Origin of the sequence: Ramlibacter sp. MMS24-I3-19 (assembly GCF_050320135.1) — a bacterium.
In the GTDB taxonomy this organism is placed as follows: Bacteria; Pseudomonadota; Gammaproteobacteria; order Burkholderiales; family Burkholderiaceae_C; genus Ramlibacter.
On sequence record NZ_CP190017.1, the window covers coordinates 1,337,424 to 1,781,579 of the forward strand.

Consider the following 444,156-nt stretch of genomic DNA (forward strand, 5'->3'; position numbering starts at 1 on the left):
CGGCAATCGCATCGAGGGGCCGGCGTTCGTGGCGAACTACTTGAGCGCCGAGTAGTCAAGCGGCACGAACACGTAGCCCTTGTCGGCCGCGCGCAGGTGGCCGAGGCCCGGGAACGGCAGGTGCGCGGCGCCGACCAGGAGGCCGTTCTTGGCCGCATCGGCGTAGGCGGCCTGGCGCGCCTGCGCGGCGGCGGCGTTGTCGATGTCGAACGCGATGGTGACGCTGGGGTCCTCGAACTGCACCGCGGCCACGTGCATCAGGTCGCCCCACAGCACCAGCTTCTGGCCCTTGCTCTCGACCGTGTAGATGGTGTGGCCCGGCGTGTGGCCGTAGGCGGGCACCGCGGCCACGCCCGGCACCAGCGGCGTGCCGCCCTCGAACGTCTTGAGCTTCCCGGCCTTCCTGTACGGATTGACGGCGGCCATCGCCGCCTTGAAGAACTGCTTCGCGTCGTCCGGCGCCGACGCCATGATAGTCTCGCTGAGCCAGAAGTCCGTGTCGCGCTTGTCGATGCGCAGCGTGGCATTGGGGAACGCGCGCTTGCCGCCTTGCACCAGGCCGCCGATGTGGTCGCCGTGCATGTGCGTGATGTAGATCTCGTCGACCTGCTCGGGCCTGTAGCCGGCCGCGCGCAGGTTCTTCGCCAGGCCGCCGCCGCCGGGGCCGAAGAACACGCCGGAGCCGGTGTCCACCAGCACCAGCTTGCTGCCGGTGTTGAGCAGGTAGGCGTTGACCGAGGTCTCCACCTGCTCGCCCTGGAAGTTGCGCCGCAGCGAGTCGCCGATGCGCGTGGCATCGCCCTTGAGCAGTTGCGTGACCGGCAGCTTCATCGTGCCGTCGGACAGCACGGTGACCTCGATGTCGCCCACCATGGTGCGGTACCAGCCGGGCGCCTGCACCCTGGCTTGCGGCGCGGCGGCCTGCGTGGCGACGGGCATGACAGCGGTGGCGGACAGGCAGGCACTGGCGAGCAGCGCGCGCAGCAGCTTGGACATGGGGGCTCCTCCGGGTTGTTGTCGAGCGCGCGGATCGTACGGGATTCCCTGCAGCCGGGGCGACCCGCAGCGCCGCAACAATCGGGCGCATGCCCTTGCAGTTCCAGCGCTCATGGAGCGACGCCGACCTCGACGCCTGGCGCGACAGCGTGTCCCGTTTCGTCGCGCACGAGATGGAGCCGGGCGACGCCGAGGCGCGCAAGCGTGGCCACGTGGGCCATGCACTGTGGCAACGCGCAGGCGCACTGGGCTTCCTCTGCGCCGACATCCCGCAGGCGTATGGCGGCGGTGGCGGCGACTTCCGCCACCAGGCTGTGCTCGACGAGGAGATGGCACGCCGCGGGCTCTCGGGCATGAGCGCCTCGGTGCATGCCATCGTCGCCCACTACCTCCTGAACCACGGCACCGAAGACCAGAAGCAGCGCTGGCTGCCGCGCATGGCGCGTGGCGAACTGGTCGGCGCCATCGCGATGACCGAGCCGGGCGCCGGCTCCGACCTGCAGGGCATCCGCACGCGCGCCGAGCGGGACGGCGACCACTATGTCCTGCATGGCAGCAAGACGTACATCACGAACGGATTCCTCGCCGGGCTGGTGCTCGTGGTGTGCAAGACCGATGCGGGGCAGGGCGCCAAGGGCATGTCGATCCTGGTGGTCGAGACGCAGGACTGCGCCGGCTTCCAGGTCGGCCGCATCCTGGACAAGCTGGGCATGCATGCGCAGGACACCTCGGAGCTGTTCTTCGATGGCGTGCGCGTGCCGGCCGGCCACCTGCTCGGCGGCCGCGAGGGCCAGGGCTTCTACCAGCTGATGTCCGACCTGCCGTACGAGCGGCTGATCATCGGCGTGGTCGCGCAGGCCGCGATGGAGGGCGCGTACGAGGACACGCTGGCGTGGGTGCGCGAGCGCCAGGCCTTCGGCCAGCCGCTGGCCGCGTTGCAGAACACGCGCTTCAAGCTGGCCGAGGTCGCGACGCAGATCGCCGCCGGCCGCGCGTTCATCGACCGCTGCGTCGACCAGCTGCTCGCGGGCACGCTGGACACGGCGACGGCCTCGATGGCCAAGTTGTGGGGGTCCGAGACGCAATGCCGCGTGCTCGACGACCTGCTGCAGCTGTGGGGCGGCGCCGGCTACATGCAGGAGACGCGCGTGGCCCGCATGTATGCCGACGCGCGCGTGCAGCGCATCTACGGCGGCACCAGCGAGATCATGAAGGAAGTGATCTCGCGGGCGCTGTAGCGGCAAGCGCCTTCACGGCGCCTTCGGCCGCAGCAGCAGCAGGCCGTCGCTCGAGCTCACGAGCATCGAGCCGTCGTCGGCCAGCGCCACCACCGATTGCAGCACCCGGTCCGTCTCGGTGGGAATGCGCGTGTTGAGGTCGACCATGCCAGTGTCGGCGGTCCACAGGAACGCGTGCGCCATGCCGTTGGCATCGGCCGACGTGCCGCCCACCTGGCCGGATGCATTGATCCGCGTCGCGGCCGACCAGCCGCCGCCCAGCGTGCCCAGCGACTTCATGGCCCCGCCGCTCCACACGAAGGCGCGCGTGCTGCCCGGATCGGTGGTGTCCGACGTTCCGACCACCATGCCGCTCGCGTTGATCGCACTCGCGGAGGAGTTCGTCCCGCCAAGCGTGCCCAGGTCCACCATCCCTTCGGCAGCGCTCCACCGATAGGCGTGGTGCACGCCGGGGCCCAGGTCCGACTGGCCGACGACCTGGCTGGCTTCGTTGAAGCCGTCCACCGTGACGTTGCCGGCACCGAGCGAGCCGAGATCGCGCGGTGGCTGGCCCGGCACCCACAAGGTGGCATGCACCTGCCCGCCGGGTGTCGACGACACGCCCGCCACCGACCCGTCGTCGTTGATGAACTCGCCATTGGCCACCGAAGGCAGCGTGCCCGCGCCGCTGAGCGGGTCCAGGCCCTCGGCGGTCGGGCTCGGCGGCGTCCATCGGTAGGCGGTCGGGATGTTGCGCCGCGTGACCATCCCGGTGACCTGGCCCTTGCGGTTGATCGCGTTGGCGACGGTGAAGAAGCCCGGGCCGATGTCAATCACGACCAGCGCGTCAGGAGCATCGGGGCTCCAGCTGTACACGAGCGACAGGCTGTCCGAGAGCAGCTGGCCCGTCACGTGGCCAGCGTCGTTCAGCGCGGTCGCGCGCGCCGGCCGGTTGCCCATCACCTGCTGCACCTTGGTGCCATCGAAGAAGCGCGCGAACTGCTGGTTGGCATCCGTCGTCGTCCACGCCGCCTGGCCGAGGTTGTTGAGGCCCTGCGGGGTGGCCTGGCCGACGGGGTCGAGCAGCTGCGCCAGGAACATCGGCGCGGGCGCGGGCGCCGGCGAAGCGGAGGGCGCTGGTCCAGCGGAGGGTGCTGGTCCAGCGGAGGGTGCGGGTGCAGCCGGTGTCGCGGATGGGGAAGGCGATGGGGCCGCGACCGGCGCAGGCGGCCCCGACGCCAGCGGGGCGCCGGTGTCCACAATGCTCGGCCCGCCACCACCGCCGCCGCCGCACGCGGCGAGGCTCACGGCCAGCACGAGGTCCGCGACGCGGACGGGCACGGCCCGGGGTGGGCGTGGGCAGGATTCGAGGGCCGAACGAGCCATGTCGTTCTCCTGACTGGCGCCTGCACGCGACATGCACCGGCTGCGCAGGCAGCCACCGGTGCCGCGGGCGGTGGCGGCTCCTGCGTCGCCACGTCCCGGGACCATTGTCCGGCGCGCCTGTCGCGCGTGAAGGGCGTGCCGTAACGGGGATGCGCGCGGTGTGTCCAGCATCCGCTCAGTCATCCGGGCGGCCGCACCGCGTCCGGCGTGGCGTGCAGGTGACGCCATCCGTCCAGCCGCGGCTGCCGCCCAGACGTTTGCATGCCAACGGTGAGCCGCCGCGCCCGCCGGCGGCGAACAATCGGTTACCGGCTGCTGTTGGCCGGGTGCTGCACGAGAACCCACCTCCATGGAAGACCATTTCCTGCGCCGGCGCGAGCTGCTGGCGACCGCTGCCGCCACCATCGCCGCTGGCATCCCTGCCCTGGCCCGCGCCGAGGACAAGCCCCTCGTCGTCGCGATCAACGAAGGCGTGACCTACGGCGCCAGCAGCGTGCCGTTCGCCGAGCGGTTCCGCGAAGTCTCCGACGACCTGCAGAAGCTGCTCAAGCGGCCGGTGAAGTTCGTCTCGGTCGGCGATTACAGGCAGCTGTCCGCCGGGCTGGCCGAGCACCAGTACGACATCGCCTGGGTGCATCCGGCGCACCACGCCATCCGCGCCATGACGACCCAGGGCTACAGGCTGGTGGCGCTCACCAAGGGCTACACCGAGTACCGCGTCAGCTTCCTGGTGCCCTCGGGCAGCACGCTCAAGTCGCTGGCCGACCTGAAGACCGCCAGGGTCGGCGCGCCCGACGAGGACTCGATCACCTCGGTGATCGCGCGGGCCACGCTCAACGAGGCCAATGGCCAGCTGCCCGCCATGTCGTACGTCAAGTACCAGGACGCGGTGCCCTTCATGGTCGAGAACGGGCTCGCGGCCGCGGGCGTGAGTGCGTCCTCGGCCGTCGTCAGGACCTGGAAGGAGAAGGGCGGCAAAGTGCTGGCCAGCAGCAGGCCGGTGCCGATCAAGCAGCTGATCGCCAGCCCGAGTCTGTCGGCCGCGCAGCTGGCGGACGTGCGCCGCTACTTCAGCGAACTCGATCGCACCGAGGCGGGCAAGCGCCGGCTGGAGGCGTTCGGCGTCGCGGGCTTCGAGGAGTTCGACCAGGCGCGGGTCACCGGCATGGGCAAGTGGCTCGGGGTGTGACGGGCACCGCCCGGCACCCCTGATGCACCGGCCAGCGGCGCGCGGCGAAGGCCCGCGCCGCTGGCCGGGACAATGCCCGCTGGTCGCCCTGCATGCACACCAGTGCCGGCGGCCCGAAAGGATGTATGGGCGACAGCAGTCGGCTGCTCCGCGAATGGCAGATGGCCAGGGACAGCCTGCGTGCAGCCAACCTGGCCTTCGCGGCCTCGGTCGGCCGGCGCGCACCGATGGCCGAGCAGCTTGCGCTGGCGCGCGAGGTGGGCCACCTGCAGGACGAGGAGTACAGGCTCCACGTCGACCTGCGCGCGCTTCGCGTGCGACGTGGGTTCTGGTCGCCGATGACGATCCCCGGCACGCTGCCGGGTGCGCTCAGTTAGCGCCCACCCCGACGGGTTTCGCCCAACGCTGCGCGGGCGGCTGCGTCGCGAACTCGCGCAGCGCCTGCTCCGCCGTCGCGAACCACACGGGTGCGAAGCCGTCGGTGGCCAGCCGGGAGTGGCGAGCTACTCAGCGCACGAAGAAGCCGATGTCCTGTTCGCGCACCGCGCGGCGGACGCGGTCTGCGCGCGCGAAGATCGTGTCGATCTCGTCGCGGCCCAGGCCACCTTCGTCGAAGAACCAGCGGAAGTAGGCTTCGCGGTCTGCCTTGCAGATGCCATGCAGGATGCAGGCCGTCTCGACCAGCCCGTCGCTTCCGCAAGGGCCGGTGCCGGCGCACATGCCCAGCGACAGCGCTGCGCTCCAGAGCAGGAACTCGTTGCCGTCGTCGCGCCGCACGACCTTGTTGTCCACCCAGAGCCCGCCTTCCTTCTTCGCCTCGGCATCGGCCATGGTGAGCCGGACCAACGACCCGTGGCTAGAGAGCAGCAGCGGATCGCCGATCGCCAGCATCCGCGCCGCCGCCGCACGCAGGACTTCAGGGCGGCCGTCCCGTTCGGCTTCCGCACCCGCCTGTTCCGCCTGCAACAGCGGGTCCGTGGCGCGTTCGGCACGCGCTTTCATCTCGCCGATGAGGCGCGCATGCTCGCCCGGAAAGAACGAGGCGCAACGAGCCAGCAGCCGTTCACCGGCCGCGATCTGCGCGGGGTCCACTGTGCCGTGCTGGTCGACGCTCCTCGTCACGGCGCGATTCACGAGACCCCGGTCTCCATTCAGGCAGGCCAGGACCGCCTGCCGCGCGTACAGGAGACCGCCCTCGGCCGGACGGTCCAGCGCCGCCATCGCGAACGCACGGTAGTCGCTGGCCTGTTCGAAGTCGGCACGCAGGGCGGCGGCAACGTCGCCGCGGGCGACAGCCGCGGCGGCCCTTGCTGCAGGTTCGGCGCGTGCCGTGGGCGCAGGGATGCCCGCGGCAGGACTGGTGGGTTGCGCAATGACCCGCGGCTCGGGCGCCGAGCGGTCCAGGAAGCCTGCGATCCCCGCGAGGAGGGCGAGGATGGTACCGATGGCAATGGGACCCCGAAGCTGCATGCGAGGCGCATCGTACCGGCTGCCAGATGAGCTCGTCTAACGGCCCCTGCCGACACAACTCATTACCCCGCCGGGCGCGCGACGGGCCTACCCTCGCGCCATGGGCATGAGCACCTTCCGCCACGGGCCGGCGGCCGACGTCCGCGAGGACGACGCTGCGGCCGCTTCCGACCGGAGCGTCCCGCGCAGCCTGCTCGCCAGTCCCTGGTTCTGGATCGGCGGGCTGGTCTCGATGGCGATCTGGGCCGGGCTCTACGCGGTCCTGGTGCGCTGAGGCGTCACTCGCGCGCCGCGGCCGGGCGTTCCACCACGCGCAGCAGGCCGGCCACTTCCACCATCGCCTCGAGCACGCGTTCGGCGGCGCCGACCATGGGCGGGTACTTGTCCTGGCCCAGCGTCGTGCATTCGTGGACCACGAGATTGCGCGCCTGCACCGCCAGTTCGAACAGTTCCCAGGCCTGCGTGCCGACCTGCTCCGCAGGCAGCTTGCCGCCATGCAGGCGCAGCGCTTCCTCGACGAGATCCAGCGGCTGCTTGTTGCGCACCTGCTGGTAGCGGAAGTGCGCGGTGGCGGGCGGGCGGCCGGGTGCGTGGACCACCAGCGACCGCGCGAGCGCTTCGACCGCCGAGACCGTTGTGATCAGTCGCGTCGGCCCGCTCTCACCCTCGGCGCGCGAGAGGCGCTGCCGGATGGCGGCGAGCCGGGCGCTCGGCTTGGACATGGCATAGGTCCTGCGCAGTTGGTCGAGTTCGTCGCGAAGCTCATCAAGCATGGCTGCAGTGTAGGAGGCGCGACAGCGGCGCGGCCCCGAACGCGTCCCACGCGCGGCAGCGTTTACACGCAGTATGCCGCGAGTGTTGTTGCCAATCCTCAGGCGGTGGCCGGCAGCACCAGCGACACCGTCAGGCCGCCGCCTTCGCGGTTGCCCAGCACGATGCGGCCGCCGTGCGCTTCGGCGATCTCACGCGCGAGCGCGAGGCCCAGGCCGGTGCCGCTGCGCTTGGTGGAATAGAACGGCACCAGGGCTTGCGCCATCACGGTCTCGGTCATGCCGGTGCCGCGGTCCATCACGTCGATGGCCAGCACCTCGCGCGTGCGGCGCACCGCCATCGCCACGTCGTCAGCGGGTGACCCCGATTCGTGCGCGTTCTTCAGCAGGTTCAGCAGCGCCTGCTCCATCTGCGCCGCGTCCACGCGCGCCGGTTCCTCGGGCAACGCGCCCGCCAGCGCGAACGGCACCTGGGCCTGCAGCGATCTCACGAGCCGTGGCCAGTGCACGTCCTCCAGCCGCGGCGCCGGCAGCTTGGCGAAGCGCGCATAGCCGTCGATGAAGCCCTGCAGGTGACGCGTGCGCTCCTCGATCGTGCGCAGGATCTCCGGCAGCCGCTCGGTCTGGTCCCGGCGCAGCAACTCCGCGCCCGAATGCGCCAGCGACGCAGCGGGCGCCAACGAGTTGTTCAACTCGTGGCTGAGGACGCGGATCACCTTCTTCCAGGTCTGCACCTCCTGCCGTCGCAGTTCCGCGGTCAGGTGCCGCAGCAGCAGCAGCTCGTGCCGCTGGCCATTGAGCGTGAACTGGCGCCGCGCCAGGTGGTAGATCTCGTCCTCGCCGTCACTGCCTTCGGCATGCCGCACGGTGAACAGGCCGTCGCCGCCGCGCGCATACGCCTCGCGCAGCGAAGCCGACGCGGCATTGAGCACGCGCGCGAGGTCGTCGCCCTCGAGGCGGCGGCCGCGATGCAGCAGCTGGCGCGCGGCGAGGTTGCCGAACACCACGCGGCCGCCCTGGTGCACCAGCAGCATCGCCACCGGCGTGTTCTGCACCATGGTGTCCAGCAGCAGCTCGCGCTCGGCCAGGCCCCGGCGCTGCTCGCGCAGCACCTGCCCGAGTTCGTTGTGCGCGCGGACCAGGTCACCGATCTCGTCGTTGCCGGCCCAGTGCAGGCCGACGGAGAAATCGCCGTCGCGGTAGCTGATGACGGTGCCGCCCAGCGCACGCAGCATCGCGAGCAGCGGCTGCAGCTCGGCCCGCGCCACCACCACGGCCAGCGGCAGCATCACGGCGACCGTGAACGCGGCCGCCTGCCAGGCGGACTGCAGCCATGTGGACAGGACCAGTGCCACCGCCGTGGTGGCTAGCACCAGCGCGCCGGCCAGCAGCGCCAGACGCGTGACCAGCGTAAAGCGGCGCACCGGCGCGGCAGCCATCAGCTCGCCGCGCCGCGCGCGATGCCGAGGCGCTCCATCCGCCGGTACAGCGCCTGGCGTGACAGGCCCAGTTCGCCGGCGGCCTGTGCCACCACGCCGCCATGGCGGGCCAACGCTGCCTCGACCGCGGCGCGATCGAGCTCGGGTTCGCCGGAGGCGGCCGGCCCGGCGGCAGGCAGTCCGAGGTCCGTGGCGGTGATCGTCTCGCCGCGGGCCAACAGTGAAGCGCGCTGCATGGTGTTCTTCAACTCGCGCACGTTGCCCGGCCAGGCGTGGCGCAGCAGCGCCGCTTCGGCACCCGAGTCCAGCCGCTTGCCCGCGCCGAGGAAATGCTGTGCCAGCGGCACGATGTCGTCGGGCCGGCGCGCCAGCGGCGGCAGCGCGATCTCGATCACGTTCAGGCGGTAGAACAGGTCCTCGCGGAAGCTGCCCGCCTTGATCATCGCGCGCAGGTCGGCGTTGGTGGCGCTGACCACGCGCACCTGCACCTGCTTCTCCTCGTTCGAGCCCAGGCGCTGGAAGCGGCCGGTCTCCAGCACGCGCAGCAGCTTGACCTGCCCGGCCGGCGGCAGGTTGCCGATCTCGTCCAGGAACAGCGTGCCGCCGTGCGCGGCCTCGAACTTGCCGGCGCGGGACTTGCCGGCGCCGGTGTACGCGCCCGCCTCGGCGCCGAACAGCTCGGCCTCGATCAGCTCGGACGGCAGCGCGCCGCAGTTGACCGTGACGAAGGGGCCGTGGCGCACGCCCGAGTTGGCCTGGATGATGGCCGCCACGCGTTCCTTGCCGGCGCCGTTGGGACCGGTGATCAGCACCGGCAGGTCGGCCTTCGCGACCTGGCAGGCCAGGGCCAGCACGCGTTCGGTGGCGGCATCGCGCCACACCATGCCGCGCAGGTCGTACTGGTGCTCCAGCTCCTCGTGCCGGCGCCGCTCGCGCCGCAGCTTCTTCTGCAGCTCGCGCGTGGCCTGCCCGAGTTCCAGCAGGTTCTTGACCGTGGTCACCAGGCGCTGGTCGTCCCAGGGCTTGGCCAGGTAGTCGGCCGCGCCGGCCTTCACCAGGTCCACCGCCATGTCCAGGTGCGTCCACGCGGTGAGCAGGATCACCGGCAGGTCGGGATGGCGCGCGCGGATGCGGTGGAAAAGGGCGCGGCCTTCCTCGCCGGACGTGGTGTCGGCGGCGAAGTTCATGTCCTGGATCACCAGGTCGATGTCGCCGGCCTCGAGTCGCGCCACGCCTTCGTCCGGCGCCGCCGCGTGCACGGTGCGGATGTCGTGCAGCGACAGCAGGACGTCGAGCGCCGTGCCGATCGAGGCGTTGTCGTCGATGACCAGGACCGTCGCCATGGCGGCCGAGGATAAATCAGGCCGTGCGCGTGGCGATCGCGGGCGGCGTGCCGGCGGCACGTGCCGCGGGCCCCCACACGGCGAGCAGGCCCAGCACCCACAGCGCCACCGCGCCGCCGGCCAGATAGCCTGCGGGCAGCTTCGGCAGGCCCAGGCGCGTCTCCAGCAACTGGTTCAGCGCCAGCCCGAGGAACAGGCCGACGACGATGCCGGTGGTGGTGATCATCAGGTTCTCCACCAGGAAGTAGCGCAGGATGTCCACGCGGCGGGCACCGAGCGCGCGGCGCACGCCGATCTGCTTGCGCCGCTGCGTCACCCGCAGGCTCGCGAGGCCGACGATCCCGCTGGCGGTCACCAGCAGCAGCAGGGCCGCCACCGTGATCAGCATCGAGGCCATCGCGCGTTCGTTGCGGTAGCGCCGGTCGCGGTCCTCGGCCGCCGAGCGCACCTGCAGGCGCATCGGCTCGCGCGCGGCCTGCCGCAGGGCCTGTTCGCCGGCGAGCAGCACCTTGTCGCGCTGGCCGGGGTCGGTGCGCATCACGTAGCGCACCCGGTTGGCCGTGAAGCGCCAGGGCAGCAGCACCGAGTACTCGCCTTCGGCGCCGTTCTGGGCCTGCGTGGTCTGCAGCCGCTCGAGCACGCCGACGATGCGCACCCGTGCGCCATGCACGTCGTCCTTGCCGAACAGGAAGGTCTTGCCGACGATGTTCGACTCGCCCGGGTACAGCTTCTCGCCCAGCGCGCGCGTGATGAGCACCGACCTGGGGAAGTTGTCGAAGAAGCCCTGCGTGTCGGGATCGTTCTCCGTCATGTCCGCTTCGGTGATGTCGCGTCCCTCGACGATCCTCAGCCCCAGGGTCTGCACGAAGCCGGGTGGCGCCATGTAGATGGAGGGCGTCGCGAGTTCCTGTGCCTGCTGCTCGTTGAGCCGGACGCTGCTCGACGAGCCCGAGGTCGACATCGGCATCTGGTTCGCCCACACCACCGACTTCACGCCGGGCACGCCGCGCAGGATCGCGACCTCGCGCTCCCACTCGGCCAGCATCTGCTGGTGCTTCGACTCGTCGGGGAACGTGCGGTTGTAGTAGCCGACCGTGCCTTCGTCGGCGATGCCGCTCGGGCGCTGCGCCGCCTGCAGGCGCAGGTGCACGATGAACAGGGCGTTGGCCAGCACCGCCAGGCTCAGGGCGACCTGGATCGCCACCAGCAGCGGCGCGGTGCGGGTGCGCAGCAGCGCGGACAGGATGGGACGGATCTCCATGGCGGTCCTCATTGCGACTTCAGTTGCAGCGCGGGCGTGACCTGGGCCGAGCGCCAGGTCGGCAGCAGGCCGGCCAGCAACGCGGCGAGCAGGGCGATGGCGAAGGTGGTGGCCAGCATCTCCCAGTCCATGTGGGCGACCACCGAAAGGTCGCGCGACTGCCGCCGGATCGCCCACAGGCTCGCCGCCGACAGCAGCAGCCCCAGCGTGCCGCCGGCCAGCCCGATCACGCCGGCCTCGACCAGGAACTGGCGGAACACCGTGCCGCGCGTGGCGCCCAGCGCGCGCCGCACGCCGATCTCCGGCGCGCGCGCCGAGAACTTGGCCAGCAGCAGGCCCATGGTGTTGACCATGCACAGCAGCAGGAAACCGAGCGACAGCCAGGCGGCGGCGCGGTGGTCGTTGGGGACGACTTCCAGGAAGTCCAGCCACTCGCGCACGTCGTACATCTCGAGCGGGTTCGCGAGCTCCATCCGGCCCAGGTGCTTCTGCTCGCGCACGTAGCCTTCGAGCCAGTCCCTCAGCTTCGGCCGGTCGGCGGGCGAGGCCAGCTCGAACCAGAACTGCAGCCAGATGCACTCCGACTCGAGGAAGCCCTGGTAGCCCGGGCGCGGCGGATCCTTCATGCAGCTGGTGCTGCCGTTGGAGCCCTTCTCCGCGGCTACCGATGCCGAGAACGGCACGTAGACGGTGTCTTCGCCGTTGAAGCTGCCACCGTTGCCGTTGATGACGTGCGTGTAGCGGGGCACCGGGTTCCAGTCGTCGACGACGCCGACCACCGTGAAGTCCCGGCTCCACATGCGGAAGTGCCGGCCCACCGGGCTGCCGCGGCCGAACAGGTCCTCGGCCTTCTTGCGGCTCAGCACGGCGACGTCGGCCGCGCCGCGATCCTGCTGCGCGCCCCATGGCGCCCCGTAGCGGAACGGCACCTCGAACATCGGGAAGTAGTCGGCCGTGGTGCCCACGCCCTCCACCGTGCTGACCGGCAGGTCGGGCCGGGCCGGCTCGATGACGCCGAACACGTCCTGCACCACCGTGCGGCGGATTCCCTGGCCCGAGCGCAGCATGGCCATCGAGTCCTGGTAGGTGACCTGGTTCTCGAAGAACGAGCGCTTCTTGCCCGGCACGACGCCCTGCGCCTCGCGCACGTCCAGGAAGGGGACGATCAGCCGGTCGCTCTTGCCCGGGATCGGGTCGCCGGACATCACGTGCAGCACCGTCAGCGTGGACATGCTCGCGGCCACGCCGATCGCCAGCGTCAGCACCATCAGCGCGGTGAGGACCGGGTTGCGGCGCAGGCTGCGCACGCCGAGCATCAGGTGGTAGCGGAACATCGCGGCTCCTTCAGGCGGCAGCGGTCTCGGATTCCACCAGCGAGGGCTTGCGCCGCACGAGGTCGTGCACGCAGCCGTCGATGATGTGGACGATGCGCTGCGCGCGGGCAGCGAGTTCGGGATCGTGCGTGACCATCAGGATGGTGGTGCCGCGCGCGTTGATCTGCTCCAGCAGTTCCATCACGCTGCGCGCCATCTGGGTGTCCAGGTTGCCGGTCGGCTCGTCGGCCAGCAGCAGCTTCGGCTGGCCCGCGAGCGCGCGCGCGATGGCCACGCGCTGCTGCTGGCCGCCCGACAGCTCCGACGGGTAGTGCTTCATGCGCGAGGCCAGGCCCACCTCGGCCAGCGCATGCTCGATGCGCTCCTTGCGTTCGGCGGCGGGCAGGCGCCGGTAGCGCAGCGGCACGTCGACGTTGTCGAACAGGTTCAGGTCGGGAATCAGGTTGAAGCCCTGGAACACGAAGCCCAGCTTCTCGTTGCGCAGGCGCGAGCGCTGGTCGTCGTCCAGGTCGGTGACGTTGACACCGTCGAGGTGGTACTCGCCGCCGTCGAAGTCCTCCAGCAGGCCCGCGATGTTCAGGAACGTGGTCTTGCCCGAGCCGGAGGGGCCGGTGACCGTGACGAACTCGCCGTCGCGCACGTGGATGTCGAGGCCGCGCAATGCATGCGTCTCGATCATGTGGGTGCGGTACACCTTGCTCAGGTCGTTCATGCGCAGCATCGCGGGTCCTTTCTCGGTCGATGGTCGTCGGTCGATGACCGTCACTCGTTGATCTTCACGCGGGGGGCGTGGTCGAAGGCGTCGGTGCCCGAGACGACGACCCGGTCGCCGGGCTTGAGACCCGAGGCGATCTCCACCGCCGACACGCTGGCGGCGCCCAGCTGGATCGGCCGTCGCTGGGCGACGCTGCCGTCCACCACGTACGCGAACTTGCCGCCCTCCGTATCGACGAACGGACCGCGCGGCAGCATCAGCACGTCCTTGCGCTCGTCGATCAGCAGGCGCGCCTGCACGCGCTGGTTCTGGCGCAGTGCCTGCGGCTGCCTGCCGTCGAAACGCACGCGGGCCAGCACGAGGTTCTTCACCACTTCCGGCGCCAGCGCCGACAGCGTGCCGGTCGCCTTCACGTCGCCGGCCACGATCTCGGCCTTCATGCCCAGGCCCAGGTCGGCCGCGTACATCTCGGGGATCTCCAGTTCCACCTCGAGCCGCGACAGGTCGACCAGCGTCATCAGCGGGGCGTTCGCCGGCACCACGGCGCGCTGGCTCACGGCGACGCTGCCGATGAAGCCGTCGCTGGGCGCGCGAATGGTCAGTTCCTCCACCCGCCGGTGCGCGAGGTCGAGCGCGAGCTTCTGCCGCTGCAGCTGCTCCCTGCGGGTCTTCAGCTGCAGGCCGACATCCTCGGTCTCCAGGTCGGCGGCGGCCGCGGCGTGCCTGCTGCGGATCTGCGCCGACTTCACGGCGTCCCTGGCCTTCTCGTAATCGTTCTTCGCGACCACGCCTTCGATGCCGGCATGCTCGATGCGCTGCAGCTGGCGCTCGGCGGAGATGCGGTCGATCTCGGCCTGGTCGGCGTCGCGCCGCGCGGCGAGCCTGGCCTTGTCGGCCAGGATCTGCTGGCGCGCCACTTCGGCCTGCAGTTCCTGGAAGCTCGATTGCTCGCGCTTGAAGGCGTCGGCGAGGTCGGGCGACTCCAGCACCGCGAGCACGTCGCCCTTCTTCACCGTGTCGCCGGCGTTCACCTTCAGGTTGACGGTGGACGCGGCCGGCGCATACAGGGTGGGGCTGACCGCCGCCACCACGCGTCCGTTGACGCTCGCATCGCGCACCAGCGTGCCGCGGGAGGCCTCCGCGATCCGCACCCGGCCGGCGTCGACCACCGGCGTGCCGGCGTGCCAGTTCGCGACCAGCGCGCCGCCGGCTGCGCCCAGGGCCACCACGGCGAGGCCGATCGCCGCGAAGCGCTTCGCGCGGCGGCGGCGCACGGGCGCGATCGGCTTGTCCTGGGCGGAGGTGTCACGAATCATGGCGGCGCTTCCTTGCAGCATCCGTGCCCGTCCCAAGTCCTTGATCCATAACGGCCGCGCGGTGTCCGCCTGCCTGTCCGCGGATGTCCGCCCACTGTCCGCGAACACGACCGGACGGCCCTCGCCGCGGGCTGCGGGCCGACAGCTGTCAGCCAATGGCTGACCCTGGTCGTCGGTGCCGACGGTCGAGGCAGGCGCCGGGCACGGCCTAAGGTGGACGCAACTTCAGCAGTATCACCATGCGCTACCACCCCACCGACACCAGCACCAGCATCTCGGACGACGGCAGGCGCTATCTGTCCAAGGAGCCCGGCACGCCGTTCACGACCGTCACCGAGGCGATCGGCGCCACCATGAGCTGCTGGATCTGCGGCCGCCATGCGCTGCGGCAGCTGGGCACCTTCCGCCGCCTGCTGGGCGTCAAGCGGTTCGTGTGCACGGAGCACGCCGGGGCGCGGCCGACGTCGAACTAGCGCAACAGGTCAGGGACCGCTCAGCGCCGCCGGGTTCCACTCGCTGGCCGTGTCCACCTCGACCATTGCCACCACCCCCGGCGCGCTGCCAGGCGCCTGGCCGTCGCCGCGCCTGTCCGTCCGCACGGCCTGCCTTGCGAGCGCCCTCGCCATCGCGTCCTGGGTCGCGCTCGCCGCCTGGACCAACCACTCGCAACTGCAGGACAGCCTGGAGCAGTTTGTCTGGGGCCAGAGCCTGGAGTGGGGCTACTGGAAGCATCCGCCGCTCACGTCGTGGCTGATGTGGGCGGGCCTGCAGATCGTGGGACCGGTGCCCTGGGTCACCTACCTGCTGGGCGGCCTCGTGACGGTGTTCACCATGCTGTGCACGACGCGGCTCGCGCAGCTGCTCGCGGGCGAGCGGGTCGCGGTGCTCACGGCGTTGCTGCTGGCGCTGCACTACGGCTTCACGCGCCGGGCGCAGATGTTCAACCACAACACCGTGCTGGTCGCCTGCATGGCGCTGGCGGCGCTGGCCACGTTCCATGCGATGCAGCGCAATCGGCGCCGCGACTGGCTGCTGGTCGGCCTGGCGTCGGGCCTGGCGCTGATGGCCAAGTACCAGGCCGCGGTGCCGCTCGCGGGGCTGGTGCTCGTCGTCGCGCTCTCGGGCAGGTTCGCCGATACCTTCCGGGCCTGTTGCTGGCCAGCCTGTGCGCGGCGGTCGTCGTCCTGCCGCACGGGCTGTGGGCGCTGCAGCACGACCTGCAGACCGTGAGCTACGCGATGGCGTCGCTCGAGGCCGGCGCCAGCCACCAGCCGCACCCCCTGCGGCTGGTGCCGGTGCTGGCCATGCAGGCCAAGTACATCCTCACCATCGGCGGGTTCGCCGCGGTGCTGTGGGCCGCGACGCGCCGGCGCGGCGGCGTCGAACCGGCGCAGGCCTCGCCCATGACGCCGCTCCAGCGGCGGTGGTTCACGGGGCTGGTGCTGGTGCCGATGGCCGTCCTGGTGGGCGCCGCGGCGGCTCGCGTGCAGGTGCAAAGCCACTGGGGCTTCCAGGCGAGCCAGTTCGTGGTGGTGCCGATCGCGATCGTGCTGCATCGGCGCTTCGGCCACTGGCGCCGCCTGCACACCATCGCGTGGCTCGCGATGCAGGCGGTCGCGATGGTCGTCTTCGCCGCTGAAGCACGCGAGGCGCCGCGGCCGGTGAGCGGCCCGGCGTGTGGCAGCTGCCGGCGGCCGACGTCGCCCGCGCGGTGGCGGCGGAGTGGCACGCATTCACCGGCTGCGAGCTGCGCTACGTGCGCGGGCCGATCGCGCTGGCCGGCATGGTGTCCGCCTACGGCGGGCAGCGACTGCTGGTGCTGGAGGACGGCGATTCCGCCAAGAGCCCATGGATCAACCTCGAAGCCATGCGGGTCAGTGGCTTCGTGGACATGCGCGACGAGCCGCGACGCAACCCCACGGGATTCCAGACCCTGGTGCGCCTGCCCGGCACCACGCCCATGCAGTTCGTGGTCGAGGTGCATCCGCCGCAGGAGCCCTGTCCGGCGCGGTGAGCCGCGGGCGCGCGGCGCCACGGCTCAACAGAACGTCCGGATCAGCCTTGAGGTGCAACAGGCCCTGCGAGGAAGTGTCGGCCCGTTACGCCCGTGCTGCCCGGCCGTGACTATCCTGAGCCATGGCTCGGCCTTGGCTTCGGTGGTTGGTGATCCTGGTGCTGCTGCTGGCCTTGTACGCCGTGGCCGGCTTCTGGGGCGTGCCGGCGCTGGTGCGCTGGCAATTGCCGAGGCTCGCGGCCGAGAAGCTCGAGCGTCCGGCGTCCGTGGGCGAGGTGCGCTTCAACCCGTTCCTGCTGCGGCTGCGCGCCCGCGACGTCAGGCTGGCAGAGGCGGATGGCTCGCCGCTGCTGGCGATCGGGGCGCTCGAAGCGGACCTCGCATGGCGCTCGCTGCTGGACCGCGCCTGGACGCTGCAGAGCGTGCAGGTGGATGCGCCGCAGGCCAGGCTGGCGATCGCGCCCGATGGGCGCTTCAACCTCGGCGCGCTGCTCGACACGCTGCAGCGCCACGAAGGCCCGCGCAAGGAGCGTGATGGCGGCCTGCCGCGCGTGGTGATCGACGGCTTCGCGCTGACCCAGGGCCGCATCGAGTGGGACGACCGCCAGGCCGACACGCACGCGGTGGTCACGCCCATCGACCTGCGCTTCGACCGCCTGAGCACGCTGCCGAACGAGCGCGAGGCGTGGCGGCTGGCAGCCGACATCGCCGGCGGTGGCCGGATGCGCTGGGCGGGCGTGGCGTCGCTCAACCCGATCCGCGCCAACGGTGAGCTCGTGTTCGAGGGGCTGCCACTGCCCACGATGGCCGCCTACCTGAAGCCTTACGTCCGTGCGGTTGTCGCGAGCGGAAAACTTTCCGCGACGCTGCCGTACGAGTTCGCGTACCAGAAGGGACAGCTCACGGCGAAGCTGCACGGCGCCAGGGCCGCGATCACCGATCTGTCGGCCGGCCACGCAGCCGGCGAAGCCCGCTTGGCGTCGCTGCGCGATGCGCAGGTGCTGGACGTGGAGGCCGACCTCGCGCGGCGGGAGGCGGTGATCGGCACCGTGCGGCTCGCGGGTGGCGAGCTCGGGCTGCAGCGCGATGCGCAGGGCCGCTGGGACATCGCCGGCCTGCTGGTGGAGCGCGAGCCGCCCGCGACGCCGCGCGCGCCGACGCCGTGGAAAGTGGCTGTGGGCCAGATGCAGGCCGAGGCGCTTGCCCTGCGCGTGGTGGATGCATCGGCGCGCCCCGCGGTGACGTTCACGGCCGCGCGCATCGGCGGGACGTTGCGGCTCGACGCGGCACAGACGCCCGAGGCACTCGCGTTCAAGGTGGACGGCGGCTCGCTGCTGGCCGAGCAGCTTGCGCTGGCGCAGCCGGGCCGGCCGCCCGTCACGCTCGAGCGGCTCGCGGTCGAGAAGGCCGCGGTGGACCTGGCCGCGCACCGGGTCGAGGCCGGTCGCATCGCGCTCGAGGGCGGACGCGTGCGCGTGCTGCGCGATGCGCAGGGCCGGCTCGACCTGCTCGCGATGCTGCCCGTCGGCACGCAGGCGAACGCCGGCACCGCGCGCGCGCCGGACGCGCCCAAGGCTCCGGCCTGGAGCGCGCAGGCCGCGCAGGTGGCGCTGTCGCGCGTCACGCTCGACGTCGAGGACCAGGGGCTGGGCCTGCGCACGCAACTGCAGGACGTGGCGCTGCGCCTGGACGGCGTGGGCTCGGACCTGCGCCAGTCCGTGCACGTGGAAGGCGGGCTGCGCCTGCGCGAAGGCGGCGAGCTCGCCTTGCAGGGGCGCCTCGTGCCCGCCACCCGCGCGCTGGACGCCCAGCTGCAACTGCGGCAGCTGGCGCTGTCCACGGCGCAGCCGGTGCTGACGCGCTACGTGCGGCTCAAGCTGGGGGCCGGCACGCTGAGCACGCAGGGCCGGCTGGAGGCGAGCCTGCCGGAGGGCCGGCAGCCCGTCGTGAAGTACACCGGCCGCGCGGAGGTGGCGAACCTGCGTCTCGATGAAGTGGACGGCAAGCTGTTCGCGCGCTGGAAGCGGGTGTCGGCCGACCGGCTGGTGGCCGGCACGCGCGGGCTGGTGATTCCCGAGCTGCGCGTGCAGGCGCCCGAGGCCAGCCTGATCATCGAGAACGACCGCACCTTCAACGCGGCGCGCCTGCTGGTGCGCGACCAGCGCAAGCCCGAGGCGCAGCGAACCGCCGCCGCAGCGAGCGCGAGTCCGGCATTCCCGGTGCGCATCGAGCGGCTGCGGCTGCAGGACGCCAAGCTCGATTTCGTCGACCTGAGCCTGCGCCCGCAGTTCGGGGCGCGCGTCGAGTCGCTCAACGGCGTCGTCACCGGCCTGTCCAACCGCGACGGCGCGCGCAGCCAGGTCGAGCTGGACGGACGCGTGGGCGAGTTCGGGCTGGCACGGGTGCGCGGCGGCCTGGCGCCCTTCTCGCCGCTGGACAGCACCGACCTGAACGTCGTGTTCCGCAACGTCGACATGGTGCCGGCCTCGCCGTACGCGATGAAGTTCGCCGGCTACCGCATCGCCGAGGGGCGCATCTCGCTCGACCTGCGCTACCGGGTGCACGACAGCAAGCTGCAGGGCGACAACAAGATCACCATCGACCGACTCACGCTCGGCGAGCGCGTGGACAGTCCCGACGCGCTGAAGCTGCCGCTGGAACTCGCGATCGCGGTGCTGAAGGACGACCAGGGCCGCATCGACCTGGGCATCCCGGTCACGGGCGACCTGAGCGATCCGCAGTTCAGCTACGGCGCGGTGGTGTGGAAGGCCTTCACGAACGTGCTGGCGCGCGTGGCGACGGCGCCGTTCCGCGCGCTTGCAGGGCTGTTCGGCGGCGGCTCGGGCGAGAAGCTCGAAGTGATCGACTTCGACCCGGGCAGCGATCGCGTGCTGCCTCCGGAACGCGAGAAGCTGCAGCAGGTGGCGCAGGTGTTGGCCAGGCGCGCGCAGCTGCGGCTCGTCGTGCCGGCGCAATTCAGCGAAGCGGCCGACGGCGCCGCGCTGCGCCGGCGCGCGGTGCGCGAGGAGATCGTGCGCCGCGCCGGGCTGAAGCTCGACGCGGGCGAGGCGCCGGGCCCACTCGACATGGGCGACCGCCATGTGCGCGCGGCCGTGCGCGATCTCTACACGCGGCGGTTCGGGGAGGCCGCGTGGGAGCAGGCGAAGGTCGCGGCCGAGAGATCGCGGCCACCCGGCGAGGCCAGTGGCGCCGCAGCCGCTTCGAGCGCTTCGGGCGCCGGCGCAGCGCCTCTGCGGGAGCTGCCCGTGTGGCGGCGCATCACCAACGCCGTGCAGGGCGAGCCGCAGGTCGCCGATGGGGTGGGTTTCTACCGCGGGCTGGTGCGCAAGCTGGAGCAGGAGGCGCCACTGGACAAGGACGCGCTGGCGCGCCTGGGCACGCAGCGCGCGCAGGGCGTGGCCGCTGCGTTGGCGCAGGACCGGCGTCGATTCTTCGCGTGTCGCGGTGGCTGCGCCGGCGCCGGTGCAGGCCGAGCCCGGCAAGCCGGTGCCGTTGAAGCTGGAGCTCGCGGCGCGCTGAGCAGGCCGTTCGCGGCCGCTCGTGTCGGGCGCGGCGGAACTCAGTCGCGCTTGATGCCGCCGCCGATTGGCGTCCAGCGCATCACCTGGCTCATGGTGTAGTGGCCGTGTGCCGCGCGCGCCACCAGCGTCGCGCCGAGGAAGGTGCCCAGCGTGCGCACCGCCAGCGACGGATGCTTGCGCGTGAGCAGCCAGGCGGCCAGGCCACCGGCCAGGTCGACCCAGTGCTCACCGGGGAACAGCGGGGTCGGGTTGTCGTAGCGCTTGATCGTGTCGGGCTTCTGGGGAGCATCCATGGCTGCGTGGGACTGGAAATGGATGCGCCACGCTACCGCGGTGCCACGCTGCCGCCCGGAAGACGCGCGGCATTCCGCGCGTCGGAGGAAACCGATTGGCCGGAAACCTAGAAGGGCGCGCCTTCCGTTTCCAGCTGGGCCTCGGTGACCGGCTGGGGCGCCGCCGCCGGCCCGTGCTCGTGCAGCACTTCGCCGCCCAGCGACTGCAGCAGGTCGGGCAGCAGCTGCGAGAGCTCGCCGGTGGCGATGGCGACGTCGGCATCGAAATGGTCTTCGCCCTTGGGCGCTTCCTCGACGTCGCGGATGTCGATCTTGCGGATGCCCAGCTGCTCGGTCAGCACGAACGAGACCTTGTCGTTCCAGGTCAGCGCGAGCTGCGTGGGCAGCTTGCCTTCCTGGATGTGCTGGCCGATCTCGTCCAGGTCCAGGCTGTGGCGTGCATAGCGCACCACCGACTTCTCCTCGCCCGCCTTCTTCAGCTCCAGGTCACGGTCGATGGTGAAGCCTTCGGGCGCCTCCCGCGTGGTGAGCCACTCGCCCATCGCCGTGGCCGGCGAGGTCGCGGTGTTCAGCGGCGCCAGCGAGATCGGATGCTTCAGTTCGGCCAGCGTGTCCACCAGCGCCTTGAGCACCGGCTCGGCGCCCTTGAGACTGCCCGCCGACACCACCAGCGCGCGGTTCTCCGCGTCGAGCCACAAGGTGAAGGTGGCGCGCTTGCTGAAGGCCCGCGGCAGGAACGCATGCACGATCTCCTGCTTGATCTCGTTCTTCTCCTTGCGGTCCGGCTTGCGGCCGGTCTGCTGCTCGATGGCCTTGCAGCGCGCCTCGAGTTCCGCGCGCACCGCGCCGCCGGGCACGGCCTTGCGTTCGATGGCCAGCTTGAGGATCGACTGGCCGCCGACCACTTCGACCATCGCGCCATGGTCCTGCCCGCGTGGCGACAGCCAGCCGATCGACAGCTCCTGCGTGGGCTGGCAGGGCACGAAGGCGAGGCGCTGCAGTTCGGCCTCGAGGCGATCGAGCGAAGGCGCGGTCCAGTCGGGGCCGATCCGGTAGACGACGATGTTCTTGAAAAGCGGCATGCGGTGCGCGTCGAACGATGAGCTTGGAAGGGCTCGCATTCTGCCCTCCGCATCGCCGCGTTCCCGGTGCCGCACGCACCGGCTTGCAACTGGTGGTGAGCGCTGTGGGCCATGCACAACTTGCGCTTGCATCTCGCCGTGCTTCGTGCCAGCAGGCGTGCCCCGAGGCTCAGCGAAAGCTGCCGCCGACGTCGGCGTCGGTGCGCGTCTGACGGTCGCCGCGCATGGGAAAAAAGATCATGGCCTGCATTGACGAACTGAAGGACGCACACCATGAAAGCCCTGCAACGACGCCTCGGCGTGACGGTGCTGGTCGCGGCGCTGACCGCAACGATCGGATTGACCTGGCCTGCTGATGCCTACGCCCATGGAGGCGGGGGCGGTGGTGGAGGCGGCGGTGGCGGTGGCGGTGGAGGAGGTGGCGGTGGAGGAGGAGGCGGTGGAGGAGGAGGTGGTGGCGGTGGCGGTGGCGGCTCTGGTGGCGGCGGTGCCGGCGGTGGTGGTTCGGGTGGCGGCGGCGCAGGCGGCGGGGGTGCCGGTGGCGGCGGTGCGGGAGCCGGTGGCGGTGGTGCGGGCGCAGGCGGCGGTGGTGCCGGTGCTGGCGGTGGTGGCGCTGGTGCGGGCGGCGGTGGTGCCGGCGCTGGCGGCGGAGCAGGTGCAGGTGCAGGTGGCGGCGCAGGTGCAGGTGCAGGTGCAGGTGCAGGTGCAGGTGGCGCCGGTGCAGGTGCAGGCGGAGCGGGCGCAGGCAGTGGCGCGGGTGCTGGCTCCGGTGGTGCCGGCGCAGGCGCGAGCGCGGGTGGTGCAGGCGCTGGCGTCGGCGGCGGTGCGTCGGCCGGTGGCGCCGGTGCGGGCGTGGGCAGCGCTGGCGCGGGCGCGGCCGGTGGCGGAGCGGGGTCGGGTGGCGGCGTCGGCGCGGCGAGTGCCTCCGCCGGGCCTGGCGGTGGCGGCGGCGTCGGTGTCGGTGCGGCCAGTGCTGCAGCCGATTCGGCCAACGCAGGACCAGGCGGCGTGAGCGGCATGTCCGAGTCCGGCTCGCGCGTGCCCCTGCCGGCCTGGCCGCGCCGCGCGACCGTCGCGACGACACCGGTGCTGCCCGCGCGAGTGGCGCGATCCACCACGTCGGCGATGGGTGCGCCGGCCGCGCCATCCGCGCTGCCGGCTCCGGTGGACCAGTCGCGCATCGTGGGCACGCCCCTGCCGCCGCTGGGACCGGAGCGCTACTACCCCAATGGCATCGCGCCGTTGCGCCCCGAGTTCATGCACCAGCTGCCGGCAGGCTCCCAGGCGCGGTGAGGTGACGCGGGCGGCGCCGCGTCAGGGCTGCAGGTCCACGCGAGTGCCGCACGCCACCGCATCGAACAGCTGCTCGATGTCGCGGTTGCGCATGCGCACGCAGCCGTGCGAGACGGGCTGGCCGATCCGCGCCTCGTCCGCCGTGCCGTGGATGTAGACGAAGCGGCGCAGCGTGTCGACGTCGCCGCCGCGGTTGATGCCGCGCTGCAGTCCCTGCAGCCAAAGGATGCGCGTGAGGATCCAGTCGCGATCGGGGAATCGCTCGCTCAGCCCGGGCGTCAGTACCTCGCCGGTCGCGCGGCGGCCGACGAAGACCGTGCCAGATGCGCAGCCTGCCCCGATCTTCAACCGCACGCGATGCAGCCCGGTCGGCGTGCAGTGGCTTCCCTGGGTGCATCCCGCCCCGCGGGCTGCCGTCGACACGTCGAACGCCATGCGTTCGACGCCGTGCTGCAGCAGGCGCAGGGTCTGGTCGCGCAGGCTGATGACGATGGCGAGTTCGGGCTGCACCAGCTGATCATACGAAGCGCACTACGATGCGGCTCACTTCACAGGAGCCCGCATGCAGCTTCCGAACGATCCCGAACTCCAGGCCGGCCTTGCCACGCGTCGCGCGGTGCTGGGCGATGCCTACGTGCAGGGCGCGCTCGATCGCGCCACCGCCTTCACCGAGCCGCTGCAGGAGCTGGTCACGCGCCATGCGTGGGGCAACACGTGGCAGCGCAAGGGCATCGACCTCAGGACGCGCAGCATCGTCACGGTGGCGATGCTGGTCGCGCTGGGACGCATGCATGAACTGAAGATCCACGTGCGAGGCGCGTTGAACAACGGCGTGACGCCGGAGGAACTGCAGGAGATCTTCCTGCACGCATCCGTGTACTGCGGCTTCCCGGCCGCGGTGGACGCGTTCCGCACGGCGGCCGAGGTGGTGGACGCGCCGTGAGGAGGTGCCGCGGCCCGCGGGGCCGCGGCGATCTTGGGCATCAGCCCAGTGCGGCCTTCATCGCCGAGCCCCAGGCGTTGTTGCCCTGCAGGTTGGTCTGCGCGCTCCAGCAGAACATGCCGCGGATGCCGGGGTGGGCCGCCTTGACCGAGCTCCACTCGCGGTTGCAGTCGGACATCGACGGGCCGTTGCCGTAGTTGGCCGACATGCCGACCGCGACGCTGTCCTCGCCGAGCAGCTTCGACCAGGTGTCGATCCCGTTGGCGATGTAGCCCACCGCGTTGAAGCCGCTCCAGTCGTAGAACTGCGGGGCGGCGTAGGTCAGCACGCCGGCGTCCTTCATGGCTTTCATCAGCGACTGCGACAGCGTGTCGTTCGGCGCCGGCGGCGAGGTCACCGCGAAGTTGGCGCCGTAGGCGGCCTTCAGCTGCTGGGCGATCCACACCATCTCGGCGCTGACCGCGTCGTAGTTGGCCGCGGTGACGATGCCGGCTTCGTAGTTGTTGAAGTCGATGCCGTCGACGCCGCCCAGCTGGTCGGCGATGGCCTTGAACGAGGCGACGAAGTTGGTCGACTTGCTGCGGTTGTCCCAGGCGTAGCCGGCGCCGGCGCCGCCCACGGTGAGGATCACCTTCTGCCCGCGGGCGCGAACGGCCTGCACCTGGGCTCGCGTGACGTCGTTGAAGAACTCGAAGGTGAAGGTGCCGTCACCGACGTTGTTCCAGCTGCCGTTGACGGCCGAGCCGCTCGGCTTGCACTGGAACAGGTAGATCACGTTGAAGTCGGTCGGCACGTCGGTGATCTTGTAGCTGCCGGTGTCCCAGGCGGTGTAGTAGCAGCCGAGGACCTTGGAGGGCATGGGGCTCAGGCCGTTCGCGGCGGGCGCGGCGGCAGCGGCAGCGACGGGGGCGGGAGCTGCCGCCGTGGACACGCCAGTGGCCAGCGGTGCGCTGCTGACGTCGCCGGTGGCCGGCGCGCCGCCGCCACCGCCACCGCCGCAGGCGGACAGGGCAGCAGCCATGGCAGTGGCAGAACCGGAAAGAAGGAAGAGGCGTCGTTGCATGTTGGTGGCTCCGGGAAGGGTCCTGGCTCGGGTGTCGGGCCGGACCGGTTCAGGGATGCGCTGGGGCGACTCGTTGGCCTCGCGCCGGCCTCGTGGGCTGCGGCTGGGCTCGTCGTCTCAGCAAGAGCAGCGACTGTAGTCGGCGCCGTCCTACATTCGGCTCGGACGGCGACTACAAACGTAAGAGAACATGAGGCATGTTCCTCGTGACGTGATTCACGAATGCGCGCCCAGCAGGTGCAGCATCTTTGTAGCTGCCGACCTCCTAATGCCTGCTGAGGCCAGTGCTGGCAAGGGTTTACGCTGAGGTACGAAGATCTGTGCCGATCTCCCATCCTGAGGCGGCTCGACAACAGTGTCGGATGGCTCCTACAGAATCGGTTACGTTTTGCTGAGATGGGGTCGCCGAAATGGCTCATCCGTACGCGCGCGCGTAGCTCAGCATTTGCATGGCGGGACCGGCGAGCTAGCATGGCTGACCCATGCTCGAAGGCAACTACGACGTCCCGCTGGTCCTGATCTCGGTCCTCGTCGCAGTGCTGGCCTCGTACGCGGCGCTGGCCCTGGCGGAGCGCGTGCACCACGTGGCGCAAGGCGCCGTGAGGTCGTGGGTGACCGGTGGGGGCTTCGCGATGGGCAGCGGCATCTGGGCGATGCACTTCGTGGGGATGCTGGCCTTCCGGCTTCCCGTGCCGCTCGGCTACGACCCGCAGCTCACGCTGGTGTCATGGCTGCTCCCCGTCGTCGCCTCGTCGGCCGCGCTGTGGCAGGTGAGCCTGCCGCAGGTGACGCGGCGCCATCTCGCCATCTCGGCCGTGCTGCTGGCCCTCGGCATCAGCGCGATGCATTTCGTCGGCATGGCGGCGCTGCGCATGCAGCCCGCCATCGTCTGGACGCCGTGGCTGGTGGTGATGTCGGTGCTGCTGGCCCTCGGCGCCGCAGCCGCCTCGCTGTGGATCGCCTTCCGGCTGCGGGACAGCGGCGAGCAGGCGTGGCGCACCCGCACCGTGGCGGCGCTGGTGATGGGACTGGCCATCGCGGGGATGCACTACACGGGCATGGCCGCGGCGAACTTCCCGGCCGGCAGCCGGTCGCTGGCGGTCAGCAGCGTCTTCGCGCTCACCGGCCTGGCGCTGCTGGTCATCGTGGGCACCGTGGCGGTGCTGGCCATCGCGCTGATCATGGCGGTGTTCGATGCGCGGCTCGAGATGCGCAACGACATCCTCGCCGCCACCGTGCGAGCATCCGACGAACGCCAGGCCCTGCTCACGCGCGAGCGGCTGGCACGCGCCGAGGTCGAGCGCCTCTCCGACCTCAAGGACCAGTTCCTGGCCACGCTGTCGCACGAGCTGCGCACCCCGCTGCACGCCATCCTCGGCTGGGTGCAGCTGCTGCACCTGAAGAAGGACGAGGCCTCGCTGCAGAAAGGGCTGCAGACCATCGAGCGCAACGCGCGGCTGCAGGCGCAACTGATCGACGACCTGCTGGACATGAGCCGCATCGTGGCCGGCAAGGTGCGCATCGAACCCTCGTGGGTCGACTTCGGGCAGGTGGTCGAGGCGGCCGTGGAAGCCACCCGCCCCGCCGCGTTCGCCAGGGGCATCGCGCTGGACGTGCGGGTCGCGCCAGGCACGGTGCGCGTCTGGGGCGACCCGAGCCGCCTGCAGCAGATCATGTGGAACCTGCTGACCAACGCCATCAAGTTCACGCCCGAAGGCGGGCAGGTGGGCGTCGAGGTCGAGACCCGCGCCGGCCAGGTGCTGGCGCGCATCACCGACACGGGCTCCGGCATCTCGCCGGAGTTCCTGCCCCACGTCTTCGACCGCTTCCGCCAGGCCGATGCCAGCACGACGCGGCGCCACGGCGGCCTGGGCCTGGGCCTCGCGATCGTGCGGCAACTGGTCGAGCTGCACGGCGGCACGGTGAAGGCCGAGAGCGCCGGGGAGGGCCGCGGCGCGACGTTCACGATCACGCTGCCGCTGCCACAGGCGCCCACCAGCACGGACCGGCCGGAGGGCACCGACACCGGTCCCGATTCCATCCACCCGGTCTGTCCCGTGCTGCCCGACCTGCAGGGCGTGGACGTGCTGGTGGTCGACGACGAGGCCGATGCGCGCCAGCTGCTCACCACCATCCTGCAGGAGTGCGGCGCGCACGTGCGCTCGGCCGAAGGCGCCGACGACGCGCTGCGGCAGGTGCGCGCCACCGTGCCCGACGTGCTGGTCAGCGACATCGGCATGCCCGACGTCGACGGCTTCGAGCTGATCCGGCGCCTGCGCGCCAGCACGGACCGGCGCCTGACGTCGCTGCCGGCCATCGCGCTCACGGCCTTCACGCGCGCCGAAGACCGGCGTCGCGCGCTGGAGGTCGGCTTCGACCGCTACCTGCGCAAGCCGGTCGACGCCGGCGAACTGGCCTCGATGGTGGCGGCCGTGCGGCGATAGGTCCGCCGGCCTAGGGCCACTCCGCATTCCCTGCGTCGCCGCGCGGCCTAGAGTGGGTCCGACCCTGGAGGCCCACGATGCGCTCGACCATGATGTCCCTGCCGCTCTCGCTGAACGACCTGCTGGAGCGCGCGGGGCGGCTGTTCGCCGGCAACGAGATCGTCTCGCGCCTGCCCGACAAGTCTCTGCGGCGGCATACGTACGGCGAGTTCCATCGGCGCACGCGCTCGCTCGCGGCGGCGCTGCAGGGCCTGGGGCTGCGCAAGGGCGACCGCGTGGCGACCCTGTGCTGGAACCACCACGCGCACCTGGAGTGCTACTTCGGCATCCCCGCCGCGGGCGGCGTGATGCACACGCTGAACCTGCGGCTCGCGCCCGACGAGATCGGTTGGATCGCGGGCCACGCGCAGGACCGGTTCCTGGTCGTCGACGACGTGCTGCTGCCGCTGTACGAGAAGTTCGCGCACCTGCATGCGTTCGAGCGCGTGATCGTCGTGCCCTTCGGCGGTCACGCCGTGCCGCCCCGGCACGCCGACTACGAGGCGCTGCTCGCGGGGGCCGACCCGGACGCCTTCGACTACGCGCCGCACGACGAGGACGATCCGGTGGCCATGTGCTACACGTCGGGCACCACGGGCCGCCCCAAGGGCGTCGTGTACTCGCACCGGTCCACGGTGCTGCACACGCTGGTCGCGAGCCTTGCCGACTTCTGGGGCCTGCGCGGCACCGACTGCGTGCTGCCGGTTACGCCGATGTTCCACGCCAACAGCTGGGGCATGCCGTACGGCGCGGTGATGCTGGGCGTGAAGCTGGTGTTCCCGGGGCCGCACCTGCATCCCGACGACCTGCTGGACCTGATCACCGCGGAGGCGCCGACGCTGGCCCTGGGCGTGCCGACGATCTGGATGTCGCTGATCCAGGCCTACGAGGCGGCGCAGGAGCCGGGCACGCCGAACCACGGCCGCTGGCGCCTGCCGCGCGGCATGCGCTCGCTGGTGGGCGGTGCCGCCGTGCCCGAATCGCTGATCCGCGCGTTCGACCGGCATGGCGTGTGGCTGATGCAGGGCTGGGGCATGACCGAGACCTCGCCGCTGTGCACGGTGTCGTACCAGCGGGCCGAACTGCGCGATGCGTCGGTCGACGAGCGTTACCGCCGCGCGGCGATGGCGGGCGTGCCCGTGCCGCTGGTGGACCTGCGCGTGCGCGGCGACACCGGCGACGACGAACCTTGGGATGGCAGGAGCGTCGGCGAGATCCAGGTGCGCGGTCCCTTCATCACCGGCAGCTACCACGAGGTGCCGGTGGAAGCGGAGAAGTTCACCGCCGACGGCTGGCTGCGCACCGGCGATGTCGCCAGCGTCGATCCGCTCGGCTTCGTGCGCATCACCGATCGCACCAAGGACCTGATCAAGTCGGGCGGCGAGTGGATCAGCAGCGTGGACCTGGAGAACGCCGTGATGGCGCACCCGGCCATCGCCGAAGCGGCGGTGATCGCGATCCCCGACGAAAAGTGGGGCGAACGTCCGCTCGCCTGCGTCGTGCGCAAGCCGGGGCAGCAGGTGGAACGGCAGGACCTCGATGCGCACCTGCTGCGGCACGGCTTCGCCAAGTGGCAGCTGCCGGACCGCTACGAATGGATCGACGCCGTGCCGCGCACGTCCACCGGCAAGTTCTGGAAGCTGAAGCTGCGCGAGCGCTACGCCGGCGCCGGCACGCAGAAGGCGCAGCAGCCACGCGCCTGACGCGCACCGCGGCCAGCGCGTTCAGCGCGCCTGCGCCACCACCTGCTGCAGCTGCGCGCGGCGGTGCGCGTACCACGCCAGCAGGCAGGTCTTGTCGCGGCACTTCGCCTCGCGCTGTTTCCACTCGGCGTCGTTCTGGCGCTTGAAGGCCGCCGGATTGCGGGCGGCGGCCCTGGCACGCGCGTGCAGGCGGCCCGTGTCGCGATCGAGCGCAGCCAGCTCGGCGTCGCCGCAGATCAGGCGCTCGGTGCGCGAACGCGCCCGGGCGCAATCGAAGCTGGGCCGGATCTCCGTGCGCGAGACGGGCGTCACGCCGGTGGTGGCGCGGGCGACGGGTTGAGACGCCGGACGGGGCTTGTTCTCGCTGCGGCGCTGTTCGACGGGCGGGCGCACAGGTGCCGGCGGCGTCGCCTGCATCGGCTCGACGGCTGCCGGTGCGGGTGTCGGCGACGCGGAGGGCGCATTCATTCCAGGCGGGGCCGTCACCGGCTGCACGTCGGGCGGCGTGGCGGGCTCGGCGGCCGCGGACGGCGCCGCGCCCATCGTCCGCGTGTCGCTCTGCGTGGTGCCGCTCGTGGCCAGCGTGTCGGACGGGCTGTCGCGGTTCCACTGCAGGCTGAGCGCCAGTGCGAAGAAGAACGCCACGTGCACCAGCAGCGCAGGCAACAGCCCGCGCCGCAAGGGCGACGGCTGCGTCGGCGGATCGAGGTTGAGGTTGGCGAGTTCCGGGTCCATCGCGGCGCGGTTCAATCAGCCAAGATAACGGCTCACCCCGCCTGGCGCGGACCCTGTTTGCACTCTGCCGCACAAGTGACGGTTGGTGGTGCCGTGCTGAGCCAGCCACTGCCCGGCTTGCGCGCGCTGCTCCCTACATGCACGCGCGGCGGCACCCGACGGCACGCGATGGCACGCTGGCTAGATTGGGCGCCAGAGCATGTCGCCCTGTCTTCGCCGTCTCGTGGTGCCCGCCTTCGCGGCCACGGCCGCGCTCGTCCCCCCTGCACTCGTGCTGGCACAGGACGCGGCCACGCTGCCGCCGGTGAACGTCACCGGCACGCAGCTGCGCGACCCGGTGGAGAAGTCGTACCGCCGGATGCTGCGCGGCATGGACCTGTTCGAACGCGAGCGCGCGGCGCTGGCGCCTGGGTCCTCGTTGCGCTTCCGGGTGCTGCAGCGCAAGCCCGGCGTGCGGCTGGACAATCTGGAGCTCGCGATCGTTGGCCGCGGTATCGACATCCCGATCGACGTCGCGCCCGATCGCACTTTCGTGCTGCCGCGCGATGCCAAGGCGGAGGCTACCGACGCGGTGGTCACGCCCAACCGCAAGGCGCTCACGATGACCTGGCGCGCCGACGTGCGCACGCCGGGACTGCCGCCGGACGCTCGGCGGCTGGGCGACCTGCGCCTCGAGTGCCGGGTGGGGCTGGAGGCCGGGCTGGTGTCCAACAGCCCGTCGTGGATCGTGCGGCTCTACGACGCGCTGGACACCACGCCGGCGTACTGCAGCCGCAAGAACAACGAGTACCTGTTCTTCGCCGATCGGCCGCTGTTCGGCGTGACGCTGGTCGCGGGCACGCGGCGCGAGTCGCTGCCCGTCGGGCGCCTGTGGGCCGGCGCGACGGATGACCCTGGCCTGCGCCAGGACCTGCCGTTCTGCGACTGCGAGATGCTGGTCGACCGCACCTACTTCGTGCCGCTCGCGGATGCGTCGTGGCCGCACGACACGCTGGTGCTGTTCGACTTCATGGACGACGGCCATGCGGCGCGCTGAGCGGGCCTTGTCCATCCTGCCTCTGCTGCTGGCCGGCTGTGCAGGGCCGCTGCTGTCGCGTCCCGACGGGCCGATGTTCCGCGACGGCCTCGCGCCGCAGGCTGCAGTGGAGGCGATCGTTCCCGGCCGCAGCACGCGCGCCGACGTCGCGGCGCGCCTTGGCGACGCCGATCGCGTGGCCTTCGACAGCGGCTACGAGGTCTGGGTCTACCGTTCGCATCCTGTGCACCAGGGCCAGCCCGAACTGGTGCTGCTCTTCGGCCCCGACGGCCTCGTGAGGAAGCTGCGGATCAAGGAGGCGCAACGCTGAGCCTGTGGGCTCTCGTCCGACAGACCAGCCGCACCGTGTCTCACCCGGATCTGCGCAGCATGGAACTTCGTCCCAGATCGCCGGCAAGGCAGTCTGTGGGCTCCTCGTCGCGGCATCCGTCGCGCCGGGTTTCGATAAAGGAGATCCTGATGAACAAGCTGATCCTCGCCCTCGCATGCTCCGCCGCCCTGGCCGCCTGCAGCTCCGGTCCGTCCGCCTCGGGCACCGCCAGCGGCTCTGCATCCGGCATGGGCGCCGCCGGCGGTTCCGCCTCCGGCTCGGTGAGCCCCTCTTCCTCCACCACGTCGCAATCGCGTCCGTCGGCGTCGGGCACGAGCAGCGGGTCGTCCACCATGGGTTCCAGCGGCGCTTCGACCTCGGGCTCGACCTACTCGCCGTCTTCGAGCTCCTCGTCGATGCCGTCGTCGTCCAGCTCGGGCACGCACTCGGGCATGGGCTCGAGCGGCAGTTCCACGACGACCTCGCCGTCGTCCAGCGGCTCGTCCCTGGGCACGTCGAGCAGCACTGGCACGAGCGGCTCGACCGGCGCGACGACCTCCGGTTCGTCCACGACGCGCTAAGCCTCGCCTCGATGTGTGCAGGGGCCCAGGCCGTTCGCGGCCTGGGCCCTTGTTGGTTGTGGAGGCACAACGGTGCCGCGTGAACAAAGTCGCGCGCCACCCTGCTGCTGAAACGCCCCGTGACAACCTTCACGAGGTCCGGGCAGGGCTTGCACAAGCCCGGCCGTATAAACCGCAGCACGACAACTCAGCAAGAGAACTGCACATGTCTGCTGTCATGCCCAACACCACTTCCTCCGCTGCGCCCTCGGGCGCCGCCGCCATCCCCAAGGCCGTCTGGGCCGCGATCGGCGTGCTGTGCATCGCGACCGCGGGCCTGGCCACGGCGCTGGTGATGCGCTCGACCGACAAGCCCGAGGCGCCCGTTGCCAGGCAGGCCTCGGCCCTGCCCATGATCGCGCCCGATGACGGCAAGCCCCCGGTCGCCAAGGTCCAGCCGGCCCAACCGCCGGCGCAGTCCGGCGGCAAGGCGCCGGTGCACACGGCCAAGGCGCCGGCACAACGTGCCCCCGCGCCGGTCGCCACGCATGCGGCTGCGGAGACCGCTCGTGCCATCTGCGCGACCTGCGGCGTCGTGGAGTCGGTGCAGGCCGTGCAGCAGAAGGGTGAAGGCAGCGGCCTCGGCGTGGCCGGTGGCGCGGTGGCCGGCGGCCTGCTGGGCCACCAGGTCGGCGGCGGCAACGGCAAGACCGCGATGACGGTGCTGGGCGCCGTCGGCGGTGCGTTCGCCGGCAACGAGATCGAGAAGCGCGCGCGCGCCACCACCGTCTACGACGTGAAGGTGCGCATGGAAGACGGCAGCGTGCGGACCATCCGCCGCAGCGAGCCGGTGAACGCCGGCACGAAGGTGCAGATCGAGGGCACGTCGCTGCGCGTCGCCAGCGCGGGCTGATCGCCGCCGCGGCTGCCGCGGCTCGCATCACAAACGGCCGGCACTTGCCGGCCGTTTGCTTTTCCGGTCGTCGACGGGCGCTACTGCGCCTGCGACACCATGTAGTCGACGGCCGCCTTCACGTCGGCGTCGGCGAGCGTGGTGTTGCCCCCCTTGGCGGGCATCGCGCCCTTCTTGCCCTGGAAGCCCTGGATCGCGTGCGAGTAGAGCGTGTCCTTGCCCTGCGCGATGCGCGGGCCCCAGTCGGCCTTGTCGCCGACCTTGGGCGCGCCCGCGACGCCCGCGCCATGGCAGGCGACGCAGGTCTGCGAGTACACGGCCTGGCCGTTGCCGCCCGCACCTGCCGATGCGGTGGCATTGGGGCCCGAGGCGCTGGCGCTCGACGAACCACCGGCGCCCGATGCGCTGGATGCGGCCTTGGTGGGCGCACCTGCCGCTGCGGTCTCGGTGCTCGGCGCGGGCGTCGCCGCCGAAGTCGACGCCGGCGCGGGTTCAGGTGCAGCCGCGGGTGTCGAGGCCGTGGCCGGTGCTGGCGTCGGTGCCGCGCTGCTGCTGGCACTGCCGCTGCTGCCGTTCTTGCCGCAGGCGGTCAGCGCAAAGGCGACGGCCAGGGCCAGGGGGATCGTGAGGTGTCGCATGGATGCTCCAGGTCGCGCAAAGACGCCATCGTGGTCCGGCGCGGCGGCCGCACGTGTAGGCCGCTCCTGACGATCCGCGTGTGCGGCCGGCGCGCTGCTGAGCCAGCGGAGGCGGGGGCGCGGAACTACGATGCGCTCTCGACTCCGGAGACCACGATGAGCGACAAGAGCATCCTCGAGCACATCACGGCGTTGGTCGACGAGGAGCATCGCCTCGTCGGGCAGGGCAAGGATCCCGAGCAGGACGCGCAGCGCCTGCGCCGCATCGGCGAGGAACTGGACCAGTGCTGGGACCTGCTGCGGCAGCGGCGCGCCAGGCGCGAGTTCGGCCGCGACCCCGACGAAGCCCAGCCGCGCGACATCGGCACCGTCGAAGGCTACGAAGGCTGAGCCTGGCTCAGTGCGCGCCGGCGCGCACCTCCCAGCTGTCCCGCGCCGTCCAGCGGCCGTAGAGCAGCAGGAACCCGCTGCCCGTGGTGGGCGCCAGGTCCAGCGAATCGGACGGCAGGTTGTCCGTCGTCCAACCCTGCGCGTCGACCTGCTGGGCGTCCGTGAGCGGCGCCCCGTTGCGGTCGACGTGCTGGGTCCAGAGAACCCGGCGCGAGAGCGTCCCGTCCCACCACATCGAATCCCAGGCGACCTCGAGGCTGCCGTCGGCGAGCGTCGTCACCCGGGGCGTGATCTGGCCGCTCTGGCCCGCCGCACTGGCTGCCAGTTGCCGGCGGGCGCGCGAGGTGCCGTCGGCATCGAACACCTCGAGGAACGCCGTCTGCGGCTGCCCGCTCGCACCCGTGGCCCAGGTGACGGCATAGCCGCCGTCGGGCAACGCGGCGATCGAGGGCGCGGTGATCGGCATGCTGCGTGCATCCAGGACCGTGGCCGCGCCGAGCGATTGCGCCTGCCCGTCGAAGAGGCTCAGGCGCAGTTCGCTGCTGTTGGTGCCCGAGGCGACCCAGGCGGTCGCTATGCGGCCGTCGGCCAGCAGGGCCATGCGCGCCTGGCCGGCCGAGTTGGGACTGTAGGAGCCGGTCTGGACGGACAGCTGGCTCTCCAGCCGCGTGGCCTGTCCCAGCGCGGTGCCGTCCGCGGCGAAGTGCTGCACCAGGCCGAGCGGCGCCGAGTACTTGCCGTCGTCCGTGTCGATGGCCAGCATGAACGTGCCGTCGGGCAGCGCCAGCGGCCGCGGCTGGAAGCTGTTGAAGCCGCTGCCCAGCTGCATCGTGCTTCCGATCTGCACGCCCTGGGCATCGAACATGGCGCCATGCGCATCGACCTCGTACGCAAACGGCGACAGGCGCCAGGTGACGAGGAACCTGCCGTCGGCGAACGCCGCCACCTGCGCGTAGTTGCCCTGTGCCGCGACCAGCTGCTCGGCACCGAGCGGCTGCCCCTGCGCATCGAAGCGCTGCATGCGGATCTCGGAGCCGCCGAACTCCATCGCGCGCGAATCCCACACGGCGACGTAGCCGCCATTCGCGAGGTGTGCGACAACGCCACCGGATTGGCTGCCCGCCGTGGTGGTGTTGACCTGGAAGTCGGTGCGCTGGAACGCGGCGGCCTTCGTGGTGCTGCTGGCCGCGGTCGGGCCCGAAGCGGTGCCCGTGCTCCCCGTGCTGCCCACGCTGCCTCCACCGGAGATCGGCGAACCTGCCGCGACGGGCGTTGCCGTCGACGCAGGCGGGGGTGCGGTTCCACCCGCGCTGGCACCGCCGGATGCATCGGTGGTGCCGCCACCTCCACCGCCGCCGCCTCCACAGGCCGCCAGGGCCGCGACGGCCAGCGCCACCGAAGATCGTCTCAGCGCTGCCAGGATAGTGGTGCGCGACTGTGGGCCCTGTGCCATGTACTGCTCCTTGACGTGGGAGTCCATGGTCCCGAGCGCAGCAGCGCCGGGCTGTCGGACGCGGTCACCGAACCTCCGCAGTGGCCCTAACGGGCCAGGGCGTGCAGTGGTTTTCGCGCCGGTTCGCGGCGGCCACGCAACTGGACAGGACGCGTGTGCGCGCTGGATCAGCGCGCGCCCTGCTCGCGCAGCGTGCGGGCCGTCTGCTTGCCCGCATCGAATTCCGCCCGCAAGCGCGCGAGCTCCGCGGGTTCGACCCGTTCGGGATTGCAGTAATCCAGCTTCCAGTCGGCCGACGCGCTCCAGCGCTGCGGCGACGTCCACGTCGTGCGCGGAGCGGTCGCTTCCTCCAGCAGTCGCAATGCCAGCTCCAGCGTCTCGCGTTGCGACGAAGGATCGTGCGGCTTGCCGGCGGCATTGCCCAGGGGAAAGTCCGAGAACAGCAGGCGCGGCACGCCCACGTGCTCCACGATGTCCTTCGCCGCGCCCAGGATCACGGTGGCGATGCCGGCGGCTTCGAGTTCTCGCGCGACCAGCGACACCGTCTGGTGGCACACCGGGCAGTTCGGCACCAGCACCACGGCATCGACACCGTCGTCGCGGCAGCGCTGCACGATCAGCGGCGCGTCGACCTCCAGCGTGTGGCGCTGGCTGCGGTTGGTGGGCGCGCCGTGGAATCGCGGCGCGAGGCGCAAGCGCCTTTCGCCGGCGAGGCGGCGCAGCAGCGGCAACGGGAACCAGCAGTTCGCGTCGTCCATGTTCGCGTGCCGGCGGTCGATCGCCACGTGCGAGATGCGCAGGTCGTGGTCGCGCGCGGTGTCGCCGGTGTAGGGCGCGTGGAACTTCGCGCCGGCGTTGTAGGGCGCCCCCGCCCCTTGCGGCCCCTTGTCGGGCTGGTAGGGCGCCGCGGTGGTGACCAGCGCCAGCACGCAGTCGGCCAGAGGCTTGCGCAGGCGCTGGAACGGGACTTCCTCGAAGTGCGCGTAGCGATACGGCGTGTCGTAGCCGAGCGCGCGGTACCAGTCGTGCGTGCGCTGGATGTAGGGAATGGGATCGTCATCCTGCATGGCGTTGTCGTCTCTCAAGAGCTGTCCCGGAAAGCCGCCGGCGTGGTCCCCATCCATTGCCGGAAGGCCCGCGCGAAGCTCTTCTCGTTGCGGAAGCCGACGGCGGCGGCGACCTGCTTCAGCGGTCTGTCCGTGCGCCACAGGAGCTCCCTGGCGCGTTCCATCCGCACCTCGTCCTTGAGCTGCTGCAGGCTCGCGCCTTCCTCCTTCAGCTGCCGGTGGAGCGTGCGCCCCGAGACGTGCAGCAACTGCGCCAGCGCTTCGGCGCTGTGGGCGCGCTCGGGATGCGCCGCCAGCGCCTGCCGCACCTGCGGCACCAGCAGCCGGTCGCGGCGGTACTGCAGCACGGTGATCGAGAGCGCGCGCTGCAGCATCTGCGCCAGGGCCTTCTCGTCGCGGCGCAGCGGCAGCTTCAGGTAGCGCGCGTCGAAGCGGATTTCGGCGTGCGGGGCGTCGAACTCCAGCGCGCCGGGGAACATGTGCGGGTAGGCGTCCGCATGGGGCGGCGCCGGGAACGGAAAGCGGGCGGCGAGCAGCGGGATCCGCGAGTCGACGTACCAGCAGGCCAGGCCGTGGATGTTGCGCAGGATGAAGGCCAGGCTCAGCTCGCGCACGTCGCGCGGCAAAGGACGCAGTTCCTCCAGCGCGATCGTCGCCACCTGGCCTGCGGATTGAAGCGTGAGCCGGACGTCGTCGGTCAGCAGGCCGTGGTGGCGGCACCAGCGCTTGAGCGCGACGCCGAGGTCGGGCGCGGTGAGCGAGGCGCGCGCCAGCATGCCGTAGCTGCCCCAGGGGAGGCGCCGGCCGAAGGCGGCGAGGCCTTCGTCGTCGAGCTCCTGCATCGCGGCGGCGGACAGCACCTCCATCTGGCGCGCCGTCATGCGGCCGCCGGCCTGGCCCAGCTGCGCTGGCGTGATCTGTGCCGCCCGCAGGGCCGCGTCGGGCGCCCGGCCGTGCCGCTTGTACGCCGCCGCGACCGCTCGGGCGAACGCCATTGGCGTGACGCTGGCGGGCGCGCGCGTGGGGGGCGGCTTGCGGGGCGCGGTCATGTCCGGGAGTGTGGCAGGATTTGCAACCCACCCGGCTGCCGCTGCGGTGCCGGATTGGCTAGGCTGCGGGCTGCACCCGAGGAGACCCATGCCAGTTCTGGAGAGCCAGCTCAATCCCCGCTCGGCGGAGTTCCAGGCCAACGCCGACGTGATGCGCGGCCTGGTGGACGACCTGCGCGCGCAGCTCGCCAAGGCCGCGGCCGGCGGCGGCGAGGCGGCGCGCGCCAAGCACACCGCGCGCGGCAAGCTGCTGCCGCGCGACCGCGTGCAGATGCTGCTGGATCCGGGCACGCCGTTCCTGGAACTGGCGCCGCTGGCGGCGCACGGCATGTACCACGGCGATGCGCCGTGCGCCGGCGTGATCGCCGGCATCGGGCGCGTGAGCGGGCGGGACGTCATGGTGGTCTGCAACGACGCGACGGTGAAGGGCGGCACCTACTACCCGATGACGGTGAAGAAGCACCTGCGGGCGCAGGAGGTCGCGATGCAGAACCGCCTGCCGTGCATCTACCTCGTCGACAGCGGCGGCGCCAACCTGCCGAACCAGGACGACGTGTTTCCCGATCGCGACCACTTCGGCCGCATCTTCTTCAACCAGGCGAACATGTCCGCGCAGGGCATCGCGCAGATCGCGGTGGTGATGGGCTCGTGCACCGCCGGGGGCGCGTACGTGCCGGCGATGAGCGACGAGACCATCATCGTGAAGAACCAGGGGACGATCTTCCTGGGCGGCCCGCCGCTGGTGAAGGCCGCCACCGGCGAGGTGGTGAGCGCCGAGGACCTGGGCGGCGGCGACGTGCACACGCGCCTCTCGGGCGTGGCCGACCACCTCGCGCAGAACGACATGCATGCGCTCGCGCTCGCACGCCAGGCCATCGCCAGCCTCAATCGCGAGAAGGTGGCGCCGGTGGAACTGCGCGAGCCGCGGCCGCCGAAGTACGACCCGCAGGAGCTGTGGGGCGTGGTGCCCACCGAGGTGCGCAAGCCCTACGACGTGCGGGAGGTCATCGCGCGCATCGTCGACGGCAGCGAGTTCCACGAATTCAAGGCGCGCTGGGGCGGCACGCCGGGCGGCTCGACGACCACGCTGGTGTGCGGCTTCGCGCACATCGAGGGCATGCCGGTGGGCATCATCGGCAACAACGGCATCCTGTACAGCGAGTCGGCGCAGAAGGGCGCGCACTTTATCGAGCTGTGCTGCCAGCGCAAGGTGCCGCTGGTGTTCCTGCAGAACATCACCGGCTTCATGGTCGGCAAGAAATACGAGACCGAGGGCATCGCGCGCCACGGCGCCAAGATGGTGACGGCGGTCGCCACGGCCAGCGTCCCGAAGTTCACGGTGATCATCGGCGGCAGCTTCGGTGCCGGCAACTACGGCATGTGCGGCCGTGCGTACTCGCCGCGCTTCCTCTGGATGTGGCCCAACGCGCGCATCTCCGTGATGGGCGGCGAGCAGGCAGCCAGCGTGCTGGCGACGGTGAAGCGCGACGGCATCGAAGGCAAGGGCGGCAGCTGGAGCGCCGAAGAAGAGGCCAAGTTCAAGCAGCCGCTGCTGGACCAGTTCGCGCACCAGTCGCACCCGTACTACGCCAGCGCGCGACTGTGGGACGACGGCGTGATCGACCCGGCCGACACGCGCCGCGTCCTGGCACTCGGGCTGTCGGCGGCGATGAATGCGCCGATCGGGGAGCCGAAGTTCGGGGTGTTCCGGATGTAGAGAGCACCTGTCATCCCCGCCTCCGCGGGGACGACACAAAGGGAAACCGCATGACCACCACGACCATCTACGACGCCCCCGAGCACGAGACCCTGCGCGACCAGGTCGCGCGCTTCCTCGCCCGCGAGGTGGACGGCAAGGCCGACGCGTGGGAGGAGCAGGGCTTCGTGCCGCGCGACGTGCTGCGCCGCATGGGCCAGGCCGGCCTCTTCGGGCTGATGTACGAATCGCAGTACGGCGGCGCCGAGGCGGACGCGCTGACCAACCTGGTGTTCGCCGAGGCGCTGTCGCAGTCGACGTACGCGGGCTTCATCATCACGGTGCTGGTGCACACCGACATGGCCAGCCCGCACCTGCACCACGCGGGCTCGCCGTCGCAGAAGGACAAGTATCTGCGCAAGGTGGTCGCCGGCGAGCTGATCACGGCGGTGGGCATCACCGAGGCCGGCGCGGGCAGCGATGTGGCGGGCATTCGGACCACGGCGAAGCGGGATGGGGATGAGTGGGTGCTGAACGGCACCAAGATGTTCATCACCAACGGCGTCCATGCCGACCTGTACTTCATCGCGGCGAAGACGGGACCTGGCAAGCGCGAGGTCTCGATGTTCATCGTCGAGAAGGGCACGCCGGGGTTCTCCGTCGGACGCGCGCTGAAGAAGACCGGCTGGCTCTCCAGCGACACCGCGGAACTCGTGCTGGACAACGTGCGCGTCCCCGCCGCCAACCTGCTGGGCGAGGAGGGCAAGGGCTTCTATTCGGTGATGAAGAACTTCCAGACCGAGCGCATCGCGCTGGCCGCCATGGCTGTCGGCCACTGCCAGCAGGCGCTGCGCCTCACGCTGGACTACGTGCGGCAGCGGCAGGCGTTCGGCGGTCCGTTGTGGAACCAGCAGACGATCCGGCAGCGCCTGTCGATGATGGATGCGAAGACGCGCGCTGCGCGTGCGTTCCTCTACCAGTGCGCCTGGCGCGTCACCCAGGGCCACGACATCGTGCAGGACGTGTCCATGCTCAAGGCACTCACCGGCGAGCTGGTCAACGAGGTGGTGCAGACCTGCCAGCAGTTCCACGGCGGCATGGGCTACATGCGCGAGACCCCGATCGAGCGCCTCTGGCGCGACGCCCGCATCCTGGCCATTGGTGGGGGCGCCACGGAAGTGATGCTGGAGGAGGTCGCCAAGCGCTATTGAGCGTGCGCCGGCGCAACCCTCCCACTACCATGGATCGCACCAACGACGAGGAGGGACCGATGTTCACGCTCATGAAATGGATGGTGGTCGGCACGGCGGCCCTGCTGCTCGCGGCTTGCTCGGGGACCATCCAGCGCGACACCAACGGTGGATCGCGACGCATCGCCGGCAGCCGGTACACGGCGGTCGACGTCGTGCTGACGGATGCCGCGCGCCAGCTGCAGGCCGACAACCCGCAGTTCAACGCCCGCGAGTTGGGTGAGTTCGTGCGGCGGCGGCTCGAGGCCAACAACCTGCTCGATGCGCAGGGCACGCACCGGGTGGAGATCACGATCGACAGCTTCCGCGTGCGGTCGGCGGCGGCGGCGGTCCTCCTGGGCATCATGGCCGGCACCGACCAGATCGATGGCTACGTGCGCGTGTTCGACGCGCGGGGCCGCCAGGTGCATGGCTACAAGGTTGCGGCCTCGTACGGCCTGGGCGGCTGGGGCGGCGGGCAGGACGGCATGCGCATGAACTGGCTCTACGACCGCTTCTCCGAGCTCACCGTGGCCGAGCTTGCCGGCACCACGGATCCGACCATGCTGGCCAAGCGCGCACCGGGTACCGGCGGCAACACGGTCGCTACTTCGCTGCGGCCGGCCTCGCCGCCGCCAGTCCAGCCGGCCACCCAGGTGGCGGCCTCCTTGCGGCCTCCAGTGCCGGTGGCACCTACGCAGCCGGCCCAGCCTGGAGCGCCGACCTCCACAGTTCCTGCAGCGGGCGTGCACGCGATCGCGAGTGGCTTCGCCGCCATCGACGACGTGGACGCCGTTCCCTACCTGAGCGAGCGCGGGCGCAAGGTTTACCAGGAGTGGCTGAAGTACCCGCTGCCGCGCGCCTTTGCCATCGCCCCGAACGGCTATTTCTGGCAGACGGCCACGACGCGCCCGAAGGATCCCGACATGCCGGTCGATCCGGGCGAGCGCGCGCTGTTGGGATGTGAGCGCGCGGCCAAGCGACCCTGCAAGCTGTACGCCGTGAACAACTCGGTCGTCTGGGTGAAGGAACCCAGCCCGCTGGCCCGTGATCTCGACCCGGGCATGTCGCCTGCCAGCGCCGTCACGCAACCCTGAGGCTCGTCCCATGAAGCACCTCCTCCTCGACACCCATGCCGGCGTGACCACCGTCACGTTGAATCGTCCCGACGTGCGCAACGCGTTCAACGACGAGGTCATCGCCGAATTGACGGCGGTGTTCCTGGAGCTCGGCAAGCGGCCGGAGGTGCGCTGTGTCGTGCTGGCCGCCAATGGTCCGGCGTTCTGCGCCGGCGCCGACCTGAACTGGATGAAGCGCATGGCCGGCTACACGCGCGAGGAGAACCTCGCCGATGCCGCGGGGCTCGCGCGCATGCTGGAGGTGATCGACACCTGCCCGCAGCCCACCATCGCGCGCGTGCAGGGCGACGTCTATGCCGGCGGCACGGGGCTGGTCGCCGCCTGCGACATCGCCGTCGCGGTGGACAGCGCGCAGTTCTGCCTCAGCGAGACGCGGCTGGGCCTGATCCCGGCGACCATCAGCCCCTACGTGGTCCGCGCGATGGGCACGCGCGCGGCGCACCGCTGGTTCCTCACCGCCGAGCGCTTCCCCGCCTCGGAGGCGCACCGCATCGGCTTCGTCCACGAGGTCGTGCCGCAGGCCGAGCTCGACGCGAAGGTGCACGAGATCGCCACCGCGCTGGTCAACGCCGGCCCGAACGCCGTGAAGGCCTGCAAGCAGCTGGTGCACGACGTGGCCGGCCATGAGATCACCCCGGGCCTCATCCGCCGCACCGTGGAAGGCATCGCCGACATCCGCGCCAGCGACGAGGGGCGCGAGGGCGTCCGCTCGTTCCTGGAGAAGCGCAAGCCGAACTGGCTGCTGCCCGGCTGATCCAAGCGCCATGGACAACATCCCCACCCTCATGCAACCGCCGCAGCTGCTGGCGCTGGCCGCCGCGCTCGGCTGGGCGAGCGGCTTCCGGCTGTACGCGGCCGTGTTCCTCACCGACCTGGCGGGCTACCTCGGCTGGATCGACCTGCCTTCGGGCCTGCAGATCCTGCAGCACCCGGGCGTGCTGGCCGCCAGCGGCTTCATGGTGTTCGTCGAGTTCTTCGCCGACAAGATCCCGCTGGTGGATTCGGTGTGGGATGCGGTGCACACCTTCATCCGCATCCCGGCCGGCGCGGCGCTCGCCGCCGGCGCGCTGGGCGCCAACGATGCGGCCATGGGCTGGATCGCGGCGCTGGTGGGCGGCAGCCTTGCCGCCACCAGCCATGCCACCAAGATGACGGCGCGCGCCGCGGCCAACACATCGCCCGAGCCGTTCTCCAACTGGTCGATGTCGCTGTTCGAGGACGGCTTCGTCGTCTTCCTGCTGTGGCTGTCGGCCACGCATCCGGCCATCTTCACCATCGTGCTCGTCGTGAGCGTGGTGCTCGCGATCGTGCTGCTGGTGGTGCTGGTCAAGTTCCTCAAGACCGTGGTGCGCGGCGTGCGCGAATTGATGGCGGGGCGCCGGCTGCCGCGGGAGATCTAGAAGCATGTTCAAGAAGATCCTGATTGCGAATCGCGGGGAGATCGCCTGCAGAGTGGCGGCCACGGCGAAACGGCTTGCCATCCGAACGGTCGCCGTCTACTCCGATGCGGATGCGAACGCCAAGCACGTCGCCGCCTGCGACGAAGCCGTGCACATCGGCGGCAGCGCCCCCAAGGACAGCTACCTGCGCTGGGACCGCATCATCGCGGCCGCCAAGGCGACGGGCGCGCAGGCCATCCATCCTGGCTACGGCTTCCTGAGCGAGAACGAGGAGTTCGCGCAGGCCTGCGCCGATGCGGGCCTGGTGTTCATCGGGCCGCCCGCCTCGGCGATCCAGGCGATGGGTCTGAAGGCCGAGTCCAAGCGGCTGATGGAGCAGGCCGCGTGCCGCTGGTGCCGGGCTACCACGGCGCCCAGCAGGAACCCGCGCTGCTGCGCAAGGAGGCCGACCGCATCGGCTACCCGGTGCTGATCAAGGCCAGTGCCGGCGGCGGCGGCAAGGGCATGCGCGCGGTGGAGAAGTCCGAGGACTTCGATGCCGCGCTGGCCTCGTGCAAGCGCGAGGCGAAGAACAGCTTCGGCGACGACGCGGTGCTGGTCGAGAAGTACGTGCAGCGGCCGCGGCACATCGAGATCCAGGTGTTCGGCGACACGCACGGCAACTACGTCTGGCTGTTCGAGCGCGATTGCTCCGTGCAGCGGCGGCACCAGAAGGTGCTGGAAGAAGCGCCGGCGCCGGGACTGTCGCAGGCCATGCGCCAGCGCATGGGCGAAGCGGCCGTGGCCGCGGCGCGTGCGGTGAACTACGTCGGCGCGGGCACGGTGGAATTCATCGTGGAGCAGCGCGGCAGGGGCGAGATGGACTTCTTCTTCATGGAGATGAACACGCGCCTGCAGGTCGAGCATCCGGTGACCGAAGCCATCACCGGCCTCGATCTCGTCGAGTGGCAACTGCGTGTCGCGTCCGGCGAACCGCTGCCGCTGAAGCAGGACCAGCTGCGCATCCACGGCCATGCGATCGAGGCGCGCATCTGCGCCGAGACGCCCGACAACAACTTCCTGCCGGCTACCGGCCGCATGGACGTCGCGCGCTGGCCTGCGCACGTCGCCTTCCGTCGCAGCGAGGAGGGCGCAGCGGACGCCGCGCCGGTGCGCATCGACGCCGGCGTGCGCCAGGGCGATGCGATCTCGCCGTTCTACGACTCCATGATCGCCAAGCTGATCGTGCATGGCGCCACCCGCGAGCAGGCGCTGGCGCGGCTCGACGAGGCGCTGGCGCAGACCCACATCGTGGGTGTCGCCACCAACGTGCAGTTCCTGCGCCACGTGGTGCAGAGCCGCTCGTTCGCGCAGGCCGATCTCGACACCGCGCTGATCCCGCGCGAGCAGGCGGCGTTGTTCCACCAGGAGAAGGTGGGACTCCCGCTGGCCGCTGCCGCCGCAGTCGTGCGCATGCTGCTGGAAGAACGCCGCGAGGAGCGTGCAGATCCGTTCAGCCGCAGCGATGGCTGGCGCGCCTATGGCGTGGCCACGCGCCGCTTCGCGTTCGAGTTCGGCGGCGCCACCGAGCAGGCCGAGCTGCGCTACCTGCACGACGGCTCGCTGCAGATGTCGGTCGGCGAGACGTCCGGTCCGCTGGTGTTCGCGCCGCGCGGCGATGCCATCGACCTGCAGTTCGCCGGGCAACGCACGCTCGCTCGCGTCGATGCCACCGGCGAGACCGACCACGTGTTCACGCCGCAGGGCGCCACTCGCATCGTCGCGATCGACCTGCTGGCGCACGCCGGCGAGGGCGACAGCCAAGGTGGCCGCCTCACCGCGCCCATGCCGGGCAAGGTGGTGTCGTTCGCGGTGAAGGCGGGCGACGCGGTGAAGAAGGGCCAGGCCCTGGCCGTGATGGAGGCGATGAAGATGGAACACACCATCGCCGCGCCGGCCGACGGCACCATCGCCGAGCTGCTGTACGCGCCCGGGGACCAGGTGGCCGAGGGGGCGGAGCTGCTGAAACTGGCGGCTGGATAGAAGGCGGACAGCCGAACGCAAAAGACTCAAAAGACGCAAAAGGCGCAAAAGGCGCAAAAGACGCGAAAGATATTCAAGGTTTTCTTTTGCGTTTTTCGCGTTCCTTTCGCGTCTTTTGCGTTCGGCTGTTCCTGGGGCCTCCGCCACAATCCCGCCATGCGCATCTACTACTACGCCCAAGGCACCAAGGCCGCTCCCTGGATCGAGCTCCTGCGTGCGGCCTTGCCCGGCGCGGAGGTCGCCGAGTGGGCGCCCGGCGCGCCGCCGGCCGACTACGTCGTCGTCTGGGCGCCGCCGCAGCAGCTGTTCGACGAGCAGCCGCGGCTCAAGGCGATCTTCAACACCGGCGCCGGCGTGGATGCGCTGCTGAAGTTGCGGTTGCCGCCGCAGGCGAAGCTGGTGCGCCTCGACGATGCCGGCATGTCGGTGCAGATGGCCGAGTACGTCTGCCAGGCCGCGATCCGCCACCTGCGCGAGTTCGACGCCTACGAGCAGGCGACGCGCCAGGGCCAGTGGACCTTCCGCAAGCCGCGCAGCCGCGAGGACTACCCGGTCGGCGTGATGGGCCTGGGCGTGCTGGGCACGCGCGTGGCGCAGGCGCTGCGGCAGTTCGAGTTCCCGGTGCGCGGCTGGAGCCGCTCGCCGAGGCAGGTCGATGGCGTGCAGTGCCATGCGGGCGAGGACCAGTTCGATGCGTTCCTCGCCGCCAGCCGCATCCTGGTGTGCCTGCTGCCGCTGACGCCGCAGACCGAAGGCATCCTCAACCGGCGCACGCTGGGACGGCTGCAGCCCGGCGGCTATCTCATCAACGTCGCGCGCGGCGGCCATCTCGTCGAGGACGACCTGCTGCCGCTGCTGGAAAGCGGCCAGCTCGCGGGCGCCATGCTCGATGTCCTGCGGCAGGAGCCGCCGCCGGCCGAGCACCCGTACTGGGGCCACCCGAAGATCGTCCTCACGCCGCACACCTCGGCCCGTACCGACCGCGAGGCCAGCGTGGCCCAGATCGCCGGCAAGATCCGCGCGCTCGAACGCGGAGAGCCGGTGCCCGGCGTGGTCGACCTGAAGCGCGGATACTGAACACACGCAAGCGGAGAACCACATGCAACTGCCATCCAGGGTCAAGCTCGTCGACGTCGGTCCGCGCGACGGCCTGCAGAACGAGAAGGGCCACGTGCCCGCCGAGATCAAGATCGGCCTCGTGCATCGCCTGCAGGACGCGGGCCTCACCGAGATCGAGGTCACCAGCTTCGTGTCGCCCAAGTGGGTGCCGCAGATGGCCGACGCCGCGGAGGTGATGGCGGGCATCCACCGCAAGCCGGGCGTGCGCTATTCGGTGCTGACGCCGAACATGAAGGGCTTCGAGGCCGCGGTCGCCAGCAGGCCCGACGAGATCGTGGTGTTCGGCGCCGCCAGCGAGGCCTTCAGCCAGAAGAACATCAACTGCTCGATCGCCGAGAGCATCGAGCGCTTCGCGCCCGTGGTGGAAGCGGCCAAGGCCAAGGGCATCGCCACGCGCGGCGCGATCTCGTGCGCCGTGGGCTGCCCGTACGAAGGCGAGGTCGCGCCCGAGCGGGTCGAGATGGTGGCGCGGCTGATGAAGCAGATCGGCGTGCAGCACATCGGCGTGGCCGACACCATCGGCGTCGGCACGCCGCGCAAGGTGCAGGCCGCGATGGAGGCGGCGCTGAAGCACTACGACATCGACTGCGTCTCGGGCCACTTCCACGACACCTACGGCCAGGCGCTGGGCAACACGCTCGCCAGCCTGGAGATGGGCATCTGGCAATACGACACCTCGTCGGCCGGACTGGGCGGCTGCCCGTATGCCAAGGGCGCGACCGGCAACGTGGCGACGGAAGACGTTGTCTACATGCTGCACGGCATGGGCATCGCCACCGGCATCGACCTGGACAAGCTGATCGACGCCGGCAAGTACATCAGCGACTTCCTGCAGCGCAAGCCGAACTCGCGCGCGAGCACGGCGATCCTGAACAAGAGGGCAGGGTGAGCCGGGAAGGTGTCATTGCGGGCTTGACCCGCAATCCAGCGGCGGGGCTGGTTCGAGCGCCGCACTGGATCCCGGCCTTCGCCGGGATGACAGGACTGGTGCGGCCGTCCGGGGAAGCTGGCCATGTGCGGCGCTGAACTCACCTCGCTGCCCGAAGGCGTGCAGCGCGTCGCGCGCGTGCTGCAGGACCTCGGCCATCCGCATGCGCCGGTGATGCTCGACGACGCCGCGCGCACCGCGCAGCAGGCGGCAGATGCGCTCGGCATCGCGGTCGGGCAGATCGCCAAGAGCATCATCTTCCGTCGCAAGGCCGACGATGCCGCGGTACTGGTGATCACCTCGGGCGATCGGCGCGTCGACGAGAAGAAGGTCAATGCCATCGTGGGCAGGACCGGCCGCGCCGATGCCGATTTCGTGAAGGCGCGCACCGGCTACACGATCGGTGGCGTCGCGCCTGTGGGGCACCTGCAGCCGCCGGTGACACTGATCGACCGCGAGCTGTTCCGCTTCGAGGAGATCTGGGCGGCGGCGGGACATCCGCATGGCGTGTTCAGGCTGCGGCCGCACGACCTGGAGCGGCTCACGGGCGGCGCCCCGGTCGCCGACGTCGCGCAGGAGCCCGCTGCATGATCGCGGCCGCCTGGCACGTGCAAGCGATGGTGCCCGAGGTGGCTGCGCTCGGACCGGGCGAGCCGGTGCCATCCCCGTGCAACAACGTCTGCCGGATGGATCCGTGCAGCGGGTTCTGCGAAGGGTGCCTGCGCACGATCGAGGAAGTGACCGCGTGGGGCTCGCTGGATGATGCGCGGCGGCGCGAGGTCTGGCAGCGGTTGGAAGAACGGGCCGCTGCCCTCACCCCGACCCTCTCCCGCGGGGAGAGGGAGTAAGACCGAGCCCGGCCTGGAGCGTCACCCATGAAGCCCATCACCTTCTACCTCGACTTCGTGTCGCCTTACGCGTACCTCGCGTTCGAGCAGCTGCCGCAGGCGCTGCAGGGCCTGAGCTATGCGGTGGACTACCGGCCCATCCTGTTCGCCGGATTGCTGAAGCACCATGGACAGCTCGGGCCGGCCGAGATTCCCGGCAAGCGCGAGTGGACCTACCGCCAGGTGCTGTGGCAGGCGCACGTGCACGGCATCCCGATGCAGATGCCGGCGGCGCATCCCTTCAATCCGCTCGGCCTGCTGCGGCTGGCGCTGGCCTGCGGCCCGAACCGCCACGTGTGCGAGGTCCTGTTCCGGCACGTGTGGCGCGGAGGCGCCGACGCGGCCGATGCCACGCGCCTGCAAGCCCTGCAGCAGCAGCTGGCGCCAGCGCGCGATCCCGCATCGGACGACGTGAAGGACGCCTTGAAGGCCGCAACGGCGGACGCGATCGCGAGGGGCCTGTTCGGCGTGCCCACCTTCGCGGTCGACGACAAGCTGTTCTGGGGCTTCGATGCCCTGCCCATGCTGCGCGCCTACCTGCAGGGCGACGCCTGGTTCGACACGCACTGGGACGCGGCCGCGCAGGCTGCGGCCGGCGCCGTGCGGCCTGCACGCGGCTGAGCTGGCGGCACTGCCGCCGAGCCGGCGCCCTCGTTCGCGACCCACTTCTCCTCGCATCGTGAAATGACGAATTCGGGTTTGCCCTGAATTCGTCAGTCTGCGTTGGATTCGCGCAAGCGCGCGGTCAGAGGCGGCTCGAACAATGGCCGGAGGTGCCCATGTCGGGCCACCGCAAGGAGACACGCGCATGGCAACAGCAACTGCTGCAGCAGGGGCCGTCAACCGGCCGATGACTGGCGAAGAGAAGAAGGTGATCTTCGCGTCCTCGCTCGGGACGGTGTTCGAGTGGTACGACTTCTACCTGTACGGGTCGCTCGCGCCGATCATCGCGACGCAGTTCTTCGCCGGGCTGGACCCGACCTCGGCGTACATCTTTGCGCTGCTGGCGTTCGCCGCCGGCTTCCTGGTGCGCCCGTTCGGCGCCATCGTGTTCGGCCGCCTCGGCGACATGATCGGCCGCAAGTACACCTTCCTGGTCACCATCCTGATCATGGGCGCGTCGACCTTCATCGTCGGCCTGTTGCCCGGCTATGCCTCGATCGGCGTCGCCGCACCGGTCATCCTGATCGGCCTGCGGCTGCTGCAGGGCCTGGCCCTCGGCGGCGAGTACGGCGGGGCCGCGACCTACGTCGCCGAGCACGCGCCGCACGACAAGCGGGGTGCGTACACCTCCTGGATCCAGACCACCGCGACGCTGGGCCTGTTCCTGTCGCTGCTGGTGATCCTGGGCGTGCGCGAGTGGATGGCGCCCAAGGACTTCGCCGACTGGGGCTGGCGCATCCCGTTCCTGGTCTCGCTGCTGCTGCTGGCCATCTCGGTGTGGATCCGGCTGTCGCTCAACGAGTCGCCCGCGTTCAGGCGGATGAAGGCCGAAGGCAAGACCTCCAAGGCGCCGCTGAAGGAATCGTTCGGCGAGTGGAAGAACCTGAAGATCGTCATCCTGGCGCTGCTGGGCCTGACTGCCGGCCAGGCCGTGGTCTGGTACACGGGGCAGTTCCAGGCCCTGTTCTTCATGACCACCGTGGCCAAGGTCGACGCGACCACCGCCAACCTGCTGATCGCCGGCTCGCTGGCCATCGGCACGCCGTTCTTCATCGTGTTCGGCGCGCTCTCGGACAAGATCGGCCGCAAGCCGATCATCATGGCGGGGTGCCTGCTCGCGGCGCTGACCTACTTCTTCGTCTTCCCCAAGCTGCTGCAGGCCGCCAACCCGGGGCTCTATGAAGCGCAGCAGAAGGCGCACGTGTCGGTCACGGCCGACCCGGCCCAGTGCTCGTTCCAGGGCAGCCCGATCGCGCGCGAGATCGACTTCCTGAGCTCGTGCGACATCGCCAAGCGTGCCCTCGCGCAGTCGTACATCCCGTACGAGAACGTCAAGGGCGCCGCCGGCGCCCCGGCGACGATCACCATCGCCGACAAGACCTTCACCGCGCCCACCGGCTCGCTGAACGCGGCGAAGAACGGCTTCGCACCCGACGCCAAGAAGGCCATCGACGACTTCCGCAAGCAGGTCGCCGACAGTGCCAAGGCCAACGGCCTGACGCAGCCGGCCGACAAGGCCAAGATGCAGACCGGCACGGTGCTGGCCATCCTGGTGTACCTGGTGATCCTGGTGACCATGGTGTACGGCCCGATCGCGGCGATGCTGGTGGAACTGTTCCCGACCCGCATCCGCTACACCTCGATGAGCCTGCCGTACCACATCGGCAACGGCTGGTTCGGCGGCCTGCTGCCCACCACCTGGTTCGCGATGGTGGCGGCCACGGGCGACATCTACTACGGCCTCTGGTACCCGGTCATCGTGGCGGCGGCGACGTTCGTCATCGGCATGCTGTTCGTGCGCGAGACCAAGGACGTGGACATCTACGCCCACGACTGACGCCGGCGACGGCTCGTTCGGGCAAAGCCCGCGGCCCGTGCCGCGGGCTTTTTCGTTTCCACACCCCATCCGGCCTGCGAAGGAAGTCGCACTTCGTCCGCCCGCGCACCGCCGAAACCGGAAGGAATGCCGCAAGACCTTGCGCGCTCCTGCCGCGCTGCACCTCCCTAGAATCTTCGGCCTCCTCCAGAAAGAACCAGCCGAATGACCCAGGGACTGATCCGCATCCGCGGCGCCAGGCAGCACAACCTCAAGAACCTCGACCTCGACCTGCGCACCGGCGAGCTGACGGTGGTGACCGGCCCCAGCGGCTCGGGCAAGTCCAGCTTGGTGTTCGACACGCTGTACGCCGAGGGGCAGCGGCGCTACGTCGAGACCTTCTCCGCCTATGCGCGGCAGTTCCTCGACCGCATGGACAAGCCGGCGGTGGACCGCGTCGATGGCGTGCCGCCCGCGATCGCGATCGACCAGACCAACCCGGTGCGGTCGTCGCGCTCCACGGTCGGGACGATGACCGAGCTGAACGACCACCTGAAGCTGCTGTTCGCCCGCGCCACCGAACTGTTCGACCGCAAGACCGGGCACCGCGTGCGCCACGACACGCCGGAGACGGTGTATGCGGAACTGATGGCGCGGACGAAGGAGAGCGATCCGCGCCTCGTCGTGACCTTTCCGGTCGAACTGCCCGCAAGCACCACGCCCGAGGAAGTGGAGCAGTGGCTCGCGGCCAGCGGCTTCACGCGCGTGCAGGCCGAACGCGAAGTGGCCACGCCCACCGGTCCGCGCAAGGTGCTCGACGTGGTGGCCGATCGCTTCCGCATCCAGGGCGTGGAGAAGGTGCGTGCGATCGAGGCGATCGAGACCGCGCTGAAGCGCGGGGCGGGACGCATGGCGGTGTATGCCGCGACGAGCGAGACCGACAGCGAGGTCTGGAAGTTCTCCACCGGCCTGCACTGCCCCGACAGCGACATCCGCTACGCCGACCCGATCCCGTCGGCGTTCTCGTTCAACTCCGCGGTCGGCGCTTGCGAGGTGTGCCGCGGCTTCGGGCGCGTGATCGGCGTCGACTACGGGCTGGTGATCCCGAACGACAAGCTCACGCTGCGCGCTGGCGCCATCAAGACCATCCAGACGCCCGCGTGGTCCGAAGCGCAGGACGACCTGATGCGGCATGCGGAAGCCGCGGGCATCCCGCGCGACACGGCCTGGTCCAAGCTCACGAAGGAGCAGAAGGACTGGGTGATCCATGGCACGCCCAACTACAAGGAGGGCAACTGGAACAAGCAGTGGTACGGCATCAAGCGCTTCTTCGAGTACCTCGAGAGCAAGGCCTACAAGATGCATATCCGCGTGCTGCTGTCCAAGTACCGCAGCTACACGCCGTGCGAGGCGTGCGGCGGCGCGCGGCTGAAGCTGGAGAGCCTGCTGTGGCGCCTGGGCAGCAAGGAGGACGCGGACGCGGTGCTGGCGCCGGGCAAGCGCTTCATGCCGGTGGGCGTGGCGTGGTCGCGGGAGCAGCTGGAAGCGCTGCCCGGGTTGTGTTTGCACGACCTCATGCTTCTTCCGATCGACAAGCTCCGGACGTTCTTCGCGCGGCTGGAGCCGCGCGCCGGCGATCAGGCGGGTGAAGGCGAGCATGCGGCGCTGAAACTCCTGTTCGAGGAGATCACCACCCGCCTCCGGTACCTCGTCGACGTCGGCATCGGCTACCTCACGCTCGATCGCCAGAGCCGCACCCTGTCTGGCGGCGAGGTGCAGCGCATCAACCTCACGACCGCGCTCGGCACCTCGCTGGTCAACACGCTGTTCGTGCTCGACGAGCCCAGCATCGGCCTGCACCCGCGTGACATCCACCGCATCACCGAGGCGATGAAGCGCCTGCGCGATGCGGGCAACACGCTCGTCGTCGTGGAGCACGACCCGGCCGTGATGCTCGCCGCCGACCGCATGATCGACATGGGTCCGGGCCCGGGCGAGAAGGGCGGCAGCATCGTGTTCGACGGCACCACGCGCGACCTGCGCAGTGCCGACACGTTGACCGGCGCCTACCTGGGCGGCCGCAAGCACGTGGGCATGGGGTTCAGGCGCCCGGTCACCGACGCCACGCCGCGCCTGATCCTCGAAGGCGCCTGCGAGCACAACCTGAAGAACCTGTCGGTGGAATTCCCGCTGCAGCGGTTGGTGGTCGTGACGGGCGTGTCCGGCTCGGGCAAGTCCAGCCTGGTGCAGGACATCCTGGCGCCCGCGCTGCTGCGGCATTTCGGCCGCGCCACCGAAACGCCCGGCCACCACGAGCGGCTGCTTGGCGCCGACCACCTCGGCGACGTCGTGTTCGTCGACCAGTCGCCGATCGGCAAGACCGCGCGCTCCAACCCGGTGAGCTACGTCGGCGCGTGGGACGCGATCCGCGAGATCTTCGCCACCAGCGCGCTCTCGCGGCAGCGCGGGTACACCGGCGCGAAGTTCAGCTTCAACAGCGGCGATGGCCGCTGCCCCACCTGCGGCGGCTCGGGCTTCGAGCACGTGGAGATGCAGTTCCTCTCCGACGTCTACCTGCGCTGCCCGGATTGCGACGGCAAGCGCTACCGGCCCGAGATCCTGGAGGTCACGATCGAGCGGCAGCCGATCGGCGCCGTGCAGCCGCGCGTGCTGAACGTGGCCGACGTGCTGGAGCTCACGGTGAGCGAAGCCGCGCAGCTGTTCGCGAACGACCGCGAGGTGATCCGCGCGCTGCAGCCGATCGTGGACGTCGGCCTCGAGTACGTGAAGCTGGGCCAGCCCGTGCCCACGCTGTCGGGCGGCGAGTCGCAGCGGCTGAAGCTCGCCGGCTTCCTGGCCGACGCGGCGAAGTCGTCGTCGAACTCGCGCCAGGGCCTGGCCACCAAGGGCACGCTGTTCCTGTTCGACGAGCCGACGACCGGCCTGCACTTCGACGACATCGCCAAGCTGATGCGCGCGCTGCGCAAGCTGCTGGAGGCGGGGCATTCGCTGGTGGTGATCGAGCACAACCTCGACGTGATCCGCGCCGCCGACTGGCTGATCGATCTTGGTCCCGAAGGCGGCGATGCAGGTGGCCTGCTGATCGCCGAAGGGCCGCCGGACGTGGTGAAGGAGCATCCGAGTTCGCACACCGCCAAGGCGCTGCGCGACTACGACGGCACGCTGGGCGTCGGCGAGCCCATGCCCACCGGGTTCGAGGAGGGCGGCGAGGGGCCGCGCGCGCGGCGCCAGTCGGGCCCGCCCGCGATCCAGATCGTCAACGCGCACGAGCACAACCTGAAGAACCTGTCGGTCGACATCCCGCACAACAAGTTCAGCGTGATCACCGGCGTGTCGGGCTCGGGCAAATCGACGTTGGCGTTCGACATCCTGTTCAACGAAGGGCAGCGGCGCTACCTGGAATCGCTCAACGCGTATGCGCGCAGCATCGTGCAGCCGGCGGGCCGGCCCGAGGTCGATGCCGTGTATGGCATCCCGCCGACGGTGGCCATCGAGCAGCGCCTGTCGCGCGGTGGCCGCAAGTCCACGGTGGGCACCACCACCGAGGTGTGGCACTTCCTGCGCCTGCTGTACGTCAAGCTGGGCGTGCAGCACTGCGTGAAGGACGGCGCCGAGGTCAAGCCGCAGACGCCCGACAGCATCGCGGCACAGATCCTGAAGCGCTACCGCGGCCAGCACGTGGGCCTGCTCGCGCCGCTGGTGGTGAATCGCAAGGGCGTCTACACCGAGCTGGCCGACTGGGCGCGGCCGCGCGGCTACACGCACCTGCGCGTGGACGGCAACTTCCTGCCGACGCAGGGCTTCCCGCGCATCGACCGCTTCAAGGAACACACGATCGAGCTGCCGGTGTGCGACCTCGACGTCACGCCGGCCAATGAAGACCTGCTGCGCCGCAAGCTGGCCGAGGCACTGGAGCACGGCAAGGGCGTGCTGCACGTGCTGGCGCCGCTGGACGAACTGCGCCGCGCGTTCGCCGACGGCCACGACAAGCACCACCACATCGGCGAGCTCGAGGTGTTCTCCACGCGGCGCGCCTGTCCGGTGTGCAGCACCAGCTATGCCGAACTCGATCCGCGCCTGTTCTCCTACAACAGCAAGCACGGCTGGTGCCCCGATTGCGTGGGCACCGGCGTCAAGCTCACGCGTGAGCAGCGCAAGGCGTTCGACGACACCGTGCAGGCCGACGACGCCAAGGGCCGCGAGCAGACCTTCGGCGAGCCGGAGGTCGAGGACGTCGCCGACGAGGTGTGTCCGCGCTGCGAGGGCACGCGCCTGAACGAACAGGCGCGCGCGGTGAAGTTCGCCAACCTCGGCATCGACGAGATCGCCTCGCTGTCGGTGAGCGACGTGCGGCGCTGGATCGAACGGCTGCAGGCGCAGGGCGGCCTCAGCCAGCGCGAGCAGGGCATCGCGCGCGACCTGATCCCGGAGATCCGCAGCCGGCTCGAGTTCCTGGAGGAAGTGGGGCTGGGCTACCTGACGCTCGATCGCGGCGCACCGACGCTGTCGGGCGGCGAGGCGCAGCGCATCCGCCTGGCCGCACAGCTGGGATCCAACCTGCAGGGCGTGTGCTACGTGCTGGACGAGCCCACCATCGGCCTGCATGCGCGCGACAACCAGATCCTGCTGGATGCCCTTCACAAGCTGGGCGACAAGGGCAACACGCTGGTGGTCGTGGAGCACGACGAGGACACCATCCGCCGCGCCGACCACATCATCGACATCGGCCCGAGCGCGGGCAAGCGCGGGGGGCGCGTCATCGCGCAGGGCAGCGCGCAGGACCTGACTGCGAGCGAGGAGTCGCTGACGGGGCGGTACCTGCTGCATGCGATGCGGCATCCGCTGAAGCCGCGGAGGGTGGTGAACGGGTTCGGCGCCCCAGCCCTTTCGCCGGAGGGAAGAGGGGGCAAGGGCAAGGGCGCCAAGAGCACCAAGGAGCTTCCTGTCCCGCCGGCGGGAGAGGCCGGGGGTGGGGATGGCTTCCTCCACCTCCGCGGCGCCGACCTGCACAACCTGCGCCAGGTCGACGTCGACGTGCCCTTGAAGCGGCTCGTCGTCGTCACCGGCGTCTCCGGCTCCGGCAAGTCGACGCTCGCGCGCGACGTGCTGCTGCACAACGTGCAGGCGGCGGTGCAGCAGCGCAGCACCAAGGCGGGACGCGACGCGGACGACCGCGGCAAGCATCCCGCCTGGACCGGCTGCACGTCGCTCGACGGCTACCAGTCCGTCGACCGCGTGCTCGAGGTCGACCAGACGCCGATCGGCAAGACGCCGCGTTCCTGTCCCGCCACCTACATCGGCTTCTGGGACACCATCCGCCGCCTGTTCGCCGACACGCTGGAAGCGAAGGCGCGCGGCTACGGCCCGGCGCGCTTCTCGTTCAACACGGGCGAGGGCCGCTGCCCGACCTGCGAAGGCCAGGGCATGCGCACGATCGGCATGAGCTTCCTGCCCGACGTGAAGGTGCCTTGCGAGTCGTGCCACGGCGCGCGCTTCAACCCGGAGACGCTGGCCGTCACCTGGCGCGGCAAGAGCATCGGCGACGTGCTGCAGATGGAAGTCGACGAGGCGGTGGAGTTCTTCGCCTCGATGCCGAACATCAGCCATCCGCTGCAGCTGCTGAAGGACGTGGGGCTGGGCTACCTCACGCTGGACCAGCCGTCGCCGACGCTCTCGGGCGGCGAGGCGCAGCGGATCAAGCTGGTCACCGAACTGTCGAAGGTGCGCGACGACGTCACGCGCCGCGGGCAGAAGGCGCCGCACACGCTGTACGTGCTGGACGAGCCGACGGTGGGCCTGCACATGGCCGACGTCGAGAAGCTGATTCGCGTGCTGCACCGGCTGGTCGACGGCGGCCACAGCGTGGTGGTGATCGAGCACGACCTCGACGTGATCGCCGAAGCCGACTGGATCGTCGACCTCGGTCCCGATGGCGGCAGCGCCGGCGGGCAGGTGGTGGCGAGCGCGTCGCCCGAGGACGTCGTGCGCCTGCGCACGCACACGGGTCTCGCATTGCAGCCGGTGCTCGAGCGCGCGTGACACGCGCATCGCAAGCGCCCGAACGGGCCATGTTGCAAACGGCGGACCGTTACTGCTGAAGGGCTCGCCTTACAGGCGGGCCCTCCAGCGGTGCCGACACTGGTCCCTCATCGCCCGGCATGGGCCGGGCTCGGGCGGGGCCGATGCGAAGACGCGAATTCCACAAGGGGGCGGTCAGCACGGCCGTGCTGACACTGTTCGGACTCGCCGCGTGTGGTGGCGGTGGAGGAGGAGGGTCGCCTGGCGCCGGCCCTGCGCCCGGACCGGCGTCGGCCGGAGGCGCGCCCGTTCCTGGCCCAGCGGCTGGCCCAGCGGCTGGGCCAGCGGCTGGGCCAGGCGCGGCGCCCGCGCCGGCGGCACCGGCCGAGCCGGCCGTGCCCCCGGTCGCAACGCTCGGCACCAACCTCTCCGGGCTGGAGTGGGCGTCCAACATCCGGCGCAGTGCGGACACGCGGCCGAACCTCGACTACACCGTCCCGCGTGCCGCCGACGTGCGCTGGCTCGCCGCCAACGGCTTCGGCAAGAACCGGCTGCCGATCATGTGGGAGCTGCTGCAGCCGGTGCTGGTGGACACGCCGGCCAATGCGCAGGTGCGCGCGCTGCTGGGTGAGCCGGGCGCGCTGAACGAGACCCAGGCGCACTTCATCCAGGGCGTGCTCGACGCCCATGCGCAGGTGGGCGCGCGCTGCATCCTCGACCTGCACAACTACTGCCGCTACATCGACTTTCGCTACCAGGCCGATGGGTCGGTGATCGGCCTCACCGCGCCGCCCGACCCGAGCTTGCAGGCGTACACCACCGATGGATCACAGGTGTTCACGCGCATCTTCGCCACGGCGCCGGGCACGACGCTGAGCCAGCGCGCCTTCACGGACTTCTGGACCCGCGTGGCGCAGCGGTGGAAGGACCACCCGGGCTTCGGCGGCTATGGCCTGATGAACGAGCCGCACGACATGCCGCGGCCGGGCCAGACCGCGGGCTCGGACAACACCGGCGGCGAAGACCTGTCGATCTGGCCCGCCTACGCGCGTGCCGCCGTCGCCGCGATCCGCGCGGTCGATCCGCAGGGACCGATCTACGTGGCCGGCAACGACTGGGGCGGCGCGATGAACATCGGACCCGAGTTCAACCCCGAATGGCCGCTGGCGGGCAGCGACCTGGTCTACGAGGTGCACAGCTACGTCGATGCCTTCAACAACGGCAACGGCTTCGACTGGGACCTGGAGGTGGCGAAGAACTACACGGCCGGCTTCGGCGTGGGGCCGGTGACGCTCGACACGGGCCTGAACCGCATGCGCATCGCGACCGACTGGGCGCATGCGCACGGCACGCGCATCGCGCTCACCGAGACCGGCATGCCGTTCGACGACGCGCACTGGATCGAGGCGTTCCGGCGCATGGCCGCCTTCACCTGGCAGAACGGCTGGGAGATCCAGAGCTGGGTGGGCGGCAGCCACTGGCTCGCGCGCAGCCACGGCATCAACCACGTGCCGGGCTGGCACCAGAACCGCACGCTGGAGCCGCTGGTGGGCGGGGTGCTCAAGTCGGTGGCCGGCATCGATCGCGCGACGCTGTTCGACGATGGCGGCGGCTGGTCGGCCGACGGCGCGCCGGTGACCATCACGGTCTACGCACGCGGCAACCTCGCCAACGCGGTGACGCTGACCGTGAGCGCCGACAACGGCGGCACCTTCAGCAAGCAGACGCTGGTCATTCCGGCGGGCGCCAATGGCGAGGACAGCTTCACCTTCGCGCCGCCGGCCGGCAGCGTGTCGACGTTGCGCTATGCCGGTGCGGCGCAGGTGCCTCCGCCGCGCAAGGTGTACGCGCTGGCCGATCCGGTGGCGTACGCGGCCACCAATCTCGAAGACGCCGCGCGCGCCATCCTTGCGCGTTACGCGGGGCCGCTCTGGAACATGGCGGATGGCTACACCGACTACCTGCTCGGACGTCCCGCGGCAGACCGTGATCCGCTGCGGGCCGTCTCCGATTCGGGCTACGGCTCCAGCGACGGCAACGCGATGGAGATGCTGAACTGGATGAACCAGGAGCAGCCCGGGATGGGACCGCTGCAGCCGCCGCTGATGCGCACCGCGCCGCGGCCGCACCTGGACCTGACCGCCGACGGCGCCACGGGCCTGTGGTGCAAGAAGGTGGTGGCGGCCGGCACCGACCCCAACGCGCGGAACCGCCTGCCGTACGGCGTCGCCGATCCGCACTTCGCCGTCGCCGCGATCGGGCTGCCAGCGGCAGGCACGAGCGGCACCGTGTTCCAGGCGACGGTGGCCGGTGATCCCTCGCATGCGGAACTTGCGGTCGTGAACGGGCAGGCCCAGGCGCGCTGGGCCGATGCCGGTGGCGGCTCGCTGGTGCTGCAAGGCCCGCAGCTCGCGGCCGGCGCGGTGTCGGTCGTGAGCCTCGCGAGCGGGCCGGGCACGCAGCAGTTGCGCGTGAATTCCGCGGTCGCTGCCAGCGGCGCGCGCACGTTCGGCGCCGCGCCATTCGCCGACATGCTGGTGGGCTGGGGCGATCCCCTCAGCGGCGCTGCGGCCACCTTCCGCGGCCATGTGTACGCGGTGGCGACGGGACGCGGGGCGCCGAGCGCGGCGGAGCTCGCGGTGCTGGAGCGCTATCTCGCGAGCCTCGCGGGTGCGTGAGGGCACGGAGACTCGCAGGTGACAGTCGCCGGGTGAGTCCCGATTGAGCGCGGGTGGCGCATGCGGCCCAATCGTCTCCTTTCGCCAAGCACACACACGAAGGAGATCCGATGCGACGCCGCCACCTCGTCCACCTCGCCGTTGCAGCCGCAGCGACCGCTGCGCTGCCTGCATTCGCGCAAGGCACCTTTCCCGCGAAACCGATCCGGCTCGTGATCGCGTTCCCCGCTGGCGGCCCGACCGACATCACGATGCGCCAGCTGGCCGACAACGCGAGCCGCGTGCTCGGGCAGCCGGTGATCGTGGAGAACAAGCCCGGCGCGGGCGGCACCCTGCCGGCGCAGCTGCTGCAGACCACGGCCGCCGACGGCTACACGCTGGCGCAGATCCCGCTGGGCGTGTTCCGGCTGCCCTACACGACGAAGATCAACTGGGACCCGGTCAAGGACATCAGCTACGTCATCAACGTGACCGGCTATGCGTTCGGCATCGTGGTGCCGGCCGACAGCCCGATCAGGAACTGGAACGACTTCGTCGCGTATGCGAAGGCCAACCCGGGCAAGCTGAGCTACGGCTCGACCGGCACGCTGACCAGCCCGCACCTGACCACCGAGCTGATCGCGCAGCAGGTCGGCATCCAGCTGAACCACATTCCGTACAAGGGCAGCGCCGAGCTGGCGCAGGCGATCACGGGCGGGCACATCATGGCCGCGGCCGACTCCACCGGCTTCGCGCCGCTGGTGCAGGCCGGCAAGATCCGCGTGCTCAACACCTGGGGCGAGAAGCGGCTCGACAAGTTCCCCGACGTGCCCACGCTGAAGGAGCTGGGCATCAACATCGTGCAGAACTCGCCGTTCGGCATCGGCGCGCCGCGCGGCACGCCGCCCGAGGTGGTGGCGAAGCTGCACGACGCGTTCCGCAAGGCGATGGACGAGCCCAGCTACGCGCAGTCGCTCGCCCGCTACGACATGCTGCCCATGTACATGGGCCCGCAGCAGTACACGAAGTTCGCGCAGGACACGTACGCGACGGAGAAGGCGCTGGTCGAGAAACTGGGGCTGGGGAAGGCGAACTGAGCACCAGCGGACCCATCGGAAGCGTCCGACGCGCGGACGCGCTTTCTGCAGCGGCCGCGCCAGCGCAGGCCATGCGCAGAATGCTTCATGTCCGCGCACAAGCCGCTGGTCTGGCTGCCAGCCTGCCACCGCCACCTGGACCTGTCCGATCCCGGCGGCTACACGGTGCTGGCCGATCGGTATGCGGCGGCCGTGTGCGAGCTCGGGATGCAGCCGGTGCTGTTCCCGATGGCGGGCGTGCCGCAGGTGCCGGAGCTGATCGAGTTCGTCGACGGCGTGCTGCTCACCGGCTCGCCGTCCAACGTCGATGCGTCGCGCTTCGGTGCCTCGGCGCTCGAAACCGACCTGCTCGACCCGCGCCGCGACGCACTGACGATGGCGCTGGTGCCCGAGGCGATCCGGACCGGGACGCCGATGCTCGGCGTCTGCCGCGGCCTGCAGGAGATGAACGTCGCGCTTGGCGGCTCGCTCTACCAGCGCGTGCACACCGAGCAGGGCCTGATGGACCACCGCGAGCCCGAGTCCGATGACCTCGAGCTGCAGTTCGCCGAGCGCCACGACGTGCTGCTCGCCCCGGGCAGCGCGTTCGCGCAATGGGCCGGCGGCACGCGGGCCCATGTCAACTCGCTGCACGGCCAGGGCATCCGCAAGCTGGGCCAGGGCCTCATCGCCGAGGCGCACGCGCCCGATGGCCTGATCGAAGGCGTGCGGGTCGCGCATGCGCCGTCGTTCGCGTTCGGCGTGCAGTGGCACCCTGAATGGCGCCACGCCCAGCACCCGTTCTACGCGCGCACGCTGGAGGCGTTCGCGCAGGCTTGCCGCGAACACATGCGGCGGAGGCTCTCGTGACCCTGCCGGTCGCCCGCGTCCCTTGTGTGTGGGTGGTGGCCAGCCACCGGGAGCTGGGCAACGAGAACGGGCATCCGCAGCAGTACACGGTGATGGACGAGGCCGGCACGCGCACGCTGGTCAACCTCGGGCTGCAGCCGGTGTGCTTCCCGCGCGTGCCTGCGGGCCGGCTCGACCTGATGCTGGACACGGTGGACGGCCTGCTGCTGGGCGGCTCGGCCACCAACGTGCATCCGCGCCATTACGGCGAGGAGCCGATCCGCGAGGGCATGTGCTTCGACGAGGCGCGTGACGCGGTCTCGCTGCCGCTGGTGCGGCTGGCGATCGAGCGCGGCATCCCGCTGATCGCGTTCTGCCGCGGTTCGCAGGAAGTGAACGTCGCGCTGGGCGGCAGCCTGCACCAGTCGCTGCAGGCGCTCGGCGGCCCGGTGGTGCACTGGGAGGATCCGGACGAGTCGCTGGAAGCGCAGTACCGCGAGCGCCACGAGGTGAGCTGCCTGCCGGGTGGCGCGCTGGAGCGCATCACCGGTTGCTCGCGGTTCGCGGTGAGCTCGCTGCATTCGCAGGGCGTGAAGCGGCTCGCGCCGGGGCTGGTGGCCGAAGCCGTCGCCGACGACGGCCTGGTGGAAGCCTCGCGCTGGTACGACGAGCGCCAGTTCGCCTGGGCGTTCCAGTTCCATCCGGAATGGGGGCACCAGCAGCATCCGCGCTATGCGCGCGTCATGGCGGCGTTCGTCGATGCGTGCTGGCAGCACCAGCGCGCGCGCGAACCGGTGGCGATGCCGGTGGTGCTGCCGGAGGCGGCCTAGTCTCGCGCCGCCACGATCGCGGCCGCGAACTCCGCGAAGCCGGCGCCGCGCTCGCCCTCGGTGATGTACCGCGGCGCGTGCGTGAGCTGGGCGAGGAAGCGGCGGATGTTGGCCACGCCCACCGAGTGCGGGAACCACTCGAACATCAGTTCGTCGTTCGTCGAGTCGCCCACGTAGGCCCAGCGATCGAGTTGCGCATCGACGTCGAGGTCGAGCAGTTCGCGCGCGATCCAGCGCGCGCCTTCGCGCTTGTTGTGGCTGCCGTACCAGCCGTTGACGTGGATCGAGCTCACGGTGGCCGTCATGCCTTCGGCGCGCATCAGCGCCACCACTGCGTCGATGCGGTCCTGCGGCAGCCGCGTGAACTCGCTGTGGTCGACGGCGATGTCGGTCTCGCGACCGGCGCTGTCCTGCGCGCGTCGGGCGCCGGGGATCTCGCGCTCGATGCGCGCCAGCACCTGCTGCATGCGCGCGAAGTTGGCCGCTCGCGTCGCGGCGTCCTGCTGGTACAGCTTGCGGAGACGGCCCGATGCTTCGCGCACCAGGGCCACGGCCCCGTTCTCGGCCACGATGGCGTCGACCGGCCACGACAGCGCGAAGGGTTCGCTCCAGCCCACCGGCCGGCCGGTGATCGGGATCACATGCAGCCCGGCCTCGCGCAGCCGGCCGAGCGCCTGCAGCGCATCGGGCGTGATCGCGCCGTCGGTGGTGAGCGTGTCGTCGATGTCGCAGAACACGCCTGCGAGCGCGCGCCGCGCGGCCGCGGGCCAGGCCTGGAGCGGCTGCAGCGTCGGCGTCACTGCAGCAGCGCGCGGCCGTTCCAGCCGGGCTGGTACATCGGCGAGCTCGCGTCCGGCGCGCCGGGGCGGTCGAACAGCGAGGCGCGCGATGCACCGCGCACTTGCACGGCCGTGGACGCGACGACCGGGCAGCTGCCGGTGTCGATGTGGTGCAGCGCGCCGGCCAGCAGCGGCTCGCTCGTGGAGCCGAGCGGCGTCGTGGGGTTCTCCTGCACCGGGCACTGCACGGGGAAGCCGCTGGTGTAGTCGCCCTGGCCGGCGGAGTTGGTCAACTGGAACTCGATCGGGAAGTAGGCCTTGCCGCAATTGTCCTTGCGGTGGAAGCCGTAAGGCTTGCCGCAGGTGCGGTCGCCGAGCAGGACCACCTGCACGCCGATGCCACGCAGGCTGTTGATGATCGACTCGCTGGCCGAGCAGGTGTAGGGCGACGTCAGCACGTACAGGCGCGGCAGGTTCAGCTGCGGCAGCGGCGTGCCCTGCGGGTATTGCGTCTCGGCCACCTCGACCTGCGAGGGGAAGTAGAACGCGCCGCCGGCCGTGTCGGCGGCGCGCTTGGCGCTGTAGCGGGCGCGCTCGAACACCTGGCCCGCGGCGTCCGGGCCGGCCACCATCGCGGCCGCGGCCTGCGCGATGTAGAGGAAGCCACCGGCGTTGTAGCGAAGGTCCAGCACCAGGTCCTGCACGCCGGCCGACTGCATGCCGCGGAAGGCCGTGATCAGCGCGTCCTGCGCGCCCTTGCTGTGCTGGTTGAACACGATGTAGCCCACCTTGCGGCCGCCGGTACTGGTGAGCGTCTTGCTCAGCGGGACAGGGCTGGTGCCCGAGGCGGCGATGCTGGGGCTCAGGCTCGCGGTGCTGAGGCCTTGCATGGTGTCCGCGGCAGTGGCGGTCATCACCGTGCTGAAGCGGTCGGTGGCCTGGCCGCTTGCATCGGGCGTGCGCACCAGCAGGGCACTGAAGTACAGCTCCGGCGTCGTGGACGCGCTGGCGTCGACCTGCGGCACCTGGTCGTACCAGAGGTAGGCCTCGTCGACGTAGCTGCGCACCCATTGCTTCTCGACGTCCGGCGTGCACTGGTTGGCCACCGAAGCCGAGCTGGGCAGCAGCGACGTGGTCACCGCCGTGGCCGCCGAGCCGGTGGTCGCCGCGGCGGGGCTGCCACCGCCACCGCCGCCGCAGGCGGAGATGAGCAGGGCTGTCGAAACTGCGGCCAGGCAGGCTGCGCGGCGCAGCGGAACGGGGACAAACACGGCGAACTCCACGATGGAGCGCCGATTATTGCTGGGCTACACGGGCAGCCCAGCCGCGAAAAGCGGTCGATCAGCTTTGCAATTCCAGCCCGGCGTGCTCGCGCAACAGGTGGAAGTGGATCTTGGGGAATCGTTCCTGCGCCAGCCGCACGTCGTAGGGCGAAGTGCAAAGAAATGCCAGTGCGTCGGCCGCATCCAGCGCCATCCGCTGCGGGTAGGCGTCGGTGAAGGCGCGCAGTTCCTGCGGCGTGTCGGCGGTGATCCAGCGGGCGCCCGTGTACTGGCAGCCCTCGAGCCGGATGTCGGCGTCGTACTCGGCCTTCAGGCGGTGCTGCACCACTTCGAACTGCAGCTGGCCCACCGCGCCCAGCAGCATCGCGCCGCCGGCCTGCGGACGGAACACCTGGATCGCGCCTTCCTCGCCCAGCTGGGCCAGGCCCTGCTGCAGCTGCTTGGTGCGCAGGGGGTTCTTCAGCAGCACCGTCATGAACAACTCGGGCGCGAAGAACGGCAGGCCGGTGAACTGCAGGTTGGCGCCATCGGTGATCGTGTCGCCCAGCTGCACGCCACCGTGCGTGGTGAAGCCGATGATGTCGCCGGCATAGGCCTCGTCCACGGCCTCGCGGCGCTGCGAGAGGAACGTGACCACGGAGGTGGGACGCAGTTCCTTGCTGGTGCGCTGCACCTTCAGCTTCATGCCCGGCGTGTACTTGCCCGAGGCCATGCGCACGAAGGCAATGCGATCGCGGTGGTTGGCGTCCATGTTGGCCTGCACCTTGAACACCACGCCGGCGAAGTTCGGGTCGTCGGGCTCGACGATCTTCTCGACCGGCGCGCGGTTGACCACGACCGAGCTCTTGCGCGGCTGCGGCGCCGGGGCCAGGTCCACGAGGGCGTCCAGCACTTCCATCACGCCGAAGTTGTTGACGCCGGAGCCGAAGAACACGGGCGTCTGCTTCGCGTCGAGGAAGGCCTGGTGGTTCCATTCCGGCGAGGCGCCCGCGGCCAGCTCCATGCTCTCGGCCGCGGCGTCGTACTCGCCGTCGAAACGGGCACGCAGCGTGTCCGCGTCGGACAGCGGAATGGTCTCGAAATCCTGCGGGCGGCGCTCGCTGCCGGACTCGAACACCGTCATCGCGCCGCGGCGCAGGTTCATGATGCCGCCGAAGCTCTTGCCCTTGCCGACCGGCCACGTCATCGGCACGCACGGCATGCCCAGCTCGCGCTCCACCTCGTCGAGGATGTCCAGCGGCTCGCGCACCTCGCGGTCCATCTTGTTGACGAAGGTGATGATGGGCGTGTTGCGCTGGCGGCAGACCTCGATCAGGCGGCGCGTCTGCGCTTCCACGCCGTTGGCCGCGTCGATCACCATCAGCGCCGAATCCACGGCCGTGAGCACGCGGTAGGTGTCCTCGGAGAAGTCCTTGTGGCCCGGCGTGTCCAGCAGGTTGATCACGTGGTCGCGGTAGAGCATCTGCATCACCGACGACGCGACCGAGATGCCGCGCTGCTTCTCGATCTCCATCCAGTCGCTGGTCGCGTGGCGCGAGGCCTTGCGGCCCTTCACCGCGCCCGCGATCTGGATCGCGCCGGAGAACAGCAGCAGCTTTTCCGTCAGCGTGGTCTTGCCCGCGTCGGGGTGGGAAATGATGGCGAAGGTGCGGCGGCGCCGGGTTTCGGCGGCGAAGGGCGATGCGGACACGGGGGAACTTTCGACAGGCCGTTGAGCTGCAAAGCGTTGCAGCCAACCCCGAATTGTCGCCGATGGGTGTACCTTGGCCGCATGGCGAAGGCAGCGGACGGCATCGAGCTCGAGGTGGATGGCCACAGGGTCGCCGTCAGCCATCCGGACAAGCTGCTGTTCCCCGAGGCGGGCCTCACGAAGCTCGATCTCGTCAACTATTACGTGTCCGTCGCCGAGGGCGCGCTGCGTGGCGCCGGCGGCCGGCCCTGCGTGCTGGTGCGCTACCCGAACGGCGTCGGTGGCGAGTTCTTCTTCCAGAAGCGCGCGCCGGAGAGCCGGCCGGACTGGGTGGAGGTGAGCACGATCCGCTTTCCCTCCGGGCGCACGGCCGAGGAGGTGGTGCCGCGCAGCGCGGCCACGCTGGCGTGGATGGCCAACCTGGGTTGCATCGAGCTGCATCCGCATCCGGTGCGCGCCGAGGACCTGGAGCATCCGGACGAACTGCGCGTCGACCTGGATCCGGTGCCGGGGGTGGCCTGGCCGCAGATCCGCGAGGTAGCGGCGGTCGCGCGCGAGGTGCTGCAGGAGCACGGTCTCGTGGGCTGGCCGAAGACTTCGGGATCGCGCGGCATCCATGTGATCACGCGCATCGCGCCGCAGTGGACCTTCGACCAGGTGCGGCGTGCCGCGCTGGCGCTGGCACGCGAAGTCGAGCGGCGCGTGCCCAAGCTCGCCACGGCAGCCTGGTGGAAGGAGGAGCGGCACGGCGTGTTCGTGGACTACAACCAGAACGCCAAGGACCGCACCGTGGCCTCGGCCTACTCGGTGCGGCCGCGGCCGGATGCGCGCGTGTCGACGCCTGTCACCTGGGATGAACTGCAGGCGTGCGATCCGGCCGACTTCACGCTGAAGACGGTGCCGGCGCGGTTCAGGAAGATCGGCGACCCGCATGCAGGCATCGACCAGGCTGTCGGCTCGCTCGAGTCGCTGCTGGAGCTATCGGCGCGGCACGAGAAGGATGGACAGGGCGATGCGCCGTGGCCACCGCACTACCGCAAGCAGGCCGGCGAACCGACGCGCGCACCGCCCTCGGCGCGCAAGGCCAAGCCGGTGGTGGAAGTGGCGCGCGCCGATCGCGAAGCCGATGCGATCGCGGCGGCCGAGGATTGGAAGCAGAAGCACCCCAGGGCGGCCGCGCACCTGGAGCCGGCCGACGTGCTGGTCGATCGCATGCGCGGAAGTTCGTCGCTCTGGTACCGGGTGCGGATCAACCTGGAGCACGTGCCGGTGAAGGACAGGCCGAAGGAAAGGCCGGCGGCCGAGAAGGACAAGCCCGCCCGATAGTCATTCCCGCGAAGGCGGGAATCCAAGGCTTCGATCTTCGTCGCCGCGGCCAGAGATGGAAGCCCTGGGTCCCCGCCCTCCGCGGGGACGACCAGCCAAGGTGGGACGACAAGCCACGGCCACGACAAGCACAGCTGGGACAATCGCGCCCCGTGAGCCTGTTCGAACACCGCGCCTTCGTGCGCTTCTGGACCGCGCGCCTGGCCGGCACCGCGGCGCAGCAGATGCTGATGCTGGCCATCGGCTGGCAGATGTACCAACTGACCGGCAGTGCCTGGGACCTGGGGCTGGTCGGACTCGCGCAGTTCGCGCCGTCGCTCGCCGTGGCGCTGCTGGCCGGCCATGCGGCCGACCGCTATCACCGCGTGAAGCTGGTGATGGCGTGCATGTCGCTGCAGGGAGTGGTCGCCCTCGTGCTGCTCGCCGGCACTGCGGGCGGCTGGTCGTCGCGCAACCTGCTGCTCGCGCTGTCATTGCTGCTCGGGGCCCTGCGGCCGTTCCAGATGTCGGCGCAGCAGGCGCTGTTGCCCGCGCTCGTGCCGCCCGCGTTGCTGGCGCGCGCGATGGCGTTCGGCTCGGCAGGCATCCAGGGCGCGGTGATCGCCGGTCCTGCCATCGCCGGGCTGCTGTTCGTAACGGGATTCGTTGTCGTCTACGGAACCTGCGCTGCGCTGTTCGCGACTGCGACCGCGCTGTGCCTGCGGGTGCGCTACGAACGCGCGCCGACGCCGCGCGAGCCCGTGACGCTGCAATCCCTGCTCGCCGGCCTGCACTACGTGGGCACGAACCGCGTGCTGCTGGGGGCCACCACGCTGGACCTGTTCGCGGTGCTGCTGGGTGGTGCGACCGCCCTGCTGCCGATCTTTGCCAGCGAGATCCTGCACGTGGGGCCGCAGGGGCTGGGGATGCTGCGCGCGGCGCCCGCGGTCGGTGCGTTGATTGCCGCCACCGTGCTGGCGCGCTGGCCGCTCGCACGGCACGTGGGCCCGAAGCTGATGACGGCCGTCACGGTGTTCGGGGCGTGCATGGTGGCCTTCGGCCTGTCCACCAGCTTTGCGTTATCCATGCTGGCCCTCGTCATCTCCGGCTCGGCCGACATGGTCAGCGTGATCGTGCGACAGACCCTGATGCAGATCGAGACGCCCGATGCGATGCGTGGCCGCGTCGCGGCGGTGAACACGCTGTTCATCGGCGCGAGCAACCAGCTCGGCGAATTCGAATCGGGTTCGACCGCCGCCTGGTGGGGGCCCGTGGGCTCGGTGGTCGCGGGCGGCTGCGGGACGATCCTGGTTGCGGTGCTCTGGCTACGGCTGTTTCCGCGGCTCGCGCGGCGCGACCGGTTCCAGGAAGTCAGGCCGTCTTGAACACCTGCTTCAGCTCGAACGGCGTCGCCACTTCGAGCTGGTCATACCGGCAATCCTGCGCCGGCTTGTCGGGGCGCCAGCGCAGGAACGTGGTGGCATGGCGGAAGCGGTCACCCTGCAGGTGGTCGTACTTCACCTCGCAAACCCGCTCGGGTCGCAGCGGCTCCCAGCTCAGGTCCTTTCCGCCGCTCCAGCGCGACTTGGCGCCCGGCATGCGATCGGCGTCGCCGGCGCTGGCCTGCGCCCAGTCGCGCCAGGGATGGTCGGCCATCGCGTTCTCGCGCAGCGGTGCGAGCTCCTGCGCCAGCTCGCGCCGCACGGCCATGGTGAACGACGAAGTGACGCCGACGTGCTGCAACACGCCCGCGTCGTTGTACAGCCCGAGCAGCAGCGAGCCGACCGCATCGTCCGTGTCCTTGTACCAGCGGAAGCCGGCCACCACGCAATCGGCGGTGCGCGCGTGCTTGATCTTGAACATCGCGCGCTTGGCAGGCTGGTAGGGCGCATCGGCCGGCTTGGCCACCACGCCATCGAGCCCCGCGCCTTCGAAGCGCTGCAGCCAGTCCTGTGCCAGCGCGCGGTCGGTGGTCACGGGTGTCAGGTACAGCGGTGGCTTGATCTGGCCCAGCAGGCGTTCGAGGCGCTCGCGCCGTTCGTGCTGCGGCAGGTTCATGACCGGCTTGCCGCCGGCGGCGAGCAGGTCGAAGGCGACGAAGCCGGCCGGCGTTTCCTTCGCGAGCCGGGCCACGCGCGACGCGGCCGGGTGGATGCGCTGCTGGAGCGCATCGAAGTCCAGCCCCTGCGGGCCGACGACCACGACTTCGCCATCCACGATGCAGCCCTTGGGCAACTGCTCGGCCAGCACCTTCTCCAGCTCGGGGAAGTAGCGGTTCAGCGACTTCAGGTCGCGGCTCTGGATCACCACGCCGTCGGCGCTGCGGAAGACGATGGCACGGAAGCCGTCCCACTTGGGCTCGAACAGGAAGCCGTCGCCGTCGGGCAATGCCTCGGCGATCTTGGCGAGCATGGGGTCGATCGGGGCGGAGAAGAGCGAGGGTCCGGGCATGGGCTGTTGTACCCGATGCGCCCGGGGCTGCGGGGCGTGCGCCGGCGTCGGAACAGACCCATCGGGACACGATGGGTCATGGGTGATCCTAGAATCCGGGTAAACCCCAAGGGCTCGCTCACAAGCGCATCGCCTGGCGCCGTGCTCCACGGCAGGGTTCGCCGCCCACCCGGCGGCCAGGGTCCGGCATCCACCCCGGTCCCGCCCGACGTCCACCTGCCATCGCCGCACCACGGCAGCGCAAGGCGCCGGCTTCACCGCCGTTTCGCCACTCTCGCAAGGATTTCCCCACCATGCAGGCCCTCGTCCGCCTGAGCCAGTTCGTCGGCAAGACCTTTGCCATCTGGGTGCTGCTGTTCGCAGCGCTCGCCTTCTTCGCCCCTGCCCAGTTCAAGTGGATCGCCGCGTACATCGTGCCGCTGCTGGGCATCATCATGTTCGGCATGGGCCTGACCCTGTCGAAGGACGACTTCCGTGAAGTGTTCCGCCGGCCCTGGCACGTGTTCATCGGCTGCCTGGGGCACTTCGTCATCATGCCGGGCCTGGCGTGGCTGCTCTGCAAGGTCCTCCAGCTGCCGACCGAAGTGGCCGTGGGCGTGATCCTGGTGGGCTGCTGCCCGAGCGGCACCGCGTCGAACGTCATGACCTTCCTCGCGCGCGGCGACGTGGCGCTGTCGGTGGCCGTGAGCGCGATCACCACGCTGCTGGCGCCGATCTTCACGCCGGCCCTGATCTGGCTGCTGGCCAACCAGTGGCTGCACGTGGATGCCGTCTCGATGTTCTGGTCGATCGTGCAGGTGGTCCTGCTGCCGATTGCGCTCGGCGTGATCGCCCAGTCGGTGCTGCGCGACAAGGTGAAGTTCGCCGTCGGCGTACTGCCGCTCGTGTCGGTGGTTGCGATCGTGGCCATCGTGGCTGCCGTGGTGGCCGCGAGCCAGGCCAAGATCGCGGCCAGCGGCCTGCTGATCTTCGCGGTGGTGGTGCTGCACAACGGCCTGGGCCTGCTGCTGGGCTACCTGCTCGGCAAGGTGACCGGGTTGCCGGTCGCCAAGCGCAAGGCGTTGTCGCTGGAGGTGGGCATGCAGAACTCCGGCCTCGGCGCAGCACTGGCGGCCGCCCACTTCTCGCCCCTGGCGGCCGTGCCCAGCGCGATCTTCAGCGTCTGGCACAACATCTCGGGCGGACTGATCGCGACCTGGTTCCAGCGTGTGCCCAACAGCCCGGAAGACCGGCAGGCAGCCGGCGCGGAGGGGCAACCGGCGCGCGCCTGAGCCATCCCGGCCGTGCGACGGCGCCTATAATCGCGCCCCATCCGAGGAGCGTTGCAGCGCCGTACGGCGTGAGGCTCGGAAATCTTCGCAACGACGCTCACCCACTGTCCCGTGCGGTGAGCCAGCACCCGGCAGTGGTTGACCGAAACACAGCTTTTGGAGCCACCATGAACGCCGTTCTCAAGACCGCCGCGCAAGACAGCGCCATCGCCGACCTGTCGCTCGCCGACTGGGGCCGCAAGGAAATCCGCATCGCCGAGACCGAGATGCCCGGCCTGATGGCGATCCGCGCCGAGTTCGCGAAGAGCCAGCCCCTGAAGGGCGCCCGCATCACCGGCTCGCTGCACATGACGATCCAGACCGCGGTGCTGATCGAGACGCTGCAGGCGCTCGGCGCCACCGTGCGCTGGGCCTCGTGCAACATCTTCTCGACCCAGGACCACGCGGCCGCCGCCATCGCCGCCGGCGGCACGCCGGTGTTCGCGATCAAGGGCGAGTCGCTCGAGGACTACTGGGACTACACGCACCGCATCTTCGACTTCGGCGCCAAGGGCACCGAGGGCGAAGGCCCGAACATGATCCTGGACGACGGGGGCGATGCCACGCTGCTGATGCACCTGGGCCAGCGCTGCGAGAAGGACCTGTCGCTGATCGACACCCACTCGAGCGAGGAAGAGCGCATCCTGCACGCGTCGATCCGCAAGAAGCTGAAGGAAGACCCGACCTGGTACTCGCGCAAGGCCAAGGAGATCATCGGCGTCACCGAGGAGACCACCACCGGCGTGCACCGCCTGGTGGACATGGCCGCCAAGGGCCTGCTGAAGTTCCGCGCGATCAATGTCAACGACTCGGTCACCAAGAGCAAGTTCGACAACCTGTACGGCTGCCGCGAATCGCTGGTGGACGGCATCAAGCGCGCCACCGACGTGATGGTGGCCGGCAAGGTGGCGCTCGTGGCTGGCTACGGCGACGTGGGCAAGGGCTCGGCGCAGGCGCTTCGCGCGCTGTCGGCGCAGGTGTGGGTGACCGAGATCGACCCGATCAACGCGCTGCAGGCCGCCATGGAAGGCTACCGCGTGGTGACGATGGAGTACGCCGCCGACAAGGCCGACATCTTCGTCACCTGCACCGGCAACCGCGACGTCATCACCTACGCCCACATGGCGAAGATGAAGGACCAGGCGATCGTCTGCAACATCGGCCACTTCGACAACGAGATCGACGTCGCGTCGCTCGAGAAGAAGTGCAAGTGGGAAGAGATCAAGCCGCAGGTGGACCACGTCATCTTCGAGGATGGCAAGCGCATCATCCTGCTGGCCAAGGGCCGCCTGGTAAACCTGGGCTGCGGCACGGGCCACCCGAGCTACGTGATGTCGTCGTCGTTCGCCAACCAGACGCTGGCGCAGATCGAGCTGTTCACCAAGCCCAACGACTACAAGGTCGGCCAGGTCTACGTGCTGCCCAAGCACCTGGACGAGAAGGTGGCCCGCCTGCAGCTGTCCAAGCTGGGCGCCCAGCTGACGGAACTGACCGACGCCCAGGCCGCGTACATCGGCGTCAGCAAGCAGGGGCCGTACAAGGTGGACACGTACCGCTATTGATGCACACCCTGTCATTGCGGGCTTGACCCGCAATCCAGACCGGTGCCGGTATCGGCGCAGTCGCTGGATGCCGGGTCGAGCCCGGCATGACAGGCTCCCGCCATGCGCGCCGACCAGCTCCTCGTCGAACGCGGCCTCGCGGCCACGCGTTCGCAGGCCCAGCGGCTGATCGCCGCGGGACTGCGCTGGCATGACGGCCGCGCGTGGCACGACGTCGCCAAGAACGGCGAGGAGGTGCCGCCGTCGGCGCAGCTCGAGCTGTGCGACGACGCGGAGACGCGTTATGTCTCGCGCGGCGGGCTCAAGCTCGAAGGCGCGCTCGCTGCGGCGCGGCTGGATGTGCAGGGTTGGCGCTGCCTCGATGTCGGCCAGTCCACCGGTGGCTTCACCGACTGCCTCCTGCAGCGCGGCGCCACGCAGGTGGTCGGCGTCGACGTCGGGCATGGCCAGCTGCACGAGCAGCTGCGTGCCGATGCGCGCGTGGTCGCCCTGGAAAAGATCAATGCACGCGAGCTCGATCGGTCCATGCTGCGAGCGGCGGGCGTGCAGGCGGACTTCGACCTCGTGGTCGGCGACCTGTCCTTCATCTCGCTCACGCTGGTGCTGCCCGCGCTGTCCCCCTTGCTTCGTGCGGGCGGCCAGCTGCTGATGCTGGCCAAGCCGCAGTTCGAGCTGCAGCCGGCCCAGCTGGGCAAGGGCGGCATCGTGCGCGACGACGCGCTTTATCCCCAGGTCGAGCGGCGCATCCGCGACGCCTGCGCGGCCGCAGGCCTGCAGGTGCAGGCCTGGTTCGACAGTCCCATCCGCGGGGGCGACGGCAACCGCGAATTCTTCGTTCTGGCGCGCAAGGAGCCACGATGACGTTCCCCATCAGCCTCGAGTTCTTCCCGCCCAAGACGCCCGAAGGCGCCGAGAAGCTGCGCGCCGCGCGGCAGAAGCTGTACGCGCTGCGGCCGGAGTTCTGCTCGGTCACGTTCGGTGCCGGCGGCTCGACCCAGGAAGGCACGCTGGCCACCGTGCGCGAGATCATGGCCGAGGGCTGCCCGGCCGCGCCGCACCTGTCGTGCATCGGGCAGACGCGCGACAGCATCCGCGAGCGGCTGGCCGCCTATGGCGATGCCGGCGTGCAGCGCATCGTCGCGCTGCGCGGCGACCTGCCCAGCGGCTATGGCCTGGGCGGCGAGTTCCGCTACGCCAGCGACCTGGTGGCCTTCATCCGCGGCGAGACGGGGCGGCGCTTCCACCTGGAGGTCGCGGCCTATCCCGAGGTGCATCCGCAGTCGAAGTCGCCCGAGGCCGACCTGCAGGCGTTCATCGCCAAGGTGGAGGCGGGTGCCGACGCCGGCATCACGCAGTACTTCTTCAATGCCGATGCCTATCTGCGCTTCGTCGAGGAACTGCGCAAGCGCGGCGTGGACACACCGGTGGTGCCGGGCATCATGCCGATCACGAGCTCGAGCCAGCTGCTGCGGTTCTCCGATGCTTGCGGGGCCGAGGTGCCGCGCTGGATCCGTCTGCGGCTGCAGGCCTTCGGCGACGACAGCGCATCGATCCAGGCTTTCGGCCTCGACGTGGTCACCGCGCTGTGCGAGCAGCTGCGCAAGGCCGGCGCGCCGGGCGTTCACTTCTACACGATGAACCAGGCGAAGGCGACGCTGGAAATCTGCCGGAGGCTGGGGGCATGAGGCTCGCGCTTGCGGCCTGCCTCCTGGCGGCAGCCTTGACCGGCTGCGCCTCGCGCGGCGGCGTGGCATCGTCCACCGGTGAAGTGGAGCAGGGCGCGCCCACGATCCTGGCGCAGGGCCGCGCCTCGTGGTACGGGCTCGGCTTCCACGGCCGGCAGACCGCCAGCGGCGAGAAGTTCGACATGAACGCCTACACCGCGGCGCATCCCACGCTGCCGTTCGGCACGCGCGTGCTGGTGCGCAATCCCGCGAACGGTCGCAGCGTGGTGGTGCGCATCAACGACCGCGGGCCCTATTCGGGTGGGCGCATCATCGACGTGAGCTTCGCGGCCGCTCGGGCGCTGGGCATCGTCACCCTGGGCACGCGCAACGTGGTGCTGCTGGAGGCACCTCCGGGCGCCGAGCTCGGACCGGTGAAGCGCTAGCCGCCACCCGCCTCGACGACCTGTCCCTGGCCGCGGCCGCGCCCCAGCATCTCCAGCAGCTGCGGCAGTGCCTGCTGCAGCGCCGCCTTCAGGATGTGGGGCGGGTTGACGACGAACACGCCGCTGGCCGTCAGGCCCGGGCGGTTGGGTTCACCGGGAACGGTGGCGGCCTGCTCCGGCTGGCCGATCGCCAGCGTGGCATGCAGCCAGGGCTTGCGGAACGAGTTCGCCAGGGTCTTGAGCTTGCGCGGCAGCTCGTGCGCCTCGGGCCGCGGGATCACGGGGTACCAGACCATGTAGGTGCCGGTGGCGAAGCGCTGGAGCGCGTCACGCAGCGTGGCGGCCACCTTGGCGTAGTCGGTCTTGATCTCGTAGCTGGGGTCGATGAGGACCAGCGCGCGGCGTGACGGCGGCGGCAGCACGGACTTCAGCGCCTCGAAGCCGTCCTCGCGTGCGATGCCCACCTGCCGGCCCGCACCCAGCTGCGCGATGTTCGCGGCGAGCGTGCCGCTGTCGGTGGGATGCAGCTCGAACAGCTTGAGCTTGTCGCGAACCTCCTGCCGCAGCAGGTGCTGGGAGATGAAGGGCGAGCCCGGGTAGATGCGCCACTGGCCTTCCTTGTTGAAGCTGCGCACCACCTGCAGGTAGTCGGCCAGCGCCGGGGCGAGCGCCTGCTCGCCTTCGGCGCCCTTGGCCTTGATGGCGGCGGCGAGCTTCAGGATGCCTTCGGCGGCTTCCCCGGAGGTGCCCGCGTAGTCGCCATCGAGGCGGTACAGGCCGGCGCCGGCGTGCGTGTCGACCACCCAGAGCGCCGTGTCCTTCTGCGTCATGTGGCGCAGGCAGGCGATCAGCACCAGGTGCTTGAGCACGTCGGCGTGGTTGCCGGCATGGAAGGCATGGCGGTAGCTGAACATCCGGCCATGGTACCGCCGCAAGCGGCCGCGCACGGGCCGACCTTGCGGCAAGTGCTTGATTCCGCGTAGAATCTTGGGCTCTGCAGCGATCTCATGGGTCCCGCGGCAGATACGGCAAGCGACAGGCAGGCGCCTTGCGCCAGCCCGACACCCCGCCTAAGAGGTCTTCGGAAGAAAGACACCGACCGCGGAAAAGGACCCGCAAACTCCTCGAAAGCTCCCATGAAAACGTTCAGCGCGAAACCCGCTGACGTGAAGCACGAGTGGTTTGTGATTGACGCCACCGACAAGGTGCTCGGACGTGTTGCCAGCGAAGCAGCACTCCGTTTGCGCGGCAAGCACAAGGCCATCTACACGCCTCACGTCGACACCGGCGACTTCATCGTCGTCATCAACGCTTCCCAGCTCCGGGTCACCGGCGCCAAGGAACTCGACAAGAAGTACTACCGCCATTCCGGCTTCCCCGGTGGCATCCGCGAAACCAACTTCCGCGACATGCAGGCCAGGCATCCCGGCCGCGCGCTGGAGAAGGCCGTCAAGGGCATGCTGCCCAAGGGCCCGCTGGGTTACGCCATGATCAAGAAGCTGAAGGTCTACGGTGGCGCCGAGCACCCGCATACCGCGCAGCAACCGAAGCCCCTGGAGATCTGAGCATGATCGGTGAATGGAACAACGGCACCGGCCGCCGCAAGAGCAGCGTGGCCCGTGTCTTCCTGAAGAAGGGCTCCGGCAAGATCACGGTCAACGGCAAGGACATCGAGCAGTTCTTCGGCCGCCAGACCTCGATCATGATCGTCAAGCAGCCCCTGCTGCTGACCAACCACGCCGAGACGTTCGACATCCAGGTCAACGTGCATGGCGGCGGCGAGTCCGGCCAGGCCGGCGCCACCCGCCACGGCATCACGCGCGCGCTGATCGACTACGACGCGGCCCTCAAGCCGGCGCTCAGCCAGGCCGGGTTCGTCACCCGTGACGCCCGTGAAGTGGAACGCAAGAAGGTCGGCCTGCACTCCGCACGCCGGCGCAAGCAGTTCAGCAAGCGCTGATCCTGTCGCTTCGTTACAAAGCCGCACAAGCTCAACTTGTGCGGCTTTGTCGTTTCAGGGCATCCTCGGGGCTTAGCTCATGCGTTGGAAGCTCCTCCGTCGACAGTTGACCATCAGCGCACCCAGCATGACGGTGCGCAGCACGCTGCCATGGCCCCTGCGGTGGGCCGGCGTGGCGATGATGGTCGGCTTCTTCGCCGCCATGGGCCTGGGCGCCTTCCAGCTGGGAAAGAACCTCGCCGGCGTCGGCTCCAACGACAAAGAGGAGCTCGAACGCCTGCGCAGCACCGTGGCCGAGCTCCAGGCCGATCGCGACAAGGCGCAATCCGTCCTCAACACATCGGGCAGCCTGCTCACCGCCGAACGCGCGACGCAGGAACGGCTCGTCGCCCAGGTCCGGCAGCTCGAGGTGGAAAACCGCCGGCTACGCGATGACCTCGGCTTCTTCGAACGGCTGATGCCCGCCAGCGGTGGCGAGCCCGTGGCCATCCGTGGCCTGCAGGCCGAGGTGCTCGCCGGCAGCCAGATGCGTTGGCAGGTGCTGGTGATGCAGCCGGCGCGCAACGCGCCCGAATTCCGCGGGCAGCTCCAGCTCAGCCTGGCAGGCACGCTGGACGGCAAGCCCTGGGAGATGGACCTGCCCGGCGGGGCCCGCGACCTTCGGTTCCGTCAATACGGCCGCCTGGAAGGCATGGTCGATCTGCCGAGCCAGGCCGTGGTAAAAAACGTCTCCGCGAAGGTGGTGGAAGGGACGGCCACCCGCGCAGTGCAAAGCATCAAGCTCGGCGCTTGATGACAACAGTCAGAGGACCACGATGTTCGGCAAGAAAGCCCAGCCCCCGATCAAGAGCCTGATTGCCCATGGCAGCCGGGTCGAGGGCAACCTGAAGTTCACGGAGGGCTTGCGGGTGGACGGCGAAGTGATCGGGGACGTGCACGCCCTGAGCGAGGATGCCAGCATGCTGGTCATCTCCGAGGCGGCCGTGGTGCAGGGCGAGATCCAGGCCGACCATGTCATCGTCAACGGTGTCGTCCGCGGCGCGGTGTTCGCGCGCGAACTGCTCGAGCTGCAGCCCAAGGCACGGATCGAAGGCGACGTTTCCTACCGCGCGCTGGAGATGCACCAGGGCGCCGTCATCTCCGGCCAGCTCAAGCCGCTCGAAGGCGCCGAGGGCGAGGAAAAGCCCTTACTGAAGCTGGCGGCAAACAACCTCTAGCGCGAATTCCCGACCCCGCTGCTTTAGTATTCGGGTTCGATTCCCAGAGGTCCATCCATGAGCGCAGTTGCCACCGACGTCCAGAGCGAAATGCCCGCCCCGCTGATCTTCACGGACAGCGCCGCCGCGAAGGTCGCCGACCTGATCGCCGAGGAAGGTAATCCCGACCTGAAGCTGCGCGTCTTCGTGCAAGGCGGCGGCTGCTCGGGCTTCCAGTACGGCTTCACCTTCGACGAGATCGCCAACGACGACGACACCGTCATGTCCAAGAACGGCGTCTCCCTGCTGATCGACGCGATGAGCTACCAGTACCTGGTGGGCGCCGAGATCGACTACAAGGAAGACCTGCAGGGTGCGCAATTCGTGATCAAGAACCCGAACGCCACCACCACTTGCGGCTGCGGCTCCAGCTTCAGCGCCTAAGCGGGCCAGACAGCTCCCAGCACACGGGCGCCTCGGGCGCCCGTCGTACTTTGGAGCTCCAGCGGCTCACGCAGCACCGCCTTGCGGGCGAGCCAGGCAAACGCCGCCGCTTCCACCTGCAAGGGCGGCAGTCCAGCCGTCTCTGTCGAGCGCACTTGCGTCCCAGGCAGCAGGGATTGCAATCGAGCCATCAGGTGCGTGTTCAGCGCGCCGCCGCCGCAGACGAGCAGCGTCTGCAGCTTTGGCGCGTGCCGCTCGACGTCGTTCGCGCAGCAAAGCGCGGTGAGCTCGGTGAGCGTGGCCTGGACCTGCTGCGCGCCGACGTGCGGATGTGATGCCAGCCGCTGCTCCAGCCATTCGGCGTTGAACAGGTCGCGGCCGGTGCTCTTGGGCGGCGCCGCCGCGAAGTACGGCTCGGCCAGCAGGGCGCGCAACAGCGCCGCATCCGGCTGCGCGCCGGCAGCCCAGGCACCCCGATCGTCGAAGGGGCGGCCGGTGTGGCGCTGGATCCAGCCATCCATGAGGCCGTTGCCGGGGCCGCAATCGAAGCCGGTCATGCTGCCGTCCGCGCGAAGCAGCGTGAGGTTGGAGATGCCACCGATGTTGAGGACGCCGACCGTTTCGCCGGCGCGGCCGAACATGCCCTGGTGGAAGAAGGGCGCGAGCGGCGCGCCCTGGCCACCCGCGGCCACGTCGCGGCTGCGGAAGTCGGCCACGACGTCGATGGTGGTGAGCTCCGCGAGCAGCGCCGGCTGCGCGAGTTGCAGCGTGTAGCCGGTGCCGTCGAACGCCTGCGGCCGATGCCGCACGGTCTGGCCGTGCGCGCCGATCGCACGGACGGCTCGCGGTTCGATGCGGGCCTGCCCGAGCACGTCATGCACCACCTCTGCATAGGCGCGCATCAGCGCGTTTCCTGCGAGCGCCGCGCGATGCAGTTCATCGGAGCCACTGCTGTTCAGTGCCAGCAGTTCCCCGCGCAGGGCGGCCGCGAAGGGCCGGCCGGCATGCGCGAGCACGCGCAAGGATCCGTTGGAGAAGTCCGCCAGCACGCCGTCGACGCCGTCCAGCGACGTGCCGGACATGAGGCCGATGAACAGCTCGGACATTGCCGATGCCGGGGCGCTCGCGCCCTTACTCGGCGCTGGCCATGGTGGCCGGGGCCGCCTCGAGCTGCGCGCGCATCACGTTGGCCAGCTTGTCGAAAGCGGGGCGCGCCGCGGCACTGAGGGTCACGGCCTGGCTGCGCTTGGCCACTTCGATCGGGTTGCGGAACGCGCCGTTGACCCGGAACTCGAAGTGCAGGTGCGGACCGGTGGCCCAGCCTGTGGCGCCGACCGCGCCGACGCGCTGGCCTTGCGTCACGAACTGGCCAACACGCACGTCGATGCGGCTCATGTGCGCGTACAAGGTGGCATCGGAAGCGTTGTGGCGCACGATGACCACGTTGCCGTAGCCGTTCTGCACGCCCGCGAATTCGACCTTGCCGTCCCCCACGGTGCGCACCGGCGTGCCGGTGGGCGCGCCGTAGTCGACGCCGTTGTGAGCGCGCCATTGGTTCAGGATGGGATGGAAGCGCATCGCGAAGGAACTGGTGACGCGCGAGAACTCCATCGGCGAGGCGAGATAGGCGCTGGTGAGGCTCTTGCCGTCCAGCGTGTAGTACGCGCCCTTGGTGCCGGGCTGCTGGAACCACATGGCCTGGTGCGAATGACCGTTGTTGGCGAAGTCGACGGACAGCACGCGGCCGGTGCGCAGCGGCTCGCCGTCGGCCTCCAGCGCTTCGTAGACCACGCTGAAGCGGTCGCCCTTGCGCAGGCCGCGATGGAAGTCGATATCCGCGGAGAGGATGTCGGCGACCTGCACCGCGATCTCGTCGGGGATGTGCGAATCGTCGACGGCGGCGAACAGCGAGCTGCGGATGGTGCCGCTGCCCAGGCGCGTGGCGGCCACGAGCGGCGCGGTCTCGACGCGGCTGGTGAATTTGCCGGACGGGCCGCGCTCGACCACGAGTCGCTTGAACTGGCCGCTGTCGTCGGCCACCCAGCGCACCGTGAGACTGCGCAGGGCGTGCTGGTCGGTGGCTTCGGCGCGCGCGGTCCGCCCGTAGCGGCCCAGGAGCTGGGTGCGGACAACGGGATCCTGCCGCAGGTAGGCTGCGGCTTCGGCGTCGCTCACGCCCAGGCGGGCGAGCAGCGTGTCGGCGGTGTCGATCGGGCGCACCGTCTCACTGCGCCACAGGCTGAACGTGTGTGCGTCCAGCACTTCGGACTGCGCATGCAGGTCCTGCAGCGGCACCGTCTCGAGCACCTCGTGCACTGGCAGGTTGGCAGGGTCGGGGCCGAACGACGCCACCGCGAACGCGCCGCCGCCTCCGCCAAGCAGCAGTGCGGCGACCAGCGCGGTCACCTGTTTCGGATGGTGCTCCAGCACCCGCGCGACCGCCCACAGACTCTGCTCAAGGGCCGCGACCAAAGCGTTTCTTGTCAACCTCGGGTCCTCATTGCGAAGCGTCCTTGTTTCGGGACGTTCCGCTGCTTGCGTCGGGCCGGCGAGCCTCCGAGGGCACCCTCTTAGAATCAGCCGGCCTGACAGTCGGCGCAGTATAGCCATCGCCCTTGCGGGGCTGCTTGCAAAAAAAGCTCGATGAATCAACCACTTGTTACGAAAAATGCGCCAGTGAGCGACCGGGTTTGCGACGCCATGGCGGTCTCGCTGCGCGGTTGCGAAGAGCTGATCCCGCAAGAGGACTGGCAGCGCAAGCTCGTCCGTTCCGAGGAAAAAGGGGTGCCGCTGCGCATCAAGTTCGGCCTGGACCCGACCGCTCCGGACATCCACCTCGGGCACACGGTGGTGTTCAACAAATTGCGTCAACTGCAACAGCTCGGCCATACCGTCATTCCGCTGATCGGTGACTTCACGACGATGATCGGCGACCCGTCCGGCCGGAACACCACGCGGCCGCCGCTCACGCGCGAGCAGATCGAGGCCAATGCGAAGACCTACTTCGACCAGATCCGCCTGGTGCTCGACATGGACCGCGCCGAGGTCCGCTACAACAGCGAATGGAGCGATCCGCTGGGCGCCCGCGGGATGATCCAGCTGGCGGCGCGCTACACCGTGGCACGCATGATGGAGCGTGACGACTTCCACAAGCGCTTCACCGAGGGCCGGCCGATCAGCGTGCACGAGTTCCTCTACCCGCTGATGCAGGGCTATGACTCGGTCGCGCTCAAGAGCGACCTGGAGCTCGGCGGCACGGACCAGAAGTTCAACCTGCTGATGGGGCGCCACCTGCAGCAGGAATACGGCCAGGAACCGCAGTGCATCCTGACCATGCCCTTGCTCGAGGGCCTCGACGGCGTCGAGAAGATGAGCAAGAGCAAGAACAACTACATCGGCATCACCGAGGATGCCAACACGATGTTCGCGAAGGTGATGTCGATCTCGGACACGCTGATGTGGCGCTGGTACACGCTGCTCAGCTTCCGGGCCGAGTCGGACATCGCGCAACTGAAGTCCGAGGTCGAAGGCGGCCGCAATCCGCGCGACGCCAAGGTGGCGCTGGCCAAGGAGATCACCGCTCGCTTCCACGACGCGCGTGCGGCCGATGCGGCCGAACAGGACTTCGTCAACCGCAGCAAGGGCGGCATTCCCGACGACATCCCGGAGGTGCGGTTGTCGGGCGCGCCGCTGGGCATCGCCGTGCTGCTCAAGCAGGCCGGCCTGGCGCCCTCGACGAGCGAAGCCAATCGCCTGATCGATGGCGGCGGCGTGCGCGTGGACTCGGCCGCCATCAGCGACAAGGCGCTCAAGCTGCCCGCAGGCACCTACGTCGTGCAGGTGGGCAAGCGCAAGTTCGCTCGCGTGACGCTGGCCTGAGGCCGGTCCCCATGACGTTCACCGAACGACTGGGCGCGTACCCGCCGCAAGCGTGGTTGCGCGTGTCGATCGCCGTCGCGGTGCTCACCATCGCGCTGAAGACGCTGGCCTGGTGGCTGACGAGCTCGGTGGGTTTGCTGTCCGATGCGATGGAGTCGCTGGTGAACCTGGCCAGCGCGAGCTTCGCGCTCGTGATGGTGCGGGTGGCGCAGCAGCCGCCGGACGCCGAACATCCATACGGGCATCACAAGGCCGAATACTTCTCGTCGGCCTTCGAAGGGCTTGCCATCCTGATCGCGTCGCTGGCGATCATCGCGGCGGCGGCGCAGCGCTTCTTCCATCCGCAACCGATCGAGCAGATCGGCTGGGGCCTGGCGCTGTCGGTGCTGAGCTCGGCTTTCAACGGCGCGCTCGCCTGGGGCATGCTGAAGTCGGCCCGGGTGCACCGCTCGATGGCGCTGGAGGGCGACGCACGCCACCTCTTCACGGATGTGTGGACGTCGGCCGGCGTGGTGGTCGGCGTCGCGCTCGTGGCGTGGAGCGGATGGCTGTGGCTCGATCCGGTCATCGCGATCGGCGTGGCCCTGAACATCCTGCGCGAAGGCTGGGACCTGGTGTGGCGGTCGTCGCAGGGACTGATGGACAAGCGCGTCGAGCGCACGGTGCAGGCCGAGATCGACCGCGTGCTCAAGGGCTTCGCGCATCCGACGATCCGCTTCGACCACATCGCGACGCGTCGTTCCGGCAGCCGGCGCTACGTGGACCTGCACATGCACATGCCCGGCGAGTGGACGCTGCGCCGTGCGGCGGCCGTTCGCGGCTCCGTGGAGCAGGCGCTGATGAGCGCCGTGCCCGGCCTGCGCGCATCGATCCAGCTGCTGCCCAGCGATGTCGAGACGCACGGCCAGGACCAGGAGGACCTGATCTGATCGGCCTCGTCCAGCGCGTGGCGCGCGCCAGGGTCACGATCGCCGGGCAGGTGCACGGCGAGATCGGCGCGGGGCTGCTGCTCCTGCTGTGCGCCGAACGCGGCGACACGGAAGGCGCGGCCGACCGCCTCCTGGCCAAGCTGCTCAAGCTGCGCATCTTCAGCGACGCGCAGGGCAAGATGAACCTCGCGCTGCCCGACGTGGGCGGCGGGTTGCTGGTGGTGAGCCAGTTCACGCTGGCGGCCGACACCTCCGGCGGGAACCGGCCCAGCTTCGGCAATGCGGCGCCGCCCGACGAAGGCCGGCGCCTCTACGAGTACTTCGTGCACAAGGCTCGAGCTGCGCATCCCGTCGTGCAGACCGGCGACTTCGGCGCCGACATGCAGGTGGAGCTGGTCAACGATGGACCCGTGACGATCCCTCTCCGGTTCGCTCCCGTTCCGGGGGAGGGCAGGGTGGGGGCTGCTCCTGCTCAGTAGGGATCGGGGAACCCGAGCGCACCTAGCAGCAGGATCTCCAGCGCTTCCATCTCCAGGGCGTCGCGCTCGCCCGTCTCGTGGTCGTAACCCTGCGCGTGCAGCGTGCCGTGCACCAGCAGGTGCGCGTAGTGGGCCACCAGCGGCTTGCCCTGCTCGTGCGCCTCGCGCTCGACCACCGGTGCGCACAGCACCAGGTCCGCGGTGACCACCGGCTCGCGCGTGTAGTCGAACGTGAGCACGTTGGTCGCGTAGTCCTTGTGGCGGTACTGCGCATTGAGCGCCCGGCCTTCGTCTTCGCCGACGATGCGCACCGCGATCTCGCCAGGCCGCTGCAGCGCGAAGCCCACCCAGCGCTGCACCTTCGCGCGCGGCAGCAGCGCCTGGTGCCGGGCCGCGCCGGCGAACCTTCCGAACTGCAGGTCCAGCGCGAGATCAGCGGGAGGCATCGCGCTTGCTTGCGGCGTCGTACGCATCGACGATGCGCGCCACCAGCGGATGCCGCACCACGTCCGCGCTGGTGAAGCGCGTGTGTGCAATGCCCTTGACGCGCTTGAGCACCCGTTCCGCCTCGATCAAGCCGGACAGCTGCCCCTTGGGCAGGTCGATCTGGCTGATGTCGCCGGTCACCACGCACTTGCTGCCGAAGCCGATGCGCGTGAGGAACATCTTCATCTGCTCGGGCGTGGTGTTCTGCGCCTCGTCGAGGATCACGAACGCGTTGTTCAGCGTGCGGCCGCGCATGAAGGCCAGCGGCGCGATCTCGAGGGCGTTGCGCTCGAAGGCCTTGGTGACGCGCTCGAATCCCATCAGGTCATAGAGCGCGTCGTACAGCGGACGCAGGTACGGATCGACCTTCTGCGTCAGGTCGCCGGGCAGGAATCCAAGCTTCTCGCCGGCCTCGACCGCGGGGCGCGTGAGCACGATGCGCTGCACGCCGCTGCGCTCCAGCGCGTCGACGGCGCAGGCCACCGCCAGATAGGTCTTGCCCGTGCCGGCGGGCCCGATGCCGAAGGTGATGTCGTGGTTGGCGATGTTGTCCAGGTACACGCTCTGGTTGGGCGTGCGGGCCTTCAGGTCGCTGCGCCGCGTGTGCAGCACCAGCGCGCCTTCGTCGTCCTCGTCCATGGCCTGTTCGCCGGCGACCATCAGCTGCACCTTGTCGGGCGAGATCGGCCGGCCGGCCATCTCCCACATCGAGGTCAGCACGTCCATCGCGCGCTGTGCCTTGGCCTTGGGACCCTCGACCTTGAAGTGCTCCTGGCGGTGGCTGATGGCGACCTGCAGCGCGGTCTCGATGGTGCGCAGGTGTTCGTCGGTGGGACCGCACAGGTGCGCCAGGCGGGTGTTGCTGGGTGGGGCGAAGGCGTGGCGAAGGATCAAGCTGATAATCCGGCAGCAGAGGAAGGGCGCAGTGCCCCGGGACCCGGAATGATAGGCAGATTGAACGGAACGCTGGCCGACAAGAACCCGCCGCAAGTGCTCGTGGACTGCCACGGTGTCGGCTACGAGGTGGACGTCCCGATGAGCACGTTCTACAACCTGCCCGGCTTGGGCGAGAAGGTCACGCTCCTCACGCACTTCGTCGTGCGGGAGGACGCGCAGGTGCTGTTCGGGTTCGGCAGCGCCGCCGAGCGCGAGGCCTTCCGGCAGCTGATCCGGATTTCGGGCGTGGGCCCGCGTACGGCGCTGTCGGTGCTCAGCGGCATGAGCGTCGCCGACATCGCGCAGGCCGTCACCGCGCAGGACGCCACCCGGTTGATCAAGGTGCCCGGCATCGGCAAGAAGACGGCCGAACGGCTGCTGCTCGAATTGAAGGGCAAGATCGGCGCGGACCTTGGCGCCACGCCCGGCGCGGGACCGGCGACCGACGCGCAGGCCGACATCCTGCAGGCGCTGGTCGCCCTGGGCTACAGCGACAAGGAGGCGCAGGCCGCGCTCAAGCCGCTGCCCAAGGACGTGGGCGTGAGCGAAGGCATCAAGCTGGCGCTCAAGGCACTGGCCCGGTAATCCTCGATGACGATCAAGACCGACGACTTCGCCATGCCGCCCACGCCGCCGCGCGTGGTGTCGGCCGCGCCGACGTCGCCCAACGAGGAGGCCATCGAGCGCGCCCTGCGGCCCAAGCTGCTGGCCGAGTACGTGGGCCAGGCCAAGACGCGCGAGCAGCTGGAGATCTTCATCGGCGCCGCGAAGAAGCGCGCCGAGGCGCTCGACCACGTGCTGCTGTTCGGCCCGCCGGGCCTGGGCAAGACCACGCTGTCCCACATCATCGCCCACGAGCTGGGCGTGAACCTGCGCCAGACCTCGGGACCGGTGCTCGAGAAGCCGAAGGACCTGGCCGCGCTGCTCACCAACCTCGAGAAGAACGATGTGCTCTTCATCGACGAGATCCATCGGCTGTCGCCGGTGGTCGAGGAGATCCTGTATCCCGCGCTCGAGGACTACCAGATCGACATCATGATCGGCGAGGGTCCCGCGGCACGCTCCATCAAGCTGGACCTGCAGCCGTTCACGCTCGTGGGCGCCACCACGCGCGCCGGCATGCTCACCAACCCGTTGCGCGATCGCTTCGGCATCGTCGCGCGGCTGGAGTTCTACACGGCCCAGGAGCTGGCCAGCATCGTGCGGCGCAGCGCCTCGCTGCTGGACGCGCCGATCGACGAGGATGGCGCCGCCGAGATCGCGCGCCGCTCGCGCGGCACGCCGCGCATCGCCAACCGCCTGCTGCGGCGCGTGCGCGACTACGCCGACGTCAAGGGCTCCGGACGCATCACGCTGGACATTGCGCACAAGGCGCTGGCGATGCTCGACGTCGATCCGCAGGGCTTCGACATCATGGACCGCAAGCTGCTGGAAGCGGTGATCCACCGCTTCGATGGCGATCCCGTCGGCCTGGACAACATCGCGGCGTCGATCGGCGAGGAGCGCGACACCATCGAGGACGTGATCGAGCCGTACCTGATCCAGCAGGGCTATCTGCAGCGCACGCCGCGTGGCCGCGTGGCGACGGCTGCCGCCTTCCGCCATCTCGGGGTGACGCCGCCGCGCGCCGAAGGCGGCCTGTTCAACGAGTAATCAAGGTCACGGCGCCGTCGCGAGGGCCAGGTCGGCCTGACGGTCAGGCGTGTGCCGCGCAGGGTGCGCATTGCTGGCGATCAGCAACTGGGCGGCGTAGTAGGTGGACAGCACGAGCAGCGGCGCGAGCGGCAGCGGCGCGGTGAACCTGTTGAGGGCCAGCAGCGTGTCGCTCAGCATGAACAGCAGCGCGCCTGCGGCGGCGGCAACCGCGCCGGGTTCCCGCAGCACCGCGGCGCGCCCGATCGCCTGCGCCGCCATGGTGGCGATGACACCGACATACAGGGCGACGGCCACCCGCAGGACCGGGCCGAGGCTCGAAAACAGCACCGCATACATGGCGGCGCCAATGCCCAGCGTCGCGAGCAGCGCCCGCGGTCGCGGCATCCACCCCACGTCCTGCCGGAACAGCACGATGAAGCACAGGTGCGCGAGCAGGAACGCGACCAGGCCCTGGATGAACCGTCCGGGCAGCATCAGCAGCACGTCGCCTGTGAGCGAGAACGCCAGCCCCGCAACCAGCCAGCCATCGAAGCCGACCGGCCGCTGCCCGCGCCGCCACCGCAAGACGACGAACGCAATCACGAGGACCAGGGCAAGGGGCTTGAAGACCTGGTGCCATCCGAACAACCCGGCAGCGGCCGTCCCCGCCGCCAGCGCGCCGGCCTGCACGGCCAGCGCCTGCAGCATTCCGAGGCGACCTTGCGTGGCGGCGCCCAGGGCCCACAGCACCGCGGTGAGCACCGCGATCCAGGTGAAGGCCTGCACGGTCCCAAGGCTGTCGGCGTGCCACAGGAACAGCGAGACGCCCCCCAGCATCGCCACGAATTCGACGCCGCCGAACCGCGCCATCGCAGGCGTCATCGGCGGATGGAAGCGCTGCAAGTTCGCGACGTCGAACGCTGGCTTCGGAAAGCGGGCCGTCACGTCGGCGGGCCGCCATCCCGGGGGCTTGAGCCACACGCGCACCTTGTCCGTCCAGCGCCGTGTGTGCCAGCTGTCCTTCAGCAGGCCCCAGTACACCTCCGCGTTCGACCACAGCGGGTCCCAGCTGTCCAGCGGGCTGCGCGTGCCGTAGACGCAGCGCGCGCCTTCCTCGCGGAAGGTGCCGAACAGCCGGTCCCAGACCACGAGCACCCCGCCGTAGTTGCGATCGAGGTACTCGTCGTTCACTGCGTGGTGCACGCGATGGTTGGACGGCGAGCAGAACCAGCGGTCGAACCAGCCCAGCCTGGGCACGTGCTCGGTGTGCACCCAGAACTGGTACAGCAGGTCGACGAGGCCGACGATGCCGAACACCAGCGGCGGCACGCCGGCCATGGCCATCGGCAGGTAGAAGATCCAGCCGAACAGGTGGCCGCTGGATGTCTGGCGCAGCGCGGTGGACAGGTTGTAGTCCTGGCTCTGGTGGTGCACCACGTGCGCGGCCCAGAGCAGCGCCGTCTCGTGGCCCGCGCGGTGCAGCCAGTAGTAGCAGAAGTCGTAGAACAGCAGCGCGAGCAGCCAGCCGTACCACGCGGTCCAGAACGCGTCGTTGCGCCAGAGGGCGACGTGCTCGAACACCGCGGCATACAGGCCGATCTTCAGCAGCGGCATCAGCACCGCCGTGAGCTGGCTGAGCATGCCCAGCCCGATGCTGCTGATGGCGTCGTTCAGGCGGTACGTGTTGCGGCCGCGCGCGACGCCCCAGGCGAATTCGATCGCGATCGCCAGCAGGAACACGGGCGTGGCAAGGACGATGACCTGGCTGGGCGACATGCCGCGAATCGTAGTTCCCGGGGTGCCGCGGTGCATGCGGGCTTGCCCTGCTGACGCACAATCGCCGCTTTTCCCGACAGGAGACACCCATGCTGGTTCCGCGCCTCGCGACGCTGTTGCTGCTGGCCGCCCTGGCTGCGCATGCGCAGAAGCCTGCGGTGCCTGCGATCGCACCGAACGAGAACCTGGTGGCCGAGGGCATCCCGCCGATTCCAGTGGCCGTCGCCGAGGAGGTGCGGCGCTACACCGAAAGCCGCAGCGCGCGGTTCCTCGACTGGCATCCGACACGGCGCGAGATGCTGGTGGGCACGCGGTTCGGCGAGACGGTGCAGGTGCACCTGGTGAAGCAACCGCTGGGCGCACGCACGCAGCTGACCTTCTTTCCCGAGCGCGTCGGCGCTGCGAGCTGGCAGCCCACGCGTGGCGACTTCTTCGTCTTCAGCAAGGACGTGGGCGGCGGCGAGTGGTACCAGTACTACCGCTACGACTTGGACACCGGCGCCGTCACGCTGCTCACCGACGGCGCGTCGCGCAACACGGGGCTCACCTGGTCGAACAAGGGCGACCGTGTCGCCTATCACTCCACTCGGCGCAACCGCAAGGATTCCGATCTCTACCTGATGGATCCTTCGCGGGCGGGCACCGACCGCCCGTTGCTGCTGCTGGAAGGCGGCGGCTGGGAGGTGGCGGACTGGTCGCCCGACGACACGCAGCTGGTGATGCAGGAGTACCTCTCGGTCAACGAGAGCCACCTCTGGCTGGTGGACGTGGCCAGCGGCACCAGGCGCCTGCTCACGCCGCGCAGCGGCACGCCGGTGGCGTATGGCGATGCGAAGTTCGCGCGCGACGGCAAGGGGCTGTGGGTCACTGCCGATCGCGACGGCGAGTTCAAGCACCTGGCCCATATCGATCTCGCCACCGGCGCCTACCAGGACGTGACCCCCGGCCTGCGCTGGGATGTCTCCGCCCTCGATGTCAGCCTGGACGGGCGGCGCCTGGCCTACCTCGTCAACGAGGCCGGCGTCGCGCGCCTGCACCTGCTGGACCTGGCCTCGCGGAGGGAGCTGCCGGTGCCGCAGTTGCCGGTCGGCGCCATCTTCGGCGTGCGGTTCCATCCGAACGGCCGCGACCTCGCGCTGACGTTCGTCGGCTCGCGCACGCCCGGCGACGTGGTCGTGCTCGACACCGCCAGCAACAAGGTCGAGCGCTGGACCGAGAGCGAACTGGGCGGCGTGGTCCCGGCGCAGCTGTCGGAGCCGCAGCTCGTGCGCTGGAAGAGCTTCGACGGGCTGGAGATCACCGGCTTCCTCACGAAGCCGCCCGCGCGCTTCACCGGCAAGCGGCCGGTGGTGATCAACATCCACGGCGTCCCGAAGGCCAGGCCCTGCCCACCTACCTGGGCCGCGGCAACTACTTCGTCAACGAGCTCGGTGTCGCGGTGATCCAGCCCAACGTGCGCGGGTCCACCGGCTTCGGCAAGACCTTCGTGGCGCTGGACAACGGCTACAAGCGCGAGGACTCGTACAAGGACATCGGCGCGTTGCTGGACTGGATCGCCACCCAGCCCGACCTGGACGCGTCGCGCGTGATGGTCACCGGCGGCAGCTACGGCGGCCACATGGCGTGGGCCGTGTCGTCCAACTACGGCGACCGCATCCGCGCCTCGCTCCCGGTGGTGGGCATGTCGAACCTGGTGACGTTCCTGGAGCACACCGAGTCGTACCGGCGCGACCTGCGGCGCGTGGAATACGGCGACGAGCGCGATCCGCAGATGCGTGCGTTCCTCGAGCGCATCGCGCCGATGAACAACACGGCCAGGATCCGCCATCCGGTGTTCGTGGTGCAGGGCCTGAACGACCCGCGCGTGCCGTACACCGAGGCCGAGCAGATGGTGAAGACGATCCGCGGCAACGGTGCGCCCGTGTGGTACCTGCTGGCGAAAAACGAAGGCCATGGCTTCAGCAAGAAGCCGAATGCCGACTACCAGTTCTACGCCACGGTGCAGTTCATCCGCGAGTACCTGCTGAAATGACGGCGCCTACGTCAGCGCGCCGCGCGCATCGACGCGGATGATCCGGTCGACCCTGCCTTCCAGCAGGCCGCCCTTCACGCCCACCATGTGGTCGTGCAGGTTCACGGTGGGGTCGCAGTGGCCGGGGATGAGCCACAGCACGCGGCCGATCTCCGGCACCTTCACGCCCGGCGCAGCCGGACGCAGGATGCCGTGCTCGTCGCCGCCATTGGCGTAGTCCAGCTCGTGCGGTCCGTCGAAGGCGTGCACCTTCGGCAGGCCCGAGTCGATCGCGTGGCTCTTGTGCCCGGCATCGCACACCGCATGCTCCGCGCCCGAGCTCATCACCTGCGTCTTGACGAACAGGGCGTGCTCGAACTGCGGCTGCGCGGGATCGCGTTCGTTCTGCGCGTAGTCGGCGTCCATGAACAGGAACGAGCCGGCCTGCAGTTCGCCATAGACGCCGCTGGCCGCCTCGGCCACCAGGCTGCCGGTGCCGGCGCCGGTGATCAGGCCCACCGGGATGCCTTCCGCCTCGATCTGGCGGCAGGTGAGCGCTGCGTCCTGCGCGGCGCGGGCGATCGTCTCGCGCCGCTCCACGGCGCTGCGAATGTGCTGGGCCTTGCCGTGGTAGGCCTGCAGCCCCGCGAAGCGCAATGCGGGGTGCTTGCGGATTTCGTGCACCAGGTCCACGGCCGCGCGGCCCGGCGGCACGCCGCAGCGGCCCTGGCCGACGTCGATCTCGACGAACACGTCGATCACTGCCGGTGCGGCGCCTTCGCGGCCGGCTCTGCGCGCATCGTTCATGGCCTGCGCCAGGCGCTCGATGCCCACGCGGCTGTCCACCGCGATCGCCAGCTGGCCGCCCTCGCTCGCGAGCCGGTGCGCGAGATGGGCCACGCGCGCCAGCTTCTGCGGCGCCACGACCTCGTTGCTGATGTACACGTCCATCACGCCGCCGTCGGCCATGGCTTCGGCCTCGGCGGTCTTCTGCACGCAGACGCCGACGGCGCCGGCCTGCACCTGCAGCCGCGCGATGGCCGCGCTCTTGTGCATCTTCGCGTGCGGACGCCAGCGGATCGCGTGCTTGCGGCAGAACTCCGCCATCCGGCTCAGGTTGCGCTGCATCGCGTCGAGGTCGACGACGAGGGCGGGTGTGTCGATGGCGGTGGCAGGGCGCCCCACCAGTTGCTTGAGGGAGTCGCTAAGCGGAGTTCTCGTCGGCCGGGACATGGTCGAGGTGCTGGGTGTCGGACCAGCCGACCAGCGTGAAGCCCTGGGGAGTCCAGAGCAGGCGATTGATGGCGCCGTTGGGAAGCTCCCACGTGCGCGGTGAATTGACTTCCTGGCCGGTGGCCACGCGGTACAGCGCATCCAGCACGCCACCGTGCGCCACCACCACGATCTGCTCGCCAGGATGCCTGGCGGCCAGTTCCTGCACGGTGCGGGTGACTCGCTCGCGCAGCTGGATCAGCGACTCGCCGCCTTCGGGCGGCTGCCACTCCGGGATGCGCTTGCGCCAGTTGTGGGCGTGCTCGGGCCAGGTCTCGTGGATCTCGTCGAAGGTCTTGCCCTCGAACATGCCGAAGCTGCGTTCGCGCAGCCCTTCGTGCGGGATCACCGGGATGCCCTTGACCTCGGAGATGGACTGCGCCGTGGCGTGGGCCCGTTCGAGGTCACTGGAATACACCGCCGTGATCGGCTCCTCCGCGAGGGCCTTCCCCACGCGCTGGGCCTGCCAGCGGCCAGTGTCGTTCAGGGCGATGTCCCGCTGTCCCTGGATGCGCGCATCGGCATTCCAGGACGTTTCGCCATGGCGCACGGCGATGATGCGGGTCGGATCCATGCACGGATTTTAGGCACCCGCCTGAGCATGCCCACCGCCGCACCGTTGCCAGTTGTCAGCGAGTGGCGGGCGCGGGCTGCGCGGCAGGTGCCGCCGTCGTGGGCTGCGCGGCCGGAGCGGGGGCGGCCGGGGCCACCGCGACCTGCTTGCCGCCCACCACGATGTCCACCCGGCGAGGGCCCGGCGGTGGATTCGGGAAGCCTTGCAGCGCGGCGTCGAACATCGCGGCCAGCGCGGTCGCATGGTCGAGCCAGGGGCCGTCATTGTGTGCGCGCGTTTCGTACACGACCTTGTTGCTGGCAACGTCGCGCACGATCACCCCGACCTCGCGCACATACCAGGGCGGCTCGGGCGGATACGGCGCGCCCCAGCCCGGGCCCCAGCCATGGCGCCAGCCCGGTCCCAAGCCGTAGGGGGACATCCACGGGTCCGCCCAAGGCGAGAGCACCTGCGTGATGCGCGCTGACAGCTGCACGCTGTAGCGCGGCGAGGCATCGTCGCGGCGCAGGCCCGCCTTGTACAACGCCGGGTCGGCCAACGCCTCCAGCTGTGTTTCCTGGCCTGGCACGGCGAGCTGCGACGGCAGGCGCTCGAAGCGGTACGTGGGCGATGCCGGCAGTGACGGCAGGCCGGAGAAGGTCTGCACCGTGTTGTCCAGCCGGTAGGTGCTGGCGCAGCCCGCCAGCAGCAAGGCAGTGAGGCCCGCGAGGGCGATGGAGCGCAGGGCGCCCTTCATGGCTGTCTCCCGTGGATCAGAGCTTGACGACGGACAGGCCGGGCAGCGCGGGCGGCGTGCCGAACTCCTCGGCATCGAACGCCTTGTCGCCGTCCACGTCGGCCACGCCGGTGGCCTTCAGACCTGCGAAATCGAAAAGCGTTCCGTCGCCCAGGTGGGACGGAACGACGTTCTGCAAGGCGTTGGCCATGGTCTCCAGCCGCCCCGGATTCTTCTTCTTCCACTCACGCAGCATCGCGCCCACCTGCTTGCGCTGCAGGTTCTCCTGGCTGCCACACAGCGTGCACGGGATGATGGGAAACGCGCGGTGCTCGGCCCAGCGCACCAGGTCGCGCTCGGCGACGAACGCCAGGGGCCGGATCACCACGTGGCGGCCATCGTCGCTGACCAGCTTGGGCGGCATGCCCTTCAACTTGCCGCCGAAGAACATGTTGAGGAAGAACGTCTGCAGCATGTCGTCGCGGTGGTGGCCCAGCGCGATCTTGGTGGCGCCCAGCTCGTCGGCGACGCGGTACAGGATGCCGCGCCGCAGCCGCGAGCACAGGCTGCACATCGTCTTGCCCTCGGGGATCTTGTCCTTGACGATCGAGTAGGTGTCCTGCTCCTCGATGTGGAACGGGATGCCCAGTGCCTTCAGGTACTCCGGCAGGATGTGCTCCGGGAACCCCGGCTGCTTCTGATCGAGGTTCACCGCGACCAGGTCGAACCGCACGGGCGCGCGCTGCTGCAGCTTGAGCAGGATGTCCAGCAGCCCGTAACTGTCCTTGCCGCCCGACAGGCAGACCATCACGCGGTCGCCTTCCTCGATCATGTTGAACTGCGCGATGGCCTGGCCGACCTGGCGGCACAGGCGCTTCTCGAGCTTGTGCGTCTCGCGCTCGATCTTCGCCTCGCGCGAGAGCGGGGACGTTGCGGGTTCGTTGTCGATCCAGACGGCGGCCATGGTGGCCCGATTGTCTCATCGGGCTCCCGTCCTGCGCCGCTGCGGGGCCGTCATGGGCATCATCGGGCGCGATGTCGGAACCGCTCTCCATCGCTGCCCGGCTGGACCGCCTGCCCTGGTCGCGCTGGCACTGGCGCGTCGCCATCGCGCTCGGGGTCGCGTGGGTCCTCGACGGGCTGGAAGTCACCATCGTCGGCTCGGTCGGCAGCGTGCTGGAACGGCCGGACACGCTGGGCCTCACCGCGACGCAGGTGGGCTGGGCCGGTTCGCTGTACGTGGCGGGTGCGGTGCTCGGCGCGCTGGTGTTCGGCCGCATGGCGGACCGGCTCGGGCGCAAGCGCCTCTTCCTGCTGACCTTGCTGGTGTACATGGCCGCGACGGTCGCCACCGCGTTCTCGACCGGCTTCACCACCTTCGCGCTCTGCCGCTTCCTCACGGGCGTCGGCATCGGCGGCGAGTATGCGGCGATCAACTCCGCCATCGACGAGCTGATCCCGGCGCGGGTGCGTGGGCGGGTCAACCTGTCCATCAACGGCAGCTTCTGGGTCGGTGCCGCGCTGGGCGCAGTGCTGAGCCTGGCGCTGCTGGATCCGCGCGGCCTCGGTCCGCAGCTGGGCTGGCGCGCCGGATTCCTTGCCGGTGCGGTGCTGGCGCTGGCGGTCCTGCTGGTGCGGCGGCACGTGCCGGAAAGTCCGCGCTGGCTGCTGGCGCATGGCCGGCGCGAGGAGGCCGAACGCGTGCTCGCGCAGATCGAGCGCGATGCGGGCGTGGCGCCTGCAGCGGCGACAACGGGTGACGATCGCGTGGCCTCGCGCGTGCCCACGTGGCGCGAGGTGGCGCACGTGCTGGTGCGCCGCTACCCGGAGCGCAGCCTGCTCGTGCTCGCGCTGATGGCCTCGCAGGCGTTCTTCTACAACGCCATCTTCTTCACCTACGCGCTCGTCCTCACGCGCTTCTACGGCGTGGATCCGGGGCGCGTCGGCCTGTTCATCGTGCCCTTCGCCCTCGGCAACGTGCTGGGGCCGCTGGTGCTCGGCCCACTGTTCGACCACTGGGGCCGTCGGCGGATGATCGCCGCGACCTATGGGCTGTCCGGCGTGGCGCTGCTCGCCACCGGCGCTGCATTCCTGGCCGGCTGGCTGGATGCGATGTCGCAGACGCTGGCCTGGTCGGTGGTGTTCTTCCTCGCCTCGGCGGCCGCGAGCTCGGCCTATCTCACCGTCAGCGAGGTGTTCCCGCTCGAGATGCGGGCCGTCGCGATTTCGCTGTTCTACGCGGTGGGCACCGGCATCGGCGGCTTCGCCGCGCCGGCGTTGTTCGGCGCGCTGGTCGCCAGCGGCAGCCGGCTGCAGGTGTTCGGGGGCTATGCGTTCGGTGCGTTGCTGGTGATCGGCGCCGCGGCCGTGGCATGGCGCCACGGCGTCGATGCCGAACGCAAGCCGCTGGAGGAGATCGCGCCGCCGCTGGGAGCGGATCGGGTCAGCGTGCCACCGGGGCGGGAACAGCGGGCGCAGTGGCCGCCGGTGCGGCGCTGACCGCGCGCGGCGCACCGAGGTTCAGGTCCACCTGGCGCAGCCCCGGGGGCGGATTGGGAAAGCCCTGCAAGGCGGCATCGAGCATGGCCGGGATCGCGGCCTGCGGATCGACCCAGGGGCCGTCGCTGTTGGCATGGCTCTCGAACACGACGCGGCCGCTCTGGAGGTCCCGCAGCAGCACGCCCACCTGCCGCATGTACCAGGGCTGCTGCATGCCGAAGAGGGGACCGCCGACCCCGACGCCGACACCACCGCCGTGCCCGCCGACCCCGAGGCCGAAGCCGAACGACGTCATGCCCGGCTCGGGCCATGGCGACGCCGACTGGTTGACGGTGGCCGTGATCGTGACGCCGTAGCGCGGCGCCGCGTCGTCACGCCGCAGTCCCACCCGGTGCAGCGCCGGATCTGCCAGCGCCTCCAGCTGGTCCTGCCCCGGTTGCGCGGCCTGCGAGGGCAGGCGCTCGAAGCGGTAGGTGGGGTTCGGCGGCAGCGCCTGCAGGCCCGAGAAGGCCTGCACGGTGTTGTTCATGCGGTAGGAAGCGCAACCGGCCAGCGTGCCGGCGGCCACGACCAGGGCTGCGAGCGAGGTGCGAGCAAGGCGGGACATGGGGCGGGGACTGCAATCGCCGTGGATCCGGCGCAGTGATCGTGCCGTGCGCAGCGGCGCGCCACTGTAGGACTGGTGCCGAGCCGGGCCGCTACCACTGCCCGGTTTCGACGCGGATCGCCACCTCGCAGTCGTCGAAGATCTCCAGCTTGGCGATCTTCACGCGCACGCCCAGCACGCCGGGCAGCTGCATCAGCCGGTTGGCGAGCTTGCCGATCAGGCTCTCGAGCAGGTTCACGTGCTCGGCCGTGCATTCCTCGATGACGATCTTGCGCACCTTGCGGTAGTCCAGCACGTGCAGGATGTCGTCGTCATGCGGCAGCAGCGGCTGCGTGCCAAGGTTCAGCTCGGCATCCACCCGGATCGGCTGCGGCGATGTCTTCTCGTGGTCGAGGATGCCGAGGTTGGCATCGAACTCGAGGCCCGTGAGGGTGAGGATGCGGGTGGCGGTCGTACTCATCCTGGTTCGCGTCCCAGCCGGAGCACTTCGACGCCGACGGCCTCGCAGTCGGGGTAGACGTCCGGCTTTCGCGTGCTGACGCGCACCGCTGCAACGCCTTCATGCGCGAGCAGCGCCGCCGCGATGTCATCGCACAGGGTCTCCTGCAGGGTGATCGGGCCCCGCGCCACCCGCTCGTGCACGACGGTCCGCACGAAGTCGTAGTCGACCACCTCGCCGATGGCGTCGTGTTTCGGCGTGCTGGCATCCAGCGGAACGTAGAGATCGATGTCCAGCACGACCCGCTGCGGGCGTTCCAGTTCGAAGGGATGGAGCCCGATCTGCGCCTGCACCTCCAGGCCGCGCAGGAACATGCGGCGGCAGCCTGTCTGGAGCCAATCAAGCGTGCTGGCCATGGCCCACCTTCCCGAGCAGTTCATCGACCACGAACATGATGTCGCGCGGCAGCGGGACCAGGTGCTGCCCGTTGTCCACGCACAGGCTTGCACCGGTGATGCAGGGATTCATCGCAAGAAACAGGACTGCCTGCGCGACCTGGGGCACCTGGATTGGCTCGCGCAGGAGGTTGGCGGTCGCGGCCGCATCGAAGTTCTGCTGGGTCTGCGGGCCACTTGGGTACAGGAGCCCGGGCGCGACGGCATTGACGCGAACGACGGGCGCGAGCGCTTGCGCCTGTTGCGCCACCGCGCGCTCCAGCGCCAGCTTCGACAGCGTGTACGAGAAGTAGTCCGGGTTCAGGTTGTAGACCTTCTGGTCGAGGATGTGCACGACGCTGGGCCGCTCGCCCGCGTCCTGCGTCGGCCCCGCGGCCTGCGCCAGCAGTCGCGCGAATTCCAGCGGCACGACCAGGTTGGTCTGCAGGCGCTGCACCAGGCCTGCTGCGTCGAAGCCGGCCGCACTGTCGGGCACGAACTCCGATGCGTTGTTCACGATGCAGCGCAAGCTGGGGCCCGCATGGCGGCGCACCTGCTCGAAGACCCGGCGGGCCGCATCGGCGTCATCGAGCGGCCCGCGCACCAGTGCACATTGCACGCCCAACTCGCCGAGTTCGGCCGCGAGGGTCTGGGCGGCCTCGCCCGATTCCCTGTAATGGCACGCGACCTTCCAGCCGGCGCGGCCGAATGCGAGCGACACCTCGCGACCCAGGCGCCGCGCGCCGCCGGTGACCAGCACCCACGGGCTCATGCGGCACGCTCCGTCCGCTGCTGCAGCAGCGCCTCGAGCATTCCACGGACGAAGAACGAGAGGTCCTGCGCGAAGTAGAGCTGCTGTCCGGGCAGCAGCAGGAAGTCGTCCACCATCCGGCGGAAGAAGAGCAGGCCTGCGCCACCCTGCGGTGCAGCGTCCTGGTAGCGCGCGGGTTCCTCGTTCAGCGCGTAGCCTTCCGCGATCGCGCCCAGGATCACGTGCCGGAATGCGCCGAGCTCGGGGCTCTCGGCACTGATCCGGCCCGGCAGCGAGCCAGGCAGCCAGTAGCAGACATTGACCTTGAACACGTTCAGTTCCACGGTGAAGCGCAGCGCCGGGGCTTTGGTCCCCTGGGCCGGGACCGCCCACACCTCGTAGTCGGCGCAGCAACCGCGCACGACGGTTCGCACCGAGATCCCGAAGGCTTCTCCGAAGTTGGTGTGGATCGCGCGCGGAATGCCCGTCTGCAGCAGCGCGGTGGTGAGTTCTCGCAGGCGGCGGTCGCTGTTCTGCCCGAACACAAGCGCGATCACCACCAGCATGACCGGCAGCGCGATGGTCAGCAGGCCGATCGAGGACGACGCCGATTCCGGCTGGTGCGTCCACAGCGCCCATCCGAACAGTCCGAGCGCGGCGAGGATGACGGCGGTGAGAAGCAGCGACACCGCGATGCGGGCCCACAAGGGCAGTGCCAGCATCCGCAGCCAGCGCACCATCTCGTTCGACGGCTCCAGCGCCTTGTTCCCACCTTCAGCCAAGTTGCCTCCATCGCAGGGTCACAATTGTCCAATGGACATCGATGATGCGCGGAGTGTACCGAGCGCCCTTGCGGCACTGATCCGGGCCCAGGTGGAGCGCGCGGGCGGCTGGCTGCCGTTCGACCGCTACATGGCGCTGGCGCTCTATGCGCCCGGGCTCGGCTATTACGCGAACGCCTCGCGCAAGTTCGGGCCGCTGCCTTCGTCGGGCAGCGACTTCGTGACGGCGCCGGAGCTCACGCCGCTGTTCGGGCGCGCACTGGCCCGCCAGGTCGCGCAGGCGCTGGAGGTGTCGGGCACGACCGAGATCTGGGAGTTCGGCGCCGGCTCCGGCGCATTGGCGGCGCAGCTGCTCGAGGCACTGGGCGACCGCGTGCAGCGCTACACCATCGTCGACCTGTCCTCCAGCCTGCGCGCGAGGCAGCGCGAGCGCCTGGCCGCGCATGGCGCGAAGGTGCGGTGGGTGGCCGAGCTGCCCGAGCGGTTGCGTGGCGTGGTGGTCGGCAACGAGGTGCTCGACGCGATGCCGGTCAAGCTGCTGCACCGCACGCAGGGTGTGTGGCACGAGCGCGGCGTTGTCAGCACGCTGGCCGGCTTCGAGTTCCAGGACCGGCCCACGGACCTGCGGCCGCCGCTGGAGATCGAGGGAGCGCACGCCTACCTCACGGAAGTGCATCCGCAGGCGCTCGCGTTCATTCGCACGATCGCCGACCGGCTGCAGGCGGGCGCTGCGTTCCTCATCGACTACGGGTTCCCGGAAGCCGAGTACTACCACCCGCAGCGCCACATGGGCACGCTGATGTGCCACCGCGGCCACCTGGCCGACCCCGACCCGCTGGAGGCACCGGGCACCAAGGACATCACGGCGCACGTCGACTTCACCGGCCTCGCGGTGGCGGCGCAGGAGGCCGGGCTGCACGTGCTGGGCTACACCTCGCAGGCGCACTTCCTCTTCAACTGCGGCGTGCTCGACCTCGCGGCGGACGCGCCGCCGAAGGAGCATGCAGCGCTGCAGAAGCTGGTGAACGAGCACGAGATGGGCGAGCTGTTCAAGGTCATCGGCCTGGCGGCGGGCGGTTTCTGGGACGCGCGGGGCTTTGTTCGCGGCGACCGCACCGACCGGCTGTGAGCCGGCCCACGCGCGGCCCCGCTGCACCTACACTGCCCGCATGATCCGCTGGTTCATCGTCGTGTTCCTCGCGCTGATGGTCATCAGCTGGCTCACGCCCGCGCTGCAGAAGCTGGGCTTCGGCCGCCTGCCCGGCGACCTGCGCTTCCGGCTGTTCGGGCGCGACTGGTCGATCCCGCTGACCAGCACCATCCTGCTGAGCCTGCTCTGCAGCGCCATCGCCAAGTACGTATGAAAGCCTGCATCGACATCGGCGGCACCAAGGTGGCCGTCAGCCTCAACTCGGGCCGCGATCGCGACCTCGTCGCCCGCCGCAGCGAACCCACCGCGGTCACCGGCAACAACGATGCCCTCGCCCTGCAGGTGATGCGGATGGTCGACGCCGCCTCCGCGGAAGCCGGCGTGGACGCGGCGAGCGTGCAGACCGCCGGCGTCTCCTCGGCCGGGCCGTTCGTCATGGTGGACGGGCGCATCGAACTGGCGTCGCCCAATATCTGTGGCGGCATGGCCGGACCGGCGCGCGGCCTGCCGAACGACTGGCGCACCGCGCTGCTGGAAGCGCCTCTCGCCATGCGGTTTGCGCGGGTCCGCGTGGAGAACGACTGCGTGGCCGCGCTGGAGGCCGAGCGGCGCTGGGGCGCGTTGCAGGACGTCGACCACTGCGCCTATGTCACCTGGAGCACGGGCATCGGCACGGGGCTGTGCGTCGACGGCCGCGTGCTGCGCGGCAAGAACGGCAATGCCGGCCATGCGGGCCACATGTTCGTGAGCGACAACGACGACGCGCTGTGCGGCTGCGGGAACATCGGCGACGTCGAGGCGCTGGTGGCGGGCAATGCGGTGGCACGGCGTTTCGGGGCCGATGCGGCATCGCTGCTGCAGCGCGCGCAGGCGAACGACAAGGACGCGGCCGGCAAGGTGGACGGCATGTGCCGGGTGCTCGGTCGCATGCTGTACGACCTGATCGTCTCGCTGGACCTGCAGCGCATCAGCCTGGGCGGCAGCGTGTTCTGGAACAACCGCGACTACCTGCTGCCGCGGCTGCGCTCGCACATCGTCGGGCACCTGCCCGCGCTCACCGACGGCTGCGAGCTGGTCGCTGCCGGGCTGGGGTCGCGCGTTGGCGACTACGCGGCGCTCGCGCTCGTCGACTGAAGAGCCTCAGGCGACGGCCAGCGCGGAGGCCACGGCCTCGATACGCGCGGCGTGGATCAATTCACCCACGCGCGGGCCTTCCAGGCCGCGCGCCTGCGCCTCCTGCGCCACCTCGCTCGTGACCACCTGCTGCGCCGCCCGCAAGGCGCCGAGCAGCCGCTCGCGCTGCGTGTAGGGACGCTCCTCGGAGCCGAGGCGCCCCCGCGCGTCGCATTCGCACGCCAGCAGGATGTCGGCGAAGCGTTGCGGCTTGCGGAACGCATCGCAGCGCTCCAGCAGGCGCACCAGCGCCGCGGCGCCGAACTCGCCGCTCCGATGGATGTTGCCGTGCTCGCGCGCCACCACGTCGGCGAGCTCGTTGCACTCGGTCGGTACGCGCAGCCGGCGCGCCACCTGCTTGAGCAGGCGGGCGCTGCGCTCCTCATGGCCGATGTGTTTCGGCAGCACGTGCTCCGGCGTCGTCCCCTTGCCCAGGTCGTGCACCAGGCAGGCGAAGCGCACCGGCAGGCTCGCCGCCAGCCGCGCGCTCATGTCCAGCACCATCATCAGGTGCACGCCGGTGTCCACTTCGGGGTGGTAGTCGGCCCGCTGCGGCACGCCCCACAGGCGGTCCACTTCGGGCAGGAGGCGCGCGAGGGCGCCACAGGCGCGCAGCACCTCGAACATGCGCGAGGGCGTTGCCTCCATCAGCCCGCGTGCCAGTTCCTGCCAGACGCGTTCGGCCACGAGCGCATCGACCTCGCCCGCCTCGACCATGTCGCGCATCAGCTGCAGGGTCTCGGGGGCGACGGCAAAGTCGGCGAAGCGCGCGGCGAAACGGGCCAGCCGCAGGATGCGCACGGGGTCCTCGCGAAAGGCATCGGTGACATGGCGCAGCACGCGGGCCTGCAGGTCGGCGCGGCCGTGGAACGGATCGATGACGGTGCCGGCGCCGTCCTGCGCCATCGCATTGATGGTGAGATCGCGGCGCGCCAGGTCCTCCTCGAGCGTGACGCCCGGATCGGCATGGAACGCGAAGCCGTGGTAGCCGCGGCCGGTCTTGCGTTCGGTGCGGGCGAGGGCGTACTCCTCGCGCGTCTCCGGATGCAGGAACACGGGGAAGTCGCGGCCCACCGGCAGGAAGCCCGCCAGCGCCATCTCGTACGGGGAGGCGCCCACGACGACCCAGTCGCGGTCGTTGACCGGCAGCCCCAGCAGTGCGTCGCGCACCGCCCCGCCCACCATGTACGTCTGCATGGCGGCAGTGTAAGCACCGCGCCGCTGCGGACCCGGGCCGCCCTCAGCGGCTGGTGCGATAGGGCTCGTCGATCGGCACGAAGTCGTGCTCGGCCAGCGCTTCCTGGATCCAGGCCTGGACACCAGGCAGTGCAGTCACCCGCTCGACGTACGCGGTGATCTCCGCCGGCACCGGCAGCGCATACGTGCGGATGCGCATGCACACCGGCGCGAAGAACGCATCGGCCGCGCTGAAGCTGCCGAACAGCATCGGCCCCCCATGCTCGGCCAGCAGTTCATCGGGCAATGCTGGCGCAGCGCGCCGAAGCCCGAATGCATCTCGGCGCAGACGCTGCGGGCACGCGCGCGGGCCTGGCGGTCGCGCGGCCAGAGGTCGCCATCGGGGAACGACTCGGCCAGGTACTCGGCGATCGCCAGCGTGTCCCAGACGACCAGCTCGCCGTCGACCAGGAACGGCACCCGGCACGCCGGGTTGAGGCGTTCCACCGTCTCCTTGAACCGCGATCCGGTCTCGAACGAGTCGAACCTGACCATCACTTCCTCGAACGGGATGCCGGCCTGGCGCATCAGCACCCAGGGCCGCATGGACCAGGACGAGTAGTTCTTGTTGCCGATGTGGAGCTGGAGCATGGAGGCCTCGCGTGGATGGCCGATGCTAGCGGCAGGGGCCGGCTGCATTGATGCGAACCGGGCGCCCGATTGATGCGTCAGGGCAGGTCGCGGCCGGCTTCGGGCTCGCTGTCGTCGCGCGGCCCGACGCGCCCCAGGCGTGCCTTCAACGACTGCGGCTCGCCCGTGAGCAGCGCCGCATAGAGCGTCGTGTTGGACAGCACCTTCTTGACGTAGTCGCGCGTCTCGCCGAAGGGCACGTTCTCGGCCCAGACCGCAGCGTCCAGCACCGGCCCGTTGCGCCACACGCGCGGCCGGGTGGGACCCGCGTTGTAGGCGGCCGCCGCCATCGCCATCGAGCCGTCGAAGCTGTCCAGCACGAGCTTGAGGTAGCCGGTGCCGATCATGAGGTTGGTGTCGCGGTCGGTGAGCTTGTCGGGACTGAAGCCGTTCAGGCCCAGCTTGCGCGCGGTCCAGCGCGCCGTGGCAGGCATCACCTGCATCAGGCCGGAGGCGCCCACGCTGGAGCGCGCGTCGGCGACGAAGCGGCTCTCCTGGCGCATCAGGCCGAACACGTACGCGGGGTCCAGTCCGATCTCCAGGGCGCGTCGCGTCACGGCCTCGCGGAAAGGCATCGGGAAGCGCTGGTCGATGTCGAACTCGCCCTTGGTGCGATCGCTGGTGTTGATGCAGCGGTCCCACACCTCGCGCTCGCAGGCCAGCTGCGCGGCCGCGAGCAGCTCGCGATCTTCCATGCCCCCCGGGCGGGCCAGGTTCGTCGTGTAGTTCCACTCGCGCCGGCCCTCGTCGCGCAGTCCCAGCGCGATGGCGGCCAGGCCGCGTGCGAGGCCCGGGTTCTGGCGCGCGGCTTCCTTCTCCTGCTCGGTGAGCGGCGCGGGGCGCTCCGGCGGCGCGACCTTGCGACCGACCTCTTCGAGCGCAAGCTGCTCGTAGAAGCCGCGCGGCGACGCCATCGACTCGAAGACCTGCATCGCCTCGGCGCGTTCGGCCGCGCTGCCGGCGGCCTGCAGGGCCCGGGCACGCCAGTACTGCCAGGCGATGTCGCGCCGCGCTTCCTCCGACATGGCCTCGATGCCCGACAGGACCGTCGGCCACTGCGGCACCATCGATGCACGCAGCGCCGCGCGCACCTTCCAGGCCAGCATGTCGTCGCTGAGATCCGAATCCTTCGTCACCTTGTCGAAGAAGGCCAGTGCGGTGGGCTGCAGCCGCTGCGCCGCCTGCCGGCCCAGCACGCCCCAGATCCAGTTGCGCTCCTCGACCGAGAGCTGCGGACCCCACTTGTTCTCCAGCAGGGTCGCGGCGTTGTCGGGGTCGGTGGTCGCCAGCTTGATCAGCGCGAGGCCGATCAATTCGCGGCGCGTGCGCAGGATCGCGGTGACGCGGTTCTTCAGGAATTTCGTCGGACTGGCGTTGAGCTCCGACAACAGCGGCAGCGCGTGGGGGGACACCAGTTCCACCGCCGAGGCGGCCACGCGGGGCCGGTTGCCCTCCGTGGCGATGCGCGCCTTGCGCCAGGCATCGCTGGTGGTGATGCGCTGCCTGACCGGGCCGTCGGCGCTGAACGTGGTGGCGGCCAGCGTGCAACCGTCGTCCAGGTCACGCTGGGCCAGCCACAGGCGGCGGGCTTCCTCGACCACGCTGGCGGGCGTGTTGGCGCCTTCGGCGACGGACCGGGCGACCAGCGCGTAGCACTTCACCTCGCGGTCGTCGTTCATCCGGAAGCGCGGGTACTCGGCTGCGAAAGCCGCCCAGTCGCGCCGCTGGCCCAGCACCAGCAGCCAGTCGTTGCGCAGCCGGTCTTCCTGGTAGGTGCCCGCATAGCGGGTGAAGAAGTCCTGCACTTCCTGCGGGCTGGCGGTGTCCAGTCGCGCGCGCAGCTCCCAGTACGCCGCCCAGGGCTCCAGCAGGTGGCCGCGGGCCAGGGGGAGCAGCTGGGTCAGCCGGGGCTTGTTGTTCCTGGCGAACGCCTGCGCCATCTCGACGATGGCGTCGTCGGGCCCGGGCTGGGCCTGGCAGGCGCCGGCGAACACGGCAAGGATCAATGTCAGAATCGTTCGCAACTTCATCGGAAGAATTATGGACAAGCCGGAGGACAAAACCGCGCTGCGCAAGAGATTGGTCGAGCAGCGGCTCGGCCTTCCCGACCGCCTGCAGCGCGCCGACCTGCTGCAGCGGGTGATGCGCATCTGGCTGGTGGGCCGGCCGGACGTCTCCATCGGCGCCTACTGGCCGATCAAGGGCGAGTTCGATCCGCTGCCGGCGCTGCACCGCTGGAAGGAGGACGGCGAGCTGCTCGACGAGCCGCAGCTGCGACGCATCGGGCTGCCCGTGGTCGACAAGCTGCACAAGACGCTGCGCTTCCATGCCTGGTTCCCCGGCTGCCCGATGGAGGAGGATGCCTACGGCATTCCCAAGCCCAAGGACACCGAGGTGATCGTGCCCACGCTGCTGTTCGTGCCCTGCGTGGGCTATGGGCCTGGTGGCTACCGTCTCGGCTATGGTGGCGGCTTCTACGACCGCACGCTGGCGAAGCTGGAGCCGCGTCCCTACACGGTCGGCCTGGGCTTCACCTGTGGCTTCGTGCCGGAGCTCGAGCCCGAGGCGCACGACTTCCCGCTGGACGCGATCCTGAACGACAACGGCGTCGTCTGGCCGATCGGCTGATTCAGAACGGCACCGTGGCCGCGTCCGGGCGCTGCTGGACGTCGGGGCGCTTGCGCGAGCCCAGCGCGGTGCGCACGTACTGCACGCCCCGAACGAGCTTGCCGAACGGGCGCGGAACGGGGAAGCGGCAGATCGCCAGCTTGCGCACGTAGCGCTCCACGTGCCACACCATCCAGGTGTTGGCCGGCATCACGGCCACGTCGCCCGCGCGCAGTAGCGCATGGCGGCCCTCCGCGTCGCGCACCAGCACCTCGCCCTCGAGGATGTGCACGGTCTCCTCGATCCAGAAGAACCAGTGGAAGGTGCCCGCGGTGCATTCCCACTGTGCCGAGGTGCAGGTGCCGTCGGGGCTTCGCACCAGTTCGACCGCCCGCGCCTGCGGCCGGCCCGCGATCACCCACTCGGGGCGGATCGGTGCCGGCGTGAAGTCATCGGGCTGCGGGGCCGCTGGCCCCAGGTCGTTGCAGTGCATGAGCTGGTTGCATGGAGAGGATGGGAATTCTCCCCAGCCCTTGGGCAGGCGCGGTGTAGGAGGGCGCCTGTCAGTCGATGTTATCAACGGTATCCGGATCCGGCACTTCGCCGATGGTCTGCCGCGTGGCCTTGCCCTGGGCAAGCAGCCAGTCGCAGAAGGCCTGGATCTCAGCCCGGTGGCCACTGCGCGGACCCTGGATCAGCCAGTACGCCATCGGCGAATCCATCCGCACGCCCGGCAGCAGTTCGACCAGGTCACCGTTGGCCAGGCTCTCGGCCACCATCGGCAGCCGCGCGATCACCACGCCCTGTCCCGCCAGCGCCGCCTGGACCATCTGGTAGGCGTAGTTGAAGTACAGCCAGCGCTTGGGCTGCACCCGCGTGAGCTGCTGCTGGTCGAGCCAGCGCCGCCACGTCAGCCACTCCAGGTGCGTGCGATGCGCATCGCCGGCCTCGATCAGCGCGAACTGCGCCAGGTCGGCGGGCTTGCGGATCGGCGGCCCGGCCTTCAGCAGCCAAGGGCTCGCGACCGGCGTGAGCTGCTCGCCGAACAGGCGGATCGCCCTGGGCGGCATGTTCGCCGCCGGGCCGTAGCGCAGCGCAAGGTCGACGTCGGCCACTTCGAGGTCGAGCGAAGTGTCGGTCGCGTCGATGCGGATGTCGATCTCGGGGTTGTCACGCTGGAACTGCTCGAGCCTGGGGATCAACCACATCGACGCGAACGACGCGAACGTGGTGACCGACACCGTCTTGCGGCCGGCGCTCTGGCGGATCTGCCGCACCGCGGCGTCGATGCGCGGCAGCGCTCCGTTGACCGCCTGCAGCAGTTGCGCGCCCGCGCTCGTGAGTTCGACGGCCCGCGTGTGGCGCAGGAAGAGCCCGACGCCGACTTCGTCTTCCAGCGCCTGGATCTGCCGGCTGACGGCCGACTGCGTGAGCGCCATCTCCTCGGAGGCGGCGCGGAAGTTCAGGTGCCGCGCGACGGCCTCGAAGGCACGCAGGTAGCCCGCCGAGATCGGCCGGGTGCGCAGGACGGTCTGGGAATGGAGCATTGGTGGGCGATCTGGATTGATGCGGAGTTGGCATGAATAGGCTAGCTGCTTTTCATTGGACCGACAACCGGGCCGCGACCATCATTCCAGCCACGGATCGATGCCAAGGAGAACGCCATGACCAATCTCGCGCTGCGGGAATCGCAACAATCCCGGCCTCCTGCCGCGGGCGCCTGGAAGCTCGAGGCTGGTCGTGCGCTGACGCTGCATCCCGCCGAGCCGGGCGAGCTGCGCGTCCACGAGGGAAGGCTGTGGGCCACGCTCGATGGCCCGCATTCCGGGTCCATGCGCGGCCTGGGCGATCTCGTCATCGAGGGCGGGGGAACGCTCCAGCTGCGCGCGGGCCAGCGCGTGGTGATCGAGCCGGCGGGCATTGCCGAGGCCGTCTACTTCTCCTGGACGGTCGCGGAGCAGTCGCCGCGCGTGCCTTGCTGGGAGCCGGTCGCGCAGTCCTGGCGCGAGCTGCAGGCCGGCCTGGCGCTCACCGGGGGAGCGGCAGCGCGGCTCGCCACGGGCCTGGCCGCGGTCGGCCTCGCCTCACTGCCGCGCCGCACGCCGGGCTCTCGCATCGCAGCCTGAGGCGCTCGCCACTTCCGTTGCGGGCGGTTCAACATTCCGTAATGAATTACGGATCGTAGAATCGTCCGCATGACGAAAGCCTTCGCGAGCCAGGCCGACCTGGCGGACAAGAAGATCACCTTCCAGCAACTGTCCGCGCACTGCTGGGCCTACACGGCCGAAGGCGATCCGAACTCCGGCGTGATCATCGGCGACCGCTACATCCTCGTGAGCGATTGCACCGCGACGCCGGCGATGGCGCGTGACCTGATCGCACGCATCCGCACCGTGAGCGACAAGCCGATCAAGTACGTGCTGCTCACGCACTACCACGCGGTGCGCGTGCTGGGCGCGAGCGCGTATGTCGCCGAAGGCGCGACGGAAATCATCGCCAGCCAGGGCACCTACGAGCTGATCGTCGAGCGCGGCAAGGAGGACATGCAGTCCGAGATGGAGCGCTTCCCGCGCCTGTTCCGCAATGCCGAGACCGTGCCGGGGCTGACGTGGCCGACGATGGTCATCGGCGGTGGCGATCCTGCGCGCGGCGAAGTGCCCGGCAAGCTCACGCTGGACCTGGGTGGCGTGCAGGTGCAGATCTGGCATCCGGGTCCGGGCCACACCCGCGGCGATACCATCGCGTGGGTCGAGCAGGAGAAGGTGCTGTTCTCCGGCGACCTCGTCGAGTACGACGCGGGCGTCTACACCGGCGATGCGCAGCTGGAGGAGTGGCCGGCGACGCTCGAGGCGCTGCGACGGCTGCATGCCGAAGCGCTGGTGCCCGGCCGCGGCGAGGCGATGCAGGGCAACGCGCAGGTGAACAAGGCGCTCGATTACACGAAGCGCTGGGTCGAGACGCTGTTCCGCGCCGGGCGCGAGGCGGCTGCCGCCAACATGGACCTCAAGGCCGCGATGGCCCACGCGCGCAAGTCCATGGACCCGGTGTTCGGCCATGTGTTCATCTACGAGCATTGCCTGCCGTTCGACGTCAGCCGCGCCTACGACGAGGCGCGCGGCATCAAGAACCCGCGCATCTGGACCGCCGAGCGGGACAAGGAGATGTGGGCCGCGCTGCAGGCCTGACAGGCTCTTTGTAGGCCGGTTCCGACTGGCGTTGCGAGGAGGCGCCGACACCACTGTTCGGTCGCGCTGCTTACGCTGGCGTTTCCACATCCCAGGAGACGCGACATGCAACAACAGCAAGGCGGCCGCGACCCGGTCGCGCGGATGCAGCAGATGGCGGGCTCCAGCGAATTCCAGCCGCCGCAGCAGCAGGGCGGGGGCGGGCAGTCGCAGCAAGGCGGCGCCGGCAAGTCGCAGCAGATGGGCGAAGGCAGCTACGAAGGCACCCGCGAGTACAAGGAGCGCACCGAGCGCTACCTGGAGAAGGCCGACGTCGAGGCCGATGCCGAGAAGGCGAAGCCGCGCTCCGAAGAGGAAGCTCGCGCCCTGAAGGAAGCCGAGAACGAGGGCCGCTCGCACTCGCGCGGCGAAGACAAGACTTCGTAGCCCACGCGCTGCGCGCCATCACCCCTGCCGGGACAGCAGCCTCATGGCTGCGCGGACAGCTCGGCCACGTCGCGTTGCCACCCGCGCAGGCGCTTCGCGGCGTGTTCGCGCTGCGAAGGACGGGTGCTGTTGTGGAGGGCCGCCGAGATGGCGCAGATCTCCTGGCGCATGGCGCCCACGTAAGTGGACAAGGCGGGCTCGCTGGGGGCCATCACCTCGTCAAGGACCGATCGCACTGCGGCCCGGGCTTGCGGAATGTCCACCTTGTGGGTGGAGAAGCGCCGCAGCAGGGCAAGCACCGCCTGCTGGTTCCGGCGCTTGAGGGCCAGCACCGTGACGGGATTGAAGCGCGAGCCTTGCAACTGCTGCCGCAGTGCATCGCGCTGGTCGTCATCGAGGCGGCCGTACAGGATTTCGGCGCGGCCCGCGAACTGCTCGAGGCGCTTGTCGACCAGGTCGGCGGGCGAGAGCCGCACCCACTCCTTCTCGTAGTCGCGATTGCGCTGCTGGTACTTGCGCTCCAGGTGCTCGATCTGCGACGGCTGCATCGTCAGCGCGTGTGCGGTCAGCGCCGGCTCGATGCGCACCCGCAGGGCGTCGGCGCGAGCGCGCAGCTCGGGCTCGAGGCCGCACACCTGCGCGGGCGTGACGTCCGCCGGGACCATCCGCTCGAGCCGCTGCAGCACCTGCCCATACAGCGGCAGCTCGTTGGCGCGGTGCCAGGCGTGGATCCGCGCGAGGTCGTCCCGCACCGCGGCGCCCTGCGCAGCGTCGAAATCGAAGAAGCCATCGAGCCACCAGTAGCCCAGTTGCCCCAGGCTGTTGTAGCCAAACTGGACCGCGCTGCAGCCGCTGAGCGCAAGAACAAGACTGAGCAGGCCGATAATTCGCAGGAACGGCGCCGCGGAGCGCAAACGGATCGAAGGGAATGACATGACAGGTGTGGACGTGGTCATCATGGCCGCCGGCAAGGGCACGCGCATGAAGAGCCGACGCCCCAAAGTGTTGCATCGTTTGGCGGGGCGCGGCCTGATCGAGCACGTGGTGCGCTGCGCGGCGGCGCTCGACCCGCGCACGGTGGTGCTCATCACGGGCCACGGCGCCGACGAGGTCGAGCGCGCCGTGCGTGCGAGCGACGCGCCGGCCAATACCGGCTTCGTGCGCCAGGAGCCGCAACTGGGCACCGGCCACGCGGTGCAGCAGGCGGTGCCGGTGCTGCCCGACGACGGCGTCGCGCTGATCCTCAATGGCGACGTGCCGCTGATCCAGCCCGAGACGCTGCGCGCGCTGCTGGATGCCTGCGGCGGCGAGCGCCTGGCCCTGCTGGGCGTGGAGCTGCCCGATCCCACCGGCTATGGCCGCATCGTGCGTGATGGCGATCAGGTCACCGCGATCGTCGAACACAAGGACGCCACCGAGGCACAGCGCCGCATCCGCGAGGTCTACACGGGCTTCATGGCGGTCCCCAACGGGCTGCTCAAGCGCTGGCTGGGCCTGCTCACCAACGATAACGCGCAACGCGAGTACTACCTCACCGACGTGGTGAAGCATGCGGTGGCCGAAGGCGCTTCCGTGGTCGCGGTGGATTGCGCCGACCGCCTGCAGGTCGAGGGTGTCAACAGCCCGGTGCAGCTGGCGCAGCTCGAACGCGCCTACCAGCTGCGCCACGCCGAGAAGCTGATGGAGCAGGGCGTGCGCCTGGCGGATCCGGCGCGCATCGACGTGCGCGGCTCGCTGCAGTGCGGGCAGGACGTGGAGATCGACGTCGGCTGTGTCTTCGAGGGCGACGTGGTCCTCGGGGACAACGTGCGCATCGGCCCGAACTGCGTCATCGCCAACGCAGTCATCGAGGCGGGCGCCGAGATCCAGGCGTTCACCCACATGAACGGCGAAGCCGCGGGCGTGCGCGTGGGCGAGGGCGCCCAGGTTGGCCCCTTCGCGCGGCTCCGGCCCGGCGCCCAGCTCGGGCCCGAGGTCCACATCGGCAACTTCGTCGAGGTGAAGAACTCCACCCTGGCGCGCGGCGCGAAGGCGAACCACCTGGCCTACCTGGGCGATTCGCAGGTCGGCGAGAAGGTGAACTACGGCGCCGGCTCCATCACGGCCAACTACGACGGTGCCAACAAGCACCGCACCGTGATCGAGGACGAGGTGCACGTGGGCAGCAACTGCGTGCTGGTGGCGCCGGTGCGCATCGGGCGCGGCGGCACGGTGGGCGCGGGTTCCACCATCACGCGTGACACGGAGCCCGGCACGCTGACGGTCGCGCGCGGCCGCCAGGCCAGCATCGCCGGCTGGAAGCGCCCGCTGAAGGCGAAGAAGTAGCGGGGCTGGCCGGGCGTTCAGCCCCGGCGCGGCAATGCGATGCGCGGGTCGAACTTCGCGCGGCGCACGGCGAAGAAGGCCTTCACGTTGCGCACGTTGGCGTCGGCCGTGAACAGGCGCTGCGCGATCTCCAGGTAGCCCGGCATGTCGTCGGCCTGAACCACCAGCATGAAGTCGGGGCCCGGCGAGACGCGGTAGCACTGCTGCACGGCCTCGTCGGCAACTGCTCGGGCTTCGAACGCCTGCATGGCCTCGTTGTCCTGGCGATCGAGCGTGATCTCCACCAGCGCCTGCAGGCCGGACCCGATGGCGTGGACCAGCTTGTCACGGTCGAGGATCGCGACCTGCCGCTCGATCAGGCCGGCCTTGCGCAGCCGAGCGACGCGGCGCAGGCAGGTCGGTGGCGAGACGTGGACGCGGGCGGCCAGCTCCTGGTTGGTGAGGGAAGCATCCTGCTGGAGCTGGTCCAGAAGAGCCATGTCCGTGCTGTCGATTGGTTCCATACTTGCGATCTATGTGGAATCCAATTTCTATTCTATTGTCTCTCGGAAGAAAATTACGTATGTGCCGGAATTGAGATCACTTATTCCACGCGTCCGGGCCTAGAGTTCGTCCATCCCAAGGAGATGCCTCATGTGTGGAATCGTCGCCGCGGTCTCGACCCGCAACATCGTCCCGATCCTGGTCCAGGGCCTGCAACGCCTGGAATACCGCGGCTATGACTCCTGCGGTGTCGCGGTCCACAACGGCGGCCTCAAGCGAGCGCGCAGCACGTCACGCGTGGCCGAGCTGCTGACCCAGGTCGAGCGCGAGCACATCGAGGGCACCACCGGCATCGCCCACACGCGCTGGGCCACGCACGGCGCGCCGGCCGTGCACAACGCGCATCCGCATTTCAGCCACGGGCCCGGCGAAGGCGCGGCCAGCCGTCCGGGACGCATCGCGCTGGTCCACAACGGGATCATCGAGAACCACGACGAACTGCGCGCCAAGCTCAAGGCCAAGGGCTACCAGTTCGCCAGCCAGACCGACACCGAGGTCATCAGCCACCTGATCGACAGCCTCTACGAAGGCGACCTGTTCGAGGCCGTGAAGATGGCCGTGGGCCGCCTGCACGGCGCCTATGCGATCGCGGTGTTCTGCAAGGACGAACCGCAGCGCGTCGTCGGCGCGCGCGCCGGCTCGCCGATGGTGCTGGGCGTCGGCAAGGACGGCGAGAACTTCCTCGCCAGCGACGCGATGGCGCTGGTCGGCGTCACCGACCAGATCGTGTACCTCGACGAAGGCGACGTCGTCGACATGCAGCTGGGCAAGTACTGGGTGGTCGATCGCGCCGGCAAGGCCGTGACGCGGCCCGTGAAGACCGTGCAGGCCCACAGCGGCGCGGCCGAACTCGGCCCGTACCGCCACTACATGCAGAAGGAGATCTTCGAGCAGCCGCGCGCCATCGCCGACACGCTGGAAGGCGTGCAGGCCGTCGTGCCAGAGCTGTTCGGCGACGGCGCGCATGCGGTGTTCAAGCAGATCGACTCGGTGCTGATCCTCGCGTGCGGCACCAGCTACTACAGCGGCTGCACCGCCAAGTACTGGCTCGAGTCGATCGCGAAGATCCCGACGCAGGTGGAGATCGCCAGCGAGTACCGCTACCGCGAATCGGTGCCGAACCCGAAGACGCTGGTGGTCACCATCAGCCAGTCGGGCGAAACGGCCGACACGCTGGCCGCGCTGCGCCACGCGCGATCGCTGGGCATGGAGCACACGCTGACGGTGTGCAACGTGTCGACCTCGGCCATGGTGCGCGAGTGCAAGCTGGCGTACATCACGCGCGCCGGTGCGGAGATCGGCGTCGCATCGACCAAGGCGTTCACCACCCAGCTGGCCGGCCTGTTCCTGCTCACGCTGGCCTTGGCCTCCACGAAGGGCCGCCTCACCGACGACCAGGCGACCGGGCACCTGAAGGCGATGCGGCACCTGCCCGCGGCGCTGTCGGCGGTGCTGGCGCTGGAGCCGCAGATCATCGGCTGGGCCGAGCAGTTCGCGCCCAAGGAGAACGCGCTGTTCCTCGGCCGCGGGCTGCACTACCCGATCGCCCTCGAGGGTGCGCTCAAGCTGAAGGAGATCACCTACATCCACGCCGAGGCGTACGCGGCGGGCGAGTTGAAGCACGGTCCGCTGGCCCTGGTCACCAGCCAGATGCCGGTGGTGACGGTGGCACCCAACGACGCGTTGCTGGAAAAGCTCAAGAGCAACATGCAGGAAGTGCGCGCCCGCGGCGGGGTGCTCTACGTGCTGGCCGACGCCGACACGCGCATCGAGAGCGAGGACGGCATCCACGTGATCCGCATGCCCGAGCACTACGGCCCGCTCAGCCCGCTGCTGCACGTCGTGCCGCTGCAGCTGCTGGCGTACCACACGGCGTGCGCGCGCGGGACCGACGTGGACAAGCCGCGGAATCTCGCGAAGAGCGTCACGGTGGAGTGAGCGGCGGCGAGCGAATCGGGGCGGCTGTGCGCAGGAAACTGAGTCGCTTACCGGAAACGGAGTCGCTGACCGGGAAACAAAGTTGGTTTCTACTCCCCGCCCAGCGAAAAAAAGAGTCAGTTACGGAGAGCGCGTGGGGCCATCTCCTTGTGGAAGGCTCTTGGAGGACGGCCCTGGCGCTCACGGTTCCTCGATGGAGACTGGCTGGTTGTGAGGCGCAGCCTGCGCCTGTCGCTGCGTCACCCAAGGGCCTCGATCGAGGCTGCGGCAGGCACAACGCGTAGAGGGGAGCACAGTTCAGTAACGGCGGGCATCAAGCGAAGCGCGATACGCGCCGGTGGCTACGACCTTCGAAGCCTTTCGCTCATTTCGCAAGGTGTTGCCTGGGAAGAAGATCTGTCGGGACGGAATCAGCCCTGTCGGAACTGGATGCCCATCGACCGGCCTGCTGCGCGCACGCGACCCGAGTGAAGGCGAGTCCAGGACCCGAGCGGATCACCGAAGTTGCCGACGCGGCGAGGCACCCTCACCCCGGCCGCCCCGGGCGGTGCGCCCTCGATAGCGTCTCCAGCTGAGTCTCGAGCGCCTCGACCAGGAAGTACGACTGCAGGTACTGCTCCTGCGAGCCGGCCTGGCGAAGCCGGCCGGTGGCCACTTCGGTCTGTGCGAGCCGCGCCCTGACGTTGGCGATGTCGGTGCTTGGCACGGCGCCTTGCGCGGGTGCGACCTTGGCGGGACTTTCATTCATGGCTGTCTCCCTGGGCAGCGCGGGCTGCCTCCGGGTGCGTCCAGGAAGGACGCGTGCCCGCTCCCGCAGTCTGCGCGCCTCGCCCCGGACGTGCCGGAAGCGCACAAAGAGTTGCGAAAGACTTCGGCACGCCCTTGACTCGGCGCGCACCATTCCCTCATGACCAACGACACGCACACCACCTGCACGGACGACAGACGCCACCAGACCGCCGAACACGATGTGGCCAAGGGCCTCGAACGCGGGACCGGAGACAAGCGCGGCGAGAGCGCCGACAGCATCCGCCCCCACCTGGAAAGGGGCCGCCGCGGGCCGCCGAGCGAGGGGCGCCAATCATGAGAGCGACGGAGCTGCGCGCGGTGAACCAGCTCACGAGCGCGGACATCGTGCAACTGGGCAACGACCCGCGCTTCTTCCACGTCGACGCGTTCGAGCGAGCGTCGGATGAGAGGGATGCACGTTGCACGGTGACGCTGCGGGCGTTCGATGGAACGCAGGGCGTGATGATGGTCCGGACGGCTTGCGAGTTGGTCCTGGTGGTGCCCTGGGCGGGGCGTGTGATGTCTGAAGGGGAAAAGACGATCGATGCGTGACACGCGTCATCTTTGGCGCCTTTGGCAACGACTGAGTTCGCCCCTGTTGGCTGATAGGCGCCTCGGCGACTCAGGACCGGCCTACAGCGGCTCGGCGGCCTTCCTTGAGGACGTACTTGTCAAATGTGAGGGGTCCACGTACCACCCGCCCTGGCGCACCTTTAATGATGGAGGGGTACTTACAGGGGTACATCATTGCGCTGCCCCCATGCGGTCAGCCCTTGCAGGGTGGCCGACGCAATGGATCCGGCTGCTTCCCTGTTCCTGCAGGCCGACGTCGACCGCACCCACGTCATGCCAACCGAAACCGGTGCAACTGAGCGCCTGGAACAGCTGGCAGGGCGGCGCATAGACGCGAGGCGCCGATCGTGCAAGTTGCCACGAACGACGTCCGCCAAGCCGCGCAACGGACGCCGAGCAAGTCGCACCAGGTGTCGCGATCAGCGTCGCCGGTGCTCCACAGCGGACAAACTGCCGTTGCTGACGCCCAGCTGCGCGTTCACGCCAACCACGCCGGCGACCCGGGAGACCGCGTCTTCCACTTTCCATCGCTCGGATGCATAGCGAACCGAGCCCCGCACGCACACCCACCCTTGGGTGACGAGCAGTTGCACGAGTGGGTGCCGACCCAGTTCATTGACGGCCAAGCGGCAGTCGAGCTCGATCTGAGCGTCCGACAGAGCAGCAGCTCGGTGAGGCACCGATGCCTGCGCACGTTGCCCGTGTACCGGTATCGGGCCGCGGGACGGTCCAGCGCCCAGGCCAAAGTCCTGCGCGGCGCGTTGCTGAAGGCCGTCCGCGCCTTCGCCGGCACGTTCACCGGCGCGGTGAGCTCCGTGTGCGCGGGTTTCGTGCTCCGCCCGGTGCGTGGTCGGCGGAGCCTGGAAGGTGTCTGCAGCGGATGTCATGGATGTGACCTCGTGCGGTGCGTGCTCTGCCTCAGGTCAGGTCGCCCATCCGGCGAACCTGGTTCAGCGCATCATCCAGACGGTCATAGCTGAACTCCGCATAGCGGTACACGCGCCCGTCGAACCGGACACCGTGCGTGGCCATGACGTCGAGCTCGCGCACCGTCGGTCCCGCGGGACGTGCGCGTTGCACCCGCAAGCCGCGATCCGCGTCGCCTGCCCCAGGCCGGGATCTGGCGATGCGCGCGTACGCGACGGCGTCATCCAGCTCCTGGTAGTGGTAACCGTCGAAGGTGTAATCGGGGCCGTCGCCGGACACGCCCAGTTGCGCCGCCTCGCGCCGCTCCTCGGGTGATGCGGCGCGACCGTCGCGATGCCTCATGGACGCGGCGGAGACAGGGCCCAGCGGCGGACCGGGATGGAGTGGAAAGTGGTCGCCCATGACGAGCTCCTAGGTCTAAGCACGGAAAAAAAAGAACACGGCGCGTCCGTGCGAAGGCGCGTGCACAGGGGGTGGCAGTCCTGGGCCACTGGCTGCGTTCGCCGGCGCCAACGCCATGTCGAGCGCGGGCCGAGTTCTGATCGTGCGCGCATTCCGTGTGCCGTGCGCAAGCGGGGCGCAACTCTTTGTGCACGCATGGCCGCTGCGGCGCGGTGCATGCCGCGCCGCCATCCGCCCCGCAAACCTCACTGGAAGGTTGGCCGGCGAGCTTCGGGGCGGACCTGTCCTGCGGGATCTGAGATGGCTGGCGGACGCTCCATCGCTTCAGACATCGGACCACGACGGGCTCGACCGTTTCGCATCGGACCGGCAGCGAGCAGCGGGGGCGGCCCTCCAGATCAGACGCGCTCCTGGGCCACGTACCATTTCATCAGAGGGCCCGCGGTCAAGCCGTGGACGACGATCGAGGCCGCGACCGTCCACAGCGTGAGTGTCACGAGCGTCGCCGCGACATCGGGCGCGAGGCCCTGCCGGACGGCGTAGAGCATGTAGTAAACCGAGCCGATGCCGCGGATGCCGAACCAGCTGATCATCGTCCGCTGCGGGGCAGAGAGCATGCCCAGCGGTCCCGACGCGAGCACCGAAAGGGGCCGCAGCAACAGCGCCAGCGGCACGAACCACCAGGCGGACGGTGGCTGGGTGTAGCCAAGCATGGCACCGACCATCAGGACCAGGGCGAGCTCGGCGACCTTCTCCAGTTGTTCGTTGAAGGCCTGCACCGAGTCCTGCATCTCGCCCGCCATCCGTTCCTGGCGGGCAGCGGATCCGGTGCGGCCGCGGATCCGCTGCAGGGCCAAGCCGGCTGCGAAGACCGCCAGGAAACCGGAGGCAGCGCAGACGCTGGCCGCGCCATATGCCATGCCGATGAGCCCCAGCCCGATGAACACGTCCAATCCCAGGGCTTGCCGGTAAGTGCTTCGAAGATGCACGACCAGGCGGCCCGTTGCGACGCCCAGGGCCGCCCCGATCGCGACCCCGCCAAGACACGTCCACACGAGGTCGATGGCCCACCAGTGCAGGAGCCCGGGACCGAGATCGTGAAGCCCAAGCCACCCGAGGCCGAGCACCACGAAGGGAAATGCAGTGGCATCGTTCAGGCCTCCTTCGGCGCCCAGCGTGAAACCCAGCGGATCCGGCTGAGTGCCGGCCTGGGAACGCATGCCCGACGCGAGGACGGGATCGGTCGGCGCGAGGATGGCGCCAAGCAGGACCGCCGCACCCAGCGGCAGGTGGAGCCACCACACGCCGATGGCCGCCGCCATGGCGACCATGGCGGTCATCGAAAGCAGGGCGAGTCGCGCCGAAAGCCACCAGCGGCGGTCACCAAGGGGGATGCCCAGCTGCATGCCCACCGCGAAGAGCGAAATGATCAGCGCCACTTCCGCGCCTGTCTCCAGCAGGGCAGTCGCACCGAACGGGTTGGGGCGCAGTACGTCGGCGACAGCCGGACCGAGCAGCCAGCCGAGCGCCAGGTAGACCATGGCGCTGGTCAGCGCCAGCTGGCCCAGCATGGTCCCGGCGACAACCATGGTGACCATCAGCGTGCCGATCACCAGGGCCCACAGCGCAAAGGTCATCGGTCCCCCCGGCATCTTTCGCGTTCGTTCCAGGCGCGGATTCAAACCGTCGCTGCAACACGGAACGCTGCGAGAGCAGCAAGAATGTCTACCTGGAGAAGACCAAGCACTCCGTGCAGGGAGACTCAGAAAGCGCCTTGATTGCGGGAGGTATCTGACCAGTCATCGTGACTTCGATCTCGGAAATCGCGCGGGGGGATCAGCACGCGTCGGCAACCTAAGCAGTGGCCGGTGCCGCACCTGGCGCGGTGCGTCCAGTGCGGGACCTGCTTGCGAAGTTTGTGGCGGTGCTCGACCGCCCTCGGAGGTGAGGGCGTCCTGAGCCGCTTCGCAAGAGCTGTCGCCGTCGGCCGCCAGCGCGGCCGGTTCCCCCTGCACACCGAACGAGTTCACGCGATTGACTTGATGCGGGCCCATGAGGTACTCCTGAAATGACATCCCCCACTGTTTTCGCCCTGGCAGGGTCACGTCTGTGCGGAGGCGAACCGAGCGTGTGGGCCTCCAGTCCGACCGCCAGGAGCCTGAAAGCTGAAAACGCGCGATGCGTTTGTGGCCCAGCGCACAGACGGGCTGGCTTGGCCAAGACCAATGTCAAGCGTTGCTCCGGAGTCTGAACATGAAAGCCATCGCCATCGCCGTCTCCGAAGCCGGGATTCGTGGATTCGTTGGCGGGCGTCCTGAACAGGGTGCTGTCGGTGCGGCTCGCGCGCGCTGGCGCGATGGCTCTGGAGCGGCCTGCTGATGGCGCTACGACGCTGGAACTCGCGCGCCCCTTTCACCGCAATTTGGTGATTTCGGTTGCACCTTAGGGCATGACCTCCCAGTCCAATGTCTATTGGAGCCTGTCGCAGGAAGGCCTTGCGCGGCAGTTGCACGCCGATCTCGGAGGGCTCAGCCGGACTGAGGCCCAAGCGCGCCTCGTGCAATTCGGCCAGAACACACTCAAGCCACCCAGGAGATCTGGCGCCCTCGCCTTGTTGGCCAGCCAGTTCAAGAGCCCGCTCGTCCTGATCCTCATCGTCGCTTCGATCGTCTCCCTGGCCGCTTCTGAATGGGTCGACGCCAGCGTCGTACTCCTGGTCGTCATGGGCAGCACCATCCTAGGCTTTGCACAGGAGTACATCGCCAGCACCGCCATCGAGCAACTTCGCTCGCAGATCACGATCAATTCGCTTGCCATCCGCGACGGTGTCGTGGTTTCGATTGCTTCCTCGGACGTCGTGCCGGGCGACGTGGTTCAACTCGCGGCGGGGAGCCTGATCCCGGCCGACGCGGTCGTGCTGGAGGCAAAGGATCTCTTTGTCACGCAGGCTGTGCTCACGGGGGAAACGTTCCCCGTGGAAAAGGTCCCGGGCCTCGTGGCGCCGGATGCCGCACTGGCGGAGCGAACCAACTGCGTCTTCATGGGAACAAGCGTGCGAAGTGGTACAGCGCGCGCGCTGGTCGTCGCCACGGGCAAGGAAACGGTGTTCGGCCAGATCGCGGGAAAGCTGGCGCTGCGCCCGTCCATGACCGAGTTCGAGCGCGGAATCCAGCACTTCGGTTATCTGCTCACGCGCGTCATGCTGGCGATGGTGGTCGTGGTGCTCGCCATCAACATCTTCATGGCCCGACCGCCGATCGCCTCGCTGCTGTTCGCCCTGGCCCTCGCAGTCGGCCTCACACCGGAATTGCTGCCCGCCATCATCAGCATCACCCTCTCGCACGGGGCCAAACGCATGGCCGGATTGGGAGTGATCGTGCGGCGCCTGAACTCCATCGAGAACCTGGGCAGCATGGATGTCCTGTGCACCGACAAGACGGGCACGCTGACGGCCGGAATCGTCAGACTCGACGGCGCCCTCGACCTGGCGGGCCATGCGAGCGCCCAGGTCTTGCGGCTCGCCTGCATCAACGCACGATTCCAGACAGGGATGGCCAGCCCCCTGGACGAAGCGGTCACTACGGCAGCGGGCGGCATCGAGCTGACCGGGCTTCGAAAGATCGACGAGATTCCCTACGATTTCATCCGGAAGTCCATTTCGGTGGTCGCAGCGGACGCTGCCGGAGAGCGAACACTGGTGACCAAAGGTGCGCTGGACAACGTCTTGGGCATGTGCGACACGGTGGCCGCCGGCGCCCAGGTTGCGCCGCTCGACAGCAAGGCGAGGTCCTCGATCAATTCCCTGTTCGAAGGCTGGAGCAACCAGGGATTCCGGGTGCTCGGGGTCGCATCGCGTCAGCTGGAACGCAGCGCCTCGTCATATTCACACGCCGACGAATCGGGCTTGTGCTTCGCGGGATTCCTGCTGTTTCTGGACCCGCCGAAGGACGATGTCCGCCGCACCCTCGTGGATCTGGACGAGCGTGGCTGCAGGTCAAGATGATCACGGGCGACAACCGCAATGTTGCACGCCATGTCGCCGAGGCGATAGGCCTCCCGGCCATGTTCACCATGACCGGACGTGAACTCAATGCGACGAGCGAGGAAGCTCTCCTGCATTCGGCGCAGCAAGTCACCATCTTCGCCGAGATGGACCCGAACCAGAAGGACCGCGTCATCCACGCCTTGCGCAAGGCCGGACATGTGGTCGGCTACATGGGAGATGGCATCAACGACGCCCCTGCGCTTCACACGGCCGACGTCGGTATCTCGGTGGACACGTCCGTGGACGTCGCCAAGGACGCGGCGGACTTCGTCCTGCTGCGCAAGGATCTGGGGATTCTCCGCGAGGGGATCGATGAGGGGCGAAGGACGTTTGCAAACACCCTCAAGTACATCTTGACGACCATCAGCGCGAACTTCGGGAACATGTTCAGCATGGCAGTGGCCTCGGTGGTCCTGCCGTTCCTGCCCCTGCTCGCCTCGCAGGTGCTGCTCAACAATTTCCTGGCCGACATTCCTGCAACCACCATTGCCAGTGACAACGTCGACCGGGAATGGGTGGCGGCACCGCGGCGGTGGGACACGCGCTTCATCCGCGACTACATGATCCTCTTCGGGCTGGTGAGTTCCGTGTTCGACCTTTTCGCCTTCGGCGTGCTTCTCTGGCTATTCCGGGCCGGAGCCGATGAATTCAGAACCGGATGGTTCATCGAATCGCTCTTGACGGAGTTGGTCATTGCATTGGTCGTGCGGACCCAGGGGCCGTTCTGGCGCAGTCGGACCTGGCAAGTTCCTGCTCGCCACCACCTGCTTCGTCGTCGCATTCACGCTGGCTTTGCCGTACCTCCCGTTTGCCGGCGTCTTCGGATTCGTCCCGGTGCCGGCGCCGCTGATGCTGGCAATGATCGGGTTGACGCTGGCCTACGTGCCTGCCGCCGAGATCGCGAAGCGGTACTTCTACGGGATGTTGAGTCGCAGGGAGAGGCTGCGGGTCTAGGTGGCACGTGCCGCCGGACAAAGGGCGGGACCGACCTTCACATCATCAGGGGCGACGTGCCGACGTGCGAACCTGGCACCATCCCGGGACACGAGGGTGTGGGGATGGTCGAGTCCGTGGGAGCGGGCGTCGCGGCATTCAAGCCCGGGGCTCGCGTCCGACGGATCGGGCAACGTGGCTGGCATGCCGACCGCCTCGATGGCCGTGTCGACTCCAATTCCGGGCACCGACAGCGGAGGTGTCCGAGCCTGAGACGCGATCCTCAGACGGCGCGGCGCACCATCATGTCCCGGATCTTGCCGATCGCCGTGATCGGGCTCAGCCCCTTGGGGCACACGTCCGAACAGTTCATGATCGAGCGGCAGCGGTAGAGGCGATACGGATCCTCCAGGTTGTCCAACCGCTCTCCGGTCTCCTGGTCGCGACTGTCGGCGATGAAGCGATATGCCTGCAGCAGCCCTGCTGGACCGACATACTTGTCCGGGTTCCACCAGAAGCTGGGACACGCCGATGAGCAGCACGCGCACAAGATGCATTCGTACAACCCGTCGAGTTCCTCGCGTTCGGTCGGACTCTGAAGACGCTCGCGCTCCGGCGACACGCGGTCGTCGGCCACCCACGGCCGAATCGAGTGGTATTGCTTGAAGAAGTCCGTCATGTCCACGATCAGGTCCCGCATCACAGGCAGACCTGGAAGCGGCTTCAGGATGATCGGGTCCTTCAGTGTGCACATGTTGGTCAGGCATGCCAGGCCGTTCCTGCCATTGATGTTCATCGCGTCCGAACCGCAGACGCCCTCCCGGCACGAGCGCCGGAACGACAGAGTCGGATCCTGCGCCTTCAGCTTCATCAGCGCGTCAAGCAGCATGCGCTCGTTCCCGTCGAGTTCGGCGACGACAGTGCGCAGCGCCGGCTTGAGGTCGATGTCCGGGTTGTAGCGATAGATCCTGAAGGTGCGAGAAGGCATCGCGGCATCATGGACGCTGGTGGACCGGAACACCAGCCATGCATCCATGTTGGCCTCTCCCTTGTTCGATCGATGGTTTCGACCCGAATCCCCGGCTGGGTCATCCGCCGGGTTGCACGGTCAGACCGCCTCGGTCGCCGGCAGCAGCCGGTCGTATTCCTTCTTGACCACGGCGTAGCACTCGCAGGTGCGCTGCTCGAGGCCGGGGCGATCCAGCACCGTGATGTGCCCACGCGCATAGCGGATCAGGCCGGCCGCCTGGAGCTTGAGCGCTGCATCGGTCACGCCCTCGCGCCGCACGCCGATCATGTTGGCGATCAACTCCTGCGTCATCCTCAATTCGTTGCCGCGCAGTCGATCGAGGCTGAGAAGCAACCAGCGACACAGTTGCTGGTCCAGCGAGTGGTGACGGTTGCACACGGCGGTCTGCGACATCTGGGTGATCAACGCCTGCGTGTAGCGCAGCAACAGGTGAAGCACAGGTCCGGCACGGTTGAACTCATTCTTCATCGCCTGCGCCGCCAGTCGGAAGCCGCGGCCAGCGCTTTGCACGACGGCCCGACTGGGAGTCGTTTCGCCACCCATGAACAGTGAAACGCCCACGAGGCCTTCGTTGCCCACCACAGCGATTTCGGCCGAGGACCCATCCTCCATCACATAGAGCAGGGACACGATGGAGTCGACGGGAAAGTAGACGTGGGCCAGGCTCACCCCGGATTCGTACAGCACCAGGCCCAGCGGCATGTCCACCGGCTCGAGCTGGGCGGACCAACGCGCCCACTCGGCCTGCGGAAGGGCAGCGAGCAGCTGATTGAGTCGCGCATCAGGTGGATCGGCCATTGGCAATTCCAGTATAGGGTGGGAGCCCAGCCGGCCGGTCACCTACCGCATATCACTACCGCACATCTCGTTTTGCGGTGCCCCGGCGTGAGGTTAGGGAGTGGCCGTCTAAATTGCTGGGTATGTGTGCTGGCGCACGGACCGGGACGGCGTCATCCCCCACGCTTGGTGCCACGGAGCAACGAACATGCACGAGTTCCTCATCAACAACCGGCGCACCCTCATCGATCGATGCCAGCACAGGGTGGCACAGCGTTCGCACCTCGCGCCCACGGGGGAACTCCGGCACGGGATTCCCGTGTTCCTGGACCAGCTGACCAGGACGCTACGCGCCGAGGAAGAGGGCCACGCGAGCAAAGGCCTCGAGATCTCGGGCGCGGCAGGAGGCGCTTCCTCGACGTTGTCGGAAATCGGTGTGAGCGCCACTGCCCATGGCAGAGAGTTACTCGAATCGGGCTTCCCCGTCGATCAGGTCGTGCATGACTACGGTGACCTTTGCCAGACCATCACTGATCTCGCATTCGAGCGGCATGCGGCGTTCCCCATCCAGCAATTCCGGACGCTGAACCGCTGCCTGGACAACGCAATCGCGGTCGCGGTCGCGGAGTTCACTCGGCTGCAGGCCCAGCAGCAGGCCGCCGACACCAACGAGCAACTGGGCTCGCTCGTCCACGAATTGCGCAACGCCGCAGGAACGGCCACGCTTGCGTTCCACGCGATCGAGCACGGCCAGTTGCCAGTCAGCGGCCCGACCGGTGCGGTCCTGAAACGCAGCCTTCTGGCATTGAGCAGCCTGCTGACGCGGGCGCTCGACAACGTGCGCAGGAACGCACAGAGCGACACGCAGGTCTTCGATCTCGCCGCGCTCATCGACGACGCGAAAGCCACGGCGCTGCTCGACGTCCTTGCGAGCCGTTGCAAGTTCTCGGTGCAGGCGGTCGAGCCCGGGCTCGCCATCCGTGGCAACAGGCAACTGCTGCTGGCGGCCATCGGCAACCTGCTGCAGAACGCCTTCAAGTTCACCCACGACCATACAGAGGTCACGTTGAAGGCGTTCGCTTCCGCACGCCACGTCCGCATCGAGGTGGCGGACCACTGCGGCGGCCTGCCCAAGGGCAGCGCGGAGGAGATGTTCACTCCGTTCCGGCAGCGCAGCGTCGACCGCTCGGGCCTGGGCCTGGGCGTGACCATCGCCAGGCAAAACGTCGAGGCAGACGCCGGCACCCTCAGTGTCCGGGACATGCCCGGCGAGGGCTGCGTCTTCACGATCCGCATGCCGCGCGCTTCCCGGCAGCAACGAAGCATCCGATCGGCCGGCGTAACCTGAGGTGGCGGTCGGCGAGCCGCGGCCGGCGCGCCTCTTTGATTCGACGGCCTGGGCTCGCAAGGTGTGCCAGCGCACAGACGCCGCGGTGCCGGTCGCCCAGACTCACACCTGGTATCCAAGGATCCTGCCATGAATGCAATCACACTTTTCATCGGCGCCGCTCTGGCCGCAGGGGCGGCGGCACTGGGCTTCTCCGGTCACGTTGCCGCAGCTGCCTGCCTCATTGCCGCCGCGGTGGTCATCACGCAATCACTCATGATGGCCAACACCTGGCAGAAGTTCGTCGTGCTACGTGCGGGCAAGCTGCACGGTGTTCGCGGTCCCGGCCTGTTCTTCATGGTTCCGGTGCTGGACCGCGTCGTTGCGATCATCGACGAAAGAATCCAGACATCGGCCTTCAACGCCGAGCAGGCACTCACGCGCGACACGGTGCCCGTCAATGTCGACGCGATCATCTTCTGGCACGTGCACGACGCCCGGAAGGCGGCGCTGGCCATCACGAACTTCCGCGAGGCGATCGACCGGGTCGCGCAGACCACGCTGCGCGAGATGATCGGTTCGTCGATGCTGTCGGCCCTGCTGTCGGATCGTCGTGCGGCAGACCTGCAGCTGTGCGAAGACATCGGCCGCAAGACAATCGAGTGGGGCGTCACCGTTCGCGCAGTCGAGATCAGGGATGTCGCCATCCCGGTGGCTTTGCAGGACGCCATGTCGCGCCAGGCGCAGGCCGAACGCGAGAAGCAGGCCCGTGTCATCCTGGGGGCGGCAGAGGCCGAGATCGCCGGCAAGTTCGTGGAAGCGGCGCGGATCTACGCCGAGCAGGATGGCGCCCTGCAACTGCGGGCCATGAACATCATCTACGAGACGACCAAGGAGCGCGGCGCAACGATCCTGATTCCCAGCTCGATGGTCGACAGCCTGAACCCGGCAGCGTTGTCAGTGTCCCTTGCCGCCACGCAGCAGGCCCAGGACATCGAAGCCGCGGCGACGGCCCGAGCGCGCGAGGGCCGCAGTATCGGCGCACCCCTGCCCAGAGCGGCTGTGACAGAACCCGCGGGCGAGCACCGGCTCGCCGATGTTCTGGCAGTTGCTCAATCCTGAACAAGACAACCTCGCCAATGGAGAGTCACCATGTCAAAAGCGCAACACGGCAACAAGGAAGCGAAGAAGCCCAGGAAGCCAAGGAACCCCGTTCCGGCGAAGCCGGCGGCTTCGGGCGCATTCGCCGTGGAGCGACGACCGGCTCCGGCTGCACGTCGCAAGAAGTAGCGCCCGCCGCTGTCGCATTCGCAAGTCCCCAGGGGATTGTCGTGAACCATGAACGTTTCCGCCACGCCATTGGCGCAGCCGCCTTCTTCGCCGTAGCCGCCGCTGCCCCATCACGGGCTGCCCTGATTCTTGAGGTCAGCGTGGATCTCGTTGCCATCGCTCCCTCGATGGCGAAGCGCATGAACATCGACGAAAGCAGGATGCCGCTGAGCCTTTTGGTGCCCGCCAGCGTGGCCTCGAAGGCGTGCGGGCTGGCCATGTCTTCGCTGCCAGCTGCGGGCTGCAGGGCCGGGGTCGACTCACCCGAGTTGGATCGCCTGCTGGCAGCCAGGATGCGCGCCGATGCACCGCCTCCCGAGGCGCCTGGCCGCCTGCCATGACCCATGAACCGCGGAACGCGACTCGCCAAGCGGCTCACGCCGCTCACTGCCAATGGGGTCCTGCCCCGAGAGGACCAGCATGGCCAATCCCTGGCTGAAAAAAAATCCGTTCATGAGCATGTGGCTCACGACTGCCAACAGAGCGGCGAGCGGTGCGCGTCAGCAGGCGGGTGGCGCTGCAAGACTGCAAGTCGCCGCCGCACAGACCGAGGTGTTGCGCCAAATGGTGGACTTGTGGGCTGGTACGCCAAGGAAACAGGCCGGCAAGAAGCGGCGCCGCTAGCTGGCTGCCATCTGGCCCTGCGCACCGGAGCCCAAAGCCGCGCACATCGCCCGACAGTTTTTTCACCTGCGAATGGGGTACGCAATGACAGATGAACAAAGGCAGTTGGCTTGGCTGACGGCCGAGCACGCTGCACTGATCAGTGAGTCCGAGGTCGTTGCCCTGGGCCCCGCAACGCAAGATCCTGGGTTGGCTCTCTTGCTCATGGAGGCTGCCAAGCTCCGACGGATCGCTGACGACCTGTACCAACAGATCGCCCAAAGGATTTCCTCCGGGACGACGAACAGGGAGCTTCATTGAACGTGGATGGCGCACCGGCTTGCCCGAAGCGCTGCGGCTGACAGGGCTGGCGCCGCACGCGCACCGTGCCCCAGCTGTCGAAGACTGCCATCGCCAAAATGTGGTGGCATGGGCGGCTGAAGACGCCGCTCTAGCGGCGTTGCTTCCTGCGCTCGGACCGGGTCTTCTCGTACTGGTCAGCCAGATCTGGATCAACCCTTCGGAGCTTCAAGAATGCATCTCCCGCCTCGGCGAACAGCCACGTGGGTATTTGCTGCAGTCTCACGGCGGAGGCGTTTACCCGATGCGCGTGGCACAAGTGAACCAGTTCCCTCTCCGCGCACAGATCTCGATGGAAATGCACCGACCGCGCGTGCGGCCGCTCGTCCCACACGAAAGGGCACGCGTTCACGAACCTGAAAGCGCGCCCCAGATGGCCTAGGCGCCAGCACTGGAGTGCGTGCAAGGCACTCAGAACAGCTGGCTCGCGCCCTCTGGCGCCGGCTTCTCCGACCTGGACAAATCTCCAGGTTGCGGTGAAGAGCTCCATGCCAGGCTGCTTGGGTGCGTGGATGGAGGGCATGATTGCGCACCGTCAGCGGAAGGCGGTTCTATGATGCGGCGTGGCGCAACTTCCGCAGCTCACGGTCCAGGTGAGCTATGCGGCTATGCAGGGCATCGACATCCCTCATTGCCACCACTGCCTCACGGACAGGGCCGACGACTCGGAGGTGAAGAGCGCGGCAAAGGGCCTTTGCTTCCTCGGCCCTGGTGAGATCCAGCTGCTGGCGAAGGGATTCGAGTGAAGGAGGGTGGTACATGGTGCGGCGAGCGCAGGCGAACGACGCAATCCTGCGCGCCGAAGTGTGCATACGCCTGCGACCCGAGTAAGTGTTTGTCGCCCCGCACCGAACGGGCTCACCTCAGAGACAGTTCGGGACCGTCGCCTGGCTGCGGTCCAGGCTGCAGGTCAGCGTCGTCAAGATGTCTGCATACCAAGCGCAGTTCAGGCCAAGGGAATCGTCCTGCAGCCGGTCCCGGGTGCCCATGTCGAACCGCGACGAATGAATGCCCAGCAGCGACCAAGGCAGCTCTGATCAATCCTCCGGTCGCCGCATCAGAACGGGAGCACCGCTCGCGCCTCGGTGGAGGCGTGCATCCGTGACGAAGAAGCCGCGCCTTTGGAAGCGAACGCCAAACGCGGAGGCGACGGTTGCCGGGGCCCAGGGCGCTCACGACTGCCTCGGCGGGCAATTGGCCCTCCTCCCGGATCTCCAGCACCGCGACGCGTCCACATCGCCACCGGGGTCCTGACCTTGCACCCACGCCGCGTGCCCGCTCCTGTACAGAGGCAGTTCGACGGTGGCGCTGCGGGTGAGATCGTCGCGGTCGAGGTGCACATCGAATTGCACTCTGTCGGGCAGATGTCCCGAACTCGCATCGATGAAGACGTGCCGGCTCGTTACGACGAACAGCCGCTCTTCGCGGCGAAACCAGAATCTCGAGCCGGACGTCAACAGTCTGCCGCCGTCGGAGGTCAGGAGGCGCACCGCGCTGAGGAGCAGGGCGTCGATCAAGGCGACCGCGGCGAGAGCGCGTAGTTGATCAGGTTACGCGTCGCAAGGTCACGCTCTTCGACGGCTGTGCGCCACGTATTCCAGGCAGTCTGATCGAACGCCGCGTCTCCAGGGAGGCCAGGCAGAGCCTGCCAAGCCACTCTCTCCGCATCCAGGGCGTCCTCGTAATTGTGCGACAACCCTGTGGTCCCGAGCGCAGTGCGCGGTGTCTGCGAAGGCTCGCCGTGTGGAGGCTTTGCATGCACCGGGCTGTGGTCGGTGCCGGCCGATTGCTGCTGGATCTGGAGTGACGCAGCCTCGTCTCGACCAGCGCGGTCCATCATCTCGCGTTGTTGGTCTCGGTCCATCTGCACCCCCGACTTGCGTCGTGCTTGCGGCATCGTACGCCTTTTCTGCCATCGCAAGACTTACGGGGACGCAGGTGCTCAGGCGCCCGATACTGCCGCCACCTGCGCTGCCAATGAATTGCCTCGCTGCATTGAGTCGCTGTTGTGCGCCTCACGGGTTGCCTCTGGCCAAGTGAAGGCTCTGCGCAGATCCAAGTTGCGGCTGAGGGGAGCGGCCCGCAGCAGGAAACGACTCTGTTCTGCTGATTTGCCGCGTTCTGTTGCGTTCCAGGCGCCGCCTCCGAGCTCAGTCAACGACCTTCAACATTGAACGAACCTCACCATCAGCATTGGTGCGCCTCTTCGTCGTGTCCTGTCAGCGACTTTGTTCCGTACGCACAGCTGCTTGGTTGCTCGGTCCTCACGACCACCACCGGAATCGGCAGCGGCCGCAGCACCGGATCCAGGCCCTCGCTTTCCCATCCTTCGCCCATCAACTCCATCGGGTGCTGCGTGCGCTCGGTGCCGTTGCCGCAGATCATGTCGCCGGCGGGGCAGTAACGGTCGCAGCCCCAGCAGGTGCGTTCCGGGTGTGCCGGGCGCAGCGGGAACTTCTTGCCCATGGGTCAGCCCCGCGCCGCCATCTTGCGGATGGCGGCGGTCACCTGCGGATCGGCGCCCTCCAGCTTGCCGCTCCTGGCCACGATGCGTCCCGAACGATCCAGGACGTCGATGGTGCTCGAGTGGTTGTACTCGCCGTTGGCCAGCCGCCGGTATTGCACGCCCAGCACGGCGGCCACCTTGCGCGTGGTGGCGTCGTCGGCCCGTGCGAGCACCCAGTGCCCGTCGCAGCCGCGCGCCTGCGCGGTCTTCTTCAGCACGGCGGCCGTGTCGCGTGCCGGATCGAAGCTCACCATGAGCACGCGCGTGGCCGCGCGGTCGGCGGGCGGCAGCGCCCGCAGGGTCGCATGCACGGTCTCGAAGATCATCGGGCAGACCATGTCGCACGAGGTGTAGAACATGCTGGCGAGCACCGGGCCGCCCTGCAGCGAGGCGAGCGTGAACGCGCGGTCGTCCTGGTCGCGCAGCGTGGCGTCGAGGCGGTACACCGATTCGCCGGGCAGTGGCGGCAGCGGTTCGCTGGCGTGGTCGACGTGGTCGTGGGCGAAGGCCGGAGCCGAGGCAAGCGCCCCGAGCGCGGCGATCGACGCGAGCGCGCCGCGCCGGGTGATGTGGAAGGATCTCATGGCTGTCCTCGGTGGGGACGAACGCAGCGGAACCCCAGCGTGCTGGTGGTGTCGGCGGCGTTCAGGGACGACAGCAGCGCGATCCGCATGAGGACGGCATAGCTGTCGCGGTCGATGATGTTGATGGCGCCGGCGCCGCAGAACTTCAGCAGGTCCGGGTCGCCCTGGGTGCGGCTGTCGCCGGCGATGAACAGGGCGTTGTAGTCGTTGACCCATTCCCACACCAGGCCGTGCAGGTCGTGCACGCCGTGCACGTTGGGCGGGCCGCCGACGGCTTCGAGCGCCTCGCCGCCGGGCTTCTCGTACCAGGCCAGGATCTGGCGCCGCCATGCCGGGTCGTGCCGCGCATCCACGCGGGTGGCATCGGCGGCCGCGGCGTACTCCCATTCGAGCCAGGTCGGCAGCCGCGCGTCCTCGGTCTCGCAGAACGCCTCGGCGGCGAACCAGCTGACCTCGGTGACCGGCGCCGCGGCCTTCACGCGGTCGCCTGGCGTGTCGGGCGCGGCCCACTGCAGCAGGTAGCGCGCATCGGCGAGCACCGCGGGCGCGCGGCCGCGCTGCCACTCGGGATGGGCGCGCACGAAGGCGGCGAACTCGGCGATCGTCACCGGCGTGCGCCGCATCGCGAACGGCTGCACGTCGACGGGCGTCGACGCGGTGGCCACCGGACCCTGCGGCAACACGCTCTCGAACCGGCCACCTGGCAGGGGCACGTAGCTGGCGGCGGTCTCGCCGCCGGCTTTCGCCGCCCAGCACGCGGCGGCGGTGGCCAGCAGCAGGACGAGGCGCTTCATGGCGAGGCTCGGTGGGCCGCTGCGTGCGTCATTCCGCGTGCGGCTTCGGGGCCGGTGCGGCGACGCGCGCCTTCCTGACGTCGTCCTTGGACACGGTGCCGCCCTTGTTGCCCCAGCTGTTGGCCACGTAGGTGAGGATGTTGGCCACCTCGTCGTCGTTCAGCTGGTTCATCGGTGGCATCACCGAGTTGTAGTCCTGGCCGTTCACCGTGACCTTGCCGTTCAGGCCGTTCAGCACCACGTGGATGGCGCGCTTGATGTCGCCGGCGATGAAGTCGGACTTGGCCAGCGGCGGGAACACGCCGGGCATGCCCGCGCCGTTGGACTGGTGGCAGACCGAGCAGGTGCCGGCGAAGAGCGCGTGGCCCGCCTTGACCTGCTCCTCCAGCGTGAGCTTGCCGGATGCCGCGGCGGCCGTCGCCTGCGCCACGGCAGCGAGGTTGGGACCCGCGCGGTCGCCGAGGTACACCGCATCCAGCTCCTTGCCGGAGTAGACGCCCTTGTCCTCGGCACCCTCGATCTTCAGGATCGCCATCGCGCCCTTGTTGAACGCGCGGAAGATCGAGTGATCGACCATGACGTAGCTGCCCGGCACCTTGGCCGTGAAGGTCGCGATGGCCGCGCCGCCCGCCGGGATCAGCGTGGTCTGCACGTTCTTCTGCACGTTGCTGCCGCCCTCGAAGCGCACCTGGTCGAAGATGGCGCCGATCACGTGGAAGCTGGACACCAGGTTCGGGCCGCCGTTGCCGACGTAGAGGCGCACCTTCTCGCCCACCTTGGCGGTGATCGCCTTGTCGCCGGTGAGCGCGCCTTCCGCGCCGTTGAACAGCACGTAGGTGGGCTTCTCGTCGATCGCCTTCTCCATGTCGAAGGCCTGGTCGCCCTTCTCGCGGTACTTGCCCTGGGTGTAGAAGTCGCCCTGCATCACGTAGTACTCCTTGTCCACCTTGGGCAGGCCCTGCGGGGGCTCGACCAGGATCAGGCCGTACATGCCGTTGGCCACGTGCATGCCCACCGGCGCCGTCGCGCAGTGGTAGACGTAGATGCCTTCGTTGAGCGCCTTGAACGTGAACTGCGACTCGTGGCCGGGCGCGGTGAAGCTGGAGGCCGCGCCGCCGCCCGGGCCGGTGACGCCGTGCAGGTCGATGTTGTGGGGCATCTTGCTGCCGGGATGGTTCTTCAGGTGGAACTCCACCGTGTCGCCCTGGCGCACGCGGATGAAGCTGCCCGGCACGGAGCCGCCGAAGGTCCAGAAGGTGTAGTTCACGCCTTCGGAGATCTGCATCGTCTTCTCGACGACCTCGAGGTCGACGATCACCTTCGCGGGGAAGTTGCGGTTGGTCGGCGGCGGCACGTGCGGCGGGCTGGTGAGCACGGCGTGGATCGGTTCGCCCTTGGGCGGGCCGAAGTCGCCGACCGCCTTCGGTCCCGCCAGCGACAGCAGGGGCGCGCACAGGCCGGCGGCAATGAGCAGAGCCCGGGCCCCGTGCAGCAGCGTGGATGGCTTGGTGTTGTTCATGATTCCCACTCTCCTTGATGCGATGAGGTGCATCGGTGAGTGACCTTATGCCGCTGCCCCGGGGGGCCGGTTGATGCAGGTCAACCGGCGCCGCACCGCCCGCGCCGTCCGTCGCGTCAGCCGCAGGCGCCGACGTGGCCGCACTGCGTGCAGAACTCGCAGCCGTCCTTGCGGATGACGGCATGCGCGCCGCACTCGGAGCACTTGGAGCCCGCCATGGCGGTGCCGGCGACGCCGACCTCGGGCGCGGGCGTGGACAGGGCAGGCGCGTCGTCGCCGCGGCGGTTGGCGATCAGCGTCTGGATCGCGTACGCGAGCGCGGCCACCTCGGAGTCGTGCCACAGCGGCACGTCCGCGCCGTCGGCGCGCTTGTACGTCCCCAGGCGCACCGGGCCGCGGTCCCAGGCGACCTTGCGCATGTCGGCCAGCGCGCGGTCGAGGAAGCCGCCGCGCGCGGCCAGCGACAGCAGCCGCATGCTGGACGTGATCCACTGCTGCGACTCGCCCTGCTGGCCCACCGGCATGAAGAACTCGATGGCGCGCTCGCGCCCGTCCCCGACGGGCAGGAAGGAGACGACGAGATAGAGCGTCTGGCGGCCCTGCTGCGTCCAGTACTCGACCTTCTCGGCCACGGCGGGCAGCGTGCCGCGCGGGCGGCTCTCGATCACCGCGCGCATCGGGTCGGCAATGGCGCGCGGCTGCGCCGGGGCTGCGGGCGCGGGCGTGGTTTCCAGCACCGAGCCGATGATGGTGTTCGGCCTGTAGGTGGCCAGCCCCTTCAGCCCGGCGCGCCAGGCCTGCAGGTACAGGTCCTGGAACTCCTCGTACGGATAGTCCGCCGGCACGTTCACGGTCTTGGAGATGGCCGTGTCGATGAAGGGCTGCACCGCTTCCATCATGGCCAGGTGGGCGGACGCCGGCATCTCGAGTGCCGACACGAACGCGGGCGGCAGCGGCGCATCGGTGTCGGCGAGCGCCCGATGCAGCCGCCAAGCGTGGTCTTCGACCTCGTAGGCCGTGGTGCTGCCGTCGGCCTCGCGCTTCTTGCGCGTGTAGTGCCAGGAGAACGCCGGCTCGATGCCGTTGGAGGCGTTGTCGGCGAACGCCAGGCTGACGGTGCCGGTCGGCGCGATCGACAGCAGGTGGCTGTTGCGGATGCCGTGCCGGCGGATCGCCTCGCGCAGCGGCGCATCGAGCCGGCTGGCGAAGGTGCCCGCGGCCAGGTAGCCGTCGGCCTCGAATGCAGGGAACGCGCCCTTCTCGCGCGCGAGTTCCACCGAAGCGGCATAGGCCGCGTCGCGCATCGCGCGGGTGATGCGCACCGCCATTGCGCGGCCGTCCTCGCCGTCGTAGCGCAGCCCCAGCATCGCGAGCGCGTCGCCCAGGCCGGTGAAGCCGACGCCGATGCGGCGCTTGGCCACGGATTCGGCCTGCTGCTGCGGCAGCGGCCAGTGGGTGAGGTCCAGCACGTTGTCGAGCGCGCGCACCTGCACCGCCACCACCTCCCGGAACCGATCGAGGTCGAACGTGGCCGCGCCGCCGACGCCGAACGGGTGGCGCACGAAGCGGGTGAGGATCACTGGGCCGAGATCGCAGCAGCCGTACGCCGGCAGCGGCTGCTCGCCGCACGGGTTGGTGGCCGTGATGCGCTCGCAGTAGTGCAGGTTGTTGTCGGCGTTGATGGTGTCCAGGAACAGGATGCCCGGCTCGGCGTAGTCGTAGGCCGAGCGCATCACCAGGTCCCACAGGTCACGCGCACGCAGCGTGCGGTACACCCACTGCCCATCTTCGCGCTGGTAAGCGCCCTCGGAGACCAGTCCCGCGCCGGGGCGGGCCGGGTGCACCAGCGCCCACTTGGCGTCGTCGCGCAGCGCCTGCATGAACGCACCGGGCACCGCGACCGACACGTTGAAGTTCGACCAGCGGCCGCTGGTGCGCTTGGCGCGGATGAACTCCTGCACGTCGGGATGGTCGATGCGCAGCACGCCCATCTGCGCGCCGCGCCGCGACCCGGCGCTCTCGACGGTGGCGCAGGACTTGTCGAACACGTCGATGTAGCTGCACGGCCCGGACGCGAGCGATTGCGTGGTGCGCACCGCGGCACCACGAGGGCGGATGCGCGAGAAGTCGTAGCCGACGCCGCCGCCGCGCCGCATGGTCTCGGCTGCTTCCCGCAGCGCTTCGTAGATGCCGGGCAGGCCGTCGCCGTCCCGGCCCTGGATGCAGTCGCCCACCGGCTGCACGAAGCAGTTGATCAGCGTGGCTTCCAGCGCGGTGCCCGCGGCGCTCATGATGCGGCCGGCACCGATGGCGCCGGCGCGCAGGTTGGCGAGGAAGCGGGTCTGCCACCCCTCGCGCAGGGGCTCTGCCTCGACGCTGGCGAGCGCCCGCGCCACGCGTGCGTACAGGTCGTCCGCGGATCGCTCGCCGGCCTTGAGGTACTTCTCGGCCAGCACGTCCTGCGTGATGGGCTGCGGCGGCAGGTCGGCGCCTGCGAGGACTTCGGCGGTGGTGTCGCGCTGCATCAGGCCTCCATCGGTTGGGGCCGCACGTCGCCGAGCAGCCATTGCATCAGTTCGCGGACGCTGCGGATCTCGCCGCCGAAGGGCAGCGCGCCCGCGCCGCGGAAGAACAGGCCGCGGCGCACGTCGCCCGCGACCGCGTACCCCAGCACCTTGTCGATGCAGAACTGGCCCCACGAGGCATTGCCGTCGCGCAGCCCGCACTTGGCGAGGCAGTCAAACCACAAGGTGCAGTGCTTTTTCGCATGCGCGCCCGCCTGCAACCGCTCCTGCAGGCGCAGGTACTTGTCCAGCCACGGCGTGCGAACGGCCCGCGCCGGCAGGCCCGCGACGCTGGTGAATTCCACGATGTCCTCGGGCTTCGCACCGGCCAGCACTTGCTTGAAGGCCAGGTGCGCATCGCATTCGCGCGTGACCGCGAAGGGCGTGCCGATCTGCGCCGCCGCGGCGCCGAGCGACTGCACGCGGCGGATGTCGGCCGCGCTGCGGATGCCGCCGGCGGCGATCACGGGCACCTCTCTCTCGAGGCCCGCTTCACGCAGGGACGCGGCCACTTGAGGCAGCACCACCTCGAAGTCGAAGCGCGGGTCGACCAGGTCGGCGATGGATGCCGCGCCGAGATGGCCGCCGGCCAGGCGCGGATGCTCGATCACCACCGCGCCGGGCACGCGCCCCTTCTTCTCCCACTTGCGCAGCACCAGCTGCACGCCGCGCGCATCGGACAGGATCGGCACCAGCGCGACCTGCGGGTGGTCCTGCGCGAGGTCGGGCAGGTCCAGCGGCAGGCCGGCGCCGACGACCACGGCGTCGATGCCGCCCTCGAGCGCACGCTTCACGTAGGGCGCGTACTCGCCCACCGCGCGCATCACGTTCACGGCCAGCAGGCCCTGGCCCTGCGCGGTCTCGCGCGCGCGCCGGATCTCGCGCTCCAGCGCGAGCAGGTTGGCGGCGTCGATGCGGGCCTTGGCCGCCGGCCCCTCCAGGTCGCCGGTCTCGGCCATCAGGTCGGGATGCAGGCGGCGCAGGTCGACCGAGGCGATCGTTCCCATCGCGCCGAGCGCGGCGACGGCGCCGGCCAGGCCGCCGGCGGAGATGCCCACGCCCATGCCGCCCTGGACGACGGGCAGCAGCTCGCGTCCACGCAGGCGCAAGGGGGCGAGGCCGCTGCCGCGGGCCAGGTCGAGGAGGGACTGCGTCGAAGGTGCGTCATGCGCGGGCAAGGTGTCGTTCATGCAGGTCGTGCAACAAGGTTGGAAGGTCACCGGAGCCTGGGCGCTGCGGCCATCTGCTCCGGCGTGGTGAACCAGGCCGCGGACGCGCCACCGCGCGCGCGGACCCGGGAGAACTCGTGGCGCGCAACGGCGCGCAGGTGGACCTCGTCGGGCCCGTCCAGCAGGCGCAGCGCGCGGCCCCAGGTCCACAGCCAGGCGAGCGGCGTGTCGGGCGACAGGCCCATCGCGCCGAACACCTGGATCGCGCGGTCGAGCACCTGCGTCTGCAGGCGACCGGCCACGAGCTTGATCGCGCTGATGTCGGCGCGCAGCCGCTCGGGCGGCTGCGGCTGGTCGAGCGACCACGCCGCGTGCAGCACCAGTAGGCGCGCCTGGTCGATCTCGACGCGCGACTGCGCGATCCAGTCCTGCACGTTCGCCTGTTCAGCCAGCACGCGGCCGAAGCTGCGTCGCTCGAGCGCGCGATCGCAGGCCAGTTCGAGCGCGAGCTCGCACTGGCCGATGGTGCGCATGCAGTGGTGGATGCGCCCGGGTGCCAGGCGCACCTGCGCCAGCGCGAACCCGGCGCCCCATGCGGCCAGCAGGTTCGAGGCCGGCACCCGTACGCCGTCCAGGCGCAGCTCGCAGTGGCCCTCCGGGGCCAGATGCTGCATCACGGCGATGTTGCGCACCACGTGCACGCCGGGCGTGGCGATCGGCACCAGCACGAGGCTGTGCGCGGCATGCGCGTCCGCTTCCACGGGCTCGCCGGCATTGCGGCACACGACGACCAGCAGCCGGCAGTCCGGATGCGCGGCGCCGGTGACGAACCACTTGCGGCCGTGCAGCAACAGGGCATCGCCGTCGCGGCGCACCGTCGTCTGCAGGTTGGTGGGATCGGACGAGGCGACGTCGGGCTCCGACATCGCGAAGGCCGAGCGGATCTCGCCGGCCAGCAGCGGCGCCAGCCAGGCCTCGCGCTGCGCCGCGTCGGCATGCCGGTGCAGCAGCTCCATGGTGCCGCTGTCGGGCGCGTGGCAGTTGAAGACCTCGGCCGACCAGTGCAGCCGGCCCATGGCTTCCGCCAGCGGCGCGTAGTCCAGGTTGGAGAGCGGCGTGCCCGGCTCGTGCGGTGCGAGCCAGGGCAGGCACAGGTTCCACAGGCCTTCGTCGCGCGCGAGTTCGCGCAGGCTGGGCATGAAGGGCGCGATCTCGCCGGCGCGCGCGTGGCGGTGCCAGGCTGCGTTGTGCGGCAGCAGCCAGCGGTCGCTGAAGGCCTGCAACCGGTGCAGCCACTGCTGGCTGGTGGGTGACGGCTGGAAGTCCATGGCGGCGCGCTAGGAACCGACCGCCCGCTCGCGGCGCCGCGGCGCGCTGCCGTGCCGCCGCCAGGCGAGGGCGGCGCTCGCGACCACGACGGCGAACGTCGCGAGCGCTAGCACGTTGGCCAGGGCGCCCGCCGCGCGCCAGCCCGCATCGAGCAGGCCGGGCCCGAGCCGCACGAGCAGCGAGACGTGCAGGGCCCCGAGCGGCAGGTAGAACACGCGGCCGAAGGCGAGCTTGAGGCGCGCCACCGCCGGCAGGATCACCGGCGCATGCCCCAGCACCATGCTGCCGAGGAAGCCGAGGCCGATGGCGTGCAGCGCTGCGTCGCGCACCGGCACGCCGAGCGCGTACGCGGCCCAGGCCAGCCCGCCGATGGCGAGCCACACGTAGCCGCCCAGCAGGCACAGCGCCATGTAGCGGGGTAGCCCCTCCGCACGTGCGGTGCGCCGTGCGATGTCGAAGACCAGCAGCCAAGCGGCCAGCGCCACGAGCGAGAGGCCGAAGGCGACACCGCCCGCGACCGCATCGAGCGCGCTCCAGCCCGCAGCGGCCAGCAAGGCCACGACGACGGTCGCGAGCAGCGGCTGCGCGGCGGGACGGCGCTTGAGCAGGCGCGTCATCTCCAGCCGTTCGGCCGCTACCGTGAGCAGCAGGAACGAGAACCAGCAGGGCAGCACGCCGGCACCGCCGATGCCGGACACGGCGAGCACGTTGCCCGCCAGCCAGGCGAACGCAGCCAAGAGCAGCAGCGCGGTGTGCTGCGCGGGCTGGCGTTGCACCAGCACGGTGTTGGCGCCGACGAAAGCCGTGGCGGCCACGACCAGCAGCCAGGCGCTGAAGGCGGGCGCGCCGAGCAGGAGCGCGGCCGCGGCGCTGGCGGAAGCAACGGGCGCGGCCCACGCGAGGGGATGCCGCAGGGCCACGGCGCGTTCGACGCCGACCATGCTGCCCATGAAGCCGCCCACCATGAGTGCGCCGTGCCACACGGCGGCCTGGCCGGCCCAGTGCGCCGCCGACAGCGCTGGCAGCGGCACGCCCGCACGCAGCAGGCCGCCGGTCAATCCGGCCAGCAGCGTGACAGCGATGGCCGCGAGCAGGACGGGCACCAGCGGGCGCCGCCCCCGGCGTTGGACGGGAGCCAGGCGGCGCGGCGGCAGGGCGGTGGCGGCCATCACCAGCCCATGAAGGACCGCGCCGTCTCGCTCATGCGCTCGGGCGACCAGGGCGGGTCCCAGACCACGTCGACGCGGATGAACAGCTCCGGCGGCACGACGGCGTCGAGCTCGCGCTCGATGTCCTCGACGATGACGTCGGTGACCGGGCACGCGGCCGAGGTCATGGTGACGCGCACCTGCAGCTGGTCGCCGCGCAGCGCGACCCCATGGACGAGGCCGACGTCGACGATGTCCATCGCGAGTTCGGGATCGATCACGCGGTGCAGGGCCGCGTCCACCGTGTCCCGCAAGGCCTGCGGGACGTCGTCCTCGAAGGGAACGTCGCTCATGCGCGCCTCCGGACTTCGATCGCCGCGGGCAGCGGCATGAACAGGATGGTCGCCAGCTCGTCGCGGTTGCGCGCGATGTCGGCGAGCGTGTAGCGCGCGAGCACGGCATAGAAGGCGGCGACGGCGTCGCCGAGCACGCGGCGCAGCTTGCACGACGGCACGATGCGGCAGCTGTCGTCGCCGCCCTCGAAGCAGGCGGCGACCGCCGTCTCGCCCTCGGCATCGCGGACGACGTCGGCGATGTTGATGCGATCGGCCGGGCGGCCCAGCTCGAGGCCGCCGCCCTTGCCGCGCACGTTGGTGAGCCAGCCGGCCTTGCCGAGGAAGTGGACCACCTTCACGAGGTGGTTCTCGGAAATGCCGTAGGCGGACGCCACCTGCGAGATGGTGGCGCGTCCGCCGGGTTGCGCCGCCAGGTAGATCAGCACGCGCAGGCTGTAGTCGGTGAACGCTGTGAGTTTCATGGCGTCTCCGTGGCGGAAGGACAGGAGGGAGGGCGGGGCAGCGGGTGCCGCCCCGCCCGTGGGTTCACCGCGCAGCGGTGGCTGCCGCGCCGACCGGCACGGCGAGTCGCCGCTTGCCGGGGCCCAGCAGGCGCAGCACGTAGACGGCCAGGCACAGGGCGCCGGCAGCGAACGCGACGTCACCGGGGACGCGCAGCCAGACCATGGACTCCATGAAGGCCGAGTGCACGACTTCCGCCGAGCGGGCGTACCACAGGCCCTTGTCGATGCTGGCCGCGGCCTGGTAGATGCCCGCGGGCAGCAGCGAGCCGAACACCATCAGCGCCAGGCCGATGTTCAGGCCCCAGTAGGCGGGCTTGAGCAGGCCGTCGGCATGCAGGTGGCGGGCATACAGGCCGCGCAGGCAGAACAGCATCAGGCCGATGCCCAGCATGCCGTAGACGCCGAACAGGGCGCCGTGGCCGTGGGCCGCGGTCATGTTCAGGCCCTGCACGTAGTACAGCGACGCGGGCGGATTGATCGCGAAGCCCAGGAGCCCGGCGCCGACGGTGTTCCAGAAGCCCACCGCGACGAAGCACAGCACGGGCCACTTGTAGGCGGCCAGCCAGGCGACGCCCTGCGAGCGCTTCCAGTTCTGGAGGGCTTCCAGGCCGATCAGCGTCAGCGGCACCACTTCCAGCGCGGAGAACACCGCGCCGACGGCGATGACCGAGGTGGGCGTGCCGGTCCAGTACAGGTGGTGCAGCGTGCCCAGGATGCCGCCGAACAGGAACACGATGGTCTCGGCGACGATGGCGCGGTTGGCGCTGGAGGCGCGGATCAGGCCCAGCTTGGTGAACAGCAGCGCGATGACCGCGGTGGCGAACACCTCGAAGAAGCCTTCCACCCACAGGTGCACCAGCCACCACCTCCAGTACTCGACCATCGAGTAGTGGGTGTGCTGGCCCCAGGTGAGCGAGGTCGCGTAGAAGCCGCCGATGCAGGTGGCCGACAGGAACACCATCGCGATCAGGCCGCGGCTTTCCGACGGCGTCTTCAGCGCGGGCCAGAGGGCACGGCCCAGCAGCACGGCCCACAGGATCAGGCCGACGAACAGCAGCACCTGCCAGATGCGGCCCATGCTGGTGAACTCGAGGCCCTGGTTGCCGAGCCAGAAGCTGAAGTCGACGCCGCGGTGCTGCAGCGTGCCCAGCCAGCCGGTGAAGGTGGAACCGACCACGATGGCGATCAGCGCCCAGAACAGGAAGTCGACGCCCAGCTTCTGGAACTTCGGCTCCTTGCCGCCCAGCAGCGGCGCGATGTACAGGCCCGTGGCCAGCCACGCGGTGGCGATCCAGAACACGCCGACCTGGGTGTGCACGGTGCGGCTCACCACGTACGGCAGCAGTTCGGAGATCGGCAGGCCGAAGAACGAGTTGCCTTCGACGGCGTAGTGCGCGGTGATGGCGCCCATGCCGATCTGCAGCAGCAGCAGGCCGGCGACGGCGAAGAAGTACTTGCGGGTCGCCTTCATCGACGGCGTGGCCGCGACGTTCAGCAGCGGGTCGGCCTTGGGCGGCGCCGCTTCCTCCTCGTGCTTGCCGGCGCCGTGCAGCCACAGCATGGCGGCGATGCCGGCGAGCAGCAGGATGATGCTGGCCATCGACCACATCGCGGCCGAGGTCGTCATGGTGTTGCCCACCAGCGGCTCGTGCGGCCAGTTGCTGGTGTACGAGAGGCCGGCCTCGCCGGGACGGTCGGTCACGGCGGACCAGCTGCTCCAGAAGATGAAGGCGGCCAGGTCCTCGCGGTCGGCGGCGGCCGGCACAGTGCCATCGCGCATCGCGTACTGCTCACGCAGCTTCGCCAGCGAGGGCGCATCGCCGAACAGCGCCGTGTAGTGGGCGGCGACGCTGCGGATGGCCTGCGCGCGCAGGTCGGACACGGTCACCTGGCCGGTCTGCGGGTCGTAGGTGTTGCGCCGCATCTCCTCCTTCAGCGCTGCCGCGACCGCGCCCTTCTCGGCGGCCGTGAGCGAGGCGGGGTCGGAGGCGTACGCCTTGCCACGCAGCACCTGCAGCGCCTCGGCCTCGCGGTGCAGCCAGTCGGCCGACCAGTCCGGCGCGACGTAGGCGCCGTGATCCCAGACGCTGCCCTGCTGCTGGCCGCCCGAGGACAGCCAGACCTGCTGCCCATGCTGGACCTGCTCGCCGGTGAACAGCACCTGGCCGCTGGTGGTGACGACCGAGGTGGGAATGGGCGGGGCCGACAGGTAGATCTGCCAGCCCAGGTAGCCGAGGGCGCCGAACGACAGGACGAAGACCAGTCCGAGCCAGCGCCAGAGTGAAGTGGTGTTTCTCATGGGATGCTCCAGGGTGTTCAGGCGCCGCCGCAGCTGCCGCAGCACGTGCTGCTCGGCTGCGGGGGGCGCAAGCGGGTGATGGCCACGCGCCAGAGGGCCGGGCCTTGCTGCAGGTAGCGCCAGTCGAATTCGCCCGAGGCGAGCAGTTCGAACTGCCGGTGCAGCGGCTGCGGGTCGTGGTCGTTGACCAGCTCCAGGAATTCGCCGGAACGCAGCGCCTGGAACGTGGCGAAGATGGTCGGATGGCGCTCGCGCGGCTCGAGCTCGCGCACGTCGATCCGGGTGGCTGGCGATGGCATGTCGGGACTCCTCGTTTGAAGGTGCACTGGGAATGCACCTAATCATTCAGAGCAGCGGCCGAGCCTGGGTTGACCTACATCAACTGCGCGAGCCTTCACCCCGCCGGCCGACGACGGTCTCGGCACGAGCACCGCCGCGCCCGTGTCGCTACATGGCTCAGCAGAACTCCTCGGCTTTGTCGAATGGAAAAACTCGATCGATTCGTGTGAACCGACTCCGCGTCCGGCGCAACACAGGGGCTCCTTCAACTCCTTTGGAAAGACCGCAATGCACTCCCTGACCATCCACGACCTGCCGGCCAGCATCGAACTCGATCGCAAGGCCATGACCGCCGTGCGTGGCGGCGCCGACGACCAGGCCGTCGGCACGAGCCAGTCGAACGTCCAGAGCATGGTGGCCGCCGCCAACGTCGGCAACGGCTCCATCTTCAGTGGCCCGGCGACGATCCAGTCGGACAACACCTTCACGCAGAGCGCCTCCAACAGCAACACCGGGACCAACGTCGACGCGTTCGTGCTGCTGGGCCGCCTGGGCCTGCAGCGCGCCTGAGCCCCACCGCCACGTTCCTGAGTCCTGCAACCCTCCCCCTTCTTTTTCAAGCGAGAACCGACATGACCTCCCTCCACATCACCGACCTGTCCACCAGCAAGGAACTCGACGACAAGGCCATGGCTGCCGTGCGCGGCGGCTCCGACGACCAGGCCATCGGCACCAGCCAGCAGAACGTCCAGGCCATGATGGCCGCGGCCAACATCGGCAACGGCTCGCTGGTGTTCGGCCCGGCCACGATCCAGTCGGACAACACGTTCCACCAGGATGCCTCGAACAGCAACACGGCCACCAACGTCGACGCCTTCGTGCTGCTCGGCCGCCTGGGCGTGAAGCGCTGAGTCCCGTTCCTCCACCCCGACATCTTTTCTTCGAAAGCGAGAACTGACATGACCTCCCTGCACATCAGCGACCTGTCCACCAGCAAGGAACTCGACGCCAAGGCCATGACGGCCGTCCGCGGCGGCGCGGACGACCAGGCCGTCGGCACGAGCCAGCAGAACGTGCAAGCCATGCTGGCCGCCGCGAACGTCGGCAACGGCCTGGTGGCCGGCCCGAATTCGCCCGTGATCATCCAATCGGACAACACATTCAGCCAGGACGCCGACAACAGCAACCGCGGCTCCAACAAGAGCCTGCTGCTGGCCGCCCTGTTCGGCCGCTGAGAACTCCCTGGCGAAACACGCTCTTTCCAACTATCTTCACGCGAGGTAACCCATGCAGACCACTCTGACCATCAAGGACCTGTCGGCCAGCGCCGAGCTCGATCGCGAGGCAATGGCCGCCGTGCAAGGCGGCCAGGACAACCAGGCCCTCGGCACGAGCCAGTCGAACACGCAGGTGATGGCCGCCGCGGCGAACGTCGGCAACTGCTCGCTGTTCGCCGGCCCGGCGACGATCCAGTCGGACAACACGTTCCACCAGGACGCCAGCAACACGAACACGGCGACCAACGTCGACTTCGCGCTGTTTGCCGGCCTGGGCGTGCCGACGCGCCGCTGACGGCGCTTGCGGCGGGAGGGGGTCGTCACCGATTCCCTCCCGCTGCAGGCCCAGGTTTCAGGACCGACACCTCGGGAGCGACACATGAGCGCCATGACCATCACCGACCTGCCCAAGAGCCGCGCCCTGGACTTCAGGGCGATGTCGTCCATCCGGGGCGGCGGCGGCGCGCCATGGGTGTTCGGCGCATTTCGCGCCTTCCAGCCCGACAGCGCCCGGACTCTGCCGATCGTCAACTTCTACCAGACCAACTTCGTCGCGGACCAGCTGAACGTCCAGTTCCAGAACGTCGACGTCCAGAACACCGCGGCCAATGCGGTGATCAACGTCAACGCCGGCCAGGACGCGATGAACTTCAACTTCGCCGCAGCGAAGCACTAACCGGGGCGAGCATGGAGCCCTCCCCGATTCGCTGGACCTCGGCCTCGTGTTCGCACGCGGGCCGGGTGCGCGAAGTCAACGAGGATGCCTGCCTCGAACAGCCCGGGCGCGGGCTCTGGGCCGTGGCCGATGGGATGGGCGGCCATGCACTGGGCGAGTTCGCCAGCCGGCTGGCGATCCGCTGCCTCGCCGATCTGCCGCCGCCACAGAACCTGAAGCAATACGTCGCCCTCGCGCAGGAGCGCCTGCAGGCTGCGAACCAGCGCCTGCGCGGCGAGGCAGTGCGACGCGACGTGCAACTCATAGGCACCACGATTGCGGCGCTGCTGGTGGTGCAGCGCGAATGCGCCTGCCTGTGGGCCGGCGACAGCCGCATCTACCTGTATCGCAACGGACGGCTCAGGCAGCTGACGCGGGACCATAGCGAGGTGGAGGAAGCAAGGTCCCGGCGCGCCCGCAACGCCGACGACACGCTGCACCTGCCGCCCTCGAACGTCATCACGCGCGCGCTCGGCGCCCAGGAAACGCTCGAGATCGATTGCGAGAGGCTCGATGTCCTGGACGGCGACGTCTTCCTCCTGTGCAGCGACGGCCTGAGCAACGAGGTCGCCCACGCCGCCATCGAACACGCGCTGCTGCCCGGCAATTGCATGCAGGCCGCGCAGGAGCTGCTCGACCTGGCCCTGGACCATGGCGGAAGGGACAACATCACCGCGGTCGTGGTCCGCGCCGAAGACCTGTACAGCCCCGACCGGACGGTGATGCACCCGGTGCTCTGATTCGTCTCAGGTGGCTGCGCTCAGCTGCTTCTGCACCAGCTCGTAGTACATGCCGCGCCGTTCCACCAATTCCTCGTGCCGGCCCTGCTCGACGATCGCGCCTTCGTACAGGACGACGATCTTGTCGGCCCGCATGATGGTGCTCAGGCGGTGCGCGATGATCACGGCGGTCCGCCCCTCCAGGATGTCGCTCATGGCGGCGATGATGTTGCTCTCCGACTGGGTGTCGAGGGCCGAGGTGGCCTCGTCGAACACCAGCAATCGCGGATCGTGGTACAGCGCGCGGGCGATGCACAGGCGCTGGACCTGCCCGCCGGAGAGGCCCATGCCGCGCTCACCGACCACCTGCTCGTAGCCCAGCGGCATCTTGCTGATGAAGGCATGCGCATCGGCCTTCTTCGCGACCTCCTCGATGCGGCGGCGGTCCGGACTGGCGTCTCCGCTGGCGATGTTCTCGGCGATGGTCCCCGAGAACAGCAGGTTGGTCTGCATCACGTAGCCCACCTGGGCGCGGTAGTACTCCTTGTCGACGACGTTGATGTCGTAGCCATCGACGGACAGCTTGCCCTCGCTGGGCGGGTAGAAGCCCACGAGCAGCTTGGCCAGCGTCGTCTTGCCCGACCCGCTGCGGCCCACGATGGCGATGAGCTCGCCGGGCCTCACCTCCAGGCTGATGTTCTCCAGCACGTAAGGCGTCTCGTCGCCGCCGTACCGGAAGTACACGCCGTCCAGGCGGATGTCGCCCTGGAGTTCCGGCAGCGCGACCCGCGAGGCCATGTCCTCGGGTTTCTGCTCGGGCTCGAGGTCGAGCACGTCGCCGAGCCGCTCCATCGCAACCCCGGCGTCGTTCAGCATGCTCCAGAGCCCCACCAGGCCCATGAGCGGCGCGAGCACGCTGCCCATGAGGGCGTTGAAAGCGATGAGCTGGCCGATGGTCAGCTCGCGTGCGAGCACCAGGTTCGCGCCGAACCACAGGATCGCGATCGTCGTGGCGGCGTTCAGCAGCTGGCCCGCCAGGCCGACGCCGATGGAAAAGGACTGCGAGCGGTACGCCACCTCCAGCGCCTTGGCGTACTTCTTCTCCCACTTGAGGCGCACCGGGCGCTCGATGCCCATGCCCTTGATCGTCTCCACCCCGCCCAGTGCTTCCATCAGGAACGACTTCGCATCCGTCCCGGCCGAGAACGACTCGCGCGCGAAGGCCTTGACCTTCGGCGTCACGAGCACCGTCAGCACCAGGATCGGAACGACGAAGGCGATCAGCAGCAGCGTCAGCTTCACGTTGTAGAGGAACATGACGGTGAAGTAGATGAAGATCATCAGGAGGTTCAGCACCGTGGTGACGGTGGACTCCGTCAGGAACGCCCGGATGGTCTGGTTCTCCTGGAAGCGCGCGAAGATGTCGCCCGTCTTGCGCTTGGCGAAGAACGAGTACGGCAGCGACAGCGTGTGCTTGAAGAACTGCGACATCATGTCGAAGTCCAGCTTCCGCACCATGAAGTTGGCCAGCGTGGCGCGGATCGTCGACATGAGCTGCGTGAACACGTGCGTGACGATCAGTCCCACGATCAGCAGGTGCAGCAGGCTCACGTCCTGGTGCACGATCACCCCGTCCAGGATGTTCTGGATGATCACCGGCGGGGCGATGCCGAGGATCTGGATCACGAACGTCGCCAGGAACAGGTGCAGCAGGATCTTCTTGTGCGGAACGAGGTACCTCGCGAACCGCACCCACGGCGACCGCGTCGCAGCCACCTGAGCCATGTCCTCGCCGGGCGAGAAGACCAGGCAGGTGCCGCTCCAGCCGCGCTCGAACTCCTCCACCGTCATCTTCTTGAAGCCGATCGCCGGGTCGGCGGTCCACACATGGCGCTTGGACACGCCATACACCACGATGTAGTGATAGCCCATCCAGTGCGCGATCAGCGGCAGCTCGAACCCGCGCAACCTGTCCATCGTGCATTGCACGCCACGCGTGGTGAACCCCAGCGATTCGCCGGTGCGGGCCAGGCTTTCCAGCGTGGCCCCCGCCGTCGTGACGTTGGCGAGTTCACGCAGCTTGCCCAGCGTCATGCCGATGCCGTAGTGCTTGCAGACCATCGCGAGGCAGGCCGCCCCGCAGTCCATCTCCTCGGCCTGCTGGACGCAGGCAAAGCGCGGGATGATCTTTTCGCCGAACTCGGCCTTCGATTCCAGGTCCAGCATGGCCGGAAGCTTCCGCCGTTCGGCGAGCTTCTTCTGCCGCTGCAGCTCCCGGTCGAGGACACGCACCCGCTCCTCCAGCGCTTCGCGCAACTTCGGGTTGCGCGCGAGCAGGAACTGCACCGTCCTTTCCGGGATGACCAGCAAGGCAGTGTCGGTGACGGCCGCCACGCCGGCGAACTGCTCCTGGCGCATCAGGCATGCCCTCTCGCCGAAGGTGTCGCCCTGTCCCAGCGTGGCCAGCGTGTAGTCGGCGCCTTCCTCGTGACGCACGACCCGCACCTGGCCGTGACGGACGACGTACAGCCTGCGGTCCTCGCGCGAGTCCTGCTTGAGGACCGGCTTGCCGGCGGCGATCTGCTTCACGCCGACGCTTCGGATCAATTCCTCGAGTTCCAGCTTGTCCACCTTGCCGCGAAGGTCGAACAACTGGCTGATCAGGCCGCCGGCGGAACTGATCGCGACGCGGCTGGCGACGAACGCCCGCGCCGCGGGGTTGGCCGCCACGATCGGGCCGACGCAGCTGCGCGGGATGAACAGGAGTTCGGCCTTGGCCGACGCGCGCGCCGACAGTTCATGCCGGTAGTCGCGCAGCATGACCATCTCGGCCAGCACGTCACCGGCCTTGCGCACCCCGAGGCTCACCTCCTTGCCGTCTTCCTCTGCGAAGACGCGGATCGCGCCGGTCTTGATGACGAGCAGGCCGTCCGCCATCTCGCCGGCGGTGCACACGGTGTCGCCGAAGGCGAAGAAGCGGGACTGCGCGCTCGCGGCGATCCGATCGATGTCGGCCCGCGTGAACGTGGAGAACAGGTCGACTGTCGCGAGGAAGTCGGCCTGGGGCTGGTCCGCGGCTCGCGTGTCCATCGTCGTGGCGCCCTGGCGGGGCCTAGCAGGCCTCGATGACGTGTTCCTGGGCGCGTGCCCGCAGCCACTCCTCGCGGAGCAGGCGGCGCACCTCGGTCGCGGTCTCGTCGTCGAGCCTGGCCGGGTGCCGGGCATTGACCCGGAAGATCTCGAACGTGGTGCGATCCGTGGAGGCGAACGGGCCGAGCAGCTCGCCTGCCGGTGCGTTGAACACCTTCGCTTCGACGTCGCCCCGCAGCGATCCGCGCAGCACCTTGCCGATCAGGCCGCCTTTCTGGCGGGTGTCGGCGATCGAATGCTCCCGCGCCATCTCGTCGAAGCTGTCCGGGTCGTCGCGCAGCACCGAGATCATCTCCCTGGCCTTGCCCTCGGAATCGAGCACGATATGGCTGACCTCGATGCTGTCGAAGCGAGGCGAGTTCAGCGAGAAGAACGCGCGCACCGCCTCGTCGCCGCACACCCGCTGCATCACCTTCTCCTGGTACAGGCTGTCCGTGAGGAAGGCCTCGAATTCCTCCAGCCCCACACCCAGCGCGTCGAGGTACTTGTTGGTGTCGGAGGCGCGGTGCAGGCCGCGCACGCGGCGGAATTGGTCCGCCCGCCCCTGGACCTCCTCCTCGGAGACCCGCAAGCCCTGCTTCCTGGCGGCCAGCACGGTGATCCGGTCCTTCGCCAGCTGCTCGATCATTCCCTCGAACTGGCCCGTGAGCTTCAGCGACTGCAGCAACTCGTCGACGCTGATCGCCTGGCCGTCGATCTTCAGGATGGTCGTCATGGCATGTGCTCCTTGCAGGTTGGCGACGCTCAGCCGGCGATCTGCCGGAACGGATCCAGCGCCAGGTCGATCAGGCGCCGTTCGCGCACGATGACTTCGGCCGTGGCCGTCATCCCGTAGCGCAGCGGGTACTTCTTGTCGGCGACGACGTAGTTGTCGCGCTCCAGCGTCACGCGCGCCTCGTACACCAGCTGCTTGGTCTGCGGCGATGGCTTGGTGGCGGGCGAAATGGACTCCAGCGTGCCGTTGATCAGGCCGTAGCGCTGGTAGGGGAAGGCGCTGAACTTGAGCTTGACCGGCAGCCCTTCGCGCAGGAAAGCGCGGTCCTGCTCGGGGATCTCCACCTGGAGGACGGCGCGTGCGTTGCTCGGCGCGATGCCGCTCAGCGGCGTGTTGGCCTGCACCTTGTCGCCGGGCTGGGTGGAGGTGACCTCGGTGATGACGCCCGACACCGGCGCGACGATCAGGAGGAAGTTGTCCTTGTCGATGTTCTCGAAGCGCACGCGCGTCGCGGCATCGGCCACGAGGCGTGCGGTCTGCAGCTGCAACCGCAGCTTTTCCTCGGCGTTGGTGAGTTCGTTGGTGGCCGCTTCGTACTGCAGCCGCAGGCGGTTCAGTTCCTGGCCGCTGGCCTCGACCTGGGCGCGGGCCTGCGCGAACTCCTGGCTGTGCCGCGCACTCACTTCGCCCACTCTGGCCTGCGCCACGCGATAGGCGTTCTCGGCCGCGAGCAGGGCGTTCTTCTTGCTTTCGACCTGCAGCTGCGACACACCGCCGCCGCCGGCCGTCGCGAACACGCGCTCGAACTTGTCCGCTTCGGACTTCGCTGCATCGCGGGCGCGGCGGGCTTCCTCGGCTTGCGTGCGGGCCTCGTTGACCTGCGCCTTCTGCACGTCTTCCAGCTTGGACGTTCCGAGGGCGATGCGCTTTTCGTGCTGCTGCTGCTCCAGCTCCATCGCCTGCCGCAGCGTCGCCGCCTTGCGCTCGAGCAGGGCCTTCTTCTCGGGGAACTGCTTCAGTTCCCGCTCGGCGTCCTCGAGCTTCAGCTGCGCCTGTAGCGCGTTGCTCGCGGCCTCGATCGCGCCGCGGGCGTTGAGCCTGGCCAGTACGTCGCCCTTGGACACCGGCTGCCCGGCGGCGATGTACAGGTTGGCCAGTTCGCCATCGACCGGCGCGTAGACGCGACGGACCTCCGAGTCGGGCAGCAGCACGCCTTGCGCGGCGACGATCACGTTGGCCTTGCCGAAGAACGACCAGGCCAGCGCGCACAGCACCAGGAGGATCATCGCCAGGACCAGCGCACCCAGCGCCTTCGCAGGTTCCGCCGTCAGGATCGCGATGCCCTCGCTGCTGTGGTCGGCGAGCGCCTGGTTCAGGGGCTTAAGGCGATTTGCGGATGTCATCGCTCGTGTCTCCAAGCAGCGCAAGCTTGTTCTTCAGGAGTTCCGGTTCGAGCACGTTGCGCAATTCGCGCAGGGCCACGCGCTGCTGCTGCGCCTCGGCCTTGATCTCGCCCTGGATGGCCAGGGAGTCGTCCGGCGGTGCAGCGCCCAGCTGCGCATAGATCTGCATGGCCTGTTGCGCGCTGCCGTTGGCCTCCGACAGCTGGCGGGCGCGGGCGCCGAAAGCGCCCGAGATGGCGGTCTCACTGCGCTGCGACGCGTCGATCGCGCCCTGGTTGCGGTAGTCCTGCCACAACGCGCGGGCCCGGTTCATGGTGTCCTGCGCCCGCGCGAGCACCTTGTCCCGGTTCTGGTCGAGATCGGCCTGCGTGGCGCGCGCGAAGTGGACGTCCTCCGCGGGATCGAGCGCGAGACGGAATGCCAGCAACTGCTCCGCGTAGCCGCTGGCGCCGCGCGATTGCTGCAAGGCCGCGAACCGGCCGGCGACGGCCTGCCGGCGCTCCAGCTCCCGCGACACCGCGGCGGCCCATGGTCCTGTGGCCATCTGCCGCAGGGCTGCAAGCGAGGCGTCGACGCGGCCTTCGCTCCACGCCCTGGTCGCGGCCTCGTACTTCTGCACCAGGTCGGCCGGCGGCAGCTGCCCGCTGGCCGACAGGGCGCGAAAGCGCTCCTGGAACGGTGGCGTGGCGAAGCGGGACTTCAGCATGAGGGCCAGCAAACGCCCCTGATGACCGGCCCGCGCTTCGGATCGGATCTCGAGATAGCGGTCCAGGTCCTGGCGCACGGTGTCCAGCCCGCCGAGCCCCGGATACTTCTCGGCGGTCTCCTTCAGCACGGCGTCCAGCGCTTCCGGCCGGTCGCGCTTGAGTTCGGCGACGATGGTGGCCTTCAGGCGCTCGATCACGCCGAGGTGCACGGTGGCCTCGCTCTGCAACCTGCGCACGTGCGTGAGCGCCTCGGCGTACGGTGCGGCGAACTGCGGCACGTGCGAGGCGATCCGGGCCAGCGCGCGCTGGTGCTCGCGCGTGTCGGTGTTCCAGCGGTCCACGAGGGCCGCGATGCTGTCCTCGTCGGCGTAGATGCGGATCGGCTGGTCCGGGCCGCCGCGCTGCGCGACCAGTCGTTCCAGCTGGCCCAGCCAGTCCAGCTCGGCGACCAGCGGCCGCAGTTCGGGATTGCGCGCGGCGAGCCGGGACATGCCGGCCACGACCGCAGCAGCCGCTGCGAAGTCGCGCGCGGCCATCTTGTCGAGCCAGGCAGGCACGTTCGCCTTGAGGGCCGCTTCGGTGGCGAGTGCCTTGAGCTCGACGTCCTCGGGGCGCTTCTCCAGCGACCGATCCGCCATTGCGGCGGCCCGTGCGTAGTTGCCTTCGGCGGCCAGCGCCTTGAGCTCGCGATCGGGGTCGCTCCACCAATACATGGCCGCCACGCCTGAGATCGCGAGCACTGCCACCAGGCCCGCGACCTTCCAGGCACTGCGGTTCCCGCCCGCATCGTCGTGGCCCTGGAAGACGGACGCGAGTTCGGACCAGAAGGCCGCCTTCGAGCCGCGCGACCGGCGGCGCGCGGGCGCCTGTTCGGCGGGGGCGGGCACGGTGGCGCCGCTGCCCTCGCCGCCATCGGCGAGCGCCTGCTCGACACAGAAGATCTCGAGGAAGGACGTCGGGGCAGCCACGAACGTGGTCCTGGCGGGATCGGCGGGAGGGCTGCTGCTGGCGCGCGCAGGGGCCGGCTGGCCCGTCGGATCCGCCGTGTTCGCCTGGCCCCCCACCTGGCCCATTTGGCTCGCCTGGCCTGCCCGGGCCGATTGCCGCGGTGGCGCAGGCATGGCGTCTTCCGCTTGCGTGATGCCCACGCGGTAGGTGAAGAAGTCGCCGCCGAAGGCGAGCAGCGCGCCGTCCTGCAGGGGGACCGCGCATTCCCGCAGGCGCAGCCCGTCCACGAACGTGCCGTTGGTGCTGCCCAGGTCCTCGATGCAGGCGCCACCGCCCTTCAGGAAGATGTGCGCGTGCCGCCGGGACAGGTAGCTCAGCTGAGCCGCATGCTCGGCGCGATGGCGCGAGAGCGCTCCTTCGGTCTTGCTGACGAGGAAGGGAAAGCGCGTGATGACGAGCGTCTCCAGTCCGCTGCCCGGCGAGGCGGGCGAGAGCGTCAGGGTGAAGGCGGCCCGCCGCGTCTTCGCGCGCGGCGTGATCTCCACCCGGTACGACAGCACGCCGCCGAAGCAGAGCTCGTCCCCGTCGTTCAGCGGACTGGGCGATGGCCCGACCGCTGCGCGGTTGACGGTCGTGCCGTTGCTGCTCTCCAGGTCGGCCACGTAGACGACGCCGGCCTCGCGGAAGATCCGCGCGTGCCGTCGCGACAGCATCACGATCATGTCGTCGTCGTAGGTTGCGAAGGGCTGCTCGGCGCGTCCGACGGCGAGCACGCCATCGACACGGATCTCGGCCAGTTCGGGACGGGACAGCGGCTTGAGCACGACGTCTGGATCGGTTGCCGCCGCCTGCGAAGCAGCGGCCGCTTCGCCACGCACGGCACTCTCAGTCGCGGACATTTGCGACCTCGACCGGGGCCCAGCCGCCACCGAGTGCCTTGTACAGCGTGACCGTGTCGGCGAGGACCTGCTGGTGGCTTGCCAGCAGTGCCTGCTGGGCCGCGAGCAGCGATCGCTCGTTCTCGAACACCTCGAGCTGCGAGATGAGGCCGTTCGCGAGCTGCGTCGCGCTGCCGGCAGCGACCTGCTGCAGCTCGTTCACCTGCAACTGCAGCTGCTCCCTCTGATGCCGGTGCGCGTCGAGGTTCACGAGCGCGTTCTCGGCATCCTCGAATGCGGCGACGACGGTCCGGCGGTATTCCTGCTCGGCGACCTTCACCTCGGCCTCGCTGGTCTTGGCGCGCGCCTTGATGGCGGGATTGAGCGCGGGAATGTTGATGCTGGGTGCAAGCCCGAAGGTGAACGACTTGAGCAGGTCGCCGAGCGCGAAGCTCGCGGAGCCGCCGCGGCCGGTGAGGCTGATGGACGGCAGTTGTGCGAGCTTGGCCTGTCCCATCAGGTCATGGGCCACGAGCACGCGGAACTCGGCCGCGACCACGTCGGGTCGGCGCGCCAGCAACTGCGACGGCAGCCCGGTGGGCACGCCGGGGATCTGCACCCGGCCCTGGAGGCGGCCCACCGGCACCTTCAGGTCGCCAGCGGGCTGGCCGAGCAGCGTGGCCAGCGCGTTCTCGGACACGCTGCGGAACCGGCGCAACTCCAGCAATTCCTTGGTGAGCCGGGCCGTCTCCGCGCGTTGGCGCTGCACCTGCGTGGCGGGCGCCAGGCCGTTGTTGCGCATCGTCTCGAAGATGCCCAGGATCTGCTGGTTCTTGGCCAGCGCGAGTTGCTGCTGCTCGATCTGTTCGTCGAGCTGCAGGATCTGGAAGTACGTCGTGGAGACGCTGGCCACCAGCGTCAGGTAGCCGGCGCGCCAGTCCGCTTCGGTCGCCTTGAACTCGGCGGTCTGTGCCTGGACCCCCTTGCTGACTTTCCCCCAGACGTCGAGGTCCCAGTTCACCTGCGAACCCAGGCTGAACTGCTTGCTGAAACGCTGGCCGGTGCTCTTCTCGAGGTTGGCCCCCGCGCCGATGTCCACGGATGGTTGCCCGCCCGCGCGGGCCTCGGCGATCTGCAGGTTGGCGACATCGATGCGGGCTGCCAGGGCCTGCAGGTCGAAGTTGCCCGCGATCGCCTTGGCCACGAGCGAGTCCAGATAGGGGTCGCGGAACTCGGTCCACCACTGCGCGGAAATCGTCCCCGACGGGGACAGGTCCGCCTCGGAAGGGCGGGACCACGATGCCTTCGCGGGTGCCTCCGGGCGCTTGTATTCGGTGACGCGGACATCCGCGCACCCGCACAGCAGTGCTGCACAGAGGCCGGAGAGAAGAATCGACTGCTTCATTGCGCCCCTCTGCTCAAAACTCGGACTTGCCGACGGGAGCTCCTGACGCGGTTCCGCACCTTTGCATCGCCGCCGAGAGCCTGTCGCCACCTGTGTTGCGACAGCTGCCCGAACGGTTCATGCCTTTTCCGGCGCTGTGAAAGTCGACTCTCGGGGCCGCGCAAACCTTAGGCAGCGCGCGAAGGCATGTCAAGGCGCTTTGAAGCGGCACGCTGCCAGTCGAAGGCGCACTGGCGCGGCGCGGCGCACTGTCCTATCGTGGTCACGATGTGCAGTCCTGTCCGGGCAGGCGCGCCGGCAAGGTGAGCAGTTCGCGAGAGACAGTGAACCGCATGGCCGAAGGCGGCAACCCATCTCCTGTTGCGAACAGGGCCATGCACTGGGCAGGGTCTCATGCTGCAGGAGCGATGATGAATCTGGCGAACTGGACGACGCGGTTCCTGGCGGGCGATCCGCGGAACGACGAGAAGAAGCAGGACCCGCAAGGCAGCGACGACGGCCGCGTCGATCCCCGATTTGCATCGGAGCCACCTGCCACGGCGCGCTCTCTCGTCGGCAGTCGCGTCGGCGCCTACCTCATCACCAAGCGGCTCGGGGAGGGCGGCGTCGGCGAGGTGTTCAAGGGCATGGACGTGATGCTCGAGCGCGAAGTCGCGATCAAGGTGCTGCACCATGAGTTCGCGTCCGATCCCGTCTTCGTCGAGCGCTTCAGCCGCGAGGCGCAGCTGCACGCGAAGCTGAGCCACCCGAACGTCGCCACGGTCCATGCCTTCCTGCACGAAGGCGACAAGCAGTTCCTGGTGATGGAATACGTCGCGGGGATTTCGCTGGACGAGTTCGTCCGTGCCGGCGGTCCGGTGCCGTTCAGGCGGGCACTGACCATCTTCCGGCGCGCGTTGGACGGCATCGAGCATGCGCACCGCAACGGCATCGTGCACCGGGATATCAAGCCGGCGAACATCATGGTGGCCGACAGCGGTTCGGTGAAGGTCATGGACTTCGGTATCGCGCGTGCGCTCGACAGCCAGGACCACCTCACGCGCCACGGACAGGTCGCAGGCACGGCCAAGGCCATGTCGCCCGAGCAGATCCGCGGCGGCGAGGCGGATGTCCGATCCGACATCTATTCGCTCGGCATCGTGCTGTACACGATGCTGGCCGGCCGGGCGCCGTTCGAGGCCGACAGCGACATCGCCATGATGAAGGCCCAGCTGGAACAGGCACCGCCGCGGCTGCGAACGCTCGCTGCCGACGTGCCGCCTGAAGTCGAGGCCGCGGTGATGCGGGCGCTGCAGAAGGACCCGGCCGCCCGCTTCCAGACCGTCGGCGAGTTTGCGCGTGCGGTCGACGCCAGCATCGGCGCCGACCCCGCGGCGACGACGCTGCGGGCGTCGCGCCCGCTACAGGCCGAGCCGACACTGTCGAGAACGGCCGTGAACACGGCGCTTCCCGACGAGGGAAAGAAGGTGCAAGGCACTGTCGCGCCCGAGCCAGCAGAGGGTCTCGCAGGCGCCGCCACGGTGGTGCGCCCCGTGCCCGCGGCGGAGGTGCCGGCCTGGCGGCCGCGTCGCGGTCACCGCACCGCGGCGATCGCACTGGCACTCACGGCCGTGGCAGCGGGCACCGTCGTCCTGATGCCGGGCACGGTGCAACGCGCGGTCCGCCGCGCCGTGCTGCCGGAGGCCGTCGCACCACAGGCGGCAGCTCCGGCCGAGCGCGTGGCGCCGGAACCCGCACCGGCCGCGCCGGAACCCGCCCCCCCTGCGGCCCTGCAGCCGCCACCCCCGCCAGCACAGGTTGCGGCCGAGGTGCCCCGCACGCTGAGCATCGTTCCTGTTGCGTCCGACGGCCGCTTCAAACCCGGTGAAAAGATCCGGCTGCAGGTGGTCGCGAGCCAGGATGCGCACGTCTACTGCTACATGCAGGACGAGACACGGCGCATCGTGCGCTTCTATCCGAATCGTTTCCGCACCAGCGCGCTGGTGACCGCGGCTGCGCCGCTGGAGATCCCGGGGCCCATGCGCTTCGAGCTCCTGGCGAACACGCGCAAGGTGCCCGAGACGATTGCCTGCTTCGGGACCGCGAGCGATCCCGTGGACCAGCTGCCGCCGGAGGTGATTGGCACCGACTTCGCGAAACTGCCGGTCACTTCGCTCGACCAGGTGCGAAGCGCCTTTGCGCGCGCCGGCGTGGACAAGCCGGCCGAAGCGAGCTTCCTGGTGCAGTTCAGGTAGGGCGCTTCCCGCTCGCGTCCTGACGGGCGAAGCCCGGCGGGTAGTCGACGATCCTGCCGCTGCGCACTGTCGTTCCCGGTAGCTCGAGCGGTCGCACGGCCGTTCGCGCACCTCCCACGATCGCCTGCATGGCCTTGCGATCGAGGTCCTCGTTCTGCGGCAGGTCCTTGATGTCGATGTGTGCCATGGCGGTCTCCTTCGCCGAACTATAGGCGTCAGGGCGTTGCGACAGAAGCGCCGCAGTGCCGCTCTGCGCGGAAGCGAATCCCAGAGCTGGCGAAAGTCTCCGGCAGTCGCGCGACTCCTTGAACCGACTCCGCGTCCGGCGCAACACAGGGGCTCCTTCAACTCATTTTGGAAAGATCGCAATGCACTCCCTGACCATCCACGACCTGCCGGCCAGCATCGAACTCGATCGCAAGGCCATGACCGCCGTGCGTGGCGGCGCCGACGACCAGGCTGTCGGCACGAGCCAGTCGAACGTCCAGAGCATGGTGGCCGCCGCCAACGTCGGCAACGGCTCGCAGTTCTGCGGCCCGGCGACGATCCAGTCGGACAACACCTTCACGCAGAGCGCCTCCAACAGCAACACCGCGACCAACGTCGACGCGTTCGTGCTGCTGGGCCGCCTGGGCCTGCAGCGCGCCTGATCCCACCGCCACGTTCCTGAGTCCTTCAACCGTCACCCTCTTTTTCAAGCGAGAACCGACATGACCTCCCTCCACATCACCGACCTGTCCACCAGCAGGGAACTCGACGACAAGGCCATGGCTGCCGTGCGCGGCGGCTCCGACGACCAGGCCATCGGCACCAGCCAGCAGAACGTGCAGGGCATGGTCGCCGCGGCCAACGTCGGCAACGGCTCCATCTTCAGCGGCCCGGCCATGATCCAGTCGGACAACACCTTCACGCAGAGCGCCTCGAACAGCAACACCGCGACCAACGTCGACGCGATCGCAGTGCTCGGCCTGGGTGGCCTGCGCCGCCCCTGCTGACCGCTAGCCCTCACTCCTCAACCACTTTCTTCAAGCGAGAACTGACATGACCTCTCTCCACATCTCTGACCTGTCCACCAGCAAGGAACTCGACGCCAAGGCCATGGCGGCCGTCCGCGGCGGCGCGGACGACCAGGCCGTCGGCACGAGCCAAGTCAACCTGCAGAAGATGCTGGCGGCCGCGAACGTGGGCAACGGTCTGGTGGCCGGAGCGAATTCGCCCGTGATCATCCAGTCGGACAACACGTTCAGCCAGGACGCCGACAACAGCAACCACGCCTCCAACAAGAGCCTGCTGCTGGCCGCCCTGTTCGGCCGCTGAGAAGACGTTTTCCTGGAAGCGCCTCCGGCGCGGTGGGGGTCGGTGCGGATCCCCACCCGCCACCCGCAGCGGCGCGTGACGTTGCGATCAGCGCGTGGAATGCGCCTGCGCCTCCAGGCCGCGCAGCACGGCCAGCATCTCCAGCGGCAGTTCGCGCGCGAGGTAACCCACCGGCCCCAGGCGTTCGGCCAGCTGTTCGCCGGCGCGTGCATGCAGCACCACGCCCCAGGCGCAGGCCTGCTCCAGCGATGCGCCGCGCGCAGCCAGGCCCGCGATGGCACCGGCCAGCGTGTCGCCGGACCCGGAAGTGGCCAGGCCCGCATTGCCGCCTTCGTGGAGCCACGCGTCGCCATCCGGGCGCGCGATCACGGTCTGCGCTCCCTTGAGGGCGACCACCGCATTCCAGCGCCTCGCGGCCTCGCGAGCGGCACGCAGCGGCTCGGCCAGCACGTCCTCCTTCGCGGCGCCACTCAGGTGCGCCATCTCGCCCGCATGCGGGGTGAGCAGCACCGGCTCGTCGAAGCGCTGCAGGCGCGTGACCACGTCCATCGCGCGTGCGTCCAGCACCACGGTTCGCCCGCGCAGGGATGGCATCAGCCGGGCGACGAGTTCTTCGGTCGCGGGCGCATCCATCATCCCCGGCCCGACCAGCACGGCTCCTGCAGCCTCCGCCACCGGCTCGAGGGAGGAGACGCGGTCCGGATCGACGCCTCCGCCGGGCGTCTCCGGCAACGCGATGACGCGTGCCTCGGGCATCGCCATGGCCAGCGACGCGGCTGCGGAAGCCACCGTCGCGAGCACCAGCTTGCCGGCACCGACGCGCAGTGCCGCCGTGCCGGCCAGCAGCACGGCACCGGCGACCTCGCGGCTGCCGCCGATGACCAGGACACGTCCGCGCGCCTCCTTGTCGGCGCCGTCGTCCAGCGCAGGCAGCGGCCAGCGGAGCAGTGCCTCGCCGTCGAGGCGCGCCGGGGTGGCGCTCATGGCTTGGGCGCCGCGAGCGCGTCCGGCTCCACGGTGACCGGTGCGCCTGCGCGGCGCAGCGGCGCGACGAAATTGACCAGGTCGACCCGCATCCCTTCGTCCTCGGGATGGTGCTCGTAGGAGGTCACGCCGCAGTTGGGCACGTCGCCCCGGCGGTCGAGCGAGAGGATCTCGTGCTCCTCCAGGTTCTCCATCAGGTAGCGCATGCAGTTGACGATCACCTGGTGCGCCACCACCAGCACGCGCTCGCCCGCGTGTTCGCGCGAGACCATTTCCAGCACGCTGCGCAGGCGCAGGATCACGTCGCACCAGCTCTCGCCGCCGGGCGGCCGGAAGTAGAACTTGCCAACGTGGATGCGCTGCGCCGCGAGCTCCGGGTATTTCTGCCGGATGCCGTGCACGGTCAGGCGGTCGAGCAATCCGAACTCCTTCTCGCGCAGGCGCTCGTCCACGCGCACGCGCACCTTGCGCGTGTCCAGGCCTGCGGCTTCCATCAGCAGGCACGTGGTCTGGCGGGCGCGCACATAGGGCGAGGTGAGAACGACCTCGGGCTTGCGATCGGCGGGCAGCGAACCGAACCACTGGCCCAGTGCCTGCGCCTGTTCGTGGCCCAGCTCGGACAGCGGCACGTCGATGTCGCGCTCGGCGATGTCGATGACGAACAGGCCCGCGGCTTCCGCCGCGTCGCGCGCGACGTTCCCTGCGCTCTGTCCATGGCGGACGATCCACAGCGTTCGCGGCCAGTCCTGGGTCATCGCACCTTCAGGGCTGGAAGCCCAGCGTGGTCATCGCCGCCGTGGGCAGCACGCTGCTGCGCTCGTAGTCGGCCCAGGGCCTGTTGCCTTCGTCCAGGCGTTCGTGCACGGTGCGCACCGTCCAGTGCGCGCCACTCTTGAGGCCGGGCAGTTCGTCCCATCGCACCGGCACCGAGATGCCCATGCCGGGCCGCGCGCGCGCCGACCAGGCCGACGCGGTGGTGGCGCCGAAGCCGTTGCGCAGGTAGTCGATGAAGATGCGGCCGACCCGGTTCTTCGGGCCGCTCTTGGCGACGAACCGCTGCGGGATCGTGCGGGCGAGGTGCTCGACGATCGCCTGCGAGAAATCCTTGACCGGGTCCCAGCCGTATTTGGGCTTCAGCGGCACGACGACGTGCAGGCCCTTGCCGCCGCTGGTCTTGAGCCAGGCCGGCAGGCCGAGTTCCTCGAGGAAAGCGCGGACGAGCTGCGCGGCTTCCTGCATCTGCGGCCACGCAACGCCGTCGCCCGGGTCCAGGTCGAACGTCATGCGGTCCGGCGTGTCGGCGGTCGTGTGCACGGCGTTCCAGGTGTGGAACTCGACGACGTTCATCTGCGCGGCGGACAGCAGGCCCAGGGGCTCGGCCACTTCCAGCATGGGCGGATGGCCCGGGAAGATCTTCGGGTCCAGCTGCACCAGGCCCGGCATCTTGTAGCGGTCCAGGTGCTTCTGGAAGAACAGCTGGCCGCCGATGCCATCCGGTGCGCGCACCATCGCGATCGGACGACCCTGCAGGTGCTCCATCATCAGCGGCGCGACCAGCGCGTAGTAGCGCACGAGGTCGATCTTGGTGACGCCGCTCTCGGCATCGACGACGCGTTCGGGATGGCTCACGCGCAGGGACGAGGGCAGGGGCGCGGCGACGCTGGCCGCTGCGGCAGGGGCCGCAGGCGCGGGAGCCGTCGAGCGGCCTCGCGCTTTGGCCGTGCGCTTGACCGCGCTCCCCGCAGCGGGATGCGAAGGTGCGGCCGGCTTCGCTTCCTCGCGCGTGATGTTCTTCGGTGGCTTGTCGGTGCGCAGGCCATGGAACACCGAGTGGCGGACGCGGCCCTCGCGCGTCCACTCGCCGAACGACACCTCGGCCATCAGCTCGGGCTTGACCCAGTGCACGCCGCGCGGAATGCCGGCGGTCGACGCCAGCGAGCTCTTCTCCGCCGCGATGGCATCGAGCCTCCCGCGCAGGTCGCGCAGCGAGCGTTCGTTGAACCCGGTGCCCACGTTGCCGGCGTACTGCAGTCTGCCCTGCGCGTCGTGCACGCCGAGCAGCAGCGAGCCGATGCCGGTGCGCGAGCCCTGCGGGTCGGTCCAGCCTGCGATCACGAACTCCTGCCGCTGCGTGCACTTCAGCTTGAGCCAGTCGCCGGAGCGGCGGGTCACGTAGCCCGCGTTGCGCCGCTTCGCGATCACGCCTTCAAGCCCGAGCTTGCAGGCCGATGCGATCACGTCCTCGGGCCGCGCCTCGAAGACCGCGGAGAAGCGGACGTTCGGCTGCGGCTTGCGCTCGACGATCCGCTGCAGCACCGCGCGGCGTTCCACCAGCGGCACCTCGCGCAGGTCGTGGTCGGCGCAGTAGGGAAGGTCGAACAGGTAGTAGACGATGTCCGCGGTGCGCTGGGTGTCGAACGCGCCCTGCAGCGCCTGGAAGTCCGAGGGCGACTCGCTGCCCGGCATGATGATCTCGCCGTCGTACCAGCCGTCCGGCAGGTCCATCGCCTCCAGGGCCTGCCGCAGGTGCGACAGGCGCGAGGTCCAGTCGTTGCCGTTGCGGGTGACCAGGCGGACCTTGCCGCCCTCGGCGCGCGTGAGCATCCGGTAGCCGTCGAACTTGATTTCGTACAGCCAGTTCTCCGCGTCGCCCGGCGGCTTGTCGGCCAGCGTGGCCAGTTGCGGCTGCAATGTCTCGGGGAGTGCGGCGCGGACTGCACCATCCGGTGGCCCTGAACGGGCTGGCGTCTCCGCCGGCGCCGGCGACGAAGTCGCCCGCTGTTCCGCGTCCACCGCCGCAGGCCGGTCCTCGCGGTCGCGCACGCTGTCGGGGTGCTCGTCGACGACGCTGAATTCCGTCGCCGGCCGCGCGAAGTCGTCGCGCTCCTTGATCAGCAGCCAGGGGTCCTCGCGCTTGCCGTCGCCGCGGCCCTTCATGCGCACCAGCGTCCAGTGGCCGTGCAGCTTGTGCCCGCGCAGCTCGAACTTCAGCTTGCCGTCGCGAAAGCCCTTGTGCGGATCCTCCAGCGGCACCCAGGTGCCCTTGTCCCAGATGATGACCTTGCCCGCGCCGTAGTTGCCGGCCGGGATCTGGCCCTCGAAGCGGTTGTACGCGATGGGATGGTCCTCGGTGGGCATCGCCATGCGCTTGTCGTGCGGGTCGTAGCTGGGACCCTTGGGGACGGCCCAGCTTTTCATCGTGCCTTCCAGCTCGAGGCGGAAGTCGTAGTGCAGGCGCGTGGCCCAGTGCTTCTGGACCACGAACGCGCGCTCGTCCTCGTTGGCGACGCCGCCCTCGGCGGGTTCGGGCGTCGCGTCGAACTTCCGCTTGGCGCGGTAGGTCTTCAGCGCTTCGGAGGGCGAGGAGCGGTCGTCGTCTGCCATGGTTCGCGTGGGCCCGGCGCGGCATGCGCGCCGGGCGTGTGGCGCATCACTGCTGCCGGTACTGGTCGCGCAGGCGCTTGACCTGGTCGTGGTTGCGCTGCACGGCCTGCGACTGCCGCTCCACGACCTGGCGCACCTGGTCGGGCAACTGCTGCTTGAGTGCCTTGCGGTAGCGGGCGACGGCGTTGTCCTCGCCGCGCTCGCACTCTTCGAGCACCGCCTTGTCGTCGTAGGTGCTGAGCGTGGCCTTCACCGCCACCCAGCCGCGATGCACCGCGCCCATCGCACTGCCGCTGTCCTCGGTGCTGCCGCCCAGCGAGCGGATCTGCTGGTTCAGTTCATCGGCACCGCGGCGGCATTCGTCGGCGCGCTGCTGGAACACGGACTTGAGCTCGCTGCTCTTGGCCTGTTCGGCGCTGGTGCGGAAGCCGTACTCGCCGTCCTTGCAGCATTCGACCAGGTCCTGCAGCGCGTCGATCACGTCCTTGCGATCGCCGCCGGTGTTGCCCGCGCTCTGCATCGAGCCGACCATGCCCGCCGCGCCCGTGGCGCCGCTCGCGCCCATGCTGCTGCCGGTGCCGCCCGAGGCGGTGATGGTGTTGCCCATGCCGCTGCCCGAGCCCGTTGCCCCCATGTTCGAAGCGCTGTCGCCCGCCGCGCGCAACTGGTCGCGCAGCATCTTGATCTGGTCGTGGTTGCGCTCCACGCCCTGCATCTGGCGCTGGACCAGCTCCTGCACGTCGGCGGGAAGCTGCTGCTTGAGCGCCTTGCGGTAGCGGGCCTTCGCGTTGTCCTCGCCGCGCTCGCATTCCTCCAGCACCGCCTTGTCGTCATAGGTGCTCAGGGTCGACTTCACCGACACCCAGCCCCGGTGCATCGCGCCCATCGCGCTACCGCTGTCCTCGGCCTTGCCACCGAGGCTGCGGATCTTCGCGTTCAGTTCGTCGGCGCCGCGGCGGCAGTCCTCCGCGCGCTGCTGGAAGGTCGACTTCAGGTCCTGACGCTTGACCTGCTCGGCACTGGTGCGGAAGCCGTACTCGCCATCCTTGCAGCACTCGACGAGGTCCTGCAAGGCGTCGATCACGTCGTCGCGATCACCGCCCGTGTTGCCCGCGCTCTGCATCGAGCCCACCATGCCGGCGGTGCCGGTGTCGCGCTCCATGGTCGAGGCGCTGCCAACCGAGCCGCCCATCGCGGTGCCGCTGCCCATCGTGGGATCACGGCCGGTCGACGACCAGCTGGTGCCACGGCCATCCTCGATGCCCGTCGTGCCCATGCCAGCCGCGCTGCTGTGTCCGCCGACGTCCTGGTCGGCGCCGATGCTGGAGCCGGCCATGTCGGTGCCGCCGGCCATGGGAGCGCCCGCTGCGCCAGTGCCGCCCGCGAGGTCGTTCGTGCGCACCATCGCCGTGTCACTGCCCATGGCGCCGGAACTGCCGCCGCGCAGCGTGTCGACGCGGTCCCAGGCGGCGCGGCTGGCAGGGCGCGCCTGCTCCCAGCTCAGGCCGGAGGTCGTGCGGGAGTTGGCCCACTCCGAGGCAAGCCGCGGTTCGGCCGCGTCCCAGTCGGTGTCGTGCTCCATGCGCCCGCGCACGCCGTGCATGTACGCCGGGCCGTAATCGTCGAAGCTGCGGCCCTGCTCGTAGTACGGCTCGCGGGTGAAGTTCTCGCGCCAGTGCGCCTCTTCGCCCGTGGGGTTCACGGCTTCGGCGGCGGCCTTGCCTGCCAGCCCGCCGACAACGGCGCCGATCACGCCACCCACCAACGTGCCCACGGGGCCGCCGATGGTTCCGGCCGCGGCACCAGCGACGGCGCCGCCCGCTGCACCGACGCCGGTGCCGACGGGATGTGCACCCGGTTCGTCCGTGATGGGATCGCGGTTCAGGTCTGGTTCTTCACGGTCTTCTGCAGCCATGGTGATGCTCCTTGGAGGGGGACGGGGCGGCCACGCGGCCGCAGCAAATCCCATCTTCGGACGACCCCGAAACTGGGCCGTCAGCCAAGCAGGAGAACGGGTGTAGGAAAACGGCGGCGGCGCCCAGGCTCCTGAGTCCCCGTGCTCGCACAGGGCCTCGCTGATCCGTCCTACAGCGCGGATCCGGGCCGTGAATCACGCTGCGGATGATTGGAGAAGTCCGCCATGTTCACCCAACGCCGCCTCGCCCCGTCCCGCGCACCGCGCGCCTGGCGCACGCGCATCGGCTGCCTGCTGCTGGGCCTGGCCGCGTGGCTGCTGCCGCTGGCCGCGGTGGCCGATGCCGCCAGCCTGCAGGCCCGCTACGCGCAGCTGCGCGGGCAGCTCAAGCCCAACGCCAACGGCCACAGCCTGGTGGTCGAGTCGACCCAGCAGCAGGACCGCCTGACCGGCGACGTGTCGGCGGTGCTGGAGCACCCCTTCTCCGCGGTGCAGGCCGCGCTGAAATCGCCGGCGTCGTGGTGCGACGTGATGATCCTGCCGTTCAACACCAAGTACTGCCATGCAGTCGACGGTGCCGACGGCCCCACGCTGTTGCTGCGCATCGGCCGCAAGTTCGACCAGCCGCTGGACCGCACCTACAAGCTGCAGCTGGCGTGGCGCAACGTGGCGACCACGCCCGACTACTTCGAGACGCGCATGGACGCGGCCGACGGGCCGATCGGCACGCGCGACTACCGCATCGCGCTCGCTGCCGTTCCGATCGAGGGCAACCGCACCTTCGTGCGCCTGACGTACTCGTATGGCTACGGCTTCTCGGGCCGCGTCGCCATGCAGGCGTACCTCGGCACGGTGGGGGCCGACAAGGTGGGCTTCACGGTGGTGGGCAAGGACGCCAAGGGCGAGCCGCAGTACATCGGCGGCGTCCGCGGCGCGATCGAGCGCACGGCGATGCGCTACTACCTCGCGATCGATGCGTATGTCGATTCGCTCAGGGCGCCTCCGCAGCAGCAGCTGGATCGCCGCATCCAGGCCTGGTACGCGGCGACGGATCGCTACCCGCGCCAGCTGAGGGAGATGGACCGGCCGACCTACGTCGCGATGAAGCGGCAGGAGGTCGAGCGCCAGCAGCAGTTGATCGAGTGAGCTGCCTCGAATGACAAAGGGGCTGGTGCAATGCACCAGCCCCTTTGTGTTCGCGCTGTCGGTTGCTTACTTCAGCCCGGCCGCTGCGCGCAGCGCGGCAGATTTGTCGGTGCGTTCCCAGCTGAACTCCGGCTCCTCGCGGCCGAAGTGGCCATACGCCGCGGTCTTCTCGTAGATCGGGCGCAGCAGGTCGAGCATCTGGATGATGCCCTTCGGACGCAGGTCGAAGTGCTCGTTCACCAGCGCGGCGATCTTCTCGTCGGAGATCACGCCGGTGCCTTCGGTGTAAACGGTCACGTTCATCGGCTTGGCCACGCCGATGGCGTAGGCCACCTGGATCTGGCACTGGCGCGCCAGGCCGGCCTTCACGATGTTCTTGGCCACGTAGCGGGCCGCGTAGGCGGCCGAACGGTCGACCTTCGACGGATCCTTGCCCGAGAAGGCGCCGCCGCCGTGCGGGCATGCGCCGCCGTAGGTGTCGACGATGATCTTGCGGCCGGTGAGGCCGCAGTCGCCCTGCGGGCCGCCGATGACGAAGCGGCCGGTCGGGTTGATCAGGTACCGGGTGTCCTTCAGCCACTCCTTGGGCAGCACCGGCTTGATGATCTCCTCGATCACCGCCTCGGTGAACGCCGGCTTCATCTTGTGGCCGTCGCTCATCTCCGGCGCGTGTTGCGACGACAGCACCACGGTGTCGATGCTGTGCGGCTTGCCGTCGACGTAGCGCATGGTGACCTGGCTCTTGGCATCCGGGCGCAGGAACGGCAGGCGGCCGTCCTTGCGCAGCTGCGCCTGGCGCTCGACGAGCCGGTGCGCGTAGTAGATCGGCGCGGGCATCAGCTCGGGCGTCTCGTCGCACGCATAGCCGAACATCAGGCCCTGGTCGCCGGCGCCGGTATTCAGGTGGTCGTCGCTCGCATGGTCGACGCCCTGCGCGATGTCGTTCGACTGCTTGTCGTACGCCACCAGCACGGCGCAGCCCTTGTAGTCGATGCCGTACTCGGTGTTGTCGTAGCCGATGCGCTTGATGGTGTCGCGCGCGACCTGGATGTAGTCGACGTGCGCGTTGGTGGTGATCTCGCCGGCCAGCACCACGAGGCCCGTGTTGGTGAGGGTCTCGGCGGCCACGCGGCTGCGCGGGTCCTGTCGGAAGATGGCGTCCAGGATCGCGTCGGAGATCTGGTCCGCCACCTTGTCCGGGTGCCCCTCGGAGACCGATTCGGAGGTGAAGAGGAAGTCGTTCGCCATTTGAATAAACTCCAGCGGTTCGGTTGCAAGGCGCGTTGCCTTGGCCGGAGCTTCGGGCGAACGCTTTAGCAGAATTGTTTTACGTCGCCCCGCAAGTAGTTCATTAACTCGGCGACAGCCCCGATTCTACCGTTCCTCCATTCGTGATTCCCCTGTTCCGCGTGCTGGCCGTGCTGCCCTTGTCGCTGCTCCACGTCATGGGTGCGACGTTGGGCTGGATCGCCTTCCTCGCCTCGCCGACGTACCGGCGCCGCTTCCTCGCCAACGCCCGGCAGGCGGGCTACGGCTTCGGCCAGGTGCGTGGCGGCGTGGCCGCGGCGGGCCGGCTCATTGCCGAGGTGCCACGGCTGTGGTTCGGTGCCGCGCCAGCCGTGCAGTGGTCGGGCGAACACCTCATCGAGGAGGCGCTCGCGCGCGGGCGCGGCATCGTGTTCCTCACGCCGCACCTCGGCTGTTTCGAAGCCACGGCGCAGGGCTATGCGGAGCGCTACGGCCCCATCACCGTGCTGTACCGGCCGGCGCGCAAGGCGTGGCTGCGTCCGCTGGTGGACCAGGCACGCGCGCGCCGCAACCTCATGACGGCGCCGACCACGCTCTCCGGCGTGAAGCAGATGCTCAAGGCGCTGCAGGCGGGCCAGGCCGTGGGCCTGCTGCCCGACCAGGTGCCGCCGCAGGGCCTGGGCGTATGGGCGCCGTTCTTCGGCAAGCCTGCGTACACGATGACGCTCTCGGCGCGCCTCGCGCGACAGACCGGCGCGCAGGTGCTGCTGGCCTGGGGCGAGCGGCTCGCGTGGGGTGCCGGCTACCGCATCCACCTGCGGTCCTGGGACGGCGAACTTCCTGCAGGTGCCGAAGCGGCCGCGGCGCAGGTGAATGACCGCATGGAAGCCCTGATCCGCGAGTGCCCCACGCAATACCTCTGGGGCTATGCACGCTACAAGACGCCGCGGGAGGCCGCCTGATGCTCAGCCGTCTCGGCGTGCTGTTCATGCGCGCGCTGGCGCCGCTGCCGCTGTCGTGGGTGCGTGCGCTCGGCTGGGCGCTCGGCTGGATCCTCTACGCCCTGATCGCGAAGCGGCGGCACGTCGTGCGCGTGAACATCGACCTGTGCTTCCCGCAGTGGTCCGAGCAGGAGCGGCGCGCGCTGGTGCCGCGGGTGTTCATCGCCTTCGCGCAGGCGTGGTTCGACCGCAGCTGGATCTGGCACGGAACGCCGAAGCAGGTGCGCGACCGCGTGCGCCTGACCGGCGCGCTCTCCGAGCTGGAAGGGCGCGAGCCGACGGTGATCTTCTGGCCGCACTTCGTCGGCATGGACGCAGGCTGGACCGCGCTGACGCTCGACAACCCGCGGCCGTTCATGACCATCTACACGCACCAGAAGAACAAGGTCGTGGATGCCTGGATCCGCGCGGGGCGCCAGCGCTTCGGCAACGTGCGGCTCTACCAGCGCGTCGATGGCGTGAAGTCGGTGGTCTCGGCGATCCGCGACGGCGTGCCGCTGTGCCTGCTGCCGGACATGAACTTCGGTGCCGAGGAATCCATCTTCGTGCCGTTCTACGGCGTGCCCGCGGCCACCGTGCCCTCGCTCTCGCGCTTCGCGCGGCTCGGGCGCGCCAAGGTGGTGCCGCTGCTCACGCGCATCACGCCGCAGGGCTACGACGTGCAGGTGCTGCCCGCGTGGCGCGACTACCCGACCGACGACCTCGAGGCCGACACGGCCCTCATGAACGAGCGGCTGCAGGACTACATCGACGGCATGCCCGAGCAGTACTACTGGGTGCACAAGCGGTTCAAGTCCCGGCCCCCGGGCGAGAAGCCGGTCTACTGACGCTGCTTCAGAGCGGCCGCGCGAGGAAGGCGGCCAGGCGTTCGGCCACGAACTGCGGCCGCTCGTGCACGATCCAGTGCGTGGCTCCGGGAACGCGTTCGAGCGTGAGGTCGGCCACGTACTCGTCGAGGCCGTCCACCAGCGCGGGTGGCAGCGCCACATCCTCCATCGCCCACAGCACCAGCGTCGGCAGCGACACGGTGAGCATGGACGCTGGCAGCGTGACGGCGGCCGCCGCGGGATCCTGCGGCGTCGGTGGCCGCAGCGGCGAGGCGCGGTAGTAGTTGCAGCCACCCACGAGGCCGGCGCCGGGCGGGCCGCCCGCGGGGCCGTTCCACACGTCGCGGTACTGCTGCTTCACGGCTTCGGTCAGCCAGGGCGCGCCGCCCCAGCTGGTGAAGAAGCCCCAGAGGCGCCGGTAGTCCTGGTCCGCGAGGATGCGCTCCGCATCGGGGCGGATCAGGAAGTTCATGTACTCGCTGGCCTGCTGCTGCGCGGTGCTGTGCACCAGCTCGCGCAGGAACGTGCCCGGATGCGGCGAGTTGATGATGGCGAGCCGCTGCGCGAGCTGCGGCAGCTGGTTGGCAATGTTCCAGGCCACCGCGCCGCCCCAGTCGTGCGCGACCAGGCAGGCGAGCCGTCCGCCTTCGGTGGCGATCAGCGCGGCGATGTCCTGCACCAGGTGCTTGGGGCGGTAGGCAGCAACGTCGGCCGGGGCGCTGGAGCGTTCGTAGCCGCGCAGGTTCGGCGCCACGCAGCGGTAGCCGCCGTTCTCCGGTCGCGAAAAGTGCAGCAGCAGTTCGTCCCACACGAAGGCCGCTTCGGGAAACCCGTGCAGGAACAGCAGCACGGGCCGGTCGCGCTCGCCGGCCGCGCGGCAACTGAGGGTAATGCCATGCGGGAGCGGCTGCAGCCAGGTCTGGATCATGGGGTCTCTGGGTGTGTCCATTCCCAGAGCTGCAGGGCCGTCTCGGAAACGCCTTGCCGCTTCAGGGCGGAGAACAGTTTCACCTCGCCGCCGGCGGTCTGCAGTCGCGCGATGGACAGCGCCTTGGTCGCCTCGCTGCGGTTCAGCTTGTCGGCCTTGGTCAGCAGCACCAGGAACTTCAGGCCTTGCTCCACGCGCGGCCGGATCACCTCGAGCAGGATCTCGTCGAGGTCCGTGAGGCCATGGCGCGGGTCGCACAGCAGCACCACGCCCCGCAGGTTCGCGCGCGAGACCAGGTAGTTGGCCATCACCTGCTGCCAGCGCAGCTTGTCCTGCTTCGGGACGGCCGCGTACCCGTAGCCCGGAAGATCGGCCAGCACGGCGTCGGTGATGCCCTGCTTGCCGAGCGAAAACAGGTTGATGCTCTGGGTGCGGCCCGGCGTCTTGGACGCGAACGCCAGCCGCTTCTGCTGCGTGAGCGTGTTGATGCAGGTGGACTTGCCCGCGTTGGAGCGGCCCACGAAGGCGATCTCGGGATGCTCGTGGGGCGGCAGGAATTCGAGCTTGGGCGCCGTCGTGAGGAAACGGGCGGTGTGCATCCACGCCAGCGCCTTGTCGGCCGGGCTCGGAATGGAGGCGCTGGCGCCCGGCGAAGCAGTCATCGGTGTTGGTTCCCCGGCCGGGTCGGCGGTTGGAGGGTGCATTGTAGAATCGCCGGGTTTTGCGCCACAGAACCTGAACACAACACGCTCATGAAGTTGCTTGCTTCCCTGCTGACCGCCGCGCTGCTCGCCGTTCCCGCGCTCGGCTCCCTGGCCCAGACGCACGCTGGGGGCGAGAAGCCCGCGGCGGCGGCCGAGAAGCCTTCCGACGCGCCGCAGGCGCAGCAACCGGCCAAGCCGGATGCGGCCCAGGGCGAGGCCAAGTTCACCGCGGTGTGCGTGGCGTGCCATGGCGCCGGCGGCAACTCCGGCATCCCCGCCAATCCCAAGCTCGCGCAGCAGCACCCCGAGTACATCGTCAAGCAGCTGCAGGACTTCAAGGCCGGCAAGCGCAAGAGCCCGGTGATGCAGCCGTTCGCGTCGCAGCTGTCCGATGCCGACATGCGCAATGTCGCGGCCTACGTCGCCGGCAACAAGGCCAAGGAAGGCTTCGCGCGCGACAAGGCCCAGGTGGCGATGGGCGAGAAGATCTACCGCGGCGGCATCGCCGATCGCCAGATCGCGGCCTGCCAGGGCTGCCACAGCCCCAACGGCGCCGGCATCCCGGTGCAGTATCCGCGCCTGTCCGGCCAGAATGCCGAGTACACCGCGGCTCAGCTCACCGCGTTCCGCGAAGGCGCGCGCACCAACAGCCCGCAGATGACCCAGATCGCGGCCAAGCTCAACGACCGGGAGATCCGTGCCGTTGCCGACTACATCGCCGGTTTGCGCTAACGCAAGCCGGACCGTGTTGCTCCCGGGAACCGGAGGGCGCACGGACGACACTACAACAGGGCGGGATCCTCGATCCCGCCTTGTTCGTTTCTGACCTCCCCCCAATGACCGCTTCCACCCAGGGCCTGCGCCTGGCGACCCCGTCCCCCGCCTGCGCGCGGCCGCGGAACTGCTGTCGTCGATGCGGTTCGCGATCTCCCTGCTCACCGTCATCTGCATCGCGTCGGTCATCGGCACGGTGCTGCGCCAGGGCGAGCCGGCCGCCAACTACGTCAACCAGTTCGGCCCGTTCTGGGCCAAGCTGTTCCTCGCGCTCAAGCTCAATGCGGTCTACAGCGCGCCGTGGTTCCTGCTGATCCTCGCGTTCCTGGTGGTCAGCACGTCGCTCTGCATCGCCCGCAACGCGCCCAAGATCGTGGCCGACCTGCGCAGCGGCAAGGAGAACCTGCGCGAGCAGAGCCTGCAGGCGTTCCGCCATCGGGCGCAGGGCGGGATGGCGCAGGCGCCCGACGCGGCGGCGCGCGACATCGGGCAGGCGCTTGCCAGGGCCGGCTGGAAGGTGAAGCTGCAGCAGCGCAGCAACGGCTGGATGGTCGCGGCACGCAAGGGCGCGGCCAACAAGATCGGCTACCTCGCGGCCCACAGCGCCATCGTGCTGGTGTGCCTGGGGGGCCTGTCCGACGGTGACCTGATCGTGCGGGCGCAGATGCTGCTCGGGGGCAAGACGCCGTACACCGGCGGCGGAATGATCGCGGACGTGCAGCCGCAGCATCGCCTGCCCGCCAGCAATCCCACGTTCCGCGGCAACCTGCTGGTGGCCGAGGGCACGCAGGCCGGGACGGCGGTGCTGAACCAGTCCGACGGCATCCTGCTGCAGGACCTGCCGTTCACCGTGGAACTGAAGAAGTTCATCGTGGAGTACTACTCCACCGGCATGCCCAAGCTGTTCGCCAGCGACATCGTGATCCACGACCGCGAGACCGGCGAGGCGGTGCCGGCGCGGGTGGAGGTGAACCATCCGGCGCGCTGGCGCGGGGTCGAGATCTACCAGTCGAGCTTCGATGACGGCGGCTCCAGCGTGACGCTCAGGGCCGTGCCGTTGAACGGCGAGACCCGGCCGTTCGAGGTCCAGGGCACCATCGGCGGCAGCACGCAACTCTCCCGCGGTGGCGACAAGGGCGACAAGCTCACGCTCGAATACAGCGGCCTGCGCGTCATCAACGTCGAGAACCTCGGCGACCCCGCCAGCAGCGGCACCGACACGCGCAAGGTCGATCTCGGGCAGCACCTGGGCGCCGCCAACAAGTCGCAGACGAAAAAGGGGCTGCGCAACGTGGGCCCGAGCGTCAGCTACAAGTTGCGCGATGCTGCCGGCCAGGCGCGCGAGTTCAACAACTACATGCTGCCGATCGACATGGGCGACGGCGTGCCCGTGTTCCTGCTCGGCATGCGCGAGTCGCCAGCCGACCAGTTCCGCTACCTGCGCATCCCGGCCGACGAGCAGGGCAGCATCGAGGGCTTCGTGCGGCTGAAGGCGGCGCTGGCCAACCCCGCGCTGCGCAGCGAGGCCGTGCGCCGCTATGCGGCCAAGGCCACGGATCCTTCGCGTCCTGCGGTCACCGAGCAACTCGCCGCCTCCACCAGCCAGGCCCTCGGGCTGTTCGCGGGCGACAGCGCCGCGGGCGGCAAGGGCGCGGGGCTCGCCGCCGTCTCCGAGTACCTCGAGTCGCGCGTGCCCGAGGCCGAACGCAATCGCGCCGGCGAAGTCGTGGTGCGGATCCTGGGCGGCGCGCTGTTCGAGCTGGCGCAGCTCTCGCGCGAGCAGGCCGGCGTCAAGCCGATGGACAACAGCGAGCGCACGCAGGCGTACATGGCCCAGGCCATCGTGGCCCTGAGCGATGCGTCGCTGTACCCGGCGCCGATGGCGTTCCAGCTGAAGGACTTCAGGCAGGTGCAGGCGAGCGTGTTCCAGGTGACACGTTCCCCTGGCAAGACCATCGTCTATCTGGGCTGCGCGCTGCTCATCCTCGGCGTTTTTGCGATGCTCTATGTCCGCGAGCGCCGGCTCTGGGTCTGGCTCGCACCGTCGCACAATGGCAGCCAGGCCTCGATGGCCCTGTCGAGCAACCGCGAGACGATGGACGTCGACCGCGAGTTCGAGCGGCTGCGCCACCAACTGCTGGGATCCCCATGAACACCGCCACCCAAACCATTTCCCTCGGCGACGGCTACTTCCAGGGCCGCCGCCCGACGGACTGGCTGTTCGCTGCGCTGGTCGTCGCGGGCGGCCTGTTCGCGTTCAGCCGCTATGCGCAGCACATGGACGTGTACGAAAAGGGCATCCTGCTGGCCAGCATGCCGGCCGCCATCTGGCTCGGCTGGTTCTGGCGGCCGGTGCAGGCGCTGATGGTCACCGTGGCCGCGCTGTCGCTGCTGGCGATCAGTTCGTACCAGGGCTCGCTCGCCCGCGCCGACCAGGTGTTCTGGCTGAAGTATTTCCTCTCCAGCCAGTCGGCGATCCTCTGGATGGGCGTGCTGTTCTTCATGAGCACCGCGTTCTACTGGATCGGGATGTTCGCCGGCGGACAGGCCGCCACGATGGAGCGCATCGGGTCACGCATGGCCTGGGCCGCCGTGACCATGGCCCTGATCGGCACCATGGTGCGCTGGTGGGAGAGCTATCTAGTCGGTGCCGACGTCGGGCACATCCCGGTGAGCAACCTGTACGAAGTGTTCGTCCTCTTCTGCTGGCTCACGGCGCTGTTCTACCTGTACTTCGAATCGCAGTACGGCACGCGCTCGCTGGGCGCGTTCGTGCTGCTGGTGGTGAGCGCCGCCGTGGGCTTCCTGCTCTGGTACACGGTCGCCCGCGAGGCACAGGAGATCCAGCCGCTGGTGCCCGCGCTCAAGAGCTGGTGGATGAAGCTGCACGTGCCGGCCAATTTCATCGGCTACGGCACCTTTGCACTGTCGGCCATGGTGGCCTTCGCCTACCTGATCAAGCAGCAGGCCAGCGAGGCCCGCTGGTGGAAGCTCGCCCCGCTGTGGCTGCTCGGTATCGCGCTGTGCTTCGAGCCGGTGGCGTTCCGCCGCAGCATCGAGGGTGGCAGCAGCTACTGGGTCGTGTACGCGGGCATCGCCGCGCTGATCGCCGCTGGCATCCTGGCCGCCCGGCGCCGCATCGCGGAGCGCCTGCCCGCGCTCGAGGTGCTGGATGACGTGATGTACAAGGCCATCGCCGTCGGCTTCGCCTTCTTCACCATCGCGACGGTCCTGGGCGCGCTCTGGGCCGCCGAGGCATGGGGCGGCTACTGGAGCTGGGATCCCAAGGAGACCTGGGCCCTGATCGTGTGGCTGAACTACGCGGCCTGGCTGCACATGCGGCTGATGAAGGGACTGCGGGGCACCGTCTCGGCCTGGTGGGCGCTCACCGGGTTGGCGGTGACCACCTTCGCGTTCCTGGGCGTCAACATGTTCCTGTCGGGATTGCACAGCTACGGGACGCTCTGAGGCGAATCCGGGTAAGGTCCCCGCGCGTATCCACTCCTGTCGACACGCACACCCGAGGACCTCATGCTGATCAAGACCGACCGCGACGGCTTCATCCATCCCATCGCCAGCGAGATCACGCCGCAAGCCGTGTATCGGCAGCGGCGCGAGATGCTCAGGCTGCTGGCCGCCGGTGCCGCGGGCGCCACGCTCGCATCCTGGGCCGGTCGCCAGGCCTTGGCCGATGTCCAGCGTCCCGGCAAGCTGGCTGCGCTGGCTGGCGCCAAGTCGGGCGTTCCGGGCGCGGTGACGGTGGAGAAGGTCACGGCGTACAAGGACGCCACCAGCTACAACAACTACTACGAGTTCGGCACCGACAAGTCGGACCCGGCGCAGAACGCGCACACGCTCAAGACGTCGCCGTGGACCGTGGAAGTCGAGGGCCTGGTGAAGAAGCCGGGCAGGTACGCGCTGGATGACCTGCTCAAGCTCGGCGCGCAGGAGGAACGCATCTACCGCCTGCGTTGCGTCGAGGGCTGGTCGATGGTGATCCCGTGGGTGGGCTATTCGCTCGCCAACCTGGTGAACAGGGTCGAGCCGACGGGCAATGCGAAGTTCGTCGAGTTCGTGACGCTGGCCGATCCGAAGACGATGCCCTATGTGGGCTCGCGCGTGCTGGACTGGCCGTATGTCGAAGGGCTGCGCATGGACGAGGCCATGCATCCGCTGACGCTGCTGGCCTTCGGCATGTACGGCGAGGTGCTGCCCAACCAGAACGGGGCGCCGGTGCGGCTGGTGGTGCCGTGGAAGTACGGCTTCAAGAGCGCCAAGAGCCTGGTGAAGATCCGCTTCACCGACCACGAGCCGAAGACCGCGTGGAACAAGGCCGCGGCCAACGAGTACGGCTTCTATTCCAACGTGAACCCGAACGTGGACCACCCGCGCTGGTCGCAGGCGACCGAGCGCCGCATCGGCGAGGACGGCCTGTTCGCCAAGAAGCGCAAGACGCTGATGTTCAACGGCTACGAGGCGCAGGTGGGCCAGCTCTACGCCGGCATGGACCTGAAGAAGAACTACTGATGGCCGGGCCCGCAGCGCGTGGGCGGCGCGCCATATGGCTGCATCCGGCGGCCAAGCCCGTCCTGTTCGTCGCCAGCCTGCTGCCATTCGCCTGGCTGTTCTACGGTGCCTTGACCGACCAGCTGGGTGCGAATCCCGCCGAGCACCTGATCCGCTCGCTCGGTGACTGGACCCTTCGCTTCCTGTGCCTCACGCTGGCGGTCACGCCGGTGCGCACGATCGCCAACCAGCCCGCGTTGCTGAGGTTCCGGCGGATGCTGGGCCTGTTCACGTACTTCTACGCCTGCCTGCACCTGCTGGGATATGCGTGGTTCGACATGGGCCTGGACGTCGACGAGATCGCGAAGGACATCGCCAAGCGCCCGTTCATCCTGGTGGGCTTCGCCGGCTTCGTGTTGCTGACGCCGCTGGCGGCGACTTCATTCAACCGCGCGATCCGCACGCTGGGTGCGGCGCGCTGGCAGGCATTGCATCGCCTGGTGTACGCGATCGCAGGTCTCGCGATCCTTCACTTCTTCTGGATGCGCGCGGCCAAGCACAACTTCGCCGAGGTCGCGGTCTATGCCGCGATCCTGGGCGTGCTGCTCGGCTGGCGCGTGTGGCGACAGTTGCGCAAGCCGGCCGTGTTGCAGCGGGCCTGAGCCAGCCGCCCGCGCAGCGCTCAGTCGACCAGGCGCTCGTTGCGCAACAGGTCCTCGACGCGCTCGCGCTCGCGGATCACGTGCGTCCGGCCGCCGTCGACCAGCACTTCGGCCGCGCGCGTGCGCGTGTTGTAGTTGCTGGCCATGCTCATGCAATAGGCGCCGGTGGAGAGCACGGCGATGAAGTCGCCCGGCTGCACCGCGAGGCTGCGCTCGCGACCCAGCCAGTCGCCGCTCTCGCACACGGGACCCACCACGTCGTACGTCGTCGGCTGTGCATCGGACCGCGGCTTCGCTGCTTCGATGCCATGCCAGGCTTCGTACATGGCAGGACGTGGCAGGTCGTTCATGGCGGCGTCGACGATGCAGAAGTTCTTCTGCTCGCCGGGCTTGAGGTACAGCACCTCGCTCACGCACAGGCCGGCGTTGCCGACCAGCGATCGGCCGGGTTCCAGCAGGATCTCGCGGTCGCCGAAGCCGCGTGCATCGAGCTTGCGCAGGAGTTCCGTCCACAGCGCGTCGGCCGCCGGCGGACGGTCGCCGCGGTAGTCGATGCCGAGGCCGCCGCCGAAGTCGATGTGCTGCAGGCGGATGCCTTCGGCCTCGATGGTGGCGACGAGGTCGAGGATGCGGTCCATCGCGTCGAGATAGGGCCCACTGTCCGTGATCTGCGAGCCGATGTGGCAGTCGATGCCAACAACGCGCAGGTGCTTCAGCGAGGCGGCGCGCTTGTACGCGTGCAGGGTGCGCTCGTGCGCGATGCCGAACTTGTTGCCCTTCAGGCCGGTGGAGATGTAGGGGTGGGTCTTCGCATCCACGTTCGGATTGACGCGGATGCTGACCGGCGCGACGCGACCCTGCTGGCCGGCGACCTGGTCGAGCACCTCCAGTTCGGCCTCGCTCTCGACGTTGAAGCAGCCGATGCCGACCTGCAGCGCCTGCGCCATCTCGGCGCGAGTCTTGCCCACGCCCGAGAAGATGATGTCGTGCGGCTTCGCGCCGACCGCCAGCGCACGGGCGAGCTCGCCTCCGGACACGATGTCGAAGCCGCAGCCCGCCTGCGCGAACACCTGCAGCACGCCAAGCGACGAGTTGGCCTTCATCGCGTAGCAGATCCTCGCGCGCCTGCCCTCCAGCCCGCGGCGGTAGGCGGCCAGCGCGGCCAGCATGCTGGCCTTCGAATAGACGAAGAGCGGGGTGCCGTGCTCGCGCGCGAGTTGCGTGACCGGCACCTGCTCGACATGCAGTTCGCCGTCGCGCCAGTGGATGTGCGGTTGGCCGGGCAGGGCGTTCATGGCGTGCGCACCGGGTTGGCCGTGCCGACGCCGCTGTTGCCCGGTGGCTGGTCCATCGGCGGCGTGGGCTGGGTGGCCGTTCCGGGAATCAGCGCCTGCGGCAGCGTGGCGCGCCCCGCAGCGGCTGGTTCGGTGGGGAGGTACAGCGGGCCACGCTGCCCGCAGGCGGACAGGCCCAGCAGCGCGATGGCCGCGGCGGCCCGCTGCCATGGGCCGCTGCATAGAATTCGTTCAGCACTCGACATCGCAGGATTTTAATGACCGACCCCGACTACATGGACCAGGCCGAGGCGTTGCTGCGCGCGGTCGAGGCCAGCTGCGATCGCATCAACGACGAGAGCGATGCGGACATCGACAGCCAGCGCGTGGGCGGCATGGTCACGCTCAGTTTCCGCAACGGCAGCCAGATCATCGTCAACCTGCAGAAGCCGCTGCACGAGGTGTGGCTCGCCGCCAAGGCCGGTGGCTTCCACTACCGCTTCGACGGGCGCCAGTGGATGGACACCAAGGGCGCGGGCGAATTCTTCGCGGCGCTGACCCGGCATGCTTCGGAGCAGGCCGGACAGCCGCTGCGCTTCAGCCCCTGAGCGCAGCGGCCGCAGAGGCCGCGCAGCTTCGATCCCCTAGTTCCGGAACAGGTCCAGGATGCTGCGGCGTTCCTCGACGGGGCGCTGCGGCGGCTGGCCATCCGCGTTCTGCAGCGACCGGTCGGGCGGACGCGGGCCATTGACTGGTGTCAGCGGCACCACCGGCACCAGAGGCGCCGTCGGCGTGACGCCCACTTCGCCACCCGGGGCCGAGGCGGGAGCCGGATCGCTGCTGGCGGCCGTGTTCAGGCCCAGGCTGGACACGCCTGCGCCGGCGCCCGGTGCGTATTCGTCGAAGTACCACTCGCCGCCGACGTTCACCACGCCTGCCGGCGCCGTGGGGGTCGTCTCCGGCACGCCCTTGAGCGCGGTCTCCATGAAGTTGATCCAGACCGGCAGGCTCATGCTGCCGCCCGTCTCGCGATCGCCGAGCGGCCGCGGGTTGTCGTATCCCATCCAGACGATGGCGACGAGCGACTGGTGGAACCCGTTGAACCAGGTGTCGATGGAGTCGTTGGTGGTGCCGGTCTTGCCGTACAGGTCGGTGCGCTTCAGGATGCGCGAGGCCGAGGCGGCGGTGCCCGAACGTGCCACCTCGTTCAGCAGGCGGTCCATGACGAAGGCATTGCGGGCGTCGATGGCACGCATGGCCTCGGTCGGCAGCGGCGGCTGGGTCTCCACCAGCACCTTGCCCCGGTGGTCGACGATCTTGCTGATCAGCCATGGGTTCACGCGGTAGCCGCCGTTGGCGAACACCGAGTAGCCGGTGGCCATCTGCATCGGCGTCACGGAGCCGGCGCCCAGCGCCATGGTGAGGTAGGCCGGGTGCTTGTCGGCCTCGAAGCCGAAGCGCGTGATCCAGTCCTGTGCGTTCTGCGGGCCCACGGCCTGCAGGATGCGGATGGACACCATGTTCTTGGACTTGGCCAGCGCCTCGTGCAGCGGCATCGGGCCCTCGAACTTGCCGTCGTAGTTCTTCGGCTCCCAGGGCTGGCCGCCCGTGACGCCGGCGTCGAAGAACAGCGGGCCATCGTTCACGACGGTGGAGGGCGTGAAGCCCTTCTCGAGCGCGGCCGAGTAGATGAAGGGCTTGAACCCCGAGCCGGGCTGGCGCCACGCCTGCGTGACGTGGTTGAACTTGTTCTTGTAGAAGTCGAACCCGCCGACCAGGGCTTGCACCGACCCGTTGCGCGGGTCGAGCGCGACGAAGGCGCCTTCGACCTCGGGCAGCTGCGTGATCTCCCAGCTGTTCTTCGCCGTGTTGAACATGACGCGGATCACCGCGCCCGGGCGGATGTGCGTCTTGGGCGGCGCCTTGGGCGACAGCCCCGATTGCGCGGCGCGCAGGCCCTCGCCCGTGATCTCGAACCGCTCGGCGTTCTGGCGCACGGCGACGATCTTCTTGGGGTTGGCCTCGAGCACGACGGCCGCCATCACGTCGCCGTTGTCCGGATGCTCGGTCAGCGCGTCGTCGATGGCCTCCTCGAGATCCTTCCTGTTGGACGGCAGCTCGACGAACTCCTCGGGGCCGCGGTAGATCTGCCGCTTCTCGTAATCCATGATGCCCTTGCGCAGGGCCTTGTAGGCGGCTTCCTGGCGGCTGGCATTGATGCTGGTCACCACGTTGAGGCCGCGCGTGTAGGCGTCCTCGCCGTACTGCGCGTAGACCAGCTGGCGCACGGTCTCGGCCACGTATTCGGCGTGCGTGTGGCCATGGTCGTTGGCCGGGCGGATCTTCAGTTCCTGGTGGCGCGCGGCTTCGGCCTGTGCGGCCGTGATGAAGCCGTTCTCCTCCATGCGCTCGATGATGTACTGCTGCCGTGCCCGCGCCCGGCTCGGGTTGCTGATCGGGTTGTACGCCGACGGCGCCTTGGGCAGCCCGGCGAGCATCGCCGCCTCGGCGACCGTGAGGTCCTTCATCGGCTTGCCGAAGTAGGTCTCGGCGGCGGCCGCGAAACCGTAGGCGCGGTTCCCCAGGTAGATCTGGTTCATGTAGATCTCCAGGATCTGGTCCTTGGAGAGCAGGTGTTCCAGCTTGAAGGTGAGCAGTACCTCGTACAGCTTGCGGGTGAAGGTCTTCTCCGACGACAGGTACACGTTGCGCGCCACCTGCATCGTGATCGTCGAGGCGCCCTGGCTCTTGGCGCGGCCCAGGTTGGCCACGGCTGCCCGCAGCATCCCCTTGTAGTCCACGCCGCTGTGCTCGTAGAAGCGCGCATCCTCGATGGACAGCACCGCGTTCTTCATCACCGCCGGGATTTGTGCAAACGGCGTGAGGTTGCGACGCTCTTCACCGAACTCGCCCAGCAACTGGCCGTCGGCCGAGTAGATGCGCAGCGGCAGCTTGGGCCGGTAGTTCTGCAGCTCCGAGATGTCCGGCAGGTTGGGATAGGCCACGGCCAGCGCGACACCTGCGATGGCGAGCGCCGACAGCGCGCCAGCGACTGCCGCGCCACCGCTCCACAACAGGATGCGCATGGGCCAGCTGCGAACCGCGGCCCTCTGTTTCGGGGTCGAGGCGGTGTCGTCGCGGGGGGAATCAGCGGGCATAGATGGGGTGGGCCGAAGAGCCCGCGCTGATTATAGAAATCGCATCCGTTGCCACCGATGGGTTCAGTGCAGCGCTTGGGTCACACCCTTGACGCGCTCGTCGGCCAGCTCCTGCCGAGCTGCGGACGAGCTCGCAAACGCGTCGGATTTTGACAACGCTGACTCAGCGGTGTGTCGGAAAATTCCTTTGGGTGACAAGGATGTTACTGCTAGCATTCAAGTGGATTCTTAAGTTTGTCACGTCCTGAAACAGTTCAGGCAGGAGACCCAAGTTGTTCTCTCTGGGATCGTTGTTGAGCCGTCAGGCGGCCCCACTGCTGGGGATGGATATCAGCTCATCGAGCGTGAAGCTGGTCGAGCTCGGACGTGATGCTTCGGGGGCCTACGTGCTCGAGCGTTGCGCCATCGAACAGCTCGAGCGCGGCTGGATCACGGACGGCAACGTCGAGAAGTTCGACGAGGTCGCCGAAGCCATCCGGCGGCTCATCAAGAAGAGTGGCACCCGGACGAAGAACGTGGCCATGGCGCTGCCGCCCTCTGCCGTCATCACCAAGAAGATCATCCTTCCCGGCGGCCTCTCCGAGGAAGAGCTGGAAGTGCAAGTCGAGACCGAAGCCAACCAGTACATCCCGTTCTCCCTCGATGAGGTGAGCCTGGATTTCTGCGTGGTCGGTCCCAGTCCCTCGTCGGCCGGAGACGTCGAAGTGCTGATCGCCGCCTCGCGCAAGGAAAAGGTGCAGGACCGCCAAGGCCTGGCCGAAGCTGCGGGCCTGAAGCCGGTGATCATCGATGTCGAGTCGTACTCCTCTCGCCTGGCGGCCGGGCGCCTGATCCAGTCGCTGCCGAGCAAGGGCGTGGATGCGATGGTGGCGCTCTTCGAGGTCGGCGCGTTCACCACCAGCATGCAGGTGATCCGCAACGACGAGGTGCTGTACGACCGCGACCAGGCGTTCGGCGGCGCGCAGCTCACCCAGCTGATCGTGCGGCAGTACGGCTTCACGCCGGAGGAGGCCGAAGCGAAGAAGCGCAGCGGGGAGTTGCCCGACGACTACGAGGCCACCGTGCTGAAACCCTTCGTGGACAGCATGGCCCAGGAAGTGGCGCGCGCGCTGCAGTTCTTCTTCACCAGCACGCCGCACAACCGGGTCGACCACATCATGATGGCCGGCGGCTCCGCGGCGCTGCCGGGCCTGAACGATGCCGTCACCGCGCAGACCTCGTTCCCGTGCCTGCTGGCCAATCCTTTCGAAGGCATGGTGCTCGGCGACGGAGTGCGCGAGAAGCGCATGCGCCGCGAAGCGCCCTCCTATCTCACGTCGTGCGGCCTGGCCATGCGGAGGTTCCTGCAGTGATCCTGATCAACCTCCTCCCGCACCGCGAGGCCGCGCGCAAGCGCCGCCGTGAAGCGTTCTTCGCCTCGCTCGGTGCCGCGGCCGTGGGCGGCCTTGTCATTGCCGGCGGCCTGTACCTCTGGCTGGCGGCCCAGATCCTGGACCAGCAGGGCAAGAACCAGCTGCTGAAAACCGAGATCGTGAAGCTCGAAGGGCAGATCAAGGAAATCTCCACATTGCAGCAGGAGATCGCGGCGCTGCGTGCGCGCCAGCAGGCAGTGGAAGACCTGCAGGCCGATCGCAACATGCCCGTGCACCTGCTGAACGAACTGGTGCGCCAGCTGCCGGACGGCGTCTACATCAGCAGCCTGAAGCAGGACAACCAGGTCGTGACGCTCGTGGGGACGGCGCAGTCGAACGAGCGCGTCTCCGAGCTGCTGCGCAACCTGGGCAACAACAGCCCCTGGCTCACGCGACCGGACCTGGTCGAGATCGTGGCCGGAAGCGTGACCCTGAGCCCGCGCGACCAGCGCCGGGTGTCCAACTTCACCATGCGCGTGCGGCTGCTTCGCTCCAGCGAAGTGAAGGCGGCGGCTGCCGCGCCGGGCGCATCCGGCAGCGTTCCCGCGGCGTCCGCGGCCGCAGCAGCGGCCTTGGCGGCCGCCCCCGTGAACAAGACCTGAGGCACCATGGCCACCATTGCCGCACCCAAGTTCGACCTGGCCGAGCTCCAGTCGAAGATCACCGCCCAGTTCAAGGGCCTCAACCCGAACGATCCGGCCACCTGGCCTGCGCTCCCGCGCGCTCTGGCCTGCCTCGCGCTCACGGTCGGCATCGTCGTGGCCCTCTGGTTCGTGTGGCTGCAGAACTCCAGCGACGAACTCGACGCCGAGCGTGCCAAGGAGCTGACGCTGAAGGCCGACTACAGCAAGAAGCTGGCCCAGGCCGTGAACCTCGAGGCGCTGAAGAAGCAGCGGGAGCAGGTCCAGCAGTACGTCACGCAGCTCGAGAAGCAGCTGCCCAGCAAGGCCGAGATGGATGCCTTGCTGTCCGACATCAACCAGGCCGGCCTCGGCCGCTCCCTCAGCTTCGAACTGTTCCGCCCGGGCCACGTGAACGTCAAGGAGTACTACGCGGAGCTGCCGATCGCGGTGAAGGTGACCGGCCGCTACCACGACATCGGTTCGTTCGCCTCCGACGTCGCCAACCTGTCGCGCATCGTGACCCTGAACAACGTGTCTGTCGGCGGCGCGCCCGGCAACAAGGACGGCTCCATGCTCACCATGGAGGCGACGGCCAAGACCTTCCGCTACCTCGATGCGGACGAAGTGGAGAAGCAGCGCAAGGCCGCAGGCCCGGGAGCGAAGAAATGAGCATGGTCCGCCTGGTGCCCATCGCGGCAGTCCTGGTGCTCGCCGGCTGCGGCGCGTCGAGCCAGGAAGGCATCCAGCAATGGATGGCCGAACAGCACGCGCAGACCAAGCCGAAGGTCGAGCCGATCCCCGAGCCGAAGAAGTTCACGCCGCAGGCCTACACGCAGGAAGCGGCAATCGATCCCTTCAGCAGCCAGAAGCTCACGCAGGCCCTCAAGCGCGAGCAGACGCAATCGACGTCCAGCGCGGCCCTGCTGGCGCCGGAACTGGCGCGCCGCAAGGAGCCGCTCGAAAGCTTCCCGCTGGACGCCGTGATGATGGTGGGCAGCCTCGTCAAGAAGGGTCAGCCCGTGGCGCTGGTCAAGGTGGACAACCTGCTGTACCAGGTCCACCCCGGCAACTACCTCGGTCAGAACTACGGCCGCATCACGAAGGTCGGCGAGACCGAGGTGGTGCTGCGCGAGATCGTGCAGGACGCAGCCGGCGAATGGACCGAGCGCACTGCGACGCTGCAATTGCAAGAGAGGTCGAAATGAAGAAACAGAACCACATGGCCTGGGGACGGATGCTGGCCTGCTTCGGCTGGCTGATGGCCCTGGCGTTCTCCGCGATCGCGCAGGCGCAGACCACGGTCGAGGCCGTGACCAGTTCCGTGCAGGGGGGAGCCGAGGTCGTGCGCATCGACTTCTCGCAGCCGCTCACGGCCGTTCCTGCCGGCTTCGCCATCCAGTCGCCCGCGCGCATCGCGCTCGACGTTCCCGGCGCCACCAACGGCCTGGGGCGCTCGGCCGTCGACCTCAACGTCGGCAACCTCCGCTCCGTGAACGTCATCACCTCGGGTGACCGCACGCGTCTGGTGCTGAACCTGAAGTCGCCCACCAACTACAAGGCACAGCTGGACGGCAAGTCGCTGCTGGTCACGCTGGATCCGGTGGCCGCCACGATGGCTGCTGCGTCGACCCCGGGCTCGTCGGCGTTCTCCGAAGGCCGCAACCGCGACGTGCAGCCGATTAAGGACCTCGACTTCCGCCGCGGCCCCGACAGTGCAGGCCGCGTGCTGGTCGACCTGCCGAACAACCAGGTGGGCGTGGACATCCGCCAGCAGGGCCCCGCCCTGGTGGTCGAATTCCTGAAGTCCTCGCTGCCCGAAGGCCTGCGCAGGAAGATGGACGTGTCTGATTTCGGCACTCCGGTGCAGACCGTCACAACGAGCCAGGTCGGTGATCGCGTGCGGGTAGTGATTGAGCCGAAGGGACAGTGGGAGCACAGTGCCTACCAGAGCGACAACCAGTTTGTCGTGGAAGTGCGCACGCCCAAGACCGACCCGAACAAGCTCGCGCAGGTCCCGGCTATTCCGGCGAGAAGCTGTCGTTGAACTTCCAGAACATCGAGGTTCGCTCGCTGCTGCAGGTCATCGCCGACTTCACGAACTTCAACATCGTCACGTCCGACACGGTCACCGGCGCAGTGACGCTCCGCCTCAAGGACGTCCCTTGGGACCAGGCACTGGACATCATCCTGCAGGCCAAAGGCCTAGGCGTGCGCAAGACGGGCAACGTTTTGTGGATTGCGCCTAAGGACGAGATCGCGGCCAAGGAGAAGCTCGAGCTGGAGTCGCGCGCTGCGATCCAGACGCTGGAGCCCGTGCGCACCCAGAATTTCCAGCTCAATTACACAAAGGCGGACGAAGTCGCGAAGGGGCTCATCGGCGTGGGCACGCCAGGCGCAACTCGCATTCTGTCGACGCGCGGCAGCGTGATTTCGGAGACGCGCACGAACCAGCTGTTCGTGACCGACATCCCAAGCCGTCTTGAGCAGGTGCAGGACCTGATCGCAAAGCTGGACGTTCCCGTTCGACAGGTGCTGATTGAGGCCCGGATCGTCGAAGCGTCCGATACGTTCGGCAGGTCTCTGGGGGTGCGTCTCGGAGGCTCAGACCTGCGCACGGGCAATGCTCGAGGCGGCACTGAGGGCTTTGGCACCGTGAACAACCAGCGCGGCGCCATTGGTGGAACATACGATGCCGTTACTGCGCAGACCGGCGAGAGCAACGTTACGCTCACCACGACGAACACCAGCTTCGTTAACCTGCCATCCGCAGGCGTAGGCGGCTTCAACCCTGCCAGCTTTGCCATCTCGCTCTTCGGTGCGGGCGCCAACCGGTTCCTGAACCTTGAGCTTTCGGCACTGGAGGCGGACGGCAAGGGCAAATTGGTGTCCAGCCCGCGCGTGGTCACCGCCGACAAGACCAAGGCGCTGATCGAGCAGGGCACGGAGTTCCCCTATCAGCAAGCCACTTCGAGCGGGGCGACCTCGGTGGCGTTCCGGCGAGCGACCCTGAAGCTCGAGGTCACTCCCCAGATCACGCCGGAAGGCAATGTCATTCTCGACCTCGACATCAGCAAGGACAGCCGCGGTGAAACGACGGCGACCGGCATCGCCATCAACACCAAGCACATCCGCACGCAGGTGTTGGTGGAGAACGGCGGCACGGTCGTGATCGGCGGCATCTTCGAGCTGACCGAGTCCGACCAAGAGACCAAGGTGCCGGTGCTGGGCGACGTTCCCGTGCTCGGGAACCTGTTCAAGAATCGCGGCCGCACCTCCAACAAGCAGGAGATGCTGGTGTTCATCACCCCAAAGATGGTCGCCGACCGCGGCGCGGCGCGCTGATCGGACTGGCGGCCGGCCAGGTGCGAACCCTCGTCCTGGTCGGCTTGCCGGGGTCCGGCAAGTCCACTATCGGCCGCAGCCTTGGCCGGCGGCTCAGCCTTCCCTTCCACGACTCCGACCACGTCATCGAGCAGCGTATCGGCTGCTCGATCCGTGACTTCTTCGCCCGCGAGGGCGAAGCGCGTTTTCGCGACGAGGAGCAGCACGCGCTGGAAGACCTCGCCGTGGGTCCGCCTTGCGTGCTCGCCACCGGTGGCGGGGCGGTGCTGCGCGAGGCCAATCGCGAGATCCTGCGACAGGCAGGCCACGTGATCTACCTGCGCTCCTCGCCCGAGGAGCTGTGGCGCCGCCTGAAGCGCGACACCAAGCGGCCCTTGCTGCAGGTGGGCGACCCGCAGGACAAGCTGCGGCAGCTGTTCGCCGAGCGCGACCCGCTGTACGCGTCCATCGCCGAGTACGTGGTCGACACCGGCCGCCAGTCCGTGCCTGCCCTGGTCCACAAGGTCCTGACGGAGCTGGAGCTGCGCGGCGCGCTGGGCCAGGGCTGAGGATTCGCGCCGCTTACACTGCGGCCATGCCTTCCGTTCCCGCGCCCGGGCTGCTGCACGAGGTGCCCATCGCCCTCGGCGACCGCAGCTACGGCATCTCCATCGGTACCGGTCTTCTCGGGCAGCCTGCCACCTGGAGCGGCCTGCCGCGCGCCGCGGCGGCCCTCGTGGTGACCAACGAAACCGTCGCGCCGCTGTACCTCGCGACGCTGCTGGAAGCGCTGCGCCCGCACTTCGCTGCGATTCACGAGGTCGTGCTCCCTGACGGCGAAGCCTTCAAGGACTGGCGGACGCTGAACCGCATCTTCGATGCCTTGCTGGCGCGCGCGTGCGACCGCAAGACCGTCCTGTTCGCGCTCGGCGGCGGTGTCATCGGCGACATGACCGGCTTCGCCGCCGCGTGCTACATGCGCGGCGTGCCGTTTGTGCAGGTGCCCACGACACTGCTGGCCCAGGTCGATTCCTCGGTGGGCGGCAAGACCGCCATCAACCACCCGCTGGGCAAGAACATGATCGGCGCGTTCTACCAGCCGCTCAGGGTGGTGTGCGACCTGGGCACCCTGGCCACGCTGCCAGCGCGCGAGTTCAGTGCCGGGCTGGCAGAGGTCATCAAGTACGGGCCGATCGCCGACATGGGTTTCCTCGACTGGATCGAGGCCCAGCTGCCGGCCCTGCTGCGGCGCGACCCCGCAGTGCTGGCGCACGCCGTGCAGCGCAGTTGCGAGATCAAGGCCTGGGTCGTGGGGCAGGACGAGCGCGAGTCTGGCCTGCGCGCCATCCTCAACTTCGGGCACACGTTCGGCCACGCCATCGAGGCCGGCCTGGGCTATGGCGAGTGGCTGCACGGCGAAGCAGTCGGGTGTGGCATGGTGCTCGCGGCCAACCTCTCGGCCCGGCTCGGCCTGATCGATTCCGCGCTCGTGGAGCGGCTCACGCGATTGGTCGCCGCCGCCGGGCTGCCGGTGCGAGCGCCGTCGCTGGGCGTGCAGCGCTACCTGGACCTGATGCGGCTGGACAAGAAGGCCGAGGCCGGTGACCTGCGTTTCGTCGTGATCGAGTCGCCGGGCCGCGCGGGGGTGCGCCCCGCGCCGGAGGCGCTCGTGCGCGAGGTCCTGGCGCAGGGCGGCGCCTAGTCGCGCATGCAGGACAGCATGGGCTTGGACACCGGGCGCGCCGACCTGCTGGCGGCGTATGCCTCCGATCCTGGACGCTCGCGTGGCCGCCGCCATCCCGAGCCAGCCGCCCCCACCCGCAACGACTTCCAGCGCGACCGCGATCGCATCGTGCATTCCACGGCGTTCCGGCGCCTGGTCTACAAGACCCAGGTGTTCCTCAACCACGAGGGCGACCTGTTCCGCACGCGGCTGACCCATTCGCTGGAGGTGGCGCAACTGGCGCGGTCCATCGCACGGCCGCTGCGGCTGAACGAGGACCTGGTGGAAGCCATCGCGCTCGCGCACGACCTCGGCCACACGCCGTTCGGCCATGCCGGGCAGGACGCTCTCAATGCATGCATGGACGGCCACGGCGGCTTCGAGCACAACCTGCAGAGCCTGCGCGTGGTCGACGAACTGGAGGAACGCTACCCCGTCTTCGACGGCCTGAACCTCACGTTCGAGACGCGCGAGGGCATCCTGAAGCACTGTTCGCGCGCCAATGCCGAGCGCCTCGAGGCTGCGGAGCCGGGCGGAGTGGGGCGCCGCTTCCTCGACCGCACGCAGCCGAGCCTGGAGGCGCAGCTGTGCAACCTGGCGGACGAGATCGCCTACAACGCGCACGACATCGACGACGGCGTTCGTTCCGGACTGATCACCCTCGAACAGCTGGAGGACGTGGCGCTGTTCACGTCATGGCGCGACGAGACGCTGGCCGACCATCCTGGGCTCACGGGCCGGCGGCTGCTGTACGAGAGCATCCGCCGCATGCTGAGCGCGCAGGTGTACGACGTCATCGAGGCGACGCGGGCGGCGCTGCACGGCGCGAACGTGGCCAGCGCGGATGAAGCGCGCGCGCAGAGACCCCTGGTGCAGTTCGGCGCGGGCATGCGTGAGTCCTGCGCGACGCTCAAGCAGTTCCTGCTGCGCAACCTGTACCGCCACCCGCAAGTGGTGCAGACCACGCAGCAGGCGCAGCAGGTGGTGCGCGACCTGTTTGCCGCCTATGTCGCCGATCCGCAGCAGATGCAGGCCGGCTACGCCACGCGCGGCGATCTCGAGCGTGCGGTCGCCGACTACATCGCCGGCATGACCGACCGCTTCGCGATGCGCGAGCACGAGCGTCTCACCGGGCGCCGGGTCCTGCCTTGAACGCGCGGCGCGGTGCTGGCGCTGCCTGGCTGGTCGTGCTGGCTGGCGTGTCGGCGGCGATCCACATTGGCAAGTTGCCGCCCGCCTTGCCGGCGGTGCGCGAGGCCCTTGGCTTGACGCTCGTCGAGGCCGGGTTCCTCCTCTCGCTGGTGCAGCTGGCCGGGCTGGCACTCGGTCTCGTGGTCGGACTGGCGGCGGACAGCCTGGGCCTCAAACGCACGATGCTCTCTGGCCTGCTGCTGGTGGGTGTGGCCAGCGTTGCGGGCGGCTGGGCAACCAATGCCGCACCCTTGCTCGCCTTGCGTGCGCTGGAAGGACTGGGCTTCCTGGCCGCATCGATGCCGGCGCCAGGATTGATCCGCCGCCTCGTGCCCGCGCAACGCCTCAGCGGCATGCTGGGCGTCTGGGGGGCGTACATGCCGTTCGCCACGGCGCTCGCGCTGCTCTGCGGACCTGTGTGGATCGGCGCGTTCGGCTGGCATTCGTGGTGGTGGCTGCTGGGCGCGTTCTCGCTGGTCGCGGCAGCCTGGCTGGCCGTGGCGTTGCCGGAAGATCCCGTGCACCCTCGCGCGGCCCGTGTCGACTGGACCGGGCGGGTGCGACAAACGCTGAGTGCCCCGGGCCCGTGGCTGGTTGCATTCGCGTTCGGCGTCTATTCGGCGCAATGGCTGGCCGTGATCGGCTTCCTGCCCTCGATCTACCTCGCGTCCGGGTTCCCACCGGCCTGGTCGGCGGTCTGCACGGCGCTGGCCGCGGCCGTGAACATGGTGGGCAACCTGGCCTCGGGCCGGTTGCTGCAGCGGGGCGCGTCGCCGCAGCACCTGCTCGCGATCGGCGCATTGACGATGGGGATCAGCGGTGTCCTGGCTTTCAGCGGGTTGCTGGGCAGCGGGCCGCTCGCCGCAGGAGGTCGGTACCTGGCCGTGCTGCTGTTCTCCGCCGTGGGCGGCGTGATCCCGGGCACCCTGTTCTCGCTGGCCGTGCGGCTGGCACCCGGTGAGAACACCGTCTCCACCACGGTGGGCTGGATGCAGCAATGGTCGGCGCTGGGGCAGTTCGCCGGTCCTCCCCTGGTTGCCTGGGTCGCCATGCGCGCGGGCGGATGGCAATGGAGCTGGCTGGTCACCGGCAGTTGCGCCCTGTGCGGCGTGCTGTTGGCCGTGTGGGCAGGCAGGCTGACCCGCGAGCCGTCGGCGCCGATCGCCACGCGCACCTAGAATCGCCGCCTTCCTCCGCGACCTCCGATGCCTCTTGCTGCCTCCGACCAGGTGATTGCCGACACGCGCCGCTGGCTCGAGCGTGCGGTCATCGGCCTGAATCTTTGCCCGTTCGCGAAGGCGGTGCATGTGCGGCAGCAGGTTCACTTCGCCGTCTGCGGATCCCCCGATTTCGCGGAGATCCTGCAGGCGCTGGACGATGAACTCGATGCCTTGCTCGGCCTGCCGGCGAGCGTGCGCGACACCACGTTGCTCATGCTGCCCGGCGGCTTCGACGAATTCCTGCTGTTCCAGCAACTGATCGCCGAAGGTGATCGCCGCATCGCGCGCCGCGGGCTCGAAGGCACGGTGCAGCTGGCGCATTTCCATCCGGAGTTCCGGTTCGCACACGTGGAAGAGGACGACCCGGGCAACTACAGCAATCGCTCGCCGTATCCCACGCTGCACCTGCTGCGCGAGGACAGCATCGATCGCGCGGTCGCGGCCATGCCGGATGCGGAGGCGATCTTCGGCGCCAACATCGAGCGGTTGCGGAGCCTGGGCCCGGCCGGCTGGGCGGCGCTGCACGTGGGACGCTCGACATGAACGCACCCGAGAACGTGCTGCGCCCGGGACAGTCGACCGAGCTGCTGAAGGAACTGCACATCCTCACGCGTGACGGCAAGCTGAACCAGGACTCGCGCCGCAAGCTCAAGCAGGTCTACCACCTGCACCAGTTCATCGCCGACGTGCTGCAGGAGATCGATGCGCAGGGCGAGGGACCCCTGGTCGCCGACCATGGCGCGGGCAAGTCCTACCTCGGCTTCATCCTCTACGACCTCACGCTGAAGGCGCTGGGCCATGGCCACGTCTACGGCATCGAGACCCGTGCGGAACTCGTGCAGCGTTCGCAGCAACTGGCCACGCGGCTCGGCTTCGACCGCATGACGTTCCTGAACATCTCGGCGGCGCAGGCGGCGGGCGCGGACGGCATGCCCGAGACCTTCGACCTCGTGACCGCGCTGCACGCCTGCGATACGGCCACCGATGACGCCATCGCCTTCGGGCTGCGCAAGGAGGCGCGGGCGATGCTGCTGGTGCCTTGCTGCCAAGCCGAGGTGGCCGCCACGCTGCGGCAGCACAAGGCCTTGTCGCTGTCGCGCACGCCGCTGGCCGAACTGTGGCGGCATCCGCTGCACACGCGCGAGATCGGCAGCCAGCTGACGAACGTCCTTCGGTGCCTGTATCTCGAGGCCAGCGGCTACCAGGTGACCGTCACCGAACTGGTGGGCTGGGAACACAGCCTCAAGAACGAGCTGATCCTCGCGCGGAGGACGGGCCAGAGGAAGCGAAGCGCAGCGGAACGCTTGCGCGCGCTGCTGCAGGAGTTCGGGTTGCAGGCCCTGGAGCCGATCCGGTTCCCGGGGCTGCCGCAGTGATCCGCGGCCCCGGTTAGCGTCTTCGCGGTGGTGAACGGCGGGCCAGCATGACCGCCGCGATGATGCCGATCACGAGCAGCACCGCGACGCCGATCGCGATGTACTGCTGGGGGACGCCGACCACGACGGCCGCCCACACCACCCCGGCCATGAAGACCAGGAAACCGACCATGGAAGCCGCAAAAGTCATTCGGCCTTGACTCCGTTTGGGCCATTCTTCGCGATGGGCCAGCGCATTTCTGTCGGCCGTGATGACGCAGGTCCGTCGGCGCGCGCTGATAATTGGGGACAGAACGCCAATCGCCATGGCACGACTTGCACGTCTCACCGTCCCCGGGCACCCGCACCACGTCATCCAGCGCGGGAACAACCGGCAGCCGATCTTCGCCACCGACGAGGACCGGCGCTTCCTGCTGCAACTGCTCGACATGCATGCGCGGCCGCTGGGCGTGGCGATCCACGGGTACGTGCTCATGGACAACCACTTCCACCTGCTGGCCACGCCCCGGGACGAAACCGGGCTGCCCAAGCTGATGCAGGCGGTAGGGCGGCGCTATGTGCGGCACTTCAACGAGCGGCAATCGCGCACGGGCACCCTGTGGGAAGGGCGCTACCGATCGACGCTGGTGCAGGCGGAGCGCTACCTGCTGGCATGCATGGCGTACATGGACCTGAACCCCGTCCGCGCAGGACTTGCAGGCAGCGCGGCCGAGTACCCGTGGTCGAGCCACCGCTTCCATGTCGGCGCGGCAGCGGACCGGGTCATCACCCCGCATCCGCTGTTCTGGGCCTTGGGCAACACGCCGTTCGCCCGCGAGCAGGCGTATGCCGAGCTGGTTGCCAACGGGATCCCGGCGCCGGTGCGGGACTTGCTCACCGACGCCACCCTTCGCGGCTGGGCCGTCGGAGATCCAGCTTACCTGTCCCGGCTGGCCGATGACACGCCGCGACGGCCCTCGCCAATCGCGCGAGGCCGGCCGCGCAAGATCCCTGTCGGTTGATCTGTCCCCAAATTTTGCGTCGTTGGCGGCGACACACAATGTAATTGGAATCTGACCCCAATTATTCTGCTTGGCGGTTGTGCTGCACTGCACTAGGATCGCGGGCCCTGTCACCCGTATTTCCCCGGAGCGCCCATGACCACGGCTGCCGAGATTTCCTACCTGCAAGAGAACGGCCTGTATTCGGCGGCCAACGAGCATGACGCCTGCGGCGTCGGCTTCGTGGCCCACATCAAGGGCGAGAAGAGCCACGCCATCGTGTCCCAGGGCCTCAAGATCCTCGAGAACCTGGACCACCGCGGCGCCGTCGGTGCCGACAAGCTGATGGGCGACGGCGCCGGCATCCTGCTGCAGCTGCCCGACGCGCTGTACCGCGAGGAGATGGCCAAGCAGGGCGTGGAGTTGCCCCCGCCCGGTGAGTACGGCGTCGGCATGGTGTTCCTGCCCAAGGAGCATGCCTCGCGTCTGGCCTGCGAGCAGGAGCTGGAACGCGCCATCAAGGCGGAGGGGCAGGTGCTGCTGGGCTGGAGGGACGTGCCGGTCGATCGCGAGATGCCGATGTCGCCCGCCGTGCGCCAGAAGGAGCCGATCCTGCGCCAGGTGTTCATCGGCCGCGGCACCGACGTCATCGTGCAGGACGCGCTGGAGCGCAAGCTGTACGTGATCCGCAAGACTGCGAGCGCCGCCATCCAGAACCTGCGGCTGAAGCACTCCAAGGAGTACTACGTCCCGTCGATGTCGAGCCGGACGGTGGTCTACAAGGGCCTGCTGCTCGCCGACCAGGTGGGCACGTACTACCTGGACCTGAAGGATCCGCGGTGCGTCTCGGCGCTCGCCCTCGTGCACCAGCGCTTTTCGACCAACACCTTCCCCGAGTGGCCGCTGGCGCACCCGTACCGCTACGTCGCCCACAACGGCGAGATCAACACGGTCAAGGGCAACTACAACTGGATGCGTGCCCGCGAAGGCGTGATGTCCTCGCCCGTCCTCGCCGCGGACCTGAAGAAGCTGTATCCCATCAGCTTCCCCAACCAGTCGGACACCGCGACCTTCGACAACTGCCTCGAGCTGCTGACGATGGCGGGCTACCCGCTCGCCCAGGCCGTGATGATGATGATCCCCGAGCCGTGGGAGCAGCACACGCTGATGGACGAGCGCCGCAAGGCCTTCTACGAGTACCACGCGTCGATGCTGGAGCCCTGGGACGGCCCGGCGTCCATCGTGTTCACCGATGGCCGCCAGATCGGCGCCACGCTGGACCGCAACGGCCTGCGCCCCTCGCGCTACTGCGTCACCGACGACGACCTGGTGATCATGGCGTCCGAGTCGGGCGTGCTGCCGGTGCCCGAGAACAAGATCGTGCGCAAGTGGCGCCTGCAGCCCGGCAAGATGTTCCTGATCGACCTGGAGCAGGGCCGCATGATCGACGACGAGGAGCTCAAGGCCAGCCTCGCCAACAGCAAGCCGTACAAACAGTGGATCGAGAACCTGCGCATCAAGCTGGACAGCCTGTCTGACAACGCGGGCCATGCGCCTGACAGCAAGGTGCCGCTGCTGGACCGGCAGCAGGCGTTCGGCTACACGCAGGAGGACCTGAAGTTCCTGATGTCGCCGATGGCCGTCGCCGGCGAGGAAGGCATCGGCTCGATGGGCAACGACACCCCGCTGGCCGTGCTCTCGAACAAGAACAAGCCGCTGTACAACTACTTCAAGCAGCTGTTCGCGCAGGTGACCAACCCGCCGATCGACCCGATCCGCGAGGCCATCGTGATGTCGCTGGTGTCTTTCATCGGCCCGAAGCCGAACCTGCTGGACATCAACCAGGTCAACCCGCCGCTGCGCCTGGAGGTGAGCCAGCCGATCCTCGACTTCGCCGACATGGCCAAGCTGCACGCGATCGAGAAGCACACGCAGGGCAAGTTCCGCAGCCACACGCTGGACATCACCTACCCGCTGGCCTGGGGCCACGAAGGCGTCGAGGCCAAGCTTGCCTCGCTCAACGCCGAGGCGGTGGATGCGCTGCGCAGCGGCAGCAACATCCTCATCATCAGCGATCGCGCGGTGAGTGCGACGCAGGTGGCCATTCCGGCAGCGCTGGCCCTGTCGTCGATCCACCAGCACCTGGTGCGCGAGGGCCTGCGCACCACCGCCGGCCTCGTGGTCGAGACCGGCAGCGCGCGGGAGGTGCACCACTTCGCGGTGCTCGCGGGCTACGGCGCCGAAGCGGTTCACCCGTACCTGGCGATGGAGACGCTGGCCGGCCTGCACAAGGACCTGCCCGGCGAGCTGTCGGCCGAGAAGGCGATCTACAACTACGTCAAGGCGATCGGCAAGGGCCTGTCCAAGATCATGTCCAAGATGGGCGTGAGCACGTACATGTCGTACTGCGGCGCCCAGCTGTTCGAGGCCATCGGCCTGAACAGCGACACGGTGCAGAAGTACTTCACCGGCACCTCCAGCCGCGTCGAGGGGATCGGCGTGTTCGAGATCGCCGAGGAGGCGATCCGCATGCACAAGGCCGCCTTCGGTGGTGACCCGGTGCTGGCCACCATGCTCGACGCCGGCGGTGAATACGCCTGGCGCACCCGCGGCGAAGAGCACATGTGGACGCCCGACGCGATCGCCAAGCTGCAGCACGCCTCGCGCGCCAACAACTGGAGCACGTACAAGGAGTACGCCCAGTTGATCAACGACCAGAGCCGCCGCCACATGACGCTGCGCGGCTTGTTCGAGTTCCGCGTCGATCCCAGCAAGGCAATCCAGGTCGACGAGGTCGAGCCGGCCAAGGAGATCGTCAAGCGCTTCGCCACCGGCGCGATGTCGCTGGGCTCGATCTCGACCGAAGCGCACGCCACGCTGGCCGTCGCCATGAACCGCATCGGCGGCAAGAGCAACACCGGTGAAGGCGGCGAGGACCCGGCTCGCTACCGCCAGGAACTCAAGGGCATCCCGATCAAGACCGGCCAGACCATGGCGCAGGTCATCGGCAAGGACGTGGTCGAGGTCGACATCCCGCTGCAGGACGGCGACTCGCTGCGTTCGCGCATCAAGCAGGTGGCCTCGGGCCGCTTCGGCGTGACGGCGGAATACCTGGCGTCGTCCGACCAGATCCAGATCAAGATGGCGCAGGGCGCCAAGCCCGGCGAGGGCGGCCAGTTGCCTGGCGGCAAGGTGTCGCCCTACATCGGCAGGCTGCGCTACTCGGTGCCGGGCGTGGGCCTGATCTCGCCGCCGCCGCACCACGACATCTACTCGATCGAGGACCTGGCGCAGCTGATCCACGACTTGAAGAACGTGGCGCCGCATGCGTCAATCAGCGTGAAGCTCGTGTCCGAGGTCGGCGTCGGCACCATCGCCGCGGGCGTGGCCAAGTGCAAGTCCGACCACGTGGTGATCGCGGGCCATGACGGCGGCACGGGAGCCTCGCCCTGGTCGTCGATCAAGCACGCCGGTTCGCCGTGGGAGATCGGCCTGGCCGAGACGCAGCAGACGCTGGTGCTGAACCGTCTGCGCGGCCGCATCCGCGTGCAGGCCGATGGCCAGATGAAGACCGGCCGCGACGTCGCCATCGGCGCGCTGCTCGGTGCCGACGAATTCGGCTTCGCCACCGCACCGCTGGTGGTGGAGGGCTGCATCATGATGCGCAAGTGCCACCTGAACACCTGTCCGGTGGGCGTGGCCACGCAGGACCCGGTGCTGCGCCGCAAGTTCGAGGGCAAGCCCGAGCACGTCGTCAACTACTTCTTCTTCGTCGCCGAGGAAGTGCGCCAGATCATGGCGCAGCTGGGCATCCGCAAGTTCGACGACCTGATCGGCCGCACGGACCTCCTGGACATGAAGAAGGGCATCGAGCACTGGAAGGCGCGCGGCCTCGACTTCTCGCGCCTGCTCGCGCAACCGGTCGTCCCGGCCGAGGTGCCGCGCTTCCATGTCGAGAACCAGGACCACGGCCTGGAGCGCAGCCTGGACAAGCTGCTGATCGAGCGCAGCCGTCCCGCGATCGAGCGTGGGGAGAAGGTGCAGTTCATCGAGGTGGCGCGCAACGTCAACCGCTCGGTGGGCGCCATGCTGTCCGGCGCGCTGACCAAGGTGCACCCGGAGGGCCTGCCCGACGACACGCTGCGCATCCAGCTGGAAGGCACGGGCGGCCAGTCGTTCGGCGCGTTCCTGGCCAAGGGCGTGACGCTGTACCTGATCGGCGATGCCAACGACTACACGGGCAAGGGCCTGTCGGGCGGCCGCATCGTCGTGCGCCCGAGCATCGACTTCCGCGGCGAAGCGACCAAGAACATCATCATCGGCAACACAGCGCTGTACGGCGCGACGACCGGTGAGGCGTTCTTCGCCGGCGTTGCTGGCGAGCGCTTCGCGGTGCGCCTGTCCGGCGCGACCGCGGTGGTGGAAGGCACCGGCGATCACGGCTGCGAGTACATGACCGGCGGCACGGTGGTCGTGCTGGGCAAGACCGGCCGCAATTTCGCGGCGGGCATGTCCGGCGGCGTGGCCTACGTCTACGACGAGGATGGCCGCTTCGCCAGCCGTTGCAACACCGCGATGGTCTCGCTGGATCGCGTGCTCGCGCCTACGGAGCAGAAGGCGGCGACACCGCGCACCAAGCTGCACGGCAACCAGACCGACGACGCGCTGCTCAAGCGCCTGCTGGAGGACCACAACCGCTGGACCGGCAGCCGCCGCGCCCGCGAACTGCTGGACGACTGGGCCAACGCGCGCCAGAAGTTCGTCAAGGTGTTCCCCAACGAGTACAAGCGCGCCCTTGCCGAGATGCACGACCGCGAGGTGGAGGCGGCCAGCGCCGGCAACAACCAGGAAATGGCGATGCTCCACGAGCCTGCGCCGGCCAAGTAAGAGACGGAGAGAAGACGCCATGGGAAAGATCACCGGCTTCATGGAGTTCGAGCGCGTGGAGGAGGGCTACAAGCCCGTGCCCGAGCGCCTGAAGCACTACAAGGAATTCGTCGTCGGCCTTGATGACAAGCAGGCCAAGGTGCAGGCCGCGCGCTGCATGGACTGCGGCACGCCGTTCTGCAACAGCGGCTGCCCGGTCAACAACGTCGTCCCCGACTTCAACGACCTCGTCTACCAGCAGGACTGGTTCAACGCCTGGCAGGTGCTGGACTCGACCAACAACTTCCCCGAGTACACCGGCCGCATCTGCCCCGCGCCCTGCGAGGCGGCCTGCACGCTGAACTACAACGACGAGCCGGTGGGCATCAAGTCGCTCGAGCGCGCCATCGCCGATCGGGCATGGGCCAACGGCTGGGTGAAGCCGCGCATCGCGCGGGTCAAGACCGGCAAGAAGGTCGCCGTCGTCGGCTCTGGTCCCGCGGGACTGGCGGCGGCGCAGCAACTGGCGCGAGCCGGCCACGACGTCACCGTGTTCGAGAAGAACGATCGCGTGGGCGGCCTGCTGCGCTACGGCATTCCCGACTTCAAGATGGAGAAGGAGCAGATCGACCGTCGCGTGGAGCAGATGAAGGCCGAGGGCGTCACCTTCCGCACCGGCGTGATGGTGGGCGAGCTGCCCAAGGGCTCCAAGGTCACCAACTGGGCCAAGGAGACGGTGTCTCCCGAGCAGCTGCGCAAGGACTTCGACGCCGTGTTGCTGGCCGGTGGCGCCGAGCAGTCACGCGACCTGCCGGTGCCCGGCCGCGATCTCGACGGTGTGCACTTCGCGATGGAGTTCCTGCCGCAGCAGAACAAGGTCAACGCGGGTGACAAGGTCAAGGGCCAGATCCGCGCCGACGGCAAGCATGTCATCGTGATCGGCGGGGGCGACACCGGCAGCGACTGCGTGGGCACCAGCAATCGCCATGGCGCCGCGAGCGTCGTGCAGTTCGAGCTGATGCCGCAGCCGCCCGAGCTGGAGAACAAGCCGCTCACCTGGCCCTATTGGCCGTACAAGCTGCGCACCAGTTCCTCGCACGAGGAAGGCTGCGAACGCGAGTTCGCCATCGCCACCAAGGAGTTCATCGGCGATGCAAAGGATGGGAAGGGTGGCAAGGTCACCGGCCTGAAGACCGTCCGCGTGCAGTGGAAGGACGGCAAGATGTCCGAAGTGCCGGGCTCGGAGCAGACGCTGAAGGCCGACCTGGTGCTGCTGGCCATGGGCTTCACCAGCCCGGTGGCCACGGTCCTCGACGCCTTCGGCGTCGAGAAGGACGCCCGTGGCAATGCCAAGGCCAGCACCGACTTCATCGGCGGCTACGCCACGAACGTGCCGAAGGTCTTCGCGGCCGGTGACGTGCGCCGTGGCCAGTCGCTGGTCGTGTGGGCCATCCGCGAAGGACGCCAGGCCGCACGCGCCGTGGACGAGTACCTCATGGGTTTTTCGGACCTGCCCCGCTGAGTCTTGCGGGCCGCACGACGCTTCAGCGAGGGCGGCCCGTTGTTTCCGCGACATTCCTCACACACTTTGCCTGACCGGAAAGTGGGGCTCGGCGCGCCAGCTCAGCAGCGATGAGGGGTAACCCGTATCATCGGTGATTGCTTCACAACGCGCCGGCCCTGTGCCGGTGAATTCCTCCGCATGCCCGCACCGCACGACAGCGTGCTCGTCGACTGCCGCGATCTGAGCTTCGGCTACGGCGACCGGCGCATCCTCGACGGGGTCAGCTTCACGGTTCCGCGTGGCAAGGTGACTGCCCTCATGGGCGCATCGGGCGGCGGCAAGACCACCGTGCTGCGCCTGATCGGAGGTCAGGTGCGCGCGCAGGCCGGCAGCCTCACGTTCGACGGCCAGGATGTCGGCCGCCTCGACGCGGCGGGGCTGTACGCCATCCGCCGCCGCATGGGCATGCTGTTCCAGTTCGGCGCGCTGTTCACCGACATGTCCGTCTTCGACAACGTGGCATTCCCGCTGCGCGAGCACACCACGTTGCCCGAGGACCTGGTGCGCGACATCGTGCTGATGAAACTCAACGCGGTGGGCCTGCGCGGTGCGCGCGACCTGATGCCCAGCGAGGTGTCCGGCGGCATGGCCCGGCGCGTGGCGCTGGCGCGGGCGATCGCGCTCGATCCCGAGCTCGTGATGTACGACGAGCCGTTCGCCGGCCTCGATCCGATCTCCCTCGGCACCGCCGCGCAGTTGATCCGGCAGTTGAACGACACGCTGGGCATCACCAGCATCGTGGTGTCGCACGACCTGGAAGAGACCTTCCGCATCGCGGACCAGGTGATCGTGCTGGCCAACGGACGCATCGCCGCCCAGGGCACGCCGGCCGAGGTGCGCGCCTCCACCGACCCCCTGGTGTCGCAGTTCGTCCAGGCGCGGCCCGATGGTCCGGTGCGCTTCCACTATCCCGGGCCGAGCGTCGCCCAGGACTTCGGCGGAGGACACGTGCGATGAGCTGGTGGAAACCTGCCGATGTCGGCTACGCCACGCGCAGCATGCTGGCCAACGTAGGCGTGGGCGCGCGTCTCTTCGTGCGGCTGCTCGCACTCACGGGTCCCAGCCTGCGACGGTTCGGGCTGGTGCGCGACCAGGTGCACTTCCTGGGCAACTACTCGCTGGCGATCATCACGGTCTCGGGCCTGTTCGTCGGCTTCGTGCTGGGCCTGCAGGGTTACTACACGCTGCAGCGGTATGGGTCGTCCGAGGCGCTCGGCCTGCTGGTGGCCCTGTCGCTGGTCCGCGAGCTCGGCCCGGTGGTCACCGCGCTGCTGTTCGCGGGGCGCGCCGGCACTTCGCTGACCGCCGAGATCGGCCTCATGAAGGCCGGCGAGCAGTTGTCGGCGATGGAAATGATGGCGGTCGATCCGGTGCGCCGCATCCTGGCGCCGCGGTTCTGGGGCGGCGTGATCGCCCTGCCGTTGCTCGCCGCGGTGTTCAGTGCGGTGGGCATCATCGGCGGCTATGTCGTCGGCGTCATGCTGATCGGCGTCGACCCGGGCGCGTTCTGGAGCCAGATGCAGGGCGGCGTGGACGTGTGGAAGGACGTCGGCAACGGCTTCATCAAGAGCCTGGTGTTCGGCACCACGGTCACCTTCATCGCACTGCTGGAAGGCTTCGAGGCCCAGCCCACGCCGGAAGGCGTGTCGCGCGCGACCACGCGGACCGTTGTCGTGGGGTCTCTCGCGGTGCTCGGGCTCGATTTCGTGCTCACGGCGATGATGTTCAGCATCTGAGGAAAGCAAGATGGACAAGAGCAAGAACGATGTGTGGGTGGGACTGTTCGTGCTGGTCGGCGCGGCGGCGCTGCTCTTCCTGGCGCTGCAGTCGGCCAACCTGCTGAGCCTGAGCTTCCAGCCCACCTACCGCGTCACGGCGAAGTTCGACAACATCGGCGGCCTCAAGCGGCAGGCCGCGGTCAAGAGTGCCGGCGTGGTGGTCGGCCGCGTCGACTCGATCACCTTCGACGACAAGAGCTTCCAGGCCCGCGTGACGCTGGCGCTCGAGAACCGCTACCAGTTCCCCAAGGACAGCTCGCTGAAGATCCTCACCAGCGGCCTGCTGGGTGAGCAGTACATCGGCGTCGAGGCGGGGTCCGACGACAAGAACCTGGCGGCGGGCGATACGATCGCATCCACCCAGTCGGCGGTCGTCCTCGAGAACCTCATCGGTCAGTTCCTGTACAGCAAGGCGGCCGAAGGCAACACCAACAACAACGCGCCGGCATCCGCACCCGCGCCCGCGCCCGCCAAGAAATGATCCTGGTCCCTTCCTCCCGCCGCCTGCGCCAGTTGCTGCTGGCAGTGGCCGCCTGTGCGTCGCTGACGCTGGCGGGCTGCGCGGCGGGGCCCAATCCGCGTGATCCGCTGGAGCCGTTCAACCGCGGCGTGAGCCAGTTCAACGAGAAGGTCGACGCCGTGGTGCTCAAGCCGAGCGCCACGTTCTACCGAGAGAAGGTGCCGGCGCTGGCGCGCACCGGCGTGTCGAACTTCTTCTCGAACCTGGGCGACGCCTGGTCGGGCATCAACAGCCTGCTGCAGCTGAAGATCCAGAACGCGGCCGAGGACTGGATGCGCTTCTCGGTCAACACCTTCTTCGGCCTGGGCGGCATCCTCGATCCGGCCAGCGAGATGAACATCGACCGCCATCGCGAGGACTTCGGCCAGACGCTCGGCCGCTGGGGCGTGCCGGCCGGTCCGTACATCGTGCTGCCCTTGCTGGGTCCCTCGACGCTGCGTGACACGATCGCGCTTCCGGTGGACTGGCAGGGCGACCCGCTGTACCACTTTTCGCCGGTCGGCGAGCGCGACACGCTCTACGGCCTGCGGCTGGTGGACGTGCGCGCCAACCTGCTGCGCGCTGGCGACGTGCTCGAAGGCGCCGCGCTCGACAAGTACAGCTTCACGCGCGACGCCTACCTGCAGAAGCGCCGAGCGGACATCTTCGAAGGCACTTCTCGCCAGGACAATCCCGGCAGCGGCAAGGCGGGCGGCGAGGGCAGCGAGGGCAGTGACGGCTACATTGAGCCGGAGCCCGATACCGCGCCGGCGGCCGGCACCCAGCCCGGCCGTTAGTTGCAAGCTGTTGCAGGCGGCGGGTCCGTGCAGGAACCCTGCTGCGCCTGTGGTGTTCCAACCCCCATCGCGGGCCTGTCCCGCTTCGGAAAGGACCTGATGAATCGACGTACCCTGGGCCGCTTCGCGGCCGTGTTCCTCGCTCTGGCCGTCACCGGCGCCGGATTGCCTTCGCTCGCGCTGGCGGCTGATGAGGCACCTGACGTGATGATCAAGCGCCTGTCCGAAGAGACGCTGGGCGCGATCAAGAACGACAAGTCGCTCAAGGGTGGCGATCTCGACCGCATCATGCAGCTGGTCGATACCAAGATCATGCCCAACGTGAACTTCGGCCGGATGACGGCCGCTGCGGTGGTCCGGCCTGGCGGCAGGCCACGCCCGAGCAGAAGAAGCGGCTGCAGGACGAGTTCAAGACGCTGCTGGTGCGCACCTACTCGGGCGCGCTGTCGCAGGTGAACGACCAGAGCATCACGATCAAGCCGATGCGCTCGTCGCCGGAGGACAAGGATGTCATCGTGCGCACCGAGATCCGCGGCCGCGGCGACCCGATCCAGCTCGATTACCGGCTGGAGAAGACCCCGGGCGAGGGTGCCGGCTGGAAGATCTACAACCTGAACGTGCTGGGCGTGTGGCTGGTCGAGACCTACCGCAGCCAGTTCGCGCAGGAGATCAACGCCAAGGGCGTGGACGGCCTGATCGCCTCGCTGGCCGAGCGGAACAAGACCAACGCCGCCAAGAAGGGCTGATCGCGTGCTAGTGCTGCCTGCCCAATTGACGCACGACGAGGCGGCGGCCTGCACCCGCATGCTGGCGCAGGCGCTGCGCTCGGAACCCGGCGCGCAGGCCGTGGCCGATGCATCGGCGCTGCAGCAGTTCGATTCGTCCGCGCTGGCGGTGCTGCTCGACTGCCGCCGCGAGGCCTTCGCGCTCGGCAAGACCTTTGCAGTGGCCGGCCTGCCGCCGCGCCTGCGCGAGCTGGCCGGCGTGTACGGCGTCGCTGAACTGCTCACGCCCGCCACGGCCTGACGTAATGCGGGCCATCTCGTGCGCTCCGGGCGCGCACGAGGGCCACCGCCTAAAATGGCGGGCTCGATGCCCGCGATCTCGTTCCAGTCTGTCAGCAAGACCTTCCGGTCCGCGCGTGGCACCCTCACCGCCCTCGACGATGTCAGTTTCGACATCGAGGAAGGCGAGTTCTTCGGTCTTCTCGGCCCCAATGGCGCCGGCAAGACGACCCTGATCAGTATCCTGGCCGGCCTCGCGCGAGCCAGCAGCGGCCATGTGTCGGTGCTGGGTCACGACGTGCATGCCGACTATGCGCAGGCCCGACGGCAGCTCGGCGTCGTGCCGCAGGAACTGGTCTTCGATCCGTTCTTCACCGTGCGCGAGGCGCTGCGCATCCAGTCCGGCTACTTTGGCGTGCGCAACAACGAGGCCTGGATCGCGGAACTGCTCGAGAGCCTGGGCCTTGCCGACAAGGCCAACGCCAACATGCGGCAGCTGTCGGGCGGCATGAAGCGGCGGGTGCTGGTGGCGCAGGCGCTGGTGCACAAGCCTTCGGTGATCGTGCTGGACGAGCCGACGGCAGGCGTCGATGTCGAGCTGCGCCAGACGCTCTGGCAGTTCATCGCCCGCCTGAACCGCGAGGGCCACACGGTGCTGCTCACCACGCACTACCTCGAGGAGGCCGAGGCGCTGTGCGGCCGCATCGCCATGCTCAAGGCGGGCCGGGTGGTGGCCCTGGAGCGCACCAGCGACCTGCTGAAGGCGGCCTCCAGCAACGTGCTGCGATTCAAGATCGACCGCGACCTGCCGCCGCAGTTCGCCGACAAGGCGCGCGTCACGGGCCGCATCGTGCAACTGCCGGCGCATGACGCGCACGAGATCGAGACCTATCTCGCCACGATCCGGCAGGCTGGCCTGCGCGTGGAGGATGTGGAGATCCGCAAACCCGATCTCGAGGACGTGTTCCTCGACGTGATGTCGGCCAGGCACCAGCGCGAGGTCGCGGCATGAGCAGCTACGCGGGGGGTTGGCAGACGCTGCTGTACAAGGAAGTGCTGCGTTTCTGGAAGGTGAGCTTCCAGACCGTGGCGGCGCCGGTGCTGACGGCGATGCTGTACCTGCTGATCTTCGGCCACGTGCTCGAGGACCGCGTGAAGGTGTACGACAGCATCAGCTACACGGCGTTCCTGGTGCCGGGCCTCGTGATGATGAGCGTGCTGCAGAACGCGTTCGCCAACAGCTCGTCGTCGCTGATCCAGAGCAAGATCACCGGCAACCTGGTGTTCCTGTTGCTCACGCCGCTGTCGCACTGGAGCTGGTTCGTCGCCTACGTCGGCGCGGCGGTGGCGCGGGGACTGGCCGTGGGCCTGGGCGTCTTCGCCGTCACCGCGCTGTTCGCGCACCCCGGCTTCGTGGCGCCATTGTGGGCGCTTGCCTTCGCCCTGCTCGGCGCCGGCATGCTGGGCTCGCTGGGGCTGATCGCCGGCCTCTGGGCCGAGAAGTTCGACCAGATGGCGGCCTTCCAGAACTTCCTCGTGATGCCGATGACGTTCCTGGCCGGCGTGTTCTATTCCATCCATTCGCTGCCGCCGTTCTGGCAACGCGTGAGCCACCTCAATCCGTTCTTCTACATGATCGACGGCTTCCGCTACGGCTTCTTCGGCGCCAGCGACGTGTCGCCGTGGCTCAGCCTGGGCGTCGTCGGCACGGCCTTCGTGGTGGTGAGCGCCACTGCCGTGCACCTGCTGCGCATCGGCTACAAGATCCGCGGCTGAACGCCAATCCATCTCCCATGACTTCCGAGGAACTGCGCTCCCTCATCGCCGCCGGCCTGCCGTGCGACCACCTGCAGGTCGAGGGCGACGGCCGCCACTGGTCGGCCGTCATCGTGTCCGCCGCCTTCCAGGGCAAGCGGCCGATCCAGCGCCACCAGCTGGTCTACGCCACGCTCGGTGCGAGAATGCACACGGACGAGGTCCACGCCTTGTCCATGCGCACCCTGACGCCCGCCGAGTGGGCGTCCCAACCCCACTGAGCCTGCTTCGATGGACAAGTTACTGATTCGCGGAGGCCGCCGCCTCCACGGCGAAGTCCGCATTTCCGGTGCCAAGAACGCCGCGTTGCCGGAGTTGTGCGCAGCCCTCCTGACCGACGCGCCGGTGACGCTGGAGAACGTGCCGCGCCTGCAGGACGTGAGCACCATGCTCAAGCTGCTGCGCAACATGGGCGTCGAAGCCACGCGGCACGACGACGGCAGCGTGCGCATCGATGCCAGCTCGCTCACCTCGCCCGAGGCGCCGTACGAGCTCGTGAAGACCATGCGTGCCTCCGTGCTCGCGCTCGGTCCCCTGCTCGCGCGTTTCGGCGAAGCCACGGTGTCGCTGCCGGGCGGCTGTGCCATCGGCTCGAGGCCCGTCGACCAGCACATCAAGGGCTTGCAGCAGATGGGTGCCGACATCGTCGTCGAGCACGGCTACATCATCGCCAAGCTCCCCAAAGGGCGCGAGCGGCTGCACGGGGCCAACATCACCACCGACATGGTGACGGTCACCGGCACCGAGAACTTCCTCATGGCGGCCGCGCTCGCCGACGGGGAGACGGTGCTGGAGAACGCCGCGCAGGAGCCGGAGATCTCCGACCTGGCCGAGATGCTCATTCGCATGGGCGCGCGCATCGAGGGCCACGGCACCAGCCGCATCCGCATCCACGGCATGCCGCGGCTGGGTGGCTGCACCCACCAGGTGGTGGCCGATCGCATCGAATGCGGCACCTTCCTCTGCGCCGTCGCAGCCACCGGCGGCGACGTGTTGCTGCGCCACGGGCGCACCGACCATCTCGAGGCGGTCGTCGAGAAGCTGCGCGCCGCGGGCGCCACGGTCACCGCGGTGGATGGCGGCATCCGCGTGCAGTCCGACGGGCGCCTGAAGGCCCAGAGCTTCCGCACCACCGAATACCCGGGCTTCCCCACCGACATGCAGGCCCAGTTCATGGCGCTGAACGTCATCGCCGACGGCGCCTCGCATGTCACCGAGACGATCTTCGAGAACCGCTTCATGCACGTGAACGAACTGGTGCGCCTGGGCGCGCACATCCAGGTCGACGGCAAGGTGGCGGTGATCGAAGGCGTGCCCTCGCTGTCGGGGGCGGCCGTCATGGCGACCGACCTGCGCGCGTCCGCCAGCCTGGTCATCGCGGGACTGGTCGCCGACGGCGAGACCTTGGTGGACCGCATCTATCACCTCGATCGTGGCTATGACCGGATGGAGGCCAAGCTCGCCGCCATCGGCGCCGACATCGAAAGGGTGAGCGCGTGATCACGCTTGCGCTGTCCAAGGGGCGGATCTTCGACGAGACGCTGCCGCTGCTGCAGGCCGCCGGCGTGCGCGTGCTCGAAGACCCGGAGACTTCGCGCAAGCTGATCCTGGGCACGAACCGCGACGACGTGCGCGTCGTGCTGGTGCGCGCCACCGACGTGCCGACCTACGTGCAGTACGGCGGCGCCGACCTGGGCGTGACCGGCCTGGACACGCTCATCGAGCACGGCAACCAGGGCCTGTACCAGCCGCTCGACCTGGGCATCGCGCGCTGCCGTGTCAGCGTGGCCGTCCGTGCGGACTTCGACTACGCGAGCGCCGTGCGCCAGGGCTCGCGCCTGCGCGTGGCGACCAAGTACGTGGGCATCGCACGCGAGTTCTTCGCCGCCAAGGGCGTGCACGTGGACCTGATCAAGCTGTACGGCAGCATGGAACTCGCACCGCTCACTGGCCTGGCGGACGCCATCGTCGACCTGGTCTCGACCGGCGGCACGCTCAAGGCCAACGACCTCGTCGAGGTGGAGCGCATCATGGACATCAGCGCGCGGCTGGTGGTGAACCAGGCCTCGCTGAAGCTCAAGCAGGCTCCGATGCGCGCACTCATCGACGCCTTTGCACGCGCCAAGCCATGACCTTGCAAGCCCGTCCCCTGCGACTGTCCACCGTCGATGCCGGTTTCGAGGCTGCTTTCCAGGCGCGCCTGCATTGGTCCGCCGACACCGACGCGCAGGTGGAGCAGGCGGTCACGGAGATCCTGGCCGCCGTGCGCGAGCGGGGCGATGCCGCGGTCCTGGAATTCACGCGCCGCTTCGATGGCCTGCAGGCCGGCACGATGCGCGAGATGGAGCTCTCGCGCGAGGAGCTGAAGGCCGCCTTCGACGGACTGCCGCAGGCACAGCGAGCGGCGCTCGAGACCGCAGCGGCGCGCGTGCGCAGCTTCCACGAGGCACAGAAGCGGGCCAGTGGCGAGACCTGGACCTACCATGACGCCGACGGCACGCTGCTCGGCCAGAAGGTCACGCCGCTGGATCGGGTCGGCATCTACGTGCCCGGCGGCAAGGCCGCCTACCCGTCGTCGGTCCTGATGAACGCGATCCCGGCCCACGTGGCCGGCGTCGGCGAGATCGTGATGGTGGTGCCCGCGCCGCGGGGCGAGAAGAATCCGCTGGTGCTGGCCGCGGCTCACGTCGCTGGCGTGCACCGCGCGTTCACGATCGGCGGGGCGCAGGCCGTCGCGGCGCTCGCGTACGGCACCGAGACCGTCCCGCGCGTCGACAAGATCACCGGCCCCGGCAATGCCTACGTGGCCAGCGCCAAGCGCCGTGTGTTCGGCCAGGTCGGCATCGACATGATCGCGGGCCCGAGCGAGATCCTGGTGCTGGCCGATGGCAGCACGCCGGCGGACTGGGTGGCGATGGACCTGTTCTCGCAGGCCGAGCACGACGAACTGGCGCAGAGCATCCTGCTGTGCCCCGACGCCGCGTACATCGAGCAGGTGCAGCAGGCGATCGACCGGCTGCTGCCGTCGCTGCCGCGCGCAGAGATCATCGCCAAGTCACTCTCCGGCCGCGGGGCGCTGATCCTCACCCGCGACATGGACGAGGCCTGCGCCATCAGCAACCGCATCGCGCCCGAGCACCTGGAGATCGCCAGCCACGAGCCGCACCGCTGGGAGCCGCTGCTGAAGCACGCGGGCGCCATCTTCCTGGGCGCGTACACCAGCGAGAGCCTGGGCGACTACTGCGCCGGTCCCAACCACGTGCTGCCCACCAGCAGCACCGCGCGCTTCTCCAGCCCGCTCGGGGTGTACGACTTCCAGAAGCGCAGCAGCCTGATCGAGGTCAGCGAAGCCGGTGCGCAGACGCTCGGACGCATCGCCTCGACGCTCGCCCACGGCGAAGGCCTGCAGGCCCATGCGCGCGCCGCCGAGATGAGGTTGAAACCATGAACGCCGTTCCGGACCGCCTGCGCAAGCTGCTGCGCGCGGACGTGCAGGGCATGCATGCCTATGCCGTGCAGCCTTCGACGGGGCTGCTGAAGCTGGATGCGATGGAGAACCCGCACCGGTTGCCGCCCGCGCTCCAGCGCGAACTCGGCGAGCGGCTCGGCGCCGTGGCCCTCAACCGCTATCCCGGCGCGCGGATCGACGTGCTCAAGGAGGCGCTGCGCCGCCACGCCAAGGTGCCTGCCGGTTTCGACCTCGTGCTGGGCAACGGTTCGGACGAACTCATCTCGCTGCTGGCCATGGCGTGCGACTTGCCGGGCGCAACGGTCGTGGCGCCCGCGCCCGGGTTCGTCATGTACGCGATGAGCGCGCAGCTGCAGGGCCTGCGCTTCGTGCCGGTGGACTTGACGGCCGACTTCGAACTGGACGAGGCCGCGATGCTGGCCGCGATCGCGCAGCGCAAGCCCTCGATCGTCTACCTCGCCTACCCGAACAACCCGACGGCCAACCTGTGGGACGACGCGGTCATCGAACGCATCGTGCAGGCCGCGCCGGGGCTGGTGGTGATCGACGAGGCCTACCAGCCGTTCGCCAGCCGCAGCTACCTCGACAGACTGGCCCGGCACGACCACGTGCTGCTGATGCGCACCTTGAGCAAGTTCGGCCTGGCCGGCGTGCGCATTGGCTACCTCGTGGGCCGCGCGGCGCTGGTCGCCGAGATCGACAAGGTGCGGCCGCCGTACAACGTGAGCGTGCTCAACGCCGAGGCGGCGCTGTTCGCGCTGGAGCATGCCGATGTCTTCGACGCACAGGCCACCGAGCTGCGCCGCGAGCGCGGCCGGCTGCTGGATGCGCTCGCCGCGATGCCGAAGGTGAAGGCCTGGCGCAGCGACGCCAACATGGTCCTGGTGCGCGTGCCCGATGCGGCGCGCACCTTCGAGGGCATGAAGGCACGCGGCGTGCTGGTCAAGAACGTTTCTAGAATGCATCCGTTGCTGGCCAACTGCCTGCGCCTGACCGTCGGCACCGCCGACGAGAACACGCAGATGCTGGCGGCACTCCAGGCCTCGCTATGACCACACCTCGCACCGCCGAGATCACCCGCAACACCGCCGAGACCCGCATCGCGGTGAGGGTCGGCCTGGACGGCACCGGCCAGGCGCGCCTTTCCACCGGCATCGGCTTCTTCGACCACATGCTCGACCAGATCGCGCGGCACGGGATGATCGACCTCGACATCCAGGCCGAAGGCGACCTGCACATCGACGGCCACCACACGGTGGAGGACGTCGGCATCACGTTCGGCCAGGCGGTGGCGAAGGCGATCGGCGACAAGAAGGGCATCCGCCGCTACGGCCACGCCTACGTGCCGCTGGACGAGGCGCTGTCGCGCGTGGTGATCGACTTCTCCGGGCGGCCCGGACTGGTGATGAGCGTGCCGTTCAAGAGCGGCATGATCGGCACGTTCGACACCCAGCTGGCACACGAGTTCTTCCAGGGCTTCGTCAACCACGCCTTCGTCACGCTGCACATCGACAACCTGCGCGGCGAGAACGCGCACCACCAGTGCGAGACCGTGTTCAAGGCCTTCGCGCGTGCGCTGCGCAGCGCGGTCGAACTCGACCCGCGTGCCGCCGGCACCATCCCGTCCACCAAGGGATCCCTCTGACAGTCCTGCGGCCGGGCTGCCCCGGCGCGTCCCATCCATGAAAACCGTCGCGGTCGTCGATTACGGCATGGGCAACCTGCGGTCCGTCTCGCAGGCAGTGCTGCACGCCGCGCGCGACACGGGCTACCAGGCCATCATCACCTCTCGCCCGGAGGAAGTGCATGCGGCCGAGCGCGTCGTGCTGCCGGGGCAGGGGGCGATGCCCGATTGCATGCGTGAGCTGCGCGACTCGGGGCTGCTGCAGGCCGTGCTCGATGCCGCCGCCCGCAAGCCGCTGTTCGGCGTCTGCGTGGGCATGCAGATGCTGCTGGATCGCAGCGAGGAAGGTCCCAGCGACGGGCTCGGTCTCATCAGTGGCGAGGTCCTGCGGTTCCAGCTGGCGGGTCGCACCCAGCCCGACGGAAGCCGCTTCAAGGTGCCCCAGATGGGCTGGAACCGCGTGCTGCAGACCCAGCCGCATGCGATGTGGGACGGCATCGAGGACGGGGCGTGGTTCTATTTCGTGCACAGCTTCTATGCGCGTCCGTCGGATGCACGCCACAGCGCAGGAGAAGCCGACTATGGCGGCCGCTTTACCGCCGCGCTGGCCCGCGATAATATTTTTGCGACCCAGTTCCACCCCGAGAAAAGCGCTGACGCCGGCCTGGCCCTCTACCGAAATTTCCTGCGCTGGAATCCCTGATGCCCCCGTGGGCGGCCGGTTCCGCCCCGCCGCAGGTGCAGCGCACACCCCCGACGTCACATGCTCCTGATCCCCGCCATCGACCTCAAGGACGGCCACTGCGTGCGGCTGAAGCAAGGCGACATGGCGCAGGCCACCGTCTTCAGCGAAGACCCGGCGGCAATGGCCAAGGCCTGGCTCGGCAAGGGCGCGCGGCGCCTGCACCTCGTGGACCTCAATGGCGCCTTCGCCGGCAAGCCGCAGAACTTCGCGGCCGTGCGGGCCATCCTCAAGGCCGTCGGCGACGACATTCCCGTGCAGCTGGGCGGTGGCATCCGTGACCTGGACACCATCGAGAAGTACATCGACGCCGGCCTGCGCTACGTGATCATCGGCACCGCGGCCGTCAAGAATCCCGGCTTCCTCAAGGACGCCTGCAGCGCCTTCGGCGGCCATGTGATCGTCGGCCTCGACGCCAAGGACGGCAAGGTCGCCACCGACGGCTGGAGCAAGCTCACCGGCCACGAGGTGGTCGACCTGGCGCGCAAGTTCGAGGACTGGGGCGTCGAGTCCATCGTCTACACCGACATCGGCCGCGACGGCATGCTCACCGGCATCAACATCGAAGCCACGGTCAAGCTCGCCCAGGCGCTCACGATCCCGGTGATCGCTTCCGGCGGCCTCTCGGGCCTGCCCGACATCGAGCGGCTCTGCGCCGTCGAGGACGAGGGCATCGAGGGCGTCATCTGCGGCCGGGCCATCTACAGCGGCGACCTGGACTTCGTGCAGGCGCAGACCAAGGCCGACGAGCTCGCGAAGGACTGACGCGGCGCGGGCCTGCCCCGCGGCCCGTCACAATGCGGCCATGCTGGCCAAACGCATCATTCCCTGTCTGGACGTCACCGGCGGCCGCGTCGTCAAGGGCGTCAACTTCGTCGAGCTTCGCGATGCCGGCGACCCGGTGGAGATCGCCGCGCGCTACAACGAGCAGGGCGCCGACGAACTCACCTTCCTCGACATCACCGCCACCAGCGACGAGCGCGGGCTGATCCTGCACATCATCGAGGCGGTTGCCTCGCAGGTGTTCATTCCGCTCACCGTCGGCGGCGGCGTGCGCACCGTCGACGACGTGCGCCGGCTGCTCAATGCCGGGGCCGACAAGACCAGCTTCAATTCGGCTGCGATCGCCGATCCCGACGTGATCAGCGCTGCTTCGGCCAAGTACGGGGCGCAGTGCATCGTGGTGGCCATCGATGCCAAGAAGCGGTCTGGCGACGACGAGCAGGCCCGCGGCCCGGGATGGGACGTGTACAGCCACGGCGGACGTCGCAACACCGGCCTCGATGCCGTGCAGTGGACCACCGAGATGGCGCGACGTGGCGCGGGCGAGATCCTGCTCACCAGCATGGACCGGGACGGAACCAAGTCCGGCTTCGACCTGGCGCTCACGCGCGCGGTGAGCGACGCGGTCGACGTGCCGGTGATCGCCTCGGGCGGCGTCGGCACGCTCGACCACCTGGCCGACGGCATCCAGCAGGGCGGTGCCGATGCGGTGCTGGCCGCGAGCATCTTCCACTACGGCGAGTTCACCGTCGCGCAGGCGAAGGCTCGCCTGGCGCAGCGCGGGATTCCCGTGCGCATGTAGCACTCGCCCGAACGGGGCGACAATCGCGGCCATGGATTGGCTCGACCAGGTCAAGTGGGATGCCGCCGGGCTCGTGCCCGTGATCGCGCAGGAGCAGTCGAGCGGCGACGTGCTGATGTTCGCGTGGATGGACCGCGAAGCGCTCCGCCGCACGGCCGAGTCGGGCCGCGCGGTGTACTTCAGCCGTTCGCGCCAGCGGCTCTGGCCCAAGGGCGAGGAGTCCGGCCACTACCAGCAGGTGCACGAGATCCGCATGGACTGCGACAACGACGTGCTGCTGCTGAAGATCACGCAGCATGGCCACGACCCGTCGATCGCCTGCCACACGGGCCGTCACAGCTGTTTCTTCCAGCGCCACGACGGCGACCGCTGGACCAGCGTCGAGCCGGTGCTCAAGGACCCGGCCAAGATCTACACCTGACACATGGCATCCAACGATTCCCTCGCGCGGCTGGCCGCGGTCATCGAGAGCCGCAAGCCGGCCAACGGCGGCGACCCGGAACGCAGCTACGTCGCCCGCCTCCTGCACAAGGGGCCCGATGCGTTCCTGAAGAAGATCGGCGAGGAGGCCACGGAAACGGTCATGGCCGCGAAGGACGTCGACCACGGCGGCGACCGCGCGCGGCTGGTGGGCGAGGTGGCCGACCTGTGGTTCCACAGCATGATCGCGCTGGCGCACTACGGGCTGGCGCCAGCGGACGTGATCGCCGAACTGGAACGCCGCGAAGGCACCAGCGGCATCGAGGAAAAGGCGCTTCGCAAGGCGCAGCAGCGCGAAGGAGCAGGCGAATGAACAGGACCGACTCCGTGACGTTCGACGCCAAGACGTCGTCCGACCGCACCGTGATGCACGTGCTGTACGGCATGCACACGCTCGCGTGGGCCAGCATGTACACGCTGGCCGTGATCGCGGTGATCGTCAACTACATCCGCAGGTCCGACGAGCATGACCCGCTCTACGCGGCGCACCACGGCTGGATGATCAGCACGTTCTGGTGGGCGGTGTTCTGGGCCGTGCTGTCGTTGCCGCTGTACCTGCTGTTCATCCTGCCCGGCGTGATCGCGCATGCGATCGTCGGCCTCTGGTACCTGTACCGCTGCATCAAGGGATGGCTGCGGTTCACCAATGGACAGCTGCCGCGATGACCGACCCGAAACACGACCCTGACTGCCTGTTCTGCAAGATCGCGCGCGGGCAGATCCCCTCGCGCAAGGTGTACGAGGACGACGAGATCCTCGGTTTCCACGACATCCATCCGTGGGCGCCGGTGCATTTCCTGCTGATTCCCAAGGCGCACATTCCCTCGCTCGCGCAGGTGACCGATGCGGATGCGCCGGTGCTGGGCCGCATGCTGGCCATGGCCCCGCGGCTCGCCCTCCAGGAGGGTTGCAATCCGTATCCGGACGGCGGCCACCGGGTCATCATCAACACCGGACGCGAAGGCGGCCAGGAAGTGCACCACCTGCACGTGCACGTGATCGGCGGCCCGCGCCCCTGGCTCAAGGGCTAGGTCAGCACTCGCTCCTCGCCGTGGGGTCTTGTGCGCGAGAGCGCCGGGCCGCACCGACTAAAATCACCTCATTCATTCAGGAGTGATCCATGGGTTCGTTTTCCATCTGGCATTGGCTGATCGTCCTCTTGATCGTCGTCATGGTGTTCGGCACCAAGAAGTTGAAGAACATGGGTTCGGACCTCGGCGGCGCCGTCAAGGGCTTCAAGGACGGCATGCGCGACGGCTCTGCCCCCGAGACCCCGGTGCCGCCGGCCGGACAGGTGACCAACACGCCGCCGACGGCCGACAAGGGCACCATCGACGTCGAGGCCCGCAACAAGTCGTGATGCTGGCCGCGGGAGCAAGCGCGCCGTGATCGATCTCGGCATTTCGAAGATGGCCCTGATCGGGGCGGTGGCGCTGATCGTCATCGGCCCCGAGAAGCTGCCGCGCGTGGCCCGCACCGTGGGCACGCTGCTGGGCAAGGCGCAGCGGTACGTCAACGACGTGAAGGCCGAGGTCAACCGCTCGATGGAGCTCGACGAGCTTCGCAAGATGAAGGAAAGCGTCGAGAGCGCGGCCCGCGACGTCGAACAGTCGGTGCGCTCGGGCGCGGCCGACTTCGAGCGCCAATGGTCGACCGGCCTCAACAGCCTCGACGCGCCGGCGGGCCCTCCGGCCGAACCGAGCTTTCCCGAATACCGGCATCCCAAGAAGAAGTGGCGGCTGAAGCAGGGTGCCACGCCGCAGTGGTACAAGGCCCGCACCGGCGTGCGCACGCGCGCGCTCTCGGGTGCGGCTCGCGTGGCACGCTACCGTCCGAAGAAGTTCGACTGACTGAATGTCCCAATCGCCCCAGGAAGACGAGCTCGCCGGTACCGAGCAGCCCTTCGTCGCCCACCTCGTCGAACTGCGCGACCGGCTGATCAAGTCGATCATTGCCATCGGCATCGCCGCCGGCCTGCTGGCGCTGTGGCCCGGCCCCTCGGCTCTCTACGACCTGCTGGCAGCGCCCCTCGTGGCGCACCTCCCCAAGGGCGCGACGCTGATCGCCACCAACGTCATCTCGCCGTTCGTGGTGCCGTTGAAGATCATGTTCATGGCGGCCTTCATGTTGGCCCTGCCGGTGGTGCTGTACCAGGTGTGGGCCTTCGTGGCGCCCGGCCTGTACTCGCACGAGAAGCGGCTGGTGCTGCCGCTGGTGATCTCCAGCACCGTGCTGTTCCTCGCCGGCGTGGCCTTCTGCTACTGGTTCGTGTTCGGCCAGGTGTTCAAGTTCATCCAGAGCTTCGCCCCCAAGAGCATCACGGCCGCGCCTGACATCGAGGAGTACCTCAGCTTCGTCATCGGGATGTTCCTGGCGTTCGGGCTTGCCTTCGAGGTGCCCGTCGCCGTGATCCTGCTCGTGCGCATGGGCGTGGTCTCGGTGCAGCAGCTGCGCAGCTGGCGCGGCTATTTCTGGGTCATCGCCGCCATCGGCACCGCGCTGGTCACGCCGCCGGACGCCGGCTCGATGATGATCCTGCTGGGCGTCGTCGGCGGCCTGTACGAGGTGGGCATCGTGTGCGCCCAACTCCTCGTGCGCAAGACGGGTGCGTCCGAGGAACCCGCGGCCGCGGACGGCTCCTAACGCGCGGCCGACGGCGGCTTGGGCCGCAGGCCCGGTGTCACCGTCACCTGCACTTCGTCGTCGCGCCGCTGCAGCTTGAATGGGGCGCCGGTCCCGGGCTTGAGCGACGCCACGGTGGTCATCAGCTCGGAGACGTTGGCCACCGGCTTGCCGGCGACTTCCGTGATCACGTCGCCGGGCTTGACGCCGGCCTGGGCGGCCGGCCCGTTCTGCAGCACGCCCGTGATCAGCACGCCGCGGCGGGCCTTCACGCCGAAGGTCTCCATCAGGTCCGGCGACAGCTCCGCGGGCTCGACGCCGATCCAGCCGCGCCGCACGACGCCGTCCTTGACGATGCCTTCGAGCACCTGCTTGGCCGTCGACACCGGGATCGCGAAGCCGATCCCCATGCTGCCGCCCGAGCGCGAATAGATCGCGGTGTTGATGCCCATTAGCTGCCCGTTGACGTCCACCAGCGCGCCGCCCGAGTTGCCCGGGTTGATGGCCGCATCGGTCTGGATGAAGTTCTCGAAGGTGTTGATGCCCAGCTGGTTGCGGCCGAGCGCGCTGACGATGCCGCTGGTGACGGTCTGGCCGACGCCGAACGGGTTGCCGATGGCCAGCACCTGGTCGCCCACCTGCAGCGAGTCGGAGTTGCCGAGCGTGATGATCGGCAGCCGCTCCAGCGAGATGCGCAGCACGGCCAGGTCGGTGTCGGGGTCGGTGCCGATCACCTTGGCCTGCGCGGTGCGGCTGTCGTTGAGCGTCACCTCGATCTCGTCGGCGCTCTCGACCACGTGGTTGTTGGTGAGGATGTAGCCGTCGGTGCTCAGGATCACGCCGCTGCCCAGGCCCATCTGCGGCGGCGCGTCACCCTGCTCGCCGAAGAAGAACCGGAACCAGGGATCGTTGGCGTTCGGGTTGCGCGCCGGCGCCTTGCTGGTGTTGATGCTCACCACGGCCGCCGAGGCGCGCTGCGCCGCCGTCCGGAAGCTGCCCGGCGGCGCCGGGCCATTGGCCGGCGCGGCCACTTCGACCAGCTGCACGCCCGTTCCCTGGGTCACCAGCGCGGCGGGACGCCGCACCCAGTCCGGCTTGAGTGTCGCGACCACGAACCATGCGGCCAGGAGGACGGTGACGGTTTGCGAGAAGAGGAGCCAGACGCGGCGCATGGTGGGGAGCAGGAGAGTGCCGCCAGTGTAGACGGCGGCCGCTGGGGCTGGCGTGCTTGGGGATGCTCCACAATCACCGGCATGGTCCATCGCGAGCAACTCACCGGGGCGTTCGACCAGCTGCTGCAGCCGGCCCGCTTCAAGGACTACGGGCCCAACGGGCTGCAGGTGGAAGGGCGGGACGACGTGCACCGCATCGTCTCGGGCGTCACCGCCAGCCGCGCGTTGATCGAGGCCGCGATCGCCGAGCAGGCGGACGCGATCGTCGTGCACCACGGCCTGTTCTGGCGTGGGCAGGACGGCCGCGTGACCGGCTGGATGAAGCAGCGCCTCGCGCTGCTGCTCGCGCATGACATCAACCTGTTCGCCTTCCACCTGCCCCTGGATGCGCACCCGGAGCTGGGCAACAACGCGCAGCTGGCGCGCGTGCTGGATCTGCGCGCCGACGGCCGCTTCGGCGAGCAGGACCTCGGCTTCCTCGGTGCACGCAGCGACGGCAGCGCCTTCGCTGACGCGGGTGCGCTCGCGGCACATGTCGAGCGGGCCCTCGGGCGCAAACCGATCCTGGTCGAGGGCCGCACCGGGCCCATCACGCGGCTGGCATGGTGCACGGGCGGGGCGCAGGGCTGGTTCGAGGATGCCATCGCCGCCGGCGCGCAGGCATTCCTGACCGGCGAGATCTCCGAGCCGCAGGCGCACTACGCGCGCGAATGCGGCGTGAGCTTCCTGGCCTGCGGCCACCATGCGACCGAGCGCTATGGCGCGCCGGCGGTCGCGCAGCACGTCGCGCAGGCACTGGGTCTGGAGCACCGCTTCATCGACGTGGACAACCCCGCATGAGTGCCGTGCAGCGGCCGCTGGCCATCACGCTCGGCGATCCGGCCGGCATCGGCGGCGAGATCATCGCCAAGGCGTTCCGCGATGCGCCGCAGTTGACACAGGGCTGCTTCGTCGTCGGCGATCTCGCGCACATGCGGCGCGCCAGCGCTGTCCTCGCCGCGCCGGGCGAGCTCGCACTTCCGGTGGCGCTGATCGACGCACCCGACGACGTCCAGCGGATCCCGCCGCGCTGCATTCCGCTGCTGCAGGTCGGCACGCCTGCGACGGGCTGCGTGGCGTGGGGACAGGTCGACGCGGCCGCAGGACGCATCGCCGCCGACGCGGTCAGCTGGGCTGCCCGCGCGGCCCTGCGTGGCGAGATCGCGGGGCTGGTCACCGCCCCGTTGCACAAGGAGGCGCTCGCCGCAGCCGGCGTTTCGTTTCCGGGCCACACCGAGCTGCTGCAGGCCGAAGCCGCGCGTCATCGCGGTGTCGCTGTCGCCGACATGCCCGTGCGCATGATGCTGGCCAACGACGAGTTGCGGACCGTGCTGGTGAGCATCCATGTGGCCCTGCGTGCCGCCATCGACGCCGTCACGCGCCAGCAGGTGCTGCAGACGTTGCGCATCACGCATGCCGCGCTGCAGGCCATGCTGGGCCGCGCGCCGCGGATCGCGGTCGCCGGGCTCAATCCACATGCGGGCGAGGGCGGCCTGTTCGGCCGCGAGGAGATCGAGGCCATCGTGCCGGCGATCCAGGACGCTCGGGCGGAGGGCATCGACGCGGATGGCCCGCACCCGCCGGACACGATCTTCATGCGGGCCCGCGCCGGCCATGGGCAACCGGGCGGGTTCGATGTCGTCGTGGCCATGTACCACGATCAGGGACTGATCCCGGTGAAGTACCTGGGCGTCGAGCACGGCGTGAACGTCACGCTGGGGCTGCCGCTCGTTCGCACCAGCCCCGATCACGGCACGGCGTTCGACATCGCCGGCACCGGACGGGCCGATGCGGCCAGCCTGCTGCAGGCCATCCGCACGGCCCGCGAGCTGGCGCGCTAGCGGTCGCGGCGCAGGCTGTCGCGGATCTCGCGCAGCAGCACGATGTCCTCGGGCGGGGCGGCGGGCCCCGCGGCGGCCGGTTCCGCGTGCGCACGCCGCAGCCGGTTGATCTGCTTGACCATCAGGAAAACGATGAAGGCCAGCAGCACGAAGTTGACCAGCACGGTCAGGAAGCTTCCATAGGCGAAGACCGGGACGGCCGCCTTCTTCAGCGCATCGAGCGTGCGCGCCGTGCCTGCGGGCACCGGCCCGAGCACGAGGAACAGGTTGCTGAAATCGATCTTGCCCACGATCGCCCCGATCACGGGCATCACCAGGTCGTTCACCAGCGAGTCCACGATCTTGCCGAACGCGGCGCCGATGATCACGCCGACCGCCAGGTCGATCACGTTGCCCTTGACCGCGAACTCGCGGAATTCCTTCAGGATCGCCATGCCTCACCTCCTTGCCGAGCCGGCAGTATCCGCCAGCCGCGCGCGAAGCGCGACCTTGCGCCTCGATTCGCACCGATACGCTCCGCTACAATCGCGGGTTGACCTTCCACAAGCTCCCCCTTTGAGGATTTCATGAGTGACACCCCAGCGGACACCAGCAAGCGGACGTGGTTGATCGCGTCCACTTGCGCGGGCGCGGCAGGCGCTGCGTTCACCGCCGTTCCCTTCGTGGCCAGCTTCCAGCCCTCCGAGCGGGCCAAGGCCGCCGGCGCCCCCGTCGAGGTGGACATTTCGTCGCTGAAGCCGGGTGAGAAGGTCACCGTCGAATGGCGCGGCAAGCCGGTGTGGATCCTCAAGCGCACGCCCGAGATGCTCGCGTCGCTGAAGAAGACCGATTCCGAGGTCGCCGATCCCAATTCGGAGCGGAAGGCGTTCCCCACCCCCGAGTACGCCAAGAACGAGCACCGCTCGATCAAGCCGGACGTGTGGGTCGGCGTCGGCATCTGCACGCACCTGGGCTGCTCGCCCGGCGACAAGTTCCAGCCCGGCCCCCAGCCTTCGCTGCCCGACGACTGGCAGGGCGGCTTCCTGTGCCCCTGCCACGGCTCCACGTTCGACCTGGCCGGCCGCGTCTTCAAGAACAAGCCCGCTCCGGACAACCTCGAGGTGCCGCCGCACCAGTACCTGTCCGACACTCGCCTGATCATCGGCGAGGACAAGAACACCAAGGGCTAACGCGAGGCAACCATGGCTGCTGAATTCAAGGAAGTCTCCCCGAACGCCACCGCCGGCGAGAAGCTGGGCAACTGGTTCAACAACCGCTTCCCGACCTTCGGGGAGCAGATGCGCTACCACGTCACCGAGTACTACGCGCCCAAGAACTTCAACTTCTGGTACTTCTTCGGCTCGCTGGCGCTGCTGGTGCTGGTGATCCAGATCGTCACCGGCATCTTCCTGGTGATGAACTACAAGCCGGATGCCAGCCTGGCGTTCGCCTCGGTCGAATACATCATGCGCGACGTGCCGTGGGGCTGGCTGGTGCGCTACATGCATTCGACCGGCGCCTCGGCCTTCTTCATCGTCGTGTACCTCCACATGTTCAAGGGCCTGATCTACGGCAGCTACCGCAAGCCGCGCGAGCTGGTGTGGCTGTTCGGCTGCGCGATCTTCCTGACCCTGATGGCCGAGGCCTTCATGGGCTACCTGCTGCCCTGGGGCCAGATGTCCTACTGGGGTGCGCAGGTGATCGTGAACCTGTTCTCCGCGATCCCCTTCATCGGCCCGGACCTGGCGCTGCTGATTCGCGGCGACTACGTCGTGAGCGATGCCACGCTGAACCGCTTCTTCAGCTTCCACGTGATCGCCGTGCCGCTGGTCCTGCTGGGCCTGGTGGTCGCGCACCTGCTGGCGCTGCACGACGTCGGCTCCAACAACCCGGACGGCGTGGAGATCAAGGGCCCGAAGGCGCCGCGCGACGCGAAGGGCCATCCGCTCGACGGCATCCCGTTCCACCCGTACTACACGGTGCACGACCTGCTGGGCGTGTCGGTGTTCCTGATGGTGTTCTCCGCCATCATCTTCTTCGCGCCCGAGGCCGGCGGCTACTTCCTGGAGTACAACAACTTCATCCCGGCCGACCCGCTGAAGACGCCTTCGCACATCGCGCCGGTGTGGTACTTCACTCCGTTCTACTCGATGCTGCGCGCCATCACCACCGAGATGATGTACGCGCTGATCGCCTGCGTGGTGGTCGCGGGCCTGTACGGTGTCCTGAAGTCGCGCCTGTCGGTGGTCGGCAAGGGCATCGTCGCCGTCGGTGCCGTGCTGCTCGTCGCGCTGATGCTGTCCATCGATCCCAAGTTCTGGGGCGTGATGGTGATGGGCGGCGCCGTGGTCATCCTGTTCTTCCTGCCCTGGCTGGATGCGAGCCCCGTGCGCTCCATCCGCTACCGGCCGGGCTGGCACAAGTGGGTGTACGGCGCGTTCGTCGTGGTCTTCCTGGTGCTGGGCTACCTGGGCGTCCAACCGCCTTCGCCGACCGGCGAGCGCATCTCGCAGCTGGGCACGTTGTTCTACTTCGGCTTCTTCCTCCTGATGCCGTGGTGGAGCCGCGCAGGCACGTTCAAGGCCGTGCCCGATCGCATCACCTTCGCCGCGCACTGAGCCGAGGCCGAACGACAATGAAAAAGCTTCTCCTCTCCCTGGCGTTCACGATGGCGGCGCTGGTCGCGCCGCTCGCGTCCCACGCCGCCGAAGACAGCTTCCACTGGGACAAGGCGCCGAACCTCACCAACGACCTGCCGGCGCTGCAGGACGGCGCGCGCACGTTCGTCAACTACTGCCTCAGCTGCCACTCCGCGGCCTTCATGCGGTTCAACCGCCTGAAGGAGATCGGCCTGACCGAGCAGCAGATCAAGGACAACCTGCTGTTCACCAGCGAGAAGGTGGGCGACACGATGAAGTCGGCCATCGACCCCAAGCAGGCCAAGGACTGGTTCGGCGCCAACCCGCCCGACCTGACGCTCATCGCGCGTTCGCGCTCGGGCCATGGCGGCACCGGCCCGGACTACCTGTACACCTTCCTGCGCACCTTCTACCGCGACCCGGCCAAGCCCACGGGCTGGAACAATCTGGCGTTCCCGAACGTCGGCATGCCGCATGCCCTGTGGCAGCTGCAGGGCGAGCGCGAGCCGGTGTTCGCCACCAAGGAAGAGCACGGGCACGAGGTCAAGGTGTTCCAGGGCTGGAAGCAGATCACGCCCGGCACGCAGACCACTGTGCAGTTCGACCAGACCGTCGCACACCTGGTGGCCTACCTGCAGTGGATGGGCGAGCCGGAGCAGAACTCGCGCGTGCGCGTGGGTGTCTGGGTGCTGCTGTTCCTGCTGGCATTCACGGTGATCGCCTGGCGCCTGAATGCCGCGTTCTGGAAGGACGTCCGCTGACGGCGGCCTTCGCTGTTTCTTTTCCGGAGGACACGGTCAGGCTGCCGGCCTGACCGTGTTTTCACTTTGACAAGGAGCCATTGATCATGATGGTGCTGTATTCGGGAACCACCTGCCCGTTCTCCCACCGCTGCCGCTTCGTCCTGTTCGAGAAGGGCATGGACTTCGAGATCCGCGACGTGGATCTGTACAACAAGCCGGAAGACATCAACGTGATGAACCCGTACGGCCAGGTGCCCATCCTCGTCGAGCGGGATCTCATCCTGTATGAGTCGAACATCATCAACGAGTACATCGACGAGCGCTTCCCGCATCCCCAGCTGATGCCCGGCGACCCGGTCGACCGCGCGCGCGTGCGGCTGTTCCTGCTCAACTTCGAGAAGGAACTGTTCGTGCACGTGAGCACGCTGGAGTCGCGTGCCTCCAAGGGCAACGAGAAGGCGCTGGAGAAGGCGCGCTCGCACATCCGCGACCGCCTGACGCAGCTGGCCCCCGTGTTCCTGAAGAACAAGTACATGCTGGGCGAAAACTTCTCGATGCTCGACGTTGCCATCGCGCCGCTGTTGTGGCGCATGGACTACTATGGGATCGAGCTCTCCAAGAACGCGGCGCCCCTGCTGAAGTACGCCGAGCGCATCTTCTCGCGCCCGGCCTACATCGAGGCACTGACGCCGTCGGAAAAGGTGATGCGCAAGTAAGCTCGGGTCCGAGCGGAGCAGCCAAGCACGATGAATGCCCTGGAATCCACGTCCACGCGCCCGTACCTGATCCGGGCGCTGTACGACTGGTGCACGGACAACGGCCTGACGCCGTATGTTGCCGTGCAGGTGGACGACACCGTCCAGGTGCCGCGCGAGTACGTGAAGAACGGCGAGATCGTCCTGAACATCAGCTTTGACGCGACGAGCTCGCTCAAGCTGGGCAACGAGTTCATCGAGTTCAAGGCCCGCTTCGCCGGCACGGCACGCGAGATCATGGTGCCGGTCAACCGTGTCATTGCCATTTACGCGCGCGAAAACGGCCAGGGCATGGCGTTCCCCGTTCCGGCGACGTCCGCAGGCGCCGACGAGGGCGCTCGCGGGGCGTCGCTGGCCAGCGTCCCGCCTGCGGGCCTGGCTGGCGAGGCGGACCCCAAGGTCGTCCAGCTGGTCACCCCGGAGGCGCCGCCCCCGGGGACCGAACCGCCGAAGCCGCCTTCCGGCCCCCGGCCTGCGCTCAAGCGCGTGAAATAGGCGCGGCCGAGGCGGCCTAGAATTTCCGCACCCGCCGATTTAGCTCAGTGGTAGAGCAACCGCCTTGTAAGCGGTAGGTCGTCCGTTCAATCCGGACAATCGGCACCACCCCTCTTCAGGCTCTGCACTAGCGGTTCTTGTCACTGCTGTTTAGAAAACGCAAGCGCGACAAGCGCTTACGTCGCTCTTGCAGCCGGCTCCATGCCGTCTGCAGGGCACAGTATGGCCCAAAGACCTTCGAAGTCGTTGTGCCATTTGTGGTCAGGTCGGGGCAATGCATGCGGTCGCGGACCAAATTTTGACCAAATCTCCTGGGCGCCCGGTCGGTTTGAGTGTCTGCAGTAGCGCTTGCTATGTGGTCGCATGGCTAAGAAACCTGCAACCCAAGAGATGGTCCTGATCACCGTCGCGGACGCCTGTCTGCTTCTGAAGATCAGCCGACGAACCCTGTACCGGATGATCCGTTCGGAGGTGCTCCCGCAACCGCGCCGCATGGATCGCTTCCGCCAGGCGTACTTCGACTACGGGGAGTTCCAGGTTGCCTGTCGTCAGGCGCTCGCCTGAGCTCTTCGAGCAACTTCACGAAGAGAGCCACCATGAAACGCGTGATCGACGGACGCACGTACAACCCGGACACTGCCGAGCTCATCGTTACCCGATACCTGAGTGAGATCAACAAGTTCGACTGGGAAGAGACGGGCTTGTATCGGGCACGCAGCGGCAAGCTATTTGTGGCCGGCGAAGGCGGGCCGCGGTCTCAGTGGCGCGAGCACGATGAGCTCGACAACAGTACCAGCGGCGGGGACGGGCTGCGAGTTGTCAGCCGAGAGGAGGCGGCTGAGTTCATGCTGAGTGCTGGCTGTTCGCGCGAGGAGATCAAGCGCGCGCTCCTGTGATCGCCGGCGAGCGTGTAAATGCGTCGTAGCGAGCTGGCGGCGTGCGCATGCGTGCAGCGTCGGTCGTGGCGCTCGCCGTCCGTCGCAGCCATCGAGGGGACCTGCGGATTCATAGTGCGGCGCTCCACGCTTGCCGGTGGTGCGGAGAGGGCCACTGTCAAAAGCCTCGCCCGATCTAGCTCTCCGCGTGGCGACTCGACCGTCCGCCAGTCTGTCCGCCTCGAAGAGATCAGAACGAGTCATTCCAGGGGAATGCAAGCAATGGAGGCCCCGCCTCGGCACGCGAATGCCCATCTTGTAAGCGATAGGTCGTCAGTTCGATCCCGACACTCGGCATCAATTCCGGAAGCGGCTCTCTATGAGAGCGGTTACCAACTTGGATACCATCGCGCTCTCTTGAGGGTTCGACAGCCTAGGTGACCGCCGAATCGCGAAGGGCTCATCGAAGCGCGACTGGGTGAAGATCAAGCGTCCTGGGTGGGACGAAGGTCGGGAGTGGCGTAGCTAGATTGAGCAGGGACTGCTGGCAGGCGGAGGATGCGTTCCGTCCTGCCTTATACCCCCTGTCAGCCGCGGCGACGCGCGTACGGGTTGTCGTAGGGTGGCGGCGCTGCTGGCTCAGATCGCCGCGAGGGCTGGTACGGAGTCGGCGCCGCGGGGAACATCTGCGCCTTCTGCGCGAGCCTGCGGTCAGCCTGTGTGGTCTCGTACTTCTCTGCCGCAGCTTGCAGCGCCGCGGCCACCTTATCCGCGTAGCGCTGAGGCACGAACCAGAGCCCTCGATGCTCCTGTCTGGCGTTCGGTGCCAAGCACCTGATGGTCTCTGCCACACTGTCGGCCACGCGCGGTGCGGCGTATTCGATCGGCGTCGATGCCAGCCGGCCAAGCGGCAGGTCCGGGACGTCAATGCGGATAACACCGTCCTGCGGCTCCACGGTCACGCGCACGATCGCGCTCCAGCCTGCGACCTTGAACCCGTACGTGGCGGGACCAGGCAGAGGTGGCAGAGGCCCGCTTGGCTCTTCAGCCTGCGGTGCCAGCTCCTGCGGCGGCGCGTATTCCTCGTCGCTCAGCCCCGCAGATGCGCGTACCGGTGCAGGCGGCAGAGGCCACAGCCAGCGCTTGTTGTCCACTTCATCAATCACCGCGGCGCGCACTCGGTCAACGTTGAACCCGTAGCGCTGCATACGGCTCAGGTCGATTTCCAGCGCGGGCAGCCGCAGCCTTTTGAACTCCTGACGCTTGGCGCGGTCGGCCGCGTGGGTAACGTAGACCTCCAGCGCCACCTCGATGCGGCGGTCGGCTACTTGCACGATCAAGTCCGGCCGCACCGCTCCGCGCGCGACCTCCTGCTCGATCCCCAAGGGGTGGGCGTCGAGGCGTCCTCGCTGCCTACTCTCAGGGAAGCCAAGGTGCTCGCAGATGCTTGCGTGGAGCGGCACGGCCAGGCCGCCCGCTTGCGCGACCAGCTGCTTGGCATACAGGTGTAGGTGGGTCTCCCAGGCCCAGTCGTGCTCGTTCCCGGAGGTGTGCGCGAAGTGGTGCTCGCGCACTTCACCCTTGCGAGCGATCAGGCGCTCGCCGCAGTCAAGGCACATGCAACCGTATGCGAGCCCGCTGCGCACATCAGAGACGTGGCGGACTTCCCCACTTGCGTGGCGAGCGAAAACGAGCTTTGCCATGGGGGCAGTCTACTGTCGACCCATCAAGGGTCGTGCCAACGTGCCGCCACCCCAAAGCCCCTACATTGGCCCACAGCAGCGCGCGATGAGCTGTGAGCAGTGTTGCCCACGCGAGCCCCTTTGCCTGGCTGTCATTCATGGAGGTATCGTGCCTGCCGCGGTGAAGCTCCACCTCCGCTCCTCGGAGGGGCCGCTCGAATTGGTGAGCCCAGGTGGGATGACCCGGGCAAAGTTCCAGACGGAGCGCTGGGCGCGCATGTGCTCGAATGCATCACATATGAATCGGGAACGAAATTGACTTCCGCAACTGACATCTGGGTCGACGATGCTCTAAGCCGGTCTGAGTACGCCAAGCACTGGACCGACTACCTGATTAAACGATCGGAGCGTGCTCCAGGTAGCATCACCGTGGCACTCGACGCCAGCTGGGGTGCCGGCAAATCGTTCTTCATCGAGCGCTGGTCCGAGATGCTCAAGACTGAGTACCCGGTTGTCACCTTCGACGCGTGGAAGAACGACCAGGTCGAAGACCCAATCATTGCGTTCATGTCGGAGCTCACCGGCTCCATCCAGACGCTGAAGACTGCGAGCGGGATATCGCCGCCGCTGCAGGACAAACTGTCTCAAACCAGCAAGCGGCTGGTATCCAGTATCGGCAAGGCAGTGGTTCCAACCTTCAAAGTGGTCGGGAAGCAAGCGCTCAAGAAGCTTAGTGGGATCGATCTTAACGAGCTCGCGGATGTCATCGATGATCCGTCCTCGCTCGGAGACCTCCTAGAGGACTCGCAAGCTACGCGGCAGGAGATCAACCAAGCCATGGAGGTGTTCTTCGCCCAAACGCTCACCGCATATCGGCAGCGCGCGGGTGCAATCTCCGAAGTACAAGCCGCACTCCGCGAGCTAGTGGAACTGCTCGGATCGAGTGACAAATTGCGAGCGCCCTTGTTCGTCTTCATTGACGAATTGGACAGGTGCCGGCCGAGCTTCGCAGTTCGGCTGCTGGAAGAGATCAAGCACATCTTCGGCGTGAACGGCGTGGTTTTCATTCTCGCGGTGAACAGCGTCCAGCTCGCAAAGTCCGTGGGGGCTTTGTACGGTGCCGGCTTCGATGGCCACGGCTACCTGCAGCGCTTCTTCGACGTGCAACTGATGCTGCCGCGACCAAGTCTAGATAAGTACCTGGAAGTCTTGCAGAAGCGGCTCGGCGTAATTCCGGAGGCGAACATCTTCTGGGCAGGAATCGAAAACTACGGACCTTCCGGCGCTCTCAGACTGGCGTTCACGAGGATCGCCGACGCTTTCAGCCTGACGCTCCGGCAGCAGGAGAACGTGTACTCAGCTGCTTTGATCGCTGCGGAATTCGTTGGCCGCCCTGTCCATACTTACTGGCTCTTTTTCCTTGCCGCTCTGAAGTACCGAGATCCAGAGCTGTTCGCTGAATACGAAAAGGAGCCGATGAAGGGCATGCCGTTGGATAAGCTACCAGTGACGCAGAGCGTCGCAAAGATTTCGGTCACTTATGGTCAAACCCGGGCCGAGATCCGCTTGGTGGACTTGATCAGCGAGTACTCGATAGCGTGTCAGCTGACTATTCGAGAGCTTGGTAGTGTGGTCCGAGAGCTGGAGAAACGCCCTGCCGACCAATTCACTGGAGGTCTCATCGCCAAGCTGCTCATCTCTGAGGCCGCATTCGACATTCGGCCCACCACAACGGACGGCAGAAACGATCCGCCCGTTCCGTATCGACGCTACATCGCCGCTGTCTCATGCTGCGGATCGGCTCCCTGACTCGTCAAGAGCCTCTAAGCTGAGGGAAGCTTCAGCCATCGCGCGCAGATCCTCAATCTCTAGCGTAGATGGCCTGCCGTCAAGAGCACGGGGTGCGCTACGAGGCCAAGATGACAGGCAAGCCCAAGGCCGCGGTGAAGGAAGCCGTGAAGCGCGAGGGCAACTCGCGCACGAAGGTCGAGAAGGCACTCTCGAAGTAAAGGCGCAGGTCTCGCCTGATTCTCAGGGGCCTGGTTTGGGGCCCTTCCGAACGGGAGCGGCGGGGCCATCTAGCTCCTGCGCCCGAGCCTGAAGTTGCTGTGGCTCGGTGATGCCCAGTGCGAGAACCTCGAGCAGGCTCTTTGGGGACACGCGCAGATGCTGCGCCCATGCGATCAAGTAATCGGCAAACTTGAATGCATGGCTCGGATTGAAGGGGAGGTTCAGAACATGGGCGTCAAAGTCCGCCAATATGGCCTCGAGCGCCTTCACGTTCTTGCGGAAGTAGGGGATGGTCGCGTCGGCCTCGCCGAGTGGTGGTCCTGCTTCAGCATTCGCAAGCTGCACCCTGAATTGGCTTAGCCAGTCTTCGAGCTTCGCTCGCTCTGGGGGAGGATGTTCCATGTGCGCTCCGTCAGGTGACTTGCAGACTCAATCCGGCATCAAGCGGCAGTATCGCTGGGCCAGGTGCATCGATTGACGACGGGCTGGCGCCACTGTTTCTACCCGGCCGCTGTGGGGTTAGCGCTGGCACACGTTCGGGGCGACGTAGAAAGGCAGCACGCGTCCATCTGAGCACCTCGAGAGTGTGCACAGCATCGTCTGACATGGCATTCCAGCCATCCACTTGATCCTGCGTGGACCCGTCGGGTGAGGCCGTCCGAAAACGGCCCCGAGGATCGCATGCCTTCGTGTTCCCACCGAGGTCCACGTACGAACGAGAGATTTTTAAATCCGCCTGTCGTGTCTCGTTCAAGTAGCGGAGGCAGTGTCCCCAAGCCGCGCCCACGCTACCGCAGGCGGACAGGTGGCGGAAGCCTGCGCTAGTTTGCACGAAGCCCCTCCGAGGAGGCACTTGGGCGGACACAGCCTCCGCCGAGCAGATGTCGTCCGCCACGTGGATGCGCGCGACCCGGTGTGGATTGCGCAGGAGAAAGTGCGGCGGAAGCTGCTGCCGAACTGTCGAGGCCGAGGGGATGCACGACGCCACCAGGAAGCGGCTCCCGGACGGAGCTCTGCTTGACGGGCGGCCTAGACCGCCCTAGGGGCTCCGGCTGGCCACACCACCGCAAGTAGAGACTAAGCGGCGGGGGAGTTTGGTCGGGCGTCGCCGTCCTCAAGCAAGCTATTGAAAGCAACGGACCAGTCCAGCAGCTACTCGCTTTCGCGTCAACTGTGGCCCAATAAACCTGCCGGATGCAGCCGTACCGAATCGCTGCCTCGGGAACGTTCTGCTGCACCGCAACTGGCCATTTGGCAACTCAGGCCTGAATCTCGACCGCGAGAGGAACTCCAATCTGTTGCGCGACCGTTGCGTACAGGTCCTGTTCGACTTCAGGTGCCTCGATCGACACGAGGAGCGCATAGCGAGCTGCGCGCTCAAAGCGCCCATGGCTAGGACGGTTGCGCCACCACCCCATTGCCGGGAACACAGCCAATTGCCCTCTGTTGGCTAGTTGAGCTGCCGTGCCGGTCCAGCTGTCGCTGATGATTGAACCACGGGCGCGAGTGCGCTCCCCGACCGTCCAGCCCGCGTCGGTGCCGCCGGCGTTGCCTGGCAAGCCCTGTTCTTCCGCAGTCGCCTGCGCGTTGATCCGGCCACGGAACGCCTGCTCGGTTTCCAGTGGGCGCCTAACCGCAAATCGAAGTGCATGAGATTGGTAGGCGTACTTGTCGATTCCGCCCCGCTCTCCAGGATTTGGCTCGATGAAGTAGGACAAGGTGACCCGAAGCGTCACCTGTGCCTCGCCCAAGGCCTGAAGCTGTTCTACCGGCCAGGGGAGGGCATGCAGATGCATATCTCGGGTGCGGATAGCAGATCCCATCTTGTGATAGGGCTGCAGTTCGTCCTGGACGATCATGGTCAGCGAGTTGCCTGCGCTGTACAGGATCCGCTCGAGGTTCGGCACGCCGTACCCACAGTGCCTAAGTAGCTGGCGCATGTTTGCTTGGCTTCGGACCCCTTGCGGAACGTATGTGTCCAGCATTTGCTGTGACCAGCGGGCTGAATGCACCATCAGAGCACGAACCGTCTCTGGCCAGAATGTGGGGTACGCGGCCTGGATCCGCGCCGCCATTCCGGCTGCAAGCGCAGTTGCGGCACTCGTTGCCCAGCTCAGCGCAAAGAGGCGCAGGTGCGGCTCATGGCTGGTTGTGAGCAGCGACAGGCTGTCCATCTGGCTAGTAAAGCCCGTGGCGTCAATGGCCGCATTTCCTCCCTCCATGACGATGTCCGGCTTGAAGGGCCAGCTTGCTTGCCACGTTGCGGACGTTGTCGTGTAAGGGCTCAGTCCGCCGGCACTCGCAATTGGGCTGTACTGATGTCCATAAGGTTCGGAGATGGTGGTGAGCTCTGAATACGCTCCAACGGTCAGCGCGTTCCACGCTTGCCCGGGATCGTGAATCAGATTCGTCGAAAGGCTGGCTGGGTAGTCTCCCCAGGCGTTGGAATCCTGGGTATTGCCGGCACAGAGCACGAACAGCCTTGGCGCCTCGCCTTGGCCTTCGTAGTCGCACGCCAGCCGGTCGATCTCTGCGGACCAAGACGAGGGGCGCCCACGGTCACGTCCATCGGTGGATGACACGGCCATCGCAAAGACGCGTCGACGGTCTGATGCGGTGATCTCGACGCGTGCGACAGCTTCCGCAGTGATTGCTCCGTGCGATTTCCCCTCGTTGTCACCGGGACCTCGCAGAACCTTGACGGATTCGAGTCGGTGGGGCACGGTTACGGCGCCTTCATCTGCGAGCGCGGGTGTCAGGTCGCCCAATAGTGCCAAACCGGCCAACTCCGTGCCGTGACCGTTTTCGTCGTCGAGTCCCCATGCGGGCTCCACGCTATGACGGTCGGCGTTGTCGACCAGGCCCGCGAACAATGGATGCCCATGGTTAACGCCGGTGTCTAGTAGCGTCACGTATGAGTTTCCGGCGTGCTGCGGGGACAGCCGCTCTTGGAGACTCTCGCCCCACTCTGCCTGTTCGTTCAGCGGCAATGCGGCAAAGAACTCCGCTGTAGTCTTGGCCCGCCGCAGCTCGGCGATCATGTTGAGGACCAGCGCCGACTGCAACAACCGCCCCTTGCTGCCGTGCATCTGGACCACCGAGCGCTCAGGAAAGTGAAGCACCCGGTCGGCCACTAGCAATCCCGCAAGCTCGCACACCTTGCGGAAGTCCGCAATCACCTGGAGGCGGGTCTCGCCTCCAGGTAGCCATGCCTCCCACCAAATCGCCTGCGCGTCGTTGGCAGGCAGCGCCTCGGCGGCGTCGGTCCACAGGGAATCGAACGTGGCAACGCGTACCTGTCTGATCGCATCAATCAGCCGGCGGTTGTCCAGGGGTGCGCCATTGACGTTCGTGCGGTGTTCCGCGTACGCGGTGATCAGGTTCTCGAAATGAACGAGCTTGCCGTCAGGAACAAACACTGTCGCGAGCACTTGATCGCCATGCTCACGCACGTTCATCAGCTCGATGCCCTGCCTATCGCGTGCCAGGCTCTCGGCTGCAAGTTCGACACCCTGCTGGCTCTCGAACTCGATTTGGATGCCGATTGCAGTTTGTACGTCCGCCGCCTGCTGGTCTGCGATGCGTTGCTGTTGAACGGCTGCTACCTGGGCGAACTGCGCACGGAGGTTCTGTGAATGCTGCTCACGCGCTTGTTCAGGCACTTCGGGTCTATCGCCTCCGCCGGCGCCCTTTGCGGTGTATCCCTCAGTCGATCGCGTGTCGTTGGGAAGGAGGTGCGGGCGCCGCTGCTGATCCTGGGTGGTCATGCAGGAGGATCAGTCCCTAGTCCCAGCGGTCCGCCGGCGCACTGCCTGCCGTTGGTGCAGAAGGCTGTGCAAGTCTTCGGCAGCGATGGTGTCTTGGTCGTGCATGACAGCGTCCTTCACCGCGTCATCGATTGCGCGTGCGATCTCGGCATGGCTCAAACCAGTGGCATCCTTCGCAAGCTCGGCCAAGTCCTTCTTCGACTTGATGTATCCGGAAAGGCGCATACGGAGCAGCGCCTGAATCTCTGGGGCCGACGGCACGTGGTACTCGATGACATCGTCGAATCGCCGAAACAAAGCTTCGTCGAGGATGCCGGGATGATTCGTGGCGGCCACAATCATGCTATTCGAGTCGTCCTGCTCGATCATCAGCAAAAAGCTGTTCAGGATTCGCCGGACCTCGCCCACATCGTTGGCCATTCCACGTTGACTGCCGATCGCGTCGAACTCGTCGAAGAAGTACACCCCGCGGGTGGACGAGACGGCATCGAAGACTTGCCGCAGCTTCGCCGCCGTTTCACCCATGAACTTCGTGATGAGCGCATCCAAGCGCACCACGAACAGCGGGATGCCGAGTTCTCCGGCGAGGGCCGAGGCTGTCATCGTCTTTCCGGTGCCCGAGGGCCCCACCAGCAGCAGCTTTCGGCGGGGGTGCAGCCCGTGAGAGCGGAGCTTGGACAGGTGCCTCTGCTCCTTGAGCACACGTTGAAGGCTCCGTAGCAACGGCTCCGCTAGGACCATGTCGCCAAGCCGTCTCGACGGATAGGACACATTGAGCAACCCGGCCAGCTCACCCTTTGGACGGGCAATGGGGACAGGGCCCTCTGCGCCGACGGACCGGCGCCCCTTCGCAGCGTCGATCAGTTCACGGAGCTCCTCCGCCAGCCGACCATGCCCTTGCTTGGCTTCATGAGCGGCCATCTGCATGGCCACAGAGTAGAACTGGCGATCATCCCCCTCTGCGTGCGAGCGCAGCAAAGCCTTGAGCTGATCGCTGGTTGCCATGATGAGTTCGATTGTCTCTCAAAACCGTCGAGTCAATGTGGGCAGTTGATCAACCGACCCACTTCTGTGGCCTGCGACGTTCGAATACTGACAGAGCTTCCTGCAGTATTGGGCGCGGTGAAACGCCGGAAAGCGTCGGACATCAACGCACTCTAGGCGCAGGCGAAGTGACAAGCCCGGCCAGAGCGCCCCGTTTCGCAGCGCGCAGGGCCCGTCAGCAGGCAAGCGGGAGTCAAGGCACGGGCTTTGGAAGGGCGTAGTGGCGTCGTACTCGGATCGGCGTCAAGTCTTAGCCTGCAATTTCTAGAGTCGTCCAGACTGATGACGGCTTCTCCTATGTAGCGTGTTTACAGGTGAAAGCTGGTGACGTAACGGGGATGCCGCATGGGCGACGGCGGGTCCCACGGCTCATCCGTGGTCTGGAGACGCACCATGGAGAAGCTTTTCGCCATAACGAGCGTGCGGACGCGGATACTTGCTCGATTGACGTGAAGCCCGTCGGTCTAGGGTAATTGAATGAAGCCAATCAACGCGCCGAGGCATCGTGGCTGGTGACCAGCGCGTCGGCGACCCTGAGCCAGGGTTGGGACAGCAATGACTCTCCACCTGGTTCTAACGAATCGAGATGGCACCGTACACGTGGGCGATCGGAAGCTCACCACCAGTGGCGGCCGGCAATTCGACGATGCTTCAAATAAGATCGTCATATTCCGCGCTCGGGACGCGATGGTGAGTATCGGGTTCACTGGGATCGCTTATCTCAACGGGGTGCCTACCGATGAGTGGATCGCCCGGCGGCTCGTCCCAGAGGCCTACTCAGATGGCACGTCGGCGAGTGCCGTGGGAAGCATCAACACCGGGTCGGGGTCAGCGCCGGTTGTCACGTTTCTTCTCGGTCCCAGGAAAGGGGTGCAGTCGTACTGGCCAAACTTGCCTTTGGCTTTGATACGCCTGCAATCGGCCCTCAATGAATGGATGCAGTCAGCGCGTCGGGAGGATCGAGAACAACCACTGACCGTTATCGCGACCGGCGTGCGTCTTGTCTGGGAGAGTCGCCGCAAGGCGAAGATGCACCCATGTGCTGCGCAAGTTTCTAAAGACTTCGGAGATCCGCATTTCACGTTCGAGTGGGCTCGTCCTCGCGAGTTTTACTCTGGGGGCGGGCAAGGCTTTAAGCTCTTCTCGTATCCGGCCGGGGTCTTCGGTAGAGAAGACCGCGCAGCGTTGATGAATCGGCTAAGAGCATCACAACGACCAGGAGAACCTATGAACTGCGACGTCGTCGAGCGTGTGTTTGTCGACACAATCCACGATGTAGCGCAGCGCACGCCTTACGTCGGCGATGCGTGTGTGAGCGTGGCGCGGTTGGGTATCGAGCTGCGCACGCGCTATTTTGAGCGCGACCAGGTGACAGGTGGGCTCGAACAGCCGATGAACCGAGGGTTCACCCCTGTGATGCTGATGCCAAATCTTCGCAAGCCTGCTGGGGAGACTACTGGAGGATGGAGGCTTCCGACGGGCCTCGGCTCTGAGTTGCGCGAAGACGTACTGAGTGAGAACGGGCGGAAAATGAGTGAACTCACTCTCCGCGCACAGCCTCGCAAGACTTGGCCCTGAAGGATGCTAGTGGGCCGGCGCCTTTCGGCTCCCATGTGACTGCGGAGTTCCTGCTATGCCTTGTCCCAATCCCGAGTGCTTCAATCTCGACAGCACGGGAAGGTGTTCCTATCGGACCGCTAGTCATGGCACGTTCGGCGTGAGCAGGTAACTCGTCACTGCTTGAGACGCCAGGAAGCCGTTGGTGAGGGAGTCATGATCGGGGGAGTTGTCCCAGACGAGACGTTGCCTGATTGATGGGGAACCTCGGGACTGCGGGCAGCGGCCTTCGGCCGGGCGGTTCGCCCGATGCGGTCGAGGGAGGAGACCGGGGCCTTAGGCGACGCCCGGCAGACCTGCCGGATAGGAGATGCCGGCCCCGCAGAAGAAGACCACGCGATCCTCCTCCTGCGCCTGCAGCAGCGCATCGGGAATGTCAGGACCGTTGGGAATGAACTGCACTACGCGCCCCTGCGCTCTTCGTTGAACTCGGCGCCACTACTCATTCATGGCGTCTACGATGATGCCAGAGCTAGCTGGGCGCCTGCCAAGTATCGGCGTTGCCCGCGCTGCTGGCCTCCTGTGAAGAGACCGGCGGACTTGGCGGCGGACTAGCCGCGACGCGGTCCGTGGCCAGCGCTTCTAGTCCCGATTGGCAGAGACTAAGTCCGCCAAACTGACCCTCGGATTGCGAGTCCGCGGGTCGGACGTCCGCTTCCGGCCAGGAGCGGACGTCGTCGCGGCAATTGGATTAGGCCCGGCTTCTGATTGACCACCTGAGGCTCAGGTCGACCGTGTGAACCCGTCCGGACTCCAGCCTTCGCTGCCCACGCCGTGGTGCACGAAGAACAACCCCTGCGGGTCGTACCGGTTCTTCACTGCGAGCAGGCGCTCGTAGTTGGTACCCCAGAACGACTGCTGCCACCCGGGCTCGAAGTAGTTGCTCTCGGAGACATAGGAGCCCGATTGGGGCGCGACCTTGCGCAGTTCGCCCATCGCGGCGGCAACCTGTCCGGTCTCGCGGCGGGCCAGCTCGACGTCGGGCGCGTGCCCAGCGACTCCAGGATAGGCCGGCTGCTCGCCGGCGCCGCAGATCACCAGAGCGAAGGCATCCAGCACCGCCGGATTCATGGCCGTGTCGCGTGCCGCCGCCAGCACCTCGTAGGGTGCACCGGCCAATCCCTTGTTGAAGTGCAGCGACACGCCCCAGTGGCGCGTAGCCGCGAACAGGGCGTCGCACAGCGCCGGGCGTCGGGCGTCCTGCAGCAGCGCTGCGGGCAACCACGCCGATTGGTAGCCATGCAGAAACTGGCCAGCCTGGCCCTGGTCGCCCGGCCAGAACACGTTGCCTTCGGCAGCGCCTTCGCGGTCGTCGCGGCGGATGAACCCCAGTGCCCGCTTCATCAGCGTCGGCGCCCAGAACGTGCGGGCCGACGTCGACACGATCTTCAGCGGTGCAAAGTCGACCGAGAAGTCCTGCGGAGCGCGCGCCAATGCATCGAGAAAAGGTTGCCACGTGTCCACGGCCTGTGCGCGTCGCAGTCCCTGGAACACCATCGAGACACTCATCACATTGTCGGCGAGCAGGCGGACCTGTTCTCCCCAATGCGGGTTCATCAGCGAGCGCGCATAGAAATCAAGGACGAGGCCGATCAGGCGCCGAAACGCCTCCGGGGATGAGGCGCGCACCTTGAAATTGACCGCGCCGAAGGTCTCGGGCAGCTCGCGCACGCGCAGCGTCAGGCGCGTGACCACGCCCAGGCTGCCGCCGCCACCGCCCTTGAGACCCCAGAACAGGTCAGGGTGGGTGCACGCGTTGGCAATGCGGGTCACGCCATCGGCTGTGACGAGCTCCGCCTCCAGCAAGCCCGCCGCTGCCAGGCCAAATGCCTTGGAGAAGCTGCCGAAGCCCCCGCTTTGCACCAGGCCGGCGACACCGACTGTCATGCAGCCGCCGCCCTGCACATAGCCGCCGCCGCGCGTGGTGACGGCGTCGTATGCATGCGCCCACAGTGCACCCGCACCCAGGCTGACGGCGCGCACCGGCGCCACCTTGCCTGCGCAGCCCTGCGGCACAAAGGCGTCGTGCAGCGTGGTGTCGCGCATCGAGCGCGTCCACACCAGCAGCGAATCGGGGGCGTTGGAGGTGCCCTGGTAGCTGTGCCCGCCGCCCTTGACCACCAGCCGCAAACGGTGCTCGCGCGCGAAGTCGACGGCGGCGGCCACGTCGGCCGTGGAACGCGCCATCACCGCGTACGCGCTGGGCGCGGAGGTCCAGGCGTCAACCCAGCCGAGCGTCTGTGTCAGCGCCACCTCGTCGCCCAGGAAGTACGGGTTCTTCACCTGCCGGAACAGGGCTGCGCAAGCGGCGCCGGTCGGCGCGGCCACGCAATCAGGCCAGGGCGATCTGACCTTCACCAGGGTCCCGGCAAGTCGTGTCCCCAGTAGCTGCCACGTGCTGTCGCTGGGCCAGCCGGCATCGCCGGGGCGAACGCGGGTGAACACCGGCGCATCGGTGCGCGCGGCGCCCAGCATCGGCGTCGTGACCCAGATGGCTAAAGGTGCCGCTGTCGCTTGCAGGAACCGTCGGCGTCCCGCCGGCGTGCTCGAGCGCGCTAGGGCCGATCGCTTGTCAGCGTGCATGGGAATCGATAACGCGGCCTAGCCACGACACCATGTTGCGCGGGTACTGGGCTGCGTAGCGCCCGGTCGCCATGGAGTTGTTGGCCGCGGCGCCTGGGCCCTGCACCAGTTGGTGGCCGGCCCCTTCCAGCAGTTCGACCTTCGCGGCTGTGTTGCCGGACTCGCGGAAGTAGGCGCGGTAGAGCGCGGCGCTCCGCGGGCCTTCGACGTCGATGTCCATGTCGCCCAGCATCACCAGGACCGGGCAAGCGATTTTCTTCAGGTCTTCGCGAGGGTCGAAGAACAGCTGGTGCCGGAATCCCTCCTTCACGGCAGCGGGAAGCGGAAAGGCTTGCACCGGCGGCAGCTGTGTGTACCGTAGCCACGGCTCACCCTGGACGTCGGCGAGCTTCTTGCGGGCCGCGGCCCAGTCGGCCTCGGCGTCGGTGTGAAGGGCCGCGAACAGGCTTCGCATGACGTCCGTGGCCCGGCCGGCGGCCACCGCACCGGCGTTGCGCTCGACCGCGGTGCGGGTCTCGAAGATCACGTTGTCTTCCACGCTCTGGCTGTCTCCGCTCTTGATCACGACGAACGCCGCGTCCTTGAAGCGTGCGGCCGCCGCAGGCGCGGCCCAGCCCCCGTTGCTGAATCCGAAGAAACCAACTTGCGCGATCTTCGCTTCGGACTGCAGCAGTTGCGCGGCCTGCACCATATCGGCGGCAATCCGCTCGATGCCGTCGCTGCGCCAGTTGCCCTCGGACGCGCCGGTGCCGCGCTGGTCGAACGACAAGACGGCCAGTCCAGCCTCGGCAAGCTGTGGAATGAGGACGCCCATCTGGCGAGTCTCGTCGTCGGCCCCGTGGGCGAGCACGACGCCTGCGCGCGGTGCGAAGCCGTGCGCGGTCCAGATCGAGCCGGCGATCGAGCGGCCATCCGACGCCCGGAAGGTCGTCGGCCGTTCGTCCAGCTTGACGGACAGTCGTGCAGTCGCTTTCGCGGAGCAGTCCGAGTACTCGACCCGATCGTCATCGACGACGACGAAGCGATGGGCACACGGGTCCGTGTCCGCGAATCGGGACGGCGCTTCCTTGCGGGCCCGGCCGACCAATCCGTCGCTGAAGGTGAACTGCAGGGTCGCGCCATTTTCGTCGACCAGGGGCGCCAGGTAGAGCCGCCGTCCATCCTCGAACGTATAGATCCCGCTCGGACCGGCGGTGTGGTCGACGTCCACCTTCGCTCCGGCGGCAGCGGTAAGCGTGACCACGGCCAGTGCCCACAAGACCAGACTGTTCTTCAAATTCCTCTCCTTGTTGTTGTGTCACCAAACCTACATCGTCGCCGGCAGGGGCGCCCGCCTTCAGCCAACGAAGGCGCGCGCCTCGGCCGCCAACTGTCGCCAATGGCCGCGCCCGGCCTTCACGACGAGCCATTGCTTCATCGCGCGGCCGTGCCCCGTGTCGAACGCACCTCCCATTCCGTTGCCAATCAGCTCGAGCACTCGCGCTGCCGGGAGCTTGACCACGAACTCTCCCTTCGATGACAGCAGGGCAAAGATCCGGCCCTTCACCTTGAGCGTGTTCCGGTCTCCGAATCTGCTTCCGGAGCCGGGCGCGCTGACGTCCTGGTCGCCGGCAAAGGCGTCGACGACGTCTTGGAACGCCGCGGTCGTCTCCGGTGCCACCATCTTTCCTTCAGCCATCGTTCGTCCTCCGTTCTGAATTCACTGACCGCAGCTGCCTCGCACGGGCGGCACGCCGGCTCGTCGTTCCCGGTCGCTCGCAATCAGGTGCCAGCTCGCCCCGTCCGTCGAGAACTCCTTGCGGAAGTCGATGCAATCCGGCCCCCGCCAGGCGTTGAGGATCCGGAAGTAGGTCCGCGTGCCGTCACTGTCCACCACTTCCCAGGGGAATGTCAGCGTCTCCCCTTGCGCGGTCAGAGGTCCTGATTGGAGGACCTTTCCGTCAAGACCGAGCAGGACGCTGGAATGCCTGCCGCCGGCTTGCGCGAACGAATAGACCGTCAGCGTCGGCGGTGCATCGTTGAACCGCTGCCGGCACGTGTAGAACTCGCGCACCGGCGTGCACCAGTTGTCGATCGTCCATCGTTGTGTCCCTGCCTTGCTCCACGCGGAATCAACCGACTGGATGTCGGCCTCCCAGGTGCCTTGGTAGCGGGCAACCAGTTCGCGGGCGTGGTCGGCGTCCGCCGCGGCGGCAGTCGCCACGGCGCAAGCGAGCGCTATCGCAGGAATGGACGGTATGCGCCAAGTGGTTGCTGCCGAGGCTGGATCGGCGTGCCGATGAAGGTTCATGACGCTCCCGTGGTCGTCGTTCGGCCGCACTTGAGCTTCCCCGCCCGCTGCAGCAGGAAGTCGCGCACGGCCGGGTCCTGTTCGAGACCTATAGCGCGCTGGTAGGCCTGCATTGCCTCGCGCGCCTCGCCGCAGCGTGCCAGGAGATCGGCACGCGCCGCCCAATAGGGCTGGTAGTCGCCCAGTCGCTTGTCGCCCGCGACCTCCTCGAGCGCCCGCAATCCTGTCCGCGCGTCGGTCGCGTTCGCCAGCGCAACGGCGCGATTGATGGCGGTGACCGGCGACTGCGTCATGCCCAGCAAGCCGTCATATAGCCGGACGATGCCGGCCCAATCGGTGGGATGCCCCCGGCGCCGGGCGGCATGTGCCGACTGGATGGCCGCCTCCAGTTGGTAGCGGCCCGGACGCCCCGCTGTGCTGGCTTGGCGCAGCAGCGCTTCGGCCTCGTCGATCATGGCGTCGTCCCAACTCGCCATGCTCTGCTCGGCCAGTTGCACGTAGCGGCCGCCAGCATCCCGGCGGGCATGCCGGCGCGCGTGCGTGTGCAGCAGCAGGGACAGCAGGCCCAGCGCCTCCGGTTCCGCAGGGAGCAGGGCGACGGTCAGGCGCGCGAGCCAGAGCGCCTCGTCGGACAAGTTGCGTCTGTGCGGGTCCGTCCCGCCGGCGTCGATCCATCCTTCCGTGTAGGCGGCGTAGATGGCCGCGAGCACGGCATCCAGCCGGTCGGGCATTTCGCGAGGTGCAGGTTCCTCCAAGGGGATGCCCGCGTGCCGGATCTTGGCCTTCGCGCGCACGAGCCGCTGCGACATCGCCGCAGGCGCGACCAGGAAGGCGGACCCGATCGCCGCCGCGTCGAACCCGAGGACGACTTGCAGCATCAGCGGCGCGCGCACCGCGGGATCGATGCCCGGATGCGCGCATGCGAAGAGCAGCCCGAGCCGCCGGTCAGGCAGCCACCCTTCCTCCGATTCGTCGATGTCCGAGAGGATCGAGAGCTGCGCAGCCGCTGCCTCGTCGTGCAAACGCATGCGCACCGCATCGACCATGCGCCGGCGGGCGACGGTCAGGAGCCATCCTTCCGGCGCATGCGGCACGCCGCGCGCGGGCCACTCAGCCAGCGCGCTGGCGAAGGCTTCGGCCAGCGCGTCTTCGGCGCCGGCGACGTCTCGCGTGCGCGCCGCCAGGATAGCCACCAGCTTGCCGTAGCTGCGCCGTGCCACCTGCTCGGCGGCAACCGCGGCTTCTTGCGCTGTCAGGCCTCGCCCCTCCGCCAGACCGGACGCACTTCCATCGCGCCGTGGCTTGCCGCCGGGCAGCGCGCCGCCCACGTCAATGCGACGTCCAGGTCCGGCACGTCGATGAGGAAGTATCCACCGAGCTCCTCGCGCGTTTCGGCGAACGGACCGTTGTGAACTTCGGTCTTGCCTTCGCGCAGGCGCACGGTGGTAGCGCTGGACGCCGGTCGCAGGCGGTTCGAGCCGCGCAGCACCTGCGCCTTGCCGAGTGCCTCCGTGTACGCCATGTAGGCGGCGAAAGTCTGGTCCCGCTCCGCAGCGGACAGGGCGGCGATCGTCGCCGGGTTCGTGTGGATCAACAGCAGATATTCCAAGACATGCTCCTTTGAAATCGATGGGGCACGGCGCGCCATCTCTCCAATGTCGCGCGGGCAGTTTCCATTTCGACATCCCCTGTCCGGAACCATCGGCTTGCGTTTGACAAGGTGCCTGGACGGAGGCGATGATAGGGTAACCATATGGTTACGCAAGCAGGTCTCAGGTCATCCGATGAACGCGACGTTTTCAAGGCGATCGCGGATCCGACCCGCCGCGCGTTGCTCGACCAGTTGCGCTCAGGTCCGCGCTCGGTCACGGCGCTGGCATCTTCGTTTCCCCACAGCCGGCCGGCGATCTCCAAGCATCTGAAGGTGCTCAGCACGGCCGGGCTGCTCACCGAGCGCATGGTCGGACGCGAACACATCTTCGAGTTGCACCCGACCGCATTGCGCGAGGTCGACGGTTGGCTCGACCAATACCGCGTGTTCTGGGGCGCAAGCCTTTCCAATCTCAAACGTCACCTGGAGAAGAAATGAAGTCGAAGCAACAGGCTCGCGCATTGGCGGACGTGTCCACGGGCATCATCCTTGCCGAAGTGGAGATTGCCGCTCCGCCGGAACGTGTATTTACCGCTCTGACCAGCCAGGAAGTAACGGCTTGGTGGGGTGACGCCGGCACTTACAGAACCACCGACTGGATTGCCGATTTGCGCGTGGGCGGCCGATGGAAGGCAAGCGGTGTCGGTGCGGACGGCCGCGCGTTCGCCGTCGAAGGCGAGTACCTGGTCATCGAGCCACCTCGCAGGATCGTGCAGACCTGGCGTCCCGACTGGGTCGGCGGTCAACCCACCACACTGACCTATTCGTTGGCGCCGGCCGAGACCGGCACATTGCTGACCGTGAGGCACGAAGGATTCAATGGTGACCAGGCCGAATCCTGCCGGTCGCATGCGGGCGGCTGGGAGAAGGTCCTCGGGTGGTTGCAGGCCTGGCTGTCCGCGGCTCCGGCGCCGGCACCAGAGTTAAGGCGCTACCTGCTGCGCCTGGTGCCGCCCCGAAAGAACTTCGCCAGCGACGCGACGGCCCGGGAACGCGAAGTCATGGCGCGGCACGCCGCCTATTGGGGCGAACACCTGCGTGCCGGTCGGGTGGTGATGTTCGGCCCGGTCCTCGATCCTGCGGGCCCATGGGGAATGGCGGCGCTGGAGGTCAAGGACGAGAACGAGCTGAATGCACTCAAGGATGCCGACCCCGCCCTGGCGGGCATCCCTGGGATGCGTTGGGAAGTGCTTCCGTTCTTGCGCGCCGTCGTGCGGCCCTTCGCTTCATGACCGCAGCCCGACTATTCAAGGCCGTAGCGGCCCTGTATGTGATCTTCGCACTCGGGCACACGGCAGGATTCCTGCTCTTCGTTGCGCCGACAGCTCAGGCCCGAGCAGCCTTCGAGGCCATGCGCGTCGCCACCTTCCAGGTCGGCCCGCAGACATTTAGCTACGCCGGCTTCTATCGGGGCTTCGGGCTAACCGTCACTTTCCTGTTGCTCCTGTGCGCCGCGCTTGCATGGATCCTGGCGGGGATCGTAGACCGCGGTGAGAGTTCGGCCAAGCCCCTTACCTGGAGCCTGGCGCTGGTCCAGTGCGCCGTTCTCGTCACGAGTCTGACCTATTTCGGCCTGCCGCCGATCGTCCTCTCGGTCGCCATCCTCCTGCTCATCGCGGCCGCTGGAACTCGCATCTCTGGGCACGATCTGGAGGACGCCCGGCGCAAAACAGGACCTCAGAGTTCCCAGTCCCAGTAGTCGAGGCCGGTGCCGCGCCGTTCGATGACTTCGAACGGCGCCGTCGTTTCGAGGCTGCCCTCTGCAAGAAACTTCCTTGAGTCTGGATATTCGCAAATCTTGGGCGTTTCCATCGTACTGATGGACAAGTACTTCAACGGCACATCTGAGGAGTTGATGATTTGGTGCGGGTACTCGGGCCCAGGCGGGATGAAGACGACGTCACCAGATTTCAGGGGAAGCATTTCACCAGCCACGCGCAGCGAGCCGCGACCTTCCAGGACTACGAACATCTGCTCCTGCGCGTGGTGAAGGTGGTACGGATACCCGCGCTTGCCCGGGTCAAGAATGTTCACCGACGCACCGAGCTTGGCGCAGCCGTGCCCAGCGCCACCCGAGCCCGGACCCCAGTGTAGTTAGGCTCCCTCGAGAACCGGGTCAGCACTGTCTCATCGATATTTCGGATGAGAGCGGCGGCCAAGGTGGTTGCACCATTAGTCATCAGACAGAGGTTCAGGCGAGCCGTTGTTCACACGCGATTGGAGTTCCCGTTCGCGGCGCTGCTCAAGATTCTAGATCTCCGACAGGAATACGTGCAGGCGCGCGAGAGCCGCTGGTAGACCGCACGCGCCGACCACCACGCATGCCGCGTGGACACGTGACTGCGATCAGTCAGCACTTTTTTTTCGCACTTGACAGGCAAGTATTTGCTTGCCTATCATTTATGCAAGTCAAGACTTGCCTATTGGTGCTGCGTGGCGAAACCCCCTCCCGACGACGATCTTCTGTTCAAGGCATTGGCCGATCCCAGCCGTCGCAAGCTGCTGGACCAGCTTCATGCAGTTGACGGCCAGTCGCTTGGCCAGTTGTGCGAACACCTGCACATGAGCCGGCAAGGCGTAACGCAGCACCTCGAAATGCTGGAGGCGGCCAACCTCGTCGCCACCATGCGCAGCGGTCGCGAAAAGCTGCACTTTCTCAACCCGGTGCCCCTGCAGGAGATTTACGAACGCTGGATCGCCAAATTCGAGAAACCGCGCCTGAAAGCGCTCTCACATCTGAAACGCAAACTGGAGAAAAGCAATGACTAGGTCGACCTTCGTCTATGTAACGTACATCCGCACTACATCCGAGCGCCTCTGGTCCGCATTGACGGAAGACGCTGAATTCATGAAGCAGTACTGGTTTGGCGTCCGTTGCGAAAGCTCCTGGAAGCCGGGCTCGCCCTGGCGAATGCTCTACCCGGACGGACGCGTGATCGACTCCGGCGAGATCGTTGAGGCCGATCCGCCGCGGCGACTGGTGATCCGCTGGCAGAACCAGATGAACCCCGAGTTCAAGGCGGAAGGAAACTCCTTCTGCACCATGGAACTACAACCCGTGGACAAGGCGGTGAAGTTGTCCATTACACATTCGATCGAGCGCGAGGCGTCCAAGCTCATCGGAGCAACCGCGTTCTTCTGGCCGCAGATCCTGTGCAACCTGAAGTCCCTTGTGGAGACCGGCTCCGTCGTGCTGACCGAGCCCTTCGCGGACAACTGAATCAAAAGCTGGAGAAATCCCATGGCCAAATCGACCTTTGTCTACGCCACCTACATCCGCACCACGCCGCAGAAGTTGTGGTCGGCACTGACCGCGCCGGAGTTCATGAAGAAGTACTGGTTCGGAATGCACTGCGAAAGCGACTACACCCCGGGGTCCTCGTGGAAGCTGGTGAACGACCGCGGCGAGGTGTGGGATGCCGGCGAGATCGTCGAAGCGGACCCGCCCCGGCGACTGGTGATCCGCTGGGAACACCAGATGCGTCCTGAACTGAAGGCCGAAGGGGCATCGCTGTGCACCATGGAGCTGGTTCCCGCCGGGCAGGCGGTGAGGCTCACGATCACCCACAGTGTCGAGCGCGAGGGATCGAAGCTGGTCGAAGCCGTGTCAGGGGGCTGTCCGAAGATCCTGTCCAACCTGAAGTCACTGCTGGAGACAGGCACCGTCGCCTTCGAAGAACCGTCCCGGAACACGCAATGACCATCGCCCGCAAGTTCTTCGCCGTGCTGGTGGCGTTGCTGATTGCAACGAGCCCCGCGGCACAATCGGCGCCACATGAACTGCCCGTCAGCATCGTCCTCGTGCACGGGGTTCTCATCGACGGATCTAGCTGGCGCGGCGTGTACGACGTGCTCACTAGGCGCGGCTTCCGCGTCTCCGTGGTGCAGCAACCGCTCACGGGCTTCAACGACGACGTGGCCGCCACGAAGCGCGTAATCGACCAGCAGGACGGTCCGGTCGTTCTCGTCGGTCATAGCTATGGCGGCGCAATCATCACGGTGGCGGGGACCGACCCCAAGGTGAAGGCGCTTGTCTATGTAGCGGGGCTGCAGCCCGACGTGGGCGAGACTGCCGGGGAGGTCGCCCCACCAAAACCTCCTGCAGACAAGCACCTGGTCCCGAGCAAGGATGGCTTCGTTTTCGTCGACCCAGCGCACTTCGCTCAGGACGTTGCGGCCGACCTGCCCAAAGCGCGAACCGACTTCATGGCGCACGCGCAGATGCCGGTGGCCGCCTCGGCGTTCGCGGTGAAGATGCCGGCCGCCGCATGGCACGACAAGCCTAGCTACGCCGTGATCGCCACGCAGGACCACGCGCTGGACATCGAGCGTGCGAAATGGATGGCGCATCGCGCCGGCTCGAAGGTCACGTTCGTCAACGCGAGCCACGCCGTGCTCGTCTCGCAGCCGCGCGCAGTCGCCAAAGTCATTGAAACTGCGGCGCTTTCCGTCCCGTAGTTTCCTCCGGACAGCGCACCGCCAGGCCTGCCCGGTGAGGACAGACCTCTCAGCGCGAACTCTGGTGGATGACGCAACCGAACCTATCGACCATCTGGCTTGGCTACTTGACGGCGCAGTGACCCGACGCCAGGGAATCGGCGCGCGCGAAACCGGCCGCTGAACGCACGGAGTCAACGCCGCCATTGTCTCCGGCAGCTTGCCCTGCGCCGCACTTACGCCCAACCCGAGCGCAATTGACTTCCCGTCAAGCAGGAGGTCCGCTTGTGGCCGGGAGCAGCCCTATCACCCTGAATCGGACCATATGACCGATCAGCACCTCCGGAGCACTATCTCGCCCGTTCTCGGGTTCGTGAGCGTCACGTTCTCCAATGCCTTGATGCGCCATCCGTCGCCACGACGGGTCAGCACGGCCAGGACGAGTGTGTCCACGTCGTGCGGACCCGCTGGATGGGCGGGTCCTGCGTGCAGCCGACTCCAGAAGTGCACGATGGACACTCCCTCACTGGGCGCGACGCAGTCAATCAACTCATTACGCAGCGTTGAGTCGATGTAGATGGTCTGGTGTATCGGGGCGTGCAGCGCGACGATCTCCGCTACGCCTTTGACGTAGTGGCCGAACCGGTTGACGAACGTCGCGTCGGCCTCGAACAGAGCGCCTAGCTGCGACATGTCGTGCGCATTCCAGGCGGCCTCGAACGCTTTGGGAGCATGTTCCGGTCTCTGCACGTCGGTCTCCTGCTGTGAGCGCATTGTGCTGATCAACGGGCCGGTGAGGCGCCAACGGCCATTCCCGGCCAGGAGCCGACGCTTCGAGGACGTTCTATCGCTTCACTGCACGTGTCGCGAGAAACGTAGGCATGAACCGGTCTACCAGGAAGCGCGGGTGCGGCTGCTCGTCCTCGTAGAAGCCGTCGATATAGAAACCGGCAGCCACCTGCCCTCCGATCAGATCGGCGAGCGAGTGGCCGAAGACCACCGCCTCGCCAGACTCCTGCTTTTTTTGGACGATGTCAGGCGGGAGATCCTTCAGATCGGAGTACGGCAACTTGTAGATGGGCCGGAGCAGCCCCTTCTCGGCATAGACCGGGTCACGGTCAGCGATGAAGACGACGGGGTTATAGAAACTCGCGAGAAGCTTGCCGCCCGACCTCAGCACCCGATGGCACTCGCCCCAGACCGGGCGCACGTCCGGCACGTAGAGGTTGGAGATGGGATGGAACACGAGATCAAACTGGGCGTCGTCAAACACCCCGAGATCGCGCATGTCGCCCTGCACGGTCGTGAGTTCTAGGCCGTCGCGCGCGGCGACCTGCCGATCCTGTCGCAGCTGTTCGTTAGAAAGGTCGAACACTGTGACTTGCGCGCCCGCCGCGGCCAGGACGGGGGCTTGCTGGCCACCCGCCGACGCAAGGCACAGAATGCGCTGGCCACGAACATCACCCAACCAATCGCAAGGGACCGGACGTGGAGTGAGGTGCACGCGCCAGTCTCCACTGCGAGCTGCGGCGATCACTTCCCTGCTGACCGGTCGTGACCATTCGCGCTGCTCGGCAGCCTGGCGGTCCCATGCAGCGCGATTGTGGGAAAGGACATCAATGGCTTCGCGACTCATTCAGTTGTTTGACCTGTTCAGGTGTTCCGGGAGGCGCGCAGCATACCGGATGGGTGTGCCGATCTGATGCAGGCGGGAAATCGCGGTCGGGTGAGGGCTGCTCGTGGCCGAAACCAGACCTGGCGGCTCACAAGCGCTTCTCTGCGCGCATCAGGGCATCTTCCATCAGATCCGTTCCCGTCAGGCTGCTCGCCCGGCTGCACCACGAAACGAAACGCCGCGAATGATGGCTGCCGGTGGCCCGACTCTACAAGTGACCACACTCTAGCTAGACCGTACCTGCGCCGCTTGCGCTGGATCCCTTCTTATCTATGTACCGGGTTCCTGAGCTACTTGCATCTACCATGAACTTGCTGCTCAGCTAACGAATCGATCTCGGCTTCCTTAGGCAGTCACAGGTTCGCCCTATGGACTTGGGCGCGGCGCGCGACTCAAATCGAACTCGCTCCCGCTTGCAGGCCCCGCTTTGATCAAGCCAGTGTTGTTCGCATTCGCATTCGCCCCAAGTTTCGCGGGCGCGGCGCAGGTCGACGACTTTTGTTATGCCGTCGCGCGCGATGTGGAGACCATCGAGGCTAGGTTCCAAAGTATGTGCGCGCCCTCAAACGCGGACAAGCCAATAAAGTCCGCGCTCCTTATCGCCCAGCAGCCGATCTTCGACGACGACGATAGCAGAAAGGTCTACTTGATTGCCGCGTGCGCGGCGATCGGCCGCGAGCTGAGTAGACGACCTAAGTTGCGCATGAGTGACATCTGGTTGTCCGACGCGCAGCACGTCAAGATCCGAACCGCGTACGTGCTGCCCGCCCAACAGTGCCGCTTCCTTCAAGCGAAGGTGCACGCGGGATCTATGTCGCTGGAGCAGATGTACGAGCAGATCCGGGCGAATCTCGTTGAGCGGAATGTTTCCAGTGGCTCGAAGTAAAAGCAGAGGAGAGGAATTACCAGATAGGTGAGGGGCTCGCAGCAATCACGGTTCTGCTCGAGCGGCTTCCCGGCTCGCGATGCGCATCCCGCGCGCCGGGCAATCCCCTAGATCCAGCAACTTCGGCAGGCCGAAAATGACTGCTTTGCGCTCGCAGCAGAGGAGATGCCATGGGAAAAGAGGCGCTGATTGCATGCGTCTTCGCGTTGACGGCAGGTGCGGCTAGCGCCGATGGCTGGGAGTACCAGACGCAGCAGGACAAGATGACATCCAAGGAGTCGCGGTACGCGACGATGGAGAGCGACAATGAGTTATCGCTGAGCTTCCCTTACCAAGGCAGCAACCACGGTTACCTGCTTGTTCAATCGGTGCCTGGACGGCCGACCACGACAGCACGGCGCTGTTCATACGCGATGCCTCGCGGTTCGTAGCGGAGGCCGAGAAAGCCAAGAAGATCCTCGTCCAGGTGAACATCTACCAGAACAGGGCGCCTGTCCTGGAGTTCACCACGCCTGAGCCGCTGCGCTGGACGAAGAAGGCTATCAGCAAAGGGGCGCCGGCAAAAAGGTAGGGGGCGCGACCGCGGTAAACGCTAAGGTCTCTTGCCGCTCCTAAACCGCGCCTGCACATCTACGCCCCAACTTTGCTCCTGAAGCGATATCGGCGACTCTCGATGCGCTCGTGCGTCGCGGCCAGAACTGCTAGGCGAGGGCCTTCACGGTACTTTCGAAGCGGTACGGTTCGAGCAGTGACTGGTTCTTTACCGATAGGTTCAGCCCCATTCGGGTGCGCTCCTCTTCCCATCGTAGTCTCGGCTCACGAGTAGCTGATTCGGCTGCAGCCAGGCCGTGACAGGTATCAGATAGAGGTCAGGCGCGCAACCCTCGTGTAGGAGCACGGCGGCTAGCAGCCGATTCGGAGCAATATCGAATCGCTTTTTGCGCACGAAGATGTAGTTATAGCCGCGGACGGACTTGACTTGGACGTCGTAGAAGCTGCCCCCGTTGCGGCGCATGACGAAGTCAACGCCACGATCGTCCACCTCGCTCGTGTAGACCTCGAATCCTTGGAGTGTGAGCTCCATCTTCACGAAGTATTTGCCGTACCTACCCACCTGCATGTGGTTGAGGCGACTCCAGTGATGTGGGGACATTGTCGGATGCTACTGCCGACCGCGCTGTCTCAGGTACCGCGGAATAGTCAGCAGCATTGCTACGCTAAGGCGCTTGGCCAGCGCGCTAGTCGCATCGAAGCGACCTCTGCACTCGAGCTACGGCTGCTTCTGGCCGGGAGCAGGCATGGCCAAAGCGAGAGGATCGTTTCCTGGCGGCTGCGGGAATCGGCGCAGATACCCGGCCCACAGCGCCGTTCAGATCAAGCGTTTGCCCCGAGTCGGCAGCTGTATCCCGCCGCTTACGATAGGCCGAATTCACGTGGGGGAGCAATGGGACAAATCGAGCGCATTGTCATGCGAGTGGCGGCACTCGCGGTCTGCACCGCGATGATGGTCGGATGCGGCACGCCTATCCAGGCCGCCATGGGCACATACCAGGATGCGAAGCCTTGTTGCGCGGACGTGCGAGGCCTGCCGTACAGCCCCCTGGCCGTTGGCCAGACCGTCAAGTTCAAGCTCGATGGGGCAAGTCCTGCCTTCGTGTTCACCGGCGGCAAGAGCTTCTTCCAGGCCTTTGCGTTGCCCTCGACTGAGGCTGATTACGGCCTGGCGCTTTCCAGCTATCTTGACAAGTACTGGCACGCCAGCGGAGACGAAACCCACATCCTGTACCCGGTGCTGACGTTGATGGACGCCGACTACAGGACCGTGAAGGTCATCTCGACTGACCTCATGCGTTACGAGCCGCCCACCTGGGGTGAGCCGGTCCGTCTGGTGGGGAGGCTGCGCATCACACCCAAGGCGGGTGTTCGATTCGTCGTCATACACACCACGACAGATATCCTGCAACAGCAAACGACCTTTTCATTGCCCGGCAGCACCGGAGTCGCGATGGTGGGTAAGACGCCCATCCCGATCACGTCGGCCGGATCCGTCCGGACCTATCCGCACGCCCCCATCGGTGACTTGAAGCTCGAAGTCGTGGACCTGTCGGGACACCCGTGAGGCACGGCACGCGTGCAGCCAGCTGGTGTCCGCTGGGCTAATTCATGAGGCCGCTGGGTACTCAGAGGGGAACGGCCGGTCGACAGCTGACCCGTGCTCCCCGTGCTGGCGGGCATCGCGAGCGCCTGGGCACGTGCGCTCCCCTTTTCATAGGCCGGGAGAGCGCGACGCGTGGGCGCTTCGGCCAGCACCGGACATCGGCCGCGCAGTGGCTCCGGGGAAGCTCCGCTAATCCGGCGATAGACTTCCGAACGCAAAGCCTAATTCGCATGACGCATCCTCTCGCGATCTATTTCGCACCAGGAGGGCTGCTCCTGCTGCTGGCAGGCGTGGGTGTGTTTGTCGATCGCCGGGTCGCCGATAGAAGCCGGCCGAGGCTGGAGAGTTTCGTGCCTAGGTTTCTTCATCAGCGACTTTGGCTTTGTTCTTGGCTTATTGACAGATTCGCCAAGGCCAGCTGCGCTCGTCATAGCATTGGGTTGGTTAGTGGGGATGGCGGGAGTAGCGCTCTTCATCGCCGGAAGGGCGGGTTCTAATTGAGGGACAGGCCTCAGGCGCACAGACTTCCGCCTGCCTAGGCGATGCACCTCCGCTTCTGGCCGCACGTCCGGCCACGCACGGCCTTCTGCCGTATTCTTCTCCCCAAGGCTTCTCGGGGCACGAGTGCGAATCAAGGCAAGTTTCAGCGATCCGTGGGACTTCGTTACCGTGAACGGGGGCGCAAGATTCGCCGAGTTGGACTTACACATCGACAGCGCTCAACCGGAGGCTAGCCTCGACACACCGGTCATCGTGGAAGGGCGTAAGGTGGCGCGCGTAATCTGCCGTCTTCGTCATGAGGGCACCTCGTGGGCTAGTCTGATGACGCCTGGGGTATATGTCCCCTGCAACTTCTTTCTTCTGGATTCGGAGAATCCGTTAGCCAACGGCACAAGACACTTTGCGATCGGAGCCGTCCAGAATGAGCCAGTTGTGTAACGGTCCCAGATGCTCAAGGCGCATCTTGATGGCCGCTGTTGGCCGGAAGCTGCCATCGGTGCGAGCCATCGAAAAGCCGGGCGCTGTCGTACTCACATCGCGGTCTTGTCAATTGCGAGTTTCGTTCCCTTACGGCAAGCTCGGCGGCAAAGGCAGGACAACGAAATGAAGATCTTGGGCGCCCGCATGGTCCTGACGTTAGCCGGCCTGGTCCTTGGCAGCGCCATGGCAGCAAGCATTGCGGCTTCGCCGCAGCCCGATTTTTCCGTCCCACCCGAGCTCGTGCCCACCGACAGCACACAGGGCTGGCGAGCGTTCGGAGCGTATACATATTTTCAGACGCCGACCGCCGGCGAGTTCCGATTGGCCGTTGTCTCAGGCTCCGAATCTGCGGGATTTGGAAGAAGCTTCCGCTTGGAGGCGTCGGAAGGTCACGCGTACGTCCTGTCGGCAGCCATCAAAGTAGACGGGGACGAGCGGGCCACAGCACGGTTCGTTCACGCTGACGCTGGGTGGCTTGGCCAGCGGTGGCGCACAAAGCGGGTTTGTGCATCTCCGGCTCGCACGGCGCATGCCGCCCTCCGGCGCGGCCATCAGCCCAGAGGCACGAAGCTATGTGCTGGAGGCGCTCGCGAAGGTCGAGCAGGTCAGTATCTTCCCCCCGTCGCAAGGATGGCCGCAGCTCAGGGCGTGGACTCTGGAGCAGGCGGCCGGTGCTCGAACCCCTTCGGACACTTATCCCGCCCTGCAACTTGCGCTCCAGCAGCTGCAGGATCGCCATAGCTCGTTCAATCTTCCGGCGCCCGCGTCGGAAGCCGCTGGCGTGACCCGCGCGGGCGGCGACGGCCAATTGGCACCAGCCTTCGGGAGCGAGTCTGGCGTGCTGTCCATCCCGGCCTTCATGGACCGCCGAAAGGGGGCATTCGAGCGCTTCGCCGCGGACCTGCGCGAGGCACTGGAAGCAAAGACCCAGGAGAGCCAGTGCGGACTGGTCATCGACTTGCGAAACAACGGCGGGGGCAACATGTGGCCGATGCTTGTCGGCATCTCGGCGCTTTTCCCTGATCAGGTGCTGGGGCAATTCGTCACTGCTGAGGGCGCGAAGTCCTGGTCAGCGCGCGATGGAATCATCAATCTGGGCGATTACCCAGTGATGGGGTCAATTGCTGGGGCGCACCTTCGCGACGTCCCCGTTGCTGTCCTGATTGGCCCTCACGCCGCGAGTTCGGGTGAGGCCGTCGCGATCGCGCTGCGATCACGCCCGCGAACGGTTCTCGTGGGCCGGCCCACAGCGGATTACGTGACCGCAAACCGCGTCTTGGAGCTGCGTGATGGCGCCTACGTCGCGGTCTCAGCGTCGCGCATGGCCGATCCGGCAGGCCTCATTCAGGAAGGCCCTGTGGAACCAACGCTGCGCGGCACTGGTGGCGAGGACGACCTGCAGATCGCACGGAACTGGTTGAAGAGTCAGTGTGCTCGGTGACGCGGGGCTGCTCTTGGCCGAGAGCCGCCATTGCGTGTTTGGGCCAATGCGGACCCCGGACTGTCGAAGCAGCTCCTTCGCGCATGTGGGGCCCAACCAAGTCACTAAGCCGGCAACGCGAGCACACGCCGAACGCCATCCAGCGCGCACAACTACATTCCCGACATTGCCTCCTTCATGATGCCATCTAACCAGATTGCCGCATCATTGCTGGACAGGTGCGCGTAGTTGGCCCGGACCGTCTCTTCACGGTCATGAAGCGCGAATGCCGCCGCAGTCCACGCGCCTGGATGCGTCTTTAGGATGGTCGTGGCAACCAGGTGCCTCATGGCATGTGGCCCGACCCCTGGGCACTGCGGGAAGTACTCCCTCGTGATCACCTGGAAGCGCCGATTGATGCCGAAATACGGCTCGTCCGGGTTATCGCTTGAGACGAAAAGGTACGGGTTGTCAGGACCTGCCAGTAGCGGACGGTAGTCTCGGATATACGCCTCCAGGTCTGCCCAGACTTCGGGGCGCACCGGCATGTCGTAGGGCCGGTCCTTTGCTGCTCCGTTCGCGTTCTTGAAGTCTTTTTTGTCAATGGCGATGCGCCAAACGCCGTTGACCTTGCGTAGTTGCGCATGCACCTTGCTGCCGCCCGAATCGAATGTCAGTAGTTTCAGGTTCTTGGCGCGCAGCGGATTGGATGCCAGCAACTTGACCATCACGCGGTCGCGCATCCAAATCGCTTCGGCCTGCCCCCCGGCACATGGGCGCGCCGCGTCCATCCGAGCGATGGCCTCGGTGACGGCCGCCAGGGGGTTTTGGAGTGAAAGCATGTACGCAATCGGCTCTTTCGAGTCGCGCGAACGACGCCCTTCAGCTTTCACCTGCCGTGCAAACAACCGCGCCTGCTCGAAGGCAGACTGGCACCGCTGCTTCCACTTCTCCTCGCTTCCTGAGTCGCAGTGCCACGGAAATCGATCGCGCGTTTGCGTGAGGTAACCCGTCACCGGATGGCAGACGCTGCTGATGAAGTTTAGGAAGACAGTCAGTCCGGTGTGAAGGATGCCGCCACTGCGCGCAACGCGCCATTGAAGATAGTCCTCGACCTGCTCGGCTTCCAGTAGGCACGCCAAGGACTGCGCCTGTGCAGGAGGAATTCCGGCGCCGCCCGCTTCCTTCGGCCGGGCAAGCCAGCCAAGATACTGTGCCAGGTGCGTCCAAATGATCCGGGCCGTCGGACAGTTCTGCGACTGCTGGCCGAGCACGCGCACTTGGACCATCTCATACCAGCGTGGCTCCCTCACGCCCGGCCGCGTCGTGGTGGCCCACTTTCCACGCGACTGCCGCGCCAATCCTGATGCGGAAAGACCCGTCTTGTATTCCACGAAGGCGGCCCACTCTTGCCGACATGCGTCACTCGGGTTCTTCAGCGCGTACACGTCCTTGGTGTTGACCCCAAGGCGTTGACGATGCTGGATATCCTGCGAGACAACATCGTTGTCGCCCGGCTGCCGCGCCGCGGTGACCTTCCAAGGAAGCAGATCGGTGAGGGTTCCAGCAGGTAGATTACAGTGGGTCTCCAGTTGCCGCACATAGGGCAGCTTGCCGCGTTGGGGAATACTTCCGCCCAGCCAGCGCTTGAGTGTGCCGTGCGGCACTCGAGCCCCTTTGGCCAGAGCTTCGATGGTGACACCGCCTTGCAGCAGTTCCCGCAAAGCGCGCTGGAGGGGACTCTCGGTGCGGCTTTGGCCCGCTTGTGCTTTGTCAAGATCGAGCACCAGGCGCCGCCACTGCTTGAGAAGAGTCTTGCGGTTGGCCCGGTACTCCGCCGAACGCCCCTCGCTTCTCAGAAGCTGTTCGTGCTCGCGCAGGTTGCGGAAGTACCCCGCACGAAGTAAGGAACCGACGAAGTGCTCATCAGTGCAGCCGAGCTGCTGCATGAATTGCTTCAGGGCACTGAAGGCGTTGGGGAGGGACGAGGCCGCGATGCCTTGGCCGGCGCGCGCTCGCTCGGCCATCGTGGATTTCAGTTGAGCAAAGGTCAGGGAAGATAGGGACATGGGACGCTTGGGCGCCCGGGTTCGGCGGCGTATCGGGGTCGGCGAGCTCTCATGAAGCGAGCCCGGGGAACGTAATGGCCATCTGACTCAAGTCGTTGATTTGAAATAACTTTCTTCGGCATTTGCAGCTCCTATGCATGGCATGGCAGGAGCTGCACAACTCATTAAGCAAACACGGGATGGCCTCGCACACCGGCTCGGGCGAGTGGGTTGGAAACTCGCTCCTTGTGTAGGGCCCTCGGTTTGGATTTCGCTTCGCATTCGTGGCGTGAGATGTCCGCGACGCAGGTTCGGGCTCACGCGCCCGCCGAGGCGGCTTGGAACTGCGTGGCATACGCACCCGCGGCTGCGGGATGAAAAGGCGGCCCCAAACGGGGCCGCCTGAACATCGTCTAGTGGTTCCTCGTCCTTCGTCCGCCTGGGTAACCCAACGCGCGGAGATGGCTTGTGATCGTCTGAAGACTTCCCGTCTTCAGTACGAGCCTCACGTTGGTGGGGCCAACGAACCTGCCCTGTTTCTCGAGTTCCTCGCAAGCGCGTTTCACGTCGTCCCGGGTGATTCCCGGGCGCCCGCGCCCTTTTCCTGCTTTCTTCATGTGGCCCTTCGCGTACGCCGGACCGTTCCGGCGCCGCGTATAGCCACCTGGCGCGCTGCACGAATTTCGTAATGGAAAGTGCTTGCGCCCGCGCGAGCGGCCGGACACCATCGGTGCCCGTGAAGAGGGACAGCAGTTGTGCGGGCACAGCGCTATCCGCTGGTCCGGCTCTCCCCCAACCAACGTACGAACACCCCTTCCCTTGCGCGTTCCGCTTGGCACAGTGTGGTGTGTGCAGTTTTTCGATTTCCTGATCTCGAATGTTCCTAACCGACCCCAGGTTCAAACAGTTCCTTCCCGAAGCTCTGTATGGGCGCGGCAAGGAGGGCTATCGCGCCGTCATCCTGTCGACCGAGGCGCCGTGGTTTCTATTTACGTTCCGGCAGAAGTACCCGGACGGGTACTTACCTCAAACGATTGCGGTGGCCTGGGACAACACGCTGGAGCAGGTGATTGAGTCCGTTCCTGTCGAAGAAAGACTCAGCGTGATGTGCATGACGATGGTCCCGCTCTCTGCCAAGTGGTCGGTAAACCCCGCTAGAGAGGTTTGGACGCACGTCGAAAGCACCGGCCAGCTGCTATTCAGGTTTGGCGACTCAGAGGTACTGCATGACGCGTTCTTGACCCCTCACGCCGCGACCGACCGGGGAAGATTGCTCTATCAAGCAGAACCGAGCGCCCATTAGGCCGTCGGACATGCCCAAGGGAGATGCGCATCGATATTCAGCTGCCCTTTGAGGTCCGTCCGGAGGAGCTTAGGTGGCTCAAGCGCCTGGCGCCCGCGCTGTTCCTCGCAGTCTTGGAACTCCGGCGGGCCGGAGATCAGGGCCCCCAGGAGAAGATCATCCGGATCACAGCCGATGGCGCGCCGAGTCTCGGTGGGGTCGGGCGAGCCACGCATGAAGCCGAATCCATTCGCGCGAATGCGAGGCGCATCTCAAGCGGCGGTAGCACGCGTGTGAGGAAGATGATGGACAAAGCAGAGTTGCTGGACGAGGCCACGTTCATCAAACGTCTAGGATGGTCGGCAAGCGGGCTGGAGGAGGCGCTGGCCGCGCATCGCGTGTTCTTCATGGATCACGACGGTAATCGCATGTACCCAGCCTTTTACGGCGACCCGATCTATGACCGGCGCCGGCTGTACTCGGTCACCAGAGCGCTCGGCGACCTGCCCGGCGAAGCGAAGTTGCGGTTCTTCACGAGTCCGCTGGGCTCCCTCTCAAGCCGGACTCCGCTCGAAGCACTCCTCGCGGAAGAACTGGCGACAGTGAAAGCGGCTGCCGAAGCATTTGCCGGTCGCTAGGAAGCGCATGCCGAAGCGCCTGCCGCCAGCCTATGCACCACGTCAGCCTGGAGCTGTCTCGTCGCCAGCTAGCGCACTGGTCAGCACTGCTGGCGCTCGGCGACGGATGCAGCGATGTACTGGTTCTCACCCCTTTCGAAGCGTGCGGCTTCGCTGTAATCCCGGTGGAGCTGATGGAGGACAGCGACATCTTGCTGATGAAACCGCATTCGCCGCAAGTACGCGATCTGCGAGCGCGGTTCAGCCACTACAGTCCCGCCGCGCTCGCAACCCGTCTGCAGCAGGGCGAGTTCATCGAAGGGCTGTGTGCGGTGGTGGTCGCTGCTGCGGAGCTGGCCGGGTACACCGTCACTTGGTTTTGATCGCTGGGCGGACGAAGGAGCGAGAGCTTGATCGGCCACAGTTCGCCTGACCTCGGGGACGCCATGAAGTTGCACCTGCTTTCCGACCTTCACATCGAGTTCGCAGACTACGAGCCGGACGCTCGCGCCTGCGCCGCGGCCGACGTCATCGTGCTCGCTGGCGATATTGATGTTGGCGTGAAAGGAATTGCTTGGGCCCGTCGGGTCTTCGCCAACAAACCAGTCATCTACGTCTGCGGCAACCACGAGTTCTACTCGGGTCACTGGACGGCGACGTTGGAGGAACTTCGTGCAGCCGCGTTGATGCACGGGGTGCAATTCCTTGAGGACGACCAGGTCGTGATCGGTGGCGTGCGCTTCCTGGGCGCGGCCCTGTGGACCGACTTCGCCTACTTGGGCGAGCAAGAGCGGCCAGCTGCCATGGCAATGTACCGATCTGGCCTGCAGGACTGCCGATTGATAGCCCGACAGACAAGTACCGTCGGTCGCGACCCGCTGCAGCCATCAGACGTTCTCCTCAGGCACCGAACAAGCCGAGAGTGGTTGCAGCGAGCTCTGTCCGCGGCGTTCTCAGGGCCGACAGTTGTGGTGACGCACCACCTGCCGCATCGAAAGTCGGTGGCTGCGCGCTTTGAGTTGGACCCGCTCACGCCCGGTTTCGCCAGCAACCTACCCGAATCGCTGATCACTCGCGCGGACCTTTGGCTGCACGGACACACTCACGACAGCTGCCATTACGTTGTCACAGAAGGGGCAGTTCATGCCCGGGTGGTGTGCAATCCGCGCGGCTATCCACTGGATCGCCGGCGCTCTCGGTTCGAGAACAAAGATTTCGAGTCCGCCCTGCTCTTGGAGGTCTGAATATCGAAAGTGAAGTTGCAGTCCAGCAACTTGAAGGGACGAGCGGAACGCGCGCGGCGCTGTTTCGGCATGCTCGTGGGATGGAGAACCTACAGTGAAGATAGAGATCCAGCTACCTCTTTCGGTAGCCCAGACGGAGCTGCGCTGGATTCGGCGCCATCTGCCGGTTCTTGCCCGCGCGATCCTCGAGTTGTGGGCTGCGGGCGGGCGTGGGCGGGAGGATGAGCTCATACCACTCGTGATCCCTGCTCCGAGCCTGACGGTTCGGGACGTGAAATGGGCGGCTGCGGAGGCCAGACGTAGAAGGCGGCAGGCAGGTGTTGCGCTCGCACAGCACTCACCAACGGCTTGGGCCGACCTTCATAACGACACGGAACCTCCCGGCCCAGAACGAACCCGGTGGTTCCCGGCGACGGTTGTGCCGGCGCGTGCGGGCATCTACGAACGTCGGTTGTTGAACTCGGTCCGACGCCATTTCTGGGATGGCCATCGCTGGCTAACAAAGGAAGGTGGGCGCCCCATCACTCCCTCTGCGGAGCTGTTTTGGCCTTGCTGGCGCGGGAGAACGACGTCTGCCTAGGTCGCACCAGTAAATGCTTGACATCCACACGATGAGATGACCCCGGCAGCCCGTGGTGCGCCACACGGATGGAAATAGGCGGAGCAGGAGTCTGTCAAGGCCCACGTGTTCACTGGCCTGCAGGGCGCCTCCCCTTCATTCCGCCAGTTGTTCCGCCACCAACTCCCAGGCATCGCCACCTCTCGAGCTTTACTGCGGTTTTCGCCTGGTCTGGTGCCAGCCCATCTCGTTACCAGGGCAGGACAGCCTCAGCTAGGCGGCACAGGCGACACTCAGCTCGCGTTTCGGAAAGCGCGATGGCTGACGATCTCTCCCGGCTGCTTCTCTTGGACGAGTACGGGGCGACGCGCACCAATGTTTTCCCGTCCAAGACTTCCATGACGTGGTTCTTGCGACGGCATAGGTCGGATTTGATCGCCTCGGGTGCGCTGCTGATGCTTGCTGGACGCTGGTTTGTGCACCCTGACAAGTTCGACGCGTATGTCCTCGATGAAGGTTTCCGGGCTGCAGCCAAGCGGGGCCGTGACCACGGCTAGTCGAGTAGCAGCGGTGGATCGGCCCTCAAGGAGCCGTGTTCCGCTACGGCTGCGGAGTGTCAACCGTTGCGGCCCCCTACTGGCGACCGCCGGATGAACAATCCGCCGTGCTGCGACACCAATGACTCGTCGGCTGTCGCCGCATGCTGCACCGTCTTGCGCACCGCTCACTCACTCAGCCTTCGATGCACTTTCCTCCCTGCTCTGGACCAGAGTTCGCCATCGTCGATGCATGCTGTAGCGCCGCGGCGAGAGCAGGCGCATCGAATCCTCACCAGCTACCGGGTAGCGACACACGTTGCGACCAGAGTCTGTCAAAAAGTTTGACCTGAACTCCGGCAGACGTGTAGCTGCTTCGCCGTCCCAGCTCAGCCACCAAGCTGGATGCGGATCCTCTGCTGCCGCGAGCCTCCGAACGATCCTGTCGAAGTGGCTTACTGCCTCGGCTAGGTACTGCTTTGCGAACTCGTCCGGGTGGACACTGTCGAAGTACTCGAAAATCGTTTCTTCGCCGCACCAGAAGAAACCGCGCAAGAACTGCATTGCCAGCGGAGCTTCTAGGGGCTCAGTGTCAACAATCTCCTTTTCGAGGAGTGGCCACTGCTCATCGCGAAATACAGTTGGCGCAGCGGTGCTGCAGGTCTCTCGCAATAAGTCAGCGTGTCCCTTCACAGCGACTACTGGTCTGCCTTGCATCTCTTGGACTTGGGCGACAAGCTGGGGGACTCTCGCCAGCCAGAGCACTTCCTCCAACGTATGTTGCTTAACGTCCTCGAGAACATCGAACTCGCTCTGCACAGGCCTAAGGTCGTGCGTTGCGCGCCCGTTTGCCAGCTCGCGCAACGCCCAGGCGGGGCCGACGACGAGCAGTTCGTCTTTGCCGTGCAGACCGACCACCGATACGGGAAGGCCAGTTCTCGTACGAAACTTGGTCTCCGCCACGGCCGTGATCATCCGAGGCCGCACCATCACCTGCCTAGGAGCACCGACAACGCGTAGAACTCGGTCGAATCGCCCGAAAATTGATTTATCCGGCGTAGGCTCCACACTCATCGGTACGACAAGATGGAGTGTCACTAAGTTATCGCTGCTCATTCGTTGCTGCTGACCCTGGGCTTGTCCACTCTGCTCGAAATCCTAACCGGTCCGAATTGGCGGCCGGTCTTAGCACGCCGCGTCCGGAGTACTGCGTCACAAGCGATTAGGGTGGCTGCCCGCGCGTGGGATCGGGTTGTCCTCTTGGCGCTCAAAGCTGCTAATCGGCCACTCTGTCTCGGGCACGCAGCACGACGATGGACCTGCGCGTCGCAAGCTCGCGTGAGGCTACCGTAGCCGCACCTGCTGGTCGTATTCCCCCTTCCGCACCTCGACGACGGCATCCAGACCCTTGAGCAGCCCAGAGAAGGTGGTAAAGCCATGCTCCGTGACATCGAATGTAGGGTCGAGACGCTTCACCATTGGGAGGATCTCCGCCTTGTTGATCCAAGGATCGCCGCGCTTCTCTGCGAGAAGCCTCAGGGCACGGCGGATAAGCTCGAAGTGATCTCCTGGGAAGGCTACCGATGTACTATTTGTCCTCTCCTCCGCATCGACCTGCGGAACGGCTGGAAATTGCAGGTCTGCGGGGGCGGCATCGGTGCCCCCCTCGGTAGCGGGTGCAGTTGCGGCCGCCACCTCCTCTCTAACTTCCACCAAGTTCTCGTAGTACCGGAATTCGTGACAGCTCTTAGCCCAATGCCGGTTTGTCGCCTTGCGTGTGCCCACGCCGATCAGTGTTCGACCTGCCGCTTTGATCTTCTGCGACACAGGCATGAAATCGCTGTCGCCTCCCACGATGATCACAGTTCCAACGTGAGAGAACCTGCCAATGTCCTCAGTCGCATCTAAGCAGAGCTTGATGTCGGCGCCGTTTTTAGCCGCACCGCCAGGTGGAAACAGCTGGACAAGCTCCACCGCGTTCTGCAGCAGCGCATCCCTGTATCGGCCGTAGAACTGCCAGTTGCAGTACGCACGGTTAATAGCGATGGGCCCGAAAGACGCAGCCAAGTCCACCACCGCTTGGATGTTGACCAGAGGTTCTTGCGGTCTGAAGCGAGCGTCGGGGCTTCGATAGGAGCCGGGCTCTCTGTCCTCGCACAGCCCTGCATGGATGTTTTCGAAGTCCCAGTAGAGGGCAACGGTGCGCCCCTCGGTAGTGTCCGTTCTCAACATGTGTGGATGGTCCGATCTCCATGCCGCAAAGCGCCCGCCCCAAGAGGGGTGCCGGCTATGCACCTCAGTAAATACGCAAGGATGCGTCAGCGCCACGGATCCTGACTAGACGGGGGGAGCCGCGAACGGTCAAAACCGCGCGGCAGCGAGGAACTCCGCCCAATTCCGCTTCCCGCAGCTTGGCCATTCCTTCATTCGCCCGGTCGGACATTGGATGACCTGCAAGGTCCGGCCGCCGGAGAAACATTGTGCTGCGCGCACCGTTCACGTACAGCTGAGCGTACGTGGTCTCCGCTGCCCAGATCTTTTCCAATCCCTTCAGGCAAACCCAGAACCAGTCGCCGGCTGCCTGAACAGGAGACTCGCCCACCGGCTCCATGCCTTCGAGGCGCACCCACTCACCGTTGTTTCCGACGAAATCCGCCGCCAAGTGGATCGCAACGCTCGGGCATTCTGATGCAGCCCGGGCCCGATCCCGAACAATCCACTCAGACTCGGCCTCGTCTTCGGCCTCGTCGTGGTCTCCACCGCGAGACGACCAGTACGCGCCGTGGCGGGGATTGAGCTGGTTCGATCGATTGTCTCGGTCTGATTTGGTGCTCACGTGCTCATCCCCCTCCATCGGCGATCGATCTTAATTGAAGACGCTCCCGATGCTGAGACCTCTTCTGGCCGCAGCAGCCTTCGGCGTCTTCACCCCCCGTGGCATTTGTGCTCCGTCAGGGGAGGCCGACGCCGCTTGCTTTCCTATCATTCGATATGGCCCTCCTCGTCAAGCCGCTTCGCAGCTGGAATGAAGCCCGAGTAGAACTCTTTGACCACCTCCTCCAGTAGCGCAAGAGTTTGAGCAGTGATGTCGAGGTGATAGACGGTCTTCCGGAACGGTGCGCTGAACCTACCGTTCTCCCCTAGCATGGTGAGAGCGTACAGACCATCCGGCGCGTGATCTTCGGGATGGGCGTCGAACTCCCCGGCATGGGCAACTGCGTGCCGCAGTTCATCGATTCCGGGAAATCCGTCGAGTAGCTTCCGTGTTGCAGTCCTCAATCGACCTGAGTCGATGCTCTGAGAAAGGGAGGGGCATCGCTTGATCAGACCGGCACGGCGAGACGGACCGCTTCTACGTACGCCTGTTCCCTGGCCAGTTCACTGACTAGAGCCACGGGTTGCACGGCGCGCGTCGCGGGCGCTCGGAGGGCCGCGTGCATCGGCCCTGGTCTTGCATCCTGCCGCGGCTAATCAGCCAGCAGATTAACTGTTAACTTGAAATTTGTGAGGTTAACCCCGGTCCCGAAGTCAAACAGGCTAAACGCGGTCGACTCGCCGACAGGCGCTCTTTGAACAATTGTCTTAGTTGGGCCGGCTCCCTTTCGGTAGTACGCCTCGTACCAAGGGAAGTCCTCTGAGGCTCCAGATATGGACAGATTCCGCGTCGCCACGTCGTACATGAACAGAATCTCAGAGTCGATCCTGGGCGCTACAGGCAGGCCAAGCACTTGGTAGAACGGGTCGCCGCCCGAAATCCGAACTGAAAACGAACGGTATCCCTCCCCTTTGACAACCTGAGTGATTGTCGTGGCGTCCGCCGCAGTCTTCCGGCTTGGCTGCAGTTCAACTCCCGAGGCGCAGTCGACGTTCTTGGTCGGCCCCACGACCACCTGAGGCTTGCCATCAATCGTGGTGACTGATGTGATTTCCCTTCCCTTCACGACTATCCGGACATATACGCCTATTCGAGCTGACTCATCAAGCGCACTTGAGAAGGAATCTCTCTGGTCGGTAGTGAAGCATGTCCCCGAGAGCCGGGCGATTTCGAGTGGTGGCGGCGCTGGCAGGTTCGGTGCGGGTATCACGAACAATCCGTTCGCGGCGCGCTTGATGTAGTCAGGCAGAGAGGGATGTTTGTTGGCGATGAACGACCTAATCCATACGTCAACGTGGGTGTCTTGCGCATGCAATGACGTAGCAGAAAGACAGCTGACGGCGACTAGCCACCGCCAGCTGCGCAGCCCCTTGTTCACTTTTGGCCTGTAGATTTGCTGCCTTGAGGTGTGCGGATGATGTACGTCGTATCGTCTTCTTTCCCGGGCTGACCCTTGGTGTCGTAATCAAGTTTGATTCGGTTACCTTGCCTTGATTCGGTGACCGGAGCATCCTTCCCAGGATGAGTGACTGTCCCTCCACCTCTTACATCGGCGGCGGTCTCACTCCGCTCTTTGCCGGACGGCGCGGGGTCGATGACGTACTTGTCTTTGCTTTGCGCCGTTGCGAGTCCACCGGCCAGAATTCCGCAAAGCGATATCGCGAGCGCTGCTTTCTTCATGTTCACTCCTTCGCGCGTTCTGCGCCGCGCGAGTCTCCTCGCGTGAGGAAGTTACCGCAATGAGGCGCAGAGTTACCGGCCGCGCATTGTGTTAACGGCGACTCGGCCGTGCGGCATCAGTTGGCTACCAAGTTCCCGCGGTCATGCCGCACAGAAAAGCTCCCCGGCTGAAAACCATCAACTGCCAACTCATACTTTTGGTGGATTCGGCATTCAGACGCGCGATGCAAGGAGATGCGTGCCGCTTTTGCCGCGTACGATGCGAGATCATGAGCCGCTCATCACGCGATAAGGGTTCCGAAGAGTTCTTCGGGCTGCTGATTTTTGCGTGCTTGGTGGCTTGGTTCTTGGCGTCTTGGGTGCGCATGGCGGCACTTATTGCAGGACTGGCAGCTCTGATTGGGTTTGCGTGGTGGTGGGCGAAGGAGGCGGAAAGGAAGAAGCCGGCGTGTGGCGAGTGCGGCACCAAAGGCGGTGCTCGGTGGGCGTACCAGCGGATTGATGGCGGTCCAGATCGCCGTTTCTCAAGTAACCGACTGATCTGCAGGGATTGCCTCATGAACTGGGTCCCCATGCTCTCGGACAACCCGCCGGGCGCAAATCAAACTCGCGCTATGTCTCACCGAGAAGACCAGGGGTCTGAGCAGTCAAGTTGAATCGCGCGCAAGGTGGTCGCGAGTAGCGCAGGCATGGCGCGATTGAGCCACCTCTGGTCCCCCGGTGATCACCATACCTGCCCCTATGCGAGCCCCTGAGGCGCTTCGGGCGCCATTCACCAATCCCGACTGGATCTACGAGCTTAAGCACGATGGGTATCGCTGCCTGGCCGGCATCGAGAAGGACGACGGCTCCCAGCCGGCCACTGAGGATGCCGGATACAAGCCATCGCAGCTCGCGTGCAGCTGCAGACGAAGTCAGGCGCAGATTGCGGCCGCTGGTTCCCTGAGATCCTGGAGACGTTGGCCAGCCTACCTGGTGGCCGTCAGGTCATCGACGGAGAGGTATGCGTGCTGCGCGAGAACGGCACCTCCGATTTCAACCTTCTCCAGGAGCGTCCGCGTCGGCGACGGTGGTTCCCGGGCGCGTCAGCGGTCACGTACTGCGAAAGTAAGTCACATTCGCTCCGAACCTACATAGGGGATTCGCGCGGGCGATTGCGCGGCCTTTGGAGAGCTCGATTCCGCACCAAACGCGCGAACTCCAACCGGCGGAGTGTCAATCCGTTGGTCAGCGTCCGCTATCGGCCAGCAGCCATTCGACGCGCTCCACGGAGCAGCGCACGCGCAAGCGTGGAGCCTCGCTCCCCGCCTGCGATCAGGCGCGACTGGCAAACGGAGGCCTGGCACTTCGGTGAGTCACTTCTGCGGCTTTGGCAAAGTCGAGATGACCGTGGCCCAGCGCTTTGATTCGACGTCGATGAAGCTGGTGAACTGCTGCGGATCGAGGTAGGAGGGGTCTGCCTGCAGCGTGATGATCTGCTTCTGGACTTCCGGGTTGTCCATCACCGTCTTGAGGCTCTTCGCCAGCTTGTCGGTGACGGCGGGGGGAAGCCCCTTCGGAGCGAACATTCCCATCCAGGCCGGCGCGGCGTAGCCAGGCACGCCCGCCTCTGCCATGGTGGGAATCTCCGGTGCCAGCTTGGAGCGCGTGCCGCTCGTGACTGCCAGAGCCTTGAGCGAACCGTCTTGAGCTGACCGGCCACGGACGTCAGGTCGACGATCCCGACAGGGACCTGTCCGCCCATGAGATCGACCACGGCAGGAGAACTGCCCTTGTACGGCACTGCCGGCAACTTGATCGAGGCCATGCTGGCCAACAGTTCGGCGGACAGGTGGTGCGCCGTGTACTGGCCAGAATTCGCCGTCGGCACCTCGTTGGTCTTCGCCTTTTCGATGAGCGTTTGCAGGTTCGTGAAGCCTGACTTCGAACCAGCAACGAGCACGAGCGGAATGTCCGCAATTTTGGCGAGCGGCTGCAGTTGCTTTTCCGGGTTCAAGGGCGGCGCGTCGGGAAGGTGCGGCCCGATGGCGATCGCGCCCGTTGCGCCCATGCCGATGGTGTAACCATCGGGGTTCGCCTTCGCTACCAACAGAAGACCGGTTGCACCACCGGCGCCCGGCCGGTTGTCGACGATCACGCTCTGGCCCAGAACCTAGCCAAGTTCACGCGCGATCACGCGGGCAATGCCGTCGGCCGACCCGCCTGGCGAAAACGGCGCCACGATGGTCACCGTCTTGGTGGGATAGCTTTGGGCGAATGCGCCCAGGCTCGCAGAGAACAAGGCGCCTGCGATCGCGACGGTGCGGAACAGCGATTGCTTCATGAGAATGTCTCCTCTGGAAAAGTTCTGCCTTGGGTTTCAGTGCTACGTGATTCCGGCGCGCCGAAGCATCGAGTCGAAGATGAGCCGGTGGACTTCGCCATTGCCGGCCACGCGACCCTCTGGGACGGTGCGCAGGATGGATTCCGGAATCTTCCGGTTCGGACCCTGGCCGCCGTCGGAGGCCAGCTGGATTTCGCACCCTTCGCTGTTTCCGAAGAATCCGATTGATCCACAGAAGGATCTCGCGCCCATAACATTGGCCGTGAAGTCACCGCAGTACCTGGTTGCTGGACCTTCTGCGGACTTCAGCTCGGTTAAGGAATTCGTCGAGAAGGCAAAGGCCTGTCCAGGCAAGTACTCGTATGCGTCCGTCGCGACAGGCAGCGCTTCGCATCTCACCATGGAGATGTTCAAGCGCTCCGCGGGCTTCCAGGCCACTCACATTCCCTACCGCGGTGCTACGCCGGCTGTCACGGATCTTCTTGCGGGCAACGTCCACGTCGCTTTCATGGTGCCTGGCAACGTACTCCAGTTCGCCAAGCAGGGGCGCCTGAAGCTTCTCGCTTCCAGTGGTGAGAAGCGATTCCCAGGTACCCCGGACGTCCCGACGCTTGTGGAGCTCGGCTATCGCGACATGGATGCGACGGGCTGGGTGGGCCTGCTGGGCGCCGGCTGGCACCCCGAAGCCAATCATCGACCGCTACCACCGCGAGCTCGTGAAGATCCTGCGCAGGCCTGACGTCGAACCCCGCCTGCAGGACATGGAATTCGAAGTGATCGCGAGCACGCCCGAGCAGTTCGCCACATGGATCCGAAGCGAGTCGGGGAAGTGGGGGGCGTGGTCATGGCGACAGCTGCGAAAGTGGATTGAGCAGTCCGTCGGAGCATCGTGGGCACGGCTGCGGCCCTTCCGTTCTCGCATTGGCGGGGCGCTCTAGTTGCTGTCGGGCTTGGGTCAAGCCCTTCGCCGCTGCCATGCTGCGCGCGTTCGCTGTCCTGATGACACGAGATCGTTCGGATGACGGATTAGTCGCAACTTGACTCGCCAGAATGAGCGGCCCTCCGCTTCGGGCTGCTTCTGGCCGGAAGCAGACAAAGTGGGTCAGAGTCGCTTGACCAGTTGGAGGGCGGATGTGCCTGGACCCCAAAGATCTTCGAAGGTCTTCGAGCGGCTCGAAGCCGCATCGAGCGTAGAAGGCCCGGGTCTCTTGATAGGCTGCACTCGGATGACTGCTTGCCACTGTCTTGACCTGCAGCCAGCGCGTGCCGCGCACTCGCAGCCATTCCTCCAGTGCGTCCAGGAGACCCGCCCCGATCTTCTGCCCACGCAGTTGGCAGTGAACTGCCATGCAGTGCACCTCCCAAGCGTATTCAGCCTTCTGGAGCACTGTCAGAAAGCCCTTCGCATGGCCCGCTCGGCGTGCAACGAATGTAGGCAAGCGCCCCGCATCCGACGCATAGTCGAGCAGGGAGTCCTCCCGTCCGAACCAATCGGGGAGAGACCGAAGAATGCGTTCGGCCTGCGAGGCAGCAAGGCTTTCGGGGCCCGCGATTGCGACGTCTGCGCGAGTGTTCACGCGTCAACTGTCAGCGGTCGCTTCCGGCCAGAGGGGCTTTAGGGCGCTGAAGCGTCACTACTTCATCCGCGTTCGCAGGGCTTGGGCGCCTCGCCAGGGAGGCGCGCAGACACCAGCCGACGCAGCTCTGCTGCGGCAGCTGCTTCGTCCTTCGGATCAATGACGGTGTCCGGGGGGATGCGCTCCGGGACGCGCTTGCCGCAACGGTCGGCCATGTAGCCTTCTGTCAAGGTCAGCGTGTAGTCCTCATTGATCGGGTGTCCCACGTTGCCTGTTGTCAGTCCCGCAGTCGGCTCGCCCACCAGCCGCGTGCCGGGGCGGTCCCGAAAAGCGATCGCAACGGTCTCGCAGGCACTCCCGCAGCTGCTGTCGATCACCACGACGACCCGAGCAGCTGCGCGCCGGCCAGTCAGTGGCGCAGATGCCGGAACGATCACCTCTCCGGACTGGATGAGTCCCTCGGGGGCGATCGCCACCTTGTCAGAGTTCACCTGAAGTGATTCGTCCAGGAACGTCATGAGCGGACCCGGTGCGAAGAAGTCCTGGACGGCCGCCAGCATCGGATGCATCCCTCCGCCCTGATTGCCTCGCAGATCGATGACCCACGGCGTCGACGCGGGTGTGCGATCCAGGCATGCATGCGCAGCCTCGACGTAGGCACGCAGCCCGTCTTCGTACTTGAAGGAAGTCGCCGGCAGGTGCAGCGCCCACACGCCGCCTTGCCAACGATCGCACGTAGGCAGTTCGATGCTTGCGGAGGAAACCGGCGACGCGAGACGAAGAGACGTGTGCCGGTTTCCGGGCAGGCGGTCACGCAACAGCTGAACAAGCGTCGGCAAGGGATCGACATCAGAGGGGGGCTCGGGAATCGCGGCGAACGCCTCGCGCAGCTGGGGCCAGTCCACTTCGTGGCTACGGTAATAGCGCTCCTGGACCAGATCGATGATGGAAGCCAGCCGCTGCCGCATCTGCGCAGCGGGCGGCGAGCCCGTATCTGCCATCTCGAGCCGCACGTCATGAATGTGGCCGGGAGCAAGGGAGGCCCACACCACGACGCGGACTCTTGTCGCCTCGGGTGGAACCCAGAGCAGTCCCACGCACCGGGTGCGGCCGGCCACATTGTCAGGTCTGCAAAGTGCAGGGGCCGAACGCGTGCGGATCGTCGCTTGTTCGAAGACAGTCAGGAGGAACTGCATCCCGGATCGCGGTTCGTCCACAGTGCCGCTGACTCGCAGCCAACGACCATGGACGTTCTGCGCCGGCAGATCGGTGAAAGGGTTCGGGAACGTCTTGCCGACTTCACGGCCTTCCCAGGAGGAGAGCGCGGGCGCGACGGAGTCGACCTGATGCCATGTGTTCGCCGGTGCCGCGCAGGCCTGCATGCCCAAAACCACCATGGCCGCAGCGACCAGGGCGCTGCGCCCCGCCAACCCATACCGGCGCTCCAGCACGGTTCCAGCAAGACCAAACATCGTTCCCTCCCACGATCCGAGATGCCACGACTCTAGCCAAGCCGCACGCAGCCGTATGTCTCTTCTCGGCCGATAGTAGCCGTGCTTCAATCTCTGCTCCTCCTGTTAACGATGACAGGTCGCCGTCGCTGTGGCCGATGCGCCCTGACTGTTCGACCTCTAGCATCCGGCAGCCAAAAATACTGGCGGGTGAGGAGGGAAACGTGTTCAACCGACGTTTGATTGCGGCCGCATTGCGTATCGCGTTTATCACCGGCGCATGCGTCACGCATCCGCTGCACGCGCAGGTTGCCGCTCCTGAATACGGAGTGAGGCTCGAATCGGCCGCGACAGGTTCTTCTGTTCGTCGCTACAACCTCGCGCCGAGCCCGGTACCGATCAATCGAAGCTTCAGTGAGCTGTCTGCCGAGGAGCGAGACACCGTTCGACTCTGGTTCGAGTCGTTGAAGACCTCTGAAGAACCTCCTTATCCGGTGGAGGGGTTGCGTCCCATCTACGCGGCCATTTCGAAGGCGCAGCAATTCATTCTCACCTGGGGAAGACTCAAGGCGAGAGCGTGGATCGACGTCACGGGAAATGTCGATCGCATAGAGTTCTTCGAACTTCCAGATCCTCGGCTACGGGAGGTGGTGACTGCCACGCTATTCCCCATGAAATTCAAGCCGGCACTTTGCGCTGGAAGACCTTGTGAGATGGAGTTTCCGATCGACGTCACGTTCAAGTCGCCCTGAGGGGATCGCCTTCGGTGCGAGCTGAGGCGCTACAAGGCGCGTAGGCTGCTTCTGGCCGATTGCGGACTCTCCGATTGGCAGTCAGCTTGCGTGCAGAACCGCCGTCACGGTGCCGTATGCTGGAATGAATTCCTCGGAGACCATCTCAGTGCACAGGCGGAACTATTCTCTTGCACCAGGGAGCGAGTTGCTCCGGGCTGCATTTTGGAGGCGCACAACTCAGAACGAGCTGAAGGTATTGATCAAGCGGCTTGCAACGCGAGAAGAAGGCTGCCGTAAGAAGGCGTTGCCTACTCTCCGCTGGAGGAGGCGGCGCCTTGCTGCAGTGGCTGTGTACGAAGTGAGGTTCGAGCCCGCACCGCCCGTTTTCCGCGGTCGCAAGCTACCGAGCATGAGGTCGTATTACGTCCACGACGGAAAGTACGTCTGGCCGGCTAAAGGTCAGCCTGGCCGCCCAGTTGAATGGAAGTATTCACCCCCTAGGCGCCGAGTGACGGTCAAGCAAGTTGGACGTCCCCGGCGTATAGCTCCGATGCCTCGCGTTCAGGCGCCGCTCCGGCGAGCCCCGGGGAGCATTACTGTTGAGAACTGAGACGTTGAGCGCCCGCTAACGGCCAGGACCGGACTCCGGCTCGGGTATGCCTCCAACCTGCTCGGCGGCAGCCGTTGCAGTGGGGTCTCAGTGAGCCCGCGCGCGCATGCGCCAGGCGCCAAGCGGAATCAGCTGCCCTAGTTGGCCTCCAATCCTGCGGACCTTCGCTTCGCGATTCGGGGATCCCCCCATCGCACGCGTGCAACACCTCCACCCTTCGTCGCTATCCGGCGGCGACCAACTCAGCTATAACCGCAGCCGGGGAGAGCTCGAGTCGAGAAGTGAGCCACGTCGCTCGTTCCTGAAGGCGGTGCCTCCTGAATTCAAACAGCAGGAGGAGAGATGAAGATATGTGAACGCCGGACGCTCCTGGCGCTCGCGGCCGCTTCCACGGGCTTGTTGATGGCGGGTTGTGCCGTCCAGGCCCCCCGGTGGTTCCCAAGGAGGCTGCGCCCTCGGTCGCAGAACAAAAGGCCGCCCAGAAGGCCCTGCACGCGCAAGCACCGGCCAAGCCGGCGCTCAAGCGAAAGATCGCCCTCGGTCGCATGACCAATGAGACATCGTACGGCCAGTCGCTCCTTCGCGATAGCAGCGGGGACCCGCTCGGCAAGCAAGTCACCGACCTCATGAGCAAGGCGCTGACTGAGTCGGGGGCGTTCTTGGTCTTCGAGCGGCCGGATATCGGCAAGGTGGAAGCCGAGGCTCGCCTCAGCGAGACCCGTGCCAATTTGATTGGCGTCGACGCGCTCATCATCGGCTCCCTCACCGAGTTTGGCCGCAAGACGGTCGGTGCCACCGGCTTCGTATCGGCGAGCAAGCGCCAAGTGGCGTTCGCGAAAGTGGACGTGCGGGTCGTTGACGTTGCGACCGGGCAGGTGCTGTTCGCGACTTCGGGAGCCGGCGAAGCATCGACGGAAACGGCATCGACATTTGGCTTCGGGTCGCAGGCCGCCTACGACGGTACGCTCAATGACGCCGCCATCCGGCAGGCGGTCTCCGAATCGGTCAGTCGCTTGGCCGCTGACTTCAACAGTCGGCCTTGGCAGACGGCCATTCTCAAGACCGAGGCAGGAAGGGTGTTCCTTAGCGGCGGCAAGGCCCAGGGCCTTCGGCCCGGCATGCAGCTCGATGTGCTGACCGCCGGCGAACGTATCAAGTCCCCGCAGACCGGCGCCTTCATCACATTGCCTGGCCGCGCCGTCGCTCGACTGCGAATTGAAGCGTTGTTCGGCGACTCCGAACTGAATGAGGGCTCAGTTGCAAGCATCGCTTCAGGATCCATGGAGGGCTATCGCACCGACCAGCTAACCGTGCGCACACCGGAGGGCATGCAATGAGGACCGCAATTCGCCGCGGGATGTTCGTGACGTTGCTGGTCGCAGCGGTACTGGGGACGGCTTGCACGCAAATGCCGACCGAAAAGGTGGGTGTCTCCGATCTGCGGCCTCAGGTGAGCTTCAAGCTCGCGAGCCCGGATCTCGGGGCGGCGCAGGTACTCGTGGACGGCCTCGACATGGGCCAAGCCAGCCAGTACGTCGATGGTTCCGCCTCCCTGCGCCTAATCCCAGGGACACACGATCTCCAGGTCTTCTGGGGAGGACGCACCGTGCTGAGCGAGCGTTTCTACGCCGCCGACGGTGTGAACAAGTCGTTCGTCTTGAAATGAGGGGTGCCATGTTGAAGATCGTCGCGAGCGCCGCGCTGGCGCTCTCCCTGGTTGGCTGTGCCACCCAGAACAGTCTCTATCGCTGGGGCGGATACGAGCAGAACCTGTACGCCACCTACAAGGATCCGACCAAGGCCGAGGCTATGCGTATGAAGCTCGAATCGCACATCCAGGAGACCGAGAAAGCCGGCGTCAAAGTCGCCCCCGGCCTCTATGCCGAGCTCGGCACGATGTACCTGCAGTCCGGTGCGCAGCGCAAGGCTATCGACTACTACACGCTCGAGCGCAAGACATGGCCGGAGAGCACCCAGCTCATGACCGCCATGATCCAAAACTTGGAGCGGCTCGAGGCCGCCAAGCAGCACAAGGAGGCCAAGCAATGATCCGTAGCACGATGATTGCTGTCGCGCTCGCTGCACTGGCAAGCGGTTGTGCTGTGCAGCCGGCCAAGCGAGACATGAGCGCCTTCACGGCAGCGGCACCGCGGTCAATCCTGGTGGTTCCCACCATCAATCGCTCGCTGGATGTCGATGCTCCCAACTACGTGCTGGCCACGCTGCCCGTGCCTCTCGCAGAGAAGGGGTACTACGTCTTCCCCGTCAACACGGCCAAGCTGGTGCTCGAGCAGGAGGGGTTCTACGAAGCGGAGAAGATCCACCAGCAGCCTCCGGAAACGCTCGCCAAGCTATTCGGGGCAGATGCGGTGCTCTACGTCACCATCAACCGCTGGGACGCGCAGTACGCCGTGCTGGCGACCACGGTGACGGTGGACTTCGACTATCGGCTGGTAAGCAAGGCCGGCGTCGAGATCTGGAAAGAAAACAAGCAGATGCGGTACACCCCCCAGAACAACAACAACAGTGGGGCGAGCCCGCTGGCGCTGTTGATCTCGGCCGCAGTCTCTGCCGCGATCACACGCGCAGCACCCAACTACATGCCTTTGACCAAGCAGGCCAACCAGCAGGTGTTCGTCCTTGGGCCGAGCGCCATTCCCGACGGGCCGTACCGTACTGCGCTGCATCCGCAGAAATAACCTGCACGCAGCTCCGAACGCGCTCGCGATCACCTAGAAGGGCCGCCTCGAGGCGGCCGTTTTCATTCGAGCCGTCCGCTTGTGGCCGATAGGTGCCATGTCAGGTGTTCTGCAGAACCCGGGGAACGGTTATCGACCGAGCTCAAGCAATCGGCCGAACAGCTGGTGGATCTCGTCGTCGGCCAATCCGAGCGACCCTTCCCCGCAAGAGAGCTCGAACATCGACCAGCCCGGCGCGGCGGTGGCGGCCCATTTGACTGGCAACAGGATGCCCGACTCCAGCGAGAGTTGGGTCGCCGACTGTTCGAACCGGGCGCGATCGCCGCGAACGTACACATGCATCATGTTCGTCGGCGGAGGATTCGGCGTGATCTCGATGCCGTCCAACTGCGAAAGAACGGCAGCAATTTGGCGGGCGCGTTCGCAATACAGCGGGACCTTCTGCAGACGGCGCTTCAATCCCTGCCGGGCCGACAAGATCAAGGGATACTGGCTCACGAGCCGGCCGCCATGCCGCCATTGCCAGCCCCGCGCCTCGTCGATGATGTCCTTCGGTCCAGCCAAGGCAGCACCTGCGATCGCGCCGAGTACCTTGTAGAACGAGACATACACGGTCTCGAATGGCTGCGTGACCTGGTCCAACGGGATCCCGTAAAAGGGCTGCGTTTCCCACAGGCGTGCGCCATCTAGATGCATGGCGACGTCGCGCTCCTGCGTCCAGGCGGCAATCTCCTGTATTTCGTTCCAGGGCCGCACCGCGCCGCCCAGGCTGCGCTCGGGCAGCTCCATCACCAAGGCTCCGAAGCGCTCACGCACGCCGCGGAGGTCGTCGAGCGAGTACAGGCGATTGCGATCGCCGACCTGGGTCGCGTCGAGGCCGTGCAATCGTCGTGCCGCGTCGTTTTCCGAGACAACAAGGTGGCTCTGCGGATGGCAGGCGAAGGCCTTACTGCGGCGGCGTTCGCAATGGACGCGCAGCGCTGCTTGTTGCGCCATCGTCCCGCTCACCATGAACACTGCCGCCTCCTTGCCGAGGAGCTGCGCGACTTCGGCCTCGAAGGCTTCCAGCACCTCGCCGGCTCCGTAAACGTCGGAGAATTCGTCCGCGCCCGCCTCGTCTGCAACTTCGAGCAGGCGATCGCGAATGGCCATCGGCCCATGGCCGAACGACCGCTTGCATGTGCGAAGGAGCTGTTCCCGAGGGACAGGGGCCGGGGTGCGGGAAGGTGTCATGCGCCGAATTAGAGCAGCACCCGGAATGAGTGGTTAGCAGCCCGCGGCCGAAGGGAGTGAGCGGACGTCAGCGTGCGGCGCGACGACCGCTTCCGGCCAGGAGCGCACGTCGCGGACGTGCTCTACTTCTGTTCGATCTGGCGTCCGTCTACTTCTAAGTACTCCAGCTGGCCGGTCCAGCGAGCGACCATGCAGAGTGCTTTGTGAGGAGTCCCGGATCCGCTTTCAATCGACGGAGAAGATCCTCCCCATGCATAGCGGTACACCCTACTTCCCCTGTCAGAGCTTTGATCGACGGCGGGCACGCGGATCTCGGATGGACCTAAGATGCTGGTGATGGCGCTCAGGCAACGCGAGAGACTTTGCTCCGGTGTCAAAGGCGATTCCGGAGCCGCCAGTCCTTTCGCCTGCGCCAACGCACGGACGCGTTGCTTCTCGCGAGCTTCCTCGCGGGCTCCCCGATCTGCTTCAGCCCGGGCCAGGACCCGTCCCGTGGTTCTGTCAAAGTACCAGATGTCCTCCAGCTCCAGCACGAGCACGGGGCCTTCGGAGCGCCGCCGCGTGGGATTGTCAAGGGTTGGCCTGGTCGTCACGAGTCCTTGCGCCAGCATCGGCCCTCTCAGGCGGCCGACGAGCAGCGCGCTAACGGAATCCTTCGCGAGACGAGCAGCTTGAGGATCCATTTCGACCGCGGCAGCTCCCCAGCTTTGCAGGCTGATGAAGGAGCGATCCAATAACGCGAGCCCGCAGATTTCGGAAGTCACATCAGTCACGTCACGGGTGACGCCGAAGGCATTCGAGCCGACGTACTCCCTTGTTTTTCGTTTGCGTTCGTCGAGTTTGACGGCCTGACGGACCTTGAAGTCGAGAACGTTGACAGTTGGCACCGGAAGCACGGTCAGATTTGCCGTGCGCTCTTCGGCCGAGTACTTCAGAAAGGCTGACTCGAGCGGGAAAGCCAGGCGATCTCCGAGTCGCAGCTGCTTTCCGATCTGGACGTCCCCGAGTGCCGCTATGCGAGCTTGGTATTCGCTCGCCGTCTCGAACTCACTCTTGGACGTCTGCAGCTTTTCCAGTGCGCTTGCAATCGAGAAGCAATCGTGTCCGCGGTATGAAGCGGGCAATGAAGTCGCGCTCACGTCGAAGGCACCAGTGTCGAACCTTGCTGGCGGAACCTTCGTGCTCGGCTTCTGTGCTTGTGCCCATCCCCCAGGGCGGCAATCAGCAGCGCAGCGGCAACTGTTCTGAACTTCATTGGCGGTACCTCGATGGCAATCCCGCTCCGGTATACCAACGCCGGGAACTCTAGCGGCTGGTGGTTGCCTGAACGAGCTATCCGTCGTAGAGCTCATTCGGCAATCAGCGCGACTTTAGGAGCGAGGTCTGCTCCTGGCCGCAAGCCGACTTTCAACGTCGCCGCGCCACGTCGCCGCGTCATTCCATGTCGGTAGCCGAAATTTGCCGTCGGTACTTCGCAAAGCCCTTCGATCGAGCCCGCGATCCAAGTAGCCCTGGCGGGTATTTATGTCCGGCGTCAACTGCAGACATCGCCCTGCGCCGCCGGAAATCGCACTAAGTCACGACTTGCACTTTGCTGACGAAGCTCGCCGGCCCGCTTGGGATCACCCCGTCCCTGCCGATAAGCAGGAAGTGCCCGCCCTGCCGCCGGCGTTTCCATGCGCGCTTGCCTGCGGGCGCGTCACTTCATCCTCCAAACAAGAACATGTTTTCCACCATTCGAGTCCGCCTCATCGGTACCAGCGTGTTGATCGTGATCGCCGCTGTCGCGATCGTCAGTCTTGTCAGCTACCGCTTCTCACGTTCGTTCATTCTCGACAACCTCAACGTGCAGCTCAGTGGCATCAGCACGTCGGAGGCGGCCAAGCTGGGGGACTGGGTGGCCTCGCAAAAAAGAGTGGTGAAGTCCATTGCGCCTGCGGCCCTGGCGGCCGACCCGTCGCCGGCGTTGCAGCAGGCGTTATCCGCCGGCAACCTGGACCTCGTGTACGTGGGCAGCGCCGACAGGAAAATGCTGTCGGTGCCCGCGCGTGAGCGACCGGCCGACTACGACCCGACAGCTCGGCCCTGGTACAAGCAGGCCGCCGACTCGGCCGACGCAATCGTCACCGCCCCGTACATCGCGGCTTCCAGCAAGAAGCTGGTCGTAACCTTTGCCTATGCGGTCAAGATTGCGGGCGCGACTGCCGCAGTTGCCGGCGCCGACGTGACCGTCGAGGACGTGCTCGCCGGCTTATCGAAGATCCATCCCACCCCGAGCGGCTACGTCTTCCTGCTGGACAAGGACAACCGCATCATGGCCCACCCGAATACTGCGCTGACGCTCAAGCCGGCCAGCGAACTGTCAACGGCAATCACTCCAGCGCTGCTAGCCGCGGTGTCCGACGGCACGACCAGTCCCGCAGCCGTGCGCATCGGTGACGGTCAGTACCTGCTGAAGGCCGCGCCGGTACCGGGCACCGACTGGGTGCTGGTGACCGCGGCCGAGCAGGGCGAGGCTTTGGCCCGCCTGAACAAGCTTCTGGCCGGGATCGCCGCCGTGCTGCTGATCGTCGGTGGCGTCGCCGCAGCGGTGTCGGCGCTGTCGGTGAGCGCGCTGCTGCGCGGGCTCGGCCGAGTGCGCGATGCCATGCTGCAGATCGGCTCCGGCTCGGGCGATCTGACGCGGCGCCTTCCAGTCAAGGGTCACGACGAGATCGATGAAATGGCCCAGGCCTTCAACGGCTTCGTCGTCAAGCTCGAAACCGTGATGCGCGACGTGCGCGACAGCACCGAGTCGATCGCCACGGCGTCGAGCCAGATCGCGACCGGCGCGCAGGACTTGAGCGGGCGCACGGAGCGCACCGCCAGCAACTTGCAGCAAACCGCTTCGTCGATGCAGCAGCTGACAGGCTTGGTAAAGAAGAGCGCCGACAGCGCCGCCACGGGCGCGGACCTCGCGCAGGGCTCGGTGGACCTCGCCGACCGTGGCAGCGAGATTGTGGCCCAGGTGGTTTCGACCATGGGCGAGATCACGGCCAGCTCGGCCCGGATCTCTGACATCACGTCGGTCATCGACGGCATTGCTTTTCAGACCAACATCCTTGCGCTTAACGCGGCCGTCGAGGCTGCGCGCGCAGGCGAGCAGGGTAAGGGTTTCGCCGTCGTGGCCAGCGAGGTGCGCGAACTGGCGAAGCGCACCAGCGAGTCGGCACGCGAGATCAAGAGCCTGATCACCGACAGTACGCAGCGCGTGGAGCATGGCGGCCGCCTGGTCGCCGACGCTGGCGATTCAATGAAGCGCATCGTCGACAGCGTGCGCCGCGTCACGCAGATCGTGGGTGCCATCACGGCAAGCTCGATCGACCAGTCGCGCGGCCTGGGTGAGATCAATGTCACCGTCGCCGACGTCGACCAAATGACGCAGCAGAACGCGGCTCTTGTGGAGCAATCGGCCGCCGCCGCCGAAAGCCTGAAAGATCAAGCCAGCCACCTGGCGGACGTGGTTGCCCAGTTTCGGATCAGCCGCTGAGAGATACCCTACCTATGGTCGTGGCGGACGGAGGCCTATGGCAGCAACATCCCGATTGACTCCCGCCTAGGTTGCTATTGCTGCTCGAGACTCACCGTGGTCTGACTAGGCGCAGAGGCAAACGAGCGGCGAGCGCCAATGTCTGTTTCCGGCCAGAAGAGGACTTGCGGCGGCGTGTAAGCGAATTCCAGCCGATGCGAATCAGGTTGGTACGACCGGGGAGAGTGAGAGCTCGGAGGCGCTCCCCCATCGGGCTGCGGCTAAGCTGCTCGCGAGGAGGAGAGCCGTGCCGATAAACCGAAGCTTTTTCAGATGCTTGCTGGCCGTTGTTCTTGCGGTGCACGCATGCGGCGCTGCGACGCAGCCGCAGCGTGAGGCGCTTGACGCCTGCCTGGGGCGACCCGACCCGAAATGTAGGATCCTGATCCAACTGGACTACGACCCGACGGTGATCCGAGTGGCTGGCAAGTCGAAAGGCTAGGTGGCCGCATCGCAGTTGACGATTTCGGCCAGCGTGCGAAGTCCGGACCCGGCGCTGTCCGCGCGGCCGGAACGCGGCATAGAAGCGGATATTAGGCTGGTCTACGCGACCCCGGAAGCAGAGCTGAATCACTGGCTGACGGCGAGCGCATATTTTCGGTACCCGGTGAATCGCACCGAAGCCGGCCTGCGAACTGTCGCCGAATCTGAGCGCGGCGACTCGGGCCAGAGCTTCGTCGTGCCCACGGAATCGGATAGTTCCGTGTTCTTCATTTGCACAAAGCCTTATCGGACCAGTGCCGGAACCATCTTCGGCGAGACGCTGTGCCAAGTGCACGCTTCAATCGGGGAGTACGTCTTCATTACCTACCCGATTCGCCGGGTGCGCCTGCGGGACTGGCGCGGATTTCACACGGCCGTGCTGCGCGACGTTTCAGCGGCATTGAACACAAAGGTGGTCAGAAGAGAACTCTGACGCGGCAGACTCCGGTTCTGCGGCGTTTAACGAATCGCCTTGGCAACCGCCGGCAGCTTGAAGGCGGCCACGAAGCTGCTCGAAGATCTGCTCGCCAGTTCCTTTTCTTCGTCCGGTCGTCGTGGAACGCGGGAACAGCCGCTTGTCTTCGTGCTCGCTACACGCCCCTAAGAGGTGCTGTCTGAAGTCGGCTTCCGGCCAGGACCAGCCTGGTGATGTCGCTCAACTCGGAGAACGCCCAGTCGGACGCCATGCTCAGCGCCTGCGTCGCGATGCCCTTTCCCCAATGCTGCCTGCCAAGCCAGTAGCCCACCTCGGCGTTGCAACGCAGCCAGCCAGCATCCTGCCGAACGCCTACGCAACCGATCACCTCGTCCGCCACGGAGATGCCCCAGACCACGCCGGCGGCTCGCCAGCCTCCGCCGCACCACGCATCCGCATCCCCGAGCGTCTATGGTCGCGGGAAGCCCTCGAACAGCGTTTCCCACACGCCCTCGTCATCGGCGTGCCGTTGCAGCGACGGGGCGTGCTGCAGGGCAAGCGGCACTAGCACCGCTGATTTTCCGGTCAATGTCGGCGGGGTCATGCCCGATTCTCGTCGGACGTGCCGCGGCTTCCGGCGGCGTTTGTTCCCGCGACTGCTGCTCTTGGCCGGAAGCAGCCTCCCGGCGGCGAGCAAGCGCGCAGATAGACTGGCGAAACCGGCCAGCCAATGCTCCAGGCGGATGTAGCTGTTGCTCGTCGTGCATCATCACTTCGTCTGGAAGACATGGAATGACCTTACGCTTAGCACTTCTCAGCGAGCTGACGGAGCACCAAGACGCGACTATCAGCGATCGCCTGATGCGGCTCTTAGGTGTTGAGAGGCCCAGGATTGCTTACCTCGCATCCCAACCAGATCCCTACAGGGTCTACTTTGAGCAAGCTCGATCCTGCTACAAGCACTTGGGGGCGGACCTCGCCGTGTACCTGGATTCAGAAACAGTACCTGGCGGTGGAGGATCCGGAAGCCTGATTGGATGTGACGCTGTGCACCTATCAGGGGGAAACACCTACTCATTCTCTACTTGGCTTTCCGGCGCCGGGCTTTTCCAGTGTCTGCGCCAGTTTGCTGCTGATGGCGGGGCACTGATCGGCGTAAGTGCCGGTGCCATCTTGATCACGCCCTGCATTGACACTGCATCCTTGTGCGGCGACGTCGCCGACAGAGCCGGCGGGCACGAAACGTTGGGTCTAGTTCCGTTCGGTTTCTTGCCCCACTGGGTCCCGGGCCAGAGGCTGCCCGCGGGCGCACTAAGTCATCCCATCTACGCGTGCACTGATGGTGCTGGCGTGATCGTGGATGGGGCAACTATCGAAGCGCATGGTCACGTCGAGCTCCTGAGTCCGAAATAGGCTGGCGGCCGCTGTTGGCCGAAGGCAGCCTAGATCTCGGTAGCGCCAACATCTCGATTGCGTCTCCAACTACTGTGCGAGAGACCTGACGATGCTACAGGTCAGCCAAACCTTTGATCCACAAGACGCGAAGGTCACTCCGGCTTGCTCGCGTGCTTTTCATTCGCAGCGTACTGTCGGTGATAGGCCGATGCCGCGCCTCACATCGTCCGAAAGGGCATCGAACCGGCGCGTAATTGCCGTAGTCTTGCCATCAGCCGCAGCCTCCAGCTTCTGGGTGGCGCTGTTGTAATGCATGCTGACGTGCCCGTAGCTCTGCTTAGAGTATCCGTCGTACTGCTCGCAGTCCAGGGCGCCTGAGTCATCGTCAAATTGGCAGCGGAGCCCCACGCCGATTGCGGGTGGTCCAGAGACCAGAGCGCCCGCCCCGTCGCCTCCCAGATAGACGGCAGCCCCTCCGATCAGGGCAGCACCCCGCAGTACCGCTCCGTCGCTCGCCCACACGCCCACAAGGTAGGGCGGTATGCGTTCGCACGGATTGGCTGGCTTAGGGGGCGCCGCTGCGCAGCCGAGAACAAGAGCGCTCGCCAGGATCGCGGAACGGGTTTGGTGCTTCATGGCACGGCAATTTAGGATTATTCCGGCCGGGCGTGGTGTGAAAACCCACCCAGATCCACGGTGGAGTTCGCGTGTTGCGACGATCCAATTGGCGCATTTCCGGAGGTTCGAGTTGCGCCGCATCCCATACGGCTGCTTGCGGCCGATAGCCTCGCGGTGCGGCTCCGTTCGCGCGGCCAGGTGGCGGGTCAGGTCAGTGGTATCTGCTCAAGAAAGACACGGCGGCCTGGCCCATCGCCAGTGGGCTGATCGTTCGGTTCCGGGGCGGCCTGGTGGGTGGGAGTTTCGGCCGGTTCCGCTGCGTTCGATGACGGGAACACGCATCCATTCATGACGCACGCTGAGGCGAGCGCGAGCAGCGCTGAACGGTGATGTTCCATGTTCCCTCTCTCCGCGAGGCCGTCTGGCCAGCTTCTTGTTCGGCCGGGATGGTGAGCTCAATCACCCGAGCCCCACCACCGCGGGCCCTGCCAAAAATCGCAGGGGTTCACCCGAACGGCCGAGCCACCGGCTTGAGGCAGATTGCGGAGACGCACTCCTGAGCGGGCATAGCCGCCGACGCGATTGGGGTGATGGTCCGCTTCGGCTCTCCGGGGCCAAGGCTCAGGGCACGGCTGCTGCTGGCCGACAGCAGACGTGCTGGCCGCCTCAACTGAAGATCGAAGCGGCTCGCGGAGTACAACTCCGGCGGGCCGCTCAATGAGCGTAGAGCCGGTTCTCGAGTTCCCACTGCGCGTGCGCAACCACTGATTCGGGATCGCCTTCGAGCATGTCAACGGAGCGCAGCCCCCCGTGGAACCATGAGGGGTTTGCCAGCCAGACCACAAAACCATCTTCACACAGCAAATCTGGCACCAAGATCTCCAAGGCCCGCCGAACGACGGGATGGTTCATGTGCGGCGCGACGATCGCTCGTCGTTCAGCAACGGCCCGCTCCCAGTCGGCATCAGACATGCCCCGCGCGAGGGGTCTCGCAGGCACCTCTGGCAGGCTGCGGCCCTCTAGCAGCGATTCCAGCTTGACGTCAGGTTTCTCCGGCACACAGCGAATGTAAGTGCAGGGCTGCTCGCACCGCAACGAATCTCCCATGAATGCTTATGGTCAGCCCACAGATGCGAAAAGACATCTCGGATCTTCTTGGAGCCGGGAACTCTCGATCTTGGATGTGGTGGCATGCAACGGCAGCGGCCCACGCGACTGCTGGTGGCCGGAAGCCGACTGGCCATCTTTGCCGGCCTTGAGCAGAGCTAGCTAGCATCGCGGCTGTCGATGGCGGGTTACAAGTGAGAGGAGGAGCGATGAGCGACTGGGACTTCCTGCATGAGATGCACGACCGGGGTTGTAGCCCCGAAGAAATCGCCGACGCAGCCGCAGTGGGCTATGCCCCTTGGGAAGAGGCCTATGTGAGCAAAGAGTGGATCGATGCCGAACTTCAGGGACAGGCGCGTGACTCCAGTAGGTCGCTCAATCCCAGGGAGCAGCTTCCGACTGAGGAGGGGTTTCCTCAATCGGTATTGGAGCAGGCCGAGATTCTTGAGATCCTAGTCGACTGCGCCGAGCGACACTTCAGGAACACCGGGAGGTACCTGCAGGTTTGGGGCGAGCTCGGCGAGATCTACGCAGAAATCAAGTTCGGCCTTTGCCGCCATCGAACGCATCACCCCGGGTCGGATGGCACCATCGCTGGCAAGCTCGTCGAGGTGAAAACCATCTCGCCCGAAAAAGGCAGCGACCATGTGCTCGTCAAGCGTCAAGGTGACTTCGAGCAGTTGCTCATCGTCCGCATAGACAAAGAATTCCAGTTCACGGCGAAGCTGGTCGACCGTAGCAAGCTGTTGAGCGGCGGTCGAAAGTTTCTCCGAGCCACAGCTGCAAGAACCTGAACCAGATTATCTGGCTCGCGAGGCGGTAGATCGAAGTCGCCTGGCCTTGCAGGCGCTGTTCCGCACTGGCTCTTGCCGTTAGCCGACGCGGTGACGACTGCATTTGGCCGGAAGCAGCCCTCGGCGCCGCGAGCGAGTGGTCATGCTTCGAGTATGGTTCGGAACTATGAAGCGCACGCTTGCTTTCTTCACACTGCTCGTCTTGCTCACGGGCCACGCTTCTGCCCAACGGGTTGCCATTACGCTCGATGACGGACCGATGCTCGAAAGGACGCCGCTCATGTCCCCGCGCGAGCGGAACGACGCAATAGTTCGTCACCTCACCTCGCGCGGGGTGCAGGCGATGTTCTTCGTCACTGTGAATCGCGGTGCGGACCGCCCAGAGGGCCGTCAGCCCCTAGGAGCTCTGTCCCAGGCGGGGCAGCTTGTCGCGAACCACACCGTTACCCATCCGGATTTCAACGATCCGTCAACACGGCTTGAGGATTTCGAGGCGGAGGTGGACACGTGCGATGCAGTCATCCGCGACTATGCTGGGTACCGGCGCTTCCTACGCTTTCCGTATCTTCGCGAAGGGGCCCAGGACACCAAGCGTGACGCCATCCGGGCCTTTCTGCGGGAACGGGGCTATCGCATCGGCTACGTCAGTATCGACGACTCGGACTGGCTGATCGACGAGGAGCTGGTTGCTGCCGCGAAGTCAAACCCTTCGCTAGAGCTTGCGCCCTGGCGTTCCTTGTATCTCGATCATCTTTGGCGTCATGCGCAGGCCTACGACTCACTCGCCCGCAGCATCTATGGACGCGAAGTCCCGCAGGTTCTGCTGCTCCACCACCGTTTGCTGAATGCGCTGTTTCTTGGCGATGTCATCGACATGTTTCGCGCGAGGGGATGGTCGGTAATCTCGCCCGAGGAGGCGTTTTCGGATGGTGCATACAAGGTCGCTCCCCGCATTCCGAGACTCGACGGCAGCGTTCTCGAAACGACTGCGCAGGCACTCGGTGTTTCGCTCGCTCCATTGCGTGAAATGGGGTCGGAGCGTCAGGTCGGCGAAGCAGCGGCGGCATTGCGACGATCGTCACAGCAGCCTTGAGGCCCGTTCACGCACCAGCGGCTGCTCCCGCCCACAAGCGAACATCCCACTCCCTGCCAATGGCATAGGATGATCCAGCAGCGTCAGGAGCCCTAAATGAAGCGCCATCTCGTCACCGCCGTCATCCTGCTGATCGCCATCCTTCTTTATGCGGTGGGCATCTCGGGGGGCGGTGCGGCTCTGGTCGGCGTCGGCGGCGCCGTCGAGCTGTGGTTCTGGGTTCGCGCGCTCCGTCCGAGGCCGCCGGCAGCCCACACTAAGTGATGGCCGCTCGCGGCCAGGGGCTGCCATCCGGTTGTACAAACTTCCCCCAAGGCAGGCAGAATCTCTGCATGAGGCGCCCGACAGTCGCGTTTCTCGTGGTCGCGTTTTCGCAGATCTGCGCGCAAGCGCAGGAGCTCGGGCTAGATCGAAAGAGCGTCGTCGCGCTGGTGCAGAAGGTGCGCGATGGCGGCGCCGAATTCGCCTGTGACGTGGAAGCAGTTTCTTCCGCGCTCAAGCTCTCGCCGGTAAACAAGGCGTCACTGCGTGGAATCGGCACGGTCCATACGCTTGGTCGACGGGACGGAACTCAGCAAGGAGAGGTGCAGATCTTCCCTGCCGCTTGTTCGGTGTCCGTGACGGTGGAGGCGGGCGCCATCTGCGACTTGCATCGGGGAGGGTGGGATGCGGAGGTCGGGGCGCGCGCCGTGCCCGCGCCGCCGCCTATGCACGGCCCCGAGAATGCGCCGCCCTCGCAGCCAACGTTTTTCCACTACTTCCCTTCGCAAAAGGAAGGGTGGAACGATGAGGTGCAGCTGGTGCTGCCAGTCTCCGGCAACTGCGTTGAACGAGTGGTCGCGTTTGCATACCGGCGACCGGTGCAAGCCCCGATGGTTCCGCAGCGCTAACCGAATAGTTCCGGGCGCGGTGTCTGATGTGATCTGCGGACCAGGCGGCCATTTTCCTTGCCTGTCGCTAGGCCCGAACTGAATTCCAGACGACTTGCTGCAGTAGCGTACCGAGGTCCGTCGGGTCGTAGTGCACGATGTTCATCGTGTGGATCGTTTCGCCCATAACGACGCGAATCAGGCCTGCCGCAACAAGTCTCTCCCGATGCTGTTGCTGCCCAAGCGGCTCCGCATCTGCCCCTTCCAACGCGGGATCTAGAAAGTCCTCTAGGTCATCGACGAACGCGGCGTCCACTGCAGCCGCCAGTCGCCGCAGTTGGTCAAGGGAGAGCGCACCCGTTCCGCACTCCCCTACCAGGAAGCCGAGCAATCGCGCCTTGTCGAAGTCATTGAGTCGGTCGACAACGAGCAGAAGCGTCTGCCCGGCTCTGGCTCCATCATCTCCCGCAAGCAGCTTGTCCCGTACCTGCTCGCGTTGCATGGGAGAAAGGTCATCTAGTCCTCTCAGGAACTCAATCAACTTCGCAGCAAATAGCCTATCCCCCACGGTGTCTCTAGCCTTGAGAACCTTGAAGGCTATAGACGCGAATGGCACGGCTTCAAGAAGTTCGTCTTTGACGACGAGGTCGTAGGCCGCCTCGCCAGCCGTGAAGACTGCTTCAAGGACGGGTCTGTCCTTAGCGGACTTGCGCCGTCCGCGAGAAAAGCGGAGTGGAAGCATCGCTGGAGTCTACGGTGCGCCTGTCCTGCCCGATTTGGCACGGCTGCTTCCGGCCAGGAGCAGCCGTGGGCGAACTCTCGTGCCTCAGAGGGTCACCGTGACGTCCGGAAGCGCTTTCCCCACTGGAGGATCTTGTAGTTGCGCCTGCTGTGCAGGAAGTACGGGTCACTTTCGACGAGTTCCACGGCACGCTCCTTGGACGAAACAGCAAGAATCCAAAGTCCGCCACCGAAGGGGTGACCAGGTCCCTCGCGCAAGCCGCCGGCCAGCAGGATCTCTGTCCGGTGCGCTCTCAGGTACTCAAAGTGGTCTGGTTCGTACTTAGCCCGAACTTCAGGCATAGCCTGCGAGTTGTCGAAGATGGCGACCCAGTGCATATCCCTCCCCATTTGCAGAACGGATCCTACCCCTGTGGCTGCTTCTGGCCGCAAGCAGCCGTAGAGCATGGTGAGCGCCTCTTAATGAGGAGCTCACTATGCGCAATCAACGCGGTGCCTGACACCAAGACGCTCGCGACAACCGACACGCGCAAACCCTGGCGCGGCAAACGCGCTACTGCGTGGAGCTTGATGGCACGTTCTTCACCCGGCCCCGCGGAACGCAAGAAGGCGCAGGAGAACGGCCGCCCCGTGCTGCAGCAGCTGGCTCCCCGAGCCTGAAGCGCGTTAGATCGCGTCGGGCGGCTCGATGCGCTCGAAACTCGAAGGAAGCATCGCCTGCTCCATGTGCTCGATGTCCGCGTCCGACACCCCATGCTGCCGGAACACTTCGCGCCAGCCGGCAACCACGTCGCGCATGCGATCGATTTCGGCATGAGCCTGCTCCCTAGTCAACCCGAACACGTCCGGCTGGCTGACCAGGTTGTAGATGCTGGCTGCGCGCCCGAACTTCCCCACCTGCAGCGCCAGGTCGCGCCGCTCCTTCGAGAGAAGCGGTACAGGCAGGATGTCGTAAGCAGGCGAGAGCCGCCACTTGCCGTTTTTCTGAAGCAGGGCGTGGTTGCGCGGGTGGTCGTCGTTGTTGGTCACCATCGCGTTGAAGACCATGCGCCGAAACAGCTCCAGCCGGTCCGCGTCCGGCTCGCTGGACCAGCGTCGCACTTCATCGGACAGCAAGAGGTATGACCAGCGATCCCTGCCTGTGTACCCTTCCTCGGCGTCCAGCACGGTCAGCCCGGAGACCAGCCCGTAACGGGCGTAGGCCTTCGCATCGGGGTTCCATTCCCGGTCGAAGCGGCGCAGCATCAGCGCGTCGCGCGAGCCGACTTTCTCGATGCGGGTGCCACACACGTCAAGCCCGGCGGCGCGCGCCAGTTCCAGCGTCGCGTATTCGATGCGCTGCATGTTCCAGCGATCGGCTTTCTCAGGCAGCTTCGTCAGCCAGATCGCCTGCTGGTCCTCGATAGTGACCTTGGGCCGGGCGCCACCCATGCTGGTGCCGGGTTCGAGCTGCTCAAGCACTTCGTGCGGCAGTCGGCCGTCTTCTTCCAGCTTTTGCGCGGCGTCAACGAGCGCGGCCAGCTGATGCGTGCGATTGAAGGGCCGCGCCGCAACGGGGACCTTGGAGGTTGGCGCGAAGCGCAGGTTGCCCGCTCCATCGTCAGGCCCGTTGAGTAGGTAGTCGATCTCGCTGATGTCTGCGTCGGGCCGGGCGAGCTTGGCCTGGATCACGCGCCGTCCCCACGCATCCGGGCTCGCATCGCGAAGGGCACCGGGAATGCCTTTGAGCTTCGTGAACTCTCGGGGCTGGTCGGACAGCGGAAGCTGGAAACGGTCCAGAGGGGCAACGTTGCGCCGCGCGAGATACGACTGGCCGTAGATGAAGGTGCCGACAAAGGCGCCTTGGCCAACCTCGCGCACGGCAAGGCGCCCGCAGACCACCCACTCGTAGGTGCCGGGAAGCTGGATGAAGGCGAAGCAGGACTGATCGGCCATGGCTTAGAACTTGTTGTCGATAGCTGTCGCGGTGTGTCGCGCCCGCTGCGGCAGGCGAGCCTGCTCAAGGATCTTCCCGTGCTCATCCGTCTCCGGATCGGCCAAGCTTCGGGTAGTCGAGAGCAGCCCCAATGCCCACAGCACGCTCATCGCGCGGCCAAGCGCCACGCCAGGGTCGCCGCTTTCCAAGCGCGCGAGCGTGCGGCGATCGATCCCGGCCGCCTTGGTCAGCTCGTCTTGCGGCATGCGGCGGCGCAGCCGAGCTGTGCGGATGTTGGCCCCCAGACGTTGGGCGGCTTGCTCCACCTCGTGCGGGAAAGATTCTTTCACTCGGGGCATCTTTGGTTCGCTTTCGCCAACAATGGGGCATCTATGGATGCAATTATATAGGCTTCGCACATTTAAGCGCAACGCCCATTGAGTCATAGATGCCCCAATATACGATCTAGCGGGGGCAAAAATGCCCCTGCGACGGCTCAACCGTCGCCGGCGGAAACGGTGCCGCGGAGGTGATCCCTACGCCAGAACTGCCTTGGCCCCGCCCGGTTCCGGGGAACGACTAATCAGTCTACGGGGGCGCTTTCGGGCCGCGCGCGTCTCCACATACTCCCTGTTGGAAACTGCACCAGCAGTGACAGCGCGCACGCCCCGCCTCAAGCGGGGGCTCTCTTCATGTGAATTTGGAAGAGGAGGTGGCCGGGGCGTAGGTGCGCGCTGCCCCGCCACGCTCAAAACGGAGTCGAGGCCGGTCAGCGGCCGATCACATCGACCACGGACCGGTCACGCCAGCTCGCATGAGTGCCAGCAAGTAGTGACCAACTGCCGCCGCACTGAGTGAAACCAGGTCCGGCTTGCACTGAGCCGCTCAAGGTAGCGATCGACAGCAGCACGATGGTGCCTGACTTTTCGCTCTCGACCACAGAAGATGCCCTGAGTCAGGGCGATCGCTACGGAATGCCGCCCTGCATTACCAGGCGGTTGGGTGGCAAGGGCGGTGGCATCGTCCGCTCCTGGCCGAGAGCTGCCGTGATAGGTTCGGGTGGCAGCCGTCTATTGTTGGCATGACGAGTCCGCTCACCAAGCTCGATGTCGCACGCCGGCAGCTCGCCACCGCGATCAGGCTCTTCTTTGATTGCACTGATCCGATTTCCGTGTATTCGCTTGCCGCGAACGCCTGGGAAGTGATTGACGTCTTGTGCACACGCGCTGGTGTGGCAAGTGCGTCAACGCAAACCCGTGGGCACCTTACAGTCGGGAAGGACCTGAAGAGGGACTACATCAACTCTCCATTCCGCAACTTCTTCAAGCACGCTGACCGAGACCCAGACGGGCTGCTAGAGGGCTTCGAAAGTTCCGCAGTCGACGCATTGCTGTTCCTAGCTGTGGAAGACTACATCCAGATCCGCGGTAGGTCGCCCGTGGAGTTCCAGATCTTCCAGCTTTGGTTTCTTGCTTGCCATCCAGAGAAGATCGCAAGCGACCGGGCGGATGGCGTTCTAAACGCGGCCGACCGGGTGTTCCCGTCTATTGCTACCCTTCCCAGAGAGCGCCAGATTGATCTGGGCCACCGTGCGCTCGAACATGCGCGCATCGATGCTGGCGTTCTGAACGACCCTCGGACAGAGCCGGCCTACTGATCACCGGATTGCCTTCGCTAATGTCTGCTTCCGGTCAGGAGCAGCCGTGGTGGCCCGGCGGCCACCTCGAGTCGCTCGGCAGCTCGTTGGTTTCGTGACGATGCCCCCCGGACACCCTTCGTGCCCACCTAGCGGGGCCTAAAGCCTCCCTCTGCGGCAGCGTCGAAGGGCAGTCCAGCTTTAGACTGCGGAGCCGTGACCAGGTACACCGTCAACGCATCGTGTTCATCCGCCTGTAGGGACGCACTCCCATCTTTTCTTCAGTCGGGACTTCAGCGGCTCAGCGTCGAAGATGTGCCGAGTCTTCGGTCCTTCGGGGTTCTTTGGCTTTGCAACGCGGGCGGAGCGGTGCTTCGGATCGGGTCCGAGGTCGTGGGACTGGAGGAAAGGTTCGAAGTAGACCGGATCGTCCTGGAACTCGTTGCGCGGGCGCCTGTTCGCAGCAAACAGATTGGGATTCCGCCAGAACTGAGGGAGCCTGCACGAGCCGAACTTCTGATGGTGAACGAGGATTTCCGCCCGCGAGGAGCAACTGCCGTTGTCGAAGCCGGCATCCGATTCATTGGTCAACATCGCAGTTGGATGATCGTGGCAGGGGCTGAGACGTTCTCGCTCGCCGTCGCTGGCGTAGAGGGGTTAAGGGGCACTCCAAAGTACGAGTTCTCCGAGTACCGAAGCGGCACAGGGGCAGGCTAAAACCCCAGCTACGGTAGTGCGGCGAGACTCTGTTCAGAGCCTTCATTCCTCGACCAAGATCGGTCACGCGAGTGGCGGGTTCCGGCCAAAAGCAGAAGGCGCTCAGGGGCGGGTTGGCCGCTGCCTGGGGCGTAGCACGCGGACCCAGAACCACAGCTCGAATGCGCCGCCAATTCCGATCAGGGCCGCACAGCTTCCGGTGAAGCCCAACGCATAAAGCACGATGGCGACCAGCAGGATGAAGGCGGTGACGAGGTGACGTTCCATGTCAAAGCTCCTGATGCTTATCACGATGCTACATGCAACGGTGGCCGTTGATCGTGTCCGCAGATGGCGGCGGATTCAACCGGTCGATGCAACACGCTACCCTGCATGAGCAGATGGAGTGTGGATGCGGAGAAGACCAAGAACCAAGTACACGGAGACTCAGAAAGCCTTGATGTGGGAGCGCTGGAAGAAGGGAGAGACCCTTCACCAGATCGCTCGCTTGTTCGATCGCCCTCATACGTCGATCCGGCAGGTCCTCGCCGAATCAGGTGGGTTTCGCCCTCCTGAACGCCGCCGCTCCAAACTTGCTCTGACCCTCGCTGAGCGAGAGGAAATCTCACGTGCCTTGGTGGCCGGCGAATCGATCCGTGCTGTAGCTGCCCGGCTCGCACGTGCTCCGTCGACCATCAGCCGTGAGATCGCCCGCAATGGTGGCGCCTCCTGCTACCGAGCTGCTCAGGCCGACCAGGCCGCTTGGCAGCGCGCACATCGACCCAAGCAATGCAAGCTGGCTCAGAGCGCAACGTTGGCCCGCCTGGTGACGCAAAAGCTCCAGAGCCACTGGTCACCCGAGCAGATCGCAGGCTGGCTAAAGCATACTTACCCAGGCGACGAGAGCCTGCAGGTGTCACACGAAGCCATCTACCGAAGCCTCTTCATTCAGGCGCGAGGTGCCCTGAAGAAGGAGCTTCTCGAGCACCTGAGGCGAACGCGCGGGATGCGCCGCTCACGCCACCACACGCAGAAGACCGAGTCGCACGGCCAGATCTCTGAGGCGGTCTCGATCAGCGAACGTCCTGCCTCTGTCGAAGATCGAGCAGTGCCGGGACATTGGGAAGGCGATCTGTTCTTCGGCAGCGGCAACAGCCAAATCGCGACCTTGGTTGAGCGACAGACCCGATACGTGATGCTGGTGAAGGTGGGCGGCAAAGATACGAGGACAGTCGTCGATGCACTTGTGCGCCATGCCCGCAAGCTACCTCAGGAGCTGTACAAGTCGCTCACCTGGGACCGCGGCAAGGAGCTGGCGGCCCACAAGCGCTTAACGCTGGCCACAGACATCCAGGTTTACTTCTGTGATCCTCAGAGCCCGTGGCAGCGCGGATCCAACGAGAACACCAATGGCCTGCTCAGGCAGTACCTGCCGAAGGGCCTGGACATCTCAGGCTACTCGCAGGCCAGCCTAGATGCGATCGCGCGAAAATTGAACGAGCGCCCGAGGAAGACTCTGGGCTTCAGGACGCCAGCTGAGATGTTCGACGAATGTGTTGCGTCGACCGGTTGAATCCGCCGCCGAAAGCAGACGTCGTCGGACCTATGGACTCCTAGTCCACGGAGTGGTTGACCGGTCGATCTCCAGCTGAAATGGCAACAGGTCCGGCGTTGGAGACAGACTGCCCGTCTGGGCCGGTGAGCCCGTTGGCGCGGCCCGGAGGGTGTCGATACGACCTGTTAGAGCGCAGCACCGACGACCTTCGGCTGGTTGAATGCAAGGACGCCCACGCATCCGTTGGGACCAGTACAGGAACTCACGGAGTGCGGGTCGTGTTCTCGCGGAGATGATGACCGGTAAGCCGCGCCAACGCTCGTGTCTTCTGATGCGCTCAGCCGGCATACCGTTGAAAGTACCGTCTTTTCCTGCAGCCTGAGCATCTGTGTGACTGGCACTCTCCGACGTGGTGCGGCGCAGGCTCGTCCACACGCCTTGCGGCGCATTGCCGGCGCGTTTCCGTGTCGAACGCGGTCCTGACTTCAGTCTAGCGGCTGAGGCTGGCCTTCCAACGTCGCGGCGTAGCCACGGCTCCTTGCGACGGCGCACCCCAAGTTCGATGATCGCTAGGCGCGCGGGGCGGCGTTGCCTCGGGCGACGAAGACATATACATAGAGGAGACCGAGATGGCCATGGCCAAATGCCGCGAATGCGGCGCTGAAGTTAGCGATCAGGCCAAGACTTGCCCCAAGTGCGGCGTGGCGAACCCGGTGAAGAAGATGTCGATCGGGGGCAAGCTCTTCCTGGGGCTCGTCGGCCTCGCGGCGATCGGCAGCATGATCAATGGCGCGAACACGGGATCGTCCACAGGCTCAGCCCCCCCGCCCCGGGTCAGTTCTGCTGCGCCGACCAGCGCCGCCCGTAGCTCCTCCACGCCCATGGCCGTTGCGACACCTGCGCCTGCCGCGCCCACTCCCGCCCCTGATCCAGCCGCTGAACGCGCCAAGCACAAGTCGGAGCTGGATCAGATCCGACAGCACCTTGCGGAAAACCGCGAGCACCTGAAGAAGTACTACGGGAACACCGAGCAGCTCAGAACAGCAAGCGACGACCAAACGAGGGCTGAAGGGATCGCCGCCAAACTCGCCGGGAGCAAGGATCCAAAGGACCAGAAACAGGCTGCGGAAGCCAAGTCGCTGGCAGTTCAGGTCGCCGTGCAGGGTCGAGCGATCTACGCAAGCTCGATCGAGGAAGTCTTCATGAAGAGCGGTATGAACGCAAAGGCCCGGGCAAGCGGCAAGGCCAACGAGCGCTTGACGATCACGTATGCACTGATGAGCCAGCCTCTCGTCTACAAGTTCCAGAATGAAATTGACGTGCCGAGCCAGGCAAGGAAGTTCGGCTTCACGAAGATCGTCTACACGAACGGCTTTGAGAGTTCGCTAGGTGAGTCTTGGACGGTCAACCTATAAGCCGCTCAGATCTACATTGCCGGCAGCGTGCTCGGGATGGTCGTCGTCCAATAAGCGTGGTGCGGCGGTAGCCGCGCCGGCCATATGGCTACGGGTACTCAGCGGGCGCCGCCGCCACTTGCCATTTGAATGGAGCACGTTTCGCGGCAGCAGCGCGGCGCGCAGACGCCCAGGCGTGATCTCCAAACTCGGTCTGCGTATTGCCCGAGGTCCCGCGCGACGTTCAAACGGCCCGGTGTGGCTGGGCGTGAAGAGCGCCGACAGGAGGGGTGAAGATGAAGGGGCCGGGGTGGAATGAAGGACGTGAGTGGCGGAGCTAGTCCAGAAAAGGAGCCCGCGGGTCTCGCCAGCTTGGAAGAAAGCAGGTGCAACAGTACTTCTGTCGGTACTTTCGAGAATCGACCTGCATGCACTCCGCACCTACATAGGGGTATCGCGATTACGCCTCCTCTCGAGACTTCGAACCAAACGCGCCGACTCGGACCGCCGGAGTGTCAATCCGTTGGTTGCCGTCCGCTTCCGGCCAGTTGCGGGCACGATCAACGGCCACCGTTGCCTGTAGCATCGTCATAAGTAACAGGAGCTTTGACATGGAACGTCACCTCGTCACCGCCTTCATCCTGCTGGTCGCCGTCGTGCTTTATTCGCTGGGCTTCACCGGAAGCGGTACGGCCCTGATCGGAATCGGCGGCGCATTTGAGCTGTGGTTCTGGGTCCGCGTTCTACCCCCCAGGCAGCGGCCATCCCGCCCCTGAGCGCCTTCTGCTTTCGGCCAAAAGCGGCCGTTCGCCGTCGGCTTACTCCCCTTCTGCAGGGACGAGCTGGGGTGACCTCCTTTGCTTGGCGACCCTTCGCGCGGCACATATCGGGCACTGGAGGCGCGTGATCTCCATGCCAAAACTCCAGAGCGTAGGCGAGTCTGGAAGGAGGGGGACGGTCAAGGCTACTCTGCGGGCTTGTGGAAGCAGACTAGGTGGTGCTTGATCCGCGCCTGTCTAGCAGTAACGGCCACATTGCGTCTCCATTGCAATTGCTGGATCAATGCAGCGCCCGCAGTACCTGCGCTGCCGCAAGCAGGATCGATGGTGTGAGCAGCAAAGCCCACGCGGCCAGCTTCCAACCAGGACGTTCCTTGTTCCACTCAAACTTGGGCATTGGGTTTCTCCAGCGCATGCTCAAATTGTGTGGGCTTTGAGGATGTACTTGATGGGGTTTATGCCCGCGTGGGCCAGATCACGACGCTTGAAAGCGGCAGTTCCAGCCCCCCCTTCGAAGGCAGAGGACCTAGAACCGCGGCGTAGCTGATGTCGTCGAGCGTGCTGAGGGTGTTGGTGAACACGCAGCGCATGGAGGGTGTTCAACATATCCTTGGCGAGGATGTACGGCTCGATGTTCTCGTGGCAGCACCGCACGTCTCGCGGAAACCGGCCGTGTGGTCGCCGCGCTGTCTCTTCTGGATGTCCTCGACACTGATGTCGTAGTCCTTGTCGTCGGGGCTTTGCAGCGGATCTTTGTTGTTTGGCTCCGCACAGCCGGTAGCACGCGCGCCCCAGTTAGCCCAGCTCAAGGCGCGCTGTGCAACGTCCATCGCACGTCCGATGGTGGCCGGAAGCAGCCATGCGCTGCGCTTCCCCAAGCATCTCAGATGCCGTCCCGCTGAAGCTGCTCAATCCTCACCGTGACCTTCAGCTGCAGTTCGGAGATCTCTTCTCGGAGCCGCTGCGCCTCTGTACTCTCAATTGAAAGCTGAGCGAGCCGACCACGTTTTGACTGCAGCTCTCGCAACATCTCTACTTCAGGCGGAACGAAGCCGCCGTCCTTGAGGATCTTGAATGCCATGCGGAGTTCTGGCGGAGTCTCGTCATAACCGTCGCCGAAATCGAGAGGCTTGCCCCAGTCCTTTGCGGACTTCAACTCACCACTGCGCTCGCTCTCCCGAATTGAGCGGGCGATCTGTTCATCAAAGGTGGGGATGTCTCGCATCTGCGGTTCCCATCGGCAAGGTGGATGTGGCGCGGGCTTTCTACTATGCCGGAATGCGCCCAGACCGCGCCTGTCATGTATGCCAGGCCCCCGACCTCTAGGCTTGACCTTGGCCACCTCGTCCGCGCAGCTCAGCTCCTGGCCGAAAGCGGCCATGCAGAAGGCTGCTCGGGTCGATAGCAGACAGCACTCGGCGCTACGCGAACTGCTAGATTCCAGCCCGTATGCCCGCTTCTCGCCGACCGCGACACCGGAAGTTCCCGACCCTGCATCCGACACTGCGCCTTCTGAAGGCGCGTTGGCAGGTAATGGAGCCGCTGGCGAAATGGAGGCTACTAAGGTCGATCGCCGGGCTTGAGCACCTGCACCGCGGCGCGCGGCGAAGAATGAGATCGCGATCCAACTACGCTCCGCTCTTGCGGGTTCGTCGCAGGGAAATCGCGCGGTCGTTGTCAGCGCAAAGCTGGAAGGTGCCTCCGGAGATCCTTGCGCACTCTCTGCCGAGAGGCCGCTCTGGCCAATGGCTCCAGCAACTACTTCCGTGGGACGGGCCGCACACCCATACCGCTGAATGGCGCGCGCCGCTGAAAGGCTATCCCCGCTCGCTTTGGCTTGCCTGAATCGGAGCCATCACCTAGCTCAGTGACGTCAGCAACTGGCCGCAAACGGTCGTCAGCACGCCCTCCGCTTTGTCTGTCACCCGCCGCTCTATGCGCGCTTCAGAGACTGGCGCACTAACCTTTGCGCGTTCTCCGCACGTGAGGGTGCGCAGGTCGGAGTCAGGCCTCCGCAAGGACTACTCGCGAACTGGGACGGATGCTCGCAGAGCATGTGGCCGCTCAGCGCCTGACTACGCGGTTACCGCGCCATAACGACATTGTCTGCAGGCCCCGCCGCAGTAGCAGGCACGGTAACCACTGCGCCAGTCGGCGCAACGATGGTTCCTAGTTGCCCCAGCAGGTTGCTCGTGTTTCCGTTCGCACTCACAGACGTCCCGGCCGGCACCAGAAGCAACTGTCCCGCCGCCAGCGTCACCGTGCTACCTGCTGGAACGTTGATGGCTGCTGTCCCGGGCGTGTAGATCAAGTGCAAGTTGCTGGTCGTGGCGTACTGTTGGTCAACGGAAAGAAGGGACCATGCGCCCGGGCGCAGTTGATAGGAGTCCTTCTCGACGAACAGCACATTGCCGGACGGATCCTTATCGGTGGCCGTGACGACTGCCAGCGCCGTCGTGGGCGTATCCGGTTGAACGACGAACGTGAATGTCGCGTGGTACAGCACCTTGGTCCGATTGCTGTCCGCGTAAATGGTTTGTGCGCCGATGTCCCCCGTGTCCCCAGGCTTCACCGCGGTGGGGACATGCCACGGCGAATCCGAGACGGCGACTGCGCCGGAGGAGTTGTCGTCCCCTATGGGTAAAAAAGCTGAATCGTAGAAGCCGGTTTGCCAGCTGGAGGTGCTTCCGGCCGAGGCGCAGTTCGCCAACAAGCGGTCTGTAGTGGTGGTGACCGCGGACGCAGCTTGCGCGCCGAACGTGGCGGGGCTCGCTACTCCGCGCAGCTTGACCTCCGCTCCCGTACAGTCGCCTGAGACGACGTACTGTGCAACCGCAGGGCTCGCAGCGCGCTCGGCGGTTGCCGCCGGGAACGCGAATGCCATTGCTGACGGCTCTGAACCTGCGCTGCCGCCGCTGCTGCCACCGCCGCCGCACGCGGCGAGCATGCCTGCCAACACCGAACTCGTAAGGATCTTGCAGGTTCTCATCTTCCCCTCCTCCTGGCGCGATTCTTGACCCCGTAGGTCTTCCATTCGAACGGCTGAGGCTGCTTGGTCGGCAGGAGAAGTTCCGATGAACACGTCGGCAAGCGCTGATGAGATGCGCCGACGCGCGACGAGGTATCAGGTGACCTGAAGCTCGCGCGCGGATCGAAGCAGCCGCCGCTGAGTACGGATGTGAACCGACGCCTGAGCTGCTATAGGCGCGCATGGGACTGGGAGCATCATGACCGAAGCTGACCGTCAGTGGTCGGTCAGGGACGGAGTTAAATGATGAGTCGCCGTCCCACGGCAGCGGGAAAGGCACTGCGGCGTTCTCGTTCTCCTTCACGTCGTAGTCTTGGCCCGGGCGGGAAACCGTCCCGGGTCTTTTCTTTCCGAGCTTTGAGAAGCGCTAGGCGAGGATAGTTGGCCCAGTAGCAGACGCTCCAGCGCGTCTGCTTGGGGCCGGAAGCGGACCTCCTCGAGCTCTTCCAGTCGCCTTGTTCGTAGCGATGTTCCGAGATGGGCGCGCTGCCCACATCGACGATCTCCCAGGCAAGGCCTTTGCGCCGGAAGGTAGAAACCGTCTGCAGGCCGGGCGGGAGCACGGTCACCCCCTGTCTTGGGCGGCCGTATATGCCAGAGCGTTGCCTCCCGGCTGCGAACGGCTGATCCGCCGAACAGGCGCACGGCGGCGCCATCGGCTTCGATAGGCGCGGCTCGCCGCTGAGTGACGGGCACGCCACGCCCGCGGCCTCCCCCAAAAGCAGCATAGGTGGCCCACGCGGGCGTTGTCTCGCCCGAGTCCGCGCGCTCGCCCGGAATGCCTTTTCCCAATGGAAATCGCAATTCGGGCGACCGGATGACCCCCCACCGGGGGCACGCCCGTGCCGCGCCGGTCCGTAGCGAGCGGCGACAACTCTGACGACAAGTTCCACTCCCGTTTGCGCTCTTTTCCCAGACTGGCGCGAACTTCAACCAGGCACACGGGAGAGTTGGCATGCAAAGTCGTTCCTTGGCGCTGGCGGCGCTGTTCAGTTCCGTGTTGGCGGCTTGCGGCGGCGGAGGCGGCGGCGACAACCCGACCGCGTCTGGCTCGCCGGCTGGCGCACCTGCCGCCGCAAGCGGTGGTCCTGTCCCAGCACCTGCCACCGCAAGCGGTGGTCCTGTCCCAGCACCTGCGCCCACGAGCGCACCGGCGCCGGCGCCCGCGCTTGGAGGGGCACCGGCGCCGGCGCCGGGATCCGCAACGCCTCCTACGCCATCGCCATCGCCGGCGCCCGCCCAAGCGGCGCCCCCCTTTGCAAGCTTCGGGCCGGTGACCGTCGCCTCGGCACTGACTGGCGTGGCCTTCAGCACGCAGGCGGCGTCCCCTGCTGCGGCACGCCTGTCGGGCGGCGGCTCCGTGGTGGCCTGGGTTGACAAGGGCCTGGTCAGCGCACGCGTCCTGGACAACAGCGGCACACCGATTGGCGACGTGATCAGCGTGGCCACCGCCACGCCTTCTTCCGTCGCGGTCGCAGGTCTGGCGAATGGGGAGTGGATCGTCGCCTGGGATGCGGTCACGCTGCCGGCGGCCACTCCGACGGCGCAGCGAACGACGGTGCAGTTCCGTCGCTACAGCGCGACGGGCGCGCTGCTGCAGGACACGACGACCGTTGCGGGACCTGTCTACGGCGTCGACGCAGGAATGCAGGCGGTTGGCACGCCGGACGGCGGCTTTACGGTGGCCTTCGCGGCGCACGATGTCACGGGGGCGCCGGGGCACATCTTTGCGCAGCGGTACCAGGCCGGCGGCAGCCCGCTGGGCGGGCTCGTGACGCTCAGCGCCCGGCCCGGCGAGCAGCAACAGCCCCGGCTGGTGGCGCTGCCCGACAGCTCGACCCTGCTGGTCTGGCTGCAGCAATCGGGTGGTGCCGCGATCTTCATGCGACGCATCGATGCTGCCGGCCTGCCCGCGGGCGGCGAAACACAACTCGCTTCGAGTCCCAGCGGGGCGAGCACCTTGGGTGCCCGCGTCTTGCCGTCCGGCAATGTCGCGGTTGCCTGGACGACGGTCAGCCGAGTGTCCTGGCAGGTGTTCGACCTGTCGGGCACCGCACGGACCGCCCAGGGCGACGCATCGGTCCCGTTCTCGGCAGGGGGGCCGGCCCATGTCGCGGTCGTGGCGAGTGCGGCAGGCAATGGCTTCCTGGTCCTGGTGGACACGTACTTCGCGTGGAACCGCGGGAGTGGCCAACACCTGCTGGATTACGAGGTTGGTGCTGATGGATTGCTGCTGTCCACGAAAGAGCTGGCGGTCGCTAGCGTCTACAGCGTGAGCGACATCACGGGCAACGCGACCGGTCCGGCTGCTGCGGGCTTCGGGATCGCAGCCGACACCGACGGCCACTTCGTGTACGCGTGGGAGAGCGCGTCGGGCGTGGGGGTCGCGCAGCTCAGCGCGGCCGGGCAATAGCGATTGCGTGTGCTCCAAGGTCACAAACCCCGAGGGCCAGCTGGTCCGTGGCCTTCGGCACGGCGGCACCGGCTGAACTGCGAAGTTGGCGCGCGAGCGCCGAGCCGGTTCGAGGCGCCGCCGGGGAATGATGGCAGGTCGGGACCTTGGGGGGAAGACAGGCGTGCGGTAACGGTCAACCCCGCGCTGGCAGTGCGTGGATGTCCGCTCTTGGCGGGAAACTGACCTAGGAATCTTGGAGTGCCGGCAAGCCAAACTCGCCCGTTAGTCGTCTCGCCAGTGCGTCGACATCGTTCAGTCCGTCGTCGAAATGCAGCGCATGCATTCCGATGGAAGCAGCTCGTGCCGCATGCTCGGGCGTGTTGTCGATGAACACGCATTCGCGAGGCTCCACTCCTGCGAGCGCGCATGCGTGCCGGAAGATCGACTCGGAATCCTTAGAGCAACCCAGGTCCGCGGACACCACGATCGGATCGAACAGGTCGTCGAGGGATTGAACGGCTCGTAGGCGCCTCATGCGGTCCGACTTGTTGTCGGTGATGATTCCAACACCGCAAGCAGGTCGGAGCCGCCGCGCCAGTTCGAACACGTGCGAGTTTATCGGGGTACTGTCGAACGCGTCCTGAAGAAGGTCGATCGAAAGCAGGGAATCCAGCTCGGCGCAAATCTGCGGCCACGCCTGTGAGTACGTCATGCTTCCGATAGTCAGCTCGCGGTTGTGCGTTGCGAACGCGCGCTGCACACGATCCAGCGGGATGCCACTGGTGGCGGAGATGTAGCGGCACGTTGTCAGGGAGCCGGTGCGGTCGGTGGTCAGAACCCCGTCGTAATCGAAGAAGACGACCCGAATCATGTAGCGATCGTAGGTGATGGCTGCTTCCGGTCCGAGAGCGGCCGTCCGTCCTTCCTCGTCCCTGAAGCGGGCAAAGCACGTCTGCCTCAGGCGGCAGCGTCGGACGCGAAGTGCGAGTAGATGGCGCAGGCGCCTGGTTTACCGCGCACCAGGCGGTATTCCCTCAGAGAGTCTTCCTGCTGGAAGTTGCACGGGCGAAGAACAGCGTACGCTTGGCTGTTCGATGGTCCTGGCGCGATACGACTAGGCGGGAGCGCTGCCAAATTCGAGCAGGCCGGCGGCGTTCATCGCGTTCATCTCTGCGACGAAGACGTCAGGATTGAGCAGATCTTGAAGCTCCACCGGCACGCTCTCGTCCAGATCGCTGTAGTCCAGCCTCGATTTGCCCTTGCGCGGGTCACCAGAGAACTCGAAGGTATCGGGCAGCCACTGCTCAACCTTGTCGAGCAGATCTTCGTAGCAGCGTCCCCTCTTGATGTCATCCAGCATTCGCCGAATCTGCTGGTCGTCCATGCCTCGCACGTGGCCGATCCTCCGCACGATGACGAGAAGGTAGAAGACGTTGCCGAAGTGCCAGCGGAGATCGAATCGAAGCATCTATGTCCTTTCAGATTGGGAGGTTGATGCCGCATATAGCTGCCGGCAAGCCGCAGATCTTTCGATGTCCCCAAGGTATACTGAAACGACCTCGCTTCATCTCATCTCATCGCGCTCGCACGCGCGGCGACGCAAGCGCCACGTGCGGTGTATCTGATGCGACTCAGGGCGCTGTGAGACGCGGCTTCCGGGTAGCCTGCCAAGGGGGACAGGCGGAAGCTGCAGTCGACGCCTAAACGGGGGCAGCAGACGACCTACCTCATGACCACCGGCCAGCTCCGCCGGAGATGCGTCGGTCGCGGCCACTACAAGCGCTTCGTTTCTGCTGTCGCTCTACTGAGCTGCTGAATTCCGCATGCCTGCTTCTGGCCGGGAGCTGCCGTGCCGCAGTACGGAGGTGTCGAGACTACGCGGTATCTGACGCTGTCATGGAGTCGGCGTCCATCGCAAGTGCTCCGAGCTGGAGCGTCGTGACCAGAAGCGCCTTATCCAGTCATTTAGCGCGGATGCGCCATCTGGCAACGCGAACCCTCGCTTCAATCCGAAGTCAAGTCCAGCTGCTAGCGTGCAATCAGCAATACCGCACGAATCGCCGCCGAGATAGTCTTGGCCGTCTTGGAGTGCGGCGTCGATCTGGGAAATCCCGCTCGCGGCGGCTTTCTCGTAACCCTTTGCCGCTCCAGGATCCGGGTCCTGGCCCAGGGGCGAGTTCGTCGCATTGACCCACTGTGCTATGGGGCGTAAGACTCTAAGCTCCGCGATCCGATCCAGCTCGCGCTGCCGTGCCCGCGACAGAGGAGTCACTCCCCACATGGGTGGATGCGGGAAGCATTCCTCGAGATATTCGACAATGGCGAGGGACTCGGTTAGATACACGCCTGGCTGGATCTCAAGAACGGGAACAGTTCCGGCTCTGTTCCGCGCCAAGTGTGCCGGCATCCGGTGCTCGCCAGCCCTCAGGTCGACTTCCAACGGTTCGAGCGGGATGTCAATGCCCGAGGCAGCCTTTTCAGCGACATAGAGCTGCACACGCGCAGCGTGCGGCGCTCCCCGGCAAGTGTAGAGCCTCATGGCCCAGATCCTAGCAACAGGGTACCGGGGCCGACCTTTTGGACCGACCAGCCGCACATGGCAATCTCGTCGTTCACCGAATCCTGCATGCCTGCTTCCGGCCAACAGCTGACGTCGCCCATCTCAGCCCGCGAGCAGCCGGTTGCAGTCCACATCTTGGTCGGCGTCTACGGCATCCGAATTCTCAAGAAGTTTCACGCGGTTTGACACTTCTCATTCGCGGCGCGATCAGCCGTGGCCGCCCATTTCTTGGCACGACGCGGCCAGACATCGGCTTCCCTGATGACCCCCGAGCGCTTCGGCGCTGCCGCTCGCAACGCGTTCCTGTTTAAGCCCGCGGGTGGTGTGAAGCACTGAACATTGAGCCGTGTTCGTCGTAGGGTTGAACGACTGCTTCCGGCCATTAGCAGACATCAAGGCCGGTCGCACCGGCGTACTCTGGCGGCGTGTCCAACGTCCGATTGGCCGGCACGCAGTGGCATTGCGCCGCGAGACGCATGCTCAGATGCACGGCTTGGGCGCAATGCCGGTGGGTGTCCGCGTCGAACGACCCCTGCCGGTCCTCGCACGGCACTGGTGCCCCGCTGTCAGACACACACGAGCATGCCTTCTCACTTGCCTGCCCATGGGGCCGGTACTTTGTAAGCGTCCGGCCATCCCATCTTGAGCGGTAACTCTGGAGTGGGGAGCATCGTGTCCGCGACAGAAGTTTCATGGACACAATCGAGACGAAGAAGCGCACGCGCGTGCGCGCGTATCCAGCCGAATTCAAGGCGCAGTTGGTGGCCGAATGCGAGCAGCCCGGGGCGTCGGTCGCCAAGGTGGCGCTCGCGCACGGCCTAAACGCCAACATGCTGCACACCTGGCGGCGTGATGCAGGTGGAACTCCCGCCGGCGGCAAACCGGGCGCGCAGCCGGAGTTCGTTTCGCTGCCGCTACCGGCGCCCACAGTCCCTGCGACGTCGTCGATCCGCATCGAGTTGCGCCGCGGTGCCACCAGCGTGGCAGTGTCGTGGCCGACGGACGCAGCCGACGCCTGCGCAGCCTGGCTGCGCGAGCTGCTTCGGTGATCCGCATCGAGGCAATCTGGCTGGCCGTGGAGCCGCTGGATATGCGTGCCGGCACCGAGGCGGCGCTCGCGCGCGTGGTGCGCGTATTCGGTGCGGCGCGCCCGCATCATGCGTACCTGTTCGCCAACCGGCGCGCCAACCGCCTGAAGGTCCTGGTGCATGACGGCATCGGCGTCTGGCTGGCGGCCCGGCGCCTGAACCAGGGGCGGTTCGTGTGGACGAGTGACGGCGCGCCGAGCGTCGGCCTCACGCGCGAGCAGTTCGACGCGCTGGTGCTCGGCTTGCCGTGGCAGCGCATCGGCGAAGCCGGCGTGATCTCGCTGCTGTAGCGCAATACAGGCATTTGCCGATGCCTTGGCGAAGCGCGCATGGCAGCATGTGCCTCCGTGATCACCGCGGACAACATCGACGGCCTCGACGCGCATCAGCTGCGCGAACTGGTGGCACGTCTGCGGGCCGACGTGCTGCACAAGCAGACGCTGATCGACAAGCTCACGCACGAGAACGCGGTCCTCAAGCGCCTGAAGTTCGCCGCGCAATCGGAGCGCTTCAACGCAGAGCAGCGCAGCCTCCTGGAGGAAACGCTCGATGCCGACCTGCAGGCGGTTGGCGAAGAAATCGAGCGGCTCGCTCCGCAGGACAAGCCTGCCGGCGAAAAGAACAAGCCCAAGCGGCAGCCGCTGCCGGCTCAATTCCCCCGGCGCGAGATTCACCACGAACCCGAGAGCACGATCTGCAGCTGCGGCTGCCAGTTGAAGCGCATCGGGGAAGACGTCGCCGAGAAGCTCGATTACCAGCCCGGCGTCTTTACGGTGGAGCGGCACGTGCGTGGCAAGTGGGCCTGCGCGAAGTGCGAGAAGCTCGTGCAGGCGCCCGTGGCGCCGCACGTGATCGACAAAGGCGTGCCCACCAGCGGCTTGCTTGCCCAGGTGCTGGTCGCCAAATTCTCCGACCACCTGCCGCTGTACCGGCAGGAAGGGATTTTTGGGAGGGCGGGCCTAGAGATCCCGCGCTCGACGCTGGCGCAGTGGGTGGGCAGCTGCGGCGTGCAGTTGCAGCCGCTCGTGGATGCCATGCGGGCCCAACTGCTGCAGCAGCCGGTGCTGCACGCGGACGAAACGCCGGTGGCGATGCTCGATCCGGGCGCCGGCAAGACGCACCGCGCCTACCTGTGGACCTACTGCAGCACGGCCCTGCAGGGGACGAAGCTGGTCGTATTCGACTTCGCGGAAAGCCGGGCGAGCCGGCATCCTGCGGACTTCCTGGGCCACCCTGGCGAGGGCGCCTGGCGCGGCACGCTCGTGTGCGACGACTACTCCGGCTACAAGGTGCTGTTTGCCAGCGGCGTGACCGAAGCGGGCTGCCTGGCGCACGCGCGTCGCAAGTTCCACGAGCTGTACGCGAATCACCAGAGCACGGTGGGCGAACAGGCACTCGCGCTATTCGGCCGCCTCTACGAAGTCGAACGCGAAGCGGCGGATCTGAATTGCGACGAGCGCCGACGGATCCGGCAGGAGAAGGCAAAACCCGTGGCCGACGCGCTGCACGCTTGGCTCACGGCCCAGCGCCAGAAGGTGCCGCCGGGCTCGGCGACCGCGAAGGCGATCGACTACAGCCTCGGGCGCTGAAAGGCGCTGACCCGGTACATCGACGCAGGTGATCTGCCAGCGGACAACAACTGGGTGGAAAACCAGATCCGGCCCATTGCGATCGGCCGCTCGAACTGGCTGTTTGCCGGAAGCCTGCGCGCCGGCAAGCGAGCCGCCGCGGTGATGAGCCTGATCCACTCGGCGCGCGTGAACGGGCAGGACCCTTACGCGTATTTGCGCGACGTCCTCGGAGCGGCTGCCTACGCAGCCCGCCAGCCGAATTCGCGAGCTGCTGCCGCACCGCTGGCAACCGACAACCCTGACCGCGTCATAACGAAGTGAGCGAGTCAACACGGATGCAAGCCGCGCACCGAAGTCCGGCTACTGCACCGCGGGATACTGTTGCTTGAAAACGGCTGAAGTCACTAAGCCAATTTTCAAGTATCGTTCACGAATACCGGAAACCAAGCCATACAAGCTCAATTGCATTCCGAGCGACAGAGTAACTACGGAGGATAAGGTGGTGACCTCAAAAATTCATACAACTGCCGTCATCGAGGAAGGTGCGGTAATTGGTGCAGGCTGCACGATCGGGCCATATTGCCACGTCGACCGGGACGTGCGACTCGGTGACAACAACGTACTTCACTCACACGTATCGCTGGTAGGCTCGACTCGCATCGGATCGGCCAACGAGATTTTTCCATATGCCTGCATTGGGGGGCGTACGGAAGACATGAAGTTCAAATATGGCTCGGTAACGCACGTCGAGATCGGGAATGGGAATGTCTTCCGCGAATATTGCACAGTGAACTCAGCGACCGACGATGGGGCGGCGACGCGCATCGCTCACAACAACACGTTTCTTTCGGATAGCCATGTGGGCCACGATTGCAAAATCGGAAGCCACATTGTGTTGGGATGCGGTTCCAAGTTGGCAGGGCATGTAGAAATCGACGACTACGCTACGGTCAATGGCATGACGGGTGTGATCCAGTTCGTGCGCTTGGGCAAGTATTCGTTCATCGGGGCTATCAACAAGGTCACCAAAGACATCCTGCCGTTCATGATCGCGGAGGGAAATCCATCGGTCATCCGCGTCGTCAATACGATTGGTCTCGAACGCAGGGGCTTTGATGTCGAGCGGGTACGTCGAATCAAGAGCGCGATGCGCGATCTGTTCAAGTCGTCCACATCTTTGCAGGGTGCTGCTCAGACGCTGGCTGATGCGCGCCCGGACGACGTCGATCTCCGTGAGATTGCGAGTTTCATCGCCGGCTCGCGAACGGGCATAGCAAAGGTGGGCACCTGAAACCGTCTCGCTGACAAGACAGGAGCGGTCCAACGGTCTCGGAAGTCGAGCGTCAGCAATGCTCTTGGCTGCGGGCGTTCGGCCGAGTCCGTAGAGTCAATATGCCCTGCCAGCCGCTTGCGATGCGACTGGCGGCCCAATCGCTGGAGCCGAGGCGACGCCGAAATCTGACCCCTTGAGTTCCTCGGGTCAAGGCGGGGTCACCGGACGGTTACGGTACTTTCGGTGCGCACATGCAATAGGAGTTTGACTCCGCCTTTCTGAAGGTGGGGGACAGAAGGTGGCCCTGGCCATCGAACGAGTATTGATGCTGCCAAGGCTAAGAGGCTCACTCAGAAGAAAGCATGTTCCCGATGGACGCAAGCCTCGCCCTTTCCGGTCCAATCCTTGCCACTGCTGGGTGATGATCACGACCCGCCCAGAACTCCTCGAAAGCCTCGCTTTCAGTGATGCTCGTTGCGACCACGCCGCCGCACATTCCAGCGACCACCATGAGCCCAAACGCCGCATAAGGCAGATATTGATTCCAGGTGAGCGTGCTGGTTACCCAGAGGCGCCTCGAAGGCATGAGCAACTGCTCACCGAATGAACGGGGGTTCCACAATGACTCAGGGTCGCGGTGGAGGACGCTTCTATGCTCGTTCGCCCGAATGGCTTGAGTGCGCAAGAGCGAAGACTATTGCGCGATGTCTCAGTGTTCTATGTGCGGGCTCGCCATGGGTTTCGGCGTTCGTTTGTGTTTGCCTTGCCAACTCCGAGCCTCGATGGCGGTCTTGCGCCAATCTACGCACGTAACCGGGGAGGCTTATCAGGTTGGCACACCGGTTGTCCCCATACGGCACGCCGGGAGCGATGGCAAGCCCGCTGCTAGGGCATCTACATCGCAGCCGCAAGAGAAGGCAGTCTCACGGGGCAAGCGCGAGCTCCGCGTCAAATGCACACTGTGCGGAAAGCGCTTTTCCGAAAGAGAGATCGCACTTCACCTCGTTTCGGAACACCCGGATCGGCAGAAAAAGCCAGCAAGAGTTCACCGATCTCCGTGGGTCAGCTTGGTCCAGGGTGGGCTGCCAGGGCTAGGTAAACGGAGGTAGCGGAGCGCTGCACGAGCAATTTATTGCGGTTCGGGGGCACGTCGTCGTAAGGAAGTCTGTTGTGCAGCTAACGTGGAAAGGATGGACATGGAGAGCTATGAAGTGACTAATGCAAAGTCTGGCGACCTCGACGATGTGGCTGAAATCCATGTGCGCTCGTGGCGAGCTGCGTATCACCACGTCTTCCCGAATAGTTACCTCGAATCAATATCAGTGGGCGCGCGGAAAAAGGCGTGGGAAGCTGTGCTCGCCGAAAAAAGGTCAGATCTCTTGATCGCACGCCGTGAAGCGCGCGTGGTCGGATTCGTCTCCTTTGGTGCAAGCCGCGATCTAGACGCAGTTAGCGGACGTACGGGCGAAATCTGGGCCCTGTACGTGGACCCCACAGAGTGGGGCAAGGGCGCAGGTGGCACTCTTTGGCGCGGAGCCGAAGCGCGTTTGAGGCGAAGTGACCACCAAGAGATCACCCTCTGGGTGCTCGAGGCGAACGCCCGCGCCCTTGCGTTCTACGAGCGTGTCGGCTTCACACGTGATAAGCATGAACCAGTTGTAATAGAGCGCGGGGGAACCACTGCATCAGAAATCCGTCTTGTTCATGGCACTGGCGCCGAGTAGTTCACCTATCCGTCGGCGCGATGATCCGCCCCCCACCACTAACGTAGATCTGGCGCACTCCGCCCCCCTGCAAATTTTGTACCAGTGAGTGCAGGGTCTTGGCGTCCACGCCAGTGAAGGGCTCCCACCCTGCGATTACTCTTGTGCCACTCAGAAGAACTCTCAAGCATAGGAGCCGGTCCGCTTGACCGCCAGACAAGTTGGCATACGGAGTGCGCGCCAGCTGTGCGAGAGCGGCTTCAAATGTCTCGGTGCCGGGAAAATCGTGGGTGAATCCCAGTGCCCGGTACCACTTCAAGAACAGATCAGGGTCTATTTCCTCGGGCTCCCGCAGCAGGTTCTCAAGGGCCGAGGCGTTGAAACTGAAGCGTCCATCCGAGACCAGAATGCCCGGGTGCTCCAGCGACAACCTCGATGCGGTGATCAATTCCTGCTCGGTCGCGGCGGCGGCGACCACCGTCATTGGATCGCCTGCGTCAAACTGCGGCGCAACCGGCTGCTCTGGCTTGTCCTCGGCTGCGGCGGCCACCCGCCATCCATGTAGCCGTTCGACGGCCTCGGATGCTTGAACGTACAAAAATGCGATGCGCGTGAGCTTGGCCGCGTTGTCGGCGACGAACCCCAACAGCGTGATAGCCAGCAACACCGAAGACGCATCCGACGCATCGCGCGCATCCAAAAACATTGCTGCGACCGGCAGAGACAGGAGCAAAACAGGGAACTGCTGCTGTGCGGCGCTGCCAAGGCTTAACGATGCGCCTACCCGCGTCCTCCTGTCGTAGGATCTCGCGAGCACTTTGGTAAACGCGCCCGCCGTGCCAGTGGTCGCAATACTTGAGGCAGCACCAAGGATCGAGTGCAGCAAGTGCGTGTCCTCGCCCGCAGCTACTTCGACCTGTTTGGACTGGCGCGACGCAATTGCTGTCAGTCTGGCTACTACAAAGGATCCCACGATCGTCGCGGATGCGGCAAACACCGCGGCCGGGGCATTGATGCGAACGAGCCAAGCAAAGGCGACGACAAGAAATGCAGTCCGCGACAACGTGATGCTGGACGCGCAAGCAAATGTGGCGACAGCGTTTGTGTCCCGTTGAAAACTTGCCAGTAACTGCCCGATATTCGCTCGCGCTCGTGTGGCCGCTGCCAAGCTTGTAGAGACGGAAAGGACCAGAGCCTTGCGGTATGCGCCCATCGTTCGGTGTGTCAGGGTGACCTCGAGCCGATCGCCGAACGTCACGATTACGCCCCGTATCAGGCACAGAGCAAGAAAGGCCGCCACGAGCCCATCTCGGCCAGAGGTGGCGACTACTCTGCTTGCGACGTAGCCAATAAGGATCGGCATTCCGAATACAGCGCTCCAAACGAGCGAGTGCTGCAGATATGTCCCGGGCGTCAAGCGAACGATGTGCCACCAGAGGCTAAGCGGTTTCACGTGCGGCGCTCCTTGTCTGCTGGTGCAATGCCATGGTGCCTGAAGAAAGTGTGTATATGCGATCTGCGACGTCACCCCACTCGGGCCGATGGCTGATGACGATACAGCTGCGGGTTCCCAGGTACTGCCTCAGCAGCGTTGCTGCGGCCTTTATCGTGCTCGCCTCCGACGCAGCGAATGGCTCGTCAAAGATCACCAGATCCGAGCCGCAGACCAGACCGCGAAGCAGCACAAGCGTATCGCGCTCGCTTTGCGCCGGCGAGGCGGCTACGTCGAGGTCAGTCTGCAAAAGGCCCAGACTTGAGGCGGATCTGAGCAGTGCCTTTGGCAGGCTCTCGTCTGGGGCAAAGAGCCGGATGTTCTCGGCGCGAGAAAGCGCCAAGATAGGCTCGCGTTGTCCGAAATACGCGATCCGCGGCAGCGGACCGGCGAAGTGCGCTGGTGGTCCACTCGCCTGAGATATTCCGGCCAGAAACTGAGCGAGCGTCGACTTCCCGCACCCAGTCCTGCCTTGTAACAGTACGACTTCACCGGGCTCCACAACTATCGTGCCGGCGGAGATCAGAGGCGACGCGCTGGAGTAGCGCAATGGCTCCGACCAAAAGTCCATTTTGAGGCGGGACATCTGAGCAGCCGATCTTTTAGACGGCTCGTCCGGCTGGTGCAGACTCGTCGCAATTCTGTGGAGCGAGGCCAAGCCATCCTGCAAATTGGCAAATGTGCCAACCGTCGCCTCCACCGGACGACGGATGAGTTCCGTATAGAGAAAAACTGCCACAAACAACGCGGGGTCAGCAACGCTGGAGTAGGTGAGGATCGCGAAGGAAACCGCATGGCAGAGGCCGAAGAGCGCAATGGCAAACGGCCACACGAGCCGCTCGCGGGTGTACGCCGCGCCAACGGTCTGCATCTGTTGCGCGATGAGTCGATCGAGCACTCGAGAGACGAACGTCCTGTGATCGTTAGCAAACACGTCCAGCGATCCAGCAAACACTGACTCCGCGAAGCTGATCGTGCGCTTGCGCGCTGCGCCCGCCGCCTCCCAAGCCGCACTCGCTCGTCTCCGAATTGCGTCCAGGCTGTAGATTGTCGTCACGGTGATGATGACAAGCCAGAGCGCAACGTACGCGTTCGAGTAAGCGACCACAACCAATGCGCCAAGGATCGTGAAGCCCGAGACGAGCAGCGCCGGTACCGTACTTCCAAGAAGCGCGCGGGCGCGCGAAACGTCGTTTTCTAGAAGTTCGACGGTGCCGCCGGCGTCAGTCTGGATGACCCGGCGGCGCCGCAATTGGGAGTCGAGCAACGCGCCACGAAGCACGCCGCCAATCTTCCATTCGTTGACCTGGAGGGACCATGTGCTACACAAGGAGGCGAAGAAGCGAAAGACGTAGAGAATCGCTAGCAACAAGGCCAGAAACGATCCGGATAGTGGAAGCCACACCGGACCGGTGTCACTGAGGAGCAACTGGATCGTCTTGGGGATCCCTAATTCACAACCGACCTCAAGGACCACGGCGGCAAGCCACGCAGCCCATATCGCTGGCGGCGTCGCCGTATATGCTCGACGCGCGAGGCCTCGGGTCGAGAAAGAGCCTCCGCTCATGTTCAGGCCGCTGCCGACGTTTGCCGGCCAATCACCGAACTCAACACCCCATCGATGTCCGCGGCCAGACCTGCAATCTGCCCGAACTCGCTCCAGCGGCACACGAACACCTGGCACTGCCCAGCAATCCTGGCGGTCGTTGCGTACGAATCCAGCGGGGGACTACCCCATGCGCGCTGGTGTTGAAGAAGTGCCATCAGCGCGTCCGCAGGACCCACGGGCTGGATGCAGGATGCGCCGCTGGCGGACTTCTGCAGGAGGAAGACCGTGCGCACGACTCCTCCGTGCATTGGTGCCTTCAGACCTGCGTCGACGTACGACGTAGCCACCTTTTCGGTGCTGGACGTTCCAATGTGGACAGCGCGCGGGAACGGCTCGACAAACAAGCTGCGTGAATGCAGGAACGTTTCTTCATCGGTAAGCAGAACGTGGCCGTACTGCTGCGCAAGTCGAATTGATAGGCTCGACTTGCCGCTGCCTCGCAAACCAACCAGCAGACAAGCAGCACCGCTGCCGTTCATGACGGCGGCAGCATGGAAGCCTACGAAGCGCTTGCGTAATACACCTGCTTCGGTTGGTGGAAGGGGCGGTGAAAGATGGTGCCATGGCGTGATCCTCTCGCCCCCGCGAGGCGTCACACTTACTCCGGTAAGCGGACCGAATTCGGGAGGCCTCCCGCGGATCAGCTCTCGCGAGAACGGCCCGTCGATGCGAATCTCGTAGTCTGGCGTAGACGCGTAGCCCATCACCTGTGACGCCAGAGCACCGTCAAAAAAGACTTCGATCGAGTCGCGAGTCTCCTTCTGGACGCACAGCACTGTGATGTGCGCTCCCAGCAGGAAGAGATCTGTCTTATACACAAGCTACTCCTTTTTGGTGCCGGGCAGAGTAGTCACCATCTGACGTCAACCGCCATCGTGAACACCGCATACCGGCGTGATACAGAGGTCTCGGCGATGTCTTGCGCTTGGGCATACCGGGTCTGCCAATGCTGGCCAATCTCGGTCACGTCGAGGCGAAGCTTCGCGTCGTTGCTGAGATCCTGCACATATGAGAACCCCAGAGACGACAGTTGTGGGCTTTCGACAGTAGCGCCGGGCAGCTTCGAACGGTACCAAGCGACCTCGCGAAGGGTTGCGGTTAACTCCGCCTTAAGGCGCGTCAGCGTGCACGTGCTGCCCATCACAAGGCTTCGGGTCGGCTCTCCAGTGAGGCTGTTGCCGCCGTCCGGTAGCGATACGGACGTTGAGCGAAGGTCCAGCCTTAGCGAGCATGGAAATGAGCCGGGCCAGACGTCACGCAGCACTAACTTGCCCCGTGCCTCCAAGCCAGTCACAACAGCTGAGTTGGCGTTTGAGAACGAGAGCAGCCAGCGCCCACCTCCATTTGCATACGTGGTCACAATCGGGTGGCGTATGTCGCGGCGGAACAGCCCTATAGCCGCATTACTGCCGGTGCCGTAGTCGCGCGAAAGCGTGGCGTCTAAGCCGGTAGCGCGTTCGTCTGCCAAGCGAACGTTGCCAAGCCGGTCCGGCGCAAACAGAGAGTTGATGTCGCTGTAACTGACGATCGGCGACAGCTCCTGTGGTTTGGGCGGCCGATAGGACTCGGATGCTGAAAGGCGCAGCCGGTTGAAAAAGAGGTCTGACGTGGGTAACTTGAGCAGCAGTCCGGCCGAAGGCGCGAGGACCTGGAACCGGCGCTGGTTCCTGTCGACCGTTCGATGAAGGAACTCCGCCCGGATGCCAGCATCAGCAGAGACGGTCTTGCTGAGGTCCCCTTCGAGCTTGGCGAACGTGTTGCCGGCCCGGTCGGACTGTGTACTCGAGTCGCCGCCGGCTTCACCGATTGAAAGTTGGCGGGCCGAGCGCCACTCATTACTTAGCTCAGCGCCCAGCGTGAGTTGCAGGTGCTCGCGCACACGGGAGACCCGCTTGGCCCCAAGTACCAGCCCGTCTAGATGACTATTGGCCGAGACCTCCCGATTACCCAGCAATTCCTGCAGCCTGTCCTGACCCGTGTTCGTGACGCGCGTGTTGCGCAATATGTTCACGCGCTGAACACCGTACAGCTCCAAGTTCGGCTCATTTGAACGCCGGCTGCTCAATCTGAGCTCGTTTTCCAGGAAGGTCTCGCCGGCCTGGTTGGTGGCGATTAAGGGTTGCGGGTCAAGGGCTGCGACTAGCCGGGAAGAGGTACGTGCCGACGAATAGGAGAATGCGTGGCGGGTGCCAAGCTCAAGCGCGGAGGTAATATCCTTCGCGGTCTTTCCGGACAAACTCAGGTCATAGGATCGAGACGAACTCGCAAACTCGTTTTGTGCGTCTGCCGACGTGGGGGATGTCGCGGACGTCACGACGATGCGACGTGGATCGACCGGGCTCTGCACAAACCCGGCGAGAACATACGAGAGTGAAGGAGTCTTGCCGCTAGTCTGGAAGGAGAACTTCGGCTCGCCGCGCCCGTCCTTCACCGCGAGGAGCGCCCGAATCTGATTGCTTGGCGCCGAGTCATGCGGCGAGCGCGTCACGATCTGGATGGTGCCGGCCATGGCCTGTGCGCTCGTGTCACTTGCCGCGCCGAATGTGATCTCCACCCGCTCAATCAGGCCGGATGGAAGCGTAGTGAGTGCCGCGAGCAAAGCAGCGCCCTGAACCTGAACACCGTCTATCAGGATCTGTGTACGGCCGTCTCCGAGACCTCGCAATGCAGGGTAGCCGGCTTGGTCGCGCGAGATGGGTGGCAGCTTTTCGAGGATGCGTCCGAGGGTGAATTCACCGGTCCCCTCCAAATATGGGCGGTCGAAGACAACTACGCTCTGCGTATGTAGGTCGTTCGAAGCGGAACGTGAGCTTGAAATGCTCACCTGTGGAAGAGATGCTGCCGGCGCTTGGCCAGCAGCATCCTGCGCGACGACCAGTGCCGCACTTGCCACTACGGCAGCCGCCGTCGGACGGGTCAGTAGCACAAGCGCCGCCTCTTCATTCCCCAGACACCAGCACGCCTGCTGGCGGCGCCCGCATCACGCGGAGCTGGCTTGCCTGCTCGTCGAACACGAACAATCGTCCATCAGCAATGCCGAAGCTCACCGCGTATACGTTGCGCGCGAAGTAACTCCCGGGCGCGGTGGTCGTCAGCAGATCACGGTCGTCCCAGTCACTCTCCTGCGCCGGCGAGTTAAGCGGAGACTGCACCGAAATCCCCTGCGATCTGCACACTGTGGCCGACGGCCAGAAAATAGTAGATGTCACTGTCCACTGCAGAATCGCTGTGACCGAGCAACTCCGCGGCAACCGGCTCCTTGACCGCAGGAGTCTCAAACACGCCGAGACCAGCGGCGGTGGCAGCAAGGCAGATCCGCTGACCTATCCGCCCGAGCCTCGTGATCGCGTCGATGTAGCCCTCCGCGCCGCCCATGCGCGTTCGTAGCAACACCGCCGAGCCCGCCGCGGCAGCCCACAGTTGGCCGATTGCCAAGCGGCGGATGTCAGCGCGGCACACGTGGCGCCCTTCGCGATATGCAAGCCGGTTCGCTCGCCAGTCATAGAAGAACGCGTTCGATTCGGCTCGACGCGCCTCTGCGTTGAACCACACGTAAACGTCTGTGTCTAGACGCGCTGATTCCGGCAGGGTCGCGAGTGCGTCCTGCAGCGCAGCATTGAGGGCGTCTGGCTCTAGCGGATGCGGTGAGTATGTTCGGCACGTCCTGCGCGACAGCAGCGACCGCACGAGGCCAGACCCGGTGGTCTGCGCCAAAGGCGCGGTTGTCACGGCGTGATACGCACGCAGCCCGAGCCCTTCGACGTGAGCAAGCAGCGACATGTACCAGCCGTGCTGGACCCACGGCCACGTCGCACTGTATGCGGCGTGAGCACGCACGCGCGACATCAGGATGCGGCGCCGCTCGAGTTCCTCTAGGTCTCCGGCGGAGACACCAGGAAAGTGCTCTAGGAGATGGTTGCGTGTGGTGATGCGGTCATCCCTAGTGCTTGGCAGGCAATGCGAAAGCAGGACGAACGCATCTGGGCTGACGGGCAGTTCGGATTCCGCCCCTTCAGCGCTGCGCGCGACGAGCTCACCGTCACGAAACACGAAGTAGACAAATGGGCTGGTGATCACGGCCCCATCCATGCTGGTGTCACTTGGCGACTGCATGTACTCCCCAGGAGGAGGCGGCACTTGTGGCCTCCGATTGCTTGCCGCAAGGGACAGTGCCGCCACGTCTGCGTTAGCCATGTGGTGCTTGGTGATCGGCATGCCTTCGGGTGTGGGGATGGCGAGCGCCGCCAGGCCGAAGTGATCCGCAACGAGAGACGCGGTTTCCATAACGTGTCCCACATCGATGAGCATCGGGCGATATGACCATGGATCGCGGTAACGCCACATCGGCCGTGCGACGTGCGAGGTGAACACGAGCCTCACTTCGTCTGGCTGAATGCCACTAACCCTGACATCCGGCAGTAGAACCAAGCCGTGCCTCTTGGAGTCGTACCAGTACGCTCCTGCCGCAATTCCCTCAAGTGCCCCGTTGTGTACCAGATAGCCGTCCGTCGGATGGCGCGCGCCGCCAGAGGGGCTCGTTCGTCGCAGCCAGAGATAAGGACCGCCGGGCACGGTGCCGATTGGCCCCAGAGACCACCGCAAGACCGCACTGACGCGATGCAGCAGGGTTAGGCTTTCATCGGCCGACGTTAAGTCGACGTCAGGTAACGCCGTCAGTTCGCCTTCCATGCTTGTGAAATTGGGCGGTGGGGACGATTGCCGTTGGTACTGCTGCATCCGGTAGTCGTCCTTCTGGCGCCACTCCGGGTCGAAATAGTCAAACCAATCGAAGTTGTGCACGCAAGCGTGGTAGCGACCGACAAATCTGCGTTCGCTTGAGCGCAGCGGCGGCATCGTGGTCTCATGTGCTGTCACGATCCCGAAGTCCAGCAGCGACTGGTAGTAGGGCTGCGACACCTGAGCGATCGCATGCCGACGCCGCTCAGCGTCCGATGAGGAAAGTTCCGTCGCTAGCGCCACGAGCTTTGGCATGCAATCTTTGCCGACCGCAACAGCAGCCTTGCGACTGAGCGGGTTGAACACCGCCCAGCGGCCGCCCGAGTGGCTATTCGGGCTCGTAAGCTTCGTCTGCAGAAGCAGCAGGTGCGGATTCAGAAGCGTGCTTCTCTCGCCTGCCGTCACGTTCGAATTGTTCATAGTATTCAGCCAAGTTGTCGATCGCAAAGGACAGATTCATCCGGGCCGCGTGCATGCCAGCAGCAATGTCGAAATGCAAGTCGTCCGTTCGATGAAATGTCGTCGCGTCGAAGAGTACAGCGCGATTCCAGCGATACGGAATGTGGATATGGTTGCCAGCCGAGTGCTTGCGGACGTAGTGAACAGAAGCTGGTGGCACGAGGTATTCGCGCAGCATCTGTGATGGGTGGCGGTTGACGTCGTACAGCACCAAACCACCCGTTCCAGCAGTGAGGTTGTGCCGGTCCGGAGTGAGCCAGAGCGTCAGGGTCAGTCTTCCAGCGTCGGCGTGTACATTTCCGGTAGAGTTCTTTGGGTACAGCAGCGCCCAGTAATCGCAAATCTCTAGACCATCGATGACTGGGCCGGCCGCTTGAATGAATTCCGTCGCAATGCATGCACAGGTCTCTATGCGCGGTCTTGCGTTGTGCAGGTGCGCGCTGACCCAGTTCTTCTTCCGCCAACCCCAATGCTGCAGCAGCTCCTTGTGAACTCGCTCGGCTGCGGTGGGCGTCAGAAAGTCGTCGAGTACCACGTGCCGCGGCGTGCGGCTTTCCAACTGCGCGGCAACGGCACTCCAGTCGCGATCCACGAGGGTCTTCAATGTGGTCTCCTTCAGTGGCGAGCCGGGCGTTGTGGCCCAGCTCGCCCGATCGGCTGCCTAGGCGCGAGGGCGCGACCAGTCCAGGGGGCTTGTCGGCGGCGCAATCGAATTTCCCTTGCCCGAGCCCGATTCCCCGGACTGCAGGGCCGTGATGAGCGAAATCGGTAGCGTCTCAATCTCCTCGAGGCCGACCGGCAGCGCGAAGGAGATGCCGTAGGAGCCGTACTCCATCGGCTTGTCGCACACGTACTGGTCCAGATCGGCGCGCGACAGGAAATACGAGCGCCCGCCTGTCGGATACTGGATCAGCACAGAGGTCTCGATATCTGCCGAGGCCTTGAACGGAGGCGCTTCCTGGAGAAAGTCGTCATCCGGGATCACGAACGTGACCGTGCCGCCGTTGATGCGCGCGAGATCGCCTTCGGTGCAACGGTGCTTCGCCTCTAGATGTGCCGCCGAGATGAAGAACGCACGCTGCGTGGCGGGGTCCTGAATCAGAACGTCCGGTAAAGCCGCAAAGGTTGTCATGGCGTTTCCTATTCCTTTCCGAAGGACGCCCGCACCATGCAGGCGTCTGGCGCGGACAGTAGCGAGATTCGGAATGTTGGAATACGCCGCCTTACGAGGTCTTTCCCTATGCTTCAGCACAAAGGAGTTGCCACCTCCTGCTAATCCTGACAGGGCAGTCGCGTCATACGCAGCATTTGGTCCTAGGCAAACTGGATGACCGTCTCTGTTCGCGTGGAGGCACAACCCCGTTTCGCGATGGGGGACCAACTCGCAACCGAATCCGGCGCGACTTCCGGCCAGGATGTTCAAGCGACGCCAATCAGCGAGTGGGCGTCAGCTCTTCGCTGTCCTTAGACAAAGTGGCGCCAAACGACTCGCCTCCAGGTCCGGACGCCGCCACAAGCAGCTGTGGGCGGGCGGATCTGTCAACAAACGCCGGAATCGTTTCGACTGATAGCCAGCTAGCTGACGCAGGACAGGTCCTACGACTTTGAGAGGTGGCCTGGGAACCCCAAAATCGGCCCGGGGTAGTTCGTTACATAAGACCTTCGACCAAGACCGACCGAGGTCACTGTGATGTCGTGGTCGGCCAGGTTTTTGCCGGGGCGGTGCAGCCCTCGGTACGAGTTGCTCGATGGCCTGTGCGGCATACCGTCTGCCACGCTTGCACGGCACGACCGCGTAGTCCGCATGTCCAGGGCAGTAAGGAGGTAGCTCGGATGTAGCCGGTTGCACGTCAGTCATCCGGGATCGGGATCTTCACGCTGGGGGAAGCGCGCTTTGACTGGCACGTGCAGTGATGTCTGCTGGTGGCCGGAAGCAGACCTCGCACTAAGGTCGTGCTAGCCTCGCAAGATGCATCACAGAGTCGCCGATCTTCTAGTGCAAGCGAGTCAGGAGCTAATGCTTCCCCGCTTCAAGCGCCTAGTTTCGGGCGAGATTACTGAGAAGACGCCCGGGGAGTTGGTTACGTCCGTCGATCGTGACGTGGAAATCTTCTTGACCGAAGGCTTGCGTGCTCTCAGTCCGGGCTCGCTGGTTATAGGCGAAGAGGCATGCAGTGCTGATGCCAGTCTGCTGGGGGGCTCAATTCCGACGGGGATGTCTGGCTTATTGATCCTCTCGATGGCACCAGCAATTTCGTTGCGGGATCGAACGAGTTTGGGGTCCTGGTTGCTCTGATGCGAAAGGGCCAGTGCGTGTCGAGCTGGTCTTACCTCCCGATCTCCGGTGCAATGTACACAGCTGCGATCGGAGCTGGGGCGTTCAGAAACGGCGACCGCCTGCAGGTCACGCCAACGCGAAATGCGAAGCTTCGGGCGATCATCAAGACGCGGTTTCTCCCCCTGAACTGAAGGAGCGTGTGCTGGTGGGCGCCTCCCATATGGAGCTCCAGACGCAGGGTAATCCTGCAGCAGTCGATTACGCGAAGGTCTGCTCTGGGGCGTGCGACGTCGTGCTGTATTGGCGCACTCTACCCTGGGATCACGTGGGGCCAGCGCTGCTGCTTCAGGAGGCCGGTGGTGTAGTCCGCCGTCCCGATGGCGACGAGTATCGTGCGTCTGAGAGGCGGGAAGGATTGCTCGTGGCTTCCAGTGAAGAAGGCTGGCAACTAGGGCGCTCAGCTCTGTTCGCGTAGGCTGTTCTTGGCCGACACCAGCGCGCCGGGCCGCCTCGGCCGACGCGAAGACCTCGCTGGACTGCGCACCAGGATCTAACATTCAACGATGATCTACAGCGAGCTGCCGGAGTGCGACCACCCCGCGGTCGATCTCCGACCGATTGCCGCATCCGACCTTGAGGACTGGTTTGCGTACCTCTCTCTTCCGATCGTCTACGAGCACACGAGCTGGGAAATCGGGAGCAGCGCTGATTTAGCCGACTATGCGCGGGCCCAAAGTGCGGCGACGCCAGATTCGATGCTCCGCCTGGCCATCTGTAGCCGGTCGAGCGGGCAGTTGGTTGGGACTGTCGGTTTCCATTCCCTGTGGTGGCGAGATCGGAGGGCTGAGCTCGCCTACGACCTTCATCCCAGCTACTGGGGAAAGGGGATCGCAACGCACGTTGCCAGCCTGATGCTCCGATGGGCTCACCGTCATGTCGGAATCAACAGGGTACAAGCCACTGTCCTTGAGTCGAACAGCCGCTCTCACGCTGTTCTTCGGCGCTGCAATTTCCGGCGGGAAGGCTCCCTGAGGGAATACCGCTTCGTGCGCGGCAAACCAAGCGCGTTCGCCATCTACTCGCACTTGGCGTCCGACGGAGCGGCCTGAGCAAGACGTGCTTTGCCCGCTGTAGAGGGGAAAACGGACGGCCGCTCCCGGTCAGTAGCGGACGGCCGGCAGCGCTCCATGCTGGCCAGGTTCAGTCGCAAGGCTGGAATCGGACGCATGCAGGCACGGCCCGGATCGCCACCAGCGTGTTCTCCCCATCTATGCGCTCAGCCCGGAACTTCACACTGGCGCCCTCGCGCATGCCACGCAGCACGGCGCGATCCGGCACGCGGAAGCGCAGGGTCGTGAAAGGCAGATTCGCTCCCGGTGCCACCTTGAGGTGCACGTACACGCGCTTGCCGTGATCCTCCTCAGTGATGGAGCGCAAGGTCGCACGCGTCTCGACCGGAACCACAGCCTCCGCGCCGGCGGGGGATGACGCGTGGACGGCTCCCTCCACCCCGGCATGTTCGAGAGTGGCGGCGACCACCTGCTGCAGCAGGTGCTGCTGCGCGCGGCCGATGTTTCCGTCGTCGTACTCACCTGCCGTCATCACGGCAACGAGGTCCAGGGCCGGAACAACGAACAAGCGCTGGCCGCCGTTCCCCAGAGCTCCATGCCAGACGATTTCCTTGCCGCGCACCCGCACCGCACCAGACCACCAGTGATGCCCGAATCCCTCGAGTGGCCCGCAAGGCGCAAGCATGGTACGGACCCAAGCCTCCGGAACGACTTGCCTACCCTGCCAGCGGCCTCCTTCGAGCATGAGCCGGCCGATCCGCGCCAGGTCACGCGGACGCAAGCGCAGGCCGGTGTACGCGCGCGCGCGACCACGCACGTCCGTCACCCACTCCCACTGGCGGATCCCGAGCGGCTCAAACAACTTCTGACGGGCGTAGTCCTGCAGGCTTGAGCCGGTCCGCTCCTCCAGCAGTAGTCCCAACACCGCGGTGAGGCCGCCGTTGTAGTTGAACTGAGTGCCCGGAGGGGTGACAACTCGCCTGTCGAACACGTAACGGGCACGGTCACCACGCCAGAGCAGGCCTCTCTCGTCATTCGTCCATCGGCCATACCCGCCGCTCTCATCCCATCCCAGGCCGCTGCGCATGCAAAGCATGTCGGCCACGGTGATACGTTCGCGACCGCCACCGCGCAAGTCCACCAGGGCTGGCAGCAGGTCAAGAACGGGTGTGTCAAGAGGAGGCGCGGCCCGCTCGCTCTCCGCGATTCCCCATAGCAATGCCACCACGGACTTCGTGATCGAACGAACATCGTGCGCCACATCGGTGTCGAAACGGATCCGTCTTGCCCAAAGGGAGTACGTCGACCGGTCCGGTCCCGCCCGATACTCGTCGGCTACGAGCCGGCCGTGACGCTCCACAACCAAGCCGTGCAGATTGCGCGAGCTGTGCAAGAAACTCCGCACCGCATCGCACAGGAGGCCCTGGTCGAAGCCTGCTAGCCGGGCATCGCGTTCGACGCCCCAGCCGTCGTCCGTCAGCTGCGGTGTGCCGCAGGATTCGTTCACGGGCGCGGCTGCGCCTGGCAGGGAAGTGAGGGTCAGGGCGACGAACATCGCCAAGGCAAGGAGTTTCATGCGCAAGCTCTCTCCCGCAGCCGAACTCGCGATGATCTTAGCTAGGAGGGGGCAGTCCGATCACGTCCGCTGCTGGCCGGCACCGGACATCTGGCGCGGTGGCTCCGGGGTAAGCTCCGTTGATCCGGCGATGACCTCCGAACGCTAACCTGATTCGCATGACGCATCCTCTCGCGATCTATTTCGCACCAGGAGGGCTTCTCCTGCTGATGGCAGGCGTAGGTGTGTTTGTCGATCGCCGGACCGCCGATAGAAGCCGCCGAGGCTGGAGAGTTTCGTGCCTGGGTTTCGTCATCAGCGACTTTGGGTTTGTTCTTGGCTTATTGACAGATTCACCAAGGCCAGGAGCGCTCGTCATAGCATTGGGCTGGCTAGTGGCGATGGCGGGAGTAGCGCTCTTCATCGCCGGAAGAGCGGGTTCTGATTGAGGCACAGGCTCGGGCGATGCACTTCCGCTTCTGGCCGCTAGCCGACATCTCGTCGATGGGCGGTCCGAGAGCATTGGTCGCCAGCTAGCGCCCGAACCGGCTGCATTGCTACTTGCGTCCGCCAAACCGGCGCAACAACTTCTCCGGACGTCCAGTATGGTAGATCGCAATCTGCGAGGCCGTGATCGCTCCCATCCGACGAACGCTGCTGCCCCCGGACGGTACCGAAATCGCCACCAGAAGTCAGTGCTCGCCTAAGCTTGCATTGCAGAGCAAGCCTATCTACTATTGCTTGGCATCTCCCGGTTGCGTTTCCACGTCTCAGGAGGCAGTCACGCATGACTCAGGGCAACCCCTCTGATCAGCAATCCGAGCAGCAGCAACAGCAGCCGCAGAACCAAGGTTCGGGCCAAGGCGCCTCAAGCGCCTTCACGCGCATGAAGGAACAGCGCGACCAGCATGACCGAGCCCAGCCAAGAGAAGAACAAGACTGAAGCGGCCGTTGACGCTGCGACTAGGCTGTCAGAGCTGCAAAGCAGCTATGACCAAGCGAGCGCAATCGAGCGCGCCCTTTGGTCGAAAGTGCATGGATTGCACCCCGGACAACACGGGCACGACGCCGCTCTTTGGGCTGAGTGGCAAGTTGCCGCCCACCAAGTCCGTACCCTGGCGATCCAGCTCCAGCGATTTCCCGCGCGTCGGGGTCAACACCACATTGTTGGGTCCGACTGACCGACGATTTCAGCGTTGTGGGCTGACGCGACGCGGTTCTGAAATTCCGCTGGTGGTCTAGAGCCTCGGTCTGAAGAACCCGAAGTCATCGACTTCAGACCGGCGGGCCCCCACTTCTCACGGGTGCTTCTGGCCGGGAGCAGACCTCCTGCAGCGATGCAACGTGAGTTAGGTGCTCGCGAGGGCACCCCTAAAGCGCCGCTCCTGGACGCGGTTGACAATGGCGTGAACTGGAGACGCTCATGCCGTTTCGTTTGGTCTGCGTTCTGCCGGTCCTTACGCTTGTCGTAGCCGCCACGGCGCACGCTCAGTCGCTCAACTCTGGCGAGTGCATTGGCGACCTCGATGCGCTCGCGCCGTACATGCTCGCCAATGATGCGGGCTCGGCGGACTACGTCGCGCAACGGGGCCGCGCCAGCTTCGATGCGGCACTGGCGACTGCACGCACAACGGCAGCTGCAGCGCCGAACGACCAGGCCTGCCTGGAAGTGCTTCGCAACTACCTGAGATCCGCGTTCCGAAGGAGCCACCTCAGCCTGCGACAGATCGACGCAACTGTGCCAAACGCCGTCCGGGCATCAGCGGGAGCGCCTTCTTTCCGACTACTGTCGCGTCAGACTGCACTCATCATCATTCCAACCTTCGCCGACCAAGCAGGCGGTGCCATTGAAGCGTTGATAAAGGAGCACGCCAAAGACATCGCGCAACGCCCGAACTTATTGGTAGACGTACGCGCGAATGGCGGAGGCTCAGACTGGACATACAAGCCCTTGCTCGCGCTCGCCGAAGCGAATATCCGCCGTGACGTTGGCGCCCAAATTTGGGCGACTCCCGCCAACGCTGCGGCGAGCCGCGCCGCATGCGATGTATTCGCTCCGCTCTCGCAGCAATGTCGCGATCGTATGCGGCAGGAGGCCGAGGCGATCGACCGCGCGCCCGCAGGAACGTTCATCGCCCAGCCCGGCGAGCGGCCATTGGAGATTGTCGAGCCGCGAGACGTCGTGCCGCATCCGCGGCGCATCGGCGTGCTTGTAGACAAGGGTTGCGCCAGCACCTGCGAGGAATTTCTGATCGCAATGCGCCAGAGCTTTAAGGTCAAGCTGTTCGGCCAGTCGAGCACCGGCTCACTCGACTACTCGAACCTGCGGCCATGGACGCTGCCTTCCGGAAAGAGGCGACTGATGTACGCAACGACGCGCTCCCTCCGCTTGCCCGAGTTCGCGGTTGATCTTGCAGGCATTCCGCCCGACCAGGTGCTGCCCACGCCGCGCGGGGTCGAGGATCGGGAGCGGGAACTCGCCCAAGTGCAGCGTGTTCTCGAGTCCGCAAGGCAGTGAACCTGGCCGCCTAGTCCGCTTCCGGCCAGGACCGGACCCGCGCTTCGGGTGACCTAACTTGCAGAATCCGTAGATGTTCTTTGGCATCTACTGGCTGACCATAAGCCTTCTTGGGTGATTGATTGCTGGGCACGCGTGGTTGTACTTACAGTCATCGCGCGTCGGCCGGCATGAATCGGATCCGATGACGAGTGAGAGCTCCTGCGGAGGATCGATGAACCCACTTATGGAAGTGAAGTGCCCACGCTGCGGCCGCGTACACATGCGAGTCTCGCGCGCACATGCGAACGAAATCATCGCGAGCACAAACGCGCGCCGCTCTGCTGATGACACACCCGCGAGATACGAGGAATACCTCTTCTGCTTCGGGTGCCGAGCGCCCGCCTCGACGTTCGTTCCCGCCGGGCCAGATGACGCACCCATTGGTGTGACGCTAACCTGCGTGGTGTGTGACCCCTAGATGTTCGGGGAGAATCCCCCAGCCCCGATCGTTGGACTATCGCCGCGTCCGCTTACGGCTGCTTCTGGCCGAAAGCAGCCGCCGTGGGATCATTGTGAGATGGCCGAAGCAGCAACCTTTGCGGTACTCCGTGCAGTCCCCGACGAGCGGCCTGCACTTTCAAGAATGCTGGAGCTGTACCAGCACGATCTCTCCAACATCTGGGATCAAGATCTCGATGAAGGTGGTGAGTACGGGTATGACTTGGCCCGATACTGGTCTGACCCGAACTGCCACCCTTATGTCGTGAGGTGCGATGGCAGGTTGGCGGGTTTTGCCCTCGTGGATTCAGCCACGAAGGTTCCCGGCGGTGACTTCTGGATGGACCAATTCTTCATCTTGAAGAAGTATCGGCGCCGGGGGATCGGTCAACGCACAGCTCACGCTGTGTTCGACCTGCACCGCGGACGTTGGCAGGTGGGTCAAATGGCGGAGAACTCTGCGGCGCAAGTGTTCTGGAGAGCCGCGATAACTGCGTACACCGGAGGAGCTTTCCGCGAGCACCGCCTAGCGTCAGGTTGGTGGCAGGGCCTGGTTCAGGAGTTCAGATCGTAAGGGCCGCTCCTGGCCGGAAGCGGACTAGGCGGCCAGTTTCACTGCCTTGCGGACTCGAGAACACGCTGCACTTGGGCGAGTTCCCGCTCCCGATCCTCGGCCCCGCGCGGCGTGGGCAGCACCTGGTCGGGCGGAATGCCTGCAAGATCAACCGCGAACTCGGGCAAGCGGAGGGAGCGCGTCGTTGCGTACATCAGTCGCCTCTTTCCGGAAGGCAGCGTCCATGGCCGCAGGTTCGAGTAGTCGAGTGAGCCGGTGCTCGACTGGCCGAACAGCTTGACCTTAAAGCTCTGGCGCATTGCGATCAGAAATTCCTCGCAGGTGCTGGCGCAACCCTTGTCTACAAGCACGCCGATGCGCCGCGGATGCGGCACGACGTCTCGCGGCTCGACAATCTCCAATGGCCGCTCGCCGGGCTGGGCGATGAACGTTCCTGCGGGCGCGCGGTCGATCGCCTCGGCCTCCTGCCGCATACGATCGCGACATTGCTGCGAGAGCGGAGCGAATACATCGCATGCGGCGCGGCTCGCCGCAGCGTTGGCGGGAGTCGCCCAAATTTGGGCGCCAACGTCACGGCGGATATTCGCTTCGGCGAGCGCGAGCAAGGGCTTGTATGTCCAGTCTGAGCCTCCGCCATTCGCGCGTACATCTACCAATAAGTTCGGGCGTTGCGCGATGTCTTTGGCGTGCTCCTTTATCAACGCTTCAATGGCAGCGCCTGCTTGGTCCGCGAAGGTTGGAATGATGATGAGTGCAGTCTGACGCGACAGAAGGCGGAAAGAAGGCGCTCCCGCGGATGCCCGGACGGCGTTTGGCACAGTTGGGTCGATCTGTCGCAGGCTGAGGTGGCTCCTTCGGAACGCGGATCTCAGGTAGTTGCGAAGCACTTTCAGGCAGGCCTGGTCGTTCGGCGCTGCAGCTGCCGTTGTGCGTGCAGTCGCCAATGCCGCATCGAAGCTGGCGCGGCCCCGTTGCGCGACGTAGTCCGCCGAGCCCGCATCATTGGCGAGCATGTACGGCGCGAGCGCATCGAGGTCGCTAATGCACTCGCCAGAGTTGAGCGACTGAGCGTGCGCCGTGGCCGCTACGACAAGCGTAAGGACCGGCAGAACGCAGACCAAACGAAACGGCATGAGCGTCTCCAGTTCACGCCATTGTCAACCGCGTCCAGGAGCGGCGCTTTAGGGGTGCCCTCGCGAGCACCTAACTCACGTTGCATCGCTGCAGGAGGTCTGCTCCCGGCCAATACCGGAATCACGACGTCCGGCGCCTCATGCGGCCTTGCGACCCTTGAGCGCTTTCATCATCAGCCGGGCGTTGACCTGACCCTGGTCCTCGAAGTTCGTGTTGAACACAACGTGCACGGCAGCCGCTTGCGAGGCGAGACCCTCGACAGGCTGGACCAGACTGTCGATCTCCGTCTCGCTGTACCAGTAGTCGAACCGGCTCGAGGATGCCTCCACCCTCTTATTCCACGCCGCCGCGTTTCGTCCGTGCAGTCGGACCACGCTGAGGGCGGGGTGCGTCACCTCCCAGATCGGAGGCACTGAGTTCACGAAGCCCTGCGGACCATCGACGACCGTGTGCACTACGCCCAGCTGGGCCTCCAAGTCGATGGTTTTTGCGACGCGCTCGGGATCCAGCCAAGTCTTATTGCGGAACTCGACTGATAGCAGATAGTCCTGCATCTGCTCGACACAGTGCTCTAGGTGCGCGATGCCGTCCCGGTTACGAACGAGCCAAGGCGCGAACTGGAAGTGCACCGCACCCAGCTTGGCATTGAGGCGCAGCGGCGCCAAGGCCTCCTTGAAGCGGCGCCACAGTTCCTCACGGACTTCCCGCGGGGTGTCCCGGTAGTACAGATGCTTTGGCGGGTTTGGTCCTAGCGCCTGCTGGATGTCCCGGTGCAGCACGTGCGGAGGCGTCTGGTGGCCTGTGAACAACCGGAACGCCTTCACGTTAAACACGAAGCCTTCCGGCGTGCGCTCCGCCCAACTCTGCGCGACTTGCGGCGCTGGGATGCCGTAGTAACTGGAGTCAATCTCCGCCATCGGAAACTGGCTTGAGTAGAAGCGCAGGCGAGCCTCCGGCGTGTTTGCCTCCGGTGGGTAGAACCGGCCGCTTTCGAGCAGCGTTTTGTCGGTCCATGAAGCCGTGCCAACCAAGATGTTGTCCGTCATTGCTAGAACGCGATGTCGTCGTCCGCCGGGTCGAAGCCAGTGTAGTTCTGCGCTCGCCTAGGTGCCGGCCGCGCGGCCCACTCGATCGGCGCGATGCGCTCGTGGGCACACAGCCACGTCTGCCGGTAGCGCTCGATGCTCTTGCGGCCAGTCGTGACCTGCTCCATCCCGGTGATTAACAAGGACCTACGGACGCCGGCGACACGCGCCTCGATGATTGAGGGAAGCATCTCGACCGCCGTACCAGGTTTGAAGAGCTGCGCCAAGTGCACTTGCCGACCATGCCAGCCCGCCTCATACGGGGCCATGACGAGCTCTCCCAGCAAACCTTCGCGCGCAACGACGCTCCCGCTGCGGCGCTGACCAAGGTAGCGGAGCGAGTACACCCAGAAAAGCACTCTTGGAGAGAGGCTGCTACAAGCCAGTCCCTCTCGCGTGACCTGTGCCCCTGCGTGCGAGCTTGACCTCGAAGCTAGCCCCTCGCAGTCCCTGGACGCCCGCCAGTCCAGCCCGCACGGCCCGGTCGTAAGCCGCGGGCCAGCGCACGGCGCGCTCGGCAGTTCCCTTGTCGATCTCGTCCGCCTGTGAGTCGCTCGCGGTCTGCCACGCCCGCAAGGTGTCGGCGACAGCGGCAGGCTCGCCGAGCACCCGTTCAAGAGCGCTCACGAAGCGGATTTCAGCCGCGATTCGTTCGGGCGCAGGCAAGCCTTCGTCGGCCTGCAAGGCCACCGTGTATTGGCGTTCCATGTTGGAATCCTGGTGCTGTATGAATATCCAGTATAAAGGCCGCTTCGCGGCCCCGCAAGCTGTGCGCGTGAGAGGTCGAGCGCATCCCTTCGGTCCTCCGTGCAGTAACAATGTGGGGTGGCTGTGCATCGCGTCTATCTCGCAGGTCCCGACGTCTTTCGCCCCGATGCTGCAGAGCACGGTCGCAAGCTCGTGGAGCTCTGCTCCGACTACGGGTTCGAGGGAGTCTTTCCGCTCGATGACACTGTCGTTCTAAGTGAGGGCCGTTCACCACAAGAGCTCGCAACCCAGATCTATCACGGGAACGTATCGCGCATAGACAGCTGTGATGCGGTCATCGCAAATCTGGACTTCTTCCGCGGGCTGGAGCCCGACAGCGGCACCTGCTTTGAGGTCGGCTACGCGGCCGCACGCGGGAAGGTGGTGATCGGCTACATCCCCGACGAGGGCAGCATCCCCGACCGCATTCGTAGGCGTGCCCCAAGCTTTCCTCAGAGCGGAACGGATACGAATGGCTGGCGGGTCGAGGACTTCGGATTACCCCTCAACCTGATGCTGGCCGTTTCATGCCGCATCGTTGTCGGGGACGCCTGCACCGCTCTGGAAGCTTTGCGTTCGACCAGCATGAGGTCTTGCCGCGGCGGCTTGAAATAGGTCAAGCAACCGGAATAGCTTCAGGCTTGCCATGGGGACCGCGCGGGTCAGTACTGCAGCTGGTAAGGCGTCGCCTGCCGGTAGTTTCGCGCAAAGTGTTCCAGGTACACCTTGGCCAGCTGCGGGTTACTCCAGTTCACCAGCACGTTCTCGCTGTTCCGATGCGCTGCAGCGTCGGAGTAGTTGAAGCTGCCCAGTTCAACAGTCTCACCATCGACGATCAGGACTTTGTCGTGGTGGATCGGATAGGCGCTAATAAGCCGCACGTCCGCGCCAGCTTCGGTCAGCAACGAGAGCGCTGCGCGTGACTTGCCGCTGCGGTCCTCCGAGGTGTTGTTCCTTTGGTCCGCCACGATCTTGATGTCCACGCCTCGCTTCTTCGCCTCGAGCAGCGCGCGCGCTACTGGTGCGCTCGTGAAGCTGTACGTGAGCATGCGGATGTCTTGGCGGGCGGTGCCGATCACCTTGAGCACCAGGTTCTCGCTCCCTTCATCGGGTGAGAACGCGACCTCCACGGTACCGGTGGCGGGAACTTGGTACGAGTGACGTTCCGCAACGGCCTGCTCCACCTGCTCGATCAGGCCCTTGGGCTTGCGCTTTGCCAGTGCCGTGCCACTGACGACCGCCAGGCTCAAGACGAGGGATGCGATGACTGGAAGACGATGGATGCGCAAATCTGTAGACCCGAAAAGTGCTGAGCAATGATACGCAGCGCTTCTTTGGTCGATCAAGCGGTGTCCCGCTACCAGCGCTGGCGACAGAATCCGGGCACTCACCCAAATCTTGGTATGTGCGCGATCCTCCAGAGGAGGTCGCGGAACAGGGCATCTGCGTCTTCTTGCAAAGCGCGAGACATCTGCTCCGCCTGCTGGACCAGGTAGCTGTCGTTGTGGTCTGGACGGGAGAGCTTCAACGCAATCTCCCCATGGACCGCGGCTCTGTCGGCCATGAGCCATGCCTTCACGTCCCACTCGTAAGCCACGCCGGTCTCCCTTCTGGCCCAATCGTAGGCAGCGTGCTTCCCCAGATGAAACATCCGAACTGAGGACGAGGCGTCCGACCAAGGCTGAATGGGGAGTCCTTCAACTGAGAGGACTTCTCCATGACATACCGAATTCCCTGGAATAAGAGCCGGCTGATCGGCCAGAAGCCGCCGCTCAAGCCTAAGGAGATCTGGGCACTTCGCATCCGTCTCCAACTTGCTGGGATGACTAGAGATCTGGCCATGTTCAATCTGGCTCTCGATAGCAAGCTACGAGGATGTGACCTTGTCAGGCTGCGAGTGCAGGATGTCTGTCGCGCTGAAACGGTAGCCACGAGGGCCAGCATCCTCCAGCGCAAGACTCATCGTCCAGTGCAGTTCGAGATATCTGACGCGGCTCGCGATGCAGTGGCGACCTGGCTCGAGCTACGCGGACTGCAACCTGACTCGTTCCTGTTCCCAGGACGCCAGCGCGATCACCACCTGAGCGAAAGACAGTACGCGCGGATCGTGAAGCGCTGGGTGGCTTGCATTGGGCTTGACCCGTACCGATATGGAACGCACTCCCTGCGTCGCACCAAGGCAACCCTGATCTACAAGCGCACAAAGAACGTTCGAGCCATCCAACTCCTCCTGGGACACAGCAAGCTCGAAAGCACCGTGCGATACCTGGGTATCGACGTGGATGACGCCCTTGAGATCGCGGAACAGATCGACTTGTGAACTCGCTGCGGTCAGGTCAAAAGCGGTGAATGCGAAGGCGGATGCGTCTACCCTAGCCCAACGCAATTAGTGTTTTTGGTTTCATAATCCGCGCCATGCCAAACATTGCTGCGGCCCTGAAAGCCGAAATCGCGCGGGTCGCGCGCAAAGAAATTCGCTCCGCGGTCTCCTCGCTTACAAAGGCGTCGACGCAGAACAGAAAGCAGATCTCTGCGCTGCGCAAGAAGGTAGCTGCCCTGGAGACAGCGTTGAAGCGTCAGGCTCGTGGAAGCAGCGCCCAGGCGGTCGCCGAGGAAGGCAACGCCGCAGCTAGCCCGCGATTCAGCGCGAAGGGTTTTGCGAGCAACCGCCGGCGACTTGGCCTTTCAGCTGCAGCAATGGCGCAACTTCTGGGTTGTTCGGCGCTCTCCGTGTACAAGTGGGAATCAGGCAAAACACGTCCGCGGCCAAAACAGATCGAGGCGATTTCGGCCATCCGGACTCTCGGCAGAAAAGAAGCGCAGGCCCGACTTGAGGCTGCCGCGACGCCCCCGCGGCGCAGAAGAACCAAGGCTGCCTGACCCTCAACTCACCCGTGGGCAACCAGCGGGGGACGGCTTCCGGCCAAGAGCGGACGACGGCCGCTGCACCGACCCGAGCCATACTCGACGGATGACTGGGGAAGAGACTGATCTTCGAGAGCGGCTCATTGCGATTGCACATGGCTCGGGGTGGTTCATGGGCGCGCTGGCAGCAGTGCGGGAATTGGGCCTCCAGGACTGGTGCATTGGCGCCGGCGCAGTGCGAAACCTGGTGTGGGATCACCTTCACGCCTATTCGACTCCGTCCTCACTCTCCGATGTCGACGTCGCCTATTTCAACCCGGCAGATCTGAGCCAAGAGACCGACCGCGCACTCCAGGAACAGTTGTCAGCGCGGTGTCCGGAGGTGCCCTGGGAGGTGACGAACCAGGCCGGCGTCCACCTCTGGTTCGAATCACACTTCGGTCATGCTGTGTCGCCGCTCCGGTCCCTTGAGGACGCGGTAGCGTCATGGCCGGAATTTGCGACATCTGTCGGCCTTTCGCTGTGCAAGGGCGGAACGTTGAGCGTGCTAGCGCCGTATGGTCTCGCCGACCTGTTCTCGATGACGGTCCGCAGGAACCCGGCACGCGTCAGCGTCGCAACTTACCGCCAGCGGCTCGTGGAAAAGCGCTATCGAGACCGTTGGCCGAACGTGCAGGTTGTCCCGTGCTGACAGCAACGGCTGCTCCCTGACCGCAAGCGGACACGCCCTCTTCAATGTGCGTCCAGGCGCTTGACCAGCACTCGATTCGTGTACGAATTGCCTTGAAACGTGTATGTTGTCTCGCCGGCTTCGAAGTAACCCGCGCGTCGGTAGAAAGCGAGGGCAGCTGTGTTTCGGTCCCAGGCCGTCAGCCACAGGGACGCCGTAGAGCACATGCGCTCGGCCTCGCGAAGGAGCCGGGTGCCAGTCCCGGATCGCTGCGCGCGCGGTTGGACATAGAGACGAACCAGCTCCGAGCCCGAGACGGACGGGATAGGTGAGGTCACGGGCGGCAACAGCAGTTCTGCGAACCCGACGATCGCCTCCCCCGTTACCGCGAGCAGGAAGCGCCGACGCGCCTCCGAAAGTCGCGCGGCAAACGCTGGGCCGGAATACTCCTCGAATACTTCGCGCGCCATGTCTGGGCGAATGCCATGCGTCGCATACGTGTCCAGGAACACCTGCGTCGCGAGTGCGGCGACCATCGGCGCATCGTCAGGATGTCCTGGTCGCAGGACCACGTTTTCCCTCATGGGTTGGATCCCCCAGAGACTGATTGACGTTTGCCGCCGATGTGCGGCGAAGCCGGCTCGCGGCCGTTCGGTTGCCAGCGCCACCGGCATCGAGCGGAATGAACCCGATCAATCCTTCACCGACAAGCCCCGGCGCAGCTTGACGCCTTTCCACCTGAAATCCTAAGCACCGCCAGAACCGGACGGCTCGCTCATTGGCTGCGTCGACCATGCCCACCAATCGCGTGCACTCCCAGGATCGGGCCTCGGCTTCGATCCATCTCAGACAACGAACACCGAGGCTTCTGCGCTGGTACTTCTCCATGAGGACAAGCAGGACGAGACAGGCATCACCTGCCCCGGGGCAATCCCGCGCAACGTAGGCGCAGCCGCACAGTTCGCCGTGTAGCGAGATTCCATACAGGAAAACGTCGGTTGCGGTCTCGCCTTTCGGCAGCGCGTTCAGCATCCTCACTGCGTCTTCATCGGTCGGCGCCCGACCCTCGGTGGCGTAGACCAACGAGGAGGCGTTGCGAAAGACGTTGCTCCACTCGTCCTGGTCATCTAGATCGCCGGGATCCAGGCGGCGAAATGTAAGACCGGTCATTGCGGCCGCATTATCTGGTGGTGGATTGCGGCGCGTTCCAACGCTGCACGCCTTGCGCCCATGGAGGCCAGCTTGGTTCTGACTCGGCCAGTTGATGCGGTGCGGTTCCGGGCAGTCCAAATCGACCCCGAGAAAGATTGCGGCCAGAATCGGACGCTGCCTGAGCCCGGCGGCAGACGTCACTTAGGTTCCAGCTGTGCCGATCATGGCACGATCGCCCTGTTAGGCGTCGAGGAATCCTGCTGCTGAAGTCGCTCCAGCTGCGCCTTTCGTTCTGAATTTACTTCCGCAGCCGCGAGCCCTTTCAGCGCCAGCATCTTCGCCACGTCGAGTGCGTCCTCGGCTTTCGCCCTCACGTCCGGTAGTACGCCAGTACCCTCCCAATTCGTGTGCGTGATGGGACTGGCTGCGTGCCCAGTCGGCACGAAGATCTGAAAGTGTGCGTTTAGCGGGTAGACGTCGCCCGGATTGGCGCCCCCTCCTGTCGTTTCGCCCACGATGGTGGCGCGCTTCAGGTTTTTCAGGTTGTACGAAAATTCTTCGGCACCGCTGAAGGTCCGCGAAGACGTCAGGAGGTACACCGGCTTCTTCTGGCCGAAGCGTCGGCCAGGGATCCAGTCAAGAGTGTAGAACTGCTCAGTTCGGTCGCCCTCGCGCGAATAAATGTCGATCAGGTGCGTGCGCGTCTCGAAGAAGTAGCTTGAGAGGAACGCGACCGTGCTCGGATCGCCACCGCCATTGTTGCGGAGGTCGACGATCAGGGCGTCAGCGTTCGCCACGAGAGTCATCGATGCCGCCAACGTTTCAGCGGCCCATGGGAGCGGCGCGAAAGCGCGCAGGTCGATGTAGCCGATATTGCCGGCCAGATGTTCGGCACGTACAACGCCATAGTTGCTGCGCTGCGCCTGGTCGCGAAGGGTCGCTTCTTCTTCGTCCGTCGGCTCAGCCACGGTTCGTTGGGGCAAGACGGCTTCACTGTAGTAGACCCAAAGGTGCTTGTCGTGCGCTACGGCCTGCAATTCGCCAGTGAGCTCCTGCGCGAATGCGCGCGCCTCGTCGGAGTTCCGGATGTTCCTGTTAGACCTCGGAGTCTTCCTCAGCGCCACCTCTACCTGGGCAGCAATCTTGGGGAACACGTAGTGCTCTTTGACCCTGCTTATCACGGTAGCCACGATCTCTCGCGGCGTACCGAGTTCCGGTGAAGCTGGAGCGCTTTGGGCAGATGCTTGAAGGAGCGCGTGAAGCGCCAGTGCAGCAACAGCGACCAATCTGCGAACCTTCATCGCATCTCCCCGATCGTTCTTAGGTGTGGTTCAAAGATTCTAGGGAAAGGTTGGCTGATCCCCTGCATGAGTGGATGACCGCTCCTGGCCGAAAGCAGCCGCCCAGACAGGCCAGAAACTCTCGTGCGGCCTAGAGCGCCTTCGCGTAGGCGACCTCGTCTAGTGGGTGCCCGGTCAGCGTCGAAGTACTACGGTCCGCGCCAGTGCGCACGAATCCACAGGATTCGTACAGTCTCCTCGCTGCGTGATTTCCCGAGATGCACCACAACTCCATCCTCAATTCGCAGCGCTGCGGCGGCCGGCGCAACGCTTCCTCCATGAGCCGCTTTCCGCAACCTTTATGCCAGTGGCCAGGTTCAACATTGAGAGCCCAGAGCTCAAGGGTGCCGGGTTTCGAGGGATACCGCGGAGGGCCGACGATCGAGAATGCGACGAGTTCTGCCCCGAGCTCGATTACCGTAGCACGGTATGGCGGCGTCGGTGCTCGGAGTGTCGCTCGCAAGGCATCAAGGTTGGCGCTGGCGTCAAGGCCGGCAAGATAGGTGGCCGGCATGTAGTCGCGGTATGCCGCACGCCAGGCATTCACGCGGATGCGCCCGATCGCGTCGGCATCATCTGGCAAGGCGGCACGAACGAGCATGACTGGTTAGCCTAGCAGACTGCCTGGGCTGCTTTCGGCCGCGAGGTGCCATGGCTTGCACCCGTCACAGTCCGCGCCGACTCGCGTGCGACCGGCCGCCGTAGCCGGCGTCAGCGACTCGGCCGCCAGCGTAGGTGCTCCACTGCGGAGCGCCGCGACCAAAAGCGACTTATCCAGTCATTTAGAGCAGCGCCCGCCGGTAGCTCGAACCCGCGTTTCAGCCCGAAGTCCAACCCCGCGGCGAGCGTGCAATCAGCCACACCGCACGAGTCGCCGCCGAGATACGGACGACCGCCCTGCAAAGTGGCGTCGATCTGCGCAATCCCGCTCCCGGCAGCCATTTCATGACTTTTGGCTGCTTCAAGGTCCTGAACCTTGCCTAGTGGGGAGTCCGTGGCGTTAACCCACTGCGCGATCGGCCTCAAAACCTTGAGTTCGGCTATGCGATCCAGCTCGCGCTGCGCTGCACGCCACAACGGAGTTACTCCCCACATGGGCGGGTTCGGAAAGCACTCCTCGAGATATTCAATGATGGCGAGAGACTCGCTGACATGCACGCCCGACTGGATTTCCAGGACGGGAACGGTTCCAGCCCTGTTCCTTGCCAGGTGCGCCGGCATTCGATGCTCGCCAGCTCTCAAATTCACTTCGACCGGTTCAAGCGGGATCACGATGCCCGCCGCGGCCTTTTCGGCAACATAGAGCTGCACACGCGCAGCGTGTGGCGCCCCTCGGCAGGTATACAGCCTCATCGCGAGGATAGTAGCAACCGTTGAAGCGGAGCTCTGAAAGCGTGCAACCGGCGGATGTGAGCCCTACAGAGTGCAAGCCGGCGGTTCCAATGTCCGTTGCTGGCCGGAAGCAGTCAACCCGGCGTGACAGGAATGGGGAGAATCCGTGATCGGGAGCCGCGGCGCGTCGCGGCGAATGCCGCTCCTTCTATTGGCGTCGCGCGAGCTTGACCTCAAAGGTAGCCTCGTGCAGACCCTGAACCCCGGCCAGCCCGGCGCGAACGGCTTGGTCGTATGCCGAAGGCCAACGCACTGCGCGTTCGGCAGTCGGCTTGTCGATTTCATTCGCCTGTGATTCGCTCGCAGCCTGCCATGCACGTAGGGTGTCAGCGACTGCAGCAGGCTCCCCGAGCGCGCTTTCAAGGGCACTCACGAAGCGGATCTCGGCCGCGATTCGTTCGCGCGCAGGCAAGACCTGGTCGGCCTGCAAGGCCACCGTGTATTGGCGTTCCATGCTGGTTTCCGGATGCTGTATGGACGTACAGTATACGAAGCACCAAGCAAGGGCGCAAGCTGCGCGAGGCCGATCAGTCCTGTCAGAGTTCGCCGGGCCTGTCGGGCTAGTTATGCAGCAAGATTGTGGGGTGGCTGTCCACCGCGTCTATCTCGCAGGCCCCGACGTCTTTCGACCTGACGCGGCAGAGCACGGCCGCAAGCTTGTAGATCTCTGCGCTGAATGGGGGTTCGAGGGACTTTTTCCGCTCGACGAATCTCTCGGCCACGATCACCGCTCACCACAAGAGCTCGCAATGCTGATCTACCGCGAGAATGTCGCGCGCATAGAGAGCTGCGATGCGGTCCTGGCGAACCTCGACTTCTTCCGTGGACTGGAGCCCGACAGCGGCACCTGCTTTGAAGTGGGCTACGCCATTGCCCGTGGGAAGGTGGTGATCGGGTACATCCCACAGGGGGAAGCATCCCTGACCGCGTCCGGAGTCGGAATCCGAGCTTCGCTCAGACCGGCTTTGATGCCAATGGCTGGAGGGTGGAGGACTTCGGCTTGCCCTTGAACCTCATGTTGTCTGTTCCTGCGCGCATCATCGTAGGGGACGCCCGTACCGCTCTCGCCGCTCTGCACCAGCATCTTCAGGGCTAGCGAAGCGAATAGAAGGAGCGTCTGTAGACGCAGAGCAGATCAGTACCGCTGCTGGTAGGGCGTCGCCTGCCGATAGTTGCGCGCGAAGTGCTCCAGGTACACCCTGGCGAGCTGCGGGTTCTTCCAGTTCACCAGCACGTTCTCGCTGTTGCGATGCGTCGCAGCATCAGAGTAGTTGAAGCTGCCTAGTTCCACAGTCTCGCCGTCCACGATCAGAACCTTGTCGTGGTGAATCGGGTAGACGTTAATGAGCCGCACGTCCGCGCCGGCCTCTGTCAACAACGACAAAGCTGCACGCGACTTGCCGCTGCGGTCCTCCGAGGTGTTGTTCTTCTCATCCGCCACGATCTTGATGCCGACGCCACGCCGTTTGGCCTCGAGCAGAGCGCGCGCCACAGGTGCGCTGGTGAAACTGTAAGAGAGCATCCGGATATCGTGCCGCGCTGAAGTGATTACCTTGAGTACCAGATTCTCGCTACCTTCATCAGGCGAGAACGCGACTTCCACTGTTCCGGTGGCTGGCACCTGGTACGAGTGATGTTCCGCAAGCGCCTCCTCCATCTGCGTGATCAGGCCCTTGGCCTTTCGCTTCGCAAGTGCGGTGCCGCTGCCGAGCGCTAGGCCTAAAACGAGAGGTGCGACGAGAGGAAAACGAAGAATTGGCAAGGCCCGAGCTCCGAAGAATGTTGCGCGATGATAAGCAGCGCTCTCGACTGGCCGGCCGAGTTTTACAGCGATGCCGCTCCCTCGCAAAGGCGGGGCCCTGTACGGCGCTCACGGAGATCTGGGTCCGTGAGCGATCATCCAGAGGATCTCGCGGAACTGAGAGTCCGCTTCATCTCGTAGGGCGCGAGACATCTGCTCTGCCCGTTGGAGCGCGAGGCTGTCTTTTTGGTCCCGACCGGCAAGCTTCAACGCGATCTCGCCATGGACGGCAGCTCTCTCGGCCATGAGCCAAGCCTTCAAGCTCGATTCGTAAGCCACGCAGTTCTCCCTTTCTCGGCGGTGAATCGTAGCCACCACAATGCCCAGAGGATTCATTCAAGCGGAGGAAACAGTCCGACCAAGGCTGAATGGGAAGTCCTTCAACTGAGAGGACTTCCTCCATGACATACCGAATTCCCTGGAACAAGAGCCGGCTGATCGGCCAGAAGCCGCCGCTCAAGCCTAAGGAGATCTGGTCACTTCGCATTCGTCTCCAACTTGCCGGCATGACTAGAGATGTGGCCATGTTCAATCTGGCTTTGGATAGCAAGCTGCGAGGATGTGACCTGGTCAGGCTGCGAGTGCAGGATGTCTGTCGCGCTGAAGCAGTTGCCACGAGGGCCAGCATCCTCCAGCGCAAGACTCATCGTCCAGTGCAGTTCGAGATATCCGACGCGGCTCGCGACGCAGTGGCGGCCTGGCTCGAGCTACGCAGACCGCAACCTGACTCGTTCCTGTTCCCAGGACGTCAGCGCGATCACCACCTGAGCGAGAGACAGTACGCGCGGATCGTGAAGCGCTGGGTGGCGTGCATTGGGCTTGACCCATGCCGATATGGAACGCACTCCCTGCGCCGGACCAAGGCAACCCTGATCTACAAGCGCACAAAGAATGTGCGAGCCATCCAACTCCTCTTGGGGCATAGCAAGCTCGAAAGCACCGTGCGCTACCTGGGTATCGATGTGGATGACGCCCTTGAGATCGCGGAACAGATCGACTTGTGAACTCGCTGCGGTCAGGTCAAAAGCGGTGAATGCGAAGGCGGATGCGTCTACCCTAGCCCAACGAAATTAGTGTTTTTGGTTTCATAATCCGCGCCATGCCAAACATTGCTGCGGCCCTGAAAGCCGAAATCGCGCGGGTCGCGCGCAAAGAAATCCGCTCCGAGGTCTCCTCGCTGACAAAGGCGTCGACGCAGAACAGAAAGCAAATCTCTGCGCTGCGCAAGAAGGTAGCTGCCCTGGAGACAGCGTTGAAGCGTCAGGCTCGTGGAAGCAGCGCCCAGGCGGTGGCCGAGGAAGGCAACGCCGCAGCTAGCCCCCGATTCAGCGCGAAGGGTTTTGCGAGCAACCGCCGGCGACTTGGCCTCTCAGCTGCAGCAATGGCGCAACTTCTGGGTTGTTCGGCGCTCTCCGTGTACAAGTGGGAGTCAGGCAAGACACGTCCGCGGCCAAGACAGATCGAAGCGATTTCGGCCATCCGGACTCTCGGCAGAAAAGAAGCGCAGGCGCGACTTGAGGCTGCCGCGACGCCCCCGCGGCGCAGAAGAACCAAGGCTGCCTGACCCTCAACTCACCCGTGGGCAACCAGCGGGGGATGGCTTCCGGCCACAACCAGCCATCGAATCGTCATCGGGACTCCTTCAATGGTGAGGTGAGTCGAGGGTACAGACGCTTGCGCAGCGGCTCATGTGCAAGTGCTACAGAGCGCCGAGCCGGCCGGCCGTATCGCTTCCCCACGGGCTCAGAAAATGGGACGGAATGAGACTGGCGGGGCGTTACCGTAGTTCACAAACCGACGACCGGTCGGGGCCGTCGCAGGCGTGCCCTCCACCGTCTCTCCGACCCGTCCGAGAAGGCCGGCTGCCCACTGGTCACGCGATGCGTGCGTCGCAGGTGCAGTAGCCCAATCGGATGTCCTCTCCTGGCCGGTAGCAGGCGTCGGTCCCGCCTACAGACGGCGGTGCGCGTCGGCGCGGCCCGCAACTGCTTCGCGCGCCGGGGGAGCTGGAACCACGGCGTCACCCTTCAGTCCCGCCGCCTCCCTCGGGCTGCTGGGCAGTTTCGCTTAGGGCCTTTGCCAGGGCGGCGTCCACGGCTGCGATTCGCTCCTGGCACACCTTGTAGGCGGCGACCGAGCTCTCCACGAACTCCCAGATCATCGATGTTTGGGCTCACGCTGATCACGCAGCGTCTGCGCGTTCCTCGCCAGCAGGCCGTACGCTTCCTTGAACGTGTCCATCACTTCTCCTTGGGCACCACTCGAAGGGTGCCGTCTTGAAATTCGATCCGCAGGGACGCGCGGCCTTTACTGGATCCGGCTGGAGATGAACGGGCGCAGGGGAGGCGCTCCTCGCCGGCAAGCCGCGGTCTGGAGCAGCTCCGGTGGTCCAGCCGCGCGGGGCGACGCACGAGCGGCTCGAGTCTCATGTCATCGAAGCAGTCCTCCATGAGGGCTGCCAGAGCAGATCACGCGCGGATGTACCTAGCACGGCGTGTTGTCGGCCTACTCGTTTTCACCTCAGTGGCTAGTCAAAGTCGGATCTTGGCCTTGCCCCAACTAGCCCCGCTGTGGAGCGGGCACCGCAGACCATGATGTTGTATTTAGGTGTCGGTGCCGGAATTGCGGTCGGGAAGCCCTGATTTGTCGCCTATGGCAGACACCCCCCGGTTGCGATGGGCGACGATTCGGGGTGCTTTGACTGCTTTGGGCGACATCGCCGGAAACGCCCCGGCCTTGATTCTGTGTCTTGATAACAGGAGTTTTCGAGACAGAAAATAGGCGGGCGGCACTGGGTCCGCTGCGTGTCGCGCTAGCCGGCACATCGTCGTGTCCCCCGGCGGCGCTGGTCTGGGAGGTGAGCGTCCGGCGCGCAGACGCACTGCTCCGCGGCCGCGATGCGGGTCGTATCCTGAGCTGGCGGGGCGGGACGTGCAAGCGCCGGCCAATCAGGCAATTAGGCGCGAGCGCATGGCTGCCCAACCGGACGCCCCCGCTTCGCCGGACGGCAGCCTGGCGGGCAGGCGGCGGCACGAGCGTCTAGGCGGCACAGACGTTCGCGACCGCCGGCCGAGTGCGAAAACTGTGTCTAGCCGTCGCTGAGGCTGATGCCGAATTTCTCGAAGAGGACCTCTGCGCAGCCTGCGCGTTCCATCCGATAGCGTGCCTCGTGCATGCTGAGGATCCGGATGCCGCTTCCGGAACTTGTTCCGGAGCCGTCACGCTCAGCCCATTCAGACATCGGGCCGCCCCGGCCAGCCAAGAAAAAGGTGCCCTTCTTAGTACGGTACAGGGCAGTTTCGTGCCAGCGAAAGTCTCCCCCGAGGCATAGCTCGATTCGAAAATCAAATCTGCTGTCTCAGTGTTGTAAACACGGCCGTCGATCGTTGCTTTCACGTAATTCCATTTCTATGAAGGTGTCTGCCGCCGATCGCGCTGTTCCCAACCAGGACACACGCAGTAGCTAGCGAGAGCGCTCGGCAGATACGGTGGTTATCGTAATCGGCAGCGGTGGATGCGGTCGCGCCGGGACGCCGCAAATGATGGGCTTCAGACGTGGGCGCGGGAGCTGGCGGACGCGAGCGCCGCCACGGTGCGTCGCGTGGTGGATGGTCTTCCACTGGGTGTGCTCGGAGTTGTCGACGGGCTTGTGTTACTTGTAGGAATTGATGCTCAGGGCGGTACCCAGGGCTGCAGCAAGTGCTACGATCTGCGGGCTGGCACGGCGCCAGTTGATCTCGGCATCCACTGCACGTGACTGCTTGCGGCGGGTCCGCTTGGATCCCGGCATTTCTTTGCCCGAGGCTTGAAGGTCGCGCACTCGCTCCATCACCCGCTCATAGCGGCTTGTCGTGGTGAACCGAGCGATCATGAGTTGCACGTCGGGCTGGATGTAGCCTTTGGTGGTGCGCAGTCGTTTGTGGCCCATGGCAACCCGGTCCACCGCAGCGCCTTCGTCGTCGTCTTCGTTCGGATCGTCCAGGTCTGACCAGTCACCGAACACCTTCTGAAGATCCAGCGCGGACACCTTGCCTTTGTTGCGGTTCAGAAATCCCCGTCGCAGGTCCTTCAATAGCCGGTCTTGGATATGCGCTGCGGTGCACAGCTCGGCAAAGCGCTTGCAGATGTCGTCGGAGCCGTTGAACTCCGGAAAGAGGGAGCCATTGCCGTGGATTTGTTGGCGCTGGTGCAGCAGGCGCGCGGCGACGGCGGAGAGCGGAACGTGACGTTCCTCCTGCGTTTTGTGCTTCGTTTTGTGGTCGGTCAGGAGCAGCTCGCCACCCACGACCTGGTTATCCGTGCCGAGGATCAGGGTGAGCTGGTGACCGCACGCCTTGCTGACCTCCCCGAGACGACAACCGCTTTCGTCTAGAACGCTCAGCAGGAGTCCGATGGGGCCGGATGGGCCGGCGGCGAACAGAATGTCGGCCAGTTCGCCTTCGGACCATTGCTGGGTCCGCGCGTCATGCGCGGGCGGCAGGGCCCAGCCGAACCCCTCGTGCCTTTTCATGTCGGGTAGCTGAAAGTTGACCCCGGCAGGCTGGTTGAGATCGGCGTATTTCAGCAGCTTGGACAGACCTGTCAGCAGCGCGCGCACCGTCTGGTCCTTCAGCGGTTTCGAAGGCTGGGCTGACCGTGCGCTGGTCCCTCGGCCCTTGCCGCACCGCGTCCGGCGGCAGCCGTAGAAGTTCGTGGTGAGCTGCTTGATCAGCAGGGCCCCGGCTGGTCCACTGAAGTCCCGAAGTCGCACCTCGGGCATGAACTCTTCCGTGTACCGGGCGGCCCGCTTGATCTCCTGGATGCGGGTCTTGCTGACCTTCCCGACGCGCCAGGTGGCTTGCTCCTGCTCGAGCTTTTCAGCCAGCTCGATCAGGCGCATCGACAGGAACGCCTGCTTCTCGCCCAGCGCGATCGCGGCCAGTTGGTCCTCCTCCTTTTTCTTCTTCCGCGCTGCTGGGGAAACCAAGGTCCCCTCTTCGGCGAGTTTGAGTTGCTCGTCGTGCCAGCCTTTGGCCAGTGTCTCCAGGTCGAAGGTTCGCGAGCCGTAGAAGTGGCCGCCGTACCAGACCTGCGCCTGATGTTTGGTCTTGCCGTTCGGGGTGAGGATCGCCTTGACGCTCATTGCTGCATCCAGAGTTGAGATGCAGTGACATAGAAAACGGTTATCCAGAACCGCCGAGGTAGACTGAATCGGGGCGTACGGAAGGTGCGAACCAGTCGCTACTCATGCAGGTGGGCGCCGCAAATTTGGTGCGGTTGTTAGTGGGTACTTCGTGAGACCCTCAACAAATCCCGACTTTCGACAAAGTCAGACACCAACTTGTAAGCGGTAGGTCGTCAGTTCGATCCCGACAATCGGCACCAGTCTTCCCGACGCGCTGCGCATCGGTCCTTCAAGCCAGCGGTGAGCGTCGCGAGGCGCGGCCGCGACCGGCCAGCAACGGCAGCGCGCACAGTGCACTTGCAAGCAGCACCCAGTCCGCCGGCATGCGCAACAGCATCGCCGCACTGCCGCCGAGCAGCGACCAGGCGAGCGGGATCGGCACCAGCCACCAGGGCGGGCTCGTCGCCAGAAGAAGGGTGCCGAAGGTGAAGAGCGTCACCGGACAGGGCGTGACGCCGAAGGTCGGCACCGTGGGATAGGACATGCCGGCCAGCCATCCGACGACGGGATACACGAGGGCGGAGTAGCCGATCAACGCCCAGCCTGCAGCGGCCCGAAGGGGCCGCCAGGCGTGTGGTGCGAACAGCAGCCGGCGGTGCAGGGCAGCGTGCACGAACAGCAGTCCCTCCAGCGCGAAAGCCACGCCGAAGGCGACGGCAGCCGGGTTGATCTTCGAGAAGAAGAGGCCGTGGTAGGCCACTCCGGTCCAGATCCACATGGCCGCCAGGCTCGAGGCGGCAAGCGCCGCGGCGAACATCGTGCCCCGGACAACGGCGACACACACGGCCACGCCGAGCAGGTCCGCAACGATCTGGGCCGGCCAGATGCCGGCGTTGTAGGCGCCGAACACGCCGATGAACTGGTCGTGGGTGAAGGGCAGCATCGTTCCAGCCTAGGGCGAACGAGCCTCCGCAAGTTGCTCCGAATCAAGGGCAGACGCACGCAACCGACTTGACGCGGATCATGTTCCTGCCTGCGCTTCGTTCGCACACTGTCTTCACCGGGCGCAGTTCCGCTGCCCGCCACCCTGGAGAGCTCTCATGAAGATCCTGCTTGCCGCTGACGGCAGCGAGTGCACCAAGAAGGCTGCGGCCTACCTGATGACCCACCAGGCCATGCTGGAAGGTGGTGAACTGGTGATCCTGCATGTCCAGCCCGCGCTGCCGCCGCGTGTCGAAGGCTTCGTCGGACACCAGACCGTGGCCGACTACCACCGCGACGAGGCCGCCAAGGTGCTGGAGCCGATCAAGACCTTCGTGGGTCGGCACGAACTGAACGTGCGCACGCGCTGGGTGGTGGGACGGCCGGCGCACGAGATCGTGAACGTCGCGCGCGAGGAGGGCGCGCACATGATCGTGATGGGGACGCACGGCTACGGGATGATCGGTCGCGCGCTGATGGGCAGCGTCGCACAAGGTGTGATCGCGCAATCGGACGTGCCGGTGCTGCTGGTGCAGTGAGCGCAGGCGCGCCGCGCGCCTGGCCTACCGCCCCGAGCGTCCCAGCCGATGCATGTCGGCCTGCCAGCGCTCGCGCACCGACGGGTCGACCTTCTCCACGCCGCCGAAGAAGTTGCGGCCCACCGGCGCGATGCCGATGAAGGCGAGCACGTTGCGCTCGAGCGCCCGCACGCTGTGTGCCGAATAGAACCAGCGGTACACCAGGGCCGGCATGCCCATCGTGACCACCACGCGGGCGGTGCGCCCCTTCAGGGGCCGCGTGGAGAACACGTCGGCACCTTCGCCAAAGGCAAAGCCCGGGCGGGCCACTTGCTCGAGAAGCCCCTTGAGGACGGCCGGCATCGCGCCGAGCCAGAGCGGGAAGACGAGTACCAGGTGCTCCGCCCACTGGATGTCGTTCTGCACCTGGCGCAGAGCGTCGGGCACCGGCTCCTCGCGCCACTCGCGCGCGTTGCGCAGCATCGGGAACTCGAGGGCGGCCACATGCACCCAGCGGATGGCGTGCCCCGCCGACTCGGCGCCCATGGCATAGGAGGCTCCGAGCTCGTGGCACAGGTGCATCGCGGAGTTGTCCGGATGTCCCTGCACGATCAGGATGCGGCGCGAACGCATGACCGCTCGCGATCCGTCAGCTGCCCCGAACCGCGAGCACCGGAACCGGCGCCGCGCGGATCACCTGCTCGGCGCCGCTGCCAAGGGCGATGCGCCCGATGCCCCGGCGGCCGTGCGTGCCCACCACGATCAGGTCGGCGCGAAAGTCCTTCGCAGCTTCGGCGACGAGATCGCCGAGGCGCCGCCCAGGGACTTCCAGCACACGGGCATCCGCCCGGACGCGGTGGTTCGTTGCGAGCTTCAGGCCGTCACCCAGGATCTCGTCGGCATACCGACGTGCCTCCTCGATCAGCGGGGGAAGGACCTCGAAGGTGGCCAGGTACGCGAGCTCGTCGAACGAATGCACCAGGCGGACGCTGGCATCGTTCTCGCGCGCGATCTGCAGCGCGAGGTCGAGGGCCTTGTTGGAGGTGGCACTGCCGTCGATGGGAACCAGGATGCGCTTGAACATGGCTTTCTCCTCGGGGACGCCGTGCCCCGCGCCGATGCCAATCTAGGTCCGTCCGGGCGCTCCGGCGTTGATCCTGCGCAAACCAGGGCGCTGCCGGTCACAGCGCCACCGACTGCATGTGTTCCGCCACCTGGCAAGACCAATCGCGGTGCCGTTCCTCGATGGCGAGCCGCAGGCTGTCGGCTGCGCTGGGCTCGCCATGCACCAGGTGCACCATCTCCGGCGCCCGTGGCAGGCGAGCCACCCACTGCAACAGGCCATTGCGGTCGGCGTGCGCAGACAGCGCACCCAGCGTGGCCACCTCCGCCCGCACCGGCACGTACTCGCCGTGGATCTTGACCTGGCCCGCTCCCGCGGCCAGCGCCGCGCCGCGCGTTCCCGCGGCCTGGTAGCCGGCGAGCAGGATCGTGTTGCGCGGATCGGGCGCGAAGGCCTTGAGGTGATGCACCACGCGCCCGCCGGTGGCCATGCCGCTGGCCGAGACGATCACGGCCGGCACGCGCAGCTGGTTGAGCTGCCGCGACTCCTCCACGGAGGTGACGATCCGCGCGGCGTGGCACATCGCCTGGCATTCGCGCACGTCCAACCGGTGCTCGTCGCCATGGCGCTCGTACAGCGAAGTGACGTCCGAGGCCATCGGGCTGTTCAGGAACAGCGGCAGGTCGGGAATGCGTTGCTGCTGCTTCAGGCGCGCCAGCACGTGCAGCAGGGCCTGCGCGCGGCCGACTGCAAACGCGGGCACCACGACGACGCCTCCGCGTGCGGCGCTCCGGTTGACGACTTCAGCCACCTGGGTCTCGACATCGACGGCTGGATGAAGCCGGTCCCCGTACGTGGACTCGAGGACCAGGTGGTCCGCCGGCGGCGGCGCTTCGGGTGGCCGCATCAGGATGTCATCGTCGCGGCCGAGGTCGCCGGAGAAAAGGGCCGAGCGGTCTTCCCATGCGACGTGGATGCTGGCTGCACCGAGGATGTGGCCCGCGCGGCTGAAGGAGACGGTGATCCCGGGCACCGGCTCGAAGGGCCGGCCGAAAGCGACCGCGCGGAACTGGGCCAGCGCCGCGCGACCGTCCTCCTCGGTGTACAGCGGCAGTGCGGGGTGGTGCTTCGAAAATCCATGGCGATTCGCGAACAGGGCGTCCTCTTCCTGCAGGTGGCCGGAGTCGGGCAGCAGCAGGGACGCCAGTTCGCGAGTGGCCTCGGTGCAGAAGATCCGGCCCCGGAAGCCCGCTCGGACCAGCGCCGGCAGGTAGCCGCTGTGATCGATGTGGGCGTGCGTGAGAAGCACCGCGTCGACGCTGCCCGCCTCCAGCGGCAGGGGCGCCCAGTTGCGCAGCCGCAGCTGCTTGAGCCCCTGGAACAGCCCGCAATCGAGCAGCAGCCGGCAACCGCCGTGTTCGAGCAGGTACCTGGAGCCGGTGACGGTGCCTGCACCGCCGAGGAACGTCAGTTGCATGGAGGATCCGGAACAGGTCTCCATGCTGCGGCCCCGCCAAGGCGCCGACTTGATCGAAGTCATGAAAGCGTTGCGGGGCGGCGCTTATGTTGCGGCGATGGTCCTGCTCCGACATCCTGCGCACGATCACGGTTCCGGGCCGTCGTGGTTTCGACGTGCCGTGGCGCCCATCCTGTGGTCGGGATTCCTGGCGGCAGCCGCCCTCGAGGTGCTCGCCCTGGTGCTCGCGGATCCGCAGGAACTGCGCTGGGCAGCGACCACGGTGGGCTGGCCTTTGATCGCCATCCACGTGGCGGGCTTCCTCGTGCTCTGGCTGCTGGCCAGCGCGGCTTCGCTGCTGGCCTTCCTGGGATACCTGGCTGTCGGTGCGTGGAAGGTCCGCACCCGCTTGCGATGAGGGCTTGATCGGCCGCAACTCGCTGGCCGGCGCGACGTGCTCCCATGCAGATTCACCACCGGAGAACTGCCATGCTTCTGGAAGACAAGCTCATGCTCGTCACTGGCGCTGCTTCCGGCATCGGCCGCGCGATCGCCGTGAGCGCGGCACTGCTTCTGGGCCTGCCCCCGTTGCTGGCGCAGGAGGCCTCGGGCGCCGGCCCCAGCCGCGGGCAGCTGCTCTACGACGCGCACTGCATCCAGTGCCACACCACCCAGATGCACTGGCGCGATGCGCGGGTCGCGCGCGACTGGAGCAGCCTGCGCAAGCAGGTGGAAGCCTGGCAGGCGCGCATCGGCGAGCGCTGGACGACGGAGGACGTGGATGCGGTGGCGCGGCACCTGAATGCCACCATCTACCACTACCCGGTGCCTAGCGAGCAGGCGTCCGCGGACGCGACGTCCACGAGGCGCTGAACGGCGATGTGCGCGGCGCCGCGGATCGCGTCGCCCTGCGCCTCAGGCGCGCAGGGCAGGGCGCCTGTCGCCGGCCGTGGCCACGGCCTTGAGCAGCGCGCGCTGGACTTCGCAGATGTCGGCAGGCTTGATCAGCTGGTCGGCGAACCCCTGGAGGGCCAGCGGCGCGCCATAGGCGGTGAGCGCCACCACGGGCAGGTCGCGGCTCAGGTCCCGCCCGAGCTCCAGGCCCGACCCGTCGGGCAGGCCGAGGTCCGCGAGCACCACGTCGAAGGCCGCACCCCCCGCGCTGGACACCAGGGCACGCGCGCCGGCGCAGGTGCCCGCATGAACCATCTGCCAGCCCAGCGTGCCCAGCGCATAGCGCATCGCATCGGCGGCGTCCAGGTTGTCCTCGACGTACAGCACGCGCAGCGGGCCGGCGCGCGGCCGGTCCATGGGGGCCTCGCCTTGCCGGCCCAGCGGCAGCGAGAGCCGGAACGTGGCGCCGCGGTCCCGGCCGTCGCTGGTCGCCACGAGGCGGCCGCCGTGCTGGGCCACGATGCCGGCGCTGATCGCCAGGCCGAGGCCGAAGCCGCCGTGCTGCCCCGTGATGTCGGAGCCGCCCTGCTCGAACGGGTCGAAGATGAAGGGCAGCACGTCGGGATCGATGCCGCGGCCGGTGTCCGAGATCTCGACAGTCGCGTGCGAAGGGCCGCACGACGTGGTGACGGCGACGCGGCCGCCCGCCGGCGTGAACTTGATCGCGTTGCCCAGCAGGTTGAGCAGCACCTGCTCCAGCCGGGCGTTGTCGGCATGCACGGGACGGGCCTGCGCGCAAAGATGCTCCTGCAGCTGCACCTGCTTGGCCTGGGCTGCATGGCGCAGCGAGTCGAGGGTGTCGGCCACCAGGCGGTCAAGGTTGAGCGGCGCGGGCCGCAGCACCAGCTTGCCGGCCGAGAGGGTGCTGTACGCGAGCAGGTCCTCGATCAGCCGAGCGGCCGCTGCCGCGTTCCGGCGCACGATGCCGACCAGTCGCTCGGGAACCGGCACGGCGGACGGTTGCACCAGCTGGCGGTCCATGATCGCGGCCGAGGTCGAGATCGGAGCCAGCGCCGCGCGCAGCTCGTGGGCGATGGAGCCGATGAACAAGTCGCGCGCGGCCGTGCTGCTGGCCGCGTTGTCCGCCTGGCGCCGCAGGGCCTGCGAGGCGCGGTATTGCAGCGTCGCGTCGAAGGCGGAGAGCACCCGCCGCGGCGAACCGCCCACGTGCAGCATGGGCGCGCTGCAGGTGACGTCGGCCCACATGCGCAGCCCGTCGCGCCTCAGCATCCAGCCGCTGGCCTTGCGATGCCCGTCCTTGAGCTTGTCGACGACATCGGTGTCGTCGAACAGGATCCCGATGTGTTGCTGCAGCAGGTCCTGCGCGCGATGGCCCAGCACCGACTCGCAGCCTGCATTGCAGGCCACGATGGTCCAGGTGTCGTCGAGCTCGAGCAGGACCTGGCGGTCGTCGTCCCACGTGCCCGAGGCGACGGCCGCGGCCTGCGCCTCGACGGTGGCCTGCGCGAGCTCCGCGCTCATCCGCTGGAGGTCTTGGCTGGGAGGGGGTGTGGACGGACCGTCCGTGCTCAAGGGCGTGGGGCTGGCGCCGCCGAACGAGCCGGGCGGGCGCTGGTTGGGGCCTTCGCTCATCGGGGCAGTGTACGTGCTTTCGACGTACGTCTTGCCGCAAGTCTTTCCCACACACATCAGCACTGCGAGTCAGCCACAGTCAGCATCCGTCATGGGCCACCGGGCCCCACGAAAGGACATGCGTGAACGAACCGAACGACCTGATCCCCACCGGCATCGCAGGACTCGATGACATCCTGCTGGGCGGCATCAGGCGCAACAACAACATCCTCGTCGAAGGCGCGCCGGGTGCCGGCAAGACCACGCTCGGCCTCGGCTTCATCCACGCGGGTGCGGCGCACTTCGGCGAGCCGGGCGTCATCGTCTCGTTCGAGCTGGAGCCCGACAAGCTGCTGCGCGATGCGGCCGGGTTCAGCTGGGACCTCGAAGGTCTGGTCCGCTCGGGTCGGGTCAAGATCATCCAGACCAGTCCCGCCGTCCTGCTCGGGGAGTTCCATGCGAGCGAGGGCGTGCTCGCGCAGGAGCTGAAGGCGATCGGTGCGCGCCGGCTCGTCATCGATGGCCTCACGCCGCTCAAGCTCTATGCGGAGCAGCACCACACGCCGTTCCGCGAGGACATGCACACGCTGGTGGAGGGCCTGAGCCGACTGGGCGTGACCACGCTCGTCACCTCCGAGCTCGGGGACCGCAGCGTGCCGGGCCACGAGCACGAGCGCTTCGTGTTCGACACCATCCTCACGCTGATGCGGCAGGAGCAGCGGCGCCGCGGCTCGCGCAAGCTGCGCGTGATGAAGTCGCGCGGCCAGGACTTCATCGACGGCGAGCACACGATGACCATCGAGGCAGGGTCGGGCATCCATGTCTACCGGCGCGCGCAGTCGCGCCCGAAGCTCGCGAAGCTGCAGCCGACATCCAGCGAGCGCATCACCACCGGCATCGCGAACCTTGACGGCCTCATGGACGGCGGCGTCTACCGCGGCTCGGTCACGATGGTGGCCGGCATCTCGGGCACGGGCAAGACGGTGTCCGCGGTGCAGTTCCTGTGCGCCAACGCGGACCGGGGACGCACCGGCCTGCTGGTGTCGCTGGACGAGCATCCCGAGCAGATCATGCGCAACGCGGCCACGCTGGGGCTGGACCTGCGCAAGCACGTCGAAGCGGGCCGCATCCTGATCCACTTCGAGTCGCCGCTGGAGCTGGACCTGGACATCCACTTCGACCGCGTCAGCCGGCTGTTCGAATCGCGGCAGGTAGACTGCATCGTCTTCGACTCGGTGGCCGTCTACGAGATGGCGGCGCAGGCCGAGGCGGCCGACTACCTCTATGCGCTGGCTACGTTCTTCAAGGGACGGCTGGCGACCGTGTACTTCAACTACGAAAGCCCGGAGCTGCTCGGCGTGTCGCAGATCAGCCAGGAACTCAAGGGATCGCACCTGGTGGACAACATCATCCTGCTCAGCTACGTGGAGATCTCGACCAAGCTGCGCCGCGCCATCACCGTGCCGAAAGTGCGCGGCAGCCGCAACGTGCAGGAGACGCGGGAGTACGCCATTGGCCAAGGCGGCATCTCGATCGTGGACGAAGCCGAGGAACGGAAGGCGGGCGAGCAGGTGGTGCCGCAGCTGCACTTCAGCGCCTACTACGGCCTGCTCTCGCGCTCGCCGTCCCGCAAGAGTCCGGCGATCGACGAGGCGATCGCGCGCGGGCAGCAGATGCCCGAGTCGAGCGCACCCGCGCAATGACGCTGCAGGGGGCTCCCGCCGCCATCGACGACGAATGGGCCAGCTGGGAGGCCCTGTTGGTGCAGTTCTCGCAGGCCACGTCGTGCACCGTGTCGCTGCGCACCATCGCCGGCGACGTGGCGATCGGCCCCCTCCATGCCAACGCCGTCGGTGCCGCGCTCGGCGCCCATGGCTTCTTCGTGGCCGGCGGCGGCGGAGCGGTCTTCGAACGTGCCCTCGGAGAACAGTCGGCGCTGCGGCTCGAACCGGTGCAGGCGATGTTCCTCGAACAGCTCGCGGTGGCCGTCGTGCCGATCATCATCTTCGGCCGCTGCTTCGGCACCGTGAGCTTCGGCTGGGTGCCCGTCACGTTCCCGACGGCGCTCGGCGCCGAGCAGGTGGGCCGCGCCGCCCACATCGACGGCCGCAAGTTGTGGGGGCTGCTGCGCCTGCTGCCGCCGCTCGGGCGCGCGAGGCTCGACCTCTATGTCGGCTTCCTCACCAGCCTGCTGGCGACGCACGCGCGGCTGCGCGAGACGCTGGTCGAGATCGATGCGGCCAACCGCATGCGGGAGGAGAACCTGGCCCGCATCGCGCATGAACTGCGCACGCCGCTCAGCTCGGTGCTGCTGCGGCTGTCGGCATTGCTCAACACGCGCTTGGACGACCCGCAGGCGAACCGCACGGCGCTCGAGGCCATCGCGCGCAACGTGCGCGACGAGTCGCGCATGATCGACGACATCGTCGATTCGGCGCGCAGCCGCACGGGGCAGCTGTCCATCAGGCGCGTGCCTTGCGACGTGCGGGGCGTCGTCGATGCGGCGGTCGCCACCATCGCGCCGCAGGCGCAGGCCAAGGGCGTGGCCATCGAGGTGCTGGCCGACGACGGCGCTCCTCAAGTCGTCGAAGGCGACCCCGGTCGCCTGCAGCAGGCGTTCTGGAACGTCCTGGCCAATGCCGTCAAGTTCACGCCCGCGCAGGGGCGCGTGACCATCCGCCACGCGGCACGCGAGGGCATGCACGACGTCAGCATCCAGGACACCGGCGCGGGCATCCGCCGCGCGCTGTTGGGCCGCATCTTCGAGCCGTTCGTGCGCGAGCGCGCGAACAACGACACGGGCCTGGGCCTCGGGCTCGCCATCGCCCGCCACATCGTCGAACTACACGGCGGCCATATCCTCGTGGACAGTGACGGCGAAGGTCTCGGCACGACGTTCACCGTCGCATTGCCAGCCCGTTCCGCAGCTTGAAGTGTGTGTGCCGAAGGCACGCATTTGTTCGTAAAGATGACCGCTGATGGGCTACGCGCGCACCCATAATCCGCCGCTTCGGCCTGCGCATTTGCCTGGGCGCAAGGAGAGCGATGGCTGAGGCCGACAAGCGGGTGCCCACGGGCGTGCCCGGACTGGACCATGTGCTGGCCGGCGGCCTGCCGGCGGGACATCTCTACCTGGTCGAAGGCGCCTCCGGCGCCGGCAAGACGACGCTCGGCCTGCAGTTCCTCATGGAAGGCGCGCGTGCCGGCGAGAAGGTGCTGTGGTGCACGCTGGCCGAGACCGAGACGCAGCTGCGCAGCGCCGCCGACTCGCACGGCTGGGACCTGCGGGGCATCGAGATCGTCAACGTCGCCGAGAGCGGCGCGGCGGGTGGCCTGCTCGAGCCCGAATACTCGTTCTTCGCGCCGGGCGACGTCGAACTCTCCGACGTCATCCAGTCGATCGTCGATGTCGCCCAGCGCGTGCGGCCCCAGCGGGTCGTGTTCGACCCGTTCTCCGACGTCAAGCTGCTGGCCCGCGACCCGCTGCGCTACCGGCGGCAGCTGCTGCAGCTGCGCGAGCACTTTGCCGAACTCGGCGCCACGGTGCTGCTGATCCAGGAGCACGGCCTCGATTCGCCCAGCGATCCGGCCGGCGAGGGCGTGGTGCACGGGATCATCGCGCTGTACCAGCACGCGCCCGACTACGGCAAGCCGCGCCGCCGCCTGCGCGTGCACAAGCTGCGCGGCGTGAAGTACAGGGAAGGCTTCCACGACATCGCGATCGAAACCGGCGGCATCGTCATCTACCCGCGGCTGGTGGCGGGCGAGCACGCCGTCGCCTCCGACCGCACCGAGGTGGCCAGCGGCATCCCCGAACTGGACCAGATGATGGGCGGGGGCCTCGACCGCGGCTCCAGCCTCCTGGTGATGGGGCCCTCGGGCGCCGGCAAGAGCACGCTCTGCTCGCAATACCTGGAGGCCGCCGCGCTGCGCGGCGAGCACGGCGTCGTGTACCTGTTCGACGAGACGCGGCGCGCGTTCTTCTCGCGTGCCGAGGGCCTGCACATGCAGGTCGGCCGCCTCGTCGACAGCGGCGTGCTCGACGTCGTGCAGGTCGACCCGGCGGAGTTCTCGCCCGGCGAATTCGCCCACAAGGTGCGGCGGGCCGTCGAACAGGAAGACGCGCGGATCATCGTGATCGATTCGCTGAACGGCTATCTCACGGGCATGCCCGACGAGAAGCACCTGGCGATGCACATGCACGAGCTGCTGACCTACCTGTCGCTGCGCAACGTGGTCACCGTGCTCACGCTGAACCTGCACGGCGTGATCGGCGACCAGCCGGGCGCGCCGGTGGACGTCAGCTACCTGGCCGACGCGGCGATCCTGATCCGGTACTTCGAGGCCGCTGGCGCGGTGCGCCGCGCGATCTCCGTCGTGAAGAGGCGCTGCGGCCCGCACGAGGTGCTGATCCGCGAGATGACCATCTCGCCGCCCGGCGTGCAGTTCGGCGCCGCGCTGAGCGAGTTCCACGGCGTCCTGACCGGGCAGCCCAGCTGGGGTGGCCCCACGGAGCAGCTGAAGGCATGAGCGGCGAGGTGAAGGCCAAGCCGGCGCCAGAGTTGCCGCCGGTGCTGATCCACGCCCCCGGCCGCGACGGGGCGCTCTCGTGCAGCATCCTGACGCGCGCCGGGCATTCCTGCCACCGGTGCACGTCCGACGAGGACCTGCTGGGCCGCCTGTGCGATGGCGCGTCGGCGCTGCTGATCGCGGAGGAATGCCTCACCGATGCGCTGCTGCCCGCGCTGCGCGAGACACTGTCCGCGCAATCGGCGTGGTCGGACCTGCCGGTGTTCGTCGTCACGCTGCGCCACGACGCCTCGGTGCTCCAGCGGCTGGACGGGCTGGGCAACCTGGCGGTCCTCACGCGGCCGATGGCGCCCGAGGCGCTGGTCTCGGCGGTGGCATTGGCGGTGCGCGCGCGCCGGCGCCAGTTCGAGGTCCGCGACCTGCTGAAGTCGCAGCTGGACCAGGCACGGCGCAAGGACGAATTCATGGCGATGCTCGCGCACGAGCTGCGCAATCCGCTCGCGCCGGTGCGCTATGCGGCGCACATGATCCAGGCGGCCGACCTGCCGCGCGAGCGGCGGATGGTCATCGCCGCGCTGGTCGACAAGCAGGTGGCGCACATGGGGCGCCTCATCGAGCAGCTGCTGGATGTCACGCGGATGAACCGCGGGATGATCGAGCTGGAGCACGAGGCAGTCGACTTGCGCGAGGTCGTGCGCCAGGCCGTCGATGCGCACCGCGCCGTCGCCAGCGCTCGCAACATCGCGCTGTCGTGCGACGCTGCGGACGCCGTGTGGATCCAGGGCGACGCCACGCGGCTGCGGCAGGTCACCGACAACCTGCTGGACAACGCGGTGAAGTACTCGTTCGCGGGTGGCCGCGTGCGTGTCACGCTCGACCACGACGGCGCCGATGCACGCCTGCGGCTGGACGACGAAGGCGACGGCATCGCGGCGGCGGACCTGGGCTCCATCTTCGAGCCGTTCGTGCAGGGCGATCGCTCGCTCGACCGCGCCGCGGGTGGTCTCGGCCTCGGCCTGTCGATGGTGCGCAGCCTGGTGGAACTGCACGGCGGCAGCGTGCACGCGCAATCCGACGGCAAGGGGCGGGGCAGCCGTTTCGAGGTGCGGCTGCCGCTGCTGCGCCAGCCGCTGGCCGGCGCGGCACAGCCAGGCGGCGACGCGGGCGCCGACGACCGTGCGCTGGACATCCTGCTGGTCGAGGACAACACCGATGCCGCCGACGTCCTGCGGATGGTCCTGGAGATGTCCGGCCACCGGGTGGTGGTGGCGCATGCGGGCGATGTCGCGGTGGACGTCGCCGCCGACATGCGCTTCGACGCCGTCGTCTGCGACATCGGGCTGCCCGGGCTGGACGGCTATGGCGTCGCGCGTGCTCTCAGGGCCATGGAACTGCACCGCGGCACCTTCCTGCTGGCCGTCACCGGCTATGGCGATGCGGCCAGCCACCAGAAGGGCATGGAGGCCGGATTCGACGACCTGCTGGCCAAGCCCCTGCAGGCCGAACGCCTGCTGCAGCTGCTGGCGCGCCCGCCGGTGCGCGCTGCGCAGCAGGCAGCGGCATCCGCGACGGCCTTGCGCCAGCGCGACTGAGCGGCGCGGACTATCGCAGGACCAGCACCGGAATCGCCCCGTGCGTCAGCACGTGCTGCGTCTCGCTGCCGAGCAGGAGCCGCTTGATGCCCTTGCGGCCGTGGGAGGCCATCACCACGAGGTCGCACTTGTTCTTGCGGGCCGCGCCCACGATGGCTTCGGCAACCAGGTTGGACCGCACCGTGATGGCCTTGGCCTTCACGCCCACCTTCTCTGCGGCATGACCGACCTCGTCGGCCATCGCCTGTCCGCGCACCGCCCACTTCTTCTCGATCTGCGCGGCGTCGCGGGGCAGGACGCCGATGGCGCCTTCGACCAGGGAGAGCGGGTAACGCGGCACCACGTGCAGCGCCACCACCTCGGCCCCCATGGTGGCTGCAAGGTCGATCGCGCTGCGCGCGGCCTTGCGGGACAGGGTCGACCCGTCGGTCGGGACGAGGATGCGCTTGTACATGGGTCCTCCAGGCAGTAGTCCTCGACCATAGGCCGCGCCCCCGTGCCGCGTGTTGATCGGCGTCAAGCCCGACGCAGGCGCACTCAACGGTCGGCTAGGACGATTCCTAGTCCCCCTCAGCCGGCGCACCCCCCAGTTCCGGACGACACCGATGGCGAGGCAGGCCGGCAGCAACGAGAGTGAGATCGTCGCCAATGCCCAGGAGGGCCACCATGCAGACCATCACTCACCCGGTGTCCGCCGCGTTCCGCGCATTTCCCATCGTTCGCATGGAGACCGCCCAGGAGTCCACGGGCGCGCAGTGCTCCAGTTGCCGCTTCAAGGGCCTGTGCCTGCCCGGCGGGCTGGAGCCGAGCGACCTGGCGCTGATGGACGGCATGACGTTCGCCCAGCGGCGGCTGCAGGAAGGAGAGGCGCTCTACCACGAAGGCGAGGACGCCAGGTTCATCTATGCCGTGCGGATGGGAACACTCAAGTCCAGCATCCTGTCGCGCGATGGACGCGAGCAGGTGACCGGGTTCCCGGTCGCCGGGGAGGTCCTCGGGCTGGACGGGCTGGCGACGGGAACGCACGCCAGCAGCGTGCACGCCCTCGAGGCGTCGCAGGTCTGCACCATCCACTTCGCGACGCTCTGCGAGCTGGCGCGCCGCAGCGCGCGCGTCCAGCAAGTGATCACGCGGCTGCTGAGCCGCGAAATCGTCCGCGAGCAGGAGCACATGACCCTGCTCGGTGACTCGGATGCGGGCCATCGCCTGCAGGGCTTCCTGCTGAACATCTCGCGCCGCATGGCCGAACGCGGTTACTCGGCCAGCGAATTCCACTTGCGCATGTCGAGGGCCGAGATCGGCAGCTACCTCGGCATGACGCTGGAGACCGTGAGCCGCGCCTTCTCGGCCCTGCAGCGGCAGGGCGTGCTCGAGGTCGACCGCAAGCACGTGCGCATCCACGACGTGCAGGCGCTGGCGCAGGCGTTCGAGACGGTCGACTGAGCCCGGGAGCGGCGCCCTATCGCCGCTGCACCACGAGGTAGCCTGCCCGCGAGCCCCGGCAGACGAGCAGGGCCACGCCGTCGCCCGGCGGTGCGGCGGCCAGCGTGCGGTCGAAGTCGTCGCGCGATGCGACGGCGCGACCGCCGATGCCGCACACGCGGTCGCCGGGGACGATGCCGGCGATCAGGGCCGGCCCAGATGCCGCTTCGACCAGCACGCCGCGATGAAGGTCGCCGGCGGTGCGCGCCGGCGCGAGTTCGAGGCCGAGGCGTGGTGCCGGCGGCAGCGCCTTCGCCGCCGCAGCATTCGTCGGCGGTTCGAGGCGAACGTCGATGTCCTCGTGGCGCCCCTGGCGCCAGACGGTGAGCCGCAGCGTGCGGCCGGTGGCGAGCGGCACGTCGTCGATCGCGAGGCTCGCCGGCTGGCCGTCGATGGCGGCGACCACGTTGCCGGGCACGAGTCCGGCGGCGGCGGCGGGGCTGCCCGGCCGCACTTCGGCCACCAGCGTGCCCTGCACCTCGGGCATGCCGAAGGCGCGCGCCAGGTTGGGGGTGAGAGGCTGCGTGTGCACGCCGATGGCGGAGCGCCAGGGTGCACGGCCGGCCCGCAACGCGTCGACGACGCGCAGCGCCGTCTGGATCGGCAACGCGAACGACATCCCCACCGAGCCGCCCGCGTCCGAGAAGATCATGGTATTGATGCCGACGACGCGGCCTGCCGCATCGACCAGGGGGCCGCCGGAATTGCCGGGGTTCACGGCGGCGTCGGTCTGGATCAGCGGGTAGTCGCTGGCGATCGGCACGAAACGCGGATAGCTGCTCACCACGCCGACGCTGGCGCTCTGGGCAAAGCCGAACGGCGCCCCGACGGCCGCGACCCAGTCACCGGCGCACACGGGCTGCGTCGCACTGGCCAGGTCGACGCCCGGCGCGTGGCCGGCCGTCACGTGCAGCAGAGCCAGGTCGGCACCGGCATCGATGCCCACCACGCGCGCTTCCAGCGCCTGGCCCGTTGCCGTGTAGACGCGGATCGACCGCGAGCCCTCGACCGAATGGGCGGTCGTGAGCAGATCCCCGTCGCTGCCGAGGAAGAAGCCCGACGACACGGCCCGGTCGATGGCGGCGCCGCCCGGCAGCGGAAGCTGCGCGGGCGCGAGCAGCACGGCCGCATCATCCTCGGGCGGCGCATCCTCGTGGTCGCGCAGCACGACCAGTTCGACCACGCTGGGTGCGACCCGGCTGACGGCCGCGCGGAAGCTGGGCGGTGGTGCTTCGACGGACGCGCAGGCGTCCGCAGCGTGCACGGCGCCGCAGGCGCCCAGCCATGCGGCTAACAGCAGCGCGAAAGAACACGGGAGACGAAGAGAGCGAGGGCGCATGCGCGCATCCTGCCGCAGGCGTGTCGCCTTGCCCTTGCGCAAGCTCAAGCGGTGTTTCTACAGGCCCGGGTGCAGCGCATCGCGTTCCGCTGAGCTGCGGCCGTCGATTTGACGTGGATCAACCCGGAGCGGGTTGGCCGCCCGTCGTCGGTGGCCTCCTACACCGCGGCCAGGGGCCGCTGCCGACCATCGGCGTTCGTCCCGGAGGTATTCCATGCTGGTGTCCAGCAACAGCTCGTCTGCAAGCCCCGACCGCGTCTGGTCGATCATGATGTCCCAGCTCGAGCGCGCGACGCTGCCGCGCGAGACCGTGCCGCGGCAGATCCTCGAGCGCCGCTATGCCGTGCGGCTCGTCCAGCGAGGCGACCAGGGCGCGCCGCGCGCCGAGGCCGCGGCGGACGCAGCAACAGCGTTCGACGCCATGTCCTGCGTGCTCCTCGCCTGCAGCTGCGTGGCCCGGCAGGTCAGCATGCCGCGCGACGACGGACAGCAGCAGATCTGCTTCGTGACCCGCCAGCATGCAGCCCGCGTGATGGCCCGCCTCGGCCCCGTGCTCGCCAGTTGCAATGAACGGCTGCGGGGCAGCCCCTGGGAAGTCACGGTCACGCGCCTGGACGTGCATTGAGGCATCGGCGTGGCCGGAAGCGCCACGACGGCCGTCATCGCCTCGGCGCGCCGCCCGGTCTTGCCAGCCACCATCGGTGGGCGACGGCGAGGATCAGCGCGCCGCCCGCGACGAGGACCACCAGCAGGCCCTCCAGCCACTGCAGGTCGCCGAGCCATGCTTCCAGGGCATGCCCCGAGAGATAGCCGGCCCCGCCGACCAGCGGTGCCCAGACCGCCGCGCCCAGCACGTTGAACACCGCGAACCGGCGAGGCGACACGCCCAGCGCGCCCAGGGCGATCGGCCCTGCGATGCGCAGCCCGTACATGAACCTGATTCCGAAGATCAGGGCGGCGTCGTAGCAGCGCAGCAGCGTGCCGACCTGCTCGCCGGCGCGCGCCAGCCTGGCCGAGCGTTCCAGCAGCGGGGGCCCCCAGGCGCGCCCGAGCCAGAAGAACAGCTGGTCACCGGTGCTGCCGGCGACGAATGCGATCAGCAGGACCGCGCCCAGGTCGAGGTGCCCCTGGTGCGCGAGGAAGCCGGCCAGCATCAGGATGGCTTCTCCCTCGAGCAGCGTCCCCAGCAGGACGGCCAGGTAGCCGTAATGCTCGATCCAGTCGACCAGCAGGACAGTCATGGCGTTCGGGCACCTCGCGCTGTCCGGAGCGCTCATGCGGCGCGACTTTAGGCGGCCCTGCCGGTCGACGCTTGATCGCCGTCAAGGGAGAGGCGAGGGTCGCTCGTACAGTCCGGACGATGCATGACGCCTCCATGGGGTTGACGGCGTCGGAGGCGCAGGACCGGCTGAGGCAGTTCGGTCCGAACGCGTCCGACGAGACGGAGGACCACCGGCTCAGGACCGTGTTGGCCAGCGTCGCCTCGGAGCCGATGTTCCTGCTGCTGCTGGCCGCCGCCGCCGTCTACCTCCTGATCGGCGACCTCGCGGAGGGGCTGCTCCTCAGCTTCTTCGCAGTCGTGTCCGTCGGGCTGGTGATGTGGCAGCAGTACCGCGGCGAGACGGCCTTGCAGGCGCTCAGGGCGCTCGCGGTGCGGCACGTGCGCGTCGTGCGCGATGGCGAGGTCCAGCGCATCCCCTCGGCCGGCGTCGTCCCCGGCGACCTGATGCTTGTGGCCGAAGGCGAGCGCATCGCCGCCGATGCGGTGCTGCACGACGCCCAGGCGCTCCAGGTGGACGAATCGCTCCTCACGGGCGAGTCGATGCCGGTGCGCAAGCGTGCCGATCCGGCCGCGCTGGAGGATGCCGTCCCCGGCGGCGAGGATTCCGCGCACGTGTTTGCCGGCACGCTGGTCGTCGGCGGACATGGCGTCGCCCGCGTCACGTGTACGGGGCGGCAGACCCAGATGGGCCGCGTCGGTGCCTCGCTGGCAACCATCGACACCGAACCGACGCCCCTGCAGCGCGACCTCGGCCGCCTGGTCCGCAGGTTCGGCTGGCTGGCGATCGGCCTGTGCGCGTGCCTGCTGCTCTGGCACGGGATCGCGATGCAGGACTGGGTGCAGGGGCTGCTGTCCGCGCTCGTGTTCGCCATGTCCCTGCTTCCGCAGGAGTTCCCGATGGTGCTGGCGATCTTCATCGGCCTGGCGGGATGGCGGATGGCCAGGCTGCAGGTGCTCGCGCGCCGGCCGGTGGTGATCGAGGCGCTCGGCGCGACCACCGTGCTGTGCGTGGACAAGACCGGCACGCTGACCGAGAACCGGCAGCGCCTCGACCGCCTGGTCACCGCCGATGCCGATGTGGACCTTGCGTCGGCGGCGTTGCTTCCGCCCTCGGCCGAAGCACTCCTCGAACATGCCATGCTGGCTTCGCGCCGCGGCGGCGTCGACCCGCTCGACCTGGCGCTGCTCGAACGCGGCGACGCCCTGCTCGGCGCGCGCCATGCCGGCTGGAACGTCCGGCGCGAATACGCCCTCGCGCCCGAGCTGCCGGCGATGTCGCAGGTCTGGACACGCGCCGATGGCGTGCAGGTGGTCGCCACCAAAGGCGCCGCCGAAGCCATCGCGACGCTCTGCCGGCTCGATGCGCCGCGGCGGCGCGCGCTGGCCGAACGCGTCGATGCGCTGGCAGGCGAGGGGCTGCGGGTGCTCGCGGTCGCCGGCGGCCGCCTGGATGGACAGGAGCTCCCCGATCGGCAGGAAGGGTTCGCGTTGACGTTCCTGGGGCTGGTCGCCTTCGAAGACCCGCTGCGCGCGGACGTCCCCGAGGTGGTGGCGCGCGCGCACGCGGCGGGCATCGCCGTGGTGATGATCACCGGCGACCATGCGGCCACCGCGCTGGCCGTCGCGCGCCAGGCTGGCATCGACACGCGGGGCGGCGCGCTGTCGGGCGAGCAGCTCGGCTCGATGTCGCCGGAGGCGCTGCGCGAGGCCGTGCGCCAGGTGCGCGTGTTCGCCCGCATCCTGCCGCACCAGAAGCTCGCGCTGGTGCAGGCGCTGCAGGACGACGGGGAGGTCGTCGCGATGACCGGCGACGGCGTGAACGATGCGCCGGCGCTGAAGGCGGCGCACGTCGGCATCGCCATGGGCAGGCGCGGGACCGACGTCGCCCGCGAGGCGGCAGGCCTGGTGCTGCTGGACGAGAAGCTCACGAGCATCCTGGCCGGCGTGCGCGCGGGCCGCCGCACGTTCGACAACCTGCGGCATGCCGCGACCTACATCGTCGCCATCCATGTGCCGATCGCGGGGCTCGCGCTGCTGCCGCTGGTCTTCGGAATGCCGCCGATGCTGCTGCCCGCGCACGTCGTGCTGACCGAGATGGTGGTTGATCCCATGTGCACCTTCGCCTTCGAAGGCGTGCCCGAGCGTGGCGACATCATGCGCCGGCCACCCCGTCCGGCGCGCGACGCGCTGGTAGGCCGGACCACCCTCCGCCAGGGCGTGCTCGAAGGCGCGCTGTTGCTGGCTGCGGTGCTGGCGATCGCGGTCCTCGGCCTGCGCTGGCTGGACGAGTCGCAGGCGCGCACGCTCTGCGTCGTCGCCCTGACCACGGGCAACCTGCTGCTGGTCTGGGTGAACACCGGGCCGCATGGCCGGCGCTCTGCAGCCCAGCGGGCACTCGTCGCCATCAGTGGGGGAACCGCGCTGGTCGTGGTGACCGCGATCGTGTGGCCGCCGCTGCGCGCGCTGCTGCGCTTCGCGGTACCGCCAGCGACCGGGCTTCTCGCCGCGGCTGCGGCGGCCGTGGTGGCGGTGTTGCTGGCCTCGGTGCTGACGGGCGCCCTGGAGCGTGGGCGCGGTCGCACGGTCGGCGTGACGGCCGGGGCGGATCGGGCAGGTTGATGTTCAGATGACGCGGATCAAGGCAGGGCGGGATTGCGCGCCCACGATGCGGGGATGAAACGCCTCGTCCCCACGCTGTCCCTTGCGATCGCGGCCGCGCTGGCAGCACCCGCCCATGCCGCGCCCCACGATGCGCAGCCCAGGACGCATCCGCAGGCGCCACCGCCGCGGCTGCATGCACCCGGCGTGGTGCGGGGGCCCCTGCACCTGGACCAGCGGTACCGGCACGACCTCTACTACCCCGCGCCGGGCTTCACGGTGGCGACGCTGCCGGTGGGCAGCGTGAGCATCGGCTGGCGCGACGGCAACTGGTTCTTCCACGGCGGCGTCTGGTTCCGGCCCGTGGGCGCGAGGTACGTCGTCGCCGCGCCGCCGTCCGGCATCGGCGTCCCGTTCCTGCCGCCCGCGGTCGTCTCGCTGTGGATCGGCGGCGTGCCCTACTACTACGCCAACGGCGTCTACTACGCGACCGCGCCGGAAGGCTACGTGGTCGTGCCGCCGCCGCCCGGTGCCGAGGCGGCGCAGGGTGTCCTCATGCCGCCGACGTTCATCGTCTATCCCCGCAACGGCCAGTCGGCCGCGCAGGCCGACGCCGACCGCGCCGCCTGCAATCAGTGGGCCGGCGCCCAGATGGGGGCCGTCGCGGACCAGGACGTGTTCCAGCGTGCGTTCGAGGCCTGCATGGACGGGCGCGGCTACTCCGTGCGCTGAGCGTGCCGGCCGCCATCACGGCACCAGCACCGCCGCACCTTGCAACGCACCGGCACGCAGCGCCTGCACGGCCTCGGCCGCGTGCGCCAGCGGATAGGGCTGCACGTGCGTGCGCACCGGCACCTGCCGCAGCAGCGCGAAGAACGCCTCGCCGTCCGCGCGCGTGAGATTGGCCACCGAGCGCAGCTGCCGCTCGCCCCAGAGCAGCTCGTACGGGAACGCGGGGATATCGCTCATGTGGATGCCGCCACAGACCACGACGCCGCCCTTGCGCGTCGCGGCCAGCGCCGCGGGCACCAAGGCACCGGCGGGCGCGAAGATCAGCGATGCGTCCAGCAGGCAGGGCGCACGTTCGTCGCTGCCGCCTGCCCAGGTGGCACCCAGGCTGCGGGCAAAGTCCTGCGCGGCCACGTCGCCCGGCCGGGTGAACGCATGCACCTGCTGGCCGCGGGCCACCGCGACCTGGCACACGATGTGGGCCGCGGCGCCGAAGCCCCACAGGCCCAGCCGATGCAGTGCGGGTCCGCCGGCCATGCGCCACGTCCGATAGCCGATGAGGCCGGCACACAGCAGCGGGGCCGCGTGGAGATCGTCGACCGCATCGGGTAGCGCGAGGCAGAAGCGCTCGTCGGCCACGAGGTATTCCGCGTAGCCGCCGTCGCGGTCGTAGCCGGTGAAGCGCGGCTGGTCGCACAGGTTTTCCTGGCCCGCCAGGCAGAACGGGCAGCAACCGCACGCGTGCCCGAGCCACGGCACGCCAACGCGCTGGCCGGCGGCAAAGCGGCGGCTGCCGGCACCCAGGCCCACCACTTCGCCCACGACCTCGTGGCCCGGCACGATGCGGGCGCCGCGCGCTGGCAGCTCGCCGTCGATGAGGTGCAGGTCCGTGCGGCAGACCCCGCAGCAGCGCACGCGCAGCAGGATGTCGCCCGGGCCTGGTTCGGGCACGGACCTGCGCACGGGCGACAACGTGTGCGCCTGCGGGTCGGCCTCCATGGCCAGCATGTCCTTCGGCAGCATGGAGGCATCGTAAGCGCGGGGCCGCGCGGTGTGCGAGCGAGTGGCGCGTCGTTGACATGGCGCAAGAAGGCTGGCGTGCGCCCGGCGACCATGGCCCATGCCCCATCCATCGCTCATCGACGCCTCGCCGGAGGCGTCGCCACTCGACCTGCCGCTCAAGACGGCGCTGGCCCGCTGGGCGCACGGCATCTCGCCGGCATCGCTGGCGATGGCCCATGCGGACTGGCTCACGCACCTGCTGGTGTCACCGTCCAAGCAGGCCCAGCTCGGCTCCAGCGCCCTGCGCAAGTGGCTGCAGTGGCTGGCCTTCGCGGCGCAGGCATGGTCGGCGGGCGAGGTGACCCCGTGGAGCCCCTGCCGGGCGACAAGCGATTCGCGAAGCACGACTGGACCCTGCCGGCCTTTGCGCCGCTCGCGGAGGCGTTCCTGCTCACGGAGCAGTGGTGGGACGAAGCCACCCACGGCGTGCGCGGCGTGTCACGGCACCATGAGGAGGTCGCCGCATTCACCGTGCGGCAGTTGCTGGACATGGCCTCGCCCTCGAACTGCGCCGCCCTGAATCCGGAAGTGCTGGCTCGCACGATCGCCACCGGCGGTGTCAACCTGGTCGCCGGTGCCGCCAACTTCTGGCGCGACGCGATCGCGGTGGCCTCCGGCCGCAGTCCTCGCGGCGTGGAGGCGTTCCGGCCCGGTGAGCACGTCGCGCTCACGCCGGGCAAGGTGGTGCACCGCAACCACCTCATGGAGCTGATCCAGTACGAGCCGTCGACAGTGCGGGCCGACAAGGAGCCGCTGCTGATCGTGCCGTCCTGGATCATGAAGTACTACATCCTCGACCTCACGCCGGACGACTCGCTGGTGCGCTACCTGGTCGGCGAGGGCCACACCGTGTTCATGGTGTCGTGGCGCAATCCCGGAAGCGGCGATCGCGACATCGGCCTCGACGACTACCTGCAGCTTGGCGTGCTCGACGCGCTGGCCGCCGTGCGCAAGCGCCATCCGCGGCAGCAGGTCCACGCGGCCGGCTACTGCCTGGGCGGAACGCTGCTCGCCATCGCGGCCGCGCTCCTGGCCCGGCATGGCGACGCGGTGCTCAAGACGATCACGCTGCTCGCCGCGCAGGTGGACTTCGAGCAGCCGGGTGAACTCGGCCTGTTCATCGACGAGAGCCAGGTCGCGTTCCTGGAGGACCTGATGGCCCGGCACGGCTATCTCGACGGGCGCGAGATGGCTGGCGCATTCCAGTTGATCAATTCCAAGGACCTGGTCTGGTCCAAGCTCGTGCACGAGTACCTGATGGGCGCGCAGACGCCGGTCACGCCGCTTCGCGCGTGGAACGCCGACGCGACGCGCATGCCGGCCCGCATGCACAGCGAGTACCTGCGGCGGCTGTACCTGGAGAACGCGCTGGCCGAGGACAGCTACAAGGTGGCGGGCGAAACCATCAGCCTGAGCGACATCCGGGTCCCGCTGTTCGTGGTGGCGACGGAGCGTGACCACGTCTCGCCCTGGCGCTCGGTCTACAAGGTGCTGCGCATCGCCCACGCGCCGGCCGATTTCGTGCTCGTCTCTGGCGGTCACAACGTGGGCATCGTGAGCCCGCCGTCCGGCCCGCTGGCCTTTTCCGAAGCGAGCTACCGCCATGTGTTCCTGCCGCAGGGAGCAGCGCCGCCGGACCCGGAGGACTGGCTCGCGCACGCACCGCCTCCCACGCGCGGCAGCTGGTGGACCTGCTGGAACGACTGGCTGGGGCAGCACGCGGGCGGGCGCGTGCAGGCCCGGCCCGTGCGCGGTGCCCGCCTCGGCGGACGCGTGGTCGCCGCGCCCGGCACCTACGTCGGCCAGCGATGAGACGGGGCGCGTCGGCCCGGGTTGATGCGCGTCATGCGATCGCGATGACTGGGGCCTAGATTGGCTCCACGCCACTGGAGATGACCATGAGCGCGTTGCACCACCCCGAGGTCCGTGACCTGCTCGCCGCAGCCGGACTGGATCCCGACCTGGCCGAGCAGCCGCAGGCCGATGGCAGCCTGGCCATGGGCCTGCACCTCGTGTTCACGCTGGGCGAGCGGCTCGGACTGGACCTGGCGGCACAGGGCGCGCTGCTGCACTACCTGCGCCGCATCGATGCCCTGGAGCAGCAACTGCGGGCGCTGCATGCGCCGGCGTCGCAGCGGGGGCGCATGGGTTCGCTGGATCGCCCCACGCCCTGGCACGAGCCGCACGGCTAGCCTGGTCGCCAGTGGCTGGCGGCGTGCTCGTGCCGCCCCTGGCACTCTGCGCACAGCGCCGCCGCGGGCATCGCTTCGAGGCGATGCACGGGGATGGGCCGACCGCAATCGGCGCAGTCGCCGTAGCTGCCTTGCCTGATGCGCCGCAGCGCCGCCGCGAGCTCGTCGCGTTCCCGGGCCGCCTGCGCCAGCGCGGCATCGTCGAAGGCCGCATCCGAGTCCTCGGCAGCGGCGTCCTTCATGTCCCGCACCTCGGCCGCGCCCGACGCTTCACCGGTTGCGGCCAGCACAGCAGCGTGCAGGCGCGCATCGAGCTCCTTCTGGCGCTCCAGGATCCGCTCCTCGATGTGGTGCACGTACGCGGTGGTGAGTGTCGACATGGGTGTGGTCCAGTCGGATTGCATTCTGGGCGGCTGGCAGGCAGCCGGATTGACCTGGCGCAAACGCGGTGGCCGGCGGCTGCCTACGCTGGGACACCGCTGCAGACCGAGGAATCCCCATGAGCATCCGCCATCTCGACCACCTGTTCGCTCCCCGCTCGGTCGCTGTCGTGGGCGTCTCGGCGCGCGAGGGGAACCTCGGCGCCATCGTGCTGCGCAACCTGCTGCAGGGGGACTTCGCCGGACCCATCTGGGCCGTCGACCGGCAGGCCGGCAAGGTGGAAGGCATCGACATCGTGGCTGGCGTCGAGGCGCTGCCCGGCGTGCCGGACCTCGCCGTCGTCTGCACGCCTCCCGCTGCGGTGCCCGGCATCGTCGAAGCGCTGGGGCGCAAGGGCACGCGAGCCGCGGTCGTGATCACGGCCGGCCTCAAGCAGGCCAGCCCGGACGGCGAGCGCACGCTGGAGCAGGCGATGCTCGACGCGGCCAGGCCGCACCTGCTTCGCGTCCTCGGCCCGAACTGCATCGGCGAGCTCGTGCCCGGCGCCGGCCTCAATGCGAGCTTCGCGCCCGCGAACGCGCACCCCGGCCGGCTGGCCTTCCTCACGCAGTCGGGCGCGCTCGCGACCGCGATGCTGGACTGGGCCAATGGCCAGGACATCGGGTTCTCGCACTTCGTCTCGCTGGGCGACAGCGCCGACGTGGACTTCGGCGACGTGCTGGACTACCTGGCCGTGGAGCCCGGCACGGGGGCGATCCTGATGTACATGGAGTCCGTCAAGCACGCCCGCAAGTTCATGTCCGCCGCGCGCGCGGCGGCCCGCAACAAGCCGGTGATCGTCGTGAAGGCCGGTCGCGCGCCCGAGGGCGCCCGCGCAGCCGCCTCGCACACGGGCGCGCTGGCCGGCTCCGATGCCGTGTTCGATGCCGCCGTGCGGCGTGCCGGCATGCTGCGCGTCGACACGCTGGAGGGACTGTTCGATGCGGCGCAGACCCTTGCGCACCAGAAGGCCTGGGTGGGCGAGCGGCTGGCGATCGTCACCAACGGCGGCGGCGCCGGCGTGCTCGCCGCTGATGCCCTGGCCCTGGCGCAGGGTGGGCTGGCGCAGCTGTCCGCGCAGACGTCGCAGGCGCTCGAGGCCTGCCTGCCGCCCGGCTGGTCGCATGGCAATCCCATCGACATCGTCGGCGATGCGCCCGTGCAGCGGTACCGCGATGCGCTGCAGGTCCTGCTGGCGGCGCCGGAAGTGGACGGCGTCCTGTTCCTGCACGCGCCGACCGCCATCGTGCCCCCGGCGGCCATCGCCGAGGGCTGCCTGCCGCTCGTGAAGGCCGCCGGCAAGCCGGTGCTGAGTTGCTGGCTTGGCGGCCCCATCGTGCAGGCGGCACAGCGCATCTTCGGCGCGGCGGGGCTGCCCTGCTATGCCAGCCCCGAACGCGCGGTGGACGCCTGGATGCAGCTGGTGCACTACCACCGGCACCAGGCCGCCTTGCTGGAGCTTCCGTCGGCGCAGGCGCCGGAGGTCCGGCCCGATCGCGCCGCCTCCCAGCGTGCGCTGGACGAGGCACTGGCCAGCGGCCACGAGTGGCTCGATGCCGCGCAGGCGATGGACGTGCTGCGGGCCTACGGCATCCCCGTGATCCCCACCCGCAAGGTCCGCGATGCGGAGGAGGCCGTGAGCGCCGCCATGGACCTCGGCTTCCCCGTGGCGCTGAAGATCGTCGCGCCGCAGATCGTGCACAAATCGGAGGCGGGCGGCGTCGCGCTGAACCTCGACTCGCCCGATGCCGTGCGCACCGCCTGCGTCCTCATGCGCCAGCACGTCGCCCGCGCAAGCCCGCATGCAAGGGTGCAGGGATTCACCGTGCAGCCGATGGCGCATCCGCGCTCCGACGGCCACGAGTTGATCCTGGGCATCGCCACCGATCCGGTGTTCGGGCCGGTGATCCTGTTCGGGATCGGCGGCACCGGCGTCGAGGTGCGCAAGGACACGGCGATGGAACTGCCACCGATGAATGCCAGGCTGGCGACCGACATGGTGGCGCGCACCCGCGTCGGCGCCTTGCTGGCGGGCTACCGGGACCGGCCGGGCGTGAACCACCAGGCCCTGGTGGATGCGATGCTGCGCGTGTCGCAACTGGCGGCCGACCTGCCGGCGCTCGTCGAGCTGGACATCAATCCGCTGGTCGCGGATGCCGATGGCGTGCTCGCCCTCGACGCCCGCATCCGCGTGCGCCGGCCGGACGCGGCCCAGGATGCGCGGCTCGCGCTGCGGCCGTACCCGGCGACCCTCGAAGACCAGGTGGACATCGGCGCGGTTCGCCTGCAGGTGCGGCCGATCCGTCCCGAGGACGGAGCCCGCCTCGCGTCGTTCTACGCGGCGGCCGACCCGCGCTCGATGCGCCTGCGGTTCTTCCACTCGCGGCGCGAGGTGCCGCACAGCGAACTCGCCCGCTACTGCCAGATCGACTACGACCGCGACATGACGTTCATCGCCCTCGACGGCGATCGCATGGTGGGCGAGGTGCGCGCCGTGTGCGATCCGGACAACGAGAAGGCCGAGTTCGCCATCCACGTCGCGCAGGACTGGCAGCACCGCGGCCTCGGCCGCCGGCTGCTGGACAAGCTGGTCGCCTATCTGCGCACGCGTGGCACGTCCGAGCTGGTGGGCCAGTGCCTGGAGGAGAACGTCGCGATGGCCGCGCTGGCGCGCCGTGCCGGCTTCAAGGTCGCAGCGGTCCCCGACGGCCTGGTCGTGCTGCGGTTGCCCCTGACCGGCCGCACGTGGTGGGAAGGCGGCGCGGCACAGGTGTGAGGAGCTGCGGCGCGGCCCCTCTCAGGACGGGGAGGGCGTCCGTTCCCGGACCACCAGGGTCGCCACGGGCGCCAGCCGCAGGATCTGCTCCGCGCCGCTGCCGAGGAGCAGCCGCTGCAGTCCACGGCGGCCGTGGCTGCCCAGCACGATGAGGTCCGCGTTCCAGGCCACCGCGGCATCCGAGACGACCTCGCCCAGGCGGTGCCCCACGCCTGTGACCAGCCGGCTCTCGGCCGGCACCCCCGCGGACGCGCAGATGTCCAGCGCCGCCTTCACCACGCGCTCGCCTTCGTCATGCGCGAGCGCCATCAAGGTCCGCGCATCGCTGTACGGACTGAGGTAGAGCAGGTCACTGATGTCGTGCAGCACGAGCACGCGGCCGCCGACATCGCGCGCAAGCTGCAAGGCGGTGACGAGCGCGCGGTTCGAAGGTTCGCTGCCGTCGACGGGAACCAGGATTCGTCTGTAGTGGGGCATGGGGGGCTCCAGTGTCGGTCGGGTGTTGCACGGGCGCGCTGGCGCGGGGCGCTCAGGCCGCCGGGCGGACGCCGCCGTTCACGTTGAAGAAGAAGGGGTTCAGGCCGGGCATGGGCACCTGGCCGGCGAGCCCCGAGGACATCTGGTCGGCTTCGGACTGGGCTGCGGAGGCCGTGCTCCCCAGGAGCTCACGCTCCATCTCGAGGATGGCCGAGGCGACCTGCTGCCAGTACATCGCGGCGCCCTGCATGTCGAACCGGATCATCTCGGTCTGCATGGCCACGAGATCCATCGGGTGGCAGGGCTCGTTCAGTTTCTCCGCGATCGCCTGGTGGTGGGCGAGGGCCTGGTGCGCGGTCTTCTGCTGCACGCGTCGGACGGCTTCGAAGCCGCGGAACATCGCGCAGCAGGCCTGCGTGCATGCGGCGAGTTGCTGGCGCGGCAGGTCGTTCCACGCTGCGAGGTCGGCACCGGCCGGGGAAGGACCGGCCGTGGCGCTGGGCTTGCGGGTGCTCATGGCAATCTCCTGGTGGGGTGGCACCGCCATTCTTGGGCGCGGGCCGCCGCCCGCCTTGATCGAGCGCAAGCCCGCCGCAAATGCGCGCCTGATTTGCGCCTGCGCAAGGCACGCGCCCGGCAGGGCGCCATGCTGCGCCCATGAACACCGTTCCTCGCACGCCAGGAAGGAGCCGCAGCCGGGGCGGCGTCTGGCTCTACGTCCTCACCTGGACGATCGTGGTCGCCTCGTTCGGCGCCGCGCTCCTGCTGATCCTGCTGACGCCCTGATGCGGCCGGACACGCGCGCCTCAGCCGTCGTCGCCGCCGCCCGTGACAGACCGATGGAGACCTCCATGACCGCCGACCTCCGCTGCATCGTCGTCCACCTCGACGGGCCCGAACGCGCGCGCGAGCGGCTGCTGCTCGGCAGGAAACTGGCGGCCGCGCATGGCGCGCAGCTGCGCGTCCACTATGCAGCCGTTCCGACGGCCCGGCTGCTTCCGGTGGAGAGCGACTCCGCGCCAGGTGTCATGGACGCCCTGCTGGCGATTGAGGACGAGCGGCGCCGCCAGTCACGCGAGGTGTTCGAGGACCTCGTCCGGCAGGACGGCCCGGCGATGACATGGTCGCAGTCCGGCGACCTCGAGCCCGGCCCTGAATTCGCCCGTGCCGCGATGTACGGCGACCTGATGGTCCTGGGGCAGTTCGACGCATCGGCGCGCGGCCCCGCGATGCCGGAGGACTTCGCCGCCACCGTGCTGGCCCGCAGCGGCCGGCCGGCGCTCCTCGTGCCCTGGGCGGGCAGCGTCGCGAGCGCGTTTGCCACGGTGGCGATCGCCTGGAAGGAGACGCCGGAGGCGGCGCGCGCCGTGGTCGCGGCGCTCCCCTTCCTGCACCGCGCAGCCGTCGTGCACATCCTGGCCTGGGGTGCCGAGCCGGAGGGCGGCAACCTGCCGCGGCTGGCGGCCTACCTGGCGCTGCACGGGATCCATGCCGAACGGCACCACGAGCCGCCCGCGGGCGCGCGTGACGTCGGCGAGGCGATGCTGTCGCGCTGTGCCGACCTCTCGGCCGACCTGCTGGTCATGGGCTGCTATGGCCATGGCCGGGCGCGCGAGTGGATCCTCGGTGGCGCTTCGCGCACCGTGCTGCGCTCGATGACGCTGCCGGTGCTGATGGCCCACTGAAGGCGCAGGGCGATGGCGGCGGCGCAGGCGACCCCGGCGCGCATCGAGGGAGACGCGCCGGAGGATGTTCCCGACGACTGGTGGCGGCGCGCGCCCGGTGAGCTCGCCGCGGCGCTGGGCTCGTCGGCCACCGGCTTGTCCGGCACGCAAGCCCAGGCCAGGCTGCTGGCCTGCGGACCCAATCGCATCGACGCCGGCGCCCGCGGCCCCTGGTTCTCCGAGGTCGCGCGCCGGCTGCGCAATCCGCTCGTGCTGGTGCTGGTCGCCGCCGGCGCCGCATCGCTCGCCACCGGCGAGAGCACCAGCGCCTGGATCATCGGCGGCATCGTCCTCCTGAGCATGGCCATCGACCTGGTCCAGCAGCGGCGTGCGGAATCGGCCGCGGCCGCGCTGGCGGCGCAGGTGGTGCTCACGGCACGCGTTCTGCGCGACGGGGCCGAGGTGGCGCTGCCGGTCGAGCAGATCGTCCCCGGCGACGTGGTGCGGCTGGCCGCCGGCTCGCAGGTGGCGGCCGATGGCGTGCTGCTGCAGGCCGCCGATCTCTTCGTGCAGCAGGCCGCCCTGTCCGGCGAACCGTTCCCGGTCGAGAAGCGCGTCGGCGCCGAGCCGGGTGCCGGCATCGAGGACGCCGCCGCGGTCGTGCTCATGGGCAGCAGCGTCATCTCCGGCAGTGCGCTGGTGCTCGTGTGCCGCACCGGTCGCCGGGCGCAGATGGGCGAGCTCGCACACCTGGTGTCCACCGCACGCGGCGAGCTCGCCTTCGACCGCGACCTGCGCCAGTTCGGCAGCTTCATCCTGCGCCTGGCCGTCTTCCTCGTGCTGTTCGTGGTGCTGGTGGGGGGCGTCCTGCACCGGCCCTGGCTGGAGACGCTGCTGTTCGCGCTGGCCCTCGCGGTCGGCATCACGCCGGAGCTGCTGCCCATGGTGGTGACGCTGTGCCTGCTCGGTGGCGCGCGGCGGATGGCCGACGAGCAGGTGATCGTCAAGCGCATGGCCGCGATCCACGACCTCGGCGCCATGGACGTGCTGTGCACCGACAAGACGGGCACGCTGACCGAGGCCCACATCGCGCTGGCACGCCACGTCGACATCGCCGGGCGCGACAGTGCGGGCGTGCTGCAGGACGCATTCCTCAACAGCCACTTCGGCACCGGGCTGCGCACGCCGCTCGAGGACGCGGTGCTGGCCCATGGCGGGGTGGACGCGGGCGGGTGGCGCAAGCTCCACGAGGTGCCGTTCGACTTCGAGCGGCGCCGCGTCTCCGTGCTGCTGGAAGGCGCCGCCGGGCGGCGTCTCTGCGTCAAGGGCGCCCCTGCCGACATCCTGCGCCTGTGCGACCGCTACGACGATGGCGGCGTGGCCCGGCCGTGGTCGGAGGCCTCGCGCGCGCAGGCGCAGGCCACGCTGGCGAACCTGGAAACCGCCGGCCTGCGCGTGCTGGGAGTGGCGTCCAGCACGGTGGGCCCGGAGGTCACCGATGCGCGCCTGGGCGACGAGGCCACCCTCGTCTTCGGCGGCTTCGCGGCCTTCCTCGATCCGCCCAAGGCCGACGCCGCGCGCACCGTGCGCAAGCTGCTGGCGCGCGGTGTCCACCTGAAGGTGCTCACGGGCGACAGCGAGCTGGTCACGCGGCACGTGTGCGCCGCGCTGGGCATCCGCGTGCGCGGCGTGCTGCTCGGCAGCGAGATGGCGGCGCTGGATGACCGCGCGCTGGCGCACCGTGCGCAGAAGGCCAACCTGTTCTGCCGCGTGGACCCGATCCAGAAGAACCGCGTCATCCGGGCCCTGCGCGCCCGCGGCCACGTGGTCGGGTACCTCGGTGACGGCATCAACGACGCGCCCGCGCTGCACAGCGCCGACATCGGCATGTCGGTCGACACCGCCGCCGACCCGGCGCGCGCCGCGGCCGACCTGATCCTGCTGCGCCATGGGCTCGAGGTGCTGGCTGCCGCAGTGCGCGAGGGCAGGCGCACGTTCGCCAACACGCGCAAGTACATCCTGCTGGGCACCAGTTCCGCGTTCGGCAACATGGTGAGCATGGCCGCGGGTGCGGTGCTGCTGCCGTTCCTGCCGATGCTGCCGGTGCAGATCCTGCTGAACAACCTGCTGTACGACGTCGTCTCGGCGATGCTGCCGATGGACCGCGTGGAAGCGGCCGAGGTGCGGGGGCCGCAGCACTGGGACATGGTCCTCGTGCGGCGCTTCATGCTCGTCATCGGGCCGGTCAGTTCGCTGTTCGACCTGCTCACGTTCTGGCTGCTGCTGCAGGGGCTGGGTGCGACGCCGGCGCAGTTCCAGTCCGGCTGGTTCATCGAGTCGCTGGCCACCCAGGTGCTGGCCGTCTTCGTGATCCGCACGCGCGGACCGGCCCTCCATGGCCGGCCGCACCCGGCGCTGGTGGCCTGCGCCGGTGCCGTGCTGGCGGTCGCGGCCCTGCTGCCGTTCACGCCCGCGGGCGCCATGTTCGGGCTGGTCGTGCTGCCCGCGCACTTCTATGCCGCGCTGGCTGCGACGACGATCGCCTACCTGCTGCTGCTCGAAGCGGTGAAGCGGCGCTTCCACGCGGTCTGGCACGGCCATGCGCCTCGCGCCATGACGGCCCGGCAGGTCCGCCCGGGGCGCCTTCGTTCAGTACGGCCTGTCCTTGAGGCCGAAGCGATGCGACAGCCGCGCGAGCGGCGTCTCGAGTAGGGCGAAGGCGAGCAGGACGGCCGCGGCGGCGGCCCAGGGCAATCCCAGCGCCGGCTGCAGGACGAGCAGCGGCAGCAGCGACTCGGGCAGCTGGTCCAGCCCGAACGCCTGCCCGCTGGGTGGAACCGCGAGACGGCGCTTCACGAAACTGGCCATTGCATCGCCCGTCATCGCCAGCAGGGCGGCGACCGCGCCGAGTTCAGGCGCGAGACCGAGCAAGGGAGCGACCACCGAGCCGGCCAGGATCGCCGCGGCCAGGCCGCGCCACGTCTTGGAAGGACCGAGGAGCGGGCGCCCATCGATGAACACGCGGCCGCCGTCGATCGGCGTGTTCCACTGGTCGCCCAGCATGCCCTTGAGCACGATGGGCGCGATGTTCGACGCCGACAGCAGCAACAGCACGCGCAGCGCCAGCCACCAGGTGTCCATGTCCTGCTCCTTGCGACGACGTGGCCGCTACTTCTCGCCCGCGTGCGCCAGCGCCTCCATCACGCGCAGGTATGCGTTGCGCGCGGTGTCGCGGTGCCGCGCAGCTTCTGCGCCGAGCCGCGCGATCTCGGGCGAGTACGGTGCGCGCAGCGCCTCGGTCCACAGCAGGACTTCGGCCGCCAGCCACGCGTCCACCGCGGTCCGCCACTGCCCGTACAGGTCTTCGAACTGCAACAGGGCACTGCGGTCCTGGGGCGTCAGCGTTCGCACCATCATGCGACCATTGGAACCATTGTTCGACCTGGCCGCCTTGCGTTGCATCAAGGGCGGACAGGTCCCGCGACTTCGGACGAGGCTGCAGTGAAACTACTTCGTCCCGGCGCTGTCGCCGGAGGAGATCTCGCCCTTGCGCACCGCGTCCGACGCTTCGGCCTTGCGTTCCTTCGCAGCTTCCTTGCGTTCCTCGCGCGATACGCTCCGGGCCGCGCCCATGGCGCAGGGATCGTCGTCCGTCTTGCCGGCACGTGCGACCGTCGTGCCTTCCGCGGTCCGCGCGGCGCGGGCGTCCGCGCGTTCCTGCGCGGTGGTGGACTTGCTCGGCGTGGCTCTGCAGCCGCTGGCGTCCGCTTCGCCCGTCTGGGCGAAAGCGACCACCGCCGGGACGGCGAGCGCGGCGACGATGCATGCTTGGAGGGTTCGGTTCTTCATGGTGACTCCTGGAGGCCGCGGGCAAGGCGCCCGCTGGACCATGCTGGCCGACGCCGGGCCGGTCGCAATTGCGCCCGCGCAAGTCGCACCGCATCTGCGCGCCCGCAGGGCGGCTGAGCCGAGCCGGCCTGCGATGCGTGCGCTGGCGTTGCCCGCAGCGCTGACAGTGCTGCAGCTTGCGTCCGCATGGGGCCTGCCTAGACTGGCAGCCGGGCTGTTGCAGGCCGACTGGAGGAAGCAGATGCGTGATCCGGGTCCGGATCCCACGCGCGCCGGTTTCATCAGCGCGGCCATGGTGACGGTGCTGCTGGTGGCCGGGATCTACTGGCTGTCGTTGCAGCAGGACCGTGCGCAGAGATACGTCAGTCACACGCACGAAGTGCTGGCCGCGATCGCCGGCACGCGGGCCGACCTCGCGGAAGTGCAGAACCGCCTGCGCCGCTTCCTGGTCTCCGGCCGCACGGACGACCTCCAGTCGTACGAGGCAGCACGGCGAGCCGTTCACGCGGATGCCGAGCGGCTGGATGAGCTCACGCGTGACAACCCCGTCCAGCAGCGGAACATCGCGGAATTCGGCGCTGCCGTCGAGCCCCGGCTCAGCGCGGACGCCGAGGCCATCGCCGTGCGGCGCGACCACGGCGTGGAGGCCGCGCAGGCCTTCCTCGAGGAGAGCAGGGTGCCGCAGCAGTCCCGGCAGGTGCAGGACGTCCTGCAGCGCATGTCGATCGAGGAAAGCCGGCTCCTCGCCGGACGCCTGGACCGCCAGCAGCGGCAACTGGTGGCGTTCTGGGTCGCCATCGGCCTGGTGCTGGCCGGCCTGCTGACCGCCCTGGCGGTGCTCTACTGGCAACAGCGCCGGCGCGAAGCGGTCGAGCACCAGCTGCTGGACAGCGAGCGCCGTTTCCGCCTGATGACCGACGCGGTGCGGGACTATGCAATCGTGATGCTCGATGCCGGCGGGCATGTGCAGACCTGGAATGCGGGGGCGCGGCAGATCAAGGGCTACGAGGCCGACGAGATCATCGGCCGCCACTTCTCGGTCTTCTACACGCCCGAGGATCGCGCCTGCGGCGTCCCCACCACGCTGGTGGCAGCCGCATTGCGCGACGGCCACGTGCTGCACGAGGGCTGGCGCGTGCGCAAGGACGGCTCGCGCTTCTGGGCCGGCGTGGTGCTCACGCCGCTGAAGGACGAACAGGGCCGGCTCGCCGGCTTCACGAAGATCACCCGCGACCTCACCGACAGCCGCAAGGCCCAGGAGGTGGAACGGTCCCGCGAACTGTCGGCGCGGCTGATCGCCGCCCAGGAGCAGGAGCGACGCCACATCGCACGCGAGCTGCACGACGAGACCGGGCAGGCGCTGACGCTGATCCGCATGCAGCTGCAGCAGTTGCTGCCCGCGGGCGATTCCGGTGCTTCAGCCGCTGCGGAGGGCATCCGGCTGGTGGACGGCGCCATCGCGCACATCCGCGGCCTGTCGCTGCGGCTGCGGCCCCCGATGCTCGACGACCTGGGCCTGCAGGATGCGCTGGCGTGGCTGCTGGAGCAGCAGGCCCGCGCAGCAGGCTGGCGCCATCGGCTGGACATGCCCGACCTCGACGAGCGCCTGCCGGCCGATCTCGAGACCGCGTGCTTCCGCATCGTCCAGGAGGCTCTGACGAATGCGGCGCGCTCGAGTGGCGCGTCGGAAGTGCGTGTCTCGCTCTCGCTGGACGGCAGCCGCCTCGCGCTGGAGGTGCGCGACGACGGCTCCGGCTTCGACGTGGAGCGGTACCGGTCGCGGGAGGAGCGCACCCGTCACTTCGGCCTGGTCTCGATGGCCGAACGCGCAGCGATGGCCGGCGGCCACCTCGAGATCGACTCGGCCCCGGGCCGGGGCACGTGCATCCGCGCGAGCTTCGTGGTGCCGGCCGCGCAGCAGGCCGAGCAGCGCGACAGGGACGCCGCAACGGCCTAGCGGGCGGGCCGCGCACCACGCTCCAGGTGCCGTGTTCCGTTTCGCCTTGATGCTCGTCAAGCTGCGGGCGGCAGCTCGCGCCCAAGCTGGTCCCGGGCCTTCCGCCGCGGAGACATGCCATGACGACTGCCACCAGCTTCCAGATCCCTCCGCCGATCCAGGCCGAGCATGAGGCGCTGCATGCGCAACTGCGGGCCGCGACGCGCGCACCCGGCGAAGTGGGCCAGGCGGCCCTGGATGTCGCCCGGCTGCTTCATCCGCATTTCGTGCGCGAGGAAGAGTTCGCGCTGCCTCCGCTGGCGTTGCTGGCGCCGCTCGCGCGTGGCGAAGTCCAGGGCCTGGCGGACGTGCTTCCCATGACCCGGCGGTTGAAGGCCGAACTCCCCGCGATGCTGGCCGAGCACCAGCAGATCGTCGGCGCGCTGGAGAAGCTGCGCCGTGCCGCGCGCGGGGCCGGGCTCGACGAGCATGTCCGGTTCGCCGATGCCTTGATCCTGCATGCGCAGACGGAGGAGGCGGTCCTGTATCCCGCCGCGCTGCTGGTCGGCGAAGTGGCCGAGCTGCGCTCCCGCTGATCAGGAACCCGGGGCGGGGCTGAAACGGAAGACGACTTCGCGCACGCCCTTGGCATCGACGGTGACGTCGCTGCGCTGCACCTCCGCGGCGGTGGCGGCCTGCAGCGCATAGTGCCCAGGCGCGAGCCGGATCAGCAGTTCGGGCGCACCCAGCCCGCGGTCGAACACCACCCGGCCCTCCGCGTCGGTGATGCGCACGCGAACGTCGGCGAGGTATTCGCCCGAGCCGCGAACCGCCGTGCGCACGAACAGGGTGAACTGGTCGCGCGCCAGGTCGATCATCGCGACCTCCTCCTGGCCGATGCCGCCGATCAGGTAGCGCTGTCCTCCGGGCGTGTCGCCGGCCTCGATGGCCGAGGCCGCCGCCGCTGTGCCCAGCAGGGCGGCGAGGAGCGTGGCAAGGCGAAGGCGGCGCGTGGTTCGTGGCATGGTGATCTCCTCCCCGCAGTGTGCCTAGCGCTCGGGCCGGCGCACCGCGACCCGCTTGCCATCCTGCACCGCCGGCGGCGGGTACACGATGACGACCTGCCCGTGCTTCAGCCCGGAGCGGATCCAGGCCTCGCTGCCGTTGCGGCCGCCGACGTCCACCAGCTGCAGCTTCGCGCGGCCGGACTCCAGCCGGTAGACGGCCATGCCGCCATCGGCGATCGGGAACAGCGCGCCGACGGGGACGACCAGCGCCTGGTCCACGGACTGCGTGATCACCCGCAGCGTGACACGGTAGCCGTCGCCCATCACCTCCCAGCCCACCGGCGGGTCCACCAGGTCGACCAGCACCTTCACGCGCTGCTCCTCGATGCCCAGCGCCGACACCTTGGTGAAGGCGCCGGGCTCCACCCGGCGCACCACGCCCTCGACCGGCGGGCCGCCCCAGCGCTCGACCACCGCGCGCCTTCCCGGCTGTGCCTGCACGGCGTCGGTGGTCAGCAGTTCGGCCATGACCTCCAGCCGGCGCGGGTCGCCGATGTCCATGATGGGCGCGCCCGCGGCAACGGTCGCTTCGCTGGCCAGCGGGATGCGCAGCACGACGCCTTCGACCGGCGAGCGCAGCGCCAGCGGCTTGCCGGCGCGCACGCTGCCGCTCACGGGCTGCAGGGCGGCCGCGGCTTGGTCGCGGTCGTGCTCGGCGGCGTCCTGCGCGGCGCGGGCCGCGTCGAGCTCGCGCGTCGCTCCCGTCGCTCCCAGCCTGGCTTCGTCCAGGCGTGACGGGGCCACGAAGCCCTGGCGCGCCAGCTTCTCCGTGCGTTCCAGCTCGAGCCGCGCCTTGTCCAGCGACACGGCGGCGCGATCGACGCGCGCCACGGCCGCCGTGACGTTGGCGCGGGCGGCCTGGTAGCGGGCCTGCGCCTCGCGGGCGCTGCGTTCGTCGATCATGGCCGACATCGTCGGCAGCAGGACGGCCACCACGTCCCCGGCGGCCACCCGGTCGCCCTCCTTGAGCGCGATGCGCACCAGGCGCGCCGCGACCGGTGCGGAGACGGTGTAGCGGTCCTTCAGCCGGGTCTGGCTGTCCTCCTCGATGCCCTGCTCGAAATGGCTCACGGCGGCCACTGCCGTTTCCACCTGCACCGGCCGCGGCGAGAACGCCCAGGCCAGCAGGGCGACCGCGACCGCCGCGGCGGCGCCCCACGCGACATGCTTCCTGCGCAACTGCATGGCTCTACTCCCGTGTCTTGAGGGCCGCGACCATGTCCAGCCGGTCGATGCGGCGGCGAACGACGAGCGCGCTGCCGACGCCCGCAGCGAGCACGCACACCGCCGCCCACGCATACGTGCGCGGCTGGATCGCCACCGGGAACATGAACTGGTCGGAGCGGATGGCCTGCACGACCCCGTGCGTCAGCGCCCATCCCAGCAGCATCCCGAGCGGCAGGGCCACGGCGATGCCGAGCGCGAGTTCGCCCAGCAGCAGCAGCGACACCTCGGTCCGCGTGAACCCGAGCACCCGGAGGCTGGCCAGTTCCCAGGTGCGCTCGGCCAGCGCGATGCGTGCGTTGTTGTAGACGACGCCGACCGCGATCACGGCCGCGAAGGCGGTGAGGATGCTGCCGATGATGCGCACGTTGCGCGCCGTGATCTCCTGCATGTTGCGCAGCATCGTGGCCTTGCTGAAGGCGCCCGCCACGCGCGGCAGCTGCTGCGTGTCCTGGAGCACCGAGGGCAGGGCGTGCGCGCCGACCCGCAGGCTGAAGTTGTTCGCGAGGTCGCCTTCGCCGAGCAGGCGGTTGAGGCTCTCGCGCTGCATGAACGCGTTCAGTCCCATCATGTCGCTGACGGTGCGCTCCACCAGCACCTCGCGCACCTGGCGCCGTCCTTCGCGCACCTCGATCGTGACGTGGTCGCCCGGTCGCAGTCCCAGCTTGGCGGCCAGCCGGTCGGTCATCACCAGGCCATAGGTCCCCGGCAGCGCCACGCGGCCGTCGCTGTCCACGATGCGCTGCAGCGACGGCACCGCGGTGCGGCCTTCGATGTTGCCGTTCTCGCTGGCCTGGCCATGGCTGAAGCGCACCGCGACGCGGCGCCCCGTCTCCACCTGCAGCACGCCGGGCACCCGGGCCAGTTCGCGCCCGGCCGCCGCATCGACCGCGTCCGTCATCCAGACCACCACGTCGCCGCGCATGGCCAGCGTGAACTGCGAGTCGACGATCGCATCCATCGCGTCGCGGAAGAAGTTGCCCATGATCACGATCGCGACTGCCGCGGCGATGCCGCCCGTGGTCAGCGCGCTGCGCAGCGGGCGCCGCTCGATGTTGCGCAGGATCATGCGCAGCGCGGGCGTGAGGCGACCCGGCACCAGGCGTTCCAGCAGCGCGGGACGGTAGCGGCCCGGCGCCGGCGGCCGCATCGCCTCCGCCGGCGACAGGCGCACTGTGGCTCCGATCGCCGTCAGCGTGCCCAAGACGGCGGTCGTGCCGACGATGGCGAGGCCGAGCGCCGCGAGTCCCGGCGCCACGTGGTGCTCGAAGCGCGGGAAGCGGAACACCTCGGCATAGAGCCCGACGAGTCCGCCGCCGAGCCAGCGGCCGAGCAGCAGTCCGAGCACGTAGCCCCCCAGGATCATGGGCGTCACGAGCTTCAGGTAGTGCAGCGCGATGGTCCCGTTGCGGTAGCCCAGTGCCTTGAGCGCGGCCACCTGCTCGCGCTGGGTGGCCACCAGGCGGGCAGTGACGACATGAAGCAGGAATCCCGCGACGGCCAGGAAGATGCCGGGCAGCACCGTGCCGATCACGCGCTGCTCGCGCACCTCGTTGTCGAGCATCGCGTGCGAGGGCTGCTCGTCGCGGCCATGCGCAGGGGCACCGCCCAGCGGCGCGAGGCGGCGCGTCACCATGTCCAGCACGGCCTGCTGCGACGCATCGGGCGCGAGCTTGAACGCCACGCGGTTGAACGCGCCGCGCAGGTCCATCGCCGCCGCGAGTTCGTCCCTCGCCACCCAGAACACGCCGAAGGCACGCATGTCGGGCATGCCCATGAGGCCGCCAAAGATGTACTCGGGCGAGAGCGCCGTGCCGGTGATGCGCAGCGTGCGGCGCTTGCCGTTCACCAGCGCGGACACGGTGGCGCCAGGGCGCAGCTGGTGGGCGTCGGCGAAGCTCTCGTTGACCACTGCCTCCATGTCGCCGCCCGCGTGCGCCGCCGCCGAGGGCCATTGCCCGGTGCGCAACTGCACCTGGTTGAGCGCCTGCGGATGTCGCTCGTCCCATCCGATCAGCTGCCCCATCACGGGGTCCACCGACCCGGGCACCGTGATGCGCGCCATCGCCTCCACCGTCGGCTGGACGGCGAGGACGCCGGCGACCTCGGCCAGGCGCTGGACCATCGCGTCGGGCGCGCGCCTGACCGACGCGAAGGCATCGGCGAAATGGCCCTGCGCGTAGAAGCTGTCGCGTGCTTCCTCCAGCGACGCCACGGCCGACAAGGTGGCGATGAAGCCGCCGATGCCGCTGGCCACCACCATCGCGATCGTGAGCGCCTGGCTCCACAGCAGGCGCAGGTCGCGCAGCACCTTGCGGTCGAGGGCTCGCATGGCGTCACCAGGAGAGTTCGGATGGCGTGAGCCGCCGCGCGGGCTTCTCGATCCCGGCGATGCGGCCGTCGGCGACGCGGATGACGCGGTCTGCCATCGCCGCGATGGCCGCGTTGTGCGTGATGACGATGGCCGTGGTGCCCAGGTCCTGGTTGATGCGGGCGATGACTTCCAGCACCAGCTTGCCGGTCGCATAGTCCAGCGCGCCGGTCGGCTCGTCGCACAGCAGCAGCTGCGGCCGCTTGGCGATGGCGCGGGCGATCGCCACCCGCTGCTGCTCGCCGCCGGACAGCTGGGAGGGGAAGTGCTGCCGGCGCGGCATCAGCGCGACCAGGCCGAGCGCCTCGTCCACCGGCATCGGGTCGGCCGCGATGTCCGTCACGAGCGCGACGTTCTCGGCCACCGTGAGGCTCGGGATCAGGTTGTAGAACTGGAACACGAAGCCGACGTGCTCGCGCCGGTACATGGTGAGCGCATCGTCGCCGGCATGGGCGAGGGAATGGTCGCGGAAGCTGATCTCGCCCGACGTGGGAACGTCCAGGCCGCCCAGCAGGTTCAGCAGGGTCGACTTGCCGCTTCCGGAGGCGCCCAGCAGCACCACGAACTCGCCCTGCGCGACGTCGAGGTCGACGTCGCTCAAGGCATGCACGGCGGAGTCGCCGCTGCCATAGGTCTTGGTCAGCGCGCGCGCCCGCAGGACGGCTGCTTCTGCTGCCGGCGCGGGCGCCATCTGCGGGCCTACTGGATGGCGATGCGTCGGCTGTCGGCGGGCGCGGCCTTCGGCAGGTCCAGCGTCAGCACGCCGTCGGCGTACTTCGCCTGCACCTTGGCCGCGTCGACGTCCTGCGCCAGGCTGAAGCTGCGCGAGATGCTGCCGTAGTGGCGCTCGGTGCGCAGCACCTTGTCGCCGTTGCCCTTGCTCTCCTTCTCGTCCCTGGCCTCGGCCTCGATGCTCACCATGTTGCCCTCGACGCGGACGCTGATGTCGTCCTTCTTCACGCCGGGGATGTCGGCCTTCACGGTGTAGGCCTTGTCGTTCTCGGAGACGTCGATGCGCATCTTCAGTTGCGGCACCTCGGACTCGAACAGGGTGGGGGAGAAGAAGCGGCGCACGGCGTTCTCGAAGCCGTCGCCGAAGTTCGGATCCAGAAGTCGGAGGTTGTTCATGGTGGGGTCCTTTGGTCGTGCATGGAAGTCCGTGGTGGCACCCTGCCGCCACGGGACCACTCTAGGAATGGCGCTGCGCGGCGGTTTGATTTCGCGCAAGCGGCGTCATGCCGGCGCCACGTGCAGCCGGTCCACCACGCTCGTCACGCCCCTCGCGGCGCGTGCCGTGCCGACGGCCGCGTCGTGCTCGGCCAGCGAATCGACGGTGCCGCGCAGCGTCACCACGCCGCTGTCCACCTCGATGCCGATGTCGCGCGCTTCGCGCACGGCGTGCCGGCTGAACGCGGCGCCAAGTTGTTGCCGCAGCTCCGTGGCATTCACGCGCTGGCGCAGGCGGATGTCGTTCTGCACGCCCTTGACGCCGATGATGGGCCGCACGGCATGTTCGGCGCTGGACGACTGGTACGCCCAGTCCACCTCGCCGCTGAGCGTCATCCAGCCGTCCTCCACCTCGACCTTGACGGCATCCTGCGGCACGAGCGAGTGCCACCGCAGCGCATGCACGGCGGCCTGGGCGATCTCGGCGTCGCTGCGCGAGTGCCCCGGCGCGAGGCGCACCTCGAGGTCCACGGCGATGCCGCGCACGCCGCCGACGCGACGGGCCGCCCGTTCCACCGCGTGCTTCTGCATGTAGGTGTCGACCGTTCCGCTGAGCGTGACGATGCCGTCCTTCACGCCGATGCCGATGTTGGCCTGGTTGACGGCCGGGTCCCACATCAGTTCACCCGTCACGTCGGCCTTGATGTCCATGTCTGTCTTCATCGCGTCTCTCCTGAAACAACCGCCAACACCGGCGGAGCGCTTCACTCTAGGGACGTGGCCCGCCGCGCAATTGACGGCACGCAAATGGCGGCCGCGCGGCCGTCGCCGTTGACGGACGTCAACTGGCCGGGCCGGCGCAGGCCCAGACTGCGGCAGATCCCGCGGAGCGCGAAGTTGTCCACGACCCTGCCGGCACCCGCCACCGTTGACGTTACCGTGCTGGCCGAAGCAGCGGACCAGCCGCTCGAGCTGCGGCCGGCCACGCCGCTGCAGGTGCAGTCGCCCGGGCGGCCGCTGCCGGCGACATGGGCGCAGCGGCTGCGGCAGCATGGCTGGGGCGTCGTCCTCGGGCTGGCAGTGCTCGCTGCGCTCGGCCTCGCGCTGGCGAGGTTCTGGCTCGGCCCGCAGGTCGCGGTGGAAGCGGTGGTGCGGCGCGACTTCGTCCAGACGGTGGTGGCCAGCGGACGCATCGAGTCGCCGCACCGCGTCGACGTGGGCACCCAGATCACGGGGACGGTCGCTGCCGTACCGGTCGAGGAGGGGCAGGAGGTCTCGCGCGGGACGGTGCTCATCGTGCTCGACGACAGCGAGCTGCGCGCGGTCGCGGAGCAGGCCGGGCTGGCGGTCGTCCAGGCCCGCTCGCGCCTGCGGCAGCTGCGTGAGGTGGACGCGCCCGCCGCCGAGCAGGCGCTGCGGCAGGCGCAGGCCAACGAGGCCACGGCGCTGCGCACGCTGCAGCGCAACCAGGAACTGGTCGCCCGCCAGTTCATCGGCCAGGCCGCACTCGAGGAGAGCGCGCGGGCCGAGCAGGTCGCGCTTGCACAGCTGCGCACGGCCGAGAAGCAGCTGGCAGCGTCCAGGGAAGGCGGCAGCAGCGACATGAATGCGGTCGCTGCGCTGCACGCGGCCGAAGCGGCAGCCCAGGCGGCGCGGGTGCGGCTGTCCTATGCGGTGCTCCGTGCACCCGAGGCGGGAACACTGATTGCACGCGACGTCGAGCCGGGCGACGTCGTCCAGCCGGGCAAGGCCCTCATGGTCCTGTCACCGGCCGGCGACACGCAGGTCGTGGTGCAGGTCGACGAGAAGAACATGAGCCTGCTGCGCGTGGGCCAGCAGGCGCTCGCCTCGGCCGACGCCTACCCGGGCCAGCGCTTCGAGGCGAAGGTGGCCTACATCAATCCCGGCGTGGATCCGCAGCGCGGGGCGGTGGAGGTGAAGCTGGCCGTGCCGCACCCGCCCGCGTACCTGCGCCAGGACATGACGGTATCGACGGACATCGAGGTCGCACGGCGCGCGAACGCCGTGCTCATCGCCGCCGACGCGGTCCATGACGCGCACGGCACCGCGCCCTGGGTGCTCAAGGTCGAGGGCGGCAAGGCGCGCCGGCAGCCCGTCGTCGTGGGCCTGAGCAGCAGCGGATGGTGCGAGGTCCTGCAGGGACTGCGTCCCGGCGACCAGGTCATGCGGGCGACGGCAGTCCGGTCCATCGGCGACGGATCGCGGGTGCGCGCGGTCCGGCAGGGAGCCTGAGTTGGCCCATGCCGCCATGGCCATCCCGATGGTCGCGCCGGCACGCGACCTGCCCGGCTGGCTGCCGTTCGAGTGGATCGTGGGCGTGCGCTTCCTGCGCGAGGGGCGCATGCAGACGGCCTTCATCCTGGTCGGCATCGCCGTCGGTGTCGGCGTGATCATCTTCATGTCGGCGCTGCTGGCCGGGTTGCAGGCCAACTTCGTGCGCCGCGTGCTCACCGGCCAGCCGCACATCCAGCTGGTGCCGCCGAAGGAGGTCGCGCGGCCGCTGCGGCCGCAGGCGCCCGGGGCGCAGGAGCCGGCGATCGGCATCGTGCTGCAGCCGCCGCTGCAGCGGGCCAAGGGCATCGACCAATGGCAGTCGGTGGCCGACACCATCCGCGCGCTGCCGGAGATCCGCGACGTCTCTCCCGGCCTGTCCGGTTCGGCGCTGGCCATCCGGGGCGTTGCGAGCCGTGCGATCACCATCACCGGCATGGAGCCCGCGCTGTACTACCGCATCATCCCGATGCCCGACAAGGTCGTCGCCGGCACCGCGCAGGTGGGCACGTCCGACATCCTGGTGGGCAGCGAGCTGGCCGGCGACCTGGGCCTGGCGGTGGGCGACAAGCTGCGCGTGACCACCGCGGCGGGCGGCGCCCTCGTGCTGTCGGTGGCGGGCATCTTCGACCTGGGCAACAAGGGCGCCAACCAGCGCAACACGTACGTCGCGCTGCGGACCGCGCAGACCCTGCTCGGCATGCCCGGCTCCGTCAGCGTGCTGGACATCACCGTGACGGACGTGTACCGGGCCGAGGACGTCGCCCAGCGCATCACCGCGCTCACGGGCGTGGAGGCCGACAGCTGGATCCACACCAACGAGCAGTTCTTCACCGCGGTGAACGCCCAGACGACGGCCAACACGGCGATCCGCTTCTTCGTTGCCCTGTCCGTGGCGCTGGGCATCGCGAGCGTGCTGGTGGTGTCGGTGGTGCAGCGGTCGCACGAGATCGGGATCCTGCGCGCGATGGGCATCTCGCGCGCCCAGATCCTGCGGGTGTTCCTGCTGCAGGGCAGCCTGCTCGGGCTGGGCGGTGCGGCGGTCGGCTGCCTGCTCGGCGCGGCCGCATTGCTGCTGTGGGCCCAGGTCGCGCGCAATCCCGACGGGACGCCGTTGTTCCCGCTCACGCTGGACCCGGCCTTGTTCGCGCTGGCGCTGGGGCTCGCGACCCTCACCGGGCTGGCTGCCGCCTTCGCGCCGGCGCTGCGAGCCGCCCGCCTGGACCCGGCGACCGCGATCCGTGGCTGACGCATTGCTCCATCCCGACGACACGCTGGCTGCCACCGGCGCGGCGACGGCGGCGCGCTCCGTGATCGTGAAGCTGGAAGGCATCCGCAAGTCCTTCAACGTCGGGGAACCCAACGAGACCGAGGTGCTGCACGGGATCGACCTGAGCCTGGCGATGGGGGACTTCTGCGCCGTCATGGGCCCGTCCGGATCGGGCAAGAGCACGCTGCTGAACATCGTCGGCCTGCTGGACCGGCCCACGAGCGGGCGGCTGTGGATCGCGGGGCAGGAGACCACCTCGCTGGATGAATCCGCATTGACCCGCCTGCGTGGCCACGCGATCGGCTTCGTCTTCCAGTACCACCACCTCATCACCGCGTTCACCGCCCTCGAGAACGTGATGCTGCCGATGCTCGGTGCACGCGGGTTTCCCAGCGCGCAGATCACGCGCCGCGCCGCGCTCCTGCTGGACCTGGTGGGCCTGACGCCGTGGCGCGATCACCCGGCGGGCCGCCTGTCCGGCGGCCAGCAGCAGCGGGTGGCGATCGCGCGTGCGCTGGCGATGGGACCGAACCTGCTGCTGGCCGACGAGCCGACCGGGAACCTCGACACCCAGAGCGCGGACGCCGTCTTCTCGCTGTTGCGGCATGCCTGCTCGGAGCAGGGAACGACCATCCTCTTCGTCACCCACAACCCCGCGCTGGCCGCCCGCTGCGACCACGTCGTGCGCGTGGTCGACGGCCGCCTGCTCGCCTGAGCGGCCGACTTGATCCGGCGCAAGTCGAGGCGCCGGCCACCACCTAAGGTGGACCGACTGCCCGAAGGAGGACACACATGATTCGCACGATCCCGCTCGGCGAGGCCGGTCGCAACCCGGCATCGCCGCCTGGCGCGGACCAGCGGTGGGAGGGTGACCAGCGATGGATCGGCCGCCGCGGCCTGCCGGTCGCCCAGGCTGGGTGCGTGGTGGCGCCGATGCACCGCGACGACCGGTTCGAGGTGGCGGTCCAGAGCATGATCGACCCGTTCGGCATCTACCGCGCCGTGCGGGATGCGTCGGGCAGCATCTTGGATTTCGAGGTCGTCTACGTCAACGACGCGGCCTGCCGCTCGAACCGGCTCACGCGCGAGCAGCAGGTCGGACGGCGCCTGTGCGACCTGTTTCCCAGCCTGCGCGGCACCGCGTTGTTCTCGCAGTACTGCGAGGTGGTGCGCAGCGGCCAGCCGCTCGCCCGCGAGGCGCACGAGTTCGCCGCCGACTTCGGCCAGGGCCACGAGGTGCGCATCTTCGACCTGCGGGCCTCCAGGCTCGGCGACGGATTCGTCGCGGTCTGGCGCGACATGACTGCCCAGCGGGAGCTCGAACGCCAGGCCCGCGAGGCGATGGCGCAGGCGCAGCGCCACAAGGACCAGTTCATCGCGGTGCTGTCGCACGAACTGCGCAACACGCTCACGCCGATCCGCTACGGCGTGTCGATGCTGCAGGCAGAAGCCGATCCGCACTTGCAGGACGACGGTGTCGTCGCGATGCTCGACCGCCAGCTGCAGAGCCTCACCCGGCTGGTCGACGACATGCTCGACGTGACGCGCATCGAGACGGGCAAGCTGGAGATGCGCATCGAGGAAGTTGCGCTGGCGGACGTGCTGCAGCGGGTGCTGGAGACCTGCCTGCCGGCGGTGCAGGAACGCGGGCAGGTGCTGCGGGTGGATCCGGTGCAACCCATGCTCCTGCGGGCCGACCCGGTGCGGCTGTGCCAGGCTTTGAGCAACCTGTTGCTGAACGCGGTGAAGCACAGCCGCGAAGGCGGCGAGATCCGCATCCGCGCCGAGGCGCGCGAAGGCACGGTGCGCATCGAGGTGAGCGACGACGGCGCGGGCTTCGACCCGGCGGACGCGGAGCGCATCTTCGGGCTGTACCGGCAAGCGGTCTCCGGCGCACAGGGCGGCCTGGGCATCGGGCTGCACCTGGTGCGCCGGATCATGGAACTGCTGGCCGGCGGCGCGGACGCGCGAAGCGCCGGCCCCGGCCAGGGCAGCACGTTCGGCGTGTGGCTGCCCAAAGCGTGAGGAGGCACGATGGACACCGCCATCGGGGACGAACATCGGTCCACGGTCGAACGGCTCTCGCAAGGCCTGAGGGATGCGCAGGGCCTCCCCGTGGGCCTGCTGCGCGGGCCTTCGACGTTGTACCGGGTGCGGCGCGCCGGGCCGCGCCACTGGGTCGACCTGTCCGGGCTCGACCGCGTCCTGGACATCCCGGAGCGCGGCGACTGGGTCGACGTGGAGGGCGGCGCCACCTGGCGGCAGCTGGTCGCGGCCCTCGCGCCACGCGGGCTGGTGCCTGCCGTCGTTCCCGAAGACGCGGACCAGTGCGTCGGCGCAGCGCTGGCGGATGTCGCGGTGGGCGCGGCGTCGTCCAGGCACGGGCCCGTGCACGCCACGCTGCTGGAGATGGACGTGCTCCTTCCCGACGGCCGCGTGGTGCGCTGCTCGGACGAGGAACGCGAAGACCTGTTCCACGGCTTCCCCGGGTCGTGCGGCACGCTGGGCTACGTGCTGCGCGCCCGGCTGCGGACGGAATCGGCCACGCCGATGCTCGCAGTCCGGGAGGAGCCCGTCGCTTCCAGCAGCGACCTCGTGGCCGTGCTGCTGCGGGATGCGGAGGACGACGTCCTCGGCACCGAGGGCCTCGCACGCAGCCGGCACGATGGGATGGTGCGTTCGGCGCGCTGCCTCGACGGCCCGCTGCGCCAGGGCGAGCGCGCGATGAAGCTGGAGGACTGGCTGTGGCGATGGACCCGCGACCGGGACGAGGCTGCCTGGGCATGGCGTCCGCCGGCCCGCCTGCACTTCGACGCGCCGGACGAGGACGTCGTGCAGGACGTGGTGGTGCCTGCAGCGGCTGCCGCGGAGCTGGTCGACCTGGTGCTGGAGGATCTCGGCATCCAGCCGCTGTGGCTGTGCGGCCTGCGCGGCGGCTGCGGTGCCGCCTCGCCGCTGTTCCCGCTGCGCGCCGAGGCGAGCTACGTCAATGTCGGGATCTGGGGCCGCGTGCGCGGCGCGGGCGATAGCTCGAGCGGCAATCGCCGGCTGGAAACGTGGGTGGCGCGCCTGGGCGGTTTCAAGGCGCCGTATGCGCAGTGCTTCCTGCCCTCCGACGAATTCGACCTGGCCTACGACATGGCCGCCTATGCGCGGCTGAAATCCAAGTACGACCCGCTGGGCCGGGCTCCGCACCTGTACGACAAGTGCGTGCGCGGAGGCTAGGCCGATGCGGGCACCTGCACGCCGCGTGCGACGCGGGCGCCGAACAAGGAGTCTTCGATGAACACGCTGTCCGCATCCCGCGCTGACATGGACGCACCGCGTCGCGCCCTCGTCTGGGACGCCCCCGTGCGGGTCTTCCACTGGCTGCTGGCCCTGAGCTTCGCCATCGCCTGGCTCACCGCCGAAGGCGAGAGCTGGCGTCTGGTGCACGTCACTGCCGGCTACACGGTCGCGGGCCTCGTCGCCTTCCGGATCGTCTGGGGGCTGGTCGGGTCGCGCCATGCACGCTTCGCCGACTTCGTGCGCGGGCCACGGGCCGTCGCCAGCTACGTGGGGTCGCTGCTGCGGGGACGGCCGGACCACCACGCGGGCCACAACCCCGCGGGCGCGCTGGCCATCGTGGCGCTGCTCGCGCTGGCCGCGCTGACCGCGGCTTCGGGCTGGGCCGCCTACACCGATGTCGGCGGCGAATGGCTGGAGGACGTGCACGAGGCGCTGGCGAACACGATGCTCGCGGTCGTGGTCCTGCACGTGGTGGCGGTGCTCGCCAGCAGCTGGCTGCATCGCGAGAACCTCGTGGGGTCGATGATCCACGGGCGCAAGGCCGTCCCCGAATCGGAAGGCATCCGCCGGCCCCGGCGCGGCCTCGCCGTGCTGCTGCTCGTCGCGGTGTTGGGGTTCTGGGCGCTGCAATGGCAGTCGGCGCCTGCCGGCGGATGGCTGCCCGGCGCGTCGGGCTCGCACCGCACCGACGACGACGACGATTGAGGGGCGATGCGCGCGGGCTGGCTAGACGGCCGCCCCGAACAGCACGCCGACACCGTAGGTGAGCGCCATCGCCAGGGCGCCCCAGAAGCCGACGCGGGCGGCACCGCTGGCCGCCGACGCGCCGCCGGCACGCGCGGCGATGCCGCCCAGCAGCACCAGCAGCGCGAGCGAGATGACGGTCACGGCGGTCGTCATCGCCGGGCCGGGCAGCAGCCACGCCACGAGCAGCGGCACGATGGCGCCGGCCGTGAAGGAGCCTGCCGACGCGAAGGCGGCCTGCACCGGACGCGCGCGCGTCGCATGCGAGATGCCGAGCTCGTCGCGGGCATGCGATTCGAGTGCATCGTGGGCCATCAGCTGCGCCGCGACCTTGGCGGCCAGCTCCGGATCGACGCCGCGGGCTGCATAGATGCCCGCCAGCTCCTGCAATTCGGCCGCGGGCTGCGCCCGCAACTCGCTGCGCTCGCGTTCCAGGTCGGCAGCTTCGGTGTCCGACTGCGAACTCACCGACACGTATTCGCCGGCGGCCATCGACATCGCGCCTGCCACGGTTCCCGCGACACCGGCCATCAGGATCGCGCCGGGCTGCGCACCGCCCGCAGCCACGCCCAGAACGAGGCTGGCGGTGGACACGATGCCGTCGTTCGCGCCGAGGACGGCGGCGCGCAGCCATCCGATGCGATCGGAGCGGTGGAGTTCACGGTGGCGCATGGCGGGCAGTATTCCACGAGGCAGGGCCTGCCCGCATGCCCGCTCAGGCGGGGTGCGTCTGCAACCTGCGCTTGCGCTCGGCTTCCAGCGTCCGGCCGCTGTCGGCATCGTCGAACCCGAGGTGGGCCAGCACCGCGCCGGACAGCTGCAGTGCGCCTTCCAGCGTCTCGGGGACCACCACGCTGGCCCCCGCCTTGAGCAGCTGCTTGGCATGCGCTTCGTCGCGCGACCGGGCGAACACCGGCAGCGACGGGAATTCCGCGCGGATCGCCGTCACCGTGTGCATGGCCGCCGCGGGCTGGTCCATCGTCATCACCACCGCGCGGGCCCGCTTCAGCTGCAGCTTGCGCAGCAGCTCGGGGCGCGCCGCGTTGCCGTAGACCACCGGCAGACCGCGCGCCCTCAGGCGCGCGACGGCGTGCGCATCGTTCTCGATCGCCACGAACGGCACCGACTGGCCCGCGAACACTTCCGCCAGCAGCTGGCCCACGCGCCCGCAGCCGGCGATCACCACGTGGTCGGCCAGGCCCTCGTGGGCAGCATCGTCCTCGGGCGCAAAGTGCGGGCTGTCCTGCAACCGTCCGGCGACCAGCGCGCCGAGCCGCGCCAGCAGCGGCGTCGCGAAGAGGCTGGCACTGACCACGAGCATTGCGAACCGCGCCACGTGGTCCGCCAGCAGCGTGGAGGCCGCCGCCTGCCCGATGGCCACGAACGCGAACTCGCCGCCCTGCGAGAGCAGCAGGCCGCTCTCGAGCGCCCGCCCCGCCGGAAGGCCGCCGAGCCGGAACACCACGGCGCCGGCGACGGCCTTCACCAGCACCAGCGCAGCCGTGGCGGCAAGCAGCGCCAGCGGCTCGCGCGCGACCGCCGCCAGGTCCACGCCCATCCCCACGCTCATGAAGAAGACGCCCATCAGCAGGCCCTTCAACGGCTCCACGGTGACCTCGACTTCGTGGCGAAACGGCGTGTCGGCCAGCAGCAGTCCGGCGACGAAGGCCCCGAGCGCCATCGACAGTCCCGCCGCTGCGGTGGCGCCGCCGATGCTCAGGACGGTGAGCAGCGTCAGCGACATGAACACCTCCGGCTGGCGCTGCTTGCAGAACGCATGGAACATCGGCCCGACCAGCCGCCGCCCCAGCAGGTAGATCACCACGATCGCCGCGACCGATTTCAGCAGCGCCAGCGACAGCAGCCAGCCGACGCCGGCGCCCGTGCTTGCGCCCATCACCCCGATCACGATCAGCAGCGGCACGACCGCGAGATCCTGCAGCATCAGCACCGAGAACACCGCCTGCCCGGCCGGGGTGGCCAACGCATGCCGTTCCGTGAGCAGCTGCATCACGACGGCCGTCGACGACAGCGCCAGCACCAGGCCCAGCACGAGTGCCTGCGTCCACGCCAGCCCGACCGAGGCCAGGGCGCCGCACAGCAGCGCTCCAGACAGCAGCACCTGCGCGATGCCCGCGCCGAACACCCACCTGCGCAACTCCCGGATGCGCGAGACGGACAGCTCCAGGCCGATGAGGAACATCAGGAAGATCACGCCGAGCTCGGCCAGCACGGACATGACCTCGCCGCCGCGGAACGACAGCCACGCCAGCGAGGGCACCCTGTCGATCAGCACGCCCAGGCCGTGCGGACCGAGGAGGGTGCCTGCCGCGAGGAAGCCGAGGACCTGGTTGACCCGCAGCCGCTGCAGCAGCGGGATGAGGACGCCGGTGAGCGCGAGGAAGAGCAGCGTCTCGCGCAGGTAGAGGACTGAGCCTTCGCCATGCATGCGGGGACCATACCCGATGGCGACGAGCTGCCAGCGTCCGATGCGCAGCTCCGCGGCCAGGCAGATACTCCCTGGCCATGGACGATTCCTCTTCCACTGGCACGCACCCGATGCTCGACGCGCTTCGCGGCACGCCGCACGTCGCGTATTTCTCGATGGAGCTGGCGCTGGAGCCTTCCATCCCGACGTACAGCGGCGGGCTGGGCGTGCTGGCCGGCGACCTGATGCGCACGGCCGCGGATCTCGCCCTGCCCATGGTGGCGGTCACGCTGGCGAGCCGTAGAGGCTACGTGCGCCAGCGCATCGAGGACGGCGCGCAGGTGGACGAACCGCAGCCGTGGGACCCGGCCTCGGCGGCGGTGCGCGTGCCGGTCAAGGTGCCGGTCTCGGTCGAGCGCCGCACCGTGTGGGTGTCGGCCTGGTGCTACCGCGTCCAGACGCAGTGCGTCACGGGTCGCGCGATGCCGGTGCTGCTGCTGGACACCGACCTGCCCGAGAACGCACCGGCCGACCGCGGCATCACCGACGTGCTGTACGGCGACGGGCCCGGGCTGCGCATCCGGCAGGAGATCGTGCTGGGCATCGGCGGCCTCCGGCTGCTGCATGCGCTGGGCGCGCGCGTGCTCAAGTACCACATGAACGAAGGCCACGCCGCGTTCCTCGCGCTCGAACTGCTGGCCGCGCAACGGGCGGCGCACCAGGGCGAAGAAGCGGTCGAGGCGGTGCGCCGGCAGTGCGTGTTCACGACGCACACGCCGGTGGCTTCGGGCCACGACCGCTTCGACTGGGCCCTGGTCGCGGAATGCCTCGGCGAACCCGTCGACGCCGCGCTGATGCGGCGGCTGGCGGGCGAGCAGGACCTGAACATGACGCTGCTGGCGCTGAACCTGAGCGGCTGGATCAACGGGGTTGCGCAGCGCCATGCCGAGCTCTCGCGCGAGATGTTCCCCGGCTATGTGGTGCACGCGATCACCAACGGCGTGCATGCCTGGACCTGGGCCTCGGATGCGCACCGCGCGCTGTTCGACCGCTTCGTGCCGCACTGGTGCGTCGAGCCAGAGATGCTGCTGCATGGCAGCGGCCGCATCCCCGACGACGCGCTCGAGGGCGCGCACCGCGACTGCAAGCAGGCGCTGCTCGACCACGTCGCCGACGCAGTGCCCGGCGCGCGGCTGTCGGCGGAAGTGTTGACCATCGGCTTTGCGCGCCGCATGACCGCCTACAAGCGGCCGCACCTGCTGTTCGAGGATCTCGCCCGGCTGCGTGCGATCGCGCGGCGCCATCCGCTGCAGGTTCTCGTGTCGGGCAAGGCGCACCCGGCCGACACGCAGGGCAAGCGGGAGATCGAGACACTCCACGCGATCGCGCGGCAGCTCGAAGGCGAGGTGCCGGTGGTGTTCCTGCCCGATTACGGGATGGCGTCGGCGCGCCTGCTCGTCGCCGGCTGCGATGTCTGGCTGAACACGCCGCGGCCGCCGCTCGAGGCCTCGGGCACGAGTGGCATGAAGGCGGCCTTCAACGGCGTGCCCCAGTTGAGCGTGCTCGACGGCTGGTGGCTCGAAGGCTGGGAGGAGGGCGTGACGGGCTGGTCGATCGACGACACCGGCTCCGACGCCGGCGATGCGCTGTCGCTCTACGGGAAGCTCGAGGGCGCGATCGCGCCGCTGTACTACGAGCAGCGCGCGGGTTGGACGGCGCTGATGCGCAACGTGATCGGGCGCAACGGTGCGCTGTTCAACAGCCACCGCATGCTCAGGCACTACCAGCTGGAAGCCTATTCGCGCTAGCCCGTCCAGGTCCTGAGGAGCAGCACGCCGTCGGGCGTCCATGTCATCCCGCAGCCCTCGGCCGTCACCTGCAGCAGCGTTCCGGCGTCGCTGTAGCGGACCACCGCCGTTCCACCGGCCGCGAATTCCAGCTGGTGCGTCGTGCCCGCCGGCTCGCGCAGCACCGTGTGCGACGCCAGCTCACGCAGGTCGGCAATGCCGACCGCCCGCACGTTCTCGATCTCGACTTCGTGTGCACGCAGATCCGTTTCCGTCGTCATGGCTGTCGCCTCCTTGCGCAACAAGGCTGTCCCGCCTCGATGGATCCTCGGGTAGGCGGGGTCGCGTTTCCTGGTTCGGAACTGTCCGACGGCGGCGCGCTTGCGGTCAACCTCGTGCGCAGGCGCGCGCGCACGAGCCCTGGATCGACGAAGCCAACGGCAGCTCAGTCGACCTGGACGCTGCGAAGGCGCAGCGCGTTGGAGATCACGCTGACCGATGACAGCGCCATGGCCGCGGCGGCCACGACGGGCGACAGCAGCAGCCCGAAGAACGGGTAGAGAACGCCGGCAGCGAGCGGGATGCCGGCGACGTTGTACGCAAAGGACAGGAACAGGTTCTGCCGGATGTTGCGCATGGTGGCGTGGGAGAGCTGGCGGGCACGCACGATCCCCATCAGGTCCCCCTTGAGCAGCGTGACGCCGGCGCTTTCCATCGCAACGTCGGTCCCGGTGCCCATGGCGATGCCGACCTCGGCAGCCGCAAGCGCCGGAGCATCGTTGACGCCGTCGCCGGCCATCGCGACCGAGCGTCCTTCCCGCCGCAGCCGCTCGACGATGTTGGCCTTGTGCTCGGGAAAGACCTCGGCCACCACCTCTGCGATGCCCAGTTCGTGGCCCACCGCCTGCGCCGTCGTTCTTCCGTCCCCGGTGAGCATCACGATCCGCACCCCGGCTTCGCGCAGCGCGTTCAGGGCCGCGCGCGTCGTGTCCTTGATCGGGTCCGCGATGGCGACGAAGCCGGCCAGCGTGCCATCGAGCGCGACGAAGATGACGGTGGCGGAACGCGTGCGCTGCTGCTCGGCGGCTTCCTGCAACGGCGAAACGTCGACGCCCTGGTCCGCCAGGAACTTGGCGGCGCCGCTCACCAGCCACACGCCGGCCACCTTGCCGACCACGCCCTTTCCAACCGGCGAGTCGAAGTCCGCCACCTCCGACAGCGGGAGCCTGCGCTCCTGCGCGGCCTGCACCACGGCCATGGCAAGCGGGTGCTCGCTGGCGCGCTCGACGCTCGCGAGCTTCTGGAGCAGGTCGTCCGCGTCGAAGCCGGGCGCCGGCTCGACGTGGACGACCCTGGGGCGGCCCTCCGTCAGCGTGCCGGTCTTGTCCACGACCAGCGTGTCGACCTTCTCCATGCGCTCGAGTGCCTCGGCATCGCGGATCAGGACGCCATGCTGCGCGCCCCGGCCGACGCCGACCATGATGGACATCGGCGTGGCCAGTCCCAGCGCGCACGGGCAGGCGATGATCAGGACCGCCACCGCCGTGATGAGCGCATAGGAGAACGCCGGACTCGGTCCCCAGAACAGCCAGGCGCCGAAGGTGAGGAGCGCCACGGCGATGACGGCGGGCACGAACCAGGCTGCCACCTCGTCGGCCATGCGCTGGATGGGCGCGCGGCTGCGCTGTGCAGCGGCGACCATGTGCACAATCTGCGCGAGGAGGGTGTCCGCCCCGACCTTCTCGGCCCGCATGACGAACCCTCCGGTCTGGTTGATGGTGCCTGCCGTGACCTTGGCGCCGACGGACTTGCGGACCGGCATCGGTTCGCCGGTCACCATCGACTCGTCGACGTTGGCCTTGCCTTCCGTAAGTTCGCCATCGACCGGCACCTTCTCGCCCGGGCGGACGCGCAGCAGGTCGCCAGGCTGGATCGCCTCGACCTCCACCGTCTCGTCGCCGCCGTCGGCGCGCACGCGCACCGCCGTCTTCGGTGCCAGGCCCAGCAACGCCTTGACGGCGCCGGAAGTCTTCTCGCGGGCCCGAAGCTCGAGCACCTGGCCCAGCAGGACGAGCACCGTGATGACGGCCGCGGCCTCGAAGTACACGGCGATCGAGCCGTCGTGCCCGCGCAGTTCCTGCGGGAACAAAGCAGGGGCGAAGGTGCCGACGATGCTGTACAGCCAGGCCGCGCCGGTGCCCAGCGCGATCAGCGTGAACATGTTGAGGCTGCGGTTCTGCAGCGACGCCCAGGCCCGCACGAAGAACGGCCATCCGGCCCACAGCACCACGGGCGTGCCCAGGGCGAACTGGACCTGGTTCGAGGCCTGCCCCGGAAGGAGGTGCCAGCCGAGGAGGTGCCCGCCCATCTCCAGCACGAAGACGGGCACCGTGAGCGCCAGGGCGATCCAGAACCGGCGCGTCATGTCCCGCAGTTCGGGGCTCTCGCCGGAGTCCGCGGTGGCGACCACCGGCTCGAGGGCCATCCCGCAGATCGGGCAGTGGCCAGGGCCCATCTGCCGGATCTGCGGGTGCATCGGGCAGGTGTACTCGACTTGTGCGGCATCGCCGCCGGGCGCGTCGCGTCCGGTGGGGTGATCGTGGGCGATGTGGATGTGACCCTGCTGGCGAATGTGAGTGCTCCAGGCTACCGCGGACGCTCCGTCGCCGCCGCGCGATCGACCATCATCTGCATCATCTGTTCCATCATGGCCATGCGGCGCTCCATGCCCTCGTGCATCGCCATCATCCCGCCCATGCCGGCCGTGCCGCCCATGCCGCCCATCTGGTTCATGGCGCCAGGGCCCTTGTCGGCCGGTGACGGCCCTCCCGGCTGGCCGCCGCCCATGCGCGACATCATCTCCATGCCGGACTGCATCAGCTTCATGTGTTCGCCCATGAGCGCCTGGCGTTCCGCCGGCGTCCTTGCGGCCTGCATGCGCCTGTGCATGTCCTGCATCCTGGCCATCTGCTCGGCCATCCTGTCGCTCGCGGGTGCCGTCGCGGCAGGTGCCGACGCGGCGCCGTCCGGGTGATGTGCCGCATGGTCCTGCGTGTCGGCTTGCGCCATCGCGAGTCCCGCAGCCAGGGTCAAGGCGCACAGCAGCGCAGTGGATTTCATGAAGCTCTCCCAAGTGTCAGTTGCAGCATCCCCCCTTGGCCGGCCCGGCCGTTTGCGTCACGTCAAGTGCTTGCGCCTTCGTGGAGCCACATCCGCAGCCGCAGCCGCAGCCGCGGGCGGCAGCCGGCTGCGGGCGGCCTTGCACCTCCATCGGGCTGTAGCCGGCGGCACGAATGGCCGCCTGGAGAGCAGGGCCGGCGAGGGCGGCCGATGCGATGCGGACCAGGTGTTCGCCGATGTCGAATTCCAGCCGGGCTGCCGGGTCCTCGGCGCGGACTGCGCCGGCAATCGTGCTGGCGCAGTGCCCGCAGGTCATGTCGGAGATTCGGAAGGTGACCATGGCTTGTCCTTTCAATCGTTGATGAAGCCATCGTCAACCTTGACATGATGGGAGTGTCAAGCGAGTCGCGCGGGCGATGCGGGGCCTTGACCCTCCCACGGGGGAAGGTCCAGACTGCGATCGAACTGGTCCCGGCGGCCCAGCTGCGAAGCGAAGAAGCCCTCCCTGCACGTGCTAACCTCATTTCCGTGAAGACACTCCGCGTCTGGCTGCTGGTGCTGCTGGCCATCGCACTCCCGATGCGGAGTGCGATGGCTGCCGCGATGCCGTGCGCGCCCACGTCCGGTCACGCCCACGCGGCCGCATCGACGGCGCACGGGCATCCGGCCCAGGGCGAGGCGGCGAGCCATGTGCATCCCGCTCACGACCACGAGTCCGCGTCAGGGCACGATGGGGCGGACAAGTGCAGTTTCTGCGCCTCGTGCTGCTCCGCGACGGCTCCGGTGGCGTCGAGCCTCTCCCTCGCGCAGGCACCGCCCGCGGTCACGCAGTTCCCCGAGCACCGCGCGCCCGCCGCCGAGTTCTTCTCCGGCGGCCAGGAGCGCCCACCCCGAAGCATCTGACCCCTCCAGGCCTCCGCGCGAGGCCCGACGGCGCACGTGCGTCCATCCGCACGTGCATCGGCCGACTGACCGTCGGCGGCTCAGATTGCTCTGGACATGAACACGAAACGATCCTGGCTGGTCACGGCCACGTGCCTGGCACTTCCTCTCGCGGCGGTGGCGCAGGCCAACTCCGCCGAGACTGCAACGCTCGCACCGGCACTGCGGTACGAGTCCGCCTTCTCCGACTACAAGCCATGGCAGGACATCCAGCCGGGTGACTGGCGGGCCCTCAACGAGGAGCTCCGGAAGACACCGGCGGGACAAGGCGCGCACACGGCAGCACCGGCAGCTGGCGGTACGCCGACCCAGCCAACGCGGCCGGTCGATGGCCGGCAAACACCGGCGGCGGACCATGGCGCGCACCACATGCACGGGGGCGCGCAATGACGCGTTTGACCGCAGTTGCTGCGGCCACCGTCCTCCTGGCGGGCTGCGCCTCGTTCTCTCCGGACGGCGGCTTCGACGCCGTCTCCGGCCTCACGAAGGAACGCACCGGGCAACCCGTCGCCATGCAGCGCACGGACCACGAGCGCCAGGCCGCCCAGGACCGGGTGAACGAGCTGCTCAGGCAGCCGCTGACGGCCGAATCTGCCGTCGAGGCCGCGCTGCTCAACAACCGCGGACTCCAGGCACGGTTCGGCGAGCTGGGCATCGCCGAGGCCGACTACGTCCGCGCGGGCCGCCTGCCGAACCCCGTGTTCAGCTTCGGGCGGCTCTCGGGGGGCGGCGAGGTCGAGATCGACCGCGGCGTGCTGTTCAACATCCTGGGCCTGCTCACGATGCCGGTCGCCTCGCAGGTCGGGCAGCGTCGTTTCCAGCAGGCCCAGTACCAGGCCGCGTCCGACGCCGTGAGCCTGGCCAGCGAGGTTCGGCGCGCGTACTTCGACGCCGTCGCAGCCAGGGAGCTGGAGCGGTACGACCAGCAGGTGAAGGAGACTGCCGACGCGTCGAACGAGCTGGCCCGGCGCATGCTGCAGGCGGGCAACTTCAGCAAGCTCACGCAGATGCGGCAGCAGGCGTTCTACGCGGATGCCACCGCCCAACTCGCTCGCGCACGCCACCAGGCCACGGCCGCGCGCGAGCGGCTCGCGCGTTTGCTCGGCCTCTCCGGCGAGCAGCTGGACCTCCAGCTTCCGGAGCGGCTTCCCGACCTTCCCGGGCAGCCCGCCGAACCGCGCGACGCGGAGCGCACCGCGATGGACAAGCGACTGGACGTCCTGATGGCCAGGCGCAATGCCGAGGCCACCGCCAGGTCGCTCGGACTCACCCGGGCCACGCGCTTCGTCAACGTGCTGGAAGCCGGGTACCAGAACAAGAGCCAGACCGGAGCACCGCGGGCGAACGGCTACGAGATCGAGCTGGAGCTGCCGCTCTTCGACTTCGGATCCACGCGCGCCGCACGGGCGGAGGCCACCTACATGCAGGCCGTGAACCGCACCGCGGAGGTGGCCGTCAACGCCCGCTCGGAGGTGCGCGAGTCGTACTCGGCCTACCGCACCGCTTACGACCTCGCCAGGCATTACCGCGACGAGATCGTGCCCCTTCGCAAGCGCATCTCCGAGGAGAACCTGCTCCGCTACAACGGCATGCTGGTCGACGTCTTCGAGCTGCTGGCCGATGCGCGTGAACAGGTGGCCGGCGTCACCGGCTACGTGCAGGCGCTGCGCGACTTCTGGGTGGCCGATTCCAACCTGCAGACGGCGCTCACGGGCGGATCGCCGGGCGCATCGTCGATCTCCCGGCCTTCCAGCGCCGCCGCGGCGCCGGCTGCCGGCCACTGAAAAAGAACCCGACCATGTCCAATCGCCGTGATTTCTTCCGGGCCGCCAGCGCCGCTGCGCTGGGAGCCGCTGCCGTCAGCCGGGTCGGTGCCGCGTCGCTGCCCGAAGCGGTCGTTCAATCGTCGGCCGCCACGTTGCCGCCGCCGGCGCCGGGCACCGGCAGGCCGTTCAACCCGGTCGTGACCCTCAATGGCTGGTCGCTGCCGTGGCGCATGAACGCCAACGTCAAGGAGTTCCACCTGGTCTGCGAGCCCGTGGTGCGCGAGTTCGCGCCGGGGATGAAGGTGAACATGTGGGGCTTCAACGGTTCGAGCCCGGGGCCGACGATCGAGGCGGTCGAAGGTGACCGCATCCGCATCTTCGTCACCAACAGGCTGCCGGAGCCCACCGCGATCCACTGGCACGGGATCCTGCTGCCTTCGGGCATGGACGGCGTGTCCGGCCTGACGCAGCCCGCCATCCCGGTCGGCAAGACCTTCGTCTACGAGTTCACGCTGCTGCGGCCGGGGTCGCACTTCTATCACACGCACCTGGACGAACAGCTGCAGCTGGCGCTGGGCATGTATGGCTGCCTGGTGGTGCATCCGAAGGACCCGGGCTTCATGAAGGTCGATCGCGACTTCATGTTCATGCTGGCCTCGTACGACGTGGAGCCCGGTGCGATGACGCCGAAGGTGAGCACGATGACCGAGTTCAACATGTGGACCTGGAACAACCGCGTGTTTCCCGGCATCGATCCGCTGGTGGCGCGCACGGGGGACCGCGTGCGCATCCGCATCGGCAACCTCACCATGACCAACCACCCGATCCACATGCACGGGCCGAACTTCGAGGTGACCGGCACCGATGGCGGCTGGATCCCGAAGCCGGCGCGGTGGCCGGAAGTCACCACCGACATCGGCGTCGGGCAGCTGCGCGCGATCGAGTTCCAGGCCGTCGCGGGCGACTGGGCGATCCACTGCCACAAGTCGCACCACACCATGAACGCCATGGGCCACAACGTGCCCACGATGGTGGGTGTCGACCAGAAGGGCGTGGCCGAACGCATCGCGAAGCTCGTGCCCGACTACATGGTGATGGGCGACAAGGGCATGCACGACATGGCGCAGATGGAGATGCCCCTTCCCGACAACACGCTTCCCATGATGACCGGCACGGGTCCCTTCGGCCCCGTCGGCATGGGCGGCATGTTCAGCGTGGTGAAGGTGCGCGACGACGTGCGGCGCGGCGATTACAGGGACCCGGGGCCGTACAGGCACCCGCCCGGAACCGTCGCCTACGAGTACACGGGGCAGTTGCAGGAGCCCGCCCGCGCCCAGGTGCTGGCGCCGGACGACAAGCTGAGCGTCCGCAAGCCCGGCGGACATGGCCATTGAAAGAACAGGACAGAAGATGAGGCACTTCCACGCATTCGTCGTCGGCGCTGCGCTTGCCGGCGCGGCTGCAGCCTTCGCGCATGGCGACGACCATCACGCGACTCCTGCGCGCAAGTTCGACGCGGCGAACGTCGAGCACGCGGAGTTGATGAAGCGGTTCCCGGGCATGGAGCACGACGATCCCAACATCGCGCACGTCAAGCCCGGCGCCACGGGCGAGCTCGTGTGGCAGTTCACGAGACCCGGAGAGTTCCAGTTCGCCTGCCTGGTTCCGGGCCACTACGAAGCAGGCATGCTCGGAAAGGTGGTGGTGCGATGAAGCGCCGGAAGTTCGTCATGGCCGCAGCTGCTGCGGCATCCGTCACCGGCTTGCCGGTCATTGCGGCCCAGGGCTTGCCCCCGGTGGACGTGTTCAAGACCGCGGCTTGCGGGTGCTGCGAAGGATGGATCGAGCACCTGAAGGCCGCGGGATTCCCGGTGAGGGTGACCGTCGTCGACGACACGGCGCCGGTGCGCAAGCGGCACGGCATCCCGGACCGGCTCGGCAGCTGCCACACCGGCGTCGTCGGCGCCTATGCCCTCGAAGGGCACGTGCCGGCCGCCGACATCAAGCGGCTGCTGTCCACCAGGCCGGCGGCTGCGGGACTGGCGGTGCCCGGCATGCCCGTCGGCTCGCCCGGCATGGAGGCGGGCGCCCGCAAGGATCCGTTCGAGGTGCTGCTGGTCGACCGGTCCGGTCGCTCGAGCGTCTTCGCCTCGTACAACAAGTCCTGAGAGACCGTCATGAAGTTGAACCACATCCTCGTCGCGCTGGCCCTTGGCGGCGCGGCCATCGCGCATGCGCAGTCCGCGGAGCCCGTGGACCACGCTGCCCACCACGCGCAGTCCGGCGCCGACGCGCAGGAGCTGCTCTCGCAAGGCGAGGTGCGCAAGGTGAATCGCGAGGCCGGCAAGGTGACGCTGCGGCACGGGCCGCTCACGAACCTGGACATGCCCGCGATGACCATGGCGTTCGCCGCCGCCGACCCGAAGCTGCTGGACGGCCTGAAGGAGGGCGACAAGGTCCGCTTCACCGCCGAGCGCAAGGACGGGGCCTTCGTCGTGGTCGCGATCCAGCGGATCGAGTAGCCGACAGGCTGCCTCGGTCGCGTCCGACGGACCACGGGCGCGGCGCTCCCTAGATTGGTGGGTCGCCGCATCTGAATGGAGAGTCGATGAACGCAGGGACCATGCCGCGCCACGAGAGGCGCCACCACGAGAGGCGCACCGCTGCGCAGGACCACAAGCATTCGCGGCAGCGCAGCCCGGCCGGCGCGATGGCGATGGGCGGCTATGGCCGTTTCGCCGCCATGGTGGCCACGTCGACGGCGATCGGGTTCGCAGCGACGTATCTCAACGTGTTCGAGCTCGACCACGTCTTCTTCAGCTGGACGAGGCTGTTCATGGCGATCGTCATGGGCGGTGTCATGACGGCCGTGATGATGCTGTTCATGTGGGGGATGTATCCCAACAAGCGCGCGAACTGGGCCGTGATGGGCGTCGCGGTGGCGCTCTTCGCCGCAGGCGTCGCGCTCGCGCGCAGCCAGGCCACCGTGGACGACGTGAGCTACATGAAGGCGATGATCCCGCACCACTCGATCGCCATCATGACCAGCTCGAGGGCCCGCATCGAGGATCCACGGGTGCGCAAGCTCGCCGACGGCATCATCGAGACGCAGAAGCGCGAGATCGCCGAGATGAAGCAGTTGATCTCCGACTTGCAAGGCCGGTGACGCGCTCGCGCCGCGCGGCGCGATACGCCTCAAAGGGCGGCAAGGACTCCTACAGCGATTGCACCTGGACCTGCGGCCGCAGGCGCTCCACGTCGCCAGCGTCGCAGAGCGACGTGCCGTTGTGCAGGACCGTGGCTGCCCCGGCGGCAGTGGCCGTGCGCAGCGCTTCGTGCATCCCGCGGCCATTCGCCATCTCGTGCACGAGCCCGGCCAGGAAGCTGTCGCCGGCGCCGACGGTGCCTGCGGCGCGCACCTGCAGCGCCGGGGCATGCAGGGCGACCTCGTTCGTGACCAGCACGGCGCCCTGGCTTCCGAGGGTCAGGGCGACCATGCCTGCACGTCCACTGGCCACGAGTGAGCGGCAAGCGGCGACGCGCTCCTGCAGGGTGTCGAGTTGTGCCCCCGTGAGCTCGCGCATCTCGTGCAGGCTCGGCTTCACCACGTCGACGCCGGATTCGAGCGCCGCCGCCAGTGCCGGGCCCGACCCGTCGAGCGCCACGATGCATCCGCGGCTGCGCGCCGAGTGGGCGAGGCGTGCATGGAAATCCGTTTCACAGTCGGTGGGCAGGCTGCCGCTGAGCACCACGTAGCGAGGCGCCGGCTGGACCGTGGCGACATGCGCCGTGATCGCCTCGATGGCGCTCGGGGGCAGGGCCGGAGCGGGCGGCACGAACCTGTATTCGCGACCCGTGTCGGTCTCGGCCACCGCCCATGCACGCCGCGTGTCACCGGCGCCGGCCACCGCGAGCACCGGAAGCTGCTCGTGGTCCAGCAAGGCTGCCAGCGCAGTTCCCGTCGGCCCGCTGGCCACGTGCAGGGCCAGGACGTCGGTGCCCAGCCTGTGCAGCACGCGGGCCACGTTGATGCCGCCGCCGCCCGGCTGGTGCAGGGGCGGGGTGCAGCGCAGCTTGGCTTCGGGAACGAGCCGTGGCGTCGTGGTCCAGGTGTCGACCGAGGGACCGAGCGTGATGGTCAGTACCGCTGCCATGGCCGGCACTCACGCCGGCCGGCGCTGGATGGCGCCGAGGCTGGAGCCGAGGGCCTGCACCTGCGCGGCCATGTGGCCGACGAGGTCGTCGAGCGTGAGCATGCCCAGCAACTCGCGCGACGGTCCCACCACGGGCAGCCGGCGCACGCCGCGGGCCTGCATCATCGACAGCAACTGGTGCGCGGGATCCTCGGCGCGGGCGGCGACGACGTCGCGGGTCATGATCTCCCCGAGCGTGCATTTGTCGGGATCGGTGCCCGTCGCGACGCAGGACGTGGTGATGTCGCGGTCGGTGACGATGCCGGCGACCGTCTGCTGCGACGACGGCCCGTCCTCGACGACCACGACGGCGCCGACCCGCTCGTCACGCATCAGCCGCGCCGCTTCGCGCACGCGCGTGGATGGCGGCGCGGTGATCACGGCGCGATGGCAGACCTCCAGCGCGCACGGATGCTGCACGGACGCGTGGAGGGCGGGGCTGTGCTGGGCCGCGTAGAAGGTCGGGCAGGCGGCGGCGGTGCGGGGGATGCTCATGGTTGCTCCGGAGACCCGTCGAGGGTGCCGCAGGCGCACCGGGGCTGCCTTGCGTTGCGTCAACCCCGGTGCGTGCACGCGCCAGCCATCGTCAGTTGAGCGCCGTCAATTCGCCGTCGCGGGCCGCGCCTAGATTGGCCGGACATCGTGGGAAAGGACATCCGTCATGACGACCGACTGGCGCAACATCATCATCCACCTGGAAGGCGCGGAAGGGGCCGCCAACCGGCTCCTGGTCGCACGGAAGGTGGCGCTCGCCCATGAGGCGCGCCTGTCCGCGCTGCATGCAGCGCTGCCCGCGGGCCTGCTGGTGCCCCAGGTCGGCGCGGGCATGGGCGAGATCGCGCTCGCGATGGGGCAGCTCGACATCGAGCGCCGCGACGGTTCGCGGGGCGCCTTCGACGTGGTGCTCCGCCAGGCGGGCATGGACGCTTCCTGGGCCGAGCTGACGGAGGTCAGCGCCGACGAGAACTTCATCCGCTGCGCCATGCTCGCGGACCTGGTCGTGCTCGGCCAGCCGCAACCCGACCTTGCATCGCGCGGCATGCCCGTTTCGTTCGTGCCACACGTCCTGGCACGCTGCGGTCGACCTTGCCTCGTGGTGCCGCATTCGATGCGGATCGACGACGGTCCGGTGAAGACCGTGGTCGTCGCGTGGAAGGAGACGCCCGAATCGGTCCGGGCCGTGGTCGGCGCGCTGCCGTTGCTGCGCCAGGCGACCCGGGTGCACGTGCTGACCTGGGGCGGCAAGGACCTGCCCGCACGCGGGCCGCTGCCGGACATGCCGGCCTGGCTGCGCACCCAGGGTGTCCAGGCGAGCGTCGCGCACGAGGCGGGCGAGGAGCCGCGCGATCTCGGCGAGCTCCTGCTCTCCCGCTGCGCCGACCTCGGCGCCGACGTGCTGGTGATGGGCTGCTACGGCCACAGCCGCGCGCGCGAATGGCTGCTGGGCGGGGTGACGCGCACGCTGCTGTCGTCCATGACGCTACCCGTGCTCATGGCGCACTGACGGAGCCGCCGTGGACCTCGTCACCGTGAGCAGCAGGGCGCGGCCCCAGGCGTGGACGGTGCGCCCGGAGGACACGCTGGAGTCCGCCGGCCGCGGGCTGGTGGAGCGGAGGCTGCACTGGGCACCCGTGGTCGACACGTCCGGCGCGGTGCTCGCCGTGCTGAGCGCCTGGGACCTGCTGCGCTTCGCGGTCGAAGGCCGGCCCGGGTCGATGCCGGTGTGGCAGGCGTGCACCTACCGGCCGGTCTCGGTCGCCCCGGAAACGCCGCTGGCCGAGGCGTCCCGAATCATGCGTGAACTGAAAATGCACCACCTGCCGGTGCTGTCCTCCGATGGCCGGCTGGTGGCCGTGCTCTCGTCGCTGGACCTGCTCGACTGAAGACGCACGCCTCACGCGGCGATCACCTGCCGGCAGCAGGAAGCCTCCGACGCATCGAGCGATTCGCCCCTGGCCTGCAGCGTCGCGAGGACGGCCGCATCGGCCTCCGACACATCCCCGGCGCGGGCGCGCAGCCGGGACCGCAGCACGTCGGGTGGCGCCTCGCAGGACACGATCGAGAACGGGACCTCCAGGGACCGGGCCAGCGCGCGGGCCTGCTCGCGTTGCCGGCGTTGCAGGAAGGCGGCGTCGAGGATCACCGGGAAGCCGGCGGCGAGTGCGATGCGCGCCCGCTCCAGCAGCCGCGCGTAGGTGTGCTCACTGGCCGACGGCGTGTAGATGTCGACGCCGCACGCGCGCGAGGATGCCTGCGCCGGGATGTCGAACAGGCGCTTGCGCTCGACGTCGGAGCGCAGCCGGATCGCGCGTTGCCGCTCCAGCAGCTGCTGCGAGACGAACGTCTTTCCGGAGCCGGGCAGGCCGTGCATGATGGTCAGCTGCTTCGGGGCCGGTTGGGTCCACTCCCGGGCGTCGTCGAGGTAGGTGCGCGCGGCGCCGGCGCGGTGGGGGTGGCGCATCAGGGCCGCGAGCGCCCGCACCAGCGCGCGCTGGACGACGGCGTGGCGCAGCAAGGGCAGTGCCTCGTGGTCGCCCGTGCCATCGAGCCAGCGGTTCAGCAACCGGAAAGCCAGGTCCCAGCGGCCATGCGCCGCCAGGTCCATGACCGGGAAGGCGGCATCGTCCAGCACGTCGATCCAGCGCAGGGCAGGATCGAATTCGATCGCGTCGAACGCAGCCACGCCGCTGTCCAGCCGCACGATGTTGGCCAGGTGCAGGTCGCCGTGGCATTCGCGAACGTGGCCTCCGGCCTTGCGCAGGTCCCACATGGGCGAGAGCTTCCGCTGCTCGGCGTCGAGCCAGCCATGCAGTGTTCGCGTGCCGGGGCGCGGGCCGATCGCGCGCAGCAGGTTGCGCACGATCGCACGCTTGCACTCGCTGCTGCCGTAGCTGGTGTCGGGGTCGCGGCCGGCGCTTCCCGATGAACCCGCGCCAGCAGGTCGCCCAGCTCGTCGATCTCGACCGGCAGCAGTTGGCCTGCCGCGAGCCGCTCACTGAACAGGGCGCCGTCGTCGAACCGCCGCATGGCGACCGCGTACTCGATGACCGGGCCATCGCCGTCCAGCACGGGCGCCGAGGCGGTGCCGGTGATCGGCACGACGCCGAGATAGAGCCCGCGTGCGAGCCGCGCGTTCACGCGCACTTCCTCGCGACAGCAGTGCAGGCGCTGGGCCAGGCTCGCATAGTCCAGGAATGACGTGCGGATCGGCTTCTTGATCTTGTAGGCGCTCGTTCCGGCGAGCAGCACCCACGAGATGTGTGTCTCGATCAGGTCTGCCGGCAGGCGCGCCGCCAGTCCATGCACGAGCTGTTCGGAGCAGCGGCTGGCGTTCATGCCGGCGCCGTCCGCACCGGCTGCGCGACGGGCTTCACCGCTGCACCATCCAGCTCGTCGCCGAGGTCGAGCAGCCTCGTGGTGGCGGAGCCGTCCTCGATCTCGCGTTGCAGGAAGGCGGCACAGGCGACCGGCGCGTGCCCGAGCAGCTGCGCGACCTCCGCGTACGCGTTGGTGGCGCCGCCTGCGCTCATGGTGGCGAGCACCGCGACGCGCGGCAGCTGGTCCCGGCGTGCGGCGACGAAACTGCGCATCGGGCCCGCAAGCCTGTACATCCAGATGGGCGCCACCAGCACGACGATGTCGAACGCGCGCGGCTCCGCGCCTTCGTACCGGATGGCCGGGTGCCGCCTCAGGAGTGAATCCAGCACGCAGCGCAGCGTGCCGCGCGGGCCAGCGTCCCGCACCTCGCCGAGGGACCAGCCATGGTGGGAGCACAGCAGCTGCGCCACGCGGCGCGCGGTGCCGGTGTACGAGTAGCAGACGACCAGGACGCGGGACATGGCAACTCCTTGCTCACGGGGCAGGTGTCACTGCATCGCCGCCGTCCCGAACGCGGGGAAGACGGGCCGCACGCCAGCGGGCCTGGCCAAGACCTTGCGCTCGCCCTTTTCGCGCTGGATGCCGCCGTGCAGCGCCCGCGCCAAGCCGGCCAGCTCCTGCGAGATGGCAGCCAGCAGGTCGTCGGCCGCGACGAGGCCGACGACCGCGCCATCTTCCTGGACCACGAGCAGCCGCCGCACGCCGGCCTTCTCCATGGCCGCCACCGCTTCGCCGAGGCTGGCACTGGCCTGCACGGCCACCGCAGGCGCCTTGGCGAGATCGCCTGCACGCAGCTGCGTGGCGGGCTGGTCGCGGCCGAGCACGTCCAGCGCCAGGTCGCGATCGGTCAGGATCCCGACGACCCCGGGCGGCTCGTCGCCGTTCACGACCACGAGCGAGCCGACGTGCTCCTCGCACATGAGCGCCGCGGCTTCGCGCACGGAGGCGCGTGCCGGGATGCCGACGACTTCGCGTTCACACAGGCTGGCGATGGTGACGGTCATGGAACCTCCACAAGTTGACGTTGCAATCTAGGCCTCGGCGGCGGCTGCGACATGACGCGGATCAAGGGCCATCGACTCGCCGCGCAATCACCGCACGAGCAGCACCGGCACTGGGGCGAGCCGCAGGATCTCCTCGGCGCCACTGCCCAGCAGCAGGCGGCCGAGTCCGCGCCTGCCGTGGCTGCCGATCACGATCAGGTCCGCCTCCCACGCGCGGGCGTCGGCCGCCACGACGTCGCCCAGCCGGGTGCCGAGGCCGTCGGCACAGTGGACCTCGCATGGCACGCCCGCGACGTCCGCGGGCCGCCGGGCTTCCTCCAGGACGCGATCGGCGCACCGGCGCGCGTCGTCGAGCACGGAGGCGCTGACCTCATAGCCCGTGAGGTAGTCCATCGCGTCGAAGACGTTCAGCAGCCGCAGCCGTGCGCCGTGCTGCAGGGCCAGGTCGACCGCGCTGGCGACCGCCTTGTGCGAGGGTTCACTGCCGTCGACCGGCACCAGGATGCGCGTGTACATGAGGTTCCTCGATGGCTTCAGGGGGCGTGGACAGCGGAGCCGCCGCCGGGATGGCCGGAGGCGCCGGGGGGCGGCGGGAAGCCGTAGTAGCGCTCGTTCAGGAGCCGGGTGACCGCCGTGACGTCATCCTGGCTCCAGTGCAGGCTTTGGACCTCCTGCCAGCGATTCACCTGCGCACGCAGCCCGTCCCAATCCCCGGGAAGGCGCTTGTCGCGCCAGTGGACCTGTTCGGTGTGGCAGGTGACGCAATGGGTTTCGTAGAGCAGCGCAGCGCGGTCGGGCGCATTCGTCTGGGCGGCGACCCCGCGGGCGGCGATGAGGACCAGCAGCCCGAGGAGGGCCAGGCGGAAGAGCCGCCGTTTCCTGGTGCCCCTGTCGTCGACGGGAACGAGGATGCGCTGGAACAGGGCCATGGCGATCTCCTGTGGCGGCCGGAAGACCATGGTGGCGCGGCAGAGCGAGACGGCAGTTGCTTGCGATCAAGCCGCCGCCAAGTTGTCGGTGGCCGGATCCCGATGCGACGGACCTGGAAGTCGGGATGCTCGCCGGCATGCGGGACGTCCGCGAACATCTGCCATGCGACGAGGTAGCGTCCGTCGTCCCATCGCGCCATCTGCGTCGACGACAGCGTGCTGCTGTACAGCCCGGGGCCGAGGCGCTGGCCGACGACGGAGGCGATCACATGCTCGGCACCCGACGGGCTGCAGTCCGCCGCGAAGTGCCGCGACCGCACCTCCACGAGACGCTGCAGGCCTTGTGGTTCCGCGTCGCGCTTCACGACGTACGCGAGGACGAGGATGGAGCCTGTGCATCAGCACCGGTTGACTCAAATCAACCGTGCTCGCGCCCGCCGGCGAGCGCCTGCTTGACGCCTGTCAATTCGTGCGGGCAGGGCGCCACTAGCCTGTGAGAACGCAAGCAAGGAGTCGCCATGGCACAACCGGATTGGGTCCTCATCGCGAACGCGACGCGCGGCTGCGTCTACGAGCGGGCGGCCGACGGGCACCTCCGCCTGGTCCGCAGCTTCGACCACCTGGCGTCGCGACAGCACAGTGCGCAACTGGGCGATGACAAGGCCGGGCGCGAGATCAACCCGAGCGGGTTCGGCGGCGCGGCGTTCGAACGGCGCGCGGACCCCCACCGCAAGGAGCACGAGCGGTTCGCGCGCGAGCTGGCGGCATTCGTGGAACAGGGGGCGCAGGCCGACGCGTTCGCGTCGCTCGCGATCTTCGCGCCCGATCCGTTTCTCGGCGAACTCAGGCACGAGCTCGGTGCCGCCTGCCTGCGGCGCCTGTCGACGGCGCAGGGACCGGACCTGTCGCACGTCGGAATCGCCGAACTCCCGAAGCGCATCGGCAAGGCCCTACACGAACCGGCCCCGCTCGGGCACGGGGCATGACATGGACCCCGGATGGCGCCGTGCTGGTCACCGGCACCGTCGCCGTGCTCGCGATCGGCACGGTCCTCTGCCGGATGGTGATGCCGTGATGGCCATCACGCGCGGTTGCGCGGCAGGGTGTTGAGCGGGATGCGCAGGTACGCCACGCCGTTGTCGTCGGGCGGCGGCAACTGCCCCGCGCGCACGTTCACCTGCATCGAGGGCAGGATCAGGGTCGGCACTTCCAGGGTCGCATCGCGCGCCTCGCGCATCGCGACGAAGTTCTGCTCGGTGATGCCATCCCGCACGTGGATGTTGTGTTCGCGTTCTTCGGCCACGCTGGTTTCCCAGCGCGGCTCGCGCCCCTTCGGCGGGTAGTCGTGGCAGACGAACACGCGCGTGTCGCCCGGCAAGTCGAGGATGCGGCGGATCGAACGGTACAGGGTGTGGGCGTCCCCGCCCGGAAAGTCGGCACGCGCGGTCCCGACATCCGGCATGAACAGGGTGTCGCCGACGAAGACGGCGTCCCCCACCAGGTAGGCCATGTCGGCGGGCGTGTGGCCCGGCACCAGCAATGCGGTCACTTCCAGCTCGCCGATGCGGAACTTCTCGCCGTCCTGCAGCAGGTGGTCGAACTGGCTGCCGTCCGGCAGGAAATTCCGCTCCAGGTTGTACAGCTTCTTGAACGTGGCCTGCACCTCCCGGATCTTCTCGCCGATGGCGATCCGGCCGCCGGCCTGCTGCTGCAGGTAGCGCGCGCCGGACAGGTGGTCGGCATGGGCATGCGTTTCCAGGATCCATTCCACCTTGAGCTGCTGGTCGCGCAAGTACGACAGGATCCGGTCCGCCGACGTGGTGTCGGTGTGGCCCGACTTGAAGTCGAAGTCGAGCACCGGGTCGACGATTGCCGCGAGCCGGGTGGCCTGGTCCGCGATGACATAGGACACCGTCCAGGTTTTCGGGTCGAAGAACGGATGGATGTGGGCGCTGCGTGCCATGACGGACTCCTTTCGACAATGACAGTTTATTGACTGACATTATATTTGGAGATATAATGTTTAGACTGAATCAGATGGAGTGACCTCGTGCCCAAAGCCAAGCTTGCGCCTGATCCCGCCCGGCTGCGCGCCAGCGCGGAGCATGTCGTCGGCGCCCTCAAGCTCCTTGCACATCCCGACCGGCTGCTGCTCCTGTGCACGCTGGCACAGCAGGAAATGTGCGTCGGCGACCTGGAAGAGGCACTGGACATCCGCCAGCCCAGCCTGTCGCAGCAGCTCGCGGTCCTGCGCAACGACGGGGCGGTGTCCACCCGCCGCGACGGCAAGAACATCTTCTACAGCGTGGCCGATCCCTCGCTCGTCGAAGTTCTTCACGTGCTCTACCGCATCTACTGTTCAGAGGAGTAGGACATGACCATCGACTGGAGCTCCTTCACCCCCGCTGCGTCGGCAGCAGGCGGCGTCCTGATCGGGATCGCGGCCGCGCTGTTCGTCCTGTTCAACGGCCGCATCGCTGGCATCAGCGGCATCCTGGGCGGCCTGCTCAAGCCAGCGCGCGGCGACGTTGCGTGGCGTGTCGCCTTCGTGGCCGGGCTCGTCGGCTCGCCGCTCCTCTACATGCTCTTCGCGAACCGCCCGCAGCTGGACATCCAGGCCGGCAATGGCGCATTGGTTGTCGCCGGCCTGCTGGTCGGGATCGGTACGCGCTTCGGGTCCGGCTGCACCAGCGGCCACGGCGTGTGTGGCATCTCGCGCCTGTCACCGCGCTCGCTCGTCGCCACGGCCTCGTTCATGGCCGCGGGTTTCGTCGCCGTGTTCGTTGCCCGGCACCTGCTGGGCGCCTGAGGAAAGCACATGAACCTCCTCTTCTCGCTGCTTGCCGGCGCCGTGTTCGGCATCGGCCTCCTGGTCTCCGGCATGGCCAACCCGGCCAAGGTGCTGGGTTTCCTCGATCTCGGCGGCTCCTGGGATCCGTCGCTGGCCTTCGTGATGGCGGGCGCGATCGCCGTCGGTGCGCTGGCCTTCGCCCTCGCGGGCAAGCGCACGGTGTCATTCCTCGGGGCGCCGATGCGCCTGCCGACCGCGCGCCACATCGATCGTCGCCTGGTGATCGGAAGCCTGCTGTTCGGCGCCGGCTGGGGGATTGCCGGCTTCTGCCCGGGCCCTGCGCTGGTCGCGCTGGGCCTCGGTGAAGGCAAGGCGCTGATCTTCGTGGTCGCGATGCTGGGCGGCATGGTGTTGTTCGAGCTGCTGCAGTCGCGCGGCGGGTCGCAGGCCGCGGTGACGCGATGAGCGACGACGGTTGGCTCGCCGCGGCGGCGACGCTTGCCGCCATCGTGCTGTACGAGCTGTGGCATTCGCTGGCACAGCGGCGACGCCCGCGGGAACTGGCGCGCTCCGCGCATGCCAGCTTGCGCGAGGAATGGTTCAGTGCGCTGTCGGCACAGGCGGGATCCGAGATCCTGGCTGTGCAAACACTGCGCAACTCGCTGATGTCCGCCACCATGACCGCCTCGACCGCCGTCCTGGGCCTCATGGGCAGCATCACGCTGGCGGCGCCTTCGCTGCATGCCACGTTCGATCCATCCCATCCCGTGTCCCAGCTGTTCACGCCACGGCTCCTGGTGGAACTGATGCTCCTGGCGCTGCTGTTCTCGGCGCTGGCGTCGTCGGTGATGGCCGTGCGCTACTACACGCATGCGAGCTTCATCGGTTCGATGCCGACGGGGTCCGCCGCACGGGGACGCTGGGCCGATGCCGGCGGTGCCTACGTGCGCAAGGCCGGCCTCCTCTACAGCTGGAGCCTGCGCAGCCTGCTGCTCATCGTGCCGCTGGTCGCGTACCTGCTGCATGCCTATGCCGGGCCCGCGGCGGCCGTCCTGGTGACCGGCGTCCTCTACGGATTCGATCGCACCATCGCCGCTCCTCCGCAGGCCTGAGCCCTGGCATCAACGTTCTCCTCTCCACCATCGAAAGGCTCACCATGTACGGACAGCACATCACGCTCCCGGGGCCGTTCGCGTCCGCGCTCGACAAGGTCACGGCGGCGCTGAAGGACCAGGGCTTCGGCGTGCTCAGCGACATCGACATCCAGAAGGCGATGAAGGACAAGCTGGGCGTGGACATGCCCGCCTATCGCATCCTCGGCGCCTGCAACCCGCCGCTGGCGCATCGGGCCTTGCAGGCCGAGCCGGAGATCGGCTTGCTGCTGCCCTGCAATGTCACCGTGCGCGAACAGCCGGACGGCCGCGTCGTCGTCGGGTTCCTGGATCCGCAAACGATGGTGCAGCTCACGCCGAATCCAGGCGTCGCGGCCGTGGCCGACGAAGCCGGCCAGCGCCTGCAGCGTGCCCGCGAGGCACTCTCCGGCGGTTGATCACCCGCGTTCCACGCAGAGGCCTTGTCTTGAATGGCCTCATTCCGCTCGCACTGTTTCGCGGGTCCACGCGGTAAGTGCGACGGGGACCGGGCCCTAGGTCGAATTCAGCCGCGCCGTTGATCGCGCCCGAACGGCGGCAGCATCGACCGCAGCACGCCGTCGCGCAGCATGAAGTGGTGGTACAGCGCCGCGAGCGCGTGCAGGCCGGCCAGCCAGAGGATGGCATCGCCCAGCCAGCCGTGCAGTTCGGCGATCCACTCCCCGGTCGCGTGCGACTCGCCCAGCCAGGGCCCGATGTCGCCCACGAGCAGGGTCACCGGATGGCCTTCGAGCCAGGCGCCCGTGATCGCCGTCAGGGGCACCACGAAGAGGAGAAGGTAGAGCACGCCCTGCACCGCCTTCGACGCGAGCCCCATCCAGCGCGGGACGGCCGCCGGGTCGGGCCGTGTATCGACCGCGCGCCACGCGAGCCGCAGGAGGGTCAGCACCAGCACGCACAGTCCGAGTGTCTCGTGCAGGCGGCGCCCCGCATCCCGCGCGGCCGAGTACACGCGCTCTTCGGAGCCGCCCGGCCCGTACAGGAATGCGATGAGGACGAGGATGGCCGTGGTCCAGTGCAGCAGCTGTTCCAGGCCGGAGTAGCGGGTGGTGGTCTTCTTCATGGGTGGATGCTGAACGGTGATCAGTGCGTGTCGTGGCCGATGGGGATGTCGAAGATGGCTTTCACGGTCCATCGGTCGGCGGCGTTCGTGAGGCCGTAGCCCAGGCCGACATTGAACACCCAGGGTTCCCGATCGACATCGAAGGCCAGGTAGAGCCGGTTGTCCTGCTGCTGCCACGGCAAGCCGTGCTGCCAGGCCCCGCGCGAGGTGTAGTACTCGAAGCCGCCGGCCACGCCGCCCACCAGCTTGCGCGCGACCTTCACGCCGAGTTCGAGGTCGGGACCGCCGCCGCGGAAGCCGGGCGACAGGGCGAAGCCGAGGATCGGGTTGACGGCGACGAGCCAGTCCGGGTCGCGCCAGCCCCCGATGAAGCGCGACTCCAGCGTGGTGCGCGACTCCGAGTACCTCCTGCCGAGGTGCGAGAGTTCGAAGTTGACGCCGCCGAAGGCTCCGCGCCCGTTCTCCGGCTGCAGGGGCAGCCACTTCAGGCGCACCTTCGCACCGGCGACGTCCGGGGTCCCGTCGGGACGCAGCAGGGCCGGCACATACAGGCCCAGTTCGGTCGTGCGATTCACGCCCCACGAGAATTCGGGCGTGGTCCGCAGTGCGCCGCGGGGCGGCACCTCGCCCGGGTAGTTCGGGGTCGAGCGTCCCTTCGGCGTGGCATTCACGTGCAGTTCGAGACCGAACTGCCCGGGCGCATTGATGGCGTCGTCATAGACCTGGATCTCGTCCTGCAGGTCGGCCCGGGCGGCGAGCGACAGGCCGAGCGCAAGCCCACCGACGAGCGCAGGAATGGATGTGGAGAGCCTCGGCATCGAGGCAGATGCTAGCGGCGACACGAGCTCGTGTGGCGCCGCTCGCGCTCAGCCGGCAAGCGCGACATAGGTCCTTGGCGAGAGCACCGGCACCTGCAGGCACACGCTCTGCGTGGGCAGCACCCGCGCCCAGTCGGAGACCAGTCGCCGGAAGGCGGTGCCCACCTGGCGGATCTGCCGATCGAGGTCGTACAGGCCGACCGGCTGCACGTGGCCTGCCATCGTGACCAGCCGCGAGTCCCAGTCCACCTGGTCGGTGAGCGAGTACCAGGTGAAGCCCAGCACCGGAATGCCCTCCGCCCGCACGCGCAGCACGTTGGCCCATTGCTTGTGCAGCCACTGCACCGTGGAGTCCCCGCCGTCGCCCTCACGCAGGTTGGTCTCGGCATGCATGACGGGGAGCCTGTAGCGGTCGTGGTAGTCGCGGGCGATCACCGCGTAGCCGAAGATCTCGCCGGAGGGCCGCAAGGTCCCGTCGGGGGCGACCCAGTGCTCGTTGGTCGAGTAGTAGTCGCTGCCCATGATGCAGTGCTGCTTGAGCGTGTTCTCCATGAAGAAGTCGTACTCCTCGCGCGCCATGCCGCTGTCCATCAGGTAGGTGTACATCTCGGAGGAAACGCGCCGGCCGTAGTTGAGGTCCAGCGAGAGGAAGCGCATGGCATTGAGCTTGCCGGCTGCGCGGGCTGCTTCGGGGCTCTCGGGGTGGTACTGCTCGGACGATTCGCTCTGGACGAAGATGGCGTCGGGCCGCTCGCCGACGATCGCGTGCATGGCCAGCACGTTGGCCTTCACGATGTGCTTGAGCGCCGTCACGAAGGGCCTGTCGCCGGTCAGTTGCTCGTTCCACAGGCCTTCGAGCGCGGAGAACTGGGCGCAGATGTACATCTCGTTGACCGGCGTGTACAGCTGGACCCACGGGAAGCGCTGCGTGAAAGCCCGGGCGTAGCCGGCGAACAGTCGTGGAAAGTCGTCGTTCTGGAAGTCGCCGATCCAGTCGGGCACCCCGAAGTGGCAAAGGTCGACGATGGGCACCACGTTCATGCGCAGGAGCTCGGCGAAGACGAGGTCGGTGAACTCCCAGTCGTAGCGGTCAGGGCCCAGCCAGATGCGGTGGATCGGCGGCCCGTAGCGCAGGTGGCGGATGCCCAGGTCGTCCAGCAGCGCCAGGTCGGTGCGCCAGTGCCGGTAGTGGCCACACAGCTCCAGTTCGTCGACCCGGGTGCGCGCCGGACCGATGGTGGGATTGCTGCACTCGATCCCGGTCGCGAACATGAAGCGCGGCTCGTCCATGCTGTGTGGCAGTTTCATGGCTGGCCCTGCTGTCGGTGTCGGATGCGGCCAGCCTACGGTCCCGCCGGGCATCCCCGTTGATCGCAATCAAGTCATGCCCCGGCGGCAGGCCTGGATCGCCTTTGTCGGCATGAATCCGACGGCGAGGCGAGCCGGCCGCCTTCCCGCACCAGGACGGCAGCTCCGACAATGCGTCTCCATGGATCAGGAGGAAGACATTGCGGGGTTGCGCTCGCGCGTCTCGGCGCTGGTCGAGCAGGAAAGCGGATTGCTCAACCAGGCCTTCGAACTCAGTCGTGCCGGTGGCGACCGTCGTGGCGTCGATGCGCTCTTCGCGCAGGTGCAGGCGATCCAGGTCGAACGGAGCCTCCTGAAGAAGCGGATCGGGGAAGTCCTGGGGTCGCATCGCCTGCACATGGCATCGGAAGTCTGGAGGACTGGCATCTACGCCTATCGGCCGGTCGCGGGCGGCGAGAGCCTGCAGGTGAGCGTCACCAAGGAGGCGCTTGGGCTTCACGTGACCCTGCCCGGCCGAAGCGAGCCTGTGCGCATCGAGACCCTCGAGGGCACTTTCGATGGTCCCCTGGCGGGGGACGATGCAGTGGCCTCAGGGAAGAAGCCGGCCTAGTCGCAGCTCCCGGCGTCGCGCTCCGCGCGCGCGACCTCCCGCGCGGCGGCAACGAAGCTGTCCGGGTTCAGCGAGATCGAGTCGATGCCCTGCTCGACGAGGAAGCGGGCGAACTCGGGACGGTTGCTCGGCGCCTGCCCGCACAGGCCGATCCTGATGCCCGCCGCATGCGCCCTGGCGATCGCCTCCGAGATCAGCGTCGTCACTGCTTCGTTGCGCTCGTCGAACAGGGGCGCGAGATCGGCGGAATCACGGTCCACGCCGAGCGTGAGTTGCGTGAGGTCGTTCGAGCCGATCGAGAAGCCGTCGAAGCGCCGCGCGAACTGCGCCGCGAGGATCACGTTCGACGGGATCTCGCACATCACGTAGACCTGCAGGCCGGCCTCGCCGCGGCGCAGGCCGTTCTCCGCCATCACCGCCAGCACGCGGTCCGCCTCTTCGGGCGTGCGGCAGAACGGGACCATCACGACCACGTTGGAGAAGCCGAACGTCTCGCGCACCCGCGCCAGGGCCCTGCATTCGAGCGCGAAGCCGGGCTGGTACCGTGGGTCGTAGTACCGCGACGCACCGCGCCATCCGAGCATCGGGTTTTCCTCCTTCGGTTCGAAGGCGGCGCCGCCCAGCAGGCCGGCGTACTCGTTGGTCTTGAAGTCGCTCAGGCGCACGATCACCGGGTGGGGATGGAACGGCGCGGCGAGCTTCGCGATGCCGCGCGCCAGCGTGTCGATGAAGTACTCGGCACCGCTGCCATGGGCCCGCACCAGCGCTTCGACCGCGCGCCGATCCGCGGCATCCGCGATGCGTTCGGGCTGCAGAAGTGCCATCGGGTGCGCCCGCACCACGTTGCTGATGATGAACTCCAGCCGCGCCAGGCCCACGCCGCGTGCCGGCAGGCGCCACCAGCGGAACGCGCCGCCCGGGCTGGCCATGTTGACCATCATGGCCGTCCGCGTCTTCGGGATGGAGGCCAGGTCGACCTCCTCGGCCTCGAAGGGCAGCGTGCCGGCGTAGACGGTGCCCTGTTCGCCTTCCGCGCACGAGAGCGTGACGGCGTCCCCGTCCCGCAGGACGACGGTGCCGCGCCCCGTGCCGACGATGGCGGGCACGCCCAGCTCGCGGCTGACGATCGCCGCATGGCTGGTCACGCCGCCATGGTCGGTCACGATGCCGGCGGCGCGCTTCATCACCGGCACCCAGTCGGGATCCGTCGCTTCGGTGACAAGGATCGCGCCGTCGCGGAAGCGCGCGATGTCCTGCGGATGCCGGATGACGCACGTGGTGCCTGTTGCCACGCCCTCGCCGGCGGCGGCGCCAGTCACCAGCGGCGTGCCGCGCGCCTTCAGGCGCCACGTCCTGAGGACGGCGCCGTGGCGTCGCGACTGGACCGTCTCCGGGCGGGCCTGGACCAGGTACAGCTCGCCGGTCTCGCCATCCTTGGCCCACTCCATGTCCATGGCGCACCGGTAGTGCGCCTCCACCGCGACGGACCATCGGGCCAGCTGCAGGATTTCGGGGTCCGACAGCACGAACTGCTGGCGCTCCCGCTGCGTCGTTGCCACGTCGGCGGTACGCGCGCTGCCGCCGGTGGCGTACACCAGCTTGTGCTCCTTGCCGCCGAGCGTCTTCTCCACGATGGGCACCAGCTTCGGATCGGCCAGCAGCGGCTTGAACACGACGTACTTGTCGGGGTCCACCGTGCCTTGCACGACCGTCTCACCCAGTCCCCACGCAGCGCTGATGACGGCCACGCGCGGGAAGCCGGTTTCGGTGTCGATCGAGAACATCACGCCGGAGCCGCCGAGGTCGGACCGGACCATCTGCTGCACGCCCACGGAGAGGGCGATTCCCAGATGGTCGAAGCCCTTGGCCTGGCGGTAGGCGATCGCACGGTCGGTGAACAGCGACGCATAGCAGCGGCGGCACGCATCGAGCAGGTCGCGCTCGCCGCGCACGTTGAGAAAGGTTTCCTGCTGCCCGGCGAAGCTGGCATCGGGCAGGTCCTCGGCCGTGGCGCTCGAACGCACGGCCACCGCGGCTTCGGCCGTGCCGGTGCGACGCGAGAGCTCCCGGTAGGCGTGCCGGATCTCGTCGGCGATGACGGAAGGGAATTCGCCGTCCAGCAGGAGCCGCCGCGCCGCCTCGCCGGTGTGCTGCAAGGTTGCTTCGCCGCGCTCGAGGGCTGCGAGCAGCGCTCGCAGCCGAGGTGCAATCTCGTTGGCCTGCAGGTAGGCGCGATACGCCTGCGCGGTCGTGGCGAAGCCGGCGGGCACGCGCACGCCTGCCTCGGCCAGCTGGCGGATCAACTCCCCGAGCGAGGCATTCTTGCCGCCAACCTTGGGCACGTCGTCGTTGCCCACGGTCTCGAGCCAGGCGACGTGGTCGCGAGCGCTTGTCGTCATGGATGCCTCCTGGAGTCAGCAATCGGGCACCGCGCCGTCGCGCAGGTCGTCCACCATCCGGGCAATCAGCTCGCGGTGCTGGAGGAGGACCCCGAGGCTCTGGCGCATCGCCAGCAGCACGCGCTCGGCGAGGGACACGTCGTGTCCCAGCCGGCGCTGCTCTTCGACGTGGGTGTCCAGCGCGAGCACGCGGCGCTCCGCCGCCGCGATGTGCCGGTCGGCGATCCTGAGCTGGTCGCGCTCGTACGCAATGCGGGACATCGCAAGCTCACGTCCGGAGAGCGTCGGCAGCCTGCCGCATCAGCAGGCGACCAGGTCGGTGTGGCCGAACCCCAGCGAGTAATCGAGCACGGAGACCACGACTGGCGTGACACGGAAGATGCGGACATCGTCCGGCCCCGGCATCGCCATGGGCAACGGAGACGAGTCGGGGTACTTCAGCGGCAGCATTCGCAGGACGTTCTCTGCTTCCGCGCGGTCGGTCACGAGCTGCGCCCGTGCAGCCATCGACAGGCCCGTGATCGCCATCAGGTCGGGGGTGTCGTGGTCGATGGTCAGCGACACGCGCGCGTCGCGCGCCAGGTTGTGCGCCTTCTGGCTGTCCAGCCCGCAGAGGAACCACAGCGTGAGCCCTTCGTTGACGTAGCCCACGGTCGTTGCCTGCGGCCAGCCGTCCTGGCGCAGGGTGGCCAGGGACATGATGCGGTGCTCGTCAAGGAGCTTGAGGATCTTGCGCCGGATCGCGTTGTCCATCGGGGCCTCCATCGCGCCAGGGAAGGCGTGCTTCGATCTTGGGCGAGATGCCGAACGCCAACTTGAGCGGCGTCAACCGGCAAGCTGCCAGGCAGCTGCAACACTCTGAAACGGTTGACGCGGCGCCGACGACCGGCGCGTCGCAGCACCGCGAACGGTCGTGACGCTGCCAGACGGTCGCGGGCTCAGGCCAAGCGCGCTTGGACCCGGATACGGATGGCGCTAACCTGCCATCCGCGGTTGCACAGAAGGGCTTGCATGGCAGGGAGGACCTGCCTCAGCTTCGCGGCCGCGGCGTTGCCTTCGACCAGCAGGCACCAGGCAGTCCCCTCGATGGGCCCTGGCTTGACCCAACGGCGCAAGGCAGCGGGGATCAGGGGTTCGACGGCCTTCAGGCGTTCACCCGATTCGCGCGCCAGCTGCGCGAGCCTCGCCAGAGTGGGCGAGTCCTCGGCAGCCTGCTGCACGGACACGGGGACTTTGGAACGATACATGAGGGCCTGGAGGAGGAGAGGCAGTGCAACTGATTATCACGGACGCATGGGCCGCCAGGAGCCGGGCGATCCACCTGAGCGGGCACAAGCTCGTTCTCGCAGTGGCCGCCGCGTCGCTGGCACTCATGCTGTCGGCCGTGGGGCTCTACCACCTGGTGTTCCTGAAGGGCGCGCGCGAGGGCTGGCCGGTGATCGGCGCCCTGGTGCAGCTGACCGTCAGGGGAGAATTCGAGCAGCGTGACCGCTTCATGCGCGAGAACATCGACGCGATGGCGCGCAGGCTCGGCGAGATGCAGGCCAAGCTGGTGCAGCTGGAGGCACTGGGCGATCGGGTGTCGGGCCTGGCAGGCGTCAACACGGCCGATCTGAAGGTGCCACCGGGCCGTGGCGGCGCGCTGGTCTCGGGCCGGTCGCTCACGCTGGAGGAGCTGCAGGCGGCGCTGTCCGAACTGGACCAGGTCGCGGGTTCGCGGGTCGACGTGCTGACCGTCATCGAGTCGCGCCTGCTGGACCAGAAGATCCGCACCATGATGATCCCCACGCAGCGCCCCGTCGCCGTCGGCCAGGTCGGCTCGCCGTTCGGCTGGCGCATCGACCCCTTCACGGGGCACCAGGCGCTGCACACGGGGCTGGACTTCGCGTCCAGCATCGGCACCCCCATCACGGCGGCCGCCGGCGGCGTGGTGATCACGCAGCAGCTGCATCCCGAATACGGCAACATGGTCGAGATCGACCATGGCAATGGCCTGGTCACCCGCTATGCGCATGCGTCGAAAGTCTTCGTGCACCGGGGCGACCTGGTCAAGCGCGGACAGAAGCTGGCCGAGGTCGGCACCACGGGCCGCTCCACCGGGCCGCACCTGCATTTCGAGGTGCTCGTCGGCGGCGTGCCGCAGAACCCGCAGAAGTTCCTCGATGCCGGCATGAAGCCGCAAGGCGCGGCGCAGCTCGCCGCGGTTGCCCCCGCAGCTGTCCCGCCGGCTCTCGGCAGCCGCGCCGGGCAGTAAAATCGCACCTTCCGCTTCCCCGCCGGTGCTTGCACCGGCCCTCGGCGGCCCCATCTGCTGCTGCAACTCAAGGATTGCGCTGCCCTGCGACCCCATCGGGTGCAGGGCAGCACCGCGTTCATGGCCAAGAACTTCCTCACCCAGATTTTCGGTTCCCGCAACGACCGCCTGCTCAAGCAGTACCGCCGCGTCGTGGAGCAGGTCGGCGCGCTCGAGCCGAGCTTCGAGGGGGTGAGTGACGAGCAGCTGCGCGCCAAGACGCAGGAGTTCAAGGAGCGCGTGGCCAAGGGCGAGTCGCTCGACGACCTGCTGCCCGAAGCGTTCGCGGTGGTGCGCGAGGGCTCCAAGCGCGTGATGAAGATGCGCCACTTCGACGTCCAGATGCTGGGCGCGATGGCGTTGCACAACGGCAAGATCGCCGAGATGCGCACCGGCGAGGGCAAGACCCTCACCGCGACGCTGGCCGTGTACCTGAACGCGCTGTCCGGCAAGGGCGTGCACGTCGTGACGGTGAACGACTACCTGGCCAATCGTGACGCGCAGTGGATGGGCCGGCTGTACAACTTCCTCGGCCTCACGGTCGGCGTGAACCTGCCGCAGATGTCGCGCGGCGACAAGCAGGCCGCCTATGGCGCCGACATCACGTACGGCACGAACAACGAATTCGGCTTCGACTACCTGCGCGACAACATGGTGTACGAGCCGGCCGACCGCGTGCAGCGCGGCCTGAACTACGCCATCGTCGACGAAGTCGACTCCATCCTGATCGACGAAGCCCGCACGCCGCTGATCATCAGCGGCCAGGCCGAGGACCACACCGACCTCTACGTCGCGATCAACAAGGTCGTGCCGCTGCTCACGCGCCAGGAGGGCGAGGCCGACCCGATCACGGGCGAAGGCGTCACCAAGCCGGGCGACTTCACGGTCGACGAGAAGACGCACCAGGTCTACCTCACCGAGCAAGGCCACGAGAACTCCGAGCGCATCCTGGCCAACGCCGGGCTGCTGCCGGAAGGCGCGTCGCTCTACGACCCGGCCAACATCACGCTGATGCACCACCTGTATGCGGCGCTGCGGGCCAAGCACCTGTACCACCGCGACCAGCACTACGTCGTCCAGCGCGGCGAGGATGGACAGCCCGAGGTGGTCATCGTCGACGAGTTCACCGGCCGCCTGATGGCAGGCCGCCGCTGGAGCGACGGCCTGCACCAGGCCGTCGAGGCCAAGGAAGGCGTGCCGATCCAGGCCGAGAACCAGACCCTGGCGTCGATCACCTTCCAGAACTACTTCCGCCTGTACGGCAAGCTCTCGGGCATGACGGGCACGGCCGACACCGAGGCCTACGAGTTCCAGGAGATCTACGGCCTGGAGACGGTGGTGATCCCGCCGAACCGCCCGAGCAAGCGGCAGGACCAGCTCGATCGCGTCTACAAGACCACGCGCGAGAAGTACGAGGCCGCGATCCAGGACATCAAGGAGTGCCACGAGCGCGGCCAGCCCGTCCTGGTGGGCACCACCTCGATCGAGAACTCCGAGATCATCGACCAGCTGCTGGTGAAGGAGGGCCTGCCGCACCAGGTCCTCAACGCCAAGCAGCATGCACGCGAAGCCGACATCGTCGCGCAGGCGGGGCGGCCGAAGATGATCACCATCGCCACCAACATGGCCGGTCGCGGCACCGACATCGTGCTGGGCGGCAACGTGGAGAAGGCGATCGAGGCGGTCGAGGCCGACGAGTCGCTCGATCCCGCCAGCAAAGAGGCGCGCGTGGCCGAACTGCGCGCCCAGTGGCAGAAGGAGCACGAGCTGGTTGTGCAGCAGGGCGGCCTGCGCATCATCGCCACCGAGCGCCACGAGAGCCGCCGCATCGACAACCAGCTGCGCGGCCGCTCGGGCCGCCAGGGCGACCCGGGCTCGTCGCGCTTCTACCTGAGCCTGGACGATCCGCTGATGCGCATCTTCGCGGGCGAGCGCGTCAAGGCGATCATGGACCGGCTGAAGATGCCGGACGGCGAGGCGATCGAGGCCGGCATCGTCACCCGCAGCATCGAGAGCGCGCAACGCAAGGTCGAGGCCCGCAACTTCGACATCCGCAAGCAGCTGCTGGAGTACGACGACGTCTCCAACGACCAGCGCAAGGTGATCTACCAGCAGCGCAACGAGATCATCGACGCCGCCGACCTCGGGCCGCAGATCGCCGCGCTGCGCGAGGGCTGCTTCACCGATCTCGTGCACCAGTACGTGCCGCCCGAGTCGGTCGAGGAGCAATGGGACCTTGCCGACCTGGAGAAGGTGCTGGCGGACGAATGGGGCATCCGCATGCCGCTGCAGGCCGAAGTGCAGGCGGCCAGCGCGGTCAGCGACGAGGACGTGCTCGAGAAGGTGCTGAAGGCAGCCAACGCCGCATTCGACGCCAAGGTGGCGCAGGTCGGGCCGCAGAACTTCACGCAGTTCGAGCGCATCGTGCTGCTGCAAAGCATCGACACGCACTGGCGCGAGCACCTGGCCGCCCTCGATTACCTGCGCCAGGGCATCCACCTGCGCGGCTACGCGCAGAAGCAGCCGAAGCAGGAATACAAGCGCGAGGCGTTCGAGCTGTTCGGGCAGCTGCTCGACTCGGTGAAGAACGAGGTCACCAAGATCCTGATGACCGTGCAGGTGCAGTCGGGCGAACAGCTGGACCAGGCCGCCGAGGACATGGAGGAGCGCGCCGAGCGCATCTCCAACGTGACCTACACCGCGCCGACGGAAACGGGCGAGGTGGAATCGCGTCTCGACGAAAACACCGCGGCCCAGGCCGCCGCGGCGGTCACGCTGGCCGCGGGCACTGCGCGGGTCGGCCGCAACGATCCGTGCCCGTGCGGCAGCGGCAAGAAGTACAAGCAGTGCCACGGCAAGCTCGCGTGAAGCGAACTTGCCGTAGGGCGTCGGCTCAGGATTCGACTTGGCGGCGCGGCTGACGCGCGAGCCAGCGCGTGTAGCCGGCATCGCCCGGCTCCTGCGCCAGCGGGAAGTGGGCCGCCAGCAATTGCTGCTGTCCGCCCACCGTGAATGCTTCGGCCAGTTCCACGGGGCCCTGCATGGCGGCACCCAGTTCCACGTTGGCGAGGCGCCGGCCGTGGCGGATGTCTTCCACGGCCTGCGGGTCCAGGCCTGCCTGCACGGCCACTTCGGCCAGCGCCGGCAGCCCGGCCGGCGATTCCAGCTGCAGCCAGCTCGCGTAGCCCGCGGCGTCCATGCCCAGGATGCCGAACGGCTCGCCGATCACGACGTGTTCCACCCAGCGCCGGGCCGCGAATTCGGACAGTTCGGCGGACACTGTCAGGTCGCGCAGCACCGCGTTGTGTTCGGGCTTGAGCGTGGCGCGCCACGTCTGTGCATGGCGCGGATGCGGCGTGGCCAGCAGGCGCTGCATCACGTTCACGAGGTGCCGCGACATGTCGGGCATCTGCTTGGCGATGAACTGCTCGATCAGTCCGCGGTTGAATGCGTTGACGGCCACCTGTTCGTCGGCCTGGCCGGTGAGCAGCACGCGGGCGCCCGACCACTCCGACAGTTCGGACAGCACCTGCAGTCCGTCCATCTCAGGCATCGAGTAGTCGACCACGCACACGCGCGTGAGCGCATAGCGGTCGGCCGACCGTGCCCAGTACTGCAGGATCTGCGGCACGAGCGGCTTGCCCGCGCGCCACTCGTCCACGATCTGCTGCTGCTGCCACGCGTCGGCTTCCCACGCGGGCGGTTCGGCGCTCAGCTTCTCGATGCAGTCACGCGGGCGCGAGAACAGCCGCACGTGCCAATGGCGCGGCAGGACCAGCGCCAGCATCTCGAGGTAATCCGGGTCGTCGTCGAGAAAGACGACGGTGCCGGGTCGCTGGAACAGCGGAAAGGTCATGCATCGCTCCCTCTAGAAGACGCGCTCGGCGCATCGAGCATCGACGCTCGGACAAACGAAGGAAGCATGGGGCTGCGGGTGTCTGCGCTGGGCGCCGCGGGCGCGATGCTGCTATTGTCTCAGCACGCGCGTAGTCCCCAACCTTGCCCATGGTGATTCCTGTTAGCTTTGACAGTGTCGACCTGGACACGGTGTTAAGCGAGTGGCTTGGAAATTCTCGTGATTTCCCGGCCCAGGCGGTGGCAATTCTCGGCCCCGACCCGTTCGGCGGCATCGACGACCGCCAGCTTGTCGCGGTGCACCCCCAGTCCTGCACGGCCGCCGGCCAGGCCCTGGCCGCCAGTGGCGATTTCGGCGCCCCCTGGCGCGAATCGGCCGCGCCGCTCGTGGCCTGGCAGTCGCTCTCGCGACCGGAGCAGCCCGGCGGCAAGCCTTGGCGTGGGCTGTGGGCCGCGCGCGGGTTCCACAGCATCGTGCGCGTGGAGTTCCCGCTGCCCGCCGACCGTGCGTTCGAATGCTTCATGTTCACGCAGCGCGAGCTCGTGGACCGCAACGAGGCCGCCGTGCTCGTGTGGGCGGCCATGAACGTCTGGCCGCTCGTGCGCCGCGCCATCGGCGTGCGTCGCTCCTCGCTCAGCCCGCGTGAACGCGAATGCCTGCAGCTGGCCTTCCAGGGGCTCACGGCCCGCGAGACGGCAGGACTGCTGCAGTGCGCGGAGCGCACGGTCAACTACCACCTGGCCAATGCGATGGGCAAGCTCAAGGTGGACAACAAGCTCGCCGCCATCCAGCGCGCCTGCTGGCTCGGCGCCATCTAGCCCGCCCCAGGCGACGGCCCGGCTGCGCTGCTGGAGCCCGGCAGGCGGCGGCGGTATATTGGCGCCACTTCGCCGCCTCATCCCCCCCATGGACTCCCAGGAAGATCGCACCGCGTCGCTGATGACCCCAGCCAAGCTGGCCAAGGTGGCAGCGTCCGCCAGCGCGACCGTCGCGCCCGGCCAGTTCCTCGACCGAATGGCCTCCGACGTGGGCCACCAGCACCTGCAACGGTTGGGCGAATTGCGCCATGACCTGCGCGCCCACGGCGAGGGCGAGCTGGACCAGGCGGCCCAGGCGGCAGCGGTCCTGGAGCGCATGCGCGACGCGATGCCGCAGATCGACTTCGCGCCCCTGCAGGAGCGCAACTGGTGGGCCGACCTCACCGGCAAGAGCCGCAGCACGGGGTCGGCGTTTGCGGCCACTTTCGACAAGGTGGATGAAGTCGCGCGGCAGATGGGTTCCGCGATCGCGGCGCTGCAGAAGCGGCAACTGCAGCGTGCGACCACGCAGGACCGGACGCTGGTCGAGTTCAACGTCGAGTACCAGGCACTGGACAAGGTGATCCACCAGGGGTCCCGCTGGCTCCAGGACATGCGCAACCAGATCAAGGCCCGGCAGGAAGAGGCGGGCGAAGCAGGTGCCGGGCCGCAGGCGCTCGCCGACGAGGCGCGGTGTGATCTGCTGGTCGAGCGGCTCAAGCGATTGCGTGCGGCCGCAGCAGCGTCGCAGCAGGTGTACGAGGAGGTGCTCGCCACGATGCAGCGCCGGTCCGAGTTCGCGCAGGCGGCCGCACGCGTGGCCACCGTGCACCTGCAGGCGTGGCGCTCCAGCCTGTCGGCGGTGGCCTCGGCCGCGCCCAATGGAAAGGTCTCCGCACCGCTGCTGGACGAAGCGCTGAAGATCCACGACAAGCTGCGCCGGAAGCTCGAAGCGCTGCTGGCCGAAGCGGGGCAACTGGGCACGCACGAGACCGCGCTGGTCACGCAGCTGGGCGAGATGGGCGAGCAGCTCGCAGCCGCGGCCTGAACGCGGGCCGGCGGTGACTTTCCTCGCCATCGACATCGGCAACACGCGCCTGAAGTGGGCCGTGTACGAAGCGCCCGCGCCGGGTGCCGCGATCCTGGCGCATGGCGCCGAATTCCTGGAGCAGATCGACACGCTGGCGGAAGGCCCCTGGGCCAGCCTCGCAGCGCCGCGCCGGATGCTCGGCTGCACGGTTGCTGCAGACGCCGTGCGAAGGCGTGCCGAAGCCCAGATGGAGGAGGTCTGGGACCTGCCTGCGCACTGGGTCTACGCCACCGCTGCCGAGTCGGGCATGAGCAACGGCTACGACCAGCCGGGGCGCCTGGGCGCGGACCGGTGGGTGGCCATGGTCGGCGCGCGGCACCGCCTGCTGGCCAGCGGGCCGGCCAGGCCCATGGTGGTGGTCATGATCGGCACCGCAGTCACGGTCGAGGCGGTCGATGCGTCGGGCCACTTCCTCGGCGGCTTCATCCTGCCCGGCCACGGCATCATGCTGCGGGCGCTGGAGCAGGGCACCGCCGGCCTGCACGTGCCCACCGGCGACGTGCGCGAGTTCCCCACCAACACCAGCGACGGCCTCACCAGCGGCGGCACCTACGCCATCGCGGGCGCCATCGAACGCATGGTCCAGCACGTGCGTGCCCGCTGCGGGGCCGAGCCGGCCTGCTACGTCACGGGCGGCGCGGGGTGGAAGATGGCGCCGCACATGTCGGTGCAGTTCGAGCTGGTCGAGAGCCTGATCTTCGACGGCCTGCTGGCCATCGCCGCCGACCGGCTCGCGGGCTGAGGCCCTACAATCGACGACAGCCGCTGTGCCCCGCAGCGGCTTTTTGCTTTCCGCGGGGCCATGTCGAGGACAACCATGCGCAAAAACCTCATCGCCGCACTCGCGGCCGCGTCCCTGCTGCTGCCCGCGGCGGCACAGAGTCCCGCGCCATTGAAGGTGGCGTTCGTCGAAGTCGCGCCCCTCACCGAGGCAGGCTGGGTGCGCCAGCACGAAGAGGGTCGCAAGGCCCTGCAGGCGGCACTCGGCAACCAGGTGCAGACGCGCTCCGTCGAGAACGTGCCCGAGGGGCCGGATGCCGAACGCGTGATCCGCGACCTGGCGCAGCAGGGCTACAAGCTGATCTTCACGCCGAGCTTCGGCTACATGGAACCCACGCTGAAGGTCGCGCGCGAGTTCCCCGACGCGAAGTTCGAATCGATCACCGGCTACAAGACCGCGCCGAACGTGGCGATCGCCAACGCGCGCTACTACGAGGGCCGCTACCTTGCCGGCATCGCCGCCGGCCGGCTGTCGCGCACTCACGTCGCGGGCTATGTCGCGGGCTTCCCGATCCCCGAGGTCCTGCAGGGCATCAACGCCTTCACGCTGGGCATGCGGTCGGTGGACCCGCAGGCGCAGGTCCGCGTCGTGTGGCTCAACGAGTGGTTCGATCCCCCTCGCGAACGCGATGCCGCGATGGCCGTCTTCGACCAGGGTGCGGACGTGGTCGCCTTCCACACCGCCTCGACAGCGGTGATGGCCGCGGCCCAGCAGCGCGGCAAGCTGGCGATCGCGTACCACTCGGACATGCGCTTCGCCGCGCCCGACGCCCAGGTGCTGGCCGTGACGCACCACTGGGGCGACTACGACACCCGTCGCGCGCGCGAGGTGCTCGCGGGCACCTGGAAGCCGACCAACACCTGGGGCGGCGTGCGCGAAGGCATGGTGCGCGTGGAGCACTTCGGGCCCAAGGTGCCGCAGGCCGTGCGCGACGAGGTGCTGGCACGCGAGAAGGACATCGCTGCGGGCAAGCTGCAGCCATTCGCAGGGCCCATCGTCGACAACGAGGGCCACACGATCATCCCGAAGGGCGCCGCGCTCTCGGACCCGCAGATCCTGGCCATGAACTACCTGGTGGCTGGGGTGGTGGGCAAGATCGCGAAGTGACCGGGCGCCGGGCCGCAGGCCGAACCGCCGCAGAATCGGCGCTGGTGCCGCTGCATGAGCGGCCAGGAGCCTGACCCGATGAAAGCCTACCGCGCCGCCCTGCTGCGCTTCGCCGACGACGGCACCGCCCTCTACGACGACGACGGTTTCCTGCTGGTCGGCCCGGGCCAGCACGGGCACAAGATCGTGCGGGCCGCCGGTGCCTGGTCCGCGTTGTCCGGCAACTATCCCGGCGTCGCCGTCGAACACCTGCCCGGACGCATCCTCGCGCCCGGCTTCATCGACCTGCACGTGCATTTCCCGCAGACCGACGTGATCGGCTCCCCGGCCGAAGGCCTGCTGCCCTGGCTGGAGAACTACACCTTCCCGCACGAGGCGCGCTTCGCCGACCCGGCCTACGCGCACGGCGTGGCGCAGGTGTTCCTCGACGAGCTGCTGCGGCATGGCGTGACCACGCCCCTGACGTTCGCCACGTCGCACCCTGCATCGGTCGACGCCTTGATGGCCGAAGCCGAGCGGCGGGGCATGCGCCTCATCGCCGGCAAGGTGCTGCAGGACCGCCATTCGCCCGACGGCGTGCGCGACGAGACCGAGCAATCGCTGGTCGACAGCGAGACGCTGATCAGGCGCTGGCACGGCCGCGCGCGCCTGGGCTACGCGATCACGCCGCGCTTCGCACCCAGTTGCACCGACGCGCAGTTGCGTGGCGCAGGCGAGCTCGCCGCGCGGCATCCCGACGTGTGGATCCAGTCGCACGTGGCGGAGAACAAGGACGAGATCCGCTGGGCGGCTGAACTCTTTCCGGACGCGCGCAGCTATCTCGCCGTGTACGAGGGCTTCGGCCTGATGCGCGAGCGCGCCATCTACGCGCACTGCATCCACTTCGACGACGACGACCGGCGCCTGATGCGCAGCACCGGCGCGGCCGCGGCGGTCAGCCCCACCAGCAACCTGTTCCTGGGCAGCGGCTTCTTCGACTACGAGGGCGCGCGGCGCATCGGCTTTCGCCACGGGCTGGCCAGCGACGTCGGCGGCGGCACCAGCTTCAGCCCGTTCCACACGATGCTGGCGGCGTACTACGTGGGGCGCGAAGGGCAGACGAAGCCGGGTATCAGCCTGTCGCCGCAGGACCTGTGGTGGCAGCACACGGCCGGTGCCGCGCAGGCTCTGGGCCTGGAAGGTGTCATCGGCAACCTGCAGCCAGGCTGCGAGGCCGACTTCCTGGTGCTGGACCCGCACGCGACGCCGCTGCTCTCGCGCAAGGTGACGCATGCGCGCGACCTGGACGAACTGCTGTTCTCGCTGATCGTGCTGGGCGACGACCGCGTCGTCGAGCGGGTGCACCTGGCCCAGTGACCACCAACCCCCCCGCCTACAATCGCGTCCCAGGAGCGAGCCCCATGAGCATCAAGAGCGACAAGTGGATCCGGCGCATGGCCGAACAGCATGGCCTGATCGAGCCGTTCGAGCCCGGGCAGGTGCGCGAGGTGGACGGCCAGCGCGTCATCAGCTACGGCACGTCCAGCTACGGCTACGACATCCGCTGCGCGCCCGAGTTCAAGGTGTTCACCAACATCCACAGCACCGTGGTGGACCCGAAGAACTTCGACGAGAAGAGCTTCGTCGACTTCCATGACGACGTCTGCATCATCCCGCCCAACAGCTTCGCTCTGGCGCGCACCCTGGAGTACTTCCGCATCCCGCGCAACGTGCTGACCATCTGCCTGGGCAAGAGCACGTATGCGCGCTGCGGGATCATCGTCAACGTCACGCCGTTCGAGCCCGAATGGGAAGGCTACGTGACGCTGGAGTTCTCCAACACCACGCCGCTGCCCGCGCGCATCTATGCCGGCGAAGGCTGCGCGCAGGTGTTGTTCTTCGAGAGCGACGAGGTCTGCGAGACCAGCTACAAGGACCGCGGCGGCAAGTACCAGGGACAGCGCGGGGTCACGCTGCCCAAGGCCTGATCAGGCCCGCAGCGCGCAACGCGCGGCGGCCAGGTCCCAGCCGGCCCAGCCGCAACTCTTGAACAGCACGGGGCCGCCGCCCCGCACGTCGCCGGCCACGACGTCGCGCAATGTCGGCAGCGTGCCGACCTCCAATCCCGCCTGCAGCAGGTCGCCCGCCTCGTGGCGCGCATCGGGCGTGTCCAGCACGATGCGTCCGCGGGCCGCGATGTCGCGGCACAGCGCAGGCGCGAGTTCCACCATCTTCGGCGTGAACGCGCCCACGGCCGCGACGAACGCATCGTCGCGGACGGGCCCACGCAGCACCACCTGCGAGGCCGGCGTGCAGGTCACCACCAGTGGGCAGCGCGCGAGCACCGCGTCGGCATCGGCGGCGACCTGCGCGTGCAGCCCGAGTGCGCGCGCGTGGTCCACCAGCGCCTGGGCGCTCTGCACCGTGCGCGACGCGACGTGCACTTCGCGCACGCCCAGTCCGGCGGCGAACGCTTCCAGGTGAGCGCGTCCCTGCACGCCCGCGCCGACGATCAGCAGCGGCCCGTCGGCGGAGGGCGCAAGCCGCTGCGCGGCCAGGAGCGACACCGCCGCGGTGCGCTGCGCGGTCACGGCCGGTCCGTCGAGCACCAGCACGCGTTGCCCCGTCGCTGCATCGAACACCACCACGTCGCCCTGGATCGTCGGGCGTTCGGTGCCCGCATTGGCCGGCGTGAAGGTGATCAGCTTGGTGATGGCGATGTGGCCGTCGAGCGCGGGCATGACGAACAGGCTGCCGCCGCCGGGCAGCGCCTGCACGAGCCGCTCGGGCACCTGCACGGAGCGGTCGACCAGCAGGGCGGCGATCTCCTGCGCCACCGCAGCAGCGGGCAAGGCCTGTGCGGTGGCACGCGCATCGAGGAAACGGGGCATGGCGGCCGATTTTGTCCTACAGCGCATTGCGGCCGCGCAGGTGCGCTGCGACGTTGCATGAGTTCCTACGATGGGACATCGCACCTGGAGTCCCCGTCCCATGCTGTCCCGCCTGTTTGATCCCGATGGCACGCCCCGCAACCCTGCACTCTGGCTGGTGATGGCCGGGGTCGCCGCGAGCCTGCTCCTCGCCTTCTTCGTGGTCTGTGTGCACCAGGTGGAGCGCGCCCAGACGCGCCACGTCGAAGAGAGCGCGCAGGCGCGGCAGCTCGCGGGTCCGCAGGTGGCGACGCAGGACTGCGCCCGGTCGGCCACCGGGCTCATCCGCTGCGACGCCGCGTTGCAGGCTGATTCGCGCCTGCGTTGATGCGTGGCCGGCGCGAGCCTGCGCCGACAACCGTCTCCATTCACCGCGCTGGTGTTGAGCTCGCGTCCGACAGGCCCTGGCACCACGCGCCGACGAGGTCAGCGGTGGCCGCTGCCTATCGTTCACTGCATAGATCCATCGTTAGGGAGCGATCAATGACCCGGGCCCACATCGACGACGCACCGCAGGCATCCACGGCGGACGCGTCGTTGTCGCTCGATGCCTCGGATGAGTTCGAGCTGCCCGCCAGTTCGATCCGCTACTGCCCCACCGAACTGCTCGGGAAGTTCACGCTGCTGATGGCTGGCCATGGCCGTTGCGTCAATTCGTCGATGATGCTCGGCGACCGCGAGTACGCGATGTGGCAGCTGGCCCGCGCGCAGACGCTGCCGGACGACGAACTGCGGGCCGTGGCGCTGCGCCTGTTTGCCTACTTCGACGAGTCGCGCAGCCGCCTCAACGTCTTCGCCTGAGCCCTAGGCCGACTCGACGCCTTCCACCAGGAAGCGCACTCGCCGCACTCCCTGCCACTCGTCCGCGTCCAGGCGGAACGCGATGCGCGCCCGCGTGGGCAGCGGATCGGTGCGGCCGAACCAGATGCCGTCGACGGGCTGCCCCTGGTGGCGCAGCTTGAGCGCGAGATGCTTCTCGCCCACCAGGCGCTGCGACACGATCTCCACTTCCTCGCTGAACACCGGCGGCGCGAAGCCCTGGCCCCACACCTGCTGATGCAGCGTGTCGACCAGCTCGGGCCGGCGGTACTGCGGCGCGAGCGGCCCGTCGGTGTGCAGCCGGCGCAGCAGCGTGGCGGCATCGAGCCACTCCTGCGCCACGGCCTGCAGCGCCTGTTCGAAGGTGTCGAGGTGTTCCTCGGCGATGGTGCAACCGGCCGCCATCGCGTGCCCGCCGAAGCGCAGCAGCACGCCGGGATGGCGCTTGGCCACGAGGTCCAGTGCATCGCGCAGGTGGAAGCCCGGGATCGATCGCCCCGATCCTTTCAGCTCGTGCTCCTTGCCCGGCGCCTGGCTGGCGGCGAAGACGAACGTCGGACGGTGGAAGCGGTCCTTCAGGCGCGAGGCGACGATGCCCACCACGCCCTCGTGGAAGTCGGGGTCGAACACGCACAGGGCCGCCGGCGGTTGCTCGCCCTCCTCGAACAGCGACTCGGCGATCTCGAGCGCCTGCTCGCGCATCTCGCCCTCGATGCCCTTGCGCTCGCGGTTGATGCCGTCGAGCGTGGTCGCCAGTTCGCGTGCACGGGTCGCGTCGTCGGTCAGCAGGCATTCGATGCCCAGCCGCATGTCCGACAGGCGTCCCGCGGCGTTGATGCGCGGCCCGAGCGCGAAGCCGAGATCGAAGGTCGTTGCAGCGGAGGCCTGTCGGCCAGCCGCTTCGAACAGTGCCGCGAGCCCGCACGGCAGGGCGCCGGCGCGGATGCGCTTCAGGCCCTGGGCCACGAGGCGCCGGTTGTTGGCATCGAGCTTGACGACGTCGGCCACGGTGCCCAGCGCCACCAGCGGCAGCAACGCATCGAGCTTGGGTTGGTTCGTCGCATCCAGCGTGCCGCGCGCCCGCAGCTCTGCGCGCAGCGCGAGCAGCACGTAGAACATCACGCCGACGCCGGCGACGGACTTGCTCTCGAAGGTGCAGCCCGGCTGGTTCGGGTTCACGACCACCGCGGCCTCGGGCAACTGCGGCCCCGGCAGGTGGTGGTCGGTCACCAGCACCTGCAGGCCGAGCGCGTTGGCCGCGGCGACGCCGTCGACGCTGGCGATGCCGTTGTCCACGGTGACCAGCAGGTCGGCCCCCGTCTCCTTCACGCGGCGGGCAATCGACGCGGTGAGGCCGTAGCCGTCCACCACGCGATCGGGCACCAGGTATTCCACATGCTGCGCACCGAGCAGGCGCAGACCGCGCACGCCGACCGCGCAGGCAGTGGCCCCGTCGCAGTCGTAGTCGGCGACGATGCAGATGCGGCGGTGCTGCGCGATCGCATCGGCCAGCAGGGTCGCAGCCTGTGCGGCGCCTTTCAGGCCGGCCGGGGGCAGCAGGTGCACGAGGCCGTCGTCGAGTTCTTCCTTGGCAAGCACGCCGCGGGCGGCATACAGCTGGGCGAGCAGGGGATGGATGCCCGCCTGCTCCAGCGCCCAGGCGGCGCGCGGCGGGACGTCACGGGGAATGATCTTCATAGGTCGCGCAGCGATTCTGCGGCCTGGGGGCGCGACCACAGCGCCGCGAGACGCCTTTTCCAGCTGCTGCCTGCACTTCGCCACGTTCGTGCGCGGCGTTCGCCACAGAGCGTCAGGGCCACGGGCCGGCCCTGCGCGACCGCCTGCAGCAGCCGCGCGCCTTCGTTCGCATCCAGCTGCTGCCAGCCAGTCGCCCACGCGCGCCAGTCCTGCAGCAGCGCCGCGTCGCGCAAGGTATGGGTGACCTGCAGGCCCGTCGGTTCATGCACGCCTTGCGCGCCATCGAGCGTGCCGCTGCCGCTGGCCCAGAACGAGTTGACGGGCAGCAGGCCCCCGCGCGTGCGCTCCTCGTTGACCGGATGCGTGTACAGCAGCATCTGCATCTCCTGCTGCAGGCGGCGCAGCGGACGCGAGGCGTCGCCGCGCGGCATCCACGGACCGAGCACGCGGCCGATGACGCGGTCCAGCGAAGCGGTCGGGAGTCCGGCGAACAACGGCCCGCGCGCCAGCCATCGCGTGGGGCTGTCGTACTGCAGCACGAGCCCGTCCTGTTCGAAGTAAGGCTGCATGGCCTGCAGCAGGGCACGCGATTCGGCGCCGTCGAGCCGCAGGTCCTGCGGGTGGTGCATGACGCCGTGGTCGGTGCCCAGGCGCCAGTGGCAGGGCGTGATCCAGGCCCACCCGTGAGGGCCCGGGTCGCCCCCGGCCTGCAGCACCTGCCATGCGGCCCAAGGACGCAGCCCGTCGCCGCCGGGAAGGCCCAGGGCATCGGCCAGCACGCGCTCGTGCGGCATCGAGAGCGCCAGCTCTCCGTCGTCCGAAAGCGGCGAGGGCGCCAGCCGGGCCAGCAGCTGCTCCAGGTGGGACAGGGACAGGCTCGCGAGCGCGGTGCGCGCCTGCGGTGCCTCGCTCGCGGCGAAGGGAACCAGCAAGTGGAGACCGTCCGACATGGGCGCCATTGTCCCGGATGCCACAATGCCGGCCAAACCTGATCTGTCCCATGCGCATTCCCTATGAGCTGGCGCTGGGCTGGCGCTACACCCGGGCCGGGCGCGCAGCCCGCCGCAACGGCTTCATCTCCTTCATCTCCGGCGTGTCCATGCTCGGCATCGCGCTGGGCGTCGCCGCGCTGATCATCGTGCTGTCAGTCATGAATGGCTTCCAGAAGGAAGTGCGCGACCGCATGCTCGGCGTGGTGTCGCACATCGAGGTCTACGGCCCCGGAGGCGGCGTGCTGCCCGACCTGGAGCGCACGCTGCGCGAGGCGCGTGCGAACCCCGAAGTGGTGGGCGCCGCGCCGTTCGTGGCGGCGCAGTCGCTGCTGGCGCGCGGCGAGGACATGCGAGGCGCCATCATCCGCGGCATCGATCCAGCGCGCGAGTCGCAGGTCACCGACATCGAGCGCACCATGTCGCCGGGCACGCTGCAGCGGTTGGTGCCCGGCTCGTTCGGCATCGTGCTGGGCTCGGAACTCGCACGCAGCCTCGGCGTGCGCGAGGGCGACCCCGTGACGCTGATCGCGCCCGGCGGGCAGGTGACACCCGCGGGCATCGTGCCGCGCCTGAAGCAGATGACCGTGGTCGGCACGTTCGATTCCGGCCACTACGAGTACGACAGCACCCTGGCGCTGCTGCACATCGACGACGCCGAGCGCATGTTCCGCCTGGACGGCCCCACGGGCATCCGCCTGCGGCTGAAGGACCTGAACCGTGCCCGCGAGGTGGCGGCGGAGCTGTCCGGCACGCTCACCGGCCCGGCGGTCGTGCGCGACTGGACGCAGCAGAACCGCACCTGGTTCGCCGCCGTGCAGCTGGAAAAACGGATGATGTTCATCATCCTCACGCTGATCGTCGCGGTGGCGGCGTTCAACCTGGTGAGCACGCTGGTGATGACGGTCACCGACAAGCGCGCCGACATCGCGATCCTGCGCACGCTGGGCGCCAGCCCCCGCAGCATCATGGGCATCTTCGTCGTGCAGGGCGCCGCCGTGGGCGTCATCGGCACGCTGGCCGGCCTGCTGCTCGGCCTGGCCATCGCGCTGAACATCGACGTCATCGTGCCCGCCATCGAGCACCTGTTCCATGCCAGCTTCCTGCCGCGCGACATCTACATCATCAGCCGCATGCCCAGCGACCCGCAGAGCGGCGACATCGTGCCGATCGCGGTGATCTCCCTCGTGCTCGCGTTCGCCGCCACGCTCTACCCCAGCTGGCGTGCCAGCCGGGTCAACCCCGCGGAGGCGCTGCGCTATGAGTGAGCACGGTGCACCGGTGCTGGCCGCACGCGGCCTGGCCAAGCGGTTCCACGAAGGGGATCTCGACGTCGAGGTGCTGGGCGGTGTCGATCTCGAAGTGCATCCCGGCGAGACGCTGGCCATCGTCGGCGCGTCGGGATCGGGCAAGAGCACGCTGCTGCACCTGCTGGGCGGCCTCGACGCGCCCACGCGCGGCGAGGTGCGGCTGGCCGGCGAGCTGCTGGCATCGCTCGACCCGGCGCGGCAGGGCGCCTTGCGCAATCGCCATCTCGGCTTCGTCTACCAGTTCCACCACCTGCTGCCGGAGTTCAGCGCGCTGGACAACGTGGGGATGCCGCTGCGCATCCGCCGCGCCAGCCCCGAGGAATGTGCCGAGCGCGCGACCGAGGCCCTGAAGGCCGTCGGCCTGGGTCACCGCCTGGCGCACCGACCGGCCGAGCTGTCCGGCGGCGAGCGCCAGCGCGTGGCGATCGCGCGCGCCCTGGTGACGTATCCCGACTGCGTGCTCGCCGATGAACCCACCGGCAACCTGGACCGCACCACCGCCGACGCGGTGTTCGACCTGATGCTGCAGCTGGCGCGCGATCGCGGGACCGCCTTCGTGCTGGTGACGCACGACGAGAGCCTGGCTGCGCGTTGCGGCCGGCGGCTGCACCTCATATCAGGCCGACTCGCTTGAGGGCCCGCTCCCTCTCCCCCTCGGGGGAGAGGGCCGGGGTGAGGGGGTTCCTGAAGCCTGAGCAACAGGAGCTTTGACGCGAATGCGTCAAAGGATCCTGTTGAACCACAGCAGCGAGAGCGCTGCTGACACCAAGGCCAGTCCGGCCGCCACGAGCGCGAACAGGCCGGAGATCTCGGTCTCCTTCTTTTCCACGGTGAGCTTGGAACTCAGCGTGTTGTAGACCTTCTTCAGGTCCTGCGCGGTGCCGGCGTAGAAGTAGTCGGCGTTCGTCTTCTGCGCGATCTGCTTGAGCGTGTCCTCGTCCAGGCGCACGCGCATCGACCAGCCCTCGAAGCCGATGGTCTCGCCGTCGACGGTGCCGATGCCCACCGTGTAGACCCGGATGCCCCGGTCGGCCGCCATCTTGGCGGCTTCCAGCGGATCGACGCCGGTGGTGCGCTGGCCGTCCGTGAGCATGATGATCGCGGCCGAGTTGTACGAGCCCGGCGCGACCGGCGTGAAGTCCTTCTTCTCCTTCTTCTCGCCGTCGATCGAGAAGCCGCGTGGGCGGTCGCGGCCGCCCTGCAGCGCGGCCAGCTCGATGCCCTGGTCGGGGAACAGCGTGGCCAGCGAGATCACGATGGCATTGCCCGTTGCCGTGGCGCGCTGCAGCTGGAAGCGGTCGATGGCCGTCACCAGGTCTTCGCGGTTGGTGGTCGGCAGCTGAGCGACCTGCGCCGACCCGGCGAAGGCGACGATGCCCACCTTCACATGGCGCGGCAGCTCGGCGAGGAACGCCTTGGCCGCCGCCTGCGCGGCCTCCAGGCGGCTGGGCTGCACGTCCGTGGCACGCATGCTGCCCGACACGTCCATGGCCAGGATGATGGTCTGCTGCTGCGAGGGCAGCGTGACCACCGCCGTCGGACGCGCGGCGGCCAGCAGCATGGTCACCAGCGCCAGCAGGAAGAGGGCGGGCGGGATGTGCCGGCGCCAGCTCTGGCCGATCCCCATCGCCTCCTTCACGATGGACAGCGAGGCGTAGCGCACCGCCAGCTTCTTCTTGCGGCGCAGCAGCCAGACGTACAGCAGCACCAGCAACGGTGCCAGGAGCAGGAGCCAGAGGAAATCGGGCCAGAGGAATTGCATGTCGTTTCCTTCTAGGCGACTTGCCGCAGGTGCGCGGGCAGGCTGCCGGACGACAGCCGCGCGCGCCGCTTGCGCATCTCGATGAAGCGGACCATGGCGTCGACCAGGTCGGCGTCGGTGGACAGCTCGAGCGTGTCGACCCCGGCGCGCACCAGGGCCTCGCGCAGCTCGGCCTCGCGCTGGGCGGCGATGCGCGCGAAGCGCTTGCGGAACGAGGGGTCATGCGTGTCGACCAGCACCTGCTCGCCGGTCTCGGCGTCGCGCAGCGTCAGCAGGCCCAGGTCGGGCAGCTGCAGCTCCAGCGGATCGAGCAGGCGCACCGCGACCACGTCGTGCCGCTGCGCCAGCTGGCCGAGCGAACGCTCCCAGCCGGGCGCGCTGATGAAGTCCGAGACCACGAACAACGTCGAGCGCCGGTGGATCAGCGACGCCGCCGATTCCAGCAGGTCGCGCAGCTGCGTCTGCCCGGTCTCGCGGGCGATCGGCCGCGAGTGCATCGCATGCAGCAGGTGCAGCACGTGCCGGCGTCCGCCGCGTGTGGGAATCACCGTGTCGACGCCGCTGCCGTACAGCATGGCGCCGACGCGGTTGCCGTGCCGCGTGAGCATGCGGGCGAGCACGGCGACGAAGTCGGCCGACACGTTGCGCTTGCGCAGTTCGCCGGAGCCGAAGTCGACCGAGGGGCTCAGGTCCAGCAGGAACCAGGCCGCCATCTCGCGGTCTTCCGTGAACACCCGCACGTGCGGCACGGTGGTGCGTGCCGTCACGTTCCAGTCGATGTGCCGCACGTCGTCGTAGTGCTGGTACTCGCGCAGGTCGGCGAGATCGAGACCGCCGCCGCGCATCAGCGTGCGGTAGTCGCCCTGCAGCAGTCCGTCCAGCCGGCGCACCACGGTCCATTCCAGGCGGCGCAGCACGTGCTCGGCGCCGCTGTCGGGCGCCGGGGTGACCGATTCCGGCGGCGAAGCCGCCTCGGCCCGCGCCTTACGCCACCAGCTTTTCATGTTCGAGCGGGCGCGCCGGCGGCGGCACCTTGGCCATGATCTGCGCGATGACGGCGTCGGAGTTCAGCCCTTCGGACAGCGCCTCGTACGACAGCACCACGCGGTGCCGCATGACGTCGGGCACCAGGTCGGTCATGTCCTCGGGCAGGGCGTAGGTGCGGCCGCGCAGCATGGCCAGCGCGCGTGCGCCCTCGGTGAGGTTGATGGTGGCGCGCGGGCTGGCGCCGAAGGTGATGAACTTGCGCAGGTCCTTGATGCCGTGGCGATCCGGATTGCGCGTGGCCGACACCAGCTTCACCGCGTACTGCACCAGCGAGGGATCGACGTACACGCGGCGGCACTCGTTCTGCAGCGCCGCCAGCTGCTCGGTGGTGGCCACCGGCGTGACCTGCACGGCGGGACCGGTGACGCGCTCGACGATGACGTACTCCTCCTCGTCGGTGGGATAGTCGACCAGCACCTTCATCATGAAGCGGTCGACCTGGGCCTCGGGCAGCGGGTACGTGCCCTCGGTCTCGATCGGGTTCTGCGTCGCCATCACGAGGAACGGCGCGGGCACCTTGTGCGATTCGCCCGCGATGGTGACCTGCCGCTCCTGCATCACTTCCAGCAGCGCGCTCTGCACCTTCGCGGGCGCGCGGTTGATCTCGTCGGCCAGCAGCAGGTTGGTGAACACCGGGCCGAGCGCGGTGCTGAACTCGCCGCTCTTCTGGTTGTAGATGCGCGTGCCCACCAGGTCGGCCGGCACCAGGTCGGGCGTGAACTGGATGCGCTTGAACTGGCCGCGCACCGTGCTGGCCAGCGTCTTGACCGTCAGCGTCTTCGCCAGGCCGGGCACGCCCTCGACCAGCAGGTGGCCCTGCGCGAGCATGGCCACCATCACGCGTTCGAGGAATCGGTCCTGGCCCACGACCACGCGCTTCACTTCATAGAGGATCTGCTCCATGAGCTTGGCGGTCGCGCTGTCCTGGCGGGTGCTCTGGTCCATCGGCGGTGCTTTCGGAAGTGGAAAGGAAAGGCGGAATCAGAACGGCGGCAGGCCGGCGGCCGTGGCGGCGTTCTCGATCGGGACCGCGAAGCCGATGCCCAGGAAGGTGCGGGCCGGCGTCGGGTTGAGGATGGCGGTGACGATGCCCACCACCTCGCCATCCATGGTGACCAGCGGCCCGCCCGAGTTGCCCGGATTGGCGGCGGCGTCGAACTGGATCAGGTTGGTCATCTCCTGCTTGCCCTCGGGCGAGCGGAACGAGCGCTTCAGGCCCGAGACGATCCCGCCGGAGGCGGAGGGGCCGATGCCGAACGGGAAGCCGACCGCCAGCACCTTGTCGCCCGGTTGCAGGTCGCCGGTGGACCGCATCGTGGCGGCAATCATGTCGTCGGGGATCTTGGATGCCTGCAGCACGGCGAGGTCGTTCTCGGCCTGCACGCCGGTGACCGAGGCCGGCGACTCCAGTCCATCGAAGAAGGTGACCTTCACGTGGTCGGCGCCCGACACCACGTGCAGGTTGGTGAGGATCACGCCCTTGTCGACGATCACCACGCCGGTGCCCACGCCGGCTTCGACTTCGTCCTCGTCGTCGTCGGGGCTGGCGGTCGCGTTGGCGGAGCCCTGCGCGGGGCCGAGCGGCTTGGGCTTGGAGCCGCCGTGGCCCAGCCGCGGAGCGCTCTCCTTGAGGCGGCTGCGCTTGACGTAGCTGACCACGCGCACGACGGAGGGCTGGATCTTGTCGTACGCCTTGGCGTACTCGGACGGGATCGTCTGCGTCTCCAGCGTCTTGAGCACCGCGGCGTTGATGTCCTTCTGGGTCAGCTTGCGCGGCACCGGCCGCATGCTGAGCGACAGGCTCACCGCCAGCAATGCCGAGAGCAGTGCGATGGCGGCCCAGAGCAACGCCGGGCTGGAAAGCGAGAAGCGCCGTTTGCGCCGCTCGGGCGCAGCGGCGGCGGCTGCTGCGTCGGGTGCGGGCTGTGCGGCGGCGGAAGCCTGCTGCGCAGGGGCCGGGCGGCTGGAGCTGTAGAGAGCTGGCCTGCGCATCGTGAACACCTTCTCCGACAGGGCATCGGCTTCGATGGAAGCCGCAATGGCGACGTTGCACGGTAGCACGGTTTGGAGGCCGCTGCACGGCTCGAAGGGGCCGTTGCGGCATCATCGGCCGATGGCCTTCTTCGTCGACACGCACTGCCACCTGGATGCGGCGGAATTCGGGGACGGGACCATGGATGTCCGAGACCGCGCGCGGCGCGCCGGCGTGTCGCACTGTGTCATCCCGGCGGTGTCCGCCGCTCAGTTCGGCGTGGTGCGCGAGCTCGCGCACGCGACCGGCGACAGCTACGGCCTCGGCATCCATCCGCTGTGCACGCCCGACGCTCGCGAGGACGACCTCGGGCTGCTCGACCGCGAGCTCGCGCTCCGCGCCGACGATCCCCGCCTGGTGGCGGTCGGCGAGATCGGGCTGGACCTGTTCGTGCCGGGGCTGGACCTTGCACGGCAGGAGCATTTCTTGCGCCAGCAACTACTGCTGGCACGTCGCCACCGCTTGCCCGTGATCCTGCATGTGAGGCGCTCGGCAGATCGGCTGCTCAAGCATCTGCGCGAGGTTCCGGTCAGCGGCATCGCGCATGCGTTCAATGGCAGTGACCAGCAGGCTCGGCAATTCGTCGAGCTCGGCTTCAAGCTCGGCTTCGGGGGTGCGGTGACGTATGACCGCGCACTGCAACTGAGACGGCTGGCCACGTCGCTGCCGCTCGCGGCGCTGGTGCTGGAGACCGACGCGCCGGACATTCCGCCGCACTGGCTGTACCGCACGGCCGCGCAGCGGGCCGAGGGGTTGCCGCAGGGCCGCAACGAACCGGGCGAACTGCCGGCCATCGCAAGGGTGGTTGCCGACCTGCGCGGCATCGATGTCGACGGACTCGCCGCCGCGACGACCGCGAACGCCGTTGCGGCGCTCCCCAGGCTGGCTTCGCTGCTGGCCCGCTGAGCCGGATGGCGCGCTCGCGATAATCGCCGCGTGACCGTGCCCACCTCCCTCCCCGACGTCAACTTCTCCGACTGGGGCGACATCCGCTACCTGCACCTGGGCACCGAGTGGGTGCAGGGCTCGATGCGGCTGGACGAGCCGTTCGAGATCCATCTCGAGTACGTGCAGCGCATGATGGCCTGGCTGCTGTTCGTGGACCCCGCGACGGCGGCGCGCCGCCACGCGATGCAGCTGGGCCTGGGCGCCGGCTCGCTCACCAAGTTCTGCCACCGCAAGCTGCGGATGAAGACCACGGCGATCGAGCTGAATCCGCAGGTGGTGGCGGCCTGCCGCCTGTGGTTCAAGCTGCCGCGCGATGACAGCCGGCTCTCCGTGGTGCTGGGCGATGCGGGCGAAGTCGCGTCGCATGCGCACTGGCGCGGCCAGGTGGACGCCCTGCAGGTCGACCTGTACGACCACGAGGCCGCCGCGCCCGTGCTGGACAGCGAGGCCTTCTATGCCGATTGCCGTCGACTGCTCACCGATGACGGCGTGATGGCGGTCAACCTGTTCGGCCGCTCGTCCAGCTACGAGCGCAGCCTCTCGCGCATCCAGGACGCCTTCGGCGCCGGCTCGGTGTGGGCGTTCCGGCCCACCCGCGAGGGCAACACGATCGTCCTGGCTCTGCGCACGCCGTTCGAGCCGGCGCGCGGCGAATTGGCACGGCGCGCGGAAGTGGTGCGCGAACGCTGGGGGCTGCCCGCGCACAAATGGTTGCGCGTGCTCAAGCCTGTGGAATGATGTCCGGATGAGCCCGCCGAAGACACTCGCACGCACCGCCTTCACCGGACCGCTGGACTGGCGGCGGATGGTCGAATGGCTCAGCGAGGACGGCGTGATCAGCGTCGACGAGGCGCGCCGCACCGTGGCGCGCTGCTCGCAGGCCGAGAGTGCCCAGCACCCGCTGGTGCGCCTGGCCGCGGTCAGCATGAGCCGGACCGGGGACGGCAAGCCGCTCGACATCGAAACGCTCACGCAGTACCTGGCCCAGCGCGCCGACCTCGAGTACCTGCGCATCGACCCGCTGAAGGTCGACGTGGGCCGCGTCGCCGAGACCATGGGCGCAGCCTATGCGGAGCGGCACCGCGTGCTGCCGGTGCAGGTCAGCGCCAGCGAGGTGGTGGTCGCGACGGCGGAACCCTTCGTCACCGACTGGGTGGCGGAGGTCGAGCGGCAGTCGCGCCGTTCGGTGCGGCGCATGGTGGCCAACCCGCAGGACATCCATCGCTACACCGCGGAGTTCTTCGCGCTGGCCAAGTCGGTGCGGGCGGCGCAGAAGTCCGGGGGCAGCGCGGGCGGCGGCAGCTTCGAGCAGCTGGTCGAACTGGGGCGCAGCAACAAGCAGCTCGACGCCAACGATCAGGGCGTGGTGCAGGTGGTCGACTGGCTGTGGACCTACGCGTTCGACCAGCGCGCGAGCGACATCCACCTGGAGCCGCGGCGCGAGCAGGGCGTGATCCGCTTCCGCATCGACGGCGTGCTGCATCCGGTCTACCAGATGCCGATGGGCGTGCTCAACGCGATGACGGCGCGCATCAAGCTGCTCGGACGCATGGACGTGGTCGAGCGGCGCCGGCCGCAGGACGGCCGCATCAAGACCCGCAACCCGCGCGGCGACGAGGTGGAGATGCGGCTGTCCACGCTGCCCACCGCGTTCGGCGAGAAGATGGTGATGCGCATCTTCGACCCCGACACGGCGGTGAAGGACCTCGATGCGCTCGGCTTCACGACGCACGACGCGCAGCGCTGGGAGGCCCTGGTCAAGCGCCCGCACGGCATCGTGCTGGTCACGGGCCCGACCGGGTCGGGCAAGACCACCACGCTGTATTCGACGCTGAAGCGCCTTGCCACCGAGGAGGTCAACGTCAGCACGGTCGAAGACCCGATCGAGATGATCGAGCCGGCCTTCAACCAGACGCAGGTGCAGTCGCAGCTGGACTTCGGGTTCGCCGAAGGCCTGCGCGCGCTGATGCGGCAGGACCCCGACATCATCATGGTCGGCGAGATCCGCGACCTGGAGACGGCCGAGATGGCGGTCCAGGCTGCGCTCACCGGACACCTGGTGTTCTCGACCCTGCACACCAACGACGCGCCGTCGGCCGTCACGCGCCTGCTGGAACTCGGCGTGCCGTCGTACCTGATCAATGCCACGCTGCTCGGCGTGCTGGCGCAGCGGCTGGTGCGCACGCTGTGCAAGCAATGCAAGGTCGAGGACACCGAGGCCGCGCGCGAGCCGGTCGAGGAGGTCATCCGGCCATGGAAGCTGACCGGCGGCTGGCGGCCCTACCGGCCCGTCGGCTGCGTCGACTGCCGCATGACGGGCTACATGGGCCGCATGGGCCTGTACGAGCTGCTCACCGTCGGCGAAGCCTTCAAGGACAAGGTCTCCCGCGAGCCGGGGATGGATCCGCTGCGCCGGCAGGCCGTGGCCGACGGCATGCGGCCGCTGCGGCTGGCCGGCGCGCTGCGGGTGGCCGAAGGGCTCACCACGCTCGAGGAAGTGCTCACCGCCACGCCGCCACTGTCCGGTTGACGCGACCGCGCGTTTTCACCGGGCTAAGTGGAACCCACAACGACCTGACCTCCACCTGACCGCAACAATCGCCGTCTTCGACCATCGAGGAGACGCGATGCGGATCAAGAGCCAGAGAGACTTTTTCGCCGGGCTGATGTTCTCGGCCGTGGGAGTGGCGTTCGCCTGGGGCGCCACCAACTATTCGATCGGCCAGGGCGCCCGCATGGGCCCGGGCTACTTCCCGCTCATGCTGGGCATCCTGTTGGCCATCCTGGGGCTGGTCATCGTGTTCGGCGCGCTGGTCGTCGAGACCGAGGACGGCGAGCCGGTCGGCCGCATCGCGTGGAAGCCGCTGGGCTTCATCATCGGTTCCAACATCCTGTTCGGCGTGCTGCTGGCCGGCATCCCCAGCCTGGGCATCCCGGCATTCGGCCTGGTCGTCGCCATCTATGGCCTGACCTTCGTGGCCGCGATGGCGGGTGACGAGTTCAAGGCCAAGGAAGTGGCCGTGCTGGCCACCATCCTCGCCGTGGGCAGCTACCTGGCCTTCGTGGTCCTGCTCAAGCTGCAGTTCCCGGTCTGGCCGTCCTTCATCTCCGCCTGAGGCCACCGTCATGGACCTGATCACCAACCTTTCCATCGGCTTCGGCGTCGCGGTCACGCCGGTCAACCTGCTGTATGCATTCTTCGGCTGCCTGCTGGGCACGCTGATCGGCGTGCTGCCCGGCGTGGGCCCCGTGGCCACCATCGCGATGCTGCTGCCGGCGACGTATGCGCTGCCTCCGGTGTCGGCCCTGATCATGCTGGCCGGCATCTACTACGGCGCGCAGTACGGCGGATCGACCACCGCCATCCTGGTCAACCTGCCCGGCGAATCGTCGTCGGTGGTGACCGTCATCGACGGCTACCAAATGGCGCGTCAAGGGCGGGCGGGTCCCGCGCTCGCGGCTGCGGGCCTGGGCTCGTTCTTCGCCGGTTGCGTGGGCACGCTGATCCTGGCGGCGTTCGCCGCACCGCTGACGGAAGTCGCGTTCAAGTTCGGTCCGGCCGAATACTTCTCGCTGATGGTGCTGGGCCTGATCGGTGCCGTGGTGCTGGCCTCGGGCTCGCTGGTCAAGGCGGTCGCGATGATCGTGCTGGGCCTCCTGCTCGGCCTGGTGGGCACCGACGTCAACTCCGGCGTCGCGCGCTACTCGTTCGACATCCCCGAACTCACCGACGGCATTGGCTTCATCGTCATCGCGATGGGCGTGTTCGGCTACGGCGAGATCATCAGCAACCTGTCCAAGCATGCCGACGAGCGCGAGGTCTTCACCTCCGGTGTCAGCGGCCTGATGCCGAACCGCGAGGACTTCCGCAACATGATCCCCGCCGTGCTGCGCGGCACGGCGCTGGGTGCCGGCCTGGGCATCCTGCCCGGCGGCGGCGCGCTGCTGTCCGCGTTCGCCGCGTACACCATCGAGAAGAAGACCTCGCTGCGCCCCGGTGAAGTGCCATTCGGCAAGGGCAACATCCGCGGCGTGGCCGCGCCCGAGTCGGCCAACAACGCGGGCTCGCAGACCTCGTTCATCCCGCTGCTGACACTGGGCATCCCGCCCAATGCCGTGATGGCGCTGATGGTTGGCGCGATGACCATCCACAACATCCAGCCGGGCCCGCAGGTGATGACCAGCAACCCGCAGCTGTTCTGGGGCCTGATCGCGTCGATGTGGATCGGCAACCTGATGCTGGTGATCCTGAACCTGCCCCTGATCGGCATCTGGATCAAGCTGCTGACGGTGCCCTATCGCTGGCTGTTCCCGGCCATCGTGCTGTTCTGCGCCATCGGGGTCTATTCGACGAACAACAACACCTGGGACGTGTGGATGGTGGCCCTGTTCGGCATCATCGGCTACATCTTCATCAAGCTCGGGGCCGAGCCCGCGCCGCTGCTGCTTGGCTTCATCCTCGGGCCGATGATGGAAGAGAATCTGCGCCGCACGCTGCTGCTCTCGCGCGGCGACT

General features: G+C 67.7%; 451 protein-coding genes, 1 tRNA gene, 10 pseudogenes and 1 riboswitch (2 of these 463 running past the window's edge). Of the genes and pseudogenes, 260 read left to right on the plus strand and 202 right to left on the minus strand.

What is annotated here, in order from left to right; genetic code table 11:
* Positions 1-55, plus strand: the 3' end of a protein-coding gene (locus ACPWT1_RS06615; protein ID WP_427914582.1) for a DUF192 domain-containing protein. 335 nt of this gene lie to the left of the window's left edge; the window shows 55 of its 390 coding nt (coding positions 336-390); its start codon lies off the left edge, out of view; its stop codon occupies positions 53-55.
* On the opposite strand, the gene ACPWT1_RS06620 is transcribed toward ACPWT1_RS06615, so the two are convergent.
* Positions 37-996: an MBL fold metallo-hydrolase gene (locus ACPWT1_RS06620; RefSeq protein WP_427914583.1), complete on the minus strand. Its 960-nt coding sequence runs from the start codon at positions 994-996 to the stop codon at positions 37-39. The genes ACPWT1_RS06615 and ACPWT1_RS06620 overlap by 19 nt on opposite strands.
* Before the next feature lie 89 nt (positions 997-1,085).
* Between ACPWT1_RS06620 and ACPWT1_RS06625 the strand changes: the two genes are divergently transcribed.
* Complete coding sequence (locus ACPWT1_RS06625) at positions 1,086-2,234, plus strand: acyl-CoA dehydrogenase family protein (RefSeq protein WP_427914584.1); 1,149 nt, start codon at positions 1,086-1,088, stop codon at positions 2,232-2,234.
* Between the two features lie 12 nt (positions 2,235-2,246).
* Here the strand turns inward: ACPWT1_RS06625 and ACPWT1_RS06630 are convergent, their stop codons facing one another.
* Positions 2,247-3,314: a hypothetical protein gene (locus tag ACPWT1_RS06630; RefSeq protein WP_427914585.1), complete on the minus strand. Its 1,068-nt coding sequence runs from the start codon at positions 3,312-3,314 to the stop codon at positions 2,247-2,249.
* 634 nt (positions 3,315-3,948) lie between these two features.
* Here ACPWT1_RS06630 and ACPWT1_RS06635 point away from each other — a divergent pair.
* Both ACPWT1_RS06635 and ACPWT1_RS06640 read left to right on the plus strand, forming a co-directional pair.
* Complete coding sequence (locus ACPWT1_RS06635; RefSeq protein ID WP_427914586.1) at positions 3,949-4,788, plus strand: phosphate/phosphite/phosphonate ABC transporter substrate-binding protein; 840 nt, start codon at positions 3,949-3,951, stop codon at positions 4,786-4,788.
* A 125-nt stretch (positions 4,789-4,913) separates the two neighbouring features.
* A complete protein-coding gene (locus ACPWT1_RS06640) occupies positions 4,914-5,165 on the plus strand; it encodes a hypothetical protein (RefSeq protein WP_427914587.1) in 252 nt (83 codons plus the stop codon).
* A 130-nt stretch (positions 5,166-5,295) separates the two neighbouring features.
* On the opposite strand, the gene ACPWT1_RS06645 is transcribed toward ACPWT1_RS06640, so the two are convergent.
* Positions 5,296-6,009, minus strand: a complete 714-nt coding sequence (locus ACPWT1_RS06645; RefSeq protein ID WP_427914588.1) for a hypothetical protein — start codon at positions 6,007-6,009, stop codon at positions 5,296-5,298.
* Positions 6,010-6,358: 349 nt separating this feature from the next.
* Between ACPWT1_RS06645 and ACPWT1_RS06650 the strand changes: the two genes are divergently transcribed.
* Positions 6,359-6,532 (plus strand): hypothetical protein, encoded by a 174-nt coding sequence (locus tag ACPWT1_RS06650; protein WP_427914589.1) that lies wholly within the window; start codon positions 6,359-6,361, stop codon positions 6,530-6,532.
* A 4-nt stretch (positions 6,533-6,536) separates the two neighbouring features.
* Here ACPWT1_RS06650 and ACPWT1_RS06655 read toward each other — a convergent pair whose 3' ends face one another.
* From ACPWT1_RS06655 to ACPWT1_RS06685, 7 genes are all read right to left on the minus strand, one after another.
* On the minus strand, positions 6,537-7,031 hold the full coding sequence (locus ACPWT1_RS06655; RefSeq protein ID WP_427914590.1) for a hypothetical protein: 495 nt from the start codon (positions 7,029-7,031) through the stop codon (positions 6,537-6,539).
* A 98-nt stretch (positions 7,032-7,129) separates the two neighbouring features.
* Entirely contained in the window at positions 7,130-8,467 is a 1,338-nt protein-coding gene (locus ACPWT1_RS06660) for a sensor histidine kinase (RefSeq protein ID WP_427914591.1), read from the minus strand.
* Complete coding sequence (locus ACPWT1_RS06665) at positions 8,467-9,810, minus strand: sigma-54-dependent transcriptional regulator (protein WP_427914592.1); 1,344 nt, start codon at positions 9,808-9,810, stop codon at positions 8,467-8,469. Before ACPWT1_RS06665 ends, ACPWT1_RS06660 begins: the two co-directional genes overlap by 1 nt.
* Positions 9,811-9,826: 16 nt before the next feature.
* Complete coding sequence (locus tag ACPWT1_RS06670; protein ID WP_427914593.1) at positions 9,827-11,071, minus strand: ABC transporter permease; 1,245 nt, start codon at positions 11,069-11,071, stop codon at positions 9,827-9,829.
* 8 nt (positions 11,072-11,079) lie between these two features.
* Complete coding sequence (locus tag ACPWT1_RS06675; protein WP_427914594.1) at positions 11,080-12,405, minus strand: ABC transporter permease; 1,326 nt, start codon at positions 12,403-12,405, stop codon at positions 11,080-11,082.
* 10 nt (positions 12,406-12,415) lie between these two features.
* Positions 12,416-13,126 (minus strand): ABC transporter ATP-binding protein, encoded by a 711-nt coding sequence (locus ACPWT1_RS06680; RefSeq protein WP_427914595.1) that lies wholly within the window; start codon positions 13,124-13,126, stop codon positions 12,416-12,418.
* 41 nt (positions 13,127-13,167) lie between these two features.
* A complete protein-coding gene (locus ACPWT1_RS06685; RefSeq protein ID WP_427914596.1) occupies positions 13,168-14,436 on the minus strand; it encodes an efflux RND transporter periplasmic adaptor subunit in 1,269 nt (422 codons plus the stop codon).
* Between the two features lie 239 nt (positions 14,437-14,675).
* On the opposite strand from ACPWT1_RS06685, the gene ACPWT1_RS06690 reads away from it, so the two are divergent.
* Both ACPWT1_RS06690 and ACPWT1_RS06695 read left to right on the plus strand, forming a co-directional pair.
* Positions 14,676-14,909, plus strand: a complete 234-nt coding sequence (locus tag ACPWT1_RS06690; RefSeq protein ID WP_427914597.1) for a hypothetical protein — start codon at positions 14,676-14,678, stop codon at positions 14,907-14,909.
* A 49-nt stretch (positions 14,910-14,958) separates the two neighbouring features.
* On the plus strand, positions 14,959-15,666 hold the full coding sequence (locus ACPWT1_RS06695; protein WP_427914598.1) for an ArnT family glycosyltransferase: 708 nt from the start codon (positions 14,959-14,961) through the stop codon (positions 15,664-15,666).
* Between the two features lies 1 nt (position 15,667).
* Here ACPWT1_RS06695 and ACPWT1_RS06700 read toward each other — a convergent pair whose 3' ends face one another.
* Positions 15,668-16,165, minus strand: a complete 498-nt coding sequence (locus ACPWT1_RS06700) for a hypothetical protein (protein ID WP_427914599.1) — start codon at positions 16,163-16,165, stop codon at positions 15,668-15,670.
* On the opposite strand from ACPWT1_RS06700, the gene ACPWT1_RS06705 reads away from it, so the two are divergent.
* From ACPWT1_RS06705 to ACPWT1_RS06715, 3 genes and pseudogenes are all read left to right on the plus strand, one after another.
* Complete coding sequence (locus ACPWT1_RS06705) at positions 16,148-16,450, plus strand: hypothetical protein (protein WP_427914600.1); 303 nt, start codon at positions 16,148-16,150, stop codon at positions 16,448-16,450. The two genes, ACPWT1_RS06700 and ACPWT1_RS06705, sit on opposite strands and share 18 nt — an antisense overlap.
* A gap of 122 nt (positions 16,451-16,572) precedes the next feature.
* A pseudogene (locus ACPWT1_RS06710) lies at positions 16,573-18,420 on the plus strand (DUF748 domain-containing protein); the annotation flags it as partial.
* Between the two features lie 249 nt (positions 18,421-18,669).
* Positions 18,670-20,091, plus strand: a complete 1,422-nt coding sequence (locus ACPWT1_RS06715; protein ID WP_427915515.1) for a DUF748 domain-containing protein — start codon at positions 18,670-18,672, stop codon at positions 20,089-20,091.
* Here the strand turns inward: ACPWT1_RS06715 and ACPWT1_RS06720 are convergent.
* Together ACPWT1_RS06720 and ACPWT1_RS06725 are read right to left on the minus strand one after the other, a co-directional pair.
* On the minus strand, positions 20,031-20,285 hold the full coding sequence (locus tag ACPWT1_RS06720; protein WP_427914601.1) for a hypothetical protein: 255 nt from the start codon (positions 20,283-20,285) through the stop codon (positions 20,031-20,033). The genes ACPWT1_RS06715 and ACPWT1_RS06720 overlap by 61 nt on opposite strands.
* A gap of 107 nt (positions 20,286-20,392) precedes the next feature.
* Positions 20,393-21,367: a recombination-associated protein RdgC gene (locus tag ACPWT1_RS06725; RefSeq protein WP_427914602.1), complete on the minus strand. Its 975-nt coding sequence runs from the start codon at positions 21,365-21,367 to the stop codon at positions 20,393-20,395.
* 355 nt (positions 21,368-21,722) lie between these two features.
* Between ACPWT1_RS06725 and ACPWT1_RS06730 the strand changes: the two genes are divergently transcribed.
* Positions 21,723-22,379 carry a hypothetical protein gene (locus ACPWT1_RS06730; protein WP_427914603.1) on the plus strand — a complete coding sequence of 219 codons (657 nt, stop codon included), beginning with the start codon at positions 21,723-21,725 and terminating at the stop codon, positions 22,377-22,379.
* Complete coding sequence (locus ACPWT1_RS06735; protein WP_427914604.1) at positions 22,376-22,660, plus strand: hypothetical protein; 285 nt, start codon at positions 22,376-22,378, stop codon at positions 22,658-22,660. The genes ACPWT1_RS06730 and ACPWT1_RS06735 overlap by 4 nt, the downstream gene beginning before the upstream one ends.
* Before the next feature lie 21 nt (positions 22,661-22,681).
* On the opposite strand, the gene ACPWT1_RS06740 is transcribed toward ACPWT1_RS06735, so the two are convergent.
* Entirely contained in the window at positions 22,682-23,170 is a 489-nt protein-coding gene (locus ACPWT1_RS06740; RefSeq protein WP_427914605.1) for a L,D-transpeptidase family protein, read from the minus strand.
* 52 nt (positions 23,171-23,222) lie between these two features.
* On the opposite strand from ACPWT1_RS06740, the gene ACPWT1_RS06745 reads away from it, so the two are divergent.
* Positions 23,223-23,603 (plus strand): carboxymuconolactone decarboxylase family protein, encoded by a 381-nt coding sequence (locus ACPWT1_RS06745; protein WP_427914606.1) that lies wholly within the window; start codon positions 23,223-23,225, stop codon positions 23,601-23,603.
* Between the two features lie 40 nt (positions 23,604-23,643).
* On the opposite strand, the gene ACPWT1_RS06750 is transcribed toward ACPWT1_RS06745, so the two are convergent.
* A complete protein-coding gene (locus ACPWT1_RS06750) occupies positions 23,644-24,624 on the minus strand; it encodes a hypothetical protein (protein WP_427914607.1) in 981 nt (326 codons plus the stop codon).
* Between the two features lie 524 nt (positions 24,625-25,148).
* Between ACPWT1_RS06750 and ACPWT1_RS06755 the strand changes: the two genes are divergently transcribed.
* Positions 25,149-27,110, plus strand: coding sequence for an MHYT domain-containing protein (locus ACPWT1_RS06755; protein ID WP_427914608.1), 1,962 nt, complete (start codon positions 25,149-25,151; stop codon positions 27,108-27,110).
* 89 nt (positions 27,111-27,199) lie between these two features.
* Entirely contained in the window at positions 27,200-28,852 is a 1,653-nt protein-coding gene (locus ACPWT1_RS06760; protein ID WP_427914609.1) for a long-chain fatty acid--CoA ligase, read from the plus strand.
* Positions 28,853-28,873: 21 nt separating this feature from the next.
* Here ACPWT1_RS06760 and ACPWT1_RS06765 read toward each other — a convergent pair whose 3' ends face one another.
* Positions 28,874-29,602, minus strand: coding sequence for a hypothetical protein (locus ACPWT1_RS06765; protein WP_427914610.1), 729 nt, complete (start codon positions 29,600-29,602; stop codon positions 28,874-28,876).
* A 184-nt stretch (positions 29,603-29,786) separates the two neighbouring features.
* On the opposite strand from ACPWT1_RS06765, the gene ACPWT1_RS06770 reads away from it, so the two are divergent.
* Positions 29,787-30,623, plus strand: coding sequence for a hypothetical protein (locus tag ACPWT1_RS06770; RefSeq protein WP_427914611.1), 837 nt, complete (start codon positions 29,787-29,789; stop codon positions 30,621-30,623).
* 7 nt (positions 30,624-30,630) lie between these two features.
* Positions 30,631-30,933, plus strand: coding sequence for a hypothetical protein (locus ACPWT1_RS06775; RefSeq protein WP_427914612.1), 303 nt, complete (start codon positions 30,631-30,633; stop codon positions 30,931-30,933).
* A 40-nt stretch (positions 30,934-30,973) separates the two neighbouring features.
* Here the strand turns inward: ACPWT1_RS06775 and ACPWT1_RS06780 are convergent, their stop codons facing one another.
* Positions 30,974-31,285: a hypothetical protein gene (locus tag ACPWT1_RS06780; RefSeq protein WP_427914613.1), complete on the minus strand. Its 312-nt coding sequence runs from the start codon at positions 31,283-31,285 to the stop codon at positions 30,974-30,976.
* Positions 31,286-31,321: 36 nt separating this feature from the next.
* Positions 31,322-31,504, minus strand: coding sequence for a hypothetical protein (locus tag ACPWT1_RS06785; RefSeq protein WP_427914614.1), 183 nt, complete (start codon positions 31,502-31,504; stop codon positions 31,322-31,324).
* A 215-nt stretch (positions 31,505-31,719) separates the two neighbouring features.
* On the opposite strand from ACPWT1_RS06785, the gene ACPWT1_RS06790 reads away from it, so the two are divergent.
* Positions 31,720-32,406 (plus strand): glycine zipper 2TM domain-containing protein, encoded by a 687-nt coding sequence (locus ACPWT1_RS06790; protein WP_427914615.1) that lies wholly within the window; start codon positions 31,720-31,722, stop codon positions 32,404-32,406.
* Positions 32,407-32,486: 80 nt separating this feature from the next.
* Here the strand turns inward: ACPWT1_RS06790 and ACPWT1_RS06795 are convergent, their stop codons facing one another.
* On the minus strand, positions 32,487-33,044 hold the full coding sequence (locus ACPWT1_RS06795; protein WP_427914616.1) for a c-type cytochrome: 558 nt from the start codon (positions 33,042-33,044) through the stop codon (positions 32,487-32,489).
* Between the two features lie 156 nt (positions 33,045-33,200).
* On the opposite strand from ACPWT1_RS06795, the gene ACPWT1_RS06800 reads away from it, so the two are divergent.
* Positions 33,201-33,434, plus strand: coding sequence for a DUF2630 family protein (locus ACPWT1_RS06800; RefSeq protein WP_427914617.1), 234 nt, complete (start codon positions 33,201-33,203; stop codon positions 33,432-33,434).
* A 7-nt stretch (positions 33,435-33,441) separates the two neighbouring features.
* Here ACPWT1_RS06800 and ACPWT1_RS06805 read toward each other — a convergent pair whose 3' ends face one another.
* The 3 genes from ACPWT1_RS06805 to ACPWT1_RS06815 form a co-directional block, all read right to left on the minus strand.
* Positions 33,442-34,887 carry a hypothetical protein gene (locus ACPWT1_RS06805; RefSeq protein WP_427914618.1) on the minus strand — a complete coding sequence of 482 codons (1,446 nt, stop codon included), beginning with the start codon at positions 34,885-34,887 and terminating at the stop codon, positions 33,442-33,444.
* Positions 34,888-35,054: 167 nt separating this feature from the next.
* Positions 35,055-35,972: a reductase gene (locus ACPWT1_RS06810; protein WP_427914619.1), complete on the minus strand. Its 918-nt coding sequence runs from the start codon at positions 35,970-35,972 to the stop codon at positions 35,055-35,057.
* Positions 35,969-37,003 (minus strand): AraC family transcriptional regulator, encoded by a 1,035-nt coding sequence (locus ACPWT1_RS06815; RefSeq protein ID WP_427914620.1) that lies wholly within the window; start codon positions 37,001-37,003, stop codon positions 35,969-35,971. The genes ACPWT1_RS06810 and ACPWT1_RS06815 overlap by 4 nt, the downstream gene beginning before the upstream one ends.
* 88 nt (positions 37,004-37,091) lie before the next feature.
* Here ACPWT1_RS06815 and ACPWT1_RS06820 point away from each other — a divergent pair, with 88 nt between their 5' ends.
* The 17 genes and pseudogenes from ACPWT1_RS06820 (at position 37,092) to ACPWT1_RS06900 (ending at position 61,353) form a co-directional block, all read left to right on the plus strand.
* Entirely contained in the window at positions 37,092-38,720 is a 1,629-nt protein-coding gene (locus tag ACPWT1_RS06820; RefSeq protein ID WP_427914621.1) for a carboxyl transferase domain-containing protein, read from the plus strand.
* Positions 38,721-38,770: 50 nt separating this feature from the next.
* On the plus strand, positions 38,771-39,910 hold the full coding sequence (locus ACPWT1_RS06825; protein ID WP_427914622.1) for an acyl-CoA dehydrogenase family protein: 1,140 nt from the start codon (positions 38,771-38,773) through the stop codon (positions 39,908-39,910).
* 29 nt (positions 39,911-39,939) lie between these two features.
* Positions 39,940-41,025 carry a DUF4410 domain-containing protein gene (locus ACPWT1_RS06830; RefSeq protein ID WP_427914623.1) on the plus strand — a complete coding sequence of 362 codons (1,086 nt, stop codon included), beginning with the start codon at positions 39,940-39,942 and terminating at the stop codon, positions 41,023-41,025.
* A 10-nt stretch (positions 41,026-41,035) separates the two neighbouring features.
* Complete coding sequence (locus tag ACPWT1_RS06835) at positions 41,036-41,821, plus strand: enoyl-CoA hydratase/isomerase family protein (RefSeq protein ID WP_427914624.1); 786 nt, start codon at positions 41,036-41,038, stop codon at positions 41,819-41,821.
* 10 nt (positions 41,822-41,831) lie between these two features.
* Entirely contained in the window at positions 41,832-42,467 is a 636-nt protein-coding gene (locus ACPWT1_RS06840; RefSeq protein ID WP_427914625.1) for a DUF4126 domain-containing protein, read from the plus strand.
* 4 nt (positions 42,468-42,471) lie between these two features.
* Positions 42,472-44,489 (plus strand): annotated as a pseudogene (locus ACPWT1_RS06845) (acetyl/propionyl/methylcrotonyl-CoA carboxylase subunit alpha).
* Positions 44,490-44,645: 156 nt separating this feature from the next.
* Positions 44,646-45,566 (plus strand): 2-hydroxyacid dehydrogenase, encoded by a 921-nt coding sequence (locus ACPWT1_RS06850; protein WP_427914626.1) that lies wholly within the window; start codon positions 44,646-44,648, stop codon positions 45,564-45,566.
* A 22-nt stretch (positions 45,567-45,588) separates the two neighbouring features.
* The gene (locus ACPWT1_RS06855; RefSeq protein WP_427914627.1) at positions 45,589-46,497 is read left to right on the plus strand and encodes a hydroxymethylglutaryl-CoA lyase; all 909 of its coding nucleotides are present in this window, start codon (positions 45,589-45,591) and stop codon (positions 46,495-46,497) included.
* Between the two features lie 123 nt (positions 46,498-46,620).
* Positions 46,621-47,127, plus strand: coding sequence for a YbaK/EbsC family protein (locus tag ACPWT1_RS06860; RefSeq protein WP_427914628.1), 507 nt, complete (start codon positions 46,621-46,623; stop codon positions 47,125-47,127).
* Positions 47,124-47,384, plus strand: coding sequence for a DUF1289 domain-containing protein (locus ACPWT1_RS06865; protein WP_427914629.1), 261 nt, complete (start codon positions 47,124-47,126; stop codon positions 47,382-47,384). Before ACPWT1_RS06860 ends, ACPWT1_RS06865 begins: the two co-directional genes overlap by 4 nt.
* Positions 47,385-47,411: 27 nt before the next feature.
* The gene (locus ACPWT1_RS06870) at positions 47,412-48,044 is read left to right on the plus strand and encodes a 2-hydroxychromene-2-carboxylate isomerase (protein ID WP_427914630.1); all 633 of its coding nucleotides are present in this window, start codon (positions 47,412-47,414) and stop codon (positions 48,042-48,044) included.
* Between the two features lie 187 nt (positions 48,045-48,231).
* A complete protein-coding gene (locus tag ACPWT1_RS06875) occupies positions 48,232-49,923 on the plus strand; it encodes an MFS transporter (RefSeq protein WP_427914631.1) in 1,692 nt (563 codons plus the stop codon).
* 204 nt (positions 49,924-50,127) lie between these two features.
* The gene (gene uvrA / locus ACPWT1_RS06880) at positions 50,128-55,962 is read left to right on the plus strand and encodes an excinuclease ABC subunit UvrA (protein ID WP_427914632.1); all 5,835 of its coding nucleotides are present in this window, start codon (positions 50,128-50,130) and stop codon (positions 55,960-55,962) included.
* Between the two features lie 374 nt (positions 55,963-56,336).
* Positions 56,337-58,619 carry a glycoside hydrolase family 5 protein gene (locus ACPWT1_RS06885; RefSeq protein WP_427914633.1) on the plus strand — a complete coding sequence of 761 codons (2,283 nt, stop codon included), beginning with the start codon at positions 56,337-56,339 and terminating at the stop codon, positions 58,617-58,619.
* 110 nt (positions 58,620-58,729) lie between these two features.
* Positions 58,730-59,695: a tripartite tricarboxylate transporter substrate binding protein gene (locus ACPWT1_RS06890; RefSeq protein ID WP_427914634.1), complete on the plus strand. Its 966-nt coding sequence runs from the start codon at positions 58,730-58,732 to the stop codon at positions 59,693-59,695.
* 87 nt (positions 59,696-59,782) lie between these two features.
* The gene (locus ACPWT1_RS06895; RefSeq protein WP_427914635.1) at positions 59,783-60,544 is read left to right on the plus strand and encodes a gamma-glutamyl-gamma-aminobutyrate hydrolase family protein; all 762 of its coding nucleotides are present in this window, start codon (positions 59,783-59,785) and stop codon (positions 60,542-60,544) included.
* A 35-nt stretch (positions 60,545-60,579) separates the two neighbouring features.
* Entirely contained in the window at positions 60,580-61,353 is a 774-nt protein-coding gene (locus tag ACPWT1_RS06900; protein WP_427914636.1) for a gamma-glutamyl-gamma-aminobutyrate hydrolase family protein, read from the plus strand.
* On the opposite strand, the gene ACPWT1_RS06905 is transcribed toward ACPWT1_RS06900, so the two are convergent.
* The 3 genes from ACPWT1_RS06905 to ACPWT1_RS06915 all read right to left on the minus strand — a co-directional run bounded on the left by ACPWT1_RS06905 (position 61,350) and on the right by ACPWT1_RS06915 (position 65,105).
* A complete protein-coding gene (locus ACPWT1_RS06905) occupies positions 61,350-62,141 on the minus strand; it encodes an HAD-IIB family hydrolase (protein ID WP_427915516.1) in 792 nt (263 codons plus the stop codon). The genes ACPWT1_RS06900 and ACPWT1_RS06905 overlap by 4 nt on opposite strands.
* An 8-nt stretch (positions 62,142-62,149) precedes the next feature.
* Entirely contained in the window at positions 62,150-63,403 is a 1,254-nt protein-coding gene (locus ACPWT1_RS06910; RefSeq protein WP_427914637.1) for a S41 family peptidase, read from the minus strand.
* A gap of 70 nt (positions 63,404-63,473) precedes the next feature.
* The gene (locus ACPWT1_RS06915) at positions 63,474-65,105 is read right to left on the minus strand and encodes a peptide chain release factor 3 (protein WP_427914638.1); all 1,632 of its coding nucleotides are present in this window, start codon (positions 65,103-65,105) and stop codon (positions 63,474-63,476) included.
* An 81-nt stretch (positions 65,106-65,186) separates the two neighbouring features.
* On the opposite strand from ACPWT1_RS06915, the gene ligD (ACPWT1_RS06920) reads away from it, so the two are divergent.
* The gene (gene ligD / locus ACPWT1_RS06920; RefSeq protein ID WP_427914639.1) at positions 65,187-66,431 is read left to right on the plus strand and encodes a non-homologous end-joining DNA ligase; all 1,245 of its coding nucleotides are present in this window, start codon (positions 65,187-65,189) and stop codon (positions 66,429-66,431) included.
* 152 nt (positions 66,432-66,583) lie between these two features.
* Entirely contained in the window at positions 66,584-67,795 is a 1,212-nt protein-coding gene (locus tag ACPWT1_RS06925; protein ID WP_427914640.1) for an MFS transporter, read from the plus strand.
* On the opposite strand, the gene ACPWT1_RS06930 is transcribed toward ACPWT1_RS06925, so the two are convergent.
* On the minus strand, positions 67,782-68,861 hold the full coding sequence (locus ACPWT1_RS06930) for an ATP-dependent DNA ligase (protein ID WP_427914641.1): 1,080 nt from the start codon (positions 68,859-68,861) through the stop codon (positions 67,782-67,784). The genes ACPWT1_RS06925 and ACPWT1_RS06930 overlap by 14 nt on opposite strands.
* Positions 68,862-69,154: 293 nt before the next feature.
* Between ACPWT1_RS06930 and ACPWT1_RS06935 the strand changes: the two genes are divergently transcribed.
* From ACPWT1_RS06935 to ACPWT1_RS06955, 5 genes are all read left to right on the plus strand, one after another.
* Entirely contained in the window at positions 69,155-70,132 is a 978-nt protein-coding gene (locus ACPWT1_RS06935; RefSeq protein WP_427914642.1) for a bile acid:sodium symporter family protein, read from the plus strand.
* 37 nt (positions 70,133-70,169) lie between these two features.
* A riboswitch (S-adenosyl-L-homocysteine riboswitch) is annotated at positions 70,170-70,238 on the plus strand.
* Positions 70,239-70,299: 61 nt separating this feature from the next.
* A complete protein-coding gene (ahcY, locus tag ACPWT1_RS06940) occupies positions 70,300-71,733 on the plus strand; it encodes an adenosylhomocysteinase (protein WP_427914643.1) in 1,434 nt (477 codons plus the stop codon).
* Between the two features lie 102 nt (positions 71,734-71,835).
* On the plus strand, positions 71,836-72,594 hold the full coding sequence (locus tag ACPWT1_RS06945) for a TlyA family RNA methyltransferase (RefSeq protein WP_427914644.1): 759 nt from the start codon (positions 71,836-71,838) through the stop codon (positions 72,592-72,594).
* Positions 72,591-73,418, plus strand: coding sequence for a methylenetetrahydrofolate reductase [NAD(P)H] (gene metF / locus ACPWT1_RS06950; RefSeq protein ID WP_427914645.1), 828 nt, complete (start codon positions 72,591-72,593; stop codon positions 73,416-73,418). The genes ACPWT1_RS06945 and metF overlap by 4 nt, the downstream gene beginning before the upstream one ends.
* The gene (locus ACPWT1_RS06955; RefSeq protein ID WP_427914646.1) at positions 73,415-73,843 is read left to right on the plus strand and encodes a septal ring lytic transglycosylase RlpA family protein; all 429 of its coding nucleotides are present in this window, start codon (positions 73,415-73,417) and stop codon (positions 73,841-73,843) included. The genes metF and ACPWT1_RS06955 overlap by 4 nt, the downstream gene beginning before the upstream one ends.
* Here ACPWT1_RS06955 and ACPWT1_RS06960 read toward each other — a convergent pair.
* Positions 73,840-74,757 carry a 23S rRNA (adenine(2030)-N(6))-methyltransferase RlmJ gene (locus ACPWT1_RS06960; protein ID WP_427914647.1) on the minus strand — a complete coding sequence of 306 codons (918 nt, stop codon included), beginning with the start codon at positions 74,755-74,757 and terminating at the stop codon, positions 73,840-73,842. The genes ACPWT1_RS06955 and ACPWT1_RS06960 overlap by 4 nt on opposite strands.
* 222 nt (positions 74,758-74,979) lie before the next feature.
* On the opposite strand from ACPWT1_RS06960, the gene rplM reads away from it, so the two are divergent.
* The 5 genes from rplM (at position 74,980) to erpA (ending at position 77,443) form a co-directional block, all read left to right on the plus strand.
* Positions 74,980-75,408, plus strand: a complete 429-nt coding sequence (rplM, locus tag ACPWT1_RS06965) for a 50S ribosomal protein L13 (RefSeq protein WP_427914648.1) — start codon at positions 74,980-74,982, stop codon at positions 75,406-75,408.
* A gap of 2 nt (positions 75,409-75,410) precedes the next feature.
* Positions 75,411-75,803, plus strand: a complete 393-nt coding sequence (gene rpsI / locus ACPWT1_RS06970; RefSeq protein ID WP_427914649.1) for a 30S ribosomal protein S9 — start codon at positions 75,411-75,413, stop codon at positions 75,801-75,803.
* Positions 75,804-75,930: 127 nt separating this feature from the next.
* Complete coding sequence (locus tag ACPWT1_RS06975) at positions 75,931-76,596, plus strand: DUF6776 family protein (RefSeq protein WP_427914650.1); 666 nt, start codon at positions 75,931-75,933, stop codon at positions 76,594-76,596.
* 22 nt (positions 76,597-76,618) lie between these two features.
* On the plus strand, positions 76,619-77,020 hold the full coding sequence (locus ACPWT1_RS06980) for a bactofilin family protein (protein WP_427914651.1): 402 nt from the start codon (positions 76,619-76,621) through the stop codon (positions 77,018-77,020).
* A 57-nt stretch (positions 77,021-77,077) separates the two neighbouring features.
* Positions 77,078-77,443: an iron-sulfur cluster insertion protein ErpA gene (erpA, locus tag ACPWT1_RS06985; protein WP_427914652.1), complete on the plus strand. Its 366-nt coding sequence runs from the start codon at positions 77,078-77,080 to the stop codon at positions 77,441-77,443.
* Here the strand turns inward: erpA and ACPWT1_RS06990 are convergent.
* Both ACPWT1_RS06990 and ACPWT1_RS06995 read right to left on the minus strand, forming a co-directional pair.
* Positions 77,440-78,549, minus strand: coding sequence for an anhydro-N-acetylmuramic acid kinase (locus ACPWT1_RS06990; protein WP_427914653.1), 1,110 nt, complete (start codon positions 78,547-78,549; stop codon positions 77,440-77,442). The two genes, erpA and ACPWT1_RS06990, sit on opposite strands and share 4 nt — an antisense overlap.
* A gap of 25 nt (positions 78,550-78,574) precedes the next feature.
* Positions 78,575-79,915: a M23 family metallopeptidase gene (locus tag ACPWT1_RS06995; protein ID WP_427914654.1), complete on the minus strand. Its 1,341-nt coding sequence runs from the start codon at positions 79,913-79,915 to the stop codon at positions 78,575-78,577.
* A 171-nt stretch (positions 79,916-80,086) separates the two neighbouring features.
* Between ACPWT1_RS06995 and tyrS the strand changes: the two genes are divergently transcribed.
* The 3 genes from tyrS to dtd are packed head-to-tail and all read left to right on the plus strand — an operon-like array spanning position 80,087 to position 82,730.
* Complete coding sequence (gene tyrS, locus ACPWT1_RS07000) at positions 80,087-81,322, plus strand: tyrosine--tRNA ligase (protein WP_427914655.1); 1,236 nt, start codon at positions 80,087-80,089, stop codon at positions 81,320-81,322.
* An 11-nt stretch (positions 81,323-81,333) separates the two neighbouring features.
* Positions 81,334-82,251 carry a cation diffusion facilitator family transporter gene (locus ACPWT1_RS07005; RefSeq protein ID WP_427914656.1) on the plus strand — a complete coding sequence of 306 codons (918 nt, stop codon included), beginning with the start codon at positions 81,334-81,336 and terminating at the stop codon, positions 82,249-82,251.
* A complete protein-coding gene (dtd, locus tag ACPWT1_RS07010; protein WP_427915517.1) occupies positions 82,248-82,730 on the plus strand; it encodes a D-aminoacyl-tRNA deacylase in 483 nt (160 codons plus the stop codon). Before ACPWT1_RS07005 ends, dtd begins: the two co-directional genes overlap by 4 nt.
* Here dtd and ybeY read toward each other — a convergent pair.
* Both ybeY and ACPWT1_RS07020 read right to left on the minus strand, forming a co-directional pair.
* A complete protein-coding gene (gene ybeY, locus ACPWT1_RS07015; protein WP_427914657.1) occupies positions 82,724-83,176 on the minus strand; it encodes an rRNA maturation RNase YbeY in 453 nt (150 codons plus the stop codon). The two genes, dtd and ybeY, sit on opposite strands and share 7 nt — an antisense overlap.
* On the minus strand, positions 83,163-84,110 hold the full coding sequence (locus ACPWT1_RS07020; RefSeq protein ID WP_427914658.1) for a PhoH family protein: 948 nt from the start codon (positions 84,108-84,110) through the stop codon (positions 83,163-83,165). The genes ybeY and ACPWT1_RS07020 overlap by 14 nt, the downstream gene beginning before the upstream one ends.
* Before the next feature lie 48 nt (positions 84,111-84,158).
* Between ACPWT1_RS07020 and ruvA the strand changes: the two genes are divergently transcribed.
* A complete protein-coding gene (gene ruvA / locus ACPWT1_RS07025; protein WP_427914659.1) occupies positions 84,159-84,737 on the plus strand; it encodes a Holliday junction branch migration protein RuvA in 579 nt (192 codons plus the stop codon).
* A gap of 6 nt (positions 84,738-84,743) precedes the next feature.
* On the plus strand, positions 84,744-85,805 hold the full coding sequence (ruvB, locus tag ACPWT1_RS07030; protein ID WP_427914660.1) for a Holliday junction branch migration DNA helicase RuvB: 1,062 nt from the start codon (positions 84,744-84,746) through the stop codon (positions 85,803-85,805).
* 6 nt (positions 85,806-85,811) lie between these two features.
* Here the strand turns inward: ruvB and ACPWT1_RS07035 are convergent, their stop codons facing one another.
* Positions 85,812-87,563 (minus strand): lysoplasmalogenase family protein, encoded by a 1,752-nt coding sequence (locus ACPWT1_RS07035; RefSeq protein WP_427914661.1) that lies wholly within the window; start codon positions 87,561-87,563, stop codon positions 85,812-85,814.
* An 89-nt stretch (positions 87,564-87,652) separates the two neighbouring features.
* On the opposite strand from ACPWT1_RS07035, the gene ACPWT1_RS07040 reads away from it, so the two are divergent.
* Together ACPWT1_RS07040 and ACPWT1_RS07045 are read left to right on the plus strand one after the other, a co-directional pair.
* Positions 87,653-89,005, plus strand: coding sequence for a S9 family peptidase (locus ACPWT1_RS07040; protein ID WP_427914662.1), 1,353 nt, complete (start codon positions 87,653-87,655; stop codon positions 89,003-89,005).
* A complete protein-coding gene (locus tag ACPWT1_RS07045) occupies positions 89,002-89,595 on the plus strand; it encodes an alpha/beta hydrolase family protein (RefSeq protein WP_427914663.1) in 594 nt (197 codons plus the stop codon). Before ACPWT1_RS07040 ends, ACPWT1_RS07045 begins: the two co-directional genes overlap by 4 nt.
* Before the next feature lie 6 nt (positions 89,596-89,601).
* Here ACPWT1_RS07045 and ACPWT1_RS07050 read toward each other — a convergent pair whose 3' ends face one another.
* From ACPWT1_RS07050 to ttcA, 4 genes are read right to left on the minus strand one after another with little or no spacing between them, the layout of a single operon-like run.
* Positions 89,602-90,807: a DSD1 family PLP-dependent enzyme gene (locus ACPWT1_RS07050; RefSeq protein ID WP_427914664.1), complete on the minus strand. Its 1,206-nt coding sequence runs from the start codon at positions 90,805-90,807 to the stop codon at positions 89,602-89,604.
* On the minus strand, positions 90,779-91,420 hold the full coding sequence (locus tag ACPWT1_RS07055) for a histidine phosphatase family protein (protein ID WP_427914665.1): 642 nt from the start codon (positions 91,418-91,420) through the stop codon (positions 90,779-90,781). The genes ACPWT1_RS07050 and ACPWT1_RS07055 overlap by 29 nt, the downstream gene beginning before the upstream one ends.
* A gap of 55 nt (positions 91,421-91,475) precedes the next feature.
* A complete protein-coding gene (locus ACPWT1_RS07060; protein WP_427914666.1) occupies positions 91,476-92,156 on the minus strand; it encodes a DUF4136 domain-containing protein in 681 nt (226 codons plus the stop codon).
* Positions 92,157-92,172: 16 nt separating this feature from the next.
* Positions 92,173-93,099 (minus strand): tRNA 2-thiocytidine(32) synthetase TtcA, encoded by a 927-nt coding sequence (ttcA, locus tag ACPWT1_RS07065; protein WP_427914667.1) that lies wholly within the window; start codon positions 93,097-93,099, stop codon positions 92,173-92,175.
* Between the two features lie 71 nt (positions 93,100-93,170).
* On the opposite strand from ttcA, the gene ACPWT1_RS07070 reads away from it, so the two are divergent.
* Positions 93,171-94,634: an MFS transporter gene (locus ACPWT1_RS07070; RefSeq protein WP_427914668.1), complete on the plus strand. Its 1,464-nt coding sequence runs from the start codon at positions 93,171-93,173 to the stop codon at positions 94,632-94,634.
* Here ACPWT1_RS07070 and ACPWT1_RS07075 read toward each other — a convergent pair.
* The 5 genes from ACPWT1_RS07075 to ACPWT1_RS07095 all read right to left on the minus strand — a co-directional run bounded on the left by ACPWT1_RS07075 (position 94,579) and on the right by ACPWT1_RS07095 (position 97,647).
* Positions 94,579-95,241 carry a DUF4136 domain-containing protein gene (locus tag ACPWT1_RS07075; protein ID WP_427914669.1) on the minus strand — a complete coding sequence of 221 codons (663 nt, stop codon included), beginning with the start codon at positions 95,239-95,241 and terminating at the stop codon, positions 94,579-94,581. The genes ACPWT1_RS07070 and ACPWT1_RS07075 overlap by 56 nt on opposite strands.
* A gap of 91 nt (positions 95,242-95,332) precedes the next feature.
* On the minus strand, positions 95,333-95,701 hold the full coding sequence (locus tag ACPWT1_RS07080) for a dihydroneopterin aldolase (RefSeq protein ID WP_427914670.1): 369 nt from the start codon (positions 95,699-95,701) through the stop codon (positions 95,333-95,335).
* Positions 95,698-96,054 carry a dihydroneopterin aldolase gene (locus tag ACPWT1_RS07085; RefSeq protein ID WP_427914671.1) on the minus strand — a complete coding sequence of 119 codons (357 nt, stop codon included), beginning with the start codon at positions 96,052-96,054 and terminating at the stop codon, positions 95,698-95,700. Before ACPWT1_RS07085 ends, ACPWT1_RS07080 begins: the two co-directional genes overlap by 4 nt.
* 25 nt (positions 96,055-96,079) lie before the next feature.
* Positions 96,080-96,886, minus strand: a complete 807-nt coding sequence (locus tag ACPWT1_RS07090) for an SDR family oxidoreductase (protein WP_427914672.1) — start codon at positions 96,884-96,886, stop codon at positions 96,080-96,082.
* Entirely contained in the window at positions 96,883-97,647 is a 765-nt protein-coding gene (locus ACPWT1_RS07095; RefSeq protein WP_427914673.1) for a hypothetical protein, read from the minus strand. Before ACPWT1_RS07095 ends, ACPWT1_RS07090 begins: the two co-directional genes overlap by 4 nt.
* A 31-nt stretch (positions 97,648-97,678) precedes the next feature.
* Here ACPWT1_RS07095 and ACPWT1_RS07100 point away from each other — a divergent pair, with 31 nt between their 5' ends.
* The 3 genes from ACPWT1_RS07100 to ACPWT1_RS07110 are packed head-to-tail and all read left to right on the plus strand — an operon-like array spanning position 97,679 to position 99,931.
* A complete protein-coding gene (locus tag ACPWT1_RS07100) occupies positions 97,679-98,776 on the plus strand; it encodes a class I SAM-dependent methyltransferase (protein ID WP_427914674.1) in 1,098 nt (365 codons plus the stop codon).
* Between the two features lie 40 nt (positions 98,777-98,816).
* Positions 98,817-99,011 carry a DUF2905 domain-containing protein gene (locus ACPWT1_RS07105; RefSeq protein ID WP_427914675.1) on the plus strand — a complete coding sequence of 65 codons (195 nt, stop codon included), beginning with the start codon at positions 98,817-98,819 and terminating at the stop codon, positions 99,009-99,011.
* On the plus strand, positions 99,008-99,931 hold the full coding sequence (locus ACPWT1_RS07110) for an ROK family protein (RefSeq protein WP_427914676.1): 924 nt from the start codon (positions 99,008-99,010) through the stop codon (positions 99,929-99,931). The genes ACPWT1_RS07105 and ACPWT1_RS07110 overlap by 4 nt, the downstream gene beginning before the upstream one ends.
* 6 nt (positions 99,932-99,937) lie before the next feature.
* Here the strand turns inward: ACPWT1_RS07110 and ACPWT1_RS07115 are convergent, their stop codons facing one another.
* The 3 genes and pseudogenes from ACPWT1_RS07115 to ACPWT1_RS07125 form a co-directional block, all read right to left on the minus strand.
* Positions 99,938-101,167: a multifunctional CCA addition/repair protein gene (locus ACPWT1_RS07115; RefSeq protein WP_427914677.1), complete on the minus strand. Its 1,230-nt coding sequence runs from the start codon at positions 101,165-101,167 to the stop codon at positions 99,938-99,940.
* 43 nt (positions 101,168-101,210) lie between these two features.
* A pseudogene (locus ACPWT1_RS07120) lies at positions 101,211-101,797 on the minus strand (glutathione S-transferase family protein).
* Positions 101,798-101,874: 77 nt separating this feature from the next.
* Positions 101,875-103,866, minus strand: a complete 1,992-nt coding sequence (locus tag ACPWT1_RS07125) for a transglycosylase SLT domain-containing protein (RefSeq protein WP_427914678.1) — start codon at positions 103,864-103,866, stop codon at positions 101,875-101,877.
* Between the two features lie 10 nt (positions 103,867-103,876).
* Here ACPWT1_RS07125 and ACPWT1_RS07130 point away from each other — a divergent pair, with 10 nt between their 5' ends.
* Positions 103,877-104,464 carry a 5-formyltetrahydrofolate cyclo-ligase gene (locus ACPWT1_RS07130; RefSeq protein WP_427914679.1) on the plus strand — a complete coding sequence of 196 codons (588 nt, stop codon included), beginning with the start codon at positions 103,877-103,879 and terminating at the stop codon, positions 104,462-104,464.
* Position 104,465: 1 nt separating this feature from the next.
* Here ACPWT1_RS07130 and ACPWT1_RS07135 read toward each other — a convergent pair whose 3' ends face one another.
* Together ACPWT1_RS07135 and ACPWT1_RS07140 are read right to left on the minus strand one after the other, a co-directional pair.
* Positions 104,466-104,936, minus strand: coding sequence for a cupin domain-containing protein (locus ACPWT1_RS07135; protein WP_427914680.1), 471 nt, complete (start codon positions 104,934-104,936; stop codon positions 104,466-104,468).
* A gap of 70 nt (positions 104,937-105,006) precedes the next feature.
* On the minus strand, positions 105,007-105,990 hold the full coding sequence (locus ACPWT1_RS07140) for a LysR substrate-binding domain-containing protein (protein ID WP_427914681.1): 984 nt from the start codon (positions 105,988-105,990) through the stop codon (positions 105,007-105,009).
* A 117-nt stretch (positions 105,991-106,107) separates the two neighbouring features.
* On the opposite strand from ACPWT1_RS07140, the gene ACPWT1_RS07145 reads away from it, so the two are divergent.
* The 3 genes from ACPWT1_RS07145 (at position 106,108) to ACPWT1_RS07155 (ending at position 108,054) form a co-directional block, all read left to right on the plus strand.
* Positions 106,108-106,569, plus strand: coding sequence for a DUF2917 domain-containing protein (locus ACPWT1_RS07145; protein ID WP_427914682.1), 462 nt, complete (start codon positions 106,108-106,110; stop codon positions 106,567-106,569).
* Positions 106,570-106,638: 69 nt separating this feature from the next.
* Positions 106,639-107,628, plus strand: coding sequence for an MBL fold metallo-hydrolase (locus ACPWT1_RS07150; protein ID WP_427914683.1), 990 nt, complete (start codon positions 106,639-106,641; stop codon positions 107,626-107,628).
* A gap of 105 nt (positions 107,629-107,733) precedes the next feature.
* Complete coding sequence (locus tag ACPWT1_RS07155) at positions 107,734-108,054, plus strand: hypothetical protein (protein ID WP_427914684.1); 321 nt, start codon at positions 107,734-107,736, stop codon at positions 108,052-108,054.
* Positions 108,055-108,095: 41 nt separating this feature from the next.
* Here ACPWT1_RS07155 and ACPWT1_RS07160 read toward each other — a convergent pair whose 3' ends face one another.
* Positions 108,096-108,989, minus strand: a complete 894-nt coding sequence (locus ACPWT1_RS07160) for a DUF6279 family lipoprotein (protein ID WP_427914685.1) — start codon at positions 108,987-108,989, stop codon at positions 108,096-108,098.
* Here ACPWT1_RS07160 and glmU point away from each other — a divergent pair.
* A complete protein-coding gene (glmU, locus tag ACPWT1_RS07165) occupies positions 108,988-110,379 on the plus strand; it encodes a bifunctional UDP-N-acetylglucosamine diphosphorylase/glucosamine-1-phosphate N-acetyltransferase GlmU (protein WP_427914686.1) in 1,392 nt (463 codons plus the stop codon). The genes ACPWT1_RS07160 and glmU overlap by 2 nt on opposite strands.
* Positions 110,380-110,396: 17 nt before the next feature.
* Here glmU and ACPWT1_RS07170 read toward each other — a convergent pair whose 3' ends face one another.
* The gene (locus ACPWT1_RS07170; RefSeq protein WP_427914687.1) at positions 110,397-110,858 is read right to left on the minus strand and encodes an Lrp/AsnC family transcriptional regulator; all 462 of its coding nucleotides are present in this window, start codon (positions 110,856-110,858) and stop codon (positions 110,397-110,399) included.
* Between the two features lie 154 nt (positions 110,859-111,012).
* On the opposite strand from ACPWT1_RS07170, the gene glmS reads away from it, so the two are divergent.
* Positions 111,013-112,860, plus strand: a complete 1,848-nt coding sequence (gene glmS / locus ACPWT1_RS07175; RefSeq protein WP_427914688.1) for a glutamine--fructose-6-phosphate transaminase (isomerizing) — start codon at positions 111,013-111,015, stop codon at positions 112,858-112,860.
* 526 nt (positions 112,861-113,386) lie between these two features.
* Here glmS and ACPWT1_RS07180 read toward each other — a convergent pair.
* On the minus strand, positions 113,387-113,608 hold the full coding sequence (locus tag ACPWT1_RS07180) for a hypothetical protein (protein ID WP_427914689.1): 222 nt from the start codon (positions 113,606-113,608) through the stop codon (positions 113,387-113,389).
* 159 nt (positions 113,609-113,767) lie between these two features.
* Here ACPWT1_RS07180 and ACPWT1_RS07185 point away from each other — a divergent pair, with 159 nt between their 5' ends.
* Complete coding sequence (locus ACPWT1_RS07185) at positions 113,768-113,947, plus strand: hypothetical protein (RefSeq protein ID WP_427914690.1); 180 nt, start codon at positions 113,768-113,770, stop codon at positions 113,945-113,947.
* A 20-nt stretch (positions 113,948-113,967) separates the two neighbouring features.
* The gene (locus ACPWT1_RS07190; RefSeq protein ID WP_427914691.1) at positions 113,968-114,201 is read left to right on the plus strand and encodes a hypothetical protein; all 234 of its coding nucleotides are present in this window, start codon (positions 113,968-113,970) and stop codon (positions 114,199-114,201) included.
* A gap of 440 nt (positions 114,202-114,641) precedes the next feature.
* Here ACPWT1_RS07190 and ACPWT1_RS07195 read toward each other — a convergent pair whose 3' ends face one another.
* From ACPWT1_RS07195 to ACPWT1_RS07205, 3 genes are all read right to left on the minus strand, one after another.
* Positions 114,642-115,109: a BON domain-containing protein gene (locus ACPWT1_RS07195; protein ID WP_427914692.1), complete on the minus strand. Its 468-nt coding sequence runs from the start codon at positions 115,107-115,109 to the stop codon at positions 114,642-114,644.
* Between the two features lie 31 nt (positions 115,110-115,140).
* Positions 115,141-115,551, minus strand: coding sequence for a hypothetical protein (locus ACPWT1_RS07200; RefSeq protein WP_427914693.1), 411 nt, complete (start codon positions 115,549-115,551; stop codon positions 115,141-115,143).
* Between the two features lie 398 nt (positions 115,552-115,949).
* Positions 115,950-117,188 (minus strand): cation:proton antiporter, encoded by a 1,239-nt coding sequence (locus ACPWT1_RS07205; protein WP_427914694.1) that lies wholly within the window; start codon positions 117,186-117,188, stop codon positions 115,950-115,952.
* Positions 117,189-117,804: 616 nt separating this feature from the next.
* Between ACPWT1_RS07205 and ACPWT1_RS07210 the strand changes: the two genes are divergently transcribed.
* From ACPWT1_RS07210 to ACPWT1_RS07220, 3 genes are all read left to right on the plus strand, one after another.
* Positions 117,805-117,930: a hypothetical protein gene (locus ACPWT1_RS07210; protein ID WP_427914695.1), complete on the plus strand. Its 126-nt coding sequence runs from the start codon at positions 117,805-117,807 to the stop codon at positions 117,928-117,930.
* A 70-nt stretch (positions 117,931-118,000) separates the two neighbouring features.
* Positions 118,001-119,554, plus strand: coding sequence for a cation-translocating P-type ATPase (locus ACPWT1_RS07215; protein ID WP_427914696.1), 1,554 nt, complete (start codon positions 118,001-118,003; stop codon positions 119,552-119,554).
* Positions 119,551-120,921 (plus strand): HAD-IC family P-type ATPase, encoded by a 1,371-nt coding sequence (locus ACPWT1_RS07220; RefSeq protein WP_427914697.1) that lies wholly within the window; start codon positions 119,551-119,553, stop codon positions 120,919-120,921. The genes ACPWT1_RS07215 and ACPWT1_RS07220 overlap by 4 nt, the downstream gene beginning before the upstream one ends.
* Here the strand turns inward: ACPWT1_RS07220 and ACPWT1_RS07225 are convergent.
* Both ACPWT1_RS07225 and ACPWT1_RS07230 read right to left on the minus strand, forming a co-directional pair.
* Positions 120,813-121,517: a succinate dehydrogenase iron-sulfur subunit gene (locus ACPWT1_RS07225; RefSeq protein WP_427915518.1), complete on the minus strand. Its 705-nt coding sequence runs from the start codon at positions 121,515-121,517 to the stop codon at positions 120,813-120,815. The genes ACPWT1_RS07220 and ACPWT1_RS07225 overlap by 109 nt on opposite strands.
* A gap of 120 nt (positions 121,518-121,637) precedes the next feature.
* Positions 121,638-122,357, minus strand: a complete 720-nt coding sequence (locus ACPWT1_RS07230) for a Crp/Fnr family transcriptional regulator (protein ID WP_427915519.1) — start codon at positions 122,355-122,357, stop codon at positions 121,638-121,640.
* 187 nt (positions 122,358-122,544) lie between these two features.
* Here ACPWT1_RS07230 and ACPWT1_RS07235 point away from each other — a divergent pair, with 187 nt between their 5' ends.
* From ACPWT1_RS07235 to ACPWT1_RS07255, 5 genes are all read left to right on the plus strand, one after another.
* A complete protein-coding gene (locus tag ACPWT1_RS07235; protein ID WP_427914698.1) occupies positions 122,545-123,684 on the plus strand; it encodes a sensor histidine kinase in 1,140 nt (379 codons plus the stop codon).
* A 129-nt stretch (positions 123,685-123,813) separates the two neighbouring features.
* Positions 123,814-124,785: a slipin family protein gene (locus ACPWT1_RS07240; RefSeq protein WP_427914699.1), complete on the plus strand. Its 972-nt coding sequence runs from the start codon at positions 123,814-123,816 to the stop codon at positions 124,783-124,785.
* Between the two features lie 17 nt (positions 124,786-124,802).
* Entirely contained in the window at positions 124,803-125,333 is a 531-nt protein-coding gene (locus ACPWT1_RS07245) for a hypothetical protein (RefSeq protein ID WP_427914700.1), read from the plus strand.
* A 79-nt stretch (positions 125,334-125,412) separates the two neighbouring features.
* Positions 125,413-125,616 carry a hypothetical protein gene (locus tag ACPWT1_RS07250; protein WP_427914701.1) on the plus strand — a complete coding sequence of 68 codons (204 nt, stop codon included), beginning with the start codon at positions 125,413-125,415 and terminating at the stop codon, positions 125,614-125,616.
* 902 nt (positions 125,617-126,518) lie between these two features.
* Complete coding sequence (locus tag ACPWT1_RS07255; RefSeq protein ID WP_427914702.1) at positions 126,519-126,701, plus strand: hypothetical protein; 183 nt, start codon at positions 126,519-126,521, stop codon at positions 126,699-126,701.
* Positions 126,702-127,127: 426 nt separating this feature from the next.
* Here ACPWT1_RS07255 and ACPWT1_RS07260 read toward each other — a convergent pair whose 3' ends face one another.
* The 13 genes from ACPWT1_RS07260 to ACPWT1_RS07320 all read right to left on the minus strand — a co-directional run bounded on the left by ACPWT1_RS07260 (position 127,128) and on the right by ACPWT1_RS07320 (position 141,025).
* A complete protein-coding gene (locus ACPWT1_RS07260) occupies positions 127,128-127,472 on the minus strand; it encodes a hypothetical protein (protein ID WP_427914703.1) in 345 nt (114 codons plus the stop codon).
* A gap of 670 nt (positions 127,473-128,142) precedes the next feature.
* Positions 128,143-128,421 carry a DUF3079 domain-containing protein gene (locus ACPWT1_RS07265; protein WP_427914704.1) on the minus strand — a complete coding sequence of 93 codons (279 nt, stop codon included), beginning with the start codon at positions 128,419-128,421 and terminating at the stop codon, positions 128,143-128,145.
* A 3-nt stretch (positions 128,422-128,424) separates the two neighbouring features.
* Complete coding sequence (locus ACPWT1_RS07270; RefSeq protein ID WP_427914705.1) at positions 128,425-129,045, minus strand: SCO family protein; 621 nt, start codon at positions 129,043-129,045, stop codon at positions 128,425-128,427.
* The gene (locus ACPWT1_RS07275; protein ID WP_427914706.1) at positions 129,042-129,839 is read right to left on the minus strand and encodes a formylglycine-generating enzyme family protein; all 798 of its coding nucleotides are present in this window, start codon (positions 129,837-129,839) and stop codon (positions 129,042-129,044) included. Before ACPWT1_RS07275 ends, ACPWT1_RS07270 begins: the two co-directional genes overlap by 4 nt.
* Before the next feature lie 28 nt (positions 129,840-129,867).
* Entirely contained in the window at positions 129,868-131,358 is a 1,491-nt protein-coding gene (nirK, locus tag ACPWT1_RS07280) for a copper-containing nitrite reductase (RefSeq protein ID WP_427914707.1), read from the minus strand.
* 116 nt (positions 131,359-131,474) lie between these two features.
* On the minus strand, positions 131,475-133,883 hold the full coding sequence (locus ACPWT1_RS07285; protein ID WP_427914708.1) for an adenosylcobalamin-dependent ribonucleoside-diphosphate reductase: 2,409 nt from the start codon (positions 133,881-133,883) through the stop codon (positions 131,475-131,477).
* Positions 133,883-135,112 (minus strand): NAD(P)H-dependent flavin oxidoreductase, encoded by a 1,230-nt coding sequence (locus tag ACPWT1_RS07290; RefSeq protein ID WP_427914709.1) that lies wholly within the window; start codon positions 135,110-135,112, stop codon positions 133,883-133,885. Before ACPWT1_RS07290 ends, ACPWT1_RS07285 begins: the two co-directional genes overlap by 1 nt.
* Before the next feature lie 26 nt (positions 135,113-135,138).
* A complete protein-coding gene (locus ACPWT1_RS07295; protein WP_427914710.1) occupies positions 135,139-136,419 on the minus strand; it encodes an acyl-CoA dehydrogenase family protein in 1,281 nt (426 codons plus the stop codon).
* A gap of 9 nt (positions 136,420-136,428) precedes the next feature.
* Positions 136,429-137,589, minus strand: coding sequence for a hypothetical protein (locus tag ACPWT1_RS07300; protein ID WP_427914711.1), 1,161 nt, complete (start codon positions 137,587-137,589; stop codon positions 136,429-136,431).
* Positions 137,589-137,921, minus strand: coding sequence for a metal-sulfur cluster assembly factor (locus tag ACPWT1_RS07305; protein WP_427914712.1), 333 nt, complete (start codon positions 137,919-137,921; stop codon positions 137,589-137,591). The genes ACPWT1_RS07300 and ACPWT1_RS07305 overlap by 1 nt, the downstream gene beginning before the upstream one ends.
* Positions 137,918-138,385 carry an Rrf2 family transcriptional regulator gene (locus tag ACPWT1_RS07310; protein WP_427914713.1) on the minus strand — a complete coding sequence of 156 codons (468 nt, stop codon included), beginning with the start codon at positions 138,383-138,385 and terminating at the stop codon, positions 137,918-137,920. The genes ACPWT1_RS07305 and ACPWT1_RS07310 overlap by 4 nt, the downstream gene beginning before the upstream one ends.
* 64 nt (positions 138,386-138,449) lie before the next feature.
* Positions 138,450-140,726: a nitric-oxide reductase large subunit gene (locus ACPWT1_RS07315; protein WP_427914714.1), complete on the minus strand. Its 2,277-nt coding sequence runs from the start codon at positions 140,724-140,726 to the stop codon at positions 138,450-138,452.
* Positions 140,727-140,743: 17 nt separating this feature from the next.
* A complete protein-coding gene (locus ACPWT1_RS07320; protein WP_427914715.1) occupies positions 140,744-141,025 on the minus strand; it encodes a DUF2249 domain-containing protein in 282 nt (93 codons plus the stop codon).
* Between the two features lie 268 nt (positions 141,026-141,293).
* On the opposite strand from ACPWT1_RS07320, the gene ACPWT1_RS07325 reads away from it, so the two are divergent.
* The 6 genes from ACPWT1_RS07325 to ACPWT1_RS07350 all read left to right on the plus strand — a co-directional run bounded on the left by ACPWT1_RS07325 (position 141,294) and on the right by ACPWT1_RS07350 (position 143,737).
* The gene (locus ACPWT1_RS07325; RefSeq protein WP_427914716.1) at positions 141,294-141,575 is read left to right on the plus strand and encodes a hypothetical protein; all 282 of its coding nucleotides are present in this window, start codon (positions 141,294-141,296) and stop codon (positions 141,573-141,575) included.
* Between the two features lie 62 nt (positions 141,576-141,637).
* On the plus strand, positions 141,638-141,916 hold the full coding sequence (locus ACPWT1_RS07330; RefSeq protein WP_427914717.1) for a hypothetical protein: 279 nt from the start codon (positions 141,638-141,640) through the stop codon (positions 141,914-141,916).
* Positions 141,917-141,964: 48 nt separating this feature from the next.
* A complete protein-coding gene (locus ACPWT1_RS07335) occupies positions 141,965-142,240 on the plus strand; it encodes a hypothetical protein (protein ID WP_427914718.1) in 276 nt (91 codons plus the stop codon).
* A gap of 52 nt (positions 142,241-142,292) precedes the next feature.
* Entirely contained in the window at positions 142,293-142,577 is a 285-nt protein-coding gene (locus ACPWT1_RS07340; RefSeq protein WP_427914719.1) for a hypothetical protein, read from the plus strand.
* 84 nt (positions 142,578-142,661) lie between these two features.
* The gene (locus ACPWT1_RS07345; RefSeq protein WP_427914720.1) at positions 142,662-142,958 is read left to right on the plus strand and encodes a hypothetical protein; all 297 of its coding nucleotides are present in this window, start codon (positions 142,662-142,664) and stop codon (positions 142,956-142,958) included.
* Positions 142,959-142,969: 11 nt separating this feature from the next.
* Positions 142,970-143,737: a PP2C family protein-serine/threonine phosphatase gene (locus ACPWT1_RS07350; RefSeq protein ID WP_427914721.1), complete on the plus strand. Its 768-nt coding sequence runs from the start codon at positions 142,970-142,972 to the stop codon at positions 143,735-143,737.
* Positions 143,738-143,743: 6 nt separating this feature from the next.
* On the opposite strand, the gene ACPWT1_RS07355 is transcribed toward ACPWT1_RS07350, so the two are convergent.
* The 5 genes from ACPWT1_RS07355 to ACPWT1_RS07375 are packed head-to-tail and all read right to left on the minus strand — an operon-like array spanning position 143,744 to position 152,922.
* Positions 143,744-146,806, minus strand: a complete 3,063-nt coding sequence (locus tag ACPWT1_RS07355; RefSeq protein ID WP_427914722.1) for a peptidase domain-containing ABC transporter — start codon at positions 146,804-146,806, stop codon at positions 143,744-143,746.
* A gap of 22 nt (positions 146,807-146,828) precedes the next feature.
* Positions 146,829-147,581 carry a peptidylprolyl isomerase gene (locus tag ACPWT1_RS07360; protein ID WP_427914723.1) on the minus strand — a complete coding sequence of 251 codons (753 nt, stop codon included), beginning with the start codon at positions 147,579-147,581 and terminating at the stop codon, positions 146,829-146,831.
* 29 nt (positions 147,582-147,610) lie between these two features.
* Positions 147,611-148,984 carry an HlyD family efflux transporter periplasmic adaptor subunit gene (locus tag ACPWT1_RS07365; RefSeq protein ID WP_427914724.1) on the minus strand — a complete coding sequence of 458 codons (1,374 nt, stop codon included), beginning with the start codon at positions 148,982-148,984 and terminating at the stop codon, positions 147,611-147,613.
* Positions 148,962-151,538: an FHA domain-containing protein gene (locus ACPWT1_RS07370; RefSeq protein WP_427914725.1), complete on the minus strand. Its 2,577-nt coding sequence runs from the start codon at positions 151,536-151,538 to the stop codon at positions 148,962-148,964. Before ACPWT1_RS07370 ends, ACPWT1_RS07365 begins: the two co-directional genes overlap by 23 nt.
* A complete protein-coding gene (locus ACPWT1_RS07375) occupies positions 151,525-152,922 on the minus strand; it encodes an efflux transporter outer membrane subunit (RefSeq protein WP_427914726.1) in 1,398 nt (465 codons plus the stop codon). Before ACPWT1_RS07375 ends, ACPWT1_RS07370 begins: the two co-directional genes overlap by 14 nt.
* Positions 152,923-153,332: 410 nt before the next feature.
* On the opposite strand from ACPWT1_RS07375, the gene ACPWT1_RS07380 reads away from it, so the two are divergent.
* The gene (locus tag ACPWT1_RS07380) at positions 153,333-155,156 is read left to right on the plus strand and encodes a serine/threonine-protein kinase (RefSeq protein ID WP_427914727.1); all 1,824 of its coding nucleotides are present in this window, start codon (positions 153,333-153,335) and stop codon (positions 155,154-155,156) included.
* Here ACPWT1_RS07380 and ACPWT1_RS07385 read toward each other — a convergent pair.
* Positions 155,149-155,343 carry a hypothetical protein gene (locus ACPWT1_RS07385; RefSeq protein WP_427914728.1) on the minus strand — a complete coding sequence of 65 codons (195 nt, stop codon included), beginning with the start codon at positions 155,341-155,343 and terminating at the stop codon, positions 155,149-155,151. The genes ACPWT1_RS07380 and ACPWT1_RS07385 overlap by 8 nt on opposite strands.
* 181 nt (positions 155,344-155,524) lie before the next feature.
* Between ACPWT1_RS07385 and ACPWT1_RS07390 the strand changes: the two genes are divergently transcribed.
* The 3 genes from ACPWT1_RS07390 to ACPWT1_RS07400 are packed head-to-tail and all read left to right on the plus strand — an operon-like array spanning position 155,525 to position 156,473.
* Positions 155,525-155,806, plus strand: coding sequence for a hypothetical protein (locus tag ACPWT1_RS07390; RefSeq protein WP_427914729.1), 282 nt, complete (start codon positions 155,525-155,527; stop codon positions 155,804-155,806).
* 60 nt (positions 155,807-155,866) lie between these two features.
* Positions 155,867-156,151 (plus strand): hypothetical protein, encoded by a 285-nt coding sequence (locus tag ACPWT1_RS07395; protein WP_427914730.1) that lies wholly within the window; start codon positions 155,867-155,869, stop codon positions 156,149-156,151.
* A gap of 46 nt (positions 156,152-156,197) precedes the next feature.
* A complete protein-coding gene (locus tag ACPWT1_RS07400; protein WP_427914731.1) occupies positions 156,198-156,473 on the plus strand; it encodes a hypothetical protein in 276 nt (91 codons plus the stop codon).
* Positions 156,474-156,560: 87 nt separating this feature from the next.
* Here ACPWT1_RS07400 and ACPWT1_RS07405 read toward each other — a convergent pair whose 3' ends face one another.
* The 5 genes and pseudogenes from ACPWT1_RS07405 to ACPWT1_RS07425 all read right to left on the minus strand — a co-directional run.
* Entirely contained in the window at positions 156,561-157,457 is an 897-nt protein-coding gene (locus ACPWT1_RS07405; RefSeq protein WP_427914732.1) for an NAD(P)H-hydrate dehydratase, read from the minus strand.
* Positions 157,454-158,212 (minus strand): histidine phosphatase family protein, encoded by a 759-nt coding sequence (locus ACPWT1_RS07410; RefSeq protein ID WP_427914733.1) that lies wholly within the window; start codon positions 158,210-158,212, stop codon positions 157,454-157,456. Before ACPWT1_RS07410 ends, ACPWT1_RS07405 begins: the two co-directional genes overlap by 4 nt.
* A gap of 7 nt (positions 158,213-158,219) precedes the next feature.
* Entirely contained in the window at positions 158,220-160,841 is a 2,622-nt protein-coding gene (gene ligD, locus ACPWT1_RS07415; protein ID WP_427914734.1) for a DNA ligase D, read from the minus strand.
* A gap of 46 nt (positions 160,842-160,887) precedes the next feature.
* Positions 160,888-162,264, minus strand: a complete 1,377-nt coding sequence (locus tag ACPWT1_RS07420; protein WP_427915520.1) for a ferritin-like domain-containing protein — start codon at positions 162,262-162,264, stop codon at positions 160,888-160,890.
* A 30-nt stretch (positions 162,265-162,294) separates the two neighbouring features.
* Positions 162,295-162,756: pseudogene (locus ACPWT1_RS07425) on the minus strand (ferritin-like domain-containing protein); the annotation flags it as partial.
* A gap of 225 nt (positions 162,757-162,981) precedes the next feature.
* Between ACPWT1_RS07425 and ACPWT1_RS07430 the strand changes: the two are divergent.
* A complete protein-coding gene (locus tag ACPWT1_RS07430; protein ID WP_427914735.1) occupies positions 162,982-163,902 on the plus strand; it encodes a hypothetical protein in 921 nt (306 codons plus the stop codon).
* Between the two features lie 66 nt (positions 163,903-163,968).
* On the opposite strand, the gene metK is transcribed toward ACPWT1_RS07430, so the two are convergent.
* Complete coding sequence (gene metK / locus ACPWT1_RS07435) at positions 163,969-165,150, minus strand: methionine adenosyltransferase (protein ID WP_427914736.1); 1,182 nt, start codon at positions 165,148-165,150, stop codon at positions 163,969-163,971.
* A gap of 143 nt (positions 165,151-165,293) precedes the next feature.
* Here metK and ACPWT1_RS07440 point away from each other — a divergent pair, with 143 nt between their 5' ends.
* Together ACPWT1_RS07440 and ACPWT1_RS07445 are read left to right on the plus strand one after the other, a co-directional pair.
* Positions 165,294-166,112 carry a lysophospholipid acyltransferase family protein gene (locus ACPWT1_RS07440; RefSeq protein ID WP_427914737.1) on the plus strand — a complete coding sequence of 273 codons (819 nt, stop codon included), beginning with the start codon at positions 165,294-165,296 and terminating at the stop codon, positions 166,110-166,112.
* A complete protein-coding gene (locus ACPWT1_RS07445) occupies positions 166,112-166,978 on the plus strand; it encodes a lipid A biosynthesis acyltransferase (protein ID WP_427914738.1) in 867 nt (288 codons plus the stop codon). Before ACPWT1_RS07440 ends, ACPWT1_RS07445 begins: the two co-directional genes overlap by 1 nt.
* 7 nt (positions 166,979-166,985) lie before the next feature.
* On the opposite strand, the gene ACPWT1_RS07450 is transcribed toward ACPWT1_RS07445, so the two are convergent.
* The gene (locus tag ACPWT1_RS07450; RefSeq protein WP_427914739.1) at positions 166,986-167,906 is read right to left on the minus strand and encodes an alpha/beta fold hydrolase; all 921 of its coding nucleotides are present in this window, start codon (positions 167,904-167,906) and stop codon (positions 166,986-166,988) included.
* Positions 167,903-168,568, minus strand: a complete 666-nt coding sequence (yihA, locus tag ACPWT1_RS07455) for a ribosome biogenesis GTP-binding protein YihA/YsxC (protein WP_427914740.1) — start codon at positions 168,566-168,568, stop codon at positions 167,903-167,905. The genes ACPWT1_RS07450 and yihA overlap by 4 nt, the downstream gene beginning before the upstream one ends.
* 90 nt (positions 168,569-168,658) lie before the next feature.
* Here yihA and ACPWT1_RS07460 point away from each other — a divergent pair, with 90 nt between their 5' ends.
* The 5 genes from ACPWT1_RS07460 to ACPWT1_RS07480 all read left to right on the plus strand — a co-directional run bounded on the left by ACPWT1_RS07460 (position 168,659) and on the right by ACPWT1_RS07480 (position 174,552).
* Positions 168,659-169,342 (plus strand): c-type cytochrome, encoded by a 684-nt coding sequence (locus ACPWT1_RS07460; RefSeq protein WP_427914741.1) that lies wholly within the window; start codon positions 168,659-168,661, stop codon positions 169,340-169,342.
* Positions 169,343-169,523: 181 nt separating this feature from the next.
* On the plus strand, positions 169,524-171,536 hold the full coding sequence (locus ACPWT1_RS07465; protein ID WP_427914742.1) for a cytochrome c biogenesis protein ResB: 2,013 nt from the start codon (positions 169,524-169,526) through the stop codon (positions 171,534-171,536).
* Positions 171,533-172,852 carry a c-type cytochrome biogenesis protein CcsB gene (gene ccsB / locus ACPWT1_RS07470; RefSeq protein ID WP_427914743.1) on the plus strand — a complete coding sequence of 440 codons (1,320 nt, stop codon included), beginning with the start codon at positions 171,533-171,535 and terminating at the stop codon, positions 172,850-172,852. Before ACPWT1_RS07465 ends, ccsB begins: the two co-directional genes overlap by 4 nt.
* Positions 172,853-172,915: 63 nt before the next feature.
* A complete protein-coding gene (msrP, locus tag ACPWT1_RS07475) occupies positions 172,916-173,911 on the plus strand; it encodes a protein-methionine-sulfoxide reductase catalytic subunit MsrP (protein WP_427914744.1) in 996 nt (331 codons plus the stop codon).
* A complete protein-coding gene (locus ACPWT1_RS07480) occupies positions 173,911-174,552 on the plus strand; it encodes a sulfite oxidase heme-binding subunit YedZ (protein WP_427914745.1) in 642 nt (213 codons plus the stop codon). The genes msrP and ACPWT1_RS07480 overlap by 1 nt, the downstream gene beginning before the upstream one ends.
* 20 nt (positions 174,553-174,572) lie before the next feature.
* On the opposite strand, the gene lysA is transcribed toward ACPWT1_RS07480, so the two are convergent.
* Positions 174,573-175,847 carry a diaminopimelate decarboxylase gene (lysA, locus tag ACPWT1_RS07485; RefSeq protein WP_427914746.1) on the minus strand — a complete coding sequence of 425 codons (1,275 nt, stop codon included), beginning with the start codon at positions 175,845-175,847 and terminating at the stop codon, positions 174,573-174,575.
* Entirely contained in the window at positions 175,844-176,092 is a 249-nt protein-coding gene (gene lptM, locus ACPWT1_RS07490; RefSeq protein WP_427914747.1) for an LPS translocon maturation chaperone LptM, read from the minus strand. The genes lysA and lptM overlap by 4 nt, the downstream gene beginning before the upstream one ends.
* 12 nt (positions 176,093-176,104) lie before the next feature.
* Here lptM and cyaY point away from each other — a divergent pair, with 12 nt between their 5' ends.
* A complete protein-coding gene (gene cyaY, locus ACPWT1_RS07495; RefSeq protein WP_427914748.1) occupies positions 176,105-176,434 on the plus strand; it encodes an iron donor protein CyaY in 330 nt (109 codons plus the stop codon).
* 36 nt (positions 176,435-176,470) lie between these two features.
* Here cyaY and ACPWT1_RS07500 read toward each other — a convergent pair whose 3' ends face one another.
* Positions 176,471-178,984 (minus strand): penicillin-binding protein 1A, encoded by a 2,514-nt coding sequence (locus tag ACPWT1_RS07500; protein WP_427914749.1) that lies wholly within the window; start codon positions 178,982-178,984, stop codon positions 176,471-176,473.
* A gap of 272 nt (positions 178,985-179,256) precedes the next feature.
* Here ACPWT1_RS07500 and ACPWT1_RS07505 point away from each other — a divergent pair, with 272 nt between their 5' ends.
* The 12 genes from ACPWT1_RS07505 to ACPWT1_RS07560 are packed head-to-tail and all read left to right on the plus strand — an operon-like array spanning position 179,257 to position 189,850.
* Positions 179,257-180,336, plus strand: coding sequence for a pilus assembly protein PilM (locus ACPWT1_RS07505; protein WP_427914750.1), 1,080 nt, complete (start codon positions 179,257-179,259; stop codon positions 180,334-180,336).
* On the plus strand, positions 180,333-180,998 hold the full coding sequence (locus ACPWT1_RS07510) for a PilN domain-containing protein (RefSeq protein WP_427914751.1): 666 nt from the start codon (positions 180,333-180,335) through the stop codon (positions 180,996-180,998). The genes ACPWT1_RS07505 and ACPWT1_RS07510 overlap by 4 nt, the downstream gene beginning before the upstream one ends.
* A 6-nt stretch (positions 180,999-181,004) precedes the next feature.
* Entirely contained in the window at positions 181,005-181,688 is a 684-nt protein-coding gene (locus ACPWT1_RS07515; RefSeq protein WP_427914752.1) for a type 4a pilus biogenesis protein PilO, read from the plus strand.
* Entirely contained in the window at positions 181,685-182,224 is a 540-nt protein-coding gene (locus tag ACPWT1_RS07520) for a pilus assembly protein PilP (RefSeq protein WP_427914753.1), read from the plus strand. The genes ACPWT1_RS07515 and ACPWT1_RS07520 overlap by 4 nt, the downstream gene beginning before the upstream one ends.
* A complete protein-coding gene (locus ACPWT1_RS07525) occupies positions 182,221-183,063 on the plus strand; it encodes an AMIN domain-containing protein (protein WP_427914754.1) in 843 nt (280 codons plus the stop codon). Before ACPWT1_RS07520 ends, ACPWT1_RS07525 begins: the two co-directional genes overlap by 4 nt.
* Positions 182,946-184,361: a type IV pilus secretin PilQ gene (locus tag ACPWT1_RS07530; RefSeq protein WP_427914755.1), complete on the plus strand. Its 1,416-nt coding sequence runs from the start codon at positions 182,946-182,948 to the stop codon at positions 184,359-184,361. Before ACPWT1_RS07525 ends, ACPWT1_RS07530 begins: the two co-directional genes overlap by 118 nt.
* A gap of 20 nt (positions 184,362-184,381) precedes the next feature.
* The gene (locus ACPWT1_RS07535) at positions 184,382-184,909 is read left to right on the plus strand and encodes a shikimate kinase (protein WP_427914756.1); all 528 of its coding nucleotides are present in this window, start codon (positions 184,382-184,384) and stop codon (positions 184,907-184,909) included.
* A 26-nt stretch (positions 184,910-184,935) separates the two neighbouring features.
* The gene (gene aroB / locus ACPWT1_RS07540; protein WP_427914757.1) at positions 184,936-186,042 is read left to right on the plus strand and encodes a 3-dehydroquinate synthase; all 1,107 of its coding nucleotides are present in this window, start codon (positions 184,936-184,938) and stop codon (positions 186,040-186,042) included.
* Between the two features lie 18 nt (positions 186,043-186,060).
* Positions 186,061-187,215: a deoxyguanosinetriphosphate triphosphohydrolase gene (locus ACPWT1_RS07545; RefSeq protein ID WP_427914758.1), complete on the plus strand. Its 1,155-nt coding sequence runs from the start codon at positions 186,061-186,063 to the stop codon at positions 187,213-187,215.
* The gene (locus tag ACPWT1_RS07550) at positions 187,212-188,432 is read left to right on the plus strand and encodes a CynX/NimT family MFS transporter (RefSeq protein ID WP_427914759.1); all 1,221 of its coding nucleotides are present in this window, start codon (positions 187,212-187,214) and stop codon (positions 188,430-188,432) included. Before ACPWT1_RS07545 ends, ACPWT1_RS07550 begins: the two co-directional genes overlap by 4 nt.
* A gap of 27 nt (positions 188,433-188,459) precedes the next feature.
* Positions 188,460-189,017 (plus strand): DUF1415 domain-containing protein, encoded by a 558-nt coding sequence (locus ACPWT1_RS07555; RefSeq protein ID WP_427914760.1) that lies wholly within the window; start codon positions 188,460-188,462, stop codon positions 189,015-189,017.
* Positions 189,014-189,850, plus strand: a complete 837-nt coding sequence (locus tag ACPWT1_RS07560; protein WP_427914761.1) for a class I SAM-dependent methyltransferase — start codon at positions 189,014-189,016, stop codon at positions 189,848-189,850. Before ACPWT1_RS07555 ends, ACPWT1_RS07560 begins: the two co-directional genes overlap by 4 nt.
* 13 nt (positions 189,851-189,863) lie before the next feature.
* Here ACPWT1_RS07560 and ACPWT1_RS07565 read toward each other — a convergent pair whose 3' ends face one another.
* A complete protein-coding gene (locus ACPWT1_RS07565) occupies positions 189,864-190,022 on the minus strand; it encodes a hypothetical protein (protein WP_427914762.1) in 159 nt (52 codons plus the stop codon).
* Between the two features lie 133 nt (positions 190,023-190,155).
* Here ACPWT1_RS07565 and ACPWT1_RS07570 point away from each other — a divergent pair, with 133 nt between their 5' ends.
* The 27 genes and pseudogenes from ACPWT1_RS07570 to tatC all read left to right on the plus strand — a co-directional run bounded on the left by ACPWT1_RS07570 (position 190,156) and on the right by tatC (position 213,696).
* A complete protein-coding gene (locus ACPWT1_RS07570; RefSeq protein WP_427914763.1) occupies positions 190,156-190,851 on the plus strand; it encodes a transposase in 696 nt (231 codons plus the stop codon).
* A 135-nt stretch (positions 190,852-190,986) separates the two neighbouring features.
* Complete coding sequence (locus tag ACPWT1_RS07575) at positions 190,987-195,717, plus strand: glutamate synthase-related protein (RefSeq protein WP_427914764.1); 4,731 nt, start codon at positions 190,987-190,989, stop codon at positions 195,715-195,717.
* Positions 195,718-195,736: 19 nt separating this feature from the next.
* The gene (locus tag ACPWT1_RS07580) at positions 195,737-197,218 is read left to right on the plus strand and encodes a glutamate synthase subunit beta (RefSeq protein WP_427914765.1); all 1,482 of its coding nucleotides are present in this window, start codon (positions 195,737-195,739) and stop codon (positions 197,216-197,218) included.
* Between the two features lie 180 nt (positions 197,219-197,398).
* Complete coding sequence (locus tag ACPWT1_RS07585) at positions 197,399-198,217, plus strand: ABC transporter ATP-binding protein (protein ID WP_427914766.1); 819 nt, start codon at positions 197,399-197,401, stop codon at positions 198,215-198,217.
* Positions 198,214-198,996, plus strand: a complete 783-nt coding sequence (mlaE, locus tag ACPWT1_RS07590) for a lipid asymmetry maintenance ABC transporter permease subunit MlaE (protein ID WP_427914767.1) — start codon at positions 198,214-198,216, stop codon at positions 198,994-198,996. The genes ACPWT1_RS07585 and mlaE overlap by 4 nt, the downstream gene beginning before the upstream one ends.
* A gap of 10 nt (positions 198,997-199,006) precedes the next feature.
* Positions 199,007-199,519 (plus strand): outer membrane lipid asymmetry maintenance protein MlaD, encoded by a 513-nt coding sequence (gene mlaD, locus ACPWT1_RS07595; RefSeq protein WP_427914768.1) that lies wholly within the window; start codon positions 199,007-199,009, stop codon positions 199,517-199,519.
* A complete protein-coding gene (locus ACPWT1_RS07600; protein ID WP_427914769.1) occupies positions 199,516-200,334 on the plus strand; it encodes an MlaA family lipoprotein in 819 nt (272 codons plus the stop codon). The genes mlaD and ACPWT1_RS07600 overlap by 4 nt, the downstream gene beginning before the upstream one ends.
* A 99-nt stretch (positions 200,335-200,433) precedes the next feature.
* A pseudogene (locus ACPWT1_RS07605) lies at positions 200,434-201,080 on the plus strand (MlaC/ttg2D family ABC transporter substrate-binding protein).
* Between the two features lie 4 nt (positions 201,081-201,084).
* Positions 201,085-201,360, plus strand: coding sequence for an STAS domain-containing protein (locus ACPWT1_RS07610; RefSeq protein ID WP_427914770.1), 276 nt, complete (start codon positions 201,085-201,087; stop codon positions 201,358-201,360).
* A 66-nt stretch (positions 201,361-201,426) separates the two neighbouring features.
* Complete coding sequence (locus ACPWT1_RS07615; RefSeq protein WP_427914771.1) at positions 201,427-202,350, plus strand: ABC transporter ATP-binding protein; 924 nt, start codon at positions 201,427-201,429, stop codon at positions 202,348-202,350.
* The gene (locus ACPWT1_RS07620; protein ID WP_427914772.1) at positions 202,347-203,114 is read left to right on the plus strand and encodes an ABC transporter permease; all 768 of its coding nucleotides are present in this window, start codon (positions 202,347-202,349) and stop codon (positions 203,112-203,114) included. The genes ACPWT1_RS07615 and ACPWT1_RS07620 overlap by 4 nt, the downstream gene beginning before the upstream one ends.
* 17 nt (positions 203,115-203,131) lie before the next feature.
* A complete protein-coding gene (locus tag ACPWT1_RS07625; RefSeq protein WP_427914773.1) occupies positions 203,132-203,374 on the plus strand; it encodes a BolA family protein in 243 nt (80 codons plus the stop codon).
* Positions 203,375-203,384: 10 nt separating this feature from the next.
* Positions 203,385-204,653, plus strand: coding sequence for a UDP-N-acetylglucosamine 1-carboxyvinyltransferase (gene murA / locus ACPWT1_RS07630; RefSeq protein ID WP_427914774.1), 1,269 nt, complete (start codon positions 203,385-203,387; stop codon positions 204,651-204,653).
* On the plus strand, positions 204,650-205,285 hold the full coding sequence (hisG, locus tag ACPWT1_RS07635; RefSeq protein WP_427914775.1) for an ATP phosphoribosyltransferase: 636 nt from the start codon (positions 204,650-204,652) through the stop codon (positions 205,283-205,285). The genes murA and hisG overlap by 4 nt, the downstream gene beginning before the upstream one ends.
* Positions 205,282-206,601, plus strand: coding sequence for a histidinol dehydrogenase (hisD, locus tag ACPWT1_RS07640; protein WP_427914776.1), 1,320 nt, complete (start codon positions 205,282-205,284; stop codon positions 206,599-206,601). Before hisG ends, hisD begins: the two co-directional genes overlap by 4 nt.
* Entirely contained in the window at positions 206,598-207,674 is a 1,077-nt protein-coding gene (gene hisC / locus ACPWT1_RS07645) for a histidinol-phosphate transaminase (RefSeq protein WP_427914777.1), read from the plus strand. The genes hisD and hisC overlap by 4 nt, the downstream gene beginning before the upstream one ends.
* The gene (gene hisB / locus ACPWT1_RS07650) at positions 207,671-208,267 is read left to right on the plus strand and encodes an imidazoleglycerol-phosphate dehydratase HisB (RefSeq protein ID WP_427914778.1); all 597 of its coding nucleotides are present in this window, start codon (positions 207,671-207,673) and stop codon (positions 208,265-208,267) included. Before hisC ends, hisB begins: the two co-directional genes overlap by 4 nt.
* 37 nt (positions 208,268-208,304) lie before the next feature.
* The gene (hisH, locus tag ACPWT1_RS07655) at positions 208,305-208,949 is read left to right on the plus strand and encodes an imidazole glycerol phosphate synthase subunit HisH (protein ID WP_427914779.1); all 645 of its coding nucleotides are present in this window, start codon (positions 208,305-208,307) and stop codon (positions 208,947-208,949) included.
* A gap of 60 nt (positions 208,950-209,009) precedes the next feature.
* Positions 209,010-209,753 (plus strand): 1-(5-phosphoribosyl)-5-[(5-phosphoribosylamino)methylideneamino]imidazole-4-carboxamide isomerase, encoded by a 744-nt coding sequence (gene hisA, locus ACPWT1_RS07660; RefSeq protein WP_427914780.1) that lies wholly within the window; start codon positions 209,010-209,012, stop codon positions 209,751-209,753.
* A gap of 40 nt (positions 209,754-209,793) precedes the next feature.
* Positions 209,794-210,573, plus strand: coding sequence for an imidazole glycerol phosphate synthase subunit HisF (hisF, locus tag ACPWT1_RS07665; protein ID WP_427914781.1), 780 nt, complete (start codon positions 209,794-209,796; stop codon positions 210,571-210,573).
* A gap of 22 nt (positions 210,574-210,595) precedes the next feature.
* Positions 210,596-210,994 (plus strand): phosphoribosyl-AMP cyclohydrolase, encoded by a 399-nt coding sequence (gene hisI / locus ACPWT1_RS07670; protein ID WP_427915521.1) that lies wholly within the window; start codon positions 210,596-210,598, stop codon positions 210,992-210,994.
* Positions 210,995-210,997: 3 nt separating this feature from the next.
* The gene (locus tag ACPWT1_RS07675) at positions 210,998-211,366 is read left to right on the plus strand and encodes a phosphoribosyl-ATP diphosphatase (protein WP_427914782.1); all 369 of its coding nucleotides are present in this window, start codon (positions 210,998-211,000) and stop codon (positions 211,364-211,366) included.
* On the plus strand, positions 211,363-211,719 hold the full coding sequence (locus ACPWT1_RS07680) for a DUF4870 family protein (protein WP_427914783.1): 357 nt from the start codon (positions 211,363-211,365) through the stop codon (positions 211,717-211,719). Before ACPWT1_RS07675 ends, ACPWT1_RS07680 begins: the two co-directional genes overlap by 4 nt.
* Positions 211,716-212,084 (plus strand): histidine triad nucleotide-binding protein, encoded by a 369-nt coding sequence (locus ACPWT1_RS07685; protein WP_427914784.1) that lies wholly within the window; start codon positions 211,716-211,718, stop codon positions 212,082-212,084. The genes ACPWT1_RS07680 and ACPWT1_RS07685 overlap by 4 nt, the downstream gene beginning before the upstream one ends.
* A gap of 89 nt (positions 212,085-212,173) precedes the next feature.
* On the plus strand, positions 212,174-212,413 hold the full coding sequence (gene tatA / locus ACPWT1_RS07690) for a Sec-independent protein translocase subunit TatA (protein ID WP_427914785.1): 240 nt from the start codon (positions 212,174-212,176) through the stop codon (positions 212,411-212,413).
* A 25-nt stretch (positions 212,414-212,438) separates the two neighbouring features.
* Positions 212,439-212,903: a Sec-independent protein translocase protein TatB gene (gene tatB, locus ACPWT1_RS07695; protein ID WP_427914786.1), complete on the plus strand. Its 465-nt coding sequence runs from the start codon at positions 212,439-212,441 to the stop codon at positions 212,901-212,903.
* A 4-nt stretch (positions 212,904-212,907) separates the two neighbouring features.
* Positions 212,908-213,696, plus strand: a complete 789-nt coding sequence (tatC, locus tag ACPWT1_RS07700) for a twin-arginine translocase subunit TatC (RefSeq protein WP_427914787.1) — start codon at positions 212,908-212,910, stop codon at positions 213,694-213,696.
* Here the strand turns inward: tatC and ACPWT1_RS07705 are convergent.
* Positions 213,693-214,847, minus strand: coding sequence for a Do family serine endopeptidase (locus ACPWT1_RS07705; protein ID WP_427914788.1), 1,155 nt, complete (start codon positions 214,845-214,847; stop codon positions 213,693-213,695). The genes tatC and ACPWT1_RS07705 overlap by 4 nt on opposite strands.
* Before the next feature lie 81 nt (positions 214,848-214,928).
* On the opposite strand from ACPWT1_RS07705, the gene ACPWT1_RS07710 reads away from it, so the two are divergent.
* Positions 214,929-215,687, plus strand: coding sequence for a Nif3-like dinuclear metal center hexameric protein (locus ACPWT1_RS07710; protein ID WP_427914789.1), 759 nt, complete (start codon positions 214,929-214,931; stop codon positions 215,685-215,687).
* Positions 215,684-216,727: a 4-hydroxythreonine-4-phosphate dehydrogenase PdxA gene (gene pdxA / locus ACPWT1_RS07715; RefSeq protein ID WP_427914790.1), complete on the plus strand. Its 1,044-nt coding sequence runs from the start codon at positions 215,684-215,686 to the stop codon at positions 216,725-216,727. Before ACPWT1_RS07710 ends, pdxA begins: the two co-directional genes overlap by 4 nt.
* On the opposite strand, the gene mscL is transcribed toward pdxA, so the two are convergent.
* Positions 216,724-217,161 carry a large conductance mechanosensitive channel protein MscL gene (gene mscL, locus ACPWT1_RS07720; RefSeq protein ID WP_427914791.1) on the minus strand — a complete coding sequence of 146 codons (438 nt, stop codon included), beginning with the start codon at positions 217,159-217,161 and terminating at the stop codon, positions 216,724-216,726. The genes pdxA and mscL overlap by 4 nt on opposite strands.
* A gap of 132 nt (positions 217,162-217,293) precedes the next feature.
* Here mscL and petA point away from each other — a divergent pair, with 132 nt between their 5' ends.
* The 8 genes from petA (at position 217,294) to ACPWT1_RS07760 (ending at position 222,234) form a co-directional block, all read left to right on the plus strand.
* Positions 217,294-217,896 (plus strand): ubiquinol-cytochrome c reductase iron-sulfur subunit, encoded by a 603-nt coding sequence (gene petA / locus ACPWT1_RS07725; RefSeq protein WP_427914792.1) that lies wholly within the window; start codon positions 217,294-217,296, stop codon positions 217,894-217,896.
* 12 nt (positions 217,897-217,908) lie between these two features.
* Positions 217,909-219,324 (plus strand): cytochrome b, encoded by a 1,416-nt coding sequence (locus ACPWT1_RS07730; protein WP_427914793.1) that lies wholly within the window; start codon positions 217,909-217,911, stop codon positions 219,322-219,324.
* A 17-nt stretch (positions 219,325-219,341) separates the two neighbouring features.
* Positions 219,342-220,106: a cytochrome c1 gene (locus ACPWT1_RS07735; protein ID WP_427914794.1), complete on the plus strand. Its 765-nt coding sequence runs from the start codon at positions 219,342-219,344 to the stop codon at positions 220,104-220,106.
* Between the two features lie 86 nt (positions 220,107-220,192).
* A complete protein-coding gene (locus ACPWT1_RS07740) occupies positions 220,193-220,804 on the plus strand; it encodes a glutathione S-transferase N-terminal domain-containing protein (RefSeq protein ID WP_027100926.1) in 612 nt (203 codons plus the stop codon).
* A 30-nt stretch (positions 220,805-220,834) separates the two neighbouring features.
* Positions 220,835-221,338 (plus strand): ClpXP protease specificity-enhancing factor, encoded by a 504-nt coding sequence (locus ACPWT1_RS07745; protein WP_427914795.1) that lies wholly within the window; start codon positions 220,835-220,837, stop codon positions 221,336-221,338.
* A 33-nt stretch (positions 221,339-221,371) separates the two neighbouring features.
* Positions 221,372-221,446 (plus strand) — tRNA-Thr (locus ACPWT1_RS07750).
* Positions 221,447-221,728: 282 nt separating this feature from the next.
* Positions 221,729-221,902, plus strand: coding sequence for a helix-turn-helix transcriptional regulator (locus tag ACPWT1_RS07755; RefSeq protein WP_427914796.1), 174 nt, complete (start codon positions 221,729-221,731; stop codon positions 221,900-221,902).
* Positions 221,903-221,934: 32 nt separating this feature from the next.
* Positions 221,935-222,234 carry a hypothetical protein gene (locus ACPWT1_RS07760; protein ID WP_427914797.1) on the plus strand — a complete coding sequence of 100 codons (300 nt, stop codon included), beginning with the start codon at positions 221,935-221,937 and terminating at the stop codon, positions 222,232-222,234.
* 566 nt (positions 222,235-222,800) lie between these two features.
* Here ACPWT1_RS07760 and ACPWT1_RS07765 read toward each other — a convergent pair.
* A complete protein-coding gene (locus tag ACPWT1_RS07765) occupies positions 222,801-223,916 on the minus strand; it encodes a hypothetical protein (protein WP_427914798.1) in 1,116 nt (371 codons plus the stop codon).
* Positions 223,917-224,174: 258 nt separating this feature from the next.
* Between ACPWT1_RS07765 and ACPWT1_RS07770 the strand changes: the two genes are divergently transcribed.
* Together ACPWT1_RS07770 and ACPWT1_RS07775 are read left to right on the plus strand one after the other, a co-directional pair.
* Positions 224,175-225,704: a KAP family P-loop NTPase fold protein gene (locus tag ACPWT1_RS07770; protein WP_427914799.1), complete on the plus strand. Its 1,530-nt coding sequence runs from the start codon at positions 224,175-224,177 to the stop codon at positions 225,702-225,704.
* Positions 225,705-225,772: 68 nt separating this feature from the next.
* On the plus strand, positions 225,773-225,904 hold the full coding sequence (locus tag ACPWT1_RS07775) for a DUF3606 domain-containing protein (RefSeq protein ID WP_427914800.1): 132 nt from the start codon (positions 225,773-225,775) through the stop codon (positions 225,902-225,904).
* A 22-nt stretch (positions 225,905-225,926) separates the two neighbouring features.
* On the opposite strand, the gene ACPWT1_RS07780 is transcribed toward ACPWT1_RS07775, so the two are convergent.
* From ACPWT1_RS07780 to ACPWT1_RS07790, 3 genes are all read right to left on the minus strand, one after another.
* Positions 225,927-226,307, minus strand: coding sequence for a hypothetical protein (locus tag ACPWT1_RS07780; protein ID WP_427914801.1), 381 nt, complete (start codon positions 226,305-226,307; stop codon positions 225,927-225,929).
* 857 nt (positions 226,308-227,164) lie between these two features.
* Complete coding sequence (locus ACPWT1_RS07785) at positions 227,165-229,672, minus strand: S8 family peptidase (RefSeq protein WP_427914802.1); 2,508 nt, start codon at positions 229,670-229,672, stop codon at positions 227,165-227,167.
* A gap of 9 nt (positions 229,673-229,681) precedes the next feature.
* Positions 229,682-230,677: an AAA family ATPase gene (locus ACPWT1_RS07790; protein ID WP_427914803.1), complete on the minus strand. Its 996-nt coding sequence runs from the start codon at positions 230,675-230,677 to the stop codon at positions 229,682-229,684.
* A gap of 1,266 nt (positions 230,678-231,943) precedes the next feature.
* Between ACPWT1_RS07790 and ACPWT1_RS07795 the strand changes: the two genes are divergently transcribed.
* A complete protein-coding gene (locus ACPWT1_RS07795; protein WP_427914804.1) occupies positions 231,944-232,294 on the plus strand; it encodes a hypothetical protein in 351 nt (116 codons plus the stop codon).
* A gap of 315 nt (positions 232,295-232,609) precedes the next feature.
* Here ACPWT1_RS07795 and ACPWT1_RS07800 read toward each other — a convergent pair whose 3' ends face one another.
* The 7 genes from ACPWT1_RS07800 to ACPWT1_RS07830 all read right to left on the minus strand — a co-directional run bounded on the left by ACPWT1_RS07800 (position 232,610) and on the right by ACPWT1_RS07830 (position 238,815).
* Positions 232,610-232,735 carry a hypothetical protein gene (locus ACPWT1_RS07800; RefSeq protein WP_427914805.1) on the minus strand — a complete coding sequence of 42 codons (126 nt, stop codon included), beginning with the start codon at positions 232,733-232,735 and terminating at the stop codon, positions 232,610-232,612.
* Positions 232,736-233,056: 321 nt separating this feature from the next.
* The gene (locus ACPWT1_RS07805) at positions 233,057-234,916 is read right to left on the minus strand and encodes an FAD-binding protein (RefSeq protein WP_427914806.1); all 1,860 of its coding nucleotides are present in this window, start codon (positions 234,914-234,916) and stop codon (positions 233,057-233,059) included.
* Positions 234,906-236,192: an alpha/beta hydrolase gene (locus ACPWT1_RS07810; protein WP_427914807.1), complete on the minus strand. Its 1,287-nt coding sequence runs from the start codon at positions 236,190-236,192 to the stop codon at positions 234,906-234,908. Before ACPWT1_RS07810 ends, ACPWT1_RS07805 begins: the two co-directional genes overlap by 11 nt.
* Positions 236,193-236,252: 60 nt before the next feature.
* Positions 236,253-236,594, minus strand: a complete 342-nt coding sequence (locus tag ACPWT1_RS07815; protein ID WP_427914808.1) for a hypothetical protein — start codon at positions 236,592-236,594, stop codon at positions 236,253-236,255.
* 21 nt (positions 236,595-236,615) lie between these two features.
* Positions 236,616-237,119, minus strand: a complete 504-nt coding sequence (locus ACPWT1_RS07820) for a hypothetical protein (protein ID WP_427914809.1) — start codon at positions 237,117-237,119, stop codon at positions 236,616-236,618.
* Positions 237,120-237,202: 83 nt separating this feature from the next.
* The gene (locus ACPWT1_RS07825) at positions 237,203-238,462 is read right to left on the minus strand and encodes an RNA polymerase sigma factor (RefSeq protein WP_427915522.1); all 1,260 of its coding nucleotides are present in this window, start codon (positions 238,460-238,462) and stop codon (positions 237,203-237,205) included.
* The gene (locus ACPWT1_RS07830; RefSeq protein ID WP_427915523.1) at positions 238,459-238,815 is read right to left on the minus strand and encodes a YciI family protein; all 357 of its coding nucleotides are present in this window, start codon (positions 238,813-238,815) and stop codon (positions 238,459-238,461) included. The genes ACPWT1_RS07825 and ACPWT1_RS07830 overlap by 4 nt, the downstream gene beginning before the upstream one ends.
* Before the next feature lie 144 nt (positions 238,816-238,959).
* Between ACPWT1_RS07830 and ACPWT1_RS07835 the strand changes: the two genes are divergently transcribed.
* From ACPWT1_RS07835 to ACPWT1_RS07845, 3 genes are read left to right on the plus strand one after another with little or no spacing between them, the layout of a single operon-like run.
* A complete protein-coding gene (locus tag ACPWT1_RS07835) occupies positions 238,960-239,295 on the plus strand; it encodes an ArsR/SmtB family transcription factor (protein ID WP_427914810.1) in 336 nt (111 codons plus the stop codon).
* Entirely contained in the window at positions 239,292-240,089 is a 798-nt protein-coding gene (locus tag ACPWT1_RS07840) for an SRPBCC domain-containing protein (RefSeq protein ID WP_427914811.1), read from the plus strand. Before ACPWT1_RS07835 ends, ACPWT1_RS07840 begins: the two co-directional genes overlap by 4 nt.
* Positions 240,086-240,556 (plus strand): LIC_13387 family protein, encoded by a 471-nt coding sequence (locus tag ACPWT1_RS07845; RefSeq protein ID WP_427914812.1) that lies wholly within the window; start codon positions 240,086-240,088, stop codon positions 240,554-240,556. The genes ACPWT1_RS07840 and ACPWT1_RS07845 overlap by 4 nt, the downstream gene beginning before the upstream one ends.
* On the opposite strand, the gene ACPWT1_RS07850 is transcribed toward ACPWT1_RS07845, so the two are convergent.
* Positions 240,535-240,891 carry a cupin domain-containing protein gene (locus ACPWT1_RS07850; protein ID WP_427914813.1) on the minus strand — a complete coding sequence of 119 codons (357 nt, stop codon included), beginning with the start codon at positions 240,889-240,891 and terminating at the stop codon, positions 240,535-240,537. The genes ACPWT1_RS07845 and ACPWT1_RS07850 overlap by 22 nt on opposite strands.
* A gap of 399 nt (positions 240,892-241,290) precedes the next feature.
* On the opposite strand from ACPWT1_RS07850, the gene ACPWT1_RS07855 reads away from it, so the two are divergent.
* The 4 genes from ACPWT1_RS07855 to ACPWT1_RS07870 are packed head-to-tail and all read left to right on the plus strand — an operon-like array spanning position 241,291 to position 243,315.
* On the plus strand, positions 241,291-241,626 hold the full coding sequence (locus ACPWT1_RS07855) for an ArsR/SmtB family transcription factor (RefSeq protein ID WP_427914814.1): 336 nt from the start codon (positions 241,291-241,293) through the stop codon (positions 241,624-241,626).
* On the plus strand, positions 241,619-242,077 hold the full coding sequence (locus ACPWT1_RS07860) for an SRPBCC family protein (RefSeq protein WP_427914815.1): 459 nt from the start codon (positions 241,619-241,621) through the stop codon (positions 242,075-242,077). The genes ACPWT1_RS07855 and ACPWT1_RS07860 overlap by 8 nt, the downstream gene beginning before the upstream one ends.
* 21 nt (positions 242,078-242,098) lie before the next feature.
* On the plus strand, positions 242,099-242,557 hold the full coding sequence (locus tag ACPWT1_RS07865; RefSeq protein WP_427914816.1) for an SRPBCC family protein: 459 nt from the start codon (positions 242,099-242,101) through the stop codon (positions 242,555-242,557).
* Positions 242,554-243,315: an alpha/beta fold hydrolase gene (locus ACPWT1_RS07870; RefSeq protein ID WP_427914817.1), complete on the plus strand. Its 762-nt coding sequence runs from the start codon at positions 242,554-242,556 to the stop codon at positions 243,313-243,315. Before ACPWT1_RS07865 ends, ACPWT1_RS07870 begins: the two co-directional genes overlap by 4 nt.
* 312 nt (positions 243,316-243,627) lie before the next feature.
* Here the strand turns inward: ACPWT1_RS07870 and ACPWT1_RS07875 are convergent, their stop codons facing one another.
* Both ACPWT1_RS07875 and ACPWT1_RS07880 read right to left on the minus strand, forming a co-directional pair.
* Positions 243,628-244,044, minus strand: a complete 417-nt coding sequence (locus ACPWT1_RS07875; protein WP_427914818.1) for a YybH family protein — start codon at positions 244,042-244,044, stop codon at positions 243,628-243,630.
* 94 nt (positions 244,045-244,138) lie between these two features.
* The gene (locus ACPWT1_RS07880; RefSeq protein WP_427914819.1) at positions 244,139-244,930 is read right to left on the minus strand and encodes a class I SAM-dependent methyltransferase; all 792 of its coding nucleotides are present in this window, start codon (positions 244,928-244,930) and stop codon (positions 244,139-244,141) included.
* Between the two features lie 478 nt (positions 244,931-245,408).
* Between ACPWT1_RS07880 and ACPWT1_RS07885 the strand changes: the two genes are divergently transcribed.
* On the plus strand, positions 245,409-245,855 hold the full coding sequence (locus ACPWT1_RS07885; protein ID WP_427914820.1) for a hypothetical protein: 447 nt from the start codon (positions 245,409-245,411) through the stop codon (positions 245,853-245,855).
* A 170-nt stretch (positions 245,856-246,025) separates the two neighbouring features.
* Positions 246,026-246,286, plus strand: coding sequence for a hypothetical protein (locus tag ACPWT1_RS07890; protein WP_427914821.1), 261 nt, complete (start codon positions 246,026-246,028; stop codon positions 246,284-246,286).
* A 341-nt stretch (positions 246,287-246,627) separates the two neighbouring features.
* Here the strand turns inward: ACPWT1_RS07890 and ACPWT1_RS07895 are convergent, their stop codons facing one another.
* Positions 246,628-246,939 (minus strand): hypothetical protein, encoded by a 312-nt coding sequence (locus ACPWT1_RS07895; protein WP_427914822.1) that lies wholly within the window; start codon positions 246,937-246,939, stop codon positions 246,628-246,630.
* 360 nt (positions 246,940-247,299) lie between these two features.
* Between ACPWT1_RS07895 and ACPWT1_RS07900 the strand changes: the two genes are divergently transcribed.
* Together ACPWT1_RS07900 and ACPWT1_RS07905 are read left to right on the plus strand one after the other, a co-directional pair.
* Positions 247,300-247,974, plus strand: coding sequence for a MalM family protein (locus ACPWT1_RS07900; protein ID WP_427914823.1), 675 nt, complete (start codon positions 247,300-247,302; stop codon positions 247,972-247,974).
* A 1,525-nt stretch (positions 247,975-249,499) separates the two neighbouring features.
* Positions 249,500-250,435, plus strand: a complete 936-nt coding sequence (locus ACPWT1_RS07905) for a S41 family peptidase (protein ID WP_427914824.1) — start codon at positions 249,500-249,502, stop codon at positions 250,433-250,435.
* 152 nt (positions 250,436-250,587) lie between these two features.
* Here ACPWT1_RS07905 and ACPWT1_RS07910 read toward each other — a convergent pair whose 3' ends face one another.
* On the minus strand, positions 250,588-252,483 hold the full coding sequence (locus ACPWT1_RS07910) for a hypothetical protein (protein WP_427914825.1): 1,896 nt from the start codon (positions 252,481-252,483) through the stop codon (positions 250,588-250,590).
* Between the two features lie 856 nt (positions 252,484-253,339).
* Between ACPWT1_RS07910 and ACPWT1_RS07915 the strand changes: the two genes are divergently transcribed.
* From ACPWT1_RS07915 to ACPWT1_RS07935, 5 genes are all read left to right on the plus strand, one after another.
* Positions 253,340-253,765, plus strand: a complete 426-nt coding sequence (locus tag ACPWT1_RS07915) for a hypothetical protein (protein ID WP_427914826.1) — start codon at positions 253,340-253,342, stop codon at positions 253,763-253,765.
* A gap of 23 nt (positions 253,766-253,788) precedes the next feature.
* The gene (locus tag ACPWT1_RS07920; RefSeq protein ID WP_427914827.1) at positions 253,789-254,382 is read left to right on the plus strand and encodes a hypothetical protein; all 594 of its coding nucleotides are present in this window, start codon (positions 253,789-253,791) and stop codon (positions 254,380-254,382) included.
* 32 nt (positions 254,383-254,414) lie between these two features.
* A complete protein-coding gene (locus tag ACPWT1_RS07925; RefSeq protein ID WP_427914828.1) occupies positions 254,415-254,744 on the plus strand; it encodes a hypothetical protein in 330 nt (109 codons plus the stop codon).
* A gap of 27 nt (positions 254,745-254,771) precedes the next feature.
* Positions 254,772-255,605 (plus strand): metallophosphoesterase, encoded by an 834-nt coding sequence (locus ACPWT1_RS07930; RefSeq protein WP_427914829.1) that lies wholly within the window; start codon positions 254,772-254,774, stop codon positions 255,603-255,605.
* A gap of 876 nt (positions 255,606-256,481) precedes the next feature.
* Complete coding sequence (locus ACPWT1_RS07935; RefSeq protein WP_427914830.1) at positions 256,482-256,721, plus strand: hypothetical protein; 240 nt, start codon at positions 256,482-256,484, stop codon at positions 256,719-256,721.
* Positions 256,722-256,892: 171 nt separating this feature from the next.
* On the opposite strand, the gene ACPWT1_RS07940 is transcribed toward ACPWT1_RS07935, so the two are convergent.
* From ACPWT1_RS07940 to ACPWT1_RS07980, 9 genes and pseudogenes are all read right to left on the minus strand, one after another.
* Positions 256,893-257,675 (minus strand): hypothetical protein, encoded by a 783-nt coding sequence (locus ACPWT1_RS07940; protein WP_427914831.1) that lies wholly within the window; start codon positions 257,673-257,675, stop codon positions 256,893-256,895.
* A gap of 369 nt (positions 257,676-258,044) precedes the next feature.
* A complete protein-coding gene (locus ACPWT1_RS07945) occupies positions 258,045-258,932 on the minus strand; it encodes an NYN domain-containing protein (protein WP_427914832.1) in 888 nt (295 codons plus the stop codon).
* A 64-nt stretch (positions 258,933-258,996) separates the two neighbouring features.
* Complete coding sequence (locus ACPWT1_RS07950; RefSeq protein ID WP_427914833.1) at positions 258,997-259,536, minus strand: hypothetical protein; 540 nt, start codon at positions 259,534-259,536, stop codon at positions 258,997-258,999.
* A gap of 146 nt (positions 259,537-259,682) precedes the next feature.
* The gene (locus ACPWT1_RS07955; RefSeq protein WP_427914834.1) at positions 259,683-259,979 is read right to left on the minus strand and encodes a hypothetical protein; all 297 of its coding nucleotides are present in this window, start codon (positions 259,977-259,979) and stop codon (positions 259,683-259,685) included.
* A 188-nt stretch (positions 259,980-260,167) separates the two neighbouring features.
* Positions 260,168-260,953, minus strand: a complete 786-nt coding sequence (locus ACPWT1_RS07960; protein WP_427914835.1) for a hypothetical protein — start codon at positions 260,951-260,953, stop codon at positions 260,168-260,170.
* The gene (locus ACPWT1_RS07965; RefSeq protein ID WP_427914836.1) at positions 260,950-261,255 is read right to left on the minus strand and encodes a hypothetical protein; all 306 of its coding nucleotides are present in this window, start codon (positions 261,253-261,255) and stop codon (positions 260,950-260,952) included. Before ACPWT1_RS07965 ends, ACPWT1_RS07960 begins: the two co-directional genes overlap by 4 nt.
* 124 nt (positions 261,256-261,379) lie before the next feature.
* Positions 261,380-261,622 carry a hypothetical protein gene (locus ACPWT1_RS07970; protein WP_427914837.1) on the minus strand — a complete coding sequence of 81 codons (243 nt, stop codon included), beginning with the start codon at positions 261,620-261,622 and terminating at the stop codon, positions 261,380-261,382.
* Positions 261,623-262,610: 988 nt separating this feature from the next.
* Positions 262,611-263,392 (minus strand): annotated as a pseudogene (locus tag ACPWT1_RS07975) (Bug family tripartite tricarboxylate transporter substrate binding protein).
* Positions 263,393-263,407: 15 nt separating this feature from the next.
* Positions 263,408-263,578 carry a hypothetical protein gene (locus tag ACPWT1_RS07980; protein ID WP_427914838.1) on the minus strand — a complete coding sequence of 57 codons (171 nt, stop codon included), beginning with the start codon at positions 263,576-263,578 and terminating at the stop codon, positions 263,408-263,410.
* Between the two features lie 136 nt (positions 263,579-263,714).
* Between ACPWT1_RS07980 and ACPWT1_RS07985 the strand changes: the two genes are divergently transcribed.
* The gene (locus ACPWT1_RS07985; protein ID WP_427914839.1) at positions 263,715-264,317 is read left to right on the plus strand and encodes a Bug family tripartite tricarboxylate transporter substrate binding protein; all 603 of its coding nucleotides are present in this window, start codon (positions 263,715-263,717) and stop codon (positions 264,315-264,317) included.
* Positions 264,318-264,420: 103 nt separating this feature from the next.
* Here ACPWT1_RS07985 and ACPWT1_RS07990 read toward each other — a convergent pair whose 3' ends face one another.
* Both ACPWT1_RS07990 and ACPWT1_RS07995 read right to left on the minus strand, forming a co-directional pair.
* Positions 264,421-265,155, minus strand: coding sequence for a GNAT family N-acetyltransferase (locus tag ACPWT1_RS07990; RefSeq protein ID WP_427914840.1), 735 nt, complete (start codon positions 265,153-265,155; stop codon positions 264,421-264,423).
* Positions 265,156-265,217: 62 nt separating this feature from the next.
* The gene (locus ACPWT1_RS07995) at positions 265,218-266,627 is read right to left on the minus strand and encodes a S41 family peptidase (protein WP_427914841.1); all 1,410 of its coding nucleotides are present in this window, start codon (positions 266,625-266,627) and stop codon (positions 265,218-265,220) included.
* 203 nt (positions 266,628-266,830) lie between these two features.
* Here ACPWT1_RS07995 and ACPWT1_RS08000 point away from each other — a divergent pair, with 203 nt between their 5' ends.
* The 5 genes from ACPWT1_RS08000 (at position 266,831) to ACPWT1_RS08020 (ending at position 270,649) form a co-directional block, all read left to right on the plus strand.
* Entirely contained in the window at positions 266,831-267,358 is a 528-nt protein-coding gene (locus ACPWT1_RS08000; RefSeq protein WP_427914842.1) for a hypothetical protein, read from the plus strand.
* 1,023 nt (positions 267,359-268,381) lie between these two features.
* On the plus strand, positions 268,382-269,287 hold the full coding sequence (locus ACPWT1_RS08005; RefSeq protein WP_427914843.1) for a CsgG/HfaB family protein: 906 nt from the start codon (positions 268,382-268,384) through the stop codon (positions 269,285-269,287).
* 20 nt (positions 269,288-269,307) lie between these two features.
* Complete coding sequence (locus ACPWT1_RS08010; RefSeq protein ID WP_427914844.1) at positions 269,308-269,616, plus strand: hypothetical protein; 309 nt, start codon at positions 269,308-269,310, stop codon at positions 269,614-269,616.
* An 8-nt stretch (positions 269,617-269,624) separates the two neighbouring features.
* Positions 269,625-269,999, plus strand: coding sequence for a DUF4810 domain-containing protein (locus ACPWT1_RS08015; protein ID WP_427914845.1), 375 nt, complete (start codon positions 269,625-269,627; stop codon positions 269,997-269,999).
* Positions 269,996-270,649 (plus strand): DUF799 domain-containing protein, encoded by a 654-nt coding sequence (locus ACPWT1_RS08020; protein WP_427914846.1) that lies wholly within the window; start codon positions 269,996-269,998, stop codon positions 270,647-270,649. Before ACPWT1_RS08015 ends, ACPWT1_RS08020 begins: the two co-directional genes overlap by 4 nt.
* A 129-nt stretch (positions 270,650-270,778) precedes the next feature.
* Here ACPWT1_RS08020 and ACPWT1_RS08025 read toward each other — a convergent pair whose 3' ends face one another.
* Complete coding sequence (locus ACPWT1_RS08025; protein ID WP_427914847.1) at positions 270,779-271,801, minus strand: threonine aldolase family protein; 1,023 nt, start codon at positions 271,799-271,801, stop codon at positions 270,779-270,781.
* Positions 271,802-272,004: 203 nt separating this feature from the next.
* A complete protein-coding gene (locus ACPWT1_RS08030; RefSeq protein ID WP_427914848.1) occupies positions 272,005-273,021 on the minus strand; it encodes a hypothetical protein in 1,017 nt (338 codons plus the stop codon).
* 584 nt (positions 273,022-273,605) lie between these two features.
* On the opposite strand from ACPWT1_RS08030, the gene ACPWT1_RS08035 reads away from it, so the two are divergent.
* Entirely contained in the window at positions 273,606-275,411 is a 1,806-nt protein-coding gene (locus tag ACPWT1_RS08035; RefSeq protein WP_427914849.1) for a methyl-accepting chemotaxis protein, read from the plus strand.
* 481 nt (positions 275,412-275,892) lie between these two features.
* Positions 275,893-276,366, plus strand: a complete 474-nt coding sequence (locus tag ACPWT1_RS08040; RefSeq protein WP_427914850.1) for a hypothetical protein — start codon at positions 275,893-275,895, stop codon at positions 276,364-276,366.
* A 157-nt stretch (positions 276,367-276,523) separates the two neighbouring features.
* Here the strand turns inward: ACPWT1_RS08040 and ACPWT1_RS08045 are convergent.
* Positions 276,524-276,802 (minus strand): annotated as a pseudogene (locus ACPWT1_RS08045) (GNAT family N-acetyltransferase); the annotation flags it as partial.
* Positions 276,803-277,140: 338 nt separating this feature from the next.
* Here ACPWT1_RS08045 and ACPWT1_RS08050 point away from each other — a divergent pair.
* A complete protein-coding gene (locus ACPWT1_RS08050; RefSeq protein WP_427914851.1) occupies positions 277,141-277,761 on the plus strand; it encodes a Type 1 glutamine amidotransferase-like domain-containing protein in 621 nt (206 codons plus the stop codon).
* 1,314 nt (positions 277,762-279,075) lie between these two features.
* On the opposite strand, the gene ACPWT1_RS08055 is transcribed toward ACPWT1_RS08050, so the two are convergent.
* On the minus strand, positions 279,076-279,468 hold the full coding sequence (locus tag ACPWT1_RS08055) for a hypothetical protein (protein WP_427914852.1): 393 nt from the start codon (positions 279,466-279,468) through the stop codon (positions 279,076-279,078).
* 209 nt (positions 279,469-279,677) lie between these two features.
* Here ACPWT1_RS08055 and ACPWT1_RS08060 point away from each other — a divergent pair, with 209 nt between their 5' ends.
* The 4 genes from ACPWT1_RS08060 to ACPWT1_RS08075 all read left to right on the plus strand — a co-directional run bounded on the left by ACPWT1_RS08060 (position 279,678) and on the right by ACPWT1_RS08075 (position 282,245).
* The gene (locus ACPWT1_RS08060) at positions 279,678-280,262 is read left to right on the plus strand and encodes a hypothetical protein (protein ID WP_427914853.1); all 585 of its coding nucleotides are present in this window, start codon (positions 279,678-279,680) and stop codon (positions 280,260-280,262) included.
* A gap of 166 nt (positions 280,263-280,428) precedes the next feature.
* The gene (locus ACPWT1_RS08065) at positions 280,429-281,355 is read left to right on the plus strand and encodes a polysaccharide deacetylase family protein (protein WP_427914854.1); all 927 of its coding nucleotides are present in this window, start codon (positions 280,429-280,431) and stop codon (positions 281,353-281,355) included.
* Positions 281,356-281,451: 96 nt separating this feature from the next.
* Entirely contained in the window at positions 281,452-281,619 is a 168-nt protein-coding gene (locus tag ACPWT1_RS08070; protein ID WP_427914855.1) for a hypothetical protein, read from the plus strand.
* A gap of 68 nt (positions 281,620-281,687) precedes the next feature.
* Positions 281,688-282,245: a hypothetical protein gene (locus tag ACPWT1_RS08075; protein WP_427914856.1), complete on the plus strand. Its 558-nt coding sequence runs from the start codon at positions 281,688-281,690 to the stop codon at positions 282,243-282,245.
* Positions 282,246-282,312: 67 nt separating this feature from the next.
* Here the strand turns inward: ACPWT1_RS08075 and ACPWT1_RS08080 are convergent, their stop codons facing one another.
* The 4 genes from ACPWT1_RS08080 to ACPWT1_RS08095 form a co-directional block, all read right to left on the minus strand.
* Complete coding sequence (locus ACPWT1_RS08080; protein ID WP_427914857.1) at positions 282,313-282,966, minus strand: hypothetical protein; 654 nt, start codon at positions 282,964-282,966, stop codon at positions 282,313-282,315.
* 92 nt (positions 282,967-283,058) lie between these two features.
* The gene (locus ACPWT1_RS08085; protein ID WP_427914858.1) at positions 283,059-283,412 is read right to left on the minus strand and encodes a YciI family protein; all 354 of its coding nucleotides are present in this window, start codon (positions 283,410-283,412) and stop codon (positions 283,059-283,061) included.
* Positions 283,413-283,631: 219 nt separating this feature from the next.
* Complete coding sequence (locus tag ACPWT1_RS08090; RefSeq protein ID WP_427914859.1) at positions 283,632-284,900, minus strand: type II toxin-antitoxin system HipA family toxin; 1,269 nt, start codon at positions 284,898-284,900, stop codon at positions 283,632-283,634.
* A gap of 3 nt (positions 284,901-284,903) precedes the next feature.
* Entirely contained in the window at positions 284,904-285,230 is a 327-nt protein-coding gene (locus ACPWT1_RS08095) for a helix-turn-helix transcriptional regulator (protein WP_427914860.1), read from the minus strand.
* Between the two features lie 731 nt (positions 285,231-285,961).
* On the opposite strand from ACPWT1_RS08095, the gene ACPWT1_RS08100 reads away from it, so the two are divergent.
* Positions 285,962-286,537, plus strand: coding sequence for a hypothetical protein (locus ACPWT1_RS08100; protein ID WP_427914861.1), 576 nt, complete (start codon positions 285,962-285,964; stop codon positions 286,535-286,537).
* A 225-nt stretch (positions 286,538-286,762) separates the two neighbouring features.
* Here ACPWT1_RS08100 and ACPWT1_RS08105 read toward each other — a convergent pair whose 3' ends face one another.
* The gene (locus tag ACPWT1_RS08105; RefSeq protein ID WP_427914862.1) at positions 286,763-287,110 is read right to left on the minus strand and encodes a hypothetical protein; all 348 of its coding nucleotides are present in this window, start codon (positions 287,108-287,110) and stop codon (positions 286,763-286,765) included.
* A gap of 225 nt (positions 287,111-287,335) precedes the next feature.
* On the minus strand, positions 287,336-287,500 hold the full coding sequence (locus ACPWT1_RS08110; RefSeq protein WP_427914863.1) for a hypothetical protein: 165 nt from the start codon (positions 287,498-287,500) through the stop codon (positions 287,336-287,338).
* A gap of 124 nt (positions 287,501-287,624) precedes the next feature.
* Here ACPWT1_RS08110 and ACPWT1_RS08115 point away from each other — a divergent pair, with 124 nt between their 5' ends.
* The 3 genes from ACPWT1_RS08115 to ACPWT1_RS08125 all read left to right on the plus strand — a co-directional run bounded on the left by ACPWT1_RS08115 (position 287,625) and on the right by ACPWT1_RS08125 (position 290,937).
* On the plus strand, positions 287,625-288,785 hold the full coding sequence (locus ACPWT1_RS08115; protein WP_427914864.1) for an IS30 family transposase: 1,161 nt from the start codon (positions 287,625-287,627) through the stop codon (positions 288,783-288,785).
* 611 nt (positions 288,786-289,396) lie between these two features.
* Complete coding sequence (locus ACPWT1_RS08120; protein ID WP_427914865.1) at positions 289,397-290,182, plus strand: zinc ribbon domain-containing protein; 786 nt, start codon at positions 289,397-289,399, stop codon at positions 290,180-290,182.
* Between the two features lie 590 nt (positions 290,183-290,772).
* Entirely contained in the window at positions 290,773-290,937 is a 165-nt protein-coding gene (locus ACPWT1_RS08125; protein WP_427914866.1) for a hypothetical protein, read from the plus strand.
* A gap of 886 nt (positions 290,938-291,823) precedes the next feature.
* Here the strand turns inward: ACPWT1_RS08125 and ACPWT1_RS08130 are convergent.
* Positions 291,824-292,165, minus strand: coding sequence for a DUF1992 domain-containing protein (locus tag ACPWT1_RS08130; protein WP_427914867.1), 342 nt, complete (start codon positions 292,163-292,165; stop codon positions 291,824-291,826).
* A gap of 858 nt (positions 292,166-293,023) precedes the next feature.
* Positions 293,024-293,929, minus strand: a complete 906-nt coding sequence (locus ACPWT1_RS08135) for a hypothetical protein (RefSeq protein WP_427914868.1) — start codon at positions 293,927-293,929, stop codon at positions 293,024-293,026.
* 1,312 nt (positions 293,930-295,241) lie between these two features.
* Between ACPWT1_RS08135 and ACPWT1_RS08140 the strand changes: the two genes are divergently transcribed.
* A complete protein-coding gene (locus tag ACPWT1_RS08140; RefSeq protein ID WP_427914869.1) occupies positions 295,242-296,381 on the plus strand; it encodes a hypothetical protein in 1,140 nt (379 codons plus the stop codon).
* 226 nt (positions 296,382-296,607) lie between these two features.
* Here the strand turns inward: ACPWT1_RS08140 and ACPWT1_RS08145 are convergent, their stop codons facing one another.
* From ACPWT1_RS08145 to ACPWT1_RS08155, 3 genes are all read right to left on the minus strand, one after another.
* Positions 296,608-297,234, minus strand: a complete 627-nt coding sequence (locus tag ACPWT1_RS08145) for an HAD family hydrolase (protein ID WP_427914870.1) — start codon at positions 297,232-297,234, stop codon at positions 296,608-296,610.
* 243 nt (positions 297,235-297,477) lie between these two features.
* The gene (locus ACPWT1_RS08150; protein ID WP_427914871.1) at positions 297,478-297,831 is read right to left on the minus strand and encodes a hypothetical protein; all 354 of its coding nucleotides are present in this window, start codon (positions 297,829-297,831) and stop codon (positions 297,478-297,480) included.
* A 426-nt stretch (positions 297,832-298,257) separates the two neighbouring features.
* The gene (locus tag ACPWT1_RS08155) at positions 298,258-298,902 is read right to left on the minus strand and encodes a glutathione S-transferase family protein (RefSeq protein ID WP_427914872.1); all 645 of its coding nucleotides are present in this window, start codon (positions 298,900-298,902) and stop codon (positions 298,258-298,260) included.
* 713 nt (positions 298,903-299,615) lie between these two features.
* Between ACPWT1_RS08155 and tnpA the strand changes: the two genes are divergently transcribed.
* The 5 genes and pseudogenes from tnpA to ACPWT1_RS08180 all read left to right on the plus strand — a co-directional run bounded on the left by tnpA (position 299,616) and on the right by ACPWT1_RS08180 (position 304,579).
* Positions 299,616-299,972, plus strand: coding sequence for an IS66-like element accessory protein TnpA (gene tnpA / locus ACPWT1_RS08160; protein ID WP_427914873.1), 357 nt, complete (start codon positions 299,616-299,618; stop codon positions 299,970-299,972).
* Positions 299,969-300,301 carry an IS66 family insertion sequence element accessory protein TnpB gene (tnpB, locus tag ACPWT1_RS08165; RefSeq protein ID WP_427914874.1) on the plus strand — a complete coding sequence of 111 codons (333 nt, stop codon included), beginning with the start codon at positions 299,969-299,971 and terminating at the stop codon, positions 300,299-300,301. The genes tnpA and tnpB overlap by 4 nt, the downstream gene beginning before the upstream one ends.
* 57 nt (positions 300,302-300,358) lie before the next feature.
* Positions 300,359-301,895: pseudogene (tnpC, locus tag ACPWT1_RS08170) on the plus strand (IS66 family transposase).
* A gap of 72 nt (positions 301,896-301,967) precedes the next feature.
* Positions 301,968-302,873: an acyl-ACP--UDP-N-acetylglucosamine O-acyltransferase gene (gene lpxA, locus ACPWT1_RS08175; RefSeq protein ID WP_427914875.1), complete on the plus strand. Its 906-nt coding sequence runs from the start codon at positions 301,968-301,970 to the stop codon at positions 302,871-302,873.
* A 1,178-nt stretch (positions 302,874-304,051) separates the two neighbouring features.
* Entirely contained in the window at positions 304,052-304,579 is a 528-nt protein-coding gene (locus ACPWT1_RS08180; protein WP_427914876.1) for an N-acetyltransferase family protein, read from the plus strand.
* A gap of 1 nt (position 304,580) precedes the next feature.
* On the opposite strand, the gene ACPWT1_RS08185 is transcribed toward ACPWT1_RS08180, so the two are convergent.
* The 8 genes from ACPWT1_RS08185 to ACPWT1_RS08220 form a co-directional block, all read right to left on the minus strand.
* A complete protein-coding gene (locus tag ACPWT1_RS08185) occupies positions 304,581-306,011 on the minus strand; it encodes a hypothetical protein (protein WP_427914877.1) in 1,431 nt (476 codons plus the stop codon).
* The gene (locus ACPWT1_RS08190) at positions 305,998-307,527 is read right to left on the minus strand and encodes an ATP-binding cassette domain-containing protein (protein WP_427914878.1); all 1,530 of its coding nucleotides are present in this window, start codon (positions 307,525-307,527) and stop codon (positions 305,998-306,000) included. The genes ACPWT1_RS08185 and ACPWT1_RS08190 overlap by 14 nt, the downstream gene beginning before the upstream one ends.
* Before the next feature lie 92 nt (positions 307,528-307,619).
* A complete protein-coding gene (locus ACPWT1_RS08195) occupies positions 307,620-308,477 on the minus strand; it encodes a hypothetical protein (protein WP_427914879.1) in 858 nt (285 codons plus the stop codon).
* Positions 308,478-308,509: 32 nt separating this feature from the next.
* Positions 308,510-310,585 carry a TonB-dependent receptor plug domain-containing protein gene (locus ACPWT1_RS08200; protein WP_427914880.1) on the minus strand — a complete coding sequence of 692 codons (2,076 nt, stop codon included), beginning with the start codon at positions 310,583-310,585 and terminating at the stop codon, positions 308,510-308,512.
* A 13-nt stretch (positions 310,586-310,598) separates the two neighbouring features.
* Positions 310,599-310,811 (minus strand): hypothetical protein, encoded by a 213-nt coding sequence (locus ACPWT1_RS08205; RefSeq protein WP_427914881.1) that lies wholly within the window; start codon positions 310,809-310,811, stop codon positions 310,599-310,601.
* A complete protein-coding gene (locus tag ACPWT1_RS08210) occupies positions 310,795-312,816 on the minus strand; it encodes a nitroreductase family protein (protein ID WP_427914882.1) in 2,022 nt (673 codons plus the stop codon). Before ACPWT1_RS08210 ends, ACPWT1_RS08205 begins: the two co-directional genes overlap by 17 nt.
* Positions 312,725-313,459 carry a hypothetical protein gene (locus tag ACPWT1_RS08215; RefSeq protein WP_427914883.1) on the minus strand — a complete coding sequence of 245 codons (735 nt, stop codon included), beginning with the start codon at positions 313,457-313,459 and terminating at the stop codon, positions 312,725-312,727. Before ACPWT1_RS08215 ends, ACPWT1_RS08210 begins: the two co-directional genes overlap by 92 nt.
* A gap of 57 nt (positions 313,460-313,516) precedes the next feature.
* Positions 313,517-313,987: a hypothetical protein gene (locus ACPWT1_RS08220; protein WP_427914884.1), complete on the minus strand. Its 471-nt coding sequence runs from the start codon at positions 313,985-313,987 to the stop codon at positions 313,517-313,519.
* Between the two features lie 1,079 nt (positions 313,988-315,066).
* On the opposite strand from ACPWT1_RS08220, the pseudogene ACPWT1_RS08225 reads away from it, so the two are divergent.
* The 3 genes and pseudogenes from ACPWT1_RS08225 to ACPWT1_RS08235 form a co-directional block, all read left to right on the plus strand.
* Positions 315,067-315,270, plus strand: a pseudogene (locus ACPWT1_RS08225) (inositol monophosphatase family protein); the annotation flags it as partial.
* Positions 315,177-315,608, plus strand: a complete 432-nt coding sequence (locus ACPWT1_RS08230) for an inositol monophosphatase family protein (RefSeq protein ID WP_427915524.1) — start codon at positions 315,177-315,179, stop codon at positions 315,606-315,608. The pseudogene ACPWT1_RS08225 and the gene ACPWT1_RS08230, both read left to right, overlap by 94 nt.
* Positions 315,609-315,696: 88 nt before the next feature.
* Positions 315,697-316,242, plus strand: a complete 546-nt coding sequence (locus ACPWT1_RS08235; RefSeq protein WP_427914885.1) for a GNAT family N-acetyltransferase — start codon at positions 315,697-315,699, stop codon at positions 316,240-316,242.
* A 91-nt stretch (positions 316,243-316,333) separates the two neighbouring features.
* On the opposite strand, the gene ACPWT1_RS08240 is transcribed toward ACPWT1_RS08235, so the two are convergent.
* Positions 316,334-317,779 carry a serine hydrolase gene (locus tag ACPWT1_RS08240; protein ID WP_427914886.1) on the minus strand — a complete coding sequence of 482 codons (1,446 nt, stop codon included), beginning with the start codon at positions 317,777-317,779 and terminating at the stop codon, positions 316,334-316,336.
* A 766-nt stretch (positions 317,780-318,545) separates the two neighbouring features.
* Here ACPWT1_RS08240 and ACPWT1_RS08245 point away from each other — a divergent pair.
* The 3 genes from ACPWT1_RS08245 to ACPWT1_RS08255 all read left to right on the plus strand — a co-directional run bounded on the left by ACPWT1_RS08245 (position 318,546) and on the right by ACPWT1_RS08255 (position 321,330).
* Positions 318,546-318,701, plus strand: a complete 156-nt coding sequence (locus ACPWT1_RS08245; RefSeq protein WP_427914887.1) for a hypothetical protein — start codon at positions 318,546-318,548, stop codon at positions 318,699-318,701.
* A gap of 480 nt (positions 318,702-319,181) precedes the next feature.
* Positions 319,182-320,276, plus strand: a complete 1,095-nt coding sequence (locus tag ACPWT1_RS08250) for a S41 family peptidase (RefSeq protein WP_427914888.1) — start codon at positions 319,182-319,184, stop codon at positions 320,274-320,276.
* A 559-nt stretch (positions 320,277-320,835) separates the two neighbouring features.
* Positions 320,836-321,330 carry a GNAT family N-acetyltransferase gene (locus ACPWT1_RS08255; RefSeq protein WP_427914889.1) on the plus strand — a complete coding sequence of 165 codons (495 nt, stop codon included), beginning with the start codon at positions 320,836-320,838 and terminating at the stop codon, positions 321,328-321,330.
* Positions 321,331-321,368: 38 nt separating this feature from the next.
* On the opposite strand, the gene ACPWT1_RS08260 is transcribed toward ACPWT1_RS08255, so the two are convergent.
* The 4 genes from ACPWT1_RS08260 to ACPWT1_RS08275 form a co-directional block, all read right to left on the minus strand.
* Entirely contained in the window at positions 321,369-322,463 is a 1,095-nt protein-coding gene (locus ACPWT1_RS08260; protein WP_427914890.1) for a S41 family peptidase, read from the minus strand.
* A 138-nt stretch (positions 322,464-322,601) separates the two neighbouring features.
* The gene (locus ACPWT1_RS08265) at positions 322,602-323,510 is read right to left on the minus strand and encodes a DUF72 domain-containing protein (protein WP_427914891.1); all 909 of its coding nucleotides are present in this window, start codon (positions 323,508-323,510) and stop codon (positions 322,602-322,604) included.
* A gap of 2 nt (positions 323,511-323,512) precedes the next feature.
* On the minus strand, positions 323,513-323,908 hold the full coding sequence (locus ACPWT1_RS08270) for a hypothetical protein (RefSeq protein WP_427914892.1): 396 nt from the start codon (positions 323,906-323,908) through the stop codon (positions 323,513-323,515).
* 16 nt (positions 323,909-323,924) lie between these two features.
* Positions 323,925-324,257 carry a hypothetical protein gene (locus ACPWT1_RS08275; RefSeq protein ID WP_427914893.1) on the minus strand — a complete coding sequence of 111 codons (333 nt, stop codon included), beginning with the start codon at positions 324,255-324,257 and terminating at the stop codon, positions 323,925-323,927.
* Between the two features lie 123 nt (positions 324,258-324,380).
* Here ACPWT1_RS08275 and ACPWT1_RS08280 point away from each other — a divergent pair, with 123 nt between their 5' ends.
* Positions 324,381-324,911: a nucleoside 2-deoxyribosyltransferase gene (locus ACPWT1_RS08280; protein ID WP_427914894.1), complete on the plus strand. Its 531-nt coding sequence runs from the start codon at positions 324,381-324,383 to the stop codon at positions 324,909-324,911.
* 47 nt (positions 324,912-324,958) lie between these two features.
* Here the strand turns inward: ACPWT1_RS08280 and ACPWT1_RS08285 are convergent, their stop codons facing one another.
* On the minus strand, positions 324,959-325,546 hold the full coding sequence (locus tag ACPWT1_RS08285; protein ID WP_427914895.1) for a phospholipase D family protein: 588 nt from the start codon (positions 325,544-325,546) through the stop codon (positions 324,959-324,961).
* A 467-nt stretch (positions 325,547-326,013) separates the two neighbouring features.
* Here ACPWT1_RS08285 and ACPWT1_RS08290 point away from each other — a divergent pair, with 467 nt between their 5' ends.
* The 3 genes from ACPWT1_RS08290 to ACPWT1_RS08300 all read left to right on the plus strand — a co-directional run bounded on the left by ACPWT1_RS08290 (position 326,014) and on the right by ACPWT1_RS08300 (position 327,852).
* Positions 326,014-326,616: a tyrosine-type recombinase/integrase gene (locus ACPWT1_RS08290; protein ID WP_427914896.1), complete on the plus strand. Its 603-nt coding sequence runs from the start codon at positions 326,014-326,016 to the stop codon at positions 326,614-326,616.
* Between the two features lie 95 nt (positions 326,617-326,711).
* Positions 326,712-327,176 carry a helix-turn-helix domain-containing protein gene (locus ACPWT1_RS08295; protein WP_427914897.1) on the plus strand — a complete coding sequence of 155 codons (465 nt, stop codon included), beginning with the start codon at positions 326,712-326,714 and terminating at the stop codon, positions 327,174-327,176.
* A gap of 91 nt (positions 327,177-327,267) precedes the next feature.
* On the plus strand, positions 327,268-327,852 hold the full coding sequence (locus ACPWT1_RS08300; RefSeq protein WP_427914898.1) for a nucleotidyltransferase family protein: 585 nt from the start codon (positions 327,268-327,270) through the stop codon (positions 327,850-327,852).
* Positions 327,853-327,893: 41 nt separating this feature from the next.
* On the opposite strand, the gene ACPWT1_RS08305 is transcribed toward ACPWT1_RS08300, so the two are convergent.
* The 6 genes from ACPWT1_RS08305 to ACPWT1_RS08330 form a co-directional block, all read right to left on the minus strand.
* Positions 327,894-328,367 (minus strand): N-acetyltransferase family protein, encoded by a 474-nt coding sequence (locus ACPWT1_RS08305; RefSeq protein ID WP_427914899.1) that lies wholly within the window; start codon positions 328,365-328,367, stop codon positions 327,894-327,896.
* 10 nt (positions 328,368-328,377) lie between these two features.
* Complete coding sequence (locus ACPWT1_RS08310) at positions 328,378-329,184, minus strand: N-acetyltransferase family protein (RefSeq protein ID WP_427914900.1); 807 nt, start codon at positions 329,182-329,184, stop codon at positions 328,378-328,380.
* A 20-nt stretch (positions 329,185-329,204) separates the two neighbouring features.
* Positions 329,205-330,284: a S41 family peptidase gene (locus tag ACPWT1_RS08315; protein WP_427914901.1), complete on the minus strand. Its 1,080-nt coding sequence runs from the start codon at positions 330,282-330,284 to the stop codon at positions 329,205-329,207.
* Between the two features lie 130 nt (positions 330,285-330,414).
* Positions 330,415-330,924, minus strand: coding sequence for an N-acetyltransferase family protein (locus ACPWT1_RS08320; protein ID WP_427914902.1), 510 nt, complete (start codon positions 330,922-330,924; stop codon positions 330,415-330,417).
* A 110-nt stretch (positions 330,925-331,034) separates the two neighbouring features.
* Positions 331,035-331,676, minus strand: coding sequence for a glutathione S-transferase family protein (locus tag ACPWT1_RS08325; RefSeq protein ID WP_427914903.1), 642 nt, complete (start codon positions 331,674-331,676; stop codon positions 331,035-331,037).
* 187 nt (positions 331,677-331,863) lie between these two features.
* Positions 331,864-332,169, minus strand: a complete 306-nt coding sequence (locus tag ACPWT1_RS08330) for a hypothetical protein (RefSeq protein WP_427914904.1) — start codon at positions 332,167-332,169, stop codon at positions 331,864-331,866.
* Between the two features lie 112 nt (positions 332,170-332,281).
* On the opposite strand from ACPWT1_RS08330, the gene ACPWT1_RS08335 reads away from it, so the two are divergent.
* Complete coding sequence (locus ACPWT1_RS08335) at positions 332,282-332,725, plus strand: nucleoside 2-deoxyribosyltransferase (RefSeq protein ID WP_427915525.1); 444 nt, start codon at positions 332,282-332,284, stop codon at positions 332,723-332,725.
* Between the two features lie 125 nt (positions 332,726-332,850).
* Here ACPWT1_RS08335 and ACPWT1_RS08340 read toward each other — a convergent pair whose 3' ends face one another.
* Complete coding sequence (locus ACPWT1_RS08340; RefSeq protein WP_427914905.1) at positions 332,851-333,477, minus strand: phospholipase D family protein; 627 nt, start codon at positions 333,475-333,477, stop codon at positions 332,851-332,853.
* A 440-nt stretch (positions 333,478-333,917) separates the two neighbouring features.
* Here ACPWT1_RS08340 and ACPWT1_RS08345 point away from each other — a divergent pair, with 440 nt between their 5' ends.
* Together ACPWT1_RS08345 and ACPWT1_RS08350 are read left to right on the plus strand one after the other, a co-directional pair.
* Positions 333,918-334,520: a tyrosine-type recombinase/integrase gene (locus ACPWT1_RS08345; RefSeq protein WP_427914906.1), complete on the plus strand. Its 603-nt coding sequence runs from the start codon at positions 333,918-333,920 to the stop codon at positions 334,518-334,520.
* 95 nt (positions 334,521-334,615) lie between these two features.
* Positions 334,616-335,080: a helix-turn-helix domain-containing protein gene (locus ACPWT1_RS08350; RefSeq protein WP_427914907.1), complete on the plus strand. Its 465-nt coding sequence runs from the start codon at positions 334,616-334,618 to the stop codon at positions 335,078-335,080.
* Positions 335,081-335,536: 456 nt separating this feature from the next.
* On the opposite strand, the gene xseB is transcribed toward ACPWT1_RS08350, so the two are convergent.
* The 3 genes from xseB to ACPWT1_RS08365 all read right to left on the minus strand — a co-directional run bounded on the left by xseB (position 335,537) and on the right by ACPWT1_RS08365 (position 339,563).
* Complete coding sequence (gene xseB, locus ACPWT1_RS08355) at positions 335,537-335,677, minus strand: exodeoxyribonuclease VII small subunit (protein ID WP_427914908.1); 141 nt, start codon at positions 335,675-335,677, stop codon at positions 335,537-335,539.
* Between the two features lie 1,491 nt (positions 335,678-337,168).
* Positions 337,169-338,638 (minus strand): hypothetical protein, encoded by a 1,470-nt coding sequence (locus ACPWT1_RS08360; RefSeq protein WP_427914909.1) that lies wholly within the window; start codon positions 338,636-338,638, stop codon positions 337,169-337,171.
* A 271-nt stretch (positions 338,639-338,909) separates the two neighbouring features.
* On the minus strand, positions 338,910-339,563 hold the full coding sequence (locus tag ACPWT1_RS08365; RefSeq protein WP_427914910.1) for a DUF6064 family protein: 654 nt from the start codon (positions 339,561-339,563) through the stop codon (positions 338,910-338,912).
* A 157-nt stretch (positions 339,564-339,720) separates the two neighbouring features.
* Here ACPWT1_RS08365 and ACPWT1_RS08370 point away from each other — a divergent pair, with 157 nt between their 5' ends.
* Complete coding sequence (locus ACPWT1_RS08370) at positions 339,721-340,140, plus strand: universal stress protein (protein ID WP_427914911.1); 420 nt, start codon at positions 339,721-339,723, stop codon at positions 340,138-340,140.
* Between the two features lie 24 nt (positions 340,141-340,164).
* On the opposite strand, the gene ACPWT1_RS08375 is transcribed toward ACPWT1_RS08370, so the two are convergent.
* The 3 genes from ACPWT1_RS08375 to ACPWT1_RS08385 all read right to left on the minus strand — a co-directional run bounded on the left by ACPWT1_RS08375 (position 340,165) and on the right by ACPWT1_RS08385 (position 342,659).
* Positions 340,165-340,752 carry an NAD(P)H-dependent oxidoreductase gene (locus ACPWT1_RS08375; RefSeq protein ID WP_427914912.1) on the minus strand — a complete coding sequence of 196 codons (588 nt, stop codon included), beginning with the start codon at positions 340,750-340,752 and terminating at the stop codon, positions 340,165-340,167.
* Between the two features lie 16 nt (positions 340,753-340,768).
* Entirely contained in the window at positions 340,769-341,203 is a 435-nt protein-coding gene (locus ACPWT1_RS08380) for a universal stress protein (RefSeq protein ID WP_427914913.1), read from the minus strand.
* 97 nt (positions 341,204-341,300) lie between these two features.
* Complete coding sequence (locus tag ACPWT1_RS08385; RefSeq protein WP_427914914.1) at positions 341,301-342,659, minus strand: MBL fold metallo-hydrolase RNA specificity domain-containing protein; 1,359 nt, start codon at positions 342,657-342,659, stop codon at positions 341,301-341,303.
* Between ACPWT1_RS08385 and ACPWT1_RS08390 the strand changes: the two genes are divergently transcribed.
* Both ACPWT1_RS08390 and ACPWT1_RS08395 read left to right on the plus strand, forming a co-directional pair.
* The gene (locus ACPWT1_RS08390; protein ID WP_427914915.1) at positions 342,658-343,056 is read left to right on the plus strand and encodes a hypothetical protein; all 399 of its coding nucleotides are present in this window, start codon (positions 342,658-342,660) and stop codon (positions 343,054-343,056) included. The genes ACPWT1_RS08385 and ACPWT1_RS08390 overlap by 2 nt on opposite strands.
* Positions 343,057-343,127: 71 nt before the next feature.
* Positions 343,128-343,511: a cytochrome C gene (locus tag ACPWT1_RS08395; protein ID WP_427914916.1), complete on the plus strand. Its 384-nt coding sequence runs from the start codon at positions 343,128-343,130 to the stop codon at positions 343,509-343,511.
* Between the two features lie 42 nt (positions 343,512-343,553).
* On the opposite strand, the gene ACPWT1_RS08400 is transcribed toward ACPWT1_RS08395, so the two are convergent.
* Positions 343,554-345,185, minus strand: coding sequence for an ATP-binding protein (locus ACPWT1_RS08400; protein ID WP_427914917.1), 1,632 nt, complete (start codon positions 345,183-345,185; stop codon positions 343,554-343,556).
* 122 nt (positions 345,186-345,307) lie between these two features.
* On the opposite strand from ACPWT1_RS08400, the gene ACPWT1_RS08405 reads away from it, so the two are divergent.
* From ACPWT1_RS08405 to ACPWT1_RS08420, 4 genes are all read left to right on the plus strand, one after another.
* Complete coding sequence (locus ACPWT1_RS08405; RefSeq protein WP_427914918.1) at positions 345,308-346,867, plus strand: ATPase domain-containing protein; 1,560 nt, start codon at positions 345,308-345,310, stop codon at positions 346,865-346,867.
* Positions 346,864-348,096 (plus strand): sensor histidine kinase, encoded by a 1,233-nt coding sequence (locus tag ACPWT1_RS08410; protein ID WP_427914919.1) that lies wholly within the window; start codon positions 346,864-346,866, stop codon positions 348,094-348,096. The genes ACPWT1_RS08405 and ACPWT1_RS08410 overlap by 4 nt, the downstream gene beginning before the upstream one ends.
* A 113-nt stretch (positions 348,097-348,209) precedes the next feature.
* Positions 348,210-349,694 (plus strand): ATPase domain-containing protein, encoded by a 1,485-nt coding sequence (locus tag ACPWT1_RS08415; RefSeq protein WP_427914920.1) that lies wholly within the window; start codon positions 348,210-348,212, stop codon positions 349,692-349,694.
* Positions 349,691-351,286, plus strand: a complete 1,596-nt coding sequence (locus ACPWT1_RS08420) for an ATP-binding response regulator (RefSeq protein ID WP_427914921.1) — start codon at positions 349,691-349,693, stop codon at positions 351,284-351,286. The genes ACPWT1_RS08415 and ACPWT1_RS08420 overlap by 4 nt, the downstream gene beginning before the upstream one ends.
* A 10-nt stretch (positions 351,287-351,296) precedes the next feature.
* On the opposite strand, the gene ACPWT1_RS08425 is transcribed toward ACPWT1_RS08420, so the two are convergent.
* On the minus strand, positions 351,297-351,740 hold the full coding sequence (locus ACPWT1_RS08425) for a universal stress protein (protein WP_427914922.1): 444 nt from the start codon (positions 351,738-351,740) through the stop codon (positions 351,297-351,299).
* Positions 351,741-351,952: 212 nt separating this feature from the next.
* Here ACPWT1_RS08425 and ACPWT1_RS08430 point away from each other — a divergent pair, with 212 nt between their 5' ends.
* Positions 351,953-352,729, plus strand: a complete 777-nt coding sequence (locus ACPWT1_RS08430) for a helix-turn-helix domain-containing protein (RefSeq protein WP_427914923.1) — start codon at positions 351,953-351,955, stop codon at positions 352,727-352,729.
* 16 nt (positions 352,730-352,745) lie between these two features.
* Here ACPWT1_RS08430 and ACPWT1_RS08435 read toward each other — a convergent pair whose 3' ends face one another.
* Entirely contained in the window at positions 352,746-354,032 is a 1,287-nt protein-coding gene (locus ACPWT1_RS08435) for a trypsin-like peptidase domain-containing protein (RefSeq protein ID WP_427914924.1), read from the minus strand.
* A gap of 289 nt (positions 354,033-354,321) precedes the next feature.
* Between ACPWT1_RS08435 and ACPWT1_RS08440 the strand changes: the two genes are divergently transcribed.
* Positions 354,322-354,732, plus strand: coding sequence for a hypothetical protein (locus ACPWT1_RS08440; RefSeq protein WP_427914925.1), 411 nt, complete (start codon positions 354,322-354,324; stop codon positions 354,730-354,732).
* Positions 354,733-354,766: 34 nt separating this feature from the next.
* On the opposite strand, the gene ACPWT1_RS08445 is transcribed toward ACPWT1_RS08440, so the two are convergent.
* Positions 354,767-355,348: a DedA family protein gene (locus ACPWT1_RS08445; protein ID WP_427914926.1), complete on the minus strand. Its 582-nt coding sequence runs from the start codon at positions 355,346-355,348 to the stop codon at positions 354,767-354,769.
* 119 nt (positions 355,349-355,467) lie between these two features.
* Here ACPWT1_RS08445 and ACPWT1_RS08450 point away from each other — a divergent pair, with 119 nt between their 5' ends.
* Positions 355,468-358,008, plus strand: a complete 2,541-nt coding sequence (locus ACPWT1_RS08450) for a cation-translocating P-type ATPase (protein WP_427914927.1) — start codon at positions 355,468-355,470, stop codon at positions 358,006-358,008.
* Positions 358,009-358,062: 54 nt separating this feature from the next.
* Entirely contained in the window at positions 358,063-358,719 is a 657-nt protein-coding gene (locus ACPWT1_RS08455) for a DUF6515 family protein (RefSeq protein WP_427914928.1), read from the plus strand.
* A 15-nt stretch (positions 358,720-358,734) separates the two neighbouring features.
* On the opposite strand, the gene ACPWT1_RS08460 is transcribed toward ACPWT1_RS08455, so the two are convergent.
* The gene (locus tag ACPWT1_RS08460) at positions 358,735-359,724 is read right to left on the minus strand and encodes a zinc-dependent alcohol dehydrogenase family protein (protein ID WP_427915526.1); all 990 of its coding nucleotides are present in this window, start codon (positions 359,722-359,724) and stop codon (positions 358,735-358,737) included.
* Between the two features lie 112 nt (positions 359,725-359,836).
* Between ACPWT1_RS08460 and ACPWT1_RS08465 the strand changes: the two are divergent.
* From ACPWT1_RS08465 to ACPWT1_RS08475, 3 genes and pseudogenes are all read left to right on the plus strand, one after another.
* Positions 359,837-359,935: pseudogene (locus tag ACPWT1_RS08465) on the plus strand (hypothetical protein); the annotation flags it as partial.
* 149 nt (positions 359,936-360,084) lie between these two features.
* Positions 360,085-361,590: a PHA/PHB synthase family protein gene (locus ACPWT1_RS08470; protein ID WP_427914929.1), complete on the plus strand. Its 1,506-nt coding sequence runs from the start codon at positions 360,085-360,087 to the stop codon at positions 361,588-361,590.
* Positions 361,591-361,676: 86 nt separating this feature from the next.
* Complete coding sequence (locus tag ACPWT1_RS08475; protein WP_427914930.1) at positions 361,677-361,970, plus strand: hypothetical protein; 294 nt, start codon at positions 361,677-361,679, stop codon at positions 361,968-361,970.
* Here ACPWT1_RS08475 and ACPWT1_RS08480 read toward each other — a convergent pair.
* Entirely contained in the window at positions 361,967-362,350 is a 384-nt protein-coding gene (locus tag ACPWT1_RS08480; protein ID WP_427914931.1) for a TraR/DksA family transcriptional regulator, read from the minus strand. The genes ACPWT1_RS08475 and ACPWT1_RS08480 overlap by 4 nt on opposite strands.
* Before the next feature lie 119 nt (positions 362,351-362,469).
* Between ACPWT1_RS08480 and ACPWT1_RS08485 the strand changes: the two genes are divergently transcribed.
* The gene (locus ACPWT1_RS08485) at positions 362,470-365,166 is read left to right on the plus strand and encodes a GNAT family N-acetyltransferase (protein ID WP_427914932.1); all 2,697 of its coding nucleotides are present in this window, start codon (positions 362,470-362,472) and stop codon (positions 365,164-365,166) included.
* Positions 365,167-365,187: 21 nt separating this feature from the next.
* On the opposite strand, the gene ACPWT1_RS08490 is transcribed toward ACPWT1_RS08485, so the two are convergent.
* The gene (locus ACPWT1_RS08490; RefSeq protein WP_427914933.1) at positions 365,188-365,643 is read right to left on the minus strand and encodes a universal stress protein; all 456 of its coding nucleotides are present in this window, start codon (positions 365,641-365,643) and stop codon (positions 365,188-365,190) included.
* A gap of 52 nt (positions 365,644-365,695) precedes the next feature.
* Positions 365,696-366,160, minus strand: coding sequence for a phasin family protein (locus ACPWT1_RS08495; RefSeq protein WP_427914934.1), 465 nt, complete (start codon positions 366,158-366,160; stop codon positions 365,696-365,698).
* Between the two features lie 140 nt (positions 366,161-366,300).
* Between ACPWT1_RS08495 and ACPWT1_RS08500 the strand changes: the two genes are divergently transcribed.
* The 3 genes from ACPWT1_RS08500 to mgtA all read left to right on the plus strand — a co-directional run bounded on the left by ACPWT1_RS08500 (position 366,301) and on the right by mgtA (position 370,019).
* Entirely contained in the window at positions 366,301-366,429 is a 129-nt protein-coding gene (locus ACPWT1_RS08500) for a hypothetical protein (RefSeq protein ID WP_427914935.1), read from the plus strand.
* A gap of 65 nt (positions 366,430-366,494) precedes the next feature.
* Positions 366,495-367,328: a universal stress protein gene (locus tag ACPWT1_RS08505; RefSeq protein WP_427914936.1), complete on the plus strand. Its 834-nt coding sequence runs from the start codon at positions 366,495-366,497 to the stop codon at positions 367,326-367,328.
* A gap of 12 nt (positions 367,329-367,340) precedes the next feature.
* Positions 367,341-370,019 (plus strand): magnesium-translocating P-type ATPase, encoded by a 2,679-nt coding sequence (gene mgtA / locus ACPWT1_RS08510; protein WP_427914937.1) that lies wholly within the window; start codon positions 367,341-367,343, stop codon positions 370,017-370,019.
* Here the strand turns inward: mgtA and ACPWT1_RS08515 are convergent.
* The 3 genes from ACPWT1_RS08515 to ACPWT1_RS08525 all read right to left on the minus strand — a co-directional run bounded on the left by ACPWT1_RS08515 (position 369,957) and on the right by ACPWT1_RS08525 (position 371,156).
* Positions 369,957-370,448, minus strand: a complete 492-nt coding sequence (locus ACPWT1_RS08515; RefSeq protein ID WP_427914938.1) for a CDP-archaeol synthase — start codon at positions 370,446-370,448, stop codon at positions 369,957-369,959. The genes mgtA and ACPWT1_RS08515 overlap by 63 nt on opposite strands.
* A gap of 27 nt (positions 370,449-370,475) precedes the next feature.
* A complete protein-coding gene (locus ACPWT1_RS08520) occupies positions 370,476-370,724 on the minus strand; it encodes a hypothetical protein (protein WP_427914939.1) in 249 nt (82 codons plus the stop codon).
* Positions 370,725-370,814: 90 nt separating this feature from the next.
* Positions 370,815-371,156 carry a hypothetical protein gene (locus ACPWT1_RS08525; protein ID WP_427914940.1) on the minus strand — a complete coding sequence of 114 codons (342 nt, stop codon included), beginning with the start codon at positions 371,154-371,156 and terminating at the stop codon, positions 370,815-370,817.
* Positions 371,157-371,196: 40 nt separating this feature from the next.
* Between ACPWT1_RS08525 and ACPWT1_RS08530 the strand changes: the two genes are divergently transcribed.
* Together ACPWT1_RS08530 and ACPWT1_RS08535 are read left to right on the plus strand one after the other, a co-directional pair.
* The gene (locus tag ACPWT1_RS08530) at positions 371,197-373,113 is read left to right on the plus strand and encodes a CHASE3 domain-containing protein (protein WP_427914941.1); all 1,917 of its coding nucleotides are present in this window, start codon (positions 371,197-371,199) and stop codon (positions 373,111-373,113) included.
* Positions 373,114-373,232: 119 nt separating this feature from the next.
* A complete protein-coding gene (locus tag ACPWT1_RS08535) occupies positions 373,233-373,688 on the plus strand; it encodes a hemerythrin domain-containing protein (protein WP_427914942.1) in 456 nt (151 codons plus the stop codon).
* Here ACPWT1_RS08535 and ACPWT1_RS08540 read toward each other — a convergent pair whose 3' ends face one another.
* The 6 genes from ACPWT1_RS08540 to ACPWT1_RS08565 form a co-directional block, all read right to left on the minus strand.
* A complete protein-coding gene (locus tag ACPWT1_RS08540; RefSeq protein ID WP_427914943.1) occupies positions 373,689-374,117 on the minus strand; it encodes a hypothetical protein in 429 nt (142 codons plus the stop codon).
* A 24-nt stretch (positions 374,118-374,141) separates the two neighbouring features.
* Positions 374,142-375,344 carry an efflux RND transporter periplasmic adaptor subunit gene (locus tag ACPWT1_RS08545; protein WP_427914944.1) on the minus strand — a complete coding sequence of 401 codons (1,203 nt, stop codon included), beginning with the start codon at positions 375,342-375,344 and terminating at the stop codon, positions 374,142-374,144.
* A gap of 4 nt (positions 375,345-375,348) precedes the next feature.
* Entirely contained in the window at positions 375,349-377,715 is a 2,367-nt protein-coding gene (locus tag ACPWT1_RS08550; RefSeq protein WP_427914945.1) for an FtsX-like permease family protein, read from the minus strand.
* Positions 377,716-377,719: 4 nt separating this feature from the next.
* Positions 377,720-378,445, minus strand: coding sequence for an ABC transporter ATP-binding protein (locus ACPWT1_RS08555; protein WP_427914946.1), 726 nt, complete (start codon positions 378,443-378,445; stop codon positions 377,720-377,722).
* Between the two features lie 8 nt (positions 378,446-378,453).
* Positions 378,454-378,882, minus strand: a complete 429-nt coding sequence (locus ACPWT1_RS08560; protein ID WP_427914947.1) for an Hsp20/alpha crystallin family protein — start codon at positions 378,880-378,882, stop codon at positions 378,454-378,456.
* A 105-nt stretch (positions 378,883-378,987) separates the two neighbouring features.
* Positions 378,988-379,644 carry a BON domain-containing protein gene (locus ACPWT1_RS08565; RefSeq protein WP_427914948.1) on the minus strand — a complete coding sequence of 219 codons (657 nt, stop codon included), beginning with the start codon at positions 379,642-379,644 and terminating at the stop codon, positions 378,988-378,990.
* A gap of 174 nt (positions 379,645-379,818) precedes the next feature.
* Between ACPWT1_RS08565 and ACPWT1_RS08570 the strand changes: the two genes are divergently transcribed.
* The 6 genes from ACPWT1_RS08570 (at position 379,819) to ACPWT1_RS08595 (ending at position 386,476) form a co-directional block, all read left to right on the plus strand.
* Positions 379,819-381,174: an efflux RND transporter periplasmic adaptor subunit gene (locus ACPWT1_RS08570; RefSeq protein WP_427914949.1), complete on the plus strand. Its 1,356-nt coding sequence runs from the start codon at positions 379,819-379,821 to the stop codon at positions 381,172-381,174.
* A 1-nt stretch (position 381,175) separates the two neighbouring features.
* On the plus strand, positions 381,176-382,462 hold the full coding sequence (locus tag ACPWT1_RS08575; protein ID WP_427914950.1) for an ABC transporter permease: 1,287 nt from the start codon (positions 381,176-381,178) through the stop codon (positions 382,460-382,462).
* Positions 382,455-383,198 (plus strand): ABC transporter ATP-binding protein, encoded by a 744-nt coding sequence (locus ACPWT1_RS08580; protein WP_427914951.1) that lies wholly within the window; start codon positions 382,455-382,457, stop codon positions 383,196-383,198. Before ACPWT1_RS08575 ends, ACPWT1_RS08580 begins: the two co-directional genes overlap by 8 nt.
* A gap of 77 nt (positions 383,199-383,275) precedes the next feature.
* Positions 383,276-384,508: an ATP-binding protein gene (locus ACPWT1_RS08585; RefSeq protein WP_427914952.1), complete on the plus strand. Its 1,233-nt coding sequence runs from the start codon at positions 383,276-383,278 to the stop codon at positions 384,506-384,508.
* A 9-nt stretch (positions 384,509-384,517) separates the two neighbouring features.
* Positions 384,518-385,708, plus strand: coding sequence for an FAD-binding oxidoreductase (locus ACPWT1_RS08590; protein ID WP_427914953.1), 1,191 nt, complete (start codon positions 384,518-384,520; stop codon positions 385,706-385,708).
* A gap of 57 nt (positions 385,709-385,765) precedes the next feature.
* Positions 385,766-386,476, plus strand: a complete 711-nt coding sequence (locus ACPWT1_RS08595) for a cytochrome b/b6 domain-containing protein (RefSeq protein WP_427914954.1) — start codon at positions 385,766-385,768, stop codon at positions 386,474-386,476.
* A 21-nt stretch (positions 386,477-386,497) separates the two neighbouring features.
* Here the strand turns inward: ACPWT1_RS08595 and ACPWT1_RS08600 are convergent, their stop codons facing one another.
* A complete protein-coding gene (locus ACPWT1_RS08600) occupies positions 386,498-387,187 on the minus strand; it encodes a VIT1/CCC1 transporter family protein (protein WP_427914955.1) in 690 nt (229 codons plus the stop codon).
* A gap of 43 nt (positions 387,188-387,230) precedes the next feature.
* Positions 387,231-388,964, minus strand: coding sequence for a cation:proton antiporter (locus ACPWT1_RS08605; RefSeq protein ID WP_427914956.1), 1,734 nt, complete (start codon positions 388,962-388,964; stop codon positions 387,231-387,233).
* A gap of 77 nt (positions 388,965-389,041) precedes the next feature.
* Here ACPWT1_RS08605 and glgP point away from each other — a divergent pair, with 77 nt between their 5' ends.
* Positions 389,042-390,751: an alpha-glucan family phosphorylase gene (gene glgP / locus ACPWT1_RS08610; protein WP_427914957.1), complete on the plus strand. Its 1,710-nt coding sequence runs from the start codon at positions 389,042-389,044 to the stop codon at positions 390,749-390,751.
* Here glgP and ACPWT1_RS08615 read toward each other — a convergent pair.
* From ACPWT1_RS08615 to ACPWT1_RS08630, 4 genes are all read right to left on the minus strand, one after another.
* Positions 390,748-391,011, minus strand: a complete 264-nt coding sequence (locus ACPWT1_RS08615) for a hypothetical protein (RefSeq protein WP_427914958.1) — start codon at positions 391,009-391,011, stop codon at positions 390,748-390,750. The genes glgP and ACPWT1_RS08615 overlap by 4 nt on opposite strands.
* Positions 391,012-391,175: 164 nt before the next feature.
* Complete coding sequence (locus tag ACPWT1_RS08620) at positions 391,176-393,266, minus strand: copper-transporting P-type ATPase (RefSeq protein ID WP_427914959.1); 2,091 nt, start codon at positions 393,264-393,266, stop codon at positions 391,176-391,178.
* Between the two features lie 110 nt (positions 393,267-393,376).
* Positions 393,377-393,850, minus strand: a complete 474-nt coding sequence (locus tag ACPWT1_RS08625) for a hypothetical protein (protein ID WP_427914960.1) — start codon at positions 393,848-393,850, stop codon at positions 393,377-393,379.
* A gap of 16 nt (positions 393,851-393,866) precedes the next feature.
* Positions 393,867-394,190 carry a heavy-metal-associated domain-containing protein gene (locus ACPWT1_RS08630; RefSeq protein ID WP_427914961.1) on the minus strand — a complete coding sequence of 108 codons (324 nt, stop codon included), beginning with the start codon at positions 394,188-394,190 and terminating at the stop codon, positions 393,867-393,869.
* A 188-nt stretch (positions 394,191-394,378) separates the two neighbouring features.
* Between ACPWT1_RS08630 and ACPWT1_RS08635 the strand changes: the two genes are divergently transcribed.
* The 8 genes from ACPWT1_RS08635 (at position 394,379) to ACPWT1_RS08670 (ending at position 399,724) form a co-directional block, all read left to right on the plus strand.
* Positions 394,379-394,753, plus strand: coding sequence for a hypothetical protein (locus ACPWT1_RS08635; protein WP_427914962.1), 375 nt, complete (start codon positions 394,379-394,381; stop codon positions 394,751-394,753).
* A gap of 96 nt (positions 394,754-394,849) precedes the next feature.
* The gene (locus ACPWT1_RS08640; RefSeq protein ID WP_427914963.1) at positions 394,850-395,182 is read left to right on the plus strand and encodes a hypothetical protein; all 333 of its coding nucleotides are present in this window, start codon (positions 394,850-394,852) and stop codon (positions 395,180-395,182) included.
* Positions 395,179-396,576 (plus strand): TolC family protein, encoded by a 1,398-nt coding sequence (locus ACPWT1_RS08645; protein WP_427914964.1) that lies wholly within the window; start codon positions 395,179-395,181, stop codon positions 396,574-396,576. Before ACPWT1_RS08640 ends, ACPWT1_RS08645 begins: the two co-directional genes overlap by 4 nt.
* A 14-nt stretch (positions 396,577-396,590) precedes the next feature.
* Entirely contained in the window at positions 396,591-397,952 is a 1,362-nt protein-coding gene (locus tag ACPWT1_RS08650) for a multicopper oxidase family protein (protein WP_427914965.1), read from the plus strand.
* 16 nt (positions 397,953-397,968) lie between these two features.
* The gene (locus ACPWT1_RS08655) at positions 397,969-398,271 is read left to right on the plus strand and encodes a cupredoxin domain-containing protein (protein ID WP_427914966.1); all 303 of its coding nucleotides are present in this window, start codon (positions 397,969-397,971) and stop codon (positions 398,269-398,271) included.
* Complete coding sequence (locus ACPWT1_RS08660; protein WP_427914967.1) at positions 398,268-398,726, plus strand: DUF411 domain-containing protein; 459 nt, start codon at positions 398,268-398,270, stop codon at positions 398,724-398,726. Before ACPWT1_RS08655 ends, ACPWT1_RS08660 begins: the two co-directional genes overlap by 4 nt.
* Positions 398,727-398,735: 9 nt before the next feature.
* Positions 398,736-399,080, plus strand: coding sequence for a copper-binding protein (locus ACPWT1_RS08665; RefSeq protein ID WP_427914968.1), 345 nt, complete (start codon positions 398,736-398,738; stop codon positions 399,078-399,080).
* Positions 399,081-399,166: 86 nt separating this feature from the next.
* Positions 399,167-399,724 carry a DUF305 domain-containing protein gene (locus tag ACPWT1_RS08670; protein ID WP_427914969.1) on the plus strand — a complete coding sequence of 186 codons (558 nt, stop codon included), beginning with the start codon at positions 399,167-399,169 and terminating at the stop codon, positions 399,722-399,724.
* A gap of 49 nt (positions 399,725-399,773) precedes the next feature.
* Here the strand turns inward: ACPWT1_RS08670 and ACPWT1_RS08675 are convergent, their stop codons facing one another.
* Both ACPWT1_RS08675 and ACPWT1_RS08680 read right to left on the minus strand, forming a co-directional pair.
* Entirely contained in the window at positions 399,774-400,712 is a 939-nt protein-coding gene (locus ACPWT1_RS08675) for a 1-phosphofructokinase family hexose kinase (RefSeq protein ID WP_427914970.1), read from the minus strand.
* Between the two features lie 9 nt (positions 400,713-400,721).
* A complete protein-coding gene (locus ACPWT1_RS08680; RefSeq protein WP_427914971.1) occupies positions 400,722-401,246 on the minus strand; it encodes a CBS domain-containing protein in 525 nt (174 codons plus the stop codon).
* A 166-nt stretch (positions 401,247-401,412) separates the two neighbouring features.
* Here ACPWT1_RS08680 and ACPWT1_RS08685 point away from each other — a divergent pair, with 166 nt between their 5' ends.
* Positions 401,413-402,255: a universal stress protein gene (locus tag ACPWT1_RS08685; RefSeq protein ID WP_427914972.1), complete on the plus strand. Its 843-nt coding sequence runs from the start codon at positions 401,413-401,415 to the stop codon at positions 402,253-402,255.
* 10 nt (positions 402,256-402,265) lie between these two features.
* A complete protein-coding gene (locus tag ACPWT1_RS08690) occupies positions 402,266-402,634 on the plus strand; it encodes a CBS domain-containing protein (RefSeq protein WP_427914973.1) in 369 nt (122 codons plus the stop codon).
* An 11-nt stretch (positions 402,635-402,645) separates the two neighbouring features.
* Here ACPWT1_RS08690 and ACPWT1_RS08695 read toward each other — a convergent pair whose 3' ends face one another.
* Entirely contained in the window at positions 402,646-403,611 is a 966-nt protein-coding gene (locus tag ACPWT1_RS08695) for an AAA family ATPase (RefSeq protein WP_427914974.1), read from the minus strand.
* Positions 403,612-403,673: 62 nt separating this feature from the next.
* Here ACPWT1_RS08695 and ACPWT1_RS08700 point away from each other — a divergent pair, with 62 nt between their 5' ends.
* The gene (locus tag ACPWT1_RS08700; RefSeq protein ID WP_427914975.1) at positions 403,674-403,949 is read left to right on the plus strand and encodes a hypothetical protein; all 276 of its coding nucleotides are present in this window, start codon (positions 403,674-403,676) and stop codon (positions 403,947-403,949) included.
* 134 nt (positions 403,950-404,083) lie between these two features.
* Here the strand turns inward: ACPWT1_RS08700 and ACPWT1_RS08705 are convergent, their stop codons facing one another.
* From ACPWT1_RS08705 to ACPWT1_RS08720, 4 genes are all read right to left on the minus strand, one after another.
* Positions 404,084-404,590 (minus strand): flavodoxin family protein, encoded by a 507-nt coding sequence (locus ACPWT1_RS08705; protein ID WP_427914976.1) that lies wholly within the window; start codon positions 404,588-404,590, stop codon positions 404,084-404,086.
* Positions 404,591-404,617: 27 nt separating this feature from the next.
* Positions 404,618-405,133 carry a CBS domain-containing protein gene (locus ACPWT1_RS08710; RefSeq protein WP_427914977.1) on the minus strand — a complete coding sequence of 172 codons (516 nt, stop codon included), beginning with the start codon at positions 405,131-405,133 and terminating at the stop codon, positions 404,618-404,620.
* Between the two features lie 87 nt (positions 405,134-405,220).
* Positions 405,221-405,649 (minus strand): universal stress protein, encoded by a 429-nt coding sequence (locus ACPWT1_RS08715; protein ID WP_427914978.1) that lies wholly within the window; start codon positions 405,647-405,649, stop codon positions 405,221-405,223.
* A gap of 17 nt (positions 405,650-405,666) precedes the next feature.
* Positions 405,667-406,062 carry a cytochrome C gene (locus ACPWT1_RS08720; RefSeq protein ID WP_427914979.1) on the minus strand — a complete coding sequence of 132 codons (396 nt, stop codon included), beginning with the start codon at positions 406,060-406,062 and terminating at the stop codon, positions 405,667-405,669.
* Between the two features lie 518 nt (positions 406,063-406,580).
* Here ACPWT1_RS08720 and ACPWT1_RS08725 point away from each other — a divergent pair.
* Positions 406,581-407,048, plus strand: coding sequence for a host attachment protein (locus ACPWT1_RS08725; protein ID WP_427914980.1), 468 nt, complete (start codon positions 406,581-406,583; stop codon positions 407,046-407,048).
* Between the two features lie 95 nt (positions 407,049-407,143).
* Here ACPWT1_RS08725 and ACPWT1_RS08730 read toward each other — a convergent pair whose 3' ends face one another.
* Positions 407,144-408,025, minus strand: coding sequence for an MBL fold metallo-hydrolase (locus ACPWT1_RS08730; RefSeq protein ID WP_427914981.1), 882 nt, complete (start codon positions 408,023-408,025; stop codon positions 407,144-407,146).
* 87 nt (positions 408,026-408,112) lie between these two features.
* Between ACPWT1_RS08730 and ACPWT1_RS08735 the strand changes: the two genes are divergently transcribed.
* From ACPWT1_RS08735 to ACPWT1_RS08755, 5 genes are read left to right on the plus strand one after another with little or no spacing between them, the layout of a single operon-like run.
* Positions 408,113-408,433, plus strand: a complete 321-nt coding sequence (locus tag ACPWT1_RS08735) for a metalloregulator ArsR/SmtB family transcription factor (protein ID WP_427914982.1) — start codon at positions 408,113-408,115, stop codon at positions 408,431-408,433.
* 3 nt (positions 408,434-408,436) lie between these two features.
* Positions 408,437-408,871: a YeeE/YedE family protein gene (locus ACPWT1_RS08740; protein ID WP_427914983.1), complete on the plus strand. Its 435-nt coding sequence runs from the start codon at positions 408,437-408,439 to the stop codon at positions 408,869-408,871.
* A gap of 9 nt (positions 408,872-408,880) precedes the next feature.
* A complete protein-coding gene (locus ACPWT1_RS08745; RefSeq protein WP_427914984.1) occupies positions 408,881-409,318 on the plus strand; it encodes a DUF6691 family protein in 438 nt (145 codons plus the stop codon).
* Positions 409,315-409,965, plus strand: a complete 651-nt coding sequence (locus ACPWT1_RS08750) for a DUF599 domain-containing protein (protein ID WP_427914985.1) — start codon at positions 409,315-409,317, stop codon at positions 409,963-409,965. The genes ACPWT1_RS08745 and ACPWT1_RS08750 overlap by 4 nt, the downstream gene beginning before the upstream one ends.
* Before the next feature lie 44 nt (positions 409,966-410,009).
* Positions 410,010-410,402: a DUF302 domain-containing protein gene (locus tag ACPWT1_RS08755; protein WP_427914986.1), complete on the plus strand. Its 393-nt coding sequence runs from the start codon at positions 410,010-410,012 to the stop codon at positions 410,400-410,402.
* Positions 410,403-410,509: 107 nt separating this feature from the next.
* Here ACPWT1_RS08755 and ACPWT1_RS08760 read toward each other — a convergent pair whose 3' ends face one another.
* Genes ACPWT1_RS08760 through ACPWT1_RS08770 form a run of 3 tightly spaced genes read right to left on the minus strand, consistent with a single transcriptional unit; the run spans position 410,510 to position 413,193 of the window.
* Positions 410,510-411,067, minus strand: coding sequence for a cytochrome b (locus ACPWT1_RS08760; protein ID WP_427914987.1), 558 nt, complete (start codon positions 411,065-411,067; stop codon positions 410,510-410,512).
* Between the two features lie 20 nt (positions 411,068-411,087).
* Positions 411,088-411,885 (minus strand): hypothetical protein, encoded by a 798-nt coding sequence (locus ACPWT1_RS08765; RefSeq protein ID WP_427914988.1) that lies wholly within the window; start codon positions 411,883-411,885, stop codon positions 411,088-411,090.
* A 48-nt stretch (positions 411,886-411,933) separates the two neighbouring features.
* Positions 411,934-413,193, minus strand: coding sequence for a family 1 glycosylhydrolase (locus ACPWT1_RS08770; RefSeq protein WP_427914989.1), 1,260 nt, complete (start codon positions 413,191-413,193; stop codon positions 411,934-411,936).
* A 181-nt stretch (positions 413,194-413,374) separates the two neighbouring features.
* Between ACPWT1_RS08770 and ACPWT1_RS08775 the strand changes: the two genes are divergently transcribed.
* Positions 413,375-413,803 (plus strand): hypothetical protein, encoded by a 429-nt coding sequence (locus tag ACPWT1_RS08775; protein WP_427914990.1) that lies wholly within the window; start codon positions 413,375-413,377, stop codon positions 413,801-413,803.
* Here ACPWT1_RS08775 and ppsA read toward each other — a convergent pair.
* The 4 genes from ppsA to ACPWT1_RS08795 all read right to left on the minus strand — a co-directional run bounded on the left by ppsA (position 413,800) and on the right by ACPWT1_RS08795 (position 417,449).
* Positions 413,800-416,202: a phosphoenolpyruvate synthase gene (ppsA, locus tag ACPWT1_RS08780; RefSeq protein WP_427914991.1), complete on the minus strand. Its 2,403-nt coding sequence runs from the start codon at positions 416,200-416,202 to the stop codon at positions 413,800-413,802. The genes ACPWT1_RS08775 and ppsA overlap by 4 nt on opposite strands.
* 15 nt (positions 416,203-416,217) lie before the next feature.
* Positions 416,218-416,463 carry a hypothetical protein gene (locus tag ACPWT1_RS08785; protein ID WP_427914992.1) on the minus strand — a complete coding sequence of 82 codons (246 nt, stop codon included), beginning with the start codon at positions 416,461-416,463 and terminating at the stop codon, positions 416,218-416,220.
* Between the two features lie 39 nt (positions 416,464-416,502).
* The gene (locus ACPWT1_RS08790) at positions 416,503-416,955 is read right to left on the minus strand and encodes a pyridoxamine 5'-phosphate oxidase family protein (protein WP_427914993.1); all 453 of its coding nucleotides are present in this window, start codon (positions 416,953-416,955) and stop codon (positions 416,503-416,505) included.
* Between the two features lie 185 nt (positions 416,956-417,140).
* On the minus strand, positions 417,141-417,449 hold the full coding sequence (locus ACPWT1_RS08795) for a hypothetical protein (RefSeq protein ID WP_427914994.1): 309 nt from the start codon (positions 417,447-417,449) through the stop codon (positions 417,141-417,143).
* Positions 417,450-417,472: 23 nt separating this feature from the next.
* Here ACPWT1_RS08795 and ACPWT1_RS08800 point away from each other — a divergent pair, with 23 nt between their 5' ends.
* Both ACPWT1_RS08800 and secA read left to right on the plus strand, forming a co-directional pair.
* Complete coding sequence (locus ACPWT1_RS08800; RefSeq protein ID WP_427914995.1) at positions 417,473-418,456, plus strand: M23 family metallopeptidase; 984 nt, start codon at positions 417,473-417,475, stop codon at positions 418,454-418,456.
* A gap of 120 nt (positions 418,457-418,576) precedes the next feature.
* On the plus strand, positions 418,577-421,363 hold the full coding sequence (gene secA / locus ACPWT1_RS08805) for a preprotein translocase subunit SecA (protein ID WP_427914996.1): 2,787 nt from the start codon (positions 418,577-418,579) through the stop codon (positions 421,361-421,363).
* 25 nt (positions 421,364-421,388) lie between these two features.
* On the opposite strand, the gene ACPWT1_RS08810 is transcribed toward secA, so the two are convergent.
* A complete protein-coding gene (locus ACPWT1_RS08810) occupies positions 421,389-422,351 on the minus strand; it encodes a response regulator (RefSeq protein WP_427914997.1) in 963 nt (320 codons plus the stop codon).
* A 149-nt stretch (positions 422,352-422,500) separates the two neighbouring features.
* On the opposite strand from ACPWT1_RS08810, the gene ACPWT1_RS08815 reads away from it, so the two are divergent.
* The 6 genes from ACPWT1_RS08815 to dcd all read left to right on the plus strand — a co-directional run bounded on the left by ACPWT1_RS08815 (position 422,501) and on the right by dcd (position 428,093).
* On the plus strand, positions 422,501-423,169 hold the full coding sequence (locus ACPWT1_RS08815; RefSeq protein ID WP_427914998.1) for a LuxR C-terminal-related transcriptional regulator: 669 nt from the start codon (positions 422,501-422,503) through the stop codon (positions 423,167-423,169).
* Positions 423,170-423,257: 88 nt separating this feature from the next.
* On the plus strand, positions 423,258-424,196 hold the full coding sequence (locus ACPWT1_RS08820; protein WP_427914999.1) for a toxic anion resistance protein: 939 nt from the start codon (positions 423,258-423,260) through the stop codon (positions 424,194-424,196).
* 13 nt (positions 424,197-424,209) lie between these two features.
* Complete coding sequence (locus tag ACPWT1_RS08825) at positions 424,210-424,980, plus strand: type III pantothenate kinase (RefSeq protein WP_427915000.1); 771 nt, start codon at positions 424,210-424,212, stop codon at positions 424,978-424,980.
* Positions 424,981-425,055: 75 nt separating this feature from the next.
* Positions 425,056-426,126: a BMP family ABC transporter substrate-binding protein gene (locus tag ACPWT1_RS08830; protein WP_427915001.1), complete on the plus strand. Its 1,071-nt coding sequence runs from the start codon at positions 425,056-425,058 to the stop codon at positions 426,124-426,126.
* 78 nt (positions 426,127-426,204) lie between these two features.
* Entirely contained in the window at positions 426,205-427,482 is a 1,278-nt protein-coding gene (gene guaD / locus ACPWT1_RS08835; RefSeq protein WP_427915002.1) for a guanine deaminase, read from the plus strand.
* Between the two features lie 44 nt (positions 427,483-427,526).
* Positions 427,527-428,093, plus strand: coding sequence for a dCTP deaminase (gene dcd / locus ACPWT1_RS08840; protein ID WP_427915003.1), 567 nt, complete (start codon positions 427,527-427,529; stop codon positions 428,091-428,093).
* Here the strand turns inward: dcd and ACPWT1_RS08845 are convergent, their stop codons facing one another.
* Complete coding sequence (locus ACPWT1_RS08845; protein WP_427915004.1) at positions 428,094-428,996, minus strand: delta(1)-pyrroline-2-carboxylate reductase family protein; 903 nt, start codon at positions 428,994-428,996, stop codon at positions 428,094-428,096. It lies immediately after the preceding gene.
* A 100-nt stretch (positions 428,997-429,096) separates the two neighbouring features.
* On the opposite strand from ACPWT1_RS08845, the gene ACPWT1_RS08850 reads away from it, so the two are divergent.
* Entirely contained in the window at positions 429,097-429,363 is a 267-nt protein-coding gene (locus ACPWT1_RS08850) for a hypothetical protein (protein WP_427915005.1), read from the plus strand.
* Between the two features lie 155 nt (positions 429,364-429,518).
* Positions 429,519-429,836, plus strand: a complete 318-nt coding sequence (locus ACPWT1_RS08855; protein ID WP_427915006.1) for a hypothetical protein — start codon at positions 429,519-429,521, stop codon at positions 429,834-429,836.
* Between the two features lie 3 nt (positions 429,837-429,839).
* Here ACPWT1_RS08855 and recJ read toward each other — a convergent pair whose 3' ends face one another.
* Together recJ and ACPWT1_RS08865 are read right to left on the minus strand one after the other, a co-directional pair.
* Positions 429,840-431,552 (minus strand): single-stranded-DNA-specific exonuclease RecJ, encoded by a 1,713-nt coding sequence (recJ, locus tag ACPWT1_RS08860; protein WP_427915007.1) that lies wholly within the window; start codon positions 431,550-431,552, stop codon positions 429,840-429,842.
* Positions 431,549-432,502 (minus strand): phosphoglycerate mutase, encoded by a 954-nt coding sequence (locus ACPWT1_RS08865; protein ID WP_427915008.1) that lies wholly within the window; start codon positions 432,500-432,502, stop codon positions 431,549-431,551. The genes recJ and ACPWT1_RS08865 overlap by 4 nt, the downstream gene beginning before the upstream one ends.
* Positions 432,503-432,552: 50 nt before the next feature.
* On the opposite strand from ACPWT1_RS08865, the gene ACPWT1_RS08870 reads away from it, so the two are divergent.
* Positions 432,553-433,809 (plus strand): lipoprotein-releasing ABC transporter permease subunit, encoded by a 1,257-nt coding sequence (locus ACPWT1_RS08870; RefSeq protein WP_427915009.1) that lies wholly within the window; start codon positions 432,553-432,555, stop codon positions 433,807-433,809.
* The gene (gene lolD / locus ACPWT1_RS08875; protein ID WP_427915010.1) at positions 433,802-434,485 is read left to right on the plus strand and encodes a lipoprotein-releasing ABC transporter ATP-binding protein LolD; all 684 of its coding nucleotides are present in this window, start codon (positions 433,802-433,804) and stop codon (positions 434,483-434,485) included. Before ACPWT1_RS08870 ends, lolD begins: the two co-directional genes overlap by 8 nt.
* 87 nt (positions 434,486-434,572) lie before the next feature.
* Here the strand turns inward: lolD and ACPWT1_RS08880 are convergent, their stop codons facing one another.
* Genes ACPWT1_RS08880 through ACPWT1_RS08895 form a run of 4 tightly spaced genes read right to left on the minus strand, consistent with a single transcriptional unit; the run spans position 434,573 to position 438,652 of the window.
* The gene (locus tag ACPWT1_RS08880) at positions 434,573-435,613 is read right to left on the minus strand and encodes a VWA domain-containing protein (RefSeq protein WP_427915011.1); all 1,041 of its coding nucleotides are present in this window, start codon (positions 435,611-435,613) and stop codon (positions 434,573-434,575) included.
* A gap of 11 nt (positions 435,614-435,624) precedes the next feature.
* A complete protein-coding gene (locus ACPWT1_RS08885; RefSeq protein WP_427915012.1) occupies positions 435,625-436,617 on the minus strand; it encodes a DUF58 domain-containing protein in 993 nt (330 codons plus the stop codon).
* A complete protein-coding gene (locus ACPWT1_RS08890; protein ID WP_427915013.1) occupies positions 436,598-437,605 on the minus strand; it encodes an AAA family ATPase in 1,008 nt (335 codons plus the stop codon). The genes ACPWT1_RS08885 and ACPWT1_RS08890 overlap by 20 nt, the downstream gene beginning before the upstream one ends.
* 36 nt (positions 437,606-437,641) lie before the next feature.
* Positions 437,642-438,652 (minus strand): S1C family serine protease, encoded by a 1,011-nt coding sequence (locus ACPWT1_RS08895; RefSeq protein WP_427915014.1) that lies wholly within the window; start codon positions 438,650-438,652, stop codon positions 437,642-437,644.
* 121 nt (positions 438,653-438,773) lie between these two features.
* Here ACPWT1_RS08895 and ACPWT1_RS08900 point away from each other — a divergent pair, with 121 nt between their 5' ends.
* The 5 genes from ACPWT1_RS08900 to ACPWT1_RS08920 form a co-directional block, all read left to right on the plus strand.
* Complete coding sequence (locus ACPWT1_RS08900) at positions 438,774-439,598, plus strand: TatD family hydrolase (RefSeq protein ID WP_427915015.1); 825 nt, start codon at positions 438,774-438,776, stop codon at positions 439,596-439,598.
* A 30-nt stretch (positions 439,599-439,628) separates the two neighbouring features.
* Entirely contained in the window at positions 439,629-440,378 is a 750-nt protein-coding gene (locus ACPWT1_RS08905) for a spermidine synthase (RefSeq protein ID WP_427915016.1), read from the plus strand.
* Positions 440,379-440,385: 7 nt separating this feature from the next.
* The gene (locus tag ACPWT1_RS08910; protein ID WP_427915017.1) at positions 440,386-442,170 is read left to right on the plus strand and encodes a GspE/PulE family protein; all 1,785 of its coding nucleotides are present in this window, start codon (positions 440,386-440,388) and stop codon (positions 442,168-442,170) included.
* 97 nt (positions 442,171-442,267) lie between these two features.
* The gene (locus ACPWT1_RS08915; RefSeq protein ID WP_427915018.1) at positions 442,268-442,756 is read left to right on the plus strand and encodes a tripartite tricarboxylate transporter TctB family protein; all 489 of its coding nucleotides are present in this window, start codon (positions 442,268-442,270) and stop codon (positions 442,754-442,756) included.
* A 10-nt stretch (positions 442,757-442,766) separates the two neighbouring features.
* A protein-coding gene (locus ACPWT1_RS08920; RefSeq protein WP_427915019.1) for a tripartite tricarboxylate transporter permease crosses the window boundary here: on the plus strand, positions 442,767-444,156 show its 5' portion. It continues 125 nt past the right edge of the window; the window shows 1,390 of its 1,515 coding nt (coding positions 1-1,390); it begins with the start codon at positions 442,767-442,769; its stop codon lies beyond the right edge, outside the window.

Coding starts and splice junctions, on each gene's coding strand:
- ACPWT1_RS06620 (WP_427914583.1), bottom strand. CDS start 996: ATGTCCAAGCTGCTGCGCGCGCTGCTCGCCAGTGCCTGCCTGTCCGCC.
- ACPWT1_RS06625 (WP_427914584.1), top strand. CDS start 1,086: ATGCCCTTGCAGTTCCAGCGCTCATGGAGCGACGCCGACCTCGACGCC.
- ACPWT1_RS06630 (WP_427914585.1), bottom strand. CDS start 3,314: ATGTTCCTGGCGCAGCTGCTCGACCCCGTCGGCCAGGCCACCCCGCAG.
- ACPWT1_RS06635 (WP_427914586.1), top strand. CDS start 3,949: ATGGAAGACCATTTCCTGCGCCGGCGCGAGCTGCTGGCGACCGCTGCC.
- ACPWT1_RS06640 (WP_427914587.1), top strand. CDS start 4,914: ATGGGCGACAGCAGTCGGCTGCTCCGCGAATGGCAGATGGCCAGGGAC.
- ACPWT1_RS06645 (WP_427914588.1), bottom strand. CDS start 6,009: ATGGCGGCGCTGGACCGTCCGGCCGAGGGCGGTCTCCTGTACGCGCGG.
- ACPWT1_RS06650 (WP_427914589.1), top strand. CDS start 6,359: ATGGGCATGAGCACCTTCCGCCACGGGCCGGCGGCCGACGTCCGCGAG.
- ACPWT1_RS06655 (WP_427914590.1), bottom strand. CDS start 7,031: ATGCTTGATGAGCTTCGCGACGAACTCGACCAACTGCGCAGGACCTAT.
- ACPWT1_RS06660 (WP_427914591.1), bottom strand. CDS start 8,467: ATGGCTGCCGCGCCGGTGCGCCGCTTTACGCTGGTCACGCGTCTGGCG.
- ACPWT1_RS06665 (WP_427914592.1), bottom strand. CDS start 9,810: ATGGCGACGGTCCTGGTCATCGACGACAACGCCTCGATCGGCACGGCG.
- ACPWT1_RS06670 (WP_427914593.1), bottom strand. CDS start 11,071: ATGGAGATCCGTCCCATCCTGTCCGCGCTGCTGCGCACCCGCACCGCG.
- ACPWT1_RS06675 (WP_427914594.1), bottom strand. CDS start 12,405: ATGTTCCGCTACCACCTGATGCTCGGCGTGCGCAGCCTGCGCCGCAAC.
- ACPWT1_RS06680 (WP_427914595.1), bottom strand. CDS start 13,126: ATGCTGCGCATGAACGACCTGAGCAAGGTGTACCGCACCCACATGATC.
- ACPWT1_RS06685 (WP_427914596.1), bottom strand. CDS start 14,436: ATGATTCGTGACACCTCCGCCCAGGACAAGCCGATCGCGCCCGTGCGC.
- ACPWT1_RS06690 (WP_427914597.1), top strand. CDS start 14,676: ATGCGCTACCACCCCACCGACACCAGCACCAGCATCTCGGACGACGGC.
- ACPWT1_RS06720 (WP_427914601.1), bottom strand. CDS start 20,285: ATGGATGCTCCCCAGAAGCCCGACACGATCAAGCGCTACGACAACCCG.
- ACPWT1_RS06725 (WP_427914602.1), bottom strand. CDS start 21,367: ATGCCGCTTTTCAAGAACATCGTCGTCTACCGGATCGGCCCCGACTGG.
- ACPWT1_RS06730 (WP_427914603.1), top strand. CDS start 21,723: ATGCCTACGCCCATGGAGGCGGGGGCGGTGGTGGAGGCGGCGGTGGCG.
- ACPWT1_RS06745 (WP_427914606.1), top strand. CDS start 23,223: ATGCAGCTTCCGAACGATCCCGAACTCCAGGCCGGCCTTGCCACGCGT.
- ACPWT1_RS06750 (WP_427914607.1), bottom strand. CDS start 24,624: ATGGCTGCTGCCCTGTCCGCCTGCGGCGGTGGCGGTGGCGGCGGCGCG.
- ACPWT1_RS06755 (WP_427914608.1), top strand. CDS start 25,149: ATGCTCGAAGGCAACTACGACGTCCCGCTGGTCCTGATCTCGGTCCTC.
- ACPWT1_RS06760 (WP_427914609.1), top strand. CDS start 27,200: ATGATGTCCCTGCCGCTCTCGCTGAACGACCTGCTGGAGCGCGCGGGG.
- ACPWT1_RS06770 (WP_427914611.1), top strand. CDS start 29,787: ATGTCGCCCTGTCTTCGCCGTCTCGTGGTGCCCGCCTTCGCGGCCACG.
- ACPWT1_RS06790 (WP_427914615.1), top strand. CDS start 31,720: ATGTCTGCTGTCATGCCCAACACCACTTCCTCCGCTGCGCCCTCGGGC.
- ACPWT1_RS06795 (WP_427914616.1), bottom strand. CDS start 33,044: ATGCGACACCTCACGATCCCCCTGGCCCTGGCCGTCGCCTTTGCGCTG.
- ACPWT1_RS06800 (WP_427914617.1), top strand. CDS start 33,201: ATGAGCGACAAGAGCATCCTCGAGCACATCACGGCGTTGGTCGACGAG.
- ACPWT1_RS06805 (WP_427914618.1), bottom strand. CDS start 34,887: ATGGCACAGGGCCCACAGTCGCGCACCACTATCCTGGCAGCGCTGAGA.
- ACPWT1_RS06815 (WP_427914620.1), bottom strand. CDS start 37,003: ATGACCGCGCCCCGCAAGCCGCCCCCCACGCGCGCGCCCGCCAGCGTC.
- ACPWT1_RS06820 (WP_427914621.1), top strand. CDS start 37,092: ATGCCAGTTCTGGAGAGCCAGCTCAATCCCCGCTCGGCGGAGTTCCAG.
- ACPWT1_RS06825 (WP_427914622.1), top strand. CDS start 38,771: ATGACCACCACGACCATCTACGACGCCCCCGAGCACGAGACCCTGCGC.
- ACPWT1_RS06830 (WP_427914623.1), top strand. CDS start 39,940: ATGGATCGCACCAACGACGAGGAGGGACCGATGTTCACGCTCATGAAA.
- ACPWT1_RS06835 (WP_427914624.1), top strand. CDS start 41,036: ATGAAGCACCTCCTCCTCGACACCCATGCCGGCGTGACCACCGTCACG.
- ACPWT1_RS06840 (WP_427914625.1), top strand. CDS start 41,832: ATGGACAACATCCCCACCCTCATGCAACCGCCGCAGCTGCTGGCGCTG.
- ACPWT1_RS06850 (WP_427914626.1), top strand. CDS start 44,646: ATGCGCATCTACTACTACGCCCAAGGCACCAAGGCCGCTCCCTGGATC.
- ACPWT1_RS06855 (WP_427914627.1), top strand. CDS start 45,589: ATGCAACTGCCATCCAGGGTCAAGCTCGTCGACGTCGGTCCGCGCGAC.
- ACPWT1_RS06860 (WP_427914628.1), top strand. CDS start 46,621: ATGTGCGGCGCTGAACTCACCTCGCTGCCCGAAGGCGTGCAGCGCGTC.
- ACPWT1_RS06865 (WP_427914629.1), top strand. CDS start 47,124: ATGATCGCGGCCGCCTGGCACGTGCAAGCGATGGTGCCCGAGGTGGCT.
- ACPWT1_RS06870 (WP_427914630.1), top strand. CDS start 47,412: ATGAAGCCCATCACCTTCTACCTCGACTTCGTGTCGCCTTACGCGTAC.
- ACPWT1_RS06875 (WP_427914631.1), top strand. CDS start 48,232: ATGGCAACAGCAACTGCTGCAGCAGGGGCCGTCAACCGGCCGATGACT.
- uvrA (WP_427914632.1), top strand. CDS start 50,128: ATGACCCAGGGACTGATCCGCATCCGCGGCGCCAGGCAGCACAACCTC.
- ACPWT1_RS06890 (WP_427914634.1), top strand. CDS start 58,730: ATGCGACGCCGCCACCTCGTCCACCTCGCCGTTGCAGCCGCAGCGACC.
- ACPWT1_RS06895 (WP_427914635.1), top strand. CDS start 59,783: ATGTCCGCGCACAAGCCGCTGGTCTGGCTGCCAGCCTGCCACCGCCAC.
- ligD (WP_427914639.1), top strand. CDS start 65,187: ATGGCGAAGGCAGCGGACGGCATCGAGCTCGAGGTGGATGGCCACAGG.
- ACPWT1_RS06930 (WP_427914641.1), bottom strand. CDS start 68,861: ATGCCCGGACCCTCGCTCTTCTCCGCCCCGATCGACCCCATGCTCGCC.
- ACPWT1_RS06935 (WP_427914642.1), top strand. CDS start 69,155: ATGCAGGCCCTCGTCCGCCTGAGCCAGTTCGTCGGCAAGACCTTTGCC.
- ahcY (WP_427914643.1), top strand. CDS start 70,300: ATGAACGCCGTTCTCAAGACCGCCGCGCAAGACAGCGCCATCGCCGAC.
- ACPWT1_RS06945 (WP_427914644.1), top strand. CDS start 71,836: ATGCGCGCCGACCAGCTCCTCGTCGAACGCGGCCTCGCGGCCACGCGT.
- metF (WP_427914645.1), top strand. CDS start 72,591: ATGACGTTCCCCATCAGCCTCGAGTTCTTCCCGCCCAAGACGCCCGAA.
- ACPWT1_RS06955 (WP_427914646.1), top strand. CDS start 73,415: ATGAGGCTCGCGCTTGCGGCCTGCCTCCTGGCGGCAGCCTTGACCGGC.
- ACPWT1_RS06960 (WP_427914647.1), bottom strand. CDS start 74,757: ATGTTCAGCTACCGCCATGCCTTCCATGCCGGCAACCACGCCGACGTG.
- rplM (WP_427914648.1), top strand. CDS start 74,980: ATGAAAACGTTCAGCGCGAAACCCGCTGACGTGAAGCACGAGTGGTTT.
- rpsI (WP_427914649.1), top strand. CDS start 75,411: ATGATCGGTGAATGGAACAACGGCACCGGCCGCCGCAAGAGCAGCGTG.
- ACPWT1_RS06975 (WP_427914650.1), top strand. CDS start 75,931: ATGACGGTGCGCAGCACGCTGCCATGGCCCCTGCGGTGGGCCGGCGTG.
- ACPWT1_RS06980 (WP_427914651.1), top strand. CDS start 76,619: ATGTTCGGCAAGAAAGCCCAGCCCCCGATCAAGAGCCTGATTGCCCAT.
- erpA (WP_427914652.1), top strand. CDS start 77,078: ATGAGCGCAGTTGCCACCGACGTCCAGAGCGAAATGCCCGCCCCGCTG.
- ACPWT1_RS06990 (WP_427914653.1), bottom strand. CDS start 78,549: ATGTCCGAGCTGTTCATCGGCCTCATGTCCGGCACGTCGCTGGACGGC.
- tyrS (WP_427914655.1), top strand. CDS start 80,087: ATGAATCAACCACTTGTTACGAAAAATGCGCCAGTGAGCGACCGGGTT.
- ACPWT1_RS07005 (WP_427914656.1), top strand. CDS start 81,334: ATGACGTTCACCGAACGACTGGGCGCGTACCCGCCGCAAGCGTGGTTG.
- ybeY (WP_427914657.1), bottom strand. CDS start 83,176: ATGCCTCCCGCTGATCTCGCGCTGGACCTGCAGTTCGGAAGGTTCGCC.
- ruvA (WP_427914659.1), top strand. CDS start 84,159: ATGATAGGCAGATTGAACGGAACGCTGGCCGACAAGAACCCGCCGCAA.
- ruvB (WP_427914660.1), top strand. CDS start 84,744: ATGACGATCAAGACCGACGACTTCGCCATGCCGCCCACGCCGCCGCGC.
- ACPWT1_RS07035 (WP_427914661.1), bottom strand. CDS start 87,563: ATGTCGCCCAGCCAGGTCATCGTCCTTGCCACGCCCGTGTTCCTGCTG.
- ACPWT1_RS07040 (WP_427914662.1), top strand. CDS start 87,653: ATGCTGGTTCCGCGCCTCGCGACGCTGTTGCTGCTGGCCGCCCTGGCT.
- ACPWT1_RS07050 (WP_427914664.1), bottom strand. CDS start 90,807: ATGTCCCGGCCGACGAGAACTCCGCTTAGCGACTCCCTCAAGCAACTG.
- ACPWT1_RS07055 (WP_427914665.1), bottom strand. CDS start 91,420: ATGGATCCGACCCGCATCATCGCCGTGCGCCATGGCGAAACGTCCTGG.
- ACPWT1_RS07060 (WP_427914666.1), bottom strand. CDS start 92,156: ATGAAGGGCGCCCTGCGCTCCATCGCCCTCGCGGGCCTCACTGCCTTG.
- ttcA (WP_427914667.1), bottom strand. CDS start 93,099: ATGGCCGCCGTCTGGATCGACAACGAACCCGCAACGTCCCCGCTCTCG.
- ACPWT1_RS07070 (WP_427914668.1), top strand. CDS start 93,171: ATGTCGGAACCGCTCTCCATCGCTGCCCGGCTGGACCGCCTGCCCTGG.
- ACPWT1_RS07075 (WP_427914669.1), bottom strand. CDS start 95,241: ATGTCCCGCCTTGCTCGCACCTCGCTCGCAGCCCTGGTCGTGGCCGCC.
- ACPWT1_RS07080 (WP_427914670.1), bottom strand. CDS start 95,701: ATGAGTACGACCGCCACCCGCATCCTCACCCTCACGGGCCTCGAGTTC.
- ACPWT1_RS07085 (WP_427914671.1), bottom strand. CDS start 96,054: ATGTTCCTGCGCGGCCTGGAGGTGCAGGCGCAGATCGGGCTCCATCCC.
- ACPWT1_RS07090 (WP_427914672.1), bottom strand. CDS start 96,886: ATGAGCCCGTGGGTGCTGGTCACCGGCGGCGCGCGGCGCCTGGGTCGC.
- ACPWT1_RS07100 (WP_427914674.1), top strand. CDS start 97,679: ATGGACATCGATGATGCGCGGAGTGTACCGAGCGCCCTTGCGGCACTG.
- ACPWT1_RS07105 (WP_427914675.1), top strand. CDS start 98,817: ATGATCCGCTGGTTCATCGTCGTGTTCCTCGCGCTGATGGTCATCAGC.
- ACPWT1_RS07110 (WP_427914676.1), top strand. CDS start 99,008: ATGAAAGCCTGCATCGACATCGGCGGCACCAAGGTGGCCGTCAGCCTC.
- ACPWT1_RS07115 (WP_427914677.1), bottom strand. CDS start 101,167: ATGCAGACGTACATGGTGGGCGGGGCGGTGCGCGACGCACTGCTGGGG.
- ACPWT1_RS07125 (WP_427914678.1), bottom strand. CDS start 103,866: ATGAAGTTGCGAACGATTCTGACATTGATCCTTGCCGTGTTCGCCGGC.
- ACPWT1_RS07130 (WP_427914679.1), top strand. CDS start 103,877: ATGGACAAGCCGGAGGACAAAACCGCGCTGCGCAAGAGATTGGTCGAG.
- ACPWT1_RS07135 (WP_427914680.1), bottom strand. CDS start 104,936: ATGCACTGCAACGACCTGGGGCCAGCGGCCCCGCAGCCCGATGACTTC.
- ACPWT1_RS07140 (WP_427914681.1), bottom strand. CDS start 105,990: ATGCTCCATTCCCAGACCGTCCTGCGCACCCGGCCGATCTCGGCGGGC.
- ACPWT1_RS07145 (WP_427914682.1), top strand. CDS start 106,108: ATGACCAATCTCGCGCTGCGGGAATCGCAACAATCCCGGCCTCCTGCC.
- ACPWT1_RS07150 (WP_427914683.1), top strand. CDS start 106,639: ATGACGAAAGCCTTCGCGAGCCAGGCCGACCTGGCGGACAAGAAGATC.
- ACPWT1_RS07155 (WP_427914684.1), top strand. CDS start 107,734: ATGCAACAACAGCAAGGCGGCCGCGACCCGGTCGCGCGGATGCAGCAG.
- glmU (WP_427914686.1), top strand. CDS start 108,988: ATGACAGGTGTGGACGTGGTCATCATGGCCGCCGGCAAGGGCACGCGC.
- ACPWT1_RS07160 (WP_427914685.1), bottom strand. CDS start 108,989: ATGTCATTCCCTTCGATCCGTTTGCGCTCCGCGGCGCCGTTCCTGCGA.
- ACPWT1_RS07170 (WP_427914687.1), bottom strand. CDS start 110,858: ATGGCTCTTCTGGACCAGCTCCAGCAGGATGCTTCCCTCACCAACCAG.
- glmS (WP_427914688.1), top strand. CDS start 111,013: ATGTGTGGAATCGTCGCCGCGGTCTCGACCCGCAACATCGTCCCGATC.
- ACPWT1_RS07180 (WP_427914689.1), bottom strand. CDS start 113,608: ATGAATGAAAGTCCCGCCAAGGTCGCACCCGCGCAAGGCGCCGTGCCA.
- ACPWT1_RS07185 (WP_427914690.1), top strand. CDS start 113,768: ATGACCAACGACACGCACACCACCTGCACGGACGACAGACGCCACCAG.
- ACPWT1_RS07195 (WP_427914692.1), bottom strand. CDS start 115,109: ATGACATCCGCTGCAGACACCTTCCAGGCTCCGCCGACCACGCACCGG.
- ACPWT1_RS07200 (WP_427914693.1), bottom strand. CDS start 115,551: ATGGGCGACCACTTTCCACTCCATCCCGGTCCGCCGCTGGGCCCTGTC.
- ACPWT1_RS07205 (WP_427914694.1), bottom strand. CDS start 117,188: ATGACCTTTGCGCTGTGGGCCCTGGTGATCGGCACGCTGATGGTCACC.
- ACPWT1_RS07210 (WP_427914695.1), top strand. CDS start 117,805: ATGAAAGCCATCGCCATCGCCGTCTCCGAAGCCGGGATTCGTGGATTC.
- ACPWT1_RS07215 (WP_427914696.1), top strand. CDS start 118,001: ATGACCTCCCAGTCCAATGTCTATTGGAGCCTGTCGCAGGAAGGCCTT.
- ACPWT1_RS07220 (WP_427914697.1), top strand. CDS start 119,551: ATGATCACGGGCGACAACCGCAATGTTGCACGCCATGTCGCCGAGGCG.
- ACPWT1_RS07225 (WP_427915518.1), bottom strand. CDS start 121,517: ATGCCTTCTCGCACCTTCAGGATCTATCGCTACAACCCGGACATCGAC.
- ACPWT1_RS07230 (WP_427915519.1), bottom strand. CDS start 122,357: ATGGCCGATCCACCTGATGCGCGACTCAATCAGCTGCTCGCTGCCCTT.
- ACPWT1_RS07235 (WP_427914698.1), top strand. CDS start 122,545: ATGCACGAGTTCCTCATCAACAACCGGCGCACCCTCATCGATCGATGC.
- ACPWT1_RS07240 (WP_427914699.1), top strand. CDS start 123,814: ATGAATGCAATCACACTTTTCATCGGCGCCGCTCTGGCCGCAGGGGCG.
- ACPWT1_RS07245 (WP_427914700.1), top strand. CDS start 124,803: ATGGAGAGTCACCATGTCAAAAGCGCAACACGGCAACAAGGAAGCGAA.
- ACPWT1_RS07250 (WP_427914701.1), top strand. CDS start 125,413: ATGGCCAATCCCTGGCTGAAAAAAAATCCGTTCATGAGCATGTGGCTC.
- ACPWT1_RS07265 (WP_427914704.1), bottom strand. CDS start 128,421: ATGGGCAAGAAGTTCCCGCTGCGCCCGGCACACCCGGAACGCACCTGC.
- ACPWT1_RS07270 (WP_427914705.1), bottom strand. CDS start 129,045: ATGAGATCCTTCCACATCACCCGGCGCGGCGCGCTCGCGTCGATCGCC.
- ACPWT1_RS07275 (WP_427914706.1), bottom strand. CDS start 129,839: ATGAAGCGCCTCGTCCTGCTGCTGGCCACCGCCGCCGCGTGCTGGGCG.
- nirK (WP_427914707.1), bottom strand. CDS start 131,358: ATGAACAACACCAAGCCATCCACGCTGCTGCACGGGGCCCGGGCTCTG.
- ACPWT1_RS07285 (WP_427914708.1), bottom strand. CDS start 133,883: ATGCAGCGCGACACCACCGCCGAAGTCCTCGCAGGCGCCGACCTGCCG.
- ACPWT1_RS07290 (WP_427914709.1), bottom strand. CDS start 135,112: ATGAACGACACCTTGCCCGCGCATGACGCACCTTCGACGCAGTCCCTC.
- ACPWT1_RS07295 (WP_427914710.1), bottom strand. CDS start 136,419: ATGGACTTCCAGCCGTCACCCACCAGCCAGCAGTGGCTGCACCGGTTG.
- ACPWT1_RS07300 (WP_427914711.1), bottom strand. CDS start 137,589: ATGGCCGCCACCGCCCTGCCGCCGCGCCGCCTGGCTCCCGTCCAACGC.
- ACPWT1_RS07305 (WP_427914712.1), bottom strand. CDS start 137,921: ATGAGCGACGTTCCCTTCGAGGACGACGTCCCGCAGGCCTTGCGGGAC.
- ACPWT1_RS07310 (WP_427914713.1), bottom strand. CDS start 138,385: ATGAAACTCACAGCGTTCACCGACTACAGCCTGCGCGTGCTGATCTAC.
- ACPWT1_RS07315 (WP_427914714.1), bottom strand. CDS start 140,726: ATGAGAAACACCACTTCACTCTGGCGCTGGCTCGGACTGGTCTTCGTC.
- ACPWT1_RS07320 (WP_427914715.1), bottom strand. CDS start 141,025: ATGCCATCGCCAGCCACCCGGATCGACGTGCGCGAGCTCGAGCCGCGC.
- ACPWT1_RS07325 (WP_427914716.1), top strand. CDS start 141,294: ATGCACTCCCTGACCATCCACGACCTGCCGGCCAGCATCGAACTCGAT.
- ACPWT1_RS07330 (WP_427914717.1), top strand. CDS start 141,638: ATGACCTCCCTCCACATCACCGACCTGTCCACCAGCAAGGAACTCGAC.
- ACPWT1_RS07335 (WP_427914718.1), top strand. CDS start 141,965: ATGACCTCCCTGCACATCAGCGACCTGTCCACCAGCAAGGAACTCGAC.
- ACPWT1_RS07340 (WP_427914719.1), top strand. CDS start 142,293: ATGCAGACCACTCTGACCATCAAGGACCTGTCGGCCAGCGCCGAGCTC.
- ACPWT1_RS07345 (WP_427914720.1), top strand. CDS start 142,662: ATGAGCGCCATGACCATCACCGACCTGCCCAAGAGCCGCGCCCTGGAC.
- ACPWT1_RS07350 (WP_427914721.1), top strand. CDS start 142,970: ATGGAGCCCTCCCCGATTCGCTGGACCTCGGCCTCGTGTTCGCACGCG.
- ACPWT1_RS07355 (WP_427914722.1), bottom strand. CDS start 146,806: ATGGACACGCGAGCCGCGGACCAGCCCCAGGCCGACTTCCTCGCGACA.
- ACPWT1_RS07360 (WP_427914723.1), bottom strand. CDS start 147,581: ATGACGACCATCCTGAAGATCGACGGCCAGGCGATCAGCGTCGACGAG.
- ACPWT1_RS07365 (WP_427914724.1), bottom strand. CDS start 148,984: ATGACATCCGCAAATCGCCTTAAGCCCCTGAACCAGGCGCTCGCCGAC.
- ACPWT1_RS07370 (WP_427914725.1), bottom strand. CDS start 151,538: ATGTCCGCGACTGAGAGTGCCGTGCGTGGCGAAGCGGCCGCTGCTTCG.
- ACPWT1_RS07375 (WP_427914726.1), bottom strand. CDS start 152,922: ATGAAGCAGTCGATTCTTCTCTCCGGCCTCTGTGCAGCACTGCTGTGC.
- ACPWT1_RS07380 (WP_427914727.1), top strand. CDS start 153,333: ATGAATCTGGCGAACTGGACGACGCGGTTCCTGGCGGGCGATCCGCGG.
- ACPWT1_RS07385 (WP_427914728.1), bottom strand. CDS start 155,343: ATGGCACACATCGACATCAAGGACCTGCCGCAGAACGAGGACCTCGAT.
- ACPWT1_RS07390 (WP_427914729.1), top strand. CDS start 155,525: ATGCACTCCCTGACCATCCACGACCTGCCGGCCAGCATCGAACTCGAT.
- ACPWT1_RS07395 (WP_427914730.1), top strand. CDS start 155,867: ATGACCTCCCTCCACATCACCGACCTGTCCACCAGCAGGGAACTCGAC.
- ACPWT1_RS07400 (WP_427914731.1), top strand. CDS start 156,198: ATGACCTCTCTCCACATCTCTGACCTGTCCACCAGCAAGGAACTCGAC.
- ACPWT1_RS07405 (WP_427914732.1), bottom strand. CDS start 157,457: ATGAGCGCCACCCCGGCGCGCCTCGACGGCGAGGCACTGCTCCGCTGG.
- ACPWT1_RS07410 (WP_427914733.1), bottom strand. CDS start 158,212: ATGACCCAGGACTGGCCGCGAACGCTGTGGATCGTCCGCCATGGACAG.
- ligD (WP_427914734.1), bottom strand. CDS start 160,841: ATGGCAGACGACGACCGCTCCTCGCCCTCCGAAGCGCTGAAGACCTAC.
- ACPWT1_RS07420 (WP_427915520.1), bottom strand. CDS start 162,264: ATGGGCAGTGACACGGCGATGGTGCGCACGAACGACCTCGCGGGCGGC.
- ACPWT1_RS07430 (WP_427914735.1), top strand. CDS start 162,982: ATGTTCACCCAACGCCGCCTCGCCCCGTCCCGCGCACCGCGCGCCTGG.
- metK (WP_427914736.1), bottom strand. CDS start 165,150: ATGGCGAACGACTTCCTCTTCACCTCCGAATCGGTCTCCGAGGGGCAC.
- ACPWT1_RS07445 (WP_427914738.1), top strand. CDS start 166,112: ATGCTCAGCCGTCTCGGCGTGCTGTTCATGCGCGCGCTGGCGCCGCTG.
- ACPWT1_RS07450 (WP_427914739.1), bottom strand. CDS start 167,906: ATGATCCAGACCTGGCTGCAGCCGCTCCCGCATGGCATTACCCTCAGT.
- yihA (WP_427914740.1), bottom strand. CDS start 168,568: ATGACTGCTTCGCCGGGCGCCAGCGCCTCCATTCCGAGCCCGGCCGAC.
- ACPWT1_RS07460 (WP_427914741.1), top strand. CDS start 168,659: ATGAAGTTGCTTGCTTCCCTGCTGACCGCCGCGCTGCTCGCCGTTCCC.
- ACPWT1_RS07465 (WP_427914742.1), top strand. CDS start 169,524: ATGCGGTTCGCGATCTCCCTGCTCACCGTCATCTGCATCGCGTCGGTC.
- ccsB (WP_427914743.1), top strand. CDS start 171,533: ATGAACACCGCCACCCAAACCATTTCCCTCGGCGACGGCTACTTCCAG.
- msrP (WP_427914744.1), top strand. CDS start 172,916: ATGCTGATCAAGACCGACCGCGACGGCTTCATCCATCCCATCGCCAGC.
- ACPWT1_RS07480 (WP_427914745.1), top strand. CDS start 173,911: ATGGCCGGGCCCGCAGCGCGTGGGCGGCGCGCCATATGGCTGCATCCG.
- lysA (WP_427914746.1), bottom strand. CDS start 175,847: ATGAACGCCCTGCCCGGCCAACCGCACATCCACTGGCGCGACGGCGAA.
- lptM (WP_427914747.1), bottom strand. CDS start 176,092: ATGTCGAGTGCTGAACGAATTCTATGCAGCGGCCCATGGCAGCGGGCC.
- cyaY (WP_427914748.1), top strand. CDS start 176,105: ATGACCGACCCCGACTACATGGACCAGGCCGAGGCGTTGCTGCGCGCG.
- ACPWT1_RS07500 (WP_427914749.1), bottom strand. CDS start 178,984: ATGCCCGCTGATTCCCCCCGCGACGACACCGCCTCGACCCCGAAACAG.
- ACPWT1_RS07515 (WP_427914752.1), top strand. CDS start 181,005: ATGGCCACCATTGCCGCACCCAAGTTCGACCTGGCCGAGCTCCAGTCG.
- ACPWT1_RS07520 (WP_427914753.1), top strand. CDS start 181,685: ATGAGCATGGTCCGCCTGGTGCCCATCGCGGCAGTCCTGGTGCTCGCC.
- ACPWT1_RS07525 (WP_427914754.1), top strand. CDS start 182,221: ATGAAGAAACAGAACCACATGGCCTGGGGACGGATGCTGGCCTGCTTC.
- aroB (WP_427914757.1), top strand. CDS start 184,936: ATGCCTTCCGTTCCCGCGCCCGGGCTGCTGCACGAGGTGCCCATCGCC.
- ACPWT1_RS07545 (WP_427914758.1), top strand. CDS start 186,061: ATGGGCTTGGACACCGGGCGCGCCGACCTGCTGGCGGCGTATGCCTCC.
- ACPWT1_RS07555 (WP_427914760.1), top strand. CDS start 188,460: ATGCCTCTTGCTGCCTCCGACCAGGTGATTGCCGACACGCGCCGCTGG.
- ACPWT1_RS07560 (WP_427914761.1), top strand. CDS start 189,014: ATGAACGCACCCGAGAACGTGCTGCGCCCGGGACAGTCGACCGAGCTG.
- ACPWT1_RS07565 (WP_427914762.1), bottom strand. CDS start 190,022: ATGGTCGGTTTCCTGGTCTTCATGGCCGGGGTGGTGTGGGCGGCCGTC.
- ACPWT1_RS07570 (WP_427914763.1), top strand. CDS start 190,156: ATGGCACGACTTGCACGTCTCACCGTCCCCGGGCACCCGCACCACGTC.
- ACPWT1_RS07575 (WP_427914764.1), top strand. CDS start 190,987: ATGACCACGGCTGCCGAGATTTCCTACCTGCAAGAGAACGGCCTGTAT.
- ACPWT1_RS07580 (WP_427914765.1), top strand. CDS start 195,737: ATGGGAAAGATCACCGGCTTCATGGAGTTCGAGCGCGTGGAGGAGGGC.
- ACPWT1_RS07585 (WP_427914766.1), top strand. CDS start 197,399: ATGCCCGCACCGCACGACAGCGTGCTCGTCGACTGCCGCGATCTGAGC.
- mlaE (WP_427914767.1), top strand. CDS start 198,214: ATGAGCTGGTGGAAACCTGCCGATGTCGGCTACGCCACGCGCAGCATG.
- mlaD (WP_427914768.1), top strand. CDS start 199,007: ATGGACAAGAGCAAGAACGATGTGTGGGTGGGACTGTTCGTGCTGGTC.
- ACPWT1_RS07600 (WP_427914769.1), top strand. CDS start 199,516: ATGATCCTGGTCCCTTCCTCCCGCCGCCTGCGCCAGTTGCTGCTGGCA.
- ACPWT1_RS07615 (WP_427914771.1), top strand. CDS start 201,427: ATGCCCGCGATCTCGTTCCAGTCTGTCAGCAAGACCTTCCGGTCCGCG.
- ACPWT1_RS07620 (WP_427914772.1), top strand. CDS start 202,347: ATGAGCAGCTACGCGGGGGGTTGGCAGACGCTGCTGTACAAGGAAGTG.
- ACPWT1_RS07625 (WP_427914773.1), top strand. CDS start 203,132: ATGACTTCCGAGGAACTGCGCTCCCTCATCGCCGCCGGCCTGCCGTGC.
- murA (WP_427914774.1), top strand. CDS start 203,385: ATGGACAAGTTACTGATTCGCGGAGGCCGCCGCCTCCACGGCGAAGTC.
- hisD (WP_427914776.1), top strand. CDS start 205,282: ATGACCTTGCAAGCCCGTCCCCTGCGACTGTCCACCGTCGATGCCGGT.
- hisC (WP_427914777.1), top strand. CDS start 206,598: ATGAACGCCGTTCCGGACCGCCTGCGCAAGCTGCTGCGCGCGGACGTG.
- hisB (WP_427914778.1), top strand. CDS start 207,671: ATGACCACACCTCGCACCGCCGAGATCACCCGCAACACCGCCGAGACC.
- hisH (WP_427914779.1), top strand. CDS start 208,305: ATGAAAACCGTCGCGGTCGTCGATTACGGCATGGGCAACCTGCGGTCC.
- hisA (WP_427914780.1), top strand. CDS start 209,010: ATGCTCCTGATCCCCGCCATCGACCTCAAGGACGGCCACTGCGTGCGG.
- hisF (WP_427914781.1), top strand. CDS start 209,794: ATGCTGGCCAAACGCATCATTCCCTGTCTGGACGTCACCGGCGGCCGC.
- ACPWT1_RS07675 (WP_427914782.1), top strand. CDS start 210,998: ATGGCATCCAACGATTCCCTCGCGCGGCTGGCCGCGGTCATCGAGAGC.
- ACPWT1_RS07680 (WP_427914783.1), top strand. CDS start 211,363: ATGAACAGGACCGACTCCGTGACGTTCGACGCCAAGACGTCGTCCGAC.
- ACPWT1_RS07685 (WP_427914784.1), top strand. CDS start 211,716: ATGACCGACCCGAAACACGACCCTGACTGCCTGTTCTGCAAGATCGCG.
- tatA (WP_427914785.1), top strand. CDS start 212,174: ATGGGTTCGTTTTCCATCTGGCATTGGCTGATCGTCCTCTTGATCGTC.
- tatC (WP_427914787.1), top strand. CDS start 212,908: ATGTCCCAATCGCCCCAGGAAGACGAGCTCGCCGGTACCGAGCAGCCC.
- ACPWT1_RS07705 (WP_427914788.1), bottom strand. CDS start 214,847: ATGCGCCGCGTCTGGCTCCTCTTCTCGCAAACCGTCACCGTCCTCCTG.
- ACPWT1_RS07710 (WP_427914789.1), top strand. CDS start 214,929: ATGGTCCATCGCGAGCAACTCACCGGGGCGTTCGACCAGCTGCTGCAG.
- pdxA (WP_427914790.1), top strand. CDS start 215,684: ATGAGTGCCGTGCAGCGGCCGCTGGCCATCACGCTCGGCGATCCGGCC.
- mscL (WP_427914791.1), bottom strand. CDS start 217,161: ATGGCGATCCTGAAGGAATTCCGCGAGTTCGCGGTCAAGGGCAACGTG.
- petA (WP_427914792.1), top strand. CDS start 217,294: ATGAGTGACACCCCAGCGGACACCAGCAAGCGGACGTGGTTGATCGCG.
- ACPWT1_RS07730 (WP_427914793.1), top strand. CDS start 217,909: ATGGCTGCTGAATTCAAGGAAGTCTCCCCGAACGCCACCGCCGGCGAG.
- ACPWT1_RS07735 (WP_427914794.1), top strand. CDS start 219,342: ATGAAAAAGCTTCTCCTCTCCCTGGCGTTCACGATGGCGGCGCTGGTC.
- ACPWT1_RS07740 (WP_027100926.1), top strand. CDS start 220,193: ATGATGGTGCTGTATTCGGGAACCACCTGCCCGTTCTCCCACCGCTGC.
- ACPWT1_RS07745 (WP_427914795.1), top strand. CDS start 220,835: ATGAATGCCCTGGAATCCACGTCCACGCGCCCGTACCTGATCCGGGCG.
- ACPWT1_RS07755 (WP_427914796.1), top strand. CDS start 221,729: ATGGTCCTGATCACCGTCGCGGACGCCTGTCTGCTTCTGAAGATCAGC.
- ACPWT1_RS07760 (WP_427914797.1), top strand. CDS start 221,935: ATGAAACGCGTGATCGACGGACGCACGTACAACCCGGACACTGCCGAG.
- ACPWT1_RS07765 (WP_427914798.1), bottom strand. CDS start 223,916: ATGGCAAAGCTCGTTTTCGCTCGCCACGCAAGTGGGGAAGTCCGCCAC.
- ACPWT1_RS07775 (WP_427914800.1), top strand. CDS start 225,773: ATGGCCTGCCGTCAAGAGCACGGGGTGCGCTACGAGGCCAAGATGACA.
- ACPWT1_RS07780 (WP_427914801.1), bottom strand. CDS start 226,307: ATGGAACATCCTCCCCCAGAGCGAGCGAAGCTCGAAGACTGGCTAAGC.
- ACPWT1_RS07785 (WP_427914802.1), bottom strand. CDS start 229,672: ATGACCACCCAGGATCAGCAGCGGCGCCCGCACCTCCTTCCCAACGAC.
- ACPWT1_RS07790 (WP_427914803.1), bottom strand. CDS start 230,677: ATGGCAACCAGCGATCAGCTCAAGGCTTTGCTGCGCTCGCACGCAGAG.
- ACPWT1_RS07795 (WP_427914804.1), top strand. CDS start 231,944: ATGAACTGCGACGTCGTCGAGCGTGTGTTTGTCGACACAATCCACGAT.
- ACPWT1_RS07805 (WP_427914806.1), bottom strand. CDS start 234,916: ATGCACGCTGACAAGCGATCGGCCCTAGCGCGCTCGAGCACGCCGGCG.
- ACPWT1_RS07815 (WP_427914808.1), bottom strand. CDS start 236,594: ATGGCTGAAGGAAAGATGGTGGCACCGGAGACGACCGCGGCGTTCCAA.
- ACPWT1_RS07835 (WP_427914810.1), top strand. CDS start 238,960: ATGGTTACGCAAGCAGGTCTCAGGTCATCCGATGAACGCGACGTTTTC.
- ACPWT1_RS07840 (WP_427914811.1), top strand. CDS start 239,292: ATGAAGTCGAAGCAACAGGCTCGCGCATTGGCGGACGTGTCCACGGGC.
- ACPWT1_RS07845 (WP_427914812.1), top strand. CDS start 240,086: ATGACCGCAGCCCGACTATTCAAGGCCGTAGCGGCCCTGTATGTGATC.
- ACPWT1_RS07860 (WP_427914815.1), top strand. CDS start 241,619: ATGACTAGGTCGACCTTCGTCTATGTAACGTACATCCGCACTACATCC.
- ACPWT1_RS07865 (WP_427914816.1), top strand. CDS start 242,099: ATGGCCAAATCGACCTTTGTCTACGCCACCTACATCCGCACCACGCCG.
- ACPWT1_RS07870 (WP_427914817.1), top strand. CDS start 242,554: ATGACCATCGCCCGCAAGTTCTTCGCCGTGCTGGTGGCGTTGCTGATT.
- ACPWT1_RS07880 (WP_427914819.1), bottom strand. CDS start 244,930: ATGAGTCGCGAAGCCATTGATGTCCTTTCCCACAATCGCGCTGCATGG.
- ACPWT1_RS07890 (WP_427914821.1), top strand. CDS start 246,026: ATGGGAAAAGAGGCGCTGATTGCATGCGTCTTCGCGTTGACGGCAGGT.
- ACPWT1_RS07895 (WP_427914822.1), bottom strand. CDS start 246,939: ATGGAGCTCACACTCCAAGGATTCGAGGTCTACACGAGCGAGGTGGAC.
- ACPWT1_RS07900 (WP_427914823.1), top strand. CDS start 247,300: ATGGGACAAATCGAGCGCATTGTCATGCGAGTGGCGGCACTCGCGGTC.
- ACPWT1_RS07910 (WP_427914825.1), bottom strand. CDS start 252,483: ATGTCCCTATCTTCCCTGACCTTTGCTCAACTGAAATCCACGATGGCC.
- ACPWT1_RS07915 (WP_427914826.1), top strand. CDS start 253,340: ATGTTCCTAACCGACCCCAGGTTCAAACAGTTCCTTCCCGAAGCTCTG.
- ACPWT1_RS07920 (WP_427914827.1), top strand. CDS start 253,789: ATGCGCATCGATATTCAGCTGCCCTTTGAGGTCCGTCCGGAGGAGCTT.
- ACPWT1_RS07925 (WP_427914828.1), top strand. CDS start 254,415: ATGCACCACGTCAGCCTGGAGCTGTCTCGTCGCCAGCTAGCGCACTGG.
- ACPWT1_RS07935 (WP_427914830.1), top strand. CDS start 256,482: ATGGCTGACGATCTCTCCCGGCTGCTTCTCTTGGACGAGTACGGGGCG.
- ACPWT1_RS07940 (WP_427914831.1), bottom strand. CDS start 257,675: ATGATCACGGCCGTGGCGGAGACCAAGTTTCGTACGAGAACTGGCCTT.
- ACPWT1_RS07945 (WP_427914832.1), bottom strand. CDS start 258,932: ATGTTGAGAACGGACACTACCGAGGGGCGCACCGTTGCCCTCTACTGG.
- ACPWT1_RS07965 (WP_427914836.1), bottom strand. CDS start 261,255: ATGAAGAAAGCAGCGCTCGCGATATCGCTTTGCGGAATTCTGGCCGGT.
- ACPWT1_RS07970 (WP_427914837.1), bottom strand. CDS start 261,622: ATGCGCACCCAAGACGCCAAGAACCAAGCCACCAAGCACGCAAAAATC.
- ACPWT1_RS07980 (WP_427914838.1), bottom strand. CDS start 263,578: ATGAAGCAATCGCTGTTCCGCACCGTCGCGATCGCAGGCGCCTTGTTC.
- ACPWT1_RS07985 (WP_427914839.1), top strand. CDS start 263,715: ATGGATTCCGGAATCTTCCGGTTCGGACCCTGGCCGCCGTCGGAGGCC.
- ACPWT1_RS07995 (WP_427914841.1), bottom strand. CDS start 266,627: ATGTTTGGTCTTGCTGGAACCGTGCTGGAGCGCCGGTATGGGTTGGCG.
- ACPWT1_RS08010 (WP_427914844.1), top strand. CDS start 269,308: ATGTTCGTGACGTTGCTGGTCGCAGCGGTACTGGGGACGGCTTGCACG.
- ACPWT1_RS08015 (WP_427914845.1), top strand. CDS start 269,625: ATGTTGAAGATCGTCGCGAGCGCCGCGCTGGCGCTCTCCCTGGTTGGC.
- ACPWT1_RS08020 (WP_427914846.1), top strand. CDS start 269,996: ATGATCCGTAGCACGATGATTGCTGTCGCGCTCGCTGCACTGGCAAGC.
- ACPWT1_RS08025 (WP_427914847.1), bottom strand. CDS start 271,801: ATGGCCATTCGCGATCGCCTGCTCGAAGTTGCAGACGAGGCGGGCGCG.
- ACPWT1_RS08035 (WP_427914849.1), top strand. CDS start 273,606: ATGTTTTCCACCATTCGAGTCCGCCTCATCGGTACCAGCGTGTTGATC.
- ACPWT1_RS08050 (WP_427914851.1), top strand. CDS start 277,141: ATGACCTTACGCTTAGCACTTCTCAGCGAGCTGACGGAGCACCAAGAC.
- ACPWT1_RS08055 (WP_427914852.1), bottom strand. CDS start 279,468: ATGGGAGATTCGTTGCGGTGCGAGCAGCCCTGCACTTACATTCGCTGT.
- ACPWT1_RS08060 (WP_427914853.1), top strand. CDS start 279,678: ATGAGCGACTGGGACTTCCTGCATGAGATGCACGACCGGGGTTGTAGC.
- ACPWT1_RS08065 (WP_427914854.1), top strand. CDS start 280,429: ATGAAGCGCACGCTTGCTTTCTTCACACTGCTCGTCTTGCTCACGGGC.
- ACPWT1_RS08070 (WP_427914855.1), top strand. CDS start 281,452: ATGAAGCGCCATCTCGTCACCGCCGTCATCCTGCTGATCGCCATCCTT.
- ACPWT1_RS08075 (WP_427914856.1), top strand. CDS start 281,688: ATGAGGCGCCCGACAGTCGCGTTTCTCGTGGTCGCGTTTTCGCAGATC.
- ACPWT1_RS08080 (WP_427914857.1), bottom strand. CDS start 282,966: ATGCTTCCACTCCGCTTTTCTCGCGGACGGCGCAAGTCCGCTAAGGAC.
- ACPWT1_RS08085 (WP_427914858.1), bottom strand. CDS start 283,412: ATGCTCTACGGCTGCTTGCGGCCAGAAGCAGCCACAGGGGTAGGATCC.
- ACPWT1_RS08090 (WP_427914859.1), bottom strand. CDS start 284,900: ATGGCCGATCAGTCCTGCTTCGCCTTCATCCAGCTTCCCGGCACCTAC.
- ACPWT1_RS08100 (WP_427914861.1), top strand. CDS start 285,962: ATGACGAGTCCGCTCACCAAGCTCGATGTCGCACGCCGGCAGCTCGCC.
- ACPWT1_RS08105 (WP_427914862.1), bottom strand. CDS start 287,110: ATGTTGACCAATGAATCGGATGCCGGCTTCGACAACGGCAGTTGCTCC.
- ACPWT1_RS08110 (WP_427914863.1), bottom strand. CDS start 287,500: ATGGAACGTCACCTCGTCACCGCCTTCATCCTGCTGGTCGCCATCGTG.
- ACPWT1_RS08115 (WP_427914864.1), top strand. CDS start 287,625: ATGCGGAGAAGACCAAGAACCAAGTACACGGAGACTCAGAAAGCCTTG.
- ACPWT1_RS08120 (WP_427914865.1), top strand. CDS start 289,397: ATGGCCATGGCCAAATGCCGCGAATGCGGCGCTGAAGTTAGCGATCAG.
- ACPWT1_RS08125 (WP_427914866.1), top strand. CDS start 290,773: ATGGAACGTCACCTCGTCACCGCCTTCATCCTGCTGGTCGCCGTCGTG.
- ACPWT1_RS08130 (WP_427914867.1), bottom strand. CDS start 292,165: ATGCGAGACATCCCCACCTTTGATGAACAGATCGCCCGCTCAATTCGG.
- ACPWT1_RS08135 (WP_427914868.1), bottom strand. CDS start 293,929: ATGAGAACCTGCAAGATCCTTACGAGTTCGGTGTTGGCAGGCATGCTC.
- ACPWT1_RS08145 (WP_427914870.1), bottom strand. CDS start 297,234: ATGATTCGGGTCGTCTTCTTCGATTACGACGGGGTTCTGACCACCGAC.
- ACPWT1_RS08150 (WP_427914871.1), bottom strand. CDS start 297,831: ATGCTTCGATTCGATCTCCGCTGGCACTTCGGCAACGTCTTCTACCTT.
- ACPWT1_RS08155 (WP_427914872.1), bottom strand. CDS start 298,902: ATGAGGCTCTACACTTGCCGGGGAGCGCCGCACGCTGCGCGTGTGCAG.
- tnpA (WP_427914873.1), top strand. CDS start 299,616: ATGGACACAATCGAGACGAAGAAGCGCACGCGCGTGCGCGCGTATCCA.
- ACPWT1_RS08180 (WP_427914876.1), top strand. CDS start 304,052: ATGGAGAGCTATGAAGTGACTAATGCAAAGTCTGGCGACCTCGACGAT.
- ACPWT1_RS08210 (WP_427914882.1), bottom strand. CDS start 312,816: ATGAACAATTCGAACGTGACGGCAGGCGAGAGAAGCACGCTTCTGAAT.
- ACPWT1_RS08220 (WP_427914884.1), bottom strand. CDS start 313,987: ATGACAACCTTTGCGGCTTTACCGGACGTTCTGATTCAGGACCCCGCC.
- ACPWT1_RS08235 (WP_427914885.1), top strand. CDS start 315,697: ATGATCTACAGCGAGCTGCCGGAGTGCGACCACCCCGCGGTCGATCTC.
- ACPWT1_RS08240 (WP_427914886.1), bottom strand. CDS start 317,779: ATGAAACTCCTTGCCTTGGCGATGTTCGTCGCCCTGACCCTCACTTCC.
- ACPWT1_RS08245 (WP_427914887.1), top strand. CDS start 318,546: ATGACTCAGGGCAACCCCTCTGATCAGCAATCCGAGCAGCAGCAACAG.
- ACPWT1_RS08250 (WP_427914888.1), top strand. CDS start 319,182: ATGCCGTTTCGTTTGGTCTGCGTTCTGCCGGTCCTTACGCTTGTCGTA.
- ACPWT1_RS08255 (WP_427914889.1), top strand. CDS start 320,836: ATGGCCGAAGCAGCAACCTTTGCGGTACTCCGTGCAGTCCCCGACGAG.
- ACPWT1_RS08260 (WP_427914890.1), bottom strand. CDS start 322,463: ATGCCGTTTCGTTTGGTCTGCGTTCTGCCGGTCCTTACGCTTGTCGTA.
- ACPWT1_RS08265 (WP_427914891.1), bottom strand. CDS start 323,510: ATGACGGACAACATCTTGGTTGGCACGGCTTCATGGACCGACAAAACG.
- ACPWT1_RS08275 (WP_427914893.1), bottom strand. CDS start 324,257: ATGGAACGCCAATACACGGTGGCCTTGCAGGCCGACGAAGGCTTGCCT.
- ACPWT1_RS08290 (WP_427914896.1), top strand. CDS start 326,014: ATGACATACCGAATTCCCTGGAATAAGAGCCGGCTGATCGGCCAGAAG.
- ACPWT1_RS08295 (WP_427914897.1), top strand. CDS start 326,712: ATGCCAAACATTGCTGCGGCCCTGAAAGCCGAAATCGCGCGGGTCGCG.
- ACPWT1_RS08300 (WP_427914898.1), top strand. CDS start 327,268: ATGACTGGGGAAGAGACTGATCTTCGAGAGCGGCTCATTGCGATTGCA.
- ACPWT1_RS08305 (WP_427914899.1), bottom strand. CDS start 328,367: ATGGTCGCCGCACTCGCGACGCAGGTGTTCCTGGACACGTATGCGACG.
- ACPWT1_RS08315 (WP_427914901.1), bottom strand. CDS start 330,284: ATGAAGGTTCGCAGATTGGTCGCTGTTGCTGCACTGGCGCTTCACGCG.
- ACPWT1_RS08320 (WP_427914902.1), bottom strand. CDS start 330,924: ATGCTCGTTCGTGCCGCCTTGCCAGATGATGCCGACGCGATCGGGCGC.
- ACPWT1_RS08325 (WP_427914903.1), bottom strand. CDS start 331,676: ATGAGGCTGTATACCTGCCGAGGGGCGCCACACGCTGCGCGTGTGCAG.
- ACPWT1_RS08330 (WP_427914904.1), bottom strand. CDS start 332,169: ATGGAACGCCAATACACGGTGGCCTTGCAGGCCGACCAGGTCTTGCCT.
- ACPWT1_RS08335 (WP_427915525.1), top strand. CDS start 332,282: ATGCAGCAAGATTGTGGGGTGGCTGTCCACCGCGTCTATCTCGCAGGC.
- ACPWT1_RS08345 (WP_427914906.1), top strand. CDS start 333,918: ATGACATACCGAATTCCCTGGAACAAGAGCCGGCTGATCGGCCAGAAG.
- ACPWT1_RS08350 (WP_427914907.1), top strand. CDS start 334,616: ATGCCAAACATTGCTGCGGCCCTGAAAGCCGAAATCGCGCGGGTCGCG.
- xseB (WP_427914908.1), bottom strand. CDS start 335,677: ATGATCTGGGAGTTCGTGGAGAGCTCGGTCGCCGCCTACAAGGTGTGC.
- ACPWT1_RS08360 (WP_427914909.1), bottom strand. CDS start 338,638: ATGAGCGTCAAGGCGATCCTCACCCCGAACGGCAAGACCAAACATCAG.
- ACPWT1_RS08365 (WP_427914910.1), bottom strand. CDS start 339,563: ATGCTGCCCTTCACCCACGACCAGTTCATCGGCGTGTTCGGCGCCTAC.
- ACPWT1_RS08370 (WP_427914911.1), top strand. CDS start 339,721: ATGAAGATCCTGCTTGCCGCTGACGGCAGCGAGTGCACCAAGAAGGCT.
- ACPWT1_RS08375 (WP_427914912.1), bottom strand. CDS start 340,752: ATGCGTTCGCGCCGCATCCTGATCGTGCAGGGACATCCGGACAACTCC.
- ACPWT1_RS08380 (WP_427914913.1), bottom strand. CDS start 341,203: ATGTTCAAGCGCATCCTGGTTCCCATCGACGGCAGTGCCACCTCCAAC.
- ACPWT1_RS08390 (WP_427914915.1), top strand. CDS start 342,658: ATGGAGGATCCGGAACAGGTCTCCATGCTGCGGCCCCGCCAAGGCGCC.
- ACPWT1_RS08385 (WP_427914914.1), bottom strand. CDS start 342,659: ATGCAACTGACGTTCCTCGGCGGTGCAGGCACCGTCACCGGCTCCAGG.
- ACPWT1_RS08395 (WP_427914916.1), top strand. CDS start 343,128: ATGCTTCTGGAAGACAAGCTCATGCTCGTCACTGGCGCTGCTTCCGGC.
- ACPWT1_RS08400 (WP_427914917.1), bottom strand. CDS start 345,185: ATGAGCGAAGGCCCCAACCAGCGCCCGCCCGGCTCGTTCGGCGGCGCC.
- ACPWT1_RS08410 (WP_427914919.1), top strand. CDS start 346,864: ATGACGCTGCAGGGGGCTCCCGCCGCCATCGACGACGAATGGGCCAGC.
- ACPWT1_RS08415 (WP_427914920.1), top strand. CDS start 348,210: ATGGCTGAGGCCGACAAGCGGGTGCCCACGGGCGTGCCCGGACTGGAC.
- ACPWT1_RS08420 (WP_427914921.1), top strand. CDS start 349,691: ATGAGCGGCGAGGTGAAGGCCAAGCCGGCGCCAGAGTTGCCGCCGGTG.
- ACPWT1_RS08425 (WP_427914922.1), bottom strand. CDS start 351,740: ATGTACAAGCGCATCCTCGTCCCGACCGACGGGTCGACCCTGTCCCGC.
- ACPWT1_RS08430 (WP_427914923.1), top strand. CDS start 351,953: ATGCAGACCATCACTCACCCGGTGTCCGCCGCGTTCCGCGCATTTCCC.
- ACPWT1_RS08440 (WP_427914925.1), top strand. CDS start 354,322: ATGCTGGTGTCCAGCAACAGCTCGTCTGCAAGCCCCGACCGCGTCTGG.
- ACPWT1_RS08445 (WP_427914926.1), bottom strand. CDS start 355,348: ATGACTGTCCTGCTGGTCGACTGGATCGAGCATTACGGCTACCTGGCC.
- ACPWT1_RS08450 (WP_427914927.1), top strand. CDS start 355,468: ATGCATGACGCCTCCATGGGGTTGACGGCGTCGGAGGCGCAGGACCGG.
- ACPWT1_RS08455 (WP_427914928.1), top strand. CDS start 358,063: ATGAAACGCCTCGTCCCCACGCTGTCCCTTGCGATCGCGGCCGCGCTG.
- ACPWT1_RS08460 (WP_427915526.1), bottom strand. CDS start 359,724: ATGCTGGCCATGGAGGCCGACCCGCAGGCGCACACGTTGTCGCCCGTG.
- ACPWT1_RS08475 (WP_427914930.1), top strand. CDS start 361,677: ATGAGCGCGTTGCACCACCCCGAGGTCCGTGACCTGCTCGCCGCAGCC.
- ACPWT1_RS08480 (WP_427914931.1), bottom strand. CDS start 362,350: ATGTCGACACTCACCACCGCGTACGTGCACCACATCGAGGAGCGGATC.
- ACPWT1_RS08485 (WP_427914932.1), top strand. CDS start 362,470: ATGAGCATCCGCCATCTCGACCACCTGTTCGCTCCCCGCTCGGTCGCT.
- ACPWT1_RS08490 (WP_427914933.1), bottom strand. CDS start 365,643: ATGCCCCACTACAGACGAATCCTGGTTCCCGTCGACGGCAGCGAACCT.
- ACPWT1_RS08495 (WP_427914934.1), bottom strand. CDS start 366,160: ATGAGCACCCGCAAGCCCAGCGCCACGGCCGGTCCTTCCCCGGCCGGT.
- ACPWT1_RS08500 (WP_427914935.1), top strand. CDS start 366,301: ATGAACACCGTTCCTCGCACGCCAGGAAGGAGCCGCAGCCGGGGCGGC.
- ACPWT1_RS08505 (WP_427914936.1), top strand. CDS start 366,495: ATGACCGCCGACCTCCGCTGCATCGTCGTCCACCTCGACGGGCCCGAA.
- mgtA (WP_427914937.1), top strand. CDS start 367,341: ATGGCGGCGGCGCAGGCGACCCCGGCGCGCATCGAGGGAGACGCGCCG.
- ACPWT1_RS08515 (WP_427914938.1), bottom strand. CDS start 370,448: ATGGACACCTGGTGGCTGGCGCTGCGCGTGCTGTTGCTGCTGTCGGCG.
- ACPWT1_RS08520 (WP_427914939.1), bottom strand. CDS start 370,724: ATGATGGTGCGAACGCTGACGCCCCAGGACCGCAGTGCCCTGTTGCAG.
- ACPWT1_RS08525 (WP_427914940.1), bottom strand. CDS start 371,156: ATGAAGAACCGAACCCTCCAAGCATGCATCGTCGCCGCGCTCGCCGTC.
- ACPWT1_RS08530 (WP_427914941.1), top strand. CDS start 371,197: ATGCTGGCCGACGCCGGGCCGGTCGCAATTGCGCCCGCGCAAGTCGCA.
- ACPWT1_RS08535 (WP_427914942.1), top strand. CDS start 373,233: ATGACGACTGCCACCAGCTTCCAGATCCCTCCGCCGATCCAGGCCGAG.
- ACPWT1_RS08540 (WP_427914943.1), bottom strand. CDS start 374,117: ATGCCACGAACCACGCGCCGCCTTCGCCTTGCCACGCTCCTCGCCGCC.
- ACPWT1_RS08545 (WP_427914944.1), bottom strand. CDS start 375,344: ATGCAGTTGCGCAGGAAGCATGTCGCGTGGGGCGCCGCCGCGGCGGTC.
- ACPWT1_RS08550 (WP_427914945.1), bottom strand. CDS start 377,715: ATGCGAGCCCTCGACCGCAAGGTGCTGCGCGACCTGCGCCTGCTGTGG.
- ACPWT1_RS08555 (WP_427914946.1), bottom strand. CDS start 378,445: ATGGCGCCCGCGCCGGCAGCAGAAGCAGCCGTCCTGCGGGCGCGCGCG.
- ACPWT1_RS08560 (WP_427914947.1), bottom strand. CDS start 378,882: ATGAACAACCTCCGACTTCTGGATCCGAACTTCGGCGACGGCTTCGAG.
- ACPWT1_RS08565 (WP_427914948.1), bottom strand. CDS start 379,644: ATGAAGACAGACATGGACATCAAGGCCGACGTGACGGGTGAACTGATG.
- ACPWT1_RS08585 (WP_427914952.1), top strand. CDS start 383,276: ATGATTCGCACGATCCCGCTCGGCGAGGCCGGTCGCAACCCGGCATCG.
- ACPWT1_RS08590 (WP_427914953.1), top strand. CDS start 384,518: ATGGACACCGCCATCGGGGACGAACATCGGTCCACGGTCGAACGGCTC.
- ACPWT1_RS08595 (WP_427914954.1), top strand. CDS start 385,766: ATGAACACGCTGTCCGCATCCCGCGCTGACATGGACGCACCGCGTCGC.
- ACPWT1_RS08600 (WP_427914955.1), bottom strand. CDS start 387,187: ATGCGCCACCGTGAACTCCACCGCTCCGATCGCATCGGATGGCTGCGC.
- ACPWT1_RS08605 (WP_427914956.1), bottom strand. CDS start 388,964: ATGCATGGCGAAGGCTCAGTCCTCTACCTGCGCGAGACGCTGCTCTTC.
- glgP (WP_427914957.1), top strand. CDS start 389,042: ATGGACGATTCCTCTTCCACTGGCACGCACCCGATGCTCGACGCGCTT.
- ACPWT1_RS08615 (WP_427914958.1), bottom strand. CDS start 391,011: ATGACGACGGAAACGGATCTGCGTGCACACGAAGTCGAGATCGAGAAC.
- ACPWT1_RS08620 (WP_427914959.1), bottom strand. CDS start 393,266: ATGCACCCGCAGATCCGGCAGATGGGCCCTGGCCACTGCCCGATCTGC.
- ACPWT1_RS08625 (WP_427914960.1), bottom strand. CDS start 393,850: ATGAAATCCACTGCGCTGCTGTGCGCCTTGACCCTGGCTGCGGGACTC.
- ACPWT1_RS08630 (WP_427914961.1), bottom strand. CDS start 394,190: ATGGTCACCTTCCGAATCTCCGACATGACCTGCGGGCACTGCGCCAGC.
- ACPWT1_RS08640 (WP_427914963.1), top strand. CDS start 394,850: ATGAACACGAAACGATCCTGGCTGGTCACGGCCACGTGCCTGGCACTT.
- ACPWT1_RS08645 (WP_427914964.1), top strand. CDS start 395,179: ATGACGCGTTTGACCGCAGTTGCTGCGGCCACCGTCCTCCTGGCGGGC.
- ACPWT1_RS08650 (WP_427914965.1), top strand. CDS start 396,591: ATGTCCAATCGCCGTGATTTCTTCCGGGCCGCCAGCGCCGCTGCGCTG.
- ACPWT1_RS08655 (WP_427914966.1), top strand. CDS start 397,969: ATGAGGCACTTCCACGCATTCGTCGTCGGCGCTGCGCTTGCCGGCGCG.
- ACPWT1_RS08660 (WP_427914967.1), top strand. CDS start 398,268: ATGAAGCGCCGGAAGTTCGTCATGGCCGCAGCTGCTGCGGCATCCGTC.
- ACPWT1_RS08665 (WP_427914968.1), top strand. CDS start 398,736: ATGAAGTTGAACCACATCCTCGTCGCGCTGGCCCTTGGCGGCGCGGCC.
- ACPWT1_RS08670 (WP_427914969.1), top strand. CDS start 399,167: ATGAACGCAGGGACCATGCCGCGCCACGAGAGGCGCCACCACGAGAGG.
- ACPWT1_RS08675 (WP_427914970.1), bottom strand. CDS start 400,712: ATGGCAGCGGTACTGACCATCACGCTCGGTCCCTCGGTCGACACCTGG.
- ACPWT1_RS08680 (WP_427914971.1), bottom strand. CDS start 401,246: ATGAGCATCCCCCGCACCGCCGCCGCCTGCCCGACCTTCTACGCGGCC.
- ACPWT1_RS08685 (WP_427914972.1), top strand. CDS start 401,413: ATGACGACCGACTGGCGCAACATCATCATCCACCTGGAAGGCGCGGAA.
- ACPWT1_RS08700 (WP_427914975.1), top strand. CDS start 403,674: ATGAACCCGCGCCAGCAGGTCGCCCAGCTCGTCGATCTCGACCGGCAG.
- ACPWT1_RS08705 (WP_427914976.1), bottom strand. CDS start 404,590: ATGTCCCGCGTCCTGGTCGTCTGCTACTCGTACACCGGCACCGCGCGC.
- ACPWT1_RS08710 (WP_427914977.1), bottom strand. CDS start 405,133: ATGACCGTCACCATCGCCAGCCTGTGTGAACGCGAAGTCGTCGGCATC.
- ACPWT1_RS08715 (WP_427914978.1), bottom strand. CDS start 405,649: ATGTACACGCGCATCCTGGTGCCGGTCGACGGCAGTGAACCCTCGCAC.
- ACPWT1_RS08720 (WP_427914979.1), bottom strand. CDS start 406,062: ATGGCCCTGTTCCAGCGCATCCTCGTTCCCGTCGACGACAGGGGCACC.
- ACPWT1_RS08725 (WP_427914980.1), top strand. CDS start 406,581: ATGGCACAACCGGATTGGGTCCTCATCGCGAACGCGACGCGCGGCTGC.
- ACPWT1_RS08730 (WP_427914981.1), bottom strand. CDS start 408,025: ATGGCACGCAGCGCCCACATCCATCCGTTCTTCGACCCGAAAACCTGG.
- ACPWT1_RS08740 (WP_427914983.1), top strand. CDS start 408,437: ATGACCATCGACTGGAGCTCCTTCACCCCCGCTGCGTCGGCAGCAGGC.
- ACPWT1_RS08745 (WP_427914984.1), top strand. CDS start 408,881: ATGAACCTCCTCTTCTCGCTGCTTGCCGGCGCCGTGTTCGGCATCGGC.
- ACPWT1_RS08750 (WP_427914985.1), top strand. CDS start 409,315: ATGAGCGACGACGGTTGGCTCGCCGCGGCGGCGACGCTTGCCGCCATC.
- ACPWT1_RS08755 (WP_427914986.1), top strand. CDS start 410,010: ATGTACGGACAGCACATCACGCTCCCGGGGCCGTTCGCGTCCGCGCTC.
- ACPWT1_RS08760 (WP_427914987.1), bottom strand. CDS start 411,067: ATGAAGAAGACCACCACCCGCTACTCCGGCCTGGAACAGCTGCTGCAC.
- ACPWT1_RS08765 (WP_427914988.1), bottom strand. CDS start 411,885: ATGCCGAGGCTCTCCACATCCATTCCTGCGCTCGTCGGTGGGCTTGCG.
- ACPWT1_RS08770 (WP_427914989.1), bottom strand. CDS start 413,193: ATGAAACTGCCACACAGCATGGACGAGCCGCGCTTCATGTTCGCGACC.
- ACPWT1_RS08775 (WP_427914990.1), top strand. CDS start 413,375: ATGGATCAGGAGGAAGACATTGCGGGGTTGCGCTCGCGCGTCTCGGCG.
- ppsA (WP_427914991.1), bottom strand. CDS start 416,202: ATGACGACAAGCGCTCGCGACCACGTCGCCTGGCTCGAGACCGTGGGC.
- ACPWT1_RS08785 (WP_427914992.1), bottom strand. CDS start 416,463: ATGTCCCGCATTGCGTACGAGCGCGACCAGCTCAGGATCGCCGACCGG.
- ACPWT1_RS08790 (WP_427914993.1), bottom strand. CDS start 416,955: ATGGACAACGCGATCCGGCGCAAGATCCTCAAGCTCCTTGACGAGCAC.
- ACPWT1_RS08795 (WP_427914994.1), bottom strand. CDS start 417,449: ATGTATCGTTCCAAAGTCCCCGTGTCCGTGCAGCAGGCTGCCGAGGAC.
- secA (WP_427914996.1), top strand. CDS start 418,577: ATGGCCAAGAACTTCCTCACCCAGATTTTCGGTTCCCGCAACGACCGC.
- ACPWT1_RS08810 (WP_427914997.1), bottom strand. CDS start 422,351: ATGACCTTTCCGCTGTTCCAGCGACCCGGCACCGTCGTCTTTCTCGAC.
- ACPWT1_RS08815 (WP_427914998.1), top strand. CDS start 422,501: ATGGTGATTCCTGTTAGCTTTGACAGTGTCGACCTGGACACGGTGTTA.
- ACPWT1_RS08820 (WP_427914999.1), top strand. CDS start 423,258: ATGGACTCCCAGGAAGATCGCACCGCGTCGCTGATGACCCCAGCCAAG.
- ACPWT1_RS08830 (WP_427915001.1), top strand. CDS start 425,056: ATGCGCAAAAACCTCATCGCCGCACTCGCGGCCGCGTCCCTGCTGCTG.
- guaD (WP_427915002.1), top strand. CDS start 426,205: ATGAAAGCCTACCGCGCCGCCCTGCTGCGCTTCGCCGACGACGGCACC.
- dcd (WP_427915003.1), top strand. CDS start 427,527: ATGAGCATCAAGAGCGACAAGTGGATCCGGCGCATGGCCGAACAGCAT.
- ACPWT1_RS08845 (WP_427915004.1), bottom strand. CDS start 428,996: ATGCCCCGTTTCCTCGATGCGCGTGCCACCGCACAGGCCTTGCCCGCT.
- ACPWT1_RS08850 (WP_427915005.1), top strand. CDS start 429,097: ATGCTGTCCCGCCTGTTTGATCCCGATGGCACGCCCCGCAACCCTGCA.
- ACPWT1_RS08855 (WP_427915006.1), top strand. CDS start 429,519: ATGACCCGGGCCCACATCGACGACGCACCGCAGGCATCCACGGCGGAC.
- recJ (WP_427915007.1), bottom strand. CDS start 431,552: ATGAAGATCATTCCCCGTGACGTCCCGCCGCGCGCCGCCTGGGCGCTG.
- ACPWT1_RS08865 (WP_427915008.1), bottom strand. CDS start 432,502: ATGTCGGACGGTCTCCACTTGCTGGTTCCCTTCGCCGCGAGCGAGGCA.
- ACPWT1_RS08870 (WP_427915009.1), top strand. CDS start 432,553: ATGCGCATTCCCTATGAGCTGGCGCTGGGCTGGCGCTACACCCGGGCC.
- lolD (WP_427915010.1), top strand. CDS start 433,802: ATGAGTGAGCACGGTGCACCGGTGCTGGCCGCACGCGGCCTGGCCAAG.
- ACPWT1_RS08880 (WP_427915011.1), bottom strand. CDS start 435,613: ATGCAATTCCTCTGGCCCGATTTCCTCTGGCTCCTGCTCCTGGCACCG.
- ACPWT1_RS08885 (WP_427915012.1), bottom strand. CDS start 436,617: ATGAAAAGCTGGTGGCGTAAGGCGCGGGCCGAGGCGGCTTCGCCGCCG.
- ACPWT1_RS08890 (WP_427915013.1), bottom strand. CDS start 437,605: ATGGACCAGAGCACCCGCCAGGACAGCGCGACCGCCAAGCTCATGGAG.
- ACPWT1_RS08895 (WP_427915014.1), bottom strand. CDS start 438,652: ATGCGCAGGCCAGCTCTCTACAGCTCCAGCCGCCCGGCCCCTGCGCAG.
- ACPWT1_RS08900 (WP_427915015.1), top strand. CDS start 438,774: ATGGCCTTCTTCGTCGACACGCACTGCCACCTGGATGCGGCGGAATTC.
- ACPWT1_RS08910 (WP_427915017.1), top strand. CDS start 440,386: ATGAGCCCGCCGAAGACACTCGCACGCACCGCCTTCACCGGACCGCTG.
- ACPWT1_RS08915 (WP_427915018.1), top strand. CDS start 442,268: ATGCGGATCAAGAGCCAGAGAGACTTTTTCGCCGGGCTGATGTTCTCG.